423 protein-coding genes, 2 tRNA genes, 1 other RNA gene, 46 pseudogenes and 2 riboswitches (1 of these 474 cut by a window edge) are annotated in these 461373 nt (G+C 42.8%); of the genes and pseudogenes, 83 read left to right on the top strand and 389 right to left on the bottom strand.

Going from position 1 to position 461373, the window contains the following annotated elements:
- The first annotated feature begins 118 nt into the window (after positions 1–118).
- Positions 119–940, top strand: a complete 822-nt coding sequence (locus tag NXM86_RS02635) for a protein-glutamine gamma-glutamyltransferase (RefSeq protein ID WP_375216678.1) — start codon at positions 119–121, stop codon at positions 938–940.
- Here NXM86_RS02635 and NXM86_RS02630 read toward each other — a convergent pair.
- Positions 917–1819 (bottom strand): DMT family transporter, encoded by a 903-nt coding sequence (locus tag NXM86_RS02630; protein ID WP_062677764.1) that lies wholly within the window; start codon positions 1817–1819, stop codon positions 917–919. The two genes, NXM86_RS02635 and NXM86_RS02630, sit on opposite strands and share 24 nt — an antisense overlap.
- A 67-nt stretch (positions 1820–1886) precedes the next feature.
- Here NXM86_RS02630 and NXM86_RS02625 point away from each other — a divergent pair, with 67 nt between their 5' ends.
- The 3 genes from NXM86_RS02625 (at position 1887) to NXM86_RS02615 (ending at position 3905) form a co-directional block, all read left to right on the top strand.
- The gene (locus NXM86_RS02625; protein ID WP_015864924.1) at positions 1887–2564 is read left to right on the top strand and encodes an MgtC/SapB family protein; all 678 of its coding nucleotides are present in this window, start codon (positions 1887–1889) and stop codon (positions 2562–2564) included.
- A gap of 89 nt (positions 2565–2653) precedes the next feature.
- Positions 2654–2726, top strand: a tRNA-Ala gene (locus tag NXM86_RS02620).
- Between the two features lie 243 nt (positions 2727–2969).
- Entirely contained in the window at positions 2970–3905 is a 936-nt protein-coding gene (locus tag NXM86_RS02615; RefSeq protein WP_015864925.1) for a thermonuclease family protein, read from the top strand.
- A gap of 91 nt (positions 3906–3996) precedes the next feature.
- On the opposite strand, the gene NXM86_RS02610 is transcribed toward NXM86_RS02615, so the two are convergent.
- Together NXM86_RS02610 and NXM86_RS02605 are read right to left on the bottom strand one after the other, a co-directional pair.
- On the bottom strand, positions 3997–4257 hold the full coding sequence (locus tag NXM86_RS02610) for a hypothetical protein (protein WP_015864926.1): 261 nt from the start codon (positions 4255–4257) through the stop codon (positions 3997–3999).
- 58 nt (positions 4258–4315) lie between these two features.
- Entirely contained in the window at positions 4316–4804 is a 489-nt protein-coding gene (locus tag NXM86_RS02605; RefSeq protein ID WP_089098054.1) for a GNAT family N-acetyltransferase, read from the bottom strand.
- A 186-nt stretch (positions 4805–4990) separates the two neighbouring features.
- Here NXM86_RS02605 and NXM86_RS02600 point away from each other — a divergent pair, with 186 nt between their 5' ends.
- Positions 4991–5986: a potassium channel family protein gene (locus NXM86_RS02600; protein WP_015864929.1), complete on the top strand. Its 996-nt coding sequence runs from the start codon at positions 4991–4993 to the stop codon at positions 5984–5986.
- Here the strand turns inward: NXM86_RS02600 and NXM86_RS02595 are convergent.
- The 4 genes from NXM86_RS02595 to NXM86_RS02580 form a co-directional block, all read right to left on the bottom strand.
- Positions 5983–6387: a YugN-like family protein gene (locus NXM86_RS02595; protein WP_062677756.1), complete on the bottom strand. Its 405-nt coding sequence runs from the start codon at positions 6385–6387 to the stop codon at positions 5983–5985. The two genes, NXM86_RS02600 and NXM86_RS02595, sit on opposite strands and share 4 nt — an antisense overlap.
- 307 nt (positions 6388–6694) lie before the next feature.
- Entirely contained in the window at positions 6695–6973 is a 279-nt protein-coding gene (locus NXM86_RS02590) for a hypothetical protein (protein ID WP_223812214.1), read from the bottom strand.
- A gap of 294 nt (positions 6974–7267) precedes the next feature.
- Entirely contained in the window at positions 7268–8617 is a 1350-nt protein-coding gene (locus NXM86_RS02585) for a glucose-6-phosphate isomerase (protein ID WP_081189117.1), read from the bottom strand.
- A gap of 159 nt (positions 8618–8776) precedes the next feature.
- The gene (locus NXM86_RS02580) at positions 8777–9940 is read right to left on the bottom strand and encodes an iron-containing alcohol dehydrogenase (RefSeq protein WP_015864933.1); all 1164 of its coding nucleotides are present in this window, start codon (positions 9938–9940) and stop codon (positions 8777–8779) included.
- Between the two features lie 149 nt (positions 9941–10089).
- Between NXM86_RS02580 and NXM86_RS02575 the strand changes: the two genes are divergently transcribed.
- Complete coding sequence (locus NXM86_RS02575) at positions 10090–10323, top strand: DUF378 domain-containing protein (protein WP_081189119.1); 234 nt, start codon at positions 10090–10092, stop codon at positions 10321–10323.
- A gap of 37 nt (positions 10324–10360) precedes the next feature.
- Here the strand turns inward: NXM86_RS02575 and yugI are convergent.
- The 3 genes and pseudogenes from yugI to NXM86_RS02560 form a co-directional block, all read right to left on the bottom strand.
- Positions 10361–10727: pseudogene (gene yugI / locus NXM86_RS02570) on the bottom strand (S1 domain-containing post-transcriptional regulator GSP13).
- Positions 10728–10843: 116 nt separating this feature from the next.
- Entirely contained in the window at positions 10844–12013 is a 1170-nt protein-coding gene (locus tag NXM86_RS02565; RefSeq protein WP_374720353.1) for an aminotransferase, read from the bottom strand.
- Positions 12013–12512, bottom strand: a pseudogene (locus NXM86_RS02560) (Lrp/AsnC family transcriptional regulator). The gene NXM86_RS02565 and the pseudogene NXM86_RS02560 overlap by 1 nt, the downstream one beginning before the upstream one ends.
- Positions 12513–12617: 105 nt before the next feature.
- Between NXM86_RS02560 and NXM86_RS02555 the strand changes: the two are divergent.
- Complete coding sequence (locus NXM86_RS02555; RefSeq protein WP_015864938.1) at positions 12618–12776, top strand: hypothetical protein; 159 nt, start codon at positions 12618–12620, stop codon at positions 12774–12776.
- A 39-nt stretch (positions 12777–12815) separates the two neighbouring features.
- Positions 12816–13975, top strand: a pseudogene (locus NXM86_RS02550) (MalY/PatB family protein).
- Positions 13976–14054: 79 nt separating this feature from the next.
- Here the strand turns inward: NXM86_RS02550 and NXM86_RS02545 are convergent.
- The 10 genes and pseudogenes from NXM86_RS02545 to NXM86_RS02500 all read right to left on the bottom strand — a co-directional run.
- Positions 14055–14573, bottom strand: a complete 519-nt coding sequence (locus tag NXM86_RS02545; protein WP_015864940.1) for a superoxide dismutase family protein — start codon at positions 14571–14573, stop codon at positions 14055–14057.
- Positions 14574–14635: 62 nt separating this feature from the next.
- The gene (locus tag NXM86_RS02540) at positions 14636–14848 is read right to left on the bottom strand and encodes a hypothetical protein (protein ID WP_015864941.1); all 213 of its coding nucleotides are present in this window, start codon (positions 14846–14848) and stop codon (positions 14636–14638) included.
- Between the two features lie 86 nt (positions 14849–14934).
- A complete protein-coding gene (gene kapD / locus NXM86_RS02535; RefSeq protein ID WP_062755860.1) occupies positions 14935–15558 on the bottom strand; it encodes a 3'-5' exonuclease KapD in 624 nt (207 codons plus the stop codon).
- Between the two features lie 448 nt (positions 15559–16006).
- Positions 16007–16348 carry a monovalent cation/H(+) antiporter subunit G gene (gene mnhG / locus NXM86_RS02530; RefSeq protein WP_015864943.1) on the bottom strand — a complete coding sequence of 114 codons (342 nt, stop codon included), beginning with the start codon at positions 16346–16348 and terminating at the stop codon, positions 16007–16009.
- The gene (locus tag NXM86_RS02525) at positions 16332–16613 is read right to left on the bottom strand and encodes a Na(+)/H(+) antiporter subunit F1 (RefSeq protein ID WP_328268540.1); all 282 of its coding nucleotides are present in this window, start codon (positions 16611–16613) and stop codon (positions 16332–16334) included. Before NXM86_RS02525 ends, mnhG begins: the two co-directional genes overlap by 17 nt.
- On the bottom strand, positions 16610–17086 hold the full coding sequence (locus NXM86_RS02520) for a Na+/H+ antiporter subunit E (RefSeq protein ID WP_081189121.1): 477 nt from the start codon (positions 17084–17086) through the stop codon (positions 16610–16612). Before NXM86_RS02520 ends, NXM86_RS02525 begins: the two co-directional genes overlap by 4 nt.
- Before the next feature lie 6 nt (positions 17087–17092).
- Positions 17093–18565, bottom strand: a complete 1473-nt coding sequence (locus NXM86_RS02515) for a Na+/H+ antiporter subunit D (protein ID WP_062755853.1) — start codon at positions 18563–18565, stop codon at positions 17093–17095.
- Positions 18558–18899, bottom strand: a complete 342-nt coding sequence (locus NXM86_RS02510) for a Na(+)/H(+) antiporter subunit C (protein ID WP_015864947.1) — start codon at positions 18897–18899, stop codon at positions 18558–18560. Before NXM86_RS02510 ends, NXM86_RS02515 begins: the two co-directional genes overlap by 8 nt.
- A complete protein-coding gene (locus tag NXM86_RS02505; protein WP_062755851.1) occupies positions 18899–19321 on the bottom strand; it encodes a Na(+)/H(+) antiporter subunit B in 423 nt (140 codons plus the stop codon). The genes NXM86_RS02510 and NXM86_RS02505 overlap by 1 nt, the downstream gene beginning before the upstream one ends.
- A gap of 2 nt (positions 19322–19323) precedes the next feature.
- Positions 19324–21531: pseudogene (locus NXM86_RS02500) on the bottom strand (proton-conducting transporter transmembrane domain-containing protein); the annotation flags it as partial.
- Between the two features lie 745 nt (positions 21532–22276).
- Between NXM86_RS02500 and NXM86_RS02495 the strand changes: the two are divergent.
- On the top strand, positions 22277–22630 hold the full coding sequence (locus NXM86_RS02495; RefSeq protein WP_375216973.1) for a YuzC family spore coat inner layer protein: 354 nt from the start codon (positions 22277–22279) through the stop codon (positions 22628–22630).
- Between the two features lie 74 nt (positions 22631–22704).
- Here the strand turns inward: NXM86_RS02495 and NXM86_RS02490 are convergent, their stop codons facing one another.
- Entirely contained in the window at positions 22705–22863 is a 159-nt protein-coding gene (locus tag NXM86_RS02490; protein WP_190305556.1) for a hypothetical protein, read from the bottom strand.
- A gap of 133 nt (positions 22864–22996) precedes the next feature.
- Here NXM86_RS02490 and NXM86_RS02485 point away from each other — a divergent pair.
- Positions 22997–23604 (top strand): annotated as a pseudogene (locus NXM86_RS02485) (biotin transporter BioY).
- A 60-nt stretch (positions 23605–23664) separates the two neighbouring features.
- On the opposite strand, the gene NXM86_RS02480 reads toward NXM86_RS02485, so the two are convergent.
- The 3 genes from NXM86_RS02480 to NXM86_RS02470 form a co-directional block, all read right to left on the bottom strand.
- Positions 23665–24663 carry an inorganic phosphate transporter gene (locus NXM86_RS02480; protein WP_498958590.1) on the bottom strand — a complete coding sequence of 333 codons (999 nt, stop codon included), beginning with the start codon at positions 24661–24663 and terminating at the stop codon, positions 23665–23667.
- Between the two features lie 17 nt (positions 24664–24680).
- Entirely contained in the window at positions 24681–25301 is a 621-nt protein-coding gene (locus NXM86_RS02475) for a DUF47 domain-containing protein (protein WP_498958589.1), read from the bottom strand.
- 199 nt (positions 25302–25500) lie between these two features.
- Positions 25501–26994: a leucyl aminopeptidase gene (locus NXM86_RS02470; RefSeq protein ID WP_498958588.1), complete on the bottom strand. Its 1494-nt coding sequence runs from the start codon at positions 26992–26994 to the stop codon at positions 25501–25503.
- A 217-nt stretch (positions 26995–27211) separates the two neighbouring features.
- Here NXM86_RS02470 and NXM86_RS02465 point away from each other — a divergent pair, with 217 nt between their 5' ends.
- Positions 27212–28024 carry a cobalamin-binding protein gene (locus NXM86_RS02465; protein ID WP_498958587.1) on the top strand — a complete coding sequence of 271 codons (813 nt, stop codon included), beginning with the start codon at positions 27212–27214 and terminating at the stop codon, positions 28022–28024.
- 20 nt (positions 28025–28044) lie between these two features.
- On the opposite strand, the gene spsC is transcribed toward NXM86_RS02465, so the two are convergent.
- The 5 genes from spsC to NXM86_RS02440 all read right to left on the bottom strand — a co-directional run bounded on the left by spsC (position 28045) and on the right by NXM86_RS02440 (position 31357).
- Positions 28045–28755, bottom strand: coding sequence for a stationary phase survival protein SpsC (spsC, locus tag NXM86_RS02460; RefSeq protein ID WP_089098062.1), 711 nt, complete (start codon positions 28753–28755; stop codon positions 28045–28047).
- 105 nt (positions 28756–28860) lie between these two features.
- A complete protein-coding gene (locus NXM86_RS02455) occupies positions 28861–29184 on the bottom strand; it encodes a YuiB family protein (RefSeq protein ID WP_498958586.1) in 324 nt (107 codons plus the stop codon).
- Between the two features lie 72 nt (positions 29185–29256).
- Positions 29257–29379, bottom strand: a complete 123-nt coding sequence (locus NXM86_RS02450) for a YuiA family protein (protein ID WP_015864957.1) — start codon at positions 29377–29379, stop codon at positions 29257–29259.
- A gap of 133 nt (positions 29380–29512) precedes the next feature.
- Positions 29513–30010, bottom strand: coding sequence for an NUDIX domain-containing protein (locus NXM86_RS02445; RefSeq protein WP_081189129.1), 498 nt, complete (start codon positions 30008–30010; stop codon positions 29513–29515).
- Between the two features lie 180 nt (positions 30011–30190).
- Positions 30191–31357, bottom strand: a complete 1167-nt coding sequence (locus NXM86_RS02440) for an NAD(P)/FAD-dependent oxidoreductase (protein ID WP_498958987.1) — start codon at positions 31355–31357, stop codon at positions 30191–30193.
- A gap of 346 nt (positions 31358–31703) precedes the next feature.
- On the opposite strand from NXM86_RS02440, the gene NXM86_RS02435 reads away from it, so the two are divergent.
- Positions 31704–32696, top strand: a complete 993-nt coding sequence (locus NXM86_RS02435) for an NAD(P)/FAD-dependent oxidoreductase (RefSeq protein ID WP_081189131.1) — start codon at positions 31704–31706, stop codon at positions 32694–32696.
- A gap of 162 nt (positions 32697–32858) precedes the next feature.
- On the opposite strand, the gene NXM86_RS02430 is transcribed toward NXM86_RS02435, so the two are convergent.
- The 3 genes and pseudogenes from NXM86_RS02430 to NXM86_RS02420 form a co-directional block, all read right to left on the bottom strand.
- Positions 32859–33221 (bottom strand): HesB/IscA family protein, encoded by a 363-nt coding sequence (locus tag NXM86_RS02430; RefSeq protein ID WP_062755831.1) that lies wholly within the window; start codon positions 33219–33221, stop codon positions 32859–32861.
- A gap of 54 nt (positions 33222–33275) precedes the next feature.
- A pseudogene (gene dapF, locus NXM86_RS02425) lies at positions 33276–34129 on the bottom strand (diaminopimelate epimerase).
- A gap of 243 nt (positions 34130–34372) precedes the next feature.
- The gene (locus tag NXM86_RS02420) at positions 34373–34612 is read right to left on the bottom strand and encodes a YuzB family protein (RefSeq protein WP_015864962.1); all 240 of its coding nucleotides are present in this window, start codon (positions 34610–34612) and stop codon (positions 34373–34375) included.
- A 189-nt stretch (positions 34613–34801) separates the two neighbouring features.
- On the opposite strand from NXM86_RS02420, the gene NXM86_RS02415 reads away from it, so the two are divergent.
- Complete coding sequence (locus NXM86_RS02415; protein ID WP_015864963.1) at positions 34802–35872, top strand: NAD(P)/FAD-dependent oxidoreductase; 1071 nt, start codon at positions 34802–34804, stop codon at positions 35870–35872.
- Positions 35873–35912: 40 nt separating this feature from the next.
- Here the strand turns inward: NXM86_RS02415 and NXM86_RS02410 are convergent.
- Positions 35913–36236 (bottom strand): annotated as a pseudogene (locus tag NXM86_RS02410) (YuzD family protein).
- 30 nt (positions 36237–36266) lie between these two features.
- Here NXM86_RS02410 and NXM86_RS02405 point away from each other — a divergent pair.
- Positions 36267–36568 (top strand): annotated as a pseudogene (locus tag NXM86_RS02405) (NifU family protein); the annotation flags it as partial.
- Positions 36569–36618: 50 nt separating this feature from the next.
- On the opposite strand, the gene thrB reads toward NXM86_RS02405, so the two are convergent.
- The 5 genes and pseudogenes from thrB to yutH all read right to left on the bottom strand — a co-directional run bounded on the left by thrB (position 36619) and on the right by yutH (position 42163).
- The gene (gene thrB, locus NXM86_RS02400; protein ID WP_089098065.1) at positions 36619–37533 is read right to left on the bottom strand and encodes a homoserine kinase; all 915 of its coding nucleotides are present in this window, start codon (positions 37531–37533) and stop codon (positions 36619–36621) included.
- On the bottom strand, positions 37530–38591 hold the full coding sequence (gene thrC / locus NXM86_RS02395; RefSeq protein ID WP_015864967.1) for a threonine synthase: 1062 nt from the start codon (positions 38589–38591) through the stop codon (positions 37530–37532). The genes thrB and thrC overlap by 4 nt, the downstream gene beginning before the upstream one ends.
- A complete protein-coding gene (locus NXM86_RS02390; protein ID WP_062678091.1) occupies positions 38591–39889 on the bottom strand; it encodes a homoserine dehydrogenase in 1299 nt (432 codons plus the stop codon). Before NXM86_RS02390 ends, thrC begins: the two co-directional genes overlap by 1 nt.
- A 189-nt stretch (positions 39890–40078) precedes the next feature.
- Positions 40079–41061 (bottom strand): annotated as a pseudogene (locus tag NXM86_RS02385) (2-hydroxyacid dehydrogenase).
- Positions 41062–41152: 91 nt separating this feature from the next.
- The gene (gene yutH, locus NXM86_RS02380; RefSeq protein ID WP_498958986.1) at positions 41153–42163 is read right to left on the bottom strand and encodes a spore coat putative kinase YutH; all 1011 of its coding nucleotides are present in this window, start codon (positions 42161–42163) and stop codon (positions 41153–41155) included.
- Positions 42164–42323: 160 nt separating this feature from the next.
- Between yutH and NXM86_RS02375 the strand changes: the two genes are divergently transcribed.
- Complete coding sequence (locus NXM86_RS02375) at positions 42324–42821, top strand: phosphatidylglycerophosphatase A family protein (RefSeq protein WP_015864971.1); 498 nt, start codon at positions 42324–42326, stop codon at positions 42819–42821.
- A gap of 52 nt (positions 42822–42873) precedes the next feature.
- Here NXM86_RS02375 and NXM86_RS02370 read toward each other — a convergent pair whose 3' ends face one another.
- Complete coding sequence (locus tag NXM86_RS02370) at positions 42874–43644, bottom strand: 5' nucleotidase NucF (protein WP_041269973.1); 771 nt, start codon at positions 43642–43644, stop codon at positions 42874–42876.
- Between the two features lie 230 nt (positions 43645–43874).
- On the bottom strand, positions 43875–44312 hold the full coding sequence (gene hepT, locus NXM86_RS02365) for a type VII toxin-antitoxin system HepT family RNase toxin (protein ID WP_015864973.1): 438 nt from the start codon (positions 44310–44312) through the stop codon (positions 43875–43877).
- Between the two features lie 118 nt (positions 44313–44430).
- Here hepT and NXM86_RS02360 point away from each other — a divergent pair, with 118 nt between their 5' ends.
- The gene (locus NXM86_RS02360; protein ID WP_015864974.1) at positions 44431–44700 is read left to right on the top strand and encodes a DUF3055 domain-containing protein; all 270 of its coding nucleotides are present in this window, start codon (positions 44431–44433) and stop codon (positions 44698–44700) included.
- Between the two features lie 57 nt (positions 44701–44757).
- Entirely contained in the window at positions 44758–45039 is a 282-nt protein-coding gene (locus tag NXM86_RS02355; RefSeq protein WP_498958585.1) for a cytosolic protein, read from the top strand.
- A 42-nt stretch (positions 45040–45081) separates the two neighbouring features.
- Here NXM86_RS02355 and NXM86_RS02350 read toward each other — a convergent pair whose 3' ends face one another.
- Positions 45082–45357, bottom strand: a complete 276-nt coding sequence (locus NXM86_RS02350; protein WP_015864975.1) for a YutD family protein — start codon at positions 45355–45357, stop codon at positions 45082–45084.
- A gap of 112 nt (positions 45358–45469) precedes the next feature.
- Here NXM86_RS02350 and NXM86_RS02345 point away from each other — a divergent pair, with 112 nt between their 5' ends.
- A complete protein-coding gene (locus NXM86_RS02345) occupies positions 45470–46156 on the top strand; it encodes a YhcN/YlaJ family sporulation lipoprotein (RefSeq protein ID WP_015864976.1) in 687 nt (228 codons plus the stop codon).
- 64 nt (positions 46157–46220) lie between these two features.
- Here NXM86_RS02345 and lipA read toward each other — a convergent pair whose 3' ends face one another.
- Positions 46221–47117: a lipoyl synthase gene (lipA, locus tag NXM86_RS02340; RefSeq protein WP_015864977.1), complete on the bottom strand. Its 897-nt coding sequence runs from the start codon at positions 47115–47117 to the stop codon at positions 46221–46223.
- Positions 47118–47310: 193 nt separating this feature from the next.
- Here lipA and NXM86_RS02335 point away from each other — a divergent pair, with 193 nt between their 5' ends.
- A complete protein-coding gene (locus NXM86_RS02335; protein ID WP_223812248.1) occupies positions 47311–48273 on the top strand; it encodes a M23 family metallopeptidase in 963 nt (320 codons plus the stop codon).
- A gap of 44 nt (positions 48274–48317) precedes the next feature.
- Here NXM86_RS02335 and NXM86_RS02330 read toward each other — a convergent pair whose 3' ends face one another.
- From NXM86_RS02330 to NXM86_RS02205, 26 genes and pseudogenes are all read right to left on the bottom strand, one after another.
- A complete protein-coding gene (locus tag NXM86_RS02330) occupies positions 48318–48425 on the bottom strand; it encodes a methionine/alanine import family NSS transporter small subunit (protein ID WP_015864979.1) in 108 nt (35 codons plus the stop codon).
- Positions 48426–48430: 5 nt separating this feature from the next.
- Positions 48431–49945: a sodium-dependent transporter gene (locus tag NXM86_RS02325; protein WP_498958584.1), complete on the bottom strand. Its 1515-nt coding sequence runs from the start codon at positions 49943–49945 to the stop codon at positions 48431–48433.
- A 299-nt stretch (positions 49946–50244) separates the two neighbouring features.
- The gene (gene yunB / locus NXM86_RS02320; RefSeq protein ID WP_498958582.1) at positions 50245–50994 is read right to left on the bottom strand and encodes a sporulation protein YunB; all 750 of its coding nucleotides are present in this window, start codon (positions 50992–50994) and stop codon (positions 50245–50247) included.
- Positions 50995–51067: 73 nt separating this feature from the next.
- Positions 51068–51370 (bottom strand): YunC family protein, encoded by a 303-nt coding sequence (locus NXM86_RS02315; RefSeq protein ID WP_062678335.1) that lies wholly within the window; start codon positions 51368–51370, stop codon positions 51068–51070.
- 56 nt (positions 51371–51426) lie between these two features.
- Positions 51427–52818 (bottom strand): bifunctional metallophosphatase/5'-nucleotidase, encoded by a 1392-nt coding sequence (locus NXM86_RS02310; RefSeq protein ID WP_498958581.1) that lies wholly within the window; start codon positions 52816–52818, stop codon positions 51427–51429.
- Between the two features lie 13 nt (positions 52819–52831).
- Positions 52832–53650 (bottom strand): sulfite exporter TauE/SafE family protein, encoded by an 819-nt coding sequence (locus NXM86_RS02305; RefSeq protein WP_498958580.1) that lies wholly within the window; start codon positions 53648–53650, stop codon positions 52832–52834.
- Positions 53651–53667: 17 nt separating this feature from the next.
- A complete protein-coding gene (locus NXM86_RS02300; RefSeq protein ID WP_062678338.1) occupies positions 53668–54516 on the bottom strand; it encodes a DUF72 domain-containing protein in 849 nt (282 codons plus the stop codon).
- Between the two features lie 342 nt (positions 54517–54858).
- A complete protein-coding gene (gene sufB / locus NXM86_RS02295) occupies positions 54859–56256 on the bottom strand; it encodes a Fe-S cluster assembly protein SufB (protein WP_498958579.1) in 1398 nt (465 codons plus the stop codon).
- 31 nt (positions 56257–56287) lie between these two features.
- On the bottom strand, positions 56288–56725 hold the full coding sequence (gene sufU / locus NXM86_RS02290) for a Fe-S cluster assembly sulfur transfer protein SufU (protein WP_498958578.1): 438 nt from the start codon (positions 56723–56725) through the stop codon (positions 56288–56290).
- On the bottom strand, positions 56715–57935 hold the full coding sequence (locus NXM86_RS02285) for a cysteine desulfurase (RefSeq protein WP_062755805.1): 1221 nt from the start codon (positions 57933–57935) through the stop codon (positions 56715–56717). The genes sufU and NXM86_RS02285 overlap by 11 nt, the downstream gene beginning before the upstream one ends.
- A complete protein-coding gene (gene sufD, locus NXM86_RS02280; protein ID WP_081189141.1) occupies positions 57932–59245 on the bottom strand; it encodes a Fe-S cluster assembly protein SufD in 1314 nt (437 codons plus the stop codon). The genes NXM86_RS02285 and sufD overlap by 4 nt, the downstream gene beginning before the upstream one ends.
- 22 nt (positions 59246–59267) lie before the next feature.
- Complete coding sequence (gene sufC, locus NXM86_RS02275) at positions 59268–60047, bottom strand: Fe-S cluster assembly ATPase SufC (RefSeq protein ID WP_062755801.1); 780 nt, start codon at positions 60045–60047, stop codon at positions 59268–59270.
- Between the two features lie 204 nt (positions 60048–60251).
- Entirely contained in the window at positions 60252–61091 is an 840-nt protein-coding gene (locus NXM86_RS02270) for a MetQ/NlpA family ABC transporter substrate-binding protein (RefSeq protein WP_097353808.1), read from the bottom strand.
- 16 nt (positions 61092–61107) lie between these two features.
- On the bottom strand, positions 61108–61776 hold the full coding sequence (locus NXM86_RS02265) for a methionine ABC transporter permease (RefSeq protein WP_015864995.1): 669 nt from the start codon (positions 61774–61776) through the stop codon (positions 61108–61110).
- Positions 61766–62794 carry a methionine ABC transporter ATP-binding protein gene (locus tag NXM86_RS02260; RefSeq protein WP_498958577.1) on the bottom strand — a complete coding sequence of 343 codons (1029 nt, stop codon included), beginning with the start codon at positions 62792–62794 and terminating at the stop codon, positions 61766–61768. Before NXM86_RS02260 ends, NXM86_RS02265 begins: the two co-directional genes overlap by 11 nt.
- Positions 62795–62889: 95 nt before the next feature.
- Positions 62890–62998: riboswitch (SAM riboswitch) on the bottom strand.
- 130 nt (positions 62999–63128) lie between these two features.
- Positions 63129–64439 carry an O-acetylhomoserine aminocarboxypropyltransferase/cysteine synthase family protein gene (locus tag NXM86_RS02255; protein ID WP_089098070.1) on the bottom strand — a complete coding sequence of 437 codons (1311 nt, stop codon included), beginning with the start codon at positions 64437–64439 and terminating at the stop codon, positions 63129–63131.
- Between the two features lie 70 nt (positions 64440–64509).
- Positions 64510–64613, bottom strand: a riboswitch (SAM riboswitch).
- A 92-nt stretch (positions 64614–64705) separates the two neighbouring features.
- A complete protein-coding gene (locus NXM86_RS02250; protein ID WP_015864997.1) occupies positions 64706–65053 on the bottom strand; it encodes an SCP2 sterol-binding domain-containing protein in 348 nt (115 codons plus the stop codon).
- Between the two features lie 216 nt (positions 65054–65269).
- Entirely contained in the window at positions 65270–65587 is a 318-nt protein-coding gene (locus tag NXM86_RS02245; RefSeq protein WP_498958575.1) for a thioredoxin family protein, read from the bottom strand.
- 8 nt (positions 65588–65595) lie between these two features.
- Positions 65596–65946, bottom strand: coding sequence for a toprim domain-containing protein (locus tag NXM86_RS02240; protein ID WP_062678344.1), 351 nt, complete (start codon positions 65944–65946; stop codon positions 65596–65598).
- A 26-nt stretch (positions 65947–65972) separates the two neighbouring features.
- A complete protein-coding gene (locus NXM86_RS02235; protein WP_233131630.1) occupies positions 65973–66158 on the bottom strand; it encodes a YusG family protein in 186 nt (61 codons plus the stop codon).
- Positions 66159–66331: 173 nt separating this feature from the next.
- On the bottom strand, positions 66332–66715 hold the full coding sequence (gene gcvH / locus NXM86_RS02230; RefSeq protein ID WP_015865000.1) for a glycine cleavage system protein GcvH: 384 nt from the start codon (positions 66713–66715) through the stop codon (positions 66332–66334).
- A gap of 228 nt (positions 66716–66943) precedes the next feature.
- Entirely contained in the window at positions 66944–68311 is a 1368-nt protein-coding gene (locus NXM86_RS02225) for an ISLre2 family transposase (RefSeq protein ID WP_190305579.1), read from the bottom strand.
- 196 nt (positions 68312–68507) lie between these two features.
- A complete protein-coding gene (locus NXM86_RS02220; protein WP_062678345.1) occupies positions 68508–68870 on the bottom strand; it encodes an arsenate reductase family protein in 363 nt (120 codons plus the stop codon).
- Between the two features lie 56 nt (positions 68871–68926).
- On the bottom strand, positions 68927–70711 hold the full coding sequence (locus tag NXM86_RS02215; protein ID WP_498958574.1) for an acyl-CoA dehydrogenase FadE: 1785 nt from the start codon (positions 70709–70711) through the stop codon (positions 68927–68929).
- Between the two features lie 54 nt (positions 70712–70765).
- Positions 70766–71938 (bottom strand): acetyl-CoA C-acetyltransferase, encoded by a 1173-nt coding sequence (locus tag NXM86_RS02210; RefSeq protein WP_015865003.1) that lies wholly within the window; start codon positions 71936–71938, stop codon positions 70766–70768.
- A gap of 28 nt (positions 71939–71966) precedes the next feature.
- A pseudogene (locus NXM86_RS02205) lies at positions 71967–74351 on the bottom strand (3-hydroxyacyl-CoA dehydrogenase/enoyl-CoA hydratase family protein).
- A gap of 184 nt (positions 74352–74535) precedes the next feature.
- Here NXM86_RS02205 and NXM86_RS02200 point away from each other — a divergent pair.
- Positions 74536–74685: a YuzL family protein gene (locus NXM86_RS02200; protein WP_015865005.1), complete on the top strand. Its 150-nt coding sequence runs from the start codon at positions 74536–74538 to the stop codon at positions 74683–74685.
- Between the two features lie 183 nt (positions 74686–74868).
- On the opposite strand, the gene NXM86_RS02195 is transcribed toward NXM86_RS02200, so the two are convergent.
- Positions 74869–75786 carry a proline dehydrogenase family protein gene (locus tag NXM86_RS02195; protein WP_015865006.1) on the bottom strand — a complete coding sequence of 306 codons (918 nt, stop codon included), beginning with the start codon at positions 75784–75786 and terminating at the stop codon, positions 74869–74871.
- Between the two features lie 161 nt (positions 75787–75947).
- Between NXM86_RS02195 and NXM86_RS02190 the strand changes: the two genes are divergently transcribed.
- Together NXM86_RS02190 and NXM86_RS02185 are read left to right on the top strand one after the other, a co-directional pair.
- Complete coding sequence (locus NXM86_RS02190) at positions 75948–76214, top strand: hypothetical protein (protein WP_171698813.1); 267 nt, start codon at positions 75948–75950, stop codon at positions 76212–76214.
- 18 nt (positions 76215–76232) lie between these two features.
- On the top strand, positions 76233–76565 hold the full coding sequence (locus tag NXM86_RS02185) for a spore coat protein (protein WP_498958573.1): 333 nt from the start codon (positions 76233–76235) through the stop codon (positions 76563–76565).
- A 78-nt stretch (positions 76566–76643) separates the two neighbouring features.
- On the opposite strand, the gene NXM86_RS02180 is transcribed toward NXM86_RS02185, so the two are convergent.
- The 10 genes from NXM86_RS02180 to NXM86_RS02135 form a co-directional block, all read right to left on the bottom strand.
- The gene (locus tag NXM86_RS02180; protein ID WP_233253011.1) at positions 76644–76691 is read right to left on the bottom strand and encodes a hypothetical protein; all 48 of its coding nucleotides are present in this window, start codon (positions 76689–76691) and stop codon (positions 76644–76646) included.
- Between the two features lie 87 nt (positions 76692–76778).
- Positions 76779–76931 carry an inner spore coat protein YmaG gene (gene ymaG / locus NXM86_RS02175; RefSeq protein WP_167317816.1) on the bottom strand — a complete coding sequence of 51 codons (153 nt, stop codon included), beginning with the start codon at positions 76929–76931 and terminating at the stop codon, positions 76779–76781.
- 165 nt (positions 76932–77096) lie between these two features.
- Positions 77097–77315, bottom strand: a complete 219-nt coding sequence (gene ymaG, locus NXM86_RS02170) for an inner spore coat protein YmaG (RefSeq protein WP_015865010.1) — start codon at positions 77313–77315, stop codon at positions 77097–77099.
- A 129-nt stretch (positions 77316–77444) separates the two neighbouring features.
- A complete protein-coding gene (gene bioA / locus NXM86_RS02165; protein ID WP_498958572.1) occupies positions 77445–78812 on the bottom strand; it encodes an adenosylmethionine--8-amino-7-oxononanoate transaminase in 1368 nt (455 codons plus the stop codon).
- A complete protein-coding gene (gene bioD, locus NXM86_RS02160; protein WP_498958571.1) occupies positions 78802–79521 on the bottom strand; it encodes a dethiobiotin synthase in 720 nt (239 codons plus the stop codon). The genes bioA and bioD overlap by 11 nt, the downstream gene beginning before the upstream one ends.
- Entirely contained in the window at positions 79521–80084 is a 564-nt protein-coding gene (locus NXM86_RS02155) for a biotin transporter BioY (protein ID WP_498958570.1), read from the bottom strand. The genes bioD and NXM86_RS02155 overlap by 1 nt, the downstream gene beginning before the upstream one ends.
- 243 nt (positions 80085–80327) lie before the next feature.
- The gene (locus NXM86_RS02150) at positions 80328–81284 is read right to left on the bottom strand and encodes a siderophore ABC transporter substrate-binding protein (protein ID WP_498958569.1); all 957 of its coding nucleotides are present in this window, start codon (positions 81282–81284) and stop codon (positions 80328–80330) included.
- Positions 81285–81406: 122 nt separating this feature from the next.
- Complete coding sequence (locus NXM86_RS02145; protein ID WP_013400053.1) at positions 81407–82165, bottom strand: iron ABC transporter ATP-binding protein; 759 nt, start codon at positions 82163–82165, stop codon at positions 81407–81409.
- Positions 82159–83109 (bottom strand): iron chelate uptake ABC transporter family permease subunit, encoded by a 951-nt coding sequence (locus NXM86_RS02140; RefSeq protein ID WP_062678356.1) that lies wholly within the window; start codon positions 83107–83109, stop codon positions 82159–82161. The genes NXM86_RS02145 and NXM86_RS02140 overlap by 7 nt, the downstream gene beginning before the upstream one ends.
- Positions 83102–84049 (bottom strand): ABC transporter permease, encoded by a 948-nt coding sequence (locus NXM86_RS02135; protein WP_498958567.1) that lies wholly within the window; start codon positions 84047–84049, stop codon positions 83102–83104. Before NXM86_RS02135 ends, NXM86_RS02140 begins: the two co-directional genes overlap by 8 nt.
- A gap of 455 nt (positions 84050–84504) precedes the next feature.
- Between NXM86_RS02135 and NXM86_RS02130 the strand changes: the two genes are divergently transcribed.
- The gene (locus NXM86_RS02130) at positions 84505–85071 is read left to right on the top strand and encodes an FAD-dependent oxidoreductase (RefSeq protein WP_205424450.1); all 567 of its coding nucleotides are present in this window, start codon (positions 84505–84507) and stop codon (positions 85069–85071) included.
- Between the two features lie 430 nt (positions 85072–85501).
- Here NXM86_RS02130 and NXM86_RS02125 read toward each other — a convergent pair whose 3' ends face one another.
- The 3 genes from NXM86_RS02125 to tnpA (NXM86_RS02115) are packed head-to-tail and all read right to left on the bottom strand — an operon-like array spanning position 85502 to position 87350.
- Complete coding sequence (locus tag NXM86_RS02125) at positions 85502–85954, bottom strand: hypothetical protein (protein WP_498958566.1); 453 nt, start codon at positions 85952–85954, stop codon at positions 85502–85504.
- Between the two features lie 14 nt (positions 85955–85968).
- Positions 85969–86934, bottom strand: a complete 966-nt coding sequence (locus tag NXM86_RS02120; protein ID WP_498958565.1) for a nuclease/transposase family protein — start codon at positions 86932–86934, stop codon at positions 85969–85971.
- Between the two features lie 14 nt (positions 86935–86948).
- Complete coding sequence (gene tnpA, locus NXM86_RS02115) at positions 86949–87350, bottom strand: IS200/IS605 family transposase (protein WP_143415135.1); 402 nt, start codon at positions 87348–87350, stop codon at positions 86949–86951.
- 519 nt (positions 87351–87869) lie between these two features.
- On the opposite strand from tnpA (NXM86_RS02115), the gene katA reads away from it, so the two are divergent.
- A complete protein-coding gene (katA, locus tag NXM86_RS02110) occupies positions 87870–89336 on the top strand; it encodes a catalase KatA (protein WP_328267309.1) in 1467 nt (488 codons plus the stop codon).
- A gap of 143 nt (positions 89337–89479) precedes the next feature.
- Here katA and NXM86_RS02105 read toward each other — a convergent pair whose 3' ends face one another.
- From NXM86_RS02105 to NXM86_RS02010, 20 genes are all read right to left on the bottom strand, one after another.
- Positions 89480–89746, bottom strand: coding sequence for a hypothetical protein (locus NXM86_RS02105; RefSeq protein ID WP_498958564.1), 267 nt, complete (start codon positions 89744–89746; stop codon positions 89480–89482).
- A 538-nt stretch (positions 89747–90284) separates the two neighbouring features.
- Positions 90285–90839: a T6SS immunity protein Tdi1 domain-containing protein gene (locus NXM86_RS02100; protein ID WP_498958563.1), complete on the bottom strand. Its 555-nt coding sequence runs from the start codon at positions 90837–90839 to the stop codon at positions 90285–90287.
- A gap of 398 nt (positions 90840–91237) precedes the next feature.
- Entirely contained in the window at positions 91238–91519 is a 282-nt protein-coding gene (locus tag NXM86_RS02095; protein WP_181556478.1) for a hypothetical protein, read from the bottom strand.
- 14 nt (positions 91520–91533) lie between these two features.
- Positions 91534–91782, bottom strand: a complete 249-nt coding sequence (locus tag NXM86_RS02090) for a hypothetical protein (RefSeq protein ID WP_498958562.1) — start codon at positions 91780–91782, stop codon at positions 91534–91536.
- A 135-nt stretch (positions 91783–91917) separates the two neighbouring features.
- Positions 91918–92313 carry a CDI toxin immunity protein gene (locus tag NXM86_RS02085; RefSeq protein ID WP_498958561.1) on the bottom strand — a complete coding sequence of 132 codons (396 nt, stop codon included), beginning with the start codon at positions 92311–92313 and terminating at the stop codon, positions 91918–91920.
- Positions 92314–92325: 12 nt separating this feature from the next.
- Positions 92326–93441, bottom strand: a complete 1116-nt coding sequence (locus tag NXM86_RS02080; RefSeq protein ID WP_498958560.1) for a pre-toxin TG domain-containing protein — start codon at positions 93439–93441, stop codon at positions 92326–92328.
- Positions 93438–93752, bottom strand: a complete 315-nt coding sequence (locus tag NXM86_RS02075; RefSeq protein WP_498958559.1) for a DUF5082 domain-containing protein — start codon at positions 93750–93752, stop codon at positions 93438–93440. Before NXM86_RS02075 ends, NXM86_RS02080 begins: the two co-directional genes overlap by 4 nt.
- A 144-nt stretch (positions 93753–93896) precedes the next feature.
- Complete coding sequence (essA, locus tag NXM86_RS02070; protein ID WP_498958558.1) at positions 93897–94388, bottom strand: type VII secretion protein EssA; 492 nt, start codon at positions 94386–94388, stop codon at positions 93897–93899.
- On the bottom strand, positions 94378–97167 hold the full coding sequence (gene esaA / locus NXM86_RS02065; protein ID WP_498958557.1) for a type VII secretion protein EsaA: 2790 nt from the start codon (positions 97165–97167) through the stop codon (positions 94378–94380). Before esaA ends, essA begins: the two co-directional genes overlap by 11 nt.
- A 19-nt stretch (positions 97168–97186) precedes the next feature.
- Positions 97187–101626 carry a type VII secretion protein EssC gene (gene essC / locus NXM86_RS02060; protein ID WP_498958556.1) on the bottom strand — a complete coding sequence of 1480 codons (4440 nt, stop codon included), beginning with the start codon at positions 101624–101626 and terminating at the stop codon, positions 97187–97189.
- A 42-nt stretch (positions 101627–101668) separates the two neighbouring features.
- On the bottom strand, positions 101669–102982 hold the full coding sequence (essB, locus tag NXM86_RS02055; protein WP_309218510.1) for a type VII secretion protein EssB: 1314 nt from the start codon (positions 102980–102982) through the stop codon (positions 101669–101671).
- 33 nt (positions 102983–103015) lie between these two features.
- A complete protein-coding gene (gene yukD / locus NXM86_RS02050) occupies positions 103016–103255 on the bottom strand; it encodes an ESX secretion system protein YukD (protein ID WP_062755739.1) in 240 nt (79 codons plus the stop codon).
- 79 nt (positions 103256–103334) lie between these two features.
- Entirely contained in the window at positions 103335–103628 is a 294-nt protein-coding gene (locus tag NXM86_RS02045) for a WXG100 family type VII secretion target (protein WP_062755737.1), read from the bottom strand.
- 491 nt (positions 103629–104119) lie between these two features.
- The gene (locus NXM86_RS02040; protein WP_062755735.1) at positions 104120–105088 is read right to left on the bottom strand and encodes an HI_0983 family protein; all 969 of its coding nucleotides are present in this window, start codon (positions 105086–105088) and stop codon (positions 104120–104122) included.
- Positions 105089–105188: 100 nt separating this feature from the next.
- On the bottom strand, positions 105189–105521 hold the full coding sequence (locus NXM86_RS02035; protein ID WP_062755734.1) for a hypothetical protein: 333 nt from the start codon (positions 105519–105521) through the stop codon (positions 105189–105191).
- 18 nt (positions 105522–105539) lie between these two features.
- Entirely contained in the window at positions 105540–107564 is a 2025-nt protein-coding gene (locus NXM86_RS02030; RefSeq protein ID WP_240345861.1) for a DUF6792 domain-containing protein, read from the bottom strand.
- A 20-nt stretch (positions 107565–107584) separates the two neighbouring features.
- On the bottom strand, positions 107585–108172 hold the full coding sequence (locus tag NXM86_RS02025) for a YvcA-related protein (RefSeq protein ID WP_062755730.1): 588 nt from the start codon (positions 108170–108172) through the stop codon (positions 107585–107587).
- Positions 108173–108381: 209 nt separating this feature from the next.
- The gene (locus tag NXM86_RS02020; protein ID WP_240345860.1) at positions 108382–108978 is read right to left on the bottom strand and encodes a DUF6792 domain-containing protein; all 597 of its coding nucleotides are present in this window, start codon (positions 108976–108978) and stop codon (positions 108382–108384) included.
- Positions 108979–109000: 22 nt separating this feature from the next.
- Positions 109001–109591 (bottom strand): YvcA-related protein, encoded by a 591-nt coding sequence (locus NXM86_RS02015; protein WP_498958555.1) that lies wholly within the window; start codon positions 109589–109591, stop codon positions 109001–109003.
- 294 nt (positions 109592–109885) lie between these two features.
- Positions 109886–111175, bottom strand: coding sequence for an EAL domain-containing protein (locus NXM86_RS02010; protein ID WP_498958554.1), 1290 nt, complete (start codon positions 111173–111175; stop codon positions 109886–109888).
- Between the two features lie 215 nt (positions 111176–111390).
- Here NXM86_RS02010 and NXM86_RS02005 point away from each other — a divergent pair, with 215 nt between their 5' ends.
- Positions 111391–111693 carry a DUF3784 domain-containing protein gene (locus tag NXM86_RS02005; protein WP_190305558.1) on the top strand — a complete coding sequence of 101 codons (303 nt, stop codon included), beginning with the start codon at positions 111391–111393 and terminating at the stop codon, positions 111691–111693.
- 132 nt (positions 111694–111825) lie between these two features.
- Here the strand turns inward: NXM86_RS02005 and NXM86_RS02000 are convergent, their stop codons facing one another.
- The 16 genes and pseudogenes from NXM86_RS02000 to NXM86_RS01925 all read right to left on the bottom strand — a co-directional run bounded on the left by NXM86_RS02000 (position 111826) and on the right by NXM86_RS01925 (position 128218).
- Positions 111826–112389 (bottom strand): 3D domain-containing protein, encoded by a 564-nt coding sequence (locus NXM86_RS02000; RefSeq protein ID WP_041269738.1) that lies wholly within the window; start codon positions 112387–112389, stop codon positions 111826–111828.
- A gap of 281 nt (positions 112390–112670) precedes the next feature.
- Positions 112671–113025, bottom strand: a transfer-messenger RNA (tmRNA) gene (ssrA, locus tag NXM86_RS01995).
- Positions 113026–113199: 174 nt separating this feature from the next.
- Positions 113200–113666, bottom strand: a pseudogene (gene smpB, locus NXM86_RS01990) (SsrA-binding protein SmpB).
- 71 nt (positions 113667–113737) lie between these two features.
- Positions 113738–116039, bottom strand: a pseudogene (gene rnr / locus NXM86_RS01985) (ribonuclease R).
- A 23-nt stretch (positions 116040–116062) separates the two neighbouring features.
- Positions 116063–116803, bottom strand: coding sequence for an alpha/beta hydrolase (locus NXM86_RS01980; protein ID WP_062755726.1), 741 nt, complete (start codon positions 116801–116803; stop codon positions 116063–116065).
- An 82-nt stretch (positions 116804–116885) separates the two neighbouring features.
- A complete protein-coding gene (secG, locus tag NXM86_RS01975) occupies positions 116886–117119 on the bottom strand; it encodes a preprotein translocase subunit SecG (RefSeq protein ID WP_015865018.1) in 234 nt (77 codons plus the stop codon).
- Positions 117120–117362: 243 nt separating this feature from the next.
- The gene (locus tag NXM86_RS01970) at positions 117363–119024 is read right to left on the bottom strand and encodes an IS1634 family transposase (protein ID WP_498958553.1); all 1662 of its coding nucleotides are present in this window, start codon (positions 119022–119024) and stop codon (positions 117363–117365) included.
- Between the two features lie 184 nt (positions 119025–119208).
- Positions 119209–120501, bottom strand: coding sequence for a phosphopyruvate hydratase (eno, locus tag NXM86_RS01965; protein WP_062755712.1), 1293 nt, complete (start codon positions 120499–120501; stop codon positions 119209–119211).
- Positions 120502–120520: 19 nt separating this feature from the next.
- Positions 120521–122058, bottom strand: a pseudogene (gene gpmI / locus NXM86_RS01960) (2,3-bisphosphoglycerate-independent phosphoglycerate mutase).
- Positions 122051–122812 carry a triose-phosphate isomerase gene (gene tpiA / locus NXM86_RS01955; RefSeq protein WP_498958552.1) on the bottom strand — a complete coding sequence of 254 codons (762 nt, stop codon included), beginning with the start codon at positions 122810–122812 and terminating at the stop codon, positions 122051–122053. Before tpiA ends, gpmI begins: the two are co-directional and overlap by 8 nt.
- Positions 122813–122849: 37 nt before the next feature.
- Positions 122850–124034 carry a phosphoglycerate kinase gene (locus NXM86_RS01950; RefSeq protein ID WP_062755709.1) on the bottom strand — a complete coding sequence of 395 codons (1185 nt, stop codon included), beginning with the start codon at positions 124032–124034 and terminating at the stop codon, positions 122850–122852.
- 122 nt (positions 124035–124156) lie between these two features.
- Positions 124157–125164, bottom strand: a complete 1008-nt coding sequence (gap, locus tag NXM86_RS01945; protein ID WP_062755707.1) for a type I glyceraldehyde-3-phosphate dehydrogenase — start codon at positions 125162–125164, stop codon at positions 124157–124159.
- Between the two features lie 45 nt (positions 125165–125209).
- A pseudogene (locus tag NXM86_RS01940) lies at positions 125210–126228 on the bottom strand (sugar-binding transcriptional regulator).
- A 124-nt stretch (positions 126229–126352) separates the two neighbouring features.
- Positions 126353–126598 (bottom strand): glutaredoxin family protein, encoded by a 246-nt coding sequence (locus NXM86_RS01935; RefSeq protein WP_328268653.1) that lies wholly within the window; start codon positions 126596–126598, stop codon positions 126353–126355.
- Between the two features lie 6 nt (positions 126599–126604).
- Positions 126605–127918 (bottom strand): RNA polymerase factor sigma-54, encoded by a 1314-nt coding sequence (gene rpoN, locus NXM86_RS01930; protein WP_171698802.1) that lies wholly within the window; start codon positions 127916–127918, stop codon positions 126605–126607.
- A gap of 228 nt (positions 127919–128146) precedes the next feature.
- Positions 128147–128218: transfer RNA gene (locus NXM86_RS01925), tRNA-Arg, on the bottom strand.
- A 236-nt stretch (positions 128219–128454) separates the two neighbouring features.
- Here NXM86_RS01925 and clpP point away from each other — a divergent pair.
- Positions 128455–129045 (top strand): ATP-dependent Clp endopeptidase proteolytic subunit ClpP, encoded by a 591-nt coding sequence (gene clpP / locus NXM86_RS01920; protein ID WP_015865027.1) that lies wholly within the window; start codon positions 128455–128457, stop codon positions 129043–129045.
- A gap of 48 nt (positions 129046–129093) precedes the next feature.
- Here the strand turns inward: clpP and NXM86_RS01915 are convergent, their stop codons facing one another.
- From NXM86_RS01915 to NXM86_RS01755, 33 genes and pseudogenes are all read right to left on the bottom strand, one after another.
- Entirely contained in the window at positions 129094–129351 is a 258-nt protein-coding gene (locus NXM86_RS01915) for an HPr family phosphocarrier protein (protein WP_015865028.1), read from the bottom strand.
- 17 nt (positions 129352–129368) lie between these two features.
- The gene (whiA, locus tag NXM86_RS01910; RefSeq protein WP_015865029.1) at positions 129369–130331 is read right to left on the bottom strand and encodes a DNA-binding protein WhiA; all 963 of its coding nucleotides are present in this window, start codon (positions 130329–130331) and stop codon (positions 129369–129371) included.
- 33 nt (positions 130332–130364) lie between these two features.
- Complete coding sequence (locus tag NXM86_RS01905; RefSeq protein WP_498958551.1) at positions 130365–131336, bottom strand: gluconeogenesis factor YvcK family protein; 972 nt, start codon at positions 131334–131336, stop codon at positions 130365–130367.
- Entirely contained in the window at positions 131333–132226 is an 894-nt protein-coding gene (gene rapZ / locus NXM86_RS01900; RefSeq protein WP_081189303.1) for an RNase adapter RapZ, read from the bottom strand. The genes NXM86_RS01905 and rapZ overlap by 4 nt, the downstream gene beginning before the upstream one ends.
- Before the next feature lie 18 nt (positions 132227–132244).
- Positions 132245–132701, bottom strand: a pseudogene (locus NXM86_RS01895) (8-oxo-dGTP diphosphatase).
- Positions 132702–132961: 260 nt separating this feature from the next.
- Entirely contained in the window at positions 132962–133909 is a 948-nt protein-coding gene (trxB, locus tag NXM86_RS01890) for a thioredoxin-disulfide reductase (RefSeq protein WP_062755699.1), read from the bottom strand.
- A gap of 76 nt (positions 133910–133985) precedes the next feature.
- Complete coding sequence (locus tag NXM86_RS01885) at positions 133986–135467, bottom strand: tetratricopeptide repeat protein (RefSeq protein ID WP_081189301.1); 1482 nt, start codon at positions 135465–135467, stop codon at positions 133986–133988.
- Between the two features lie 105 nt (positions 135468–135572).
- Complete coding sequence (hisIE, locus tag NXM86_RS01880) at positions 135573–136205, bottom strand: bifunctional phosphoribosyl-AMP cyclohydrolase/phosphoribosyl-ATP diphosphatase HisIE (protein ID WP_062755695.1); 633 nt, start codon at positions 136203–136205, stop codon at positions 135573–135575.
- Positions 136202–136960 carry an imidazole glycerol phosphate synthase subunit HisF gene (hisF, locus tag NXM86_RS01875; RefSeq protein WP_062677264.1) on the bottom strand — a complete coding sequence of 253 codons (759 nt, stop codon included), beginning with the start codon at positions 136958–136960 and terminating at the stop codon, positions 136202–136204. The genes hisIE and hisF overlap by 4 nt, the downstream gene beginning before the upstream one ends.
- A complete protein-coding gene (gene hisA / locus NXM86_RS01870; protein WP_081189300.1) occupies positions 136957–137694 on the bottom strand; it encodes a 1-(5-phosphoribosyl)-5-[(5-phosphoribosylamino)methylideneamino]imidazole-4-carboxamide isomerase in 738 nt (245 codons plus the stop codon). The genes hisF and hisA overlap by 4 nt, the downstream gene beginning before the upstream one ends.
- The gene (gene hisH / locus NXM86_RS01865) at positions 137694–138329 is read right to left on the bottom strand and encodes an imidazole glycerol phosphate synthase subunit HisH (protein WP_498958550.1); all 636 of its coding nucleotides are present in this window, start codon (positions 138327–138329) and stop codon (positions 137694–137696) included. Before hisH ends, hisA begins: the two co-directional genes overlap by 1 nt.
- 2 nt (positions 138330–138331) lie before the next feature.
- Positions 138332–138919, bottom strand: coding sequence for an imidazoleglycerol-phosphate dehydratase HisB (hisB, locus tag NXM86_RS01860; RefSeq protein WP_498958549.1), 588 nt, complete (start codon positions 138917–138919; stop codon positions 138332–138334).
- A 14-nt stretch (positions 138920–138933) separates the two neighbouring features.
- The gene (gene hisD, locus NXM86_RS01855) at positions 138934–140202 is read right to left on the bottom strand and encodes a histidinol dehydrogenase (RefSeq protein ID WP_498958548.1); all 1269 of its coding nucleotides are present in this window, start codon (positions 140200–140202) and stop codon (positions 138934–138936) included.
- 14 nt (positions 140203–140216) lie between these two features.
- Positions 140217–140837 (bottom strand): ATP phosphoribosyltransferase, encoded by a 621-nt coding sequence (gene hisG, locus NXM86_RS01850; protein ID WP_043906055.1) that lies wholly within the window; start codon positions 140835–140837, stop codon positions 140217–140219.
- A gap of 276 nt (positions 140838–141113) precedes the next feature.
- On the bottom strand, positions 141114–142292 hold the full coding sequence (locus NXM86_RS01845; RefSeq protein WP_498958547.1) for an ATP phosphoribosyltransferase regulatory subunit: 1179 nt from the start codon (positions 142290–142292) through the stop codon (positions 141114–141116).
- Positions 142293–142445: 153 nt separating this feature from the next.
- On the bottom strand, positions 142446–142724 hold the full coding sequence (locus NXM86_RS01840; RefSeq protein ID WP_498958546.1) for a hypothetical protein: 279 nt from the start codon (positions 142722–142724) through the stop codon (positions 142446–142448).
- A gap of 112 nt (positions 142725–142836) precedes the next feature.
- A complete protein-coding gene (locus tag NXM86_RS01835; protein ID WP_081189294.1) occupies positions 142837–143349 on the bottom strand; it encodes an acyltransferase in 513 nt (170 codons plus the stop codon).
- Positions 143346–143993: a pyrophosphatase PpaX gene (ppaX, locus tag NXM86_RS01830; RefSeq protein ID WP_081189293.1), complete on the bottom strand. Its 648-nt coding sequence runs from the start codon at positions 143991–143993 to the stop codon at positions 143346–143348. The genes NXM86_RS01835 and ppaX overlap by 4 nt, the downstream gene beginning before the upstream one ends.
- A complete protein-coding gene (locus NXM86_RS01825) occupies positions 143990–144928 on the bottom strand; it encodes a nucleoside recognition domain-containing protein (protein ID WP_498958545.1) in 939 nt (312 codons plus the stop codon). The genes ppaX and NXM86_RS01825 overlap by 4 nt, the downstream gene beginning before the upstream one ends.
- 16 nt (positions 144929–144944) lie before the next feature.
- Positions 144945–145754 (bottom strand): prolipoprotein diacylglyceryl transferase, encoded by an 810-nt coding sequence (gene lgt, locus NXM86_RS01820; RefSeq protein WP_081189292.1) that lies wholly within the window; start codon positions 145752–145754, stop codon positions 144945–144947.
- An 18-nt stretch (positions 145755–145772) separates the two neighbouring features.
- Positions 145773–146707: pseudogene (hprK, locus tag NXM86_RS01815) on the bottom strand (HPr(Ser) kinase/phosphatase).
- Between the two features lie 100 nt (positions 146708–146807).
- Entirely contained in the window at positions 146808–147167 is a 360-nt protein-coding gene (locus NXM86_RS01810; protein ID WP_062679080.1) for a phage holin family protein, read from the bottom strand.
- A 33-nt stretch (positions 147168–147200) separates the two neighbouring features.
- A complete protein-coding gene (locus NXM86_RS01805) occupies positions 147201–148112 on the bottom strand; it encodes a DUF4097 family beta strand repeat-containing protein (RefSeq protein ID WP_498958544.1) in 912 nt (303 codons plus the stop codon).
- 2 nt (positions 148113–148114) lie between these two features.
- Positions 148115–148279: an SHOCT-like domain-containing protein gene (locus NXM86_RS01800; RefSeq protein ID WP_498958543.1), complete on the bottom strand. Its 165-nt coding sequence runs from the start codon at positions 148277–148279 to the stop codon at positions 148115–148117.
- A 21-nt stretch (positions 148280–148300) separates the two neighbouring features.
- A complete protein-coding gene (locus tag NXM86_RS01795) occupies positions 148301–148627 on the bottom strand; it encodes a magnetosome magnetite crystal formation protein family (RefSeq protein ID WP_015865051.1) in 327 nt (108 codons plus the stop codon).
- A gap of 325 nt (positions 148628–148952) precedes the next feature.
- A complete protein-coding gene (locus tag NXM86_RS01790) occupies positions 148953–150041 on the bottom strand; it encodes an RNA-guided endonuclease InsQ/TnpB family protein (protein ID WP_498958542.1) in 1089 nt (362 codons plus the stop codon).
- A gap of 141 nt (positions 150042–150182) precedes the next feature.
- Positions 150183–153047 carry an excinuclease ABC subunit UvrA gene (uvrA, locus tag NXM86_RS01785; RefSeq protein ID WP_498958541.1) on the bottom strand — a complete coding sequence of 955 codons (2865 nt, stop codon included), beginning with the start codon at positions 153045–153047 and terminating at the stop codon, positions 150183–150185.
- 9 nt (positions 153048–153056) lie between these two features.
- Positions 153057–155036 carry an excinuclease ABC subunit UvrB gene (uvrB, locus tag NXM86_RS01780; protein WP_498958539.1) on the bottom strand — a complete coding sequence of 660 codons (1980 nt, stop codon included), beginning with the start codon at positions 155034–155036 and terminating at the stop codon, positions 153057–153059.
- A 153-nt stretch (positions 155037–155189) separates the two neighbouring features.
- Positions 155190–155411, bottom strand: a complete 222-nt coding sequence (locus NXM86_RS01775) for a CsbA family protein (RefSeq protein ID WP_015865054.1) — start codon at positions 155409–155411, stop codon at positions 155190–155192.
- A gap of 16 nt (positions 155412–155427) precedes the next feature.
- Positions 155428–155616, bottom strand: coding sequence for a hypothetical protein (locus tag NXM86_RS01770; RefSeq protein WP_498958538.1), 189 nt, complete (start codon positions 155614–155616; stop codon positions 155428–155430).
- A 29-nt stretch (positions 155617–155645) separates the two neighbouring features.
- Positions 155646–155903, bottom strand: coding sequence for a hypothetical protein (locus NXM86_RS01765; RefSeq protein ID WP_498958537.1), 258 nt, complete (start codon positions 155901–155903; stop codon positions 155646–155648).
- Positions 155904–155946: 43 nt separating this feature from the next.
- Positions 155947–156156 (bottom strand): hypothetical protein, encoded by a 210-nt coding sequence (locus NXM86_RS01760; RefSeq protein WP_498958536.1) that lies wholly within the window; start codon positions 156154–156156, stop codon positions 155947–155949.
- Positions 156157–156165: 9 nt separating this feature from the next.
- Positions 156166–156363: a hypothetical protein gene (locus NXM86_RS01755; RefSeq protein WP_498958535.1), complete on the bottom strand. Its 198-nt coding sequence runs from the start codon at positions 156361–156363 to the stop codon at positions 156166–156168.
- 567 nt (positions 156364–156930) lie between these two features.
- Between NXM86_RS01755 and NXM86_RS01750 the strand changes: the two genes are divergently transcribed.
- Positions 156931–157158 (top strand): hypothetical protein, encoded by a 228-nt coding sequence (locus NXM86_RS01750; protein WP_498958534.1) that lies wholly within the window; start codon positions 156931–156933, stop codon positions 157156–157158.
- Positions 157159–157995: 837 nt separating this feature from the next.
- Here NXM86_RS01750 and NXM86_RS01745 read toward each other — a convergent pair.
- The 25 genes and pseudogenes from NXM86_RS01745 to NXM86_RS01625 form a co-directional block, all read right to left on the bottom strand.
- Entirely contained in the window at positions 157996–159438 is a 1443-nt protein-coding gene (locus tag NXM86_RS01745) for a S41 family peptidase (protein ID WP_498958532.1), read from the bottom strand.
- 212 nt (positions 159439–159650) lie between these two features.
- Positions 159651–160355: a pirin family protein gene (locus NXM86_RS01740; protein ID WP_062755661.1), complete on the bottom strand. Its 705-nt coding sequence runs from the start codon at positions 160353–160355 to the stop codon at positions 159651–159653.
- A 25-nt stretch (positions 160356–160380) separates the two neighbouring features.
- Positions 160381–160647, bottom strand: a pseudogene (locus NXM86_RS01735) (DoxX family protein); the annotation flags it as partial.
- Positions 160648–160775: 128 nt separating this feature from the next.
- Positions 160776–162437, bottom strand: a complete 1662-nt coding sequence (locus NXM86_RS01730; RefSeq protein WP_498958402.1) for an IS1634 family transposase — start codon at positions 162435–162437, stop codon at positions 160776–160778.
- A gap of 100 nt (positions 162438–162537) precedes the next feature.
- Positions 162538–162678, bottom strand: a pseudogene (locus NXM86_RS01725) (DoxX family membrane protein); the annotation flags it as partial.
- Between the two features lie 257 nt (positions 162679–162935).
- Positions 162936–164282: a murein hydrolase activator EnvC family protein gene (locus NXM86_RS01720; RefSeq protein ID WP_089098100.1), complete on the bottom strand. Its 1347-nt coding sequence runs from the start codon at positions 164280–164282 to the stop codon at positions 162936–162938.
- A gap of 41 nt (positions 164283–164323) precedes the next feature.
- Entirely contained in the window at positions 164324–165217 is an 894-nt protein-coding gene (gene ftsX, locus NXM86_RS01715; protein WP_015865060.1) for a permease-like cell division protein FtsX, read from the bottom strand.
- The gene (gene ftsE, locus NXM86_RS01710) at positions 165207–165893 is read right to left on the bottom strand and encodes a cell division ATP-binding protein FtsE (protein WP_015865061.1); all 687 of its coding nucleotides are present in this window, start codon (positions 165891–165893) and stop codon (positions 165207–165209) included. The genes ftsX and ftsE overlap by 11 nt, the downstream gene beginning before the upstream one ends.
- A 187-nt stretch (positions 165894–166080) precedes the next feature.
- Positions 166081–166413 carry a cytochrome c551 gene (cccB, locus tag NXM86_RS01705; RefSeq protein ID WP_015865062.1) on the bottom strand — a complete coding sequence of 111 codons (333 nt, stop codon included), beginning with the start codon at positions 166411–166413 and terminating at the stop codon, positions 166081–166083.
- Between the two features lie 61 nt (positions 166414–166474).
- The gene (locus NXM86_RS01700) at positions 166475–167335 is read right to left on the bottom strand and encodes a YitT family protein (protein ID WP_062679069.1); all 861 of its coding nucleotides are present in this window, start codon (positions 167333–167335) and stop codon (positions 166475–166477) included.
- Between the two features lie 138 nt (positions 167336–167473).
- Positions 167474–168574: pseudogene (prfB, locus tag NXM86_RS01695) on the bottom strand (peptide chain release factor 2).
- A 104-nt stretch (positions 168575–168678) separates the two neighbouring features.
- A complete protein-coding gene (gene secA, locus NXM86_RS01690) occupies positions 168679–171192 on the bottom strand; it encodes a preprotein translocase subunit SecA (protein WP_015865065.1) in 2514 nt (837 codons plus the stop codon).
- A 123-nt stretch (positions 171193–171315) separates the two neighbouring features.
- Positions 171316–171726, bottom strand: a complete 411-nt coding sequence (locus tag NXM86_RS01685; protein ID WP_041269742.1) for a hypothetical protein — start codon at positions 171724–171726, stop codon at positions 171316–171318.
- Between the two features lie 63 nt (positions 171727–171789).
- Positions 171790–172338, bottom strand: a complete 549-nt coding sequence (gene hpf / locus NXM86_RS01680; protein ID WP_015865067.1) for a ribosome hibernation-promoting factor, HPF/YfiA family — start codon at positions 172336–172338, stop codon at positions 171790–171792.
- 235 nt (positions 172339–172573) lie between these two features.
- On the bottom strand, positions 172574–172798 hold the full coding sequence (locus NXM86_RS01675; RefSeq protein ID WP_375217226.1) for a hypothetical protein: 225 nt from the start codon (positions 172796–172798) through the stop codon (positions 172574–172576).
- A complete protein-coding gene (locus tag NXM86_RS01670) occupies positions 172785–173171 on the bottom strand; it encodes a DUF8042 domain-containing protein (RefSeq protein ID WP_498958530.1) in 387 nt (128 codons plus the stop codon). Before NXM86_RS01670 ends, NXM86_RS01675 begins: the two co-directional genes overlap by 14 nt.
- Positions 173172–173183: 12 nt before the next feature.
- Positions 173184–173537 carry a flagellar protein FliT gene (gene fliT, locus NXM86_RS01665; RefSeq protein ID WP_375217224.1) on the bottom strand — a complete coding sequence of 118 codons (354 nt, stop codon included), beginning with the start codon at positions 173535–173537 and terminating at the stop codon, positions 173184–173186.
- Positions 173537–173938 carry a flagellar export chaperone FliS gene (gene fliS / locus NXM86_RS01660; protein WP_015865070.1) on the bottom strand — a complete coding sequence of 134 codons (402 nt, stop codon included), beginning with the start codon at positions 173936–173938 and terminating at the stop codon, positions 173537–173539. Before fliS ends, fliT begins: the two co-directional genes overlap by 1 nt.
- A gap of 26 nt (positions 173939–173964) precedes the next feature.
- On the bottom strand, positions 173965–175575 hold the full coding sequence (locus NXM86_RS01655) for a flagellar hook-associated protein 2 (protein ID WP_498958529.1): 1611 nt from the start codon (positions 175573–175575) through the stop codon (positions 173965–173967).
- Positions 175576–175590: 15 nt separating this feature from the next.
- Entirely contained in the window at positions 175591–175950 is a 360-nt protein-coding gene (gene flaG / locus NXM86_RS01650; protein ID WP_498958984.1) for a flagellar protein FlaG, read from the bottom strand.
- A 273-nt stretch (positions 175951–176223) separates the two neighbouring features.
- Positions 176224–177258 (bottom strand): type II toxin-antitoxin system antitoxin DNA ADP-ribosyl glycohydrolase DarG, encoded by a 1035-nt coding sequence (gene darG, locus NXM86_RS01645; RefSeq protein WP_033026278.1) that lies wholly within the window; start codon positions 177256–177258, stop codon positions 176224–176226.
- 13 nt (positions 177259–177271) lie between these two features.
- A complete protein-coding gene (gene darT, locus NXM86_RS01640; protein WP_498958527.1) occupies positions 177272–177715 on the bottom strand; it encodes a type II toxin-antitoxin system toxin DNA ADP-ribosyl transferase DarT in 444 nt (147 codons plus the stop codon).
- 43 nt (positions 177716–177758) lie between these two features.
- On the bottom strand, positions 177759–177938 hold the full coding sequence (locus tag NXM86_RS01635; RefSeq protein ID WP_498958526.1) for a hypothetical protein: 180 nt from the start codon (positions 177936–177938) through the stop codon (positions 177759–177761).
- A complete protein-coding gene (locus tag NXM86_RS01630; RefSeq protein ID WP_033026284.1) occupies positions 177935–178195 on the bottom strand; it encodes a hypothetical protein in 261 nt (86 codons plus the stop codon). Before NXM86_RS01630 ends, NXM86_RS01635 begins: the two co-directional genes overlap by 4 nt.
- Positions 178196–178317: 122 nt before the next feature.
- Positions 178318–179925 (bottom strand): DUF4046 domain-containing protein, encoded by a 1608-nt coding sequence (locus NXM86_RS01625; protein WP_498958525.1) that lies wholly within the window; start codon positions 179923–179925, stop codon positions 178318–178320.
- A 393-nt stretch (positions 179926–180318) separates the two neighbouring features.
- Here NXM86_RS01625 and NXM86_RS01620 point away from each other — a divergent pair, with 393 nt between their 5' ends.
- Positions 180319–181500 carry an IS701 family transposase gene (locus NXM86_RS01620; protein ID WP_081189990.1) on the top strand — a complete coding sequence of 394 codons (1182 nt, stop codon included), beginning with the start codon at positions 180319–180321 and terminating at the stop codon, positions 181498–181500.
- A gap of 205 nt (positions 181501–181705) precedes the next feature.
- Here NXM86_RS01620 and NXM86_RS01615 read toward each other — a convergent pair whose 3' ends face one another.
- The 20 genes and pseudogenes from NXM86_RS01615 to NXM86_RS01520 all read right to left on the bottom strand — a co-directional run bounded on the left by NXM86_RS01615 (position 181706) and on the right by NXM86_RS01520 (position 197386).
- Entirely contained in the window at positions 181706–182047 is a 342-nt protein-coding gene (locus NXM86_RS01615) for a hypothetical protein (protein WP_498958524.1), read from the bottom strand.
- Positions 182048–182506: 459 nt separating this feature from the next.
- The gene (locus tag NXM86_RS01610) at positions 182507–182620 is read right to left on the bottom strand and encodes a flagellin (protein WP_080729561.1); all 114 of its coding nucleotides are present in this window, start codon (positions 182618–182620) and stop codon (positions 182507–182509) included.
- A gap of 350 nt (positions 182621–182970) precedes the next feature.
- Positions 182971–184074, bottom strand: a complete 1104-nt coding sequence (locus tag NXM86_RS01605; RefSeq protein WP_498958523.1) for a flagellin N-terminal helical domain-containing protein — start codon at positions 184072–184074, stop codon at positions 182971–182973.
- A 154-nt stretch (positions 184075–184228) separates the two neighbouring features.
- Positions 184229–184414 carry a hypothetical protein gene (locus tag NXM86_RS01600; protein ID WP_498958522.1) on the bottom strand — a complete coding sequence of 62 codons (186 nt, stop codon included), beginning with the start codon at positions 184412–184414 and terminating at the stop codon, positions 184229–184231.
- Positions 184411–184659, bottom strand: coding sequence for a carbon storage regulator CsrA (csrA, locus tag NXM86_RS01595; RefSeq protein WP_498958521.1), 249 nt, complete (start codon positions 184657–184659; stop codon positions 184411–184413). The genes NXM86_RS01600 and csrA overlap by 4 nt, the downstream gene beginning before the upstream one ends.
- Positions 184660–184673: 14 nt before the next feature.
- Positions 184674–185111, bottom strand: a complete 438-nt coding sequence (gene fliW, locus NXM86_RS01590; RefSeq protein WP_498958520.1) for a flagellar assembly protein FliW — start codon at positions 185109–185111, stop codon at positions 184674–184676.
- A gap of 17 nt (positions 185112–185128) precedes the next feature.
- The gene (locus NXM86_RS01585; protein ID WP_498958519.1) at positions 185129–185719 is read right to left on the bottom strand and encodes a DUF6470 family protein; all 591 of its coding nucleotides are present in this window, start codon (positions 185717–185719) and stop codon (positions 185129–185131) included.
- A gap of 48 nt (positions 185720–185767) precedes the next feature.
- Positions 185768–186673, bottom strand: coding sequence for a flagellar hook-associated protein FlgL (gene flgL, locus NXM86_RS01580; protein ID WP_081189272.1), 906 nt, complete (start codon positions 186671–186673; stop codon positions 185768–185770).
- Positions 186674–186683: 10 nt separating this feature from the next.
- Complete coding sequence (gene flgK / locus NXM86_RS01575; protein ID WP_498958518.1) at positions 186684–188294, bottom strand: flagellar hook-associated protein FlgK; 1611 nt, start codon at positions 188292–188294, stop codon at positions 186684–186686.
- A 26-nt stretch (positions 188295–188320) separates the two neighbouring features.
- Positions 188321–188815 (bottom strand): flagellar protein FlgN, encoded by a 495-nt coding sequence (locus NXM86_RS01570; protein WP_498958517.1) that lies wholly within the window; start codon positions 188813–188815, stop codon positions 188321–188323.
- A gap of 56 nt (positions 188816–188871) precedes the next feature.
- The gene (gene flgM / locus NXM86_RS01565; protein WP_498958516.1) at positions 188872–189135 is read right to left on the bottom strand and encodes a flagellar biosynthesis anti-sigma factor FlgM; all 264 of its coding nucleotides are present in this window, start codon (positions 189133–189135) and stop codon (positions 188872–188874) included.
- Positions 189136–189227: 92 nt separating this feature from the next.
- Positions 189228–189638: a TIGR03826 family flagellar region protein gene (locus NXM86_RS01560; RefSeq protein WP_081189268.1), complete on the bottom strand. Its 411-nt coding sequence runs from the start codon at positions 189636–189638 to the stop codon at positions 189228–189230.
- A 57-nt stretch (positions 189639–189695) separates the two neighbouring features.
- The gene (locus NXM86_RS01555) at positions 189696–190133 is read right to left on the bottom strand and encodes a YaaR family protein (protein ID WP_498958515.1); all 438 of its coding nucleotides are present in this window, start codon (positions 190131–190133) and stop codon (positions 189696–189698) included.
- 11 nt (positions 190134–190144) lie between these two features.
- A complete protein-coding gene (locus NXM86_RS01550; RefSeq protein ID WP_498958983.1) occupies positions 190145–190393 on the bottom strand; it encodes a flagellar biosynthesis protein FlhB in 249 nt (82 codons plus the stop codon).
- Positions 190390–192246: a hypothetical protein gene (locus NXM86_RS01545; protein WP_498958514.1), complete on the bottom strand. Its 1857-nt coding sequence runs from the start codon at positions 192244–192246 to the stop codon at positions 190390–190392. Before NXM86_RS01545 ends, NXM86_RS01550 begins: the two co-directional genes overlap by 4 nt.
- Before the next feature lie 60 nt (positions 192247–192306).
- Entirely contained in the window at positions 192307–193014 is a 708-nt protein-coding gene (locus NXM86_RS01540) for a ComFC family protein (protein WP_498958513.1), read from the bottom strand.
- A pseudogene (locus tag NXM86_RS01535) lies at positions 193011–194509 on the bottom strand (ATP-dependent helicase ComFA). The gene NXM86_RS01540 and the pseudogene NXM86_RS01535 overlap by 4 nt, the downstream one beginning before the upstream one ends.
- A gap of 69 nt (positions 194510–194578) precedes the next feature.
- Positions 194579–195424 (bottom strand): DegV family protein, encoded by an 846-nt coding sequence (locus tag NXM86_RS01530; RefSeq protein WP_328266955.1) that lies wholly within the window; start codon positions 195422–195424, stop codon positions 194579–194581.
- Between the two features lie 108 nt (positions 195425–195532).
- A pseudogene (locus NXM86_RS01525) lies at positions 195533–196209 on the bottom strand (response regulator).
- A 31-nt stretch (positions 196210–196240) separates the two neighbouring features.
- Complete coding sequence (locus NXM86_RS01520; protein WP_328266954.1) at positions 196241–197386, bottom strand: sensor histidine kinase; 1146 nt, start codon at positions 197384–197386, stop codon at positions 196241–196243.
- Between the two features lie 222 nt (positions 197387–197608).
- Here NXM86_RS01520 and NXM86_RS01515 point away from each other — a divergent pair, with 222 nt between their 5' ends.
- Positions 197609–198244: a YigZ family protein gene (locus NXM86_RS01515; RefSeq protein ID WP_328266953.1), complete on the top strand. Its 636-nt coding sequence runs from the start codon at positions 197609–197611 to the stop codon at positions 198242–198244.
- 40 nt (positions 198245–198284) lie between these two features.
- Positions 198285–199253 carry an LCP family protein gene (locus NXM86_RS01510; protein ID WP_328266952.1) on the top strand — a complete coding sequence of 323 codons (969 nt, stop codon included), beginning with the start codon at positions 198285–198287 and terminating at the stop codon, positions 199251–199253.
- 42 nt (positions 199254–199295) lie between these two features.
- On the opposite strand, the gene NXM86_RS01505 is transcribed toward NXM86_RS01510, so the two are convergent.
- The 3 genes and pseudogenes from NXM86_RS01505 to secA2 form a co-directional block, all read right to left on the bottom strand.
- Complete coding sequence (locus NXM86_RS01505; protein WP_081189259.1) at positions 199296–200360, bottom strand: glycosyltransferase family 4 protein; 1065 nt, start codon at positions 200358–200360, stop codon at positions 199296–199298.
- Positions 200361–201040: 680 nt separating this feature from the next.
- Positions 201041–201919: an accessory Sec system S-layer assembly protein gene (locus NXM86_RS01500; RefSeq protein ID WP_015865101.1), complete on the bottom strand. Its 879-nt coding sequence runs from the start codon at positions 201917–201919 to the stop codon at positions 201041–201043.
- Between the two features lie 12 nt (positions 201920–201931).
- Positions 201932–204294: pseudogene (gene secA2 / locus NXM86_RS01495) on the bottom strand (accessory Sec system translocase SecA2).
- Positions 204295–205369: 1075 nt separating this feature from the next.
- On the opposite strand from secA2, the gene NXM86_RS01490 reads away from it, so the two are divergent.
- Genes NXM86_RS01490 through NXM86_RS01475 form a run of 4 tightly spaced genes read left to right on the top strand, consistent with a single transcriptional unit; the run spans position 205370 to position 208089 of the window.
- On the top strand, positions 205370–206053 hold the full coding sequence (locus tag NXM86_RS01490) for a glycosyltransferase family 2 protein (RefSeq protein ID WP_015865103.1): 684 nt from the start codon (positions 205370–205372) through the stop codon (positions 206051–206053).
- Between the two features lie 21 nt (positions 206054–206074).
- The gene (locus NXM86_RS01485) at positions 206075–206443 is read left to right on the top strand and encodes a DUF2304 domain-containing protein (protein WP_498958512.1); all 369 of its coding nucleotides are present in this window, start codon (positions 206075–206077) and stop codon (positions 206441–206443) included.
- Positions 206430–206798, top strand: coding sequence for an EamA family transporter (locus NXM86_RS01480; protein ID WP_081189257.1), 369 nt, complete (start codon positions 206430–206432; stop codon positions 206796–206798). The genes NXM86_RS01485 and NXM86_RS01480 overlap by 14 nt, the downstream gene beginning before the upstream one ends.
- A gap of 31 nt (positions 206799–206829) precedes the next feature.
- Positions 206830–208089, top strand: a complete 1260-nt coding sequence (locus NXM86_RS01475) for an ArnT family glycosyltransferase (protein WP_498958511.1) — start codon at positions 206830–206832, stop codon at positions 208087–208089.
- 114 nt (positions 208090–208203) lie between these two features.
- Here NXM86_RS01475 and NXM86_RS01470 read toward each other — a convergent pair whose 3' ends face one another.
- The 3 genes from NXM86_RS01470 to NXM86_RS01460 all read right to left on the bottom strand — a co-directional run bounded on the left by NXM86_RS01470 (position 208204) and on the right by NXM86_RS01460 (position 215682).
- The gene (locus tag NXM86_RS01470; protein ID WP_498958510.1) at positions 208204–209292 is read right to left on the bottom strand and encodes an S-layer homology domain-containing protein; all 1089 of its coding nucleotides are present in this window, start codon (positions 209290–209292) and stop codon (positions 208204–208206) included.
- A 7-nt stretch (positions 209293–209299) separates the two neighbouring features.
- On the bottom strand, positions 209300–214156 hold the full coding sequence (locus tag NXM86_RS01465) for a lamin tail domain-containing metallophosphoesterase family protein (protein ID WP_498958509.1): 4857 nt from the start codon (positions 214154–214156) through the stop codon (positions 209300–209302).
- Between the two features lie 320 nt (positions 214157–214476).
- Positions 214477–215682: a polysaccharide deacetylase family protein gene (locus tag NXM86_RS01460; protein WP_081189737.1), complete on the bottom strand. Its 1206-nt coding sequence runs from the start codon at positions 215680–215682 to the stop codon at positions 214477–214479.
- Between the two features lie 329 nt (positions 215683–216011).
- On the opposite strand from NXM86_RS01460, the gene NXM86_RS01455 reads away from it, so the two are divergent.
- From NXM86_RS01455 to NXM86_RS01445, 3 genes are all read left to right on the top strand, one after another.
- A complete protein-coding gene (locus NXM86_RS01455) occupies positions 216012–216671 on the top strand; it encodes a hypothetical protein (protein WP_498958508.1) in 660 nt (219 codons plus the stop codon).
- A 17-nt stretch (positions 216672–216688) separates the two neighbouring features.
- Positions 216689–217873 (top strand): efflux RND transporter periplasmic adaptor subunit, encoded by a 1185-nt coding sequence (locus NXM86_RS01450; RefSeq protein ID WP_498958507.1) that lies wholly within the window; start codon positions 216689–216691, stop codon positions 217871–217873.
- Between the two features lie 371 nt (positions 217874–218244).
- Entirely contained in the window at positions 218245–218538 is a 294-nt protein-coding gene (locus tag NXM86_RS01445; protein ID WP_498958506.1) for a hypothetical protein, read from the top strand.
- Positions 218539–218641: 103 nt separating this feature from the next.
- Here the strand turns inward: NXM86_RS01445 and NXM86_RS01440 are convergent, their stop codons facing one another.
- The 9 genes from NXM86_RS01440 to NXM86_RS01400 form a co-directional block, all read right to left on the bottom strand.
- Positions 218642–219622, bottom strand: a complete 981-nt coding sequence (locus NXM86_RS01440; protein WP_498958982.1) for a CapA family protein — start codon at positions 219620–219622, stop codon at positions 218642–218644.
- Positions 219623–220988: 1366 nt separating this feature from the next.
- A complete protein-coding gene (locus NXM86_RS01435; RefSeq protein ID WP_498958981.1) occupies positions 220989–221693 on the bottom strand; it encodes an RNA-guided endonuclease InsQ/TnpB family protein in 705 nt (234 codons plus the stop codon).
- Positions 221694–222413: 720 nt separating this feature from the next.
- The gene (locus NXM86_RS01430; protein ID WP_033020639.1) at positions 222414–222800 is read right to left on the bottom strand and encodes a type II toxin-antitoxin system PemK/MazF family toxin; all 387 of its coding nucleotides are present in this window, start codon (positions 222798–222800) and stop codon (positions 222414–222416) included.
- Positions 222800–223108: an AbrB/MazE/SpoVT family DNA-binding domain-containing protein gene (locus NXM86_RS01425; RefSeq protein WP_062755467.1), complete on the bottom strand. Its 309-nt coding sequence runs from the start codon at positions 223106–223108 to the stop codon at positions 222800–222802. The genes NXM86_RS01430 and NXM86_RS01425 overlap by 1 nt, the downstream gene beginning before the upstream one ends.
- Before the next feature lie 662 nt (positions 223109–223770).
- Positions 223771–223953, bottom strand: coding sequence for a hypothetical protein (locus NXM86_RS01420; RefSeq protein ID WP_498958504.1), 183 nt, complete (start codon positions 223951–223953; stop codon positions 223771–223773).
- A 21-nt stretch (positions 223954–223974) separates the two neighbouring features.
- Positions 223975–225180, bottom strand: coding sequence for an AAA family ATPase (locus NXM86_RS01415; protein WP_015865114.1), 1206 nt, complete (start codon positions 225178–225180; stop codon positions 223975–223977).
- 348 nt (positions 225181–225528) lie between these two features.
- Positions 225529–225699, bottom strand: a complete 171-nt coding sequence (locus tag NXM86_RS01410) for a helix-turn-helix transcriptional regulator (RefSeq protein WP_244319630.1) — start codon at positions 225697–225699, stop codon at positions 225529–225531.
- Between the two features lie 451 nt (positions 225700–226150).
- Complete coding sequence (locus tag NXM86_RS01405; RefSeq protein WP_498958501.1) at positions 226151–227047, bottom strand: hypothetical protein; 897 nt, start codon at positions 227045–227047, stop codon at positions 226151–226153.
- Positions 227044–227838 carry an ImmA/IrrE family metallo-endopeptidase gene (locus tag NXM86_RS01400; RefSeq protein ID WP_498958980.1) on the bottom strand — a complete coding sequence of 265 codons (795 nt, stop codon included), beginning with the start codon at positions 227836–227838 and terminating at the stop codon, positions 227044–227046. The genes NXM86_RS01405 and NXM86_RS01400 overlap by 4 nt, the downstream gene beginning before the upstream one ends.
- Positions 227839–228690: 852 nt before the next feature.
- Between NXM86_RS01400 and NXM86_RS01395 the strand changes: the two genes are divergently transcribed.
- Positions 228691–228843 (top strand): hypothetical protein, encoded by a 153-nt coding sequence (locus NXM86_RS01395; protein ID WP_223812232.1) that lies wholly within the window; start codon positions 228691–228693, stop codon positions 228841–228843.
- Positions 228822–229288, top strand: a pseudogene (locus tag NXM86_RS01390) (ISL3 family transposase); the annotation flags it as partial. The gene NXM86_RS01395 and the pseudogene NXM86_RS01390, both read left to right, overlap by 22 nt.
- A 290-nt stretch (positions 229289–229578) precedes the next feature.
- Here NXM86_RS01390 and NXM86_RS01385 read toward each other — a convergent pair.
- From NXM86_RS01385 to NXM86_RS01350, 8 genes and pseudogenes are all read right to left on the bottom strand, one after another.
- The gene (locus NXM86_RS01385; protein ID WP_498958500.1) at positions 229579–229860 is read right to left on the bottom strand and encodes a hypothetical protein; all 282 of its coding nucleotides are present in this window, start codon (positions 229858–229860) and stop codon (positions 229579–229581) included.
- A 1282-nt stretch (positions 229861–231142) separates the two neighbouring features.
- Entirely contained in the window at positions 231143–233155 is a 2013-nt protein-coding gene (locus NXM86_RS01380; protein WP_498958498.1) for an Ig-like domain-containing protein, read from the bottom strand.
- Positions 233133–234029 (bottom strand): S-layer homology domain-containing protein, encoded by an 897-nt coding sequence (locus NXM86_RS01375; protein ID WP_498958497.1) that lies wholly within the window; start codon positions 234027–234029, stop codon positions 233133–233135. Before NXM86_RS01375 ends, NXM86_RS01380 begins: the two co-directional genes overlap by 23 nt.
- A 392-nt stretch (positions 234030–234421) precedes the next feature.
- Positions 234422–235234 carry an O-antigen ligase family protein gene (locus tag NXM86_RS01370; protein WP_498958496.1) on the bottom strand — a complete coding sequence of 271 codons (813 nt, stop codon included), beginning with the start codon at positions 235232–235234 and terminating at the stop codon, positions 234422–234424.
- The gene (locus NXM86_RS01365) at positions 235234–235824 is read right to left on the bottom strand and encodes a hypothetical protein (protein ID WP_498958495.1); all 591 of its coding nucleotides are present in this window, start codon (positions 235822–235824) and stop codon (positions 235234–235236) included. The genes NXM86_RS01370 and NXM86_RS01365 overlap by 1 nt, the downstream gene beginning before the upstream one ends.
- A gap of 29 nt (positions 235825–235853) precedes the next feature.
- A pseudogene (locus NXM86_RS01360) lies at positions 235854–236962 on the bottom strand (glycosyltransferase family 4 protein).
- Positions 236963–237035: 73 nt separating this feature from the next.
- Positions 237036–237761, bottom strand: a complete 726-nt coding sequence (locus NXM86_RS01355) for a WecB/TagA/CpsF family glycosyltransferase (protein WP_015865155.1) — start codon at positions 237759–237761, stop codon at positions 237036–237038.
- Between the two features lie 24 nt (positions 237762–237785).
- Positions 237786–239060, bottom strand: a complete 1275-nt coding sequence (locus tag NXM86_RS01350) for a nucleotide sugar dehydrogenase (protein ID WP_081188929.1) — start codon at positions 239058–239060, stop codon at positions 237786–237788.
- Positions 239061–239287: 227 nt separating this feature from the next.
- On the opposite strand from NXM86_RS01350, the gene csaB reads away from it, so the two are divergent.
- The 3 genes from csaB (at position 239288) to murJ (ending at position 243186) form a co-directional block, all read left to right on the top strand.
- Positions 239288–240400, top strand: coding sequence for a polysaccharide pyruvyl transferase CsaB (gene csaB, locus NXM86_RS01345; RefSeq protein WP_015865157.1), 1113 nt, complete (start codon positions 239288–239290; stop codon positions 240398–240400).
- Between the two features lie 23 nt (positions 240401–240423).
- The gene (locus NXM86_RS01340) at positions 240424–241596 is read left to right on the top strand and encodes a glycosyltransferase family 4 protein (RefSeq protein WP_498958493.1); all 1173 of its coding nucleotides are present in this window, start codon (positions 240424–240426) and stop codon (positions 241594–241596) included.
- A gap of 66 nt (positions 241597–241662) precedes the next feature.
- Positions 241663–243186 carry a murein biosynthesis integral membrane protein MurJ gene (murJ, locus tag NXM86_RS01335; RefSeq protein ID WP_498958491.1) on the top strand — a complete coding sequence of 508 codons (1524 nt, stop codon included), beginning with the start codon at positions 241663–241665 and terminating at the stop codon, positions 243184–243186.
- A 34-nt stretch (positions 243187–243220) separates the two neighbouring features.
- Here murJ and NXM86_RS01330 read toward each other — a convergent pair whose 3' ends face one another.
- Together NXM86_RS01330 and NXM86_RS01325 are read right to left on the bottom strand one after the other, a co-directional pair.
- The gene (locus NXM86_RS01330) at positions 243221–245104 is read right to left on the bottom strand and encodes an S-layer homology domain-containing protein (protein ID WP_498958490.1); all 1884 of its coding nucleotides are present in this window, start codon (positions 245102–245104) and stop codon (positions 243221–243223) included.
- A 249-nt stretch (positions 245105–245353) separates the two neighbouring features.
- Positions 245354–246355, bottom strand: coding sequence for a C40 family peptidase (locus NXM86_RS01325; protein ID WP_498958489.1), 1002 nt, complete (start codon positions 246353–246355; stop codon positions 245354–245356).
- A 200-nt stretch (positions 246356–246555) separates the two neighbouring features.
- Here NXM86_RS01325 and NXM86_RS01320 point away from each other — a divergent pair, with 200 nt between their 5' ends.
- Positions 246556–250173 carry a S8 family peptidase gene (locus NXM86_RS01320; protein ID WP_498958488.1) on the top strand — a complete coding sequence of 1206 codons (3618 nt, stop codon included), beginning with the start codon at positions 246556–246558 and terminating at the stop codon, positions 250171–250173.
- A 40-nt stretch (positions 250174–250213) separates the two neighbouring features.
- Here the strand turns inward: NXM86_RS01320 and NXM86_RS01315 are convergent, their stop codons facing one another.
- The 6 genes from NXM86_RS01315 to NXM86_RS01290 form a co-directional block, all read right to left on the bottom strand.
- Positions 250214–252088 (bottom strand): S8 family peptidase, encoded by a 1875-nt coding sequence (locus tag NXM86_RS01315; protein WP_498958487.1) that lies wholly within the window; start codon positions 252086–252088, stop codon positions 250214–250216.
- A gap of 117 nt (positions 252089–252205) precedes the next feature.
- Positions 252206–253621: an N-acetylmuramoyl-L-alanine amidase gene (locus tag NXM86_RS01310; protein ID WP_498958486.1), complete on the bottom strand. Its 1416-nt coding sequence runs from the start codon at positions 253619–253621 to the stop codon at positions 252206–252208.
- A 470-nt stretch (positions 253622–254091) separates the two neighbouring features.
- Positions 254092–254415, bottom strand: a complete 324-nt coding sequence (locus tag NXM86_RS01305; RefSeq protein ID WP_498958485.1) for a hypothetical protein — start codon at positions 254413–254415, stop codon at positions 254092–254094.
- A 164-nt stretch (positions 254416–254579) separates the two neighbouring features.
- Positions 254580–255725, bottom strand: a complete 1146-nt coding sequence (wecB, locus tag NXM86_RS01300) for a non-hydrolyzing UDP-N-acetylglucosamine 2-epimerase (protein WP_498958484.1) — start codon at positions 255723–255725, stop codon at positions 254580–254582.
- Positions 255726–256151: 426 nt separating this feature from the next.
- Positions 256152–257519 (bottom strand): C40 family peptidase, encoded by a 1368-nt coding sequence (locus NXM86_RS01295; protein WP_498958483.1) that lies wholly within the window; start codon positions 257517–257519, stop codon positions 256152–256154.
- A 519-nt stretch (positions 257520–258038) separates the two neighbouring features.
- The gene (locus tag NXM86_RS01290) at positions 258039–258539 is read right to left on the bottom strand and encodes a hypothetical protein (protein ID WP_498958481.1); all 501 of its coding nucleotides are present in this window, start codon (positions 258537–258539) and stop codon (positions 258039–258041) included.
- Between the two features lie 211 nt (positions 258540–258750).
- On the opposite strand from NXM86_RS01290, the gene NXM86_RS01285 reads away from it, so the two are divergent.
- Complete coding sequence (locus NXM86_RS01285; protein WP_015865174.1) at positions 258751–259164, top strand: helix-turn-helix domain-containing protein; 414 nt, start codon at positions 258751–258753, stop codon at positions 259162–259164.
- Between the two features lie 172 nt (positions 259165–259336).
- Here NXM86_RS01285 and ssb read toward each other — a convergent pair whose 3' ends face one another.
- Positions 259337–259681 (bottom strand): single-stranded DNA-binding protein, encoded by a 345-nt coding sequence (ssb, locus tag NXM86_RS01280; RefSeq protein WP_015865176.1) that lies wholly within the window; start codon positions 259679–259681, stop codon positions 259337–259339.
- 334 nt (positions 259682–260015) lie between these two features.
- Here ssb and NXM86_RS01275 point away from each other — a divergent pair, with 334 nt between their 5' ends.
- Positions 260016–260462 (top strand): YwpF-like family protein, encoded by a 447-nt coding sequence (locus NXM86_RS01275; protein ID WP_015865177.1) that lies wholly within the window; start codon positions 260016–260018, stop codon positions 260460–260462.
- Positions 260463–260472: 10 nt separating this feature from the next.
- Here the strand turns inward: NXM86_RS01275 and srtD are convergent, their stop codons facing one another.
- From srtD to NXM86_RS01255, 4 genes are all read right to left on the bottom strand, one after another.
- Positions 260473–261075 carry a class D sortase, LPxTATN-specific gene (gene srtD, locus NXM86_RS01270; protein ID WP_498958478.1) on the bottom strand — a complete coding sequence of 201 codons (603 nt, stop codon included), beginning with the start codon at positions 261073–261075 and terminating at the stop codon, positions 260473–260475.
- A 5-nt stretch (positions 261076–261080) separates the two neighbouring features.
- The gene (locus tag NXM86_RS01265; protein ID WP_498958476.1) at positions 261081–262046 is read right to left on the bottom strand and encodes a processed acidic surface protein; all 966 of its coding nucleotides are present in this window, start codon (positions 262044–262046) and stop codon (positions 261081–261083) included.
- A 132-nt stretch (positions 262047–262178) separates the two neighbouring features.
- On the bottom strand, positions 262179–263555 hold the full coding sequence (locus NXM86_RS01260; protein ID WP_205424348.1) for an aspartate kinase: 1377 nt from the start codon (positions 263553–263555) through the stop codon (positions 262179–262181).
- Between the two features lie 130 nt (positions 263556–263685).
- Complete coding sequence (locus NXM86_RS01255; RefSeq protein WP_062677832.1) at positions 263686–264120, bottom strand: DUF1284 domain-containing protein; 435 nt, start codon at positions 264118–264120, stop codon at positions 263686–263688.
- Positions 264121–264267: 147 nt separating this feature from the next.
- On the opposite strand from NXM86_RS01255, the gene NXM86_RS01250 reads away from it, so the two are divergent.
- The 3 genes from NXM86_RS01250 (at position 264268) to NXM86_RS01240 (ending at position 266929) form a co-directional block, all read left to right on the top strand.
- Complete coding sequence (locus NXM86_RS01250; RefSeq protein WP_498958474.1) at positions 264268–264837, top strand: hypothetical protein; 570 nt, start codon at positions 264268–264270, stop codon at positions 264835–264837.
- A 162-nt stretch (positions 264838–264999) separates the two neighbouring features.
- A complete protein-coding gene (gene adh / locus NXM86_RS01245; RefSeq protein ID WP_033008377.1) occupies positions 265000–266520 on the top strand; it encodes an aldehyde dehydrogenase in 1521 nt (506 codons plus the stop codon).
- Positions 266521–266590: 70 nt separating this feature from the next.
- Positions 266591–266929 carry a DUF779 domain-containing protein gene (locus tag NXM86_RS01240; protein ID WP_033008378.1) on the top strand — a complete coding sequence of 113 codons (339 nt, stop codon included), beginning with the start codon at positions 266591–266593 and terminating at the stop codon, positions 266927–266929.
- A gap of 113 nt (positions 266930–267042) precedes the next feature.
- Here NXM86_RS01240 and NXM86_RS01235 read toward each other — a convergent pair whose 3' ends face one another.
- Genes NXM86_RS01235 through NXM86_RS01225 form a run of 3 tightly spaced genes read right to left on the bottom strand, consistent with a single transcriptional unit; the run spans position 267043 to position 269744 of the window.
- Positions 267043–268668 (bottom strand): MDR family MFS transporter, encoded by a 1626-nt coding sequence (locus tag NXM86_RS01235; RefSeq protein WP_498958473.1) that lies wholly within the window; start codon positions 268666–268668, stop codon positions 267043–267045.
- The gene (locus NXM86_RS01230; RefSeq protein ID WP_081188943.1) at positions 268647–269588 is read right to left on the bottom strand and encodes a TetR/AcrR family transcriptional regulator; all 942 of its coding nucleotides are present in this window, start codon (positions 269586–269588) and stop codon (positions 268647–268649) included. Before NXM86_RS01230 ends, NXM86_RS01235 begins: the two co-directional genes overlap by 22 nt.
- 12 nt (positions 269589–269600) lie before the next feature.
- Positions 269601–269744: a hypothetical protein gene (locus tag NXM86_RS01225; protein ID WP_015865188.1), complete on the bottom strand. Its 144-nt coding sequence runs from the start codon at positions 269742–269744 to the stop codon at positions 269601–269603.
- A gap of 251 nt (positions 269745–269995) precedes the next feature.
- Between NXM86_RS01225 and NXM86_RS01220 the strand changes: the two genes are divergently transcribed.
- Together NXM86_RS01220 and NXM86_RS01215 are read left to right on the top strand one after the other, a co-directional pair.
- Positions 269996–270550 (top strand): DUF3990 domain-containing protein, encoded by a 555-nt coding sequence (locus NXM86_RS01220; protein WP_089098171.1) that lies wholly within the window; start codon positions 269996–269998, stop codon positions 270548–270550.
- Positions 270541–270789: a hypothetical protein gene (locus NXM86_RS01215; RefSeq protein ID WP_015865190.1), complete on the top strand. Its 249-nt coding sequence runs from the start codon at positions 270541–270543 to the stop codon at positions 270787–270789. The genes NXM86_RS01220 and NXM86_RS01215 overlap by 10 nt, the downstream gene beginning before the upstream one ends.
- A gap of 75 nt (positions 270790–270864) precedes the next feature.
- Here the strand turns inward: NXM86_RS01215 and NXM86_RS01210 are convergent, their stop codons facing one another.
- From NXM86_RS01210 to NXM86_RS01180, 7 genes and pseudogenes are all read right to left on the bottom strand, one after another.
- The gene (locus NXM86_RS01210; RefSeq protein WP_498958472.1) at positions 270865–271740 is read right to left on the bottom strand and encodes an ROK family protein; all 876 of its coding nucleotides are present in this window, start codon (positions 271738–271740) and stop codon (positions 270865–270867) included.
- A 240-nt stretch (positions 271741–271980) separates the two neighbouring features.
- Entirely contained in the window at positions 271981–272802 is an 822-nt protein-coding gene (locus NXM86_RS01205; protein ID WP_081188946.1) for a carbohydrate ABC transporter permease, read from the bottom strand.
- A complete protein-coding gene (locus NXM86_RS01200) occupies positions 272802–273773 on the bottom strand; it encodes a carbohydrate ABC transporter permease (protein WP_015865193.1) in 972 nt (323 codons plus the stop codon). The genes NXM86_RS01205 and NXM86_RS01200 overlap by 1 nt, the downstream gene beginning before the upstream one ends.
- 63 nt (positions 273774–273836) lie before the next feature.
- Positions 273837–275139, bottom strand: a pseudogene (locus NXM86_RS01195) (ABC transporter substrate-binding protein).
- Positions 275140–275283: 144 nt separating this feature from the next.
- Positions 275284–276829 (bottom strand): annotated as a pseudogene (locus NXM86_RS01190) (response regulator).
- Positions 276826–278283, bottom strand: a pseudogene (locus tag NXM86_RS01185) (sensor histidine kinase). The pseudogenes NXM86_RS01190 and NXM86_RS01185 overlap by 4 nt, the downstream one beginning before the upstream one ends.
- On the bottom strand, positions 278276–279289 hold the full coding sequence (locus NXM86_RS01180; RefSeq protein ID WP_498958471.1) for a sugar-binding protein: 1014 nt from the start codon (positions 279287–279289) through the stop codon (positions 278276–278278). Before NXM86_RS01180 ends, NXM86_RS01185 begins: the two are co-directional and overlap by 8 nt.
- A 251-nt stretch (positions 279290–279540) precedes the next feature.
- Between NXM86_RS01180 and NXM86_RS01175 the strand changes: the two genes are divergently transcribed.
- Positions 279541–280266: a MurR/RpiR family transcriptional regulator gene (locus NXM86_RS01175; RefSeq protein WP_171698754.1), complete on the top strand. Its 726-nt coding sequence runs from the start codon at positions 279541–279543 to the stop codon at positions 280264–280266.
- A gap of 14 nt (positions 280267–280280) precedes the next feature.
- On the opposite strand, the gene NXM86_RS01170 is transcribed toward NXM86_RS01175, so the two are convergent.
- The 5 genes from NXM86_RS01170 to NXM86_RS01150 all read right to left on the bottom strand — a co-directional run bounded on the left by NXM86_RS01170 (position 280281) and on the right by NXM86_RS01150 (position 286585).
- Positions 280281–281717: a glycoside hydrolase family 1 protein gene (locus NXM86_RS01170; protein WP_498958470.1), complete on the bottom strand. Its 1437-nt coding sequence runs from the start codon at positions 281715–281717 to the stop codon at positions 280281–280283.
- A 205-nt stretch (positions 281718–281922) separates the two neighbouring features.
- On the bottom strand, positions 281923–283287 hold the full coding sequence (locus NXM86_RS01165; protein WP_498958468.1) for an FAD-binding oxidoreductase: 1365 nt from the start codon (positions 283285–283287) through the stop codon (positions 281923–281925).
- Between the two features lie 21 nt (positions 283288–283308).
- Positions 283309–284286: an alpha-ketoacid dehydrogenase subunit beta gene (locus tag NXM86_RS01160; RefSeq protein ID WP_081188953.1), complete on the bottom strand. Its 978-nt coding sequence runs from the start codon at positions 284284–284286 to the stop codon at positions 283309–283311.
- Position 284287: 1 nt separating this feature from the next.
- Positions 284288–285370 (bottom strand): pyruvate dehydrogenase (acetyl-transferring) E1 component subunit alpha, encoded by a 1083-nt coding sequence (gene pdhA / locus NXM86_RS01155; RefSeq protein WP_171698758.1) that lies wholly within the window; start codon positions 285368–285370, stop codon positions 284288–284290.
- An 18-nt stretch (positions 285371–285388) separates the two neighbouring features.
- Positions 285389–286585: a dihydrolipoamide acetyltransferase family protein gene (locus NXM86_RS01150; RefSeq protein WP_498958466.1), complete on the bottom strand. Its 1197-nt coding sequence runs from the start codon at positions 286583–286585 to the stop codon at positions 285389–285391.
- Between the two features lie 342 nt (positions 286586–286927).
- Between NXM86_RS01150 and gloA2 the strand changes: the two genes are divergently transcribed.
- Both gloA2 and NXM86_RS01140 read left to right on the top strand, forming a co-directional pair.
- Entirely contained in the window at positions 286928–287314 is a 387-nt protein-coding gene (gloA2, locus tag NXM86_RS01145) for an SMU1112c/YaeR family gloxylase I-like metalloprotein (protein ID WP_062677123.1), read from the top strand.
- A gap of 35 nt (positions 287315–287349) precedes the next feature.
- Positions 287350–288333 (top strand): Gfo/Idh/MocA family protein, encoded by a 984-nt coding sequence (locus NXM86_RS01140; protein WP_498958464.1) that lies wholly within the window; start codon positions 287350–287352, stop codon positions 288331–288333.
- Positions 288334–288366: 33 nt separating this feature from the next.
- Here the strand turns inward: NXM86_RS01140 and NXM86_RS01135 are convergent, their stop codons facing one another.
- The 14 genes from NXM86_RS01135 to NXM86_RS01070 form a co-directional block, all read right to left on the bottom strand.
- The gene (locus NXM86_RS01135; RefSeq protein WP_015865203.1) at positions 288367–288483 is read right to left on the bottom strand and encodes a DUF3789 domain-containing protein; all 117 of its coding nucleotides are present in this window, start codon (positions 288481–288483) and stop codon (positions 288367–288369) included.
- Positions 288484–288975: 492 nt separating this feature from the next.
- Positions 288976–289419, bottom strand: a complete 444-nt coding sequence (locus NXM86_RS01130; RefSeq protein ID WP_498958462.1) for a VanZ family protein — start codon at positions 289417–289419, stop codon at positions 288976–288978.
- Positions 289420–289513: 94 nt separating this feature from the next.
- Positions 289514–290452, bottom strand: coding sequence for a ribose ABC transporter substrate-binding protein RbsB (rbsB, locus tag NXM86_RS01125; protein ID WP_062677120.1), 939 nt, complete (start codon positions 290450–290452; stop codon positions 289514–289516).
- 35 nt (positions 290453–290487) lie between these two features.
- On the bottom strand, positions 290488–291432 hold the full coding sequence (gene rbsC, locus NXM86_RS01120; protein WP_498958459.1) for a ribose ABC transporter permease: 945 nt from the start codon (positions 291430–291432) through the stop codon (positions 290488–290490).
- Positions 291429–292925 carry a sugar ABC transporter ATP-binding protein gene (locus NXM86_RS01115; protein WP_062677119.1) on the bottom strand — a complete coding sequence of 499 codons (1497 nt, stop codon included), beginning with the start codon at positions 292923–292925 and terminating at the stop codon, positions 291429–291431. The genes rbsC and NXM86_RS01115 overlap by 4 nt, the downstream gene beginning before the upstream one ends.
- A gap of 32 nt (positions 292926–292957) precedes the next feature.
- The gene (rbsD, locus tag NXM86_RS01110; protein ID WP_062677118.1) at positions 292958–293356 is read right to left on the bottom strand and encodes a D-ribose pyranase; all 399 of its coding nucleotides are present in this window, start codon (positions 293354–293356) and stop codon (positions 292958–292960) included.
- The gene (gene rbsK / locus NXM86_RS01105) at positions 293353–294249 is read right to left on the bottom strand and encodes a ribokinase (RefSeq protein WP_498958457.1); all 897 of its coding nucleotides are present in this window, start codon (positions 294247–294249) and stop codon (positions 293353–293355) included. Before rbsK ends, rbsD begins: the two co-directional genes overlap by 4 nt.
- A complete protein-coding gene (locus tag NXM86_RS01100) occupies positions 294246–295235 on the bottom strand; it encodes a LacI family DNA-binding transcriptional regulator (protein ID WP_328268726.1) in 990 nt (329 codons plus the stop codon). The genes rbsK and NXM86_RS01100 overlap by 4 nt, the downstream gene beginning before the upstream one ends.
- Before the next feature lie 109 nt (positions 295236–295344).
- Positions 295345–296526 carry a M20 family metallopeptidase gene (locus NXM86_RS01095; RefSeq protein ID WP_498958979.1) on the bottom strand — a complete coding sequence of 394 codons (1182 nt, stop codon included), beginning with the start codon at positions 296524–296526 and terminating at the stop codon, positions 295345–295347.
- Positions 296527–296545: 19 nt separating this feature from the next.
- On the bottom strand, positions 296546–297775 hold the full coding sequence (locus NXM86_RS01090) for a Zn-dependent hydrolase (RefSeq protein WP_498958456.1): 1230 nt from the start codon (positions 297773–297775) through the stop codon (positions 296546–296548).
- Between the two features lie 264 nt (positions 297776–298039).
- Positions 298040–299308: a helix-turn-helix domain-containing protein gene (locus tag NXM86_RS01085; protein ID WP_081188962.1), complete on the bottom strand. Its 1269-nt coding sequence runs from the start codon at positions 299306–299308 to the stop codon at positions 298040–298042.
- Between the two features lie 163 nt (positions 299309–299471).
- Positions 299472–300413 (bottom strand): MTP-1 family protein, encoded by a 942-nt coding sequence (locus NXM86_RS01080; RefSeq protein WP_089098186.1) that lies wholly within the window; start codon positions 300411–300413, stop codon positions 299472–299474.
- Between the two features lie 344 nt (positions 300414–300757).
- The gene (locus NXM86_RS01075) at positions 300758–303829 is read right to left on the bottom strand and encodes an efflux RND transporter permease subunit (RefSeq protein WP_015865216.1); all 3072 of its coding nucleotides are present in this window, start codon (positions 303827–303829) and stop codon (positions 300758–300760) included.
- Between the two features lie 167 nt (positions 303830–303996).
- Positions 303997–305346, bottom strand: coding sequence for a UDP-glucose dehydrogenase family protein (locus NXM86_RS01070; protein WP_089098188.1), 1350 nt, complete (start codon positions 305344–305346; stop codon positions 303997–303999).
- Between the two features lie 340 nt (positions 305347–305686).
- On the opposite strand from NXM86_RS01070, the gene NXM86_RS01065 reads away from it, so the two are divergent.
- The 4 genes from NXM86_RS01065 (at position 305687) to NXM86_RS01050 (ending at position 309263) form a co-directional block, all read left to right on the top strand.
- A complete protein-coding gene (locus NXM86_RS01065; protein ID WP_015865218.1) occupies positions 305687–306349 on the top strand; it encodes a helix-turn-helix domain-containing protein in 663 nt (220 codons plus the stop codon).
- A complete protein-coding gene (locus NXM86_RS01060) occupies positions 306333–306923 on the top strand; it encodes a PIN domain-containing protein (RefSeq protein ID WP_015865219.1) in 591 nt (196 codons plus the stop codon). The genes NXM86_RS01065 and NXM86_RS01060 overlap by 17 nt, the downstream gene beginning before the upstream one ends.
- A 324-nt stretch (positions 306924–307247) precedes the next feature.
- Complete coding sequence (locus NXM86_RS01055; protein WP_190305579.1) at positions 307248–308615, top strand: ISLre2 family transposase; 1368 nt, start codon at positions 307248–307250, stop codon at positions 308613–308615.
- A 333-nt stretch (positions 308616–308948) separates the two neighbouring features.
- Positions 308949–309263 (top strand): hypothetical protein, encoded by a 315-nt coding sequence (locus NXM86_RS01050; RefSeq protein WP_089098189.1) that lies wholly within the window; start codon positions 308949–308951, stop codon positions 309261–309263.
- 122 nt (positions 309264–309385) lie between these two features.
- On the opposite strand, the gene NXM86_RS01045 is transcribed toward NXM86_RS01050, so the two are convergent.
- The 4 genes from NXM86_RS01045 to NXM86_RS01030 form a co-directional block, all read right to left on the bottom strand.
- Complete coding sequence (locus NXM86_RS01045) at positions 309386–310192, bottom strand: DUF3800 domain-containing protein (RefSeq protein WP_089098190.1); 807 nt, start codon at positions 310190–310192, stop codon at positions 309386–309388.
- 684 nt (positions 310193–310876) lie between these two features.
- The gene (locus NXM86_RS01040) at positions 310877–312301 is read right to left on the bottom strand and encodes an N-acetylmuramoyl-L-alanine amidase family protein (RefSeq protein ID WP_498958978.1); all 1425 of its coding nucleotides are present in this window, start codon (positions 312299–312301) and stop codon (positions 310877–310879) included.
- 271 nt (positions 312302–312572) lie between these two features.
- Positions 312573–313883, bottom strand: coding sequence for a branched-chain amino acid transport system II carrier protein (brnQ, locus tag NXM86_RS01035; protein WP_498958455.1), 1311 nt, complete (start codon positions 313881–313883; stop codon positions 312573–312575).
- A 202-nt stretch (positions 313884–314085) separates the two neighbouring features.
- A complete protein-coding gene (locus NXM86_RS01030; RefSeq protein ID WP_156482450.1) occupies positions 314086–314244 on the bottom strand; it encodes a hypothetical protein in 159 nt (52 codons plus the stop codon).
- 294 nt (positions 314245–314538) lie between these two features.
- Between NXM86_RS01030 and NXM86_RS01025 the strand changes: the two genes are divergently transcribed.
- Positions 314539–314886 (top strand): ArsR/SmtB family transcription factor, encoded by a 348-nt coding sequence (locus tag NXM86_RS01025; protein WP_015865225.1) that lies wholly within the window; start codon positions 314539–314541, stop codon positions 314884–314886.
- 316 nt (positions 314887–315202) lie between these two features.
- Here NXM86_RS01025 and NXM86_RS01020 read toward each other — a convergent pair whose 3' ends face one another.
- From NXM86_RS01020 to NXM86_RS00990, 7 genes and pseudogenes are all read right to left on the bottom strand, one after another.
- Positions 315203–315700 carry a macro domain-containing protein gene (locus tag NXM86_RS01020; RefSeq protein WP_015865227.1) on the bottom strand — a complete coding sequence of 166 codons (498 nt, stop codon included), beginning with the start codon at positions 315698–315700 and terminating at the stop codon, positions 315203–315205.
- A gap of 499 nt (positions 315701–316199) precedes the next feature.
- Positions 316200–316376: a hypothetical protein gene (locus NXM86_RS01015; RefSeq protein WP_015865228.1), complete on the bottom strand. Its 177-nt coding sequence runs from the start codon at positions 316374–316376 to the stop codon at positions 316200–316202.
- Between the two features lie 17 nt (positions 316377–316393).
- Entirely contained in the window at positions 316394–317407 is a 1014-nt protein-coding gene (locus NXM86_RS01010) for a GAF domain-containing protein (RefSeq protein ID WP_171698775.1), read from the bottom strand.
- A 235-nt stretch (positions 317408–317642) separates the two neighbouring features.
- Positions 317643–317813 carry a hypothetical protein gene (locus tag NXM86_RS01005; RefSeq protein WP_171698776.1) on the bottom strand — a complete coding sequence of 57 codons (171 nt, stop codon included), beginning with the start codon at positions 317811–317813 and terminating at the stop codon, positions 317643–317645.
- Between the two features lie 205 nt (positions 317814–318018).
- Positions 318019–318242, bottom strand: a pseudogene (locus NXM86_RS01000) (UDP-glucose 4-epimerase GalE); the annotation flags it as partial.
- Between the two features lie 46 nt (positions 318243–318288).
- Entirely contained in the window at positions 318289–319638 is a 1350-nt protein-coding gene (locus tag NXM86_RS00995; RefSeq protein WP_498958454.1) for an MFS transporter, read from the bottom strand.
- A 531-nt stretch (positions 319639–320169) separates the two neighbouring features.
- Positions 320170–321090 carry a DMT family transporter gene (locus tag NXM86_RS00990; protein ID WP_498958453.1) on the bottom strand — a complete coding sequence of 307 codons (921 nt, stop codon included), beginning with the start codon at positions 321088–321090 and terminating at the stop codon, positions 320170–320172.
- 706 nt (positions 321091–321796) lie between these two features.
- Here NXM86_RS00990 and NXM86_RS00985 point away from each other — a divergent pair.
- Positions 321797–322117, top strand: a pseudogene (locus NXM86_RS00985) (transcriptional regulator); the annotation flags it as partial.
- A 144-nt stretch (positions 322118–322261) separates the two neighbouring features.
- Here the strand turns inward: NXM86_RS00985 and NXM86_RS00980 are convergent.
- From NXM86_RS00980 to NXM86_RS00920, 13 genes and pseudogenes are all read right to left on the bottom strand, one after another.
- The gene (locus NXM86_RS00980; protein WP_047819115.1) at positions 322262–323026 is read right to left on the bottom strand and encodes a hypothetical protein; all 765 of its coding nucleotides are present in this window, start codon (positions 323024–323026) and stop codon (positions 322262–322264) included.
- A gap of 122 nt (positions 323027–323148) precedes the next feature.
- A complete protein-coding gene (locus NXM86_RS00975) occupies positions 323149–324336 on the bottom strand; it encodes an ADP-ribosylglycohydrolase family protein (RefSeq protein WP_498958451.1) in 1188 nt (395 codons plus the stop codon).
- Between the two features lie 162 nt (positions 324337–324498).
- On the bottom strand, positions 324499–325245 hold the full coding sequence (locus NXM86_RS00970; RefSeq protein ID WP_498958450.1) for a hypothetical protein: 747 nt from the start codon (positions 325243–325245) through the stop codon (positions 324499–324501).
- A 744-nt stretch (positions 325246–325989) separates the two neighbouring features.
- On the bottom strand, positions 325990–326598 hold the full coding sequence (gene dcd / locus NXM86_RS00965) for a dCTP deaminase (RefSeq protein ID WP_081188978.1): 609 nt from the start codon (positions 326596–326598) through the stop codon (positions 325990–325992).
- Positions 326599–328005, bottom strand: a complete 1407-nt coding sequence (locus NXM86_RS00960) for a hypothetical protein (RefSeq protein ID WP_087960298.1) — start codon at positions 328003–328005, stop codon at positions 326599–326601.
- 2 nt (positions 328006–328007) lie between these two features.
- Complete coding sequence (locus NXM86_RS00955) at positions 328008–328454, bottom strand: hypothetical protein (RefSeq protein ID WP_081189993.1); 447 nt, start codon at positions 328452–328454, stop codon at positions 328008–328010.
- A 157-nt stretch (positions 328455–328611) separates the two neighbouring features.
- A complete protein-coding gene (locus NXM86_RS00950; protein WP_237419642.1) occupies positions 328612–329562 on the bottom strand; it encodes a hypothetical protein in 951 nt (316 codons plus the stop codon).
- Positions 329534–330070 carry a DUF6932 family protein gene (locus NXM86_RS00945; RefSeq protein WP_375217141.1) on the bottom strand — a complete coding sequence of 179 codons (537 nt, stop codon included), beginning with the start codon at positions 330068–330070 and terminating at the stop codon, positions 329534–329536. Before NXM86_RS00945 ends, NXM86_RS00950 begins: the two co-directional genes overlap by 29 nt.
- A 368-nt stretch (positions 330071–330438) precedes the next feature.
- Positions 330439–330765: a hypothetical protein gene (locus NXM86_RS00940; RefSeq protein WP_498958447.1), complete on the bottom strand. Its 327-nt coding sequence runs from the start codon at positions 330763–330765 to the stop codon at positions 330439–330441.
- A 510-nt stretch (positions 330766–331275) separates the two neighbouring features.
- Positions 331276–333087, bottom strand: a complete 1812-nt coding sequence (locus NXM86_RS00935; protein ID WP_498958446.1) for a DUF4209 domain-containing protein — start codon at positions 333085–333087, stop codon at positions 331276–331278.
- Between the two features lie 484 nt (positions 333088–333571).
- Positions 333572–333955 carry a VanZ family protein gene (locus NXM86_RS00930; protein WP_498958444.1) on the bottom strand — a complete coding sequence of 128 codons (384 nt, stop codon included), beginning with the start codon at positions 333953–333955 and terminating at the stop codon, positions 333572–333574.
- Positions 333956–334051: 96 nt separating this feature from the next.
- Positions 334052–334216: a YwzD family small protein gene (locus NXM86_RS00925; protein ID WP_498958443.1), complete on the bottom strand. Its 165-nt coding sequence runs from the start codon at positions 334214–334216 to the stop codon at positions 334052–334054.
- 75 nt (positions 334217–334291) lie between these two features.
- Positions 334292–334708: pseudogene (locus NXM86_RS00920) on the bottom strand (DegT/DnrJ/EryC1/StrS family aminotransferase); the annotation flags it as partial.
- A gap of 752 nt (positions 334709–335460) precedes the next feature.
- On the opposite strand from NXM86_RS00920, the gene NXM86_RS00915 reads away from it, so the two are divergent.
- Positions 335461–336339 carry an IS982 family transposase gene (locus NXM86_RS00915; RefSeq protein WP_012749546.1) on the top strand — a complete coding sequence of 293 codons (879 nt, stop codon included), beginning with the start codon at positions 335461–335463 and terminating at the stop codon, positions 336337–336339.
- 7 nt (positions 336340–336346) lie between these two features.
- Here NXM86_RS00915 and NXM86_RS00910 read toward each other — a convergent pair whose 3' ends face one another.
- The 4 genes from NXM86_RS00910 to NXM86_RS00895 all read right to left on the bottom strand — a co-directional run bounded on the left by NXM86_RS00910 (position 336347) and on the right by NXM86_RS00895 (position 339571).
- A complete protein-coding gene (locus NXM86_RS00910) occupies positions 336347–336643 on the bottom strand; it encodes an SDR family NAD(P)-dependent oxidoreductase (RefSeq protein ID WP_498958442.1) in 297 nt (98 codons plus the stop codon).
- Between the two features lie 18 nt (positions 336644–336661).
- Positions 336662–337264 carry an exopolysaccharide biosynthesis polyprenyl glycosylphosphotransferase gene (locus NXM86_RS00905; protein WP_498958977.1) on the bottom strand — a complete coding sequence of 201 codons (603 nt, stop codon included), beginning with the start codon at positions 337262–337264 and terminating at the stop codon, positions 336662–336664.
- A gap of 112 nt (positions 337265–337376) precedes the next feature.
- Positions 337377–338264 carry a UTP--glucose-1-phosphate uridylyltransferase GalU gene (galU, locus tag NXM86_RS00900; protein WP_498958441.1) on the bottom strand — a complete coding sequence of 296 codons (888 nt, stop codon included), beginning with the start codon at positions 338262–338264 and terminating at the stop codon, positions 337377–337379.
- A gap of 542 nt (positions 338265–338806) precedes the next feature.
- Entirely contained in the window at positions 338807–339571 is a 765-nt protein-coding gene (locus NXM86_RS00895; protein ID WP_498958439.1) for a tyrosine-protein phosphatase, read from the bottom strand.
- 224 nt (positions 339572–339795) lie between these two features.
- Between NXM86_RS00895 and tagU the strand changes: the two genes are divergently transcribed.
- On the top strand, positions 339796–340728 hold the full coding sequence (tagU, locus tag NXM86_RS00890) for a polyisoprenyl-teichoic acid--peptidoglycan teichoic acid transferase TagU (protein WP_498958438.1): 933 nt from the start codon (positions 339796–339798) through the stop codon (positions 340726–340728).
- A 38-nt stretch (positions 340729–340766) separates the two neighbouring features.
- Here tagU and NXM86_RS00885 read toward each other — a convergent pair whose 3' ends face one another.
- From NXM86_RS00885 to spoIIID, 12 genes are all read right to left on the bottom strand, one after another.
- Entirely contained in the window at positions 340767–341303 is a 537-nt protein-coding gene (locus NXM86_RS00885) for an SGNH/GDSL hydrolase family protein (RefSeq protein ID WP_498958437.1), read from the bottom strand.
- A 303-nt stretch (positions 341304–341606) separates the two neighbouring features.
- Entirely contained in the window at positions 341607–342305 is a 699-nt protein-coding gene (locus tag NXM86_RS00880; protein WP_089098240.1) for a CpsD/CapB family tyrosine-protein kinase, read from the bottom strand.
- Positions 342295–343038: a YveK family protein gene (locus NXM86_RS00875; protein WP_498958435.1), complete on the bottom strand. Its 744-nt coding sequence runs from the start codon at positions 343036–343038 to the stop codon at positions 342295–342297. Before NXM86_RS00875 ends, NXM86_RS00880 begins: the two co-directional genes overlap by 11 nt.
- 221 nt (positions 343039–343259) lie before the next feature.
- Positions 343260–343625, bottom strand: a complete 366-nt coding sequence (locus NXM86_RS00870) for a hypothetical protein (RefSeq protein ID WP_062678104.1) — start codon at positions 343623–343625, stop codon at positions 343260–343262.
- An 88-nt stretch (positions 343626–343713) separates the two neighbouring features.
- A complete protein-coding gene (locus NXM86_RS00865; RefSeq protein WP_498958434.1) occupies positions 343714–344367 on the bottom strand; it encodes a hypothetical protein in 654 nt (217 codons plus the stop codon).
- A 102-nt stretch (positions 344368–344469) separates the two neighbouring features.
- Complete coding sequence (fabZ, locus tag NXM86_RS00860) at positions 344470–344907, bottom strand: 3-hydroxyacyl-ACP dehydratase FabZ (protein ID WP_015865286.1); 438 nt, start codon at positions 344905–344907, stop codon at positions 344470–344472.
- Between the two features lie 28 nt (positions 344908–344935).
- Positions 344936–345184 (bottom strand): DNA-directed RNA polymerase subunit beta, encoded by a 249-nt coding sequence (locus NXM86_RS00855; RefSeq protein ID WP_015865287.1) that lies wholly within the window; start codon positions 345182–345184, stop codon positions 344936–344938.
- 12 nt (positions 345185–345196) lie between these two features.
- Complete coding sequence (locus tag NXM86_RS00850) at positions 345197–346048, bottom strand: flagellar hook-basal body complex protein (RefSeq protein WP_171699357.1); 852 nt, start codon at positions 346046–346048, stop codon at positions 345197–345199.
- Between the two features lie 19 nt (positions 346049–346067).
- Positions 346068–346904 carry a flagellar hook-basal body protein gene (locus NXM86_RS00845; RefSeq protein ID WP_498958433.1) on the bottom strand — a complete coding sequence of 279 codons (837 nt, stop codon included), beginning with the start codon at positions 346902–346904 and terminating at the stop codon, positions 346068–346070.
- A gap of 85 nt (positions 346905–346989) precedes the next feature.
- The gene (locus NXM86_RS00840; protein WP_015863580.1) at positions 346990–348072 is read right to left on the bottom strand and encodes an RNA-guided endonuclease InsQ/TnpB family protein; all 1083 of its coding nucleotides are present in this window, start codon (positions 348070–348072) and stop codon (positions 346990–346992) included.
- 191 nt (positions 348073–348263) lie between these two features.
- Positions 348264–349265, bottom strand: coding sequence for a rod shape-determining protein (locus NXM86_RS00835; protein ID WP_171699358.1), 1002 nt, complete (start codon positions 349263–349265; stop codon positions 348264–348266).
- A gap of 140 nt (positions 349266–349405) precedes the next feature.
- Positions 349406–349642, bottom strand: a complete 237-nt coding sequence (spoIIID, locus tag NXM86_RS00830) for a sporulation transcriptional regulator SpoIIID (protein ID WP_498958432.1) — start codon at positions 349640–349642, stop codon at positions 349406–349408.
- 296 nt (positions 349643–349938) lie between these two features.
- Here spoIIID and NXM86_RS00825 point away from each other — a divergent pair, with 296 nt between their 5' ends.
- The gene (locus NXM86_RS00825) at positions 349939–350427 is read left to right on the top strand and encodes a BsuPI-related putative proteinase inhibitor (RefSeq protein WP_081188438.1); all 489 of its coding nucleotides are present in this window, start codon (positions 349939–349941) and stop codon (positions 350425–350427) included.
- A gap of 58 nt (positions 350428–350485) precedes the next feature.
- Here the strand turns inward: NXM86_RS00825 and NXM86_RS00820 are convergent, their stop codons facing one another.
- The 27 genes and pseudogenes from NXM86_RS00820 to NXM86_RS00690 form a co-directional block, all read right to left on the bottom strand.
- Positions 350486–352090, bottom strand: coding sequence for a gamma-glutamyltransferase family protein (locus tag NXM86_RS00820; protein WP_498958431.1), 1605 nt, complete (start codon positions 352088–352090; stop codon positions 350486–350488).
- Positions 352091–352217: 127 nt separating this feature from the next.
- Entirely contained in the window at positions 352218–353126 is a 909-nt protein-coding gene (gene spoIIQ / locus NXM86_RS00815; protein WP_062754396.1) for a stage II sporulation protein SpoIIQ, read from the bottom strand.
- Positions 353127–353250: 124 nt separating this feature from the next.
- Positions 353251–354279 (bottom strand): stage II sporulation protein D, encoded by a 1029-nt coding sequence (gene spoIID, locus NXM86_RS00810; protein ID WP_097354011.1) that lies wholly within the window; start codon positions 354277–354279, stop codon positions 353251–353253.
- 319 nt (positions 354280–354598) lie between these two features.
- Positions 354599–355906, bottom strand: a complete 1308-nt coding sequence (gene murA, locus NXM86_RS00805) for a UDP-N-acetylglucosamine 1-carboxyvinyltransferase (protein ID WP_015865295.1) — start codon at positions 355904–355906, stop codon at positions 354599–354601.
- 31 nt (positions 355907–355937) lie between these two features.
- Positions 355938–356699 carry a YwmB family TATA-box binding protein gene (locus NXM86_RS00800; protein ID WP_498958430.1) on the bottom strand — a complete coding sequence of 254 codons (762 nt, stop codon included), beginning with the start codon at positions 356697–356699 and terminating at the stop codon, positions 355938–355940.
- A 123-nt stretch (positions 356700–356822) separates the two neighbouring features.
- Positions 356823–357065, bottom strand: coding sequence for a DUF1146 family protein (locus NXM86_RS00795; protein ID WP_015865297.1), 243 nt, complete (start codon positions 357063–357065; stop codon positions 356823–356825).
- A gap of 89 nt (positions 357066–357154) precedes the next feature.
- Positions 357155–358663: an NADH-quinone oxidoreductase subunit NuoN gene (nuoN, locus tag NXM86_RS00790; protein WP_498958429.1), complete on the bottom strand. Its 1509-nt coding sequence runs from the start codon at positions 358661–358663 to the stop codon at positions 357155–357157.
- 5 nt (positions 358664–358668) lie between these two features.
- Positions 358669–360195, bottom strand: coding sequence for an NADH-quinone oxidoreductase subunit M (locus NXM86_RS00785; RefSeq protein WP_498958428.1), 1527 nt, complete (start codon positions 360193–360195; stop codon positions 358669–358671).
- A pseudogene (nuoL, locus tag NXM86_RS00780) lies at positions 360195–362047 on the bottom strand (NADH-quinone oxidoreductase subunit L). Before nuoL ends, NXM86_RS00785 begins: the two are co-directional and overlap by 1 nt.
- Positions 362048–362104: 57 nt before the next feature.
- A complete protein-coding gene (gene nuoK / locus NXM86_RS00775; RefSeq protein ID WP_062678120.1) occupies positions 362105–362419 on the bottom strand; it encodes an NADH-quinone oxidoreductase subunit NuoK in 315 nt (104 codons plus the stop codon).
- Complete coding sequence (locus tag NXM86_RS00770; RefSeq protein WP_062754408.1) at positions 362416–362937, bottom strand: NADH-quinone oxidoreductase subunit J; 522 nt, start codon at positions 362935–362937, stop codon at positions 362416–362418. The genes nuoK and NXM86_RS00770 overlap by 4 nt, the downstream gene beginning before the upstream one ends.
- Positions 362934–363353, bottom strand: coding sequence for an NADH-quinone oxidoreductase subunit NuoI (gene nuoI / locus NXM86_RS00765; RefSeq protein WP_015865303.1), 420 nt, complete (start codon positions 363351–363353; stop codon positions 362934–362936). The genes NXM86_RS00770 and nuoI overlap by 4 nt, the downstream gene beginning before the upstream one ends.
- Positions 363354–363372: 19 nt before the next feature.
- On the bottom strand, positions 363373–364374 hold the full coding sequence (gene nuoH, locus NXM86_RS00760; protein ID WP_097354007.1) for an NADH-quinone oxidoreductase subunit NuoH: 1002 nt from the start codon (positions 364372–364374) through the stop codon (positions 363373–363375).
- Positions 364371–365470: pseudogene (locus NXM86_RS00755) on the bottom strand (NADH-quinone oxidoreductase subunit D). The gene nuoH and the pseudogene NXM86_RS00755 overlap by 4 nt, the downstream one beginning before the upstream one ends.
- Before the next feature lie 2 nt (positions 365471–365472).
- Positions 365473–366819 (bottom strand): NADH-quinone oxidoreductase subunit C, encoded by a 1347-nt coding sequence (locus tag NXM86_RS00750; protein WP_498958426.1) that lies wholly within the window; start codon positions 366817–366819, stop codon positions 365473–365475.
- A 3-nt stretch (positions 366820–366822) separates the two neighbouring features.
- Positions 366823–367335 (bottom strand): NuoB/complex I 20 kDa subunit family protein, encoded by a 513-nt coding sequence (locus NXM86_RS00745; protein ID WP_015865307.1) that lies wholly within the window; start codon positions 367333–367335, stop codon positions 366823–366825.
- Positions 367326–367694 carry an NADH-quinone oxidoreductase subunit A gene (locus tag NXM86_RS00740; protein WP_015865308.1) on the bottom strand — a complete coding sequence of 123 codons (369 nt, stop codon included), beginning with the start codon at positions 367692–367694 and terminating at the stop codon, positions 367326–367328. Before NXM86_RS00740 ends, NXM86_RS00745 begins: the two co-directional genes overlap by 10 nt.
- Positions 367695–367878: 184 nt before the next feature.
- Entirely contained in the window at positions 367879–368280 is a 402-nt protein-coding gene (locus tag NXM86_RS00735) for a F0F1 ATP synthase subunit epsilon (protein WP_062754416.1), read from the bottom strand.
- Positions 368281–368305: 25 nt separating this feature from the next.
- On the bottom strand, positions 368306–369727 hold the full coding sequence (atpD, locus tag NXM86_RS00730; protein ID WP_062678126.1) for a F0F1 ATP synthase subunit beta: 1422 nt from the start codon (positions 369725–369727) through the stop codon (positions 368306–368308).
- Positions 369728–369926: 199 nt separating this feature from the next.
- Complete coding sequence (locus NXM86_RS00725; protein WP_015865311.1) at positions 369927–370784, bottom strand: F0F1 ATP synthase subunit gamma; 858 nt, start codon at positions 370782–370784, stop codon at positions 369927–369929.
- 79 nt (positions 370785–370863) lie between these two features.
- Complete coding sequence (gene atpA / locus NXM86_RS00720) at positions 370864–372372, bottom strand: F0F1 ATP synthase subunit alpha (RefSeq protein WP_015865312.1); 1509 nt, start codon at positions 372370–372372, stop codon at positions 370864–370866.
- 24 nt (positions 372373–372396) lie between these two features.
- The gene (locus tag NXM86_RS00715; RefSeq protein WP_062678127.1) at positions 372397–372933 is read right to left on the bottom strand and encodes a F0F1 ATP synthase subunit delta; all 537 of its coding nucleotides are present in this window, start codon (positions 372931–372933) and stop codon (positions 372397–372399) included.
- Positions 372930–373448: a F0F1 ATP synthase subunit B gene (gene atpF, locus NXM86_RS00710; protein ID WP_041269768.1), complete on the bottom strand. Its 519-nt coding sequence runs from the start codon at positions 373446–373448 to the stop codon at positions 372930–372932. Before atpF ends, NXM86_RS00715 begins: the two co-directional genes overlap by 4 nt.
- A 205-nt stretch (positions 373449–373653) precedes the next feature.
- Complete coding sequence (gene atpE / locus NXM86_RS00705) at positions 373654–373866, bottom strand: F0F1 ATP synthase subunit C (protein WP_003253662.1); 213 nt, start codon at positions 373864–373866, stop codon at positions 373654–373656.
- A gap of 57 nt (positions 373867–373923) precedes the next feature.
- Positions 373924–374634, bottom strand: a complete 711-nt coding sequence (atpB, locus tag NXM86_RS00700; RefSeq protein WP_081188462.1) for a F0F1 ATP synthase subunit A — start codon at positions 374632–374634, stop codon at positions 373924–373926.
- A complete protein-coding gene (locus tag NXM86_RS00695) occupies positions 374634–375014 on the bottom strand; it encodes an ATP synthase subunit I (RefSeq protein ID WP_171699365.1) in 381 nt (126 codons plus the stop codon). Before NXM86_RS00695 ends, atpB begins: the two co-directional genes overlap by 1 nt.
- 7 nt (positions 375015–375021) lie before the next feature.
- The gene (locus NXM86_RS00690) at positions 375022–375243 is read right to left on the bottom strand and encodes an AtpZ/AtpI family protein (protein ID WP_015865317.1); all 222 of its coding nucleotides are present in this window, start codon (positions 375241–375243) and stop codon (positions 375022–375024) included.
- A gap of 316 nt (positions 375244–375559) precedes the next feature.
- Between NXM86_RS00690 and NXM86_RS00685 the strand changes: the two are divergent.
- A pseudogene (locus NXM86_RS00685) lies at positions 375560–376641 on the top strand (RNA-guided endonuclease InsQ/TnpB family protein).
- Positions 376642–376774: 133 nt separating this feature from the next.
- On the opposite strand, the gene upp reads toward NXM86_RS00685, so the two are convergent.
- The 12 genes and pseudogenes from upp to prfA all read right to left on the bottom strand — a co-directional run bounded on the left by upp (position 376775) and on the right by prfA (position 386550).
- Positions 376775–377404, bottom strand: coding sequence for a uracil phosphoribosyltransferase (gene upp, locus NXM86_RS00680; protein ID WP_062754422.1), 630 nt, complete (start codon positions 377402–377404; stop codon positions 376775–376777).
- 123 nt (positions 377405–377527) lie between these two features.
- Entirely contained in the window at positions 377528–378763 is a 1236-nt protein-coding gene (gene glyA, locus NXM86_RS00675; RefSeq protein ID WP_062754424.1) for a serine hydroxymethyltransferase, read from the bottom strand.
- Between the two features lie 92 nt (positions 378764–378855).
- Entirely contained in the window at positions 378856–379434 is a 579-nt protein-coding gene (locus tag NXM86_RS00670) for a TIGR01440 family protein (protein ID WP_015865320.1), read from the bottom strand.
- A 19-nt stretch (positions 379435–379453) separates the two neighbouring features.
- The gene (gene rpiB / locus NXM86_RS00665) at positions 379454–379900 is read right to left on the bottom strand and encodes a ribose 5-phosphate isomerase B (protein WP_015865321.1); all 447 of its coding nucleotides are present in this window, start codon (positions 379898–379900) and stop codon (positions 379454–379456) included.
- Positions 379901–379990: 90 nt separating this feature from the next.
- Positions 379991–381286, bottom strand: coding sequence for a methyl-accepting chemotaxis protein (locus tag NXM86_RS00660; protein ID WP_062754428.1), 1296 nt, complete (start codon positions 381284–381286; stop codon positions 379991–379993).
- An 11-nt stretch (positions 381287–381297) separates the two neighbouring features.
- The gene (locus tag NXM86_RS00655; RefSeq protein WP_062754430.1) at positions 381298–381744 is read right to left on the bottom strand and encodes a low molecular weight protein arginine phosphatase; all 447 of its coding nucleotides are present in this window, start codon (positions 381742–381744) and stop codon (positions 381298–381300) included.
- A 150-nt stretch (positions 381745–381894) separates the two neighbouring features.
- Entirely contained in the window at positions 381895–382449 is a 555-nt protein-coding gene (locus NXM86_RS00650; protein WP_081188468.1) for a manganese efflux pump MntP, read from the bottom strand.
- Positions 382450–382511: 62 nt separating this feature from the next.
- Entirely contained in the window at positions 382512–383558 is a 1047-nt protein-coding gene (locus tag NXM86_RS00645; RefSeq protein WP_081188470.1) for an L-threonylcarbamoyladenylate synthase, read from the bottom strand.
- Positions 383559–383757: 199 nt separating this feature from the next.
- The gene (locus NXM86_RS00640; protein WP_498958423.1) at positions 383758–383967 is read right to left on the bottom strand and encodes a hypothetical protein; all 210 of its coding nucleotides are present in this window, start codon (positions 383965–383967) and stop codon (positions 383758–383760) included.
- Between the two features lie 38 nt (positions 383968–384005).
- Positions 384006–384521, bottom strand: a pseudogene (gene spoIIR / locus NXM86_RS00635) (stage II sporulation protein R); the annotation flags it as partial.
- Between the two features lie 96 nt (positions 384522–384617).
- Entirely contained in the window at positions 384618–385484 is an 867-nt protein-coding gene (prmC, locus tag NXM86_RS00630) for a peptide chain release factor N(5)-glutamine methyltransferase (protein WP_498958422.1), read from the bottom strand.
- Entirely contained in the window at positions 385474–386550 is a 1077-nt protein-coding gene (gene prfA / locus NXM86_RS00625; RefSeq protein ID WP_015865328.1) for a peptide chain release factor 1, read from the bottom strand. Before prfA ends, prmC begins: the two co-directional genes overlap by 11 nt.
- 275 nt (positions 386551–386825) lie before the next feature.
- Here prfA and adhP point away from each other — a divergent pair, with 275 nt between their 5' ends.
- Positions 386826–387848: an alcohol dehydrogenase AdhP gene (gene adhP / locus NXM86_RS00620; RefSeq protein WP_062678137.1), complete on the top strand. Its 1023-nt coding sequence runs from the start codon at positions 386826–386828 to the stop codon at positions 387846–387848.
- Between the two features lie 77 nt (positions 387849–387925).
- Positions 387926–389443 (top strand): aldehyde dehydrogenase, encoded by a 1518-nt coding sequence (adh, locus tag NXM86_RS00615; protein WP_081188478.1) that lies wholly within the window; start codon positions 387926–387928, stop codon positions 389441–389443.
- Positions 389444–389484: 41 nt separating this feature from the next.
- Here the strand turns inward: adh (NXM86_RS00615) and NXM86_RS00610 are convergent.
- From NXM86_RS00610 to NXM86_RS00545, 14 genes and pseudogenes are all read right to left on the bottom strand, one after another.
- Positions 389485–390938: pseudogene (locus NXM86_RS00610) on the bottom strand (sigma-54-dependent transcriptional regulator).
- A gap of 19 nt (positions 390939–390957) precedes the next feature.
- Positions 390958–392615: pseudogene (locus NXM86_RS00605) on the bottom strand (sensor histidine kinase).
- A 2-nt stretch (positions 392616–392617) separates the two neighbouring features.
- A pseudogene (locus NXM86_RS00600) lies at positions 392618–393764 on the bottom strand (iron-containing alcohol dehydrogenase).
- A gap of 253 nt (positions 393765–394017) precedes the next feature.
- Positions 394018–394158, bottom strand: a complete 141-nt coding sequence (locus tag NXM86_RS00595; protein WP_171698837.1) for a hypothetical protein — start codon at positions 394156–394158, stop codon at positions 394018–394020.
- Between the two features lie 166 nt (positions 394159–394324).
- Positions 394325–395372 (bottom strand): annotated as a pseudogene (locus NXM86_RS00590) (RNA-guided endonuclease InsQ/TnpB family protein).
- A gap of 31 nt (positions 395373–395403) precedes the next feature.
- A pseudogene (gene tnpA / locus NXM86_RS00585) lies at positions 395404–395775 on the bottom strand (IS200/IS605 family transposase).
- Positions 395776–395965: 190 nt separating this feature from the next.
- Positions 395966–396583, bottom strand: coding sequence for a thymidine kinase (locus NXM86_RS00580; RefSeq protein ID WP_081188486.1), 618 nt, complete (start codon positions 396581–396583; stop codon positions 395966–395968).
- 273 nt (positions 396584–396856) lie between these two features.
- The gene (gene rpmE, locus NXM86_RS00575; RefSeq protein WP_081188488.1) at positions 396857–397057 is read right to left on the bottom strand and encodes a 50S ribosomal protein L31; all 201 of its coding nucleotides are present in this window, start codon (positions 397055–397057) and stop codon (positions 396857–396859) included.
- Between the two features lie 246 nt (positions 397058–397303).
- The gene (gene rho, locus NXM86_RS00570; protein WP_498958421.1) at positions 397304–398530 is read right to left on the bottom strand and encodes a transcription termination factor Rho; all 1227 of its coding nucleotides are present in this window, start codon (positions 398528–398530) and stop codon (positions 397304–397306) included.
- Positions 398531–398754: 224 nt separating this feature from the next.
- Positions 398755–399717 (bottom strand): class II fructose-bisphosphatase, encoded by a 963-nt coding sequence (gene glpX / locus NXM86_RS00565; RefSeq protein WP_062754452.1) that lies wholly within the window; start codon positions 399715–399717, stop codon positions 398755–398757.
- Between the two features lie 27 nt (positions 399718–399744).
- Positions 399745–401031 (bottom strand): UDP-N-acetylglucosamine 1-carboxyvinyltransferase, encoded by a 1287-nt coding sequence (gene murA / locus NXM86_RS00560; RefSeq protein WP_089098262.1) that lies wholly within the window; start codon positions 401029–401031, stop codon positions 399745–399747.
- Positions 401032–401067: 36 nt separating this feature from the next.
- On the bottom strand, positions 401068–401709 hold the full coding sequence (fsa, locus tag NXM86_RS00555) for a fructose-6-phosphate aldolase (protein ID WP_015865336.1): 642 nt from the start codon (positions 401707–401709) through the stop codon (positions 401068–401070).
- 107 nt (positions 401710–401816) lie between these two features.
- Complete coding sequence (locus tag NXM86_RS00550; RefSeq protein WP_015865337.1) at positions 401817–402680, bottom strand: class II fructose-bisphosphate aldolase; 864 nt, start codon at positions 402678–402680, stop codon at positions 401817–401819.
- 168 nt (positions 402681–402848) lie between these two features.
- Positions 402849–403211, bottom strand: a complete 363-nt coding sequence (locus NXM86_RS00545; protein ID WP_062678145.1) for a response regulator — start codon at positions 403209–403211, stop codon at positions 402849–402851.
- 148 nt (positions 403212–403359) lie between these two features.
- Between NXM86_RS00545 and NXM86_RS00540 the strand changes: the two genes are divergently transcribed.
- Positions 403360–403887: a DUF2529 domain-containing protein gene (locus NXM86_RS00540; protein WP_081188492.1), complete on the top strand. Its 528-nt coding sequence runs from the start codon at positions 403360–403362 to the stop codon at positions 403885–403887.
- A 57-nt stretch (positions 403888–403944) separates the two neighbouring features.
- Here NXM86_RS00540 and pyrG read toward each other — a convergent pair whose 3' ends face one another.
- From pyrG to NXM86_RS00495, 9 genes and pseudogenes are all read right to left on the bottom strand, one after another.
- Complete coding sequence (pyrG, locus tag NXM86_RS00535) at positions 403945–405540, bottom strand: CTP synthase (RefSeq protein ID WP_081188494.1); 1596 nt, start codon at positions 405538–405540, stop codon at positions 403945–403947.
- 169 nt (positions 405541–405709) lie between these two features.
- Positions 405710–406261, bottom strand: coding sequence for a DNA-directed RNA polymerase subunit delta (rpoE, locus tag NXM86_RS00530; RefSeq protein ID WP_498958420.1), 552 nt, complete (start codon positions 406259–406261; stop codon positions 405710–405712).
- Positions 406262–406498: 237 nt separating this feature from the next.
- A pseudogene (gene icmF, locus NXM86_RS00525) lies at positions 406499–409755 on the bottom strand (fused isobutyryl-CoA mutase/GTPase IcmF).
- A gap of 16 nt (positions 409756–409771) precedes the next feature.
- Positions 409772–410404, bottom strand: coding sequence for a TetR/AcrR family transcriptional regulator (locus tag NXM86_RS00520; RefSeq protein WP_498958419.1), 633 nt, complete (start codon positions 410402–410404; stop codon positions 409772–409774).
- A 27-nt stretch (positions 410405–410431) separates the two neighbouring features.
- Entirely contained in the window at positions 410432–411571 is a 1140-nt protein-coding gene (locus tag NXM86_RS00515) for an acyl-CoA dehydrogenase (RefSeq protein WP_062678150.1), read from the bottom strand.
- A 20-nt stretch (positions 411572–411591) separates the two neighbouring features.
- Complete coding sequence (locus NXM86_RS00510) at positions 411592–412731, bottom strand: acyl-CoA dehydrogenase (protein WP_062678151.1); 1140 nt, start codon at positions 412729–412731, stop codon at positions 411592–411594.
- Between the two features lie 21 nt (positions 412732–412752).
- Positions 412753–413604 carry a 3-hydroxybutyryl-CoA dehydrogenase gene (locus NXM86_RS00505; RefSeq protein ID WP_015865346.1) on the bottom strand — a complete coding sequence of 284 codons (852 nt, stop codon included), beginning with the start codon at positions 413602–413604 and terminating at the stop codon, positions 412753–412755.
- 253 nt (positions 413605–413857) lie between these two features.
- A pseudogene (locus NXM86_RS00500) lies at positions 413858–415035 on the bottom strand (acetyl-CoA C-acetyltransferase).
- 179 nt (positions 415036–415214) lie between these two features.
- Complete coding sequence (locus NXM86_RS00495; protein ID WP_081188506.1) at positions 415215–417314, bottom strand: heterodisulfide reductase-related iron-sulfur binding cluster; 2100 nt, start codon at positions 417312–417314, stop codon at positions 415215–415217.
- Positions 417315–417515: 201 nt separating this feature from the next.
- Between NXM86_RS00495 and cls the strand changes: the two genes are divergently transcribed.
- Complete coding sequence (gene cls, locus NXM86_RS00490; protein ID WP_081188508.1) at positions 417516–418703, top strand: cardiolipin synthase; 1188 nt, start codon at positions 417516–417518, stop codon at positions 418701–418703.
- Between the two features lie 47 nt (positions 418704–418750).
- On the opposite strand, the gene NXM86_RS00485 is transcribed toward cls, so the two are convergent.
- From NXM86_RS00485 to speE, 5 genes are all read right to left on the bottom strand, one after another.
- Positions 418751–418918 (bottom strand): XapX domain-containing protein, encoded by a 168-nt coding sequence (locus NXM86_RS00485; protein WP_015865350.1) that lies wholly within the window; start codon positions 418916–418918, stop codon positions 418751–418753.
- Positions 418919–419079: 161 nt separating this feature from the next.
- Positions 419080–420750: an arginine--tRNA ligase gene (argS, locus tag NXM86_RS00480; RefSeq protein WP_328268551.1), complete on the bottom strand. Its 1671-nt coding sequence runs from the start codon at positions 420748–420750 to the stop codon at positions 419080–419082.
- A 4-nt stretch (positions 420751–420754) separates the two neighbouring features.
- Positions 420755–421186, bottom strand: a complete 432-nt coding sequence (locus NXM86_RS00475; protein ID WP_081188510.1) for a YwiB family protein — start codon at positions 421184–421186, stop codon at positions 420755–420757.
- 264 nt (positions 421187–421450) lie between these two features.
- Positions 421451–422335, bottom strand: a complete 885-nt coding sequence (gene speB / locus NXM86_RS00470) for an agmatinase (protein WP_081188512.1) — start codon at positions 422333–422335, stop codon at positions 421451–421453.
- 15 nt (positions 422336–422350) lie between these two features.
- On the bottom strand, positions 422351–423178 hold the full coding sequence (speE, locus tag NXM86_RS00465; protein WP_062678159.1) for a polyamine aminopropyltransferase: 828 nt from the start codon (positions 423176–423178) through the stop codon (positions 422351–422353).
- A gap of 198 nt (positions 423179–423376) precedes the next feature.
- Between speE and NXM86_RS00460 the strand changes: the two genes are divergently transcribed.
- Positions 423377–425428, top strand: a complete 2052-nt coding sequence (locus tag NXM86_RS00460) for a transglycosylase domain-containing protein (RefSeq protein ID WP_498958418.1) — start codon at positions 423377–423379, stop codon at positions 425426–425428.
- 174 nt (positions 425429–425602) lie between these two features.
- Here the strand turns inward: NXM86_RS00460 and NXM86_RS00455 are convergent, their stop codons facing one another.
- Both NXM86_RS00455 and NXM86_RS00450 read right to left on the bottom strand, forming a co-directional pair.
- Positions 425603–426115 carry a YwhD family protein gene (locus NXM86_RS00455; RefSeq protein WP_015865356.1) on the bottom strand — a complete coding sequence of 171 codons (513 nt, stop codon included), beginning with the start codon at positions 426113–426115 and terminating at the stop codon, positions 425603–425605.
- A 15-nt stretch (positions 426116–426130) separates the two neighbouring features.
- On the bottom strand, positions 426131–426808 hold the full coding sequence (locus NXM86_RS00450; RefSeq protein ID WP_498958417.1) for a site-2 protease family protein: 678 nt from the start codon (positions 426806–426808) through the stop codon (positions 426131–426133).
- A 130-nt stretch (positions 426809–426938) separates the two neighbouring features.
- On the opposite strand from NXM86_RS00450, the gene thmT reads away from it, so the two are divergent.
- Both thmT and NXM86_RS00440 read left to right on the top strand, forming a co-directional pair.
- Entirely contained in the window at positions 426939–427124 is a 186-nt protein-coding gene (gene thmT, locus NXM86_RS00445) for a 2-hydroxymuconate tautomerase (protein WP_015865358.1), read from the top strand.
- A 115-nt stretch (positions 427125–427239) separates the two neighbouring features.
- Positions 427240–428541 (top strand): NCS2 family permease, encoded by a 1302-nt coding sequence (locus NXM86_RS00440; RefSeq protein WP_081188516.1) that lies wholly within the window; start codon positions 427240–427242, stop codon positions 428539–428541.
- 24 nt (positions 428542–428565) lie between these two features.
- On the opposite strand, the gene NXM86_RS00435 is transcribed toward NXM86_RS00440, so the two are convergent.
- From NXM86_RS00435 to NXM86_RS00425, 3 genes are all read right to left on the bottom strand, one after another.
- The gene (locus NXM86_RS00435) at positions 428566–429084 is read right to left on the bottom strand and encodes a YwgA family protein (protein WP_015865360.1); all 519 of its coding nucleotides are present in this window, start codon (positions 429082–429084) and stop codon (positions 428566–428568) included.
- Between the two features lie 21 nt (positions 429085–429105).
- Positions 429106–430398: an HD domain-containing protein gene (locus NXM86_RS00430; protein ID WP_498958416.1), complete on the bottom strand. Its 1293-nt coding sequence runs from the start codon at positions 430396–430398 to the stop codon at positions 429106–429108.
- Between the two features lie 146 nt (positions 430399–430544).
- Positions 430545–430772, bottom strand: coding sequence for a YuzB family protein (locus tag NXM86_RS00425; RefSeq protein WP_015865362.1), 228 nt, complete (start codon positions 430770–430772; stop codon positions 430545–430547).
- 266 nt (positions 430773–431038) lie between these two features.
- On the opposite strand from NXM86_RS00425, the gene NXM86_RS00420 reads away from it, so the two are divergent.
- On the top strand, positions 431039–431698 hold the full coding sequence (locus tag NXM86_RS00420) for an RsfA family transcriptional regulator (RefSeq protein WP_062754472.1): 660 nt from the start codon (positions 431039–431041) through the stop codon (positions 431696–431698).
- Between the two features lie 32 nt (positions 431699–431730).
- On the opposite strand, the pseudogene lipL reads toward NXM86_RS00420, so the two are convergent.
- Positions 431731–432566: pseudogene (gene lipL / locus NXM86_RS00415) on the bottom strand (octanoyl-[GcvH]:protein N-octanoyltransferase).
- An 83-nt stretch (positions 432567–432649) separates the two neighbouring features.
- Complete coding sequence (gene pta / locus NXM86_RS00410; RefSeq protein ID WP_062754474.1) at positions 432650–433624, bottom strand: phosphate acetyltransferase; 975 nt, start codon at positions 433622–433624, stop codon at positions 432650–432652.
- A gap of 201 nt (positions 433625–433825) precedes the next feature.
- Here pta and hemQ point away from each other — a divergent pair, with 201 nt between their 5' ends.
- From hemQ to NXM86_RS00390, 4 genes are all read left to right on the top strand, one after another.
- Positions 433826–434572 (top strand): hydrogen peroxide-dependent heme synthase, encoded by a 747-nt coding sequence (hemQ, locus tag NXM86_RS00405; protein WP_062754476.1) that lies wholly within the window; start codon positions 433826–433828, stop codon positions 434570–434572.
- Between the two features lie 182 nt (positions 434573–434754).
- Entirely contained in the window at positions 434755–435177 is a 423-nt protein-coding gene (locus NXM86_RS00400) for a cell wall hydrolase (RefSeq protein WP_062754478.1), read from the top strand.
- Between the two features lie 23 nt (positions 435178–435200).
- Entirely contained in the window at positions 435201–435764 is a 564-nt protein-coding gene (gene gerQ, locus NXM86_RS00395) for a spore coat protein GerQ (RefSeq protein WP_081188520.1), read from the top strand.
- A gap of 86 nt (positions 435765–435850) precedes the next feature.
- On the top strand, positions 435851–436117 hold the full coding sequence (locus NXM86_RS00390) for a hypothetical protein (RefSeq protein ID WP_498958415.1): 267 nt from the start codon (positions 435851–435853) through the stop codon (positions 436115–436117).
- 91 nt (positions 436118–436208) lie between these two features.
- Here NXM86_RS00390 and NXM86_RS00385 read toward each other — a convergent pair whose 3' ends face one another.
- From NXM86_RS00385 to NXM86_RS00335, 11 genes and pseudogenes are all read right to left on the bottom strand, one after another.
- Positions 436209–436580 (bottom strand): DUF423 domain-containing protein, encoded by a 372-nt coding sequence (locus NXM86_RS00385; RefSeq protein WP_062754481.1) that lies wholly within the window; start codon positions 436578–436580, stop codon positions 436209–436211.
- A gap of 98 nt (positions 436581–436678) precedes the next feature.
- Positions 436679–436939, bottom strand: a complete 261-nt coding sequence (locus tag NXM86_RS00380; RefSeq protein ID WP_073967960.1) for a YwdI family protein — start codon at positions 436937–436939, stop codon at positions 436679–436681.
- A 66-nt stretch (positions 436940–437005) separates the two neighbouring features.
- Positions 437006–437680, bottom strand: a complete 675-nt coding sequence (locus NXM86_RS00375; protein ID WP_062754483.1) for a uracil-DNA glycosylase — start codon at positions 437678–437680, stop codon at positions 437006–437008.
- A gap of 214 nt (positions 437681–437894) precedes the next feature.
- Positions 437895–439277, bottom strand: coding sequence for a glycine--tRNA ligase (locus tag NXM86_RS00370; RefSeq protein WP_081188522.1), 1383 nt, complete (start codon positions 439275–439277; stop codon positions 437895–437897).
- Positions 439278–439585: 308 nt separating this feature from the next.
- Positions 439586–440407, bottom strand: coding sequence for a glycosyltransferase family 2 protein (locus NXM86_RS00365; protein WP_089098269.1), 822 nt, complete (start codon positions 440405–440407; stop codon positions 439586–439588).
- 89 nt (positions 440408–440496) lie between these two features.
- Positions 440497–441693 (bottom strand): MFS transporter, encoded by a 1197-nt coding sequence (locus NXM86_RS00360; protein ID WP_062754487.1) that lies wholly within the window; start codon positions 441691–441693, stop codon positions 440497–440499.
- Between the two features lie 235 nt (positions 441694–441928).
- Positions 441929–443548, bottom strand: a complete 1620-nt coding sequence (locus NXM86_RS00355) for a M20/M25/M40 family metallo-hydrolase (protein ID WP_498958414.1) — start codon at positions 443546–443548, stop codon at positions 441929–441931.
- A 79-nt stretch (positions 443549–443627) separates the two neighbouring features.
- A pseudogene (locus NXM86_RS00350) lies at positions 443628–445071 on the bottom strand (sucrose-6-phosphate hydrolase).
- A gap of 49 nt (positions 445072–445120) precedes the next feature.
- Entirely contained in the window at positions 445121–446494 is a 1374-nt protein-coding gene (locus NXM86_RS00345) for a sucrose-specific PTS transporter subunit IIBC (RefSeq protein WP_498958413.1), read from the bottom strand.
- A gap of 188 nt (positions 446495–446682) precedes the next feature.
- Positions 446683–447513: a PRD domain-containing protein gene (locus NXM86_RS00340; RefSeq protein ID WP_498958411.1), complete on the bottom strand. Its 831-nt coding sequence runs from the start codon at positions 447511–447513 to the stop codon at positions 446683–446685.
- A gap of 26 nt (positions 447514–447539) precedes the next feature.
- On the bottom strand, positions 447540–448043 hold the full coding sequence (locus tag NXM86_RS00335; protein WP_062754489.1) for a PTS sugar transporter subunit IIA: 504 nt from the start codon (positions 448041–448043) through the stop codon (positions 447540–447542).
- 430 nt (positions 448044–448473) lie between these two features.
- Here NXM86_RS00335 and NXM86_RS00330 point away from each other — a divergent pair, with 430 nt between their 5' ends.
- The 4 genes from NXM86_RS00330 to NXM86_RS00315 all read left to right on the top strand — a co-directional run bounded on the left by NXM86_RS00330 (position 448474) and on the right by NXM86_RS00315 (position 452868).
- On the top strand, positions 448474–449712 hold the full coding sequence (locus NXM86_RS00330) for a PucR family transcriptional regulator (protein ID WP_498958410.1): 1239 nt from the start codon (positions 448474–448476) through the stop codon (positions 449710–449712).
- A gap of 114 nt (positions 449713–449826) precedes the next feature.
- Positions 449827–450960 carry an alanine dehydrogenase gene (gene ald / locus NXM86_RS00325; protein ID WP_015865381.1) on the top strand — a complete coding sequence of 378 codons (1134 nt, stop codon included), beginning with the start codon at positions 449827–449829 and terminating at the stop codon, positions 450958–450960.
- Positions 450961–451094: 134 nt separating this feature from the next.
- Positions 451095–451907 carry a pyridoxine/pyridoxal/pyridoxamine kinase gene (gene pdxK, locus NXM86_RS00320; RefSeq protein ID WP_015865382.1) on the top strand — a complete coding sequence of 271 codons (813 nt, stop codon included), beginning with the start codon at positions 451095–451097 and terminating at the stop codon, positions 451905–451907.
- 109 nt (positions 451908–452016) lie between these two features.
- Positions 452017–452868, top strand: coding sequence for a carbon-nitrogen hydrolase family protein (locus NXM86_RS00315; RefSeq protein WP_081188532.1), 852 nt, complete (start codon positions 452017–452019; stop codon positions 452866–452868).
- A gap of 64 nt (positions 452869–452932) precedes the next feature.
- Here NXM86_RS00315 and putP read toward each other — a convergent pair whose 3' ends face one another.
- The gene (putP, locus tag NXM86_RS00310) at positions 452933–454387 is read right to left on the bottom strand and encodes a sodium/proline symporter PutP (protein ID WP_498958409.1); all 1455 of its coding nucleotides are present in this window, start codon (positions 454385–454387) and stop codon (positions 452933–452935) included.
- 219 nt (positions 454388–454606) lie between these two features.
- Between putP and NXM86_RS00305 the strand changes: the two are divergent.
- Positions 454607–455170 (top strand): annotated as a pseudogene (locus NXM86_RS00305) (transporter substrate-binding domain-containing protein); the annotation flags it as partial.
- 6 nt (positions 455171–455176) lie between these two features.
- On the opposite strand, the gene NXM86_RS00300 reads toward NXM86_RS00305, so the two are convergent.
- Positions 455177–455890, bottom strand: coding sequence for a TrmH family RNA methyltransferase (locus NXM86_RS00300; RefSeq protein ID WP_498958408.1), 714 nt, complete (start codon positions 455888–455890; stop codon positions 455177–455179).
- A gap of 358 nt (positions 455891–456248) precedes the next feature.
- Between NXM86_RS00300 and NXM86_RS00295 the strand changes: the two genes are divergently transcribed.
- The 3 genes and pseudogenes from NXM86_RS00295 to pflA all read left to right on the top strand — a co-directional run bounded on the left by NXM86_RS00295 (position 456249) and on the right by pflA (position 460955).
- Positions 456249–457643 carry an amino acid permease gene (locus NXM86_RS00295; RefSeq protein WP_498958407.1) on the top strand — a complete coding sequence of 465 codons (1395 nt, stop codon included), beginning with the start codon at positions 456249–456251 and terminating at the stop codon, positions 457641–457643.
- A 257-nt stretch (positions 457644–457900) separates the two neighbouring features.
- A pseudogene (gene pflB / locus NXM86_RS00290) lies at positions 457901–460149 on the top strand (formate C-acetyltransferase).
- 55 nt (positions 460150–460204) lie between these two features.
- Positions 460205–460955: pseudogene (gene pflA, locus NXM86_RS00285) on the top strand (pyruvate formate-lyase-activating protein).
- A 136-nt stretch (positions 460956–461091) separates the two neighbouring features.
- Here the strand turns inward: pflA and NXM86_RS00280 are convergent.
- Positions 461092–461373, bottom strand: partial view of a response regulator transcription factor gene (locus tag NXM86_RS00280; protein WP_081189689.1) — the final stretch only. It continues 351 nt past the right edge of the window; 282 of the gene's 633 nt are visible here — the last part of the coding sequence; its start codon lies beyond the right edge, outside the window — the gene reads right to left on this strand; it ends in the stop codon at positions 461092–461094.

The raw sequence follows: 461373 nt of genomic DNA, 5'->3' as shown, positions 1-461373 counted from the left end.
TCGATAAAAAACAAAACATCTTACTTTGAATTTACTAAATGAGCCGATCTCCTCTCATGTTAATAATGTGGATAATTTGTGAATAACATGTGAATAACTTGTTGTTAAGGAGGAAAATATGATTAAAATTCAAGATACGATTGTGTATAACGACTTTCTCGCGCATTCTTCTCTTTCAAAAAAGCAAGAAAAAATATTTGAAGCGTTATTAAAATCACCAGAAACCTACGTATATAAAAACGAACATCAACTTTTGTTTGAAATTATTTTGCGCGATCGCATTACCGATACGGCCATCTCGCTCGCAAAAAGCAAAGTAAGGTTTGCTATTTTTCGTCTTTCAAAATGCAATGAGCAATTTTGGATAAAAAATGAGTTGGGAGGTTTCCAATTAAAAGAAGACGTGCTTCCCTCAGATGCGATAAACGATATTTTCATAAACAGCCATTTATACGCCTTTGAGTGCGCTACCGCCATCGTTATCGTATTTTACAAGGCTATATTAGATGTTATAGATAAACAGACATTTAATAGGCTGTTTTCCAATCTCTTATTATACGATTGGCATGTCGATCAAGACTTAGGAGTAAAAACAAAAAAGGGAGAAGACTATCTCCCAGGCGACTGTCTTTATTTTAAAAACCCTGAATTCGATCCGCAAACGCCGCAGTGGCAGGGAGAAAATACGATCTATTTAGGAAACGACTTGCATTACGGGCATGGAATCGGGATTAAAACGTCAGAAGAAATCATCGCCGCTTTAAATAAAAAAAGGAAAAAAGATGCTACAAAATCAGCCTACTTGCTTCCGCAAACGACAAGAGTCGATTTTATTTATTTATCTCAGTTTTCTAGCACCCCCGGAGGCTATCGTCTTCCCATTAACAAGAAATATTTCATTACCGGGACGCTTGGGTCAGCTACTTTCTTGTATTGGTAGCGACCCTTTTCGATTTTCTCCCCACAAATATGTTCCGATTCCTGTTAAAATGAAAATCCCCCCCATCAATTGGGACGGTTGAATGATCTCTCCAAGCAAAAAGTAAGCTAATATTGTTGCACCGACTGGCTCAAATAAAATGCTCATCGAAATGGTTGCAGCACTTACCCATTTTACCGACCAGTTCATCAGTGAATGTCCGAGCAACGTCGGCACAATCGCCAGCAAAATAAAGCAAATCCAATCTATTTTTCTATATGAAAACAACGGAAATTGAAAAGCAAGCACATAAAGAAAGAGCGTCAAAGAACTAATTCCGTATACAATATATGTATATGTCATTAATGACAGGCGTTTTCGTAACTCTTGACCAAACAGCCAATACCCTGTTACCATTGCACATGCCAAAAGCGCTAGTATATCACCAAATAATGCTTTACCGCTAATTCGGAAGTCACCCCAACTAATGATAATGCTTCCAACAATAGCTAATAATGCGCTAAGAAACGCTCCCGCTGTCAATCGTTCTTTAAAAAAGACATATCCGCCAATAAATGCAAACAACGGTTGTAACGTTACAAGTACAACCGAACTCGTTACAGAAGTATAGTTTAATGACTCAAACCAAAGAATAAAATGAAACGCTAAGAGCACACCAGAGATGATGGAAAATATCCATTCTCGTTTCGAGATCATTTTTAATTCGGAAACATATTTCACAAAAAGTGGTGTCATGAATAGCACAGTAAAAAACAAACGATAAAATGCAATGACGGAGGCAGGAGCATGCGCCCATTTCACAAGAATGGCGGAAGTAGATACGGAGATTACTCCGACAAACAATGCAAAGTATGGTTTCCATAAACTTGATGATTTCATTGTCCATCCCCCCTTAAAACGTTTTATCATGATTATACCATCATACAAACAGAAGAGGTGATCATATATGAACTTCGATCCTTTTATCAAACTAGGAATATCAGCTATATTAGGAATGATTATCGGATTAGAGAGAGAATTAAAACGCAAACCCGTTGGTTTAAAGACATGTTTAGTAATTTCTATTTCCAGCTGCTTATTAACCATTGTATCGATTGAATCTGCTTATGTATTTCCTCTAAAAAATCATATTACGATGGATCCGCTCCGCCTTGCCGCTCAAATTGTCTCAGGAGTCGGATTTCTCGGGGCAGGAGTCATTTTACGGCGCGGCAACGATAGTATTTCTGGGCTGACAACCGCTGCGATCATTTGGGGAGCGGCTGGCATCGGCATCGCAGTCGGCGCCGGATTCTATTTAGAATCTGCATTTGGCGTTGCGCTATTAATTGTGAGTGTTGAGCTAATTCCTGTTATAATCAGTTTTTTTGGACCAAAACAATTGCGAGAAAAAGAAATTCTTCTACAAATCACCGTTGCGGATGCAAAAAATATTGCCGACGTAATTCACAAACTCAAATTGCAAAATATCGATATTAAGACAATGCGTATTAAAGACTTAGACGACAACCATCATTTAATTAAACTAAAAGCATCTGTTGACCAAAAACGCGCCGCCGCCGACGTCTACTATGCCATTCGCACCATTGATTCGATCGTCCATATCGATATAGAAAGCGCCTAATCCTTCTAAACAAAAATTAGATAAAATTGTATTGCATTTCAAAAAAGGCGTATATATAATAAAAACGGACAATAATATTCCGTGAAAATGGGGCATTAGCTCAGTTGGGAGAGCGTCGTGCTGGCAGCGCGAAGGTCACCGGTTCGAACCCGGTATGCTCCATTCGAGAAACCCTTGCGTGGCAAGGGTTTTTCCTTTTTATCTAGATAGGGGGGCATTTTTATTTAGCAATAATCTTTTAGAAAACAGCCAATAAAAAAGCACCCGGCAAACATCATGAATCAACTTGTCGACAAAATCGACAAGCCGATCCCTTGCATGGCAAGGGCTTTCTTTTTTACATTACAAAAGGACGATCATATATAAAAATTGCGCGTTGACTCATATTGAAGGAGGTATAAGCAGATGAGAAAATTAGCAAATTTGCTGGCAGCAGCTTTATTCATTCTCTTTTTTCCAACCAGCAGTTTCGCCCATCCAGGAACTCTTGACGAACTAGGCGGACATTTCCGCAATTCAGACTGCGTATACTTGCTGCATGAACCGACAGCGCTTGCCATGCAGGCCAAAAATAAAGCAGAGCTTGTCCAATTAGTCAAAAAATACAATAGCAACGCCAAGTGCACCCGACAGCTGACGGTGGATAAAATTGACCTAGAAGGGCATACGCTGGGCGGAGTCCCTGCAACGAAATCAAGTTCATCGGCCACATTGCGATTAGGAAAAAAATATCCTGCAACATTAGTAGAGTGCATTGATGGAGATACAGCAAAGTTTATCGTCAATGGCCGCGAATATACAACCCGCTTTCTATTCATCGATACGCCGGAAAGTACAATCGAAGTCGAGCCGTATGGAAAGGAAGCAAGCCGATTTACTTGTTCCCTCTTAAAACAAGGAAACATCACATTGGAAACTGACGGCAGCACGCTGTTTGATAAGTATCATCGCTTGCTCGCTTGGGTGTGGGTAGGAGACAAATTGCTTCAGGAAGAAGTGACCAAAGCAGGACTGGTCGAAGACTTTTACGATTACGGGGATTATAAATACGAAGGTCGAATCCGCGACGCCATGGCGGAGGCGAAACGAAACGGCGCGGGAATGTATGGCCGTTCATCCGCGCAAAAACCTGATTCCTCCCGTCAGCAGCAAACAGCGGAAGAAAAAACGGAAAGCAAAAAAACAACACCCGCACCAAACTCACCGGCACAAGAAAATGAAGCGCAGCACGATGACCAGCAAAAACAGCACGATGCAGAGTCCGACAAAACAAATTCATTCCTTTACTTGCTCATTGGCGCAGTTGCGATTATCATTATTTACGCTTTCGCCCGCAAATAATATGATACGGCTATATGCAGCATCCCGCCCCGAACGAACAAAAGGAGCTAACAACTAGCTCCTTTTGTTTTATAATGACTACCGGGACCTGTTACTGCTCCGGCAGCAACTCTTCAATCACCGACTGCTCGGACAAATGAGCCGCTGTGGAGAAAGAAGCGCCATTTAGCCGCTTAAAGCCATATTTCTCTAACCTCTCTATTTGCTCTTCCGTCAAGTCGTTATAAGCAATCACCGAAGGGGTTCCTGATGACTTATAAATTAAATTGCCTGTTACCGGACATTGAAACGCATCAGCGACAAATCCTTCCCCGTCTTGAATCGTAAATAAGCGAACCGGCATCACATCCATACATTTCCCTCTTTCTACGGTGTATTTCTTTATTACAATTGTCCAATCCCACCGTATTCTATACAATTCTTTTGCCAACAATGATCAAATCCCGTTCGATCCCTTCTAGCTCCGCAACCTTCGGGAGATGCCCCCATGTTTCAAAGCCAAAGCGGGCAAAAAGCCGCAAGCTTGGCTCATTATGCGCAAAAATAAACCCTAAAAGGGTTTTTATCTCCAAACTAGGCGCTTCCTCAATCGCTTTTTGAAGAAGCTGTGTGCCAATTCCTCTTCCCCGATATGCCTCGGAAATATAAATGCTAATTTCCGCTGTATGACGATATGCCGGCCGCCCATAAAACGACTGAAAACTAAGCCATGCGCACACATGACCGTCCAGCTCCACAACCCAGATCGGGCGCGTATGCGGATCGTGCGCGAAAAACCATGCTTCCCTGCTCTCAACAGTCACTGGTTCGAGATCTGCTGTTACCATTCTTGTCGGAATCGTTTCATTGTATATCTGAACGATTGCTGGTAAATCTTCTCTGTTTGCATTTCGAATCATCGTATCTCCACCTTATGGAATAATATTCCTCTACAGAAAAGAATACCATAATTATCGTTCAAAATGACATACTCCTTGTTGTAATTATCATGATGTAGTATGAAACAGGGAGGAATTTTTATGCAAAAAAATGTGCAAAACGGTAAAGACTAGCTATGTAAAACGATCTATATTTGGAGGAAACCAATGAAAAACTGGGATGTACTAATATCGTATTTACGCCTTCCTGTTTTGGTACGATTGTTGTTAGTTGGAAGTATAATGATCGTCTTTTTCGGAACATTGATTCATTTCGTTGAACCATCCACATTTCGCAATGTATTCGATGGAATATGGTGGGCCATTGTGACAACCGCGACGATCGGTTATGGCGATATGGTGCCGAAGACGTTTGCCGGGAAAATCGTCGCCATTTCCCTCATTTTGTTAGGAACGGGAGTCATCACCACTTATTTCGCTACATTATCCGCAGCCGCTGCGGCAAAAGAGTCTATGTTATCGAGCGGGCAGCTACGTTACATGCAGAAAGGGCATATCATCATTGTCGGTTGGAATGAACGGGCGCGCGAGGTAATAGCAAAATTAACGAAATATCACTCATCGCTTCGATGCGTGATTATCGATGCGACTTTACAGGAACTTCCGGTTTCCTATAAAAATGTTCATTTTATTAAAGGAAATGCCAGTTACGATGATGTGCTTCATAAAGCGAACATTGCCGAAGCGCAAATGATTTTAATTACAGCCGATCAGCATAAAAATGAAGCAGAAGCAGATAAAGATTCGATTTTAACATTGTTGGCGGCCAAAGGACTTAATCCTTGTATATATGCAATCGTTGAAATTTTAACAGAACAGCAAGTGAATAACGCAAAGCGGGCTGGCGCCGATGAAGTCATTCAGACCAATTTGCTGTCAAGCTTTGCGATGGCAAACAGCCTTCAGTCGCCAGGGGTATCGAAAGCGACGGAAGAGTTGCTTCATCAACTTCATAATAGAAAACTACAGCTTATCGATGCGGAAGGATTATTCATCGGAAAAACATTTTTTGAAATCAGCCAAATATTATTAGACAAACAAATAATTTTAATCGGTATAATGAGGGGAGAAGAAGGATATATAAATCCTTCTCCACATTTTTTGATCGAAAAGGGAGACCGTTTGTTCGTGATCATGACTTAATCAAGCAGTTGGCTTTCTAAATCTTTGACAAGCGCTTTTCCAATGTCAATATATTTTTCCGGAAACGTCGCATCAGGGTCTTGCGGCTCCGCAAATTGGTTAAAAGCTGCGCCAAGATTGCCGCCATCGGCGTGGTCATCAATCCCTATTTGATACTTATGGGACAATAAAAATGGCCTGCCGAGCTTGACGGTTGTTCCATGGGAATCGAGCTGCCCGTCAATTGCTTCAAACGGAACGCGCAAAAATTGATATCCTGCTTCATCGTCAATTTTATAATCGAACGAACCATGATCATAATCCCAATTTCCACCAATCGTATAACCAAGCGGTTTTAACAACTGCTCCAGCTTATATAACGGAAACGTCTTTCCTTCTAATCGTGAAGGAATTTCAATCATCGCAAACACCCTCCTTTTTCATCTATTTTTCCCTATTTAGCGATAATTTAAAAAAATTTCATTCTACTCATCCCTTCGAAAATAATGTTTCCCGATTGCCAATGTCATCGACCGCTAATCTGCAAAATGCTAAAAACAAAAAATCAACAGCCCTTCCGTTTGCGGGAAGGGCTGTTGTTGATCAGCGGCTATATCATGGTATTTCTGTAAACTGTTCGACAGCGCAGTTGTTTTTGCCGCTGTCTGCACAGAAGAGATCACATCAGAGGTATTATAAAACATCAGGAGGATGACGAACCGCGCCAAGTTATTTTTGTTGTTGGGAGTGGCTATTCATTGGAAGGCTTTTTGGCTTTTCCGCTATTTCTTTAGAAAATTCCATGGTCGCTAAATTTGGCATTCTTCTTTGATTCATAAAGCTGTTTATGCCACGCATCGCCCGCTGAATCGGATTTGGCGTCATATAATAAGCGTTGCGTCTCCTTCTCATGCTGAAAGCAGCTGCGGCAATTCCCAGCCCCAATATAGTCCATATGGCGTTGTTATTGCTTCGGCGTCCTGTTAAGCGCAATAACTGATTCCACATTCCTCTATTACTCCCAAAATTAAATAGACGGTTCATGATCTGTACACTCCTCTTTTCGGATTTCCCTTGCGCTCGAAAAAATTTTCTTTTCGAGCATTTATTAATGTGCGTTAGAGAAGCAAGTTCATGTATGGAAAACACTACTTAATGACACCGTGTATTTCTTGTATTATTGCTCCCGATTGCCAAAATAAAGCGCAAAAAACTAGAATAAAGAGGAATTACAACTTCATATTTCCAAAACGATTATTTATGCCATGAAAAAAGGGCTCTCCATAAGGAAAGCCCTTCTTATTATTTTAATCGCTTTTCAAGTTCTGCTTTTTTCTCTTCATATCCAGGTTTGCCTAAAAGCGCAAACATGTTGACTTTATACGCTTCTACCCCTGGCTGGTCAAATGGATTTACCCCTAACAAGTAACCGCTCATCGCACACGCTTTTTCAAAGAAATAGACGAGATAGCCAAACGTATATTCATTTAGTTCCGGAAGGGTAATCACTAAATTCGGCACTCCGCCATCCGTATGGGCAAGAAGCGTTCCTTCAAACGCCTTCGTATTGACAAAATCAACCGTTTTTCCTGCCAAATAGTTCAGTCCATCTAAATCGTTTTCTTCTGCTTCAATAACTAAATCATGGCGCGGTTTTTCGACTTTCAATACCGTTTCAAACAAATCGCGGCGTCCTTCTTGGATATATTGCCCTAATGAATGAAGGTCAGTCGAGAAGTTGGCCGATGCAGGGAAAATCCCTTTTTGATCTTTCCCTTCACTTTCGCCAAACAGCTGTTTCCACCATTCCGCAAAATATTGCAGCGCAGGTTCATAGTTAATGAGCAGTTCAATCGTTTTTCCTTTGTTATATAAAATGTTCCGAATCGCCGCATATTGATAAGCAGCGTTTTCTTCGAGTTCTGAGCTGCTAAAGTCTTCGCGCGCTTGCGCCGCCCCTTTCATCATTTCTTCGATGTTTGCGCCGCTTACTGCGATCGGAAGAAGCCCTACCGCCGTTAATACAGAATAACGGCCGCCGACATCGTCCGGAATGATAAACGTTTCATATCCTTCCGCCGTCGCAAGTGTTTTTAATGCGCCGCGCGCCCGGTCTGTTGTCGCATAAATACGTTTGCGCGCTTCTTCTTTCCCGTATTTTTCTTCCAAAAGCTTACGGAAAATACGGAACGCAATAGCTGGTTCTGTCGTTGTTCCCGATTTAGAAATAACGTTAATCGAGAAATCTTTTCCTTCAAGTAAGTCCATTACTTCTTTCATGTATGTCGAACTAATGTTGTTGCCGACGAAAATGATTTGCGGCGTATTTCGTTTTTCTTTCGGAAGCGCATTATAAAACGAATGATGAAGCATTTCGATCGCTGCACGCGCTCCTAAATATGAACCACCGATTCCGATGACTAATAATACGTCAGAATCCGCTTGAATTTTTGCGGCCGCTTTTTGAATGCGGGAAAATTCTTCTTTGTCATAATTCACCGGCAAATCAAGCCAGCCCAAAAAATCATTGCCCACTCCGGTTTTTTCGTGAAGGGAATGGTGAGCAACTTTCACCGCATCGCGCAAATATGTAAGCTCATGTTCACCAAAGAACGATAATGCTTTTGAATAGTCGAAACGAATATGTGTCATACGCTCGATCCTCCAAACAAAAATGTTTTCCCTTTTTACACTTTAACGAAACAATCAGAAGGAATCAAGTCACACCCTATAGTGTAAACGAATTCATTTTGAACATTTCATGGCCATAAACAAAATAAAAGAGGCAGCCGTTGCTGCCTCTTTTCCCAATTACAATGATGCACGTAAAATCGCAAGCACATCGTCTCGATTTAATTCTTTGAACTTTCCAAACTCACCATTCGCCATCGCCTTATCGGCAATTAATTCCAAACTTTCTTCACCAATTCCGTAATCCGCAAGCCGTGATGGCGCTCCGATGCTCGACCAAAATTCGCGCAGTTTTTCAATTCCTTCTAACGCTGTGTCCCGCTCCGATTTTCCTTCTGGATTTACACCAAAAACGCGAACGGCTAATTGTGCAAACCGGCTAACATTTTCATCAAGCACATGTTTCATCCAGTTCGGGAATAAAATCGCAAGCCCCCCAGCGTGCGGAATATCATAAACAGCCGAAACGGCATGTTCAATGTTATGTGTCGCCCAGTCGCCGCGCACTCCCATTTGTAAAAAGCCATTGAGGGCAATGGTGCCGCAGTATAAAATCGTTTCCCGCAGCTCATAATTTTGTAAGTCGTTGACTAGTTTCGGCGCCGCTTCCATTACTGTGCGCAATACCGCTTCACACATCCGGTCTTGAAGCGGAGTATTCGTTGTATGATGGAAATATTGTTCCAGCACATGGGACATCATATCGACGATTCCGTAAACCGTATGATCCTTTGGAACGGTTAGCGTATATGTCGGATCAAGAATCGAAAATTGCGGGAACGTTGCCGGGCTGCTCCAACCATATTTTTCTTTCGTCTCCCAGTTCGTAATCACCGAACCAGAATTCATTTCCGAACCGGTTGCCGCAAGCGTCAATACAGTTCCAAACGGAAGCGCTTCTGAAACCTTTACTTTCTTTGTGATGAAATCCCACGGATCGCCATCATATTTCGCACCCGCAGCAATCGCTTTCGTACAGTCAATCACACTTCCCCCGCCAACGGCAAGCAAAAACTCGATTCCTTCTTTTTTACAAATTTCCACACCTTTTCGTACCGTTGACAAGCGCGGATTCGGCTCCACACCTGGAAGTTCTGTTACTTCCACGTTCAACTCATTCAATAGACGAATGACTTCATCATACAATCCGTTCCGTTTAATGCTGCCGCCGCCATAGACAAGCAGTATCTTTTTTCCATAACGAGGTATTTCCTCTTTCAGCTGCTCAATTTGCCCCTTTCCAAAAATCAACTTCGTCGGGTTTCGAAAAGTAAAATTTTGCATATGTATCCATCCCTCCTTTGCTTCTATTATGGAGGCTGCTTCCTTTGGATGTAAAGTAATTAATTTTTTTCACAAACTATGCATATTTTCCGTGAGTATTATGCATTCTATAAGCGAACGATTGAAAAATTTTAAGGAGGAATTTACCGATGAGCGCACTCCAGCGTATTGCACTATTCCTTACGATTATCGGCGCTATTAACTGGGGATTAATCGGTTTTTTTCAATTTGATTTAGTAGCAGCTATATTCGGCGGGCAAGATTCCGCATTATCACGCATTATTTATGGACTCATTGGTATTGCCGGACTCATTAACCTTGCGCTTCTCTTTAAGCCTGCAGAAGAGCTAGGGCGCACAGAACCAAAAACTTCCCGGACATAAAAAAGTAAAACACTCACCTTGTAAAAGGGTGGGTGTTTTACTTGGATAGGTCTTCTTTTTTCGATTGTTCGATCCATTCTTGCAGCTTTTCCTTTAATGTGTTAAACCCTGGGTTTAACGACATTTTCACTTTCACGTGCCGTTTTCTCCTTTTTCCTTGTCTTTCTTCCACCGCTCTCATGGACAGGCTGACCCGTTTTTGTTTGTGGATCGATGGACAATACTTTTACGATTATTTCATCACCAACATTGACGTAATCTTTAATGTTTTTGACAAACTCATGAGAAATTTCCGAAATGTGAACAAGTCCTTGCGTCTCTTCGTCTAGTTCCACAAAGACGCCGTACGGTTGAATGCCAGTAACCTTTCCTTTCACGATACTCCCTACTTCAATATGAGACAAACAAAACACTCCTATTTTCCTAATTGAATATGTGTTTTTATATTATAACATAATTTTTGTCCAATAGAAAAAATATGTTCTGCCATCCCAATGATGGAATGGCAGAACATCCATGGCTACAATCGATCTAAAAAGCGTTTCATTCGTTTGATCGCTTCTTGCAGCTGTTCCATTGAGGAAGCGTAAGAACAGCGAATATATCCTTCCCCGCTTGCGCCAAATACGTTTCCAGGTACGACCGCAACTTTTTCCTCCAACAACAATTTCTCTGCAAATTGTTCGGATGTCAGCCCAGTCGATTGAATAGACGGAAATGCATAAAACGCTCCGCCAGGCATATGACAGCTAAGCCCAATTTCATTTAACGATTGCACAAAATAGTTGCGGCGGCGACGATAGCTTTTTCTCATATATTCGACATCTTGCTCTCCGTTTCTTAACGCTTCAATCGCACCGTATTGCACCATCGTCGGCGCACACATCATCGCATATTGATGAATTTTTAACATCGCTTGTAAAATTTCCGCAGGCGCCGCGGTAAATCCAAGCCTCCAGCCCGTCATGGCAAATCCTTTCGAAAAACCAGAAATCAAAATGGTCCGCTCCCGCATTCCATCTACCGCCGCAAAGCTTATGTATGAATCGTCATACGTCAGCTCTGCATAAATTTCGTCCGAAATAATAAGCAAATCATGTTTTTTTGCGATTTGCGCAATTGCTTCTAGCTCTTCTTTATGGAGCACCGTCCCTGTCGGATTGTTTGGTGAACAGATGATGAGCGCTTTTGTTCGATCGGTAATAACCCGCTCGATTTGATCTGCACGAAGCTTGAAATGGTCATCCCCATTTGTTTCTACCGGAACAGGCACTCCTCCTGCCAACGTAACAAGCGATTCATAAGCAACAAAGCTAGGCTCAACAACGATCACTTCATCCCCAGGATTCACCGTCGCCCGCAGTGCTAAATCAATTGCTTGGCTTGCGCCGACCGTGACAAGAATTTCTGTTTCGGGATCGTATTCAATATGGAATTTTCGGGCTAAATAAGCGGCAATTTCTTGACGAAGCTCTAAAAGTCCAGCGTTTGCCGTATATGATGTATATCCTTGCTCAAGCGACAAAATACATGCTTCACGTATGTTCCATGATGTGACAAAGTCAGGCTCGCCCACCCCTAGAGAAATAACTCCTTCCATGCTGGAAGCAAGATCAAAAAAACGGCGAATTCCTGACGGCTTCAGACGAGCGACTGTTTCCGACAAATAGGATTTCTTCGTTCGTTGCATCATGGCGCCATCACGATGCGACGATCTTGATCTCCTTGGTCAAACACCGTACCGTCATGTTTATATTTTTCAATATAAAATGAGTCGTCGTCGAAATGACGGAATCTAACGTTGATAATTTTTCAGAAACGAATTGCGCCACTTCCGACATAGAACGCCCTTCAATGACAACGGATAAATCATACGCTCCTGACATTAAATAAACGGATTTTACTTCTGGAAAACGATAAATGCGCTCCGCCACTTCATCAAACCCTACTCCTCGTTTTGGCGTTACTTTGACATCAATCATCGCCGTAACTCCTTCATGTCCGTCTACTTTTCGCCAGTCGACAAGCGCCGCGTACTGCACAATCACTTTCATTTCCTCAAGTTTTTTCATGATCGCTTCTGTTTCTTCCACGGATAACGATACCATTTTTGCCAGCGTTTCGATCGGAATACGCGCGTCTTTTTCTAATATTTCGATAATTTCTATTTCTTTTTCGGTCAGTTTCACTCTCCATCCCCCCGATAAACATTTTCACATAAATTCTATCAATTTGCACGAAAAAATGGCAAATACTACAACTATGCTACAATAAATTATGAGAGGTGGCGAACGATGGCAACATCGCAACCAAGTGCGCAAACAATCCAGTTAAATAATATTCAGCTTTATTACGAAGCATACAATATGGAACAAAAACGCTCTGTATTTGTTGCGCATCCATCGTCTGTCCACACCTTCCAAGCAAAAATGTTGAGCATACAAAAATTATAAGCGATAATCCTTAAAAAAAGAAGGGAGAGGACGCATTTTATGTATTCGTTTGACGATGTCATCGACCGCCGCAATACCCACTCCTTGAAATGGGATGATACAGAGCGCGTTTTGGAGCGAAAGACGTGCTGCCATTGTGGGTAGCGGATATGGATTTTCCAGCTCCTCAAGCCGTCATAAAAGCGCTGCATGAACGAATTGCACACGGTATTTTCGGATATACAGTCATTCCCAATTCGCTAAAAGACGCCATAAAGAATTGGCTCAAGTTGCGGCATCAATGGGAGATTGAACCATCCTGGCTTTCGTTTTCTACTGGTGTAGTGCCGGAGATTGCCAATGCCATCGAAGCGTTTACGGAACAAAATGACCGCATCGTCGTCTTTACGCCTGTATATCCTCCGCTGTTTCAGCTTGTTAAAAAACATCAGCGCACGCTTGTAACAAGCCCTTTGCGACTCGCAGAAAACCGCTATGAAATCGATTGGGAAGATTTCGAGAAAAAAATTCAAGGTGCCAAATTATTGCTGTTATGCAGCCCTCATAACCCTGGAGGTCGTGTTTGGACATATGAGGAATTAACGAAAATAGGGGAATTATGCATCAAACATAACGTCATCGTCGTTTCCGACGAAATTCACGCCGATTTGACATTTCTGCCGCACCGACATGTTCCGTTCGCTTCGATTGATCCGGCATTTGCGGAAAACAGCGTCACATGCATCGCTCCGACGAAAACATTTAACCTTGCCGGACTGCAAGCGGCCGCTGCGATTATTCCAAACGAAACATTAAAACGGCAATTTAACAAAGTACAACAACGGCAAGGCTTTTTTACACTCAACACCTTCGCGGTTGCCGGCACCGAAGCAGCTTACCGGCACGGTCAGGAATGGCTCGATGCATTATTGCGATATTTACAAGAAAATATTGATTACTTATGTTCTTACATAGAAGCAAACTTGCCAAAACTTCGTGTCATTCGCCCTGAAGCGACATATCTCGTGTGGATCGATTGCCGGCAACTAGATGTGACAGAACAACAACTAAGGCAGCTTCTTTTAGAGAAAGGGAAGATTGCTGTAGAATTTGGAAGCAAATTCGGAGAAGAAGGGAGAGGATTTATTCGCATGAATGTTGCTTGCCCGCGAAAAACGTTAGAAGATGCTCTTTTCCGCCTATCAGTTGCGTTGCAATAGCTTTCATCTTCGAACAACGAACGAAATTTTAAAAAATAAGAAAAGGCTCTTTCCTTTACACAAGGTAGAGCCTTTTTATCTATTTTTTAATTTCACCACATGCAATTCGTCCACCAGCATCTCCAGCCGGCTGTGTCATCCCATCATCTTTTCTTTCATGGATGACAATCGCCGTCCCGTCTTTTGTCAACAGCGAACCTTTCTGTCCTTCTTTCAGCGTCACATTTGGCGCTGTCAATTCCACGTTTACCGTTCCGTCCTCTTTTACGATAATATTAGGCAAGTCCCCGGCATGAGCCCCTTCTGGATGAAGCAATCCATGTTTCTTTCCATCTGGATTGTAGTGGCTTCCAGCCGATTGAAAGTCCGGCTTTTTGCAAACTCCTTTTTCATGAATGTGAATCGCGTGCTCACCAGGCGGAAGTCCCTCCAAATCCAGTTTCAATTTAACGCCTTTCGCTTGTTCTGATAGTTTTATCGTACCGATCGAATCACCGGCACTATTAATCATATTAACTTCTAAATTCGTCACGTTTTCCTTTTTACAACCGGCGGCAAATAAAAACACCGCCAGTAACAAACCTAACTTTTGAAACACAAAACCCCTCCAGCAACACCTTTTTACATATAGTATTGCCAAAGGGGAAAACAATTAAACCATCATTTTTCATTATGAACAATATTGTCTTTCTTTAATTGTTCTTCTAATTCCTTTGCCTTTTCTTCCTGACGTTTCGAAATTTTTATGATCAGCCGCATCGTTAAAATTGCGGCAATAAGAAAAATCGTACATGTGATGGCAGCTGGAATGTACTCTCGTTTATCTTCAGGAAAATATAAAAAAGTCCAGTTTAATATATATGGAATGATCATCGTTCGACAACCTCTCACGCATAAAATGATACATCAATTATTATATTATCATAAACAAAGCGAAAAATCCGCCAAAAAAGCGACCTTTAAAGAGCAAACTTTTTTCTTAGCTGAGTGAAATCAATCCGTTCCCCAATCGTTGGCGGCTTTGTCTTTGCTAAATATTTTTTGTCATTTTCCACCAATCGGAAAATGTTATAAGTGGTAAAAGCATCGTCTAAAGCACAATGCGCTTTCCCGACTCCTTCATTTCCATATTCTTGGATCGCTTTTCGCAGTCCCGTCTGATTTTTGTCGCCAAAAAACAATTTATATTCCATCGCTAAATCGCGGTGCTCTCCTGTAAATGGAAATGGCAAATTAGCATTCATACAGTTTTCCCGTAACACTTTCATATCCATGCTTCCCCACGTAACCACCGTGCTTGGCCTCGAACGATCGTATTGATGCAACAGCGCAACTAGTTCATGAAAACTCATTCCTTGATCTACTTGCTCTTGCGTAATATTTAAAAATGATTTGCACCGATCTGTAAGCACGGGAAATCGCATTGGTTTCACGTAAGATGAAAATTGGTCACATACTCGGTCATCAACAACTACGACAAGCCCGACTTCAATAATTTCCGGAAAAAATCGTCTTGGTTCCGTCTTCGTCTCTGGCATCGTAAATTCAAAATCAAGGAATAAATATTGTTGTGCTGCGGACATACCTTTTCCCTCCTTTCTTGCTTCATAGAGTAACGAACGATCGTTACTACTATTATATCACGGGGAAACGATATTTTATTTCCATTTTTCAGAAAATATAAAAAAGGGCGTAAGCCTGATATATACGAGATATATAAAAGTGGGGCATAAGTTATATAATTAATGGGGAAGTAGGAAAATTATGATGAATAAACTAGCGATTTACTATTCAAATCTTACTTCTAGCAATTTATGAAGCATTTGTACTCCAAGCAAGCCTATTCGTACTTAAACGGAACAGGTTTATTATCTTCAGTGATTTTTATTAAAGGGCTTCTTCTTGATTCGTTTCAACGAAACGGATATTTCTTCAAAAAGAAAAAAAGGGACTTTTTTACAGCCCCCTGTGATGAAACAGTGCAAGTGCGCCTTTATTAAGCCTATTCGCTTGCCATTGAGAGAGCCGCCTTTATTCCTTTTGATTGCGGAGATCGTCCCGAACGGTTCTTTCCCATAGTTCAACCCCGGAATAATAAGCGGCACGGCTGATAAAATGCGCTGCAACTGGAGAGGTCATAAAAATGAAGACAATTGCTAATAAAAGACGGGAATTAAAATGACCTTCCTGGATGAAAAAATGAAAACACGTGCCAAGTAAAATAAACATAATCCCAAGTGTGGTGCTTTTACTGATAGCATGGCTTCTTGTATACACATCTGGCAGCCGAATCGCTCCGATAGCTGAAATTAACACTAAAATAGCACCAACAACCACGAAGAAAATAACAACTGCATCAGCAATCCCTTTCACGTTCGATGATCACACCTTTCTGTAAAAATTTTGCGAACGCCACCGTTCCAAGGAAAGCTAAAATACCAATTAACAAAATCACTTCAAGAAACGCACTCGTTTCTAATATGATGGAGAAAATCGCTACAATTCCTGCCAAACAAATTCCCATTGCATCAAGTGCAATCACTCGGTCAGCAACGCTCGGCCCTTTCACAACCCGATAAAGAAAACAAAACATGGCAATGGACAAAATAACAAGCGCAATATTAAAAATAACCGTCATTTGCTCACCTCCAGAATCGTCTTTTCAAACGATTCTTTTATTTGTTTAATCGTCTCCTCGACATTAGGAGCATCAAGTGCGTGGACATAAAGCGTATTACGGTCTTCTGACACATCTACAACGAGCGTTCCGGGAGTTAATGTAATTAGGTTAGATAGCACCGTGATTTCCCAGTCTTTTTTTACCTCAAGCGGCAGCGCGAAAATACACGGTTGAATATTCATTGACGGAGCTAATATCACTTTTAGGACAGCAATATTCGACAACAACAGTTCTTTCAAAAAGATAAGAATAAGCTTGCATATCACAAGAAAAGGGATGACATAGAAACGAGAGTGAAAATATCTTCTTAACATGAAAATAATCAGTAAACCAAGAATGTACCCGACAATGAAGGTGGAAGCATTAAACGAAGCGGAAAGAAACATCCAGACAAATGCTAATAAAACATTCAGCAATATTTGTAATGCCATTCGTCTCTACTCCTTTAACACCGACTCGATATAAATCGCTGGATCCGCTAGCACCGATATGGCTTGTGACACGAACGGACGAACAAATTCAATTCCGACTCCATATAAAACCGTCAATCCTAGCAACATAGCGATAGGAATATAAAGTGTGCGAATTTCTTTTGCTTCATATCCTTTTTGTTCGCCCCAACATCCATAAACAAAAATTTTCATAATAGAATAGAGCACGAACAAACTCGACAGCAAAATAACGAGAGCAGAAAGAAGCTGGCCGTCAGCAAAACTGGAGCGAACAATAAGCGTTTTTCCTATAAAGCCGCTGAACGGCGGGATGCCTGCAAGCGCGAGAGCAGAAAGAAACACCATCCATCCTAACAGCGGATAGGTTTTCATTAATCCACTAAATTGATTCAACTGATTCGTTCCCGTAACATACGCAATCGCTCCAATAATCAAAAACATCGTTGTTTTCATCACCATATCTTGCAGTAAATAAAAGACAGTACCTTCCAAACTTTCGTTCGTCATCAGTGAAATCCCAAACGTCATGACACCGACCGCCGCAATAATGTTATAAATAACGATTTGCCGCAAATCACGATAAGCAATTGCCCCGATGACTCCGACAACAATTGTTCCAATGGACAACCATGCTAAAATAGTGTGCGTATAACCTACATCATGATGAAAAATAAGAGTAAATGTACGTAAAATTGAATATACTCCTACTTTCGTAAGAAGGCCGCCGAAAAGAGCCAAAACAGCGGATGGCGGAGCGGAATACGACCCTGGAAGCCAGAAATAAAACGGGAAAATCGCTCCTTTTAACCCGAAAACGATAAGGAACAAAATAGCAATCACCGTTAAAATAGACTGATTTTCCACCTCGGCTACACGAACAGAAAGGTGGGCCATGTTTAACGTTCCAGTTACAGCGTATAAATATCCCACAGCAATAACGAATAGAGCGGATGAAAAAACATTGACGAGCATATACTTAATCGTTTCCCGCAACTGTATTTTCGTTCCTCCCAATACAAGAAGAACATACGAAGATATAAGCATCACTTCGTAAAAGACAAACAAGTTAAAAATATCTCCGGTTGTAAACGCACCATTAATACCAACAAGCAAAAAATAGAAGAACGAATAGTAATAAAATGATTCGCGGCTGCGGCCAATGGTGGCAAAAGAATAAAGCAAGCAGGCAAACGCAATGATGCTTGTCGTCAATACAAGCATGGCAGACAGCATATCCGATACAAGCGTAATACCGAATGGAGCAGGCCAGTTTCCGATATCCAACGTTTGTATTCCTTCCGTATGAACACGGCGTACTAGCATGATGCTAGCGAATATCATTCCTAATGCTCCAAAAACGGATATCGCTTTTTGAGCAGAAATATTCTTCGCGAAAAAAATTAGGACAATAGCAGTAACTAATGGAATGATTATTGGCAATATCAGTAAATTAATCATCTTCTTCCTTTCCCCTCATTTTTTCAATATTATCCGTTCCAATCTCTTGATATGAACGATAAGCGAGAACTAGAAAAAAGGCAGTTACACCAAAGCTGATCACAATCGCTGTCAAAATGAGCGCTTGTGGTATTGGATCCACATATTGTTTCGCCTGTTCTTCTAATAGAGGCGGGGCCCCAGCCTTTAATCCCCCCATTGTTAACAACAGTAAATGTGCTCCATGACTTAGTAAACCGGTTCCGATAATAATTCGGAGCAAACTTTTACTCAATATGAGATAAGTAGCCCCGGCAAACAAACAGCCAATGACAATAATCATGACAATTTCCATTAATCGCTCTCTCCTATCGTTTCAATAATGGTCATCGTAGTTCCGATAACGACAAGATATACGCCTAAGTCGAAAAGAACAGCGGTATGCAGCGATGTTTGGCCTAACAGCGGGAGATGAAAGTGATGGTAAGCATGGGTTAAAAAGGGGACATTAAAAACAAGTCCCCCTATTCCCGTACCGACAGCAAATAAAAGCCCAACACCGATTAAAATTTTATAATCAACTGGAATCATTGATCGAACTGTCTTTATATCAAACGTCAAAAGCAACAACACGATGGCGCCGGAAGTCATTAGACCAGCAATAAATCCTCCGCCTGGATGATAATGCCCCGCAAAAAAGAGATGAATGGAAAATAAGATGATAATAAACGTCACGACACAGGTCAACGTCCGCAAAATAACGTCGTTCGTTTTCACTATTTCTCTCCTTTCGACATTCGTAGTTTGACCATCACGTAAATGCCCAAAGCTGCAATACCGAGCACACATATTTCAAACATCGTATCAAAACCCCGGAAATCAACTAAAATGACATTGACCATATTTTTTCCCGCGGCTTTTTCATACGTATTTTCCACATAATATTGGGCAATGGTGTCGAAATTTTTTTGGCTATAGGAAAGTAAAGCGATCAAGCTAACTATCACTCCGACCCCTATGGAAATGAGGGCATTTCCCAATCTAAAACGAATCCCTTTTTCATGACGGCTGAGCTGTGGCAGGTGATAAAAGCAAAGCAAAAATAGCGAGACGGAAATCGTTTCAATGACTAACTGCGTCAACGCTAAATCCGGTGCACGGAACAATACGAAGAAAAGAGTGACCGTATAGCCGACGGAACCAAGTGCAATAATGGCGGTTAGACGTGATTTAGCCATGACAGTAGTGATGGTTCCAGCGATGATAATTAGTGATAATACAAGTTCATGAGCCCCTACTGGTGCCAGATGATCAGTTGAAATATGCCATTTTCCTTTCACCAAGATGGAGAAAGCGAGCAACGCAATGAAAGCGGAGAGAATATACACAAAGTAAGTACGGATATAGCCTGTCATATAGCTTTCGGTTAACGTGTACGATCCTCTCTCCATTCCATCTACCATACGGTCATACAGATGATTAAGAGAAAGACGCTTCGGAAATTTTTGATATAGACTTTTCCATCTTGGAAATGTCTTGTACAACATTGTCCCAAGTACAATAACGCCAATCGTCATCCATAGCTCAATGGTCCATCCGTGCCAGTGGCTAATGTGTAGCGCCGATCCTTCCGTGCGAAATGGACCGGTTAAAATCGCATCAGCAGCTGGAGCGATGAGCGTATGTGACAACATGTTTGGGAAAAGTCCAAATACGATGACGAGAAGCGCGAGAACAACCGGAGCAATAAGCATTCCTAACGGCGCTTCGTGCGGTTTTTTCGGCAATTGTTCAGGCTGATAGGAGCCGAAAAACGTTCTGCCGAGTAACAAAAAGCTGTACAAGAACGTAAAAACGCTAGCAATCCATGCAATAACCGGGAATAAAATTCCCCATGTATCAAGCGAAAAAATGTCCGCCTGCAGCACCCGAACCATTGCCGTAAAAAACATTTCTTTGCTTAAAAATCCATTAAACGGTGGCATTCCCGCCATCGATAGCGCACCAATCAACGCAACTGTAAATGTGATTGGCATCACCGTCATTAAACCGCCGAGACGACGAACATCTCTCGTCCCTGTTTCATGGTCAACAATGCCTACGACCATAAACAAGCTTCCTTTAAACGTCGCATGGTTAATCAAATGGAACACTGCCGCCACCGTCGCGATTATATATATATTGTCATCAATAGTATCGTAATGAAACGAGAGCGCTCCAACACCAAGCAGCGACATGATTAAGCCGAGCTGGCTAACGGTAGAATACGCTAATATACCTTTGAGATCCGTCTGCCGTGGAGCGTGAAACGACGCCCAAAACAGTGTCAAAATTCCTATTCCGCCAACTAGCCAAATCCATAACGGCGATACGGCGAATATTGGCGTTAAGCGCGCAACTAAGTAAATCCCTGCTTTCACCATCGTTGCGGAATGCAAGTATGCACTTACTGGCGTTGGCGCTTCCATGGCATCAGGAAGCCAAATATAAAACGGAAACTGCGCAGATTTTGTAAAAGCCCCTAACAAAATTAGCAATAACGCCGGCACAAACAGCGAATGGCCTGCCAGCTCGGAAGATTGGGCAGCTAATTCGCGTATGCTATACGTTCCTCCATGACGGACAGCAGCAAAAAGCCCCCAAGCAAGGCAAGTCCGCCAAAAATCGTAATCAACATCGATTTCTGCGCCCCGTAACGGGAGCGTTCACGCTCATTCCAATAGCCAATTAATAAGAAAGAAGAAAGCGAAGTTAATTCCCAAAACAAATACAGCACCATTAAATTATCGGAAAGAACGACGCCGAGCATCGCTCCCATAAATAAAAGCAAATATACATAAAAATGATGAAGCTTTTCTTTTTCTTTTGATAAATAATAAACCGAATATAAAATAACAAGGGAGCCAATTCCTGTAATTAAGAGTGCGAATAATAAACCTAACCCGTCTACATAAGCAGTAAAATCCAATCCTAGAGAGGGAATCCAAGGTACGGTTTCTATTTGTGTGCCATATTTCTCTGTAATCGAAATATACTGAATAAAGTAGATAAATAAGATGATAGGCAAAGGCAAAATAAACAAACCGGTATGAATAGGGCGAACATACTTATACAGAAACGGAACAAAAATAGCTAATAAAAATGGAGATATAATTGCCCAATGCAACATCGACACCGCTTAATCCTCCTAACTTATATTACTTTAGCTGCCTCATCGCCATATTTTATATACAATAACCTTTTGCTAACTATTTGAAGTGAGGCCAATGCAGCAAACATGCCTATTTAATCATGCCTATTTAATTATAAGAAATAGTGAAATGTGCTTCTGACTACTATTCTACCTTGCATGTTGTCGATATACACTACCATTCATCTTTCCCCATTCCATAAATGGTCGTTCGTTATCATGAATATCTATTATTTACGTTTTTCCTTATGAATGAATTGCGTTTTATTTTATGATAACATTTGAATGTTTTTTTGTTCAATTCAGCTTGCTCTCATTGACTAAACCAATGGGGGTTGTCCAACAGCGATACACGTTTCCCCTTTTTGCCCCTTCATGAAGCAACGCGATTTTCTCTTAACCATGTTATAATTGACGAAACAACTCCCATTTCATTGCTCTAAGGTTGGCAAAAAATTAAAAACTCTTCCATTTTTCATTCCGTTCTCCCGCAATGCACATATAGTAATATAGATTATTCACTAATAAGGGGGAACACCACCATGTTTTATGCCTCATTTCCCTTATCCTATCCGATAAGGCAGTATCCGCCTGTTAATCCAACTTTGTTCACCCAATCAGCTACAACCGCACAAACGCTAATGAATGACGCGAGTGTCATACTAAAAAAGTTAGCAAGTTCCAAATCATTCGCCATCAGCGTCATGTCGGCAGCGCAAGAGGGAAAAACGAAAGAAGTCCAACGGATGATCCAGTCGCTCGGAATTAAATCGAAAGTCGATCTTTATTTTAACCCAGATGGGATTCGCTTCACATTATCTCCTCCAGCAGGCTCATTTTCATGCTGTCAACTCGTCATCGGGCTCCGTTGGAATATATTCCCACTACCATCGTGAATTTCATCTATTTATTTGGCTTGCACCATTAGCGGTGGAAGCCTCTTTTGTTCATTTTTAACCACCAGAATTTTCTAAGCATTTCCGTTTTCATCAACCGGTTGCTTCGCGCCCAATTCTCCTGCATCTCGCAAATCATATCCATCATCGTTTTTGCTGACATGAATGATATCCTCGTTGGCACCCATTTTGCTCGCCCGTTTTATCTTACGTTCTTCGTCGCTGAAATTCATGTATTTCACCTCTACTGTATAAAGTCTCCATTGAGATGATTTGTTATGTGCATACTGAAAAAATATTATAGTTGACATAAAAAACATTGTTCGGTACGATTTTGTTAACCGATAAATAAAATGGGGTTTACATATGAAAGAAACACGCCCAAAATGGCGAGCTATTGACTTAACATTAGTCGGCATGTTTGCAGCATTAATGGCAATTGGAGCAAATATTACGTCGTGGGCGCCATTTCTAGTTATCGGCGGTGTTCCGATTACATTACAAACGTTTTTTTGCGTGCTTGCTGGCGCAATTTTAGGGCGAAGATTGGGAGCAGTAGCAATGATTGTTTATATGCTCATTGGGCTATTCGGCGCTCCTGTGTTTGCACAGTTTGGCGGAGGATTTGGCAGCGTTGCCAGACCAACGTTTGGATTTATTATATCGTTCATTTTTGCTGCTTATGTAACAGGATGGATGATTGAACGGGAAAGGGAAATCCGTCCGTTGTTCGATTTATCGCTGCTACGCTCGCTGGTATGGCCATTAACTATCTGATCGGCACCAACTGGATGTATATCGCTTATAAATTTTGGGCGGAAGCGCCTAAAGGATTTTCCTATGCTTTGGCATGGAGTTGGATGATCGTCCCGCTTCCAAAAGACATTATTTTATCCGTAATCGCTGGCATCCTTTCACCGCGAATTTATATGTCTGTCCGTAAATCCGCCTCATACCATCAACGCGTGGCATAGAGTAGCGCTCCCATAAAAACTTTTCATAAAAAAACGTGCATGTGAATCCATGCACGTTTTTTAAAAAAACAATCTAAAGATTTGATAGACAAATCCAGCAATAAGTGCAGAAACAGGCAACGTAATAATCCATGTTAATACAATGCGCTGCGCCACACCCCATTTAACGCCTTTAACGCGTTGTGCCGCACCAACCCCCATGATTGCGGAAGAAATAACATGGGTCGTACTAACAGGCAAGTGAATCGTGGTGGCGCCAAAAATGATCAGAGCGGACGATAAATCTGCCGCCGCCCCGTTGATTGGGCGGATTTTCATAATTTTTCCCCCAACCGTTTTAATAATTTTCCATCCACCTACTGCGGTTCCAAGCCCCATGGCCGTCGCTGCAGAGATTCTAACCCATTCCGGAATATCTGTCGACGTATGATAGCCAGCGGCAATCAGTGCCATTGTGATAATCCCCATTGCTTTTTGGGCATCGTTTGTTCCGTGTGTATATGCTTGTAACGAGGCTGTCACGACCTGAAACATACGGAACCCTTTTGTCGTGCGTGACAAATTGGCATTTTTAAATATGAAACGGAATAGAGTCATCATCACAAAGCCGACTCCCAAAGCAAGGAAAGGAGAAATCACAAGAGACTCCATAATTTTCAAAAATCCTTCATAATGCAAAATATCAAACCCTGCTGCAGAAATCGCCGCGCCTGCAACCGAACCAATCAACGCATGCGAAGAACTGCTTGGAATTCCGTAATACCACGTAATTAAATTCCACGCAATGGCTGCTGTCAATGCCGCTAAAATGACGACGGAACCGTTCTCGAGTGCGAATGGATCAACAATATCTTTCGTGATCGTTTTTGCAACCCCAGTAAATGTCAATGCGCCAATAAAGTTCATTGTCGCCGCTAAAATAATCGCTTGTCGTGGCGATAGTGCTCTTGTTGATACTGATGTTGCGATGGCATTGGCAGTATCATGAAACCCGTTAATAAAATCAAATGCCAACGCAAAAATGACAATAAGAGCCGTAAGTAAAAATATCATATCCATAAAAACAACGTCCCCTTTTATGCGTTACGCATGATGATTGTTTCAATCGTATTCGCCACATCCTCGCAGCTATCCGCAATTTCTTCTAACATTTCATACAGTTCTTTATATTGAATGATCTTAACCGGATCCTTTTGTTCTACAAATAAATTTTTGATCGAAGCTCGTAAAATTTCATCGCATTTTGTCTCATAATCCTTAATTTTAATGGCATGTGTCCGCATATCGAGAAGCTTTTTATGAGACAACAGTTTAAGTGCATTAACAATTTCAATCGTGCTTTGATAAATATTATTAAAAAATTGCACCATATGATCATCAATTTCCGTAAATGAAAACATTTCGAAGCGGGCGGAACATTGTTCTAGCCCATCTAACACATCGTCCATCTTCATTGCTAATTGGTGAATGTCTTCGCGCTCAATTGGCGTAATAAACGTTTTATTTAATTCGACAACAAGCTCATGAATATAGGAGTCGCCCTTGCGCTCATATTCTTTCATCACACGCGCAAATTCTTTCAAATCGCTGACATTACGGATTTTATACTCGACAAAATATTGCGCCGCTTCTTTCACATTTTCGGAAATCGTAAATAATAAATCAAAAAAGACATCTTTTTTTGGTGAAAAAATCATATGAAAACCCCCATTTATTTAACGTATGGAAATTTGGCCACTGTGTTCTATTTTAGCAATAAATGTCGAATTTACAATGAACATATAAAAAATTTACACTAAATTTACATTACCTTAACATTTTATAAATATTTTTTAAGTATATCATTCCAAAAAGAAAACGAAGCCATACAAGTCGGCTTCGTTTTTCATATTATTCTTATTCGAATCGCTCCACCAACGTCGCAAGCGTGCGAACCATTACCCCAGTAGCTCCAGACGGTCCGAGATCATGCTCTTTCGAAGTAACGGATGTTCCCGCAATATCAAGATGAACCCACGGTGTATCTTCCGCAAATTCACCGAGAAACGCACCGCCCATAATCGCATGTCCTTCTCGTCCTGGTGAATTATTAAGGTCTGCAATTTTACTGCTGCGTACACGTTCCTTATCCTTTTCCGTAATTGGCAAGCGCCAAATAAACTCCCCTGTTTCCGCAGACGCTTCTAACACTTGCTCAAATAACGCTTCGTTATTGGTCATCGCACCCGTTGTATGAACGCCAAGCGCTACAATGACACCGCCCGTTAGCGTCGCGACATCAATTAAATAGCTGGCGCCATGATGTTTCGCATATGTAATGGCATCTGCTAAAATAAGACGGCCTTCTGCATCGGTATTTTTTACTTCAATCGTTTTTCCGCTCATCGATGTAATCACATCGTCCGGTTTAAACGCTTCACCGCTAATCATATTGTCAGTAGCCGGAATGACAGCAACAACATTTTGTTCTGGGCGAAGCTCCCCGATAATTTCCATCGTGCCAAGCACTGCCGCCGCACCAGCCATATCTGTTTTCATATCGACCATGCTTTCGCGCGGTTTAAGGGAGTAGCCTCCAGTATCAAACGTCACTCCTTTTCCGACAAGACCGATGACATTTTCCCACGTTTCTTTTCCTTGATATTTGAGGACGATCATTTTTGGCGGATTTTTGGAGCCTTGGTTCACAGCGAGAAACGCTCCCATTCCGAGCTTTTCGATATCTTCTTTTTCAAGAATTTCACATTCAAACTCATATTTGTTTGCCAATTCCACCGCATAATTCGCTAAATCTGCCGCAGTTAATAAGTTGCTTGGAGTGTTGACCAACGTGCGCGCAGAATTCGTTGCCTTTCCGTATACAGAACCGACAAACACGCTTGCTTCGATTTCTGCTTGGTCCGCTTCTGTGTAAATCGTAATGGATTCGATCCGTTTTTCTGGTTCATTCTTTTTTTGTTTATATCCAGGAAATTCGTATGTCGCAAGGTAATAAGCTTCCGAAAGCGCATGTGCTGCATCATTCGCGTCAATATCTTTTGTGACAAACGTATCTAAAGCGATTGCCGCTTCCGTTCGTTTTGCTTGTTTTAATGTTTTAAACAGCTTGCCAAACGCTTCTCGCAATAAATCAAATGTCAACGCTTCTTCTTTTCCTAACCCGACAAAATAAAGTCGTTTTACTCCCGCTTGATTGAGAGTATGTACTTTGGAAATTTGCTTTTTCTTGGCGGAAATATCCCCTTCTTTCAACAAAACCGATACTTGTCCGCCAAGGCGGCGATCACATTCGGCAATAATTCCGTCTAACGGCTGATTTTTTTCAAACATCCCAACCACTAGCACTTCATGCGTTGTATCAAGGGACAGCTGCTGTTTAATGGTAAACATCTCATCATCTCTCCTTACGATACGGTTTCTTTTTCCATTATATCGAAATACAATGACTATTTCGACATTCCAAACTCATCATAATTCCAGTAGATAATGTTGACAATCTTATCTTCTCCCCTTTTTTCAAAATATCACAAGGAAACAGCATACGCATGTGGAATGAAAAAAGAAGGGAGCATATTGTTCCCCAATGACAAATGGAAGGAGAAGTGCGATGAGACTTATTTCGCTTTGTCCAAGCAACACGGAATTGCTCGCTTATTTAGATATGCACGACCACCTTATTGCCGTAGACAATCATTCCGATTGGCCATCTTCCGTATGCCATCTCCCGAGAGTCGGTCCCGACTTAAATATCGATATGGAAAAGGTAGAAGCAATGAAACCGGATTTAGTGCTTGCTTCTTTAAGCGTTCCAGGTATGGAACGAAACGTACAAGAACTGCAGAAACGGAACATTCCCCACATCGTTTTTGCGCCAAATTCATTGCACGATATTGCAGATGATTTGCTCCGTCTCGGTGAAACACTTGGCCAAAAAGAAACGGCACAGGCCATCGTTCGCCGCTATCACTCGTTTATAGAGAAATATCGCCAGCTGTCCGCGAATATTAAGCATCCTGCGCGGCTGTATTGGGAGTGGTGGCCAAGGCCGATTTTTACACCTGGTAAAACAAATTGGCTAACAGAAATTAGCCAACTAGCCGGGGCAACGAATATTTTTGCCGATATCGAGCAAGCAAACGTGCAAACCAACTGGGATGAAGTGATAAAGCGAAATCCTTCTCATATTTGCCTCGTCTGGGTTGGCGTGCAGACAAAAAAAATGAATAAAGATGCTGTCAAAAATAGACTTGATGCAGAGAAAGTGGACGCTATCCTTACAGAGAGAATTTACTTGCTCGAAGAATCGTTATATTGCCGTCCTTCTCCGCGGCTTTTGCTTGGTCTAAAAAAACTTGCCGCCTTGTTGCATCCGTCTGTTTTCCCACCTGATGACGGGATTGACCCATTGTTAACAAAATAAAGGGCGGTGCTTGTCCGCCCTTAACTTTTCGATTGTAAATACTGTTGCCTGAACACTTGCATTGTTTCGTCCTCATTTAGTCGTATTAACTCTTCTTCTGAAAGCGTCCCATCACCCTTTTTCACGATATACACTTGTACCTTCTTTTTACCCCAATATTTATATACATCCTCGACCGTATCATAATATAAATCAAGGCGATTTCCTTTAATCGCTCCTCCTTTATCGGCTACGACCCCATATCCATATCCAGGGATAAAAAGAATCGTGCCGATCGGAAATATATCTAAATCCGCAGCAATGGTTGAATATAAATCGCGTTTCACACGCACCCCAGAATAGGTAATTCCATATTCTGGATGGTCGGGTGTTTTTCCTGTTGACTCTACTCCTGCCGTATATCCTGTCGCAACAACAACCGTAGATGGATATTTTGACCAATCAATCGCTTCTTCAAGACGAAGCGGCTGATTAATGGCCTTTTTCGAGGAAATTTTCGGTTCATTCCGTTTCTCGTAATGCTTCCACTGTTTATCTATCGCAACATATCGCCCTTCATTCCATATATCAAAAAAATGGTCATCTGTGTAGAAAAATGATGATGCATCATACAAACTGTTAGAAATCGTTTTCGCTTCGACACCTGAAATCGATTGTAATGTCGCTAGTAGCGCCATTACAAACAATAATGACATGGTTATTCTTCTTATTATATTTTTTAGAAGAACCATTTCCTCACTCCTCTCACATTTCTATTTATCTCCACAAAAAAATAGAAATATTCATTGTGAGAAAAGTGAGGCAAAAAAAAAGACTTTCATATCATTATGAAAGCCTTAAAACATTTGATATCCCTTCGCACGCAACGTGCGAATGACAAATCCAGCGCAAAGCGCACCGGCAAATCCGCTAGATAAAATTAAAATATCGGCTGGAGCCAGCGACAATACTTTACGCTTTAACGCTATAAAAGAAGCTTGTGGATCTGTAAAATATTGCGTCCACGGAATATCATCAATAATAAACATAAATACAATCGGGCACAAAATTGCCATAATCCAAGTCATACGCAACAACATATTTAATAAAAAGCCAATGCCGAAAAATAAAACAAAAAATAAAAGCATGGAAATTAGTACAACAGGCAAGCTCATTTGCATCCCTAATCACCTCCAGTACACCCTTTTTAAGTGTACTGAATCGGATAAAGGGAGTCAATTTTCAGAAACGGCTTACTTCTTTTGTTCGGTTCCTTTTCCTGAACATCCATAACAAGTTTCCGATCCACCTAACAAAAGCTGTACGTATCCGTTTCCTTCGCAATATGGGCATACCGTTTGTTCTGTATGTTTCATATTTGCCCCTCCATTTTCCCTAATTTTCTGATAATATACCAAAATTTTTTTCAAAAGAAAAAGAGGGATTTTCCTCATTTATCGTGATGTAAACGGATACATCAGTGGCATGCTTCTGTTTTCTTCATATTCCTTAATCTTTCGAATTTTTGAAATATAAACTATATTTTGTGTATCCAAACGGTTCCCCGGGATTGAGTCCGTCATGAGCCGGAAAATAGTGAAATGGTTCTAATTGCAATAAATATCGCAATAACCGAGATGTATGTCGATCTTCTCGCAATCTTTGCTTGCTTAAAAATTCAGCCGTGAACAATTCATCGGTTTGCACAGTAATCGTATGTGAAAGAGCACGAAGTAAAAATATCGCCATATTATCACTAATTTCACCGCGAATTACCCCTGTACGCATTCCGAGAAATCCAACAATTTCCGCATCAATTCCTGTTTCTTCTTTAATTTCACGAATTGCCGCTTCATCGATCATTTCCCCTGGTTGTACAAATCCTGCTGGAAGCGACCATTTTCCTTTCAATCCCCCATATTTTTTCTTTACAACAAGCCATTCATCCGCCTCATTGACAACTAATCCTGCCGCTGCAATCCATACATTGCCGCGTTTCTCTCCCATCTTCATCATCCTTTTTTATTTGTTGTAAATGTTCCAACCTTCCCCACAAACATGAATATGTGAAAAACATTTACATTTGTACGAATATCAGTCTTTTTTTGTTTCCAAAAAAAGAATAGTTATTTCCATATATATAATATAAATGTTAAAAAAGGGCAAACATTGAAGTTTGCCCGTCTATTAGAAGAACTTAAATTTTCCTTTTTTCATTACAAGCGAAGGACCGCCAATTAAATAAAGAGCACGATTGTCGATCATTTTTTTCATAAAGCTTGCTTTTGTTCCCCAAATTTTTTTGCCGAATACAACTCCAATCGCATCATCCTCGCCAAGCGAACAAACCGTTCCTTTAATATCTGGACGGAATGGCTGCAATTCTCCTTGCTGACGAATTAGCACAGCAAGGTTTTTCGCGCACACTTCGCCTTCTTGCATAGCAATTTGTGCCGTTGGCGGATATGGGCGATTTGTTTCTTCATTAATGATTAACGAACAGTCACCAACGACAAAAATATCTTCGTGTCCTGGAACGCGCAAGAATGGGTCCACTTTAATACGACCGCGCATCGCTTCAAAGCCAGACTCATCGATTACATGGCTTCCGCGTACACCAGCGGCCCATACGACTGTGCCTGCTTTAATCTCTTCGATGTCGTCTCCTTTCGCTACGATAATTCCTTCTGGTGTACATTCTTTAATGGCAGTGCCGATTTTAAATTCAACGCCTTTACGCTCTAATTGGTTAACCGCATATTCAACCAGTTCCGGATCAAAACCTGGAAGCGCTGTCGGCGCTGCCTCTACACAAATAATCCGAACTTTATGCGGGTCGATATCATACTCGCGGCATAATTCAGGAACACGGTTTACTAATTCCCCTAAAAACTCAATACCTGTAAATCCAGCACCGCCAACGACAATCGTTAAACGCTCATCCCGCTTTTCTTCTTCTGTATTATACGTAGCAAATTGATACTCAATATGTTCACGAATTTGCCGCGCTGCATTCACGTTTGCAATAGAAAAAGCGTACTCTTTTAGCCCTTTAATTCCAAACGTCTCCGATTCAAATCCAAGAGCAATAACTAAATAATCATAAGTAAGTTCGCCATTTTTCATTAACACTTTCTTTTCATCAGGAAGTATTTTGACAACCGTGTCTTGCACAAATTTTACCTTATTACGATCAATCACATCGCTAATTGGATAACGAACTCGGTCATGATGCAATGTACCGGCTGATGCTTCGTGAAGCCACGTTGTTTCATAATGGTAGTCGTTTTTGTTCACGAGTGTAATGCTCGCCTCATTGATCCCAACAAGCTCTTGCAAACGTACTGTTGTCATTAAACCGCCATAACCAGCACCTAAAATGACGACATTTGGTTTTTTCAATTAAATCACTTCCATCCTTTTTAATTTTTTTGTAATTTTGTTTATAGATTTTGCCGCCATGCACATTTTTATCGGGCAAAGTTTGTGAAATTATTCACGTTAATCGTCAAAAAAATGTTAAACAATTGTCACAAAAAATTAACAATGCATCCACAAAACATATTAGCCCTTTTTTTCAATCTTTTCAAGCGTTTTTTATATTTTTATTAGCTACAAAAATCCCCATAAATAACAAATGGCTTTTATGGTATGATAAGATGGTGAGGGTAATTTTATTTGTGGGGAGGAATCTTTGATAATGAAAGAAGACCAAAAAATATATGATGTTACCATTATAGGAGGCGGACCGGTCGGGCTGTTTGCCGCTTTTTACGGGGGATTAAGGCAGATGAGCGTAAAAATTATCGAAAGCTTGCCGCAATTAGGAGGACAACTGTCTGCTCTTTATCCTGAAAAATACATATATGATGTTGCTGGATTTCCTAAAGTACGCGCTCAAGAATTGATTGATCATTTAAAAGAACAAATGGAGAAATTTTCACCAACTGTTTGTCTTGATCAATCAGTGGAAATGTTAGAAAAATTGGAAGATGGAACATTTAAATTAACGACAAACAAAGAAATACATTATTCCAAAACTGTTGTTATTACCGCAGGAAACGGCGCCTTCCAGCCTCGACGCCTTGAATTAGAAAATGCAACGCAATATGAAGGAAAAAATTTATACTACTTCATTAATGATTTAAATCAATTTAAAGGGCAAAAAGTACTCGTTTGCGGCGGCGGAGATTCCGCTGTGGACTGGTCGCTTATGCTAGAACCAATCGCTGAAAAAGTGACGATTGTACATCGACGCGATAAATTCCGCGCTCATGAACATAGTGTGGAAACATTGATGAATTCCACAGTCAATGTGAAAACTCCATTTGTCCCTGTGGAGTTAATCGGTGACGAAGAGGGCATTCGCCAAGTTGTCATCGAACATGTGAAAGACGGTCTGCGCGAAACGATTGAAATCGATGCACTGATTGTGAACTATGGCTTTATTTCCTCGCTTGGGCCAATTAAAAACTGGGGACTTGAAATTGAGAAAAACTCCATAAAGGTTAACTCCAAAATGGAAACAAATATTCCTGGCGTTTACGCTGCTGGCGATATATGCACATATGAAGGAAAAATAAAACTCATTGCTTGCGGATTCGGCGAAGCGCCGATCGCAATCAGCAGCGCAAAAACGTATATCGACCCAACAGCGAGAATGCAGCCGGCACACTCCACTTCATTATTCTAATTTGCTTTTATGTTCACAAAAATGAAAGGGATGCTTTATGTATAAAAAGCATCCCTTTGTTGCGCCCAGTTTGAACAGATTACTTCCATTTTCCTTCTGTTTGCGTGCCGTGATTTGTTCTCTTAACTGTACATTTTCCTGCGCTAATGCTTGCGAGCATCATTAGCACTGTTCCGGCGTGCCTGCATTCGTTGCTGTTCTAAACGATGAACCGCAACCGCATGTGGCGATCGCATTCGGATTGTTAATCGTAAAGCCGCCTCCCATTAACGATTGTTTATAGTCAATCACTGTTCCTTGTAAAATAGGAGCGCTTTCTTTATCGACTAGAATTTTAATTCCGTGCTGTTCAAATTCGTGATCGTCTTCATGACGTTCATGTTCAAATCCCATTCCATACGATAAACCGCTGCAGCCGCCGCCTTTCACTCCAATGCGAAGGTATGCTCCTTCCTCCTCATGTTCTTTCATCATGTCTTTAATTTGAAACGCAGCTGCTTCTGTAAGTGTAATAATATCAGCCATTGCGATCCCTCCTTATGGATAGTATATCGCTTTCCATACATGTTTCTCAAATATTTAATAGTAATACACACCTGTACAAATCGTTTCCGCCGGTCCTGTCATCCGCACATTTCCCTCATCTGTCCATGTAATGATTAAATCCCCGCCTGCCAAATGGACGACCGTTTCTTTATTTCGCGCTGTTTTTCCATTTAATACGGAAGCAACAACAGCTGCACACGCCCCTGTACCGCAAGCTTGCGTCACTCCAGAGCCGCGCTCCCATACGCGAAAATGGAGTTCATGGTCGTTTACCACCTCGACGAATTCGACATTTACCCCTTCAGGAAACCGCTCGTCCTTTTCCACAATCGGACCAAGTGTCGTTACCGGCGCTGTTGTGATATCATCCACGTAAAAAATAACATGAGGGTTTCCCATCGAAACGGCTGTAATTTCATACTGTTTTCCATCGACTTCAAACGGTTCTGCAACGACTCGTTCCGCATCCAGACCAATCATCGGGATCTCGCTCCGCTTTAAACGCGGCTTTCCCATATCAATGGTAACGTTTGTAACGGCTCCATTTTCTACGGTAACCTCTGCCTTCACGAGTCCGGACAATGTTTCAATAAAAAAGGATCGGTCTTTTACCATTCCATGCTCATATGCATATTTTGCGACACAACGCAAGCCATTGCCGCAATTTTTCCCTTCAGAACCGTCGCTATTAAAAATCCGCATTTTTACCGGAGCTACTTCTGACGGGCAAATGAGAATCATGCCATCCGCTCCGATTCCGGTATTTACGTTGGATACTTTCACCGCTAAGACGATAATAATGATTCTGGAATTGTTTCTTCAAACATATTTACATATATATAACTATTGCCGAGCCCATGCATTTTTGTAAACGAAAATTTATTCATTATTTCCTCCTTGAAATAAAAAATTTTTTATACATAAGTATAAATCGAAAATAAACGGGACACAATGAGAATATCCCCCGTTTTTTCATAATATACACCTTAAAGAGGATGTCTGATGGGACATCCTCGTTTTTTATGTCACAGCGAGTACATACTATACATATAATATTCAAAGAATGATCGATGTACGGTAAAAATAGTTAATAAAAACAGCGGCTAATCGATATAGCCGCTTCCTTTCGTTCAAAACATCGGATTTTCCTCTAAATAACGATAAATATTTTCTACTAGCTGTTCAGGAGTATCTCCGGTTACGATTTCGCCATTGACTAAAGCGAAAAGAGTTTCCGCACATCGAGTACAGTAGCTTAAACAGCTGTATTCTATAATATCCAAATTAGGATCCTTTTCTAGTATTTCTAACGCTTTTTGCGATCCGCTCGCTAAATTGCTGATGCAAAACTCAATCATTGGCTGAATCATCGTTTTCTCACCTTCCTACTGTTTTTCATCGTAACGGTTTTTTTTAGAAACGTCAATTCAGACACTTCGTTTGCCATTATATCTCCTTTGTCAATGCTTTCCGAAAAATTGTTGTTATTTTGCCACAATTTCGTTATACTTTTTTATGGCATTTTGCGTTTTATAAAACGATAAAAGGGGTATTTTACGATGAGACACCTTGTGCTGCTCGGTGGAGGATACGGAAATATGCGAATTTTGCTTCGCCTCCTCCCAAACCATTTACCAGAAGATGTTCACATTACACTCGTCGACCGTATTCCATATCATTGTTTAAAAACAGAGTATTATGCACTCGCAGCAGGAACGATTAGCGATCATCATATTCGCGTTCCATTTCCAGAACATCCGCGTCTTACCTACCGTTTCGGTGAGGTCGTAAACATTGATCTCAACCATCAAAACGTACAATTGCAAGATGGAAGCAGTATACAGTATGATGATTTAGTGATTGGGTTAGGATGTGAAGATAAATACCACGGCGTCCCAGGTGCTGAAACATTTACACATAGCATTCAATCGATTGAGAAAGCGCGAGCGGCATACGAAGCATTAAATAATTTACCGCCTGGCGCTATTGTCGGAATTGTCGGTGCGGGACTAAGCGGCGTTGAATTAGCAAGTGAATTAGCCGAAAGCCGCCCTGATTTGCACGTCAAACTGTTTGACCGCGGAGAACGAATTTTGCCAATGTTTCCAAAACGGCTCAGCAACTATGTGGAAAGTTGGTTTAAACAACACGATATTGAAATCGTTCGCGGTTCTAACATTACAAAAGTAGAAGAACATACTCTTTATAATCACGATCATCCGGTTCATTGCGATGTCATTGTATGGACAGCGGGAATACAGCCAAACCGTGTCGTCAGAAACTTGCCAGTAGAGAAAGACAAACAAGGCCGTGTTATTTTAACGAAACAACATCACATTCCTGGATATGAAAATGTATACGTAGTTGGTGATTGCGCAAGTTTGCCGCACTCTCCAAGCGCGCAGCTTGCAGAAGGGCAAGCGGAGCAAATCGTTCAAGTATTACAAAAACGTTGGAAAGGAGAAGAGCCACCGAGCGAATTCCCGCCAATTAAATTAAAAGGTATTCTCGGGTCGCTCGGCAGAAAACATGGATTCGGCCTTCTCGCTGATCGTCCAATCACCGGGAGAGTCCCTAGATTGTTAAAATCAGGAGTATTATGGATGTATAAATATCACAACGGTTATTAATGAAAAAAGGGAGATCTTCGTTCCAAGATCCCCCTTTTTATCATCGATAACCATACTTCTCCATTTCTGCATAAATCGCCTTTAGCTTTGGGTTTCCTTCTCCGACAATGGCACCCTCAATCACAATAACAGGTTAAAATAAATCTTCTTCGATCACTTTTTTGGCAAACGCCTTTTTCTCCTCATCATCTTCTGGTGGGTTAAAAATATCAATATACGTAATGGAAAACGGCTGGTCTGGATATTTCCGTTTAATAGCTGCTTCTAGCCATTCATATGTTTCTTTGGAAGATGGCAATTGCACACAAGATGGACAAATCACATCGGCACCATATACGCATATTTCTACTTGCTTCAGCGTCATATATTTCCACCTTTCATATCATAAAAACAAAATTTATTATTAGATTTTTTTCTTTATCATGATTATAATAAACTTAAAGAAAGGAGTCGATAAAAATGACGGATCAAGAAATCAAAGAACAAGTGCAAGAAGTTTTGGATAAACTGCGCCCGTTTTTGCTTCGTGACGGCGGGGACTGCGAATTAATCGACGTTGAAGACGGTGTTGTCAAATTACGCTTGCTTGGTGCATGCGGAAGCTGCCCAAGCTCAACGATTACATTAAAAGCCGGAATTGAACGCGCACTCTTAGAGGAAGTACCAGGCGTTGTCGAAGTAGAACAAGTATTCTAATCACGAGGTTCATGCCAAAAATAACAGCGGTTTCCCAATGGAAACCGCTGTTATTTTTCAAGCGCCAGCTTATATACTTGACTGCCTTTTTGTGCCACCTTCAGGGATTCTACCGCACAATCTGGAAAGTGCGGAAGCAATTTTTCTTTTAAGCTTTCTCCTTTTCCAGGTTCAGCAAAAGCAAGAACGGTAGGACCCGCCCCGCTTAATGCCGCCCCAAACGCTCCGTATCGCGCAGCCAACGTCTCTACAAGCGATAGCTGCGGGACAAGTTCTTTACGATAAGGCTGATGAAATAAATCAGCTGCCATCATTTTTCCGGCAAGTTCCCAATTTTTCGTTAATAACGCCGCGACTAATACGTTGCTGACCGCACTTGCCTCGACGGCCTCTTGGCGCGCCAGCAGCTGTGGCAAAACGCTGCGGGCTTTTTTTGTTTCTAGCTCATACGAAGGGATGACAGCGACTAAATCGAATTGCACGTTTGGGACATGAACGATATTTGTCTCTTCTTGGCGATGACTGCCAATGACAAGCCCTCCATATAAAGAAGCGCCGACATTATCCGGATGCCCTTCATAACAGCTGGCCAACCTCATTTTTTGCTCTAAAGTCAGCGATAGACCTGCAAGTTCATTGGCCAGCTCAATTCCCGCTACCACTGCTGCTGCACTGCTTCCTAAGCCGCGCGTAAATGGAATATCACTATATACATCGACCGCACAGCTCGGCAACGTACGCCCGTATGTTTGAGCGACTTGCGCCGCCACTTGATAAATTAAATTGTCTGTTCCCGGCGGAATTGCTTCCACTTCAGGAGATCGGGGAATAAATTTCCATTCATCCGCCAACCTGACTTCTAACGTCAAATAACGGGATACTGCGAGACCAATCGAATCAAAACCAGGTCCTAAATTCGCCGTGCTTGCTGGGACGACGATTTTTAACATCCCATCTTCTTTCATTGATGGACAACTCCTTGAATATGCTCAAACACAATCGCCTCATCATTCGGAAGTACGGTTGGTTTAATTTCCGCTGTTTCCATCGCAATTGCCGGATCTTTCAGCCCATTTCCTGTCAACACCGCCACAACGGTGCTTCCCTTTCTAATTTCATTCCGCTTCCGTTGCTTGATCACTCCCGCAATGGATGCGCAAGAAGCAGGTTCAGCAAAAATTCCTTCCTCCCGCGCAAGCAGTTTATACGCTTCTAAAATTTCCGCATCCGATACTTCATCGATTTTTCCATTTGATTCCGTTGCCGCTTGCACCGCTTTTTCCCAGCTTGCCGGATTGCCAATACGAATCGCCGTCGCGATCGTTTCCGGATGCTCAATCACTTGATTGCGGACAATCGCCGCCGCTCCCTCCGCCTCGAATCCGCGCATTTGCGGAAGACCAGTTTGTTTCGCCGCATGATACTCTTTAAATCCCTTCCAATAAGCGGTAATATTCCCGGCATTGCCGACCGGAATCGCAAGCACATCCGGCGCTTTGCCAAGCTGGTCGCAAACCTCGAATGCCGCTGTTTTCTGCCCCTCGATACGATATGGATTTACCGAGTTGACAAGGGTAATCGGGGCGATATCGCTAAGGCGGCGCACCATTTTTAACGCTTCATCAAAGTTTCCCTCAATCGCAAAAATTTCTGCTCCGTACATAACTGCCTGGGCTAGTTTTCCCATTGCAATTTTGCCATTCGGAATCACGACAATACAGCGCAACCCTGCTCTTGCCGCGTAAGCCGCAGCAGAAGCGGACGTATTGCCTGTCGAAGCGCAAATAATCGTATGGCTGCCCGCTTCTTTCGCCTTTGCGACCGCCATCACCATGCCGCGGTCTTTAAACGATCCCGTCGGATTTGCGCCTTCCACTTTTACGTACAATTCCACATCAAGCTTTTCCGATAGCCGTGGCAGCGGAATAAGCGGTGTATTTCCTTCGTTTAAAGAAAGCATCGGGGTATTTTCATTGATTGGCAAAAATTCACCGTACGCCTGCAACAGCCCTTTCCATGTCATTATTTTCCCTCTCCTTCAACGCGATACGAGCTCTTTACTTCATGAACAATTTCTAAATCACGCAATTGCTGTAAAATGTCCTCGTAATCTTTTTGTGACGCACGATGAGTAACGATTACGATTTCCGCAAGCCCATCTTCTTTTAAAGGCAATTGTAAAATTTTTTCGAAGCTAACACCGCGTTCAGAAAATAGTGCCGTAATTTTCGCAAACGCACCAACTTGATCTTTCACATGAATACGCAAAAAGTATTTCGAAAAAATTTCTGATGCGGATTTTAGCTGCTTTTCGTACTGCGGTGCAACGGCATTGCATCCGTTTACTCCCAATCTCATATTTTTCATGACGGCCACTAAATCAGAAACAACAGCAGTCGCTGTTGGCAAACTTCCCGCTCCAGGCCCATAAAACATCGTCTCGCCGACTGCTTCGCCATACACATATACCGCGTTGTATTCATCATTAACGGACGCAAGCGGATGGGAATCAGGAAGCAATGTCGGCTGGACGCTTACTTCTACTTTATTTCCATCACGCTTAGCAATGCCGATTAATTTCATCGTGTAACCGAGACGTTTGCTGTAGTTAAGGTCTTCTTCCGTAATCGATGTTATTCCTTTTACTTGAACATCATCTAAATCAATGTTCATGGAAAATCCGAGACGGGCTAAAATAGCCATTTTTCTTGCTGCGTCTAATCCTTCTACATCCGCGGTTGGATCTGCTTCCGCATATCCAAGCGCTTGTGCTTCTGCCAATACTTCTTCATAGGATGCACCGTATTTACACATTTTTGTTAAAATATAGTTTGTTGTTCCATTTACAATCCCCATCATTTTCGTAATGCGGTCCGAAGCAAGACCATCAACAAGGCTGCGCAAAATCGGAATTCCTCCAGCAACACTTGCTTCATAAAATAAATCACAGTGATTTTCCACTGCCACTGCCAACAACTCTGACCCATACAATGCCATTAAATCTTTATTTGCCGTCACCACATGCTTGCCTTGCCGCAATGCGCGAAGCAAATATTGACGAGTTTCCTCGATTCCCCCCATTACTTCGATAATGACATCGATTTCTGGATCATCAATGACGTCTGTAACATTTGTTGTCAACAACGATGGTTCCACGCGCACGTCCCGTTTTTTATATATATCTCTTACAAGAATTTTTTTGATTTGCACCGGACAACCTACTTGATGCATCAGCCGTTCTTGATGATTTTCAATAATTTTTACAACACCGCTCCCAACAGTACCTAATCCTAATAAACCAACTAAGATTGGCTTTTCCATATTCCCCCGCCTTTCTGTATCTCCTGAATAAACATTTGTTTTTCTATAGTAGACATTATAAAAGATATTGCTTTGTTTTACAATGACTAAAATGACTAATTTTTATAATAAATATTGAAAACGTTTAATATCAAGTAAATTCGGATAATTTTTTACAAAAAATAGGCAGCCCTGCTTCATAGGACCGCTTTATCGTGAATTCCACTCTTTGTTTACAAGCGTTTCAGGCTGTTTTCCTTGCAACACGGCAATAATATTTCGGCTAGCTAATTCCATCATCTTTGTACGTGTTTCTCCCGTTGCACTTCCAATGTGCGGCAATGCAACAACGTTTTTTAATGTCAATAACGGATGGGAAGCGTCAATCGGTTCATGTTCAAATACATCTAATCCTGCTCCGGCAATTTCTCCGCTTACAAGCGCATCATATAAAGCTTGTTCATCAACGACCGCCCCTCTTGACGCATTGATAAATATCGCGGATTGTTTCATTTTGCGAAATGCTTCCTGTTAAACATATGACGTGTCTCATTGGTTAACGGCGTTAAGCAAACAACAAAATCAGCGGTTGCCAATAACTCTTGAAACGAGCAATATGTCGCGCCAAGCTGCTTTTCTGCTTCTATGTTGCGGGAACGATTGTGGTACAAAATATTCATATCAAAACCGGCTGCCCGTTTTGCAACAGCCTGCCCGATTTTCCCCATGCCGACAATACCGATCGTTTTGTGATGGACATCCACACCAGCTAATAAAAATGGACTCCAGCTTTTCCATTTTCCTTCTTTGATAAATTGCGCTGCCTCCACTATACGGCGGGCGGCTGCCAACAACAAGGCAAACGTTAAGTCAGCGGTTGTATCTGTTAGTACATCGGGAGTATTGCAAACAGCAATTCCATATTTTGTCGCGGCCGGGACATCGATATTATCAAATCCGACCCCCATGTTTGCAATGACTTTTAACGATTTTCCCGCTTTTAATACCTCTTGATCGATGACATCCGATACCATTGTTAATAACGCATCTGCTTTTTTCGCCTCATTGATTAACACATCGCGAGAAACTGGTATATCGTCATGCGGCCACATCGCTACTTCGGCGATATCTTTGATCGGAGCGATAATATCATCGGGAAGCTTTCTTGTAATAAACACATATGGTCGACCCATAACGCCCACCTTCTTTTATGTATTTTTTTCTATCTTATCATAATTGCGCCATCATCATAAAAAAAAAACGATGATTCCGTGATCATCGCTATTATGATACGTGAGAAAACCAATCAATTTTCGGAAGATGAAGCTGGCGGTTCGACAGTCCGACAATATCCACAAATGACGCGAGAAATTGTTCATGCTCTCGGGAATGGTTGACAATATGACGCAACTTTTGTTCATATGCTTGTTTTTCTCTCTCTCCTTCTGATATATAATACCCTTCCACACATTCAAAATAATGAAGCGGGAAAAGAAGCCGTGCATAAATTAAGCGCCAGGCAAATGCCGATAACGGGGTGACCTGTTCATAGTCTCGAAAAAATTGCCGGATTCTTTCCACAGAAGCATTTTGTCTTTTTGTGTATATTTGCCGAACCCACTCCGCCAAATCTCTTGCACAATGATCATATACCCAATCCGTCGCTAACTTATGCTCCTTTCCCTCTATCCACTTTGCATCCGGCAACCGTTCATGGCAAAAAGTTGCATAGTCAATACCGACAGGCTCCTCATCTAACTCCGTATCCGCTACATATTGAATCGCATTTTCCGCCAAGCCAAGATAATATGGAAATGATTCAATAAAAAGACGATCAAACATAGTAGTAATTCCCATCTCTATTTTTCTTCTCCAAAATTGCTCCATCTGATCAAGGCGTGTTCCCCAAAATTCTTTCCATTGGCCTATCCGCCGACAATGAATAATCGAAATAGGACAAGTGCGGCCACGCTGATGAAATTTCGCTAATTCCCGACCAATCGAGATATTTCTTGCATATGGCGGAATGGACGTACGAACCATAACAATGGGCTGTCTGGCGTTGTAAGCAACCAGCTCTCCTGACTTGGTTGGAACAAACGATGCGACAGTGACATCTCCTTTCGATATCAAATAATGGCTCATTTTCTGCAATTCCTTTATTTCCGCTTCCGTACGCCCATGTACAGGAATAACGGTATAATATTGATTTTTGTATAGAAATGTATAATATCGTCCAATTTTCCCCATTCTTTCTGCCGAAATTTCGTATTCATGACGAATAAATTCTTGCATCACTTCTCTCCCTCCTTATAAAAGCAATATATGAATTCATTTGCAAAAAAATCTGTTTTTTCCCATATTTGCAAGCATCAAAGTTTACAGAAACGGCACATTTATGCCATGATAAACATATATAATAAAAAATAACTCCTTAAAGAAACAGGTGACGCCCATGAAAGAACCAATTATGAACAATCTTGAACAAACCGCCCGCCAATGGCTGGAAGAACGCGGGGTTACAATCAAAGACATCGCTGAACTTGTATATTATTTACAATCGAAATACCATCCAAATTTGAAACTAGAAGAATGTATTGAAAATGTAAACCGCGTGATTGCCAAGCGTGAAGTACAAAACGCGATACTCACCGGCATCCAGCTTGATAAATTAGCAGAAGAAGGCAAATTAGATGAGCCGTTGCAGTCTATTATTCAGCGTGACGAAGGTTTATATGGAGTGGACGAGATTTTAGCGCTTTCGATCGTAAACGTATACGGCTCCATCGGTTTCACCAATTATGGATATATTGATAAACAAAAGCCAGGCATTTTGAAATACTTAAATGATAAATCAACAGGAAAGTGCAATACGTTTTTAGACGATATTGTCGGCGCTATTGCTGCCGCTGCCTCAAGCCGCTTAGCCCATCGAGCGGCGAATGTGGAGTAAGCGGCGCTTTAGCGAAAAGAAAAAACGCCGCTCTTCGTTAGAGCGGCGTTTTTTAAATGCGATCCATCCATTCTTTTAGTGAATCGGCCGTATATGTTGGCTGTTTTTCATATCGTTGCAACAGTTCTTTTGTCGTTACTCCCGTATGGACAAGAAGCGTGTCCATTCCCGCATTCATTCCTGCCATAATATCGGTATCGTAGTAATCGCCGATCATTAATGTTTCCTCTCTCGGCACTCCCAACACTTTTAGCGCTTGTTCCATAATAATTTTTTCCGGTTTTCCAATAAAAATAGGCTGCACTTGGGTCGACACAGCAACAACAGCCGTGAGAGAACCGTTTCCCGGCAACAATCCTCGTTCTGTCGGAATCGCAATATCGGCATTTGTCGAAATAAACGTTGCGCCATTGCGAACGGCTAAACAAGCGATGGCAAGTTTTTCATATGTAATGCTTCTGTCAATTCCCATCACGACAAATTCAGCATCTTCTTTCGCAAAAGTAAATCCTTTTTCTTCAAGAGCTGTGCGAATTCCTTCTTCGCCAATCACATAAACAGAAGCATCCGGTTTTTTTTCAAAAATATAGTTTGCTGTCGCTTGGCTTGTTGTAAACACATGTTCTTCTGTTGCTGGAACGCCGAATGACTGCAATTTCTCCGCCACTTGTGCCGGTGTGCGCGAGGAGTTATTCGTGACAAATAAATACGGAATGCCTTTTCGATACAGCTCTTTTACAAAATCACGAGCTTCCGCGATACATTCTGTTCCTCGATACATTGTTCCGTCTAAATCGATCAAATATCCTTTATACTTTTTCAACATCTTCACCTCTTTATTGATCATCACGTAACAAACTTATAAAAAGAAATGAAAAATGTCAAAAAGCAAACACGCCCCAATACCCTCCCGACTGTATTCCATTTAGAAGCGAGGGGGGCTTTACAAAGAAGTCTCCACGCAGAAGGAGGATATGTATTTCTACCCGATAAATGGAGTGGAAGTCTCCTTGGTACAAGTTAACATTGGAGACGTGTTTGCTAAACGATCCATCAATTGCGGAACGCGGACACGGGACCAAGCTCGTTTTCTAAATACGTGCGAATAGCGGATGGATATGCTTGCAGAGCTGGAAAATGTTTTTGCACTTCCTCAAGCAATTTTGCGTGGTCGACATTCGTATAATGATGAACAAGCATTTTCCGATAGCCAATGATCGCTTTTAATCCTTTTGCATCATCCGCCGTTATAACCCGTTCATCCGTTAAAATATCGATAATATCTTCGTAACTGCCTGGGTCTCTCATAATAAAACCATCGATCATCGCATTTCCGACATCTAAAATTGCTTCAATCACTAAATGAACAATACGCTCAAGAACAAGTTGAGACAATTCATCATCCCACGATGGCTTTTGTTTATAAATATGTAACAGCTTTTCCATATAACGTAATGTTTCTTCGATTTTATTGCGATCTACAAAGTACATCATTATTCCTCCTAGTATTTGTTTTTTTTATTGTACCATAATTATACGAATACGAGACATTTCACATATCGTTTGTTATGATGGAAGTACGCACATTTCTTACTGGAGGGCGGAGTTTATGAACGAGCGTTTTTACTTATATGACGATACGGTCAATACGAAAACGCGTTTTGTCAGTTTTTTAGGAGAACGGCAACGATTTGATTTAGCCATTATCCAAACAGATCGTTTTTACGGAAAATATTTAGTCCTTGATTTGCAAAGCAACCGTTTTGCAATTATTGGACAAGACGATTTAGAAGAACCGGGATATTTGGAACATGCTTACCGCTTGAGTGAAGAAGATGCCAACGATTTACGATCATTTTTATATGAATGCATTTCATAGCTGCCTTCTCATTAGGGGACATTATAAATAATCCCCATCCTGAGGAAGGTGAAACAAATGCAGGAAAAGGAAAAGTATAGCGATTTTTCCACCGTGGAAAAACAGAAAAATTTTTTAACGGCCGAAGAATTTCCAGAAGGACCGTACGGTTCTCCGCGCCGCACAGACGAACCAGTGCAAAACAAAAGCACCCCGTGGAAAAAGGGACAGCGTTACTATAGTGCTTTTAACTACGAATACAAATCATTCCACCAAGACATTCCAAGACAAGACCCTGGCGCGCATCCGCCGCACGATGACCCGCGGGAAAATGAACAATTCCCATACGGTCAAGCATAATAGTTGCGGCTATCCTCATAAAAAGGATAGCCGCGTTTTGTTTTATCGTTTTACCTTACGAAGCACAAAATACGCACAACCAAAATTGCAATATTCATACAAATATTCTGATAATGTGCTAATTTTCGTATCATATGTTGCTTTTTGGTTATGATCATCAAAAAATCCGCGCAAACGAAGTTGGTTGTATCCCCAGTCTCCCACAATATAGTCATACTTACTTAAAATATCTGCATATCGCGCACGAAACGCCTCTTCATTAAACGCATTTTTCACGTTTTCCACTAATTCATAACATATATTGTTAATGCATATCATCCTTTTCACCTTGCCTTTCCACTTTCATCATAAACGATGAAACGTTCCCAATCAATTACTGTTATCAAAGTTCATAAAGAGGAACATCCTGAAGGTGAAGGGGGTGTTTGCAATGAGAAAAACATTGCTTACGGTCACATTAGGTACAGCTGTAACATTAGCAGGCTGTGCGCAAATGGGACAAGATAACAATACCGATGTATATAAACGAAGCGGTAATACGATGAACGTCACCGATCGCAACGATTTATATAATGAAAGAGGAGTGCCAAACGGCAACGATGCACGAATGAACAATTTTGGCTATGTCCGCCATCAACAAAGCCCTGTTCGCGGTGATGCAAACTTATATAACAATATGCCAACGTTCAATCGCGAGCGCGCGGCTGATTTAATCAGCAAGCTTTGTACACAACTGCCGAACGTTAAGGATGTCGCCACATTAGTAACAGACGAAGAAGTATTGATCGTTTATGATACAGATACAAAAAATCGTCAGGAAACAGCAGACCAAGTAAAAAAGACAGCTCTTTCTGTCGTTCCGCGCTATTATCATGTCTATGTGGCTGATGATCCAAGCCTCATGAAAGATATCGAGCGCTTTGGACGTTTAGATTCCAACAGCCGAAATATCGATCAAATTATCGATGCAACGATTCAAAGAATGCTGAAATATCCGCAAGGCCGCAAACTAAGTGACGGGGAAAACGAAAATGGGGAAATGATTAACGAAACAAACGACCGTCTCGATCGTGATTTCCATGATGGTACGCCAAAGCCTGCAAAAATGAACCGATAACCTGAGAACAGAAAAACGGTCTGTCTTCATCTCGATGAAGGCAAGACCGTTTTTTACACACGTTTTACGCTTTCATCTGCCGTGCTGCCGAAGCCGCATTTACTTGTTCGTCTGCATGATAAGAAGAGCGAACGAGCGGACCAGCTTCGCAATGAGTAAATCCTTTGCTTAATGCGATTTCTTTTAATTCTCTAAATTCGTCTGGATGGTAATATTTCACTACTTTCAAATGCTTTTTCGTTGGCTGTAAATATTGGCCGATCGTTAAAATATCCACATGATTGGCGCGCAAATCATCCATTGCCTCAATAATTTCTTCTTTTGTTTCCCCAAGGCCGACCATAATACTCGACTTGGTTGGAATGTCCGGCTGCAATTCTTTCGCGCGGCGCAAAAATTCAAGCGAGCGCTCATATGTCGCGCGTGCGCGCACTCTTGGCGTTAATCGGCGAACCGTTTCAATATTATGGTTTAAAATATCTGGACGTGCATCCATTAATGTTTTTAAGTTCTCATATACTCCACCCATATCGGAAGGAAGCACTTCAATCGTCGTAAATGGATTTTTGCGGCGGATGGCACGGACCGTTTCCGCAAATACAGCCGCTCCTCCATCTTTCAAGTCATCGCGAGCGACAGCAGTGACAACAACGTGTTTTAAGTTCATAAGGCGAACCGATTCGGCAACACGTTCCGGCTCTTGCCAATCTAGTTCCGTTGGTAATCCTGTTTTTACCGCGCAAAAGCGGCACGCACGAGTACATACGTTCCCTAAGATCATAAATGTTGCCGTTCTTCGTACCGCCCAACATTCATGAATGTTTGGGCATTTTGCTTCTTCGCATACGGTATGTAACCGGTTTTCACGCATCAATTTCTTTAAGCCAGTATAATTTTCATTTGTATTCAGCTTTATTTTTAACCATTCCGGTTTGCGAAGGTGCTCTTCATTTGTTGCCATTGTTCTCACTCCAATAGTTTTATTTATATTTTTCATTATAAAAAAAACAGCAAATAAACACAAAGAAATTAGTCACACCTCACTTTCCGCATTTTAACATTTATGAAATAAGCGAATCTCCTCAAACTAAATAAAGGAGATGAATGGAAAGGGGTAGAAGTATGTGTACCGATTTATATTTGGCATTGTAATGATGATAATTATATTCACGACACCAAAAATCATATTTGGCCAAGAAAAATTCGATGAAGAAGAGATTTATCAGAAACGAATGGAGTTATACAAAAAAGCAGAAGCAGCCTCGCTGATCCCTTGGTATTATTTTGCGGCGATTGATCAATATGAACGGAACGTCCGTCAAGTGCGCCGTGATTTGCCTAAACCTACCGGCGTACTTGGCATCTATATCAAACCGGAAATTTGGGCGGGGCCTTTAAATAAAAACCCTCATGATACCAATCCGTTTACGATTTCGCAATTTGGCGGTTTTGGTATGGATGGAAACGGAGACGGTGTCGCCGATCCGACAGATGATGAAGATGTTATTTTTGCTATGGCACGCTTTCTTCAATCGTATGGAATCGATCATAAACATATAAAAATGGCCCTTTGGGACTATTATCAGCGAAGCAAAACGGTTGATTTAATTTTAGGCAAAGTAAAAATTTACAAAAAGTATCAGACGTTAAAGTTAGATGATCATGTATTCCCGCTTCCGCTTCATGCGAATTACAGCTATCGGGATACATGGGGTGACAAAAGAGGTTGGGGAGGACGCCGCATTCATGAAGGGACAGATATTTTTGCCAGCTACGGTGTCCCTGTACGATCGACTTGCTATGGAATCGTGGAATTAAAAGGATGGAATAACTATGGAGGATGGCGTGTAGGTATTCGTGATATTAATAACACTTATCACTATTTTGCTCATTTAAATGGATTTTCCCCTAACTTACGTGAAGGACAAATCGTGGAACCAGGAACCATTATCGGCTCGGTCGGCAGTTCGGGCTACGGACCGCCAGGGACGGCTGGAAAATTTCCACCGCATCTTCATTATGGAATGTACAAAGATAACGGATATACGGAATGGTCTTTCGATCCGTATCCTCACCTGAAAGCGTGGGAACGTGCGGAAAAACAAAAGAAAAAATAAGGAGGTCGGAATGAAACACCGACCTCCTTTTCCTCTACATACCACTATCCGTTTTGTCTTGCTTTTCTCACCGCATGAATAATGCTTGCCGCTAAACCTCCCCAAATGACGACGATACCAACAACCATCATGACAACCGCACTTGTTTCCATCTATCTTAAACCCCCTTGCTTTCCGTCTGGTGCGTTTCTCTGACAGTAGAACCGTGCCATTGCTTGAATGAAAGCAAGATTCCGATTGCAATGACAGCAAGCGCGACAACCCAGCCGAACGACATAACAAACCAAGTTTCGTATCCTGAGTAATTTTCTTTAATATTTGTCCGAATGTTATCCACCATCATATATCCTAACACAAGCGGCGTGATGACGCTTAAGCAAACTTTCCACCAGGCACCGAGCATAATATCGGAAACGCTGTTCGCATGTTCTTGCAAGTTATTAAGCTCGCGCACAACCCAAGCAATTACAACAACCTCAACAAGTCCCGCCAACGCAATGCCAAAGTTGTTAATAAAGTAATCGACGACATCTAACAAATATAAACCGCCATGCGACGCAAAGAAAAGAGATAATAACGCCGCAACTCCTCCTCCAAACAATACCGATTTCGTACGGGAAACACCAAACTTTTCCTGAATCCCGGCAATATACGTTTCGCAAATCGAAATGAGAGATGTTAGTCCCGCAAGCGTTAACGATAAGAAAAAGAGAACACCGAAAAAGGCATTAAGCGTCGGAAACTCGTTAATAATTTTCGGAAACACTACAAATGCTAATCCGACACCGCTGCTTACCACTTCATCTACCGCTACCCCTTGTTGTTGCGCTAAAAAACCAAGAGCACTAAATACTCCAATTCCAGCCAACAATTCAAATCCAGAGTTTGCAAATCCCGTAATAAACGCGTTATTTGTTAAATCTGATTTTTGTGGAAGATAACTGGCATACGTGACCATAATAGCAAAAGCAATGGATAAGCTAAAGAAAATTTGTCCATACGCGGCAATCCAAACTTTTCCGCTCATAATTTGGTCCCAATCCGGTTTAAAGAACACGTTTAATCCTTCTAATGCCCCATCAAGCGTAACCGCGCGAATAACGATGATAAGGAAAAGAACAACAAGCGTTGGCAAGAAAATTTTGTTTGCCAATTCAATTCCTTTTTTAACGCCTTTATAGAGCACACCTAACGTAACAATCCAGACAATCACCAGCGGAATAAGTACATTAAGCGAAATTCCTCCTAATTGACCCGGTTTATCCGCTAAATGCAAATAATTTTTAAAAAGAAAACTTTCTGTATCTTCTCCCCACTTTAAATTAAAGGAAAATACCGTATAAGATAATGCCCATGCAATAATAACGGAATAATACGTAGAAATAACAAACGAAATAAGCACTTGCCACCAGCCAATCCACTCCGCGTTTTTATGAATGCGGGAAAGCGATAGGGGCGCAGAACCGCGGTATTTATGACCGATGGCAAATTCCATCACTAACAACGGAATCCCTGCAGTGAGCAAAGCGAATAAATACGGGAAAAAGAATGCTCCGCCGCCATTTTCATAAGCGACCCCAGGGAAACGCCAAATGTTTCCGAGCCCGATCGCAGAGCCAGCTGCTGCTAAAATAAACCCTGCGCGCGTTCCCCATTGCTGTCGATTCTCCATTTACAGTCCCCCCCATTTTTTGTAGAATAATATAATTTTTTATTTTCTGATTTATCTGTCTTTTATAAGTATAGTATACTTCCTATTAGTCGAGAAGTCAAAGCAATATTAGACTTCTATGTTTGTTATTTCCATGTAGGAAAAAACAATGGCAACTTGTCCTATATTACAAAACTTTTTTTCTTCTTTACATAAAATAAGTGACGCCCATGATATGACATGCTTATTACGCCGTAACCCGAGCCGGCGAACATATAAAAAATCTTCACCGACCCGGCAGGCGACCGAAAAACGTTAAGCTAATGAGAAGGCACTTTAAAAGATGGATTGACATTGCCGCCATTATTATAAAATTCCGGAACCTCTCCTTGAATCACATGCATCGCAATCGGAATTTTTGTTGAGACGGTTGCAGCTTTTGCTGAAAACGGGATTACTACTTGAATATCTACGGAAACGTGAATATCCACTTCAATTAACACGTTATTAATCCCAAACGGCTTAATTTCTTTTGTTACATCCGATAATACATTACCAATAATTTGAAATTGGACAGGAACATGCGGCCCGAGATTGCCAAGGAGTGAATTATTGGTGACTTGGCCAATTGGAATATAATAAATAATTCCGCTATTTTTCCCGTTTTCCGGTTCGACGCCAGAAAGTTCGAGTTCTTCAATCTTTCCTTCCGTTGCCGCTTTTAAACTTTGCATTACATAGTCGTCCGTATTTGCTAAAATTCGATTTACAATGGCTGTATTAAAATCCACCGAAGCAATTTTGCCATTTTCATCTTTCTGTACTGTAATTAAATCACTCATTTCCGGATTGTCTTTTAAAAACTGTTGTTCAATTGCATTATTAATGACTAAATTGGCAATTCGTTTCGTTTCCTTTTCAGCAATTTCCATTAAAACTGGTTCGATCCTTTTATTCACAATCCAAAGACTGAGAGCTGTGGAAAACATAAAGAAAACAAATGTCAATAAAAATACATATCGAAAGGGAAGCGGGCCTCTTCTCGGAAAGCGTGCGGGAAATCTAAGCAAAATAAAATCCCTCCTTTACAAGCTATATGTATGCTTGAAAGGAGGGAGATAACGCAAATTGTTATATAATTTTTTACCGCATCTTCAACAAAGCATCTTTTCCTTTCATACCGACCGTAATTCCCAGCTCTTCGGCAGCCACCGTCACCGATTCTAAAGGCGCTTCAAGCAGTTGTTCAATCGTGCGGACACCGACCGCCCTTCCAGCGACAATTCCGCGGTCGCGCAATTTCTCGTTTAATAGCGCGACATCTAATGCACCACACATGATGTAGCCTTTTTCACTTGCTACGGCAAGAAAATTCGTCTTCGGCAGTTGAATAGAAATGGCAATAAACGGATAATGATCGATCATAATAGGATTTACGTTAATCATGATAAAGTCACGCTCCTTTCCCTACTTTAATGTATGAAATAGGGAAGGAAATGTGCTTATTTTTGGTTTGCTAATTTCCATGCCAAAACATCCCGTAAAAATTCCGGCATGTAATATTCTTTTTTCGGAGCTCGTCGGATTTGCGGATAAAAATGTCCGATCGCAAACATATCAATCGTCGCCACATCATATAGTTGGTCTGGATTTAACGGCTTGCCGTTAATCATAATGTGGCGAATATGTTCGGATCCATCTTTACTCGTTTCTGTTTCCAGTTCGATTCCATCATATACCATTTGCCCCATCACCTTGCCGCGAAAACCAAATCCTTTAAATTCTAAGTATTTCATTCTTTCTGTATTTGCTTGTAAAATAATTTCCTTTAATTCTGCGCCCCGAAGCTGCACTTTACACGGGTTGATCGGATGCGGACAAATACGGTGTAAATCTTTTTTTGTTACTACTCCTTTGTAAAGCGGCTCTAACAGGACACCTGCATTTACCATGCCGATTTCCGCTTTACACCATTCTTTAAGTGCTGAAGCGAGCAATTCGGCAAACGGAGACGGCGAAAACCATTGTAACGGCAAGTCTTCTTTCAATTCTGCGACTTGTTCCGCTTCCAATGTTGCTAAACTTTGCTGTTCTAATAACGATAAGGTGCGCTTCGTTTTCTCCAAATCCGGCAGACTTTTTACATCCACAACGGTAGCTAATGCTTTATATGTATGATCACTTTCCCCGATTTCTAACTTCACTACTCCAATAAACTTTCCATATTTCCCAGCTCCACACAATAATGTTTGATTAATCCTTTTTCCCTCTGGAAATAAATGATGGGTATGCCCTCCGAGGATAATATCAATTTCTGGTATCGTCTGAGCAATTTTTTCGTCCTCGTTAATTCCCAAATGCGATAATAAAATGACAAGATCCGCTTGTTTTTTCACTTCTGCCGCAATGTTTTCCAACATCTCAAGAGGCGGCGTCACTTTCCATCCTAATAACTCGTAAGATTTAGCGAAATAAGCCGTTAGTCCAATCACGCCAACACGAAACGTATCAGAAATAGGAATAATATAGTAAGGATGCGCCCAAGAAGGGCGTGTACCGTCTTTCTTAAATAAATTGGCTACAAGTACCGGAAAGCGGGCGTTTTCGTATAATGTGTCTAGTTCCTTATGGTCAAGAGTAATTCCTTCATTATTGCCAATCGTTACCGCATCGTAATGAAGCTCATTTAGCAAATCGACATTTGCCTTCCCTCTTGTCGCTTCTGTAATCGGATGAAAACGATCGATAAAATCCCCGATATCAAACAACAACATCGTTTCATTGTTTTTTTCATGCTTTTGTCTTTGTTCACATAAAAAATAGGAAATTTTCGGCCAATATTCAAAATGGCTATGCACATCGTTCGTATGGTATACATATACTGTCCGTTTCAACGAGCCTCCCCCTTTATGAAAAGCTTTCGTAAATAAGACGGATTCCTAAAAGAACAAGCACTAGGCGCAAGAAGATGACCACTGTTTTACTGCGAAGCCGTTTATTAATGAAAGCACCTGTTTTCGCTCCAAACCAAACACCCGGAATTAAAGCAAGCGCAAATAGCCATTGCACATTCCCCATAAAAATGTGCGTAAGCGAGCTGACAAGTGACGACAAAAAGATCATAAACATGGAAGTCGCTACCGCAACATGCGGCGGGAAGAAAAATAAAATCATCATCGCCGGCACCATTAATGAACCGCCGCCGATGCCAAAAATTCCCCCAAAAAACCCAACGATGAAAGAGATGACAATAGCTACGATCGGATTATATCCATATGTCACCGTTTCCCCTTCATTCGTTATGTAAGTGCGGGTAATTTTAAATGTTTTTCGTTGTGAACGTACTGAAGAATTTTTGCTGAAAGATAAAAAAAACGATACAGCGATTAAAAAAAGCCCAAAATAGAAAGAAAAATGCTCAAGGCTCAACTTATTATTCATCCACGCGCCAATGATCGCTCCAGGGCCGCTTCCGATAAAAAATAAAAGGCCGCTTTGATAATCAACCATTTTTTCTTTCATATAGGATAATGTTGATGATAGTCCGTTAAAAATAATGACGACGAGCGAAGTGCCGACAGCCGCTTGCGGGGTGACATGCGGCAACCAATGTGTAGCGCCTAAAAACAGCAAAGATGGCACGATGATCACTCCGCCGCCTAAACCGACTAAACTTCCAATCGTTCCCGCTAAAAAGCCGACAATGACTAGCAGCACATACTCCATATTCTCATCTCCAATAACTAAAATAAATCAAGCTGGCGCGGCGCTAAATCCGTATATTCAATGCCAAGCAAACGGATCAATTGCTTCGCATTATCCGCAGCATCCCCGCCGGAATTGTTGTTAAACAATACGTAAATATCCTTTGTCTTCGTTTTTAATGTTTTAATATGCGCCACCCATTCGCGCAATTCGTCTTCCCGATACCGATATAAATATCTTACGGCCCGCCAATTTTCTCCGCTTGTCGCTTTATTCCACCCATATACATTACGCCCATGCAAACGAATGAGCGTTTTTTCTGCATTTGTAGGATATAACACGGTCGGAATGGAACCTTCCCCAGCTTGCGGCTCATCGCAAATGCTATGAATCCATCCTTCTTCTGTCATAAACTGTAATGTTTTCGCATAAAAGCGGGGGGAAAACCATGAACGATGGCGAAACTCAAGCGCTACCGGAACTTCTTTCATTTGCGCCTTACACCAACGCAAATACATTACATGCTCACGGCGGCAATCAAACCATGGCGGAAATTGAAACAACACCATCGCTAGCTTTCCTGACTGGATAAACGGCTCAATCGAGTCTAAAAAAGCAGCAAACATCTCTTCCTTGCTCGAATACGGAATCGGGCCCCGCTCATGTCCCGTCATTCCTTGGTACGCTTTCACGACAAAGCGGAACGAATTCGGTGTTTCATGAATCCATTTCTCGACATTTTGGCGCGGCTGAATCGCATAAAAATACGAATCCACTTCTACAGTGGGAAAATGTGCGGCGTATTCTTGCAGCTTATCTTTCGCTGCAAGACCAGGAGGATATAAGCTATCGTGATCTCCCCAACCTGTTAATCCGATATAAATCATACGTATCACCTAGCTTCATCAGGCTATGAATAATGTTTAATTTATTCAAACATAACTCATCGCACATTTGCCACAATGGATGCATTCGTTTGATGTAATGCTGTTCCACTCTGGTCACAAGCAATGATTTCCCCTCCTTTCATAAGAATGAAATAACAGGATAATATAACATATTTTCATCATAAGCTTATTGTCAAGACCGATTATTTTTTGCTTTAACACTTACATTTATTTTAACTATATCACAATGGCAAAAAATTTGAGAACAATAGAGGTATGTACAACCAAAAATGTGAAAACCATCCATTCACCATAGGCAAATGGATGGTTTTTAAAAAACGATCAACCGATCGAGCCTTCCATCTCGAATTTGATAAGCCGGTTCATTTCCACCGCATATTCCATTGGAAGCTCTCTTGTAAATGGCTCGATAAAGCCCATGACAATCATTTCTGTCGCTTCTTGTTCAGAGATACCGCGGCTCATCAGATAGAACAATTGCTCCTCGGATACTTTTGACACTTTCGCTTCATGCTCGAGCGAAATGTTGTCATTTAAAATTTCATTATACGGGATCGTATCGGATGAAGATTGGTTATCCATAATGAGCGTATCGCATTCAATATTCGAACGCGATCCTGACGCTTTGCGGCCAAAGTGAACGATACCGCGATAAGTCACTTTTCCGCCTTGTTTAGAAATCGACTTCGATACGATGGTCGATGATGTGTTTGGCGCAAGATGAATCATTTTTGCACCAGCGTCTTGATGCTGTCCTTTTCCGGCAAGCGCAATCGATAATGTCAAGCCGCGTGCACCTTCTCCTTTTAAAACAACTGCTGGATATTTCATCGTTAATTTGGAACCAATGTTTCCGTCGATCCATTCCATCGTTGCGTTTTCTTCACAAACCGCGCGTTTCGTTACAAGGTTAAACACGTTGTTCGACCAGTTTTGAATGGTCGTATAACGGCAGTACGCATCTTTTTTGACGATAATTTCAACAACGGCACTATGAAGCGAAGCAGTTGTATAAATTGGCGCGGTACATCCTTCTACGTAATGAACGTGCGCCCCTTCATCAACAATAATTAACGTGCGTTCAAATTGTCCCATGTTTTCCGAGTTAATGCGGAAATATGCCTGCAACGGCGTTTCTACTTTCACGCCTTTTGGCACATAGATGAACGAACCGCCCGACCACACCGCCGAGTTTAACGCAGCAAATTTATTGTCCGTAGGCGGCACAACTTTTGCAAAATACTCACGGAAAAGGTCTTCGTTTTCTTTCAACGCAGAATCCGTATCTTTAAAGATAACACCAAGTTTCTCCAAATCTTCTTTCATATTATGGTAAACAACTTCTGATTCGTACTGTGCCGATACTCCTGCTAAATATTTTTGTTCCGCCTCAGGAATTCCGAGCTTATCAAATGTCGCTTTAATTTCTTCCGGTACTTCATCCCAAGAACGGCCCGATTTTTCCGTCGGTTTTACGTAGTACGTAATTTCATCAAAATCTAAACTCGATAAATCGCCACCCCATTGTGGCATTGGTTTGCTGTAGAAAATATCTAACGCTTTTAAACGGAATTCAAGCATCCATTGCGGCTCATTTTTCATGCGGGAAATTTCTTCGACCACTTCCCGTGTCAACCCGCGTTTTGCGCGGAATACCGATACGTCTTTATCGACGAAACCATACTTATATTCGCCGATTTCTGGCGCTTTTTTCGCCATGCGGTTTCACCCTCCTTTTTTCTTCTTGCCATTAATGACGCTGGTGTAACCCTTTTTCCATTGCTTTCCATGCCAATGTCGCACATTTAATACGGGCCGGAAACTTCGAAACGCCTTGAAGTGCCACAATATCACCTAAATCAACAGAGTCATCATGTTCTTTCCCCTGCATCATATCGGAAAATATATTGGCTAGCTTCAACGCTTCTTCCACCGTTTTTCCTTTGATCGCCTGCGTCATCATCGAGGCTGATGACATCGAAATGGAGCAGCCTTCTCCCTCAAACTTCACATCCACAATTTTCCCGTCTTCGACTTTCATCGTTAGATGAATACGGTCACCACAAGTCGGATTATTCATATCAATATCTACACTGTTTTCCTCTAAAACACCACGATTTCTTGGATTTTTATAATGATCCATAATCACTTGTCGATAAAGCTGATCTAAAGGATTATTAGAAGACATGACCAAAATACTCCTTTGTTTTCTGTAATGCGACTACGAGTTGATCGATTTCTTCCTTTGTATTATAGAGGTAAAAACTTGCACGCGCTGTAGCTGTTACGTTTAACCATTTCATTAACGGTTGGGCGCAATGGTGACCGGCGCGGACGGCGATCCCTTCCGCGTCAAGGACGGTTGCCACATCATGCGGATGAACTCCTTCTATGTTAAACGTCACTAATCCTCCGCGATGTTTTGGACCATAAATCGTGATCCCTTCTATCGCGGACAACTGTTCTAAAGCGTACTGGGCAAGTTCCTGCTCATGTGCAGCGATATTATCTAATCCGATTTCTTCAAGGAAGTCGATTGCCGCTCCTAAACCGATGGCTCCCGCAATAATTGGAGTACCGCCCTCGAATTTCCACGGAAGCTCTTTCCATGTCGATTCGTACAGGCCGACGAAATCAATCATTTCGCCGCCAAACTCTACCGGTTCCATCTTCTCTAATAATTCCCTTTTACCATATAATACGCCAATTCCTGTCGGACCGCACATTTTATGCCCAGAAAACGCCAAAAAATCACAATCTAGATCTTGAACATCGATTTTCATATGAGGAGCGCTCTGCGCGGCGTCCACTACGATGACAGCGCCATGTTTGTGGGCGATTTTTGCAATTTCTTTTACTGGGTTAATCGTTCCTAAAACGTTGGAAACATGTACAATAGCGACAATTTTTGTATTGGATGTGACCGTCGCTTCTACATCTTTTAGGTCGATCGTTCCATCTGGCTGAAGCGGAATATACTTTAATGTGGCTCCCGTATGTTTAGCGACTTGCTGCCATGGAATAATATTGCTATGGTGCTCCATGTACGTGATGACAATTTCATCGCCTTCTTGTAAATTAGCGCGGCCATAGCTCGCTGCAACCATATTTAACGCCGTTGTCGTTCCTCTTGTAAAAATGATTTCTTGTGTGGACTTCGCATTAATAAACCGTCGTACCTTTTCACGTGCTCCTTCATATGCGTCCGTCGCTTTCGTACCAAGCGTATGCACGCCGCGATGGACATTTGAATTGTACTGGCGATAATAGTGATCAATCGCTTCAATGACGGGAAGAGGTTTCTGTGATGTCGCAGCGTTGTCAAGATATATAAGCGGCTTCCCGTTTACTTCTTGGTCCAAAATCGGAAACAGCTGCCGAACCTCTTTCGTATTCATGACTGCACTTTCCTTTCGATTACTTCAATAAGTTGTTTTTTCACACTTTCAATCGGAATAGCCTCTACAACAGGAGCTAAAAATCCATGAATGATAAGACGTTCTGCCTCATGTTTCGGAATACCGCGGCTCATTAAATAATATAGCTGCGTAGGATCAACGCGGCCGACCGATGCAGCATGTCCTGCCATTACATCGTCTTCGTCAATTAATAAAATAGGGTTCGCATCTCCACGCGCTTTTTCGCTTAGCATTAGAACACGCGATTCTTGCTGCGCGTTCGATTTGGAAGCACCATGTTCAATTTTTCCAATTCCATTAAAAATCGAAGTCGCGCTGTCTCTCACAACACCGTGTTTTAAAATGTAGCCTTCCGTATGTTTACCATAATGAACAACGCTTGTCGTAAAGTTTTGTACTTGCTCTCCTCGACCGACAACGACCGTTTTCGTATCGCCGAAAGAACCGTCACCTATTAAGCGGGTAATGTTTTCAGAAACTGTATCTCCATTGTTCATTAAACCGAGCGCCCACTCAATGCGGCCATCACGGGCAGCGATACCGCGGCGGTTTACATAGGTTGTAATACCTTTTGCCAAGTTATCCACCGCAGCAAAAAACACACGGGCATTCGTGTTGGCAAACACTTCGGCGACAATATTGACAACTGCTTTGCTAGTTTCTTTTACGGAAATATAGTTTTCCACATAAACAACCCGGCTATTATCTTCCGCTACAACGATGACATGATTAAATAATGCGATATCATCATTTTCTTGAATATAAACAGCTTGAAGCGGAACATCCACTACAACATTTTTCGGCACATATACGAACACACCGCCGTTAAGTAGCGCAGCATGCAACGCCGTTAAACGATGCTCGTCAATTTTCACGCCATCTTTCATCAAATATTTTTGCAACAAATCCCCATGCTCACGTGCTGCTGTGAAAATATCAGTGAAAATGACGCCTTTTGCTTTCAACTCATCCGATAGAGATAAATATGCTGGTGTATGATCGCGTTGGACATATAAGTTTTTCGTTCCCTCTCCTGCTTCAATAAGCGCCTTTACTGCTTCAGGCAATTCATCTAATGAAGCAAACGGCGCGCTTTCCACTACATGATTAGCAAATTGTGTGAAATTCCATTTGTCAATTTTTGTTTTATCCGGCTTTGGCAGCGGCAACTCTTCTGCTTTAGCAAGAGCTTGTAAGCGAAGCTGTAAAAGCCAGTCCGGTTCGCCGCGTCCGCTGGAAAATGAGCGCACATATTGTTGGTCGAATGGTATTTTTGTTCCTGTCGTCATAATATAATACTCCTCCTAACGCTTACGCTTCTTGCTCAACCGTTTCATCTTCAATGCCAAGTTCTTTTTTAATCCAATCGTATCCTTCCGCTTCAAGACGTTGTGCCAACTCCGGACCACCGGATTTTACGATACGCCCTTGCATCATGACATGCACATAATCCGGTGTGATGTAGTTTAGTAAACGCTGATAGTGCGTAATGATCAAACAGCCGAATTCGCTGCTGCGCATTTCATTAATTCCTTTTGAAACAATTTTTAATGCATCAATATCAAGACCGGAGTCGATCTCGTCCAAAATCGCGATTTTCGGTTCAAGCATCATTAATTGAAGAATTTCGTTGCGTTTTTTCTCTCCGCCGGAGAATCCTTCATTTAGATAGCGATGCGCCATATCTGGATTCATTTCGAGAAATTCCATTTTTTCGTCAAGTTTGCGGATAAATTTCATTAAAGAAATTTCATTTCCTTCGCCAAGACGAGCGTTAATGGCGGCACGAAGAAAATCCGCATTCGTTATGCCGCTAATTTCGCTTGGATATTGCATCGCCAAAAATAAACCGGCGCGTGCACGTTCATCCACTTCCATCTCCAACACGTTTTGCCCGTCTAATGTAATGCTTCCTTTTGTTACTTCATATTTTGGATGTCCCATAATCGCCGACGATAACGTTGATTTTCCCGTTCCGTTCGGACCCATAATCGCGTGAATTTCTCCGCCTTTTACTTCTAAATTCACACCTTTTAAAATTTCTTTTCCTTCAACGGATACGTGAAGATCTTTAATTGTTAACACTGCCATGAAGAATACCTCCAATTTTCACTAAAAATTGTGTATATCATTGACTTGCTTGTCTTTCCATTCTCATTTTATTCTCATTACAATCTTATAACAAATGAAAAGTATTAGCAACCTTTTGAAGAGAATATCACTATGTTCATAGTGAAAAATATTTTGATCAAGATTGTTTTATAAAAATAACGGAAGCGGACCGCTTCCGTTATTTTATTGCGCTGCTGGAATGACAGCACCTTTATATTTTTCTTTAATAAAGTCTTGAATTTCTTTCGACTGTAACACTTCGACAAGCGTTTTAATTTCTTTGCGGTTTTCATCGCCTTTGCGTACAGCGATAATATTGACATATGGGTTATCTTTCGGCGACTCAACAGCAATTGGATCCTTCGCAGGATCTAATCCCGCGTCAAGCGCATAGTTGGCGTTGATGAGCACAGCATCGCCTTCGCCGTTTTTATAAATTTGTGGCAGCAATCCTGCTTCCACATCTGCTTCAAATTTTAAATGTTTTGGATTTTCCACAATGTCTTTGACCGTAGCTTTTGTTTTATCGATACCTTCTTTTAATTTAATTAACCCTTTTTCTTGCAGCATCGATAAAATGCGACCATGGTCTGCAACCGAGTTGCTCATGATGATCGTCGCACCGTCTGGCAATTCTTCGAGGCTTTTATATTTTTTCGAGTAAAGACCGATTGGCTCAATATGAATGCCGCCAGCGTTGACAAAGTCATATCCGTGTTCTTTTTTCTGTGCTTCTAAATACGGAATATGTTGGAAATAATTGGCATCAATTTCTTTATCTGCTAACGCTTTGTTTGGTAAAACATAATCTTGGAATTTAACAATTTTTAAGTCAATGCCTTTTTCTTTTAAAATCGGTTGTGCTTTTTCTAAAATTTCCGCATGTGGAACATTGGAAGCTCCAACCACTAATTTTGTTAATTTCCCTTCTTTTTTGCCACCATCAGCGTTGTTATTGCCTCCACATGCTGCCAAAGCCAACACAAGAACGACGGCAAATAATGCACTAATCCATTTTTTCATATTGATCTTCCCCCTTTTATCGTTTATCTATTTTGGAAGTGACAAAGTCACCGATAAACTGAATGACAAAGACAATCACCAAAACTAGAACGGTGGCGACAAACGTCACATCATTATGGCTGCGCTGAAATCCTTCAAGATACGCTAAGTTGCCAAGGCCGCCGGCGCCAACGACCCCTGCCATCGCTGTATATCCAACTAAAGCAATTGCAGTGACGGTAATTCCAGATACAAGAGCAGGCAATGACTCTGGGAGAAGCACTTTCCAAATAATCGTGGCCGTTGTCGCTCCCATCGCTTTGGCCGCTTCGATGACACCTTTATCAATTTCGCGAAGCGCAATTTCCACCATTCTCGCGTAAAATGGCGCCGCTCCAATAATGAGTGCTGGCAATGCCGCATTTGCGCCAAGAATCGTTCCGACAACGAATTTTGTAAACGGGATTAACAAAATAATTAATATGATAAATGGGATGGAACGAAAAATGTTAACGATAGCGGCGATGATCATATTCGCCAGGCGGTTTTCCCATAAGTTGCCCTTTGACGTTAAAAATAAAAGCAGTCCAAGAATCGTTCCTAATATAAATGTTGCAACGACAGAAATTCCTGTCATATAAAGCGTTTCAACGGTCGCTGCCCAAATCATATCCCACTCTACATTTGGTAAGAGGTTAGCGAGCATCCGTAATCACCTCCACCGCCACTTGCTGCTTTCGAATATAATCGATCGCGCGGGCCACTTCCTCTTTCTCTCCATCCATATGAACAAACAGCACACCGTAAGCGCCTTGGTGGGTTTGCGAAATTTTTCCTTGAAGAATATTCGCATCAACTTGAAATTGGCGAACAACGTTAGCAATCAGCGGCTGTTCCGTAACCTCTCCAACAAACGTCAATTGAAAAACCGTTCCTTTTGGATATTTATCGAGTAAATGCGCAATCGTTTCTTTCGTTTCCTCCGGTTCGATGACCTGCTGTACAAACCGTTTCGTAATCTCTTGTTTTGGCCGCCGGAACACTTGCAGCACTTCGCCTTGTTCGACAATTTTTCCGTTTTCCATCACTGCGACGCGGTTGCAAATTTTACGAATCACGTGCATTTCATGGGTAATTAATACAATTGTCAATCCTAAACGCTTATTAATATCCACCAAAAGTTCCAAAATGGAATCGGTTGTCTGCGGGTCTAGCGCGGATGTCGCCTCATCGCACAATAACACTTTTGGATTGTTCGCCAAAGCGCGCGCGATGCCGACGCGCTGCTTTTGCCCGCCGCTAAGCTGTGACGGATAGGCGTTTTCTCTTCCTTGCAAACCTACAAGCTGAATCAACTCGTCTACTCGTTTTTTCCGCTGTTCTTTCGGTACACCGGCAATTTCTAATGGAAACGCAATGTTTTCGCGAACCGTTCTTGACCATAATAAATTAAAATGCTGAAAAATCATTCCGATTTCCTGACGGGCCTTTCGCAATTCCTTTCCTTTAATATTAGCAATATCCCGTCCAGCGACAATGACTTTCCCTTTGGTCGGTTTTTCCAATCCGTTAAGGAGACGGATTAACGAACTTTTTCCCGCCCCGCTATATCCGATGATTCCGAAAATTTCGCCTTCTTTAATTTGCAAAGAGACATTATCCACTGCTGTTACAGATCCATTGGCCGCTTCATATATTTTTGTCACGTTTTCTAATGTAATCATGCACATTTCCACCTTCCCTCATGTAAAAGACGGCTCGCCGCAAAAAGAAAGCCTTTCTGCTCAAGAGAACAGAAAGGCAATGATTACCGTTCTGTCTCTTATCTCTCAAAGCAGACGCTTTGTGTGAATTGGCACCATTTCAGCGAGTACGCTGACGGTTGCCGGGCTTCATTGGGCACATCCCTCCACCTCTCTTGATAAGAGCACAAAAAACACTTTATTCAATTAAAATCTCTCAATAATTACGAATGTGATTTTATCACTATATGTCGAATAGTGTCAATGGAAATGTTATGGTCATTATGGAAAATGGCATGATTATCATTTCTTGTGATTATGAGACGGAAACATCAGATGTAATTCCGGTAGCAGCCGCAATTGCCTGTTCTAAATCTTCGATTAAGTCATCGATATTTTCGATGCCGACAGATAGACGAACTAAATCTTCTGTCACTCCAGATGATTTTAGTTCTTCTTCGTTTAGCTGTTGATGTGTGGTGCTTGCAGGATGGATAATTAAACTTTTCGCATCGCCAACGTTGGCAACATGCGACCATAATTTTACACTGTTGATCAATTTCGCTCCTGCCTCTCTGCCGCCTTTTACGCCAAATACAACGATGGAACCCGCTCCTTTTGGCAAATATTTTTTCGCTAGTTCTTTTGCTGGATGACTGTCATGTTCTGGATAAAGCACCCACTCTATTGCTGGATGACGATCTAAATACTCGACGATTTTTCTTGTATTCGCAATATGTTCTTTCATACGTACATGCAATGTTTCAAGACCAAGCTGAATTTGAAAGGCATTAAATGGGCTAATCGCTGGACCTAAATCGCGAAGCAGCTGCACGCGAGCTTTGACAATGTATGCAGCAGGTCCAAACGCCTCAGCATACACAAGGTTGTGATAGCTTGGATCAGGAGTAATAAATCCTGGAAACTTTGGCGAATTCCAGTCAAAATTACCACCATCAACAATGATGCCGCCTAAGGTCGTCCCATTCCCAACAAGCCATTTTGTGGCGGAATGGATCACGATATTCGCCCCATGTTCAATTGGTCTGCACAAATAAGGAGTGGCGAATGTGTTGTCGATAATGAGCGGAATTCCCGCTTCACGAGCGATTTGCGCCACCGCCTCAATATCTAATATGTGCAAACTAGGGTTGCCAATCGTTTCGGCGAAAATTGCTTTCGTTTTTGGTGTAATCGCTGCTCGGAAATTTTCCGGATTAGACGGATCGACAAAGTGGGTTTTAATTCCGTATTTCGGCAATGTATTGACGAACAAATTATATGTACCGCCATATAACGTAGATGCCGATACAATTTCATCCCCAGCTCCGGCGATATTCAAAATGGCCAGTGTAATGGCGGCCATTCCGCTAGCGAGAGCAAGACTGCCCACTCCACCTTCCAGCTGTGCCACCCTTTCTTCCAATACGGTAACCGTCGGATTGTGGATGCGTGTATAAATATATCCTTCTTCTTTTAGACCAAAAAGGTTCGCGGCATGATCCGTATTGGCAAATAAATAGGCGTTCGATTGATAAATAGGAACCGCACGCGCTCCAGTGGCAGGATCAGGCTTTAATCCGCCATGAATGGCTACTGTTTCGAAACGGTATTGTTTTTCACTCATTGAAACTCTCTCCCCCTTTACCTTTTATAATAAAACCCCTCTTCTTCTAAGAAGAGAGGGGGATGCACTCTTCTTATCTCTCAGAGCAATTCGCTCTGCTGGAATTAGCACCGTGTTGAAACAACCGGTTGCCGGGCTTCATTGGGCCAGTCCCTCCACCTCTCTTGATAAGAATGATATATACCATTTTTTCTGAATAATACTATTATTCCTCCTAATTGTCAATTCATTTTTTTATAAAAATTAAAAATAAAGAAATATAGTATTTAGCAAACATAGCGATACGGTTTTGACAAATGAAACAGAGACTCCAGAAGCAACATATGACGGAAACTTCCAGAAATGTGCACTTCTCGAAGCCGAATTTGTTGTTGTAATTTTAACCTTCCATTTATCAATGATTCCAGCGCCTCTTTCGATCCTCGAATGGTCACTAGCCGACGTTCATCTATCTTTTCCTTTTGACCGATTTTATATTTAGAAATCGCAACAACCGCTGTTTCTGTTTCACATTCAAACTGAACGTATAACTCTTCTTCTGGTAAAATCGGTGATAAATGATTTAATTTTTGAATTCGTTCTGTAAGCTGTCCTACTAATTCACACATATCCATTTTATACCCGCCTCCCCCATTATCCTGTCACTTCATTCATTTCCATAAAAAAAAGGAGAATCCTTTATAAAAATCTCGACAAATCGTCTGGAAAATAGGCAATATTCTCATCATTTCCCAAGAAATATGTCAAACGAAGTCAAATCACCGTTTATTTTAGTTCTTGCGCTGTCACCTTTAAGGGGAGGAGAGAATGAACCACATCTGTTCATTTTTCTAATTCTGAGGCAACATTTCCTTTATTGTTTCGTATAAATACGGTACAGAATGAAACGCGTATAATTTTTTTACAATATTGCCGCGATCAAATAAAAGAAGGCATGGAACGCTTTCAATTTTCCATGCAACCGCACGATCTGGCATATAATTAATATCGGTCTTGTAAAATGGAATATGCGGAAATAGTTCCTCGACAACCCGGAGCATCCGCTCCGCAAGCTGGCAAGTGCCGCACATCGGTGTATATACATAAAGACAAGCCATATCTTTTTTATTAATAATGTCATCTATTTCTGGTAACTCTACTTTTTTCATTGCTGCTTTCACCTTTTTAATAAATAATCGTAATGGACATCAAAGTTCGCGCGTAATAATACTTGGGCAATATGCCAATTCGGCGCTGCAGCCACTTCACGGTACATTCGGTCAATATATATATGTTCCGCTTCAGGAAATTCACGGCGAAACTGTTTTCGTAATTTTTCCCCCGCTTCATCGGCATCCACTAATATATACACTTCTTTATAATAGAGCTCCTCAATCAGCTCTTCCAGTCTGGCATCACTAATCGTCCCGTTTGTACAAATAATTTCAACTGGTTCATTAATAATGTTTTCAATTTTTTGTTTGTCGGAACGCCCTTCCACAATAATCACTTTTTCGATTTCTATCATTATTATCACCTGATTAGTTGAAAATGTCATTCATTTATTATATGGAAAAACAATACGATGGTTTCCACATGGATAAGGAAAGGAAACGAGACTATAGTCGTTTTTGCAAAATAAAGAAGAAAAGCAACGGCATAGCACCGTTGCTTTCGACCCCAACCAGCCTCACCGTCGCAATCGACATACTGTTGATCTGGTCCAACGGTGACGGTTATTTGCTTATCAATTCGTCTATTTTGTTGCTAACTTGCGACAGAGAAACATGACCTTCATATAAATCATGTTCTATATCCTTTGTTTCCGCTGCCATACGGGCACCCTTTGTAAACCTCTTTATGTATAGGGTGCCCATCGTTCGCGTGATCAACCGTGGTGATTGGGTGTATTATTATCCTTCTTTTACCATTTCTTCATATTGCTCTGCTGTTAATAAATTGTCGATCTCGCTCATATCATAAGGCTCGACAACAATCATCCATGCTTTTTCATACGGTGATTCATTTACATATTCTGGATTATCATTTAATTCTTCATTCACTTCTACTACTTTACCGCTAATTGGCGCATAAAGTTCGGAAACAGTTTTCACTGATTCGACGCTGCCGAATGGCTCGTTTGCTGTAATTTCCGCACCTACTTCTGGCAGTTCAACGAAAACGATGTCACCGAGTTCCGATTGTGCAAAATCAGTAATACCGATGCGTACTTTATCTCCCTCGACACGCACCCACTCATGTTCTTCAGAATAGCGTAATTCCTTTGGTGTATTCATAATCGCACCCCTTCATAATAGATTATATTCTTTTTAATAATAACCGATTTTGCCAAAAAACTCACTGAACTCGTTACATTTGGAGTCAGTCAAGATTTTGTGGGAACTTTTTTGGTTCGCTGAAAACAGGTGTAAGTCATAGATTGGCGAACCATTTTTTTGAATTTTATCCGTAAGCGCTTTCGAACTCTCATCCCTTGCCATGACAGATCGATATGTATACCTTTTTTACCATCCTTTGAGTTCAGACAGGGCATGATAGATCGGTGTCCCGGACGATTGCTGTAAATATGGCACGTTATTCCGCGTTACCTCCGGAAGAAGACGGCGGACGCGTTGTTTCGCCTTGTTCACGACCGTCTGTTTAGTGGATGCCGTTTCCTCCGCCGGATGCGACGATTCTTCTCCGAAACGACGTCCGAAAAGACGAATCCCATCCATCCGGGCAATCATTGCCTTGAAAAACGCCCTGAGTCCCTTGTCTGTCCAACTGCGGCGGTATTTCACCCGATACGCCAACTGGCTCATCACGCTTTCAGCCCTCCCCATCGGATACATGCCCGTTGTGTCCACTCCTTGCTCCTTCAGCCATTCCCGGTAATCACGGATGCATCCCGGCATCGATTCGATCCGGTGGATCAAGGCAGCCAGCTGTTGTTCTTTCGCTTCGTCCCCCAGCGTACCGAGGGCGCTGTTCAGTTCCACAAGCAACCCCTCTTCATCCTGCTTCACCAGCTTTTGCCGAATCGCCTGCCACCGTGGATGGCCCGAGAGGCATTGGCGCAATTCACGCGCCACGTGGAATCGATCCAATTGAAAGCAGACCCGTCCCTTGAAATACTCCCGGCACGCGGTAATCCATGGAGCGCCGTCCCCGTTGATGACAAGAAGATCCCGGCAAGGATCATAGGCATATTCATTTATCAAAAATTCCTCGAAGCCTTCCCACACCTCCCCCTTGCCCTCATGGACGTAATGGCGCTGATTCACGAATTCGATCCGGGAGCCGTTGCGCTTCCATCCTTCGTGAACGGTCAGGATTTTGTCTTCCTTGGCCCGTTTTCCCTTCCCTTGGCGGGAAACAAACAGTCCATCGGCCTCCACCAACAGCACCCGTCCATATCGCTGGTCCACCGGGCAGTGCAGCGGAACTTCGGCCTCGAGCACCAACTGGCGGATCGCCTCATGGCTCATCACCGGATACCCGACCATCTGGGCAAGCGTACGAGCCGCTTTGCGATAGGAAGAGCACTCCACCGCCAATCCCACCGCTGTTTCTTCTAGACAAGGGCTGATTGACTGTGATCCATCAAACGCTAAAAAGGAGTCAAGCAAAAACGTGTAACGGTTTTGTTCTCGGTCTAAATAGTAGTTTCGCTCAAAGGTGACTTCGCCAAACAGGGTTTGAATCGTGGTGCGTCGTTTGTCTTTCAAGTGGTATCGGCGCTTATCTCGATTCTCTGCCAATTGCCGGTCGATGTCCTCCAACAGAGCCGTAAACAGCTCGGCGAAGGCGTTTTGCAAGGCTCGAAACAAAGCAAGTTCGATCTCTTTCCATGTCAACGAATTTGTGGTAAGATGTTGTTGAATATTCATAGGACTCTCTCCTCCTGTTTGTAGTGTGGTCAATGAACATCTTACCAGGGAGAGAGTCCTTTTTTCATGTTTCCTGCTTGGGATCCTACCGCGCTTCGCTTGGTGGCCCCGATGAGGGGGATTGCGAACCTACGTTCCCAACCCCCTCATCGGGGGAACTTCTAAGAATTTTTCCCACAAACATTTTACTCACACGTTACATTTGTTTAAAGAATTTTTCGTATTGCTCTTCGTTAAATCCAACGATGACATGATTTCCATCTGTTAAAATCGGGCGCTTGATCAACATGCCATCGGAAGCAAGAAGCTCAAGAAGCTCCTCTTCCGAAGCAGTATTCACTTTATCTTTTAGCCCTAACTCGCGATATTTCATACCACTTGTGTTAAAAAACTTTTTCAGTGGAAGCCCGCTCTTGCGATAAAGTTCTGTCAATTCCTCTTTTTTCGGCGGGTTTTCGACAATATGTACTTCCTGTACCGTGATACCATGCTCATCGAGCCATTTTTTCGCTTTTCGGCATGTACCGCACTTTGGATACCAATAAAAGGTTAACGACATATTGCACCATCCTTTGCAAATAAAAGTACCAGGATAAAACCTGGTACTTTCCATTATTACACAATATAACGTTCTGCTTCAATGAGCGCCGCTGCTGCTTCACGTTTTTTCGCGATGATATTGATTGGAGTATAGCGTGTCAATTTGCGCAAAGCGGCCAACATCATGCGCAACATATCGCCTTGCTCTACTGCAATAATGGTTTCTTTCGCGTGCGCTTCGATTTCGTTAAATGCCTCCTGGCAGAAAATTTGCGTATAAAGAAGTTTTTGTTTGTTTTTCTCTACTCCGGTGTTTTTAATTGCTTTTTCTGTACGAAGCAGAGCAGATTCCATCGCATAAATATTCGCAACAATATCAGCAATGTTTACTAAAATTTCCTGTTCATTTTCCAATTTCGGACCAAATTTTTGTGCTGCTAATCCCGCCGCCATTAACGCGATTTTTTTCGCGTTGCGTACTAAATATTTTTCTTGTTCAAGTACGCCGTCACCAACTTCTTCTGGAGCGAGCATCATTAATTCTTCTTGAAGCTGTTGCGCTTTTTGAAGAAGCGGAAGTTCGCCTTTCATTGCTTTTTTCAAATACATGCCAGGAACTAATAGACGGTTAATTTCATTCGTTCCTTCAAAAATACGGTTAATCCGAGAGTCACGGTAAGCCCGCTCAATTTCGTATTCTTGCATAAATCCATAACCGCCGTGAATTTGTACACCTTCGTCAACAATATAATCTAATGTTTCTGTTGCGAAGAATTTGTTTAGCGAACATTCGATGGCATATTCAGCAATCGATTTCGCAATTTCTTTTCCGTCTTTTGCTTTTTCCTCATCAAGAAGGCTCATCCGTTCGTCAAATAAACCAACCGTACGATAAACAGAGCTTTCTGTTGCGTATAATTTAGACGCCATTGTCGCAAATTTTTCTTGTGTTAATGTAAACTTAGAAATCGGTTGTTTAAATTGTTGACGTTGGTTCGCATATTGAAGCGTAATTTCCAGCGCCCGTTTTGCACCGCCAACCGCACCGACTCCTAGCTTATAACGGCCGATGTTTAAGATGTTGAACGCTATAACATGGCCTTTTCCAACTTCCCCAAGCAAGTTTTCTTTCGGAACAGGCACGTCTTGTAAAATTAATGTACGTGTTGAAGAACTTTTAATTCCCATTTTCTTTTCTTCCGGTCCAGTAGAAACACCAGGGAAGTCACGCTCGACAATGAATGCGGAGAAATGTTCGCCGTCTACTTTTGCGTATACGACAAATACATCCGCAAATCCAGCGTTCGTAATCCATTGTTTTTCACCGTTTAAAATATAATGTGTACCTTCCGCATTTAATCTTGCTGTTGTTTTTGCACCTAATGCGTCTGAACCAGAACCAGGCTCTGTTAACGCATATGCGGCAATTTTTTCACCAGTCGCTAATGCCGGCAAGTATTTTCTTTTTTGTTCTTCTGTTCCGAATAAGACGATAGGAAGCGAGCCGATTCCGACGTGCGCGCCATGAGAAATGGAAAATCCGCCAGCACGCGCCATTTTCTCTGCGATCAGTGCAGAGCTGATTTTATCAAGCCCTAAGCCGCCGTATTCTTCCGGAATATCCGCGCCAAGCAGTCCGAGTTCCCCTGCTTTTCTCAACAATTTCACAGAACGGTCAAATTCATGATTTTCCAAATGCTCCAATTGCGGAAGCACTTCGTTTACGACATAATCTTCCGTTGTTTTTGCAATCATTTTATGTTCGTCGGTAAAATCCTCCGGTGTAAACACACGTTCACAAGGAATATCTTCAATAAGAAAGCTTCCGCCTTTAATCGCATTTTCTAATGCTTTCGCCATTCGTAACTCCTCCCCTTGATTTTGTATATAATCGGGCGGAAATGATACCGCCCATTAAATTAATTCAAATACTCCTGCTGCGCCCATACCGCCTCCAATACACATCGTGACAATTCCGAACTGTACATTGCGGCGGCGCATTTCATAAAGCAACGATAACGTCAATTTTGCACCTGTACAACCAAGCGGATGGCCAAGCGCAATCGCTCCTCCGTTTACATTCACTTTTTCCTCATCTAGCCCAAGCTCGCGAATCACTTGGATCGATTGAGACGCAAACGCTTCATTTAGTTCGATTAATCCGATATCGGAAAGTTCTAACCCCGCAAGTTTTAACGCTTTTGGAACCGCAGCAACCGGACCGATTCCCATTACTTCCGGCGGCACACCGGCAACAGCGAACGAACGGAATTTTCCAAGCGGTTTTAACCCTAGAGATTCTGCTTTTTCACGGTCCATCACCATTACCGCAGCGGCCCCATCGCTCATTTGTGAAGCGTTCCCAGCTGTTACCGTTCCGTTGACCGAAAATGCCGGACGGAGTTTTGCTAAAGTTTCCATATTCGTATCTGGGCGTACCCCTTCGTCCTCTTCGAAAAGTATTGTTTTCTCGACTAGTTTATTATTTTCTACTTTTCGAACGGTTACTTCTACCGGGACAATTTCATCCTTAAATTTGCCTTCCCGAATCGCTTTTGCGGCACGCTGATGGCTTCGTACAGCAAACGCGTCTTGGTCTTCACGGCTTACCCCATACTTCATCGCCACTTGTTCGGCTGTATGTCCCATTGACATATAATACTCTGGAGCTTCTTCTGCCAGTTTCGCATTTGGACGTATCACATGCCCCATCATTGGAACAAGGCTCATCGATTCCACACCGCCAGCAATAACCGTATCCGAATGGCCAAGCATGATTCGCTCCGCAGCGTAAGCAATCGCTTGCAAACCGGACGAGCAATAACGATTAATCGTAATGGCAGGAACCGTGTATGGAAGCCCTGCAAGCGCCCCGATGTTTCTCGCAATGTTTAATCCTTGCTCCGCTTCCGGCATCGCACACCCAATAATAAGGTCATCGATATTTCCTTCATAATTCCCCGCGCGTTTCAACGTTTCCTTTACAACGAGCGCGCCTAAATCATCTGGACGCACATGGGCGAGCGTCCCTTTTTTCGCCTTTCCGACCGGCGTGCGCGCCCCAGCTACAATCACCGCTTCTCTCACAATCTTCCCCCCTGTTTTTTCATATATGCTAGTTGCGCAACGGCTTTCCTTTAACAAGCATATGTTGCATTCTTGCTTGCGATTTCGGTTCGCCAACTAGGCTTAAAAATGCTTCGCGTTCTAAATCAAGCAAATACTGTTCATCCACTTCCGTACCGTATGGAACTTTTCCGCCGGCGATGACATACGCAAGTTTTTTCGCGATTTTTAAATCATGTTCACTAATGTATCCAGAATGATACATCGACTGCGCTCCAAGCAACATTGCCGCATAACCTGTTTCACCAACCACAGGTACTTTTTTGCGAACCGGCGGGCGATAACCTTGATCGTAAAGAGAAATCACCGCTTGTTTCGCGTCATGAAGCAAATGATCACTATTCATCGTAATGCCATCTTGTTTACTTAAGAAGTTCCATTCGCACGCTTCCGCTGCTGAACTTGATACTTTTGCCATTGCGATCGTTTCAAACACTTTATTCGCCACTTGTTGCAAATCGACATTAACTCCGTTTGGCAGACTGTTTAAATATTTAATATAAAGTTCTTTATTTCCGCCGCCGCCAGGAATGAGGCCGACACCAACTTCCACAAGCCCCATATACGTTTCCGCCGCGGCTTGAATGCGTGATGATGGCAAACAAATTTCCGTTCCGCCACCGAGTGTCATCGCAAACGGTGCAACGACCACTGGTTTCGGGCTATACTTAATATTCATCATCGCTTGCTGGAATTGGCGAACAGCAATCTCAATTTCAAAATAGTTGTCATCTTGTGCTTCCATTAAAATCATCGCAAGATTTGCGCCGACACAGAAGTTTTTCCCTTGGTTTCCGATGACAAGCCCCTTATAGTTTTCGTTCTACTTCTTCAAGGGCATAGTTAATCATTTGAACAATATCCGTGCCGATCGCGTTATTTGGCGAGTGAAACTCTAACAACGCTACATCATCGCCAAGGTCAATTAAACTTGCGCCGCTATTTTTCTTAATAACGTCTTTTTGCTCTTTCAAGCGCTTAATATGAATGACTTTCGGGTTTTCTTTAATCGGTTTGTATTCTCCGTGGTCGTAATAGAATGCTTGTCCTTTTTCCGATTTATAGAAAGAGGTGAATCCATCCGCAAGCATATCCGTTACCCACGAAGGAATTTCAAATCCTTCTGCTTGCATTTTACGAACAGATTGCTCAACACCGATTGCGTCCCACATTTCAAACGGACCAAGCTCCCAGCCAAATCCCCATTTCATCGCACGGTCGATAGCGACAATGTCATCAGCAATTTCACCGAGCAATTTCGCAGAATAGAGAAGAACTGGGGCAGTAATGTTCCAAAGGAATGTTCCTGCACGGTCATCCGCATATACAAGCGCTTTCAACTTATTAGCAAGCCCTTTTGCTTGTTTGCTCATTTCTACTGCCGGGGTTGTTAATTTTTACGCGGCTCATATTCCAACGTTTCATAATTAAGCTCTAAAATATCTTTTCCTTGCTTCAAGAAGAAGCCTTGCCCCGATTTGCTGCCGAGCCAGCCTTTTTCGAGCATTGCTTTCATAAAGTCCGGAACGCGGAATGCCTCTTTTTCTTCTCCTTCTACTTTTTCAAATACATTGTTGGCAACGTGAATAAATGTGTCTAATCCAACTACATCAAGCGTACGGAATGTCGCGCTTTTCGGACGGCCAATCAGCGGCCCGGTAATCGAATCTACTTCTCCGACGCTGTATCCGCCTTTCATCATTTCTCTTACAGTGACTAAAAGTCCGTACGTGCCGATTCGGTTCGCAATGAAGTTTGGCGTATCTTTTGCCATCACAACGCCTTTGCCAAGAACCTCTTCTCCAAATGTTTTCATATATGAAACCACTTCTTGGGCTGTATCTTTTGTCGGGATGATTTCAAGCAGCTTTAAGTAGCGCGGTGGATTGAAGAAATGCGTTCCTAAAAAATGTCTTTTAAAGTCCTCAGAACGGCCTTCTGCCATTGCTTCGATGGAAATGCCCGAAGTGTTTGAGCTGACGATCGTTCCCGGTTTTCTTACCTCATCTACCCTTGCAAATACACTTTTCTTAATTTCTAAATTTTCCACGACCACTTCAATAATCCAGTCCACTTCAGCAAGACGATGAAAATCATCTTCAAAGTTTCCTACTTCAATAAGGGCAAGATTGGACTTTGACATAAGCGGCGCTGGCTTTTGTTTCAATAACTTTTGCAACGCTTGATTGACAAGGCGGTTGCGCACTTCTTTATGTTCAAGTGTTAGCCCTTTTGCTTCCTCTTCCTTCGTCAGCTCACGCGGGACGATATCAAGAAGCAACGTCGGTATCCCCACGTTCGCTAAATGCGCCGCAATTCCCGAACCCATCACACCAGATCCGAGCACAGCAGCCCTTTGAATGCGTTTCACCATTCCTTTTCCCCCTCACACATTGAATGAATAGTCATTCATTTTATGCTGAAAAAAATATGCCATTAAAATTGTTGCTATATTAAATATAAAATATGTTAATAATTTTCGCAATATATAAACTTAACAAATTTTGTATTCATAAGAAATTATTTTTTGGTGACGATAATAAAAGGGGGTGAGACTGATGGCAAAACTGAAAAAGAACCCTTCGGAAAGAGCAGTCAGCGCAGCAAGCGTAAAGGGTAACGCTGGTCCAACTGTGGAAACGGACGGCGGAGGAAAAAAGACGAGCCAAAACCAGCAATATAAGCGGCATAATATGCAAGGAGAGTAATTCACTCATAAGTAATATATGATGCAAAATCAAAAATATAAAAGCGATCCGCGTTACTTTCCAAAAGAAAAACGCATCACGGACAAAAACGAGTCTGCGATGCGTTTTCCATTTAGGGTTAAAAAGTTTGCCAGATGACTCTTGCCGACGTGCGGATGACCGATCTTCTCAACGATTTTACCATTATTTACGAAAAATTCCTTTAAGAACGAATGCGACGTTTGCAGGACGTTCCGCAAGGCGGCGCATAAAGTAACCGTACCAGTCCGTTCCGTATGGAACATAAACGCGCATCGTATATCCTTCACGCGCAAGCTGTTCTTGCCGCTCTGGACGAATTCCGTATAACATTTGGAATTCGAACTGGCTATTAGGAATGTTATATTCTTTGACAAGCTGCTTCGTATATTCAATGATGGCGTCGTCATGGGTCGCTACCGCTGTATAGTTTCCATTTAATAAATGCATCTTAATGATTTTTTTAAAGTTTTCATCGACATCTTTTTTATCTGGAAACGCCACTTCCGGTGATTCCTTATATGCCCCTTTGACAAGGCGCAAATTTGGGTGGTAATCTTTTAAATCTTCGATATCGGATACCGTACGGTACAAATACGCTTGCAATACCGTTCCGACATTATCATATTCTTTTTTCAACTGTTTAAAAATATCGAGCGTTTTTTGACAGCGAGAATAATCTTCCATATCAATCGTGACAAAAACGCCGTGCTGTTTCGCTGTATCTAAAATACGCCGCATATTGCGCATCACAAGCTCGTCTGAAATATCAAGCCCCATCGATGTCATTTTTAACGACAATTGTGAATTAAGCTTTTCTCTTCCAATCGCTTCAATCGCCTCGATGCAATGGTTCGCCATCTCGTTCGCTTCTTTTTCATTGTCCACGAATTCTCCTAAATAATCGACCGTAACAGCCAACCCTTTTTTATTTAATTGTTTAATCACTTCGACAGCCTGTGCGATCGTTTCCCCTGCAACAAATCGGGAGGCCCCAAAGCGCAATCCATATTTTTTCGCCAATTTAGTTAATGTCTTATTTTTCGATAAAAACAAAAAAAAGTCGCGCATCAATTGCTCCATCGTTGTACCTCCTTATTCCGCAAACGCATTCGTATTTTTATTGTAGCATGTTTTATTATTATTGAATATCTTTTTTCGACAAAATTCTTCCCTGTGTATAGTTTCCCACAAAATGAACAATCTACAACTGAAACATTCAACTTTGGAAAGGAGCACGATGTATGCAACAACAAATGAACATGCAACAACAACAAACGGTCATGCCGCAGCCGCCGCAAATGGTTTCAACGAAAGATGCGCTTTATTTTACAGACATGCTGTCTTGGAATTTGCTTGCCATGAAAAAAGCGCACTTTTTTGCATCGCAATGCCAAGACAAAGAAGTGGCGCAAGCGCTTGAAAAAGCTGGTCAAATGCATCAACGCCACTATCAAAAAATTTTAAGCCACCTACAAAATCCAAGCCAGCCTAAAATGACAATGCAATAACAATCGGGAGGAATGATCATGAACCAAAACCAAATTCAAAATCCAGAAACGCAAATACCAAAAACACCGCAAATGAATGATCGCGACTTTCTTAACGATATGTTAACAACAGAAAAATATATGACTTCCTCATATAACGTCTTTTTGCATGAAGCAAGCCATCAACAATTATATCAAGATATGATGAATATTTTTACGGAGACACAAAACTGCCAACGTGAGTTATATAACTTAATGTTCAAAAAAGGCTGGTACAAGCTTGAAGTAGCTGACCAACAAAAACTGCAACAATCGTATCAGCAATTCCAAGGATACACAAATCAATTCCCATATCAAAATACAGTTCAGTAATACTAAACCTTCAGGCAGCGAAAAAGCCATGATTGCACACATCATGGCTTTTTCGCATTCGCGCGCTTCTTCATTCCATTATTTGATTTCCGCAACCAACTGCTTCATTTGCTCCTTCGCCTCCAGATAAAGCTCACTCCAATGTTTGGCGAGACTAGGTGCTGATATGTTTCCCGTTACAAAGCACCCCGCGTATTGCGAGGACGCTCTTTCTCAATACCAGAATCCACTATACGGATAATAAGGAGGGTATGGATAATACGGTCTTGGACGATAGAAAAGCGGCAACGCTAGCGTACTGCCGAGCAATCCGCCTAGAAAGCCGCCTAAAAACGGACCTCCGAAAAATACTCGTGGATATACCATCGCTATTCCTCCTTCCCAAAAAATAAAACTGGACACCAACATGTTATGTCAATGAAAGGCAAAAGGAGCTGGGAAGCTGCCCACTCTTTCACAAGCTTTTCTTAAAATATGGATTTGAAAAAGATCAAAGCCTGCCATGTAACCGGCAGGCTTAAGCAATGTTTATTACCAATAAGGGAATCCGTATCCGTAACCACCATAACCGCCATAACCGCCATAGAACGGGCCTGTTAGCGCGCTGCCCAACAGCCCCCCTAAAAAACCGCCAAAGAACGGACCGCCAAAACCAAAGCCCCATCCCCATGGACGCCAGCCAAATCCCCACCATGGACGGCCAAAACCAAAGCCCCATACTCTCGTATCTTGTAAGTTTATATCATTCATGCTCCTCTCTCCTTTGCTGATTGTTTTCTTCCCTTTCAATATATGTAGGACAAACGCCGAGGGCATGGGCGATTGACCGTTTGGGCAAAAAATAGGCTGCCTAGACGCTCTAGGCAGCAATGAAAACCATTATCGAACGACTTTGGCCATTTCCGCGATCGAATCAAAAAGGATACGGACTGCTGTTTCCATCTGGTCCTCTGTCATTGCCAACACTGGAATAAACGTGATCACCGGACCGAGCGGACGAATAATCAATCCGCGTTTTCGAGCTTCTAGAATAATACGATGTTCGACCATTTCGGAGCGCGGGAAAATCTGTTTCGTGTTTCGATCTTGAACAATTTCAATTCCTATCATTAATCCTTTTTGGCGAATATCCCCAACAATTGGAATTTCATAAAGCTTCTCTAGCTTTTTTGCCAGCCTTTCTGCTTTTTTTCTTACGTTTTCTACAAGATTTCGTTTTTCGATGAGTTCAATATTTTTTAAAGCGACAGCACAAGACAACTGATTGCCTGTATATGTATGACCGTGATAAAATGTCTTGTCTTCGTCGACTTCTCCTAAAAACGCTTCATACACTCGATCCGTTGTTAATGTGGCAGCTAGCGGTAAATAACCACCTGTAATCCCTTTCCCTAAACAAACGATATCTGGCGTTACTTGTTCCTGTTCACAAGCAAACAGCGTGCCCGTTCTTCCAAACCCGACGGCGACCTCATCGCAAATAAGCAGCACCCCATATTTTCGACAAAGTGTTTCAATGCCTTTTAAAAATCCTTTTGGATGTGTAATGATGCCCGCAGCTCCTTGAACGAGCGGCTCCACGATCACGCCGGCGATTTGTTCATGTTCACGCTCTAACACATCTTCAAGCTGTTGCAAACAATATCTGACAATCTCCTCTTCATCGCCATATCCGTCCATGCGATACACATACGGAGAAGGAACTTCAATTCGTTCAAACAACAGCGGCTTAAAAATGCGATGGAATAAATCCATTCCGCCGACACTCACAGCGCCGACCGTATCACCATGATACGCTTCCTTTAAAGAAACAAATTTATTTTTTGCCGCATATTTAACTGGATCAATGTTTTTCCAATATTGGTACGCCATTTTTAGCGCAATTTCCACAGCGGCAGCTCCCGTGTCGGAGTAAAACACTTTCGAAAGTCCCGGCCAAAGTTCAATCAACTTTTTCGCCAATAAAATCGAAGGCACATTTGCCGACCCAAGCAATGTCGAGTGCGCGATCGTTTCTATCTGCATGTGCAAAGCTTCATTTAATCCTGGATCATTATGGCCGTGGACGTTTACCCATAATGATGCATATCCGTCCAAATATTTATTCCCATTGACATCAAATAAGTAGCTTCCTTGCCCACGCTCAATAATCAGCGGATGTTCTTGCACGTATGTTTTCATTTGCGTAAACGGGTGCCACACATACTCTTTATCCCATTGTTCTAATTGTTCATAACTATACCGCAACAGAAAGCACCTCCTGTAACAATTGCTTTTGCTCATTATTCTTTAGCCAACGTTCCGCCAACTCCATCATCGCATGCTTCGTCACATTCTCAAGAGATGGCAATTTAGCGATGACCGGCAACCCCAACATTTTTTGTATTGTTTGAATATTATTAACATGAATGATGCTTTCGGCATCAAATTGATTGAAAATCAATCCGAGAATACGAATGCCTTGCTGCTGTGCGTAAGATACGGTTGTCACCGTATGATGAATGGCGCCAAGCCCTGCTAAGGAAACGATGATAATTGGAATGTTGTATTCTCTAATCAAATCGTTGGTCATATAAAACCCTTGTTCCTTCTCTATTAATGGAACAGCTAAACCTCCCGCCCCCTCAACAAGAACGATGTCGTATTGACGTTTCCATTGTTCGATTTTTTCCACTATCAACGCCGGGTCAATAGTGGTATTCGTTAATGTTGCTGCTAAATGCGGCGAAACGGCGGGTTCCATATAATATAGCCCTTCTGATTGCGCCAGTCCAACAACCTTCTCGTACCAATATTGATCCGCAAATGAAACTCCATCTTCCGCCAAGCCGGTTTGAATAGGCTTAAATATTTTTGTATTTAACCCCATCTTTTGGAAAACAAAAGCAAGAAAAGAGGTTGCCACCGTCTTGCCAATCTCGGTTCCTGTTCCAGTGATAAATATTGCTTTTCCCATTAGGAAACCACCCCTTGCTTGTGAATGACGATGTGAAGACGCGGCAGTATACGTGCAACAAGCACGGAACAAACCGCACATAACAGCAGATCTCCCGGCACAGGAAGCACAAAGCCAAACCATAACGTTTGCCCAATAGTAAGCGGCTTTTCCACGATCCATTTCATCGCCATGTACAACCAGGCACATCCGAAGCAATAAACAACAAGAAGAGTAGACAAATTCGCTAGAAAAATAGCAGCCGCTTTACGAAATTGAAAGGTTTTCATCATCCATCCATTGACATAGGCCCCCACAACAAAGCCGATCAAATAACCAAACGTCGGCTTCAACACATAGCTAGGTCCTCCACCTTCCGCGAAAACTGGCGCTCCCGCAAGACCGATCAGCACATAAACAAGCTGGCTCAACATCCCAAGCTTCGGCCCTAATAAACATCCCGCTAAATAAACGGAAGCGATTTGCAACGTAAACGGCACATAGGGAATCGGAATTTTGATAAACCCGCCAATGGCCGTAAGCGCGGCAAACAGCGCCGTCAGCAACAATGATTTTGTTTTCATTTCTCTCCCTCCAATCCCATATTTTTTCTCTTATTTTGCCTGACAATCTATTAAATGTCAACTTAATTTTATTTATATGTTAACATATAGATAAAAAGAAAAACTGTACTCCGGTGATCCAAGCTCACTGGACGAAGAACATAATTTTCCACCAGCCAAATGATATTTCCGATGCGCACAAGGATAGGGCAAACAAAAATAAAACGGCTAACCATTCTTTCCAAGGTTAGCCGCTGAATGCCATTATTCGATGCCTTTTTCCACTTCATTGATCATTTCCGCAACAGAAATGAGGCCGCCGCCGGCAAGATACCAATAGTTCGGATTTAAATAAATGATGCGATTATTTTTATAAGCGTTTGTCTTTTTCACCAGCTCGTTTTCAATCGTTTGTTTTGCCGACGGTTTTCCTGCCACTACTGCATCGCGATCCACCACAAATAAATAATCCGGGTTTTTCTCAGCAATATATTCAAATGAAATGCTTTGGCCATGTGTCGATACTTCAATATTCGCATCGACCGGTTTAATGCCAAGCACGTCATGAATAATCCCAAAGCGGGACCCTGGGCCGTATGCGCTTACTTTTCCGCCGGTCGTGAGCACAATAAGCGCTTTGCCGCTCGTTTTTTCTGCCTTCGATTTGACCGCTTCGATTTGTTTATTAATGCTTTCTAATTCCTTTTCGACTTCTTTTTCTTTTCCAAAGATTTTACCTAACGTTTTCATATTATTCGCGAAAGAGTCTATATAGTTTTTCGTATCAATTCCCATATAAACCGTTGGGGCAATTTCGGCGAATTTTTCATAGGAATTGGCTTGGCGTCCAGAAATAACGATTAAATCTGGAGAGATTTCATTTATTTTTTCAAAATCTGGTTCCATCAACCCTCCAACGTTTTCATACTTACTATCTTTATATTTTTCAAGATAAGATGGAAGGTTGGCTTTCGGAACGCCGGTCACTTCAACACCAAGCTTATCCAATGAATCAAGAGCGCCGAAGTCAAAGACAACGACTTTCTCTGGTTTTTTCTTTACTTTTGTTTCCCCTAATTCATGCTTGATCGTTATTTTTTCACTATCGTTTTTCGGGTTCGAGCTGCTTGCGTTTTTTGCATTGTCTTCGTTCCCGCACGCTGCCAGCAATATGGCAGTGAAAAGCGCCACGAAAATCGGCAACCAACGTTTTTTTAGCATCACAGATCCCCCTTGTTTTTATATCATAATAATATTTATTTTCAACAGCTTTCCCGCACCTTTCCGCGAGGGGCGCCCAGTCTCGCGAAATATATGCGAAAAAAGCTATATGAAAAACAGAGTTATGCAAAATAAACACATATTTTCTTATCATGGATCGTTTCAATATGAACGTCCATATCATAAATGCCTTGCAATACGCCATTGCTCATAATTTCTGATGCTGTTCCCTCGCGAACCACTTTCCCGTTTTTAAGGGCAACAATATAATCAGAATAACAGGACGCAAAATTAATGTCGTGCATGACAACGACGATCGTTTTTCCAAGTTCATCCACCAATTTTCGCAATACTTTCATCATTTGCACACAATGTTTCATATCTAAATTGTTTAACGGCTCATCGAGAAAAATGTAGTCTGTATCTTGCGCGAGCACCATGGCAATATACGCGCGCTGTCTTTGTCCGCCGCTCAATTCGTTCAAATAACAATCTTGCAAGTCCTCCAGCTCCATATACCGAATCGCTTCTTTGACATACTCCCAGTCTTCGCGCGTCAGTCTGCCGCGTGAATACGGGAACCGTCCAAAAGAAACGAGTTCTTTCACCGTCAGCCGGATTGCAATATGGTTTGATTGTTTTAAAATGGAGATCTTTTTCGCCAATTCATCGCTTTTATATTGGCTAATTTCTTTTCCTTCAATTCTGACTTCGCCGCGGTCTTTATCGATAAGACGGCTCATAATCGATAACAGCGTGCTTTTTCCCGCACCGTTCGGCCCAATGAGCGATGTTAATTTCCCAGTCGGGATCGTAATCGACACGTTGTCAACGACGTTTTTTCCACCGTATTGCTTATAAACCCCTCTTACTTCTACCATGCTTTCCTCTCCCTCAATAAAAGATATAAAAAGTAAATTCCGCCAATTAAATTCACTATCACCGTTATCGGCGTGGAAAATGTGAACACTCTTTCCACTAACAGCTGCCCGCCAACTAACGCAACAACGGCAAACAGCATCGCGCCAACAAGCAAGTAACTATGCCGGTATGTTTGCAAAAACGTATACGCTACGTTCGCCACAATGAATCCTAAAAACGTAATCGGACCGACTAACGCAGTAGAGACGGAAACAAGCACGGCAACGACAATGAGCAACCGCTTGACGGTTTTTTCATATGGAACGCCTAAATTAACCGCATGCTCTTTTCCTAGCGAAAGCACATCTAAATAACGTATGTAAGAAACGATATAGCCAATCATCAGCGCAATGACAATGCCTGCCACCAATAAAAGCTCTGTTTTCATATTGTTAAAGCTCGCAAACATGCGATCTTGAATCACAAAAAATTCGTTCGGATCGATTAAAAATTGCATAAAGGATGTCACGCTTTGAAAAAATGTCCCCATAATCATTCCAACAAGGAGGAGAAAATAAATCGTCTGCTCTTCTTGTTTAAATAAAATGGAATAAAGCAATACCGCAAATCCCACCATGAACCCGACGGAAACGAGAAACTGCACGTTCGCGTTCATCATTGTCAGCGTCGTCGACCCAAAAATAAATACAACAAACGTCTGAATCAACATATAAACCGAATCAAACCCGATAATGCTCGGCGTTAATATCCGGTTGTTCGTGATCGTTTGAAAAATGACGGTAGAAGCGGCAATCGCACATCCTGTCAACACCATAGCGGCAATTTTTTCACTTCTTGACCGAAAAACATAGTCCCAGTTGCCTTTGACATCCGTAAACAAAAACACCATAATCAGCGACAAAGCGGCAATGCTTAACACGATCAGCTTCCTTTTGTTAGACATATTGCTTTCTTCTCCTTACTAACAAATACAAAAATACGCCGCTGCCAATGACTCCTACCGTCAAACCGATCGGGATTTCATACGGATAAATAACAACGCGCCCGAAAATATCGCAAGCCAACACGAAAATTGCTCCTGAGAATGCCGTCAGAGGCAGGACTTTCTCTAAATGATCTCCATAATATAATGTGACAAGGTTTGGAATAATCAATCCTAAAAACGGCAGTGTCCCGACCGTCAGCACCACAACAGAAGAAGTAGCAGCCACGATGATTAATCCGACATTGACGATGGACCGATAATGAAGGCCTAAATTTGTCGCGATTTCTTCTCCCATTCCTGCTATCGTAAAACGGTTCGCATACATATAAGCGACAATCATAAGCGGAACACTTAAGTAAAGTAGTTCATACCGCCCTTTTATAATCATGGAAAAATCGCCATGCAGCCATGACGAAATGGATTGGATTAAATTGTACTTATACGCGAAAAATGTTGTCATAGAACTGATGATATTGCCAAACATTAAACCGACAAGCGGAATAAAAATGGCGTCTTTATATTTCACTTTTTCAAGTATTCTCATAAAAATCATCGTACCGGCAAAAGCGAATAAAAATGCGACCGTAACTTTCAGCAGTGGACCTGCGGAAGCGAACAAAATCAATGACACTAAAATTCCTAACCTTGCACAATCCATCGTCCCCGCCGTCGTTGGCGAGACAAACTTATTTTGGCTTAACTGCTGCATAATTAGCCCGCAAATACTCATGCTGGCACCCGCAATAATAATGCTGATCAATCGCGGAATCCGGCTGATTATTAATACTTCTACGTCATCCGCTTTCAACATCAGCAAATCGGCAAGCGAAATATGCTGGACACCGATAAATAAAGATGCAACTGCTAATATGACGAATAATATAAACAGCTTTTTCATCGTTTTTTCCTCTAATGCACCCTAAATGATTTTAATAATTATTATCAATTAAAATTGTATTAAGACAATCTCCTATTGTCAACATTTTTATGAAAAAGATTCTCATTATCATAAAAAAAGGGACTGGCCAACTAAGAAGCACAGTCCCTCCAAATACCTATATACTTATTTATGTTGAATAATTTTCGTTCCGCAGCGGCAAAGGATAGAATGTTTCAACCGGCGAATCGGTTGATGGCATTGTTCGCAAATCACTTGTTTTCGCATGTTTTCGCTCTCCTTTAACTGTTTACGAATGATTATTGTTATCATTTATTATACATATTATTTTTAAATAATCAATATCAAATTATAATTATTTTAAATAAAAGAGATGCGATTCATATTAATTGGATGGAAACAATGAACATGTTATAATAAATATTGGAATATTCTAACGAAAAGGGGATGAACCGATGTACGATATCGCCATTATCGGGGCTGGACCTGCCGGGGCAAGCGCGGCCATTTTTACCGCAAAAGCAGGAAAGAAAACAGTATTAATTGACAATGACAAAAGCATGACAAAGCGTGCCTGGATCGAAAACCATTATGGCGTTGTGGAAACTACAGGGCCGGATTTAGTCGAAACCGGGAAAAAACAAGCAGCAAAATTCGGAGCAGAACTTGTCGTTGGCCAAGCCACCAACATCGAAAAAACAGAAAACGGCTTCCGCATTCAAACAGACAACGGTACGTTTGAGGCAAAACACGTTATTTTGGCAACAGGAATAGCAGTCGATCTTGCCGAAAAAATCGGCGTGAAAACAAAGCCAGGAACCGAGCCGCGCATTAAAACAATTATTGATGTAGATGAGAACGGACGCACAAATATCGATGGAATTTGGGCGGCCGGAACAGTGGCTGGCGTCAGCGTACATACCATTATCACCGCTGGCGATGGAGCGAAAGTGGCCATTAACGTCATTAGCGAATTAAACGGTGAACGGTATGTGGATCATGATGTATTAAAAACAAAATAAAAGCTGCCCACAAATGTGGGCAGTTCTTCGTTTATTATCCCTTCTCGATGCTTCGATACTTTCCCTAATAACAATAACGGATCTCTCGCTTCGTCTTTCCTCAAATCGTCCGTCACTTCGCTCAATACATCGTAAATTCTCCAATATAGGAGCTATGTACATTAGGATGTCCATTTACCCATTGGAAATTTACATAGTTGTCCGGCAAACGGACGGAAAAGATCTTCTTGCTTCCTTGTCAAAATGTTGAAGGCAAATTAACTTGGTCGCTGAACCTCCCGATGGCTAAAGCCACGGGGTTCTTGTGTACTATAGAGCTTCTTCCATACCTTCACATGGACACTGACTCTAGTTCCACAAGACTTTCATGGGCAAACACCTTACTGATGCTTAGCGCCCTGTGCGCCCGGTTCAAGACGCTTTTTGTTATTCAAATTCCCATACTGCTTAATAATCTATTTCCGCTGTTTCTTAATCGTTCAATTTCTTTATCATGAAGCTGCTTAAATCTTTCCCATGCCACAAAACATCTTTCTCTATCAATCTCTTTTAAATTATCTTTTACATTCATAATCAAAAATGCACTATATAAATCTCGTTGAATTTTAAAATCACCAAAATCATTCCAACGTTCTGATAATTTCTTTTTATTATATACGCCTGTAAAATGATTATATTGGCTCGCTTTTACAGAAAATGTATCAACAAATTTTAACTTTTTACTTTCATAACTTAATTTTCTGTCTAATATAGTTAAAAACATACTCGGAGCTTTATTTGCTATACTTTTACCAAATCGTTTTTTACTTTTATATCTTCCATTTTTATCTTTAATAGTTTCTTTTGTTTTTGCTTGCAATGCTTTATAATTCATTGTTTCCACTTTAATATCTTCTCCTAAGATAATATCCAATTAGCTAATTTATTATGATCTTGTTTACGTTTTTCAGCTAATTTTCTTTGTAATTCTGCTAACTGACTTTTCGTTTTGATATAATTTTTGCTCCAAATCCATTTTAAATTATTTTTCTTAATTGTTCTATTTTCATTATATTTATGCGGATTATTTGCGCGTCTTTGACGGTCTAACTTACGTTGTAATATTCGTTTTTCTCGTTCAATATCATCAACACTTGGAGCAAGTTCTAATAATTTAACATCTTTTTCAGAGCATATAGCTATTGTTTGTGTACCAATATCAATTCCTACAATACCTTTATTTCGCGGATGCTTAACTTCTCCTATTTTTGAATTAATTTTCTTTGGTGGTACTCCTTCAAGAATCAATTGAAGATAGTATTTAATCTTACCTCTAATAAGTTTACGAACAATACGACAATATTTTATTCTGTCTTGTAGTGCTATATGAGCATAAATGTCATTTTTCTTTATAATTACTGGAATATTTAATCCAATCCATTGTAATTTATTATTTTTAAAACGGATTCCTGTACTATTAGATTTACCTTCTAATGAATCCATTTCATTATATTTTTTAAATCTTACTTTTTCTGCATTATCAAATATTAATTTTTCTATTGCTTGCCATGCTCTTGTTGCTATCTTTTGAGCTGTAAATGAGTCAATATTTTTCTTGAAGTGTTGTTGCATTGGCTTAACAAATGAATGCATAGCATATTCATAAAATTTAAAATTTATTTCTTTTTTAGTTTTTTCTTGTTTTATAAGTACCCCGTAATTTTTATCGTTTTGCGATTTTTTATAACGTTTTAATAATTCATGTAAACAGGCATTATATAACTGTCTACCTATTTCAAATCGTTTTTCTAAAATATATTCTTGCCATGGTTCAGTTTTTAATTTTAATGTTAATACATAACTTGTAGATTTTGTTTTAGCCAATGCAACACACCTCCTTAAATATTTTTCTGATTTTCAATATATTTCATTACTGCCTCTTCTGAAATATAACCGACTGTACAACAAAAATAACTTCTAGTCCAAAGCGAAGGAAGTCTACTCTTTAATGACGGGTATTTTTCTCTTAATATTCGACTACTTCTCCCTTTGAATGCTTGTATTAATTTATGGATATGTTGTCGTGGATCAAAAGAAATAAACATATGAACATGATCTGGCATAATTTCTAACGCTTTAATTTCAACATCATTTTCTTTCGCTACTTTATACAAAATCTCTCTTAAATCTTTTTCAATATCTCCAACTAATACTTTACGTCTATATTTTGGACAAAATATAACATGATATTGATTTAAATAAACAATTCCTTTCTTATGAGTATATTTATCGTTTGACATTAGATAATTACCTCCTATCTAATGTCTATTATACAAATTATTAGATATATTGTAAGTATCTAATGAAAATATTTTTAAAATTTTAATATCACATTATTTCATCCCAATGACTAAAGTCATGGGCTTTCATAATGCAGTTTTCGTAAATCATACTAATTCTCTTTTATCAGGAGTCATATGCATAAATCAGACGTTTTTTTAATTAAATGAAGATGCAAAACTCATAACGGATGCATAAATGCACATAAAAATCCGCCACCTTGAAAATCATTCAGCAGCCAAACCAACTACCAAAGGATGGACACTATCATGATTTTCAGTTGGAGCGATAATATTGATAACAGCTTATGCATTTTCGTACATATGGCAACTTAATTATCTGAATAGTTGTTATATTATTTTAAATATGATTTTATTATAAATATATTTTTATAATTATTATAAATAAGTATTGACTTTAATTTGAAAAATGTTATCATTTGTTATGAAGACGAAAATGAAAATAGGGGGAAATAAACGATGTCAGATAAAAAAAAGCTCACAACTAGTTGGGGAGCACCTGTTGGCGATAACCAAAACTCGATAACGGCTGGTAATCCCGGACCGACATTAATCCAAGACGTACATCTTCTTGAAAAACTGGCACATTTCAATAGAGAACGCGTTCCAGAACGTGTCGTACATGCGAAAGGCGCAGGTGCGCATGGTTATTTCGAAGTAACGAACGATATGTCGAAGTATACAAAAGCAAAAGTGTTTAATGGTGTTGGAAAACGCACACCTGTGTTCGTCCGCTTCTCTACTGTCGCCGGTGAATTGGGATCTGCGGATACCGTCCGCGACCCGCGCGGTTTTGCGGTGAAGTTTTACACAGAAGAGGGGAACTACGATATTGTAGGCAACAACACACCAATTTTCTTTATTCGTGATGCGATTAAATTCCCGGATTTTATCCATACACAAAAACGCGATCCGCGCACACATTTGAAAAATCCAACAGCAATCTGGGATTTCTGGTCTTTATCTCCGGAATCTTTGCACCAAGTCACTTATTTGTTTGGGGATCGTGGCATTCCGCTCACTTACCGTCATATGAACGGATACGGAAGCCATACATTCAAATGGGTGAATGAAGACGGCGAAGCGGTATGGGTAAAATACCACTTTAAAACAAACCAAGGCGTCAAAAACATGGATCCAGAACTAGCGGTTAAAATCGCCGGAGAAAATCCGGATTACCATACGGAAGATTTATATAACGCTATCGAAAAAGGCGACTATCCATCTTGGACATTATATGTGCAAATTATGCCGCTAGAAGACGCAAAAACATACCGTTTCAATCCATTTGACGTCACAAAAGTTTGGTCACATAAAGATTATCCGTTAATTGAAGTCGGCCGTATGGTATTAAACCGCAATCCGGAAAACTACTTTGCCGAAGTCGAACAAGCGACATTCTCTCCTGGAAACCTTGTTCCTGGCGTTGAGCCGTCACCAGACAAAATGTTGCAAGCCCGTTTGTTCGCTTATGCGGATGCGCACCGTTACCGCGTCGGCGTGAACCATAACTTGCTGCCGATCAACCGCCCGCGCGTGGAAGTAAACAATTATCAACGTGACGGCTTCATGCGTTTTGATAATAACGGCGGCGGTTCTGTCAACTACGAACCAAACAGCTTCGGTGGTCCAACGGAAGTACCGGAGCATAAAACAACTCCATTCCCGGTATCCGGCGTAGCTGAAAGCGTGCCATATGACGACGATGATCATTATACGCAAGCAGGAGACTTATACCGTCTCATGAGCGAGGACGAAAAAGCGCGCCTTGTGAAAAACATCGTTGAATCAATGAAACAAGTAACAAAAGAAGAAATTAAACTTCGCCAAATCCGTCACTTCTACAAAGCAGACCCTGATTATGGACGCCGCGTTGCGGAAGGACTTGGCTTGAGCGTCCCAGACGATGTCATTACAAACGCGTAATCATTGATGGAAAAAGGATAAATGTCGCAGGTAGACTTGCATCCGTGTCTGGCACACTAAAAAGAGCCTCAAGGAAACCCTTGAGGCTCAAAGTATTTTTTCGAACATTTTAATTCGTTTCAACACCTTAACTTTGATTTAAGTTATGCAAAATAGTACGTATGAACCAAGTGGAGTCGATCACTGTTTATTTTCCTCATAGCATGTTTTCTAACAAATTCTTGAATATCATCCCAATTATCAAGTTGAAGAATTTGTTCTAACTCTTGCTGAAGTTTTTGTCGATATTTACTCTCTTCAGTTGAATTAAATTCTTTGACGAGTGTTTCTAATTCCTCATAGTTGGCACTTGGGTTAAAATAACATTCAAGAAAATATTTGAAAGTATCGTATTTCAAATCTTCATTCAAGGATATCACCTTCTATTGTATTTAATACATTTTGTTTCATAATATACCTCCGTTATTTACTGGGTAGCCATGCATGTTTCCTTACCAACAATGGAAATTCCCACGAAAGCGAGATTCGCGCACGCTGGCAGTCGTCTTCCGCATCGGTGACATGCTCAGCTACTGCTTCCAACTCTTTCGGATTGACTCGAATCGTCAGTATTATAGCTCCACTATCTTTCGCTAATTTAGGCGATTTCCTTTCTCATTTCATAAAAAAGAGTACCTGCACAGAGTAAATATGAAAATTGGCTCAATTTCAGAAAACAGACCCAAAATAATTTGAAAAAAAATACCCGAAATTAATATGCTAATTTAAATTAGGGTTATATTTGTTAGTAACGGAGAAAGTGGCTTATTAGGCACTGATATCCTCCGCCAAAAAAGAAACCTTGAAAGGCATAAAGCCCATCAAGGCTGAAAATAGAAGTAATCTAACAACTAATATAGATAATGTTTACTGAACATTGATTGATCAAGTTAAGATATATTCTAATATTTATTCTATGGGTCCCATAAATTGGGTGATTAAATAAATATGTTCAATCAGTTTAACCTTTTTCAAGTTCTCTACTTTTTCTGGTCCACCTAATCCAAGAAGAGGTACGTAGCCAAAACATTCATCAAACTCTGGTTCCCCATATCTCTTAACCGCCTCTGGATAAGGAAACCAATTTAATTCCTCATCTAAAAAGGTCTCATCGTTTAAATCCTCAAAGAAAAAATCAAATCCAGCTGAAATAACATTTACCTCATTTTTTCTAAAGTTCAACAGGTTTAAATATCTCCCCTTTTCCCAAACGATTATATCTCCCATTGATGTAGCGAACAACGGAATGGCTTCTTGATATCGTATATATACGTCTTCTAAAAGATCTTGAAATTTATCAGGATTAACTATTTTTAGATAACCTTGTAAAAAACTACCAAAACCGTATTGTTTCCAAATATCAACAATTTCTGAAGGAATTCTTTCTTTATACTTCTCAACTGTTGATATGGAGACTTTCTCTTCTAATTTAAAATGATTAAATATATTTTGTGTATCTCCCATTAATAAGTCACCTCAATATTTTAGTTTAATATTTTTACGAAACAAACTTTTTCATGCGGGGAACGATTACGGTGAAGAGGATGATCAGAAATCCCAAAATGAAAAAGCCGAACAGCCATGGCAGAAACGATGATGATATTGATTCCGTCTTATCCCATTGTTGACGAGACGGAACCGATTTGTTTGCTTACGCTGACAAAAGAAAAATAGCTGCAAAACAGGGGCGTTTCTCCCTGTGTAACGTGTCCGTTTTCTTGACATAATACCAAGTATTTTTCAATGAGTAGCTTGGCTCAATTTCACTTTACTTTATAAAACCTTTATTTTAAACAACCATTCGTTTGAAATAAAAAAACTTGAAGGCATATAGCCTATCAAGGTCTTTGTTTTAAATCAAGTTACCTCCATCTCCAATTTATTTCCCCGTCTTCATACACAGCCGGCAAATAAATTCCTCTTTTATTTTGATGATCATCCACAATAAACCAATTATCATCTTTCAACCATTCTTCATTATATTCACTTTCTTTAAAATCGTTTTCTTCACTCGTAAGAGCCTTAAAAAACTCTTTAAACTTTACTATATTTTGATTAGGTATAAGTTTACCATACATCCACATGCCTTCAGTGTTGATATCTTGTATTTCACCTAGACATTCATCTTGGAAATATAAAAACATAATATACTCACTCCTTAGGAGAAAATTTTTATGAATTTGTTAGGTATTTCTCCTCTTATTAAATATTCATTGTCTCTTGTGGTCCAAGTTAACGCTTTATTTTTCCAAAAATCAGAACAAGTGCTATCTCTCTCAATTAATTTTCGAATCTGTTTTGGGGATAAAATAGCTACATTTTTAACTTCTCCTGATCTAATCGCTTTTCTCAAAGCAGAAATATCTAATTCATAGTGGAAAAAGTCTGTGACGAGCTTCGCATTCATCAATGGTCGAACCTTCAAGTTAAAAGTGTATAGATATAACCATTGTTGCTTTATCCAGAAATTCTATAATAAAATGCCTCAAAAGAGATTTAATATCTCCTTTGAGGCGCAATATTACCATATCACCAGCTTCTTTTATCTTATACCAACCCATACTTCCCCTTCATGGTATATTTCTATTACATATCCTGAAGCTGGTGAAAAGATCCAAGTATCAAAACTAACCGCCGTAACATCATCAATAACTTCTAAAACCTTTTTTAAATCAGACTTGATAATGGGCAAAGTCCCCTCGTCCCAAATTATATAGACAACTGGATCAAAATTTTGGTAACAATTTTCCAGATAAGCTATTATATCATCTACAGTATTTACATTTTCTTTTTTACTAACCTTGTCCCAATCAATACGCCCCCATTCAGCAAATGGAAAAGAGCTTTCCAAAGCATCAAGAACTTTCTCTTTTTCACTATTCATTAAAATTTCAGCATCTTCACCTAAGGCTTCAATACATTCATCTAATAAAGTCATTCAAATTCACCCTTATCTATTCAAGTGTTTTAAATAAGCTTTAAAAGTACTTTCATTACCTTCAAAAGGTATTACATATTTTTTAGCTTTAAGCCCTTTACCCTCACGAAAATCTTCTACATTAATATGTGGCCCTTTATTAGGGTCGTAGTCTAATCTCCATCTAACCTTTCCATCAGCAGATTGCCTACCCACAACTTTTCCGTACCCTGCACTAGATTTAAGAGTACCTATATATGGCTTTGAATTTGGACCTAAATCCCCTACTAATTCAAGTGCTTTATTTCTAGCTTGTTCATACGTTCTTACCTTATCAAGTATTTGTTCACCTTTGCCAATACCCTTGGCAATCACCTGATCCCTCGTTCTGCCGACGATATTCATCGTCGTTCCTTTGGCTTCCCTCTCAGCCCCGCTCATCCACATGCGGGGTGCCGGGCCGATTCCCGCTAAGGCCGGCTGTGGTCCCTGCAGGACAGAGCCAACATTTTCGAGAAGGTTCTCCCATTGCTTTTTGAACGACCGGATTGTTTCGGTGATTGGCCCTTTGATGACTTGGTGATAGATCGTTTGTAAGGCTCCTTTGATTTTATTAACATTCAGGACGTTTTTCGTTTTCGAGATCCATTTCGAAACATCCGCTGCTGTTCCCGCCACTTTCGCTCCTTTGATCGCGGCTTTGCCGGCGACGCCTGCTCCTTTGACCGGAGGAACAAAAGAAGCCAATAACATTCCTCCCGCAAACAGGCGGTCTCCCCAGGAAAGCCGTTCCCCTGTCACCGGATCATATTCACCAAACAATCGCTGCAAGTCATACCAGCCACTAAGCTCCAGACCAAATTCTTTCATGTTGTCGGCAAGCGTTTGGTCCGCCTGTCGTATTGCCGCGGCTGTTCGATACAGCAGTTCTTCCGCTTCATTTAGCTTTTCCTCATAACGGTCGAGCCAATGAATCAGTTCATCTCTGAGACTATCGATCGCAGCAGTGCTAATGCCGGGAATCTTCATCACCAACGATGGAAATTCCCACGAAAGCGAGGTCCGCGCACGACTGCAGCCGTCTTCTGCATCGGGGACATGCTCGGCTACGGCTTCCAGCTCTTCCGGATTGACTCGAATCGTCGTCATTGTAACTCCTCTATTTTTCGCCGAAGGCGGGCGATTTCCCTGCTTATTTCATGCAAAAGATCATCTGCGGTCGTATAAATGCGTGCCTCAATTTGCCGCAAGTCCCCGTATACCAATTCATACGCTTCCCTCGCCTCTCCCTGCCAATGCGGAACATACTCGTCATTTGCGCGATAAAAAGAACGAGCGCCATGTTGAAATTCCTCCATCGCTTCTTTGACCTGCCCCTGATAAGATTGCAAACAATCGATCATCATCTCATAGGCCCAACGTCTCAATTCTTTTTCAGCCGATTCCAATAAAGACGCCACCTTGATTCCTCCCCCATATACATGCTTATTTAAATGACAACACAAGGATAAATCATGATATATTCCTATTTTTCCAGATGACAATATAGAGACTTTTTTCTTATCTATGATTCTGCGATGTGAAACATGCCGCAAATAATCCGTTTACGAAACAAACTTTTTCATGCGCGGAACGATTACCGTGAAGAGGACGATAAGAAATCCTAAAGTGAAAAAGCCGAACAGCCATATCAAAAACGAAGAGGATGTTTGTTCCGCCTCGTCTGATCGTTGACGAGACGGAACCGATTGCTCTTCGACGGAAGAAAACAATCCTAGTTTCTCGGCTTTGGCAGCAATCGTATTCGTTTCTTTTTCTCCCGATAAAAACAACTTCGCTTTTGTTTGTTCGAAGAAAGAAGAGGTTGGTCTTTGAAATGTGAGCGATGTTTGCACCTCTGGCAAATCTCTTTTTTCATCGAGCAGCGACTCTTCATGAATATAATCCGTACGTAATTCGATGTCCTGCCGTTGATATTGATTTGGTTCAATTTCCGGCCACTTGTCCGTTTCCGCGTAAACCGTCACTCCCATCGCAGCCAATACAGAGCAGAGGAAGGGGAAAAAGAACATCACAAGGCGTCCTTTACGCTTCATATGTTTCCTCCTCCTTCTGCAAAGCGGCCAAGTGCTGCTTCAAAAACGGAACAGCGGACATGAGCAGTGTGACAACTCCTAACGTAATGACAGCTGGATAAAATGCTTGCTGGTCTCCATATTGAATCGACATGTACGTTTCTGATATCGGATGGTCAAAGCTAAAGTTCGGCAATACTAAGTCGAGCAATGGAGTGATGAAAAACAGGATTAAGCCGACTCCAAGCACCCAACCAATAAACGGTCCGATGGAAAAGGCCAAGCGAACAAGAGCGGAACAGAAGAATAACAAGATAATGGTAAAAATGCTCCACTTGAGCGCCTGCACGTCTTGCATCGGATAAATTCGCAATCCATATGTGCTGATGATGAAACCAACAAGCAGGTTCATCATGATCAGCAACGCTACCTGCATCATGAGCGGAACGGAAGAATAATAATGCAGGAAGAACCCAATGAGCATGCCGCACAGCAAAATAATGATAAGCATTACGACAGGCGGAGTGTACGTTGTTTTCTCTTTCGGAATATCTCCGCTTACTTGTACCGGATTGGTTAAGTAATCATATACATATCCGTTTGTTTGTTTGTCTACCATCGTATTGTCTAACAGATTATATACATCATTTTTAATTTGTTTGGTTGTATTGACATTGGTTGCCCATTTGCTGTTCAACTCATCCGCACGATCTTGGACCGATGCCACTTTTTCATGCAGCTCATTTGTATAATCGATAATCCGGTCTTGCCCTTCGGCAATGGATGTGACCAAATCAGAAATTTGTGCGACGTCTTGCAGCGCATTTTGCTGGATGGCAATAACAAATTCACCATCGTTGGCTCCTGGCGTCGATTGTATTGTTCCTTCTTCATCCATGGTTTGCTGGAGCTGTGCTGTTACTTCATTCGCGGCGTCGTTTAGTGATTGTAATTGTCCCATCAACTCTTCTTGCACTTTTTCCACATTTTCATCATATTGTCGTATATATTCAAGCGTTGCTTCAACAAAAGAATGAACGTTATTTTCGACCGCTTCTGTGCCTTGCAAAGAAATGGCCGAGTCATCCTGCAACTGATGAATTCCGCTATGAATGTTCGATAAAGTTTGGAAAATCCTCGCTTTTTCCTTCCAATTTAAAATCAGCTGATCCACGAGTGCTTCATCAAAATTCCCCGTTCGCTTTAACGTATCCTCAAAAATCGATAACCAAGAAAAATAGGCGAGGAGATTATTCATGTTTCTGCTTTGAATAGCCGGCTGAAAGTAAGCTGATAATTGTTGCTTTCGCTCTTCGGATAACGCCGGAGACTGAAGAATAGCTTGTTCTTTTGCGATAATTTGCTGAACCACTGTTTCTTCCGATTGTCCATTGTCGTTATTCGCCTGCACGGCCAATTGCTTTGCCAATTGCGCGTATTTTTCCTGCCACTGCTGCTCGAGGGATAACTGTTTTTGCCATGCTTCTTTTGCATTTTGCATTTCTATTTGAAGCTGATTCATGGCATTGTCAATATCCCCCCAGCTTCCCGATGTACCTTGTCCTCCCTTCGTCTCTTGCGGCTTTACCGTTTGTAGCTTGTTCTTTAAAGACGCCAGCTGCTGTTCGAGCCCATTCAGCCATTGCCCGTTTCCCGGCAGTTGTGGCAGCTCTCCCGGCATCGGCTGTTCATTCGGTGCTGATGGAGGTGTGGCGGATTGCAGCCGTTGCCGTAGCGGAATGAGTTTTTGCTGTACTTCGTCCAGTATCTTTGCATCTGTTTGTTGCTGATATTGACGGATAAGGTCTTTTTGTGACTCCAACAGTCGTCCAGCAACGTTTGAATTTTCCAGCTGGTTATAGAGATTCGTCAATACCTCATGGCTGTTCATAACCGTATTGCGCAGTGTAGACACAGATTCGAGCAAGGTTTGGCTGTTTAATTCCAACTCCGGTTTGACATTCCATGGCCGTTCTACGACGGAACGTACTCCCCCGGTTATCATCGTTTCATACTGACGAATTCCTTCTTGAATGATGTCATGCTGCCGTTGCTGATACTTTTTATACGCCTGAATATCCTCGATAAACGAAGCAATTTCCGCTTCCGCCTGCTCCAAACCTTTTAACGTATCGTTGGAGGAACTTTCGGCGTTTTTCGAAGATGAAAGCAGCTGTTCAAGCATTTTCTTTTGACTCTCGATCTCTTTGGTTAATTTGACAGAACTTGGGGTGTAAAAATCGTACATCGTCTTTTGAAAAGCAATTTCTTTTTCCAAAATAGCACTAAATTTTTTGCGAATATCTTCTACCGCTTGGCCGACATAGCTCCAATACAGCGTAGACATCTTTTGGTTGATCGTATTTTTAGCTGCCTCTAACTCTCTCTGTACCCGCTCCCGATTTTTCGCCTCGAGATTCGGCTGGATTTTATATTGAACGGTTGCCTTTAGCGGCCGTTTTTCATTAAAGGTTAAAATGTTTCTGGAAAAATCGGATGGCAAATAAACGACAGCGTCATATTGACCGTCCGCTAGCCCTTTTTCTGCCTGACTGCGATTAACGACGGACCACTGATAATTAGAATTGTCATCAAGAGCTGGTATAATTTCTTTGCCGAATTCGTATGTTTTCTTATCATAATCGGCTCCTACATCTTCGTTGACTACCGCGATTCGGTTCGTTGTCTTCTCTGTTACCTTCATTGGGTTATGGCCAATGAAGGTAAAAAACAGTACAGGAAGAGCAACAATAAATACAATCTTCGCAATCAGCTTGACGATTTTCCATTTTTCTGTCATATGCTTCACCTGATTTCTTTTATTCTACTTTTGGGATTTGTATTTTCTGTTCTTTTCCATTTAAGACAAAATAGCCAAACCCTGGGTCCACTTCTGGTTCATGTCGCGTAAATGGCAATGCAAACAAGCTTTGTTCCGATTTTTTCATGACGAGGATCGCTTGACGAATTTGTTTCAGTTCGGTTGTCAGCGCATCAAAGCCCTTCGTAAATTCATTCGCGTTTCCTGCGACAATGACACTAAATCCAAGATGGCTGTAGCGCTTCATCATCATCGCGATTCGCTCGTGAATTTTACTATCGGCTGACTGCTGAAGCCGGGCAAGACTATCCGCGACAAAAACAACCGGTGAAAAGTCTTGGAAATGAACATCCGCTTTCCCAATTGCCGCTAAATACTCTTCCTCTCTCTTTTGCAATATTCCGTTTGCCTCATCAAGCCAATCGTGCATTTGTTCTTTTGTTTCTATATAGGTGACGTTTTCTTTATTAGCGTATAAAGCAAGGCCGCGGTCAACTCCATCCAACAGCCCGATTCCTGCCGTTGGCTGAGAAAGCAATGATTCTAATATCACTTTGATCGCATTCGTCTTCCCTTTTCGCGACTGCCCTACTACAAGACAATGCGGGTTGGTTTGTATATGAAGAGAAACCGGACGAACCGTCTCTTCATCAAGACCAATCGGAATCAAGCCAGGCTGCGGCTGAACCACATACGTTTTCGCAAAGACGGCAAACGGCAATCGCGATGGAAGCATCGGAATAGGCTTTGGCTTATGCATGCCTTTATATTTTTCTTTCAGCCTTGCGATCTCTTCCTTCACGTTTTCAAGCACCGCGATATCATCTTCCCCATCAGCCGGAAGATAAATTTGCGTTAAGACCGCTTGCTCTTTTTTTACCAGCGCTCTTCCCGGAATCGGCTCGACCTCGTACGGAGTTCGCCCAATGATGGAAAATCGTTCCGAACTGTCAAGGAAATAATGAACGATTTTTGTTTTTAAATTGTTCATGAGCGAAGGACGGACCCCGCTGATTCTTGTTGCCGTTATCATCAAAAATATTCCAAGCGATTGCCCGTCTCGAGCATATTGAATAAGCTGTGTTTCAAAATCGGGCATTTCCTCTTTGACAAGATCAAAGTTGTCAATCGTGATAAAAATGATCGGAAGCTTTTCTTCAGAAAGCGTGTTATACAATTTAATGGTACTTACTTCTTTTTCTATAAACCGTTGTTTCCTCCGCTCTATTTCCTCTTTCATGAGCTTGATGAATTTTTCTATTTTCTTTTCATCGTCAAATCGGAAATAATCAGCCGTATGCGGTAATTGCCGCAGCGGCAGCAATGCGCTGTTTCCGAAATCGAAAATGTAATAATGAAGCTGTTCTGGACTATAGACGGACGCAAAGCTCATTAACAATGTCATCGCCGTTGTCGATTTCCCATACCCTGCAGAACCAAAAATGCCGATATTTCCGTCTTCAAGCCATTGATATAAGTAGTCCGATTGCCGCTGCAACTCAGGTTCGTCTTTTAGACCAATCGGAAAATACGCGGTATCCCGCTCTAGCAAAGCAGGGCGATGCAAGCGCGAAGATAGCGGCGGCAGCCATGGACTCGGCAGTTTTTCGATCCCGAGTTGCTGCTGCGTTTTGATAATTTCTTGAACAACCATTTCAATTTCTGTTTTTTGTTTTTTCTTGTTTTTCTTCATTTTCGCATCAATATTCGAAACAGGGACAAGCCCTAAGTCTGTGACAATATAAATATCATCTTCTGATTCAAATCCTTCTTCCATATACGGCGCACCGCTCCACGCCGATTGAAATAACTCATATACTTCATTATTTCCGACTTGAAGATACGCTCGTCCCGTTACCGTAATGGTAGCCGCGTCTCCGTTTTTCAATATTTCCTTGCTGTCGCTGGCATCTTGCACTTTCAAGCTGATGCGAAAGCGGGCATTGCTCCAAATTTGCTCGTCGATGACTCCTCTTGGCTTTTGTGTGGCTAAAATAAGATGGACTCCTAAGCTGCGGCCAATCCGCGCCGCGCTCACCAATTCGCGAATAAAGTCCGGTTCTTCGCTTTTTAACTCAGCGAATTCATCAGCGATTAAGAATAGGTGCGGAAGAGGCTCTTTTGCCTTTCCTTGTTTATATAGCTCCATATAGTCATTGATGTGATTTACTTCATAACGGTCAAACAAGCGCTGCCGCTTTTTCAGCTCACTATTAATCGAAGCCAACGCGCGCGCGCTGAAGTTTTTGCTGCCATGAATGTTAGTAATCGTGCCCAATAAATGTGGAATGTTTTTAAACGGCTGCGCCATGCCGCCTCCCTTATAGTCAATGAGCAAAAACGCAACTTCATGCGGGTGAAAATGCACCGCCAGTGACAAAATATACGTTTGCAGCAGTTCACTTTTCCCTGATCCTGTCGTTCCGGCGACAAGCCCATGCGGACCGTGCGCTTTTTCATGCAAGTTCAGCTCTACGACATCTTTTTTGCCTTTTAGTCCAATCGGAACGGCCAACGAGCGCGAAGGCTGATGAATCGCCCAATTTTCCTTGATGTTTATCTCTTCCGCTTTCTTCACTTGAAGTAATTCGAGAAACGTTACTTTTTCTGGAATAGAATTATGCATTCCCCTTTGATGATCTAAAGAGCACAATAGGCGTGCGAACCGCTCGTTTCCCTCCCGGACATGTTCATCGAGCGTAAACGGAATATGCGCTGCTTTCCGGTGTTGGATCAAAATTTCCCCTTCCCGCTCATTAATGTATCGCACAAGCGTATGAATGTTTTCTGTTAAACTTTCCTTCGTATCTGAAGCAAAAATTACAGAAATCCCGACTTCTTCGTTTTTTTCCTCCAAATATTCCAAAATAACATGTTCCGCAATTAAAGAGCGGTTGGCGACGATAAACACGAAATGCGGGGAAAACCGTTTTTTCTCTTTTTCTTCGTCCAGGTCGCGCTCCCGCAACATCTCGTAAATCGACGACAACAATTGGTCGCGTGTCTGTTCGTTATAAATAAATCCTTTCGCGAAAGAATTAGGCAGTTGAAAATGCGGGAGCCACTTCATCCATTCCCAATCCTTATAATCCTTTTCATCAAAGATGGCAACAAACCGTACATCGTGGTAACTGTGGAAAAAGGCGATTTGCCCTACAAGCTGCTGAATTTCGTGATTAACAATCGCAGATTTCCCAACCATTCCCATTGCCCCGCTTGACAAATCAATCGTAAGTGGTACATTTTTTACCGTTTGATAAACTTGCGCCATCTGTTGAGCCTGTTCTAATAAATCATCAATTTCCCGATTGGCCAAATCCCCCATACTCACCGACACTTCATAGGTAGACGGAACATCCGCTTTTCCAATACGAAGATGAAGGAAATCGTCACTTTCCATCGTTCGTTCCCAAATGCGGTCGCTAATTTGCAACGCGAGTGATTTCATCTTTTCAAATGATGGAAAATGATAATATAGCACGTTTCTTTGTTTCTCGGATAGCGCGTGAAGCTCTTCCCGCTTTTGTTTCAAGTAATTCGTATAAATGCGCCGTCTCTTCTCTTTCCGTGCTTTGCGATTCTTTCTCTCCCGAAAATATTGCACGGTCGATGTCACTAATGTTGTCGCAAACATCACGATCGAAATGAGAATAAAGATGCCCCGAGGTTGAATTAAAGCAATCACTCCCATAACTAGAAGCATCATCAACGGCGGTAAAATCATCAGCCATAAACCACGCTGATCCCCGTCTCCTTCTTGGCTTGGAAACGAAATCGCAACCTTTTCGCTCGGCAGTTCATAAATCATGCGCGGCGTCCGGTGATAAACGGGATATTTTTTTTTCATTTCCGAAACCGGCAGCGCTGTTTCCGTCAGTGAAGATGTTATCTCTTGGCCGCTTGCGACCGCTAATAAATCATCCTCTAAAAAGACAAATTGTGCATACGGACATAGGATCATGTCTCCATTTTGCAAAGGAGCAACATGGGATATTTTCGTTCCATTGAGAAACAGCGGTGATTCATGGTTCGGAACAACGAACCATTCTCCCTGTTGCTTGACAAACGATACCCTCGCCGTTTTGGTTTGAATGTCTGCCTGCGGGTCAGGCGCTACCATTAGTTCGATTTTATTGCCAACGTAATAAATGTGTTGTTTTATTTCTTTGTCCATCCACACGACCGTAATCGTTTGTCCATCGTCATTTACCGTAAAGGGAGCACACGGCTTCAGCTCCCCAATTGGTTTATCTCCTTGAAGCATCGTCATGACGGAAGCATCTGTTTGTTTTCTTATTTCTATATATCCGTTACGAAATAAAAAAGATGGGATGGTGACATGATGCTCCAGTTTATTTCCAATAAAAATGCTATCCTCTTGCCCTGTCAGCGGAAATAGCTGGCAAGTATTCTCATAAAAAATCCATAATTGACTCATATAATCCTCTCCTATGATGCTCGTTGCTGCGCTTTCTTCCATTTATTTTTTCGTTTCCGCGTTGTTTGGCTGCGTGCTATTAGATGACGGTGCGTTTGGCTGTTGGTTTGGCGTTGTTGAAGCTGGAGGATTGGTTGCCGGCTGTTGCGCCGGAGGTTGTTGCTGGCTTGTCTCCTCTTGCTGCTCTTCTTTCAATTGCTTTTCCTGCTCCTCCCGTTCTTTCTCATATTCTTTTATCTCTCTATCAATCTCTTCTAATTTTTGCTTCTTTTCCTCTCCGGACAACTCTTCGTCCGCCTTAATCTCTTCACGATATTTTAATAAGCCGTACACAATCAGCTCCCGATCTTCCATCGCCCTCGCCAATTCAAGCGCGTCTTCGCTTCTTCCCCGGCCGATATAAATCCAATACAGCAAATACTGCGGATCTGTTTTCAACGTAATATTATTTAATACCACTCTTCGCTGCTCTTCATTAAGCGACTCCGTCATTACGTAGGAAGAAGCCAGTTCATATTGCACTACATACGGCATTTTTTCTGGAGGGTAATTTTCCAATGTCGTAATCACATCGCTATATTTATTCTGTAAAAACAGCTCTGCACTTTGGACATATGCTTCTTGTTTTGGCTTCCAAAAAATGAACGAATAAAACGTATAAATCATAGCAGGAATTAACAAACCAATTGTCGAAAAGAAAATATATCGCTGCACGTTCCATTTTCGTTTCGGAATATATACAGACGCTCGTTCTTTCGCTTCTTCCTCATCCATCCATCGTTCTAAAACAGACAGAATCGCTTCTAGGTGTTCTGCTTGCAATATTCCCTTGGCGATATCAGAACATTTTAATGTTTCATAAAATTTCATATATTCTTCAAAACGGTGTTGCCCGTCTGTCAGCGCCAGCACTGTCGCTTTTACTTCCTGAAGGAGACGCGCTTCATCCGGCTCATATGGCGGCAGGCTCTCTTTTATTCCGACATGAAGGAAGAAAGGTTCCAACCCATGATCAAACACAAGGTTTTCCGGGCATACAATAAGGATAAAACGGCGAAGAGAGTGGTTTTTCACTTTTATGACGAGTTGATATGCCGCTCTCAGCCGGGAAAGCAACGATTTTTTTCGTACAGCTGAAAAAGGAAAAAACGATGCGGGTGGAGTGATGGCGATTTTCACTTCATCCTCGGACACGTCAATATCCCGCGATAAATAAGGATCGATTTCCTTTATAATCTGTAATTCTAGCGGATGCTGCATTCTTAATTTCGCGCGTTGAAAGACAATCGCATAATGTTTATCTTTGGTCATTACGGCATCGATTTGCGCTTCCAAATAAGTTTTTTTCTCTTCCATATAAAGTAGGACTCCTTTTCTCATTCTCGATGGCTACAATATGATGATGCGGTCTCCATTTGTAATTCCGCTGTCCTTTAATGTAAAATGGCCCGGGCAGACCATTTGTTTATTGTCTACCCGCACCCAGTAGCCTTCTCTTGGCGGCACCGATATGTTTTTTAGCTGCCAAACAATATCGATGAGTTTTTTGATTGAATAAAAATTGGACAGACGAAGATCAAATACATCCTCTGTATAATGCCGAAGATCGATGGTAACTTGAATGTACATGATGATAAGCCTCCAATATAGAAAAAAGCGCCATAATCTTTCTCAAGATTTGTAGCGCTTTTTTCAAACGTGTCACTCTTTATCCACGAATTTGGCTGGCGATTTGCTGATCTGTTTCTTCCAAAATCGTAGCGGAATTGTGCAATTGTTGCGCGATTTCGTTTAGTAGTACAGCCATTTTTTCAAACGCTGGACGCAACTCGTGGTACTGCTGGATGAATGCTTCACTGGAAGCACCTTCCCAAATTCCTTGCAGCATATTGCTCATTTGATCCAATCTTGAAACCAATTCCGTGACATTAGAGCTTTCCGTATTATATTGTCTTGCGACTCCTCGCAACTCTTCCGGCGTTAAACGAATAACTCCTGACATATTCTCTCCCCCTATACCCATATTTTCCCTTATATTTTAGCGAAAGGGAAAATCACCGGTCAACAAAATATAGGAATTTATATAAAAATAAGGATATTATACCAATTTTTAAGTAAATAAACTTATTTTTCTATGTCTTTTTTCTTAATAACACCAATAAAGAACAAAGGATAGTAGGCAAAAAGAATCGTGATTATCTACTTATCTTTTGATTTTCCTGTCATTGCGCATCCTCCTATCATAACCTACCATATAACGCCAGTAAGCCATTGCCGGGCGCATCCCTCCCCATTTATATCCATACATAGCCTTTTCTTTCCTGCCACTGCAGAGTAACAAATCATTCCATTTTGATAAATTAGAACTAAGGACTTTTATCCTTTATCTTAAAGATAGTCACATTATTCTGCACGACTTTCTTTTGAAACGGAACAAAATTCCATAAAAAAAGTATGGCGCATCTCCGTTTTGCCATACTTTCACTTTCCCGCTTATTTTTGCGCTTTAAATTGTTTCAAGCGCTGAATCCACTCGTCCCTTGTTTTATCAGGCATAGCATCTCCTAATTTTGTGTATCGTACAAGATATAAATCATCTCCTTGAGCAAACAAACGAGCTACTTCATGTTGATCATCTTGTACCTTCGCATCTTTCACAATGAATTCGTAAATTTCTTCTTGATCTGCTGATTCAAATGTATGGAAGGTGATGTGGCCATTTGTCGCTTTGGTCAACGATTGCTTATACGCCTCCAGCCAGGTTTTCAGCCCAACTGTCGAATTCATTTTTTCTAAACGATGTATCGTGTATAGCTCTGTCCAGTTTTCTACACTTTCGCCCTCCAACACAAACTCCCAAATATATTCCCCGTTAGCTGAATTAAAGTAGTCAAGCACCCATTTTCGATCATCAAACTTTAAATCCATTTTTTCTATTTGGTTCTTTCCATCTTGTACATCTGTCTCCAGCGGATTACCATTCTCATCTAAAAAAACAGTCTTTGTCATTATCGTGTTGTATATTTTCCATTTCCCATTTTCGGGGCGCAACACATGATATCCGGTTATTTCGTTATTTTGAAACGCAGGTCCTTCGATTTTTATTGTTTTTTGTATAAACTTCACTTTTGCTTCTTTCTCCGATTTTTCCATCACTTCAACATTGGATATCTCTGTTTTTAATTTATACGCTTTGCTGATTTCCTCGAACAGTTTTTTGCTTTGTTCATAAAGAGGAGACTGTGTATGGATGGTTTCCATATATTTGTCTACATTTCCCTCATCAAACGCTTTGAAATTATCGTTAATAACAGCGATTAATTCTTTGTCGGACGGGATTTTTGCTTGTGTTTTGCTTTCTTTCTCCGGTTTTTTACTTCCTGTTTCCTCATGGGTGCATCCGAATAATACTAGGCTTATAAGCATCATGATGGAAACCAAAACGGTTCGGTATGTTTTCATGGTCTCTTCTCCTTTCTGTTCTTAAAGGTGCCATCTCATGCACGCCTTCTTCCTTTTCCCCCTCGAAACTGCGCCATTCATTTTCCCACGTATATGCATATTACCTTTTCTGTTCTCGAATAATGACATCATAATACAAGGTGATATCTTGTGCTCTCATCTCATTAATCATGTCTGTGTATAGCGAAGCGACGTATCTCATGTCATCCCTAAACGTATAATTAATCGATAGGTTATTTTTTTGATACTGTTTTATCGCTTCATTGGTTTTGTCGATGATTTGCCCCCTGCCATATTTCATTTCATGATGAATCAAATGAACCAATTCCGCATCCAATTCACTCATTCTATTTAATTGTTGAATAAACGTGTTCGCTTTATACGTAAAATCCTGCTCTGGACCAAAATGATAGAGCATATTCAGTTGTCCCATACAGAATATCTCCCCTTATCAATACCGCAAATCAAATATTTTGGACACATTTTGGTCCTGCTCAAAAAACTCCTCAAACGATTTTTTAATAGTTTCAATGAGTTCTTTTCCTCTAGAAATTTCATGTCCATAATACGAAAACATCGCTTCTTCAAAGATATACGGAATCCTCGGATCCAACGGGGGAATAGACTCATGAACATCAATGCGGCGTAACACATATACTTGTTCGGCATCGTAGGTAAAATGTCCCAGTAAATGCTGATAGGCCCACGGGTTTTGTTCCATGTCCTCGATTTTCTTCATCAGTTCTCGTTTTTGTATTTCAAAATCCTCTACATATTCATCGAAATAACGCTGCTTCATCTTATGCAATACCGCTTCTTTTTCTTCCATAATTTGCAGTCCCTTTTGATATATTCTTACGGCGGAGGAAAGATTCATCCGGATTTCGTGTTCTCCCACCTTCTTGATTAAAATCAAATTTCCATACTCATCATACGCTCTGCCTTTGGAACGGGCGAGAGCATTGATGACATCCTTCAAGGAATGGGCATTCACGCTCGTGGTGATAGCATTTTGAAGATTCTTCGTATTTTCTTGGATGATTTGAAAATGTTTGACAATGTCCGATACCTTATCCGAAATCTGGGATAACTCCTCAATCAATACCATAATCACAGTAAGATTAAAAAACAGCTCATGTAACGATGTGACATCAGTCAATTGCTTAATCACAACAAAAAGGGCATGAAGCCGTTGTTTAATCCATGCGACATCTTTTTCAATTTCCTTGACTTCTCTCAACACTGTGTTCTTTTCCTCCACCGTCATGTAACCTAATTGCACGAATACACTCAATATCGGGTCCAAATTTTTATATAGTATTCCGATGTGCTCGAGCAGCACCGGAATCTTCTCACTCATTTCATCATACATATGACGGATTTTAGAAAGAATTTCACCGAATTCACCGAACATATGCATGAGTTTAGAAAAAACTTCTCCTGTATTCATCACATAGTCTATGGCATCATAGCCCTGAAGCAACTCAATATAGCCTTGAAGCGACTCAAGCGACTCAATAAGGGAGAGATCAACCCCCGTCATCGCCTGAACGACCCCATCAAATCCTTTTTCATTGTAAACATCTGAATATTGCGATAAATACATTTGAATTGCTTTTACATCTTTATCGGATATTTTCGCAATCAAATCTTTGATACTAGTAAAATCCTTGTTCGTATCAATGACCTGACGGCTTCCGATATCAATGAATCCCCGCACCCCGCTCACCGCATACAACAGATCCTCTTCGGCGGTTAGATGATGAATCGAACGCTCGTCGATTTGCTTTTTATAGTATTCTTCCGCAAAGGCCTTGAGCTCGGAAGGGGGGAGGTAGTAGATTTCTTCATAATGTTCAGGATTTAAATTAAATTTTTTTACTAATTGACCCCAGAAATATGGATCAATCGTTGCTAATTGATAAAAACTGGGTGGTGCATCGTTAATGACATATACTTTTTCATATCTCTGTTTTGTGATTTGTATTGTCTCGTTTAAATTTCCGCCCAGTGAATGTCCCAGTCCAATTTTTTTTAGTTTAATATGACTGCCATTATTTCTAAGTTTTTCATTAATTTTTTTGGTCACTAACTTATCAAATAGGATTGCGTCTCTATATTGGTTTTTATTTTGGCCCACAAAAATTCCAAAGACATTGTAAGTCCAATCAAGAGGCTTCCAAGTGTCTTTTTCCGGCGTTTCGCTTCCCCTCGTAATGGTATACTCTTGATTGATTCCCTTTTCCTCGTCATAAAAATGAATCACTGTGCCATCAAAACCGGAATCGACATCGTTTAAATTCTTAAAATCATCAGAACGGTAAATGGTAATATTTGCAGGTGGCTCTTTTCCCGTCTCTTCGATATAAATTCTTTTGATTTCTCTTTTGATTTCGTCAATGGTAAGATTTTGATATTCTACATTCATAATCCGCGCACGCAATATATCCGTATTTAGCACTTCTTCATTTGACACAAATTCTTCCGCCCCCTCCATCAATACTGAAATTTAATCGATTTCATAAGCATTTTTGCCCGTTCTTCTTCTTTTTTTACATCTATGCTACATTTCTGATTTGCGTCCTTACAAGTGACTGCATATATAAATTGAACTGCTTGATGACTGCGTTTTGACTTTACATAACTGAAAAAGTAATAAATAATATCACTATTATTATTGGAAATATATTGTTCATTCTTACCAAAGTAAATCGTTTTGTCATTTAGTTCAAGCTTCGCATATTTTCCATTATAGTGAACATCATCAGATAGCAGACTGATGTTTACATCAATGTCTTCTGTTATTTTTCTATTTTCATATATCATTCTAATATAGTTAGATATATTTTCTTCCCCCCTTCCACCTCCAAAATGCAAGGCTTCAAAATATTTACCATGCTTTTCATAAAACATGCGGTCCATTTTTGCATTTTTCGGATACAGCATCGTATATCCGCCGGTTTTCGATTTGAATAAGTAATACCCTTCTTTCACTTCTTTCGGCGAAACCATAAATTCCCGAGTAAACTCGTCTTGAAACGCCACCGTGTCCGGCAACTTCTCCGGCTGAGCCTTCGAATCCATCTCACACCCTCCGATCAATATCAGTGTCAATAGCAGCAAGTTTCTCCATCTCTTAAGCAAAGGACGCTCTCCTTTCCCAATTATCTCCATTCTCTCTATACGTATCATATGATCACGGTGTGATCAATAAAAAATGTTATTATATCCAAATTCAAGAAAAAAGAACTATAGCTTTAAGAGGAAATGTAGGCGACTTATGACTTTAGACCTTATTGATGAATCTGAGAAATGAAAAGAAAATGGGGGCTTGTCTTGCATGTCCTTTGAGGGGATTTTTGAAAGAGGTACCTGACATACACTTGGTCAAATCGATGTGCAGTGAGTTGGATCATTTGGACATGGTTCCCGCCCTGCGAATGGCCCAGTCCGATTTTTTTCAGTTCGATTGTTTGACCGTTCCGCTTTAACTCTTCGGTAATGATTTGCGTCACTTTCCGATCAAATTCCAATGCCTCTCTATATTGACTTCTGCTTTGTCCGACAAAAATTCCTAAAGCATTGTACGCCCAATCCAGTGGCTTCCATGTATCTTTTTCTTGTTTTTCGCTCCCTCGTGCAATGGTATACATTTGATTGATTCTTTTTTCTTTATCATAAAAATGAATAATCGTACCGTCAAAACCGGAATCGTTGATGTTTATATTTTTAAAGTCTTGCGAATGATAAACATGGATTTGGGCAGGGGGATTATTTCCTGTTTCTTCAATGTAGATGCGCCTGATTTCCTCTTCGTTCAAATGTTTGTATTCCAAATCCATCACTCTTGCCCGCAAGAGATCTGTATCCAAAACCAACTTCTGAGACATGACCCTTCCACCTCCATATCCCTCAATCGTGAAATTCGATGGATTTCATTAACATTTTCGCCTTTTCTTCCTCTTTGTCCACATCAATGTGGCATCCACGGGTAGCGTCCTCACAACTGACACCGTATATAAATTGAACTCCTTGGTGACTGTGTTTGGATTTTATATAGGCAAAAAATTTATAATCAGTATTTTTTTTGTTATTAACCGAAATATCGTTTTCATTTTTCGCAAAATAAATGGTACTATGGTCAACCTCTATCTTCGTGTATTCCCCCTTATAGTTGGCATCAGCTGATAATAAAAATAGATCCGATTCAATATCCTCCGTCCTTAATCTGTTTTCATATACCATGTCAATATAATACGTTATATTCTCGTCCTCTCTTATCCCTGCACAACGCAAGGCTTCAAAATACTTGTCATGCTTTTCATAAAACATGTTGCTTATTTTTTCGTCTTTCGGAAACCACATCGTAAAGCCGCCGGTTCTCGATCGAAACAAGTAGTAGCCTTCCTTTACTTCTTTCGGAGACACCATAAACTTCCGAGTAAACTTGTCTTGAAACGCCACTGTGTCCGGCAACTTCTCCGGTTGAGCCTTCGAATCCATCTCACACCCTCCCATCAATACCAATGTCAATAGCAGCAAGTTTCTCCATCTCTTAAGCAAAGGACGCTCTCCTTTCCCAATTATCTCCATTCTCTTTATACGTATCATATGGTGATCGATTGTTCAATAAAAAATGTTATTATATCTAAATTTAGGAAAATCAAACTATAAGAAAGTATGTATAAAGATGATATCTTCACTTGCAGAACTAGCAAAAAGAGGTGACACCTCTCTTTATTTCAAATAACAAATATCTTGTATCATAAATAAAAAACATGGGTGGAACCCATATTTTCAGACTATTGAACAATGTCTTTCAATCCATTCCATCACCGCATCCGAAACTGGCTGTAGTTTCGGGTGTGGTCTGCCTAACAAATATCCTTGACCGAAATGAACGCCAAGCCGTTTCACTATTTCCAGCTCCTCGAAAGTCTCGATTCCTTCCGCAATAATTTGGCAATTAATTTTCTGCACAAACACTACCAACGTCTCTAACAAAATTTCTTTAATCTTGTCGCGGTCGATATGATGAATAATCGAACGGTCAATTTTAATGTAATCGGGGCGCAATTCGGCAATTGCTTGTAAAGAAGAATAGCCCGCTCCCGCATCGTCAATCGCAATTCGGTATCCCTGTTTTCGATAGTGGTCTAACGCTTTCGTGAAAGAGGTGTAATCATCGATGGACTGGCGTTCGGTAATTTCAAACACAACGTTTTGTGGTGTCAAATTCATCTTTTCGAGGAACGCTAAGGTCTGTCCCGGAGTAAATTGCGGGTCGTGAATCACATTGGCATTGAGATTGATGAATAATTTCCAGTTAGAATCGTTTGGTAAAAATCCCTCAATTGCCCGTTGCCGAGCCACTTTTTCCAATGCATACAGCTGGTTTTCTTTTTCCGCAAATTCCCATAGGCGATTCGGCGTCGCAAAATAACTCTCCTGCGGACCGCGCGCTAACGCTTCATATCCATAGATACTTCCAGTAGAAAGAGAGACAATCGGTTGATAATGAGCCGTAATCTTGTGCCAAGCAAGCATATCTCGAAATTCCATCTGTAAGCGTCTGAATTCAGCGTCCGTTTTGCTTCTCGCTTCGTGAATCGCTTCTTTGATCGCATCATACAGCAAGTTTTCGTCTGTTCGTCCTGTACTAGGATCCAGCACCGCCGTTCCAGTATAAAGTTCAATCGAATCACCAGACAATTCCATCGATTCGTTCAATTGTTTTCCAAAGATGGTACGGATGTCATGTGCTAGGCGAAGCAAAACCGTTTTCACCCAATTCGCATCTCCCTGCTCCGTACGGACAAACAACAATACATCGTCTCCAAACATTCGGTGAGTCAACAGTCCGAATGAACCAGCCATTTCTGCTTCTATGATCAATTGTTTCCACACTTGGAGCAGCTTTCGACAAGCGATTTGCCCATGTTTTTTCTCCATCTCCCCAAAACGTTTTATATCTAAGTAAATCAGTCCTATAGGATACTTGTTTAAATGTTTAGCAATTTTCTCCGTGAGATTTTCGCTATTCAAACTGTCAGCAAGCAGTATAATGGAAGCGAGCTGATCCGCCATCCTTTGGACTCCTTTCAATAAAAAACAACAAACTCCGTATGATGTTCAACATTATACCATAGCTCATACCGATGAATTTTAAACATTTTGTAAATATTTGTCGAGTTTTTTGTAAAAGAGTGTGGAAAGCTGTTTATCGCCTATCAACGAAACTTATCAGGCATTAAGAACGTATTTACATAAAAATATAAGTTCCTATTTTTGGAGGTGACACAATGTATCTTGCAATTATTATTTGCAGTATTGTTAGTTTATTTATGATTCTAATGGGATATTTAATTTGGGCAAAGAAGAAACTATTTCTCATAGCAGGTTACAATGAGGAAACTTTTGTAGGGAATAAAGAAAAATTAGCAAGAACAATGGGCATATTTTCTATATGCACTGGAATACTTAGTTTCATTCTTCCATTTGCTCTTGAGTATATTGGTTCATTCACAGGAATTATATTTGCAATAATCATCGTGTTAGGGACTATTGTAACGGGGATTTATGTAAATATGCTTAATAGAAAGTGAAAAGAGGGAATCGTTATCTTATTTAAACGATTCCTTTGTTAATGAAATTAATTATAGAACATATTGCAAAACGTAAAACGAATGGCACATAAAAAATTATGAAAAAAAGCCGGCATCATGCCGGCTCTTTGATTATCTATATACTCTAACTTTTACGGTTCTGACGCCCCATTGGATAGCTTTTGCTTTTGTAGGCATGAATACGTCAATTTTGTTTCCTTTGATTCCGACTCCTTTATCCGCTGCAACCGCATAGCCGTAACCTTCCACATAAACCTTTGAACCTAGTGGAATTACCTTCGGATCAACGGCAATTGCTTTAATCGAAGGGTTTTTCTTTAAATTTAAGCCTGTAGCCGTTATTCCGCTGCAGCCTTTGCAGTTTACTGTATAAGCATATGCTTTAACGGTGAGTGTTTTGTACGCTGCTGTTTTGGCTGCTGCCTTTTTTACCGTAGTTTTAGCAGGCGCTTTGGTTGCCGTTCCCGAAATCTTTAAAACCTGTTTTGGTCTGATCAAATCGCTTTTAAGGTTATTCCAGCTCTTTAGCTGGCTGACAGTCACTTTATACTTTTTAGCTATGCCCCAAAGAGTATCACCACTTTTTACCTGATATGTGCCGGCTGCCGATGCAGCTCCTGAAAATCCGAACGCTAGAAAGATTGATGAAGTAATATATAATAGTAGCTTTTTCAAGATACTACTCCCTCCTTGCTTAAATTCGTAACAATAGAATACTTGCTTGGATTCGTACTAGGATTCGTAACAGTATAATATCAATAAAATATAACAATTATGTTTCATAGAGTTAGTAATTATGTTACAAAACGAAGACATAATTGTATCATCTTGTTCTTTCATATAAAAAAGGTGCACTTTATATCAAGTGCACCCGAACAATTGACATAGAACCAATGAAAAAACGGACTTGCCGATAATGGCAAGTCCGTTGATTTATTTTTAAGCATATGATTATGTAATGGAGACGGTGGGAGTCGAACCCACGTCCAGAGATATCGCCACTTAAGCATCTACGAGCGTAGTCGGTATATTTCGGTTTCGCTGCATCTTCCGCCTACCGACAGGCCTCCGAGCAGCTAGCCTGATTGTTCTCTTCCCTCGTCCTCAGGCGGCGGACTCGGGCGTAGCCCACTCGTTATGAGCCCCTGCACCACCACGTGGGCGATGGCGGGAGGAGCTAGCTGCGTTTAATTAGGCAGCTAAAGCGTAGTTTTCTTTGCCAGTTATCTTTAAGTGACGTTTTTTACGAGGACGATCCCCTCGGCTCGCAGCTTAAGCGCGACCTATCCCTGTCGAATCCGTATCGTCCCCGTGATGGAGAAGCGATAACGATAAGCTTAAGCTTTGGATAACTGGCCTTTGCATTATTGATTATAACATAATGCATTTAGTTTTCAATGATGAAGTTTTGGAATCATATTTTTTGCCGTTTGTGTTATTTATTATAACATAATGCACTTAATTTTCAATTGTAAATTTTTGGAATTATATTTTTTGTCGTTCGCGAAAAGCACGTTCGATTTCCGTTGTGCTTCTCTTCGTTTCATATCTTCGCGTTTGTCATATTTTTTCTTTCCTTTGCCAACGCCTAACAACACTTTGGCAAAACCGTTTTTAATATATAGCTTTAACGGAACGAGCGTATAGCCTTGTTCTTTTGTGTAACCAATCAGCTTATTAATTTCACGGCGATGAAGAAGAAGCTTTCTTGTCCGCAATGGGTCATGGTTATAACGGTTCCCTTGTTCATACGGACTAATATGCATATTATGAAGAAATACTTCCCCTTTTTCGACCTTCGCAAATGAATCCTTTAAATTAACTTTTCCAGCGCGAATCGATTTAATTTCCGTTCCTTGCAGGACAATCCCCGCTTCATACGTTTCTTCGATAAAATAATCGTGATGCGCTTTTTTGTTTTGGGCAATCAGTTTCCCTTCACCTTTTGGCATACGACGTCCTTCCTCCTCATATCGTGCAACTATGATTTTAACAAAAAACGTGAAGAAGGAAAAGTCTCTTGCTATCGAGACTTTTCCTTATCGTTTTTTCTTTTCTTCTTTTTTGCTTTTAGCTGTGGAACGTCTTCGTAAAATTTCTTTGATTTTTTCGCTTTTCCATTTTGTTTATTGTTTTTTTCCGCTTTTTCCCTTCAATAACGACAGGTGCACTTTTTGCCTCTTTAGGACGGCGGCCTTTCATGCCGACAATTTCAAAGTCGACGATCCGCTCATCTTTGTTCACGTTAATGACACGCACGGTAATCTCATCGCCGATGCGGTACACTTTTCCGGTTCGCTCACCGATCATGGCGTAATGCCGTTCATCATAGCGATAATAGTCGTCCGTTAAGTAGCTGACATGAACAAGCCCTTCGATCGTGTTCGGGAGTTCGACAAAAGGCCGAAGTTCGTAACCGAGCTAATAATTCCGTCAAACTCCATGCCGATTTTATCTTCCATAAACTCTGTTTTCTTCAAATCATCCGTTTCCCGCTCGGCTTCCACAGCGCGGCGCTCCATATCGGATGCGTGTTCAGCGATGTCTGGAAGCTTTTCGGCCCATTTTCGTTGGGTTTGTTCATCCATTTGCCCATTAATTAAGTACGTGCGAATGAGACGGTGCACAATTAAGTCTGGATAACGGCGGATCGGAGATGTAAAATGCGTATAAAAATCGGTCGATAATCCGTAGTGACCGAGACTTTCCGCGTCATAGCGCGCCTGCTTCATCGAGCGAAGCATCACCGTCGATATGACCATTTCTTCCGGCTCGCCGCGAACCGCTTCTAAAATTTCCTGGAGCGCGCGCGGATGAATTTGGTTTCCTGTCCCTTTGACGACGTAGCCAAAGTTTGTAATAAATTCGAGAAAACGCTGCAGCTTTTCTGGTTTTGGATCTTCGTGAACACGGTAAATAAACGGAACGTTTAACCAATGAAAATGTTCAGCGACCGTTTCGTTCGCCACCAGCATAAATTCTTCAATAAGCCGCTCCGCCACCGATCGTTCACGAAGCACGACATCATAAGGTTTTCCATTCTCATCCACAAGCACTTTTGCTTCTTTAAAGTCGAAATCAATCGCACCGCGCTTCATCCGTTTATTGCGCAAAATTTCCGCAAGCTCTGCCATCAATTCAAACATTGGCACAAGCGGTTCGTATTTTTTTCTTAGTTCCTCGTCTTTATCAACGAGAATTTTGTTCACATCTGAATACGTCATCCGCTCTGTCGTACGAATGACGCTTTGAAAAATTTCATGGCTGACGACTTCGCCGCGTTCGTTAATTTCCATTTCACATGAAAGTGTTAAGCGATCGACTTTCGGATTTAAGGAGCAAATGCCGTTCGATAAACGATGCGGAATCATCGGAATGACGCGATCCACCAAATAAACGCTTGTCCCTCGTTCGTACGCCTCCCGATCAATCGGAGATCCTTCTTCCACATAGTAGCTGACGTCGGCAATATGGACGCCAAGCTTGTAATTCCCATTCTCAAGCTTGGTGACCGTTACAGCGTCGTCTAAGTCTTTCGCGTCTTCTCCGTCGATCGTGACAATCATTTGATCGCGTAAATCGCGGCGGCCTTGCAAATCTTTTTCCGAAATCGTATCGGAAATGCTATTGGCGTGTTCGATGACTTCATCTGGAAATTGCAAAGGAAGGCCGTGTTTATGAATAATCGCTAAAATATCAACACCTGGGTCGTTTTTATGTCCGAGAATTTTAATAACTTCTCCTTCGGCGCTCATTCGTCCTTGCGGGTACGATGTTAACCGCACGACCACTTTATGTCCTTCCACAGCACCGTTAGCGGCATGTTTCGGAATAAAAATGTCATTGACAATTTTTTTATCATCCGGAATGACAAATCCGAAATACTTGCTTTCCGTATAAGTTCCGACAACTTCGGTGACACCGCGTTCTAAAATCCGTACAACCGTTCCTTCCCTGCGGGCGCCTGACGATTCGGAATGCACACGCACTAATACGGTATCGCCATGCATCGCGTTTTTCATCTCGGAAGGCGGGATGAAAATATCGTCGAGCGACGGATCTTCCGGCACAACGAAAGCAAACCCTTTTGCGTGTCCGGACACTTTTCCGCGCACTAAGTTCATTTTTTCCGGCACACCGTAGCGATTGCTTCTCGTACGCACAACAAGCCCTTGTTCTTCCATAGCGACAAGCGCCTTTACAAATTCCTTAAACTCGGCCGCATCGGTAATACCGAACGCTTCTTCCAACTCTTGAACAGTAAGAGGCTTGTACGCCTCGTCTCGCATAAACGTTAAAATTCGATCGACTAATGATTGATCCATCATTTTCCCTCCTTTCAATATGATTACCAATCTAACGACTCTAAAAACTCAAAAATATCTTCATGCAGCTGTTCTTTTTCTTTATCTAGCGTAATGACATGGCCCGATTCTTCATACCATTTGATTTTTTTCACTGGTGATTCAATACCGTTATAAATAATATTGGCACTATCAGGGTTAATCATTTCATCGTGGCGCGCTTGCACGACAAATGTCGGCGCATAAATCAAGTCGATATGGTTGCGTACATCCGCAATCAGCTCTTGCAGCGCCTTTAACGTTTTCATCGGCGTCTTTTTAAACTCTTCCATTTCTTTTTCAATTTGTTCTGGTGTTTTTCCTTCCCGTTTTTTATATTCGCGCGCATACTTTAGCACACCTTGATACATGGTTTCTTCGCTTTTAATATACATCGGCGCGCACATTGGAATAATTCCTACTACAGGTACAGTGTAGCCTAATTTAAGGGAAAATACGCCGCCAAGCGATAATCCTGCCACTGCGATTTTTTCGTATCCTTTATTTTTTAAAAATTCATAAGCGTTCATGACATCTTGCCACCAGTCATCCGGTCCGGTATGTACAAGCTCTTCTGGCGGCACCCCATGGCCTTTATAAATCGGCGCATGGCATGTATATCCTTTTGATTCAAGAAAACGTCCCAACATTCTTACATCCGACGAGTTTCCAGTAAAACCATGGAGCAATAAAACCGCACGTTCTCCTGCTTCAAAGAAAAATGGCTTTGGTGGGACGATCTTCATGATGCACAACTCCTTTCTTTTTATGAAAAAACAGAAAAGGCAGCCCGAGTAAATGGTTGGACCGCCCCCATTGTTTTCATCATTAAAGTTGCATATACGTCACCGCAATCGATAATACAAAAAACAACACTGCCAGCACAACCGTAATGCGCTGCAATACCGCGTCCAATCCGCGCGCTTTTTGCTTTCCAAACAGCTGCTCCGCACCGCCTGTAATGGCGCCGGAAAGGCCCGCGCTTCTTCCCGATTGCAACAAAACGATCACGATAAGTCCAATCGAAACAATGACTAACAATGTGACAAGCAATGTATGCATTGCCTAATCCTCCTTTAAAAACACGCACTACAATGCTTTCAGTTTAACATAAACGCGGAGCTTGCACAATAGGAATGAGGAGCATGCATTATTCATTATAGCAAATTTCTTCTAACTCACATTTCGCACCCTAACAAGGTCAAAACAAAGGATTTTTTATTTAGTTTTTCAGAATAACTTTTTGACCAACACGACAAGCGATGGCAATCCTTTTTTTACCATCGCTAGTCGTTCCATATGACGTTACACGTAAATGCTCTCATCCATTCCCAATCCTTGCAGAATCCTTCGCTGCTCGTAGGTGAGCGGTTTTCCTAGCGCGCGTTGGATGCGTCCATCCGGCAGCTTGAGGAGGACGACTTTCACATACTCAAACAACTGAAAAATCGCTTGCCCGGTCGGTCGGGTCAGCTTGCGGCCTCCGGCGCCCTTTAACGGGCGTTCTGGTGTGATGAACTGACGCACCCGGCGCTGAAAGACGCGGTAAATCGCCAAGGCCAAGAGAAATAAATAGCCCAACACCGCCACCCGTTCTGGCTTTTTGACGTAAATCTCGTCGGTGAAGAACGGATCTTTGAGAAAGGAGAAGTTCATTTCCACCGAGATTTGCCCTTTATACAACTTCAAGATTTCTCGAGCATCCATCGTTCGGCCTTTCCATTCCTTCGGAACGGTCGTGACGAGGACAAACCGGGACGCTTTCCGTCTTGCCTGTTCCCATGCCTGTTGGTGGAATTCGACGTCCAGGCGCAAAAGATACAGCGTCTCCACCTCGGGTTCCACCTCTTTTTTCGGCCGGCCGCGCCGTTTTTTCGGGCGCACGATCTCTTCGACCGCGGCCTTGACCCGATGAAACCGGGGGCGAAGGGACGCCTTGAGGGACGCCAAGGCTTGTTCGGCGTCTTCGCGGCAGGAGAAGGGGTGACGCTCCCAACGGGCTTGTTCCTCGCGGAGAAGCTCCGCTTCTTTGACCCGCTCTTTTTCGAGCGTTTTTCCTTTGCGCTGGTCGAGTGCGCTCGATTCGACGACGATCAGCCGAACGGGGTGGCCTTCATACGTCGAGGCCGTTTCCCATACCCGGTACGCCGCGCCGTTTTTCTCGGCCAACGAAAAGGAGTCGCTCCACGCTGGATCGGGTTGGACATCCGCTTCCGCCAGAGCAGCTTTGACGATTCGGAGCGACGATGGGCCTCTCGTGATCAAAAAGGCGTTGGCGGCTTTCGTCTGCGCCAGAGTGTCTTTCGTCATGGCGGCGGAATCGGCCACGTAAATCCATTCGTCTTCAATCTTGGCTTGTTTGAGCTGTTCGTGGACACGGGACAGCACCTCTGGATTCCACGTTTTGTCCGGCAGGTTGCCGTCGTGCACATCGCCGTAAAACGGGATGCCATCCTCGTTGCCGATCAGCCCGAAACCGATCTGTTTTTGCCAGCGATGATGCCGGTTGTAGCCATGCGTGATCCGCAGGGCCTCTGACGAGGCCGATTCATACGCGCCGTAAACGGTCTTGTCCGTCGTATCGGCGTGGAAGGCCTGGAGAGGAAGGCCTTCTTTCCGATAAATGTGAATCAAGCAAGTGCTGATCACCTTGTGAATATCCGCCTCATACAGGCGGTCGAGATGACGAGCCAACGCATCATCATTGAACCAAGAAGGCTTCAGCCCCGGCCGGATCAGCTTCGACAAATCGATCTCATGCGCCCATCGCTCCAAATGGACGAGTGCTTGTCGTCCGCTCAAGATATCCAGAAGGATCAGCTTGACCGCATCGCTGGTTCGGGTTTGGCATTGGGGATCCACCGGAACCAGCCGATCGATGAGCTGGGGAAGGTCAAGATCTTGGAAAAGGGCACTTATTATATTCAAATAGGAACTGTCATAAATCTCACAAATTTGAACATCCATGGTGGACAAACTCCTTTGCATTCCTTGTGTGTCAAGGATTCATTCCACATCGATGCAAAAAAATCCTCCCGATTTTCGTTGGAAGGGTGCGAAATGTGAGTTCTAAAACAAAAAAATAATCCATTATTTTATGAAATAAAAAGAACCTAACCGAACGATTCGGTTAGGTTCCCTTGCTTAATCATTATTTTTTCAAGTTATAGAACGATTTAATGCCGTTGTAAATCGCTGTATCGCCAAGCTGATCTTCGATGCGAAGCAATTGATTGTATTTTGCGACGCGGTCGGTGCGGGAAGGTGCCCCTGTTTTAATTTGACCGGCGTTTGTCGCTACGGCGATGTCAGCGATCGTGCTGTCTTCCGTTTCACCAGAGCGGTGGGAAACAACGGCAGTATATCCAGCGCGTTTTGCCATTTCAATCGCATCGAACGTTTCCGTTAATGTACCGATTTGGTTGACTTTAATCAGAATCGAGTTGCCGACGCCTTTTTCAATTCCTTCCGCTAGTTTTTTCGTATTTGTTACGAATAAATCGTCACCGACAAGCTGTACTTTTTTGCCAAGGCGCTCTGTTAATAGTTTGTGGCCTTCCCAGTCGTTTTCATCTAAACCGTCTTCGATCGAAATGATTGGGTATTTCGAAACAAGTTCTTCATACCATGCGACCATTTCTTCTGACGTTTTTACAACGCCTTCGCCTTCAAGGTGGTATTTGCCGTCTTCTTTGTTGTAAAGCTCGGAAGAAGCAACGTCCATCGCAAGCATAACTTCTTCGCCTGGTTTGTAGCCGGCTTTTTCAATCGCTTCAATGATCGTTTGCAGCGCTTCTTCGTTCGATTTTAAGTTTGGCGCGAATCCGCCTTCGTCACCTACCGCAGTGTTGTAGCCTTTTGCTTTTAATACCGCTTTTAAGCTATGGAAAATTTCTGCGCCCATGCGAAGCGCTTCACGGAAGCTTTTCGCGCCGACAGGCATAATCATAAATTCTTGGATGTCTACATTGTTATCCGCATGCGCGCCGCCGTTTAAAATGTTCATCATCGGTACTGGCAATGTTTTCGCGTTAAATCCGCCAAGATATTGGTATAATGGCATATCTAATTCATCTGCTGCTGCGCGCGCTACTGCTAAAGATACGCCTAAAATCGCGTTTGCCCCTAATTTACCTTTATTTTCCGTGCCGTCTAGTTCAATTAACGTTTTGTCAATGCCAACTTGGTCTGTCACTTCAAAACCGATAATCGCTGGTGCGATAATTTCATTGACGTTTTCCACCGCTTTTAATACGCCTTTTCCAAGATAACGGCTTTTATCGCCGTCACGCAATTCCACTGCTTCGTATTCTCCCGTTGATGCACCGCTTGGTACTAATGCGCGGCCAAAACCGCCATCTTCCGTATATACTTCCACTTCTACCGTTGGATTGCCGCGAGAGTCTAATACTTCACGTGCGTATACATCTACAATTGCAGACATGTTCACACTCTCCTTTTAATTATTTTTTTATAATTAATGTTTTTCCCGTCATTTCTTTCGGCTGTGGCAAGCCAAGCAAATCAAGCATCGTTGGCGCTAAATCGCCTAAAATTCCGTCTTTGCGAAGCTCGATGCCTTTTTTCGTTACGATCACAGGAACCGGGTTTGTCGTATGTGCGGTTTGCGGTTTGCCATCCGGCGTCAATACTTCATCCGCGTTTCCGTGGTCTGCCGTAATAATGGCGATGCCGCCTTTTGCAAGAATCGCATCCACAACTTTGCCAAGGCACTCATCCACCGCTTCGATCGCTTTAATCGTCGGTTCTAATTTTCCTGAGTGGCCGACCATGTCCGGGTTCGCATAGTTTAAAATGATCGCGTCGTATTTATCTGCTTCAATTTCTTTTAGGAGCGCATCCGTCACTTCGTAAGCGCTCATTTCTGGTTTTAAGTCATATGTGGCGACTTTTGGCGAGTTGATTAAAATGCGGTCTTCGCCTGGAAACTTCTCTTCCCGTCCGCCGTTCATAAAGAACGTAACGTGCGGATATTTTTCCGTTTCCGCGATGCGAAGCTGGCGCAATCCATGTTGTGATAGGACTTCACCGAGCGTATTATCTAGATTTGTCGGTTTAAACGCGACATAACCTTTTACGGTTTCACTAAAGTGTGTTAGGCATACAAAGAACAAGTTTTTCGGATGTTTCGGACCACGGTCGAACTCGCGGAAGTCTTCGTTCGTAAACGTGTTCGAAATTTGAATCGCCCGATCTGGCCGGAAGTTGTAGAAAATGATCGCGTCTTCATCTTTAATCGTCGCCACAGGCGAGCCGTCTTCACGCACGATGACCGATGGAAGCACAAACTCGTCGTAAATGCCATGTTTATAAGAATCTTCAATGCACTCAAGCGGATCGCGATAGGTTGGTCCTTCTCCATACACCATCGCGCGATATGCTTTTTCGACGCGCTCCCACCGTTTGTCGCGGTCCATCGAGTAATAACGGCCGGATAATGTTGCGATTTCCCCGACGCCATACTCTTTTATTTTTTCTTGTAATTCTTTAATATATTTCGCGCCGTTTGCGGTCCGACATCGCGGCCATCTAAAAAGCCGTGGATGTAGACGTTTTTTACGCCTTCATTAGCGGCTAATCTTAATAGCGCATATAGATGGTTAATATGGCTATGAACGCCGCCGTCAGAGAGAAGACCGAAAATGTGCAAATTCGTTCCTTTTTCTTTGACATGATTCATCGCCGCTAAAAACGTTTCGTTGCGGTCAAACTCTCCCTCGCGAATCGCAATGTTTACGCGCGTTAAGCTTTGGTATACAATGCGGCCGGCGCCGATATTTAAGTGGCCGACTTCCGAGTTTCCCATTTGTCCTTCTGGAAGCCCTACCGCCTCGCCGCATGCAGTTAATGTAGCGTGCGGATATTCATTCCAATAACGGTCAAAGTTCGGCTTTTTTGCTTGCGCGATCGCATTGCCATATGTTTCTTCGCGAAGCGCAAATCCGTCTAAAATAATTAACGCCACTGGTTTTTTACTCATGTTGTCCAGCCTCCACTAGTTGTAAAAATGATTTCGGATCGAGGCTTGCACCGCCGACAAGGGCGCCATCAATATGTTCTTGCGCTAAAAATTCGCGAATGTTTTCCGGTTTTACGCTGCCGCCATACTGAATGCGTACAGCTTCGGCCACTTCCGGCGAAAAGATTTTTGCAATGATTGAGCGGATATGGCCGCACACTTCATTGGCATCTTCAGCGGTCGATGATTTGCCAGTGCCAATCGCCCAAACTGGTTCATAGGCGATGACCACTTGTTTTGCTTGTTCCGCGGTTAAACCGGCAAGCGCTTTTTCTACTTGCGCGCCAACAATGTCATTCGTTTTGCCGCTTTCCCGCTGTTCTAACGTTTCACCGCAGCAAACAATTGGAATAAGCCCGTGTTTAAAAGCAGCAAGCACTTTTTTATTCACCGTTTCATCCGTTTCCGCAAACATTTCGCGGCGTTCGGAATGACCGATAATCACGTAAGTAACACCAATATCTTTCAGCGCAACTGGGCTAATTTCGCCAGTAAACGCTCCTTTGTCTTCAAAATGCATATTTTGCGCGCCAATTTTTAAATCAGATCCTTGCGCACTTTGCACAAGCCGCTCTAAAAATAAGGCAGGTGCGCAAATGACGGAATCGACTTGTTCGGCAGGCGGGACAAGCCGTTTTACTTCTTCAACGAAGTTTACCGCTTCCGTCAATGTTTTATGCATTTTCCAGTTTCCTGCGATAATTCGTTTTCTCATGATTGATCCCTTCCTTTCTACGAACGGAGTTGGCGCGTTATTTATCGTTTAACGCAACCACTCCAGGAAGTTGTTTTCCTTCCATAAATTCAAGCGATGCACCGCCACCGGTGGAGATATGATCCATTTTTTCCGCTAAGCCGAATTTTTCTACTGCCGCTGCCGAATCGCCGCCGCCGATGACCGAATATGTATCGACAGCATCCGCTAACGCTTGGGCAACCGCTTTTGTTCCTTCGGCAAAAGCATCCATTTCAAATACGCCCATTGGACCATTCCAAACAACAAGCTTGGATTTCATAATGACATCGCGATAAAGCTCACGCGTTTTCGGCCCAATATCGAGCGCTTCCCAATCGCTTGGAATCTCATCAATTGCAACGACTTTCGTATTGGCGTCGTTCGCGAACCGATCGGCTACGACGACGTCAACCGGCATATAGAAATTAACTCCTTTTTCTTTCGCTTTTTCCATAAATGATTTTGCCAGTTCAATCTTATCTTCTTCTAGCAATGATTTGCCAATTTCATGGCCAAGCGCTTTAACAAACGTATACGCAAGCCCTCCACCGATAATAAGGTTGTCCACTTTATTTAGTAAGTTTTCAATGACGCCGATTTTGTCTTTTACTTTTGCGCCGCCAATGATCGCCGTAAATGGACGGTCTGGGTTAGAAAGAGCTTTTCCAAGCACTTCAATTTCTTTTTCCATTAAAAATCCAGCAACGGCTGGCAAATAGTGTGCAATTCCTTCTGTAGAAGCATGAGCCCGATGGGCAGCACCAAACGCATCGTTCACATAAATATCGGCCAATTCAGCAAATGCTTTCGCAAGCTCTGGATCGTTTTTCTCTTCACCTGGGTAAAAACGAACGTTTTCTAGAAGCAATACATCGCCTTCATTCATTTTCGAAATTGCTTCTTTTACTGCATCGCCGTATGCCTCATCTGTTTTTGTCACATGTTTTCCAAGCAGTTCACTTAAACGCCGTGCAACCGCATTTAAGCGTAATTCTTCGACGACTTTTCCTTTTGGCCGGCCAAGATGGCTCGCTAGGATCACTTTTGCACCTTGTTCCATTAGATAACGAATCGTTGGAAGTGCTGCGCGAATGCGTGTGTCGTCTGTAATCGCGCCATTTTCCATCGGCACATTAAAGTCGACACGGCAAAACACTCGTTTTCCTTTCACATCTACGTCCCGAACCGTTTTTTTGTTCATGGCGCTATGCCCCCTTTTTGATGATATCGTTCCCACAAACGAAGAGGAGTGGGGATCATTTCCCCGCTCCCCTCCACCATCCTATTATAGACTTGACTGGGTGCTAAAAACAACGCCTATCCTTATAGTCCTTTGGATGCAATATATGCTGCAAGGTCGACAACACGATGAGAGTAGCCTGTTTCGTTATCGTACCAAGAAACGACTTTTACCATTTTTCCTTCCAGGACCATTGTGGAAAGCGCGTCGATGGTCGAAGATGCCGTGCTGCCATTATAGTCGCGAGATACAAGCGGCTCTTCACTGTAAGCTAAGATGCCTTTTAATTCGCCTTCCGCCGCTTCTTTCAATGCTGCGTTGACTTCTTCTACTGTTACTTCTTTTTCAAGCTCCGCAACAAGGTCGACAACAGACACGTTTGGTGTTGGTACACGCATTGCCATACCGTTTAGTTTGCCTTTTAGTTCAGGAAGTACAAGGGCAACTGCTTTTGCCGCACCTGTTGTTGTCGGAATAATCGATTCCGCTGCAGCACGCGCACGGCGCAAATCTTTATGAGGCAAGTCTAAAATTTGTTGGTCGTTCGTATAAGCGTGAACTGTTGTCATCATTCCGCGAACAATACCGAATTTTTCATGAAGCACTTTTGCAAATGGCGCTAAGCAGTTCGTTGTACAAGAAGCGTTGGAAATAATGTGATGGTTCGCAGGATCGTATTTGTCTTGGTTTACACCCATCACGATCGTAATATCTTCGTCTTTCGCCGGTGCGGAAATGATTACTTTTTTCGCGCCAGCCTCTAAATGTTTTGCCGCGTCTTCACGTTTCGTGAAGCGACCTGTCGATTCAACGACAATGTCCACACCTAATTCGTTCCATGCTAGTTTAGCTGGGTCGCGCTCCGCTTTTACAACGATTTCTTTTCCGTTTACAACGATATTATTGCCATTCACTGATACTTCCGCGTCTAATTTTCCGTGAACAGAATCATATTTCAAAAGATGAGCTAATGTGTTTGCATCCGTTAAGTCATTTACCGCCACTACTTCAATATTCGGATTTTTTAATGCCGCACGAAAAACATTGCGACCAATACGGCCAAAACCGTTAATACCAATTTTTACTGCCATGGATAGTTCCTCCTTTAAAAAATGGTTGTATATATTTAAGGGATGTTACTCCCCTAGTAACGCTCTTGCTGCACCTTCATCGGTAATAAGAATGGAATGAGGCGCTCGTTTCATATACGCCTGAATAGCTTTTGCTTTCGAAGACCCTCCAGCCACCGCAATGACATGTTCGACATCGGAAGGTCTTCCAACTGAATGCCAACCGTTTTCACTTTATGCACAACTTCTCCTGCTTCATTAAAGTAATAGCCAAACGCTTCGGCAACCGCATGTCGTTCTTTAATTTTCTCCATATCCTCTTTTGAGGTTTTCCGGCGTTCCGCCATTGTGATAGCATCTCCGATTCCATGCACGACCATGCGGCATGATTTAATAAGTTCCAGCACTTCTTTCACAGTCGGTTCTTCAATTAAAGATTCATACGCCTCACGACTTAGGTGGTCAGGAACATGAAGAAGCCGATAGTTTCCTAACGCTTTTTCCGCCATCTTTGCACAAATGGTGTTCGCTTGGTTTTTCACATCTTCACCTAAGCCGCCCCGTGCCGGAACAAATAAAATACGGTTTTGTTTTGGATCGGGAGTCATCATCTCGGCAACAGCGGCAAGTGTTGTGCCTCCTGTCACTGCCACGATGTCGCCGTTTGTCAATCTTTCTTTCATGCAGGTCACACAAGCTCTTCCCATTTCTTTTTTTACCCAAGGAGAAAGGTCACTATCTCCAGCAACAACGATAACCCCTTCAATATGAAGTTTCTCCATTAATTTTGTTTCTAAATCTTTTAGGCCTAATAATTCTCTCATAACATCCTCGAGCGCATGCAACAATTCCTTGCCTTCTTGGGTCAAACTCATGCCGGCGGAACTGATGGTTAGCAAATTTTGCTCTTTCAAAAACTGCACTTCCGAACGAAGCACACGCTCAGTTATTCCTAAACTGCCCGACAGTACTCTCCTCCCGATTGGCTGCATCAGCGAAATGTAGTGCAAAATACGATATCTTTTTTGCATAACTTCAAGAAGGTCGGGCAATAATTTTTTTTGCGCTTCAATTAATGATTGCATTGGTCCCCTTCTCCTTGCAAAATATATGGACATTAATTGTCCCGCTATGACTTATTGTGTCCCACTTGTGTGTAAAAAATTCCCCCCTGCCACAATTTCATTGTAACAGGAGGAATCATAATGTTCAACCACTTTGCGCCTCGAGTAAACGTTTTCTTATGACATCTTTTTGAACCATCCCAAAATCTACTTCTTCCCCATCGATTTCGACAACCGGAATCATCAATTGATATTTTTCCAGCAATGCATCATCTTGATAAATATCAATTTCATTGATGTAAAAGGAGAATTCCCGTTGCAGTTCTTGCAACACTTGTTTTGCTTTATCACATAACGGACAGTTTGTTTTCGAGTATAAGTTGATCACCACTTGCTGTCACTTCCCTACATACTGTTTTCGTTTTGCAGATGATGGAATATGCAGTTGTTCGCGATATTTTGCGACCGTTCTGCGCGAGATCACCACACCGTATTGCTCATGTAATAAATCGGCGAGCTTTTGGTCAGAAAGCGGCTGCTGCTTATTTTCCTGTTCAATTAACTGCTTGATAAACATTTTTACTTTTACAGAAGAGGCAGCATCTTCATCCATGTAAACAGAAGAAACAGCGCTTGAAAAAAAGCGGCGAAGTTCCACTGTGCCAAACGGCGCTTGAACATATTTGTTTTTTACCGCGCGGCTGACAGTAGATTCGTGAATGCCAAGCTCTTCCGCAACTTCGCGCATTGTAAGGGGCTTTAAGGCTGCAAAACCAGTTTCAAAACATTGTTTTTGTTTATCGACAATGACATGCATAATGTTCAGCAATGTTTGTTTGCGCTGTTCCAGACTTTTTGCTAACCATAAAAACTGGCGATATTTATCTTTTACAAACGCGTGAACCTGCCCGTCTTGACAGCTGGAAATCTTTTGCTCGTATCCCCGATTCCAGATGAGTTCCGGATGCACATCTTCATTGTAAAAAATGCGCCAATCACCTTCTTCGCTGCGTTGGACAATTATATCGGGAACAATAAAATGCGGTCTCTCTTTTGTATAATGGATGCCAGGACGCGGTTCAAGCGTGCGAATTAAATCCCATACACGCTGCAATGAAGCGATATCCACGCCAAGTTGTTTCGCCAACGTTTTCCAAGCTTTTTCGGCAAATAACGAAAAATGGTGCTGTATAATCTGTTCCGCGAATTCATCGCGATATGGTAAGCGCTTTAACTGTAAATATAAACATTCTTGCAAGTTGCGGGCGCCAACGCCAGCCGGCTCTAATGACTGAATGATCTGAAGCGCCTTTTCTGCTTCCTGTTTGGAAATAGCAAATCGTTCTGCAATTTCTTCGATATTTACCCGCAAATACCCATCTTCATCAAGGCAAGCAATCATATAATGCACGATGCGTTCTTCGTGTTCCGAAAGCGAAAGAGCTGGAAGCTGTGCAGTTAAATATGATGAAAGCGTTTCCGAATAAGTGCTCATATTTTCAATCCACTGCTGTTTTTCCTTATCCGATAAGTTGCGGAAGTTTCGCTTTAACCGGTAGTCGCGAATTTCGAGAAAAGGATTTTCCAACGACTGCTCATACAAAAAGGACTGTAATTCCACAGCAGAATATTGCAATAGTTCAATTGCTTGAGTCAATTCCTTTGTAAGCGATAGCTTCAGTCGCTGCTCCTGCAATAATTCGGCCCTCATTGTCAAGCCCCCTTTTTTTTATTGTACAATACTGTCGCCCCGGCGGTATATAAAAAAATAATTGTTAAACCTATTGTTTATAAAACCATTGGCGGTGACTGAACTTTATCCGTCATTCAAAAAGGCAGATTGGTACGCAACAGTCGATCATCGAGCCAGACTGTTAATTATATTATATTCAAGGCACAAAAAAACCTGCTGCGTTTCGCAGCAGGTTTTCACTTGATACGCCCTCGGCAGGATTCGAACCCACGCTAAGAGAACCGGAATCTCTCGTGCTATCCACTACACTACGAGGGCATTATATTTAGTTGCTATTATCAGTTGCATATTCAATTATATTGAAAACACCTTTATATTGCAAGAGGGAAAATGCGTTTAAAAAATGAAAAAGGGGTTATGATGAAAAAAGGGATGTCCTACGTTTATAGCGAATAATAATAAAGTAAGGCCAATATTTTTTGTTTGACCTTCATTGACCATTTAGGTATGATAGAGGTACATACGATTAAGCGATTGGTAAAGGAGGAAGCTTCATGAATTTAATTCCTACAGTTATTGAGCAAACAAGCCGCGGAGAACGTGCTTATGACATTTATTCTCGTTTATTAAAAGACCGCATTATTATTCTTGGCAGCCCAATTGATGACCAAGTGGCAAACTCGATCGTTTCCCAATTATTATTTTTAGCGGCCGAGGATCCTGAAAAAGATATTTCGCTTTACATCAATAGCCCAGGTGGTTCGATTACTGCTGGCTTGGCAATTTATGATACGATGCAATTTATTAAGCCAGACGTTTCTACAATTTGTATCGGTATGGCTGCTTCGATGGGTGCGTTCTTGCTTGCCGCAGGAGCAAAAGGAAAACGGTTTGCCTTGCCAAACAGCGAAATTATGATTCACCAACCGCTTGGCGGCGCGCAAGGTCAAGCGACAGAAATTGAAATCGCCGCAAAACGGATTCTCTTCTTGCGCGATAAGTTAAATCGCATTCTTGCTGAAAATACTGGCCAACCAGTCGAAGTGATTGAACGCGATACAGACCGTGATAACTTCATGACGGCGCAAAAAGCACAAGAATACGGCATTATCGACCGTGTATTAACACGCATAGATGAAAAATAAAATATGAAAAAACAGGCTGCTTCGCTTGACATAGAAGCAGCCTATTCTTTATTTTTCTTTTTGTACATAGTTTGCCAATTTTTCAATTGCTTCGTTTTCATCCGGACCATCCGCAATCAACTTAATGACAGAACCGGTGCTGATCGCAAGGCTCATTAGCCCCATAATGCTTTTTGCGTTCACTTTCTTTCCGTCTTTTTCTAGATAAATATCGGAAGAAAAGCGATTCGCTTCCTGAACAAACAACGCTGCCGGGCGTGCTTGTAATCCCGTCTTTAATCGCACTTCTACTTGTTTCTCTACCATTCTCCATCTCCCCTTTTTTATAATGACTTATGAAAATCAACAGGCTTACCTGCCCGCAATCGTTCCGCAATCTCATCAATTTTTCGCAGACGGTGATTAATTCCTGATTTACTAATCTTTCCACCGGATACTAACTCGCCTAATTCTTTTAACGTTACGTCTTGATACATCATCCGCAATTCCGCAATTTCCCGCAATTTATCAGGAAGGGCGCTCAATCCGATGGTTTCATCAATATAGCGAATGTTTTCTACTTGGCGAAGCGCAGCGCCAATCGTTTTATTTAAGTTTGCTGTTTCGCAATTGACAAGACGGTTTACCGAATTTCTCATATCGCGTACAATGCGAATATCTTCAAAGCGCAATAACGCTTGGTGTGCGCCGATAATATTTAAAAACTCAGAGATTTTTTCCGCTTCTTTTAAATACGTAATAAACCCTTTTTTTCGTTCCAATGTTTTGGCATTAAGAAAAAAGTGGCTGTTCATTAATTCACATAATGAATTGTTATGTTCTTCATAAAGAGAAAAAATTTCTAAATGGTACGATGACGTTTCCGGATTGTTTACAGATCCTCCGGCAAGAAACGCACCGCGCAAATAAGAACGCTTACAGCACTTTTTTTTCACTAATTCTGGTGAAATCACGCGAATTAGTGAAAAATCCTCCTTCAATATTTTTAAATCCTTTAATAGTTCATGAGCGCCGTCAATAATTCGAACGATGTATACATTATTTTTTTTCAGGCGCATTTTTTTTCGAACCAATAGTTCTACTGTCACCGTATACCCTTTTTTTAAAAGAGTATAAATTCTTCGCGCGATCGCGGCATTTTCCGTTTGCACATCCACAAGTATTTGCTGATTGGAAAAAGACAGCAAACCATTCATGCGCAGAAGCGCTGACAATTCTGCTTTTAAACAGCACGGTTTCACTTCCAAATTCGTTAGTTCTTTTTTCGTTTCTGACGCAAACGACATGGTTAGTCACCTCCAACGATTCATTCATCGTAATCAGGAGGAAGGAGGTGCTGTAATCAGCGAAATAAGTAACGATGCCACTTTTTTCGTATCGTGACGAATGACGTGATCTTCATAGCTGACGATATTATCGCGAATCACTTGAATTCCTAAATCGATGAGCCGATCGCTATCATCCTTCACTGGTTCCGCCAGCTCTTCTGCATAACGTTTTTGAATTTTTTCCGGAATATGACCATTATTCACAACAACAACATCCAAAAATAAACATCCCATATGGTCATGGAGCGCTTTGACATGGTCGCTTACCGTGTAGTGCAGCGTCTCACCCGCTTGGGTCATCACATTACATATATACACTTTTTTTGCTTTTGCTTGACAAACTTCTTGCCCGATTTTCGGCACAAGTAAATTTGGCAAAATACTCGTATATAAACTTCCCGGACCGATGACGATCAAATCCGCAGAACGAATCGCTTCAATCGTTTCTGGAAGCGGTTCAATATTTTCCGGTGTCAAAAATACTTTTTTAATCCTTTTGCCGGAATAAGGAATTTTCGATTCTCCAGAAACAATGACGCCATCTTCCATTTCCGCATGAAGAACGACGCTTTTATTCGCCGCTGGCAATACTTGTCCGTGCACTTTCAACACTTTGCTCATCTCGCGGATGGCTTTGACAAAATCGCCGGTAATGGACGTCAACGCTGCCAAAATTAAATTACCTAACGAATGTCCTGATAGACCGTTGCCGTTTTTAAATCGATGTTGGAACAATTCAACAATAAGCGGCTCGACATCTGACAGCGCTGCCAATACATTACGCACATCTCCCGGTGGCGGAATATCTAATTCATCGCGCAATCTTCCTGAGCTGCCGCCATCATCAGCGACAGTAACGATTGCCGTAATATCAATGGCATACTGCTTCAAGCCGCGCAACAATACAGGGAGCCCTGTTCCGCCGCCGATAATGACAATTTTAGGCTGATGCTTCACACTCATTTATGCTTTTCCTTTCTCCTCTCCATGTCACGGTGGGACACATGGGTTTTATAATCTTTCGAAAAATAACGGGCAATATATTCGGCAATGGCAACCGACCGGTGCTGACCCCCTGTACAGCCGATGGCGATCACAAGCTGGCTTTTTCCTTCTCGCTTATAATGAGGGAGCATAAAGGCTAATAAATCAATTAGTTTCTCAAGAAATTTCTGCGTTTCACTCCACTTTAACACGTAGGAGGAAACTTCTTCATCCAACCCTGTTTTCGGCCGCATATGGTCAATATAATGAGGATTTGGCAAAAAGCGGACATCAAAAACTAAATCAGCGTCAATCGGAATGCCGTATTTAAAGCCAAACGACATCACGTTGACGGTAAACGTCTGTTGCGTGTGAGAAGAAAATTGCTGTAAAATTTTTTCCCTTAACTCCCGTGGCTTTAAATCAGACGTATCATAAATAATTTGCGCCCGCCCTTTTAACTCTTCGAGCAATTTGCGCTCTAAACGGATGCCTTCAAGCGGCAATCCATTTGGGGCAAGCGGGTGTGTGCGTCTCGTTTCTTTATATCGCGCCACAAGCGTCGAATCTTTCGCATCTAAAAATAAAATCTGCGGCGTCACCCATGATTGCTCCGTCAGCTCGTCTAGCGCGGTAAACAAACTATCGAAAAAGTCACGGCTCCGCAAATCCATTACTAACGCCACTTTATTCATTTTATTCCCCGATTCTTTCATCAACTCCAAAAATTTTGGGAGCAACGTCGGCGGCAAATTATCGACACAAAAAAAACCTAAGTCTTCAAAACTATGAATAGCGACCGTTTTTCCAGCGCCAGACATTCCTGTAATAATCACCATTTGAATATGGTTGGCCGAACCTGTGCTCATGCCTCTCCCTCCACTCTATTAACTGGGATCTAACCGATAGGAAAGCAGCTCAAAATCTTTCGTATATAAACGTCCCGTACATAATGTCCGATCCTTTTAGCGCGTAATCTAAAATATGGTAATCACCTGGTGCCATCGGAAGCTGATGGATTGTTTCCATCGGATGCCATTCCAACTTTCCTTCTTCACAATATGGAACGTTTTCTCCGTCAAATTGTTCAGCAAAAAAAGTAAACATCATCCATTCAGAAACGATTTGTTCTTGTTCTTTGATGACCATCGTAAAAATTCCTTTGAGCTTTGGGTTTTTTAAGTAAATCCCTGTTTCCTCGCGATATTCGCGAATGCACGCTTCGCGGATGGATTCTCCTTGTTCCATCTTTCCTCCCGGGGCAACCCACCAACCCCGCTTCGGCTTTTGCAATAATAATACTTTTCCATCTTTTAGTAAAACGCAATTCGTCACGCGTTGCAACACGCTCACCTCAACATAACTACATAACTCCATCCAAAATTCTTAGAATCTCATTTATTTTATTATACTATTTCTTACAGCTCACTACAATGAAGAAGCCTGTCACATACTTGTTCACACATAAAAAAAGAAGCACGGGGAAAGGGTACCCGTGCTGAACAAAAAGATCTATATAAAAGGGGGTCAATTACTTACTTTTAGCATACAAAAAAAATGTTTCATGCGTGTTACAGCAGAATTAAACGTCTATTACGATTTCGTTACTTTATGTTTAATTTTTCCTTTAACTCTTCCACATAATGTTGTGCGCTTTGCGCTGCAATGCTTCCGTCCCCCGTTGCTGTAACGATTTGCCGTAATGATTTTTCGCGGACGTCTCCTGCCGCAAAAATACCCGGCACTTTTGTTTCCATAAGCTCATTCGTTTCGATATATCCGTTTTCGTTCGTAATGCCAAGGCTCTCAAATGGCTTCGAAAGCGGAAGCATGCCGATATAAATAAACACGCCATCGCACGGAAATTCCCGTTCCTCTCCCGTTTGCGTATGAACAAGTGTCACGCTGTTTACTTTCCCATCTTTTCCATTAATTTGTTTTACGGTATGGTTCCAAATAAAATCAATTTTTTCATTGGCAAATGCGCGGTCTTGTAAAATTTTTTGCGCACGTAATTGGTCACGGCGATGAACGATCGTTACCTTATTAGCAAAGCGAGTTAAATAGATCCCTTCTTCTACCGCGGAGTCCCCGCCACCAACGACAACGAGATTTTTTCCTTTAAAGAACGCCCCGTCACAGACAGCGCAATAAGAAACACCGCGGCCGCTAAATTCCGCTTCACCAGGTACACCGAGTTTTTTATACTCCGCACCAGTTGCAATAATGACAGCGCGTGCTTTGTATTGTTTATCGCCGACAATCACCGTTTTATATGCTTCACCGTCAATAATTTCTTTTACTTCGCCGTATGCATATTCCGCACCAAATTTCTTTGCATGTTCAAACATTTTTGTCGCCAATTCTGGACCTAAAATATTCTCATATCCAGGATAATTTTCCACATCTTCTGTATTTACCATTTGTCCTCCTGGTACACCACGCTCAATCATTAATGTAGATAAATTGGCGCGAGATGTATAGACAGCGGCAGTCATCCCTGCTGGTCCGGCTCCCGCGATAATGACGTCGTAAATTTTTTCCTCTGACACGCTGCTTCCACTCCTTCATTGATTAGTCTTTTACCATTATCGTATAGAAGTTTCGAATGAGCGTCTATTAATTTGCTCACGATAACAGCTCTTTCACTTTCTTTACATATTTTTTCACCGTTGATAATGAAATATGATACTTATCCGCAATCCATTTTTGTGTTACACGTTGCCCTTGCTGCTGCCGCCATACATACTCCATCGCCGCCGCCCAAGCAGAATGGTTAGAAAATCGCTCTTTTGTCGGCAATGCGTTTACGACGACGGAAAACCATGAAATATACATGTTTTCATCGATCTGATTATTTTTCATCGATAACTCATTGATAATGATATGGCTATTGATGACATATGAAGGAGACGTTTCTGTCATATGAAATAGAAAATAATCGGCAAATTGACTAAGGAGTGGATGATCAGTCAAATAACGACGAATCGCAATGGAAAGCGCGGGATCATTTTTGTACGGCGATTGACTAAGCAAATAAAGTCCATATAACATTTCTGCTATATTCGTTTGGTTAAACCAACGAATAATGCTCCGAAGTTCATGGTCGACAGATAGAGAGGAAAATGTCCACGGCTCCTCTCCGCGTTTGTCAGGATTTACTTTTATTACCTTCTCCCAAACATTTTTCGCTAATTCTTCGCGGCCGGTATAATAGGCTGCATAGGTAAGCCAATAATAAAAGGCATCATCTCCATCATAGCCCATTTTATATAAATGATATAGCCATTTAAAAGCGAGGTCGAAACGGCCGACAAGCGCGAATGTCGCTCCAAGCTTATAGCGATGCTCGGTAAAAAACGGATACACGCATGCCAATTTGTCAGAAAGACGTTTTACTTTCTGTTCATTGCGCAAATAATAATAAAAGACAAGGAGATTGCAAAGCGCATGTAAATTACCTGGGTTTCGCTCTAGCACTTGTTCGACAATTTCTTGCGCCTTTTGCACATTTCCGTTGTAAAAGTAGGCGAGCGCCAAATTATTGTACGCTGACCAAAATTCAGGATAGTTCGCAATTATCGTTTCCAGCAGGCGAATTGCTTCTGGAAACTCCTCTTTTTCCAATAAAAACCGCGCCCGTTCCTGCAATACAATTAAATCATCCTGCTCATCGCTGTTTTCATCTTCTTGATCGATTTTTAACAATTCTATTAAGTCCTCTGTATCTTCGACAAAATGGCCATTTGGATCACAAGCTAAATACATTTCCGCATACTTCATCGCCTCGCGGAATAATCCGAGATGAGCAAAGTTGTTTGCTAAAAAATAAAAACATTCATACATCGTTTCATCTAATTCATGGACAATCTTGAATAACCATTGATTCGAAGCCTGATATTCTCCTAACTCCGCAAGCACGGAGGCAAGCTGCAATACAAATGTAGCATCGTTTTTATCATATTGAACGGCTCGTTCAAAATATTTTTTTGCTTTATATAAATCGCGTTGTTGATACGCTTGCATTCCTTTTTTGAAATAGTATTCACCGTTTTGGATAAATGGAATAATTTTCGATTTTTGCTGCTTTGACTTTAGTTGCTTTTCCATGGAATCCTCCATCTATTGTTGAATTCACTGAAAAAAGTATACCACATTCTTCGGAAAAGCAAACATAAAAAATAAAAGCTGGCCCAGCAAGAAGCCAGCTCGACGTCACTGCTTAGCGCTATGCCGCTTAGTTAGCACTTCCAACACCGCATCAAGCGGAAGTTTTTGTTCCCTTAGCAGCACAAGTAAATGATACAATAAATCGGCGACTTCCCATTTCAATTCGTCATGGCTGCGATTTTTCGCGGCAATAATAACTTCGGCCGCTTCCTCACCGACTTTCTTTAAAATTTTATCCACGCCTTTTTCCAATAAATACGTCGTATACGCTCCTTCAGGACGTTCCGCATCCCGTTTCGCGATGATCTCCTCTAACGTGTTAATAATCGCAAATCGGTTTGGCGAAGCTTCGTATTTTTCTCCATTAATACGGTTCGAAAAACACGAATAGCTTCCCGTATGGCAAGCTGGCCCGGCTGGCTCGACAAGCACCAAAAGCGCGTCACTGTCACAATCATAACGCATCTCGACAATGCGCTGCGTATTGCCGGAAGTTGCGCCTTTATGCCAAAGTTCCCCGCGCGAGCGGCTGTAAAACCATGTTTCGCCTGTTTCGAGCGATTTTTTTAGCGATTCTTCATTCATATAGGCAAGCATCAACACTTCTTTGCTTTGCGCGTCTTGGACAATTGCCGGAACGAGACCTTTTTCGTCAAATCGGATGTTTGCGAGGTTCATCGGATGTTTACCCCTCTTTCTTTTAAATACGCTTTTACTTCTTTCACCGATGTTTCTTTATAATGAAAAATCGAAGCCGCAAGCGCCGCATCTGCTTTCCCTTTTTCAAACACTTCAAGGAAATGTTTCGCGTTGCCGGCTCCGCCCGAAGCAATGACCGGAACGGAAACCGCTTCGCTTACCGTTCTCGTTAACGCAATATCAAAACCATTTTTTTCACCATCGCAATCCATGCTTGTCAATAAAATTTCCCCCGCGCCACGGCGGACCGCCTCTTTTGCCCATTCGACCACTTCCAAGTCCGTTGCGTTTCTCCCGCCGTGCGTATACACACGCCACGAGCCAATCGTTTCGTCATATTTCGCGTCAATCGCAACGACGATGCATTGCGATCCAAAAAAGTCCGCTCCTTCCGTAATGAGGTTCGGGTTGCGAACAGCGGCTGTATTGAGCGACACTTTATCCGCACCGGCGCGCAAGATCGTTTTCATATCATCCAACGAATTAATGCCGCCGCCGACCGTAAACGGAATCGCCAGCTGTGCGGCGACTTTCTCGACGACTTCCACCATCGTTTTCCGCCCTTCGTAAGAGGCGGAAATATCTAAAAAGACAAGCTCGTCCGCTCCTTGTTCATCGTAAAACTTCGCCAGTTCGACCGGATCGCCGGCGTCACGAAGTTGAACAAACTGCACTCCTTTCACGACGCGTCCATCTTTCACATCCAAACAAGGAATAATGCGCTTCGTAATCATTTCCCTTGCACCACCTTCAGCGCTTCCGCGACCGTGAATTTCTTCGTATAGAGCGCTTTGCCGACAATCGCGCCAATCACGCCGGCATCGGCATATGTTTGAAGCGATACCAAATCCTCCAGAGAGCTGACGCCACCTGATGCGATGACATGTTTTTCAGTTGCGCGCGCCATTTCCACGACCGCTTGAATATTTGGACCTGACAACATTCCGTCCGTTGCGATATCCGTAAAAATAAACGTTTGCGCCCCAGCTTCTGCTAGCTCTTTACCAAGGTCGGTTGCTTTGACATTCGATGTGTTCAACCATCCTTCCGTCGCGACAAATCCATTTTTCGCATCAATACCAATGGCGATGCGCTCTCCGTATTTTTTCAGCATTTCTTTTACAAACGGCGGATCGGCGATAGCAGCGCTTCCTAAAATGACGCGTGCCACACCGTTTTCTAAATAATACACAATATCGTCTTCCGTGCGAATGCCGCCGCCAATTTGCACTTTCACCGGCAGCTGTTTCGCCACTTCGATGACGAACTGGTCGTTTATGCGTTTTCCTTCTTTCGCGCCGTCAAGGTCGACCATATGAATCCATTCGGCTCCTTGTTCAGCGAAGAAAGCGGCCATTTCAACCGGTGAATCGCCATATACCGTTTCTTTATGATAATCCCCTTGCAAAAGGCGGACGCATTTGCCGCCGCGCATATCAATCGCCGGATAAATCGTAAATGCCGCCATCACATACTCCCCTTTCCTTCGGCGATCGCCGCATAGTTTTGCAAAATTTTCATACCGATCTCGCCGCTTTTTTCCGGATGAAACTGTGTCCCATACACGTTTCCTTTTCCAACGACAGCGGGCACCTCCACATTGTAAAAACTGCTTGCAAGCACAACATCGTCATCATCGGTCACCACATAGTACGAATGGACGAAATAAACGTGCCCTTCTTCCACGTTTTGCAAAAGTGGAGAGGGATGACGGAAAACGAGACGGTTCCAGCCCATATGCGGCACTTTATACCGATTTCCGTCTGCCGTCACGCCGGGAATGCGAACGACGCGGCCGCTAAGCAGCCCCAATCCTTCTGTTAACCCGTTTTCCTCGCTTTCTTCAAACAATAGCTGCATGCCAAGACAAATGCCAAGAAGTGGAGTGCCTTCATTTACCGCCTCGCAAACAAACTTGGCAAGCCCTGTTTCCCGCAAAATATGCATCGCGTCTTTAAACGAACCGACCCCCGGCAAAATGAGCCCCTTCGCGTTTTTCAATTCCTTTGGATCATCGGAAATAATGTACTCATAGCGCAATCGCTCTAACGCTTTGCTGACGCTGTATAAGTTGCCCATTCCATAATCAATAATGCCAATCATCGTTACAACATCCCTTTCGTTGATGGAACGCCTTTGACGCGCGGGTCGATCATCGTTGCTTCATCGAGCGCGCGCCCTAACGCTTTAAACACCGCTTCAATCATATGATGCGTGTTGCGCCCGTAATGGATGATGACGTGCAAATTCATGCGCGCTTCAAGTGCCAATTTCCATAAAAATTCATGCACAAGCTCGACATCAAACGTTCCGACTTTTTCGCTTGGAAACTGTCCGCAAAACTCGAAATGCGGACGGTTGCTTAAATCGACGACGACTTGGGCGAGCGCTTCATCCATCGGCACAAACGCGTTTCCGTAACGTTTTATTCCTTTTTTATCACCGAGAGCCTCCCGCAGCGCCTGACCGAGACAAATCCCGATATCTTCGGTCGTATGGTGATCATCCACCTCCGTATCACCTTTGGCGGTGACTGTTAAATTAAATTGGCCGTGCTTTGTAAACAAATCGAGCATATGCGTTAAAAACGGCACACCGGTATCCAGCTCCGCTTTTCCTTCCCCGTCAATGACAAACTGCAGCTGAATATCCGTTTCCTTTGTCGTTCTCGAAATCGATGCATGCCTTACCATAACCTATGTCCCCCTTATTTTTTAAAACGTTCTTCAACGGCGCGCGCATGTGCTTCAAGCCCTTCAAGTCTGGCAAACGCCGCGATTTTTTCCGCGTTTTGCTTTAACGCCGGCTCGCTGTAAAAAATGATGCTCGATTTTTTCACAAATTCATCCACGCTTAATCCGCTCGAAAACCGGGCTGTACCATTCGTCGGCAGCACATGGTTTGGACCGGCGAAGTAATCGCCAACCGGCTCCGAGCTGAAGCGCCCTAAAAAAATCGCTCCCGCATGGCGGATTTGACCAAGGAGTTGCATCGGTTCAGCTGTCATTACTTCCAAATGCTCCGGCGCCAATTCATTGACGACTTCCACCGCTTCCGCAAGCGTTTCTGTGACGTAAATGGCTCCGTAGTTCTCGAGCGACGCAGCGGCAATCGCTTTGCGCGGCAGCGTCTCCAGCTGTTTTTCGACCTCGCGTGCGACTGCAAGCGCCAATTTCATCGATGGAGTGACGAGAATCGCGGAAGCGCGCTCATCATGCTCGGCTTGCGACAACAAATCAGCGGCAATTTCGTTCGCCTTTGCCGTTTCATCCGCCAACACGACGATTTCGCTCGGTCCGGCAATCATATCAATCGCGACTTGCCCGAACACTTCGCGTTTCGCGAGAGCCACGTAAATGTTGCCTGGCCCGAAAATTTTATCGACCGGACGAATCGTCTCCGTTCCGTACGCAAGCGCGGCAATCGCCTGCGCACCGCCGACTTTATAGATTTCTTTCACTCCTAATTCGTTCGCCGCCACTAACACGCCGGCCGGAAGCGTTCCGTCTTTATTTGGCGGAGAGGTGATCACAATTCGTTTGACCCCTGCCACTTGAGCAGGAATGACATTCATAAGCACCGATGACGGGTAGGCGGCTGTTCCTCCTGGAACATACAGTCCAACCGCATCAAGCGGCGTTATTTTCTGACCAAGCATCGTACCGTCTTCTTTTGTCATGATCCATGACTCTCTCTTTTGCCGTTCATGATAATCGCGAATGTTTTCCGCCGCCTCTTGGATGATCCGAAGCACTTCTGCGCTTACGTTCTGATACGCCCTTTCTATTTCTTCGTCTGTCACGCACAGCGAATCAAGGCGGACGCCATCGAATTTTTCTGTATAACTTTTTAGCGCCTCATCACCGCGAGCGCGCACATCGGCAATAATCTCCAGAACCTTACTGCGCTGTTCTTCCGTCCCTGATTCAATCGTACGGCGCAATGATACACGGTTTGTCACTCGTTCGATTTTCACGTTTGCTCTCTCCTTCATTGCGGAATGACCTCGGATAAACGATGAACTAGTTCATCGACCGCTTCGTCTTTCATGCGGTAGCTGACCGGATTGACGATTAATCGCGATGTGACATCAGCGATTTTCTCCAATTCTACCAGCCCGTTTTCTTTCAGCGTCCGTCCGGTTGAGACTATATCGACGATGCGGTCGGCAAGCCCAATGAGCGGAGCAAGCTCGATGGAGCCATTCAACCGAATAATTTCGACTTGCTCGCCTTGTTCGCGAAAATAGCTAGAGGCGATATTTGGGTATTTCGTCGCTACGCGCGGCGCGATTTGATTCATGCGCACACCCGGCAATCCTGCCACCGCTAAATGACATTTGCTAATCTTTAAATCTAACAGCTCGTACACATCGCGCTCTTCTTCCATCATCACGTCTTTACCGGCAATGCCTAAATCGGCCACTCCATGTTCCACATAGGTGACGACGTCCATCGGCTTGGCGAGAATAAAGCGCATGTTTTCTTCCGGAACTTCAATCATTAGTTTTCTTGACTCGGCAAATTCCGGCGGAAGCGTATAGCCTGCTTTCCGAAGCAGTTCGAGCGCTTCGTCGAAAATCCTCCCTTTCGGCATCGCAATCGTCAGCATTGTTTATCACTCCTCATGAGTGTTGATTATCTATTATGAAGGCATAATAGTGTAGCAATAAGCCTATATAGCCAGTGAAGACAAAGAATGAACTCGGTCTTTCTGCCGGAGTCGGCAAGCCAATGCTTGCCGACTGGGAATGCGTCGCATGCCCATCTCCAACGGCGAACGCCTTGCGGACAAACTTGATTTGTCCGCTAGCGTTCCCGTTCGGGGATTACAGCAGAAAAGCCATGTATAAACAAACGGTAATTTTTTGTGAATCAACGCGCCTGATCACTCTTTTTCCGTGCTGCCGAGCAAATAAGTAATCGGCTTATACCGTTTGCTGTAGGCATCAATATCACGGATCCCAGAAATATGCTGAAGCACCACGCGCTTTCCTTCCCACCGCTTTGTTCTCGCAAGCTCAATCGCTTCAGCGAACCGCTCTTGGCTAAATACGATGCACTCGATCGCTGCCTCCTCCTCTGATTCCCCGAGCGCCTCGATTAATCGGTCGACGCGAATGCCAAACCCGGTCGCTGGGGCTTTCCGAGAAAATTTCTCCAACAGCTCGTCATAACGGCCTCCATTTCCAATTGGGAAGCCAACGTGTTCAGCATATACTTCAAATAAAATGCCCGTATAATAACTCATATGGCTAACAAGCGTCATATCGATTTTCACTACATCATCAACGCCATATAGTTGAAGCGCGTTCAAAAGTTCGCAAAGATCGTCGACCGCTCGCTTTCCTTCCTCGCTATGAACAAGCTCCTTGGCTTCTTCCATCGTCATGTCGTTGCCGTGTAAATGCAATAATTGAAGCAGGCGCTTTTGGTCAATGGAAGAAAGGGGCAGAGACTTCACATGCTCCCTATAGCCAACGTAATTTTTCTCGTATAAAAAGCGGCGCAATACGCTGGCACGTTCTTCATTCCCGACAATTTCTAAAAACAAAGCGTTGACGTAGCCGATATGACCGATTGTCACCGTGAAATGCTGCAACCCAGCCTGCTTGAGCGCCGCAATCATGACACTAATCACTTCCGCATCCGCTGCGACCGTGCCGTCCCCAATGCATTCGACACCGATTTGTTCAAATTCCGCCGGGCGTCCTCCCTCGCGCTGCTGGGCGCGGAACACGTTTGCGTTATACGCAAGGCGGAGCGGATTGCCTTCCTTGTAAAGACGGGAAGCAGCCAGCCTTGCGATCGGAGCGGTCATATCGGGACGAAGGACAAGGGTATGACCTTGTTGATCGAGCAGTTTAAACAACTGATGGTCGTCAATCGCCGATACGGTCCCGACTGTCTCGTAATATTCCAATGTAGGCGTTTCGATCAATTCATATCCCCATGTTTCAATTTCACGAATCATCGCCTGGCGAACACGTTTTTTTATTTCATATAAAAACGGCAATGTATCACGCATACCTAACGGTTTTTCGAACATAAACAACTTTTTGGTCATGTTCACACGTCCTTTATAATAAATACTTTAGTTTGCTAATATGGTAGAGAAGTGAAGTTATTAGTAGTTTACTCCTCATTTATCCGCTCGTCAACTATGAAAATTTCCAATTGCAGCGAGCAAGATGAAAAACTGTCTTGTAACGCAAGAACCTTAAGCGCCATATTTTTGTTTCTTGCGGATGGTTGAAATAGTCGTAACCACTACGGATACGATAAAACCGATGATGAGCGGAATCGTAATAACTCCGATTCCTTGTTCCATGACAATTTCATTTCCTTGTTCATAATACCCCTTCAAATAGAAAATTCCTTTCCCGATTTTTTGATTGATTTCTAAATCAAACTGGTTGATAAAAATCATGATAATACTAAATACAATCACTGTTGTCGATGTAAAAACACGAACAAACATGTTGATCTTTTTTCTCATTGTTTCTCTTCCACCTTTTGTTTTTAAAATAAATAATTTTCCGATATTTCCGCTTATGAGAAAAGAGCACCGCTTTTCTTTTTTATGCTGAAAGGATAAGGGTGCTCTCGTTTTATTGTTCGCTCTTGCGCCTTTCCATTTCTTCTTTCGTATAAACGATGCGCATCGGATTGCCAGCGACAAACGCACCGGCAGGCACATCTTTATGGACGACCGTGCCGGCGGCGACGACGGCGCGATCGCCAATCACCACCCCGGGAAGCACCGTCGAATTGGCGCCGATCATCACTTCGTCCCCAATAATCACATCGCCAAGACGATATTCATCAATTAAATATTCATGCGCCAAAATCGTCGTATTGTAGCCAATGATGCAATTGCGGCCGATTTGAATTTTTTCCGGAAACATAATATCCGGCATGACCATAAAGGCAAGCGCCGTTTTTTCTCCGATTTTCATGCGCAAAAACGTGCGGTACAGCCAATTTTTCACCGCTAAAAACGGCGTGTAGCGCCCAATTTGGATAATGATCACGTTTTTAAGCACTTTCCAAAACGACACCGTTTTATAAACTTGCCACAAGGAGTTGGCCCCTGATACCGGATATTTCGTCGTCCGCCTCACTCGTTTTTCACTCCTACAATCGCCAGCAAATCGCTCATTTTTTCCAACATAAAATCCGGTTCATATTGTTCCAAATACTCCCGTCCTTTAATCGCCCATGCCACTCCCGCCGTTTTCGTGCCAGCGCGTTTTCCCGCTAAAATATCGTGATAATTGTCGCCGACCATTAACGCTTCATCCGGCGTGGATTGTAGCAAGTCCAGCGCTTTATAAATTGGCTCTGGGTCCGGCTTTGCATGTTTGACGTCATCGAGCCCAATGACACAGTCGAAAAATGGTTCTAGTCTCGTTTTCTTTAATCCCATCACTGCCGTTTGATGAATTTTTGTCGTTACCACGCCGAGGCGAAACCCGTTTTGGTGCAGCGTTTCAATTGTTTCATACACCGTTTCAAATTCACGAATGAGCGCGTCATGCTGCGCATGATTGAATGCGCGATACGTATCAATCATTTCTTGTACGCGCGACGGATCCAATGCGTTGAACGTTTCATAAAGCGGAGGGCCAATAAACGGCAAGACATCCTCGCGTTTATATTTGCCTGGATAATATTTTTCTAACGTATGTAAAAACGATTGAATAATTAATTCATTGGTATCGATCAATGTTCCATCGAGATCAAATAATATTGTACGAATGGTCATACTGCAGCTTCCTTCCTTTTTGTATCTTTGACACGATTCCAAATAAAGCTAATAAGCATGGTTAATAAAATAGCGGTGACCAGCCGAATGACAAGCAGCGGCCATACCGGAATTCCAAGCGGAACAAATACGAGCGTATCTTCTATAACGGCGTGGCAGGACACAAGAAAAATAAAGGCCAATGTTAAATCGCGTTTTGATACGCCGTCTTCTTTTACCGCCTGAATCATCACTCCCGCACCATACGCTAAACCGAACACGAGTCCGGCCGCCAATGTCAAAGAGGTATTTTCTTTCATGCCGAGCAATTTCGTCACCGGCGCCATCCAACGCGAAAAAATATGAATCCATTTTAACTCTTTTAATATTTGAATTCCAATCATAAGCGGAATAACAATCACCGCTAACTGCACAATCCCAAGGCACGCTTTTTTCAACCCGGCAAGCAAAATAGCTCCCCAGCTTGTCAGCTGCTCTGGAGAATTGGAAACAAAGCCGTATTGTGCCGTTTCACTTCCTCCTTGCCAAAGATAATGAATCAATAGAGCGGAAACAAGCGCGAGCCCGACGCGAACAATAACCATTAGCGCAACGCTCATACCGGTGCGCGACGCGACGGTCGACTCGATGAGCAAGTTATGGGAAAACGAAAGCATAACCGCCAAAATCAATACTTCTTTTACTGTTAAGTGCAGTGTCAGTATGGCGCCAATTGCGGCGTACAAGTTTAATAAGTTGCCGAGCACAAGCGGGATGGCCGCATCTCCCGGAAGCCCGATCCATTTCATAAATGGAGTTACCAGCTGAATGATCCATTGCAGCACGGGGGTATGCTGTAAAATGGACATGATGAGCGTAATGGGAAAAATCACTTTTCCGAGCGTCCACGTCGTTTGCAGGCCAACCGCGAATCCCCTTTGTAATATTCCGACCATTCTCTTCTCCCCTTTTCTAATCGTTATACCGCTCTTTTGCTAATCCTTTTACTCTGCGAAATACCCATAAACAGACTGAAAGTATAATGAGCGCAACGGAAACGACTTGCGCGATGCGAAGATGGCCCGCTAGCATTAAACTATCGGTGCGCATTCCTTCAATGAAGAAACGTCCGATCGAATACCAAATAAGATAGCTGAGGAATAACTCGCCGCGCCGCAAATTAACGCGCCGCAGCCACAACAGCAGCAAAAAGCCCGCTAAATTCCAAAGCGATTCGTACAAAAAGGTCGGATGGTAATATTGTCCGTTAATATACATTTGATTAATAATAAAATCCGGTAAATGCAAGCTTTCGAGAAACTCCCGCGTTACCGGACCGCCATGCGCCTCTTGGTTCATAAAATTGCCCCAGCGCCCGATCGCCTGCCCTAAGATAATGCTTGGCGCCGCAATGTCCGCCAGCTTCCAAAATGAAAGCCCTCTCACTTTCGCAAAAACGATCCCTGTTGCGACCGCGCCGATCAATCCGCCGTGAATTGCAAGACCGCCTTCCCAAATTTGCGGTATTTCCGATAAATGTTTTGAATAATAATCCCATTCAAAAATCACGTAATAGACGCGCGCGCACAAAATCGCGATCGGCACTGCGAACAAGACGAGGTCGACAAATGTTTCTTTCGGGAGTCCGCGCCGCGCCCCTTCTCTTGTCGCCAGCCATAATCCGATCAATACCCCCGTTCCGATAATGACACCATACCAATAAATGGTAATCGGACCGAGATGCAAAAAGACACGGTCTAGCGGTTGAATCGTCGAATCCATCAATTCTCCTCCTAACTGTTATTCGTAATCATGCTCGCCATCTTCAATCGCATCGGTTAGACGCGCGGAAAACTCTTCCGCTGCGTTGACCCCCATCCGTTTTAAACGGAAATTCATCGCGGCCACTTCGACAATCACAGCTAAATTTCGTCCCGGCCGAACCGGTATCGTTAATTTCGTTAATTCTGTATCCAAAATTTTTACTTTTTCTTCTTCCAACCCGAGACGATCATATTGTTTATTCGGATCCCAAAGTTCCAAATCGATCACTAACGAAATGCGTTTATGCGTCCGCACCGCTCCAGCGCCAAATAATGTCATCATATTAATAATGCCTAACCCGCGAATTTCCAGCAAATGCTCAATCAACTCCGGCGCGCTGCCAACGAGCACCCCTTCATCTTCTTGGCGAATTTCCACACAGTCATCCGCGACAAGCCGATGGCCGCGCTTGACTAATTCCAAAGCTGTTTCGCTTTTGCCGACCCCGCTTTTTCCCGTAATTAATACTCCAACGCCGTAAACGTCGACCAACACGCCGTGAACGCCGTTGTCGGAGCCAATTTGCTTTCTAAATAGTTCGTCAAACGGCTCGAAAGCCGGGTCGTTTTCATCGTCGAACGCATCACCGGCACCGATTGCCGTTCGGAAGCTTCGATCAGTTCCGGCGGCACTTCCAATCCGCGCGATATGATAATCCCTGGAGTAATATCGGTACAAAGCCGCTCCATTCTCATCTTTTTCTCTTCTAGGCTTAACGTTTCATAAAATGAAAGCTCTGTTTTTCCTAATAATTGAATTCGCTCTGCTGGATAATACGTGAAATAACCTGCCATTTCAATACCAGGACGAGACAAATCGCTTGTCGTAATCGGACGATGAATTCCTTCCGCTCCGCTTACTAATTCCAACTGAAACTTTTCGATAATGTCTTTTGTACGCACTTTCGGCATGTCGGCATTTCTCCCCTTTCTTTGTCTTTTTCCATTTTAGCACTTTTCTTTCTCGCGTTGAATCAAAAAGAGGCGGATCCCTTCGTTCCGCCTCTCATACTTATTTTTGCCGCAACGGCTCAATAATCGCTTTTTGAATAAGTAAATGGAAAAAGGAAAGAACAATCGAAGCAAGCAGTGCGGTGCCAAACCCGTTTATTTCAAACGCATTCCCCATTAATGCTGCTGTCATCATCAAGGTAATGGCATTAATGACAAATAGAAACAATCCAAGTGTTAAAATCGTTACAGGCAATGTTAATAAAATTAAAATGGGACGCACGACAACGTTTAAAATGGATAAAATCATGCTGGCGATAAAAGCGGCGCCGATGCCGCTAAATTGAATGGAATCAAAATATCCATCAATCGCCGCCAATAAAACCGTATTCACAAATACACCGATTAACCAATTGATCATCTACCATCACCGTCTTTTCATGATTTTCTTCTGTTACTCACTACCGCCCTCCATCATTTGCAGCGAAATCGATCCTGCTTTCGAATCCGCGCAAATATGAAGCGGCGGTTTGGAGGAATTTTCACTTGCAAAACGAATCGTTTTTTGCGCAGTTTCTTGTTTTTCCTCCACAGGTGATACGTTCGGATGCTCGCAGATCAATCCGCCAAGGTTCGTTCTCATTTCTCCTTCTAAACATATATCGCGAGGAAGAAACAATGCAATGTTTCCCGTTACCGTTTTTCCGGTAATAACCCCATCTTTTCTTCCCGTTGCATACGTAATTCCGCCGCTGAATGTCCGTAAACGCACGTAGCGGTAATTCCCGTTCAGTTTAATTTCTCCATGAATCGTTTCTGCTTCGACTTCCTCGATCGCGCTATGTTCCAATACAATTGCCCCATTTGCCGTCTCTAATTCCGCTTCTTCTGCAAGCAAACGCTGAAGTGTGATCGAACCGTTTACGTTTTTGATATGCAACTCGTTTGCATGCAGACGCTCGATATCGATATCCCCGTTAAAAAGCCGGCATTTGACGTCTTGATAACGTGCTTGCGGAACATAAACGGTCGCATTTGTTTTCATAAACGGTTTCGAAACGGAAAATCGGAAGTGCCCATTTTGCACAAGAAACAACGTCTCCTCTATAAATGACTTCTTCGCCGCATCCAGTGATTCGGAACGATAAACTTTTGCTTCACATTCGATGCGAACGTCCGCTTGGTCCCATGGCACTACCTTGATATTTCCATTGGCGATATGCACATCGATGTTTTGCAAAGCCACATTACTTTGTTGAAAAATATGTCTTACTTCAAACGCATTGGCAAATGGAAGGTCAAACTCTTTCACTTTTTTTACGGTCGTGTCTAAAAAATCAAACAGTTTCTCTTTCAATGACGCCATTTTTACAGAGTGCTGCTTCGAATTCGAATGAGACTGGACGAATGAAGAGGTCCGAACAGCTCGCTGCCGCTTTTTTGTTCATCCAGCTGCTCAAGCAGCGCAAGCGCCTCTTCTACTGTAAGCTTCCCTTCCTTCACCATTTTTAATATGCGTTTTTTCTCTTCCATCGTTGATCCCCTCCCATTATGTTATTTTAACACCTGAATCCCTTTGATAATATTCCAAACTACAACGACCAAGTTGACGACCCCCGCTATAGCAAAACCGAGCCATACTAGGCCGCTGCCGACCCAAAATGACACATCGCTGCCTCCCCCTGTCAATCCTGCAAAAATAGCACTGATGATAAACAACAAAATGGTCGCGGCTGGAATCAAATGGGAAAGAAACGCTTTTTTCGCGTGTTGTTTCACTGCTTGATCATCGGCGACAAAGTAAACGACAATCGGAAAGATGAATCCAGCAAAGAAAATACTGAAATAACATAATGATGCAAGCACTTTATTGGAATTCACGAAAACTCCCCCTTTGTTTTTATATACGACCGCGATCAAGAAAAGTTTCTCAGGAGATGCGATATGAACCTCCCCCACTTATCGAAGTGGGGGTTTCCTGTTTTCCCTTCGGGGTGGATGCGTGATAGGATGGTTGGCAGCCTATCTGCAGGCAACGCCTGGCACCCGTCCCGTTGGGAACCACAGGCAACATGAGTATCCATGATACTCAAGGGCGGGAACTCGCCATCTACGACTTCTTGCTTATGCAATCCGTCGATACGTAAACGGTTTGACCGTAAATTCCAATGGTCGGATTTCACATAATACACTTTAGTAAATAAATTCATCGCTCCGTGGATGTCACGTGTTGACGATAACCACAAGAGCAACTATAATTTCTAGAAGAAGATTTGTTCTTCCCGCAAACAGGGCATGTTTGCGAGGTATAACTTTCGTCTTTTTTCTCCAATTGGATGCCTTCGGCATTCAACTTATATTCCAAATAATCATATAACTTTCCAAAAGACCATTGGATAACTTCTGATTGGTCTTTGTTTCGGTTTCTTTTCGTGTTCCGTTGTACTCCTTCGACATCCCCAATAACCACTTCTTTCACTTGGTTTTCCAAACACCAACGAACAAATTGTCTCGTGGTTTTGTGCAGTGCATCCTTTAGTTGTGCCTCTGATTTCGAAAGCACATATTGCTTGGCACGATTATACTTTTTCCATTGCTTCGAACCTTTTTTACAACGAGACATCAACTTTTGCAGCTCTTTTAATTTTTTGTTTCTCAACCGATGGATGCTTCTTATTTTTCTTCCCGTGATAATGAGGCTTTCCCCATTTTCACAAACGGCTGCGATGGTGTGAATTTCCCCTGGGTCAATAGCGACACGGTTTTGATTTTTATTCTCTTTTGGTTCTTTTCCATCTTCATACGATAAACAAAGCCACAAACCACGGTCATAGACCAACTCGATTTCTTTTACTTGTCCGTTTGGAATTTGTTCTTTATCGATTTGGACTACGAGCGGTTGTTGCCTTTTCCGTTTCCAAATTCCTAGCGACAGTTCCAACGTTCCCTCTTCATGCAAAACAAACCCATCTTTTGCCCATTTCGTGTTGAAATGTTTTTTCTTTTTGTATGGATATTTGATTTTTTCGCCTTTTTTCCGTGCTTCTCTCACTCCGTCTCTAGCAAAAATATACTTATGCACAACTGCTTGGATGCTTTGGCTGTGGATAGGAAAACGACCTTTTGTTGCTTTTTGCAGTTCCGTTTTGGTTATCCATTTTCCTGTTTCCAAATGATGTTCTTTCGCCAAACGAAGGCATTCGTTCCAAACTTCTGCGGAGATACGATTGCATTCAAATAGTTTTTGGATAACTTCTTTCTTTGCCCGAAAACGGGTTTTCAGCGTTCGATACATATTCTCACCCCCTATGTTTATTGTATTCTATCGAAAATCAAAAAGAAGGGAGAAACAACAAAAGAAGCCATTCATCCCCCACCTGTAGAGGTGGGGGACTTCTGGCTAATTTATGTTAAAGAAAAACAAAAAGGCAAAGGCTTATGCCTTTGCCGTTTCATATAACGCGCGCATTCGTTCGCGGTCGCGCTCCAATATCGGTTTTAAATAGCGTCCGGTGTACGAACTTTCTACTTCGGCCACTTCTTCCGGCGTTCCTTTCGCAACAATTTGCCCGCCATGATCGCCGCCTTCTGGCCCGAGATCGATAATGTAGTCCGCCGTTTTAATGACATCGAGATTATGCTCAATCACAAGAACGGTATCCCCGTTATCGACTAAGCGCTGCAACACTTTCAATAAACGGGAAATATCATCGACGTGAAGCCCGGTCGTCGGCTCATCTAAAATATAGAGCGTCCGGCCATTTGAGCGGCGATGCAATTCAGATGCTAATTTGACACGCTGCGCTTCTCCTCCCGACAATGTCGTTGCCGGCTGTCCGAGCTTCATATACCCTAAGCCGACATCATATAGCGTCTGTAATTTCCGTTTAATTTTCGGGATATTCTCGAAAAACGCAAGCGCATCTTCCACCGTCATGTCGAGCACTTCCGCAATGTTTTTTCCTTTGTACGTTACTTCCAGCGTCTCACGGTTATACCGTTTACCATGACATACTTCGCATGGAACGTACACGTCCGGCAAAAAGTGCATCTCAATTTTAATAATGCCGTCCCCGCGGCACGCTTCACACCGTCCGCCTTTCACGTTGAAGCTGAATCGGCCTTTTTTATATCCGCGCACTTTCGCTTCATTCGTCGCCGCGAACACTTCGCGAATGTCGTCAAATACGCCGGTATATGTCGCTGGATTGGAACGCGGCGTACGACCGATCGGCGATTGGTCAATGTCAATAACTTTATCTAAATGCTCAAGCCCTTTAATCGTTTTATGCTCGCCTGGCTTTGCCTTCGCGCCATGCAGTTTTTGCGCAAGCGCCTTATACAAAATTTCATTGACGAGCGTGCTTTTTCCAGAACCAGATACGCCCGTGACCGCGACAAATGTACCGAGCGGAATTTTGACAGACACGTTTTTTAAGTTATTTTCCTTCGCGCCAACAATTTCGACCCAGCGTCCGTCCGGCTTGCGGCGCTCGGCTGGAATCGGGATGAATTTTTTCCCTGATAAATATTGTCCAGTCAGCGAGTTTGGATTGTCCATCACTTCTTGCGGCGTTCCAGCAGCGACAACCTCGCCGCCATGAATGCCCGCACCCGGCCCAATATCAATTAAATAATCCGCGGCAAGCATCGTATCTTCATCATGTTCAACAACAATAAGCGTATTGCCGATATCGCGCATGCTTTTTAACGTTGCAATCAAGCGGTCATTATCGCGCTGATGAAGTCCGATCGACGGCTCGTCCAAAACATACAGCACTCCTGTTAAGCGCGAGCCGATTTGCGTCGCTAGACGAATGCGCTGCGCTTCTCCGCCGGAAAGCGTCCCAGCAGAACGGTTTAATGTTAAATAGTCGAGGCCGACGTTCTTTAAAAAGCCGAGCCGCTCACGTATTTCACGCAAAATGAGATGGGCGATTTTCTTTTCTTTTTCGCTTAACTGCAAGTTTTGGAAAAACTCAAGCGCCTCCGTAACCGATAATGCCGTCACTTCGCCGATATGTTTGCCGCCGACAAGCACGGCGAGGCTTTCTTTTTTCAGGCGGTTTCCTTTACAAGTCGGGCATGGCTGATGCGCCATATATTTCTCCATTTGTTCGCGAACATAATCAGAGCTTGTTTCACGGTAGCGGCGCTCGATGTTCGGAATAACGCCTTCAAAAACGATATACTGCTCGCGAACTTGTCCGAAATCGTTCTGGTAGCGAAAGTAAATTTTCTCGCCGCCGCTTCCGTATAAAATTTTATCAAGCTGCTCCTTCGGCAAGTCTTTTACCGGCACATCCATGTCAATGCCGTAATGGTTGCACACCGCTTCTAACAGCTGCGGATAATATTGTGAGCTTTGCGGTTCCCACGGAGCAATCGCATGCTCGCGCAGCGTCAGTTCATCATTGGGGATGACTAAATCCGGATCCACCTCGAGCTTCGCGCCAAGCCCATCGCAGTCTGGGCAGGCGCCGTACGGACTGTTAAATGAAAACATGCGCGGCTCTAGCTCTCCAATCGAGAAGCCGCAATACGGACATGCATGCTTTTCACTAAACAACAGCTCTTCCTCGCCAATGACATCAATAAGCACTTTTCCGTCTGCAAGCTTCAAGGCCGTCTCTAATGAATCCGCCAAACGTGCAGCAATTCCTTCCTTAATAATAATGCGGTCCACGACGACCTCAATCGAATGTTTTTTATTTTTCTCAAGTTCAATATCTTCCGTGAGTTCCCGCATTTCTCCGTCCACGCGCACGCGCACATATCCTTGTTTTCGAATATCTTCCAGCGTTTTTGCGTGCGTTCCTTTCCGCCCAGAAACGACGGGAGCGAGAATTTGCATTTTTGTTCGTTCCGGATAAGCAAGAAGCCGATCGACCATTTGTTCGATCGTTTGTGACTTAATTTCAATGCCATGTTCTGGGCAAACCGGCCGGCCGATGCGGGCAAACAAAAGCCGCAAATAATCGTAAATTTCCGTGACGGTTCCGACAGTGGAACGCGGATTGCGGCTCGTTGTTTTTTGGTCAATCGAAATGGCCGGCGACAGCCCTTCAATCGCATCGACATCCGGCTTATCCATTTGCCCTAAAAACTGGCGGGCGTACGCCGACAATGATTCAACGTACCGCCGCTGTCCTTCCGCATAAATCGTATCGAACGCAAGCGACGATTTCCCCGAACCGGACAGTCCTGTCAATACGACGAGTTTATCGCGGGGAATTTCCACATCGATATTTTTTAAATTATGAGCTCTTGCGCCTTTTACGATGATTTTGTCGGTTGCCATAGACTCCAATCATCCTTCCGCTTTTAACTCAAAAATAATATCACGCAATTGGGCAGCACGCTCGAAATCAAGCGCTTTTGCTGCTTCTTTCATTTCTTTTTCTAAATCGGCAATGAGCTTTTCTCGTTCTTTCTTTGCCATCTTGCCGTAAGATGGTTTCGTATCGTACGTTTCTTTCTCTTCCGCCGCGTAAGTCGCACGGATGACATCGCGAATTTCTTTCTTCACCGTCTGCGGAACGATGCCGTGCTTTTTGTTATACGCTTCTTGAATCGCACGGCGCCGTTTCGTTTCGTTGATGGCAATTTCCATCGATTTTGTAATCGTATCGGCGTACATAATGACATGGCCGTTGGCGTTTCGCGCCGCACGCCCAATCGTTTGAATAAGCGAACGTTCCGAGCGCAAAAAGCCTTCTTTATCCGCATCGAGAATGGCGACAAGCGATACTTCCGGAATATCCAATCCTTCCCGCAACAAGTTAATCCCGACGAGCACATCGTATTTGCCCATGCGCAAATCGCGAATAATTTCAATGCGCTCGAGCGTTTTAATTTCGGAATGTAAATACGCAACTTTAATGCCGACTTCTTTTAAGTAATCCGTTAAATCTTCCGCCATTTTCTTCGTTAACGTCGTAACGAGAGTGCGTTCATTCCGCTTGATCCGCTCATGAATTTCTCCGATTAAATCATCGATTTGCCCTTCAATCGGACGAACGTCAATCGTTGGATCCAACAGCCCTGTCGGACGAATAATTTGTTCCACAACTTCCGGGCTATGTTCCAGCTCGTACGGACCAGGTGTCGCGGAAACATAAATAATTTGGTTAATTTTTTGTTCAAACTCCTCAAACGTTAACGGGCGGTTATCGAGCGCAGATGGCAGACGGAAGCCGTGATCGACAAGCACTTGCTTGCGCGCCCGGTCTCCGTTATACATGCCGCGAATTTGCGGCAATGTCACGTGCGACTCATCGATGATAATCAAAAAATCATCTGGAAAATAATCAAGCAGCGTGTACGGCGTCGAGCCTGGCGGACGCAACGCTAAATGCCGGGAGTAGTTTTCAATCCCTGAGCAAAAGCCCATTTCTCTCATCATCTCTAAATCGTAACGAGTCCGTTGCTCAAGCCGCTGCGCTTCTAACAGTTTTCCTTGTTCCCGCAATTCGCGCAACCGCTCTTCTAATTCTTTTTCAATATTTTCGATCGCTAAACGCATTTTTTCTTCACGCGTAACGAAGTGGGATGCCGGGAAAATCGCGACATGCTCGCGTTCTGCGATAATTTCCCCCGTCAATGCATCGACTTCGCGAATGCGGTCAATTTCATCGCCAAAAAATTCAACGCGAATACAATGCTCGTCCCGAGAAGCAGGAAAAATCTCGACAACATCCCCGCGAACACGGAACGTTCCGCGCTGAAAATCAATGTCGTTCCGTTCATATTGGATATCGACAAGGCGGCGCAATAAAGCGTTGCGCTCGATTTCCATCCCGACGCGCAACGACACAACCAGTTCGAGATATTCTTCCGGTGATCCTAATCCGTAAATGCACGATACACTGGCGACAATAATCACATCGCGCCGCTCAAATAGCGCTGATGTTGCCGAGTGCCGTAACTTATCAATTTCATCGTTAATGCTTGCATCTTTTTCAATATACGTATCGGTCTGCGGCACATACGCCTCCGGCTGATAATAATCGTAATAGCTGACAAAATATTCAACCGCGTTGTTTGGAAAAAACTCTTTTAACTCGCTGTACAACTGCCCCGCTAACGTTTTATTATGGGCAATCACAAGCGTCGGTTTGTTCACCTCTTTAATGACGTTGGAAATCGTAAACGTCTTTCCCGTTCCTGTTGCCCCTAACAGCGTTTGATGCTTTACTCCTTTTCGAATTCCTTCGACCAATTTGGCAATCGCTTTTGGTTGATCTCCTTGCGGCTTATACGCCGACACTAACTCAAAACGGTCCCCCACGGATTCGACCTCCTGTTTCGTTTCATCTTATTTTTCATTGTAGCACATTGTTAAAAAAGATGCATAAAAAATGCGAACTTATATTCGTTCCAAAATAGAAAGTACCTTCCAATGAAAAATGGCGGACAGCATTCGCCGTCCGCCGCTATTTAACTATTTTTTCAACTGTTTTACCATTTTTTTCGCATACAAAAACCCAACTGTCGTTGATACGATATCTGCTAGAATTTCATGCAGTTCGTCTGTATATCCTTTGAAATAGGAAGCAACCAATAGCGCGATGGTCAATAATGTTCCGATATAATGATTGTACGTAACACGGGTAAATAACAGTACAAGCAAACATGGCACAATTAACGAAACTATAAACCACATATGAAAAACTCCTTATTTAGACGGCTTCTAGCGCCCATTTTTCCCGTTCTTTTACAAACAGCAGCCCAAGCTCATGATGTTCATCTTCATATAACGCCCCTTGAACAAAACGAACTTCTCCATGTTCATTGACTACCTCTAATTTACAAAATGCGCGGTTTCGTTGCAACGCTTCATAAACTCTGTTTTCCGTTTTTACTGTCATTCCGTTCACTTTTTGATGACTTCACAATTTTACCCTTTTTCCGCTTGAAATTTCGAAGAATCCCTAAAAATGACAAGCCCTTGTTCACGCTTCGAAAAATACGGAGGTTTCAAGCGATCTTGACGATGCTGGAAGAAAGCAAGCCACTCCCTTCCAATCAATGCAAGGGCTGCCGCAATCATCGAAAGCGGCGCATACCAATAGCCTCCTATAGCAAACAAGCTGACAATCCATGCGAGCAATATCACTCTTTTTCCAGTTAAACGAATCGAGGCTTTTGGATGCATCCCTTGTACATGCTCAGAAAATCCGATGAAAAACGGCACAACATCAAGAATAGAATCGCAGCACAGAAATAATGGCACATGAATGGACGAAGTTCTCTGTTACGACGCAAGAACGACCAAAGCGCTGCGCATGTTCCGAACAAACCCTGTTGCTTTTCGCTAACTGTGGAGATGTTTCGATAGCGCCGTTTTGTAAAATAAGCCATGCTTCCACAAAAAGCAATAAAGCAAGCAAAATAGCAAGTGCAGCCATATTCGTTTGCTAAGTCGGAAAAAACGCTTTAAGCGGTCTTTCTTTACATGCAAGAATACTAACGATAAAAAACACAAGCCCCATCGTATACGCCGGGGAAAGCAGCCGCATTTGCATCGTTAATCCGATTGCGATCGTCACAAGCGCAATCATTGAAATAGCATCGCGCGGAAGCACGATGCCGATAGCAACCGCTGCTAACGACAAAATACCGCCGGCAACGAGGCCGCTTCGCCAAAAAGCTTGCTTTCATGAAACATGTTGTATACGCGAATAGAAAAATAGCTTCTTTCCCGCTTCACCCGCCGCCATCCGATAACAAGTGCCAGTGCGATCCCAAATTTACAAACAACGGTTTTGCACAGAGCAGCCGCCCAACGCCTTTGAGCGCCTCCAACACCCATATCGACATATCGCCGCCACCTCGCTATGTTCGCGATTCTTTATCTACTATTCTACCAAATCACTTTCATAAATCCTATGATCGCATACACATTTTTTTCAACATTATTTGTTTATTATTGGCGAATCCTTTCGCATAACGACTTTCTTTGCCGAATCCACACTAGTTTTGTCAAGCAGGAAGGGATTTCCGTCTTGATGGAAAATGATAAAAAAGAGGATGACAAAGAGGAATCCTAGATGGAGTAAAAACAAGCAGTGTCGCGAAGCGTCTTGGTGTATACCGAAACGATCACGCTGGGTAAAGAAATATAATGTTCGTGCCAAAAAAACGAAGCGGGACACTACGTATTCGATGCCGAAGCGGTTGCCTTGCTAGAACAAATTAAATTTGAACAAGGTGCTGCCCTAGAACCATGCATCAATCAAGAAAATCGGCAACATCCATTCTCCGCTGACGAGTTGTTCAACGTTTATATCGAACCACATCTCAATGAGTTTACCTCCCGCCTCCAAAATATCGAACAAAAGCTCAACGAAAAAGCGGACGATATCGTTTCCGTTCAGCTTTTGCATCATCGCCGAGAAATTGAGAACTAGCCTCCCAGCTTCATTCACTCGAACAACGTATTGCCCGCTTAGAAGAAGACGTTAATAGAGAACAAGCGATTATAACGGAAAATGCAAAGCAAAAACCGAAACGCCGTGGCATCAGCCGCATTATGAGTCTATTTGTATAATCTCCCACCTTCTCTCTTTTTTCTTTTCTAAAAAAAGAGAGAAGGAGTTTTTCTTTTAAAAAACTTCCTTTACATCTTCATTTATTCTTTATTGTTTTTTAACATTTTTCCCGAGAAGTCTCCCTTCCTCTAAACGGAGTGAAGGAGGAAGATAAATCAGGAGGTTTTTGATTCCCAAATACGAACATATGCGCTATAATTGAACCATCCATCAAACAAAGAAAGAAGGAAATGCTATTTTGGTGCAAAAGTGTTCTTCGGCATCGAAGCGGATTTGGACCGATTGTATGCCTGCAATCGAACCCCGTGTTTGAATGATTCTCCGCTAGCAAAAAGAACACTTTCCCACATGGATGTGTATCCAAAGCGAGCGAAAACAAACGAAAAGGAAGTTTCATCTTCACAGCATCGATTCAATCCGTTTTGCACAAACCTTTCGCAGAACTCGAACAAGCAATCGCAGGAGCCTGCCCGCTATCCCTACAAGAAAAAGAAATACTTCCCAACGAAATGGGTGAAAGACGGTTTCAATGGGAATGGGACTCATTGGAGAATATATCGGAAAAATTTATCAAGAGTAAAGACGGCCGCGTTCAGATGAAAAACATTGCATCCCATCGTTCTCGCATCTTCAAAAAAGAAAAAGTGCATCATTGAACAAAACGGGGCAACCCCTAAAGGCATTTGCCGTTTCTTTTCAATGAAACAGCACTTTCATCGCTGTTTTTAGTTGTACATCATTGTTGTCGTCGCGAATGGCGTCCATCACTTTTGCTTGTAATACTTCGGCTGTGTTTTTATCGATTTTTCCGGTTTGCGGGAGTTTATTTGCCTTTTGGAATGCTTTTACCGCCGACTCAGTTTCTTTGCTGAAGTAGCCATCGGTGCGGCCAGGGTCAAATCCAAGTCCCTTTAACATTTGTTGCGCACTTTTTACTTGCTCATTGTTCATATCAAAGGAAAGCTCTTTTTCGATATGAAGCGGACTAACGTGGAAGTAATCCGGCTGCTTTACTTCAACATCCGGCTTAACACCTTTTTTATGAATCCAATGGCCATCCGGCGTCAGCCATTTATAGAGCGTTAATTTAATGTTGCTGCCATCCCCCATCGGAATCGCTTGCTGCACCGTTCCTTTTCCGAACGATGTTTCACCAACGAGCTTATATCCTCCCGCTTCTTTCATAGCGCTGGCTAAAATTTCTGAAGCGGATGCGCTGCCTTTGTCAATTAACACGGCGATCGGATACGGTTTTTTCTTCGTTAAATCGGAATAAAAACGTTGTTTATCGCCATTGCGTTCTTCGATTTGTACATATGGTTTATCTTTCGGAATGAATTGTTTTAAAATTTCTTCCACACTTTGCAAATAGCCGCCTGGGTTGCCGCGCACATCAATGATTAACCCGTCGATATGCTTGCTTTCTAATTCTGCTAATTTCTTTTTAAAATCTTTTGCTGTATTTTCGGAAAACGATGTTACTTCTAAATAGCCGACTTTTTTCCCGTTATACGTTTTTACCGAATCATAAACCGTTTCAATCGGAATTTCGTCGCGGACTACTTTTACTTTAATCACTTCTTTTACACCGGGGCGAAGAATATCCAATTGTACCGTCGTCCCTTTTTCCCCGCGAATTTTCAACACGGCTTCATATAAATCAAGCCCTTCTAGACTCTCGCCATTCACCCGCAAAATTTGATCATTTGGTTTTAATCCCGCTTTTTCTGCCGGCGAGTTTTTAATCGGTGCGACAATCGTGACTTTTCCGTTAATCATGCTTACCTCGGCACCGATTCCTTCAAACGAAGAGTCAAGCGACTCCGTAAATTGTTCGCTTGTTTCTTCATCCATATAGACAGAATACGGGTCGTTCAGCGTGCTAATCATTCCTTGAATTGCGCCTTGGATGAGTTTATCATCATCAACTTTTTCAACATAGCGTTTTTTAATCAGCTCATAAGCTTGTTCGACTTTCTTCAGTTCTTTCTCGTCATCGTTCGTTGCCGCTTTATCTGGCTCGACCAGTGTTATTTCACGATCGCTGTCAGGCGCTGCAAGCTGCATGCCGGCATATGTTCCCCCGGCACCAACTAGCATCGATAAAGCCATAAGTATTGCGGTTGTTTTTTTATTCACAACTGTCTCCTCCTCACCCTATGCCATACAGGAAAGGCACCACACAGTAGGCCGTGCGATGCCTTTTATTTTTATCATATGACTAGCTTGTACATAGTATGATTACATTCTGTTTCTTTGCATTACTAGTTTACACATTTCCCATTGTTTTCTCAACCAAATAAGTTTGAAAAAAATGCACAACTTGCGTTTCGCAAGTTGTGCCATGTTCGTTACGGTAAATCGATTAACATAAAACGCGCGCCATTTTCTGATGCAATACGGAGTATCGGCGTTTCCGTAATTCGCGCGGAATCACGCTTATGCAACGTTGTTTCTCCGTTTAATGCAACATCTCCTTCAATAACAAAGAAAAAGATTCTTCTTCCCTCTTGTTGCGTAAATATAAGCTCGCGCCCTGCTTCTAAATCGGAAAGGTAAATCGTTGCATCTTGATGAATATGGGCAATTCCTGGAGACGAAGGATTTTTCGTCACCACCGGAAGCAACGCGTTTTTCATTTTCGCCACATCAAACGTTGTCCGCTCGTACGATGGCGTCAACCCTCGGACTTCAGGCAAAAACCATAGCTGCAAAAAATTCACTTCTTCCGTTGGCGATGGATTCATTTCAGAGTGAACAATTCCTGTCCCTGCCGACATCCGCTGCACGCCGCCAAACGTTGTCGTCGCGGTATGTCCTGTGCTGTCCTCATGCTTTAAATAGCCTTTTAATACAATCGAAACGATTTCCATTTCTTGATGAGGATGGGCGCCAAACCCTCTAAGCGGAGCGACAAAATCGTCGTTTAATACGCGCAGCGGGCCGAAATGAATGTTATTAGGATCATAGTAGTCGCCAAAAGAAAAGCTATGATACGTCTTTAACCATCCATAATCCGCATAATAGCGGGATTGCGCAGGATATACTTGAATCATATACACACTCTCTCCTTACAATAGCTTATCCAAAAATAATCGTATCAAGCGCATATTGCCCCGGTCCGATTAATGCTACTCCAACAGCAACCGCAATAATCGCAAGATTGTACTCATACCCATTTTGCGTCACCCAATATCCGTTTGGCCCATGCACTTTCACAATGGCCAAGATCATTGGCACAATCATTAATAAAGCGGCAAGCGGAGTCAAAAGTCCTAGTGCAAATAAAAGCCCGCCAATCAATTCACTCATCCCAGCAGCAAAAGCCATCATTTTTCCTGGTTTTAACTCACATTTCGCACCCTAACAAGGTCAAAACAAAGGATTTTTTATTTAGTTTTTCAGAATAACTTTTTGACCAACACGACAAGCGATGGCAATCCTTTTTTTACCATCGCTAGTCGTTCCATATGACGTTACACGTAAATGCTCTCATCCATTCCCAATCCTTGCAGAATCCTTCGCTGCTCGTAGGTGAGCGGTTTTCCTAGCGCGCGTTGGATGCGTCCATCCGGCAGCTTGAGGAGGACGACTTTCACATACTCAAACAACTGAAAAATCGCTTGCCCGGTCGGTCGGGTCAGCTTGCGGCCTCCGGCGCCCTTTAACGGGCGTTCTGGTGTGATGAACTGACGCACCCGGCGCTGAAAGACGCGGTAAATCGCCAAGGCCAAGAGAAATAAATAGCCCAACACCGCCACCCGTTCTGGCTTTTTGACGTAAATCTCGTCGGTGAAGAACGGATCTTTGAGAAAGGAGAAGTTCATTTCCACCGAGATTTGCCCTTTATACAACTTCAAGATTTCTCGAGCATCCATCGTTCGGCCTTTCCATTCCTTCGGAACGGTCGTGACGAGGACAAACCGGGACGCTTTCCGTCTTGCCTGTTCCCATGCCTGTTGGTGGAATTCGACGTCCAGGCGCAAAAGATACAGCGTCTCCACCTCGGGTTCCACCTCTTTTTTCGGCCGGCCGCGCCGTTTTTTCGGGCGCACGATCTCTTCGACCGCGGCCTTGACCCGATGAAACCGGGGGCGAAGGGACGCCTTGAGGGACGCCAAGGCTTGTTCGGCGTCTTCGCGGCAGGAGAAGGGGTGACGCTCCCAACGGGCTTGTTCCTCGCGGAGAAGCTCCGCTTCTTTGACCCGCTCTTTTTCGAGCGTTTTTCCTTTGCGCTGGTCGAGTGCGCTCGATTCGACGACGATCAGCCGAACGGGGTGGCCTTCATACGTCGAGGCCGTTTCCCATACCCGGTACGCCGCGCCGTTTTTCTCGGCCAACGAAAAGGAGTCGCTCCACGCTGGATCGGGTTGGACATCCGCTTCCGCCAGAGCAGCTTTGACGATTCGGAGCGACGATGGGCCTCTCGTGATCAAAAAGGCGTTGGCGGCTTTCGTCTGCGCCAGAGTGTCTTTCGTCATGGCGGCGGAATCGGCCACGTAAATCCATTCGTCTTCAATCTTGGCTTGTTTGAGCTGTTCGTGGACACGGGACAGCACCTCTGGATTCCACGTTTTGTCCGGCAGGTTGCCGTCGTGCACATCGCCGTAAAACGGGATGCCATCCTCGTTGCCGATCAGCCCGAAACCGATCTGTTTTTGCCAGCGATGATGCCGGTTGTAGCCATGCGTGATCCGCAGGGCCTCTGACGAGACCGATTCATACGCGCCGTAAACGGTCTTGTCCGTCGTATCGGCGTGGAAGGCCTGGAGAGGAAGGCCTTCTTTCCGATAAATGTGAATCAAGCAAGTGCTGATCACCTTGTGAATATCCGCCTCATACAGGCGGTCGAGATGACGAGCCAACGCATCATCATTGAACCAAGAAGGCTTCAGCCCCGGCCGGATCAGCTTCGACAAATCGATCTCATGCGCCCATCGCTCCAAATGGACGAGTGCTTGTCGTCCGCTCAAGATATCCAGAAGGATCAGCTTGACCGCATCGCTGGTTCGGGTTTGGCATTGGGGATCCACCGGAACCAGCCGATCGATGAGCTGGGGAAGGTCAAGATCTTGGAAAAGGGCACTTATTATATTCAAATAGGAACTGTCATAAATCTCACAAATTTGAACATCCATGGTGGACAAACTCCTTTGCATTCCTTGTGTGTCAAGGATTCATTCCACATCGATGCAAAAAAATCCTCCCGATTTTCGTTGGAAGGGTGCGAAATGTGAGTTTTAATCCAATGGATTCCATCCAGCCTGCCGTTCCCGCAAGTCCATGTCCTCCAAACCAGCCAAACAATTTTTGGGCGCCATGTCCTGCAAATGTCAATCCAAAAACTAAACGGATTAATAATAATCCGATACCTGCCATCATCAACACACTCCTTCTAATATTACCTTTGTTTCATAAATCTCGAATTCGAGATAATTATAAAATAATTATTTTGATATTGTCAATATGAAAATATTAGATATAGCCTCCCCCTTTGTAAGATGATGGTTTTTATTTGCATTTATGGATCCTTGCAGCACGTTCAAAAATATTAATAACTCACTTATAAAAATAGTTCTAATAGAATAGGCAAAAAAGCCGAGCAATGTTTCACTGCTCGGCGTAACGGTTAAAAATTAATTAATATAATTAAGCGGATTTACCGCATTCGATTTTGACGGATTCCACGCTCCGCGATGAAGTTCGAAGTGAAGGTGAGGCCCTGTCGAGCGGCCTGTGTTCCCCATATAGCCGATGACTTGCCCTTTGCGGACCGTTTGCCCTTCACCGACAAGACGCGCTTCAAGGTGGCCATATACCGTTGTGTATACTTGTCCATTAATCACATGAGTGATGAAAATGACGTTTCCGTAACTGCTCGAATAATACGAACGGAACACGTATCCGTCAGCCGCTGCCACAACAGGAACAACAGCAGCAGTTTTACCAATATCGATTCCTGGGTGAAAATCACTTCCACCAAAACGGTAACCGAATCCTGATGTAATCGGACCATTTGCTGGTCTCATAAACGCTCCGCTTGTAACGGGTGGAACGTTTGATGTATCTCGGGAACTAGATGCGCCGCTGCTATTTTCACTTCCGGACGGCGTATTTTCATTTTCGGAAGGCGCACTTTCATTTCCTGATGAATATGTATGTCTAGCAGCCGCTCTGCGTTTCGCTTCTTCTTCAGCACGCTTTTTCTCCATTAGCTGCTGAAGCTGATATTTCATCGCTGCTTCTTGTTTTCTCAACAATTCTTGTTCTTCCGCAAGCGCCATTTTTTTATCATGGTGTTCTTGTTCTTCTTGTTTCAAATGTGCCATTAATTGATTCTTTTGCTTCATTTGCTCGCTTAATTTTTGTTTCAGCTGCTCTAGTTCTTTTAAGTTTGATTGAAGACTAGCTAGTTTATCCGTAAGTTCCTTTTCTTTTTTCTCTTTTAATGCTTTATCCGCTTGTTGTTCGCGGATAATTTGTTTGTCCGCCTCAAAAATGGTGGTGACAGCGCTCATGCGGTCAATAAAATCGCTAAAGCTTTGCGCTCCGAGCAATACTTCAAGATAACTGATGACTCCGCCGCTCTCTTGCAAAGAACGAACACGCTCTTTCAAAATCTCATTTCGTTTTTCAATGCGCGCTTGCACTTCGGCAATTTCACGCTTCAATGTTTCAATATCTTGTTCTGTTTGTTGAATATCAGCGGATAAGTTGCGAATTTTCCCACTCGTTTCTTCCACTGCTAAATCGAGTTTTTTAATTTCTTCGGAGAGCTCTTTTTGTTTGGATTGCAGTTTTTGAATTTCTTGATTAGCATCATTTATTTTCTCTTGTACCGCGGACTGCTTTGAACGAATGTTGTTAATCGCATCCCGTTTTTCTTGAATATCCCGGTCGCTTACCGCATTGGCAAAGTGCGGGAAAACACCAAAACTTAACGCCGCAGCTGCGGCAAGCGCCAGTACTTTCCTGCTTTTCATCAATTGATTCCCCTCTCCCTTATGGTGATGATCTTTTTCTATCAGACTTTCAAAAACTTACGGACAGACATCATGCTTCCCCAAACGCCGATGCATGCACCGATAAGCAATAAAAGCAAGCTAATTTGCCACATAAACGGATAAAATGGAAGAAGCTCTACAAATGGAATCGTAATTTTCGGCTCTAAAAATTTGTAAATGTTATAATAAACGGCCATGATCGACACGATTGGAAAAACCGCACCGATGACGCCAAGCCACAATCCTTCCAAGAAAAACGGCCAACGAATAAATCCGTTTGTCGCTCCTACTAATCTCATAATCTCAATTTCGCGCCGCCGCGCAAAAATCGTAATTTTAATGGTATTGGAGATTAAAAACATCGCGGTAAACAACAGGCCGATGATTAACACAAGCCCGATGTTTCGCGCCGCTTTCAACGTGCTGAATAATTTTTCTACTTGACCTTGACCGTAGTTCACTTTGTGGACAAACTGGAACTTTTCAATTTGTTTGGCCACTTTGATCGTGTCTGTCGGTTTTTCTGTTTTCACCACATACACATCGCTTAGCGGGTTGTCTTGTTCAAACAAACGGAACGAAGAGCCTTCTTCGCCAAAACTTTTAATTAAATTTTTCAATTCTTGTTCTTTCGAAGAATAACGTATTTCCTTCACTTGAGGGATCGCTTCAATCTGCGCACGAAGCGTTTGTTTATCTTGATTGTTCGCCGTTACATCAATATGGACGCGAATTTCGACATCATTTTCGATTTTTTTCGCAAAATGGTTCATATTAAACATGACAACTAAAAACACGCCGACTAATAGCAACGTAACAGTCACCGCACTGATGGAAGCGAACGTCATCCAGCCGTTTCTGCCAAGACTTTTCATGCTTTCCCGCACGTGGCGCTTTAGGGTACTAATCCTCATAACCGTATTCTCCCTTCGCCTCATCACGGACGATTTTCCCATTTTCCATTGCGATGACACGGCGTCTAATCGTATTCACAATTTCACGGTTATGTGTTGCCATGACGATCGTTGTGCCGCGATTATTAATTTTTTCAAACAACTCCATAATCCCCCATGATGTTTCTGGGTCTAAATTCCCTGTCGGCTCATCTGCAATCACAATTTTAGGAGAGTTCACAATCGAGCGTGCAATAGAAACTCGTTGCTGCTCTCCTCCGGAAAGTTCATCTGGATAGGATCGCACTTTATGTTTTAATCCGACTAATTCGAGTACTTCCATCACTTTCTTGCGAATCACTTTCGGCGATTCTTCAATTACTTCCAAAGCAAACGCTACATTTTCATATACCGTTAGCTTAGGAAGCAATTTGAAGTCTTGAAACACTACTCCGATATGTCGCCGCAATAATGGAACTTTGCTGTCTTTTAATTTAGCGAGATTTACACCATTGACCATAATGGAGCCGCTTGTTGGTTTCTCTTCACGGTACATCATTTTCACAAGCGTTGATTTTCCCGCACCACTAGGTCCAACGATATAGACAAATTCTCCTTGTTTGATGCGAACATTCACCCCGTTTAGCGCTACTACGCCATTCGGATATGTCTTATATACATCTTGCATTTCAATCATGCTTAATCACCTAATCTCATTTTCATTGTTGTCATCACTCGAGCTGTTTCGCTATATTTCGAATCGATCGTACAAAATTCTGCAAAGCTTATTATAACATTATTTGTTACACTTGAGTTTTACATTTATATTTCAAATACATTACATAAGAAAAATCCGGCCCTTGTAGGTACCGGATTGAAAAGGTTTATTTTTTGGACGCAAGCCATTCCGCAACTTTATCAGCGTCTTCTCCTTTTATAATGCCAGCTGGCATGCCGCCGCGTCCTTTTTCAATAATGTTTTTAATTTCATCTTTCGAATATTTGCTTCCAACTTTTTGTAAGTTTGGCCCTGCACCACCTGATAAATCTTGCCCATGACAAGAAGCGCAACTTTGTTTGTAAATGTCTTCTGCAGCTGCGGCGGTATCCCCTCCTCCATTATTGCCATTGTTATTATCCGTTGCATTGTTGCCGCCACCACAGGCCGCAAGCGCTAGAGAAGCACCAAGAAATACAGCAGCAAGTTTCCATTTCATAAATGAACTCCCCCTAATCTAATAATTACATTCAGAGTTATTATAACCCATTTTGAAAAAATTATGTGCGCTTAAAACCTTCTCCAAGCACTTCGGCAGCGTTCATAACAATGACAAATGCTGATGGATCAATGCTTTTGACCAATTGTTTCAATTTTGTGAACTCCGCTTGCTGCACCACACACATCAGCACTGGGCGCTCGTGATCCGTATAGCCGCCGTATCCTGACAACTTTGTCACACCGCGGTCAATTTCATGCAAAATCGCATGACGTACTTTTTCTTCTTCATTGGTAATAATCATCGCCATTTTCGAGTAGCCGAGCCCGATTTGTACTAAATCAATCGTTTTGCTTGTCACATAAAGAGCAATGAGTGCATACAACGCTTGTTCAATATCAAAGACGAACGCAGCGGTTAATACGATTAGCCCGTCAATGAGAATCACACACATACCAAGAGACAATCCGGTATATTTGTGAATAATTTGCGCCGCCAAATCGGTCCCGCCTGTCGATGCTTTGCCGCGAAACACAATGCCAAGGCCAAGCCCAACCCCAATGCCGCCAAATAACGAACCAAGCAGCGGATCATGGGTGGCTGGCTCGACATCTTTCGTTAAATAGACAACAAACGGCAAAAACAATGTGCCGACAAGTGTCTTTACGCCAAACTGCCGACCGAGCAAAACAACTCCCGAAATAAATAAAGGAATATTCAGCGCCCATTGCACATAAGCAGGCTGCCAACCGAACACCGCATAAGCGATCGTACTGATTCCGCTTACGCCTCCAGAAGCGACGCGGTTTGGCAACAAAAAGACATTAAACGCCACGGCAACAATCGCCGAACCAATCAATATGTATACATATTCCATCATTAGCCCCACTTTTGGATGCAATGGTTGACTTCTTCTTCTCATTCATCAGACCTCCCATGAGAGTATAGCACGCCCATTTCTACAAGTAAATGACAGCGGAATAAAGCAGTAACGCATTAAAGTTAGTCTACACAAAAAAGGCATCTGCTATCGAACGAGCGATAGCAGATGCCTTTCGTCTTATTTGAGTTTAGAACGCAAGTAGGCGTCAATAAAGATATCGATTTCGCCATCCATTACCGCCTGCACGTTTCCAACTTCGACGTTCGTACGGTGGTCTTTGACAAGCGAGTAAGGATGGAAGACATAGGAACGAATTTGGTTCCCCCAGCCGATTTCTTTTTGTTCGCCGCGAATTTCGGCAAGCTCGGCCTGCTGCTCTTCAAGTTTCTTTTGATACAGCTTCGCCTTTAACATGTTCATCGCTTTTTCGCGGTTTTTAATTTGCGAGCGCTCCGATTGGCACGTGACGACAATGCCAGTCGGAATATGGGTAATGCGCACAGCAGAATCGGTCGTGTTGACGTGCTGGCCTCCGGCGCCGCTAGAGCGGTACGTATCGACTTTAATCTCTTCCGGACGAATTTCAATTTCAATATCGTCATCCATCTCCGGCATAACTTCGCAAGAAACAAATGATGTATGGCGGCGGCCAGACGCATCAAACGGAGAAATCCGAACGAGCCGGTGCACGCCTTTTTCTGCTTTCAAATAGCCGTACGCGTTATGCCCTTTAATGAGAAGCGTGACGCTTTTAACTCCCGCTTCTTCGCCAGGCAAGTAGTCAAGTGTTTCGACTTTAAACCCTTTTTTCTCGGCCAGCGCGTATACATTCGTAAAAGCATCGAAGCCCAGTCTTGGGATTCCGTGCCGCCCGCGCCAGGATGAAGCTCTAAAATCGCATTGTTTTTATCGTATGGCTCATTTAACAAGAGCTGGAGTTCAAATTCACTAAAATCTTTCGTTAATTTTTTCGCTTCTGCGACCAGCTCCTGTTGCAAATCTTCATCCGGCTCTTCTTTGATCAACTCATACGTCACTTCTAAGTTTTCAAAACGCTCCTCAAGTGATTGGAACTCGCCCACTAAATCTTTCAGCGCATTTGCTTCATTAATTACCGCTTGCGCTGCTTTTTGATCATCCCAAAAGTTTGGCGCGGCCATTTGTTCCTCTAATTCACGAATGCGCGCCTGTTTCGTTTCGAGGTCAAAGAGACCCCCTTATTTCCGCTAATCGCTTAGCCATTTTTTCAAGTTCTTGCTTAATTTCGATCAGATCAATCATGATGCTTCACCTCGTTACTCATTGTACTGGATTTTCGAAACAAGAATCAATGGGAGTTCGCAAACAAAGTGAGAGGCAATCCCCCCACTTTGCCGCAAACGTTATGCATTTTTTCCGCAGCAATGTTTATACTTTTTGCCGCTTCCGCAAATGCAAGGATCGTTACGACCAATGCGAACAGCCTTGCGGTACGGCTTCCGTTTTACTTCGCCTTCTCCTTCTTTCGGATGAACCGCTTCGCCTTTTGCCACTTCCTGGCGTTCGAGATTGCTGTGGATTTCCGCTTTCATAATATATTTTGCTACTTCTTCTTCAATGGAAGCGATCATGTTTTCAAACATCGCATATCCTTCCATTTGATATTCGCGAAGCGGATCAATTTGTCCGTACGCGCGCAAATGAATTCCTTGACGCAGCTGCTCCATCGCGTCGATATGGTCCATCCACTTCATATCGACGGCGCGAAGGACGATGACGCGTTCAAATTCGCGCATTTGTTCCGGCGGAATTTGCTGTTCTTTTTCATCATAGCGCGCTTTCACTTTTTCCCAAATGAGCTCAATCATTTCTTCCGGCTCTTTGCCGCGCAAATCGTTAACGGTCACATCGCCTTCCGGCAACAGGTTGGCATTGACGTAATCGATGATTCCTTTTAAATTCCATTCTTCCGGAAGCTCTTCTTTCGGCGTATGAGCGTTGACGACCCGCTCAATGACCGATTGAATCATTTTTTCGATAATGCCGCGCAAGTTGTCGGAGTCAAGCACTTCATAGCGCTGGCGATAAATAATTTCACGCTGCTCACGCAACACATCATCGTATTGAAGCAGCTGTTTACGCGCATCAAAGTTGTTGCCTTCTACCCGTTTTTGCGCCGATTCGACCGCTTTAGTGACCATTTTGCTTTGAATTGGCTGCGAATCATCCATGCCTAAACGGTCCATCATCGACATTAAACTTTCCGAACCGAAGCGGCGCATCAACTCATCTTCAAGCGATAGATAAAATTGCGATACACCTGGGTCGCCTTGACGTCCCGCACGACCGCGCAACTGGTTATCAATACGGCGGCTTTCATGGCGTTCCGTGCCAATGACCGCTAATCCGCCAAGCTCTTTGACACCTTCGCCAAGCTTAATATCCGTACCGCGTCCGGCCATGTTTGTCGCGATCGTTACAGCGCCTTTTTGACCGGCTTGGGCGATAATTTCTGCCTCTTTCGCATGGTTTTTCGCATTTAATACATTATGCGGAATCCCGCGTTTTTTCAACATGTTCGAAAGAAGTTCCGATGTTTCAATCGACACCGTCCCGACAAGCACCGGCTGCCCTTTCGCATGACGCTGTGCGATATCTTCTACTACGGCGCGGAATTTACCTTCCATCGTCCGGAAAATTAAATCTGGACGGTCTTCACGGATGACCGGCTTGTTTGTCGGGATGACAACGACTTGCATGTTATAAATGTTGCGGAATTCTTCTTCTTCCGTTTTCGCCGTTCCCGTCATTCCCGCAAGCTTTTCATACATGCGGAAGTAGTTTTGGAACGTAATCGTCGCAAGCGTCATCGATTCATTTTGAATTTCCAATCCTTCTTTTGCTTCGATCGCTTGATGCAATCCATCACTATAACGGCGTCCGCGCATTAGGCGGCCTGTAAACTGGTCGACGATGACGACTTTTCCGTCTTCCACCACATAATCGACGTCCCGATGCATCGTCACATGCGCTCTTAGCGCCAAGTTAATATGATGGTTTAGCGTTACATGCTTTAAGTCGAATAGGTTGTCGATTCCAAACGCTTTTTCCGCTTTCGTGATCCCTTCTTCGGTGAGCTGTACGCTTTTCGTTTTCTCATCATACGTATAATCGACATCTTTTTTCAATGTACGCACAAACGCATTTGCCTGAATATACAGCGCTGTCGATTTTTGCGCGGTGCCCGAAATAATGAGCGGCGTCCGCGCCTCGTCAATTAAAATCGAGTCCACTTCGTCAATAATCGCATAATGAAGCGGACGCTGTACGATATGTTCTTTATAAAGCACCATGTTATCGCGCAAATAGTCAAAGCCAAACTCGTTGTTCGTTCCGTACGTAATATCGGCATTATACGCCGCTTGTTTTTCCTCCCGCGACATACCGCTTAAATTCAAACCGATGGTTAATCCTAAAAACTCATACAATTTGCCCATTTCCGTCGCGTCGCGGGTCGCCAAATATTCGTTGACCGTCACGACATGCACGCCTTTTCCGGTTAAAGCGTTTAAATAAACGGGCATCGTCGCCGTTAACGTTTTCCCTTCCCCTGTTTTCATTTCGGCGATATTTCCCTCATGGAGGACAATACCGCCCATAATTTGCACTTTATATGGATATAATCCAAGGACGCGCTTTGCACCTTCGCGCACGACGGCAAAAGCCTCCACTAACAAGTCATCCAGCGACTCGCCTTGTTGATAGCGCGCCTTGAATTCCTCGGTCTTTTGACGCAACTGTTCATCCGAAAGCTTTGCCATCTCTGGGCCAAGCGCATCGACTTGGTCAGCAATCTTTTCTAAACGGCTTAGTTGGCGTTTGTTTGGGTCAAACACCTTTTTTAATACTCCAAGCATAGAAAACGCTCCTTATTCAATGGAATCACTAATCTACATGATATCATGTACACGAATGGGTGACAACTAAGACGCGGAGATGAACCGGGGAGGAAAATGCGGAAAAGAAGAACTGGAGTAGCTTCATTCTTGGGATTGAATTTGTTCAATAGCTCCTTCTACATGCAAAAGACGTTTGTTGATCGCATATATTTCAAACCCTTTTTCTTCCACTTTCTTATCTATATTTTTCAACAGAGCATGCACATCGTCAGCAACTTGATTTTCTAGACGAAATAATGCTGCTTTCGCCTCACATAGTTCCCGTTCTACCCGTTCGAGCCGCCCTTTCACATCAACCATATCATTTTCAATACGATCAAGGTGTCCATCAACCTCTTCCATCCCTTGCTCCAGACGTCCCAACCGAGCTTCTATCGTTGCGAAACATTTGTCAATTTGATCAAAACGATCGCGAACTTCTACTTGAAATTGTTCAGCATTCGTTTCCATCTTGTCCAATTTTACCAAAATCTGCCGCAAAAGCGCCTCCATCGTTTTTCCCCTCCTTCCTCCATATTATAACATCCCCTGCCGGACGTTGGCAGGGGATGAGGGTCAGTTCGCTTCAATTAAGCCGTATTTTCCATCTTTACGGCGATACACGATGTTTGTGCGGTTCGTTTCCGCGTTTGTAAAGATGAAGAAGTTATGACCAAGCAAATTCATTTGCAAAATCGCTTCTTCGCTGTCCATCGGTTTTAAGCTGAAATGTTTCGTGCGGACAATCTCAAATTCTTCTTCCTCATTCTCCTCTACCGGAGGATTGTTGTTTTGCGTGACAAGCACTTGTTTTGTTTCTTTATTGCGTAATTTACGATTTACTTTCGTTTTATGTTTACGAATTTGTCTTTCTAATTTATCCGCTACTAAATCAATGGCCGCATACATGTCGTCATGGCGTTCTTCCGCGCGAAGCAACAGTTGCGGCATTGGGATCGTCACTTCGATTTTTCCTTGTTTATCGTTATATACTTTTAAATTAACGTGAACATGAATATCTTCTGTGTTTTCAAAGTATCTTTCCAATTTTCCAATTTTTTTCTCGACATACTCACGCAATGCTGGAGTTACTTCAATGTTTTCCCCGCGAATGTTATAGATCATCGCTGATCACTCCTTTTTATTAAGGCTATGTGTTTAATATTCTACAAACCCCAACAAAGGTCCTGCTTGAATCAGCAAAATGTTTTTGAAAATTTTGTGAAAGCGAGAAGGAAATGTGGCAATATTACTCAGAGAATAACATCGTTTTTCCTAACCCCATTTTTTATTTTATTACCAATTCCATTTTACCATTCAAAATGCGGCAACATGCAAAAATTTGCTTATTTCATCGTCTCTACACAATCGGATGAAACACCGGATATGTCGGCGTCGTATCGAAAGTGTTTCCCGACTTTCCGCTCAGACCGATCGTGCGCATCATTAAAAACCCGTACGGGGAAGAATTAAAAAGCCCGTACGAAATTAATTTACGCAAAGAAATCAATGTAACCATCGTCAAAGCCGTATAAAAAACACCGAGCCCCACGCCATGGGACTCGGTGTTTTCATTGTTCGACATATCGTTTTAACAGCTGGGTGATGATCATCTTCCACGCTTGAAACGCGGGGGAAAGATGCTGCTCAACGATGCACTGCTTCATGTTCGGATCGCCAAAATTTCCATCTAATTTATACGCTTCTTTCAACACATCGGAAAATAGCTCCAAGTGATGAACGATGCCCGTCTCCTCGGCAAACAGCCGACATAAATGTACATTTGTCTCGCTAATCTTCGCCAATGCCATAAAAATATTGGCAAGCACCTCGTCTCCTTGCGTCCGCTCATAATTTACGAAACTTTCTTCCACATACGCAAACCCTTCCTCGATCGTATCGAGAAGCTCCACGTATTTTTGCACCATTTCGAGTTGCGGAGTCGTCAACGTAATCATCTGCATCACAACCTATCGTTTTTTATCGTAAAACATTCCGTCCATCGCAAGCGATTGTTCGTACGGGTTCGTATAATGGGTATTGGCCCGCCTTTTCTCGCGGACCATCGCGAAATCGCGCTGAATTTGCCGCTTCAGCTCCCGCAAATGTTCTTCAATCTCTTGATTCCACTGCACGATTTGCCTGCCAAGCCGCTGTTCTTCCCCGCTATACGGCGGACGAAGCTCCCGTAACAGCTCGTCCCTTTGTGCAAGCAACCGCTCGATCGTTTCAATCGTCTCCTCTCGCTTTTCCGATGAAACAGGCGCGCATACGAGGTCACGCAGCTCTTTCGTCACGTGAAATAACGCGGTGACAACGCTCATTACGCCTGCCCGCCTTGCGCGTATTGACGCTGCCGGTTGATTTGAATCACTTGCTTCCATGTATCACGAAACTCGGTCACATATCCTTCGACTTCATCTAAAATCGCCGCATCGTTTTTCACGTTCGCCTCGACAAGCCGGCGGTAAATGTAGTCGTACATCGTCATCATCGACTTCGCGACTTCATACTCCATATTGAGCGTCACCATCAGCTCACGAATAATGTTTTGCGCCTTGATCAAGTTTTCGTTTCGCGCTGCGATATTGTTTTCTTCGATCGCCTTACGCGCCAGCTTAATAAATTTCAAGCAGCCGTTGTATAACATCAATGTCAACTCGCCTGGCGACGCCGTCTGCACCGCGTTCGTTTGGTAGTTTTGATATGGATTGTTCGTTGCCATTTACCTCACTCCTTTACCTGCTCCCTTTATTGAGAACCGCCGAAAAAGGCGTTCATCAAATACATGCTTTGCTCGTTCGCCCGCTGAATCGCCTTTTCCATCGCCGTAAACTGCCGCCAATAGCGGTCCTCGATTTCTTTGAGGCGGTCTTCAAAACGATCGATTTGGCTGTCAATTTGGATTAAATCGCGGCCGATGGCGAATTGTTGGTTCGTCCAAATCGTTTTCCCGGCTTTTTGTTCGATTTTGCCGATGGTATCTTTGATCGTATCACGGAGACGGCGGACAATGCCTTTTTCTGAATAGTTGGTGCTGTCATTATTAAACAAGCGGTAAATCGCATTCGGATTTTCTTGAATTTTTTGGCGAAGTTTCGTTTCATCAATAATGAGTTTACCCCCATCCAAGTAGTTAGATGAGGTAGTAATGCCAATTTCCGCAAGCTGGGAAAACCCGCCCGTAATGTTAGAACCCTCTACTTTTGTGTAAAGGTCCATTCGCATCTTGCTTAGACCGCTCGATAAAATCGAATCGCCTCGCAACATCCCGCTCCGTGCTTTTTCTTCCCAAAGCTCAATTTGCTTTTCCGTCATTGCTTCTTTTTGCTCGTCGGTAAGCGGTGGATAATTGCGATAGCGTTCTTCTTTCAGCTCGGCGTTGATTTTGCTGATGACTTCGTTGTATTTGTCGACGAATGCTTTGATTGAGTTAAAAATTGAGTCGGTATCGGTTGTAGTAGAGATAGTTACAGTTCCTGATGTTTTAGTATTTTTTAACGTATAAGTCATACCATTAATCGTAAATGTATTGGTCGTACGTTCGGTTGGCAATCCGTTAATTGTAAACTTAGCATTTTGTCCATCTACTTTTCCTGTTAATTCGTTATTAGCTCGGGCTGACTCAAATCCAAGTGCATTAAGAAAACCGATTGTCCCAGGAGTACCATCGCTTGCCCCTTCAATTACTTTAATCGAAGCCCCTGCTCCTGTTTCATTTTTGGTTATGACCAGTTTTTGACTAAACTCATCGAAAAAGACGCTAACTCCTAATTTGCTGTTTTGATTCAACTTGGCAATAACGCTATTTAACGTATCAGCTGTCGGATCAATGGAAATATCCACTGTCTCCGGCTTCGAACTTCCCGGTTTTACTACTTCAAATTTTAAAGAAAACGCCTCTGTAAATGTAATTTCTTGCGGATTCCCACTACTATCTTCCACCAGGAAAGTAACGTCTTTCAATTTATCGTTTGGATTAATTTTTCCAGACGTACTTGTGGTTTGAATAGGTTGCTCCGATATCCATCTCGCAGCAGTCGCCAATTGGGTGATATTCGACAGCTCAACCGTTTGATTTCCAGCAACATTGACTGCCGTTGCGGTGACAACACTCTCATCCGAACTTGTAACCGTTTTTTTCAAAAATGTACTCTGCCTAAATACTCCATCGAAAATAAGCGTATCTAGTTCTTGTAATAATTTGTTCATCTCTCGATAATCATCGCGCTGCCACTCTAAAATTTGCTTTTTCTGTTTCAACTTATCAAGCGGCATCCGTTCCACTTTCATTAAGTCCTTAACGATCTGGTCGATATCCATGCCGCTCGCCAAACCGCCAATGCGCATGTTGCTTGCCAAATTCACTCACCACCGTTAAATTTTTTTATCGACAATCAACCCGACAAATTCCATCATCGCCGCGTACATATCCAACAGCTTTTTCGGCGGAATTTCGCGAATAACCTCATCCGTTCGCTCATCGATAATTTGCACGTAATACTCCTGTAGCTCGTCATGCAGCTCAAACTTTAACGACGTATGGCTTGGCTGAAGGAATTCGTTTAAGCCTTTCACTACTTCTTCTAGTTTTTCTTTTGGAATGTTTTGCACTGTTGTTTCCAAATTGTTCGCATGATGTTGCTGCTGGGGTTCGATCATGCTGTTTGCTTTTTCATTGCGAACACTTTCATACAAATAAGAAAGAGGATGGGAAGATACTCGTTCCATCGTCATCATCGCCCGCTCCTTTGCATGAACACTATCTATGTTTTATATCGGATGGAGATGGGGAGTTGTGAAGGGGGATAGAAAAATAAAAGCACCCTATATCAAAATCAGGGATTATGATAATTCTATTTCAACAATAGACTGTCAAAAGGTTTGGAATTCAGTTTTGTAGCGAAATTAATAATAAAAAATAGAAAAAACCCCAAAAAATAAGGTTTATACTAATAATAAAAGCCTCACTCCCTAAATGAGCAAGGCTTATCTACAAGCATTTTTTTATTAATTAAGCATCCCTATTCCCTTCAAATGTTGCCAAGCTTTTGTAATATGCTTTTCTTTAAATATCTTACGCTTTCGTTCGTTCCAGTTGTGAATCTCTCCAATAATGGAATGAACATCGTCTTTTATATCCGGATTTTCTTTCACAACCCAATGTACAGTGGAAAGCAATTCCATCCCATATGGAGTTTCAAACCCTTGAATGACATTCCGCACTTTTTCTAAATGTTCATCAGCTTCGGAATCACCCTGCAAATACTGTTCAGCTTCTTGTACCGCATTCGGTAGCAAATAAATTTCCGCATCCCGATTGCGGTCTCCAAAACCTCGAATAAAATGACCGTCCAAACGCAGTAGCACATGATTTAAGTTGTCCGCATACGGACCGTATTTCCCTTTCTCAAATCGCAATCTCATCGGCTCGCCGACAACCTGAAGAAAATAAGCCAACTTCTGAACTTCCAGCAATGACAACTTATACCCCGGAATGGAATAATCATTCATTAACATTAGCAATAACGCTCGAGATCTTGTCATCTTTGGAGGTTTTGTACGTATTTTGATTTGATCAGGGTTAGGGCTCCCTGCAGGCTCATACAAATGCACTTCCACCTCTTTTAAATGCTCAAAAGCCGCTTCAATTTTAGGACGTACTTCATCCCATCTAAGCCCGCCATTTCCACAGCCAAGCGGCGGAAGCGCAATCGATTTTATATTAAGCTCCTTAACCACCTTTATCAAATCCGCCAACCCTAGTTCAATATCTTCCATCCGGGATTTATTTTTCCAATGGCGTTTTGTAGGAAAATTAATAATATATTTTGGGTTTAACAACGATTTAGTGGAAACGACATGCATTTTGCCTGGCTGCACTTCCTTGCGGCGGCAAGCCTTTTCATACTCCGAAAACATTTCTGGATAAGCTTGCTTAAATTGCAGTGCAATTCCTTTCCCCATCACTCCGACACAATTGACCGTGTTCACCAAAGCTTCTGCTTCATCTTCTAAGAGGTTGCCTTGTTTTAGGATGATCATTGCGTCACCTCCTTCAGTAGTACCAATGCGGCCGGACAGCTATCGGTTTATGGCAATGACATTGGTACATAATCTCTTCAACTTTTTGCTTCATTTTATCATTTTTAACCCCAATGCCTGAAATCATATCAATAGGAACAAATTGATACACTAAAAACTCCGCTTGCCTTCTTCTTTCCCGATCGGGGTCCTCTTCCGTTTCAAACCAAAATTGAGAGTGCATAACGTTCCAGTCGATTTTGTCTAAATCATTTAAATTATTATAAAAATCAGTAAATTTCATAATGGCATGCCCATCCGTAAACACATAACCTAATCCTCTATGATGGATCACATCTGTCCTAGACACGAGATAAATAATCTCATCTTGTCCTTTTGCATACCCGACTACACGACCTTTGTTAATAGCATAACCTAAGAGCAAAGTAAAAAGGAACATAATCATGTAAAGTGCCATAAGGAGTACCCTATCTATTCAGAGATCCCCTATCTATCTTACATTACACCAAATTCTTGACGGTACCATCTAATTCGATACCAATTTGTGCGAGTGCATCCGTATCAAAAATAGTCGTAGCACAACCTGTGTCCAACAACACGTCTGTTAAAAGAACAGTTTTTTCACCACACTTTATTTCGACAGAAACAATAGGTAATCCATTTTCTATTCTTATATTCATACTCTCCCCCGAATCCCTATAAAATATTGTTCTTCTACCTCTATTTGCTCCTTACTTGTGTGAAAAATATATAATTCTTTCTCCGGAAAAGTTTTGTGCTGCTGTTTATAACCATTCCATGCATCAGACACACTATGATACCGATCGATCACTGCCATTTCCTTAATGATACGTTTACCATTTTGCGAACAAGCCGAAATAGCCTCCACCAAAACAAATTGATTCGGATATTGCTTACGTAACTCTGACCATTTCATTTGTTTTCCTCCCTTTTATTATCATTTTATCAATAATCACCTTACACACATATAAAAAATCATAGAAAGCAACAACCTTTAGTTTAAACGATGACAGTTTTAACCCTAAAAGTTTCTCTCCTTTAGTAACAATGAGAGCAATGAACATGAAGCTGCATCCCATTACTAAGCAAAAGGGACACAATTCTGTGAAACCCTTTTTCCCGAAAATCATCAGGCATGATCACAATCAACGTATAATCGGCGAGCGAATGGTAAAACTGCATTTTTCGGTCCGCCTTCTCCGTATACCACTTGTAACGCGTCGAACCATATAGTCCGAAATACTCGACAATCCATTTTCTGTCGTTTTGCTTGATCACCCAGTCAGGGATGTATACTTCGTCATATTCGTGGTTCACAAAACGACATCCTTCTCTTTCCACTTTCCCATCAACGACCGCGCGAATCAAAAAGTTATGGATTTCTAGTTCTTCTTTTGAATCACACAATTGCCCGTCAATCCCAACTAGCAAATTAAATTCCTCAGGCTGAAATGTATATTCGGGGAATGATTCCATAATCCAACGGTAAAATTTGCTGTCGTAATGACGATCGACCATGCTGATAAATCTCGGGAAATGTTTCCGAAAATAGGCACGATTTAAAAGAGGTAACGATTCTCTGCGAATATTTCTTTTTTCACAAAAAGTTCTTAATGCTTGCACTCTATTCTTTTGAGAGTGCCAATATTGATTTGGCACCCGCTGGAACTCGATGATGTCATATTTTCCCGGAAAAACAGCGTTAACAATTTCGATTGGCGAACCGTTATATTCATGTAACAGTCCACCTAATCCCTCCTGCATTAATCTTTTTTTCGTCATAAACTTTGGAACATCTTCCTCAGCTATCCCTTCCTTTTCAATCAGATCTGTGATGACGCGCTTTACATTCGAAATATCTTTCCAATATCCGTTTGGTCTCATATGAAAATGATCCGCAGAAAATAAACCTGGAAAAAGGTACGACATGAGCTTCGATGGTGAGCCATGATGATTTTTTAAAGCGCCGCTAAAACGGTGTTTAAGCAACATTCGTTGGGTTACTTTCTTCGGGGCTTCTTCGAGAGGAATATTTTCTTTTCGTAACATGTCCATAAATTGCTTTTTTAAAAACTGCTTATCATTCGCATAACCTTGAGGAATCTTTTTGAAATCAGTTTCTTTAAAAATACCAGGATATAAAGCACTCATCAAGCGGAACGGAGAATAACCATATCGCTTTAGCGGGTTAGAAAATCCCCATTTAACCAACAAATCACGATTCACTTTTTGCGGTATCTCCTCGATCCTTATCCCTTCTCTTTTCAAATGCCACTCCAATCGATCGCGTATATTTTGAATATTGTTCCAGTAGTTAATCGGCACCCGGCTGAAATCAAATTCATTGTATCGACCAGGATATACAAATTGAATTAATTTACGAATAGATTTAAAACGGTTTAAAGCTCCCCAAAGCTTCTGTTCCTTTATGACGGCTCGGTTGATCTTGGGGATTTGCTCCTTTTTTAAGCCAAGGTGCACTTCTAATGCATAACGAACAATAATGATCACATTTTCGTCTTTTTCCCATGTACCTGAAGGAAGCGCCTTTCTTTTTCCACTGATGAGCTCCTTATAAAGGTTCACAACCGGTAATTGAACTAGCTCAGAGGGACAAATGCTTCGATAGTAATTTAGATTATCCATATGATCACCTCTACTTTATTATAACATAAATACGAACGTATGTTCCATAAAAATTTAAAGAAATAGAGCCTACTAATCAGTAGACTCCTTGTTTTCACTGTTAAAATTGGAAATCATGGTAGTGATGATGGATTCATTTTCCTACTTGGCACTTGCTTTATTTGCTAAATTTCTTAGCTGTTGTTTAATGTACCCAGCATCTCACAATATTTTTCCCATTCTGTTAACGAAACTGCTTGACCTACTGTATAGTCCGTATCAAATCAATTATATACTGTAGATGAGCAAATTCACTAACATAAATTTACATCCATACAAAAAAGGAGACATGAACCCGATTCCTTGATTAGAATAGATGTGTCACCAAACCATTCTCAAGGAGGTTCATGTCTCATGAATAGACTACCACATCACCAAGGAATCGACAAGTTTTTCGCAATGTTGGGGCTGGCCCTTTATTTCTCTAAGCCGGTCATGAAGCATCTCATTCATATTATCGACGCGCTGACAACGAAAGGATTTGCGGGAACCTTGACCGATCTGCATCACGAGAGCTTTCATCCCAACCATCGAACGACACTGAGCCATTTTTTCACGAAAAGCCCTTGGGATGAAGAAATCTTGCTTCGCAAACTCCAGCAGTGGATGCTTCGTCATGTGGAACGAACGGCCAAGCGAGAGAATCACCCCATTTTTGTTTCGATCGATGATACGATCTGCCGAAAAACGAAGCCTTCGTCACAGGCGAAACACGCTATTGAAGGGTGTAATTGGCATTATTCTCACGCGGACAAAAAGTCGATTTGGGGACACTCTCTCGTCTGGCTCATGGTTCATACGATGACGCAAGCCTTTCCCTTTGCGTTTCGCCTCTACGACAAGGCGGATGGGAAAAGCAAGGGTCAATGGGCCATCGAGATGCTTTCTTCTTTGGATGTGCACGGTTCTGTTTATGTGCTGATGGATTCTTGGTACCCATCGAAAACACTCGTGGAAGCCTGCCTGAAAAAAGGATTCCACGTCATTGCGATGCTCAAGACGAATCGGGTTCTCTATCCAAAAGGCATTGCGATCCAAGCCAAGCAGTTTGCACGCTACATCGAACCGGAAGACACCCATCTCGTCACGGTGGGAGAAGAGCGTTATCGCGTGTATCGCTACGAGGGAGCGCTGAAAGGTCTCGATGATGCCGTTGTGTTGTTGGCTTGGAAAGCCGATCAGCCGATGACACCTGAACATCTTCACTGCGTCTTGAGCACCGACCGGGAGCTAAGCGATGAAGAGATCTTGCGCTACTATGCCCAGCGTTGGTCGATCGAATGCTTTTTTCGACAAGCGAAAGACCAGCTGAAGCTCGATGGGTACCGCGTTCGTCAACGTCGGGCGGTGAAACGGTATTGGATCTTGGTGCAACTCGCTTATGTGTACAGTATGGTCGAATCCAACAGCGATTTCTCTACCGGGCTTGACTTCCTTCGAAAGAAGAAAGGACATAGCCTCGTGGAGTTTATTTACGATGCAGCGAAACAAGATATTCCCATTGATGTCGTTAAAAAACAGCTTCATGTGGCATAAGGGGTACTCCGTTTGTCTCTTTTTACATGGTAATTATTGTAATGAAAATTGCTCAACTACAGTTATATATATAGATTCAGATTAAATTTTCGACATAATTACCTGTCCGATGCGTTGAAGCACTTTTTCTGGACACTGAAACAATAGCAATAAATTCGCAATGTTTACATGCTGGCTCGGTTTTAATGAAATTTCCTGTAAAAAATTATCTGAAACCAATTGTTCTCACATTTTCATCGGTTCCTGAAGCTTCCTCATTTGGGAATCTAATTATTGAATTAATATATTCCCATCTAATTAGAATATGGACAGTCAATCTTTCCTCACGTTGTAAGTGATGGGGTATTCTCTCACCATTGTCATCTCTTACAATTACTCTATTATAGTTAGGATTCTCTAACCATATTCCTAAGTTATCAACGTCAACCAACCTTGCTAATAACCAATCATTCGGTGAATAAATTCCAGTTACATGACCAACTAAATCTTCTGGAAAATTAACAAGTTTGATTTGTATCATCTGATTTATTGCATCCTGTAATGCCACTACTATCACCTCCAACAGAATTAAATTTATACAAAAGAGACTCTAGCAAAACTAGAGTCCCTTTCATGTAATTTAAAATTAACGAAGAAGTTGTAGTACACCCTGCGGTTGTTGGTTGGCTTGCCATGCCTCAACGTCTTTCGACCGTTGTGTAGACTATCTCTTCACCCTCAGCTTTACCTGTTAGGGGCTGGGCGCTTCGGTTCGGCACTTGCCTCCCCTACGGACTTCATCACCATAGCGTTTCGCCTTAGGTGGTATGTCCTAGTCGTTGAACCTTCTCCACCCTTTCGGGACAGGAGCTTGGCTGCTGGTTGCCCATTGTTGCATCTTTCCTTTTTTCAAGCCATCACGCCTGCCGTTTCCAGCTACGTTGTGGCAAGGAAAGCTTTAGGGGTTCCCAGCAATTCACCCAGTGATCCTCTTAGCCGTTTCCAGCTAAGACGCCCTCTAATCAAATTACCGAAGCAGTTGCAACACCGCTTGCGGAATTTGACTAGATTGAGCCAACATCGCTTGTGCTGCTTGTGTAAGGATGTTGTTTTTCGTGAACTCCATCATTTCTTTGGCCATCGTGCCACCCTCACTTTCGTGACGGGACCAGACTACATCTTCACCCTCAGCTTTACCTGTTAGGGGCCGGGCACTTCGGATGATACAGGACGATGGAAGGATCCTGTTCACCCTACGGACTTCATCGCCATAGCTTCTCGCCTTAGGCGGTATGTCCTAGTCGTTGAACCTTCTCCACCCTTTCGGGACAGGAGCTTGGCTGCTGGTTGCCCAATCCTTTGACTTTTCGAGCCATCACGTCTGCCGTTTCCAGCTACGTTGTGGCGTCAAAGGCTCTAAGGGGTTTCCAGCAATTCACCCGGTTATCCTCACTAGCCGTTTCCAGCTAGGACGACTCTGCCTGCCGCCATTTAAGCGGCTAAGGCATAATCTACGTCACGGATACGAGATTCAGCGGCTGTTAAGTTTTCAGCTGATGTACCTAGGTTGTTGATTGTGTGTTCTAGTCGATTTTGATACGCGCCAAGTTTAGAACGTTCAGCGGATACCATTTTAATCGCATCATCAATTGTAGTAATGGCAGCATCTGCACCATCCAACACCCCACCACTAGTTGCAGTATCAACATTGTTAACCTTTAATGATTGGACACTTGTCATACTATTAGTAATAGTTCCAAAGGTCATGTTTAGTTCAAGTGCAGTATCAGTGGAAGTTGAACTTTCGGCAATAGTAACTTGTTTAGTTGTCTTATTTACAAAAGATAGTTTACCACCATCTAAGACTTTTACTTCAACTAAATCCTTAAAGTCAGCATTACCACGGATTTGAGTGTTAATTGCATCCGCTACACCTTCTGCAGAACCATAATCACGATCCAATGTGATGGTTAGTGCAGTTAAACCTACGGCTTGTAATTCAAAAGTCTTTGTACCAACTCCAGTACCAGTCGTATAATCCGTAGTCACTGATGCAGTAGATACAATGCCAGTACCTGTTGAAGTTCCAATAGCAGACGATCTCATATCATTAATTTTTAATTCGATGGTTTGTCCCTGATTTGCTCCAATATGAAAATTTAGTCCAGTATTCTTGTACGTACCGTCTAGTAATTTCTTAGTATTAAATTCAGTTTGATTACCGATTCTGTCAATTTCATCAATCAATTCATTAATTTCTTTCTGAATTTCTCTTCTATCATCCAATGTTGCTGTGTCATTATCTGCTTGAACAGCAAGCTCACGCATACGCTGTAGAATAGAATGCGTTTCGTTTAAAGCTCCCTCCGCTGTCTGGATAAGGCTTATCCCGTCTTGCGCATTCTTAGAAGCCATTTCCAAGCCACGAATTTGCCCGCGCATTTTTTCAGAAATCGCTAAACCTGCTGCGTCATCGCCTGCACGGTTAATGCGAAGACCAGAAGATAGTTTTTCCATGTTTTTCGCAGCTGCACCTTGACCGATCGTCAACTGACGGTACGTGTTCAACGCCGCAATATTGTGGTTAATTCTCATACTCATTTCCTCCTTGAAAATTTTTTATTCCACGTCCTTGTGGAATGATCAATTTGCGGATAGGAAGAAAGTCGGCCGCCTTTCTTCGCTATGCCGCGTTCATTTTTTATATCGGTTTGTTTTTTGGAAGTTTAATAGGTTGGCGCAAATTTTTTTAGATTTTGATGTCGAGAAATTGGGAAAATGGCGAAGGCTGCTGAATTTCTTTGATGATGCGCGCTGGGTCGTCTTTATGTTTGTTAATTATTTCATTTAAAGCTTGTTCGGCAATTGCCTTATTATCTTGCACAATGCGGGCGACGACTCCTTGGACTGGCACTCCACCGATGCTGACGCTCATTCTTGTTTCCCCCCTTTCAAGTGTTTCAATTGCTCGTTCAGCTGCTCGAGCGATGATTCGGAGGCGATAGAGGCGGCGCTGTTTTCGGCTTGGATGGCGAGGTAAACTTCTTTGCGATGGATTTCGATATGTTTCGGTGCGTTGATGCCAAGCTTCACTTGATCGCTATGGATAGCGAGGATGGTAATTTCGATGTCATCGCCGATTTGAATCGCTTCTTTCAGTTTGCGCGTTAGTACAAGCATACTTGCCGCCTCCTTCACTTCGCCTCGACTTTTTCTGGGAATAGCCGATGTTTCGTTTTATACGGCGTATTCGTTAAAATTACCTGTTTGCCAAGCTTCTTTTCATAATTTAAGACAATCGGCGCCTGCAAGTTCGCCGTCGTGTCATCGAACGGATCGGCAACCGTGAGAATGACATATACCGCTACTTCTTTTTCCGAAGACAGCTGCAGTTGGGCAACTGACTGCTCATCAAGTTCAAAGTCATATTCTTTAAAATAAATAAACGGATCAATCATCGCAAACCCGAGCGCTGGCGTTTTGATCGATTGCAAAATAACAAACGGCGTATCTTCAAGCGGCAATAGAACAAATTGTTTTTCATCTAAAAATCCTGGAATTCCGTGCTCGAAATGAAAAATATCCTTTTCGTTAATTTCAATTTCACCATGATATTTTGTACGAAGTCTCATCGTTTCACACCTTTTTACTAAATGGAAATTTCAAAATTAGTACCAACAAACCGTAAGTTGACGAAATCGATTTTTAATGAATTGCGCTGCGCAAGATCGATCGTCACTTTCCCCGGGGTATAGTGGATCATCGGCTTGTTTATTTTTGTATGATTAATCGGTTTATTGACCTTTACATCAATGTGCACTTTCGCTGGTTCGAAGTTCGTTTTGACACTGAAGAGAGAAGGAATCCAACCAATATTGAAGTCATATATCGGATCCTCGCTGTTTTCTTTTGCCTGCTCGGCAAGCGGATTGCCGCCATCTTCAATTCTCATCAGCTCATCTCCCTGTCGAGATACTCGGGCAAGGCCTTCCAGCCAGTCTTCATAACCTTGTTGCGCAAATTCTTCAATGCGTCGGAAAATATGTTTGAGATCCATGTCTTCCCATGCTTTCGTTTGGTCAATGGTTAGTTTGGCTGGCGTTGTTTCGATCTTCATCTCCGCCGGGGGTTGCTTCAGGTCAAGCTCTGCTGGCGGCTGTTTGATTTCCAGTACAGGCGGTGTTGTCTTGATCGCGATCTTTGCAAAGGTAGACTGCAAGCGAATTTGCGGCAGTTGCATATTTTTCTCCCTCCTAGAGGAAAAGCTATCTTGTCCTCACAAGATAGCTTAACGCAAAAAGTCAAGAAGCGTCGGTTGAATAATGCGGGCACCGACACCTAGCGCGGCGCGATGCACGCTTTCTTGCGTTTTTAAATCAGTGATGACACGTTCAATGTCGGCATCTTCATTATCAGAGAGAATCCGATGAGCGATGACTTCCTGCTGATCCACTCTCTCTTCCATTAACTCTACTCGATTTAAACGAGCCCCCAATTCCGCACGAGCACTAAGTAAATTATTAATATGCTGATCAATATAACTAAGGTACTGGCTTATATCTTTTCCTGATTTTGTCGCATCATTTAAGTCGTTATTTAAAAATTCTAAATCACTAAATAATCCGTTTCCTTTTGCGGTATTGTCGTAATTAAATACTTTTGTCGGATTCACGTTTACAGGAATATAAATCCCTTTCGATAATTCGATTTTTATTTCATCCGTGTTCTGCGATACAACTGGCGGAGTTTGGCTTAAATCTACTGGTTGTTTCAGCGTATCCGTACCATTAAAAATATATTTATCTCCGACTTTTGTATTGGCAATAGAAGCTAAGTGTTCCGTTAACTGTTTAATTTCCTCCGAAATCGCTGCACGTTGGCTTACTTCATACGTATCGTTGCTCGCTTGCACCACAAGCTCGCGAATGCGCTGCAACGCTTGTGTCGCTTTATCAAGCGCTGCATCCGAGTTTTCGATCCAGTTGTATGCTTCGGAAAAGTTGCGCTTAAATTGCTCAACTTCTGTTAAGTTTGTACGGTATACCATCCCTTTCATTGCGATAACTGGATCATCGGATGGACGATTAATTTTTTTTCCTGTTGCCAGTTGATCTTGATATTTGCCAAGCCGCGCATAGCTGGCGCTTAAATTCCTAAGCATATTCCCTGTCAACATCCCTTGCGTTACGCGCATGTTTGTTCACCTACCTTCCTACAATGCCCATGCCGTTAATAATTTTATCGAGCATTTCATCGATGGCGGTAATTTGGCGTGCTGCTGCGTTGTATGCATGTTGAAATTTAATCATGTTTGTCATTTCCTCATCTAGTGATACCGAGCTGACCGATTGACGACGTTCCTCTACAGACTGACGTAACACTTCACTGTTATTTTTCAATCGTTCAGCTTGCTGTCCATCCACACCAAGCTTTCCAATCCATCCTTGGTAATTAGATTGAATCGTACCTGATGTTAAAGGAAGTGAGGTCGGCAAACTTATTGATACATCTATTAAGTTCACTGTTCCAGACGACAATAGTATTTTTCCAACGCTTGCTAAGTTAAGAGCATTGTTTCCATTTCCAGAGACGCCCTGTTTGGTGGAAGCTGCAATGTTAGAAAGATCATCAATTGCCGATGATAACTTAATGTTCTTAGCAGCTCCCGGAACTGTTAATGTTGATTCATCAAAAAATGCAGGAGCTTTTGCAGCACTGTTCAATACGTAACCCTCTTTATGAATAGCGTTGAATACTGTTCCAAACGTATACGCTAGATTATCCAAATTGTTAATCATCTCAGGATAAATGCCTTTTACATTTCCTAAAGAATCTTTATAACCAAACGATTCTATCAATCCTAGTAATTTTCCAGATGGAAACGATGTGATTGAAATGGAAACCCCGCCTATTTGCACATTGTCAATATCACTTGTCGGAGTTTCTTTAACACCATCTCCGTCAATATCGCCTCCGATTCCATTTGGAAGAGAAAATGCATTCGTATGATTTCCTTGAACTAAGTAAATTTTTTGGTTGTTACTATCTAAAATCGGATTCCCTTTACTATCCACTAGATAAATATTATACGTTCCTTCTGCTATCTTTAACGCGTTTCCACCGCTTGGAATTTTCTCAACTTGTACGTTTACTAATTTTGACAATTCATCAATCAAGCGATCACGCTCATCGTATAAATCGTTTGGTAAATAACCGTGCGGTTCGATCTCGCTGATTTGTTGATTGATTTTGCTGATTTGTTGTGCCAGAGAGTTGATTTCTGTAATCGTGACACCAATTTCATGACCTAAATCATTTTTAATTTGTGATAACGAGTCATATAAATAATGAAACGTTTCCACAACCGCCAATCCACGTTGCCGAACGACGGAACGAGCCCCTTCATTTTCCGGATTCACGCTTAAATCTTGCAGTGCTTGCCAAAACTGATCCATCGTTTTCGATAAGCCATTGTCAGACGGCTCGTTCATGATATCTTCCATTTTTTTCAGTGCGTCTGCTCGCGCTTCCCAGTAGCCAAGCTTGTTATTTTCCCCGCGATATTGAATATCTAAAAAACTGTCACGCACCCGCTCAATGGAACCCGCTTCGACCCCTGTCCCCATCTGTCCCGGGATTTGCGGACGGTTCATGGAAGCCGGCGGATACGGTTCTGTTTGCACAAAATTGACGCGTTGGCGCGAATAACCAGGTGTGTTGGCGTTAGCAATATTATGTCCGGTTACATATAACGCTGATTGTTGCGTAAACATACCTCGTTTGGCTACCTCTAAGCCATGAAACGTTGATCGCATTACATTTTCCCCCAATGCTTGAAACTCTAAGCTTTTGAATCAAATAACGAACTGCTGCCTTCATATGAAGATGTCGCCATGTTCGGTTTTCTATAATTCATTTCTTTCGGCTGCGGCATGATCATATCCAACGTCATGTTGACAAACTGCAGCGATTGGTGGAGAAGCTGTTGGTTTAATTCATTAATATTTTTAAGCTCTGCAACGACCACCGCCAAATTGTCTCGCAATCTTTCTAAAGCGGAACGTTCCGGTTCGTTTACTAGTTCAATACATGCCGTTAATGTCGGCTCTTGCTGTGTATGGCCTAATGCACTTATGATCTTTTCAACAGCAAGAATCCGTTCCTTCTCGATTTGTTTAATTGCCGCAATATACTTCTGCTCTTCTTTAATCATTTCACTGAGCGCTTCCATATCGCCTTTCTTTAATACTTCCGTTTTTTTGTTCGCTAAGTCCAACAAGCCTTTATGCAGTTTCACATGCTTTTCTAGCAACTCTATTAATTGTTTGGCAGACAATCCAATCTCTCCCTAAAAGTACATAAAAATTAAATCAGTATGATGTGAATACTGATTTAATTTTCAAAGTAGTATTTGTATATACTTTTCGCGATTGTCTTCGCATCAATTTGATATGTTCCGTTTTGCACTTGTTCTTTTAACTTACGCACTTTCTCTTGATGCTCGACCGTCCATTGAGAAATTTGCTGCAGCTCTTTCGCCGCCGTGGAAATTTCCACTTTATCTTGTTTAGCCACAGGCTTTTTCGCCTGCATCTCTTTATCGAACTGGCGTTTATAAGGATTAACCACCGTCAAGCCGAATTTGTCAATTCTCATGAAAATCCCCCCTTTTCCATGCCTCTAGCCGTTTCCATATCTCCTACCTATATTATCGGCAAACGAAAAAGATTGTTTACAAAAAATCAAAATTAATTCTCGTCACCCCTTTTCGTATAATAAACATTCTCCACATGACGGCGTTTTTTCCTTTCTTCTTCCTTTTGCACCATTTCTAGTTGTTTATTTAGGTCTTTTGAACAGTTTGCGCATAGTCTTCCTTCGCGAATCAGTTTGCCACAGCGGTCGCAAGGATATCCTAAATTTGGGAATTGAGCGAGTTTTAGACGGCCGCTTTTAATGAATTTCATCAGCAGCGACTCCTTCACTCCTGTTGCGTCTACAATTTGCATCATTGTCGCCATGCGATTTTCCCTTTTGCGCAAAAAGCGGTAAACTTTCTCGAAAGCCTCTTCTTCTTCTCTATAACAGCTCTCACAAATATCGCGAAACAGACTTTTTACAAATAGGCTTCCGCAGTTTGGGCAATTTGCTAAACTCATTGTTTCCCCTCCCCACTACTTCTCACTTTCCTTCATTATAAGACAAATAAAAAACGCTTACGTATAAATGTTGATAATTAATCCTTGAATTTCCCCGATGGTGCTTAAAAGGTCAATTCCTTGTTTTTCTTTTTGCAATACGGCATTCGTTAAATCAATTAGCTTTTTGTCCACTTCTTTCACAATCTTATATAGCCGCGAACGCCCGCTCCAATTGAAACCATGTTGTTCGGATAATTGCAAACCGTTTTTTACCACGTCATCAAGCAGCGTTTTCACAAGCTTTTTATATTTTCGCAACTCTTCCACCGAACGCGATTCCGCCAAAACTTTCCCTTGTTCTTCAATTTCTTTCGCAAGTTGCTGAAACCGTTCGAGTGCGAGTTCTTCGTTTTGCTTTGCCACGACTTCGGCAAACGATACAGACGCTGATGCTGTTGCTTCTTTTTTGCTTACGTTCATCATATTTGCTTTTGTGATTTTTTGAATTTCCACAATGAATCTCCCTATTGTTTTTCGATGCTCTTAATTAATTTTAAAATTTCTCCAATGACTGCATAGAGCTGTGAAGGAATTCGATTTTCCGGATCCGCTAAATGCTTGACAAGCGATGAATCGGTTTGCATGGGAATGTTTTGTTGTTGCGCCTGCTTGATGATTTCGTTTACCGTATTGGTTTTAGACTCCGACCATTGATCGGCTCCTTTTTGATAACTCGTCAACGCGGAAAAATAATGTGGATAACCGTTTTTCATACCGTCCAATCATAACCTTTCTCTCTGTTTGTTTCTTTCTCTTTCGTTGTTTCTGCCGCTGTTTTTGGTTCTTCTTGTTCATTCATTTTCGCAAAAGCAATTACTTTTACATTGTAGCCGATTGCCTCCAAATTTTCTTTAGCCATCTCTGTTAATGATTTCAATGCTTCGGCAAGTTGTGCATTGTCCGTTTTAATGGTAATCGTTAAATTTCGTTCCAATGCTTGAAGTAAAATTCCGATTTTCCCGTATTTTTCTGTATCCAGTAAAAAGTACAGACTGCAATTTTGCCAATCAAGCTTTCCTCCATCATTTCGGGAGTTTAAATAAATATGGACCGTTTCAATTTGATCGTGCAATAACACCGGCAATTGATAAAACATCGTTTGCATATGATGGTTAGCATCAAATTTACTCAACAGCTGCTGGCCTGTCATATTCATTAAAGCATGCTCGGCTTGCTGTGCGATCATGCCAAGTTCTCCTTGGCTTAATTTCATTAACACCGCCTTTATGTTTTGCGGTTCCATGGCTGTCTGCTTCAACCATAAGGCCCGGGAAACATCTTTTTCATGCTGAAACCCTAATTGCCGAAATTGCTCAAACATACTCCGTGCTGAAACTTCTTCGCCTAGCGGAAGCTTTAATGTTTTTGCCAGCTGCGAAAGAAGCTGTTGCTTTGGCATTGCTTCTTGCTCGTTGAAATGAAAAGCGGAAATAAAATGCTTTATTTTTACATCCGCTGGTTGAAAGCGAAGCCCTCTAAGCAAATTTTTCACTTCATTCACGATTGTTAAAGCATCGCTCGGCTTTCCTTCAGTAAGCAGCTGCTTTGCTTCCGCTAATTTCGCACTTGCTTGAAGCATTTGCTTCTCCGTTTTCATGTCGGTAAAAAGCATAAATTCTCCTCGCAAAATAGCACGGTCTAACGTATTAATCACGGCTTCGATGAATTGTTTTGCCTGCTGGCGCGCCAATGTTTGTCCACTGTTCAATAAAAATGTTGCGTTTTCTAACTTCTTATTCATCTCTATTTGCAGCTTTTTAAAATCAAGCGCCGCTTGCGAGAGTTTTTCTGTAATCGTCTTAACGATCATATCTTTGGATTGGACGGGGATGGTTTGAAACCATTCCTCATTCCAATACGGCAGTTCCGTTTGTTGGCCGTTCGTTGCTTCTGCTCCTGCAGAAATGCGATCTTTTTGTGAGATCCTTTGATCTTCTAATAACTCTGTTTCAGTTTGAGAGTTGAAAATCTTTGTTTCATTGTTAACAGACTCTCGGTTGTTTTCCTCCGAAGATTGTAAATGCGGCAAGAGATCGAGATGATCTGCCAACTGCATTAATATCTCGCCAAATGGCTCACCATGCAGTGTTTCATGGATAGACTGTAAATGCAATTCGGTCACTTCAAGCTTTTTATTCGCAAGCGCCTGTATCGTTTCCAGTTTTTCATCCAGCGCCCCCTGTGCTTTTTCGAAAAAACGTCTTAATATCGCTTTTTCTTCCTTAGATAGACGAATTCCTTGCGCTAACAAGATTTGTTCCGCTTTCTCTAATTCGCTGACAGGGAGCAACCGAGTGGCTGCGTCATTCGTTTCCACTGTTTTTGGTACGGCCTGCACTTGTAAAACATGATCTTTTATGCCGATAATTTGCACAGCAAATTGATCTTCATTCGGTATTTCGCCTTGAAAACGAACGTGCACATCCTGTCCTTTAACCGTTATAATTGCTTCATTGCTGCTTAATTTTTCCTTAATGGTCGCGAAAAATGTTTCCCCCTCTTTCAAGGAAAACGGCAATAGATTTGTCATTGACTCGTTCATGATCAAGTCGTTGCGAATTTGCATTTACTTCACACTCCGCTCTATCCCTTGCTATTTTTAATATCGGCATGTTTGTCCTCGATATTAACCTCTTGCCAATGTAAACGAAGAAACAGAAGCAGCGCCAGCCTTGCGCAACACCTTCGCCGCATGCCTTAACGTCGTCCCTGTCGTATAAATATCATCGATTAACACAATATGCTTGTCCTGTAAAGGCATTTTTCCTGAAAACTGAAAGACGTTTTCGGTCCGCAGCCGCTCACGGCGCGATTTTTTGGATTGTTTTTCGAGGTGATGGCGTGTGAGGATATCGTGGATGGGGAGAGCGAGCAGCTCGGCAAGCGCCTTTGCTTGGTTAAAGCCTCGCTCGTACAGCCGCTCGGCGCTGAGGGGAATCGGAACGATCAGAAAGGTACGGTCAAAATGGCGGTAAAATTCGCGGCGAAAGTCTTCCTGAAACGCTTGGACAATCGCGTAGTCGCCGCGAAATTTCCAAAGCGCGACCACTTCTTTCATCCATTCATTGTACATATACACTGACCGATTTTTCGTCAATACATCTTTCCACTCGTCATTCTCTTGCCAGCGAACACAATCCGTACATAATCGACCTTGGCGATGGGATGGTTCAAGACCAGCAAACGGACGGCCGCACATATCGCAAATTTCTCCGTCAATCCTCATAAACGCATTGCGGCATTTCGAACAAAGACAATCCGCTTTTTCTAATGTCAAAAAATGCCGCCAACTCACCATCGGATTGTACGGCGTATGGCAAATCAAGCAATTCATTGCGTTTTCAACATCCCCCTTTCTAAAGCCTCCTTATTCATTCGCTCAATCTGCCGTTTCGCCGCGACCATCTCCCGCGTTTTTCCGTAATGGAAAAAACGGATGTCACCGTTTGGAAATTGAGCGCTTCGCCCGACGCGGCCGGCAATTTGCACGAGCGCGCTTTCCGTAAAAATGCGGTCTTCCGCGCCAAGCACGGCAACGTCAATGTTCGGAACGGTCACGCCGCGTTCCAAAATCGTCGTAGTGACAAGAAGCGGAATGCGACCGTCACGAAACGCTTGCACTTTTTCCGCGCGCTTCGGATCTTCCGCGTGAACGCCTTCGATCCGCTCGTCTAATTGTTTCAATATACGTACAACTTGCTCGAGCTCATCAATATGAGGAACGAATAAAACGCTTGTTTTGCCTTTTCGATGCGGGATTGGACCCATGCGGTGACGTTGCGGGGAAGACGCTTGCGCTTTAATTGTTTGCGCCAGTTTCCGCACCATTCGAAACATGGGACAGGAAGGGGAAAACCGTGGTAGCGGGCGGGAATGGTGACCGCTTTTCGTTTGCCGCGCTTGATTTCTTTCTGCCAGGTTGGATGTGGAGTTGCCGTTAAATAAATAAGACTGGATGTCTCTTTGCGCGCTTTTGCGACAGCATATTCAAGCATCGGTTCCACCGAATACGGGAAGGCGTCGACTTCATCAATCACCATCACATCAAAAGCGCGGTAAAAACGTAATAGCTGATGGGTGGTGGAAATAACAAAAGGGGCGAATTTGCCGCGGTCGTCGCTGCCGCCGTACAAGGCGATCAATGGGACGCCTGGAAATGCTTGTTTCAAGCGAGGGGCAAGCTCGCGCACAACATCGGTTCTTGGTGTGGCAATACATACGCGCTTTCCCATCTCAAGCGCCCGCGCGATGCCTGGAAACAATACCTCCGTTTTTCCAGCGCCACAAACTGCCCACACGAGCAATTCGTCATTCCGCACGATTGCGTCCTCCACCGCATCGGCAGCACGCTGTTGACCTTGGGATAACGTTCCGTTCCAGGAAAGCGGGGAAAAATAGCAAGCTTGAGGGAAAGAAAAGCGGGATACAACCAGCGGGGTACATGCGCTTACACGCCCCATCATAATGCATTTGCGGCAATATGTACAAACCGCTTGACAGCGTGCACAAGGAAAGGATGCGAAAAAATGATTCTCCTCGTTTCCGCACCTCATGCAGCGCCATCCATGTTTTGTTTTCATCATCCCTTTTTCGTAAGCAAGATAGCCATGTTCATAATGTACTTGAATGAGATCAAGTGGGAATGGAAGTTCTTCAAGGAGAAGCTGTTTTCCTTCCAAAAAAGAAAGGAGTTCCGGAGAGTAATGAAACTCGGGGTGCAGTGGGATAGAAGACGTGTCATCGATGTGGCTGATCGGTTTAGCAGTTTGGTCATTGGTTTTGGCCAATACTTCGGGGATCAACCTTCCTTCATCCACGATAAAACGCATATGATCCCTCCATTTCATATTGTTCATCCCTATGCCGCATAAAGCTTTGCGGCATAGGGATCAGCAAGATTACGGTTGATACCATGTTAGTCCTAACGCACCCTCGCCAAGATGGGTTCCGATGACTGGGCCGAAGTAGCTCACCATCAATTCGACATGCGGATACTTGCTTGCCAGTTCCTGCTTCCATTGTTCCGCCTCGTCTGGACGATTCGCGTGAATGATCGCCGCCTTGAGCGGCACTCCTTTGGCTGCGTCTTCGGCAAACAATTCTTCAATCCGTTTCACTGCTTTTTTGCGCGTGCGAATTTTTTCAAACGGAACGATCACTTTATTTTCAAAGTGAAGCAACGGCTTAATTTGCAGCAGTCCGCCGATGAACGCCTGTGCGCCTGTCAATCTTCCGCCGCGCTGCAAATGCGATAAATCGTCCACCATAAAGTAAGCGCGCAGCGTTTTTTTCACTTCATCGAGCCGTGCGATGATTTCCTCTGGCGTTTTCCCATCAAGCGCCATCTTCGCTGCTTCGATCGCGTAAAAACCTTGGGCCATGCAGCTGATTTCCGAATCATACGCGTACACTTGCAGGCCATCGACCATATTCCCTGCCGTCAGTGCACCTTGGTATGTTCCGCTAATGCCGCTTGATAGGTGTATGCTAATGACCGCATCGTATCCTTCGTCACGAAGCGATGTAAATAGTTCGACAAATTCGCCAACCGCTGGCTGGGATGTCGTCGGCAGCTCTTTATGCTGCTTTACTTTGTCGTAAAATTGTTCCGTGCTAATATCTATTTCCTCACGATACGTTTCCGCGCCAAACGAGACGCTCAACGGAATCATATGAATCCTTAGCTGATCGCGCACTTCTTTCGGAATATAAGCGGTGCTATCCGTTACAATGGCTGTTTTCATCGTTCATACCTTCCTCGTTCATTAGTCTTTATTACCTATTGTAACAAAAAAAAGGGACGAAATTCATTATCCAATAGCAATAAATTGTCCAGCCATTTTCCGCAAACATTAGCGCACTTCGACCCAGCCGTTTTTGATGGCGACAACGACCGCTTGTGTACGGTCATTGACATTTAATTTTTGTAAAATGTTGCTTACATGATTTTTCACCGTTTTTTCGCTGATATATAGCGCCTCACCGATACCGCGGTTGCTTTTTCCGTCTGCTAATAGCTGCAATACTTCACATTCACGGCGCGTTAATAGATGAAGCGGCCAGCGAACTTCGCGTTTTCTTTCTTTGTTTTCGCCTTTTTCCGATACAAGCCGGCGGTATTCGCGAATCAAATTGTGCGTCACTTTCGGATGCAAGTACGAGCCGCCTTCTGCGACGATTTTCACCGCTTCAATCAATGTATCTGCATCCATTTCTTTTAATAAATAGCCGGTAGCCCTGTTTGCAATGCGCGCATCACATAGTTTTCATCATCATGAATCGAAAGAACGACGACTTTTGTATCAGGATACGTTTCAATCAGCTGTTTCGTTGCCTCTACTCCATTGATGTTCGGCATGTTAATGTCCATAATGACAATGTCAGGGCGGTGCTCTTCTACAATCGAAAGGGCTTCGCTTCCGTCCGCGCCTTCTGCGACGACTTCAAACTCCTCTTCAAACTCTAAAATTCGCTTAATCCCTTCCCGAAATAGTTGATGATCATCAATAATGGCGATGCGTGTTTTCATAACCTCTCCTCCCTTTTTTGATTATGTTACGTTATACATTTAACGGAATACGAATGAAAATCGTTGTACCGAATCCAATCTTTGACCGAATCGTTAATGTCCCTTCCAACAATTCGACCCGTTCTTTCATGCCAATAAGTCCAAAAGCATTCTCTTTTTTTACCGTTGTGTCAAATCCTTTCCCATTATCTTTTACCATCACAAACAGCTGGTTGTTATTCATTTCCGTTCTCACTTGAATTTCGGTCGCTTCCGCATGCTTCAGGGCATTTTGTACTGATTCTTGAACGAGACGGAACACCGCAACTTCCATTCGGGCCGGTAGTCTTACTTCTTCACCAATGTGTACAAAGGAGACGGCAATCTCCCTATTATAATCTTCGATCGTTTGTAGGTATTTTCTTAGTGTAGGAATTAAACCTAAATCGTCAAGCGCCATTGGTCGCAAATCATAAATAATTCTTCGTACCTCATGAAGAGCAGAACGAACCATTTTTTTAAAATCGCGAATTTCGGCAATCGCCGCTTCAATGCCGCGATCTTTTAACACTTTTTCAATGAAGTCGGAACGAAGAATGGCATGGGCGAGCGTTTGCGCTGGACCATCATGAATTTCCCGCGATAGCCGTTTTCTTTCCTCTTCTTGCGCCTCGATAATTTTTAACCCAAACTCTTGTTTTTGTTTAGCACCTTCAATAAATTCCCCTACTTGACGGAAATCGCTGTTTAAATAATCAAGAACAACCGTAATTTGTCCAACTAAATGCTCTGCCCGTTCGATCGTTTCTTTCAGCCCGATTAAGCGCCGCTCCAGCTCATCGCGCCGCAGCCGCAGCTGTTTTTCCCGCTCGCGGATCATCGCCAGCTCCATGTGCAATTCATGGGCCTTTTCGTATGCTTCACGAATTTCCTCTTCCGAATATATCGAAAAATCCTTGCTTACTTCCGCAAGGCGCTGCCGAGACAGCCGAGTTTGTATTTCCAGTTTATCCGCCTCTTCAATCGTCTGTTTGGTTAGCATCTTCACTTCCAACAATTCTTGAAGCAGCTGTTCGTGTTCTTGGCGTGACTGTTCACCGATTCGAAAAATTTCGTCTTTGCTATGTTGAACGGTGTCGATCATTTTTTCGACAATTTTATCTAATTCCTTTGCATCCAACGTTTTATTTGAAGACATACAAGATCCCCCGTAAACGCTTTGCTGCGCTGCTTTCTAATTTTGTGTATCTGCACCAAAAAAATTTATTTGAAGGAAAAATGTTGTCGATTTATAATAAAAAAAGCATCCAATAACAATAACAATCTATTTCTTTGTCTACTAAATTAGTATAACATGTTTTTATCCAAAACTTATCGAATTTTTGAAACTCCTTTGTGTAACAGTGGGGTGATTTTTATTTTGTTAAAAAAATATTACACAGTAAAAGGGTACGGAGAAAACGAAATCATTATTGAAAAATCCCGTTTCATTTGCTATATCAATAGAGCAACAACAGAAGAGGAAGCGATTGAGTTTATCCAGCAAATTAAAAAAAAGCATTGGGACGCGACACATAACTGTTCTGCCTATATCATCGGCGAACACGACCAAATTCAAAAAGCGAACGATGACGGCGAGCCAAGCGGCACCGCTGGCGTTCCGATGCTGGAAGTGTTAAAGAAAAAAGGATTAAAAGATACCGTCGCCGTCGTCACCCGATATTTTGGCGGCATTAAACTCGGGGCGGGCGGTCTTGTTCGTGCTTACGGAAAATCGGTATCAGAAGGGCTTAAGGCAGCTGGCATTGTCGAACGCCGCCTTGTGCGCGTCATGCATGTTGTCATTGACTACACATGGCTCGGAAAAGTGGAAAATGAATTGCGCTCTTCTGTATATACTATAAAGGATATCCATTATTTAGAAAATGTCGAGCTAGAAATTTTCGTTGATGAAGAAAAAAAACAAACGTTCATCGAATGGATGATGGAACTTACCAATGGAAGAGCGGAAATAAAAGAAGGGGAGACAGAGTATCTCGAAACGGACGTCTCTTAAAGCGGACATAAAGTCAAAACGGTGAAAAGGAGTTTCTATTATGGTAAATGAAAGAAAACGGCTTAAAAAGATGAAAAAGAAAAAACGGAGAAGACGCATTTTATTTTGGCTATTTGTTCCCTGTTTATTATTTCTAATCAGTTCCGCAGGATATGCTTTATTTTTAATGCATAAAGCTGAATCGATGATTAACAAGTCGTATGAAGAGATCGGAAACAATGCAAAGTCTATTGACCCAAAAAAAGATAACTTCTCTGTACTGTTTATCGGCATCGACGATAGCAAGTCGCGCAAATTTAAAAGTGATACCCGATCGGACGCGCTTATTCTTGCTACGTTTAACGCAAAAGACAAATCCGTGAAAATGGTGAGCATTCCGCGCGACTCATACGTATATATCCCTTGTGAAGACAAATACGATAAAATTACACACGCGCACGCTTATGGAGGCACAAAATGTACTGTCGAATCCATCGAAAATTTATTTGACATTCATATCAATTATTACGTCAAAATGAATTTCTACGCCTTCATGGATGTAGTAGATGCACTAGGGGGAATTGAGGTCGAAGTTCCTTATGACATTAAGGAAAAAGACTCGGAAGATCACCATAATGCTATTGTGCTGAAAGAAGGGCTTCAGAAGTTAAATGGCGAAGAAGCGCTCGCCCTTGCGAGAACTCGGAAGAAAGATAATGATATCGAACGCGGAAAACGCCAGCAACAAATTTTAAAAGCCATTTTAGAGAAAGCAAGCAAGACCAGCTCCATTACAAAATACGATGATGTCATCGAAGCGGTTGGAAACAACATGAAAACAAACTTCACATTTGATGACATTAAGTCATTAATTTATTATGTCACAAGCAAAAAAAATATCCACATAGAATCACTCCAACTAAAAGGAACGGACCAAAACGACGGGGTTTATTACTACGAGTTAGATGAGGAGTCCGTACAAGAAGTGGCAGATACGCTTCGAAATCATTTAGAATCATCGGACGAATAAAAAGGGTTAAAAAAGTCATCTCGCGCCAACGAGATGACCTTTTTATTTCATTTTTCCATTTGCGTAGCGAATACCTCGCACAATTTTCAAAATTGGACGGTAATTGTTGCCGACTAATCCGATTTTTTCAGCGAATAACTCCAGTGCGAGTACGACAACGACTAATATAATCATCGATACCCATGCAGCAGCTTTGGACAAAATAATGGCCACAAGCCCAAACAAGGCGCTCATGCCGTAAATAATGAGAACTGTTTGACGATGGCTATATCCAAGTCGAAGTAGACAATGATGCAGATGTGATTTATCCGGTGCTGACAATGGCTGTCTTTTGAGAAGGCGTCGAATAATCGCAAAGAACGTATCTGAAATTGGCACACCTAAAATAATAACAGGAATAATAAATGAAATCGCTGTAACGTTTTTAAACCCAAGCAATGAGAGAACAGAAATCATATATCCTAAAAACAGAGCTCCTGTATCTCCCATGAAAATTTTAGCCGGATGGAAATTATAAATCAAAAACCCTAAAATGCTGCCGAGCAAAATAAAACCCATGCTTGTTACAAACATATCACCTTTTAAAATCGCCATCCAAGAAATGGTTATTAGCGCAATGGCAGAAACTCCAGCAGCTAGTCCATCAAGTCCGTCAATTAAATTAATGGCATTGGTAATTCCTACAATCCAAAGAATCGTTAATGGAATGCTCAAAAAGCCGAAATATAATTGCGATCCAAACGGCAAATTAATGTATTCGACTTGCACTCCACCAAATACAACGACGACAAAAGCAGCTAGCAGCTGTCCTGCTAATTTCACTTTTGGAGAAAGCTCAAATAAGTCATCTAAAAATCCGGTAATAATAATGATGACGCTTCCCAATAAAATCGGAACTTCATACACATTATCCGGATCTAAAAATACAATCCCTACAATAAACGCAATATATATCGCCAATCCGCCTAAACGCGGCATTATTTTCTGATGTACCTTCCGTTGACTTGGACGATCAGTTGCGCCAATTTTAAACGCCAACTTTTTGACAAGCGGTGTTACAAGCACGGAGGTTATAAAGCAAATCAACATGGTAAGAAAATAAGCCATAAAAAATCCTCCTTAACTTTATCATAACCACTCATTCTTTTTTCTTGTCATCATGATTTTGCATTTTCATTAAAACATTGGAAAAAATAACATAAAATCACTACGTATCATTGGTGTAAATCTGGAAATAGTATAAAAAGAATATTTAAACTATATTCACAATGTGGATTATAACATAGACATACAAACTATTAAACAATTATTTTATGTACCACTATTTCATCACATGTCTTCTTTATATTATTTCGAAAAAATTATTCCTATAAGGGTAATCTAGTGCCAAAAATAATTTAGATAAGCTAGAAAATAATTAAGAACAATGTATCGTTTATACTAATCTTTTGCTTTACTGTATGAACAGATAGACATGCTGAAGGGAAAATTTTTGCTATGGATTGATTTCTAATTTTCAGGGTAAGTAATGGTTATTAAGGATGATTCATACATTTTGTATAATATTTTCACATTTTTGCTTGTCTACCATATAGGTTATGGTACAATAAAAGTGAGGACCGTCTTCCGTTTTGTATCGGGATATAATCGAGAGTGCGATGGACGGGTTGAGGCCAAGAAAGATATCCACGAATAGTGGATATCTTTTCTTTTTTATTTCTTTATTAATTGAAAAAAGCTAATATTCAACGCTGTTGAAACGTTGAACATTAGCTTGAAAAGATGATTTATGATTGTTCTACGATGGATATTTTCCATTTACTTAAATCTGGCTCAGACTTTTGGATCAGCTCTTTTGGGAAAATGAATGTCCACGGTTTTGTCGTGTTTGCTTTGACTTCCAAACGATCAAGGACGAAGCCTCCGCGTGCGATCACCTCACCTGTCGCGTCTTCTACTTGAAGCGGAAGTTGCTCAAGATAAATATTCCGATCGCTGCCGTTACGAATTAGCACAGTGATGTGCAATCCGTGTTCCTCCGTTAGCTTTGCCTGAAGACCAAAAAAATTTACTTCTCCTGACTTTGGCGGCTCAAGTTGATCAACCAATTGCCGTAGTTTCTCCTTCTCTTCTTCAGGAAGCGCTTTTTCCCAACTTTCCTCCAATTCTAAACGATGCTTTGGTTTTAATTCAAAAGCAAGCTTCCACCCTTCGCTTGGAATATCATCTGTTTTTAATGTCGCGTTTTCGAAAAGAAAGTGCCATGGCCGGCTGCTTTTTGCTGGGAGTTCCCCCATCTCCTCTAAATCGAACTCTTTCCGAGCGATAATCGCATCGTCCGCACTTAACAATAAAAGTGTTGTTTTTCCAATTTTAATCGGCTTGGACAAACTATGGCGCACGAATGCGGATACAATCACGCCATCCGCTTCCCTTCTTAAACTAATTCCAGATAGGGAGATTTGGTTCGGTTTTAACGGTGATAGTTCATTGTTTAAAAAGCGCAACACATATTGCTGTTCAAGGGACAAATTCCACGATGGATGAAGAGAAAGCTCGGTATGAACATCTTCTCCGCCAGCACCATCCGTTTCTTGAATGACATCTTGTGCAGAAACGGCGGTATCTCCGCCGCTTTTTTTCTTTTTCTTAAAAAATGGAAACAACGCAATTCCTCCTTATTCGTTCGAACTATGTTGTAATGATTGCAATAACTGAGAAAGATGCAAACTGATTTCTTTTTCGATCGTTGCATACATCATCGTGAATAATTCGAATCCGTCCTTTTGATACAAGCGCATTGGATCTTCCTGCTGGTAATGACGCATGCCGATTCCTTCTTTTAAAAGTGCCATATTTTCTAAATGCTTCATCCAATTTTGATCAATCACTGCTAACATGATATTTTTTAATTTTTCCTGAAGCGATAGGTTGTTTTTCAAGGTTTCAAGATACTGAATATAGGAATCTACCGCTTCCTTCACTTTCTGTTTAACATCTTCAATATCTTCTAATGGATGTTCAAAGGAAATGTACCGTGGGTAGAGAAGACGGTTTAACTCCTCAGTCATCGTTTTAACATCCCATTCTTCTGGGATAAGCTCTAGCAGGCAATACTTCTCGACGATGTTGTTGCATGCCGATTGAACCATTGGAACGATAAGAGAAATCCTGTCTTCCTCTCTTAATACTTTATCACGTATATGGTAAACAACGTTTCGCTGCTCATTAATGACGTCATCAAGCTTTAAATTGTATTCCCTAATCGAGAAATTGATGCCTTCTACAATTCGTTGTACTTTATCAACAAACTCATGAATGTTGCTGTTCATAATTCGTCCTGTTTCATCTGTTTTTAGTTTCGGTTTTAATTTTTCCGTTTCTTCCTTCGCAAAACGACGAAACATATCATCTTCGAGGGAAATGAAAAACTGGCTCGAACCAGGATCGCCTTGACGGCCCGCTCTTCCTTTCAACTGGTTGTCAATTCTTCGGCTTTCATGCCGCTCTGTTCCGATGACGTGCAAACCGCCAAGCTCAGCAACTCCCTCACCTAACAAAATGTCTGTTCCACGACCGGCAATATTCGTAGCAATCGTAATGCGGCCGCGTTGCCCTGCTTTGGCAATGACCTCTGCTTCCTGCTCGACCGTTTTCGCGTTTAGCAGCTCATATGGCAAGTTTTCTTTATCTAAATATTTAGCTACCTCTTCTGACTGCAAAATCGAAGTCGTACCTATTAATACCGGCTGTCCTTTTTCGTGACGGCGTTTTACTTCTTTCGCAACTGCCACGTATTTGTCATGTCTTGTCATGTACACGTTATCAGGCATATCGACGCGAATTTTTGGTCTGTTCGTCGGAATCGGAATGACGTCCATTCCGTAAACGTGCTGAAATTCTTTTTCTTCCGTTTTTGCCGTTCCTGTCATCCCTGATAAAATTGGATACATACGGAAATAGTTTTGAATCGTGATGGAAGCTTGCGTTTTGTTTTCTTCGGTAATTTCCAAGCCCTCTTTCGCTTCAATCGCTTGATGAAGCCCGTCGCTTAGCGAGCGGCCTTCCATCACACGACCTGTAAACATATCGACAAGCACACTTTTCCGTCACGAACGATGTAATCGACATCACGCTTAAAGATGACATGTGCCCGCAATGCCTGAATGACGTAATGGTATAAAATTTGATGCTGCAAGTCATACAAGTTGTCGATGCCGAACGCTTTTTCAACTTTTTCGATTCCTTTTTCCGTTAAATTCGTTGTTTTCATTTCTTCATCATATATATAGTCAACGTCACGTTCAAACTTCTTGACTAAACGTGCCGCAATATAATGAAGTTCCGAGCTAGATCTCGTTTTTCCCGCAATAATGAGAGGCGTTTTCGCTTCATCGATTAAGATGCTATCGATTTCATCGATAATAGCATAATGATAAGGACGTTGCACTTTATCAGAAAGATCATACACCATGTTATCACGTAAATAATCGAATCCAAACTCTGTGCCAATTCCGTATGTAATGTCGGCTTGATACGCTTTTTTCTTTTCCGAAGGAGACATCAATGGAAGGTTCAAACCGACTGTAAGACCTAGAAATTCATGAATTTGACCGATTAAATTTCTGTCGCGTTTTGCTAAGTAGTCATTGACCGTGATCACATGCACACCTTTTCCTTCCAGCGCACGCAAATAGCTCGGAAGCGATGCAACAAGCGTTTTCCCTTCTCCAGTCGCCATTTCAGCAATATTTCCTTCAGCAAGGACAAGCCCACCCATAAGCTGGACGTCGAAATGCCGCATACCAAGCACTCGTTTCGCTGCTTCTCTCACCACCGCGAACGCTTCCACCTTAATATCGTCAATGGACTTTCCCAAAGCCAATTGTTCTTTGAAGTATTCTGTTTTTGCCCTCAGCTCTTCATTCGTAAGCTTTTCCATTTGTGGCTCTAGCTGATTGATTTGTTCGACAAGCCGTCTATATTTCTTTAACTGACGTTCACTTGTATCCCTGATTGTTTTTTTCAAAAGTGAAAGCATTCCGAATTACGCTCCTTTATAACGAATTCTAATATAGTATACCAAATTGGTAATCGTTACGAAATGCGAATCTATTATAGGCTTTTTTCTATTTTTTTGAAAATCATACCTTACTTATCCTCTATTTCAAATATTACACTCTACATGAAAAAACTACTTGTCGACAAATTTTGTCGAATTTGTAGAATGATGTCGATAGGATTTAGATTGATAAGCCAGCCCACGGTTTCCGTGGCTGGTCCTTTTTTTATCTGCAGAAACTATATATTAAAAAGAAACATGATGCCACCTCTTGATGACACCATGTTTTATTACTCTGTTATGCACCAACATCTGATTGACATATCCATCCGCCACCCAACCTAGAACAGCTTCAAACGAGGTGCTATCGTACATTGTGACAAAACCGCATTTCCTGTATAAAATACTCCTTTTGACGGGCCAAAGGCAATGGCAGAAAACGGATTAATGGCCGTGACATGTCATATTCACTTTCTCCTGCACTGCTGCACGGAAAACAGTTCCTGCGTGATTAAAGATACATTTCGGGTTCCATTTTATTGTCTCCATGATAAGAAGAATCATTAGTTAATCTCTGCAACATAATTCAATAATCGGATTGCCTTTTTTCTACTCTGGAAAAAACACTCTATAGTCAACCATCATGATAATCGAGAGAAGGAAAAAATCTGCAGATATTATATATAATAGACGGGTTTGCTAGAGAGGCATTTTTTTATAAGAACAAGGAGAGAATATACTAGAGAAGGACTAAATCGGTCGATTGAATCACCTCTTTCAAAAAACGAGAAAGTTCGCATTTAAAAAAATTCTGTTGTAATATATATTTTGCATTGTTTCCTGCCAAATAACGAACATGTTATACATAATGTTTACGGAAAGGCAGAGTGTCCATTAGCCATGTTCAATCAATAACCTTTCCACCGCAGCCGGCGAAAAAGCATCCATGTCCTAACTGCACAAGGTTATTTTTACGGAAAACAATCGACCATCCTCATGGAGGAAGTGCACCTCATCATGGGATAAACAATGTCCAAAAGGAGGGATAGCAACCATGGACATATTAGTCATTATCCCCGCTTATAACGAGGAAGCAACGATACGGAATACGGTGATGAATTTAATAAAAACATGCCCATATGATTACATTGTAATAAACGATGGTTCCACCGACCGAACAAGGGATATTTTGGAGAAAAATCATTTTCATTACTTGGACTTGCCCGTTAACTTAGGAATTGGCGGAGCGATGCAGACTGGCTATCGTTACGCACTTAGAAAAGGATATCAATACGCGATTCAATTAGACGCGGACGGTCAGCACGATCCAAAAGACCTAGAAAAGCTTGTTGCGGAAATCAAACAATCTGGCAGTGATATGGTCATTGGCTCTCGATTCGTAGAGAAAACGAATTACAAAGGAAGCCCTTTTCGAAGAATGGGGATTCTTTATTTTTACTATCTGCTCTATTTTCTTTCTGGAGTGAAAATAACCGATCCAACCTCGGGATATCGCATTGTAAACAGAAACGTGATGCGCGAATTCACAAATTATTACCCTGTCGATTATCCTGAAGTCGAAGTCATCGCGAAATTAGCGAAAAAAGGGTATAAAATTAAAGAAATCAAGGTGGAAATGAACGCAAGACAAGGCGGAAGATCATCGATCACCCCGTTAAAATCGCTATACTATATGACCAAAGTAACCTTTACTTCTTTGATTCGGTCTATTTTTTAAAGAAAGGGGGGAAGGGTTCGTATGAACAAAGTACAGCTAATAACCATTATGTTCGCTTCTCTTTTCCTCATTCAAGTTATTTATTATTCGACTCGCAATAAATTGAGGGACAAGCAGGCATTTCTTTGGTTTTTGATGGCAGTGATCGGTCTTTTTATCTCAGTCTTTCTCGAACCGCTGAATAAAGTTGCCTCGGTGCTTGGGGTTTCTTACATGCCTACCCTCATCTTTACAATCGCGTTTTTAGTCGTCCTAAACGTGCTCATTTACCAATCGATTACGCTGTCCGATCACCAAGAAAAAATAAAAACGCTCGTCCAAGAAATCGCTTATATCAAACACGAATTAAAAAATGATCAAGGTAAGGAAGAGAAAGATGAGTCTTGTTAATTTTGTATTGATTTTACTAAATACGTTCATTCTCGTCACAGGGCAGTTTTTATGGAAATACGGCATGATGAAAACGACGTTTAAACTGGATCCTCTTTCTATTATCAAAATATTGTTTTCACCGTTCATTTTTTCCGGATTAGTGATGTACGGTTTCGCCACTATTTTATGGCTTTTTATTTTATCGCGCGTTCCATTAAGCATCGCCTATCCCGTGCAAAGCATCGCTTACGTACTCGCCGTGTTTGGCGCCTATTTTATTTTCAACGAGCCCCTTTCGCCGACAAAAATCATCGGGGCCATTCTCATTATATTGGGGGTTTCTCTCATTGGGTTGTCGCCTAACACCCAGTAGCAAGCTAAAATGACATTTGGAGTGAATGGAAATGAGATTTCCAGTTAAAAAAAGAAACATCATCGTCGCCAGTATGCTGTTAACCGCACTGGTGATTCGGCTTTTTGTTCTATGGAAGTATGGATTAGACCTTACATTAAATAGCGATGATATGGGATATGTAAGAAGCGGCAAAAGACTCTTGGAAAATGGGATGCTCACATACCACCATGAAAGCGAGCCAACTGTCCATATTATGCCAGGGATGCCGATCTTATTGGCTGCTATTTTTTTCTTTTTCGGCACTGGCGATATAGGTCTTTACGCAGCAAAAGTGGTGATGATTTTATTTGGCGTAGCCAGTGTCTATCTTATCTATGTAATCGGAAAAGATATGAACCAAGAATGGGCTGGCATCATCGCTGGATTTTTCACTGCACTATTTGTTCCACTTATTGAAACGGACAATTTAACTTTGACCGAACCGCCTTTTCTATTCGGATTTCTTCTTTTCATTCATTTCGCTATCCAACTTGGACGAAATCATAAAATGTCTACTTTCTATTGGCTGATGTTTTCCTACTTGTTCTGCTTGTTGTTTCGAGCTACCTTTGCTCTGATTCCATTTGCGCTTCTCGGCTACTTTCTGCTCATCAAATATCCGCTTCGGCTCGCATGGAAGCAATTAGGAGTAGCTGTGTTATTAGTGATCATCGTACTTGGCCCATGGTGGGTGCGCAACTACATTCACTACAAAGAATTCATTCCATTAACCGGCGGTTCTGGAGACCCGCTTCTGTTAGGCACTTATCAAGGATATGGATACCGATATGGCGAACCTTATAAAGAAGTAGTCAAAAAAATCGATGAACAATACCCGCATATAAGCAATTACGAAAAACAAAAACTGGAAAAACAAATAGCGATAGAGCGAATAAAAAAATGGTATCACGCAAATCCGAAACAATTTATCGAAAGCTATACAACTAAAAAAGCAAAAATACAATGGGAACAGCCTTTTTATTGGATTGAGATCTTAGGAGTTGCGAAAAATACCATGATTTCCGTCCACCAATGGGTTGTATCACTGGCGTTTGCGTCCATGGCACTCACCTTGCTTTTGTTAAAGCGAAATCGAAAAGAATTGTTGTTTTTTACTTTCATCATCGCATACTTTACAATTTTAAACAACGTGTTTTTCGCCTACCCGAGATATAACCTTCCGTTAATGCCGCTTTTGTTTTTATATATCGGCCTGCTCGTTTCCGCTGTTCCATTCGTGTTTTTCCGCAAAAAAACAACCTCCTCTTAAACATCATTGTTTAAGAGGAGGTTGTTATTACTTTCCTAAAATACTTTTATACGTAAGCAAACAGGTCGCAACTTCTATAGAAAAACCAGAGCCTTGATGACTCTGGTTTCGCTTTTATTGGGAATCAGATTTCAAAACGTTTAGCATGCGGTAGAGCATGACAGCTGCTTCGGCGCGTGTCGTTTGTGTCTTTGGTTCGAAGTTGCCGTTGGCGCGGCCGAAAATAATTCCAAGCTCGGCTGCTTGTAAAACAGGTTTTTTAGCGTAATCATTGATTCGCTGCATGTCCTTAAATTTCTTATTTAGTTTAAGGGATTGTAATCGTTTTTCATCTTTGTATTCAATCGCACGTATAATCATGGCTGCCATTTGTTCTCTGGTGATATTTTCATCCGGCTTAAAGTATTCTTCTTTCGTTCCGTAAACAATTCCCGCACGGTACGCGGCTTCTATTTGTTGAGCAGCCCATGCTTTTTGCATTGGAACATCCTTAAAAATCCCTTTATACTCTTCTGTGTGTATTTGCATAGTTCTTACAAGCAACACAGCAAATTCTGCTCTTGTCACCTTTTGCTCTGGAGCAAATGTATCGTCCGTTTTTCCATGAATAATTAACTTCGAAGCAAGCGATTCAATCTCTTCTTTCGCCCAATGTTTATGAATATCTTTAAATGTTTTATCGTTAGAAATGACCGCAAAAGTGGATAAATGTTCCGTTAGAATAATCCAATAATCTCCTTTTAATTGTCCTCCTGCATATTCCCACTTTTTGAGTTTCTCATTGTAATATGCGCCTGTTGTCTTGTTTTCTTGAACCGGCTTTTGAATCTTTAAGTAAAGCGCAATCGGTTCAGGGAATCGGCTGATTGTTTCTTTTTTGTCATTTGTAATTGTCACATCTAAAATGGCAGATTTTATTTGTTGAACAGGGAACTGCTCAAAGTCTTGCTGCTTTCGTTCTTTTAAACTTATGTTTATACCCGAGTCTGATTTCTCATTTATATATTTTAAATTCCTCGCAGGCAGCGACACCGTATAATTCATATTGGCAATAAGAGTTAAAGGTTTGTTACTATTTGCAATTTTATTAGCGATATCTTTTGCGAGCGAAACAGTTATATTGGCGGTTTGGTCCGATTCAGTTAAGTCGATCTTCCAATCTTGATCCGTCGCTTTTACCATTTCTTCCGTAACTTTTATCACCTTTCCTTCACGCAAATCTGGCTGTTCCGGTGCTGGCGTTTTTTATTACTCCACCCCCGCCAGTACCTGGCTGAGCAGTCGGTTTTCTAGTTGTAAAAGTCCAAATAGGAGAACGGGTCTTTCCTTTAAAATCATCCGTAACCGTTACATACCATCCGTATTCTTTTTCTGCCGATAGATTTTTCCACTCCACTTCAGCTGTTTGATTTTCTTTTACTTTCGCTGCTTCACCGATCTTTTGATTCGTAAATACATTAACTTCAAATTTATCCGTTGCCACCATTTTTTCTTGAGGCGTCAAGTTCATATCCATGACAAACTCGTCTTTTCCAGGGTATGTTGCACTGTCATAATAATTGTATTTATTTAAATACGGAGAATATGTTTTTACATAAATTTTGTTTTCGATCGGATTTACGTGAAGCAGCCGCATGAATCCTTGCCCGCCTTCTGGTCCGCCTTGATAGTCGGCGAGTATTTGATATACTTTGCGGTCTGGTTTGCCATCTTTGTTATCGTCAATTTCGTCGATTAATGTCTCGCTGTCATGATAATGTCCACAAAGCACCGCAATGACGTTTTTGTTTGGAACAACCACTTTTTCATAAATTTTATCGCCGATCGGGCTTCGGTTCCCTGACACAAGCAAATATTCATGGAAGTTTAATATTGCCATTCGGTCAGGATATTTCGCAAGTACTTCATTGATCCAAGCAATATCTTCATCATTCACTCCCCAACCCATGTAAATCATGATAAAATCATTTCCATTTACACTGACAAGGTCGTAATGTCCGCGGTTGTTTTTATATGATTCTCCATAATAATCCTTTCCTTTAAAACGCTCTTCCCCAAAATATTTGCTGTATTGGTTATAATCGCCTGTTTTATGGCCGACATCATGATTGCCCGCCAGCACGCCGTATGGAATGTTATGCTGGTCAAGTACGCTCATCGCTTCATTCGCGTTCTTCCATTGCATCTCGTCTTCCGCTTCATCGACTATGTCACCCGTATGAAAGACATATTGAATATTTAATTCTTGTTGTTTTTCCGCGATCCATTCTGTCATTCGTCTAAAGATATGCGGATAGCTTTCCGAATAATATTGCGTATCAGACATCCAAACAAACGTGTAATCAAATTGAGTGGTCGACGCAATTTCATCCTGCACCATCACTTGAACCGTTTGGTCTTTTACATAATCCGGACCTTTCACCGTTCCTTGCAGTGTAAAATTTTCATCGTTTTCGGCTACTTTCCAATGTAACGCTTCCCATTTGTTTGCAGCGTAGTTCCAAGCATACATCGTTACTTTTCGGCCTAAGAGAGACTTTCCTTCCCAAGTGAATTGAATTTCATCATCTGCATCGATTTCTTTATCTAATTTCACTTGGAAGCGTTGATACGGAAACTGGGTGGTTGATTTCGTGATGACATATTGGAAATCTGCTTTTTCTAATTTTTTTAGATCCTCACCTGTGATGATCGTTTCCCCTTGCGGAACCATCTCTTTCGGCGGTTCGCGATCAACGAGATTTTGATAAATCGATAATTCTTTTTCCCCCGGTTGGTATTGATACCCTTTGAAGAAAGCAACGTGTAAATCATCTTTTGTAGGATCCGAAACTTTTACCTTTAATTTTGGCGATGTCGATACATTTTCTTCTTGATGTTTCGGCGAAATGACTTCAGGACTGAAAGGATGCTCCTCCACAGTCGAAAATGTCACCGTTTTGGACGCAGCGTTTCCGACATGGTCGACCGCTTTTAAAATTAACGTATGTTCCCCCTTCGATAGTTCTGCGGATGACGTCGCAAACGGCAAATCAATCGGTTTTCCGTCTAAAGTCGCTTCCACTTTGCTTACTCCCGCGATTTCATTCTGCGTCTCCGCATCAATCGTAAATTCTCCTTTATATTCTTTTCCTTCTTCCACCGAAGGAGTAATCATTGGCGCGCTATTGTCGACTTTCACATCGGCCGTTACCGTGTTTTGTCCATCAGTGGCTTGGATGATGTGCGTTCCTTCCTTTTCTTTCGTTGTATCCCACACATACGCTTTGGCATTGTACTTTTCCTCAGGAATCGTAAACGTAAAATCAACCGTTTTCTGTGATGACGCTCCATCCCCTACCGAAATTTCCTTTTGGGGATCTGCATAGTTGGAATCGTAAAGAACCGTGCCATCTTTCAATACTAATCTGGCATTTTTAATGTAAAAATCATCGCGATTTTCTTCTGATTCTGTATCAAATGGAGATACTTTCGTGCCTGAACGAACGGAAATCGTCGTTCCTTTCCCTTTCTCAAAGTACTTTGGATCAATCGGGACCGTTAACGTCACATATTGATTAATCGTATCATCAAAGATGAGTAATACCTCATCTCCGATCGTAATTCCATTTTTAAAATAAAGGTTTGTCTTCTTCACCTCTACCGCAAAATAGGCTTGATCTTCCAGCGCCGGCTTTGTTTCAGCGGTGACATCTTTCGAATCAATTCGGATCGTTGTGTTCGATATGTCATTGGAACTAGCTTTAATGATGGCGGTTTGATTCAAAATGGTTTCATCTGTTACGTTTAGCCTGATTCCTTGCGGCTTTTCTTCCTGAACGATAGATATTTGTTGTTTTTCCGTTGTAACGTCATTCGTTCCATCGGAAATGACTAAATAATATTCAATAAACGCCTTTCCAATTAGCTCCGGAGAGTAAATCGTATAATGATATAAATTGTCGTTAAAGTCTTGAAGCAAATCTACCGATTTATATTTTTCCGCTTGATTGTCTTTATAAAAAAGGCGGACCGTTTTGACTTGCTGATTATCTTTTGCGTCAAACAATAGCTGAATATTTTCATATTCCGATACTTGCTTTTGCGTTGTTAAATCTTCGAATGTCGGCTTTTCATTGTCTTCTGGAATGGCAACAGGTTGATCAGGCACTTGTACCGGTGCTACTTGCCCCGGTGTTGCGCGTTCTTTAGCGCTGCTATATTTTTTCATATTGCGAGAACCGTCTCTTGGAAACGTGTAGAAAATTCCTTTATCCGGTGCCGTGTCCTTTACATCTAATTCGTCATTATAATATGCGGCGACAACATCATGACCAGTATTTGTCGCAATGGCAATGCCGTTATGGTTCGTATTGGACATGCCATTGGAATAAATCTTTACAATGCTTTTATTTTCCACTAATTGAGTTCCATAATGTGCATTAAAATCATCCACCGTTTTATCTTTATTCCCCTTATTGATAATCCAAAATACCATTGTTTGTCCTGCCGGCAAAATGATATCTTCTTTTTCCGGCCCCCATACTAAATCCGCTTCAGGACCATCCATTGGATATCTATAGTGAATCTTATAATCTTTTAAGTTAATATCTTTGGAAGAATTGTTGTAAATCTCGATAAATTCGTAGCCGTCCAATCCGTTGACATTCGTTGAGTCTGGAACAAGCTCTGTAATTAATAATGGCGGCAACTTTTGCGCATCAAACGATCCGCTGTCGATAGTGATTTTTTGTTCTTCGGTTTCCGCTTTTTGTGTTCCGTCAAATGCTTCAATTTTATAAAACACTTCATTGGTAAAAATGCTTTCTTTTGGAATAATCGCGGAATACGTATTGGTTTCCGCATTGCTTAATTCCATAGGAATGGACTTATATTCGCCATTTTCTTGAAAACGGCAGGATAAGACGACACTAACTACTTTTTCGTTATCCGTCACCTTCGCTTCAATCTTAATATCTTCTTGCCATTTTCCTTTCGTTACCGGCGTATGCACAATAACAGGCGGCTGTGTATCATGACTTACGTAAACCGGCTCAGCAGGCACTTGTCCTTCGATGGTTTTCCCTGGATTTGCTGGGTTGCTCAAGCCGATATTTACGAGTTGCTTTTGACCATTTACTACCTTATACTGAATGCCCTTGTTTTGTACCACATCTTCTTTTCCATAACGTGCCGATGAAATTTCGTTATTGAATTTATCTGCAATAATAATGGTTCTTTCTGCTGTGTTTGCCATGCCAGCTGAGTGAATCGTGGTTATTCTGTCTTCGCTAACGTTGGATTTGTAAATATTGTTGAAATCGGCAAGTGTTTTATCTTCATTGGCGCCGTTTTTAATCCATGCAACAAATGAAGATTGAGCTGGAATCGTTTTATTGTCGTCAAATTTCCAAATGACATCTTGTGTATTATCAGACGCAGGATAGCGGTAAATAATTTGATAGTCTTGCAGGGAGATAGGCTGGTTGCTGTTATTGTAAATTTCAATAAACTCGTATCCATCTTTGCCTCCTACGTTCGTTGAATCAGGAACAACCTCCGTAATAAGCAATTTGGGATTTTTCTGCGGGTCATCGTTTCTTTCCGCTTGTATTGTTACTTGAACGGGTTCTTCCTTGTTAGCTGGGTAGTAGGTTGTTTGTTCTCCATCTTTTGCTTCTATGTAATAAGACAGTTTCGTTCCCACATACTCAGCGGCGGAAATGACGCCTGAATATTCACCATTATTTTCTTTTGTCAAAGTCTTTGCCTTCCACTCCAAATCAGGCGAAGTTTGATAAAAAAGCGTAACAGTCGTGTTTTCACTTCCATTTTCCACTTTCGCACGGATCGCTAAATCCTGTTGATTGCTGATGGTCGTAACAGGAGTATGTATAAGCTGTAAGTTCGTCGTGTTGCTTGTTGTATTTGGTGTCTGGGATGTTGTTTCTTCGGGCTCCTTTGGCGGAGATTCTGTAGTTTCTGTTGACTGTACTGCCATAACGGATAGAGAAGAAGGGGCAAAAACACTAAAAAAAGTAAAACAAATGAGCATCATCCTAATCAAAGTGAATCGAAAAAGCCGCATTTCTACTTACCTCCCATTAAACACGATATTTTTACAATTATTTTTCTTTTTTGACAATTAATTATATAGTTATAAATTTAAAAAGGTATTGATAGCATGTTAAATTTAGGTAAATGAGAAAATAACATTTTGGAATTCATAGTTTTTTCTTTTCTCTCTAAAGAAGCGATAATGATGCCAAATATAATATGCATGTTCCGAATTCGCTTACTATGAAGGAGGGCCCATTTTTATTCCTAGTGTTTCCTTTTTCATATCGATCTGCTTGTTTCAGTCACTGCGTTCATGCTTTTCCGCAAAAAAACCTCCCCTTGATCGTTTCAAGGGGAGGTTTTGGATGATGGAGTCAATAACTGCTCAAACTGCCGCAAGGTAATGTGAGGATATACCCATTGCCGTTTTAACTCAAAAACTGGATCACCTGGATAAACCGTGCCTTTTTTCGTTGTAAACGCCATCGTAAATCCCGCGTCTTTCACGATTTGAATCACCCGTCCGTTATACGCGCCGAACGGATACGCGATAGCCGTCGCATTTACTTTAGCGATGCTAGCTTTTAAATCGTCCATAATTTCGTCATACGGTTTAAACAATAAATAAGGCCCGTGCTTTTTATCGAATAAATGAAAATGGCTCGTATGGCTTTCAAACGTAAACACATCCTTCATTTCCGCTACTTCCTGCTTGCTTAAAAACTGCAAGCCGCGCGGGTCAAACGGCTGCGGACTCGGTCGCATCCGCCCTGTAATCATAAAGATGGTCGCTTTAAAATTCAACCGTTTCAATAACGGATACGCGTACACATAATTCGATTTCAACCCATCGTCAAATGTAATCAATACCGACTTTGGCGGAAGCAGCTGCTCCTTCTTGACGTACGCCAACAGTTGCTGCGGAGTAATCGTCGTATAATGTTGCTTCTTTAAGTAATTCATTTCATCCCTAAACTGGCTTAACGGGACGGTTGTCGTGCCTTTGAAAAAATGCTCATCTTTATCTTCCAAGATATGATGGTATAACAAAACTGGAACTCCTGGATCTTTCTCTGTTACATGTTTATAAATATACCCGTCTCTTCCTCCAAACTCAACAACATAAAAAAGATGCGTTTCCGCCTTCACTGGATAACGAACACCTGCATTAATCTTCCCAATGGACTGTTTATTTCCATTTTGGAAAATATATACTTGCAAATCTTTCGTTCCAATCACACTTCTTTTTAAGCGATCTGCTAGTTTCGTAAACTCCGACGGCTTCCCAAGTTTTACGTCTCGCTTTTTCACCATTCCTTTCACAAAACCGTATTGAATGAAATAATACGTTTCATTCTTCCCAACTACTTCAAATACTCGACCTCGATAAATTTTTCCTACTTCTTTTAGCTCATCTGCGACATACGCATAAATGGGTGCCGATGGACCGATGGTTTGAATAAAGACGTTTTGATTTGTTTTCGCATGCTTTCCATCAGGCAATAGAAGAAGAAGTGCAACAAGTAACACGCTGCCTAGTACCTTGTTACTCAATTGATTCCCCCCTGTATCTGTATCTATTATTTACTATTCTATTTACTACTATTTTCACAATCACTCTTATTTTACCATAATTTTAGTAATAATTATCCATAAATATAAAAAAGAAGGATTTATAGTAAAAAGAAATCCTCGAATGATGACAGATTCTGCACCTTTGTATTACAATATGTCTATGCCAATATTTTCTTTAATCCGTCTCTCAAGGCGTAAAACACCGACCAAAGTGTTTGCCCTTGAAAGCCTTTTGGTGCAAGATCGAATGTCTAAAGCTCTTTCGTACATAAAAAGTCATACAGAGATTCAGAGTGGGGGACTAGTCTATGATGTATAAAAGCAATCCACTAAAGGAAATTTTTCATCCAAAAGTCGCATTTGCCCAGCTTAGAGAAGCGGAACGGGTGAAAAATGTCACAATCGTCGTCCTTCTTCTATTATTTTTCAATGTTGTTCTTTCATTGCTGCGGGCTTATTTTGGCATTGGCACGGAAGAACTGACAAAGCATCTCGGCCGATACACAGGCGAGCAATTTGCTTTCTTACAGCTTTTATTTGCGTTCGGCCATGCTTTGGGCGGTCTATGCGTTCCACTATTATTTCTGTTCATTTCCTCTATCATTTTTTATTTGCTTTTTGATATCGATTTTGTGAAACTATTAACGATTCAACTGCCGATTTTGTTCATTTTCTTACTCGAAGATATGATTCTCTTTCCATTCCAGCTATTTTTCGGTGTAAAAGATCTCTTTTCCCCATTTTCCCTTGGTGTGTGGGGGCCTTACATAACGAAACATTCTTTTATATGGGCGCTATTGAGAACCGTTTCACTCTTTTCCATCTGGGCCATATCGATACAAATCATTGCTCTTCGCTCCTTGACGGAAAAATCGGTTCAACGTGTCACGATGATCGTCACCGCCGTCTACCTCTTTTTCGCTTTTTTAGCAGCAGCAGGCACAGAATTTCCATTTAGTGGATCTTAATGAAAGGTAGGATACCGATGAAACGATGGAAACCATATATATTCATCGTCATAGTGCTATGTATATGCACAAACTTTTATGTCCTGTTTAATGAACATAGTAAAATTCCAAAATCAGTCTATGTGAACGAACGGACAAAACCAGAAAAAACAAATATCAAAGAAACCGTTCGCACTTCTGGCATGACCGCGCCAACAGAGCGAAAATTCGTTTACTATAATCCGCAGCTCGGCACCATCGATGAAATTCTTGTCACAAAGGGGCAAGAAGTACAAACCGGTACACCACTTATACGCTATGTGGATGAAGAAGTCGACCGGGAGATTCACCGAATCGCGCGAAAAAAAGAACAATTAAACGCGCAAATCAAACAGCTTTCGAAGGATATCGATTATTACAAAACCATGTCCTCTTCTGCCAAAGAAGACAGTATAGAGAAGATACAATGGGAGGAAAAAGCGAGAGAAGCGGAGCACGAAAAAACGCTGCTCGAATGGCAAATCAAGGAATATGAGGAACAACAGAATGAACTAACGGAGAAAAAAGACGAACTGATCGTTGAAAGTAAAACGGCTGGCGTGGTAGAAGAAATCAGCTATGACAAATCCAAACCGCTGATCACCATCGCTTCTTCCTCCGCTGTTGTTCGTGGAAAAGTGAAAGAAGAAACAGTCGGAAAACTCGCTGTCGGACAGAAAGCGACTGTTCATGTTCCAAACAAAAATGAATCATTTACTGGCACGATTGCCGATATTGGCAAATTTCCAATCAAAGAAGCGAACTTTCAAGAAAAAAGTGAATATCCGTTTACCGTACAACTAAACGAACAGCCGAAACAACTTCCTTTCGGATACCACATAAACATCACAGTAGTGACAAAAGAAAAAAACGGCGCGATTACTGTTCCGACCAAAGCGGTTTGGCATGAAAAAACGAAATCATTCGTCTATGTCATCCATAATGGCAAACTCGAAAAACGGAACGTAACACTAGGAATCACACACGGAAAGAAACAAGAAATCAAACAAGGCCTTCGTGAGAACGAATATATCGTGTCCCATCCAACGAAACAGATGAAACACGGAATGAACGTCATCGTTCCGCTTGAGATGGAAAAGCCAAGAAAAGAAGCAATCAAGCAACTATCCAAATGGGACATCGCCAAACACTTCCTCGATGGATTTTTCCGTTCTTTCTATTGATAAGAATTTCTAAAGAAAAACTGGTCTTTTCCTAATACATACAGGAGAGACCAGTTTTTTCTTTCCACGCCATAGGTGTTCTATTTTTATAGATCACGAGCTTTTTATTTCCATATTTATGAATCCGAAAAATGCCGTGGGTAGACTCGAATTACACTAATGGGCGCCCTCGTTTGATTTTTGAAGGGGAAAGTATGATATCCGGCAAAACATATTCGTATTTATTGTCGTATACACCGCATCCGAATGACAGGGCGATGGCAGCCAAAGGTGTTGTTGTAAGGAAAATCGTTCGAGGAGAGAGACATCAATCAAAGTGTACTGTAACTAAATGTTTATTTTATTCGTCTAATAAATGGGAGAGGATCATTATGCAGAAAGCCTTATTTGTTTTCTTAGGGATGTTTTTATTTTTAACAGCTTGCTCAACTGATCGCACAATTGACAGCTCAACTGATAATTCAACTAATGTAGAATATCTAAAGATGGAAGGTTACGTTGTTGAAAAGCGTGAACATGGTGGTATATATCAGTTGCTTGTTATTGGAAATATAACCAAAGATGATCTAGAAAATAAGACAAAACAGGAGTTGATTAAAGAAGCGGGCGGCACATACTTCTATGTCAAAAAAGAAATTTATTCAAAGATATATAATATATCTTAAAATTCCGTTCAGCACCCATTCCAAAAAAAAAGACAGAGAACCAATCAATGACTCTCTGCCTCTAGCAATCTTCGACAAACTTCGAGGCGTGGCAGGCACGAGTTTATTTTTCGTATACGGTCCACGTCGGTTTTTTTATTTTGGCAGACAAATTCAATATTTTCGTTTTCACCCTTTTTGCTTCGCTTCCTTTTAGCGGAGTTGGCTGATAGTTATTTCTTGTTGTGACAGATGAAATGCGGCATGGAATAATACGAATCTCTTTTCGAGCCGTTAGTTTGCCATTTTGAACATAAAAAGTTTGCTGAAAGATGAAAGTATCTTTATCGGCCGGATTTTTATTGCCCCCAAACATAAAATTCCCTAAACTATAAACAATGAATTTGCCTTTATATTCTTCGATTCCTTGGATAACGTGCGGATGGTGTCCAACAACTAAATCCGCTCCGCTATCGATCGCAAAACGTCCTAATGATTTTTGTGTTTTATTAGGAATATAACTTCTTTCCTCGCCCCAATGGAAATGAACAAGGACAATCTTTGCTCCTTTTTTCCGCAATGAGCGAATATCATTGAGAATTTGCTTGCGAACCTGACTATTATCTACCCATCCTTTGTAGCCAACTACACCGATTTTGACCCCTTTTACTGTCGTCAACATCGGATGTTTTTCATCAAAATAACCGATGCCTTCCCTTTTTAGGCTTGCGATCGTGTCTTCATATCCTTTTTGCAAATAGTCATACGTATGGTTATTCGCCAAATTGACAGCCTCAATCCCTGCGAATGTTAAAATTTTTGCGTACGATGGATGACCGCGAAACCGGAATTTTTTATTCGCCTTTCGCGTAGAGGTTGTTAAGGTTGTTTCCAAGTTAACAGTGGTAAAATCGTCGTTTTTAAAAATCGGTTCTATATTTTTTGAAAAAAAGCGAATACCATTTCTTTTTGCTACATCATCAAAAGAATTTACATATCCGTAATTTTCATCACGTCCAAGCGTTACATCTCCTGCGGCGCTTAATGTAATGCTTGTCGTCTGCTGTTCACGATTTAATTGTTTCATCATCGTTTGAGGAACCATAGCACTGGATTGTGGCAAATACATCCTCATGCCGAGGCTGTGTAATCTGCCAACCTCTTTCCAGTATTTATCAAAATAGAGTTCACTTTGCCCCCAAAATACTTTGGCCTCCACTTTATTTGTAGCTGGTAATATGGTAAAAAAAATAAATGTAACTATTAGAGCGTAAGTGATATGCTTAAGACGCCGTGCCAAATAAATCCCCCCATGTCCTTATGACAAAATACACTCATTGTAAAAATGTTTTTTCATCTACCAAATCGTGCATTACTTAAAAAATATCCATTCATTCAGCCACTAGCGGAGATGTTAAGAATTGAAAACCAATTTATGATACCGCAGTTTCTTCCCGACAATGGCCAACAAATTGATACAAGCATTCTTCCAGCTTTTGTACTTCTCCCTTTTACGTTGCTACGCAAATTCTGCCGCAAAACATTTGCCTAGGTCTACACAACACCAGTCATGAACATACCTACAAAGCTTCCGAAACTCTTTTGGAAAACACACATATGTTACCGCAACTTCCTTTATGTGCTCACCCCTTTCCTCCATATAAATGAATATTCAATAATTTTTGGAAAAATCCTACCTAAGCGATGTAAAAATGTTTCGATCAGGGACAGATCCGTCCCAATCCAAAGTTTGTATAATTTTTCGTAAAGTGTTTATGTAATCAACGATGGTAAAATGACTCTTACGTATATTTGGTGAACACCTTCCTATCATCTTTATTGAAAATTTTTATTGTTTTATTAAAGTCTTAAAGAACCCTTTTTTCAAACAAGATCGTGTCGCAAAAAGGGATGTAACATATATAAAAAAGAAAAGCCCCGCAGAGATTACTCTCCGCGGAGCTTTTTGATATAGATATAGGCACTATCTTCAGTTATTTTACATCAACTTTGATAGTTGTTGAAGCAACAACTTCATTTGAATCGAAGGCACTATTTCCATTAGCATCTACAAATACTTTGAATAGAATTGTTCCTTTGTTGCCAGAAGCAGTACTTACCTTTCGTCAACATTTCATATTTTCTATATCCGAATACTTATGATTAGAATCAAATCCTTGAATAGGCCTAGTTTTTTGCTATGTTGAACAGTTTACTGGACTCATTTTTCTTGTGGATTTAATGACAAAAGTAAGCAAGTAAAATGCCAATTCGACTCACAACTTCCGTAAATGAACCTCCCCCACTTATCGAAGTGGGGGTTTCCTGTTTTCCCTTCGGGGTGGATGCGTGATAGGATGGTTGGCAGCCTATCTGCAGGCAACGCCTGGCACCCGTCCCGTTGGGAACCACAGGCAACATGAGTATCCATGATACTCAAGGGCGGGAACTCGCCATCTACGACTTCTTGCTTATGCAATCCGTCGATACGTAAACGGTTTGACCGTAAATTCCAATGGTCGGATTTCACCATAATACACTTTAGTAAATAAATTCATCGCTCCGTGGATGTCACGGTGTTGACGATAACCACAAGAGCAACTATAATTTCTAGAAGAAGATTTGTTCTTCTTCCCGCAAACAGGGCATGTTTGCGAGGTATAACTTTCGTCTTTTTTCTCCAATTGGATGCCTTCGGCATTCAACTTATATTCCAAATAATCATATAACTTTCCAAAAGACCAATTGGATAACTTCTGATTGGTCTTTTTGTTTCGTTTCTTTTTCGTGTTCCGTTGTACTCCTTCGACATCCCCAATAACCACTTCTTTCACTTGGTTTTCCAAACACCAACGAACAAATTGTCTCGTGGTTTTGTGCAGTGCATCCTTTAGTTGTGCCTCTGATTTCGAAAGCACATATTGCTTGGCACGATTATACTTTTTCCATTGCTTCGAACCTTTTTTACAACGAGACATCAACTTTTGCAGCTCTTTTAATTTTTTGTTTCTCAACCGATGGATGCTTCTTATTTTTCTTCCCGTGATAATGAGGCTTTCCCCATTTTCACAAACGGCTGCGATGGTGTGAATTTCCCCTGGGTCAATAGCGACACGGTTTTGATTTTTATTCTCTTTTGGTTCTTTTCCATCTTCATACGATAAACAAAGCCACAAACCACGGTCATAGACCAACTCGATTTCTTTACTTGTCCGTTTGGAATTTGTTCTTTATCGATTTTGACTACGAGCGGTTGTTGCCTTTTCCGTTTCCAAATTCCTAGCGACAGTTCCAACGTTCCGTCTTCATGCAAAACAAACCCATCTTTTGCCCATTTCGTGTTGAAATGTTTTTTCTTTTTGTATGGATATTTGATTTTTTCGCCTTTTTTCCGTGCTTCTCTCACTCCGTCTCTAGCAAAAATATACTTATGCACAACTGCTTGGATGCTTTGGCTGTGGATAGGAAAACGACCTTTTGTTGCTTTTTGCAGTTCCGTTTTGGTTATCCATTTTCCTGTTTCCAAATGATGTTCTTTCGCCAAACGAAGGCATTCGTTCCAAACTTCTGCGGAGATGCGATTGCATTCAAAAAGTTTGTCCATCACTTCTTTTTTCGCTCGAAAACGGGTTTTCAGCGTTCGATACATATTCTCACCCCCTATGTTTATTGTATTCTATCGAAAATCAAAAAAGAAGGGAAAAACAAAAAAGAAGCCATTCATCCCCCACCTGTAGAGGTGGGGGACTTCTGGCTAATTTATGTTAAAATAAAAACGATCAACTTACTAATTTCGGTTTTTCGACACCTGCCCAACTAAAATTAGCTTCTCAAAAATTATCAAGAAACTTTACAGTCACAAAAGAATAACCCTTTCTGAAAGAGAAAGGATTATGTCAAGTCAGATATGTTTCTATTTTCGCTAGGCATTCATCAATGATTTTATCTATTTCTTCAATTTGTGCATCTTCTGGATTATACTTCTTTAAAATTTTTAGATTACGAGCTTTCCAATCCAATGATTTAATTTGATCAGTTAAAACTACCCCTGTTATTGGATAGCCATCGCCATCAAGGGATATTCCTTCTTTTGGTAAATCTACTTCGAAAGGATAACCCTTCTTTTGATTGGTAATCGGACAAACAGCTATAAATCCTGTTGCTTGATTGAATTCTTTAGGCGATAAAACAATAGCATTCCTTCTCCCAGCCTGCTCATGACCAGCTTGTGGATTGAAGTTTAAAACAACGAAATCGCCTCTCTCTGGTACGTCTGCTGGCATTAAATCAATTCACGCCCTTCTATCCCGAAATCAATTTCCTCGTGTCGATTTTCAGGTGTAATCTGTGATATTAGTTCTTCCAGTGTGTATTTCTTCCGTGTTCTTTTTGGCTTTAATGTGATGATACCTTCATTTCCAATCACATTTAATTCCATTTCGGAACCTTGTTTAATCCCTATTTTATCAGCAGCATCTTTTGGGATACGAATGCCCAAACTGTTTCCCCATTTTTGAACAACAACTGTAGACATGTAGTCCCCTCCTTTACTTTGGTTTATTTTGCTTTCTAAATGTTCCTTTGAGTTCATTATGTCACCTCCAACCCAAAATGTATATACATAGTATATACATTCTTCCAAAAAAATGATACCCCTGATTTTTCGACCAACAAATATTCTCGTTGCAAAGGCGATCATTTGAATCGATTAATTAAAAATGCTTTTTTCAGACTCAAAAGCATATATCAACAAGTATAGTTACAAACGTTGAACTGCGAAATGATGTATAAAGCTTTGCCATAACAAAAAAGGTAGGACCTTCAAGGAGAATCTAAAGCATCTATAGCTGAGGAATAGTTTGAGTAGTGTAACCGTCAAGTAAGTTTAGAATCTTCCATTTTTATTCTTAAAACCACTATTTTTAGCTATATTTTCGCCCTCTACTGGACATAATCAGCATGATTCCACCGGCCGGGTATTTGATTTCACAAACTACACCATATACTTATTCCTTTCTGAAAAAAAGAAAATGGCTCTTACGTTCTTTTCGTGGAAAATCGAGGTAATTGGGAATACAAATAAAAATACTTATTTGCACATCCATTTTCTCAATGAACCTCTTCCGATCACCAAGATTGCGTCAGAGCCACTTTTATTTTGCAATAAACATCTGTGAGCATTCATGCCATTCACCTTAGCAAAACTCTTTGCATTTTAGAAATCAGAAAGTGATTTCTCGAATAATAATTGTTTCAAGTTATCGATGGTTCAGAAAAATTTTCACTCAACGTTCTTTTTACATTGCTCCTCCAAGAATCAAAGGAGTTATAAACATCTTGCTTTTGCTCATAGAGGCTTATAAGTTTTTCGAGATCATCTATTCTTTCATTTATTTCTTTTATAACTATATCCAGCTCTTTTTGAATCATCGACATATACACAATCCCCCTTCACGATCAATAAATACCCCATCTTAAAAAGAACAGGAACAGGGGATCTAGAATGAATATTTGATTATCTTTCCATTCAAAGACTTGGTAAATAGGCTCACTAGAAAACATGATATCATGCAATTTTTGAAGAGAATCTCTAATCTTGTTCTTCTCGATTTTTTCCTTTGAATTAATTACTAGCAGCTGATCGATTCTCTCTTTCATTTCGTCCACTGACAGGCTAACAACAGGTGGATTTTGAGCAATTGCTTTTAATAAAATATGATAAATATCCGCTTTTTCTCCATTTTTTAATTGATATTTTTTTCTTTCTTGTCCCCTTGTGGATGGACCGGCCATTAACTTTTTAACCACTTCTTGATACGGTAAGTTAATAGTAGTGAACCGATAACTTTCTTCCAATTTTTTTTCGTCATTTATTTCCTTTATACTTTCATCTTCATCAATATTTAAAATAAGCGACAAATTCAAACAAATTGACTGCATTAACTGTGGAGATGTAAGGCTTTCTAAAGCCATTTTTGAAGCCAATTCATCACTTATTTTGATGCCAAGCTGCTCAAAACCAGTAATCGCAATTTCCTTTAACTCATCTTCTTGCCATGGTTCGATATTAATTAAATTTAATCTGCCGCTCAAATCTGGATTTTTCCTAATGGCGTCATCCGCTCTATGAGGTAGTGATATAACCACAGCTTTAAATTCTCTTCTAATGGCATCTTTTAATTGATAAGCGATATCTAACTGCACCTCTTCAGGAGCATAATGGAAATCATCTAGAACTAACACAAGGTTATTTTCTTTAAAAAATTCAATCACTTTATCCTTGTTTGATCCATACTTTTCTCGAGTAGAAATTGATTTATCTTCTGGATTATTATCAGTGCCTTTTAGCACAGTCGTTTCTGAGTATTCTCCTTCAAGAGGCAAACCGACTTTATTTGCAACAACTTCCCAAAAGTCTTTTGCATTTTTAAAATCACTACCTGTTAAAGAAACCATATTTTGCGGTTCGATCACTTTCTCACATAAGACAGTCTTCCCTGTTTTAGATGGACCAATAATGGACGTTAAATATCCCGGTGTATTAAGAGCTTGCTTCAAACGTGTTTCATACGTAAAACCGAAACCCGAAGACTTTCTAGAAACGTATGTGTATTTCGGAAATGATCCCGGTTTGAACACTTCATTAGAACGAAGCTTTCTCAAACCATATCCCTCCTTTTCACACCTTTATATATCTTATATATCTAATATATATTATATATCTTAATACTAATATTTTAACCTAATCATCACTAATTTTAAACCTAATAATATAAAAAATGACCTTTATAGACCTTTTTATACTTTTCACAGCCTTTTTATCTTATACTTTTCATATTTATCTAAACGTCAAAGCACATAAGGAGAGATCAACGATTGACAGATACGAAATTTTACATACATTGATCCCTTCCTCCAAAAACAAATTCCTTGGAGAATGTTCTCTCCAAGGAATAGCTTCGATAATATAAGCGTATGAATGATGCACTAAACTTGAACATGCAGTTATGGTTATGATCCTGTCTGACCCTGTCTGCTCGTACCGTCAATGATAAAAGGAGTATTCAGTGCCTGCGAAATTTTAAAAAGTGTCCCTACTCTAGGACTCGTAAGCCCTGCTTCAATCCTTCCAATTGTGGATTTTGGAACTCCAATACGATCTGCAAGTTCCTGTTGAGACATATTCAGCTGCTTCCGTCTTGTTTTGATCTGTGCAGCTATCGTTCCTTCTAATTGAAGTTTTTGAACATGCAGCTCACCTCGAATAGCTGCATATTTCTAAAAAAATCACTCATTCTTTTTTCCTCCCAGTTGATTAATAAAGGCAAGGATCAAAAGCGCAATAACTTTCATATGCTGATTCGGCAGGCTCAATATCCTCTCGTCTTATCGCTCCGTTATACTGCACTGCTTGTCGAAATAATGAAGCAGTATGACTTTTGAATTTTGAACCAGTATTACAGTTGCAAACTTATCCGCTTGTCCTCCCGAATGGTCACTTGAACATCTTTATCTTTAGTTATGATGTCGTTTATTTCTTAATGAAGAAACCTCATTTACCTGTGTTAAAGCCAATGATAAAATGAATCCGACTCTAAAATTCATTTTAAAGATTTCATGATTGACAACAGAATTAAAAGAAAATCTCTATTTTCCTCTCTTCTACCCATTTGGCGAAATTTGCATTTTTAATTTCTGTATGGAATGACTGTCCATCTAACGAATAAATGACCTTCCTTGACTCGTTTCGACCGCTACTCTGCACAAAAGCATAGATTTCTTCTGAGCTTAATTCCGTATTCTTAATGGATAATTGTAGAATACAGTCATAAGACAGCAGGATGTATTGCTCTTTAAACATCAAAAAATCATCGACACCTAATATTCGAAATAAACTTTCGTTATTTACAAAAGTATTATACATCGTATATACACCTTTGCCGTCATCACTACATATATAGGCAGGACCGTAGTACTGATGAACAAGCAATAATGAGAAAAAACAAATAAAGCGCTCTCCTGCATTATTTCCGTTATGTAAAATGATTTGTCTCAATTTCGGAAGATCCGAAAAAGAGGATAATTCACATCGTTCCAGATTATTAATAATATCTCTATTTACTCTGAAAGCTTCCAAAGCTAGTTGTTTCATCGCATCAAATATGTATTGCTTTTTCGTCATTCCTTTTTCTAATAATTGATAAATGGTTTCCATCGATATAATGTATAGCTGTTTCTTCGCCGATAATTGTTTGAAAAGCTCAAAGTAATAATCATTATACCGTTCCTTTGTGGGTATATTCCTAAAAGACTCTTCTAACACTGCATCAGGAATAAGAAAAACCGGGGACTGATGAAACGCCTGCAGCAAAAGCGGCAAATTTGATATTTGTTTTCTTAATTTCGTTAAAATCATATTATCTAACATATAAAATGTTTGGTGTTCGTTTAGTGACTGGTACAATTGCTCCGTATTATCTGAAATAAACGGACGAACCGATTCTAAAACAGGAGAATCGAGGACCTTCATCCTTTAGTCCCCCTTTGATCACGCACTGACGCCAACACTTGTTCATATAGCTTATCATAAGATTTTTTAATCGATTGAAGATCCTCCTCATACATCAATCCTTTCGCTTTTTCATATAATTCATCAAACCCGCTGATATTTATCGTATAACTAGGCTCGAAAAATGATTTGTCTATATCATGAGGAATACGATTTCTATAATCATAGTCCAATGCGCTTTTCGCTTCATCAATCGTGATCAATTCGTTTTGAGCAAGTTTCACAACTAACGCTTTATACGGGATCTGGAAGATACTGATTAATCGCATAATTTTTTCTGGGAGAGATTGTTTCGTATGAGCAGTTTCTAAAAATTGAAAGCTTCTTTCTAACACAAAGTCATTAATTAAAAATTCAGAAGCGAAGAGATTAGGAAGCCGCTCTTTTTCATCATAAATATGATCAATCATGATAAAATTTTGGTCAGGGTTCTTCAATTTCTCTCTGTCAAAAAAGAAATGATAAAACTCGTGCGCCCACATGAAATTTTCATATATTCTCGGCTGTGCGGTATTAATATGGACATAATAATCACCGTTATAGTAATACACAAGCCCACCATAGTCAGCATTTTGAATCGGAAACTGCAATACATTTGCATGCTCGTAAAGATAAGTTTTTATAAAATCAAGCGGCTTTACATGAGCAAGAGGATCTCCGAGGGAGTAAATACGGTCCATTGCCTTTTTAATTTTCGGCAAATGTGTTTTGTTATGCTCTAGAATCATTTCAAGATTATCTTTTGTAATCAATGGACTGCCCCCTTGGATTTTCCGAATTGTGACTGATTTTAAAACATCGATCAGTTCAACAAATTCGCTAAAAAGATGCATACCCTTTTTTAATTCTTCGTCCACTGTACCGTGAAACGAAAGTGCCACATAATTCATAAATGAATCAGATCGGCTACGGTCAAACGTTTTTTCTTTGAATTCCATATCTGCCTTGTAAAAAAAGAACGGATCTTTAATGCGGAATAGCTTATTGATCTTTGCAACATACTCCTCCACATTTCCTTCGCCTTTTAAGAAATTATAATAAGCTGTCTTCTTAATACCAGTGCGTTCCATCACCCATGAATGTTTAATACCTTTACTTTCTATATATTTTTTGACATTCTGACCCACAATTTTGTTTGTATTTACCATACGCTTCACCTCCGTATCTACAATAAATTATAAATAAGAATGTATTGATTTTCTATATATTTTCCTCAAAAAACGGAATATATGATTATTTTATGCAAAAAATTATTAAAAAGTTCTTGATCAAACTTATTTTTTCCTTAAAAAGAGGAATGTATTGCTATATGTTGCCTCCTTCCCTTATAACTTTTTAGCTAAGAGGTCAGGGGGGTTCTTCCTAATTGCACAAAAATAAAAAATCGTTATCTTCATTAGCTTTTCGAGTATTCTAAAACTAAAATAACTTCTTCTTTATATTCCTTTTTTCAAATTTTTGTATCACAAGCTTCACCAGCAACCTTTTCATAAAAATAATGGTTCATCATCAAATTTTGTGATTTAGTGACAAAAAAGAGAAAGCACTGACGAGATCCTGGCAATAATGTTAGCGGTGAAATAAACATTAGGGAGGTCTCGTAAGTGCTTTCTATACCACTAGGATTGCCAGAATTTAAAGTGATTAAACAAGAACTTCTTTCCTATGGTTATGCGATTCATGTAGAGAAAACAGAGACACAGGAACGTTGCCCTCATTGTGGGTTTGCCACTTGTACCATGTGGTTCAAAAAGTGACACAAGCCTTGGAGCAAGCGAGAAAGGAATTTTCTCCATTGAAAAAGGCTCGATATCTTCTCTTAAAAGGCTGTGAAAAGCTTCGTAAGGACCAACGGCTTCGATTAGACGATATCTTGGAGGAGTATCCGGTACTTTCCATTGCTTATTATCTGAAAGAGTTGTTTCGGGATTTTTACCGAACCGATGGATATAACGAAGCAAAGGAACGCTTGGAAGAATGGATTAAGTTAGCCAAACAGAGCCCTTTTGCTTCTTTTCAGGAAGCAGCCAACACGCTTGAAAGGTGGAAGTGTGCCCATATACGAATGCCCGAATTGAGGGGACGAATCACAAGATCAAAAACATCAAACGCCGGGCATATGGCTATCGAAATCTAGAATGGTTTCGTTTGCGTGTATTTCTGGAGTGTACAGGGAACACTACAGGTAGTCAGGCTGCCTAAGCACTCCCTTCTTCCGCTATCGGTATGATAGTTGGTAGAATGGAACCCGTCAAGGAAAGCACTTGACTGTTTCCATTCTACCAACTTCGTGGTCTGTATGCGGAAGAAGGATCCTGACTGATGAACCTATTTCATCCAGCTAACATGTTTCTAGGATTGAGTAGAAATCACAGAAAATGGTGAAGACCCACAAATAATGAGTACAAAATAGCAATCTTTTAAATATTGTACTCCTCATCCTCCGCCATTTTAACCAAATTTTTTCGATAAAAAGGCTATCTCTTATGTATTTACTTTTGTTCTTCTATGCTTTTAAGAATTAGTAGCTTGATTTCGTCTAACAGTGGATCAGAGTAAAGACCTTTAATTTCTTCTAACCTCTTGGTTTTCTCGTTCCAAATGGCAAACGAGTTAAAAAACCATTCTCCTTTCGATAAAAGAGGTCTTTTTAAGAGAATAAGAGAAGTGTATGTGAAAGGGAAGGAATGAAAGGAGGCCTTAACTTCCATGAATTGATACAAAGTTTTCTTTATTTCAATAAAAATACGTTCTAACTCCACTCCATCGATCATGTGAGATCACCTCATGATTTATTCGTTTCACCGCTTTCTGCTGTTCCCATCACATAGTGTTTGCTACTTCTAAGAAACCATCGACTTTTTCTGTTTCGACACTAAATTCGGACAACAATTCCGCTATCTCTTTTACTCGATACAGAGAATGCTTTCTGTCCCCCTTCCCTGACCCGTTTTCCCCCTCTTTTTCAATTATTCACTATAACGTCTAGAAAATCCTTCCACTGAACATCCTATAAATAGAAAAAAATCAAGCAAGATCTTTAGCATCATCAGCGGATTCCTTGTTGTCGTAGTCATATTCTGTTTAGAATACTCTCACTACAAATATAGATACAAAACTTTTCATTTTAGTTAGAGCATGTATCTAATACAATTATTTAAAAATGAAAATGATTAAGAATTAGACTTGGCAAATCACTTCGCGCGATGATCACTACTATCAATTTGCCGGATGAGATGATTAAATAATTATAGATGTGGCAAAAACATGCTAAAACCAACCAATCGATCCGGCAGCATTAATAAAATTAAGTATAGAGGTGTATTCAAATGGATGTTTTGCCAAGAATTAATGCCTAAACCAAGCAATGCATCGAAGACTTCCATAACCTTATAAAAAAACAAGAGCATTTAATCGAACAATTAAATCAGTTAATAAAAGAAAAAGAAGAACACACGATACCTCTAGCGGCAACCGTTAGAAAATTAATCGAACACGGTCTAAGCCGGGATGAAATTCTAGATATAACGAATATTTCATCAGAAGAATTTGATCGCATCTTATCTGAAAATAAACACTACCAACTACCATACATTTATTTAAACGATGAGGAATCGAAAGAATTTGAGAGACTGCTTGAGGATATTCATCAGTCAAAGGATATATATGAACTAATCGATGCAGAAAAAGAAAGAGAAAGGATCAAGTTCATCCATGGCGTCTTGCTTCGATATCAGAAGGAGATGGATCTATTATCCCCACAAGAAAACGAAGATAGCGGCGAAAAGATAATGAAATACTTGGAAAGAGCGGTTAAAAACGAACAGGCCAAAAGTGCTTACTATTCATTGGTTCGTATCTTTGGAAACGAAATAAAACGGAAAAGAGAAGAGGTTTTGATTAAAGTCTCAGATGACTAGATATCATTCATTTCAGGGTAAAGCCATTGTCGCTTTGCCTTTTTTCTTTTTAAAAAAGCAGGAAAAAGAAAAGCCCCGCAGAGATTTCTCTCCGCGGAGCTTGTCGTAATACTTCAGAGAGTGATAAACACCTAGTTTATTCGTCTTTATTAGTTACAGTTACTGTAATATAGTCAGATACTCCATCTTTAATTGCTACTAAACGGAATTTAGCACCGTCTTTTGTAACAGCAGTATCGTTTTGAGTATCAGTGATAGTAATCACACCTCTAACTGGGTCAACATCTACAGTATCATCTGCAACTTTTGAAATACCATCAACAGCAACAATTGTAAATTTCACATCAGCTTCGTCAACTGCTTTTGTACCACCAAATTGGTCTGTTAACCATGTATAAATTTTTGCTCCACCTAAGTTTGCATATTCAGTTTTATCAGTAATAGTGATTTCTGTAACGTCTTTTGCATTTTTATTGGATGTAGTATCGTCTTTAAATGCAATAGAAACAGCTTTTGGTGCATCTTTAGAGATAGTTACATCTTTAGTCAATGTTTTTACAGTATCGTCAGCATTGATTGTAATAGACAATGTAGCTGTAACATCTTTGTCTGTTGCTGCTACTTCATCAGTAGCTACATAATATTTTCCGTCAGAAGCTTTTGCTACAATTACTTCTGGATTATTAGAAGAAACTGAGATAATTGCAGATGTTGGTACTACATATTCGGCACCATTTGCATCTTTAGCAATTACTTTTACTTCTTTTGCATATCCAGCATCTTTAGCCGCATCCATTTCATCAGTAGTTACATCATCATCATTATTATTATCTACATCTGCGGCTTTATATAGAACTGGAATGTCAGCGACTGAATATGTTACTTTTGTAGAATCGTTTTGAGCAATTGTGATTGTGTAAGATTTTTCAGCAATTGCCACTCCATCTTTCTTCAATGTAGCTTTAATTGTTGCAGTACCTGCTTTTACTGCTTTAATATCTACTGATGCATCATTAATAGCGTCACCTGTCTCTGTTGAAACAATTTGTAACACGTTAGAGTCACTTGTTGAATATTCAACAGTATATCCACTTACACCTGTACTATATGTTGTACCATACTGGTCTTTAACATCAAACTCTAGAGTTTGTGTAGCACCAGTTAACATATTTGTTGTAACTGTAGTGTCTTTCTTAGTATCAATTACAGTTGGTACTGCAGCATCGCTAGCAGTTACAGTTAAAGATGCTTTTTGACCTGTTGAGTTTACAGTAATTGTTACTGTAGCACTATTCCCTTTAGTAGCTCCTGCTTTTGGAGTAATTTTTAATTTACCTTGGTTATCACCAGCAGCAGTTTCAATTGTTACTGAATCAACCACAGTATTGTTGTCAAATGAGAATGTATAATCGCTTGTTTTTAAATTTTTTGGCTCAATTTTGTTACCATATTTATCTGTAACAGTTAAATCAACATAAATAGGGTTTGTAGAGCCAGCTGCAAATTGTACGTTTGTTTTGCCTAATGTCACAGCATATGGAGCGCCAGCATCTTCATTAACAGTAATTGTTACTTTAGAAGTCTGACCAGTTGCTGGAGTTAATACCGTTAATGTAACTGTACCAGCTTTTTTGAATTTAGCAATCTTAATTTTATTATTAGCATCGATTGAAATATCTGCTGTATCTAAAATACTAGAATCAGATGAGAAGAATTGTACAGCACCAGATTCTAAATCAGCTGCAGTTAACTTATACTCTTCTCCTAAAGTATTAGTAGCAGTATAAGTTAATTCTACATTCGTAGTACCAGACGGAGTAAACATTGTTTTTCCTTCTGGAAGTACTGCTTGACCAAGAGTTACTGAGCCAACTGTAGCTTGTGGAACTACTTCTAAAGTTTTTGTTGCAGTTAAACCGTTATATACAACTGTTACTAAAACTTTATCTCCAACTTTTTCATTAGAAGCATCTAATTGATACTGACCAGCTACGCGGCTTACAGCATTCCCTGCTGTTTGGTTATACGCAGTAATAGTAACATTAGCTGGAGATACTGTAGCTTCCTCGCCATATTGGTTAATAAATTTAATATTTAATGGCGCTGTAGAAGATTTTTGAAGTTTTTCATTTGCAATTAATAGATACAACTTTTTCTGCTTCAACTTTTACAGTTTGAGAAGCATTTTGTAATCCTTCAATGCCAGAAACTGTTACAGTATATTCTGCTTCAATGAAGTTTCCTGCAGTTTTCTCAAGAACTGCTTCAGTTTTAGCTTCATTCCAAGTTACTTTTACATCTTCAGTAACTGTACCGCGCTTAACTTCAAATTTAGCTTTTGTAGTGTCAATTGGTTTGTTAAATGTAACTTTAATTTTATTAACGTTAATCGCACTTACCGAAACTACTTGTGGTGCTACATTAACATTTGCCGCTCTATATACGAATTGCGCAAAGTCACCGCGAGTGATGTTTTGGTATGCACCGAAGCTTGTTTCTGTTTTACCTTTTGTTACTTCGTATTTATAAAGCGCTTTTACGTATGGTGCCCATGTATCGTTTACATCAGTGAATGGAAGTTTTACATCGTCAGCTTTTAAGTTGTAAGCGTTCGCGATGATTTTTGCCATTTCAACGCGAGTTAATTTGTCGTATGCACCAAATTTGCCAGGTGCTTTACCGTTTAATACGCCAGCTTCTACAAGCGCGTTAACGTATTTTGCACGGTCTTTTGGCACATCTGTGAAGCCTGCGTCTTTTGCGTTGTCAACGTCTAGTTTTAATACTCTTGCAAGAATAACTGCCGCATCTAGACGAGTGATTTCATCGTAAACGCCGAATTTTGTTTCTGTTTTACCTTTTGTTGCACCAGTTGATACTAAGAAATCGATCGCATCTTTATATTGCGGCGCAACATCTGTGAAGCTTGCTGCAGATACTACAGGAGCTACCGCAGATGCTACCATGGCAGCTGTTGCAGTTGTCGCAACAAACTTGCGATAGGACTTAGGTTGATAAGCCATGAATAATTTCCTCCCCGTTTTGTGTATTTTTTATATTTTTATAATGAATCGAGGGTATCACAAATACCATCGATCAATTACCGAGATTAGGAGCTACAAAAACACTTCTGAGTCATTTCATAGTAAAAAAAGACACCCATCCCAGATAAGTATGTATGACGGCTTCATAGGAAAGATTCCATAAAATGACTCGTAACTATACAAACTCCCAAACTCAAGTACTATTCTATCAAAACCATAAGATTTTTCAACTATTTTTTACAAGATTCTCATCACATACGTTTTTTATGCAACAAATGTTTTATTTGGGTAACAAACTTTAATTTTCCATGATTGATATTATACAAATAAATAAAAAAATTGTAAATTACTTTACAAAAAAAGCATACAGGTTATTCCTGCATGCTTGCTGTTTTTTCACTATTTTGATACACAAAGGCGATCGCCAGTCCAGACACAAGCCAAAAGATCGTATTCAGCTGTGGGATGAAAATGAGATTGTTAGATAAGTTTTGCGCCATGAATGTAGCGCTCCCCGCAATCAAGCCAATGATAATGACTTTGCTCAACCGGTTGGCTGCGGAAAAATAAAGGCGGAGCAAGTACACGTAATAGATGATATAGATGATCAAGAATGCGGCTAGCCCAATAAATCCTGTTTCCGATCCAACCTTTAAATACGAGTTGTGCACGGAATACTGGTCATGCCCGATATACAGTTCTGGATATTTCGTGACATAGTCTTTGTATCTCACAAGATAATTTCCGATACCGACACCAAGGATCGGGTTTTCCTTCATCATCACCCATCCCGTTTTCCAAAGCGTGACACGGGAGACAACAGCGCGGCTCGTCGTCGCGTTATCTTCGACTTTCTCCTCTTCCTCCGGCTCTTGTGTAAAAAATCCTCCGTCTTCTCCTTGTGAATGATCGGCATCGGCGATATGACCTGGAAGGTTACGAATGAGAATCTTCTCCATTGCATACAGCGCCGAATACGTACGGGACTGAACATCCGGCATGAAGTAGACAACCGTAAGCAAGACAACAAAAGAAAGAAGTATATGCGGACGAACGGCATTTTTAATGAAATCTTTCGGAATGAGCAAGACCATCAATACGAAACCGCCGATCATCGCCACCCAAGCCGCACGCGTATAGGTGAGCACCAAGTTAATCACGTAAATGCCATACAGCGCGAACATCAATAGCTGCGCTTTTTTATCTTGAAATATACAACCGCTAATAACACTAAAGTCGGAATGACAAAATTAAGAAACGAAGCATAGTAGTTCGGATTCACAAGCGTCGAGTCCACGCGGCCTTTCGCTTCCTTTAGCGCGTACAGCCCTGCTGTGTTGAGGGAAATGCCGAAAATATATTGCACAATTCCGTAAACGCCGATGATCAAGACCGATAGTCCAAACACTTTGGCAAAGTCGATATATTGTTTGCGTGTAAAACGAACTTTCACGACAATGAGAAACAAGACAACGTACGAAAGATAGCGCGCAAGCTCCATGACGGCTGGAGCGAGGCTGACCGCTTGCGTTAAAGAAATAACCGCAATGATGAAAAATAACAGAAACGCCGCTGCAATCAGCTTGATGTTGAAATCATTCAACGTGATTCTTTTCTGCACATAATCGATGATAGCGGCAATCGTTAGCAGCGGAATCGCCACGACTTCCGCTGACAACGGCAAAGGGCCGATATACGTTTTATAAGAAACAAGCGGAACGAGAAACAGAGACAAAATCACAGCATAATAAGTAAACGGTTGTTGGAAACGCATCGCTTAAACTCCTTTTTGTTCACTTCATTTTACTTTTGATGATATTTCTCCAGCACATGTTGGTAAGTAGCGATTGTTTCTTCGTACAAGCGATCTAATGAAAAATGGGAAGAGGCGTATTCGTATAACGTCTGCCCCATTTGCTTTAATTGCTGCTTTTTTTCACGCGCTTCTTTGATTGCCTCAGTCAGCGCCGCACTGTCGCCGACAGGAACGATCCATCCCATCTCCTTAGAGGCAATGAGCTGTCTAACTCCGCCAACATCGGTGGAAATGACGGGAATACGTTCGTTGGCAGCTTCGAGCAGGGCTAACGGAAAGCTTTCGCTGTATGAAGCCATGAGCGCGACGTCGGAGAGGGAGTAAATCGCGGCGATATCGCGACGAAAGCCAAGAAACTTCACTCGATCTTCAATTTGCAGCTCCAACGCCTTTTCTTTTAACTCCTGCTCAAGTGGACCATCCCGACGACTAAAAGCTTAATGTCACGATACGGAAGCGATTGGAGCGCTTCAAATACGAGCGCATGACCTTTAATAGGATGCAATCTTGCGACCATGGCGATGACAAAATCGTCGGCGTTCACACCAACATCTGTTCGTTGCAGAAAATGGCTGGGAGATGTTTCGTTGAAGTCGATGCCGTTGTAAATCGTCTTGATCCGCTCTTTAGGAATTCCGAAAGCGGCGAGATTGTCTTTAAACCGCTCTGACACGGCAAAGAAATAATCGATTTTTTTTAGCGCCCATAAATTTAAGCGGGTAAAAAGGAACCCTTTTAATCCCGATTTCATAAAATCAAGACGCGGATCGCTATGAATCGTCGTCATCCACGGAATCCCGATTTTCCGCTTAATCAGCGCACCATATAAATTAGCTCTCGGGCCGTGTGTATGCAGCAAGTCGTAACGCCCGTTTTGGATTAATTCGACGAGTTTGCGCAATACCGATAAATCATAGCGGGACGATTGCGGAAGAAGGCGGACATCAATATGATGTTCCCGCGCTTCTTTCGCGAGCGGCCCTTCTTGAAACACCACGAGCGTTGCTGTCTCCTTCGGGAATTTAGATAAAAGCGTGACGACGTGTTTGCGCGATCCTCCCGTCTCCCCGCCGCTAATGACATGCAATACTTTCAAACGAATCTCCCCTTGCTGTTGGAATGAACTAGACTTCCTTGGCTTTTCCGACGATTTCATTGGCTCAAGCCGGTCATTCCGCCGATGGTTTTTCCCATAATACTTTCCATAAAAACTTTGGCAATGCAAGCTGCCGTTTGAACCGTTTCGGGTCTGTCACAAGACGGTAAAACCATTCTAATCCAAGATTGCGAAACAGTTTTGGCGCCCGTTTGACATGGCCGGCGAACACGTCAAAGCTTCCGCCGACGCCTTGCATCACTTTTACGTTCAAGTCGTTCATGTATGTTTTGATCCACAGCTCTTGCCGCGGGCTTCCGAGAGCCACAAATAAAATATCGGCATTCGACTCATTAATTTTTTGGACAAGCGAATCGTAATCGTTGACGTAGCCGTTGGAATAACCGACGATTTGCAATCCGGGATATTTTGCTTCGAGATTTTCCTTCGCTTTTTTAACGACTTCCTCTTTCGCGCCATATAAAAACACGCGATAGCCTTTCTTCGCGGAAAGCTCAATTAACCGCTCCATCATATCAATTCCTGTAACGCGTGAGGTGATGCGCCCGCCTTTTAGCTTTGATGCAAGCACCACCCCAATGCCGTCAGGGATTTGATACGTTGCCGAGTTAATGAGCTGTTTGACGTTTTCGTCTTTATTAGCGGCAATGAGCTTTTCTGGGTTAACGGCAACAATCGTTGATTTTTCTCCTGCCGCCATTCTTTTTTCAATATCGGCAAGAATTTCATCGTAATTTAGCGTGGAAACATACACGTCTAAATATTTTTCTTTCCCCATCACTAATCATACTCTCTTTTGCTGTTATTCTTGGATTGCTTTGACAGAGTGTAAATTTCCGATTTTATATACCGTTATGCTTTCATCGTCAAGATGCAAGCAGTTTTTCGTATCGAAAATTACTTTTGTTTTCATCGTTGCAAAATCTTCCGCTTTCATGTCTTTAAATTCGTTATGGTCAGCGAGAATGACAACTAAGTGCGCGCCGTCAACCGCTTCTTCCAATGTAGAAAGCGGGAAAGATACTTGCTCTTGTTTGACATGCGGATCGTACGCACGCACTTCGAAACGGCTGTGCTGCTTTAATAATTCGTATATTTTAATAGCCGGGCTTTCCCGAACGTCATCCGTGTTTCCTTTATACGTCAACCCGAAAATCGCCACTTTTGGCGACACAAGTTCTGCAGTCATACGCTGAATTTGTTCCACGACAAAATACGGCATGGAATTATTGATGTGCCGAGCCGTTTGGATTAACGGTGATTCTTCTTTCGCTTTTTCCACAATAAAATAAGGGTCAACAGCCAAACAGTGACCACCAACGCCAGGCCCCGGCAAATGAATGTTGACACGTGGATGTTTGTTCGCCAGCTCAATGACTTTATGCGCATCCACGCCAATCCGTTGCGAAATTTTGACAAGTTCATTGGCAAGTGCGATATTGACATCTCTAAACGTGTTTTCCATTAACTTCGACATTTCGGCGGTGACGGCTTCTGTTTCGATCACTTCCCCTTTGACGACTGCGCGGTATACGTCAGCCGCTTTTTTCGCTGCTTCTTTCGTGACACCACCGACAATTCTTGTATTTTCAATTAATTCAATTAAAATACGACCTGGTAATACACGTTCAGGGCAATGAGCTAAATAAATATCTTTTTCTGGATCTAACCCATGTTCGCGAATAATCGGCGCGACGACATCATCCATCGTGCGAGGCGGAATCGTTGATTCGACAATAACAGCATTTCCTTTTTCTAAATAAGGAAGAATCGATTTCGTCGCGTCAATGACATAATCGATATTTGCTGTATAGTCTTCGTGAATCGGTGTTGGAACGGCGATAATAAACACATCTGCTTTTTCTGGAACAAGTGAAGCTCTGAACTTGCCTTCTTGCACAACTTTTTTGAAAAGTTCAGGCAGCCCGTTTTCTTCGATATGTATCTCTCCTGTGTTCAACGCTTGTACGACTTTTTCGTTTACATCCACACCGACGACTTCAAAACCAGCATTCGCAAAAATCGCCGATGTCGGCAGTCCAATATATCCTAGTCCAATTACACATATTTTCTTCATCGCAAAAAACCTCTCTTTGGTTTGAAAATTGGCAAATGTACTTGCCACGCTTCATTATGCCCACTGCAAGCCATTTTTGTCAATCACGATATAGTATATCAAACTTCGACATATTTTGCATCATTGAATCTAGAAGAGGCAAATGCTACAATTAAGGTTGATTTTTGTGGCAAAATTCATGTGTATGTAAGAAAAAATGATATTTGATAGAGGGAGGAAACATTTCTTTGAAAATCGTTATCTCAGGTTTTTACGGTCTTGGAAACACTGGAGATGAAGCAATTCTGGAAGCAATTATCGACAATCTTCGCGCAGAATTGGACCATCCAGAAATTACCGTATTTTCTCTTTCTCCAGAAAAAACGGCAAAAACGCATAACGTGAAAAGTGTTTACCGCGGATGGCGGCATGATAATAGAAAAAAAATAAAAGCGTTACGAGAAGCGGATTTGCTCATTAGCGGCGGAGGAGGATTGCTGCAAGATACATATCCGACGAGATTTCTATTCGGACCTCTTCCTTATTATTTATTAATTGTCTTTCTTGCAAAGCTTTGTGGGACTAAAGTAATGTTTTTCTCGCAAGGCATCGGCCCTGTAAATACGACATGGGGAAAAATATTAATGAAAGTTTTCGCAAATATGGCTGACTTTATTACCGTACGTGACCAATATTCGAAAGAATTGCTGCATAAACTCGGAGTCACCAAACCAGAGACAGTCGTCACAGCGGATATTGTCTTTGCGTTTAAACATAAAGTGGATGATGCCTGCTTCCATAGCCTTCCGTTAAAAGGAGACGAAAAGCTCGTTGCTGTTTCTGTTCGGCCATGGTTTCACCATGAGGAATATTATTCACAGTTAGCGGAAGCGCTCGATCGCTTAATAGAGGAAGAAAATATTACCCCTGTCTTCGTGCCGATGGAAGGTCATCATGACGTGAGAGCCTCCAAACAAGTAATAGAAAAAATGAAGCGGAAAGACGCATGTCATCTTCTTGGTCCGGACTTTACGCCAAACCAATATTTGCACTTTATTAGCCGCTGCCGTATGACAATCGGCATGCGACTGCATTCACTCATTTTCTCCGCACTTACTGGGGTTCCGCACATCGGCATCAGCTATGATAAAAAAGTAGAAAGTTTATTGAAACGTTCGGGGATGTGGGAATATTCTTTCCGCTTAGGAGAAATCGATGTGGAACGATTGATTGCAAACACCAAATACGTACTCAGCCATCGCGATGAATTAAGCGAAATGGTGCAGAAAAATGCCGAATCAATGCGCAAGGACGCGATGGAAAACATCCGGTTGTTAAAGGAAAAATTTCTCGCACATTAATTCCCTTAAGGAGAAGGTGAAGGATGAAAATATTATTAGCTACCGTTTTCGATTATCCTCACGCTGGAGGATTATCGACACATGTTACAACATTAAAGGCAGGGTTGGAAGCAAGGGGACATGAAGTCGACGTTCTCTCATTCAGCGATATTAGTCCTGTAAGCCAAAATCTACTTGCGAAAGGGCCAAGCTTTATTTTGAACAAACTATCGAAAGGCAGTGGAATTATTTGGAGCCACCACGTCCGGCAAAAAATGCTTTATCGCTTGATCGAACAGCATAAATCGAAAGGATACGACATCATTAACGCTCAAGAAGTATTCGCAACGCTTGCGGCGGTAGAAACGGGGATTCCGACCGTCACGACCGTGCATGGATATATGACATACGAAGCAATTAGCCGCGGCTCTGTTTTGGAAGGAAGCCGGCAAGCCCATTATTTATTACAAAAGGAAGTTGAAGCCTATACAAAAACGAGGAAAATTGTTACGGTCGACCAGCGCATTAAAAATTATGTTTGGGAGAAAGCAGGCGTAGAGGCGACAGCGATTCGCAACTTTATTGACATTAATAGTTTTAAGCCAGATAAAGAAAATCGGCTCGCTTACCGCCGCAAACATGGCTTTGCCGAAGATACGAATATTATTTTCGTTCCAAGGCGCCTGACAAAGAAAAACGGCGTCATTTATCCTGTACTCGCGCTTCCACAAGTGCTCGAAAAATATCCGAATACGATGCTCGTCTATGCCGGCATGGGGGAAGCATTCCAAGAATTAAAATCACTGATCCATGAAAAAGGATTAGAAGAGAAAACAAAATTGCTAGGAGCGATTCCGCACGAAGCGATTAAAGAGTATTATGCGCTATCGGATATCGTCCTTGTGCCAAGCGTTCATTCAGCGGGCGTAGAGGAAGCGACATCCATTTCCGCTCTCGAAGCGATGGGATCTGGCTCCCCGCTCATCGCTTCCGCCGTCGGCGGTCTAAAAGAGATTGTCCGCCACGAACAAGACGGTCTCCTTGTCGAAGAGAAAAACGTCGATCAGCTTGCCCAAGCAATCATTTACTTGCTTGATCATCCGGAAATGGGACAAAAGTTCGCGAAAGAAGCAAGACGAAAAATTGAAGAAGAATATTCTCACTTGGCTGCAGCGAAAAAGTATGAAGAAATCTATGCAGCAGCGTTGCAGCAATAAAAATGCGGCTGTCTCGTAGCCCTTAGAGACAGCCTTTTTTCGATTTTTTAAAAGGAAGTGAGACAGATGTCATCATTAAAACGAACGGCGATTTGGATTACATTGCTTGCGCTGCTCGTCAAATTATCAGGGTTTCTTCGCGAAAGCATTATTGCCAAGCAGTTTGGAGCAAATGAATACACAGACGGATACTTATTGGCATTTTCGTTTATTACGCTCGTGCTGGCGGTGATTTCCGGCGGATTTAATAACGTGTTTCTTCCATTATATATACAGAAGAAAAAAAAGGATCCTGGAGCAGCAGAAAAAAACGCCAACGGCATTATGAATGCAACAGTGGCAATTTTTCTTATCGTTACGGTCATTGGTTATTTCTTCGCTCCTTCGTTCGTTCCAATTATTTTTGGCAATATGACGCCGATGACAGAAACAGTCGCTGTTAAGATTACCAAAATCTTTTTCCTATTTATGAGCGCTATCGCATTAAACGGAATTCTTGACTCGTATTTGCAAGGACGGCGCATTTTCGTACCATCGCAAATCTCGAAACTGCTCGCAACATTAATGGGAGCGGTGTTTGCCCTGCTTTTCTCGGATGTGTGGGGAATATACAGCCTTGCTTACGGGTTTGTGTTTGGCATTATATTAGGCATCGTGCTGATGTTTTTCTACTTGCAAAAAAGCGGCTATCGCTGGTCACCGACGTTTGCAGTGGACAAAGAATTTCGCCAAACATTTCTCGCCTTGCTTGTACCGTCGTTATTAAATTCGCTCGTCGGACAAATGAACATGTTTATCGATAAAATGTTCGCTTCCGGGACGATAGAAGGAGCGGTGACCTATTTAAACAACGCATCACTGTTAGTCAGCATTCCCCATACCATTTACGGCACAACCATCGCCGCCATTATATTCACGTTGTTGTCCGAACAGGTGGACGATCAGCGCAAGTTCCAGCAAACGTTCTTTACGGGGATGGAATTGTCTCTCATGACGCTCATGCCTATTGCGGTCGGCTTGTTGTTTGTAGGTGACGCCGCTATTTCCTTTGTCTACGAACGCGGCAGATTTACAGCGGAAGACACCCATAATACGTACATCGCACTGCTGTTTTATTTGCCTCTTATTATTACGCAAGGGTTGCAATATATCGTTTCCAAATCGATGTATGCGCAAGGGAAAACGGCGATTGTACTGCGGATTAGCGTTACGACGATTGCTTTAAACACATTATTAAACTATTTATTTGTGAAGTGGCTCGGCTATCCCGGACTCGCTTTATCGAGCTCGCTTGTTTCCTTCTATTATTTAACGGCGTGCACTGTATCCGTATACAAAGGGTTTGAGCGAGGAGAGGCGAAAAAACTATTTTCATTGATCGCCCGCGTCATTCCGCCGACCGCCATCATGGCCGTTCCATTATATGCAGTAAAATGTTGGACACCCGTCGGGCATTGGTACTCTCTTTTTCAACTTGCCGTTCTTGTGCCAATCGGAGTCGTCTTTTATATGGTTGGCACCTACTTCTTTTATCGCGACGGTTTTTATCGGCTTCTTCGCATGGTCAAAACAAAACAGAAGGCGGTATAACAAAAAACGAGGCAAGCCATATTGCTTGCCTCGTTTATTTTGCGATTGACAGCGGTTTTAATAAATCGCCGCGGATATAAGCTTTCCCCTCTGTCGGTAAATCAGGGAGAATTTGATACCATACATAGCCGTCCGGCTGTTTCGCTGTTTCCCCGATTTTAACGACAGGAGTATTGGCAAGACGGTATTCATAGAATACAGGCGGAACTGCCGCTGGCTGCAATCGGACGTTCACGCTGTCTACTGTTGTTCCCATAATCGTAGATTTGCCCCAGTCTTTCCAGCCTAAAAATTTGTCAGCCCGATACATAATTCCAGCGATTTTTTGTCCCCAATATGGGTCAGACGCATAACGGACGTTAAAGCCGATCGTTTTGTCGCCAAGAACCGCACCATTATACCGCCAGTCCTTTGGATTGGCATATCTGTTCGATATCATCGTCTGTGCCATATAGTTGATGCAATCTTCGAAGGTGTTAAACTTCACCGCACTGTTGAGTGGATCGCTATCAACCGCTCGAATACCGAATAAGTTTTTCTTCTCTTTCGCAATTTCGCTAGTTCCCCAATCGCTTTCATGAATCGCGTGCGCCAACAAATAAAGCGCGTTTACGTTATATTTTTCTTCCGCCTTTTTAAAGGCTTCTCCTAATGTTTTTAATGGGCTGTCAGAGCGGTATGCCGCGACAAACCGATTCAATTCTTCGGCCGTATAATTTGTTTTCGTACGGAGTGGCAAGACGTTATAGTACTGATAAGCCGTGCCGACGAGCTTGCCGGCTTCGTTATAGAACGTTTCACCGTCCCAGCTGTAATACTTTTGCCCATCTTGCATAAACGACGGCGCTTTGCCGTACAGATAGCTTACGTATTTGTTGCTTGTCGTATTGTAAATGTAATGATACAACTCCCCTTTTTGCGCAATGTAATACGACCGGCCTTGCAGCAACGCCGTTGGCACTAGCATCACTTCCGACTGTTTCACATACCCGACCGTATCGGCGATTTGCACCTTCACTTTGTCCTCGTCCGCTCCTAAGTATCTCATTTCCGTATTTGGCTCGACATACGTCAGCGTTGCGCTGAAATTGGCATTATAAATCGTTGTCGTGGATTTTCCTGGAGACGGCTGGGCAATGACGTTGCCGCTAGCCATTTTAACGATTTTCGTGCCTTGCACCACCACTTGCGAAGACCAATTCGTAACGGCCGCTTCTGCCTGTGCAAACGTAGCGTAGCGCTTCGGCAGCGGCGTTAATTGCCCGTTTTGAATGGAAGCGACTTGATACGCCATTTCCGGCGTTTGCTCCGCCCATACTTCAAGCAAACGGTAAAGAAAAGCGGCGGCGTGCGCTCTTGTCGCGTACGCTTTCGGAGCAAATCGGAACGTGGTTCCATCCGTGTTTGGAATTCCGCGAATAATGCCATAATACACATTATGAGAGATTGCGATTTTCGAAGCCGAATAGAGCCCATCCACATCGGTAAAATGGTCGAGCGATGCCTGCTTTTTCTCTATTCCTAAATAATCTAGCGTTCGGTCGATCATTATTGCCATTTCTTCTCTTGTAATTTTATTATTCACGCCAAACGTGCCGTTCGAATACCCTTGAACGATCCCTGCCGCGCTTGCTTTGTAAATGCCGTCGGCTAGTTCGGAAGATGGTGACACGTCGGAAAAGTTCCCCGATCCTTTCGGAAGCTGCAATGCTCTGGCGACAAACGTAGCAAACTGGCCGCGAGTGACAGATTCGTTCGGACGATATTTGCCATCAGGATATCCTTGCACGATTCCTTGATTCACCATCGCGCGCATTTCTTTTTCAAGCGCAATTCCTGTAATATCATCTGCGAATGAAACGGAAATATTGGCAAAAAATAAGCAAAAAACTAGAAAAAGACTGACAAGTAACCTCAACGTTTCTACTCCTCCCCGCTATGTTTTGGTAGATTCAGATAAATATGTATATAGATGAAATTCATTCTACATAATTCTATTTCATTCTATCAAATATGACACTATGTAAGAATCAAAATTTAATATATTTCCTGTACGGCCTATTTTTTCTGCAAAATCAGCCACCATCTCATCCTTTTGAATGATTGCTATGACAAATAGACAAAAAACGGCACGAAGTGAATCCACCATTAAACTCGCGCCGTTTGCTTATTTTGGAGATGCCTGAATTGCGCTGTAAACCGCCGATGCAAAATCCATTCTTGTTGCGTAAGTGTTGCCGTTAAAGCTGGAACTGTTAAATACCCCCGTGCAATCCGTCGCTTTGATCGCAATAATCGATGGATATGCCCAAAAGCCTGGATTTACATCATTATATTTGGCTGTAGTACCAGCAATGGCGGGGCTTTTACTAAGTTGAAACGCACGGTCGATAATGACAGCCATTTGCGCTCTTGTAATATTTTCATAAGGGCGGAACGTACCATCGTTATATCCAGTAATAATGCCAGCTTCTTTCATGGCAGCAATATCTTTTGCGAATGACATCCCTAACGACACATCTGAGAACGGTGTTGTTGAAGAGGCAGGCAGTTTTAAATAGCGATTTAATATCGCAGCTGCTTGTCCTCTTGTAACGGGAAGATCCGGCTTGAAATAAGAGCCTTCAAATCCATTAATAATTCCTGCTTTGCTTAGCTCACTGATCGCTTTATATGCCGGATGATCCGCATTGACATCATAAAATTGCCCAGGTGGAAGTGTCTCTTCAATGATGCGTTTACCGCCAGCAAACTTTGGTTCCCAATACGGGTTGCTCATGGATGCAACGGCAACGCCTCGGCTCGTCGTTGCACTAATGAATTCGTCATTTCCTATGTATATGCCTGAATGAGAAATTCCGGATTTATATGTGTCCTTAAAAAATACTAAATCACCAGGCAGCAAATCTTTCTTGTTGACGGCCACTCCGGTTTGATATTGTTCACTTGTTGTTCTCGGCAACGCAATTCCGACTTTATCAAATACATATTGAACAAACCCGGAACAATCAAATCCGCTTGGAGTAACACCGCCGAATCGATAAGGAGCGCCAAGCTGTTCTTTTGCGATTTTTACGACTTCATCGCGGTTTTCCGCATAAGCTCTTGGAAGGCCGCTAATGAGGAAGGTAAAAATCAGCAAAAAAGAAAACGCTTTTTTCACCATCATCACCCGCACATCCCGACGATTTCTCTCAAACTTTGACAATTACAAGATAATTTTAGCAAATTTTAGCGAATCGTTATTTTACAAGTATATTACAAATATATTACTTCATAAGAATTTGTTAGAAAAAAACAGGGGAATTTTTTACAAAAATATGATAATATTATAAATAGATACTAATTTTTAGAGAAAGGGGAATTTTTTTGAAAAAGAGAAACCAATCTAAAAAACTACTTTCCCTAGGAATGGCTTTATCTTTAGCATTTGGAGGAATTCTCCCTTATGCGAACGTTTCTGCAGCGGAACTAAAACAACAAGAAACCGCTAATCAACTGTTGAATCGATTTGGCCTTTATTCAACAAACGAAGTGAGAGCGAGCACGGTGCAAAAGAATAAGGAAAAACAGTTGTTTAGCGAAAATCAGCTGATTGTTAAATATAAAAATGCACTTTCATCAACAGAACATCGAAAAGCCGGAACGAAACTTGTCAGACGCATTTCTTCTTTACATTATGATGTCGTACAAATAACAGGAAAGAAAAAATTAGAAGATGTCGTTAACGCTTATGCAAAAAATTCAAATGTCATTGCCGTATCACGTAGCGCATATTTTTCGAGAGCGGCTGTCGATGATGCAAAAAGCTACGACATGTATCATCTTACAACATTGCAAGTGAACAAAGCTCTTGCACTAGCCGGCAAGCATCCTGTCAAAGTAGCGGTCGTCGACACCGGAATAGATGCTCATCACCCTGAATTAAAGAATAAAATTATTTCAAACTATAACGTTATGAATCCTATGCAAAAAGGAGCCGTTGATGTTCACGGCACGCACGTTGCCGGAATCATCGCAGGGGAGAAAGGAAACGGAGTCGGTGGATATGGCGTGTTTCCAAATGCACAAATTATCTCGATCGATGTGTTTAATCGTTCCTTTTTCAGTTCCGATTACATTGTGGCGGAAGGTATTTTAGAAGCGATTCGCCAAAAGGCACAAGTAATCAATTTAAGCTTAAGTTCATCCGTTCCTTCTCCAATTGTCGAGGAAGCGATTAAAAAAGCTGTTGAGAAAAACATTACTGTTGTCGCCGCAGCTGGCAACTCTGGAATCAATACATATGAATATCCAGCTGCTCTTGAAGGCGTAATCGGAGTGGGAGCAACCAATGCAAAGAATGAACTCGCCGATTTCTCTACTTATGGACCTGCTGTCGATGTCGTCGCCCCTGGAGAAGATATTTACAGTTCCGTTTACGATATCGACAAAAAATCAACGTTTGCGAAAATAAGCGGTACATCCATGGCAACACCAATGGTTACGGCAACGGTAGCGATGCTGCTGTCGAAAAACCCAAAGCTGACACCGTATGAAATTAATTATATTTTAAATAAGACGGCGAAAGATTTGGGGGAAAAAGGATACGACTTCAAATACGGTTATGGCTTAGTTAATCCAGTTGCAGCGCTGCAGTTTAATCCAAAAAATATTCCAGCGAACCCTTATATTGCCGAAAAAGATTTGTTAAAGAAGGCAAAAAACATCAACGTAACGTCCTATTCTGTACAAACTGGCACAATCAAGAAGTTGAACCAAACGGACTGGTATCAGTTTAAAGTTCAAAAAGGAGATTACATTCAAACAAGATTGAAAGGATCAGCCGACTACGACTATAAATTGGACATCTTATTCTTCCCTGCCGGCAAAGCCACACCGTCTACAAAAGTAAAAGTAAATGATACGTTGCAAGGTAAAGAAGAAGGCTACTTATTCGAAGTTCCTCAAGACGGAACACTGGTGATCGGTGTAAAAGACGCACTCGGCAACTATAGCGAAAGCGGCAAATCGCGCTATACTCTTTCCATTGACCGAACAAGAAATAAACTCGATGATGGCAACAATGCAGAAAATCCTTTCTTGATTCATTCATTGCCATATCATTCACAGAGTAAACATGGATCACTGTTCTTTACAAACGAGTTAACAGACACAGAATCACCAGCTAACGAAGAGGCAACAGAAACGGAAGAACCTAACGAAGAAAAAACGCTGGAAGATACTGAACAAGAAGAAACGAAACCAATGCCGGGAGACAGCGATTACTTCCGTTTTGCCGTACCAGAATCGGAGAATGGAATGGAGCAAACTGTCCATGTTTCGCTAACAGGAGTCCCTGGAATTGATTCCACCATCAACTTATATGCAATCGAAAAACTGGAAGAGGAGCCAAGCTCTGAAGGAAAAACAGAACAAACGCCTGAAGAACAGCCGGCGGAAAATCAATTTATGATTGATTCCGTCAACATGAAAGGGTACGGCGAAGGTGAGGAGCTCACATTTAACGCGATACCGGGCATGGAATATATGATTGAAGTGACGAACAAACCAACCTTCGATCCATTGATGACGTTCCTTTTTGGAGAACCGGAAATTGATTTAACAAGAAACTTCTCTTCTCACTTGCCTTATCAGTTAACGATTGACGCAACCGCTTTACCAGCAGATGAGGATGGTTTTCCGATGACAGGGGGAATACCGGAAGAAGAGTTAATGAAAGGAAACGTAGAAGCATATTTAGCGAAAAAAGAAGCATTAAAAGAGAAACTAAGCGCAGTTATCTCAGATCCAATGATGTTCTTTAGCGGCGACAATTGGATCAAAAACGCTCGCAAAGCAGCAATGCCTTACCATTTAGGTCAAACAGCAAGCGGTTATTTTCAATATGGCGGTGATGAAGATTGGTTTGCCTTTACTCCTAAGGAAAACGGGATTTATGAGTTCCGCTTTGCTGCAGACGAAAATAATGATGTTCCGATGATGAACATATTCGCCTACAATGAAAAACAAAAAGACTTCTCTTATCTCGGCTCTAACACTTCTTACGACTTTGAATCAAAAGATCGCTATCAAATTGGTCTAAAAAGCGGGCAAACTTACTATATTCAACTAAATGAAAAAAGCTATCGTCCATCCGTGAAAGCCTATATGTTTACGTCTACGCTGCTGGCAAGCAACATAGCAGATAAGTTTGAGAATAACGATGACTTTGAACAAGCAACAAACATCGGACTAAAAGCAATTACAGGAAACTTTGCTTCCGCTCAAGATATAGATGTTTACTACTTCAAACCAGAACAAAACGGGCTTTACGGATTCGTGGTGAAACCGTTAAATATCCCGGCAAAATACACCAAGCTGCCAAAAGAACTGTTAACGCCAATTGACCCAGTAGTCATTGTCATTGAAGATACGAATGGCAACAAAAAATTAGACAAGGACGAGGAAGGCAAAGAGTTGTTGACCGACCGCGGCTTCTCAAACGAAGAAGAGCGTGGTGCCTTTAAAGCGGTGAAAACGAAAGGATACTTTATCGTTACTCTTCATTATTTCGGAGATACTTCGCTAATGCCATACCAATTTACATTGGCAAAAGCAGACTTACAAGATGAAGACAAAAATTCGGTTGTGAAAAACAATATTCCATCAAAACCGCTTTCATTGAAAAAAGCTAATAAAAACACATTCTATAATAGCGGTTATATGAATGTTACCAACAATAAAGGCGATGTTGATTATTATGTGTTTACAGCTAATGAGGAGCGAGCATATACATTTAAGCTCGAACTGCCTTCAGACCTTGATGGGATTATCAGCGTTTATGATGCAAAAGGCAAACAAGTTGGCAAAGCAGATTACTATATGAGCGGGGACGCCGAATATTTGAAATTAAAATTAAAGAAAGGAAAATACTTTATTAAAGTGGAAGATGCATTTGGCAATGCAAGCATTAACCCATATAAACTCATTGTACGAAAAGAATAACAAAACTAAGAAAGGCTGCCGTCCATTGGAAGGCAGCCTTTTATTTAAATGCGTCATTTTCAGCGCGAGCGATGAATACGAAAAATTCTAGCCGTTTCACTGATTGATATGGTCTAAATGTGCCATCAGGATATCCCTTTGTAATCTTTGCTGCAGCCACTTTGTAAATTTCCTTATGTCCCGTCACTTTGTCCGTAACGTCTTTAAACGCGAGAGAAGGCGCACTAGGAAATTGGTATGCCTTTGCTAACAGTATGGCTGTTTCCGCGCGGGTGATTGGCTGCTTTGGTCGGAACGTGCCATCTGGAAATCCGTTCAGCCATCCCCTCTCATATGCAGACTGAATATATCCAGATGCAAAATTAGCAGGGTCAACATCTTTAAAAACGGTAGGCCGTTTTGTCGAATCCAAATGTAACGCCCGTCCTAACATCGCTACCGCTTCAGCACGCGTCACAAAATCATTCGGCTTGATAGTACCATTATTGTATCCAGTAACGATTCCCCTGCTGGATAAATAAATGATCGGAGGCGCATACCAAATGTCGTTTGTTAAATCCTTATAATCTGGCACTGAGACAGTTACTGTCATCGGATTAGACAATGCTGATTCTGTTCCATCGCTATATACGGAAGAAAACTGATAACGGTAATTCCCTTTGAGTACGTAGTCCGTAAATGACGAACTAGTCTGTAGCTCTTTTATTTGCTTTCCATTGCGATACACATTATATCCTTTAATATTGTCAGCAAGTGGTGTAACGGAAAAGTTTACTACCCCCGCTGCATTTGATTGCAGCTTCACTTCTAACTGCGGCGGTTTATTTGGTTTTGCCTGTACTAGTCCATAACCGTACCAATTGTCTTTTCCAGGCGTGCCTAAATCGATTGCGTTTGCCCTTAACATTTGGCGAAGTTCAACATTGGTTTTATCTGGATACTGCTGTTTATATAATGCCAATATGCCGCTGACAAACGGAGCCGCCATGGATGTGCCCGCCATCCATGTATATCCGTCCGGGTTGCCGTCCAAGTCATAGGCAACCGGAACGGTGCTGTAAATTTCTTCTCCAGGAGCTGCGACTTCGACTGCTGGACCTGTTGCCGAATAAGCAGCCCGAACGTTTTGGTTGTTGATGGCTGAAACGGCGATCACACTGTCATATTTCGCAGGATATTCGACAGTATCTCCTATTCCATTTCTATTGCCGTTATTTCCAGCTGCCGCGACAATCAAAATTCCTTTCTGATACGCTTTATCAATCGCTTCTTTTAACACAGGAGAACCTTCTGGAGTAGCAAAACTTAAGTTAATAATATCCATATGGTTTTGTATCGCCCATTCAATCCCTGCCAAAACAGTCGATACCGTTCCTTCGCCGAAGCGGTTTAATACTTTCACTGCATAGATGCTTGCATCCGGGGCTACTCCGAGCACCCCTATATGATTATTTTTCGCTGCAATAATCCCTGCCACATGGGTGCCGTGGCCGTTGTCATCATTATAAGTCGGACAATAGGACAACAGGCAAGCGCCGCCCGATACATGTAAATCGGGATGCTTCGTATCAATTCCTGTATCTAAAATGGCGATCTTCACGCCTTTACCCGTAACGCCGCGAACATGCATGTCGGTTGCTTTTGTTTTCTTTACGCCCCAGTCTGCCACCTGTCCATCAATCGCAACCGTTTCATCCTGCTGCACGTATTCTACTTCCGGTAATTGCCGCAAAATATCTATAGAAGCCAACGGCACATTGGCAGATAAAGCTGGAATCACTTCAAATTGTCGATACACTTTCCCTTGCAGCTGTTCCACTGTTTTTTCGTCGGCATGCTTTTTAAAAAGAATAATCACATTTACCCGCTTTGTTTCAGCGGCAAAAGTGAAAGCAACGGGTAGAAAACTCATCATTGCGAGAACCACACTGAAAAAAACGAGACACCATTTTTTCATAATAAATAACCTCTCATGCAAAAAATCTGCCGCTTGTTTAACTGCTTTTGTGATTACGCTCTTAGTTTACTATTTTTATTGAACACGGTCATATAAAGGCTGGAAGTTCAATCCTGATTCAGATGCGTAATAATCTAAGATTCCAAGATAAATTGCCTTTGCTGCTTTTTCCTGCCAATATGAAGAACCCAACTTTGCGGCATCTTCTTTACGATCAATGAAGCCTAACTCAACTAGAACAGCAGGCATATTATTTTCGCGAAGAACATGCAAATTGCCTCTTTTCACTCCACGGTCCGTTGCATTCCATGCTTCGACTAACCGTTTTTGGATACATTGGGCGAGCTTTTTGCTCTTTTCTACATACGGATTTGTCGCTGCTGCGCTATAATAGTACGTTTCCGTACCAGTTCCGCCACCGGAATTGGTATGAATGCTGACAAATATATCTCCATTCATCTTTTTCGCAAAATCAACCCTGCCACTCAGCGAAACAAATACATCTTTTTCCCGCGTTAAAGCAATATTAAATCCTGTATCTTTAAATAATGATTGTACTTTTAAAGCGACACTAAGATTAATATCCTTTTCTCTTAATCCATTCGCCACCGCGCCAGGATCGCTGCCGCCATGGCCAGGATCAATAATGATGGTTTGCGTTTTTACATATTCCAGCAGCTTGTCCGATGGACCAGCTGGATTAGATTGACTGATTCCGCTAAGGTAAGCAGTATGTACAAAACCTTCCATTCCCGAAGCGCGAACGTATGCCCAGCTGCCGACAATATGTAAAATCTCCACTTTTTGTCCTTTTTTCAGGACAGCCACAGCATCAAAGTTGGTGGATGGTCCTTGACGAACATTCAGAGCGGACGCATTTACCGTAGCTTGTTGAATAGCTGTTGCTTGATAATTGATCCGGAATTTTGGATTAATGGCTTTTGCAACAAACACCGCAAAATCGGCACGGATAATCGGCTGATCTTGACCAAACGTTCCATCAGCGAGCCCTTGGGCAATCCCTTTCATCTTTAGTTGCTGAATCGCTGCCGATATCGTATTTCCACCAAGCGAATAAGCACGGTTAAGAAGCAACGCCATTTCTCCCCGTGTAACAAACTGTTCAGGACGAAAAGTACCGTCTTTGTAGCCGCTAATAATGTTTTTTTCAACTGCTTCTTGTATGTATCCGGAAGCAAAATTCCCTTTGCCCACATCTTTAAATTTCGTAGCCCTCTGTGTTCCATCGAAATTAAGCGTTCTTCCGATAATGGCAGCAGCCTCTGCTCTTGTCACATTTTTATATGGATAAAAGTATCCGGATAAACTACCTTGAACGATTTTCCCCTTCGCTAAATAATTAATCTCGTTTGCAGCGCGATGAGTCGTACCAACATCATAAAAATATGGTGCAGCACTAGTATGACCAGCAGGAATGATGAGTCCTACGACCAACCATAGACAAAAAGCGACAAATAATCCCTTTCTCATACATCCTTTCTCCCTTTTTTGATATATTTTTCTATCATTCTACCATAAACTTCATATTTTCCAAATAAGAATAACAGTCTATTTCAATCTCGTCTTCGTTTCCTATCTCTAGCGAAATATAAAGTGAAAATGGAAATTTTACTGCTTGCGAAATAATAAAGTTTATGGCGGATTTTCTCGACTGTCTGACTCGTCACACTGATGCGCAATCAATGCCAGAACAGCATCATAGCGATCAGAAACGGTATTGTCCATGTAACAGACTGTTGTTCTGTCACCGACATTCGAACTTCCCTTCCCCTTATTTTTAGATAGAAATCAACAAAAAGAAAAAGAGCGAATCATCAACTCGCACGTTTAAATTTTAAATACAGAAAAAGTATTTGAGCTTTTCGGATTAAACGTAAAAACCCCCTCAAAGTAAACAGCCAACTTCTTCTGTCTACTCCAAGGGAGTCTCTTCATGCGAATTACGATTGCAATGTTAATTTTTCCTTCAACCGCTCAATATAGTACTTCGCTTCCATTCTACACGTATAATCAATATCATCAATCCCTAATTGAGCAATAAGATTGTCCAGCTCCTTCATTTCTTGATCTGTCGGGGGTTCTGTCAATACTTTTTCAATCACTTCGTTTATTTTGACAGCCAACTCTTCGTGAAAATCTGGGTGAGCTTTGATCTCATCATCTATTTTCTTGAACCACGAAGCATTTTTTTGGGCGTAATCCCGCCAGTACGTAATAAATTCCTCCAAGTCATATTTTTTTTCATCCCATTGAATCATTTCCATATATTTCTCAAAGGCCGCCGAAATAGACCTCGTAATGCTTATTTTTATTCCGTACGGAAGGCTGTTAAACATAATAGTTATATATTACCTCCTAAAATAAAATAATTAACATATCGTTATTTTTTTAATAAAAAGTTTATTTTCCCTCACCGACAGCATTCCGGCTAAATAGTAAAAGGCTCTGGCGCAGATTCTGCCTTGCCAAAATAATAAAGAATTGCTTCCACAATGCGCTTAGAAGCTTGCCCATCTCCGTATGGATTCGAAGCTTTCGCCATTTTTTCATATTCGTTTCGATTATTCAACAGCTCGCGGGTCATGTTGTATATCGTTTCCTCATTGGTCCCCGCTAATTTCAACGTTCCCGCTTCGATGCCTTCCGGCCGTTCTGTCGTATCGCGAAGCACTAATACCGGAACGCCTAACGAAGGCGCTTCTTCCTGCACACCGCCGGAATCGGTCAAAATAAGAAACGCTCTCGCAGCTAGATTATGAAAGTCAAACACCCCTAAAGGTTCGATTAAATGGATGCGCGGATCATTGCCAAGAATTTCATCGGCTACTTCACGCACCGCCGGGTTTAAATGGACAGGATAGACTACTTGCACATCTTCATGCTCTTGAACAATGCGTTTAATCGCACGGAACATGTTGCGCATGGATTCGCCAAGATTTTCTCTGCGATGGGCAGTTAATAAAATCATGCGGTCATTGCCGATTTTCTCTAAAATATCATGCTTGTAATTTTCTGTCACTGTCGTTTTTAACGCATCGATGGCCGTATTTCCCGTAATAAAAATCGAATCCGGTTTTTTATTCTCACCGATTAAGTTTTCGTACGCTTTTTTCGTTGGCGCGAAATGAAGGTCGGCGATCACACCGGTAAGCTGACGGTTCATTTCTTCCGGAAATGGTGAATATTTATTCCACGTGCGCAACCCAGCTTCGACGTGTCCGACAGCGATTTGATTGTAAAACGCCGCAAGGCTGGCGACAAACGTGGTTGTCGTATCTCCGTGTACCAGCACTAAATCCGGCTTCACCTTTTTCATCACGTCATCGAGTCCTTCTAAGGCACGGACGGTAATTTCCGTCAATGTTTGACGATCTTTCATAATATTTAAGTCATAATCGGGCTTTATATCGAAAATTTCTAGAACTTGATCCAACATTTGCCGATGCTGCGCCGTTACGGTGACAATCGGTTCAATGAACTCAGAATGTTTTTTCAGCTCCAATACAAGCGGCGCCATTTTAATCGCTTCCGGTCTTGTGCCGAAAATAGTCATTACTTTAATTTTACCAGCCATACTTTCACCTACAATGCCAAAATGTTAAGTCCGATGCAAACTTCATTCCTTACATTATCATAACCTTCCCATTTCCTCAACCGATAACACATGGCATTCTCTACAAACCCAAAAACCCCCATAAACTTTATTTATGGATGGGGGAACCCGAGTTAGATAAGAAGAAGTGTACTGGTGAATTTCTAAACTGAGAAAAAGAGCTTGGTGCAATCAAGGTAATGTTCATTGACATCCAAAAAGCCCGAAACAAAAATGAGTAACATCCATAACGTTAACTCTTAATGACGAACATGCATCGCTTTCTACACAACATGCGTCGCGTATATCTAGAAATGAACATCACTTCCCAAAACAAAAGGGGTAGCTCTGGAAACTCCCAAGCCATCCCTTTATTTTATAAATTCCCTCTGTTAGAGTTTCCCTAATTTAGTATCGTTTTGCGCCCAAGTAACGCGCTTTCCAATAAGAATTATCCAAGCTGCTAATGGTGACGCCAGTGGAAGAACCGCTATGAACAAATTGTCTATTGCCAATATAAATGCCTGCGTGGGATGGGCCAGAACGGCTCGTTTCAAAAAAGACAATGTCGCCGACCGAAGGGGAGGAAACCGGCGTGCCGACGTTCCAAATCGCTGCTACGGTGCGAGGCAAAGAGATTCCTTGTTTTTTAAACAAATAAACAATAAATCCACTGCAGTCAAACCCTACTTGCGGCGTCTCCCCGCCCCAAACATATGGTTTGCCAAGAAGTTGCGAAGCATCGGCAACCAGTTCAATCACATCGAGCTTTCGTTGCGGCGCTTTTCCCATCAAACGCTCATAGGTTTCTGTATCGACAACACCTGTTGCCTTCAGATTAACATCCCGTTGAAAACTCTTTACTGCATTTGCTGTAATGGTTCCATAATAGCCAGTGATTTGCGAGTATGTAAAATAGCCAAGCTGTTTTAACTTTGTTTGCACTTCTTTCACTTTAGAACCAGTCGATCCAGTTGTTAAATAGATGCCCGCTTTCGGTGCGGACGGCTGCGGTTCGGAGCTGGCTATCGCTTCGTTTATTTTCGCTAGCGTCGCACTGTCAGCCACTCCGGTAACTGGAAGTTTGTTTTTCTCCTGAAATTTGCGGACCGCCTCCGCCGTAAACGTTCCATAGTAATCCGTAATTTCCGGATATGTAAAATAACCGAGCTGCTTTAATTTTTGTTGCAATTTGCTTACTTCCATCCCTCTTGAACCTATTTTTAATGCATTTGCTTGCAAAGTTTTGTTAGATTGCTTATTCACCGCGTTTTGAATCAACTGTACAGTGCGCGCATCTGCGACTCCTGTTGCGGAAAGGCCGTTATTTCGTTGAAACTTCTTGACCGCCTCTTGCGTAATCACTCCATAATAACCAGTGATCTCCGGATATCGGAAATAGCCAAGCAACTTTAAATTTTGCTGCAGCACCTTTACATTGTTTCCGCGCGAGCCGATTTTCATTTCCGAAGTACTATAGACAACTGTTCCTTTTAACTTGGCGTATGTAGCGTCATCGACGATGCCCGTGACCGGCAAACGAACGGATGCTTGAAACGCTTTTACTGCCTGCTCGGTAATCGTTCCGAAATAACCGGTGGCAGTTGGATATGTAAAAAATCCTTTCTCCTTTAGCAGTTGCTGAAGCTCCTTTATTTGCGGTGAGCTCATCCCCACTTTCCATTCCGCTGCTTTTCCATCATCCGGCATCAGAAACAGCGCAGAGACGAAAGCGGACGTTAGCACGATCTGTCTTGGTTTCCAATTCACAATCATCTACCTCTCCCTTATTGTTCTGCTTCCCGCATTGTACAACGTTTGTCGCCTTGAATCAATGCTAATTCAGCTCAATTCAACACCTTTTCGCTCTCGTGGCTGAATCTACATCGCAACAATGTCGAAAAAAGGAATCTATTGAAATTGCCCATTCTAATAGTCTGAGAGATACGACATCTTTTTAGGCAGATTCCATTTTTCGACATGCGGAAAGGTGTGAAAAGTGGTCGCATATATCATTAGTATAGCGAAACTTCCCTTCCCATAGAAAGGGCATTTTTGTTTTTTTTATACAAAATTTAGATAATCTTTACGAAAAAACAGCCATGTTCGCTGCCATCCAAACCGGAATAATCGCGGCGGGGAACTGGAAAACTTTAAAAAAATAATAGGGAATACCCTATTTAAGCAAGGATCAAATCGTATTGAATATCTGCAGCTTAACGTACAATCCTCATCCAAAATACCATAGGAAAAGCAGAACAAACGAGGGAAGTTCTTGAGGCGATCATAAAACAGCTACAACCGTTTATTGTTTTTTCTTGCCGGGCACATAAATAAATAAGAAATACGATTGTTGTCCAAAATATAAAGCGACTGCAAAATGTAATAAATAAGCTGCCTCTCAATGGTTAATAGCTCATTGGTGTGAAGGCGGAGATATTTTTGTTGGAGCTGATTCCACTCATAGAGGGCAATTTCGAACTTTTGTTTTTGTAAATCAAGCTTTACGATAAACATATATAGTTGATTGATCGATTTAAATACGAAATACAATTGAGCATCACAAGAACACGCAATGGTGCGAAACCATGCTTCTTCTCCTAAGAAACGGTCATGTTTTTCCTCGTTTTTTAAAAACCGCAATGAATCCGTAAAATTAGTTGGTGCAATCGTTTTCAATTTGATCGAAAATGGGCTTCGCATTTCTTTGATAAATACCCGATACGTTCCTTTCTTTCGTTTGAAACCTTTCCGCTCACTTACCATTAAATCCGCGAGATAAATATTCACCATCATCCCTCTTTTTCCTGGTTATAGTAAATATTTATCCATTTTTCGCTTATTGTACCATGATGACAGTCAACGGACAAAGATGTCGAACATTGACAAGTGGAAAAGTTTGATCTTTTTGGGAACAAATAAACAAACGTTCCTAAACAGAACACAAACCTCTTCCACGCTCTCCTATCTTTAAGTTATTGATGGATTTTATTCGAGCGTGGTGATAATGATCATGAATTTAGGAGAAAAACTAAAATATTTGCGCAAACAGCATAATTGGACACAAGAACAGCTGGCGCAACATCTCAATATATCGCGCTCACAAATCAGCAAATGGGAAAACGGGGATTTGCTTCCGGACGTGCAATCGTTGCAAAAACTAAGCAATTTATACAAAGTGAGCGTCGATTTTTTAATTGGGAAGCATACGACAAAAAAAGAGTTGCTGCGAGAGGTAAACCTTCTATATCAAACGGATCGTATTGATGAAAAAATGTTGGATATTATTGACTATTTGAGACAAAACCCAAATATGGAAAAAACGATTTACTCGCTGACCCAATTGCCGGTCAAAAAGCGAAGACATTTAGAATCGATCATCATTAAGCTAGTAAAAGAATTTTCCGATGCCATCAAATAATCACATCCAGCTATTCGCTTTGCACGGTGCAGCAACGAAAACGCTCGATATCTACAAAAAAAAGCGCTAACGTTTCCTGCTAGCGCAAAGTTGGGGATGTTACGAGGAAACACGCTCTCTTTCTTTTGGGGAAAAGGTTGGAAGGAAAAGAATGGGGAATCATAGAGGAAATTTACGCATGTTCGATCCATTCATTCGTTTTGCCGCCCATAAACCGCACGGATTCAGCCACTACTTCTGTCACGTATACTCGTTGCCCATCTTTCTTTTCATAGTTTCTTGTCTGAATCCGCCCCATGACGCCAATAATCGAACCTTTCCGGCAGTAATTGGCTGTATTCTCCGCCACTTTCCGCCAAAGTGTACATTGAACGAAATCGGTATCAATTCCCCCTTCCGCATTGCGAAAATTTCTTGTTACCGCTAACGTAATGTTAGCGACTGCTGCTCCATCGGCGGTATATCGAAGTTCCGGATCTTTTGTCAACCGGCCGACGAGCACGACTTGATTAATCATGTTTCGACACATCCCTCCCTTCCATTTCGATGCATATTCATCATAATGGACTTCTATTTCTTCGTAAAATCATCATTTTTTAATTTTACATACCGTTTGTTTCCGCAATTATGATGGTCATACGGTCTGAACGATGTAAAATCGACAGCAAAATTCAATTTTTCTATATTCTCATCAAAAATAGACTTATCGAACCATAAAATGACAGCTCACCACATCGATACGGTTGCAATTGGATAAAATATTAAATAGATAACGGGCACGTGATACATTTTCCCTCGGTCGTTGGAATATGCTATAATTTCTACAAGGACAATGTTGACGAGGTGATGGAATGAAGACCTTCAAGCTTGTGGGGCTCTCCGTTGTTTACGATGATTTGCACCAACAAGAAATCCCATTTATTGATGGACTGATTATTAATAAAGAAGACGGACAAAATCGCTGGCTAATCGAAACATATTTAGATAAAGAATATGAATCGATATTTTCAGAACTGCAAAAAAGAAATGACGAATTCCGTCTTCAAGTAACGATTACAAACCGAAGCAACGATCCCGCCAATATGCTCGCAACTGTTCGTTCCATCACAAGAATGAACGACCATATCAGCGTGCTTATGGATGGATTGTTAATCCGAAGCAAAACAGATTTAGCGGAAGTGGTACTTGCAGGTCTTGTAAAAAAAGGGCTGCAAGGAGAAGCATTGTTGAAGGAATTTAAACAGCAATTGAACGAGCGCCGCGGCTTTAAAAACAATGAATCAACCATAAAGGGCTAGAATCAAGCATCTAGCCCTTTTTCTTTATGGTGGAAACAAGCTGCGCAATGAGAACATAGCGCTGCTTCGCTTTGCCAATAAAATGGAACGGATAGCATGTCGTCACCGTTAATGTTGGACGAGGCTTTTCGACGAGAACCGTACGGTTGTTTTCATCCACGATGCGGACTTTTTTTACTCGATAAATAAACTGCTTCATTGTTGTTTCCACAATTAATTTGTCGCCAACACCGATTTGGCCCAATTGCCGAAATACAGTATCACGATGACCGGATAGCACCATATTATTCTTATCTCGTTCTCCCGGCAAAGCGCTTTTTGGATAATGCCCAATTCCTTTTCGCAATTGCCGCTCTTCTGTTCCATGATAAATTGGTATAGAAACGCCAAGCTTTGGAATCGATAACATCCCGATTTGCTCGCCAATCTCCGGTTTGGCGGCCGTATTTATAGTCATTTGCCGAGCAATAGGCGTTTTTCCTTTCTCTTTCAACGGTTTTACAGCATCGTACCCGAGCCAATAGGAATATCCATTCCAAAGTGCCAACACCAATCCTATCATTATACAAACCAACGCACCGTACGTTTGATATGTTTTCCACCGCCCGCTCATATGTCTCACTCCGCTAATTTGCTTCTTGCGCGCCAATAAACATAAGCGCCAAGCAAAACAAACAGAAGACCAAGCAGCATATTGGCAAGATACGGAGAAGCGGTATCTGGCATTTTTTCGCCATACATTTTTTCTTTCATTTCACTTGCTAATGCGCTGGCGTTAATCAATTTTTCACCTGCTCGGAACACATATCCCGAAGTAAACATTTCTTCCGACAACTGGACATCGGAAAGCAATTCTCCTTTTTGATTGTATAGCTCGACCCGTAAATCCCGACCACCGAGCGTATCCATCGACAAAAGCCGGCGATAAGATACTTCCTGCTTTTCCCCGTTTTTCTCCAGGTAAAATTTCGGTTGTATTTCCAGCGCAGCCAGCACATCTTCCCAAATGGAAAACAATTGTTTCTGTTGCTGCTTCGTTAGCTGTGTTGCATCTTCCACTTGAAGAAACGGTTGTATGCGCGCGTTCAATGCTTCTAACTGTTGCTTCAAATTTTGGTGATGAAGCGATGCAATATGCTCAAATAAACGATTCGCTTCCTTTTCTGTAAACCCAATCGCCCCAAGCATATCATTAATTTGCTGCATTTGTTCGTTATGTCGCAAATAAAAGCCAACAGCCGCATCCAAGTCATCAATAAACGTATAATCTTGAACCGTTTCTCCAAACTGGCCAAGCAATGCTTCTAATTCTTCCTGTGTCAGTTGATAGCGTGTAAGCAGCTGATGGAAATTTTCTTCTGTAATCGGTGTACCGAGCCACTGCTTTAGCTCATCCATCGTCTGAAAATCTGCGACCGTCATCTGGTAATCATCTAAATAATTTAGTAAATCTTCCATCGTCCAGCCGATGCTGCTTATGTACTTCTCCAGTTCGTGCTTTTGGATTTGCGCAAATGCATGCGGTCCGTCATGGGCGATGGTGAAAACGAAACATGCGATGATGGCGAAGAAAAATCGTTTCAATGCCGTTTCCTCCCTCATAAAATATATACATTGGTAGTATTTTCCGAACTCCTATGTCTTATGTATAAAAACATATAAAAAGAGGCGGATACGAAAGTAATGGATTACTTTTCGTTCCGCCTCTTATGTATTTTATACTTCGTTTCCTACGGAAGCCTCTTGAAAATACACTTCATAAAGCGCGCGAACCGCATCGGCCACGACTTCTTCTTTTACGCCGAACATCATGCTTACTTCCGATGAACCTTGGTTGATCATTTCAAGGTTAATGTTTGCCTTCGCAAGCGCCGCAGTTGCTTTTGCCGCCATCCCGACGGTGCGTTCCATGCCTTCGCCAACCACCATAATCAGCGCAAGTCCATGTTCGATATGAACTTCATCGACTTCCAGCTCCGTTTGAATGCGGTCTAAAATGCGCTGCTCTTTTCCCCCTTCTAATTGATTTTCCCGTAAAATAACGGACATGTTGTCAATGCCAGAAGGAGTATGCTCATACGAAATTCCTTCATCCTCTAGAATTTGCAGCAGTCTGCGGCCAAATCCGATTTCCCGGTTCATTAAATATTTGCTGATGTTAATACTGCAAAATCCCGTATCACTAGCGATGCCGGCAATCGGTTCGTCATGATGGTTGCGTTTGGCGACAATCCAAGTGCCTGGAGCAGCAGGGTTATTCGTGTTTTTCACACAAACAGGAATGCCTGCTTTATAAACTGGTTCCAGCGCTTCGTCATGAAACACGGAAAATCCGGAATAAGAAAGTTCGCGCATTTCTCGGTATGTAATTTCTTTTAACTGGCGCGGGTTTTCGACAATGGAAGGATTGACGCAATAAATCGAATCGACATCCGTAAAGTTTTCATACACATCCGCTTTCACCCCGGCTGCTACAATCGATCCGGTAATATCTGAACCTCCGCGTGGGAATGTGACGATATTCCCTTCCAATGAGTAGCCAAAAAATCCCGGAATCACTAATACGCCGCGTCGTTTTCGTAAATGATATAGCTTTTCATACGATTCCGGCAAAATTTGCGCATTACCCGGTTCATCCGTTACAATAATTCCTGCTTCCCGCGGATTGACGTAGCTTGCTTCTAACCCTATCTCCTGTAAATAAAGCGCCATCAATCTAGCGTTATGATCTTCCCCGCTCGCTTTTATCGCGTCCATCAAGCGGCACGGATCATGACGATATTCGTTCATTTTCCAACGCAAATCCTTTTCTAGCTCCGCTGTAAATTCATCTGCCGGCAATTCCAGCTCCTTGGCGATTTCCGCATATCGTTTTACTACCGCCTGAACGATCTCATCGCATGCTGTTCCGTCCATAACCGCTTGCGCCAATTGAATAAGGATATCGGTTATTTTTATATCCTCTTTAAATCGTTTCCCCGGCGCCGATACAACAATAATGCGGCGCTCCACATCAGAGCTGACGATATCGGCGACTTTTCGAAACTGTGTGGCGCTTGCGACCGAACTTCCCCCAAATTTTGCCACTTTCATGTTCCATAACCCTTTCTGTCTGAAAATCTCTTATATTTGTTTATCATACCACACTTTTTTATCAATGGTGTCATTATTTTTTATGAATTCTGAAAACAGTATTGCTGCGAAAATGATTTTCTGCCGGTACTTACTTTTGCGCCACGTTGCCATTTTGCACATTGGCAATTCCTTCTTTACACACGCCATACGGAAGCCACGAACAGTTGGCGCATAAGTAATCTAAATCATCCGGCCGCACTTTTTGCGCTGTAAGCCGCACTAATTCCGATTTTAAATAAATTTCGTTTTCTTCAATTCCTAAATGGCGAATCACTTTTTGGTCCATGGAGATCACATGTTCATTCGAATTTGGATCTGCTTGGCATGCCGTTTCCCCGTGATGCGGACATGTCATGCACGTATCATCGAGCGCAGCAACGACTTGAATCGGAAAATCTTGTTCTTCATCGCGAATTTTCGTCACTACTTCCCACATTTTTTTGACAAACGACGGGCTATATCCCATTCCGCGAAATCCATGAACACATAATAAATGATGACCTCGCAGCCTTAGCGGCTTCATTGCTTTTCTCCTCCCCTTTTCTATTAGTTCCATCTTACTCAAAGAAGCTCGATTCTACAACTAAAAAAAGGAAGCAACGTTGACGGTGGATACATCACCATGGCATTCTTAAAATATACAACACGAATCAGAAAGGAACTGCCAACGATGAAAATGACAAAAGAGGAAGTTGCCCATATATTGTCCATTCTCCTTCATGAATTGACCGCCCATTGGACGAAAGAAAAAATTCATTCCGATGTGCTTGAAATCATTATGAAATTACGAATTCAAGCGGCGGATGAGAATGAATATATGCATGGATTGCTCGCCAATGTAGCATTCGCAACAGAATCGTCGCATGCTTTACAACAAGTGCTTGGAACCATGCTCGAGGAGCAATCATTTCTTTCTGCCAGAGAAATGGAGGAAATGATGAACGAAGCGCAAGCGCGAATTCGCGGACATATATCCGAACTTATTTCCCGCTATAAAGCGCATTTCGAACAAATTGATGATACAATCGAGCGCAAAAAGCAGCTCGAACGCTCTTATTGCGCGCTTTTAATCGTCAACCGCATCAAAACAGACTTTCTATTTCAGTTTGTTCATGAAAACTACCAAAACGCCGCCAAACAATTTTTTGCCGCGAATCCAAACGATGTGCTCGAAGCGTTCCATCATTTAAGCAGCGTATATGCAAGCCAATGGCTGGAAGGACTCGAGCTGCACTACTAGATCATCATTTTTATTTTTATAAAATTTTAAATAAATCAAAATTTGTTTTGACAAAATTGTGACAAAATGATAACTTAATTACTGGGAGAAATTTTTCACTTCATTATATTGAATGCGCTTTCTTGTAAGCGCATATAAAAAATATATAAGGGGGAAACTTGGATGATTTACGCTCAACCTGGGCAGCCTGGTTCACTGATCACGTTCAAAAAACGCTATGAAAATTTCATTGGCGGCAAATGGGTTCCACCGGTCGATGGAGAGTATTTTGAAAATATTTCCCCTGTGACAGGGCAAGCTTACTGCGAAGTGCCACGCTCCCAAGCAGCTGATATCGAACTTGCGTTGGATGCTGCTCATGCTGCGAAAGATGCATGGGGCCGTACTTCCCCTGCCGAACGCGCGCGAATCCTCAACAAAATTGCTGACCGTATGGAAGAAAACTTGGAAATGCTTGCTGTTGCAGAAACATGGGAAAACGGCAAACCGATTCGCGAAACGTTGAATGCCGACATTCCGCTTGCGATCGACCATTTCCGCTATTTCGCCGGTTGCATCCGTGCGGAAGAAGGCACTTTATCCGAAATCGATCACGATACGGTCGCCTATCACTTTAAAGAGCCTCTTGGTGTTGTCGGACAAATCATCCCTTGGAACTTCCCGCTTTTAATGGCAGCATGGAAACTCGCTCCAGCGTTAGCAGCTGGAAACTGCGTTGTCTTAAAACCTGCAGAGCAAACACCGACATCGATCCTTGTTTTAATGGAGTTAATTCAAGACATCCTTCCTCCAGGTGTTGTCAACGTTGTGAACGGATTCGGCGTAGAAGCTGGAAAACCGCTTGCTTCAAGCAGCCGCATCGCTAAAATTGCTTTCACTGGCGAAACGACAACAGGACGTCTAATCATGCAATACGCATCGCAAAACATTATTCCAGTCACATTGGAGCTTGGAGGAAAATCGCCAAACATCTTCTTCGAAGACGTGGCGGCAAAAGATGATGAATTTTTCGATAAAGCGATCGAAGGCTTTACGTTGTTCGCTTTAAACCAAGGCGAAATATGTACATGCCCTTCCCGCGCTCTCATTCATGAATCCATTTACGACAAATTTATGGAGCGCGCGTTAGAGCGTGTGAAACAAATTAAACAAGGCAATCCGCTCGATACGGAAACGATGATTGGCGCACAAGCATCTTCGGAACAATTAGAAAAAATATTATCGTACATTGATATCGGCAAACAAGAAGGCGCCGAATTGCTTGCCGGCGGGGAACGTAATATCCTAGAAGGCGACTTAAAAGACGGATATTACGTAAAACCGACCGTCTTTAAAGGCCACAATAAAATGCGCATTTTCCAAGAAGAAATTTTCGGACCAGTCGTTGCAGTCACTACATTTAAAGACATGGACGAAGCATTAGAGATCGCCAATGACACATTGTATGGCTTAGGTGCAGGCGTATGGACGCGCGACATTAATACCGCTTATCGCGTTGGCCGCGGCATTCAAGCAGGACGCGTCTGGACAAACTGCTACCACATGTATCCTGCACACGCAGCATTCGGAGGCTATAAACAATCCGGATTCGGCCGCGAAACACATAAAATGATGCTTGAACATTATCAACAAACGAAAAACTTGCTTGTCAGCTATTCACCGAAAAAACTAGGACTCTTCTAATTTTTAGGCAGCGTGTCATTCACGCTGCCTTTCCTGCCATCCATCTTTTTATTTTAGGAGGGAGATTGCGATGAGTAATCAGCCAAAAGTAATCGCGACAGAGGCCGCTTTGGAGCTGATTGAAAAGTTAAAAGCAAAACACGGACCGTTAATGTTTCATCAATCCGGCGGGTGTTGCGATGGAAGTTCACCGATGTGCTACCCGCAAGGCGAGCTGATCGTCGGCGATTCCGATGTATTGCTTGGCGAAATCGGCGGCTGTCCGTTTTACATTTCGAAAGCGCAATACGAATATTGGAAACATACGCAGCTCATTATCGACGTCGTTCCGGGGCGTGGCGGCATGTTTTCGTTAGAAGGTCCAGAAGGCGTCCGTTTTCACACCCGCTCAAAAGTGTTTGACAGTTGATCACCGCTTCGTAAATAAAGCGACAAAACGCACCAGCACACCGTCAACAACACCACATTTTCCTTCTTAGCAAAAAACCTCCCACTTCCTCAAAAAGAAACTGCCGCGGAGGTTTAGCTCTGCGGCAGTTTTTCCTTTTCGGCCATTTCTTGCAACTGTCGTCTATCAGATAGCTTGATATTCTTCAACCCAAATACGAGCACTGTTCCACCAATGACAAAAATAAGTCCAAATAGGAAAACCGAATGAAGCGAATCCACGAGCGAATGTTTTAAAATCGGCACAAACGTCTCTCTCATTTGCGGCGGTATTTTCTCTAGCGTTTCCGGACTAAACAAGACGGAATAAAGACCTTGCGGATCATCATGAATCATATGGGCAAACCGGTCCACCATTCCTTTTGCCTGCGCAGGAAGCGACTGAAGCATTGGCATGAGACGGTCATCCAGCAACTGGCTCGAGCGATGGTTCATAATCGCCCCTAAAATCGTCATTCCGAACGTCCCGCCGATCGCTCGGAAAAACTGGCTGGAGGAAGTGACGACGCCAAGCTCCGACTTTGGAAAACTCTCTTGCAAAGCGAGCGTTAAAAGCGGCATCACTAACCCCATTCCAAGCCCTAAAATGATCATATACAATGTGGCGGTCCATTCGGACGTATCCACATCCATCGTGCTTAATAAACCGAACCCTGCCGCCATAATGGCCATACCGATCATCAGCTGCGGTTTTACGCCGATTTTATAAACGATTCGGCCGCCAACGATGCTTCCGATAATCATCGTAATCATCATCGGCGTCATAATCGTGCCGGACTTGGTTGCACTTACTCCGACAACCCCTTGCATAAAAAACGGAACAAACATAATCGCCCCAAACATGCCGACACTCATTAAAAAGCCAATTCCATTTAATACGGTAAACGTGCGGTGTTTAAATAAATGCATCGGCAAAATCGGCTCTTCTGCTTTCCTCTCGACGAATACAAACAGTGTTAAAAAGACAAGCGCCGCCGCAAACAAGGCAATGATTTGCCATGATGTCCATTCATACTTATCCCCGCCAAACGTTAACGCTAAAAGCAGGCTAACCACGCCGACAACCATCGTAAACATCCCGGCAAGATCAAATTTCACTGGCCCCTCGGCTTTATATTTGCTCAATCCCATCGCAATAAAAATGGTTGCTAAAATCCCGACAGGAAGATTAATGTAAAATACCCAGCGCCAATTTAAATGGTCGACGATAAAACCGCCAACTTGCGGGCCGATGACGGAGGCAAGGCCGTATAATCCACCGAAAACCCCTTGCCATTTCGCACGTTCTTTTCCAGTAAACACATCCCCGATGACGATCATTGCCATCGGCATCATAATTCCCCCGCCGATTCCTTGCAGTCCGCGGTAAATAATGAGCTCTGTCATATTATTCGCCATGCCGCAAAGGGCGGAGCCAACCATAAAAATGACGAGTCCTGTCACATAAACGACTCGTCTGCCTAATAAATCCGCAAGTTTTCCGGCAATCGGCACGATCGTGGTCGATGTCAACATATAAGCGGTCGTCAGCCATATCATTAAACTTAATCCGCCAAGCTCTCCAACGATGCGCGGCATCGCCGTTCCGACGATCGTTCCGTCCAATGCTCCAAAAAGCATAGCAATCATAAGACCAGTAATTAACATCGTTCGATGTCGAATGGTGCTTGACTGCATTTCTAATTCATTTCCTTTTTCCATTTTCGTCTCTCCCATCTATTCGCTGTCATATATTGTTGGATAACTTCTGTCAACGATGCTAAATCATCAGCTAATAGCGGAATATGTTGATTTTCGATATATAATAAAATTCCTTTCACCACATATTTCCTTGGTGCCGACTCTTCATTCATTAACTCTGCTTCTAACGCATCAAGCGCGTCATGAAGTTCGTGCTGTATTTTTTTATCGAGTGAAAACGATAAAATCTTTTTTTGCATATGGGCAATGTGGGCGCTGATCTTTTCTTGCAATACACGTCGCTCTTTTTCTTCTATTTCCATCAACGGCTTTAACATTTCTTTGTTTAAAATCGGCGCTTCTTCATGCGAAAAACTCGCAATGATCGCATCCAAACGCCTCACGAGAAAACGCGCCAATTCTTCGGCATGAAACTTATTTGCCTGCAAAATGAAACAAAATATATATTGCCGAATCATGCCGTTTAACATCGTCGCCACATCAAGCACGTACCGCTCTACCTCTGTTCCGTATACTTCGATGAGACGGTCGCAATACCAAGAAAAGATGTTAGCATACTGCTTCAATAAATAATGGTGAATATCGTGGCTAATTTTTGGCAGCTGTTCGTTCATCATCATTTGCAAAAAGTCTTTATGCTCATGCATATTCGCAAAATGTGCGGCGATTTGCTGAATAAACCGCTCTTTTTCTGAACTGCTATCCTGTGAAATGGCGGTGATGTTTGCCATCATTTTTTCAAAATAGTGCCGTATGATAGCGAGCATTAAGTCTTCTTTTGAAGAAAAGTGATGATAAAACGCTCCTTTCGAAATCCCCCACGCATCGACGATATCTTGAATCGATGTCGAATGGTATCCTTTTTCAGCAAACAATTTCATCGCTGTTTCGATAAATTGCACTCTCCGGCCTGCTGTCATGCCCGTCATCTCCTATAAAGAGGAACTTTTCGAAATACCTGGCTCGATGCATTGCCGATACGATGGCAATGAGATGCGAGGTTTCGCAATTTCCGCACGCACGCCGCGCTGCCGAAGCCATTGAACAATTCGTTGATAATTCGTTTCCTTTTTCATTGGACTTCGCTCCTAACGATAATATGACTAGACAGTCAAAAATATTATAAAACAGCGGTATATATTTATCAACTTATTTTATAACATGATTCTATATAAATTATGACCCATCAGTCACAGAAATTAAAAAGAGCTCCTGTTGTACACAAACGTTAAGTAGATCATCGGCCAACGCCTGCTTGGCGATGGCAAAAAACATTTCTTGTGCCTTATAATTCCGTGTTATAATTTATAAAAGGGGTCATTGTATTGTGCATATCATTTACGATTATAGTTTGCCCTTATACCATGGCACGATCCATTTATATGCTGATATCATTATGAAACATGGTATAAGAATATTTCCTAGACGCAAAGGCAGTACAGATTTTGGATCGGGTTTTTATTTGACTGCGAATTTTGCTCAAGCTAAAGAATGGGCAAAACGTAGAACGGAAAGACCTATTCCTGTTCAGCCAATGCTCGAGTTATCTGGAATTACGATTCGTGATTTTCTTGGAATGAAAAAGACCTTTGAACCGACTGTACTCAAGTTTGAGATTACAAATACAGAGAATTGGATAAAATTAGAACATAAAATTTTTAATCATGATCATGATGATTGGAAACAGTTTGTATGGATGATGAGACAAGGAAATCTCCCTTTGCCGCAATATGATTGGATTTACGGACCAGTAGCAGATGGCGGTTTGCAATCCACAGATTATCATGATATACGTGCGTATCAAAATAAAAACCAGTTAGCGGTTTTGACGTATAAGGCAGTGCAATATCTAACGATTTCGGAGGTGATTACATGCCTGTAGCCGATAACGCAAAACTTCAAAAAGAGATTGATGTAATGGTTCAGCACATCATTCGTGAACTAATGACCGAATTCGGAAAAAGTAAAACAGAAGCCATTCATTTAGTCGAACAATCCAACGTAAAAAAATTGTTAATGCAAGACCCAGCAGGATTTCATGACTCCCCTTATCATTGGGCCTTAAGCATACTGACCGACCAAGATGATGTAGAAGCTTTGGAAAAACATTTATACCATTAGAAGTAGGTCCCTACTTCTTTTTTATTTTGGCTAAAAATATAAAAAGACCGCCTGTGTGAACAAGCGGTCAGTGGATCATTGTGCAAGCGCCTGTTCGGCGAGGGCAAGCGCCCCGCAGATGCCAGCATTATCGCCGAGGCCCGGAAGCACAATATATTGATCAATATCGCGCAAAATCGCTTCTTGCTGAATGTACCCGTTCAACAGCTCCTGAACGTTGCGGCGGATTTTTGGCAACAGCTGTTTTTGCTTCATGACACCGCCGCCGATAATGACTTTCTCCGGCGATAAAATTAAGATGTAGTTGGCAATCGCCTGCGCTAAATAAAATGCTTCTAACTCCCATACTTCCGAGCGATCAGCCAGCTCCGCGCCTTTTTTCCCCCAGCGCTTTTCAATCGCCGGTCCGGACGCCATTCCTTCTAAACAATCTCCATGATATGGGCAAACACCGGCAAATGTGTCTTCCGGATGACGGCGGATGAGAATATGCCCCATTTCCGGATGCATAAGACCATGGAGCAGGTTCCCTTCGACAATCGCCCCGACGCCGATTCCGGTTCCAACCGTAATATAAATGCAGCTTCGCACCCCTTTTGCGGCACCCCAGCGCCGTTCACCGAGCGCTGCCGCATTCACATCCGTGTCAAATCCGATCGGCACTTGAAAATGCCGTTTCATTTCACCGACAAAATTAAAATTCGCCCATTTTTGTTTCGGCGTGCTTGTAATATAGCCATATGTCGCACTATCGGGATGCAAATCAATCGGACCAAAGGAACCGATGCCGATCGCCTCTAATTCATATCGGCTAAAAAAATCGACGACATGGCGCATCGTTTCTTCCGGCGTCGTCGTTGGAAATGTCACTCTTTCTTTTATATTTCCGTCACGATCCCCGACAGCGCATACAAATTTCGTTCCACCTGCTTCAATCGCCCCAAGATACACGCATTTCTCCCCGCTTTCATCTCTATGATTTCCGATTTTATTGTACCATAAGGCATCAAGCCAGTGATAAAACCCGCTGAAAATCAGCGGGTGAGTTTTTGCACGATTGGAGGTCGACGACAAAGATTGTGGCACAGGAAGTTCTTACTGCAGATGTTTTGGCATTATCGAAATAGTTCTTCTCCCTGCCAGCTCCTAAAAGATCCCCCACAAACATTTCGCCTTTGCCGGCATGCCTGATTACCCTTTCACCGAACCAGCTAACAAACCACGGACGAAATATTTGCCGAGGAACATATAGACAAGCAATGTTGGCAAAGCAGCAAGCAGCGCCCCTGCCATTTGCACGTTCCATTGGACAATTTGGCTGCCCGATAAGTTTTGCAACGCGACCATAATTGGCTGCTGGGAAGACGTTGTGATTGTTACCGCAAATAAAAATTCGTTCCATATGTTTGTGAACTGCCAAATTGCTACGACGACAAACCCGGTAATCGACAGCGGAAGCATGATATAGCGGAAAATCCGTAAAAACCCGGCTCCGTCGATTTTCGCCGATTCAATCATTTCATCCGGGATTGCCGCGTAAAAATTGCGGAACATCAATGTCGTGATCGGAATGCCGTACACGACATGGACAAATACAAGCCCTGGAATCGTATTATACAAACCAATTTCCCGCAAAAACTGGATGAGCGGAATTAAAATGCTTTGATAAGGAATAAACATGCCAAACAAAATCAACGTAAAAATCGTATCCGCCCCTTTGAATTTCCATTTCGATAATACGTAGCCATTCAATGCTCCTAACAGCGCCGAGAGCAATGTCGCAGGAACAACGAGATAAATAGAGTTCAAAAAGTTTGGCGCCAATTTCTCAAGCGCGGTCTGATAACTGCTCCAATCAAAGGCAGTCGGAAGCTTCCACATATCAGAAAGCGTCACTTCATCGAGCGGCTTGACGCTTGTCACGAGCATCACATAGACCGGCATTAAGAAAAATAAGCTCATCAGGATGCAAATGATATACAAAACTGCCCGTGACCATGTCCGTTGTTTCATCATGATTCACCCTTTCGGCTTGAAATCAAATATGGAACGATAAAAATAGCCACAGAAAGCAGCATAATGATCGCGATCGCCGCTCCGTTTGCGTAGTAGTTGCCGCGGAACGTCGTTTCAAACATATATACTCCCGGCACGTCTGTGACAAAGTTTGCTCCAGGGCCAGTCATCGCGTAAATCAGGTCAAAGATTTTCAGCGAAATGTGGGCCATAATGATGATGACACTGACCGTAATCGGCCGTAACATCGGGATAATAATTTTACGATAAATTTGGAACTCCGTGGCGCCATCCATTCGCGCCGCTTCCCGCACTTCTTCCGGAATCGCTCTTAATCCTGCCAAATACATCGCGACCGCAAATCCCGTCATTTGCCATACAGCGGCAATCACCACCGCCACGATCGCCACCGGCACGCCAAACTCAATTTTCCCTATGTGGAAACCTCCTAAAATGTTTGTATCTGTGTACCACTTCGAGTCCAATCCAAATTTTTTTAAAAACAAGTTGACCCCTGTTGACGGGTTTAATAGCCATTGCCAAACAACCCCTGTTACGACAAACGATAACGCCATTGGGAAAAAGAAAATGTTACGGAAAATCGATTCGCCGCGCAATTTTTGATCCAACAAAATCGCCAACAATTGTCCAAGCACAATCACGACACCGATGAACAAGACCGTAAAGACAAGTGTATTCCGCAAATCGGCTTGAAAACGGAAATCATGAAATAAATAGATATAGTTTTTCAGTCCTGCAAACGACAAGTCAGGTACAAGGGAATTCCAATTGCTGAGAGAAACATATCCCGTCCAGCCGATAAATCCATACACGAAAATCAAAATAAGCACAACCGATGGCGATAGAAATGCAAGTGCAAGCCAATGGTCTACCGTCCATTTCCGCTTTTTTTGCGACTTTGGAACGACTGTCACGCTTCGTTCCGATACTGCCTTTGCTGTTTCCATATTCCATCCCTCCTGTCGTAACAAGAAAAGGGGAAGAGAATGGTTCCCGTCCCCTTTTTTTCTCTATTTCTTCAATTCTGACGAAGCCGATACAAGTGTATCAATAAACGTTTTCGCATCTTTTTGCGTCACGAAAATATTGACTGCTTGGTTGACTTTTGTCACAAATCCTTCCGGCGCTGCGGATCCATGCGCTAAGCTTGGCGCAAGTTCTGCTGTTTTAAAATCTTGAATCGTTTGTTTTCCATATTCGTCATATTTGGACAGATCCGCATCAATACGAGCTGGGATCGAGCCTTTCAGAGGGTTAAAGGCATCTTGTCCCTCACGAACCAAGCACCGATAAAAATTTCTTCACATCTTCTGGATTTTTCACGCCTTTTGGCAAGCCAAACGTATCGGTGATCACCATAAATTTGCCTTCTGTATTCGGAGTTGGCACATAACCGAAGTCTTCATTGACTTTTAATTTCAAATCGTTCACAAAATAACCTTTGACCCAATCTCCCATAATGTTCATGGCCGCTTCGCCTTTTCCGACCAACTGAGCGGCATCTTGCCAGTTGCGGGAACTGTGGTCTTCGTTGACGTAATTCAACATTTTCTTAAACGTGTTGACCGCTTCTTTTACTTTTGGATCGTCAAACGATAATTCTCCTGTCCAAAGCTTTTTGTAATCTTCTGTCCCTAACGTGCCTAGTAAAACCGTTTCAAAAATATGCGTTGCCGTCCAAGGTTCTTTGTCCCCCAACGCAAGCGGAGTAATGCCTTTCGCTTTCAGCTTTTCGGCAACTTGGAAAAATTCATCAAACGTTTTTGGCGGCTGGAGGCCATTTTCGGCAAAGATTTTTTTGTTATACCAAAGCACATTGCCGCGGTGAATATTCACAGGAACGGAATAAATTTTCCCGTCTTTGCTGACCATGTCGATCAATGATTTTGGAAACTTATCCATCCAACCTTCTTTTTCATACAAATCGTTGAGCGGCTCCATTTTACCGGCAGCTACCCATCCTTCATTCAACTCCGCGCCGCCGTGCACTTGGAATGTCGCAGGAGGGTCGTTTCCTTGCATGCGGCTCGCTAGCACCGCTTTCGCATTGGTTCCGGCACCGCCTGCTACTGCGGCATTTTCTACTGGTATATCTGGATATTTTTCTTGAAACAATTTAATTAACGCTTTTAATCCATCTTCTTCTCCGGCGCCAGTCCACCAGCTGAATATTTCAAGCTTTTCGTGTCCTTTGCTTCCTCCTTGATCCTCTTTATTGTTATTGTTGGATGCGGAATTGGAATCGGAATTACAGCCAGCTAACGCCAAGCTGAACGTTAATGCTAAGGACAACCATAATCCTTTTTTCTTCACGTTTCCTCCCCCTTTTCTTTATCATGAAAACCCTTTCAATAATGAATGTAACATGTTTTTTCATCATTTCAGCCAACAAATCTCTGCACTTTTTTGCGATCTTCTTCACTTTTTTGTCCATAGATAAAAAGCTCCTCATCACCATCAAGTGGCGAAGTGGAGCTTTTTCCGATATTCGGTAGGAGACATTCCGGTATGTTTTTTAAAAACGCGGCTAAAATAGTTCGGATCATTGTAGCCGACAAGAAAACAAATTTCTTTTAGACTTTTATTTGGATCTGCCATTTCCTTTTTCGCGCGCGCGATGCGCACTTCGGTTACGTAGTCAATAAACGTCATTCCGAAGCGGTCTTTAAATAGTTTGCTAAAATAGTATGGGCTGATGCCGACATATTCCGCCACTTCTTCGAGTGTCAGCGGATGATGGTAATGCTCGTCAATATAATCTTTCGCCTTGCCAATCTTTCCATTTGCCTGCTGATGCCGCCATGCTTGTATATAATGTACCATGTGCTGAAGCTGCTCTGTTGCTGTTCTTTTCAATTCTCCAAGGAACTGCACGAATGAAAAGTGGTGGTCCGCTCATACGAAATACCGAAATCGGTTAACATGCGCCCAAGCAAAATAAATGTTTCCTCCATCTTCTGTTTCACGATAGGAAACGGATGATGAAAAGCTATCTCTTCTATATAAGATAGACATTGTGTTAATGCTTGTTTGAAATCACCTTCACGCACCACATCAAACAGTCGTTTTTCTCTTTCCGTTTGATCGATGGCCGCCGATGCGAGCACCGCTTTCTTCGGCAGAAAACCGCTCTTTGCCTTTTTTTGCGATGCATAATATTGTACAGCAGCGAGCGCTTCATAATAGGAATAACGCAATCCCTCTAGTTGGGATGCCGGAGAACCAAGACCGATATAAAGTGTTTCTTCATATTGTTTTTCAAACTGCTGGACAAGGTCATGGGCAAGGGATTGTATCATTGGCTTCCATGTTTTCTCGGGAATATCCGTAAAAAACAAAATCGGCATTTGTCCATCGATGATTCTTCCAATGACGTAATATGTCGCCCCTTTTCTAAAAGCACCTGTTCTACCCACTGTTTCCATACCTCTTTTTTTCCGCCGCTAGGAAATTGAATCACCATAAACATTCCCGAGTCAATGGAGAATGGAAACAGCGTCTCCCATTGTTTCCATTCCTCTGAAGAAACTTCTTCGAGCATCAGCACTGATAACCATTCTTTTTCTACAAGCTTTTGCAATTGGTGCACTCGTTGTTGCAATTCCTTGTTTTCTTCTTCTTTCTTCCGCTCTTCCATTAATTCGTTATACACTCGCCTTAGCGCGCCAATCACTTCTTCTTTCCGGCTCGGTTTTAATAAATATTCTTTCACACCATGCCGCATTGCTTGCTTTGCGTATTCAAACGTATCAAACGCGGATACGATAATAAACTTCATATCCGGGTGATGCCGGCGAATAAGCTCAATCGCTTCCAGCCCGTCGATTCCAGGCATTTTAATATCGATTAACATCGCATCCGGCTTATATTCGTTGGCGATTTCCACCGCCTCACGTCCATTGGCAGCTTCCGCAACTACTTCCATATTCGGAAGATGGTCGCGAATCATTTTTTGCAATGCTTTTCTCTCCAACGCTTCATCATCCACAATGGCAATTTTCATTCGCTTCCACCCCCTTTTGTCATTGGCAAAAGCAGACGAACCGTTGTTCCTTCCCCAACCGTTGACTCAATCTCCATCACATCTTGTATCCCATAAAAAAGCTGAAGCCGGCGAATGACGTTGCGTATACCGATGCTGGTGGAGTGTCCGCGTTTTTTTCCATTCGAAGCAGAGCCGTCTTCTTGTCCCTTTATAAAAGCCATTAATTTTTCTTTCGTTTCTTCGCTCATCCCGACGCCGTTGTCCCTTACTTCGATGATGACGCGTTTGTTCCTTTTTTCTACTTTTAACGAAATCTCCGCTCCTTTTTCATAAGATTCGATTCCATGAATAAAGGCATTTTCAATAAGCGGCTGCAAGGTTAGAGGCGGAATGGGCAATGGCAAACATTGCTTATCGACATTCATCGAAAATTTAATTCGGTCAAAAAAGCGTGTCTGTTGGATAAAAAAGTATTCCCTTGCGATATGGACTTCATCGGCTAATGTCACCGTACGCTGCAAATCTCCTAAATTATATCGCAAAATTGCCGCAATCGCTTCAATCAACCGTGATGTTTGGTTCGCTTCTTCTAAATACGCCATTTTCGAAACCACATTTAGCGTGTTAAATAAAAAGTGAGGATTGATTTGGCTCTGCAAACTTTTTAACTCTAATTCTTTTACGAGCCTGTCCAGTTCGGATTTTTTCTTCATTTCCTCAATCAGCCGCTGCAGATTGCGGCGCATATCATTAAACGTATGGGTTAATAATTTTAATTCATCATTCGTTGTGCTAACGACATCAGGACCATCCAACTTCCCGCTTGCAATTTCCCGAGCGGCACGCGAAAGACGCGCGATCGGCTTTGTGATGCCTCCGGAAAACCATACAGCCAAAAGAACGCCAAGCAAAAACGTTGTCATAAACAATCCAATCACCATGTAGCGAAAATAACGATTCCGCTCTTCCACTTCATTGTAAAAATGCTGATAAGTCGTTAATTCATTGTGAATTAATGAAAGGGTCGTCTCTTGAATAAATGAAGAAATCTTCATCGCTTCGTGAAGGTGGGAAGAGTATAAGCTAATATTGCCTGCTTGAAAATGATAGACGGTCAATGCCCCTTCCTCTTGTTAACTTTCAATCATATGTTCATAATTTTCCACTAAAAGCGCATTTTTTCGGTTGGAAAACATTTCTCTGACTTGTTTGCGGTTTTCTTGCAGCCAGCGGTATTGGCGGTTATATTCTCGCAAATATCGTTCATCTTTTTCTGTAAGATAAGCATTCAACTGTTCTACTAATTGATTCGTACGTTGAGAAATTTCATTCAACAGCAAAAGCCGGCGCATGCTGTAGTCGTACTCATTCACAATATCTTCGCTGCTGTTGTATAAAAAGAAGACAATGCCATTGAGCAACAGGATAAAAATACTAAAATACAACAATAGTTTTGTCCGAATTTTAATCATGTTTCACCTCATAGTTGCGAGCCGGACGCAGCGGCAAATCTTGCTTGCGGATAACCTTTGTTTCCGTATTCGTAACAGACGGAACATCATTTCCTTTGATAATATCCACCATCATTTTCACCGCCCGGTATCCCATCTCATAAGGTTCTTGCACCACCGTTGCATGAATCGTTCCTTTTCGCAAATAATGAATCGTCTCCGGCAGTGTATCAAATCCGATAATATAGGTTTCCTTTTCGCGATGAAACTGTTCAATGACCTTTGCGATCCCGATCGCATCCAGCGCGCTTGTGCCATAAAACGCGTTCACCTCAGGATGCTTTTTTAAAATGCTGTACGCTTTTTCGGCTGCTTGTATGCGCGTAATATTTGACTCTTCGATGGCAATGATGCGAATCCCTTTTTCGTTCTTCACCGCATCTTTAAACCCTTGAACCCGCAGTTTCTGATGGGAGGCGGTAAGGCTTCCTGTAATAATCGCTACATTTGCCTTCCCGTGCGTATCTTCCGCTAGCGCTTTTCCAGCAATAAAACCAGCGTAATAGTTATCCGTACCGATATAAGCTGTTCGCTTGCTTGTTGGCGCATCGGTATCGATCGTCACCACAGGGATATTTTTTTCGATAATGCGGTTAATCACTGGCGTAAACTCTTTTTCCGTCAATCCTTGCGTCATAATCCCATCAACTTTGGAAGCAGCCGCTTTTTCAAGAATATGAATATGCTCATCAATGTTGGCCTGCCGCGGTCCGACATATTCGAGATGGACCCCTGTCTCTTTTGCCGCCGCTTTCGCTCCTTTTTCCACTAAGCGCCAATAATCATTATCGAGCTCCTCCGGAACAAGGACAAAATGATACGCGTTATTTTCGTGCGCCTCAGTTTCTCTTTCACCTGGCTGATGATAGGCATATACTTTCCACGCGCAATAGATTGTAAAGGAAGCGCTTGCAACAAGCGCCACAATGCTGCTAGCATAAACGATCCACTTCCATCTTTTTCGCATGGGCGACCCCCTATTTTGACAAAAACATGTATAATACGACTTTATTGTACATATTTTTCCCGCACTCCGTCTAACGAAAAAAGAAAGGATGGCTCGAAAAGATCGCTTTTAACGCCCTTTTGAGCCAACCTCTAGTAAAGACTAGTTATTTATCGTTGTTGCTTGCTTTCGGAAAAATTGCCTTCGCATGGTATAATGATGAATAACATTCTTCTCACCGATTCGCTCAATAATACAGCTGGGGTGTTGATATGTTTACGCCTGAACAAATCGCCAATTTTTCCGAACTAGACTATATGATTTACAACTATGTTACCAAACACGCCAATGAAGTGGTATATATGCGCATCCGTGAACTCGCTGAAGCGGTGCACGTTTCGCCGCCGACGATTTTGCGCTTTTGCAAAAAGGTCGGCTGTGACGGCTTTTCCGAGTTCAAAACGAAACTAAAACTGTACTTGCAACAAAACCAACGTTCATTTGTCACCAACGCACAGGAAACGTTAGCCGAATTTTTTGAACGGACATTAAAAACCGATTACCAACAAACGATTCGCGAAGCGGCAGCCGCTATCGCTGGCGCCGATCATGTCATCTTCGTCGGTTCCGGCAGCTCCGGCATTTTAGCGGAATACGGCTCCCGCTATTTTTCGGCTTTTAAAAAGTTTTCCGTTTATATTAAAGACCCGTTTTTTCCAATTTACGGCCACTATTTCAACAATTGTGTATCGATTGCATTATCCGTATCAGGCGAAACGTCCTATACATTATCCCAAGTGCATCGGCTAAAGGAAAAAGGCAGCACCATTATCAGCATCACCAACCGCAAACATTGCTCACTAGCAAAAATATCGGATTACAACTTAACGTATTACGTCAATGCTGAATTTATCGAACAAACGAACGTGACGACACAAATACCAGTTATTTATTTGTTAGAAAGTTTGGCCAAAGAAATGTATCGTCTCATGAACTAGTTTGTTTGCAGCGATTACAGCTGTTGTCCATTGGATTCAATTACTTGTTTGTACCAATAAAAGCTTTTCTTTTTAATGCGGCGTAAATCTTTTTCCGACTCGTCGTCACGGTTCACATACACAAAACCGTACCGCTTTTGATAACCATTCAACCAGCTGAGAAGGTCAGTAAACGACCATGTACAATAGCCAATCACTTTCACACCGTCGGTAATCGCCCGCTGGATTTCTTGAATATGGCGGCGTAGATAGTCAATGCGGTAATCATCGTTGACGATATCGCCTTCTTCGAGCTTGTCAAACTCACCGAGGCCGTTTTCGGTAATGAAAACAGGCAGCCCGTAGCGGTTGGCGATGCGGCGCAATCCGATGTGAAGCCCGATCGGGTCAATTTCCCAATCCCAATTCGTCGCCTCTAAATACGGGTTGCGAACGATTTTAAATAGCCCAGGAATTCCGCTTTCCGTCGACGTCCCTTTCTTTCCGGTCGTGTTCATCACTCCTTCGCCAACGCCGTCAAGCGGATTGTATTGGACCGTTTGTGATCGATAATAGTTGACGCCCATAAAATCCGGTCTCCCTGCTTTCAATAATTCCATATCGCCGGCTTGTATCGTTGGCGCCAACCCATGTTGTTCAAGATAGTTCCAAGCGGTTTGCGGATACGTGCCCCAAGCGTACACGTCCATCCACCAATGGTTTTGGAATTCTTCTGCATTTTCCCATGCCAGCACATTTTCCGGACGGCAATCGTATGGATACATCGGCGAGTAGGCGAAGCTTGGACCAATTTTGCCGTCTGGCACATAATGGCGAAACGCTTGAATTACTTTGGCGTTTGCTAGGTTGGCAATATGGTTCGCCTCATACATCCGTTTCATATCTTTGACTCCCGGCGGATGCAACCCTAACCGATAGCCGAATGTGATGAAAAGATTTTGTTCATTGAGCGTCACCCAATATTTCACGCGGTCGCCAAAACGTTGAAATAACGTTACCGCATAGTTGTGAAAATCATCGATAATTTGCCGCGACTCCCACGCTCCATACTCATCCATTAACGCTTGCGGGACATCCCAATGATACAACGTGATAATCGGTTCAATGTTGTGTGCTAACAGTTCATTGATCAGATTGTCGTAAAACTGCAATCCTTTTTCATTGATTTTCCCTTTCCCATTTGGGAAAATGCGGCTCCATGCGACAGAAAAGCGATATGCCTTTAGCCCCATTTCTGCCATTAACGCCACATCTTCTTTATAGCGGTGGTAATGATCAACAGCGACATCACCGTTCGTTCCTTTAAACGTTCTGCCTGGCTGTTTGGCAAACACATCCCAAACCGATGGCCCTTTTCCGTCTTCATTCCATGCCCCTTCGACTTGATACGCTGCCGAAGCAGATCCCCATAAAAAGCCGTCGGGGAATGGGCGTAATTGTCGATGTTCCATCTCTTGCTCCTCCTTTTCTTCATCCTTCCCTACTAAAATAAACGCGTTTCCCATTAAAAAGTAAATAGATCGACGAAATTCAGTAATGCACACAACACGAAAATAATTTGTTTCATATAGGTAACAGGCCGTTACTTTATTTTCCCTGCCAACAGACAAAAAAATTCCCCGCTATAAGCCAATGAGCGGGGCAAAAGCATGATCATTATAAGAAAATTTTCCCCGGATTCATAATGCCGTTCGGATCAAACATCTGTTTAATCCCTTTCATCAGCGGAACCGAATCGCGATGTTCTTCATATAAGAAATGACGCTTTCCGATGCCGATGCCGTGTTCTCCTGTGCATGTGCCGCCATGGGATAAAGCATAGCGGACGATGCGGGCGTTCACTTCTTCGACGCGCTTTACTTCTTCCTTATCCGCCGGATCAAAAGCAAGAATGGTATGGTAGTTGCCGTCGCCGACATGGCCGAGAATCGCGGCCGTCATGCCATATTCATCGACAAGCTTCCGCGTTTCGGCAATCGCTGCCGGCATTTTGGAAATCGGCACACATACATCGGTCGATAACATCACTTTTCCTGGATATGCCGCTTGAATGGCAAATGCCGCGTGATGCCGGGCTTCCCACAATTTGGCGCGCGCGACAGAATCCTCTTCCATTTCAAACGAAACCGCGTTTTCCGCAACACACAACTCTTTGACAAGCTCTGTTCCGTCTTTTACGCTTGATGCGCTGCCGCTTAGTTCGATAAATAACGTCGGCGCCGCTGGATAGTCTGTCTGTTTGTATTGATTGACCGCTTGAATCGTTTGCTCATCCACAAGCTCTATTTTCCCCGGAGACACGCCCGCTTTTAAAATTGACGCTGCAGCCTGCGCTGCCTCCGCCAACGTAGGAAAGCTTACTTTAATCGCATTCGTCGCTTCCGGAATGCCCTGAAGACGGACAATAATCTTCGTAAATACACCCAGCGTTCCTTCCGAACCGACAAACAGCCCCGTTAAGTCATAACCTGCCGATGATTTCACCGCCATTCCGCCGGTATGAACGATTTTCCCATCGGCGAGCACGACTTCAAGGCCTAGCACTTGATCGCGCATGACTCCGTATTTGACGCTGTTTGTACCACTGGCGTTCGTTGACGCCATCCCACCGATCGTTGCGTCCGCTCCCGGATCAACCGGGAAAAACAGTCCATGTTTTTTCAATGCTTGATTCAGCTGCATCCGCGTTACCCCTGGCTCGACGATGGCCAAAAAATCGTCGGGGCGAATGTCAATAATATTATTCATCATCGTAAGGTTGAGTGTGATGCCGCCTTGAACAGGAATAATATGTCCTTCTAGACTGGTTCCTGCTCCAAATGGAGTAACCGGTATGCGCCGCTCATTCGCATAAGACAACACCGCGCTCACTTCCGCCGCCGTTCTTGGAAAGACGACGACATCCGGCTTTCTCGGTTCGTGATAGGCCATCCCTTTGCTATGCTGTTCAAGAACTGTTTCGTTCACCGTCACCCGTTCACGGTCACCAATCCGTTCTAATAAATCTTCATAAAGTCCCATCGCGATCCCCTTTCGTGCTTATTAATATCGCATTAACATTTGTACCCCTTCGAAAATGCGAGCGGCGTTCGGCAGCCAATCATCTTCGACCGACGGCACCGGATACGGTGTATCATAGCCGGTCACACGCACGATTGGCGCCGATAGCGTAAACAAGGCCCGTTCGCTAATCAATGCGGCAATTTCCGCGCCGAACCCGTTCGTTTTGACCGCTTCATGGACAATCATCACCCGTCCTGTCTTTTCTACCGACCCCACGATGGTATCGATATCTAATGGCTGCAGGCAGCGAAGGTCAATTACTTCCGCGTCAATTCCTTGCGACTTCATCTCTACCGCCAGTTTCGCAACAAGCGGAACGGTCGCACCCCACGAAATGATCGTCACATCTTCCCCTTCTTTGACGACACGCGCTTTTCCAAGCGGAATTTCGTACGGCTCATCCGGCACTTCCATGCGCAAGGCGCGGTATAATTTCATCGGCTCTAAAAATAAAACGGGGTCTTCATCGCGAATCGCTGAAATAAGCAGCCCTTTTGCGTCATAGGCGTTCGATGGCATGACAATCTTCAAACCAGGTGAATGCGTAAACAGCGCCTCCAGCGCATCGGAATGAAGCTCCGGCGTGCGCACTCCTCCGCCGTATGGACTTCGTACGACAAGCGGGCATGTAAACCGTCCTGCCGAGCGAAAACGAAGGCGCGCTGCCTGCGCCGCAAGCTGATCCATCGCCTGATAGACAAAGCCGAGAAACTGAATTTCCGCAATCGGGCGGAATCCGTTCACCGCCAGTCCGATCGATGTGCCGATAATGCCTGATTCGGCAAGCGGCGTATCAAATACACGGCGGTCCCCAAATTGTTCTAACAATCCATCTGTCGCGCGAAACACGCCGCCATTTTTCCCGACATCTTCTCCTAGTACGATCACGCGCTCATCGCGTTCCATTTCTTGCCATATCGCTTCATTAATCGCCTGAATCATCGTCTTTTCCGCCATGTTATTTCACCTCTTTCCCTTGCTTTCTCCTTGCTGCTTCTTGTTGCTGCTCTTGTAAGAGCTTGCTTGGCTTACCGTACACGTAGTCAAATACATCGACGATCGATCCTGTCTCCGCCGCCACCGCTTCTTCATACGCCGCCGTGATTTCGTCGTTTGCTTGCGCTACCCATGCTTCTTCTTTTTCTTCCGTCCAAAGCCCGCGTTTTTCTAACAGCACCCGCAAGCGATGAAGCGGATCTTTCTTCCGTCTCCACTGTTCCGCTTCTTCCGCGCTTCGATATTTTGTCGGGTCATCCGATGTCGTATGCGGCCCCAGTCGATACGTCAGCGCCTCAATTAGCATCGGTCCTTCGCCGTTTCGCGCCGAATCGACCGCCTCTTTCATCGTTTTGTACACGGCAAGCGCATCGTTGCCGTCGACAAGCACGCCTTTCATTCCGTATGCGATCGCTTTTTGCGCGATCGTCCGGCTTGCCGTTTGCTTATGCACCGGAACGCTGATGGCGTATTGGTTGTTTTGGCAGAAAAAAATGACTGGAACTTGATAAACAGACGCAAAGTTCATCGCTTCATGGAAATCGCCTTCTGATGTCGCGCCATCGCCGAAATAACAGACGGATACTTGCTTTTCTCCTTTCAGTTTTGCCGCCCATGCGCACCCTGTCGCATGAAGCGTCTGCGCGCCAATAATGATTTGAATCGGGAAAATGTTTAAATGCTCCGGCGTTCTGCCGCCAAGCACATGGCCTCTCACGTAATGAAAAATTTGCGTAAGAGGCAGCCCATGCGCCAAACAAGCAGCGATTTCCCGGTAGCTTGGAAAAATCCAGTCCTCTTTCTCAAGCGCGAGCACGCTGCCGATTTGCGCCGCTTCCTGCCCGCTGAATGGCGCGTATGTACCGATCCGCCCTTGCCGCTGCATTTTTAACAAACGTTCATCAATGACTCTTGCTTTTCGCATCCATTTATATAGTGTGACGAGAAATTCATCGGAAAATTGTTGTAATGCTTCCTCATCCCCGTTCCCGTTTTCATCCAATAGCTGTACCATATCAAACGGCAATTGGTTTTGATCAAACATCGTTTCCTCCCCCTTCGCTTACCGAACATCTAACAGGAGCTGCTCTGGATGTTCTAAAATTTGCGCTACCGTTCTCATAAACCGGCCTGCCGGTTCCCCGTCAATGACGCGATGATCAAACGTGAGCGACATCCCCATCATATCGCGAATGACAATCTCATCGCCAATTACGGCCGGTTTTCGCTTAATCGAGTGAACGCCTAAAATCGCCACTTCCGGATAGTTAATAATCGGTGTCGCAAACCAGCCGCCGTTTGCCCCGGTGCTTGTGATCGTAAACGTGCTTCCTTGCAACTCATCGACACGCAGCGTATGGCGATGCGCTTTTTCCGAAAGCTCGGCAAGCTCGATCGCCAGCTCGCGAATCGATTTTTGGTCGGCATGCTTAATCACCGGGACGACAAGCCCTTCTTTCGTCGCCGTGGCAATGCCGATATGGTATTCTTTCTTTAGCACGATTTCGTTTGTTTCTTCATCTATTGTTGCATTAAATATTGGATGTTCTTTTAGCGCACGCGTCACTGCTTTAATGACAAACGGCAAATATGTCAGTTTGACCGACTCCGTCTCCAACTGTTTCACAAGACCTGTACGGATCTCCACCAGTTTCGTCACATCGATTTCATCCATCCCCGTCACATGTGGAGCGGTGTATGCTGATTTCACCATTTTTTCGGCGATTTTTTTCCGCAGCCCGCGAATCGGGATGCGTTCTTCGTTTACCGTTTGCTTATGAACCGTCGTCGTCTCGGCAGCTTCCAGCGCTGGTGCCACTGCCGCCGACGCGGACTCGCGCTCTTTTACATATCGCTCTAAATCGGCAAGCGTCACTCTTCCGCCTTCTCCGGTTCCTTCTACTTCTTCAATCGGAACGCCCATTTCCCTTGCCCTTTTTCTTACCGACGGGGCGGCAATCACCCGTTTTTTCCGTTGCGCCGGCTTAGATTCTACGGCTGCTTCTTCATGATCAGCGGCTTTTTGCTGGTCAACGATGATAAGCGGTTCGCCGACTTTTACCGTTGCTCCCTCCGGCCCGGCAAGCGCTACTACTTTTCCCGCCACTGGTGTCGTCATTTCCACTATCGCCTTATCTGTTTGAATTTCCGCAATCGGCTGATCGACAGAAACTTCGTCTCCTTCTTGAATAAACCAACGCACAATCTCCGCTTCATGCAGCCCTTCTCCGATGTCTGGCAATTTGAATTCGTAGCGCATATGTACCTTCTCCTTTTCTGTTTCATAGAAAAATAGTGTAGTATCATAATATGTGGGCAAAACAGGATGTAGACATTCTTGAGCTGCTATTCGTGAGGAATCAATAATTGGTGAACGAAAAAATCAGGTTGGTAAGCGTTTTCAAAAATGTTGAATTTTTAGAGGTGATGTTTTATGAGTAAAATATAAATATATGAATATTTTGAATATTATTATCTATTGATTTTTATGATAATATACATATTATTCCACGTCAATATTCATGCAGAATTGGATTTTTTATTTTTAAAAAATAATGTCACTTCTAGTAGAAATTCATTTGCCTTGCTAAAGGAGGAGCTTATGCAATTCACCCGCATTCACCATATCGCGATTATTTGTTCCGACTACGAACGGTCGAAACATTTTTATACGAATATCCTCGGTTTCAACATTATTCACGAGCAATATCGAAAAGAACGAAATTCGTATAAATTAGATTTGCAAGTCGGCGAACATACACAAATTGAGCTGTTTTCCTTTGAAAATCCGCCAAAGCGGCCAAGCTATCCGGAAGCGTGCGGGCTGCGCCATCTTGCCTTGGAAGTTGACGATATCGATGAAGCTGTCGCATACTTACAAACGCAAGGCGTCGCTACCGAACCGATCCGGATCGACCCAGTTACAGGGAAACGGTTCACGTTTTTCCGCGACCCCGATGAGTTGCCGATTGAGCTGTATGAACGATAAAATGGTATAGTTACGACAAATAAGGAGGGACCGCCATGATTCGATTTGCCACGATCGGAACGAACTGGATTACGGAAGCATTTATTGAAGCGGCAAGAAAAGTAGAAGACTTCACATTAACCGCGGTATATTCGCGGACGGAAGAAAAAGCGAAGGAATTTGCGGCGAAAACAGGTGCCAAACAGACGTTTACAAACCTTGAGGAACTGGCGAAAAGCAAAGACATCGATGCCGTCTATATCGCAAGCCCAAATTCTTTGCACGCCGAACAGGCGATTTTGCTTATGAATCACGGCAAACATGTGCTATGCGAAAAGCCGATGGCATCGAATACAAAAGAAGTCAAAGCGATGATTGATGCGGCGCGCCGAAATGATGTCGTCTTGATGGAAGCGATGAAAACGACGCTTCTTCCGAACTTTCTAACGATTCGCGAACATTTACATAAAATCGGGAAAATACGCCGCTATTTCGCCAGCTACTGCCAATATTCATCCCGCTATGATGCGTACAAACAAGGAACGATTTTGAACGCGTTCAATCCCGCCTTTTCCAACGGCTCACTAATGGATATCGGCGTCTATTGCATTTACCCGATGGTCGTCTTATTCGGAAAACCGCATCGCCTCCAAGCAAATAGCTTGAAACTCGAATCCGGCGTTGACGGAGAAGGAAGCATTATTTTTGATTACGGCGACATGGATGCGATGGTGATGTACTCAAAAATCACCAACTCTTATCTTCCATCGGAAATTCAAGGGGAAGAAGGAAGCATTCTGATCGATGCGATCCATACGCCGACAAAAGTGGAAATTCGCTACCGCGACGGGCGCATAGAAGATATTACCGTCCCGCAAGAACAGCCTCCGATGTATTATGAAGCGAAGGAATTTATCGAGCTGATCAAAAACGGAAAACGCGAATCCGAAATCAATTCACATGAGCATTCGTTGCTGACGATTGCCTTGATGGAAGAGGCCCGCAAACAAACGGGAATCCTGTTTCCTGCTGACGAGTAAAAACAGCTTCCTGCATGTCTGCAGGAAGCTTTCTCATTTCTTCTGCCAATTGGCGCTATGCTCATCTGCCTGTTTGGCGACAAACATCATGCTCATGACAACAAGCATCACCAATGACCCCACGAATACTCCGGCGATAAAAGCAAACATAAAGACCTCTCCCCTCTTTGATTCTAGCAAACTTGCTTTTATCATTGTTTCCATATTTGCCAAAAACGATACTTGGGAGAGGCCGCGATATGACGACGGTATATTCTTTTTCGATCTTTTCACAAAGATTGTCGTTTTTCATAGTTTTTCTATAGTATTGTTATATGTGGTAAATAAAGGGATATTAAGGTAGGAGGTGTTTTTTGCTAAAATGATCGAAGCTTTAATCGAAGCTTTAGGCAACTTCTTTAGTGCCATCGCAACGGCTCTATTAGGCAAAAAACACAAGAAAAAATAAAGATATCTGGGCACGGAGTTAGCCATTAGTTCGATTGCTCATCCCCTAAACACTTCTCAAGTTGTTATATTCGACAAGCAGAAATAAGCATTTGTTTGACTCGTTCATCAAATGCTGTTTTTTTGCCCATTTCAAGTCAAATCGTCTAAATGGCGACTTCTTGTAATCCATCATCCACATTTTTCAGCAACAATCTATACGGAAACATCCTTCTTTTTCCTTTTCCAATACATATACAAACGGACAAAAAGCAAGGCAAGGAACGCTCCGCACGAGTCGATCGCCACATCTGTCGGCGCAGCGGTGCGCCCCGGCTCAAACGATTGATGCCACTCATCCGTCATCGCGTACACCGTCGCAAAGACCCATGCGCCAACATACGCCATACGCCCTCGTTCAAGCGCCCGCCAAACAAGCACCGCCAGTATGCCAAACTCGGTTAAATGCGCCAGCTTCCGAACAATAAAATTTAACGGAGACGACGCATCACCCCCGTCATGGCCAAATGGCAAATACGACAACACCGCTTCTAATATGCGCTTCGTATTTTCACCGGTAAACAGCGAAGATTCACTAAAGGAATAAATGACGATACACCAGATCACGACAAGGCTCCAGCGTTGGATTTTTCCTTTCATACACATCACCTGTTATTTACCTTACTATCTTTATGAAGCCATGGCAATAAAAAATACCTTCTGCCCGTACATGGACAGAAGGCAAATCAATCGATTATTTATTTCCTTTTACTAACTCCAATGGAACAGGAATAAATTTATCCACTTTTTCTCCCTTTAATACTTTCAACGCTGTTTTTACTGCGTTCTCTCCAATAAGTTCTGGCTTTTGAGCAACAGTTGCCGCCATTTTTCCTTCTTTAACCGCCTTCACCGCGTCTTCCGTTGCGTCAAAGCCAACGACGATTACATCTTTCATACCGCGCGCCTCTAACGCTTCTAATGCCCCTAGCGCCATTTCATCATTGTGAGCAAATACAGCTTGAATGTCCTTATGGCTTTGTAAAATGTTTTCCATGACGGATAATCCTTTGGCGCGGTCGAAATCAGCCGCTTGTTTCGCTACGACTTTTATATTGGACGCTTTATCGATGATTTGATGGAATCCTTCCCCACGTTCACGCGCGGCAGACGAACCAGGGATACCCTCAAGCTCTACAATGTTGCCGCCATTTTTTAATTGTTCAACGATAAATTCTCCTGCCATTTTTCCGCCTGCAACGTTATCGGAAGCAATGTGGGTAACTACTTTCCCTCCATCTGCGCTGCGGTCCACCGTGATTACAGGAATATTCGCGCTGTTAGCCGATTCAATTGCCGATGTCACCGCACTGGAATCAGTTGGATTCACTAAAATCAAATCAACATCTTGCTGAATCAAATCTTCGATATCATTAATTTGCTTCGCAGAATCGTTTTGCGCATCGACAACGATTAATTCCGCACCTTCTTCTTTCGCCGCCTTTTCAGCACCTTCTTTTAACGTCACAAAGAATGGGTTATTTAACGTTGAAATCGATAAACCAATTTTCATGTTTCCGTCTTTCTTTGCTTCTTCTTTTTTGTCGCCGGTTGTGCCGTTATCTAACGAACAACCTGCTAAGACACCAATAACCAACAAAAACGCCAACAACATGCTAGCTAACTTTTTCATTGCTCTCTTCCTTTCCTTGTATAATGTTTTATTCATCAAGCTTCTTTGCGGCGATCAAGGAGCACCGCAAGAAGAATGACTAACCCTTTAATGACTTGCTGATAAAATGAAGATACATTCAATAAGTTCAGCCCGTTGTTCAATACACCAATAATGAGCGCGCCAACCAACGTTCCGAAAATCCAGCCACGGCCACCCGATAAGCTTGTTCCTCCAAGCACCACAGCAGCAATCGCATCTAATTCATACGCTGTTCCCGCCGTTGGCTGCGCCGAGTTTAAGCGAGAGGTTAAAATGATTCCGGCTAATGCGGATAATCCGCCGGTTAAAGAATAAATCCAAATTTTTAGGCGATCGACGCGAATTCCGGATAAACGGCTCGCTTCCTCATTTCCGCCAATCGCATACGTATGGCGGCCAAACGTCGTTTTCTTTAATACAAAATATAATGCCACATACACGACAATCATAAACACAACCGGAACAGGAATGCCGAGAAAATACCCGCGTCCCATCATTTGAAACAAAATATCGTCCGAGGCAAAACCAGTTATAGGACGACCATCTGTATAAACAAGAGTTAATCCACGAAACATCGTCATCGTTGCCAATGTCGCGATAAACGGAGCAACGCGTCCTTTCGTAATCACAATACCATTGATTGCTCCCATGAAAAACCCCGCAAGCAATCCGATGATGATCGCGGTAAAGCCGTTCATTCCACTTGCCATCATTCCGGCAGTAATCGCACTTGAAAGCGCTAACACAGAACCGACAGATAAATCGATGCCTCCCGTTAAAATAACGAATGTCATACCAAACGCGATTAACGCGTTAATCGACACTTGGCGTAAAACGTTCATCCAGTTATTGACCGTTAGGAAACTGTCACTCAATATCGACAGCACAATACACAACAAAAAGAAGCCGATAAGCGGACCAAGTTTTTTTATATCAAAATTCCGTTTGTTTTCCATCATGCGTTCCCCCCTGTTGCCGCGCGCATAATCGTTTCTTGATCAATTCCTTCATTCTCCAAAATAGCACGAACTTTCCCTTCATGGACGACCATAATTCGGTCGCTCATCCCAAGTACTTCCGGGAGCTCAGACGATACCATAATAATGGCGACCCCTTGAGCCGTCAGTTCATTCATAATTTCATAAATTTCTTTTTTGGCGCCAACATCAACCCCGCGCGTTGGTTCATCTAAAATGAGAATGCGCGGCTCCATTGCCAGCCATTTTCCGAATACGACTTTTTGCTGGTTCCCTCCGCTTAACGCTTTTACCTCTAATTCTGGAGACGCCGTTTTAATATTTAGTTTCTTAATTAACGTTGAAACTAACTCCCGCTCTTTCGTCGTTTGAATAACACCGGCTTTCGCCAATTGTTCTGATTTTGGAAGTGTTAAATTTTCCCGCACACTCATATTTAAAATGAGCCCTTTTTGTTTGCGATCTTCTGTAATCATTGCGATGCCGCGCTCAATCGCTTGTCGCGGCGATGTAATCCGAACTGGTTGGCCGTCAATATAAATCGTTCCCGCGTTCGTTTTTCTCGCTCCAAAAATCGCTTCCATTATTTCGGTGCGTCCTGATCCCATCAATCCGGCCACACCGAGAATTTCACCAGCGCGCACCGAAAACGAAACATTTTCAAAGACGCCTTCCTGTGTCAAGCCTTCCACGCGCATCCGTTCTTCGCCAATGACCGCATTTCGTTTTGGAAAACGCTCTCCAATTTGCCGACCAACCATCATGTGAACAATCTCATCAAAGTTTGTCTCGGCGATGCGCTTCATGCCGATAAACTGTCCGTCTCGGAGTACAGAAATGCGGTCGCAAATCGTGAAAATTTCCTCCATGCGATGCGAAATATAAATGATCGCAACTCCTTGCTGCTTTAAGGTGCGAATGACTTCAAACAACGTTTGAATTTCCCGCTCCGTCAACGCGGCGGTCGGCTCGTCCATAATCAAACATTTGGCGTTTGTAGAAAGCGCCCTTGCAATCTCGACAATTTGCTGTTTTCCTACCGACAAATTGCCTGCCAACTCATTCGGATCAATATCGATGCCGAGTTTTTCCAAATAAACTTTCGCCTGCTTTTCCATGTCTTTACTACGAATGATTCCTGTACGGCCGATGGTGCTTTCGCGCCCTAGGAAAATATTTTCCGCTACCGTCAATGTAGGAATAATGGTGAGTTCCTGATGAATGACAGAAATCCCATCACGTTCCGCTTCCTTTGGATGGCGATAATGCACTTCTCGGCCATCCACCAAGACCGTCCCGGCATCTCGCTCATAAATGCCGGTTAATACTTTCATTAACGTCGATTTTCCGGCGCCGTTTTCGCCCATGAGCGCGTGCACTTCACCGGTAAGTACTTCAAAATCAACGCCATTTAAGACGACATGCTGGTGGAACGCTTTTTTAATGCCCCGCATCACAATAAACGGTTTGGTCATCGCTCTCTCCCCTCCTTTTTTGAAAATGAACACTACGAAAAGTTCACACCGGAGCGAAGAATAATATTGGCGTAAGGTGTCGCTTCCCCTGTACGAATGACTGCTTTCGCGGATTTGGTCATCTCTTTAAACTGTTCGTGTGGAACAAATTGCATCGGAACACTGGCCAATCTTTGCTGAATGTTTTCATACATAACGGGGTTTTCTATTTTGATTTCTTCCGCCAATGTGAACGCTTCCACTTCTAACTCTTCTAAAATCGCATCCAGCACCGATAAAAATGGTGGAAACCCCTTCACCAGTGATAAATCAATGCGGGCTGACTCATTTGGAATCGGCAGGCCGCAGTCTGCGATGACAATCGTATCGGTATGACCGAGAGAAGCCAATAACGTGCTTAATTCTTTATTCAGAATGCCCCGTTTTTTCATGATGAACACCCTTCCTTTTCCTGCAAAAATTTCTCCACTTCCTCTTCAGTCGGCATTCCGCCTTGCGCGCCTAGCTTTGTCACTGATAGCGCCGCCGCTGCGTTGGCGAACAGACAAGCTTCTTCTAAACTCATTCCTTTGCTTAACGCGACCGCCAGCGCGCCGTTGAATGTATCTCCCGCTCCTGTCGTATCCACGACCGGAACGCGAAAGCCTGGTATGAGCATCTGTTTTCCATCTTTCCGAATCGTCACGCCGCGCGCCCCTTCCGTGACAATCACTTTATCGGCAAACGCGTCCGCATCGACTTGTTCGAAAATAATATCCCGTTCATGTTCGTTTGGCGTAAGAAAATCGACTTGCTCTATAAGCTTCTGAGGCAGCGGCTGCGCTGGCGCAGGATTTAAAATGACGCGCACTCCATGCTTTTTCGCTAAAAAAGCGGCTCTTTCTACAACGGAAAGCGGAATTTCCAGCTGGAGTACACATACGTCACTTTTGGCAATCATTTCTTCGCATCGATCGATGTCTTCTGGATGAAGCGCATGGTTTGCCCCCGGAACAACGATAATTCGGTTATCTTGTTCCGAAATCGAAATCGAAGCAATGCCGGTCCCTTTATCTGTAACCGGTTTCACATTATCGATATGAACACCTTCCCGCTCCAATGAGCGAAGCAGCTCCGTTCCAAACGCATCCTTCCCGACTGCGCCAATCATATGCACATCCGCGCCAAGCCGCGCGGCCGCCACCGCTTGGTTTGCTCCTTTCCCGCCAGGAATGAGATGAAACTCCTCCCCTAAAATCGTCTCTCCTTGTGATGGAAAGCGGGAAGCGATCGTCACAAGGTCCATGTTGATACTGCCGACTACAGTAATCACTGGTTTTGTCATTTTCCTTCCCCCCTACGCGTCGATTGTCGTACCACTAGTTCAACCGGAAGCACATAATGAAGCTTCTCAAGCGGTTTTCCTTCTATCTTTTTGATTAAAATTCTTGCGGCTATTGCGCCCATCTCATAAATCGGTTGGGAAATGGTCGATAGTTCCGGTGTCGTCATTTCCGTCAGCGGAATGCCGTCATATCCAATAATCGCAATGTCATCTGGAACCCGCAGCCCTAGCTGTTGAACCGCTTTCAGCGCTCCCACCGCCATCGCGTCATTTCCGGCAAAAATGCCGTCGATATCGTATTTATTTAATGCTTCGATCACCGCTTCTTTCGCCTGCTTTAGCTGATAGTTTCCAGAAATAATCAGCCTCTCGTCCCAAAGTCCCCTCTCCATCATTTCATCTCGATAGCCGCGAAAGCGCTCTATCGCGTTCACAACATGAGGTGGTCCTTGGATATGAGCAATTTTGCGGCACCCAATATCGTATAAATGTTTTGTCGCTAGCCGCGCTCCTCCATAATTATCAGCAATCACTGACGGATAGCTGCGACTTAGGGGACGGTCTAGCACCACCACGGGGATATCCCATTCCGATACTTCATCTAGTTGCAGCTGATTAGTCGTCAAAATAATACCGTCAACATATTTTTGCTTTAGCACTTCTATATATTCTTTTTCTTTATCTGTTTTTTCATCCGAATTACACAAAATCACGGTGTAATCATAAATATTCATCACATCTTCCACAGCGCGGACAAGTTCTGGAAAAAACGGGTTTGTTATATCTGGCACGATTAACCCGATTGTTTTCGATGTCTTTTTAAACAGCGCCCGCGCCACTTCACTCGGTTTATAATTTAATTCTTTCATCGCCTGTCTCACGCGCTTTTCGGTTTCTTCATTCACATAACCATTTTGATTTAACACGCGCGAAACAGTCGCCACAGATACACCTGCTAACTTTGCCACATCTCTAATTGTTGCCATATTTTTTTCCACCTTATATATGTAACCGGTTACATATAGTATAAAACAAAAATAGAAATATAACAAGAGTCATTTAAATCTTAAATAAAAAAATGAACCGGAAGCGCCATCACGCTTCCGCCAATAATTTAAACGCCGCATGGACAAACAAGCGCACGCCAATTTCTAACGCATCTTCATCGATCGTAAAACGCGGATGGTGATGCGGATATACAATACCTTTTTCTTTATTTCCAGCGCCGACATAGAAGAAGCTTCCTGGTGCTTTTTGCTGGAATGCCGAAAAGTCTTCTCCGCCCATATTTGGCTTTATATGATCAATCGCTTCTTCGCCAAATACTTCCCGCACCGTTTCCTCAATGACACGGGTCACTTTCTCATCATTAATAACTGGACGATAGCCGAATTCATATTTAAATTCGTATGTTGCGCCGTGTGCTTCAGTAATGCCTTTTATGATCCGTTCCATTAATTTTGGCACATTTTGACGAAGCGTTTTATCAAAACTGCGCACCGTTCCTTGAATTTCGACGCTTCCTGGAATCACGTTGTGCGTCGTTCCGCCAATAAATTGCGTCACCGATACGACGAGAGGCTCAAGCGGATCTGTGTTGCGCGATACGATATGCTGCAAGTTCGTCACCACTTGCGCGCCGATCGCGATCGAATCAATCGTTTGGTGCGGCAAAGCAGCATGCCCGCCTTTTCCATGAATCCGAATGAAAAAGCGATCTGGGGAAGCCATCATCGGACCATACACAATGCCAATCTTGCCAATTTCTAATGGGGACCAAAGATGGGTGCCAATGACGACATCCACCCCATCCATCACGCCCGCCTGCACCATTTCCTCTGCGCCGCCTGGATATATCTCTTCGGCATGTTGGAAAAGAAAGCGGACTTCTCCTTTGATTTGATGACGAAGCCGCGAAAGAATTTTCGCCGTTCCCAAAAGCATCGCCGTATGACCATCATGCCCACACGCATGCATCACGCCTGGATTTTTCGAAGCAAACTCAAACGTATTTTCCTCTTGAATCGGCAATGCGTCCATATCCGCGCGAATGGCCACCACTTTTCCCGGCTCGTCCCCGATTAACCGCGCCATGACACTCGTTTTTGTCGGGCGCGAAATCTTTAAATTCCCAAACGATTGCAATGTTTCATAAACAAATTGCGCCGTTTTTTCTTCGTGAAACGATAGCTCCGGATTTGCATGCAAATGCCGCCTCCATGCGATGATTTCTTCTTTGATTTCATCGACAAGCTGTTTAATTTCCGTGTTTGCCATCATTTCTTCCCCCTTCTCCTCATTCTCCCATCGCTAAACGCAATACGGTATGGTACAATACGTTCGCCCCAGCCGCACAATCCTCTTTCGAACTCCATTCCTTTGGATTATGGCTAACCCCATCTTTTGAACGAACAAAAATCATCCCAATCGGGCAAAGCCTAGCTAGCTGTACTCCGTCATGGGAAGCACCGCTCGGAAGGGAGAAAATATCCAAACCAAGCTGCCCGCATGCCTCTTTCGCTGCGTTTTGCACAAGTTCCGAACATAATACCGGAGGCATCTCCTGCAATAGCTCAACGTTAACTAGTACGTTTCGCTCTTTGCCAATCTTTTGCGCTTGTTCGATAATCGATTGTAATACGTGATCTCGCACTGTCGCATCAATATCCCGCAAATCCAAGGAAAATTCGACTTTTGCTGGAATGATGTTAATTCCTCCGGGGAATACTTTCATTTGCCCAACGGTCCCCACGGTAGTTCCTGTCTTTTTCGCCTCTTGCTCGATCATTTGGATGATCTGTGCCGCCGCAACAAGCGGATCGCGGCGAATTGGCATTGGCGTTGCCCCGGCGTGTTCCGCTTTTCCTTCTACCGTAAATTTGACCCATACAAGCCCGGCGATCCCTGTGACAATTCCGACGGGAAGATTCGCTTCTTCCAGCACACGGCCTTGTTCGATATGCAGCTCGACATATGCTTTTACCGATCCTTTTCGGCGCGCTGCTTTGCCGATTTCACTAGGGTTAAGCCCTGCTTCTTTCATCGCTTCGGCAATCGAAACCCCATTTTTGTCTTGATGAACTAACTCTTCCTCCGACAACGTTCCCGCCATTCCGCGGCTTCCGATCATTCCGAAACTAAAGCGTGCTCCTTCTTCATCGGTAAAGGCAACGACTTCAATCGGATGCTTCGTTTCCACCCCTCGTTCGTTCATCGTTTGTAACACTTCCACCGCGGAAAGCACTCCGAGCGGACCGTCAAACATTCCTCCGTTATAGACGGAGTCAATGTGCGAACCGACCAGTACGACAGGCGCATCTTTTTCCTTTCCTTCTTTACGTCCAATCAAATTTCCAACCGCATCCTCATACACAGTAAGCCCCGCTTCCTTCATATACGAAGCCACCTTCTCCTTTGCGGCACGTTCCTCTTTTGTAAACGATAAACGAGTAACCCCGCCTGATGGCTGTTTTCCAATCTCGCCTAATTCCATCAGCCGATTCCAAAGCCGATCTGCATTAATCACTTCGCTTCCCCCTTCACTACGATTACTATTCACGGATGAATGTCGGTTATGACCATGAATAATTCCATTTATAAAAAAATAGCGAACCAATGGCATGTCCGCTATCAAAGTAAATGTTTCTTGGGCATCCGTGCGGATATGAATTCGTTTCGTCAACGAATGTTGCTTGCAATGTTTTGAATAATCGTCCTTAATTCCCTTCTCTTTTCAGAGCCGCAAAATCCCCTTTGTTGTCAAATAACGTTTGCGCATGCAACCCATTCTTCAGTCCAGTAAATCAGCGATGACCTTTTCGGCGATGGCGCGAATTTCTTTGCGATCGTATATTTTATTTTCCTCCACTTCGAAAAACTCACGTACCGCTTCATTAACAAGCTGATTTAACTCCTGCCGATTCTGTTCTTTTCCAAATATATATCCTGTTTTTACAAGTTTATCAAGCATCGACTCCACAAGTTCGCTAACAGGGTATGGCTCTTCCTCATCCCAATACTCGTCATCATCCCATTCCTCGATGAAATCATCGTCCTCTTCGAAATCTTCCGATAGGAGATGATCTGTCATATAATCCATCATCTCATTCACTTTCTTGGAAATACTGCTTGCGGAAACGCCATAAAGATGCGCCAAATCCGTCTGTGTTACTGCCTCGCCGCGCAAAATCCGACAAACAAAATAATGCAAAGCAGCCGCATGCAAAGGAACGCTGCGAATAACAGGTTGGCAGGTATCACAATATTCATGCCAAATCGCTTTTGCCATATTCAAATTCATACTTTGCGGCATTTTCTTTTCTAATTCATAAACCACCGCTGCGTAATTCGGATGTTCCCATTCGAACGGATCGGCTATGAATGACACGAGCATACGAACGGCCGTCATCCACGCGCTTGGAAAGGATGTCCGCAAAAATGCACGCGCATCTTCCGGTCCGTATGCTTCCCAATCCTCTTTTAGCGAACATGCAATTTCATGGGCGATCATATTTGGAAATGAAAAAAATGCAGTAAAATACGTGTATTCCTCTCCGGCAGGCACTATAATCCCCATTAGCAAATCTCCTATTTGCACTTGCGGCAATGGCTCACTGTCAAAAATGCGCACGACTCGTTTTTCCAATGTCAACACATCTTGAACGACGAAACGCCGTTCTCCTTGAAGCTCTACCACTATATCAAAAGACGGCGCCGCTCCAATCCATGACGCAAGAATGGAGCGAGTGGAAGGCCGCCATAACGAACCTCTCCACTTTACATATCGCTCAATGATCGTTTCGCCCCGCGGCGTCACTGGAACGCAAAAAATAGTCCAATTTGCTATAAAAAAACTAATCGCCTCTCCGATTTCCCCATGTTGTTCCCATTCTCTTGGATCGCCGATGGTTTTTAACAACTCATCCGCATATTCTTCGGTCGCATACCATAATAAATCATGCATGCATTCCGTTAATTGTTGATCCACTGCGGTTTGTATGGAAACAATGTTCCCCTTCCCACTTCTGCGAGAATATGGGGCGTTTTTATCCGATTTCATTCTATCACTCCACTTCTTTGTTCTATATTATCATTCTACCAAAAAGCGCTCGCTTTCTATCGCAAAAACATATAAAATTTCTAAATTTACTGATGCGAATTTGGTATAAAAAAATGCCAAAACTAGGCGAACCTAGTTTTGGCAAAATGTTCACAGCCATCTCCTATCTTTCGTATTTCACAAATGGATCGACAACGGTAATTTTTTGTGCTTCCGCGTCGCTAACTCCCGCGTAAAAATCCGCAGTGCCATCCTCCTTCCGAATTAACCCGCCGCTAAATACCACATCAACGAGGTCTGGGCGTTTCGCAGGACCTTCCAAAAAATGTGATCTTGTCGCAATTAATTCGATATCGGAAAGCTCCATTGTATCCGGATTCAACACAAATACCATCGGATAATAGTGGCGTTTGCCATCTTCACCGAAACGAGCAATATGCCCAAGAACACCAACAAGTCCATTCGAAAGCAAGTGAAGTTCATTGACTCCTCCCCATTCGTCATCTACGAACTGATTATCCAAAAGAGGAGCCTCTTCCATGATCTCCACTGTCAACTCATCTAATGAATCGATTCGTGTAAAACCTATTTTCCCTCGTCCGCCTTTTTCCCCTTGCGGACGTGTAAACACACCAACTGATCCATCTTTTAACTCAATCAATCGAATATCTTTCATCCCATCTGGGCCTTTTGCAAATTCTTTTAAACTAGAGATATTCTTCCCTTTGTAAAAAATCGTTCTCCAACCTAAGGTGCCTTCTATGGATGGATGTGGAAAAGTTTGTACTCCACCGAAGATCAATTCCCCGCGAATTCTCGAAACAAACGGGTCTTGGAGCGTGAATACTGGCGCTCCTTCCTTTGGCACCCATTCTTCTCCACGGTTCACAAAGAAATACACTTCCGAATGCTCGCTATCTCTTGGCTCTACTCGACCAGCGATAACAAATTCTCCTTCGTCTTCAAACGGTGCCGAGATATTATATACATCCCGTTCTCCCACTCCTGTAAAAACTAACTTCTCCGGACTAAACGGCTTCGGCCCTTGCTCAAACTCTTTTAATAGCATCTCGCAAGTTTTGACATTGGCCTTCTTCGATAACATAAAACTCCTCCTAAAACTCCTCCCAAATCTATATAATGCTTCATCTGGATGCTAAGTCAGTTGCAAAGTCTGGTGCATGAAGATGTTTATGTTTATTAGATATATTAACAAGTTGGCATCAAGAATCAAGTAAGGTGCTAGCGAAAAAACCGCATCATGCCATATTTTCTTTTGAACAAACGATCCAAAAATATATAGTAATATCTCCGCTTTTTCTAAGCAAGTAGCACTTTGCGGAGTGCAAAACGGAAATGTATTACAATTCTTTCTTCATATAATATGAAATTCCTTTGTACGTTTCCATAAAAAACGACCTCCCAATCGAGGCTGGGAGATCGTTTTCTTTAACCGCTATGCTTCATTTTTCTCGTTTCCTTATCAAACAAACTGTATACGACAGGGATGACGAACAATGTCAAAAAGGTGCTGCTAATTAAGCCGCCGATGACGGTGATGGCCAATGGCTGGTTCATTTCCGCTCCTTCGCCAATGCCAAACGCCAGCGGCAGCAACCCTAAAATCGTTGTCAAGGCCGTCATCAAAATCGGACGGACGCGCAATTTCACCGATGTGACAATCGCATCGTAGCTCGCCAAACCTTTTTCTTTCATTTGATTAATGTAATCAACAATCACGATCGCGTTGTTGACGACGATACCCGCAAGCACGATGACGCCGATAATCGCCATAACGCTAACTGGCGTTTTCGTTGCCATTAAGCCAAGCGCGACACCGATGGCCATCAGCGGCACGGTGAACATAATGACAAACGGATATTTCAACGATTCAAATTGCGCCGCCATGACAAGGTACACGAACGTAATCGCTAAGGCAAAGGCAAGCAGCAAATCACCCAACGCCGATTCTAACAATTCGCGGTCGCCGCCAAAGACGATTTCCGTCTCTTCCGGAAGATGCAATTTCGCGATTTCTTTATCGACAATCGCGGACATCTCCCCTAAATTCGTCGTGTTTTTGTATTTTAATGTAAACTGAACGGCGTATTGCTCGTCGATGCGATGAATTTGAACCGGGCTTTTCCCGATCGTAATATCCGCGATGTCGCCAAGCGGAATAAATGTGCCGTCTTGCTTTTTGATCAGCAGTTTTTTCAAATTGTCGACCGAGTTTTTCACCGATTCGTCGTATTCGACGTTAACATTGTACAAATTCGACTCTTTATCAAGCATGCGTGTCGCCGTCACACCGCGTGTCATATCGTTGACCATCGTCGCCACTTGCGCTGGAGTAAACCCTTGCGCGAGCGCTTTTTCGCGATCGACTTTGATTTGAATTTCGTCGACCGTTTCCGAAATATCGGTCGTCAGTTCGTTCACTTCATCGAGTTTGCTTAAGCGGTCGTATATTTTTTCCACCGCTTTTTCCAGCCGCGCTTCATTCGTATCTTTCACGCTGAACACAAGCGTATTCGGCGTACTTCCTGCAGTCGATTGCAAGTTGATCGATACTTCCGCCGTTTGATTCGCTTTTTTCGCTGCCTGTTCCATATCGTTCTTTATGTCATCGACAACGTCAAATACGGAACGGTCTCGCTCGTCCAAGTCTTTCATTTTCACATATATCTCAGCAACATTGCTTTGCGATGTACCGCGGAACGCCTGCTCCTGCGTCGAGCCGATTAAGCTGACATACGCATCAATTTCTTTTACTTTTTTCAACTCGTCTTCAATGGCAGAAACAACCTTTTCCGTTTCGCGGAGGGCGCTGCCGTTGGCAAGGTTCACGCGGATGGAGAAAAAGCCTTCATCCGTATTCGGCAAAAACTGCATGCCGACTTTCGTCACGCCAAATAACCCGAAAGCTAACGTACCGATCGCAATCACCAACACAATGATCCGATGGCGCAGCGACCATCTCACCATCTTGTCCAGACCGACAAGCATGCGCGAAGACTGGCGTTTTTCCTCGATGTTTTCGCGAGGCGGTTTTAACCAGCGGCTCGCCAGCATCGGCACGACCGTCAATGCCACGAACAACGACGCAAGCAAGCTAAACGAAATCGTTAACGCAAATTCGGTAAACAAATCGCCGATTAATCCCGTAATGAAAACGACTGGTACAAACACGGCCACCGTTGTCAACGTGGACGCAGTGATCGCAGCGCCGACTTCTTTTACCCCGTCTCTTGCCGCTTGTTTCGGATCTTTCCCCATTGATAAATGGCGGTAAATATTTTCGATCACGACAATCGAGTTATCGACGAGCATTCCGATACCGAGCGCAAGACCGCCAAGCGTCATCATGTTTAACGTAAAATCAGCAAAATACATTAACACAAACGTCACGATGACCGAATACGGAATCGCGATGCCGATAATAAGCGGGCTTTTTGCACTGCGCAAGAATAAAAACAGCACCAGCATCGCGAATACTCCGCCAAGAACGAGCGATTGAAAAATGTTCTGAATCGTCCGCTGAATAAAATCGCCTTGGTCAAACAAAACATCCGCATGAACCGCCGAAAATTTTTTCGTATCCAACAATTCGTTCAAGCGTTTTTGGAACGCTTTCGACACTTCTGCTGTATTGGCATCCGCTTTTTGCAGCACGCTTAATAATACAGAAGGCTTCTCGTTCGTGCGCGTAATCGTATCTTCTTTTTCCGGCACAATCGCAATATCGGCGATATCTTGCAAACGAACTTTTTCGCCGTTGAGCGGATTCACCGTGACAACGAGCTGTTTTAACGTATCAACGGAGTCGATCGTGCTGATAATCCGGGTCGTTAACTGCTTATCATCGATCACGACCGTCTCGCCTGGAAGCGAAATATCGTTGGCGGAGATAAAGTTGGCAATATCTTGCTGGCTCAGCTTATACGTTTTTAATTTCTCCTGGTCCAACAGCACCCGCACGTTTTTCGTCAACGTGCCGGAAACATTCACACTGGCGACCCCTTCTACCTTCGTCAGCTCTGCTCGCAGCTGATCCGCTAATTGTTTTAAAAGTTCCTCGTTCCCTTTCTTCGATGTTAATGTTAGCTGAATAATCGGGAACTGTGACGGGTCAAACTTCAAAAACCGCGGCTTGTTGACATCATCCGGAAGCGCCGTCTGATCGATCCGCTGCAATACATCGTTTTGCACATCATCAATCGATGTCGACCACGAAAACTCCAGCAAAATCAAATTAGAACCTTCCTGCGATGTCGATGTGATCGACTTTAGCCCAGGCAATGTCGACAAATTCGCCTCCAGCGGCTTCGTGACTTTCTCAAGCACTTCTTTCGGTCCCGCCCCCGGATAGCTCGTCACGACCACCCCGACTGGCGGATTAATATCCGGGATCAGCTTCATCGGGATATTGAACAGTGATACCGCTCCTAAAATCAACACTAAAATCATCGAAACGAGCGTAAAAACCGGTCTTCGTATCGAAAAGTCGCTGATTTTCATCGTCTTCCCCCTCTTATGTAAACAAAAAAGTTTTCTTCTATAAGCCGCATCCACCACTCCCATTCGCGCCGTCCTCATCCATGGCGGCGAATGGGGAATATGCACTATGCCCCGCTAGACGCTTGTCCATCGATGACAAGCGATCAATAACGGTACAACCTGTTTGCCTAGCGATTTAACACATCCTCGTGTTCACGCAGACGGTAGTGGTCTTCCGCTGGACACACCCGTTTTCGGCCGATCGATTCGTAAATGATTCCTGCCTCGCGCGCACTGGCTAGACTGTAACAATTCCGCCCATCCAACACAAGCGGCGTTTTCATTAAATTCGCATATTGACGGACGTCAAATTGCCGGATTTCCGGCCACTCCGTAAAAATAAAACAAATATCGGCGTTCGCAACCGCCTCTTCGATCGTCGAACAATAGGTGATTTCCTTTGGAAATACGCGCTTTGCGTTTTCCATCCCAACAGGGTCCCACACCCTTACATTTGCGCCTTCTTCCAATAATACCGCGATATTAGCAAGGGAAGGGGCCTCCCTTATATCGTCCGTTCCCGGCTTAAACGTAAGACCTAACACCGCCACCTCCAGCCCGCGAAAATGGCTCACGTACGTTCTTGCCTTTTCGATCAATTTCACTTTTTGACTTTCATTCACTTCCATTGCGGCTTGCACCGTTTTCAGTTCATAATCGCAACCATCGGCAAGCCAACGCAGCGCTTTCGTGTCTTTCGGAAAACACGACCCGCCATAACCGATGCCGGCGCGCAAAAAACGGCTCCCGATCCGCGGATCCATTCCCATTCCTTCCGCCACGTCTTCGATATTGGCGCCAACCATTTCGCATAAATTCGCGATTTCATTAATATAGGATATTTTCAAGGCGAGAAAAACATTGGATGCGTATTTCACCATTTCCGCACTTTTTCGATCTGTCACGACATAAGGAAGATAAAACGGGTCATACACTTCTTTCATGACCTTCTCCGCATGCGGCGATTCTACCCCTAGCACAATTCTTGACGCATGCAGCGTATCCTTGATTGCTGTCCCTTGTGATAAAAACTCGGGATTCGCCACAACCTCAATATGAACGGGGTGCTTCCGGTGTTCATATATCCAACGTTCCACTTGATCGCTTGTCCCAACGGGAACGGTAGATTTCACCGCCACCACACAGTCTTTTTCCACCGTCTGCGCAATTTGCTTTGCCGCTTCCCATACATATCGCAAATTCACGGATCCATCCGGCTCTTCCGGGGTGCCAACAGCGATGATGATCACATCTGCCCGCCGGCACGCCGCCGCATAGTCAGTCGTAAACAACAACCGCTCGCGATTTTTTCTTATTAACTCCTCCAACCCAGGTTCATAGATCGGAGATTTCCCTCGCTGAAGCAATACCACTTTTTCCACATCGACATCCACGCACGCCACCTTATGTCCCTTTTCCGCCAAACACGCGGCCGTGACTAGTCCGACATATCCTACACCCGCTACGGCAATATCCATATTTCATCACACCTTTGATTGTTTACTCTGCTCCTAAACAAGCTTCATGATAGGAGAAATCATAGATAATCAAACATCATTTCTGCCAAACACTCGCATTCGTCCATGATATTCTCATTCATATATGAAGTTATTATAACTGATAATGAACCTTTTTTGCATTTTCCATGATTGTGTATGCGGGCGCAGATCCATCATATGGAATTCCATGTGAGTGTTCTAAAGGTTTATTCGATTTACCTATTTATGACGAAATTCATTGGTTTTTGTTGATTTTGTTTGATTTGTTGATTTTGTTTGGTTCGAATGATAAAATAATTTCAAGAAGAGGTGGTTGAAAGTGACACGATTGATTGATCAAGAACAAGAAAACCTGTGGGATAGCGTGCAAATTCTTTCGCAAATCAATGTCGAAAAAGCCAAATCTGTATTCAAGGTCACGATTGAAAAATCCTTGCAGCAACTCGGTATAACCTCCCCTATTTTTTCAACGATTCCTTTGTCTGTACCAAACACAGATCGTCTTTCCCAACTCCGCCGAATCGAAAAGAAAATGAGGGAGGCCTACGCACATCAAGAGAAAGAGAAAGCTTACGAGTATTTGGTGGACTATATCGAACAATTGAGTCAAATGGCGGAAGATAATCCGCTTGCGGTTCGAAAAAAACTGTTGGCTTCCTTATTAGCCGAACATCACAAACGAAAACCTAAAAAGTACCGACTATCTTCCTCTTCAGCACCTCTCCTATCCAAGCAAGTCGCCACGGCTTATTACACCACAACTGAAGTAGCCAAAAAATTAGGGCTAAGCGATCAAACCATTCGACGAATGTGTGAAAAAGGAAAATTTCCAGGAGCCTATAAAACCGATGGAGGTCATTGGAGAATTCCACAAGAGATCTTCATTACGACATCAGAACAAGATGAACGAACGGAAGAAGTACTTAAACGAATTGATATAAAGAATCAGAAAGCGGGGGATGTAGATGAATTTGATCTATGATGCCCCGCGTCCTCCTAAAGTATTTATCGATACAACGATTCTATGTGGTGCCTTGCGAGTCGACGGGGTGAACCGAAAAATTCTTAAAGCGGCTCGCTTCCCTCATTTATTTCAACCAATCGTATCAAGGGTATGTTTATTTGAATTTATTCGAAATGCTTCTCAAGGACTTGGAAAAGGGGACAAGAGGGTTGTGTATAACCAACAAGAAATCGAAGCGTTTTTAAACGAATTTTTGGATCCGATTTTTCAATACTATACGAATCTGCCCGTTAATAGTTTGGTTGGCCGATATAGTGTCGAAACCGTCATAAGAGAGAATCGACCCATTGGAGAAGTATTGGTCGAGTTAAGTGGCTGCGATCACGAAACAGCAAAACAAATTGTTTCTTCGCAAGAAATGTCTGAACCACTTTATCGTTTTGACCAGGAGGATTTTCACGTCTGGATAACGGCAATTCAAGAAGAGTGTAACTACATACTCACGACCAACCATCGACGATTTCCGGCTCAAATCGGACCAATCAAGCGCATTCATCCAAGTGATTTTTACAATCATTTGTCTAATCCATAACACGTATTGGGCTTTATAGGAGATTTACGAACAGGGATGGAGCAAAGACTTGATCGATCCTCGAGACGAAACAAGAGTCGCACAGACGGGAGGATGTGTCAGCGAAGAACGGTCTTGTCTATATGATGAGTGTGAGTAAAATGTTTGTGGGAAAAATTCTTAGAAGTTCCCCGATGAGGGGGTTGGGAACGTAGGTTCGCAATCCCCCCTCATCGGGGCCACCAAGCGAAGCGCGGTAGGATCCCAAGCAGGAAACATGAAAAAAGGACTCTCTCCCTGGTAAGATGTTCATTGACCACACTACAAACAGGAGGAGAGAGTCCTATGAATATTCAACAACATCTTACCACAAATTCGTTGACATGGAAAGAGATCGAACTTGCTTTGTTTCGAGCCTTGCAAAACGCCTTCGCCGAGCTGTTTACGGCTCTGTTGGAGGACATCGACCGGCAATTGGCAGAGAATCGAGATAAGCGCCGATACCACTTGAAAGACAAACGACGCACCACGATTCAAACCCTGTTTGGCGAAGTCACCTTTGAGCGAAACTACTATTTAGACCGAGAACAAAACCGTTACACGTTTTTGCTTGACTCCTTTTTAGCGTTTGATGGATCACAGTCAATCAGCCCTTGTCTAGAAGAAACAGCGGTGGGATTGGCGGTGGAGTGCTCTTCCTATCGCAAAGCGGCTCGTACGCTTGCCCAGATGGTCGGGTATCCGGTGATGAGCCATGAGGCGATCCGCCAGTTGGTGCTCGAGGCCGAAGTTCCGCTGCACTGCCCGGTGGACCAGCGATATGGACGGGTGCTGTTGGTGGAGGCCGATGGACTGTTTGTTTCCCGCCAAGGGAAGGGAAAACGGGCCAAGGAAGACAAAATCCTGACCGTTCACGAAGGATGGAAGCGCAACGGCTCCCGGATCGAATTCGTGAATCAGCGCCATTACGTCCATGAGGGCAAGGGGGAGGTGTGGGAAGGCTTCGAGGAATTTTTGATAAATGAATATGCCTATGATCCTTGCCGGGATCTTCTTGTCATCAACGGGGACGGCGCTCCATGGATTACCGCGTGCCGGGAGTATTTCAAGGGACGGGTCTGCTTTCAATTGGATCGATTCCACGTGGCGCGTGAATTGCGCCAATGCCTCTCGGGCCATCCACGGTGGCAGGCGATTCGGCAAAAGCTGGTGAAGCAGGATGAAGAGGGGTTGCTTGTGGAACTGAACAGCGCCCTCGGTACGCTGGGGGACGAAGCGAAAGAACAACAGCTGGCTGCCTTGATCCACCGGATCGAATCGATGCCGGGATGCATCCGTGATTACCGGGAATGGCTGAAGGAGCAAGGAGTGGACACAACGGGCATGTATCCGATGGGGAGGGCTGAAAGCGTGATGAGCCAGTTGGCGTATCGGGTGAAATACCGCCGCAGTTGGACAGACAAGGGACTCAGGGCGTTTTTCAAGGCAATGATTGCCCGGATGGATGGGATTCGTCTTTTCGGACGTCGTTTCGGAGAAGAATCGTCGCATCCGGCGGAGGAAACGGCATCCACTAAACAGACGGTCGTGAACAAGGCGAAACAACGCGTCCGCCGTCTTCTTCCGGAGGTAACGCGGAATAACGTGCCATATTTACAGCAATCGTCCGGGACACCGATCTATCATGCCCTGTCTGAACTCAAAGGATGGTAAAAAAGGTATACATATCGATCTGTCATGGCAAGGGATGAGAGTTCGAAAGCGCTTACGGATAAAATTCAAAAAAATGGTTCGCCAATCTATGACTTACACCTGTTTTCAGCGAACCAAAAAAGTTCCCACAAAATCTTGACTGACTCATATGATGAAATTGTATTGCCTTCTAACAAATTATCTAGTTGAATAGTTTGGAGTATTTACATTCTGCAGTAACGATTTCAGACATTGACCTAAAAAACAGGGATATATCCGGTACGGTAGACAAACGCGGAGCATATCATACAACAGAACGAAAAAACTCCAATAATTAAGAAGGGAAGTTTACACATGCATTTTTACCCTGCTCCGTATCAAATGCCCTATTATCCACCGCAACAAACAGGGGCCTATCCACAATATCCGCAATCTGAGATAATAGCACATCAGCAAATAAAACAACCTCTATATCCTCAACTAAAAGACCAAACACTCAACGTGATTGCTCCTTTTGTTCAATACGGCTTAAAGGAAGCAAAGCATACCTCGTTTGCACACGCATTACAAGAAGTTGCGGCAATGACTTATTTAATCGGTAAAGGATTAGATCCACAAACGGCTTATGCTATCGTTGAATCTTGGGAATTGAATGAAACATTTTATTAATGAGTCAAAGCTAGAGGAAGAGATCCCACTCTTCCTCTAGCAATATCTTATGAACGAAGAAAGCTATCCAATTCGATGGTGTTGCAAAATTAGAGTAAAAACGCGAAGTGATGCATAAGATTCTAATAGTCAAGATTGGAATTCATAAAGATATTTAAATAGTTTTCGAAATCCACTTCCACCAACGACGGAGAGCTATCCCACTCATAATAACGAATCGTTTTCATAAAGGAGTAAAAATTAGCGTTAGAAAGCAGCAAGTTCATAATTAGTTTGTTTTTTTCTCTACTTCTCCTTTTATCAGGGGAATCATTACGAATAATACTTCTAACCATTCCTAACAATAAATCAACAAGTTCAATCCCCAGTTCTGTTTGTTTTGGGATATATGCCGCTTCGGTAACGGTGAAACGTTCGCCGCGATAGATGGATTGAATGTTAAGTTGTTGAAACAGCTGAGTTCTGAGGTCATATTTTTTGTTATGATACTTAGTGTTATCCTCAATATATATTTTCGTATTTATGTGTACATAAGCACCATATCTTCTTAATAAACCGTAAACAATTCGTTCTGGAAACTTCATAAAAATCGTTTGATCCGCTATATCGTCTATTACATGTTTTATTTTTCTGGAAGATTCCTCAATTTTTGATTGATTATAAGAAATTACATTCATTTTCAGCAAGTAATGGTGTTCCATAACGGTATTAATTATTCTCCAAATGGTATTTCTTTCTTTACTGTCACCACTATATTCTGTCCAATGGATTTTTGTGGCCTTGATTTTTTCATTCAGTTGTTGAATATTTTCGTTGTTATAGTATTTAGTCGGAATTGCTAAACCAGCCATTAGATGCGGCTTAACCTGATTGTTTCCGCTTTCGTCAAAGAATACCATCATATCCAGAACGCTAAATGGTTGTTCCATATCCATTCCCTCTTTACAAAACGTAATCGTTCATACATAATGTATTTATAAGAAGGATATATTAATAAATAACTTGTCGCGCCCTAGACCTAGCGACACGTTATTTATTATTTCGTGGTTTCCACTCACTGCGCCCTAGACCTAGCGGTGCGTGGTGCCATACCGAGAAAAGGTGGTAAGGGAGAGTAATGACGCTCTCCCTTTTGTTTGTAAAACGCATCAATGAGATGAAACAGTCTCCAGCCTATTTTACTTTACCATATTGCAACAAAATATGTCTAATTTTTTCGAAATTTGTTTTAATTTCATTTTTTATATATTTTGTTTAAATTTTTTTCATTTTTCCCTTTATGTAGAAACAATCTTTTAGAAAAGCCGAGTATGAGCATCATTCATCTTCGCGCAAATGAAATATCTCATGAAAACGGTCCGTTTCGCGCAGAAATAGCCGATAGTTGAATATACTTTTGTCCCGAGGAGAGCAACGCAGAAGACAACCGCGTCCAATAATACAAAACCCGATTGGGCAAATCAATTTTCATGCCTGAAATATCGGGTAATCGGTTTCTCCTCCCCTCATCCTGACTGCCATACTATTTTAGCATTCTTCTATTAGAACAATGGTTTCGCTTCCCTATAACATAGAAAAAAGCAGGATACTCTCACACCCTGCCTTTTCGTTCGTCATTCAAAATAATTGCGCAGGCCGTTCACCATCGCATCAGTGACTTGCTGCTGGTACTGATCGGTAGCCACGATGCTCGCTTCTGTCGGATTGCTTAAATATCCGAGTTCCATTAATACAGATGGAAGCTCGTTTTCGCGAATTACATAATAATCTCCGAAACTCGCCCCGCGAAACGGAATCGACATCATGCGGGAAAGCGGATGTTCCAGCGACAAGGCAAGCAAATAGTCGGAAAACATATCATAGTAATATACCGTTGCTCCTTTGGCATTTTGATCCTTCGCACTATCATAATGAATACTAATAAATGCATCCGCGTGATAGCGATACGCCGTTTGCACGCGCTCCGACAACGAAACATACCGGTCGCTCGAACGCGTCATCACCACGTTTGCCCCTTGTGCTTCCAGCTTTCCTTTGAGAAGCTGCGCTGTCCGCAATGTCAGCGTTTTTTCCATCATCCCGGTATGGCTAATGGCGCCGCTATCTTTTCCGCCATGCCCAGCATCGATCACAATCGTCTTTCCTTTTAAGGTTTTGGACTCCGATTTGCCATCCGCACCAGCGGAAACGAGCCAGCCGGCAATATAACCAATGCCCCGTCCTGGAATCTCAATTTCATACCAATTGCCAATCTTCCCTAGCACCCGATAACGTTCTCCATACTGCGCTGTTGTTTTTATGTTTCCATCCAGCGAAGGAGCCGAACGAATATTCACATCATTATACAATACCTTCACCCATTGCGAAGCTGTCGGAGAAACAGCGGCAATATACTCACTGGACACCCAGCCAATCTTTCCATTCTCTGTGGCAATTTGATACCATTGTCCTTGTTTGAACATAATTTGCACTTGTTGGCCGTATGTAACTTTTTCCACACGTTCTGCCTGCAGCGACGGTCTTGCCCTTACGTTCAATGAATCCGCCGTTACCCATCCTGTTTGCCTCATCGATGTTTTCTTATCATCATTCGAAGTAAGATAAGCGGAAGAAACCCAGCCAATAAACGAAGGAGTCACCACTTTCTCCCAATCGTTTTCCTTCTCTATCACCTCAACGGCTTGTCCTTGAGAAAGATAGCCAACGACCTTGCCGTTCAAGCTCGGGACGGTCCGTACTCGCAGTCTATCCTCTGTTGCCATCGCCTGTTTGCGGACATAGGCGATGTATTGTTGGGCGACCCATCCGGTCTGATTTTGCTTTATTTCTAACTGCACCCAGCCTGCCTTTTCACGAACGACTCGATACGTTTCTCCTTGATCGACCTTCATCACAACGTGATAAAGCGTTCCCGGCCCTTGCCGCACATTTACCTGCTTCGCCGTCACCACTGCCGTTTGTTTTGCCGCCATCGCCTGAGACGTCGGCAGCGCGGCGAGCAACACTGTCATGCATATAAAAAATACGAACGATCTCATCCGCAGCCTATTCAATCTATTATTCTCCCTTCTTACCAAATACCACTTCGCTTACTATATATTTCGAAGGGAGGATTGATTTTCCTTTCCGTTAATAAAGAAAAAATTAAAATCGAACTGTCTTTTCCCACGATATTACCGCATTCCGCTTCTTCGCTTTTAATAAAACAGGCCATCATGTCTGCCGTGATCGGCTTTCTTTTCCTTATAACAACACGGGAACGGCAAGCGCCATGCCGAAGCAAAGCGGCCGTTCCCAATTCTCCAGCTTTTACGCTGTCCGATGCTGCTTCAAGACGATGTTGTCCATCACAAAGCCGATGATTGCCCCGATGATGGCAGGAACCACCCAACCTAATCCCATCGAGAAAAATGGGGACCAAGATAATAATGGCTCTAACCATTGCGTATCCACACCAAACGCCTTCAAGCCATCATATACGCTGAACACCGAGGTAAACAACAAAGCCATTCCATACGTTTTCGTAGAACCTTTATACAAGCGATGGAAAAACGACATGACCACAAGCACAATGGCTAATGGATAAATCATCGTTAACGCCGGAGCGGAAATCGAAATCAGTTGATTTAATCCTAAATTAGAAACGACTAAACTAAACATCGTAATGATCGTCACATAAGTTTTATACGATATGTTTGGAGTTATTTTATGAAAATATTGCGCGCATGCCGTAGTTAGCCCAATGCAGGTCGTTAAACACGCTAAAGCGACAATGACGCCAAGCAATAGCTTTCCGCCGCTTCCAAATAAAAGCGCGGCCGCACTGGACAATAAATCCCCGCCATTGGCAAATGGACCGTTTACAGACATCTTCGCGCCGACCAACGCAGTCGCTATATAAACTAACGCCAAACCCACTCCAGCGATCAACCCTGCTTGAATAGTGGCTTTTATCATTGCCGATTGCTGATGCACGCCTCTATCTTTTAAAGCGTTCACCACGACAATCCCAAACGCAAGCGCCGCGATCGCATCCATCGTTAAATATCCTTCCATAAATCCTTTAAAAAACGGAGCGGAAGCATATTTTTCCGCCGGTTCTTGCAGCGGGTTTTGCAGCTGAATGATCCCTGCGATGCAAAGAACGGCAATCGAAAGAAGCAAAATCGGCGTCAATATTTCCCCGATGCGATCAACCAGCTTCGATGGATTTAAGCTTAACCAATAAACGATCACAAAAAAGATAATGGTAAATAAAAGCAGCGAGAACGCGCCGCTATTCCCGCTGAGAAACGGTTTTACTCCCATTTCATAAGCGACGCTTGCTCCCCGCGGAATGCCGAAAAACGGACCGATCGCTAAATAAATGATAAGCGAAAAGCATAAACTAAACAGAGGATGAACATAATTTCCAATCGATTGAATCCCATCTTTGGCTAGCGCAATAGCGGCAACAGACAAAATAGGCAAACTTACCCCTGTAACGACAAACCCGATAATCGCCGGCCAAACCGCTTTCCCTGCTTCCATGCCAAGATACGGCGGAAAAATTAAGTTCCCTGCCCCGAAAAATAAGGCAAAAAGCATTAACCCCGTAAAGAAAATGTCTTTTTTCTTCATCTAAGATGCCCTCCCATATATGGTCTTTGTAATTTTTTAAAAATACAATCATTTTATCTCGGTTTGCATCAAAATTTATTATTTTTGTATAATTGAAACTTTTTTAATATTACATTTTTTTCGCTATTTCGTCAACCAAAGCAATGGAGCTGATTATTAATTAGCCTCCTGCTAAACACCATTCAGCGGGAGGCTTTTCGGTTTACCTTGCTTTTTCCATGCGCTTGCAATCATCCCTTCCAACGAATATTCCGCTTTTCAGCCAACTCGTCATCCATTTTTTGCGATGAAGCAACAACGGGCATCGGTCGATGGATTCAATGCTGGCTTTGCGGCCGGTGGCTTTTTCACATGTTTCCATCACTTAATCCTAAACCGTTGCCAAGACGGTAAATGGCGATTTTTTTGTGCTGTTTTTTTAATCAGATCAGTGTGTTCTTACCAAAGTACAAGTCGTTTTTTATGGTGTTGACAAAAATGGACACCTGTAATATTATTCTTACATGTAAAATATTTATTACATATGTTATTAAATTTTTAACTATTAAATATCCCAAAATGAAAGGGGGATGCTGAGTACCGTAAAACTTTAAACGGGGTTATAGCAGTCGAGAAGATTGGATAAGACGCGGAATAAAAAGGGAGAGGCATAGTGATGGTAAATAAAAATCCGAGCTTGTCTGGAGATGACTTGTCTGGTGATGAATTGCTTGCTGTATTGGAAGCTCTGTCGAACCCTCATCGCTTAAAAATCATTTCTATATTAGCAAAAGAGAGGCAGTATGTGAGCCAATTAGCAAGAGCCGTTCAAATGAGCCGGCCCTTGCTTTATATGCATTTGCAGAAATTAGAGGCAGCGGGGCTGGTAACGAGTGAGTTGGAGCTGTCAGAGGACGGCAAATCCATGAAATATTATGAATTAAAGCCTTTTGATATTCGTTTAACGAAAGAATTGATTGCAAAATCGATAAACACACTGACCATCAAGAAGAAAGGAGAATGAACATCATGCATACGGGTGTATTTTATAGTTTAACTGTATTGGTATTGACAACAATCATTATCATCTATTTGATCAAAACATGGCACGTCAAAATACAAGCAGGGAAAGAACAAGCTTATCAAAAATGTCCGAAGAATTGCTCGCTTTACAACGAGACACAAGCGAACATCAAAAGAAAATTCTTCAAGAACTCCAAGATTTGAATAACCGAATGAAAAATGTTGAAAAAATCCTTCGAGAAGTAGAATAAAGGTAAATCAAAGTGTTTGAAAAATACCAAAAGGAGCGGAGCACCAAAGAAGATGCTCCGTTCCTTTTAGTCAACATTGCCGCTTCCATCAAATAATGCGATAAATTCTTCATCAATATCGACAACGATAAATTCGATGTCTTTCGCCGGTTCCAACACTTCTTTGAAGATGGCGGCGACTTTTGCTTTATCCAAATTTCCTACTCCTGTTCCCAACGCCGGCAGGGCTACTTTGTCAATTCCATGTTTTTGACAATAAGCGACTAAATTGTTTAAGCATGTTCTGACAATGTCATAAGAGGTCGCTCCTGCCGGTTCTTTCATCGTCACTAGATGAATAATGTTTTGAAACGGAAGTGTTCCCGCATGTGTGACATACAGGTCACCTGGCATCGGATTTTGCTCCTGACAAACTTTGATCGCTTCTATTTCAATCTCTTTGCCGCCAGCTCTGCGAATCGCGCCTGCCACTCCTCCTCCCATCGGACCGATTCCGTTTGCCGCGTTGCAAATGTAGGAAACATCTTGAAGTTTCGTAATGTCTCCATGCACTGCTTTGATCATGACTATTCCCCTCCAATTCACTCCAATATTTTCTTTCTTCGAAAAGGCACTATATTCAATAGCCAGTCTTTTTAATCAAATTCGACTAACTTTTGTATAATTTAAACCAATGTGTAAATTTTTGCTAGTATATGTTAACAGGCCTTTAGCTTTGACCTTTTTCTTTTTAAATATAACTACCCCTTATTTTCTCCGTATATTTGTTCATTTTTTGAGAATTCGATACCATTTATATTAGCTGTTCGTCATCAAATCGAAAACCTAAGAAAGCACTATTATCATAAATGGGAGAGAATTTTACTCCTGTTTCAAGAAATAGCAATTGCCCATTAATAAATAGGTACTATCTTGATTACCAAGTAAGAATGTCAAACAATAATTGGAGCATAACAGGCACCAATCCTAATAAAAACACAAAAAGGAGAGCTGCTCGTTTACAGTAATGAGCTCTCCTTCTCTTTTATCTTATCAGCCTTTTTCAGGTAGTAACAAACAACATTTACTTTTTATACCTTGCTAACCTTACATCTACAGGGGGGGTTTTTGCCTTCATCTTTTTTGGACGAAATCGCATCGCCTTTTCGATCTCGACATTTAGCTTTTCAGTTTCAGCATATAACTGATGGGCCTTTTCAAAAAGCTTATCAATTTCTTTCCAGCCAGTTGTATTGATCATTGTATATCCGCCCCCTTTCATACTCTCATCACTTCTATTTTATCACACAGCAATAGGTAAGTACATATATTAGCATAAAATTGCACCGCTTTCAAATCTTCCTCACTAAACCCCTCTTTACTTTCCGATTGTAAACATAATATTCCATATGTTTGCCCATCGACTACTAAAGGTAAGCCCATAATAGAATAAAATTCATGATTAGGTTTGTTAGCCCCCTTAAACATTTCATCCTCTTCATAATCAATGTTATTTTTTATAACCGGCTCACCTTTTTCCCATACATAACCAGCGAAACCTTCTCCTTTGGCAAAGGAACGTTTATAAGCTGATTCCGCACCAATTCGAACATATTCCCGAATTTTCAATTTTTCTCCCACGACCTCAAACAATGAAATTGATTTGTCACTAAGATCTCGATGAAGCACAGTAATACATTCTTCCAATGTATCTTTCAACATTCTATTAACAATGTCACCATGGTTTATCTTTGTCAAATAAATAAGCGAATCAATGATACGATTAGCATTATCGTGATGTCGAAGTTGGACCCTTAGCTTCGACTCTGTACGTTGCAAAAGGTCAACGTACTCATTATTTTGTTCCTTTGCCTTTTGCAATAAACTTCTCTGAACATTGAATTGCGTCAACAGTTCATTATACTTCACCTGCAACCGGAAAGGTCCTTTTTCAAAATTAGGGTCATAAAACGGGTTTCGAAAATTAGTCACCGCTGTTCCGATTTCCTGTAACTCATTCGCACGCCATGAATCACCAAAATATTTACCCATGTACAGAACAAGAAAGACTCCACCTATATACCCAATTATCTCCTTTTTACTAAATTCCCCTTCTGTCAGATAACTTAATATTTCTGAAATCCCCGGTGCTACCACTAAATGTAAAATAAATAAACTCACTAACAAAGCTGTACCGTAGCATAGCAACCATTTATACCATGGGTACTTTTGAGTTTGTGGAACGTCACTATTCAACTCTTCATGATCATGTGTATGATCCCGATCACTCATTGTACTTCCCCTTCCTTTACTCATTTTTGTGAGAAAAATTCTTGAATGGTGACAGAAACCAGACACACATCCCTAGAAGGAGAGAGCATCCCTAACTTTAACCGCGGTTGAAGGTCGACCATTTTTTGACGCACGACATCTTCATGAGCGATTAACTTTCGGATTGCATTCATCATGGCCGTTTTATTGAGAAACACCTTTGTCCTTCAATATCAGACACACGAGAATTCCCTCGTCAGAAAGCGACACGACTTGAAAATGCTTCATTTCCTTTGAATGTAGAAACAACTTTCCCTTCATAAAGCTCTTCTAACAGGGCTTCCACACTTGTTCTGTGAATCGCTGCTGATTCATTGTTTCTATCCTTCATATTGGCACCAATCTTTTTATTTCGACAACTGCTCATCTTACTCCTTGTCCTTCCATGATATTTTCACGAAAATATACCTATGATGTATGTACTATAACCATCTCGTCTATCTTTCTGCTGACTGTCAAGTAGATTGCAAAACCGCTGCTACCTTTATGTGTAGCATCACTAAAAATTAACTGAACATTCAGTTAATTATATCCATAAATAAGCCCCACGTAACAAGGGTAGCCTGTCTTTCTCAACCTTTCCACTGATGCCACTTCCACGCGCTTTTGATGATTTGCTCCAACGAATATTCCACTTTCCAGCCGAGTTCTTCATCAATTTTTTGCGATGAGACAATAAGCCGCGCTGGGACACCCAGGCGGCGGTCAGTATATCAATGACGCTTTGCGACTGATTATTAATTTCTTTGACGGAATAGCCTAGACCGTTGCCAAGATTGTAAATAAGTATCGATTTAGCTGTCGACTGGCTGACAAGCGACAGGCACCCACAAAATCTCCCGTCAGCTTTCCGGTTCGGCAGGCGCCTGCGGCTTTACTTTCCGCAAAAAGAAAATGCCAAGGAGCACCATCACCAAAAGTGTCCCCATCGCCAACCGATTGGCAATGTTTCCATACGAATGAAGAAGAAGGGTGATGCTTCCGTAAACCGCCGGACCAATGATGGCCGACACTTTTCCGGAAAAAGCGAACAGTCCGAAAAATTGCCCTTGCTTGTCTTTCGGCGAAAGTTCGACAATATACGTTCTCGAAGTGACCCACATCGCTCCTAAACTGACGCCGAACAAACTTCCGGCGATCCACAAAGAAAGCTTGGAATAAGCAAGCGCCCCTACTGCCAGCGCAATGCACATCATGATGCCAACATACAAAACCGCTTTTTTTGCCCCTTTGTTTCTCGTAATATAGCCAAAAAGAAACGAACCTATAATGCTAGAAACGGTGGAAACTAAATATAAAAGGATAAATTCCCCCGCCGTAAACCCGGCAATGGCCTTGGCATAAACGGACATGATGGCGATCGTCGTCGCCACAGCATCATTTAAAAAGAAATAAGCAATCATGAATGTAAAAATGCTTTGATACTTTTTCATTTCTTTCAACGTCGCATAAATATCCCGATAGCCCGCAAAAAATCCGGTCTTTCGTTTTAGCGCAGCGGCTTCTTCTTTGACAAAGAAAAAAAGCGGTAAAGAAAAGAGGAGAAACAAAAGAGCACTTGGAATAAAAGCCCGGTAGTAATCCTTTTCGCCAACAAACGGATACACAGCAAGCCCGACAAGCGTTCCGACATATCCGACGGCAACGCCAAAACCGGAGATGAGCGGAATTTCCTGTTTATTCCCCAAACTCGAAATCATGGAATCGTAAAAAACGAGGCTCGAATGGTAAAAAAATTTTGCTGCGACAAATAAAAGCACGGTGATGACAAAAGACACCGGCAATCCAAAAATGAAATTCCCATGATTCGAATATCCGGCAACGCCCATAAGCAAAGTCGCTACAACCGCAAGAACTGTAAATATCCCAAGCCATTTCTTTTTTCTCCCAGTCCGGTCAATCCATGTGCCGTATAAAGGAGAAAATAAAACTAAAAAGAAAGAGGCTAACGCATTCGCATACGAAATAAATGTACTGGCGATCTGGTTCAAGCTCTCGCTTTTTCCCACCGTTTCCGAAACATAAAGCGGGAAAAAAATCGTATTCACATTCGAAGAAAAAATCGTATTCGCAAAATCATACAACGCCCACGATAAAACCGGCAAAGAAACATACAGTTTCCATCCCGGACGCCTTTTTGTTTCATGCAAAGGCAAGGCATCTTCTATCTTCTTCACTGCGCTCTCCCCCATTCTTTCGGTTATAAAACGGTCGGCAAATCACTTACTCTACTATATAGGTTACTTTACATATTTGATGATTTTGTTTATTTTAGGTAAATAAATCTTTATCTTTTTTGACGAAAGAACGCCTCTTTGGCTTCCGAAAAACGGTGCTTTATATTTTACAGAATATAATTAATATTTTAACAATAATTGTGTATTTGTGCACCATCATCGTTTCCCGCCGATGAATGGGGGGAGATCCAGCCGGCAATTGCCCATCACACATATGTATCCTCCCTCATCGCCAAACGCTGGATGGAAAACACCCCGACATCAACATCCTTGGTTAGTGTAAGTCAAGTTCTTGTGGGAGCTTTTTTCACTTTTTTACTTTAAAAAGCGGACTCCTTATATAAGCGTTTTCTAGCTCCTTTTCTTCTCTTTCTTTTTTCTTTCCTACATTTTAAGGTTCACACGGTGGACTTGGTTGTGTATCTAAGGATGAAGTGACAGGCACCCATACCAATAAAAAAACGGAGCCCCTGCAAGCTCCGTTTTTCAACACTTTTTCCCCATCATTTTCGAGCGATGAGTAAACACCTCGATTTCATCCAATACACCGCTGCCTAAAACGACGCCTAGCACAATTAAAATAAATCCGATCATTTGTGTATGGGAAATAGATTCTCCGAGAAATAAATAAGCTCCCAGCAAAGAGAACAAAGGATTTAAATTAATGAAAATAGCCGATTCGACCGCACCAATATGTTGAATCGCTTTGTTGTAAAACATATGGCCCAGCGCAGTGGCAAATACAGCGGAAGCAAGGAAGATCATCCATAGGGATGGCGTACCGTTTGCCAAACTGGATAAACCGTTCGGTTCCATCCACAAACTAATGAAAAATAAAAGCAGAGACCCAAACAACAACATCCAGCCTGTCATCACACGCGCATCGACCGTTGCTTTTTTAATCATGATAAAACTGATTCCTTGGGATAATACGGCCAGAAATACATAAAAATCGCCAATGGACACATGGTGAATGCCGCTTTTGCCGTTTAACACGACAAACGCCACGCCGGCAAACCCGAGGAAAATCCCTGCAAACCGAAACACCGTAAACCGATCGCCTAAAAAGATAGCCGCTAACAATGATGTGACCAGCGGAACAAGCCCTAAAATTAAACCAGCATTGGATGCTGTCGTTTTTGCTAATCCGAGCGCCAGAAAAAGGTGATGGACAACGACACTAAACAAAGCGGCTATGCCAATATACAGAACTTCCTTCCAAGTTAATTTCCGCAACTGCCCCATGAATAGCAAAATCAGAATTACAACGATCCCTGCGGTAAAAATCCGAAACGACGTTAACGTCACCGGCGAAAAATGTTCAACTAAAATCTTGATGGCAATCACGTTCAATCCCCAGATCATCATAATCAAGACGAGGGAGATATAAACGAACGATTTCGACATATCCGAACTCCTCTCACGCATCAACATAAAGTCATAAAAAATTATTTTGGAAAAGTACTGCCCAAAGATGCGGCATGCATTATTCTAGCAACCATTAAACGGAATGACAACAAAAGTGATTATCCAACCGATGATAAAATGTGCGTGATCCATTCCTATAATATGTATGTGTTTCTTCACGACATCATGTTTGTAATAAACGTCTGATGTACCGAAGACAGAGTTTTTCCCGCTCTATCAACGTCACGATGCTTGGAAGAACACTTTTTGCATCACCTTTGTTACGGATCAATCACAGCACATACGTTCGTCTTTGTGAATAAAAAACTTTCCGATCCATCTCCCCTACACACCGTTTAGAAGAGGGAAACTTCTCGGAGAGAATGTTACTTCTTGTTCTCGATAAAGAAGCGGTTTGATCAATCCCTAGCTTTAGAAACAATTTCTTATAATTAAACTCCCAGTAGAAATGCCAATGCTACAGCGGCAACGCCGACGATTTCTTTTAGTAGCTTATGGCTAAAACTTTGTTAAATATCGAATTTTGTTATGTGTCCTAATGATCTTCGGGTGGTGACAGGCACCAAACCCAATGACAGAGATGACACGCACTAAGACGGGGGAGTATAATAATAGTAAAAACAAGTGAGGATGGAAAAATGGCAGGTGGTATATCGTATCATGCGAAAGACGTTTTATTTAAGTCGTGATTGAAAAAACGATCGAGCTCGCGAAAGAAATTCGTGACGAACCAACGCAACTACACGTCATCGCCGGCATCTTAACCGCTACCGATAAGTTTATTGACGAAGAATATGCAAAAAAAGTAAAGGAGTGGATCAAAATGACAAAGGTCATTCGGCTTTTCGAACAGGAAAAAGAAGAAGCAGTGAAAGAAGCAGAAAAACAGAAGGCAATTGAAATCGCAAAAAACTTACTAGATGTCCTGCCTATTCATGAGATTGCGAAACGGACCGGATTAACCATCGCTGAAGTGGCAGACTTGGCGAAAGAAATGGGCAAATAATCTGTCTCGCGACACGACCATCCCCAACAATGATGATGGACAAAACAATCCATATCTTGATATTGCTCATCCAACTTTTCACCTTAACAGCGCAACGGCAGCAAGGCTACAGCACCCAGAGATCTATCGACCATTCTCGGTGCTTCACAGAACCTGACCCTTTTCCTTGTCTAACAAATGATAAAGACGTTCACGCAGTTGCTTATAGAGAAGCGGACCCTCTATTTGTGTCTTTTTCGGAACCCCTTTTAACGAAAACGGAACACTCATGTACTTTTCCGGATGCAGCCGAAGTTCGTGGCTAAATGCATCTCTTGGCTCTGAACCGACCAATATGACCAGTTGGGGATTTAATAAATGTATTTCGTCCATTAACAGTTCCTTGCACTTTTTCATATCCCGGATCCCTCTATGATTAGCTACCCTAGCAAAATCCGTCACATATGATCTCTCTGCAATATCCCTGGTGATCCCTAAATTTCGAACAAGCGGATCATAATTTTTGGTATTGGGCCAATAGCGATCAAAAAATGACTGATAAGGTTGTACGTCTTCAAAAATCCAAAAACAAGAAAGGACGGTCATACTCAGCTTCTCTTCCTTCTGCAAGGAACCCTTAAACACAAAGATATACTCTGCCTTACCTTGCTCAACAACCTTACGCCCAATAAACGGCAAATCCACACTTCGGGCAATATTGTCCCTCTTAAAAGACCAATAATTCCGAGATGGATCCATTGCTTTTTTATAATGCTGGAAATACGCTTCATAAAAATCCACTAAATAATTCAACTCCGGAACTTGTTCCAAATCCGATACGATATGAAAGTCAACGTTCCCATTGATTTGTGATTCACTATAAATGCCAAAGTTCGAATGTATTTCAGCCAATCGATGAGCTAGCATCATACATCCCCCCATCATTCACAAAAATTTCGAACAAAGAAACATCGATGGAAATTATTGAAAACCTATAAATCCTATCTCAAACCGATCAGCCAAATAGGAAGGCCGCGGCAAACTCCACCCGACTAACCCCGAATATTTACCAATTGCACCGCCAGCTCTTCCAACTCATCGGCACAGACGATCTTTTCAGTAAAACGGCTTGGCAGTTGGTGATATCCGACTTCTAATCCCTTCAATCCCCCAGCAATCGCCGCAATCGTATCGCTATCGCCGCCCATATTCACCGCTGAAATGACGACGTCTTCAAACGACTCGCAGCGCAACAGCCAATGAAGAACCCAGCTCATCGTATGCACGACATAACCGTCAGGCGAACAGGCCGGTTCAACCGTTAAAAGCGGTTCATATCGCGTATGAACAACTTCTTGCCTAATCGCTGCTGACAGCTTTTCTCCATGCAACAACCGAGAAGCAATGCGGTTATAAATAAGGCACGCTTCCGCCGCTTGACTATCATGATGTGTCATATTCGAATGAAGGACCGTGACTTCCTCCATCTTTTCCTGATCCGCATACGCCAGCGCAATCGGCAAACAGCGCATTAACGACCCGTTCCCCGCGCAAAGGCCACCAAGCTCCCGACAAGCCCGGGACGCAGCCTCAAACCAATCGCCATCATACAACGAAAACACGGTGCGGATGATGTTGCCGACATCCGGGGGATTGGTCTTATACCACTTCAAAAACTCCTCTCCGATTTCAGCAATCGGATTTTCCTTATTCCGAATGATCCCTTTCGCCACCGCAATCGTCATTGCCGTATCGTCCGTCACTTCCCCAGGTGGTAAATCAAGCCAACCGCCGCCGATGATGTCAGTCACTTTTCCGTACGTGCCGCGAATTTCCTCGGCACTCATAAACTCCGTCGTCGCCCCCAGCGCATCGCCAATCGCAAGGCCGAACAGCCCTCCTTTGATTCGGTCAAGCACGTTTTCCCCCACATCGTTTGATTTAGCCGTATGATGCTTTGCATATTTTATAGTTTGGTAGTTGCTCACTAACTGATCCAATTCATCCAATGAAAGATAAGCAATAGCATTCCCGCTTCCGAATTTCCTCATAACTTTGTCCTCTACCATTTGCAGCTTTTTCAATACTTCACTAGAAGCTTTGGTACCTGCAAAACGTTTTCTCCCCTTATCAGGTCCTTCTTCGATAATCTCCCACTCTTCAGGCTGAAAGACACAAACGACTTTTCCATGATGTACCCCTGCAACATATTGAATATACGGAAATCTATGTTTACTCATCCTCCAATTTCCCCGAGTAGCTTCATAATCACTTTTGCCTTCCGCTAAGGAATTATGTATTTTTACAAGCAATATTTCTTCTTTCACCCGTTTCCCTCCCTCGCCGTCTTGGCTATTATCAAAAGTTTATTCCCCACTTGAAACAAAAGAAGGTCATCTAATTTATGCCAGGTTATTACCCGGATTCCCGTCCGGATTCGTCCGCTCATAGCCGCCGCCTTGTTGCTCTGTCAAGTTCACATCGGTATTTCCATCCCCATCACGCCAGTATCCTTCAATCCATTGCCCATCGCGCCAATGTCCTTCCACCCAGTGAGGACGGACATGATGTGTCCCCGGATTTTCTTCCGATTCGATGCTGACTGCCACCTCGGAATAGCCGGTATAGGAACCCATAGAATGTCCATTGGCATCTGCCCCATTACCTATGTTGTCCGGATCTTGATCGCTTTCTGCCCAATCGCTATGGTCAGCGCCATCGATCACATCCACGATTCCGACCGCCAACGTTCCTACAGCTACCGTTTTGGCAATATTGGTCAATCCGTTTTTGATCTTTTTCTCATCGTCATCGCGCAGCCCTTCATAGACCTCTTTTCCGTTTTGGTATGTATGTTTGGCCGTCTGGTATACTCCTTTGGCCGTGCGCGAAATCGATTCACCGATGTTTCCAAGGCCCTTTTCGATCTTCGCTTCATCTTTTTGAATGATGCCAGACGCCGTATTCCATACGCCGTCTACCGCTTGGCCAAACGTATCGCCGGCAAACTCAGACGCTTTTTTCACGCCATCGCCTACCTCTTTGATCCATTGGCTGCCTGTTATTTCACCGACAACATTCACCGCGCCACCTATCACCGCTCCCGTTGCTTTCCCTGCCAATCTGCCGAGTTTCCGAAAAAAACTCAACTTTATCCCCTCCATATTCGTGATATTGACACTAATCCTTTTATTTCGACACCTTTCCTCTCAATCCTTTTCCTTCCATTACATTTTTGTGAAAATATACCCACGATTTATGTACTATTCCATAACTCCATCGCCGCCATGCACGGTGCAGCGAATCAAATATATACAGAATATTCCGTTAATTTTAGTCATAAATAAACACGCCGCCCCACAACAAGGGCGGCATTATCGTTGTAATCCTTTCCGCTGATGCCATTTCCACACACTTTCTATGATTTGTTCCAACGAATATTCCGCTTTTCAGCCAAGTTATTCGTAAATGCGGGGATGCAGCAAGACGCGCCGAGGCGCCCGGACGGCGTTCGGTGTATTCAATGAAGGATTTGTGGCCGGTTATTTTTTCACATGTTTCAATGACTTCGTTGACGGAATATCCTAAGTCGTTGCCGAGGTTATAAATGGCTTTTTTCGATAATCCATTAGAGGGCTATATTTTCTCCTTCCTTGTCTTAACCATCCATTCCCAGAATCTGAGGGGCTGTCAAATGCTCTCCTTGACAGGCCTTAGGGGGCTGAGACGCTTGGAAAAGACGAGAAAAGAAAAGGAAAGGAATCAGAGCCATTTAGGCACTTGATTCCCCTGCTTAACCGATTTTATACTGTCTACTTTTCGGATCGCAATGCACAGGGACGTAACCAATATATTTTATTTTTGGATATTGATTACATACCCATTACTAATTGTCATATAAACTTCATGAGAGTCTCTAGATCTTTATCTCTAAAAATATTTGATATGAAAGGTTCCGTATTAGCCACGTATTTAGACAGAGATTGCAATGCGTAATCAAGTATTTTTGTATCCCCTTTTACCTCAAACAATAACAATTGGACAAATCTTAATCCCGGATAAATTGCTATTGGATTGGAAGAACGATTTACTAACTCCAATGTCAATACACCGGCATATCCTGGCTGTACCACAGAAGATATAGTCACCCCCAGTCTATTCCATGAGGAACGTGTAACTACTAATCCCATTAAATTACTAGGCAGTCTAACATATTCGAAGGTAGATGCTATAACAAGCTGGCCAGGATATAACAAAAACTTTTCACCAAAATTTCGATACGTCTGATCAAAAAAAGTTTCTATTGGTCTATTATTCTCCATCGGGTCAATATATGGCTCTCTAGTTCTCATATCTACTTTAAATTTTGTTCCTAACCTCAGGTCTATTGTCGAAGCTCCTAATTGCTTCTCTCTGTCTAATATTGGAGTAACAATCAATCTCTTTTCATGATCATCTAATGATAAATATTCCTCTATTTTATCTTTAGACAAAATAGCCATTTAATTCCCCCACCTTTCTTGGATGGTAGAGGCATGCAACGCATATTTCATTAATCCATTTAGCAACCCTAAGAAGTTGTACTCTGATTTTTCCCCATCCAAACTTTGAACTCTAGATAATATTTCATTGTCCCCTAATAATTTTGCAAACCAACCAGAATTCAATATAGCTTTTGCATTAGCTGGTTTTCCGTCTAATTCATTCGGCGGAACTAACCATTTAATTCTCTCTTCAGCCAGCCTCATCGCTTCTTCTATGTGGCATGGTTTCATTAAATTATCACCTATAAGCGCTTCAACTTCATTAACAACCAATGATAAACACTCTTCCCATATTCTTTCTAGTATTTGATAGGACTCCTGGTTAAGCATAAAACTTATATAATTGCGACTAATTATGTTAGGCTGATACACCACTTGGGCTTGTTCCCAGTCCTTTTCTAATGTATCTAAGATTTCCTTGATTTTTTCGTGTAAAGGATCATACAGTTTCAACTTTCGTAAAACACTTAACTGAAACTTAAATCTTAATCCATCTCGCGGATGTGTGTGGGATGGGACATCTATCAAGCTCCCCGTTTGAATTATTTGCGTACCTACAACTGAAGTAAGCAAGTCACTGGAAGAAAATATAAAAGCAGGTCCTAATAAATATATTGCCACACAGTCGGCTATAGCTTCGCGAAGCCATGCCCCCAGTACTGTATCATGGAGAAAAGATGAAATTTCCGCAATGGAAGCTGGATGATTGTTTTGTTTGAAAAAGAATTTTCCTAACTTATTTAAATAAGGGTGGGACAAAACTTTTTGTGCAAATATTTTGGACCAAAGTCCCCTATTTCGGTCAAAATAATGTCCTATTTCATGAGCATAAATACCACTTAAGAACACATTATCCTTATGCTGGCTTGGAAATGTTAATTTAACAAACTTTTTATTATTATTACTTGTAACTCCTACTTCATTTTCAAGTAGTTTTTTTATTGGATGCCAAATTTCCTGAAAAGTAAAATTTAACTGGTCTATAGGAGACGTTAATAATTCAAAATTTTCTCCGTCTATGTTTTTGATCATCTCTTTAAATATTTCCATAATCTCTAATGGATAAGATTTCAAATCTGTCCCTGAAATAGCACTTGCTACAAATTGAATACGGCGACTAAACCATATTTTGTTTACTGCCTTAGCCTTAGAAGAAATAACATGCTGTTCATTTTCCTCCAAAGCTTTAATTTCCGATATTAAAATATCCCGCAGTTGTTTTACAATTGGTATAAGATCATTTACGATCAGTTCCTTTAAAGCAACAGATGGATATATCTTTAATGAAAGATTTTTTAATTGATCTTCAAAATTAAACATATCACTAACTGTAGCCTTTAAATTACCAATCGCAGATATTCTCATATTTAAATTCTCCAACCCCCGATATTACTTGAGGTAAAACTTAAGACCTCATTATTTAAATATTTAGAAATGGACTGAAAAACATCTACGATTGAGCCTACATCATCTTCATTTGCTGTATTTCCTTTCTCAAGCTCATTTAAAACTTTAATATGTTCTGATACAGACTTTTTGATATCTTCTACAGTACCTTCAAACTCAAGAGCATTTACGTATATGCTAAATGCTTCCCCCCCTGATATACCTGCTGTACTCATTTTATGGGTTCCATTGCAAAATTGGACAATTGATTCTAGGAAATCTTTAGCTTGCCATAATGAGTTTACTTCTAATGAAGAAAGTGGACTTCCTTGAATACTTTTGTATATCGCATCGAGCAAGATATTTGTATCAAACCCAATAGATAAGTCCGATTTTCCATTTGTAAATCCTATCTGAAATTGATTCATAAAAAGTTCACCTTCTTTTTTTAAAGGATATATAAATGAAATGTTAAATATTCTCTGTTCCATCACTTCTTTGACGGAATAAATCTAAGCCGTTGCCAAGATTGTAAATGGCAGTTTTCTTTGTACTGCCTAAAATTAAAAAAGTAAATGTCAATTTCTACGATAATAATCTAATATCACGTAAAGTCCAAGATACTTTTTCCCGATTTGCCGGTCCGATAACAGTAACTTTTAGTAAATCGGCTTCACATTTTTTGTTAAGACCCAAATTTTCAATCTTTTTTAATGCATCTTTGCTTATTCTTCCTGTAATTTTTTCACCTTCATCGGTTACAATTTCAAAATTTTTAATTCTTATATTCGCACCAGTTAATCTGCCTATTATTTTTATTTCTGTTTCTGTCGTATTAGAAAAATCGCTAAGAGTTTTAAAAATCCGCTCTGCTTTTTCTACATTTAATGATATACGCGATGGTGATCTGTATAGTGATGTCCATTCCAATTCTATCGATGTATTTAATTCTTTAATGGATTTTGTCCACTCAATATAGTTTTTTAAAGTTCTTGGTCCTAATTGCGAAATCAATTCGGCTAGTTGATCTGGCACATCAGATGATTCTAATAATTTAAACAATTCACCTATTATTTGCGATTGCATTGGTTCATCAAGTGTATGCTGTTCCGGATGCTTAACTTCCAAAACAGCTTTGAAAGATCCTGCTTTAGTTTCTCTTAAGATAAACTCATTTTGCTCAAGAATATCTTGAGGTATTTTTCCTTTTTCACTTGGCTGATTAAAGAGAGTATTTGCAATGCTATCCGATAAATTTTGTAAACCACTTAATACTGAAGTAAAAGCACGTACAGATATTTTTCCGCTTGGTAAATTAGGGGGATGCATTGTTAATACCATTTCTTCTCTGTTCGAAACCCTTTCGATTTCTTTTTTTACTTTTTTAAGATCTTCAAGGCGCCGCTTAAAAGATGATATTTGTAATGATTGCACATAATCAGGAATATCTAATACAGAAAGTTGCTCTTTCGTATCTTTTATGATTGATTCCGTTTCCCGAATTTTTCTATCCATCCAATCTTGAGGCGACATCATGAGTAACACCTCCTAACTTCATTAATTCTTCACGACGTATTTCAACAATCCCCTTAGGCTTTCTATTTCTGTCAAAACCAAACTGCCCCATCCAATAAGTTTGCATTATAGCAACATTCCCAGATATCCTAGCTTTAACCTCTGGAGGATAGTGTTCCAATGTTAGACAAAAATATGCATCACAACGGTACTGTCGGGATATCTGATGAATATAGTTGTCTAACACCTCTGATACTTCTTTAGATTCTATATCTTCCGGACGATAAAAAACGACCAAATCAATATCGTTAGGATTCAGCTTCGTCGTTAAAAAGCTACCATCTAACCATATATATCGAGGTGGTAACATTTTCACCAATTTCCTGATCCATATACAAAACTTTTCATAGATATCAGGACGCGATTCGGAATGAGGGAAGTTTTGTACAAATTGCTCTTCAAACTCTTTACATGTATATTCGTGTATCCCAGGCATTAAGTTCCCATCTTCTAAAAAATCCTGCACCACTTTTCACTTCCTTCGTCAAAAGTAAACCGAATCGAATCATTGCTGCTTATCTTGAATTTTAGCTCACTTAACAAACAAAGACAATTGAGTTTTAATTTCATATTGCTATCCCACAGTTCTACCAATATACCTCTTGTTACCATTGTGATCAACTACTTGAACAGACGGAATCGCACTCTTTTACAAACCTCACATATTTTTCTTTTGTTCTGCTGTAGTACCGAGAAAATAATGTAATAGCACATCGATATTCATAAATGATGGTGGAGAAACTTTTGAACCCATGTACAAATAAAAATAGCTTCAGCGGTAATGTTCTGATACATGCACGATACGGGCTTCGATAGAATTCAGATGAATGTAACGGCTCATTTCCAACATTCCTTTATCATCGTCAATGAATTTGCTGACATGGCATTTTTCGAACGCATGTTCTGTAAAGCAGTAGCGTGTATTATAGTAACTGGCATATCGCTTATTAATGAGCGCCAATAATTTTCAAAATAGGCTCGTGTTGTAAGCGTAGCTATAAATGAAAATGGTTTGTCATGAGGGCAATAAGAAGCCATTTCAAACGGAATTTTTTCATGAAGCTGACCGAGGATATGCAAAAAAGCGAGAAAATCATTCGGTTCTTGAAACAACGGATCACGGCGATTCTCGCGACACACAATATGGTAAAACTGATGAGGCACCCATGTTCGCCTTGCTCATCTCATTCACTTCGCCCTCTAAAGAACGTTTGTTCTATATATGATTATAATCCTATACACCTCTGCCGCTCAACCTCAACACTTCGACAAAATTCGAAGAAACGACTGCCCCGAGTTAGACACTTACTAGGAATCGCTTCTCAACCCTTATATATCAAGGGTTGAGAAGCGATTTGGGCACACTTCACACGTGTATCTATGAGTGATTATGGATATATAGGATTCTTAGATGGAGATCCAAGCCTACAGCTACAAAGGCTTAGTGATGTTTTAAAGCGGTTTCCGTGTGATGATTTATATGTTCTTACATTATAACTCATAAATACCGATATTAAATATTGTATAAAATTCCACTATCAGTACAGCGAACTTGGATCACCGGAAAATAAAATCGCTTTTTGCCGTTTTCTTTTTACACAATTTCCTTGACTTAATCTTTTTTCAAAGCAGGCGTTAAATCATCGCCCAATGACTGAAACCTATACAAAAAATTTACTCACTTGCATTATTTTCTTCTTTGACCACTGAATAATTGGTCAGTAATAAAAATAAGTAGATTACTAACAAGTTAAGACCCTTCGTGCACTGTTCAAACGCAATTAATCCATGAGCCACTTTATTACGTAAATTTATCCCCATCTGATCTACCATTACCATTTGTATCAATTTATGAATGCGTTCCCCTAAAGCTTCTTTTATATCATCTCTGTTCAGAAATTCATTAAAAGTTTCCTCATGTTGTGCGGTAGACTTTTTGATCGAAGTAGTCGCATATCCTGCGGCTGCAAACATTCGTCTAAGGGTGGATTCGAATTGAGGGACTAATATGTGAATGGAACTAACGTAGTCGCCATCAAAAAATTTTTTTATTCCCAGTTCTACAAATGGTTTATTCTTCGCGCTCATTAATGACCATGCAAAAATTTTATCTATTATTAATTCTGACGTGAGCCCTCTTTCCTTAATCAATTTATCAAATAAAGGGACAAGAGCCATATTTAAAACTGTTTGTAGATGCAACATATAATTTTGTGAGAAAGCCCATTGGTAAGACTCCTCATCATTTTTAGCTTCAGCGACTTTCTTTTCATCATCTATTAATCCTTTAGTTACTAAATGATACAGGGGGTAAGCAGTCATCAGTTCCTTCGTTAGTTTTTCGACATTATTAATATCAGGGATAAAATCAATTGGCTTCGCTATCATGTCTATCGATTCTGCTACATCTACTTCAAGATAAGGTTGCATCATATTTTCTATTTCGTGAGTAGGGATTGGAACCTCCGCAGAAACAACAGATAATTCGTCACTCTCTTCCCATTCTTTATACGCTTTTCTTATAAGTATTTTCATTTCTTCAACCTTATCTGTCTTTCCAATATTCGCATAATGCCTCATCGCTAGTTCATAAAAATGGGCCTTTACCATGCTACTTTTTTGTTCTCTGCCTTGTTGATGCACCGCCTCTTCCTCAAAAGACCGCCCGATTTCCACCTGCAATTGTTGTTCCACTTCTTTGCTAATTCTCTTGAACTTTTTCCAATGGATGATTTCTTCACAAAACTTGCGATGCATATAATATTCCTTATTATCCCAATAACTTTTTCTTCCATTGTTTAGCAAGTGGATACACAACAACACGATATTTTCGTCAACTAAACTTGATAACTTGCTGCCTAAGATATTTCTTAACAGCCTAGACAGTTCCAATGTCCATCTGTAGTCTTTGTTCTTATCAAACATGTGTAAAGTGCTTTCTATTTTTTTGAGTATGATCTCAATCCATTCTTTATTTCCCATTTTCAAAGAAACTTCAACCGCTCTTGCCAGATCAGAAACAAATAAATAAAAATTCCCTTTTTCTAAATGCTTTTCGGCTGTTTCAAGCAATGATGGCAAGAGTATTTTAGAAATTTCATACTTATTTTTAGTTCCGTGTTTATCACCATGTTCAAACAGAAAGTCAGCGTATCTAGCCCTTAAAAATACGTTTTCCGTTTCTTCTAGACGCTGTTCATAATATGCTATTTGTTCACCAGTAAAATTCTCTATATCAGGCCATTTTGTTCCATCTTTATATTCGATCATAGGAATAAATCTTCCTCTATCATTGATTTTAACAATCGGTGTTTGGGCATGGAGAGAAAGAACCTCAATTTCATACTGAGCCATCTTTTCAAATCTAACTAGGCCTTTCTCCTTATCCCAATCTCTTATCTTTTTAAATTCCCCAGCAAACTCACTTAAGTATTCACTGTAAGAAATCCTTTCTAGTTGTTTTACTTTATCCTTATACTCTTCCATAAATACTCCCCCTTTTCATCTACAGCAGTTATTATTACATTCACAAGTCGGCAGGTTACCATATATTTTTATCTGAATTATCTAAAAATTTATCATAAAAAATTTTTATACGCCTGTTTCTTGCGACTAGCCGCGCAATATTCTGTACGAAGCCATCATCCACTTTTCCAAAACAATAAACCACATCAATGGAAAAATGGAACCATGAATAAGTGAACATCCAAAAAAGAAATCTTTGAGCATCTAGGGTGTAGTTGTTGAAAAACTAACCAATGGAATGGATACGCGGGTATAGCTAGAAGAGGAAGCAGAGGATCTAACCATGATGCAAAACATAGAGGGAATTCGTAATCTTTATCACACTTAAGAACATGTCTCTCATAAATAAAATCCACACAACAAATAAAGCAATTCCCACCTCACACGCGTCAATCACAACATTGGACACAAGCGGCTTCTTCCCGGCTGAAACGACTGATGCCATTCATCCAAACTGCGCAAACACCCACGCGCTAACCACCGCAAACCGCCATGGATATAACGCTCTCCACACCAAAACCGCAAGCAGACCGAATACCGAAAGATGCGGCATGATGTAATTCCATGGCAAAGACCCATCATTGATATGATCGACATGCCCTAATGGCAGCTTTTGTACGATTTCACTAATCCAACTTGCCGTATTCGCACCAGTAAACATGGAAGATTCCGTAAAATAATAAATCATCCCGCACCATGCGAATACAAGCCCCCAAAGAACAAGCTTATTTTTCATACCATCACCTAATCTGTTTAAACGAATCATTCTTTTTAATTCCTTCTTCCGTTTTTGAATATAATAGTGAATCGTTTTTTCTATCCGCTCCAATTTCTCCAGCGACTAGACATCTTGAAGAATGTAGCGGATCGTCTTTTTCATGGACTTTGGCAGCTGTTGAAAGGATGGCATACATACCTCCCAATACTACTTATTATTATCCCCTTTAAAAATTGGTTTTAACTGATGAGCAAGCTCCCGAACCATGTCTTTCGCGGTCATATTGGCGGACAATTCCCCGCGTTGATACGCTTCAATTAAGATATGTTTGAAACGCTCGGTTTCTGGCTGCAGAGTCTTTTTCTTCGTCACAACAGTCACCTCCAACGTAAAAATTAAATAAGCCTCCTGCTGAACGAATTCAACAGAAGGCTTGCAAACGGTTATTTATCGTTTTAACGCTTTGATAAAGACATCAATAACCCGGTTTTGTTCGTCGATGGTCATGCTAGAGCCAGACGGCAAACAAATGCCATTGGCAAACAATTCATCCGAAACGCTCCAACCTTCTTGATGCGGGTAATACGTTACCCCATTAAACACAGGCTGCAGATGAAGCGGCTTCCATACAGGACGCGCTTCAATATTTTCTTCCGCAAGCGCATTGATAATATCCATTGGCGTTACACCAAGCGCTTGCTGATCAATCGTCAACGTCGTCAGCCAGCGGTTGGACATCGTGCCTTCCAATTCAGGCATAAAGTGTACGCCTTCGATATCCCCTAACGCTTGTACGTAACGGTCAAAAATCGCTCGTCTCGCTTTCACCCGCTCGTCCAACACTTCCAACTGCGCCCGGCCGATTCAGCGCTTTCCTTGACAGGCTCTCAGGGTTCTGTGACACTTGGAAAAAGACGAGAAAAGAAACCAGAGTTGCGTAGCCCTCATTCCTTCGCATCAACTCAATTTATACTGTCTACTTGTCGAATCGCAATGCACAGGCACTCGTCCTTAAAAAAGAAGGCATGTGCATCCCTTGACTATGTATCGCCATGTGAAATTTGAAGCTGCTTACTACGCTAAACAGAGAAAAGTAGCTACATAAGCAAGAGCTTTTCTCGCTGTTTAACATGTCTGTTTTCTTAACATAACACCAAAAGGTCTGCCCATCATCAGAACTGAACTAACTTCTTAAGATTGTAAACACCATGAGCAGTCGTGGAAATCTTTTAAAGTACATTAATTAATCACAAGGAAGAGGAATTCATTGCTTAGGGTATGCTGTCGCTTGAAAAACCGAAATATTAAACTAGATTTTTATCACTATTAAAGATACATGAGAATATATATAATAAAAAAAATAGACAAGAAAAACAGTAAAGTGAATATAGGAAATTTTATTTTTAAAATTTTACTGAATTCAACGCTCCTCAAAATAAGCATTACCAAAAATGAGCTAATCGTTCCCAATACTGGGGCATATAATCCAAGAGATTTAATAAATATTACATTAAACCCGTGGTGCTAGATAAACTTGAGCAAGCATAAAAATAGCCCTTGCTGGCGAATCTCCTGTAGAATGAAAGTGCGACCTACCATTCGAAAGGAGAATCCCCATGCAAGAGCACTTTCATTTTACTACAGATCAAGCCAAGATTCAAAAGCAATATGCCGCCATTTTCGTTTTTGTTTCTGCTCAACTTTCATGCATTCAGGTGCATCTTCATCGTCGAAATCGCCATTTGGTCAAGCAAGAGGACGCTGTCATCATCGCCATTCATCTTTTAGGAAAGCTGCTCGGTTTTACTTCTGAACGGGCGTGGCATCGCTTTGTCACGGGAAATTTGTTCACAAACGGCTCGTTTCTTGAACGCTCCCGATACAACCGCCGTTGCCGGGCGCTTGGTTTCGCCATCAAATGGATCCGTCATGAGCTGGCAAAACGCGGTCAACATCATGCCTATGCCGTCGTTGACAGCTTGCCGCTCCCGTTGTGCCATACGGCAAGAATGCATCGCGCCAAACGGTTTCAAGAGATCGCCGACATCGGGTATTGCGCTTCCAAAAAGCAATGGTACTACGGGTTGAAGCTGCACCTTCAAGTGACCGATCAAGGGCTGCCAATGGGGTATGTGGTGACGGAAGCATCTTGCCACGATCGAATCGCAGCCGAAAGCGTGATGACCCAAATTCCCCACCCGTATAACTTTGGGGACAAAGGATTCATTAGCCGTGACTTGCAAAAAAGGCTGTACGAAGAATACCAAATGGCGCTTTGGACTCCGTCTCGAAAAAACCAGAAACATCGTGCGTCTGAGACATGGGAGCAGTGGATCCAACAAAAACGCAAAGTGATCGAGACGGTGTTCTCGGTTCTGGTTGACCACTATCGTATCACTGAGATCCGAGCCAATTCGATTATCGGATTTGAAGTGGCACTAGACGGTATATTGTTAGCTTATTCCCTGGTTACACTTGGGCTAGTTGAGCGCTAAAGCTCAACTAGCACCACGGGTTCCGAGCATCTTCTTCCATATTTTCTACTGATTTCGCTACGCTTACTTGCGCCGCCTGATGAATAATATAATGCGGCTGAAAATCAGCAACAGCGGCATATACTTTTTTTTTATTAGTGATATCCCCTTCATAAAAAGTATAGGTCTTATCTCTTAAATTTTCCAATTTGCCTGTTGAGAGATTATCAAAAACCGCTACTTCATAACCTTCTTCAAGCAATTTATCCACTATATGTGAACCGATAAATCCCGCTCCCCCTGTAACAAGCACCTTTTCCATCATGTATTCCTCCAATTTGTTCTATCTCGCCCCATCGCCTGTTATACAAACTTTTATGGTCTTCAAAATAATTTTAAGATCGAGCCAAAAGCTCATATTATTAATATAATAACGATCTAACTCTAATTTTTCTTTAGGGGTAATATCATATCCCCCATTCACTTGCGCCCATCCTGTAATCCCGGGCTTTACTTGCAAGCGATCAATAAACCCTGGGATTTCCTCATTAAATTGTGCGGTAAACATTGGTCTTTCCGGTCTTGGGCCAATTAAACTCATATCACCTTTCAGCACGTTAAATAATTGCGGAAGTTCATCAATTCTCGTTTTTCGAATAAACGCTCCTACTTTCGTAACACGAGGGTCATTTTTTGCCGCCCATTGTGCGCCATTTTTTTCGGCGTTAACTCTCATGGAACGTAATTTGATCACTTTAAAATATTTTCCATGTAAGCCCACACGCTCTTGCAGAAAAAACGCTGGACCCGGCGTTTCTAGTTTGATAATAACAGCAAAAATTAAAATAATAGGAATAGCAATCGGTAATGCTAACAATGACAACAGTATATCTAAAAGTCGCTTTACATACGGATAATATTTTACGTTTGCGTTTTGTTTTCTTATTGTGTGCTGTGTATCTATTGCAACTGCATATTCCTTAAAAAAATCATTTTGTTTGCTGGAGCTAACCCCCACTTTCTACCTCTCCTTTTAAACTATTGATCACAGGAGTGCTTTAAACTTCTCCAAAGTCTTTTTCTCTTTTAAGAACTTGTTCTATAAATTGAATCAAATCATCTCTTAATTCATTATTCTGCAACGCAAACTCAATCGTCGTTTGGATAAATCCGAGCTTTTCGCCGACATCGTAGCGCTTGCCTTCGAATTCGTAAGCGAAGACACGCTGGATTTCGTTCAATTTTTGAATCGCGTCGGTGAGCTGGATTTCGCCGCCGGCGCCGACTTCTTGTTTTTCAAGGAATAAGAAAATTTCCGGCGTGAGTATGTATCGTCCCATGATCGCTAAGTTCGATGGCGCGGTGCCTGGCGCTGGCTTTTCGACGAATTGACGGACTTGGTAGCGGCGTCCGTGTTGTTCGAGTGGATCGATAATGCCGTAGCGGTGTGTTTCCTCATCAGGCACTCGTTTGACGCCGATGACCGAGCTGAATGTTTGTTCATATTGGTCAATTAGCTGCTTTAAGCATGGCGTTTCCGCTTGAACAATGTCATCGCCCAAAAGGACGGCGAACGGTTCGTCACCGATAAAGTTGCGCGCACACCAAACGGCGTGGCCGAGCCCTTTCGGTTCTTTTTGGCGTATGTAGTGAATATCGACTTTCGATGGTTCTTTCACTTTTTCGAGCAAGTCCAGTTTTCCTTGTTTCATTAATATTTGTTCCAGTTCATAGGCGTTGTCGAAATGGTCTTCGATCGCCCGTTTCCCTTTCCCTGTGACAATGATGATATCTTCAATGCCGGAGGCAATCGCTTCTTCGACAATGTATTGAATCGTTGGCTTGTCAACGATCGGAAGCATTTCTTTCGGCATCGCTTTCGTTGCTGGTAAAAAACGCGTGCCGAGCCCCGCTGCGGGAATAATCGCTTTGCGTACTTTTTTCAACGAAATCCCTCTTTTCTATGTATTTGATAACAAAAATAAATATATGAATTTAGTTCTAATCTATTCACAACGATAGACCACAACTAAATTCATATAAAACCGGGCATCTAACCCGCCCTCACACCACACCCTCGACGACTAGCGTCTAAGGTGGCAGGACCGTCATCGTCCCCACCCACGGCATGGCCGAGTGCCTCCATTGATAACGGAAAGGAGACATCTCCGAAAAGCTGAGCCGCCGCGATTAGCTCTCGAAGCCAAATGTTCTTCGCCCGCGGAAGTGCTTGCACTTCAAGGGCGAAGGTTATTTGGCGCAAGAGAGCTAGGCGGCGAAGCTAGACATCACCGAAATCGAAAAGCGCAGGCGACTGCCTAGTCCCATAATCTCTCTTCTATTTTACATACATTACTATCATTTCGTCATTTTTCCATCCATCTTTCGCCCCCATTTTTGCCATCGTTCGTAGAAATCAGCGACGATTCGACAAAAACAGGAGAAAAGAAAAATATGTTTTATGACAACGATGTTACCATAAAACATATTAGAACAAGCCTAAAAATTTTTTCTTTTTTATTCGTTCCGGCTCTTCGCGATATACCGCTTGTCCGCGGATGAGAAGCTCGGCGTTTTCTTGGAAGAAATACACGGCGTTCATGCCAAATTCTTTATTTATGACATCGTATGCTTCCCGCATACGGAATGGACGGGTTGTCGTATTATGCGCATCGGAAGCGATGAAATGCGCTAAGTTCGCTTCCATCAGCTGTAAGGAAAATTTTTTTATTTTTTTTCCGAAATGTCCTGATACACTTGAGGCCGTTAGCTGTGCCAGCGCGCCTCGTTTCACCAGTTGGTAGAGACGCTCCGGATGTTCGATGATTTCTGCATTTCGCTCTGGGTGTACGATAATTGGGATCATGCCTTTTAGCTGCAAATCAAACAATAGCTGTTCGGCATAACGGGGTACGTGGTCTGCAGGGAATTCGATGAATAAATACGAAGTTTCTGCTAGGGTCATGATTTCGTTTGCTTCTAAGTTTTTCAATAAATCCCCATGAATGCGTACTTCCTGTCCTGGCAATACTGTAAGCGGAATATCGTGCTGTTTCATGATATCGTTCAATTGGGCTGCCCGTGTAATAATGGATTGTTTTGGATTATCATAGCTTCCGTTTTTATGATGGGGAGTGGCGATGATCGTTGTAATTCCTTCTTTTACTGCGGCGCGCGCCATTGTGATGGCGTCATCGATCGTTTGCGCTCCATCATCAACGCCAGGCAAAATATGACTATGTATATCGATCATCGCTAACCCCTCCTTATTTTTTGAGTTACTAAACAACTATTTATTATGATAACATAGGAAAATAGGGCTATCAATCGGTGTTTTTTGCGGAATTCTGTCGAATTTTATGGATATTGTGGTGAATAATTCCTAGCACCCTTCTTCTTTATGTTGTACTACATGGAAAAACGCTCTATAATCGTAATAGTTAAACTAAAAATTATATAACTAAAGGAAGGTTATACATGAGAGCAAAACGTCGAAAAAAGAAAAAATGGCTGCGCTGGGTTGGCGGGATTGTCGCTGTCCTTCTCATCGGTATTGGAGCATACGCTTATTCGATCTATCACCATGTGAAACAGACGGCAAATCAAATGTATGAAAATGTAGACTGGAAATCCGATAAGCGGGATGACGAAATATCGTTTAAAGAGAAAACACCAATTTCCATTTTATTAATTGGCGTCGATGAGCGAAAAGGAGACCGCGGCCGCGCCGATTCATTAATTGTAATGACAGTCAATCCGAATAAAAAATCAATAGAAATGGTCAGCATTCCTCGCGATACACGCACGGAAATCATCGGAAAAGGCAAAAAAGATAAAATCAATCACTCGTATGCGTTTGGCGGTGTAGAGATGACAATGGCGACCGTCGAACATTTCCTAGATATTCCGATTGACTATTATATTAAAGTCAACATGGAAAGCTTCCGCGATATTGTCGATGCGGTCGGCGGTGTGACGGTAAACAACCCGTTTGCGTTTACGTATGAAGGGGTGACGTTCCCGAAAGGAGAAATTACGTTAAACGGGGAGAAAGCGTTGAAATATTCGCGCATGCGCAAAAGCGACCCGCGCGGCGATTTTGGCCGCCAAGACCGGCAAAAGCAAATTATCGAAGCAATCATTCAAAAAGGGGCAAGTTTTTCTTCCCTTACAAATTATGATGAAGTGTTAGCAGCAATCGGAAAACACATGAAAACAAATTTAACGTTTGATGAAATGCAAGAGATTCAAGCAAACTACAAAGAGGCCCGCCACCATATTGAGCAGCTCCATATTACCGGAAAAGGGACGACAATTAACGGTACTTATTACTTGATTGTCCCAGAAGAAGAGAGACTGGCGATTTCGAATAAATTAAAAGAACATTTGGAATTGAAAACGGCATCGTAATAAGGAAAGCGCACCTCATGAAACATGTGGTGCGCGTTTTATTTGGCGATAAAATATCCGATCAAAAAGTCTGCCCATAGCTGGTGGCCTCGTTCATTTGGCAAGTCTGTGTTTTCATTGACAACATCGTTGAGCTCTTCGCTTTTGTAATCCGGCCATGCTTTCCAATGGTCTAAGTAAGTGTATCCTTTTTCTCTCGCGAACGTTTTAAGCTCTTCCACTTGGGTTGGGTAATATGTAGCGTTATAAATCGGATGCGGCGGCTGTAGCATCACCGTCACATCCGGCAATGCGGATTGGATGTTTTGAATGATGGTGTCAATCTGTTGCAACGTATCTTCGATTTCGATGACACCGTTATTGTTTAATATAAATGGCTCCCATAACAAAATATCTGGCTTCGCATCGATGATTTCTTTGTCTACATTCGCCTCTAATGCTTCTTTCGTTGTCATATCTCCATATTCTTTGACGACCACTTCGAATACTTGTTTTGCCGTATGTAGATTCCAATTCGTTTTTGAACAAAGCCGGCCAGCTTTTTTCAGAAGAAGAAATTGCTTGTGAACCGACAATGACAAGCCGCACCGGGTGGTTTGTATGGATCGCATTTTTGATCTTGTTTTGCACTTCGGAAGGCAGCTGAGCTGCATATTTCATCAGCTTGCTTTCATTTTCGATTGCTTCTTGCTTGGGTGCTTCGGCCATCGCCTGCTTCACCGTGTCATCAATTTTTTTCTGCCAATACAGCTGCCCCGCTATAATAAATGACACGCAGCTTACCAAAAGCAACACCGTTAAGAGAAAATTTTTCACGATCACTCTCACCCTCTATGCACCATATCGAAGGCTTCCCATCATCGGGAAGCCTCCCTTCCTTATTTATATCGATAGTAATAGTAGTAGCCGCCTTCGCGGTGTTTCCGTTTGTTCAGCACAACGCCAAGCAGTTTCGCGTTGGCCGCTTCCAATAGTTCCTTCGCTTTTACGGCAGCCTCGATTTCCGTTCCGCCGCTTTCGATGACCAATATTGTCCCATCGCATTGATTCGCTAAAATTTGCGAGTCCGTCACCGCCAACACCGGTGGCGTGTCAAAAATGAGCAAGTCAAATTCGTTATACAGTTGTTGTATGCATTGTTCCATCGTCTTGGAGCTCAGAAGCTCCGCTGGGTTTGGCGGAATGGGGCCGGATGTAAGAACATATAAATTTTCTACACTCGTTTCTTGACATGACGGCAATAACGGCGCGGAGTTGGTTAGTACGTTGGTTAACCCCGTATAGTTGTTTAAGCGAAACGTGTAATGCACCGTCGGCTTGCGTAAATCGGCGTCAATTAACAACACTTTTTTCCCTTGTTGGGCAAAAACGATCGCTAAGTTTGCCGTCGTCGTTGATTTTCCTTCCCCAGGACCTGCCGAAGTGACCATTAGGGAACGCATCGTTTTGTCGACAAACGAGAATTGCACGTTCGTCCGAATCGTCCGGTATTGTTCCGAAATTGGCGATTTCGGGTCTTCCATCGTAATTAAACTTCGCTCTATTTTTTGTATTTTTTTCCGATCTCTACGAGCCAATGGTTTCACCTCTTGTTTTCACCATGCTTACTTGTTTTTTCGCTTTTCTCGATTCTTCCGTCGAAATGACGCTTACTGCACCGAGCACTGGCAGTCCAAGATGTTTTTCGACATCCGTTTCGGTTTTAATCGTGTTATCTAAGTATTCTAGTAGAAAGGCAAGTCCAACGCCTGTCATCAATCCAACGACGAAGGCAATCGCCATATTTAATAATGGTTTCGGTTTAACAGGTTCTTGATTTTCTTTTACCTCTGCTTTAGAGAGTATGCTTACGTTGTCGATATTCATAATTTTGACGATTTCGTTTTTAAAGACGTCTGCCGTTTTGTTGGCGATTTTGGCGGCCATGGCAGGATCCGGGTCTTGAACGGTCACCGAGAACACTTGCGAATCTTTTTCACTTGAAACTTGGATTTGTCCGTTGAGCTCATCCACCGTGCGGTCCAAGTTTAATTCTTCTTTTACTTTTTCGAGAATTGTCGGGCTTTTGATAATGACGCTATACGTATTAATCAACTGCACGTTCGTTTGAATTTCGTTATAATTGTATAACTGCTGTTCCGATTTTGCCTGGTTGACTAAGATTTGTGTCGATGCTTGATAAATCGGCGTTAAAAAAAAGTAGCTGACTACGCCGCTTATAATTGTCGCTAAGGCAGTAATGAGTACGATAAGCATTAAACGTTTCCGCAATGTTTCGAATAGTTCGCGCAGGCTGATGGTTTCTTCCATAATGATGATTATACCTCCTAGAAATAAATCCCTTGTCGTCTAACAAATATCATACCGTAACCATTATAAACGATAAGGATAGATATATCTAGGCAACATTTTTCCTCTGTAGCTAAGAAAGCGTTCACAATATGGTTATAGCTTGGTCGTCCGCTGACAAAATCGCGACTTCGCATAAATAAAATAAGGTTGCCCCTTGCTTGTAGGGCAACCTTGTTTCGTTATTCGTCTTTATTGTCTTTATCGTTTGTATCTTGCGGGTCTTCGATTGGGTCTTCACGGTCCGGAACGTTATCGTTTTCATCATCGCCTGGTGTGTTGTTCGTATCGTCGCCTGGCGGCAATTGGTCGTTTTTATTGTCGTTGAGATCGCCGTTATTGTTCATATTGTTGTCGGCGTCATCGTTTTGATTGATGTCGTCCGCCGGGTTCATGTCCCGATCGTTGATGTTGTTATTGTCATTTTGATCCACGTTGTTGTTTGGCGGCGGCGGATTGTCGTTGTCATTGTCACCATTGCAGCCAGCCGCAATGAATAGGGCGACGAAAGCGCTGAACAGTTTGAATAAAAGCCACTTTTTCTTCATCGGTTCTTCTCCTTTCTGGGAATGTTGTTGACCTTATGTAAAGACCGGTCCTTGCTTATGTTTCCCAGAAAGGAGAAATTCATGCATTTTATGAGGAATTTTGTATCATTCGTTTGAGGTCTTTGAGTTCGGTTTCTTGCGCGAGAGAACGATAGGAGAGGGTTTCGATCATCCGGTCGTGGCGCTGTAATTTCTCGTTTATTTCTTCATATCGTTCATCGATATGGTGGGTAATTGTGTCAAAATAAGGAGCTAAGTTGTCAATGATACTTTGAGAAAGTTTGTCGATGGTTTGTTCGACCCGCACTTGCCCCTCCTGGAGTTCAGCAACCGCCTTCTGCAACGTGCGAACATCGGACTTTAGCTGTTGTTGGCCTAAGTGAAGTTCACGTACATCCGATTCCAGCTGCTTTTGGCCTGCGCGAAGCTCGCGAATGTCCGATTCTAATTGCTTTTGGCCTGCGCGAAGCTCGCGAATGTCCGATTCTAATTGCTCTTGGCCTGCGCGAAGCTCGCGAATGTCCGATTCTAATTGCTTTTGACCTGCGCGAAGCTCGCGAATGTCCGATTCTAATTGCTTTTGACCTGCGCGCAGCTCGCGAATGTCCGATTCTAATTGCTTTTGACCTGCGCGCAGCTCGCGAATGTCCGATTCTAATTGCTTTTGGCCTTGCTTCACTTCGTTTAGATCCACACGCATTTCTTTCAACTCAAAAAGAATTTGTTCCATCAGCCGCTCCACCGTCTCCTCACCTCCTTCTTGACGTCCATTTTACCACAAAAATCAGCTTTCCCGGACAAACAAAATAGGCTCTCCTTTCGCTGCCGAAAGGAGAGCGAGGCATCAGTCGTTTTTCTTGTCGCCAAGCGCAAACATAATTTCCGTTTCGCACACGAGTTCGCCGTCCACTGTCGCGACACCTTTTCCTTTGCCGATCGGGCCTTTGGCGCGGATGATTTCGACTTCAAGGCGAAGCTGGTCGCCTGGTTTTACTTGCTTTTTAAAGCGGCAGTTGTCGATGCCGGTGAAAAAGGCGAGGCGTCCGCGGTTTTCTTCTTTTTTCAGCATCGCCACCGCGCCGACTTGCGCCAATGCCTCGACGATTAAGACGCCAGGCATGACCGGATATTCCGGAAAATGGCCGACGAAAAATGATTCGTTGGCGCTGACGTTTTTGATGCCGACGGCGCGTTTTCCTTCTTCAATTTCCAAGATGCGGTCCACTAATAAAAACGGATAGCGGTGCGGAATGATCGCTTGAATTTGTTGGATGTCAAGCATACATAGTCTCCTTTCTATGTTCGCCTTGTTATTGCTTCTCGACAAAATCGATGATGTGCTGCCATGTCGAGCGTTTAAAGACATCAAACGGGCTGCCGTCGCCGATCACGCCATAGCCGATCATCGCGCCAGCGGCAAGACTCACCGTCATCAGGACAAAAACGATCACGAGGCGAAGCCAAATCGGAATGAGGCGGGTGCGCTGAAATTTGCGGCGGTGCTCTGTCTTCGCTTCTTCTTTATGCTCTTGTTTTTCTTCTTGGTGTTGTTCATTCATATAAATGTCCCCTTATGATGAACGGATTCCGTTAATTAAACCAAGCATTTGGTCGGAAAGGGAAATCGCGCGGGCATTCAATTGGTACGAGCGCTCCGTGATCATCATATCGGTTAATTCCGTGCCAAGGTCGACGTTCGATTGTTCGAGAGCGCCCTGCGTCATGCTGATTTGATTGCGCAAATTGCCGATCATGTTCACCGCGACATCGGTTTCATTGACGTTCAGCGCGTTTAAATCCGGGAGGGTAAATATATTATCGCCGACCGATTGCAACAGCTGCGGCCGCAATATCGTTGTAATGCCGATATTGGCTCTTCTCATCACACGGCCGTCGGAAGCGACAGCGGTAATGGTGCCATTATTGGAAATTGTAATGTTTTTAAAGCCTTCCGGAAGCAAAATCGGCGCATTGTTTTCGTCAAGCACTGGATGGCCATCGCTTGTGACCAGCATCAGCTCATTTGGATTTTCAGCGGACGGAGTTAAATAAAATGCGCCAGATCTTGTATAGCCGATTTCTTGCGCGCCATTTTCTCCTTGGACGAGGACGCGGAAAAATTGTCCTTCTTTTGCAAGGGCAACGTCTAAGGCGCGGTCCGTTTTCGTCAGCGCCCCTTGTGCAAGCACGAGGTTTGTTTCGGCAAGGCGCGCGCCGACGCCGTACCGTACGCCGTTTGGGGTAAGGCGAGTGGCCTTGTCATTTGGTAAATTCGTAAATTGTTGGGCAAGCAGTTCGCCGAAGTTCGTTTCGCGCCGTTTAAATCCGGTTGTGTTGCTGTTGGCGATGTTGTTGCTAATGACGTCGAGCTGCTGCCCGAGCTGCGCCATCGTATTGGCAGCGGTAATCATCGAACGTAACACGTATTGATCCCCCTACTCGTTATTTGAGCCGACCGATTTCGTTCACGGCTTTATCCATGCTTCGATCATAAGCTTGTACGATTTTTTGGTTTGCTTCAAAAGCGCGGTATGCAGAAAGCATTTCCGTCATCGCGCGGTTGAAGTCTACGTTTGCCCGTTCTAAAAAGCCTTGTTTCAGCGTGTATGTAATGTTCGGGTTGCCAAGTGCGCTCGGCAAGACGCCGTTTTCGCTGCGGAATAAGCCGTTTCCTTCTTTGACAAGCGTATTTGGATTCGCCGCAAAAGCGATGTTAATTCTTGCGATGCGGGTGTTGTTTGCGACAATCGTTCCATCGGCGTTCACGGCAAAATTCGTGCTTGGGAGCTCGATGCGCCGGCCGTTTTCATCTAATACGTACCAGCCGTCATTGGTCGTTAAAAAACCTTGTGGATTCAAGGTGAAATTGCCGTTTCTCGTATAGCGGATGTCACCGTTTTCGTTTTGCACGACGAAAAACAGCGTTCCTTCCTTCCCTGTTTCCGCATCAACAGGAAGCGTCCCGTTGATCAGCGCAATGTCGGTTGGCTGTCCGGTTTCTTTTATATCGCCTTGGCGGAAATTCGGGATGAGTTCTTGCATATAGACGCCTGTGTTGATCGAACCAATCGTTGGCTGCAACGGAAATGAACGCGGCGTTTTCGTTGGCACGGTTGCCTTGTCCAATCGCGAAAGAAGCAGTTCCGGAAATGCGCGCAATGCCGCCTGGTCAGACTTGTATCCAGGCGTATTGGCGTTGGCGATATTGTTTGTCCACATTTCGATGCGGCGCTGCTGGGCCATCATGCCGCTGGCCGCGGTATAAAACCCTCGCAACAAGGGATGTCACCTCGCATGTGGTCATATATTACCATTATAAGACAGTCAACTACCCAACGGCTAAAGCCGTGGGCTTGCAACTAGCCTAATTGGCTGCCGCGTTCGGCTGGTTGACAGCAGCCCTGCGGATGTTTTCCGCAGCCACGTTGTCGGCAGGGGCAGCGTACCCACAAGCTCGACAACAAAACTGATCCCTTGACGGTCTGTTTTCTTTGGCCACATGTCCGCAAACCGGACAGGTGCGGGAAGTATTTTTTGGATGAACCAATACCACCGGCACGCCAGCGATCGCCGCTTTATACTCAATAAACTTTCTCAACTGATAAAAAGACCAAGAAGAGTGTTGACGACGCTGTTGCTTTTTAACCGTTTTCTCGGTGCGTTGGCGGATGCCCTTTAAATCTTCAAGGGCAATGCCGCATCCGAGTGCCTTTGCCTTTTCAACAATCTTCTTGCTAATGCAGTGGTTCACATCACGGGCAAATAGTTTTTCCTTCTTGGAACGCTTTTTAAGCAGGCGTTTCGCTGACTTGGTGCCTTTCTTTTGGAGTTTGGCGCGAAGTTTCGCATGGCGGCGGCGCAGCCCGTTGACCTTCGAGCCGGAAAATACCTCACCGGTGCTATCGACGGCGATATTAATGATGCCAAGGTCCACACCGATAAATCCGTTTTCGGAATTGGGCTGGCCTTCGGGAACATCCACCACGAGCAGTAAATAAAAAATACCGTTTTGAAGGACTAAATCGGCTTGACCCCGAACACGGTTGCCGCACAGCAAACCTTGATGGTAGCGGCTAATGACCATAGGGATTTCCATTCTTCCTTGCAAGGTAAGGATGGAAGCATACTCTAACCCTTTAAAGGACAGGATTCTTTCATCATACACGATGGCACCGGTTTCTTTAAAGTTATGCAAGGTTTTTTTATCCAAACGATAGCTTTCCGACACTTTGCCGATGGCACGAACGGTCATTTGGGCAGAGAGGCCAAATTTTTCCCTGACGTCATAGTAGCAAAGCCGCTGGATTTTCGTTTTGGAAAAGGTTCTGGAGCGAAAAGCAATCTCGCTAATATAGTTGCATGCTTGGTTAAACCGTTTCATTGTTTCCAGCAGCGCATGAAACTGTTCAAGAGTTGGCATTAATTTAATCTTGAGAGTGCAGAGCATTCTTGATTCACCTACCTTTCTAAATCCAGTGTACTTATATTGAACGAAAAATTCAATATATACTGAAAATATAACCCCCGCCTTCCTTCCACAGCTAAAGCAGTGGGCTTCCGGCGGATGTTCTCGTGAGGCGAAAAAAGCGAATAGGTACCAATTCCTAACGGCATCTATTCGCTTTGTTCATCAAAAAATTACGCAAAACTTTGCTTTGGCGCGCGGTCGATGTTTTCAAGCATGAGCCCCGTTCCGAGCGCAACGCAATCCATCGGATTTTCCGCGATAAGCACAGGTACTTTTAGTTCCTCGGCAAGCAACTGGTCAATGCCGTGCAACAGCGCGCCACCGCCCGTTAAAATAATGCCGCGGTCAATAATATCGGCTGACAATTCTGGTGGGGTGCGCTCTAATACGCTTTTGGCAGCTTGTACAATCATCGCGACCGATTCACGAAGCGCTTTTTCAATTTCCCCAGAGCGGATCGTGATCGTGCGCGGCAAGCCTGTGACAAGATCGCGGCCCCGGACGTCAATTTCCTCATCACGTGCGCCTGGGAATACAGTTGCGACTTTGATTTTAATTTCTTCTGCGGTTCGCTCCCCAATTAACAGCTTATATTCCCGCTTGATGTAATGCAAAATTTCCATGTCAAACTTGTCCCCAGCCATTTTAATGGAGGAGGCGGTGACAATGTCTCCCATTGAGAGGACTGCCACATCGGTTGTGCCACCGCCAATATCGACTACCATATTCCCACATGGCTGGAAAATATCCATTCCCGCGCCAATGGCCGCTACTTTTGGCTCTTCTTCTAAGTAAATTTTTTTGCCGCCGCTTTTTTCCGCTGCCTCTTTGATCGCTTTCCGTTCCACCGATGTCGTATTCGACGGGCAACAAATTAAAATGCGCGGTTTGGCGAAAAAGCCTTTGACGTTGAGCTTGTTTAAGAAGTATTTCAACATCGCTTCCGTGATGTCGAAATCGGCGATTACTCCATCTTTTAGCGGCCGAATGGCAACGATATTCCCAGGAGTACGCCCTACCATTCGTCTCGCTTCTTCGCCGACAGCCAGCACCTTGTTTGTATTTTTATCAATCGCGACAACGGACGGCTCATTTAACACGATTCCTTTTCCCTTGACAAAAATGAGTACGTTCGCCGTGCCAAGGTCAATCCCAATATCCCTCGAGAACATATATGATCCTCCTTGCCTTTACCCTCGAATCACTCCTAATTGGTTATTTTACCATATTTTATAGGAGAATCATACTATTTTTGTTACGAAGGTATGACGCAAGGTGGAAAACTTCCTAGTTATTTTCACGGCTTGTTTTTTTATTTTTTCTTTGTCGCTTCCCCCCCGCGCAAATGGCGAATCGATTTATGGTAATCGAGAATTTGTTTGACTTCCTGTGCCAGCTCCGGGTTAATTTCAGGGAGCCGCTCTGTTAAATCTTTGTGAACCGTACTTTTGGAAACCCCGAATTCTTTCGCGATCACGCGAACGGTTTTCCTCGTCTCCACGATGTACTTTCCAATCTTGATAGTACGCTCTTTGATGTAATCGTGCACACCACTCGCCCTCCCTAAGTTGGATGTGAGGAGTGTGAAATGAGACTCGCCTCGTGGATGATGAAAACCACTTCTGCTTGTGCATTTTAGAAACATCTAGAGCTTGTATCCGTGCTGTTATGAACGATCCCCACCTCAAACACTCTCGTTGTTGTTCAATTTGTAACAGTTTATTAGACAAATCGGGCATATATGCCAGAAATATCAAGGAGGACAAGGATTTTTTCATAATTTTTTTCGTTTCTTGTAACAAGATGAAAAATGGGGACGACTATATATAGAAAGGAGTGAGCTTTATGGGAAAAGGACGGATGATCGGACTAGCGGGCATCGCTGTGGGGGTGGCGGCAATCAGTATGCTTTTTTCCAACAATGGAGGAGAACGGCCAAAGGCAAAAGATGAGGCTTCGCAAGCAAAATCGCAAGTAGAGCGAGGGATGAGCAATGGGACGCTCAAACCTTCATTAACGTATGAGAAAAAAGATGGAAATTACGTGGTGACATTTACGGTAAAAAATCAAACCGATCGCGTGCAAACAGTGACGTTTACGAGCGGAAAAAAATATGATTACATTTTGTACCGCGACGGAAAAAAAGTGAAACAGTTCAGCGAAGGGAAAATGTTTACGCAAATTTATGAAGAACGTCCGTTAAAACAAGGAGAAGCGCTCGTTTTTACCGAAACGTTTGCCGATTTGCCAAAAGGAAATTACAAGCTCGAATGGTGGCTTGCGGATAAAAATTGGCCAAACGCAAAAGCGACGATTATGTTTACGGTAGAATAAGCATATGAAAACCTGCCTCTTTCCAACAAGGCAGGTTTCGTTTTTAAGATGATTTCTTTTACCATGCGGCGATCGTTCCATCCGTGCGCGGCTCTGTACCGCCAGCGAGCACTCCTGTGCGCGGATTCCGCCAAATGATTTGACCGCGCCCGAATGTCCCGGAATCGAGGGAAACATGGATTTCATGCCCTTTTCGTGCCAGCGCTTCGGCAATATGGCGAGGGAAATGAGGTTCGACGAGCACCTTTCTTCCTTCGACCCATTGCCATCTTGGCGCATCGAGCGCCGCTTGCGGATTGAGATGGAAGTCAATCATGTTCATCACGACTTGCAAGTGCCCTTGCGGCTGCATAAATGCGCCCATGACGCCGAACGGTCCGACCGGCTCGTTCCCTTTGGTTAAAAACCCCGGAATGATCGTGTGGTACGGTTTTTTCCTTGGGGCCAGCCGGTTTACATGATGTTCATCAAAGGAAAAATTATGCCCGCGGTTTTGCAGTGCGATGCCTGTACCTGGAACAACAAGGCCGGAGCCAAATCCCATATAATTGCTTTGAATGAACGACACCATATTGCCGTCGCCGTCCGCCGCTGCTAAATAGACCGTCCCTCCTTTTGGAGGCGTTCCCGGCTTTGGAAGCAATGCTTCTTCGCCAATAAGCGCCCGTCTCGTTTCGGCAAACGAATCAGACAACAATTCCTCGACGCGATGCTCCATATGCTTGCGGTCCGTGATATACGCCCGTCCGTCGGCAAACGCCAGTTTCATCGCCTCGATTTGCTGGTGGTATGTCGTGATCGTTGGAACTTCCGGAACGTCGAATCCTTTCATGATGTTTAATGCCATTAATGCGACAAGCCCTTGACCGTTCGGCGGGATTTCCCATACGTCATAACCACGGTAATGAACCGAAATCGGCTCGACCCATTCCACTTCATATTCCGCTAAATCATCGATGTCTAAAAATCCGTTATATTGTTTGGAATAGGCCGCGATTTTTTCCGCTAATTCGCCGCGGTAAAAGCTTTCCGCATTCGTTTCCGCAATGAGGCGAAGCGTATTGGCATGATGTTTGGACGCCCATATTTCCCCGATTTTTGGAGCGCGTCCGTTTGGCGCGAACGTTTCAAACCAGCTTGCAAACTCCGGGTCTTTTAACATTTTTTGATATGTTTGAAATGCGGCCTGCCAGTGCTTCCCTAACGTCGGGGAAACCGGATAGCCGTTTTCCGCGTAGTCAATGGCGGGTTTTAACACTTCGGTAAGCGGCAGCTTCCCGAATCGTTCGGATAACGCGGCCCACGCCGCCGGCGCGCCTGGGACGGTGACCGGAATCCAGCCGTGTTTTGGAATTTCTTTATATCCGCGCTCTTTTACTGCTTCGATAGAAATCGACTTCGGCGAGTACCCGCTTGCATTTAATCCATAAAGCTTTCCGTTCGTCCAAACGATCGCGAACGCATCGCTGCCGATGCCGTTGGATGTTGGCTCCACCACCGTTAAGCACGCGGCGGCCGCAATCGCCGCATCGATGGCATTTCCGCCTTTTTTTAGTATTTCTAGCCCCGCTTGCGCCGCGAGCGGCTGTGATGTCGCCACCATGCCGTTTGCCGCAAACGTCGTCATCCGCTGTGACGGATACGGATAGTGTAAATAGTCCATTGCATTCCCCCTATACCAGTGAATCTATCGCTATTATTCGCTTTCCGAAATGTTTTTCCTTTTTTTATAGTTCTATAAAAAAATCGCCTGCTTCCCTCCATCTAATAGGAAGGAAACAGGCGATGGTTTACGTTCTTGCCATGCCGATCGAGGCGTCTGGCGTTTTGTAAGATTGTTCATCGCTCGGTGTCGTTGTTTCTTCATCGGTTGATTGTTCCGTTGACGGCGTTTCTTCATTCAACTGGCTTTGTTCATCAGATGTTGTTTGTTCGTTTTCTTTTGTTTGTTCATCGGTTGACGTTGCATTGTTTTGTTCAGTCGCGTTTTCGTTTCCAGCTTTTTGTTCCGTTAGCGCTGTAAACGGTTGGTCAATGTAATCGATCGGGTTGACCGGCTTATTGTCTTTGCGGATTTCAAAGTGAGCATGAATGCCGGCTTCCTGGTTAAATTGGCTTTGTCCTGCTTTTCCGATCACTTGTCCCTGTTTTACCGTATCTCCAGCTTTCACTTTCACATCGGCAAGCGATTGGTAAACGGTGACGATGCCGTTTTCATGCTCGATTTCCACGACATGACCTAAAATCGGGTCTTTTTCCGCTTTGGTTACTGTACCGCTTAACGAAGCAGTAACATCAAACGCTTTGCCGTCCTTTCTCACGATATCGATTCCGCGGTTTGGATGATACGTATTATCATAAAAGACAAGAGCTGCTTCCTGTTCTTCTTTTGACGCATGGTAATCGTAGAACGGTTTTTGGATTTCCACGGAATTTGGATCAAGAACCGGCATCGCGAATTTTTCTACCGCTTCGTTGACTGGAACGGCCGGCTCATTTTGTTGCGAAGTACCTGCTTGGCTGTATTCGTATTCGTCTTTTTTAGTTTTTTCGTCCTGTTTGTTTTGGAACCAGAGCGCTCCTGCTACAATGAGGGCGGCGCATGTTAAATAGATAGCTGGAAACACCCAACGCTTTCTGAACAAACGTTGTAAACTTGGTTTCTTTGGAGAAATTGGATTCTTTTCTTCCTCTCTCATGTTCATCACCTCAGCAACCATTTTGAACAGAAAGAGGAAAATATATACACGAAAAAACAATTTTTTCATTTATTTTTTGAAAAAATACGTTATTTTATGCAAAAAAATAGAGGCATCTTGGCCTCTATTTTTTCACCGTCAGCTTATTTAAAAAAGCGGTCGCAGAAGAAATTTTCACTCCCCGATAATAATATTTGACGATTTGATCGTATGTCTTCCCTTCCTTCGCCATAAAATTGGCGCCGTATTGGCTCATGCCGACACCATGCCCGTATCCTTTTGTCGTGATGACGATTTGATCGCCTTTTCGAACCCATGTAAAATCGGTGGATGTTAAATCTAATTTTTCTCGTACTTCTCTTCCTTTTAGTTTTTTCCCGTTAATCTCTACAACATCGACACGTTTCCCCGGCGTACGCGATAAAATGACGCCAACCGAGCCGTTTTCCGGTAGTTTCACTCCTAGTTTTCGTTCAAATTCCGCCACCGAAATTACCTTTTGGTGATAGAATTTGGGCGACTTTTTATCCCACGGGCTAGCAACGCTTTTTAAGTATGGAAATTCGTTTTGCCAATACGCTTCGGAATTTTCGGTAAAACCGTTGCTTGTTGAAAAAAACGACGCTTCAATCGGTTTATTGTCGTATGTTAAAATTTGCCCGCTTGTTGCTTGTACCGCTTCTGTAATCTTTTTTATTTTCCATTCATAATCGCTTCCCCATAGACGCTTTAATTCGTCATTGCTGTAGTACACTTGATGCATGACCGTATCAGTCACATTCGCTCCTTTTGGCAGGCTGATTGGTTGATCATTTAATAATTGTTTGACAATGTACGTTCTGGCGGTAAGCGCTTGTGCTTTTAGTGCTTCCATTTCAAATTCCGCCGGCATTTCCGCTGCGACAACGCCGATGACATATTGTTCAAGCGGAATCCGTTCAATCCGCTTTTCTTTACTGCGGTATACCGCTACTTCCACGGCCGGTCCGTTTTCGGTTGCTTTTACGTTTGGCACTTTCTCCTGTTTGCGAAGCTCTTCAGCCAATTTTCCAACCTCACCGTCGTTAAATGGAATTACTAGCACTGTTGGAATGAGCAATACGACGACAAATAAAAAAGAAAGGAGTGCGATAAGTGGTTTTATACGTTTCATATACTCCGAGCCCCCAATATTCATTTTCCAAGCACAAGCGTATATCCGTTCCCAGTTAGGCGCTAGCTGCATATTTGCACTTAGGGACACTTGGTTTGTGCTTTTGTTCGTTATATAGTTATGGGCTCGGACAAGTATATATGACAACTTCTTTTCATTCGCTCCTTTGCATCTGATAGGACGTGTATTTTTCGCCGTATACAGAAATTCTTGCGCGCGCATGAAGCAAGAATCGCTCGGGCATGGCGGCAGCTTTTCCAATGCCAAAAAAATAAAAACGACCATTCACTACATATGTAGTTGACGGTCGTTTTTATTTTTATATGTTGAGATCCTTCACTTTTACATCCTCTGCCGCCGTTTCGCTTTCGTCATTGACACGCTCGATGTCGGCACCAAGCGCCGCTAGTTTCTCATGAAAGCGAACATATCCGCGGTCGAGGTGTCTTAATTCGGTCACGCGCGTATAGCCTTCCGCCGCTAAGCCGGCTAAAATTAACGCCGCCGCTGCCCGCAAATCGGTAGCAGCTACTTCCGCGCCTTGCAAATTGCAAGGACCGTTAATAATAACAGAACGTCCTTCAATTTTAATGTCGGCATTCATGCGGCGAAATTCTTCCACATGCATAAAGCGGTTTTCAAATACCGTTTCCGTAACCATACTGGTACCTTCTGCTTTAAGCAGCAATGCCATCATTTGTGACTGCATATCCGTTGGAAAACCTGGATACGGCATTGTTTTAATGTCCACCGCTTTTAATTTTTCTGGACCTATTACCCGCAGTCCATTTCCTTCTTCGATAATAGTGACACCCATTTCTTCCATTTTGGCAATCAAGGAACTTAAATGTTCTGGAACAGCACCTTGTACAAGGACGTTTCCGCCTGTAATTGCCGCAGCAACCATAAACGTACCTGCTTCGATGCGATCAGGAATAACCGTATGAGTCGTGCCAGTCAGCTGGTCTACCCCTTCGATGCGAATCGTGCCGGTTCCAGCTCCGCGCACTTTCGCTCCCATTGCATTTAAAAAGTTTGCCAAATCGACAATTTCCGGTTCTTTGGCGCAGTTTTCAATAATGGTGGTGCCTTCCGCTAATACCGCGGCCATCATAATATTTTCTGTTGCTCCAACGCTTGGAAAATCTAAATAAATTTTTGCGCCGCGCAATCTTCCTTTTACTTCGGCATCAATAAATCCGTTTCCGACTTTTACGTGGGCGCCCATCGCTTCAAAGCCTTTTAAATGTTGGTCAATCGGGCGCGAACCGATCGCACAGCCTCCTGGCAGCGCCACGCGGGCGCGGCCATTTCGGGCAAGCAATGATCCCATCACAAGCACCGATGCCCGCATTTTACGCACATATTCAAACGGCGCTTCGAACTTTAGCTCTTGCGACGCATCGACAGTGATCGTATTTTCCTCTATTTTTACATCCGCGCCTAAATAACGCAGTACTTCACTGATTGTATATACATCGGAAAGAGCAGGCACATCATGAATAACACTTTTCCCATTACTGGCTAATAATGTTGCGGCGATCACAGGCAAAACGGCATTTTTCGCTCCTTCTACTTTTACGGTGCCGCTTAACCGGTTTCCGCCACGGACGATGATCTTTTCCAAGGTATTCCCCTCCGCGTCCAATTTCTCTATATTAATATTCAATCGTAATGATTGGGGTTCCAATGACGACAGCCGTCTTCCCGCCCAATCTTTCTCGCAATGCAAGTTGAATGTTCATTGGCTGATGTTTGCTAGTTGGAAGAACGTATTCCCACTGCCCAGTATATGCAGACAGGGAAACAAATGACTCTTCTTGTAATGATTCAACTGGTGTTGCTTGAAATTCTCTTAGAAAATGTAAAGCACTGTAGAACAAACCACCTTCCATATTATCACTGAAATCCCCTTTGATACAAGTGAAAAATGTAGGCTGCTTCACAAATAATTGGCTCGACTTTTTCTCTATCGTTTCGACAATTTTTTTCCATATTTTTTCGCTCCAATCTACTCCTTTGAGTTCATAGAGGATATACGTTTGGGGCTTGTCCTTTGTGTCGGTCATGACGAGTTGAATTTTTTCTTGAAAGAAGGGGCGGTTGTATATACCCGTTGCTTTTTTCATATGGTGGTTTGCCTCAAAATGCCAATGAAAGGCGCGGTTTTCGCTTTTGAGTTCGTCTAGCTTTTTAAAAAAAGTTGCATCATTTCGAATATGCGGGGCATACTCTCTTGTGTAAACAGTCCATTGTTCAATTTCTACTTCATTGTCTTCTAAAACGCGCGCGATCGTTTTTAATGGCTGAAGGGACTCGTTCCCCATCGCTTCTCCGGATGAATATTGATACATTCCAATAATCATGATAAATAATGATGTCCATAAAAAAATGAATGGACGCACTTGTCTTTTTTTCATATCCGTTTCACTTCCTCTCCTTAATTGTTATTGTTGCCAGATCGGAAGTGAACATACATAAAAAAAATCGACAATAACCAAAAATGAAAGCGCTGTCAGTTAAAAAAAGCGAGTAATATGGCATTACTCGCCTCCAAATAGAAACGGGAGTTGTTTCGACCATGATAAATAGTCAAGAAAAAAGTTGGCCACCGTCGAACCGATCATAATCGTCAATAAAATATAAAGCAATCGTCCCTGAAATACACGGTTTGGTTTGATGATCATCTCGAGCCGAACTCCTTGTAATGTCCACCACGTAATGGCGATAAACACGAGATGGACAACAATGCTTACTAACGCCTGCTGGCCCAGCATGGGCATCATCGTTTTTCACTCCTTTCTTTCCATCCATTACTTCGCGGTTTGGCGATAAAAGAAGAAGGGGGAATGGAATAACCCCCTTTATTGTAACGCTATTGAAGGAAATCGCTAAAGTGATCGAATTGTTCAAGAAAGTGATAAGCTAGCCCTGGAACGACACCGAATAGCAACGTGCCAAGCGCGCAAATGACAACAACGATCGCCAGCCCGATCGATAGTCTCACCGATGATGTCTCATCGGCAGGGCGGAAAAAGATTTGCACAAAAATGCCAAAATAGTATACATACGATATAACCGTTGCAGCGATCATCACCGCGGCAAGCACATAATGACCCGGCTCTGTCATGAGCGCCCCGAGGAAAATGTTCAATTTTCCGATGAAACCAGCCGTACCCGGGATTCCCGCAAGCGACAGCAAGAAAATTCCCATCGCAACCGCTAAAAGCGGGTTTCGCTGATAAAGGCCGGCAAAATGGCTGAGATCATCGGAATCGGCTTCGTCAGATATTCGTTGCAATATCGCAAATGCGCCAAGATTCATGAACAAATACGCAAGCAAATAAAACCAAATCGAATCGATCATGACCCATGACATCGCCGCAAAACCGACAAGAATATATCCGGCGTGGGCAATGCTCGAATAAGCAAACAGCCGCTTCATGCTCCGCTGCTTTAACGCTATCGTATTTCCAATGATCATCGTTGCCCCGGCTAAAAAGGCGATATAATCTTGCATCGAAAACAATAGCGAAGACGGATCTTTTCCTTGCGCCGGCGCTTGGGCAAAGATAGTGATAAACAATCGTAAAACGATGACAAACCCGGCCGTTTTCGAAACGACGCTTAAAAACGCGGTAACAGGAGTCGGCGCTCCTTGATAGACATCCGGCGTCCACATATGGAACGGAACGGATGAAATCTTAAACGATAAACCGACAAGCATCATCAAGAACGCAATCGCCAAGATGTATTGGTATCCGCTATCGGTTAGCTTCTGTACCTCTAAGGCAATTTCTTTTATGTTCGTCGTGCCTGTTAAGCCGAAAATATAGCTCATCCCAAACAGCGTAATCGCTGTCGAAATCCCGCCGTTAATCACATATTTCATCGCCGATTCGTTTGCCTGCATCGATGTTTTTCGTATTCCTGCCAAGATATAAGAGGAAATCGATAATAGCTCTAGCCCGACAAACAAGGTGATTAAATCGCCGCTAGAGGCCATGATCATCGCGCCAAGCAAGGCGCAAAGCAATAAATAGTAGAATTCCCCGCGATCTTTTAACCCTTCTTTTGGGCGATAATCAAACGCAAGCAACAGCGAAAGCGCTCCGCCTGCTAATAAAAGAAGCTTAAAGGCTTTGCCAAACGCGTCTAAGCGAAACGTATCGTTCAAAATCGAAACTGCTTTGGCCGGAATAAGTCCGATTGTCGCGATCAACGCAATGGCAACTCCAACAAAAGCAATCCATGCAAGCGGACGGCGGTCTTTATCATCCGGCATAAACAGGTCCATCAGCGAGAGAATGAGCGCCGTTCCAAGAACGATGAATTCCGGTGTCATCATCCCCCATTTATATTGCAATAATGTATGCATGCTCATTTCTCTCACACTCCTAACCCGTTCATCATCATTTCAATCGTCGCTTGCAATGGTTTCGCTAAAATATGCGGATATACGCCGATCATCACAATCAATGCGAGCAATACGAACACCGGAATCGCTTCCGCCAGGCTCATATCAAGCGCTTGTACATCATCGCGCTTGGAGGCGCCAAACGTCATGTTCAATACGGCGCGAAGCAGGTAAACCGCGGTCATAATAATGCCGAGCGCACCGATCGCCGCAACGACCGGCTCTGTTTTGAACAAACCTAAAAATGCGGTAAACTCACTTACAAACCCAGACATTCCCGGCAATCCGAGCGACGCCATCGCTCCTGCCAATAAGCATCCCGCCGTCAGCGGCATCACTTTCGCCAGCCCTCCTAAACGGTCGATCGTCGTCGTACTCGTTCGTTCGTATAAAATGCTGACGAGCAAGAACAGCAATGCGGAAATAAATCCATGGGAAACAGCCTGGAAAATCGCCCCTTGAATCCCTGCTTCATTCAGCGCTCCCAATCCAATGAGCACAATTCCCATATGGGAAACACTCGAATAGGCAAGCACCATTTTAAAATCGTCTTGGACGAACGCTAAAAACGCTCCGTACAATAAGTTGACAACCCCTAAAATCGCAATCCAAAAAGCGAAATCGCGGAATTGATCTGGGAATAAACCGATGCCGAACCGAATCAAACCGTACGCCCCGATTTTTAATAGCACGCCGGAGTGCAGCATCACAATCGACGGCGGCGCTTGTACGTGCACCCGCAAAACCCAGCGGTGAAACGGAACGATCGGCAGCTTAATCCCAAATGCGATCAACAATGCAATAAACAATCCTAAGCGCAAATCGTTTGAAATCGGCGCGACAAGCTGCGCCTCGACCGCCGGGTTATGAAGCATTTCTTTTAATAGCTCGACATTGGACGTCCCGGTGCGGGCAAATAAAACGATAATGGCAATCAGTAAAATCGCCGAACCAATCCCGTTGTAAAGCAAGTAGCTGTATGCGGCGCGCTCCCGTTCAAAACCGCCCCATTTTCCAACTAAAAAGAACATCGGAACGAGTGTGATTTCTAAAAAGATAAAGAATAAAATCATATTTCCTGCCGCAAACACGCCAAGCATGCCGATTTCTAATAGAAGAAAGAGCATGAAATAGCCTTTCCACTCTTTTTTGATATGGATGGAGGCGACGGCGGCAAGCGTCGCCAATAGCGACGTAAGCACGATCATGACAAGCGAAAAGCCGTCGATGCTCAGCTCATAACGGATGGCGAACGTGGACTCCGTTAAAAACGGAAAATCCGCGAAGCGAACCCAATCGTGTTTTTCTGCCAAATGTTCCAGGCGGTAACCCCGCAAATATTGTACAAAGGCAAATAGCGATAAAATCAGCGATGGCAGCGTAGATAAAAAACCGAGCCATTTTATCGTCCGCTCTTGCGTTTTTGGTACAAACGCAAGCAAAAGAATGCCAACAAGCGGGGAGAAAACGAGAAGGGAGAGAAAATACGTTCCATTCATTATAAATACCCCCCTGTGAACGCGAGAATGACGACGAGAAGCGCAAGGCCGATCAACGTCACCGCGCCATACATTTGAACTTGCCCGTTTTGCAGCCGCGATCCGATTGAACCAACCGTGTTTACTGCCGCTGCAACGAGACTGGCCATTCCCTCTACGATAAAGCGATCAATATAATAGAATAATAGACTAATGGCGTTTGCCGCATAGCCAACCGTCCACGCATAACATTCATCGATGTAATATTTATTCCATAACACGTTGTACGCAAACGGAACGCGCGAGCTAAGCCAATCTCTCGCAAGCGAACGTTTTCCGTACATCAGCCACGCAAGGAAAATGCCAAGCAGCGAAACGATGGCAGCAACGACCATAATCCAGCTTGGCGCTTCTTTGTGAGCATAATGGCCATCTGTCAGCCAATCGCCGAGAAATGTCCCGAACCATGGAGTATGAATGTACCCGGAAATGACGGCAAGCACGGCCAAGACGAGCATCGGAAACGTCATAACCGCTGGCGATTCATGAATTTCCTCCGCTTCATGCCGCCCTCGCCGCTAAAGACAAGGAAGAAGAGACGGAACATATAAAACGCGGTGAAAAACGAAGCAAAAACCGCAATCCAGAATAAAACGACATGACCATTCGTCCAAGCGGCGGCAAGAATTTCGTCTTTGCTAAAGAATCCTGATAAAAGCGGGACCCCGCTGATGGCCAGCGTTCCGACTAGAAATAGCGGCGCGGTAAGCGGCATTTTCCGCCAAAGCCCGCCCATTTTTTCAATGTCTTGCGTGCCGACAGCATGAATGACGCTTCCTGCCGCTAAAAACAAGAGCGCTTTAAAAAATGCATGTGTCGTCAAATGGAATATTCCCGCTACATAGCTTCCCGAACCGAGCGCAAGCATCATGTAGCCGAGCTGGCTTACCGTCGAGTAGGCAAGCACGCGCTTAATATCGGTCTGCACAAGGCCGATGGATGCGGCGAAAATCGCCGTAAATCCCCCGACAACCGCGACCGTCAGCATCGCTGTTTCGCTTGCTTCGTATAACGGGAACAGCGCAGCCACTAAATAAACCCCTGCAGCTACCATCGTGGCCGCGTGGATCAACGCCGAAACTGGCGTCGGACCTTCCATGGCATCTGGAAGCCACGTATGAAGCGGAAACTGGCCAGATTTTCCGATCGCTCCCACGAAAATGAGAATCGCCGCTAGGGTCACCATCGTCTGCGACAGCGTTCCGTCTTGCACGGCTTTAAAAATGTCATCATACTCAAAACTGCCCACTTGCCAGAATAATAGAATCATGCCGATAAAAAAGCCAACATCGCCGATCCGCGTCATAATAAACGCTTTTTTCGCAGCCGCTTTCGCTTCTTCTTTATAGAAATAAAATCCGATTAATAGAAACGAACCAAGACCAACCAGTTCCCAAAACATATACGTCTGCAATAAGTTCGGAGAAAGGACAAGACCGAGCATCGCAAACGTGAACAGCCCTAAATACGCATAGAAAACCGAGAACCGCTCATCGCCGCGCATATACCCTTTTGCATACATATGTACTAGAAAGCTAACGAGGGAGACAACGACAAGCATTAATGCATTTAGCGCCGTCACCTCAAATCCAGCTGTCAATTTCGTGCTGCCGATCGTAAGCCATACTTGTTCTGCTTTGTAAGTCGAACCGCCAATGCGGTCAAACAGCACGGCGACAGAAACAAGGAAAGAAATGAACGTCGCTAGTATTCCAACATAAGCACTCGCTTCTTTCATTCGTTTTCCGAAAAGCAGCAATAAGAAAAAGGAAAACAGCGGAAAAAGCGGCACAATCCAAGCCATTTCCATCATGGTATCACAGTCCCCTTTTGATCAAAGAGCTTGAAGAGCTCTTTGCATTTTCTTGCTTTAATGTTTCATCGAATCGATCTCATCGATATGAACGGTTTTGCGGTTGCGATAAAGCGCCATTAAAATCGCGAGTCCCACCGCGGCTTCAGCAGCTGCCACCGTGATGGTAAACAGGGCAAAAATTTGCCCTGAAATACCGGGATGAGCCCCGTATTTCGCAAAAGCGACTAAATTAATATTGACGGCATTCAGCATTAACTCAATACAAATGAGCACAATCACGGTATTTCGTTTGGTGAGCGCTCCATACAGCCCAATGCAAAACAAGATGAGCGCAAGTACCAGATATACGGATAATGGAACGGAGCTCATTTTTTTGGCGCCCCCTTATCATTTTTTTTCGCTAGTATAATCGCGCCAACAAGCGCCACAAGCAAAATGATCGATGTAATTTCAAACGGAATGATATAATGAGAATATAGGGCGAGGCCGATTTGTTCCGTATTGTTTTCATGGAGATTTGCGGCTTCCTCACCAAAATCAAGCTGATAAATGCCGAGATAAACGGCGATGCCAAAGGCAAAGACCGCGATGGCGGTGAATGTTTTTCGCCAAAATCCGCCTGTTGTCGTTTCTTCTTTTTCTTCCTCCCGATGGCGCGTCAACATGATGCCAAACAGCATGATAATGGTAATGGCGCCAGAGTAAATAAGCACTTGCACAGCAGCAACAAATTCCGCTGATAAGAGCACGTAAAGACCCGCGATGCTGATGAACGTAAACACAAGCGCGATGACCATATGAACGACTTTCGTTAAATTCAGCATGAGCACTCCGCCGATGATCGCAACAAGGGCAAGCACTAAAAAGGCGAGATATTCTCCGCTCACGGCTTATTCTCCTTTCGGACGTTGGCGTCGTTTTCATCGAGCCATGCCAAATCTTTATAAAGGGCATCGCGGCTATATTCCGCCAGCTCAAAATTGTTCGTCATGACGATGGCTTCTGTCGGACATACTTCTGTACAAAGGTCGCATAAAATGCAAATTTCGAAGTTAATGCTGTACGTATCAATGATTTTCCCTTTTTTCGTCGGATCCGGATGCTTTTTTCCTGTCAATTGAATACAGTCTGTTGGACAAATATTAGCACATTGATTGCAAACAATACATTTTTCGGGATAAAATTTTTGAATGCCGCGAAACCGATCTGGAAGGGGAAGCGGTTCATTCGGATAGTCGTACGTTACTTTTTCCCGAGTTAAATTTTTCAGGGTATATGCCAACCCTTTGGCTAAACCGATCATGCATGTCACCCCATTCTTATTAGAAAAATAGTTCTTGTATCAGCGCGGTAACAAAAATATTTGCAAGCGCCACAGGAAACAATACTTTCCATCCTAATTCCATGAGCTGGTCCGCTCTAAGGCGCGGAAATGTCACACGGAACCAAATCAGGACGAAAACAACGATGCTGAATTTTAACGCAAACCAAACCGCTCCTGGAATGAAATCTAAAAACATCACCGGGTGCCATCCACCTAAAAATAATATCGTTGTAAGCGCTGCCATAGCAAAAAGATACACATATTCCGAAAGCATAAAGAATGCCCAACGAAAACCGGAATACTCGACATGAAACCCGGCAACAAGCTCTGATTCCGCTTCCGGCAAGTCGAATGGAGTGCGGTTTAACTCCGCGACAGCAGCAATGAAAAATACGATAAACGCAATTGGCTGTATGAAAATATACCATACATCTTTTTGCGCTTCGACAATATCGTTTAAATTTAAACTGCCCGTTAGCAAAACAACACCAAGCACAGACACAACAAGCGGAATTTCATAGGAAATCATTTGTGCCGCCGCACGCATTGCGCCGATGAGCGCATATTTATTGTTCGATGCCCATCCGCCGGCCACAACGCCGATCGTCGTCAGTCCCGAAACGGCAATGTAATAAAGCAGGCCAACGCCGATATCGGCAAATTGAAATGCGTCAGTAAACGGCAATGTCGCCAATACCATAAACGCCGGCGCAAAAGCGATAATCGGCGCTAAAATGAATAACGGCTTGTCAGCAGCTTTTGGAATCGTATCTTCTTTTAAAAGCAGCTTTAATACGTCCGCGACCGTTTGCAATAGCCCCCATCTGCCTCCGACTTGGTTCGGGCCGTAACGGCCTTGCATAAATCCCATGACTTTTCGTTCCGCTAAAATGCCGTACGTCACAAAAGCAAGAACGGCAAACAACAAGGCAAGACCAAGTCCGAAGAAGATCACGAGATTCGTCCAGCTTGGAGCAGAATTCAGCAATTGTTCCATCATCCGTCGACCTCCCCGAGCACAATATCAATCGAGCCAAGAATCGCAATCACATTCGCAATATTTTCCCCTTTTAACAGTTTCGGGAGTATTTGCAAATTGTAAAACGATGGCCGACGGAATTTGATGCGGTACGGCTCTTTCTTTCCGTTGCTGGCGATGTAACAGCCGATTTCCCCGCGCGGTGATTCAATGCGGACAAATGTCTCTCCCGGCGGCGCTTTAATGATGCGCGGCACTTTCCCCATAATTTCTCCGCTTTTTGGAAATTGTTCACATGCTTGTTCGATGATTTTTAATGATTCTTCTATTTCCGCCAAGCGGCATTCATAACGGGCAAGGCATCTCCTTCTTCCCGCACCGGAATGTCAAAATCAAAACGGTCATAAATCGAATACGGCTCGTTTTTCCGTAAGTCCCATTTCACGCCGGTACAACGCAAGTTTACGCCGCTTAACGAATAATTGATCGCCTCTTCTTTCGTATATTTGCCAACACCGATGACACGATGGCGGAAAATTTCATTTCCTGTCACAAGGTCATGATAACCAGCGAGTTTTTCCCGCATATACGGGACAAATTGTTTTACTTTTTCAATCCATCCATCCGGCGCATCCCATTTCACGCCGCCGACGCGCATGTAATTGAACGTCAGTCGCGCCCCTGACAGCTCGTTTAATAGATTAATAATCATTTCCCGCTCGCGGAATGCGTACAAAAACGGGCTTGTGGCGCCAAGGTCGAGCAAATACGTCCCCCACCAGACAAGATGGCTGGCGATTCTGCCAAGTTCCATTGCCAAAACGCGCAAATATTCCGCTCGTTCCGGAACTTCAATGCCCATCATTGTTTCCACTGCATGACAAATAACATAGTTATTGGTCATTGCCGATAAATAATCCATCCGGTCTGTATACGGGATGATTTGCGTATATTGTAAGTTTTCCGCTAACTTTTCCGTTCCGCGGTGGAGGTAGCCGATGACAGGTTTCGCTTCTTGAATGATCTCTCCATCTATTTTTAAAATGAGGCGGAAAACTCCGTGTGTACTCGGGTGCTGCGGTCCTACGTTTAAAATCATTTCTTCCGTCCGAAGCATAGTTATACCTCCGCGTCGTATGGTTCATAATCTTTGCGAAGCGGATATCCGACCCAATCTTCTCCTAAAAAGATACGGATTAAATTCGGGTGCCCTTTAAAGCGGATTCCTAATAGGTCGTACGCCTCGCATTCCGGCCAATTTGCCCCCTGCCAAAGCGGAACGAGAGAATCAATCTCCGGCTGGTCGCGGTCGATTTTCACTTTTAATGCGACAGCTTGTCGTTTTTTATAAGAATATAAGTGCACATATACTTCCATATGTGTTTGAAAATCCGTTCCATGCAGCTCCGACAAATAATCAAAACTAAGCTGTTCGTTATATTTTAGAAACTCGGCGATTTTGTAATATGTATCCTTTTTTGCGACCAATGTCGGAACATCTTTGGAAAGGCGGTTAATATAGGCATCTTCTAGCACATCTTCGCCGAGATGTTCGCGAATCACTTTGACGTATTTATCAAGAAGCGGCTGATTTGGCGATGGAGTTTCTTCTTTTTTCGCTGCTGGCCCTGAATCTCCTGCGGCTTTCGCTTTCGCCGCAGCCGCTGCTTTTGCTTTTGCTGCCGCTGCTGCCTTTGCTTTCGCTTTTGCGAGATCATCATCGTTTTCGCCAGCGGTGCCGCTTGCTTGTTGTTTTGCCAGCGCTTTTGCTTTGGCTTTTGCAGCGGCTGCCGCCTTCGCCTTCGCTGCCGCAATCGCTTTTTGTTTGGCAAGGTCTTCTTCCGCTCCGTCGCCCGCTGCTTCTTTTGCTTTTTGTTTCGCCAACGCCGCCGCTTTGGCTTTCGCTGCCGCTGCTGCTTTCTTCTTCGCAAGCGCCAGATCATCTTCGGCTGTTTCTTGGTTTTCTCCTTCTGCCTGCTGCGCTTCTTTTGCCTTTTGTTTCGCTAATGCCGCTGCTTTGGCTTTCGCTGCCGCTGCTGCTTTCTTCTTTGCAAGCGCCAGATCATCTTCGGCTGTTTCTTGGTTTTCTCCTTCTGCCTGTTGCGCTTCTTTTGCCTTTTGTTTCGCTAATGCCGCTGCTTTGGCTTTTGCCTCTTCCGCCGCTTTTTTCTTCGCAAGGGTGAGATCATCTTCGGCTGTTTCTTGGTTTTCTCCTTCTGCCTGTTGCGCTTCTTTTGCCTTTTGTTTCGCTAATGCCGCCGCTTTGGCTTTTGCCTCTTCCGCGCTTTTTCTTCCAAGGGTGAGATCATCTTCGGCAAGTTTTTCTTCGGTTGGAACTTTTGGTTCTTCGAGCGGCTGTTCAGTTTGTTCAGCGGCTCGTTTCGCCGCTAATCGTTCGCGAGCCAACTGTCTCGCTCGCTCTGCCGCTTCTTTTTTCCGCTGCTGTAAATCTTTTTCTTCACTCATCGATTACAGCACCTTCTTCCCCGTCTTTGCTTCATAACGGATTTTTTCTTTTAATTTATTAATCCCGTAAATTAGCGCCGCTGGATTCGGCGGGCAACCAGGAATGTATACATCAACTGGTACGATTTGATCTACTCCTTTGACGACGCTATATGATTTCACATACGGCCCCCCTGCCGTTGCGCATGACCCCATGGCAATGACCCATTTTGGTTCTGGCATTTGATCATATAAACGGCGGATGATTGGCGCCATCTTTTTCGTCACCGTTCCAGATACAATCATGACATCAGACTGTCTTGGAGACGCACGGAAAAAGGAGCCGAACCGGTCTAAATCATAATGAGCTCCACCGACTCCCATCATTTCAATCGCGCAGCAGGCAAGACCGAACGTTAACGGCCATAGAGAATTGCTGCGGGCCCACGCCTTTAATTGTTCCAGTGTAGTGAAAAACACGTTGCGCTTTAACTCTTCCGTATCTCCTTCCGGTACGTCCAACCATTTTACATCCATTGTAACACCTTCTTTTTCCAAGCATAGACAAGCCCAAGAACGAGCATCAACACGAAAATAATCATTTCCACTAAAGCGAATAATCCTAGTTTGTTATAAGCGACTGCCCATGGATATAAAAACACTGTTTCGACATCAAAAATGACAAATAATAGTGCAAACATATAGTAACGAACTTGAAACTGAACACGCGAGTCATGGAACGGATTGTTACCGCTTTCATAAGTCGTTTGCTTTGCCTCACTCGGAACGTGTGGACGTAGAAATCGTCCTATTGTTAATGCGCCAACAGGAAGCAAAATGCCGATACACAAAAATACAAAAACAATCACATAGTTATTAACGTATACGTTCCACAATATGCCGTTCGCTCCCTTCATTATTATGCTACTTTATATTGTTTTGAAATATTACACAATTACGAATTATCCCCAGTGCCATTATAACATTTATATCCAGAAGTGTCGACAGACCATCCATTTTTACTTATAACGACAGCGATAACAATAAAAAAAGACGGGGGAAACGATTTCCTCCCGTCTTTTATTTCATGTTTGCTACGTTTAAGCGGTTAATCGCCCGTTTTAGTGCCAGTTCCGCACGTTTAAAGTCGATATCATCCTCTTTGCTTTGCAGACGCCGTTCCGCGCGTTCTTTCGCCGCTTTTGCTCGGGCCACATCGATATCTTCCGCTCTTTCCGCCGCTTGCGCCAAAATCGTCACTTTGTCAGGGCGGACTTCCAAAAACCCGCCGCTGACCGCGATATATTCCGTTTTCCCCTCTTTTTTCAGGCGAACGGCACTGATCTCAAGCGGAGCAACAAGCGGAATATGTCCTGGCAAAATTCCAAGCTCTCCGCTTTTTGCTTTCGTGCTTACCATCTCTACGTCCGCTTCATATACCGGGCCATCAGGAGTAACGACACTGACCTTGATCGTTTTCATCATGAAATCCTCCTATGTCCCTCAATTAAACTTCTACGCCCATTTGCTTCGCTTTTTCAACAACTTCTTCAATGCGCCCTACTAAGCGGAAAGCATCTTCTGGAATGTGATCGTATTTTCCTTCCAAAATTTCTTTGAAGCCGCGAACTGTTTCTTTAATAGGCACGTAAGAACCAGGTTGGCCTGTAAATTGCTCCGCGACGTGGAAGTTTTGCGATAAGAAGAATTGAATGCGGCGAGCGCGATGAACGATGAGTTTATCTTCATCGGATAGCTCATCCATACCGAGAATCGCGATAATATCTTGCAATTCTCTATAACGTTGCAATGTTTGTTGCACTTTGCGCGCTACTTGGTAATGTTCTTCACCAACGATTTCAGGCGCAAGCGCGCGAGATGTGGACGCAAGTGGATCCACTGCTGGATAAATACCCATTTCCGCAAGTTTCCGCTCTAGGTTCGTCGTTGCGTCCAAGTGAGAGAACGTTGTTGCTGGCGCTGGGTCTGTGTAGTCGTCCGCTGGTACGTAAATCGCTTGAATCGATGTGATAGAACCAGTGGCTGTAGAAGTGATCCGTTCTTGCAATTGACCCATTTCTGTCGCAAGCGTCGGTTGATAACCTACGGCAGAAGGCATGCGGCCTAATAGCGCCGAAACCTCAGAACCAGCTTGCGTGAAACGGAAAATGTTGTCGATAAAGAGCAGCACGTCTTGTCCTTGCTCGTCACGGAAGTATTCCGCCATCGTTAATCCTGTCAACGCTACGCGCATCCGCGCACCAGGCGGCTCGTTCATTTGTCCGAATACCATCGCCGTTTTGCTGATAACGCCGGAATCTTTCATTTCATGGTAAAGGTCGTTCCCTTCACGAGTGCGTTCCCCTACGCCGGCGAATACGGAAATACCACCGTGCTCTTGCGCAATGTTATGAATAAGTTCTTGGATTAAGACCGTTTTTCCTACACCAGCACCGCCGAATAGACCGATTTTTCCACCTTTAATGTATGGAGCAAGCAAGTCAACGACTTTAATACCTGTTTCCAAAATTTCTACTTCTGTTGCAAGCTCTTCGAATTTTGGCGCTGGACGATGGATTGGGTCACGACGCACATCATCTGGAATTTCCCCTTGCATGTCGATCGGTTCCCCTAAGACGTTGAATACGCGGCCAAGGGTAACTTCTCCGACTGGAACGGAAATTGGCGCACCTGTGTCAATGACTTCCATTCCACGAATCAATCCGTCTGTCGATGCCATTGCAATCGTACGAACCGTATCATCGCCAAGATGAAGTGCTACTTCTAATGTTAAGTCGATGTCGACTTCATTTTCATTACGCGCTTTATGTTGAATCTTCAAAGCGTTGTAGATCGCAGGAAGATGTCCGTTTTCGAACTTTACGTCTACAACCGGACCCATAACTTGAATAACGCGTCCTTTTGTCATCGTTTTCCCTCCTAACTTGCTAGTTGGACAGCAGTACCTATATAGTGAAACTTGAAAATTCTACTTTTGCGATCTATTTTTTCGACTGCGCTTATGCGTGACGAAGGCAAGTTATCGACTTGCCTCCGACAGTCGAAAATTCTTTCGATAAGATGAAATATCAAGTTGCGTTTATATAATTGCAGCTTCCAATTTACCGTTATTGCAACGCGTTTGCTCCCGCCACGATTTCCGTAATCTCTTGGGTAATCGCTGCTTGACGAGCACGGTTGTAGGAAAGAGTAAGCGTACGAATAAGCTCGTGCGCGTTGTCCGTCGCGTTTTTCATCGCCGTCATCCGCGCTGCATGCTCGCTTGCCTTCGCATCTAACAGCGCACCGTAAATAAGACTTTCGGCATATTGCGGCAAAAGCACATCTAAAATTTCTTCTTGAGAAGGTTCAAATTCATACGTTGTCCGTTGTTTGTTATCGACTAAATCCGTTAACGGCAACAGCTTTCTTTCTGTCACCTCTTGTTGGATCGCACTGACGTAATGGTTGTAGTACATATACAACTCATCAAACGTACCATCCGCAAACAATCCGACCGCCTTATTCGCAATTTCTTTAATATCCGCAAAAGACGGTTGATCCGGCAGCCCAGTAATATTTAAAATGACCGGGAAATTTCTCTTTTTGAAAAAGCTTAAACCGACACGGCCAATGACAATAATCGCATATTCATCTGGAGATTGATGGCGCTGTTGAATCGTTTGGTACACAGTGCGAAGAACGTTGCTGTTATACGCTCCCGCCAAGCCGCGATCCGATGTGATCACTAAATAGCCTGTCTTTTTCACCGGGCGCGTCACTAGCATCGGATGTGTCGCATTGCCGGCACCAAGGGCGATGTTCGCAACGACTTCTTGCATTTTATCCATATATGGAACAAACGATTTCGCGTTCATTTCCGCGCGGTTTAACTTCGAAGCGGAAACCATCTCCATCGCCTTCGTAATTTGGCTTGTTTTTTTCGTCGCGTTGATGCGCTTCTTAATGTCGCGTAAGGATGCCAAAGGTTTCACCACCTTTTTTATGCACGAAATCTAGAATAGAGGAGGAACAGAAGCCGTCATCCTTCTGTTCCGTCCTGCTTTATTGAGAAACAACAAATGTTTTCTTGAACGCTTCGATCGCTTTGTTGAAATCTTCTTCGTTTGGAAGTTCTTTTGTTGTACGAATATGTTCAAGCAAGTGTTGGCCGTTTTGGTCGAGCCATAAGAAGAATTCTTTTTCAAAGCGGCGAATATCTTCGACTGGAATGTCGTCTAAGAAACCGTGAGTAAGCGCGTAAATGATCGCCACTTGTTTTTCTACTGGAATCGGTGCATGCAAGTCTTGTTTTAACACTTCTACTGTACGAGCACCGCGTGCGAGCTTTGCTTGCGTCGCTTTATCAAGGTCTGAACCGAACTGTGCGAACGCTTCAAGTTCACGATACGCTGCTAAGTCAAGGCGAAGCGTACCCGATACTTTTTTCATCGCTTTAATTTGTGCCGCACCACCGACGCGGGATACGGAAAGACCAGCGTTAATCGCCGGGCGAACGCCGGAGAAGAACAAATCAGATTGCAAGAAAATTTGCCCGTCTGTAATGGAGATGACGTTCGTCGGAATGTAAGCAGAAATGTCACCAGCTTGCGTTTCGACAAACGGAAGCGCTGTTAACGAACCGCCGCCTTTGGCATCGCTTAATTTTGCTGCGCGCTCTAAGAGGCGAGAGTGCAAGTAGAAGATATCCCCTGGATATGCTTCACGGCCTGGTGGACGGCGAAGCAATAGTGACAACTCACGGTAAGCCGCCGCTTGTTTTGATAAGTCGTCATAAACAACAAGCACGTGCTGACCTTTATACATGAAATATTCGCCCATCGTTACACCGGCATATGGCGCAAGGAACAATAGTGGCGCTGGTTGTGATGCAGATGCCGTCACAACGATCGTATAATCTAGCGCACCGTGTTTCCGCAATGTTTCGACAACCGTGCGGACCGTTGATTCTTTTTGTCCGATCGCAACGTAAATACAAATCATATTTTGATCTTTTTGGTTGATAATCGTGTCGATCGCAATCGATGTTTTCCCTGTTTGACGGTCTCCGATGATTAACTCACGTTGACCGCGGCCGATTGGCACCAATGCGTCAATCGCTTTAATCCCTGTTTGCAACGGTTCATGAACCGATTTACGGTCCATAACACCTGGTGCTGGGCTTTCAATTGGACGGGTTTCTGTCGTTTCGATTGGGCCCAAACCATCGACTGGTTGTCCTAGAGGGTTAACGACGCGGCCAATTAACGCTTCACCGACAGGCACTTCCATGATACGTCCTGTACGGCGCACTTCATCGCCTTCTTTAATCCCTGTATATGGACCTAAAATAACGATACCAACGTTGTTTTCTTCTAAGTTTAGCGCCATTCCCATGACACCGTTGGAAAACTCGACAAGTTCCCCAGACATTACGTTGTCCAAACCATGGGCGCGCGCGATACCGTCACCAATTTGAATTACCGTACCGACATCGCTTACTTGAATTTCAGACTCATAGTTTTCGATTTGCTGCTTAATGAGCGCGCTTATTTCTTCCGCTCTGATGCTCATTCATTTCACCCCTATCTTCAAATCTTAGCCGATAAGCTGTCGTTGAATTCGTTCTAATTTTCCGCTGATGCTGCCATCGTAAATGCGGTTGCCGATGCGCAGCTTCACGCCGCCAATTAAGCTTGGGTCGACGATATTTTCAATGTAAAGCGTCGTTTTGCCCATTTTTTTCGCAAACACATCCGAAAGTGCGCGTTTTTCCTCTTCCGTTAGCGGACGAGCCGAATATGCGGTCGCCTCAGCGACGCCACGAGCTTCGTTCACCAAATGGATAAACTGCTCTGCAAGCTGTGGAACGATATCAATGCGATGACGTTCCAACAAAAGCAGCAATGTATTTCGTAACGGGCTTGACACCGCCGCGAACGTTTCTTTTATTAACGCTTTTTTCTTTTCCAATGATAGCTTCGGGTATGTCAATAGCGATAAGAATTTATCGTTTTCAGCAAACACTTGCCAAACGGCGCGAATTTCTTCCTCTAATTGATCAAGAAGCTGCTTTTCCGTGGCGATTTGAAAAAGAGCTAACGCATATCGCTTTGCTATGATTTCTTTGTTCATCGCCCTTCTCCTACCTCTTGAATGTACTCGCTAATCAACTTCGCTTGATCTTGCTCGGTTAACTCTTTTTCAATCACTTTGGAAGCAATTAATACAGATAGTGAAGCAACTTGTTCTCGCAACGCGGCCATCGCTTGTTCTTTTTCGCGTTCGATTTCTTTTTTCGCTGTCTCTTTTAAACGCTCTGCTTCCGCACGGGCAGACGCGATAATTTGCTCTTTTTGCTCCTCAGCCATTTTGCGCGCGTTTTCAATGAGCTCCTGCGCCTCTTGGCGAGATTGCTTCATTAGTTCGCGCTGTTCTTCCAATAGCTTTTCCGCTTCTTTGCGATGTTTTTCCGCTTGTTCGATTTCGTTTGCAATATGCTCTTCGCGCTGTTTCATCACGCCCATTAATGGACCAAACGCGTATTTACGGAGCAATAACATTAATAATAAAAACATAATTAGCTGGAATAACATATCGCCGCCGTTGAATCCATGCCCAGCAGCCCCTAATGCAAAAAAGTTTGCCATTACGCGTTTCACTCCCTTCAAGAGTCGCCCTCTAGACCTATTTTTCTCGCTTTTTGAGCGTCATTGTTATCTTTTACGATGAAATGAACATAAAGGAATGGCGAAGGTTCGCATGGAATGATCTTCGCCATCATTGAACGATTTTGCTTGTCCTATCGATTTTTACGTTGCTTGCCAACGTTGATGAACAAGCGCTACGCAAAAATTAGCGCCCTTGAACCATAAAGGCAATAACAACCGCAATAATCGGAATCGCTTCGACTAACGCAACCCCGATAAACATTGTTGTTTGAAGCATACCGCGCGCCTCTGGCTGGCGTGCGATTCCCTCTACTGTACGAGATACGATTAAACCGTTACCAATACCTGCACCAAGTGCAGCTAAACCAATTGCGATTGCTGCAGCTAATACACCCATTGAAAAGTCCTCCTTTTAGTATTTATTGAAATTTATTGAAGTTGTTTTTATAAAAAATTAATGGTCATGACTCACTTTGTGCGCCATATAAACCATTGTTAACATCGTGAAAATGAACGCTTGGATGGCGCCAACGAAAATACTGAACGCTTGCCAAGCGATCGTTGGAATGATCGCTGCGATCGTACCGCCAACGCCAGTAGCCAATCCACCCGCCAATAAAGCAAGCAAAATTTCTCCAGCATAAATGTTCCCGTATAGACGCAAACCTAATGTTAATGTGTTAGCAAACTCTTCGATAATTTTAAGCGGGAATAAAATCAACATTGGACTGACAAAGCCTTTGGCGTATTCTTGGAATCCACGAAGTTTGATGCCGTAATAATGCGACAGCGCAACAACCATAATCGCCAACGTTAATGTGATCACAGGGTCTGCTGTCGGTGATTTCCACCATAGCTTTCCATCGATGACGATAGAGAACGGAAGACCGAGCATGTTTGCCACAAAAATATACATGATTAAGGTCATGCCCAGTAGATGAAAACGCCCCCCCGTTTTCCAGTCCATATTGCTTTTGATGATTCCCTTGACAAAGTCGACGACCCATTCAAGGAAATTTTGCATTCCCGTTGGCTTCATCGAAAGATTGCGCGTAGCAGCAACGGCAATGATGAACACAATCACGCTAGTGATCGTTATCATCAAAACGTTGGCTAAGTTAAAGGTAAGTCCTAGAAATTCATATAAAGGAGCTTCATGATGCACTAGTTATCACCTCGCTTCCTTGCCTCATTATGTATGTGCAGAAAATAATCTATTATAATGACAAAATAAGGTGTCATTAACCCCAATATGACAGGTGCAATGGAAAAATGGTTCGGAAATTGCAATACGACTAAAGCAGCAAGTGCCGCAAGCGCCATTCGTGAAAACGTACCTAGTGAGCGAACACGCTTCCCTTCCGCTACGGCTCGTCCAAATTTCATTACTCGGCTGGCTAATAACCACACACTATAAAATCCTATAGATGTTCCGAACAGCAAGCTCAAAAATAATGTTTTATACTCTGTCATCCCCCAGCCTGCCGCATACATCAAAAGGAGAAACAACGAATATTTTCGCAAATTTCGCATTATATGTTCCATAATTCTATTATTCCCCTGAAAAAAATTGACGGATTGTTCTTAACATTGCAGAGATGCCCGCAGCTAGTCCAAGAAGGAGACCAATAATAAGAAAAAGAGGTTCGGAGTCAAACTTTCGATCAAGCCATCTGCCGCCGAATATACCAATTAAAACAGAACCAGCCAACTGAGAAACAATGGCAGACATCAAACCGATTGCCCGGAAAGGATAGCGTTGGTTTTGCCCCATATCGTTATAGTCCTCACATTCGTAAAAACTATCGTAAAAACTATGTATATAGTGTATCTGAAAACCTTATCATACATCCCCTGTCAAGCATACAATACCATGGGGTCGATGTCAATGTGTTTCATAGAAAAAAACTGTATTATAACAACGAAAATGTTAATAATTTGTGACATTTATTAATTTCTTTTTCACGAGAACATCCGCCGGAAGCCCACTGCTTTAGCTGTGGAGGAAGGCGGGGTTTATATTTTCAGTATATATTGAATTTTTCGTTCAATATAAGTACACTGGATTTAGAAAGGTAGGTGAATCAAGAATGCTCTGCACTCTCAAGATTAAATTAATGCCAACTCTTGAACAGTTTCATGCGCTGCTGGAAACAATGAAACGGTTTAACCAAGCATGCAACTATATTAGCGAGATTGCTTTTCGCTCCAGAACCTTTCCAAAACGAAAATCCAGCGGCTTTGCTACTATGACGTCAGGGAAAAATTTGGCCTCTCTGCCCAAATGACCGTTCGTGCCATCGGCAAAGTGTCGGAAAGCTATCGTTTGGATAAAAAAACCTTGCATAACTTTAAAGAAACCGGTGCCATCGTGTATGATGAAAGAATCCTGTCCTTTAAAGGGTTAGAGTATGCTTCCATCCTTACCTTGCAAGGAAGAATGGAAATCCCTATGGTCATTAGCCGCTACCATCAAGGTTTGCTGTGCGGCAACCGTGTTCGGGGTCAAGCCGATTTAGTCCTTCAAAACGGTATTTTTTATTTACTGCTCGTGGTGGACGTTCCCGAAGGCCAGCCCAATTCCGAAAACGGATTTATCGGTGTGGACCTTGGCATCATTAATATCGCCGTTGATAGCACCGGTGAGGTATTTTCCGGCTCGAAGGTCAACGGGCTGCGCCGCCGCCATGCGAAACTTCGCGCCAAACTCCAAAAGAAAGGCACCAAGTCAGCGAAACGCCTGCTTAAAAAGCGTTCCAAGAAGGAAAAACTATTTGCCCGTGATGTGAACCACTGCATTAGCAAGAAGATTGTTGAAAAGGCAAAGGCACTCGGATGCGGCATTGCCCTTGAAGATTTAAAGGGCATCCGCCAACGCACCGAGAAAACGGTTAAAAAGCAACAGCGTCGTCAACACTCTTCTTGGTCTTTTTATCAGTTGAGAAAGTTTATTGAGTATAAAGCGGCGATCGCTGGCGTGCCGGTGGTATTGGTTCATCCAAAAAATACTTCCCGCACCTGTCCGGTTTGCGGACATGTGGCCAAAGAAAACAGACCGTCAAGGGATCAGTTTTGTTGTCGAGCTTGTGGGTACGCTGCCCCTGCCGACAACGTGGCTGCGGAAAACATCCGCAGGGCTGCTGTCAACCAGCCGAACGCGGCAGCCAATTAGGCTAGTTGCAAGCCCACGGCTTTAGCCGTTGGGTAGTTGACTTAATTAGTGTATAATGATATATTTATTCTTTTAGACATAATCTTTAAAAAAAGACGGTATCACTTTCATGAAATGATACCGTCTTTGGAATTTATTTTGTGCCGAATAAGCGATCACCGGCATCTCCAAGGCCTGGAACGATATAGCCGTGATCGTTTAGCTTTTCATCGAGTGCAGCAATGTAAATATCGACATCCGGGTGTGCTTGTTTCACCGCTTCCACCCCTTCTGGGGCAGCAATTAAGCACATGAATTTAATGCTTTTTGCGCCGCGTTTTTTTAAGGCGTTAATCGCTTCTACCGCTGATCCGCCTGTCGCGAGCATTGGGTCCACAACAATAAAATCGCGCTCTTCTACATCGGTCGGCAGCTTCACGTAATATTCAACCGGTTTTAACGTTTCTGGGTCGCGATATAACCCGATATGGCCGACTTTCGCGGCTGGAATCAATTTTAAAATGCCATCGACCATACCGATTCCTGCGCGCAAAATCGGGATTACACCAAGTTTTTTGCCTGCGATTACTTTCGATTTTGCTTTGCTGACCGGTGTCTCAATTTCTACTTCTTCAAGCGGGAGATCGCGCGTAATTTCAAACGCCATCAACGTCGCCACTTCTTCGACAAGTTCACGAAACTCTTTCGTGCCAGTGTTTTTGTCGCGAATATATGTCAGCTTATGTTGAATAAGTGGATGATCGAATACATATACTTTTCCCATTTTGCACTCTCCTCTTTGTTTGCGGTTTACACTTCCATTAATTCTACCGAAAAATATACGTGTATTCAACTACAAACAAAAACGCGCCTCTAAAGACATTCGTCTTAGAGGCGCGTTTTTTTGTCAACGATATAATGGGAATTTTTCCGTTAATGCCGCTACGCGTTTTCGCGCTTCTTCCAATTTTGCTTCGTCTTCGTGATTTTTTAATGTAAGACTAATAATGCTTGCGATTTCATCCATTTCTTCCAAACCGAATCCGCGCGTCGTTACCGCGGCGGTGCCGATACGGATGCCGCTTGTCACAAATGGGCTTTCCGGATCGTACGGAATCGTATTTTTGTTGACGGTGATACCGACTTCGTCCAACACTTTTTCCGCCACTTTTCCAGTGAGGCCAAGGGAACGTAAATCAATTAACAACAAGTGGTTGTCTGTTCCGCCGGAAACGAGTGTAAAGCCTTCTTTTTTCAATGCTTCCGCGAGGCGTTTTGCGTTGTTGATGATATTTTGCGCATATGTTTTAAAGCTGTCTTGCAGTGCTTCACCGAGCGCGACTGCTTTCGCCGCGATGACGTGCATGAGCGGTCCGCCTTGAATGCCTGGGAAGATCGCTTTGTCAATTTGTTTTGCAAACTCTTCTTTGCAAAGGATCATGCCGCCGCGCGGTCCGCGGAGCGTCTTATGCGTTGTTGTGGTCACAAAATGCGCATATGGCACCGGATTTGGATGAAGACCTGCCGCAACAAGACCTGCAATGTGCGCCATGTCTACCATCAAGTACGCCCCTACTTCATCAGCGATTTCACGGAAACGTTTAAAATCGATGACGCGCGGATAAGCGCTTGCCCCTGCTACAATCAGTTTCGGCTTATGTATGCGCGCTTTTTCAAGCACATCATCATAATCAATGACATGTGTTTCTGGATCGACACCATATTCGACAAAGTTATATTGAATGCCGCTAAAGTTGACTGGGCTGCCATGCGTTAAATGACCGCCGTGCGACAAATTCATCCCAAGCACCGTATCGCCATGTTCCAAAACAGTAAAATATACCGCCATGTTCGCTTGTGCGCCAGAATGCGGCTGTACGTTGGCATGTTCCGCGCCAAACAATTTTTTCGCCCGTTCGCGCGCGAGATCCTCGACGACATCGACATATTCGCAGCCACCATAATAGCGGCGTCCCGGATATCCTTCGGCATATTTATTCGTTAATACCGATCCTTGCGCTTCCATAACAGCGCGGCTGACAAAATTTTCTGACGCGATTAATTCAATTTTTGATTGCTGCCGTTTCAACTCATTTTGAATCGCTTCAAATACTTGCGGATCTTGTTGTGGCAAGTAGTTCATCACTAGCTCCCCCTCATTTCGAAATAATGAATATTCTTTTTTATTTTACCAGCTTTTTGCGGGTAGATTCAAAGAAAAAATGAACAAAATCATCAGGAAGTGCAAGAAGTATTCGGATTTTCTAAAGAGTAGACTGCGCGGGCGCCGCCGATCAGTTTCGGTCTCGTTTTTGCCAATGTCACATGGGCATGTCCCACTTGCTTTAACGACACGCGCACAGGAACAGCGACATGCTTTAAATGCATGCCGATCAATGTATCGCCGATATCAATGCCGGCATCTGCTTTAATAAATTCGACAACGACGGGATCGTTCATATGACGATACGCGTATTCAGCCATTGCTCCGCCGGCTGTTCGGACAGGGATGACCGAGACGATTTCAAGCTGACGGGACATGGCGGTCTGTCTTTCTACAACAAGCGCGCGGTTTAAATGTTCGCAACATTGAAACGCTAGCTGCACCCCTGTTTCCTCATGCCACTTTCTCAATTCGGCAAACAGCATTTCGGCGACTTCCGTTGAGCCAGCTGTTCCGATTTTCTCGCCGATCACTTCGCTTGTGCTGCAGCCGATGACAAGAATATGCTCGGATGAAAGCGGGACTTGCTTTCGAAATTCACGAATAATCGTCTGCCATTGCTGCTTCCATTCGGATAATGGGGAAGACATATTGACGATTCCTCCCATGTTATAAATGTTTGTTTTCATATTGTGTAATTTTTTCCACGCGTCGTGCGTGACGTCCGCCTTCAAATTCCGTCGTCAACCACACTTTCGCGATTTCACGCGCTAATCCTGGTCCAATGACGCGTTCTCCCATCGCTAATATGTTGCTATCATTATGCTGGCGCGTTAATTTGGCGCTATATACGTCGTGACAGAGCGCGCAACGAATGCCTTTTACTTTATTAGCGGCAATCGTCATGCCAATTCCGGTGCCGCAAATTAAAATGCCGCGATCCACTTCCCCGTTTGCGACTTTTTCCGCAACTGGAATCGCGTAATCAGGATAATCGACCGATGTTTCGCATTCACATCCTAAGTCGATGTACTCGATCCCCATTTCGTCCATTAATTTTTTAATTTCTTCACGAATATGAATTCCGCCGTGATCAGATGCAATCGCTACTTTCATGTTCATTTCCTCCTTGTTTTGTCATATAGAAAAAAGCCGCCTTTCTATTCATTTTACATGTTTCCGATATAGAAGGCGACCTTTCTAATTTTATCTTGTACCAAATTGGTCGATCGTTTCTTTTAATTTTTTCGCTTGTTCCGCCAATTCTTCCGCTAGTTTGTTTACATGCTGAATAACAGAAGTTTGTTCTTGTGTCGCCGCCGTTACTTCCATCGCCCCAGCCGACGTTTCTTCGGCAATCGCCGCAACTTCTTGTGATTGAATCGATGCTTTTTCGATATGTGACATTTGTTCTTTCGCTAATTCCGCAATTTCATGGACGGAACGAACGACTTCGTGAATCGATTTGGTCATTTCCGCAATCGCGTCGTTCGTATCGGCGCCTTTTGCGGCTTCTTCATTCGCGGATTTTACTTGCTCATGAATTTGTGATACGACATGTGCGACTTCCTTTTGAATGTTTTGAATCAGCTCAGAAATCCCTTGAACCGCTTTTGCGCTCTCATCCGCAAGCTTCCGGACTTCTTCCGCGACAACAGCAAAACCTTTTCCATGCTCGCCAGCTCGCGCCGCTTCAATGGAAGCATTTAAGGCAAGCAAGTTCGTTTGCCCGGCAATATCACCGACTAGAGAGATAATGTTTTCCACTTCTTTCGCGTGTTGCTCCAGCCGCTCGACCGCACTTAAAGACGTTTGATTATTGCGCGCCAATTGTTCGATTCCGCTGACAAGCGAACTAATGACTTCACGGCTTTTATGTAATGTTGTCACCATTTCCTTCGCTAATTGTTCGGATTGATTCGCCTTTTGCTGCACTTGATTCGCAATGCGCAGCACATCATCCACCGACTCAGCAGCCGTTTGCATCGATACAGCAGAGTCATTCGCGCCTTTAGAAATTTCTTCAATCGTGTGGGCAATATCTTTCGAACGCTCTGCCGCAACAAGGGAAGCGTTCGTAATTTCCACGACTTTCTCATTCGTGCGAGAAAAATTATCTTCAATATTTTTCACGATTGTTCGCAAACTTCGCAACATTTCATTAAAAGCAATCCCTAATGAGCGGATTTCATCATCTGATTTGGGCAACGGAACATCTTCATTAATTTGTCCGCTTGCTGCTTTGATTGCCGCCTGTTCTAACCGATGCAACGGCTTTACGATCAATCCTGATGCCATGTATGCAAGCAAGCCTGACCAAATGATTCCAAGCAATAGTATAATAATGGTAAACGCGCTTTTGTTCATCGAAGTGAAGAATAAATCATACAAAACATAAATAAAAAATGCGCTTGTAGAATACGTAATGATGGCCAATATGGTTGTAAATGCAACAATTTTTAGACGTAAACTAAAACGATATCTCTGTTTTGCCCTTTCCATTCCCTTTCCTCCTACTGATTTCCACCAAGCTTACGCACGAGGTGATCAATCAGCTTTTCTAGCTCATCTCTCGTCTTGCGATACGTTTCAACAGAACCGCCAAACGGATCGGATACGTCCCCTTGTTTTCCGAAAACAAATTCTTTGAGAGTGAACGTTTTCTCTTTCGCTTCTGGAAATCTTTCAATGATTAACTGCTTATGCCCAGCCGTCATGGCAAAAATATGCGTCGCCCAATCGATATCTTCTTTTTTCAGCATTGATGAACGATGTTTTGTTTCGATTCCCTTTTCCTTTAACACCGTTTTTACGTGAAGCGAAGCATCGCTTCCTTCCGCAGCAAACACCCCCGCTGATTTCACCTCCAAATCTGGCAATTGTTTGCTTTTTAATAACGCTGCCGCCATCGGGCTGCGGCATGTGTTTCCCGTACAAACAAATAAAATGCGATGCGACATACAAACACCTCTTACCGTTCATAACTCGACTAACGTACAAATTAATTATAATAAAAATTACCAGCAAAATATAGTGTCAAAAAAGCGGCCCAAAAAGCTCAAACTTCTTTTTGGAGCAGCTCTTTTGTTTTTTAGTGAGCAGCGGCCAACTTAAAACGAAAATAATAGTTTCAGCCCCAACGCTAACAAAATACTGCCGCCAAGCGCCTCACTGTAAGCACCAAGCCATTGTTGGAAATGACGCCCTAACATTAATCCCATCCACGTCAACACCGTGCTGAAAAAACCGAACAATAAAATCGTAAGCAATGTTCGCGCGCCGTAAATGCCGAGACTAAGCCCGACGGAAAAGCTGTCAAGGCTCACACTAAAAGCAAAAAAAATAAGTCCTATTCCCATTGGCGAAACAAACCTATCGCTTTCCTTTTTAAAGGATGTAACAATCATTTGAATTCCTAACAATAGCAGCAACGCCCCTCCGATATAAGAGGCGATGCTGCCAAATTGGTATGATAAAAAGCGGCCGAGGAACATTCCTAAAAACGGCATAATAATATGAAAAAGCCCAATCATAATGCCTATGTAAAAAATTTGTTTTAATTGCAATCGAAACAACCCCATGCCTAATGCGACGGAGAATGCATCCATTCCTAATGCAAACGCCATCATCGATAGTGCCACAAGTTCGCCGATGAACATCTTCATTTGATTTCCCTCCCGGACTTGCCTTACTGTTAACATATGCATGTCCGGGAATTTTAGAAGATTTATTTTTCATCAATCACTTGATGACCTGCGGCTTTTTTCAGCCGATTCATAATAGCTTCTCCAATTCCTTCTGTCGGAAACGATTCGCTATAAATGAAATCAACATCTGTTTCGTCAAATTTTCGAAGCGTATCATATAAATGGCTTGCTACGGTATGTAAATCATGACGCGATCCGCACGCTAACACTACATCGGCATCATAAAAAGAGCGGTTTTCTTCTGTCGTTAGGACACCGACTTTTTTTCCAAGCGTACGTTGTTTATTCACAAGCGTTTGCAAAAAAGCCGGAGAGCCTTGAACAATCGCCATTGGTGATTTTGGGGCGTAATGTGTATATTTCATTCCCGGTGATTTCGGTGTTTGCCGTTCATCGGTTAGCGCGCTATCTACGAAAACATTTCCGATCACTTTCTCGAGTGCTTCCTTTGTTACACCGCCCGGACGTAAAATTGTCGGCACTTTCGTTGTACAGTCAAGAACGGTCGATTCCACTCCAATACCTGTTTCCCCGCCATCAACAATGCCAGCAATCCGTCCATTTAAGTCAGCGAACACATGCGCCGCTGTCGTTGGGCTCGGACGCCCTGATATATTGGCACTCGGCGCGGCCAATGGCAATCCGCTGGCTTCAATTAACGCAAGGGCGACTGGATGTGCTGGCATGCGCACCGCTACAGTAGGCAACCCTGCTGTTACTGGATCAGAAATCACTCCTTCTTTTTTTGGCAGAACGAGCGTAAGCGGTCCTGGCCAAAAGCGTTTTATTAACGTATGCGCCACATCAGGAATGGCAGAAACCATCTCTTCTAGCTGTTTAAGATGAGCGATGTGGACAATAAGCGGATTATCACTTGGGCGGCCTTTTGCCGCGAAAATTTTTTCCACTGCTTTTGCATCTTTCGCGTTTGCCCCCAGTCCATACACCGTTTCCGTTGGGAAAGCGACAACCTCGCCGGATTTCAATAGTTGTGCAGCCTCTTTAACCTGTGGATAAATACTTTGTTTATCAACAATATTATCCACAATCCAAATATTCGTTTCCACTCTGTTCCCCCCAACTATCGTTGCTGCTTGCTAGCAAAATAGTATAAAAATATCAACAATCTCTTCGAGAATTATATCTTAAAATGAAAAAAAGAAAAAAGTTTCGCAAAATTTATCCACAAAATGTGGATAAATGTGTTATTTTAGTGGATAAGTTTGTGGATATGTGAGTGAGTTTTACACATTTATCCACAAACTATTATGGAATCAATTGTTCAATAAGTTCTTTCACGAAAAATTTGACTTCCACAGGTTGATCATTTTCTGCTACAAACGGAGACGGCGTCGTTGCTATACTTGCCCGCTTTACTTCCTCTTCTTTTATGGTTTTTTCCTTCTTGCTGCTTTGTTCTTGCTGTTCGTCTGTTTCTACCGTTTCCTTATTCTCTCCTTGTGCAGGAGCGAACACCTCTTTTTATTGTCATTGGCGTCGTATGGTTGCTCGTTCATTCGCACCGCATCGCTATTGCTAAAATCAAGAAAACAAAGCGGCGGAAATAAAACGCACCACCAGTTTGCTCCTTTTCCCTCGCCAAGCGTAATTAAAACAGCATCATATTGCCCGGCTGGATAAACGTAATTCCCATAAATTTTTGTCGGAAAATCGACTTTTCCGAACTGTACTTTATACGATTGATCGCTGTGTTCTTTTCGCAACACATCCGCTACAGTTTGTTCAATTTCTGGAATATGGGATCGAATCACTTGCTTTGCCTCTTGAAAAGACGTTAAATCGGCTACCCACTCATTAATTTGCGCATTCACCGCGTTGCGCACTTTTCGTTTCAACGCTTGATCTTCCGCAGAATCGCTATTGGCTAAAATCCGCAGACGGATCGCTTCGTCCGGAATAGCGACCGTCGCGTTTTCCCCCGCTTTCGTTTGATGGCCATATACATTTACCAGCACCCCGATGATTAATAGAAGTATATATAAAATAATTCCGATATTCTTTTGATTCATTTGCTTGCACCGTCCTTTCACTTTTCATTGTGGACAGCGCAAGCAAATTTTAAACTCTATCAATCTAAAAAAATAACTTCCAGGTGGTACTGGAAGTTATTTTCCTAATGATGCATATACCATTCGGTCTTTTCCGTTAATGTCGAAAACAACTTCCACCTCTGCTTGTGGAAACGTCTGCCGCAATATTGCCGCGACCGTCTCTCCCTGCCCAGCTCCTACTTCGAACGCGACAAGCGCGCGTTCTTTTAATACGAATGGCAGCTCGCGGGCGAAACGGCGGTAAAAATCAAGGCCGTCTTTGCCGCCGGAAAGCGCCCGTAAAGGCTCGTAATCTTTTACGACAGGGGAAAGCGAAGCAATTTCATTCTCCGGAATATACGGCGGATTGGAAACGACAACGTCTACTTTGCGATTGGCCTCTATAAGGGGCTGCAATAAGTCGCCGCAAATAAATGCAACGTCCGCTCCAAGACGTTCCGCATTTCGCCTTGCCACTTCCAGAGCCTCGGGAGCAATATCGATGGCCGCAACGCGAAGCGATTCGTTTTCTAATGCCAGCGTAATCGCAATCGCCCCGCTTCCTGTCCCGACGTCGACCACATCGATCATTTTATTTCCCGGGAATAATTGTGTGATTCTGGTTAGCACGCCTTCCACTAATTCCTCTGTTTCCGGGCGGGGGATCAGCACATTGCGATTGACGAGAAACGGCCGGCCGTAAAATTGTTCCAAACCGATCAGATGCTGCACCGGAACATGTTCATACACATGCTTACGAACATCTGCTTCAAATGATTGGCGCACGTTTTCATCGATTGGATCGCGCAGCCGGGCAAACAGCTGCGCTCTTGTGATTTGCAAATGGTGGCAAAGCAATAGTTCCGCGGCCCGCTCTTCTTTGCCATGTTGTTTTAAAAAAGAAGAAGCCCATGTGAGGACTTCGTAAATTTTATAGCTCATTGTTCGCTTGCTCCAATTTTTTTGATTGATCGTCTAATATCAGTGCTTCAATAATTTCATCGAGGTTGCCGTCTAACACTTGGTCAAGCTTTTGAATCGTCAATCCAATGCGATGGTCGGTCACACGGTTTTGCGGGAAGTTATACGTGCGAATTCGCTCCGAACGATCCCCTGTTCCAACTGCTTGTTTGCGCGTCTGATCGTATTCCGCGCGCGCTTCTTGTTGGTATTTGTCATAAATGCGGGCGCGTAACACTTTCATTGCTTTTTCTTTGTTTTTAATTTGCGATTTTTCGTCTTGGCACGTTACGACAATTCCCGTTGGAATGTGCGTCAAACGAACCGCCGACATCGTGGTGTTCACGCTTTGTCCACCCGGTCCGCTCGATGCAAACGTATCGACGCGAATATCTTTTTCGTTAATTTCGACTTCGATTTCTTCCATTTCCGGCAAACAAGCAACCGTTGCCGTCGATGTGTGAATACGTCCGCCAGATTCCGTTTCCGGGACGCGCTGCACTCGGTGCGCGCCGTTTTCGTATTTCAGCTTGGAATACGCTCCTTTTCCGATAATCGTAAAAATAATTTCTTTATATCCTCCAAGCCCGGTCGGACTCGCTTCAATAACTTCCGTTTTCCATCCTTGCGATTCCGCATAGCGTGTATACATCCGGTACAAGTCGCCGGCAAATAGCGCCGCTTCCTCGCCGCCTGCCGCGGCACGGATTTCCATAATAACGTTTTTCTCATCGTTCGGATCTTTCGGAAGAAGAAGAATTTTTAACTTATTGACAAGCTCTTCTTCTTTTTGTTCCAACTCATCAATTTCTTCTTTCACCATTTCCCGCATTTCTGGATCAAGCTTCTCTTCTAACATCGCTTTTGCCTCATCCAGCTGCTTGCGGACCGATTTGTATTCGCGATACGTTTGTACCGTCTCTGATAAATCCGATTGCTCTTTCGAATAGTCGCGAAGTTTTTTTGGATCGTTAATCACTTCTGGATCCATTAGCAGTTGATTTAATTTTTCATAACGTTCTTCTACTGCTTCCAGACGTTCAAACACGTTTTTCACCTCTGTTTTTCGATGCACAGTCTAATTTATTATTATATCCCAAATATATGAAACAGAAAAGTGTGTATAGTATAAGAGAGTTTCACAAGCCAAATAAAATAAATATTACGAAAATTAGTCAAAATCATCGAGATTTCGTTCAATTTTAACAAAAATTCGGCAAAAAATAGATATTGGTCATAGAAAAATCGTTTTTTTCTATTGGCATACTTTTTGCAAAGTAAATTAGCGAAACTATTTTTCAAATTTAGAAAGGGGTAGGGAGAATGAAAGCAGCAGTCGTCAATGAATTTAAGCAAAAATTAGAAATTAAAGAGGTGGAAAAACCGAAGCTAAACTACGGAGAAGTACTTATCAAAATTGAAGCTTGCGGGGTTTGCCACACCGATTTGCATGCTGCGCACGGAGACTGGCCAGTCAAGCCAAAATTGCCTTTAATTCCTGGACACGAAGGGGTAGGGATTGTTGTCGAAGTAGCAGAAGGAGTAAAATCCGTTAAAGTAGGTGACCGTGTCGGTGTCCCATGGCTATACTCCGCTTGCGGAGAATGTGAATATTGCTTGAGCGGGCAAGAAACACTTTGCCCACATCAATTAAACGGTGGATATTCCGTCGATGGGGGATATGCGGAATACTGCAAAGCACCTGCCGATTATGTCGCAAAAATCCCAGAAAATTTAGATCCAGTCGAAGTCGCGCCAATTCTCTGCGCGGGAGTAACGACATACAAAGCGCTAAAAGTGTCTAACGCCAAACCGGGAGAATGGGTAGCCATCTACGGAATCGGAGGATTAGGGCATATTGCTCTTCAATACGCGAAAGCAATGGGATTCAACGTTGTCGCGGTCGATATTAGCGATGAAAAAATAGATCTTGCCAAACAATTAGGGGCGGATATTGCTATTAATGGACTAAAAGAGGATCCAGTAGAAGCTATTCATGAAAAAGTAGGCGGAGTGCACGCTGCCATTAGCGTTGCCGTAACGAAAAAAGCGTTTGAACAAGCCTATAAATCTGTAAGACGCGGCGGATGCCTTGTTGTTGTTGGATTGCCTAACGATGAACTGCCAATCCCTATTTTCGATACGGTATTAAATGGAATTACGGTGAAAGGATCAATCGTCGGTACGAGAAAAGATATGCAAGAAGCGTTGGATTTCGCTGCGAGAGGAAAAGTACGCCCTATTGTAGAAACCGCTCCACTAGAACAAATCAATGAAGTATTTGAGAGAATGGAAAAAGGAAAAATTAACGGCCGGGTCGTTTTAACAATCGGTGTAAACCGTTAATGGAACATATGATCCACACGGGAGACGGTCTTTTTGACCGCTCCCTATTCAAAATGACATTATAGGAGGGAAAAAGCATGATTTATAGCCGCCCAGGAGAAAAAGACGCAAAAGTACAATTTAAAACAAGATATGATAATTATATTAATGGTGAATGGGTTCCGCCTATTGGAGGGCAATATTTCGAAAATATCACCCCTGTAACTGGCGAAGTGTTTTGTGAAGTCGCTCGCTCCCAAGCAGAAGATATTGAGTTAGCGTTAGACGCTGCCCATGCTGCAAAAGAATCATGGGGAAAAACTTCTCCAGCGGAAAGAGCGTTAATTTTAAATAAAATTGCCGATCGCATTGAGGCTAATCTAGAAATGCTCGCGGTAGCTGAAACGTGGGACAATGGCAAGCCTATTCGAGAAACATTGAATGCTGACTTACCGTTATGTATTGATCATTTTCGTTACTTTGCCGGAGTTATCCGCGCCCAGGAAGGCACGATCAGCCAAATTGATGATGATACAGTAGCTTATCATTTCCATGAACCGTTAGGCGTTGTTGGACAAATTATTCCTTGGAACTTTCCGTTATTAATGGCTGCATGGAAAATCGCTCCCGCACTGGCAGCGGGCAATTGCATTGTGTTAAAACCAGCAGAGCAAACTCCTGCTTCCATTATGGTGCTGATGGAACTTATCGGTGATCTATTGCCACCAGGAGTACTAAATGTCGTTAATGGATTTGGTCTTGAAGCTGGAAAACCTCTAGCTTCGAGTTCACGTATCGCCAAAATCGCCTTTACCGGAGAAACGACAACAGGTCGGCTTATTATGCAATATGCTTCCCAAAATATCATTCCAGTTACTCTTGAGCTAGGCGGCAAATCTCCAAACATATTTTTCCCTGACGTGATGGATCAAGAAGACGAATTTTTAGACAAAGCCATTGAAGGATTTGCGATGTTTGCTCTCAACCAAGGAGAAGTATGTACATGCCCATCTCGAGCGCTCATTCATGAATCAATTTATGATGATTTTATGGAACGAGCGTTAGAGAGAGTAAAAAATATTAAAACAGGAAACCCATTAGATACTGATACAATGATGGGTGCACAAGCCTCATCCGAACAAATGGAAAAAATACTTTCTTACATTGAAATTGGTAAACAAGAAGGAGCAGAATGCCTCATCGGTGGAGAAAAAAACATTATTGAAGGATTCGAAAATGGATATTATATTAAGCCGACTGTATTTAAAGGTCATAATAAAATGAGAATCTTTCAAGAAGAAATTTTTGGACCGGTTGTATCTGTTACTACATTTAAAGATGAAAAGGAAGCATTAGAAATTGCCAATGATACATTATATGGCTTAGGCGCAGGAGTTTGGACACGAAATATTAATCTTGCCTATCGTTTTGGTAGAGGTATTCAAGCTGGTAGGGTATGGACGAATTGTTATCACTCGTATCCAGCCCATGCTGCATTTGGCGGTTATAAACTATCTGGATTTGGACGGGAAACACATAAAATGATGCTATCCCATTATCAACAAACAAAGAACTTATTGGTAAGTTACAGCCCAAAAGCCCAAGGATTTTTCTGAAAAATAAAAATAATATGTTAAAAAGGGACTGCTTTTAAATTTTATTCTTTTAAAGCAGTCCCTTTTTCTTTCAGTAAATAGCGAAGCTGGCGCACCGTAATGTTTAACCGTTCTGCCGCTTCTTTTTTATCTCCTAATGTTTCCTTCAACGTTTTCCAAACGAAAAATCGTCCGATCTGTGTTTCTAAATCTTTTACGGCATCTAAAACATGTTGAAGATCAAGCCGCTCATTGTTTTCTTTCCATAATGATAAAATATAGCCGGTCCAGTTTTGCAAGTAAGATTCTAAATCCATCTCGTTGTTATTTTTAATTTCACTTGATGGAATCGAAGATATATTCGTTTCCGTTCTTATTTTTTCTGGAAGATAATCAGGAGTGATGACCATCGTTTCGCCTTCCGCCAACGTCACCGCTCTTTTTACGACGTTAAAAAGCTCTCTCACATTTCCCGGCCATGAATATTGTTTCATTTGCAAAATAGCATCGTCGGAAAAAATAAGAGTAGAATTCAGCTTTTTTAAAAAGTGCTTGATCAAAATAGGTAAATCATCTATCCGTTCTCTTAAAGGAGGGATCGTTAATTTTACTACATCTAACCGGTATAATAAGTCTTCACGAAACGTTTTTTCTTTTACCGCCTGACTGAGATTGACATGAGAAGCGGCAATAATTCTAGCATTGGTTCTACGGACGGTTTCGCCACCGACGCGAATATACTCTCCTGTTTCCAACACACGTAATAATTTTACTTGTGTAGCTAAGGATGCTTCCCCTATTTCGTCCAAAAATAATGTCCCTCTGTTCGCGATCTCGAAAATCCCTTTCTTTTCTTTCAACGCTCCCGTAAACGCCCCTTTTTCATGGCCAAACAATTCGCTTTCAAGCAGCGTTCCGACAGCGCTCCGCAGTTGATTCCAATAAAAGGCTGGTCATAACGCATGCTTGCTTGATGAATAAAATGCGCGAGCACTTCTTTTCCCGTTCCGGTCTCTCCTTCAATTAACACGTTTACGTTTTTTTTCGCAATTTTATAAGCAAGCTTGATTAAATCGTTCATTTCTTTATTCGTTCCGATAACAAAACCGAGCGCTTCCGCTAACTTATACATATCATGTTGAGACGAATGGATTTCACTATCCATTAATTCTTCAATAGTTTTTTCTAACTCATCAATATCATCGAATGGCTTCTCAATATAATCACTTGCGCCATACTTAATTGCTTCTACCGCAGTCTTCACAGTGCTGTATCCCGTCATAATAATGACCTTGCACGATGGTTGAACGGCTTTTAACTGTTTTAATAGCTCTAACCCATTTGTGTCTGGCAGCTTTACATCAATTAAGGCAAGGTCAAATGAATATTGTTGAATTAATTTTAAAAAGTCTTTGCCGTTCCATCCTAACTTGACATGATATCCTTTTCCCTCTAACAAATGAAGAAAAAATGTACATACTTCTCGTTCATCGTCAATCACTAACACATTGGGCATTAATTGTTCACTCCCACGTTTATTGCTTTGCCGGCAGCTTTAACATAAATGTACTTCCTTTTCCAGGATGGCTTATCACCTCGATGGTCCCTCCGTGAGCTTGCGCGATTCCTAAGCTGACGGATAATCCAAGTCCCGTTCCTTTCCCGGGCCTTTTCGTCGTAAAGAAAGGATTGAAAATCTCTTGCAAGTATTGTTCTTCAATTCCTTTGCCGTTATCTTGAACCGATAAAAGCACCCACTTTTTGCCGTCTTCCGTCACCGATTTTGTTTCAATGGAAATGACTTTTTTTGGAATATCCATCTCTTCCAATGCGTCTTTTGCATTAATTAAAAGATTTAAAACAATTTGTCCGATTTGCTGAATATTTCCTTCAATCAATTCCAGTGAATGATCTAATTTTTTCTGAATGGTGATATTTTGTTTCTTAATTTGATCACCGATTAACCCTAGCACTTGCTCCACCGCTTCATTGACAGAGCAATCTTCAAACATATATTCATCTTGCCTTGAGAAAGTCAATAAATTTTGGATAATCGTTTTACATCTCTTTCCGCACGAATAAATATCGGAAAGCAATTTGTAGGATCGATCATCTGCTGTTCTTAACAGCAATTGGGCATTGCCTAAAATAGCCGTCAATGGGTTATTCAATTCATGGGCGATTCCCGCTGCCATCTCTCCGATCGCGGCCAACTTTCCTGATTGGACTAATTGCGCTTCAATCCGGAGTTTTTCCGTAATGTCATTAATATAAATAATAATGGCATAGATGTGTTGACTTTCATTGAATACTGGATAAGCACGCAATTCACATACTCGCTTTTGAAAATGAATCTCCTGATAGACAGGCTTTTTTGTTTGAACCATTTTCAGCACGGGACTGTTATGGATGTCTAACGATAAAAGTTGATGAAAGTTTCGTTTCTCCCGTGGATATAAATGAAGTTGGAAAAAATCTTTCGCTGCGTCATTATATTTCAAAATATTTCCTTCTAAATCAACGACTAAAATCATCTCTGAAACCGCGCGAAATGTTTCCTCCCACTCTTTTTTGCTAGTGAGAACCTCGTTATAAAGACGAGCATTTTCGATGCACACGGCTAACTGGTCACAAAACTGTTGGAAAAAGGTCAAATCATCTTCGTCATATTCTATGATTTCTTTGCTTCCTATGCAGAGCACACCGATGACTTTCCCTTTGTGAATAAGCGGGACTAACAATACACTGCGAATTCCTAAAGATTCATATACTTTATTTTCTATATAGTCTTCATAGTTTTCTTTATTGGAATCTACTTGATAAAAGATTTTTTCAAGTGATTCAACTGCTTTCCAATAAAGGGAATGCTCTTTTGACAACTCAAATCCAATCGGAAAATATAATGAGTGAGGAGGATAAACATTGGTTAAAATCAATTTTTCATTTTCATACATAGATAAACTAATTCTTTCGATTGGAAAAATCGTTTGCAGCTTATCAAAAACGTTTTTCAACATTTCATCGATGGACATATCGACATTAAAACTTTTTGTTACATCATTAATAATTTCCAACTGCATATTTTTCTTTTTGAGCTCAATCACCGTTTTCTTTAATTCGTTATAGTAACTTTTTTCGAAGACTGAACGCCAGTTAATAAGTTAATCATTTGTTGCCGATCTTCTACTTCCATCTCTACCATGCCCTTCTAAATATTTCTTCAATATCTTCTACTGTGACATCTCGAGGATTGGTGATCATACAAGCATCATGGAGGGCGATGACACTCATATGCGGTATTTCGTCTTTTTCTAATCCTATATCGGATAATCGTTGCGGAGCGTCAATCTCCATTGTTAATTGTTTGATATACTCAATCGCTTTTTTTCCCGCTTCCATGTGCGACAATCCTCGAATATCAATACCGAGAAATGTCGCGATATCCGCAAATTTTTTCGGATTGGCCAATAGATTATATCCATCACATATGGAAGTAAAATAGAATTAATATCGCCGTGAAGAACGGGATACTTTCCTCCGACCGCATGCGACATCGCATGCACCGCGCCTAAAATGGAGTTAGAAAACGCAAGGCCAGCCTGCAAACTAGCCATTGCCATATGTGTCTTCGCTTCTTTGTTTATTTTTGAAGCAACAGATGGACGCAAATATTCTGATACTAAAGAAATAGCGTTTTTTGCTTGAACATCGGTTAATGGGGTTGCGGCTAAACTTACGTATGATTCAATGCCATGCGTTAAAACATCTAAGCCGGTTGAAGCAGTTAAACGGGCGCTTTTTGTCGATAATGTTTCTGGATCAATAATTGCAATATCTGGAATAAGGGATTTGGAAATAATCGTCATCTTTTTTTGTCCTAATGTATCTACGATGACGGAAAATTGTGATACTTCAGAACCTGATCCAGCCGTTGTAGGAATCATCACTTGTGGAGGCAATGGGTTTCTGATTTTGTCCACCCCTTCATAATCGTGAATCTTTCCTCCATTGGTGGCCAAAATGGCAATGGCCTTCGCCACATCTAAAGGACTTCCTCCACCAATTCCTATGATCGCATCACATTCATTTTCTATGTAAACTTTGCATCCTTTTTCCACTTCGATATCTTTTGGGTTAACCGTTACATCGTGAAATATCGTGTATTTTAAATTCGCCTGTTTGCAGCTTTTACGACGACATCCAACCATCCGGCTTCGATCACTCCTGGGTCACTGACAATTAAAACATTAGTTGCTCCAAGCCGCAAACAGCTTTCCCCTACATGCTCAATAGCACCATTCCCAAAAATGATCTCCGGCATCACGAATTTATGAATATTCATATTACCCACCTAACCAAAAAGTTGTCAAAGTCATCTAAAGGACATTTTATTCGACACCATTATGTATATTCCTACATTCAATTATATCAATTTAGGTGTATTCTCGACATATAATAAATTGGATACCTCTTTTCCGTCGAATTTAGCCAAATTTTTCTTTTTTAATCAAAAACGTATAAAAAAGCATAACTAACCATCAAATTACAATATTTGATGAAGAAAAAGATCCATCTTCTTCTCAGAAGATGAATCCTTAATCTAAACGCACATGAATATCGTACGTCGGAATGGCTTTTGTGAGCAACTGATGAATCCGTTTCTGTTCTTTTTGCCGTTTTTCCTCTGACATCGAGGAAGGAACGTGAACCGTCACGTACATATCGTTTCCGTTCATCCAAACAGACCCAGGTTTTTGACACTCCGCCCGACTAAAGTCGTGGGATTCTTGGGTGGTAGTCGGAAGTCCATTTCTGGTATCCGTAGTTCCCCCAAGTTCAGGGGTGTGCCATCACCCCGTCCTACGGCAGAGCCTATAGCTCCGTAGGCTGGCAGACTTTCGCTTACGCTACTCCATCTGCCACAGGTGCTTTCATGATATTTAACGCACCCACTCGATCCCGATGCGCGATGTACCCACACCTACATACATACTTGCGGTCTCTGGCTTTATTTTTTGTTCCGCATTGCGGACAATGTTGAGAAGTGTATTTCGGGTCTACATACACGACCGAAATTCCAGCTAACTTAGCTTTGTATTCAATAAATCTTGAAAGCTGATAAAAACTCCATGTATGCAAGTGCTTTTCGTTTTTACGGCTTGTTCTTGCCGTCTGACGAATGTTCGTCAGCTTTTCCAGTTTAATAACGGAGACATCTTCCTTGATTGCCATGTTGACAATCTGGCGGCTGATTTTGTGGTTGATGTCTTTCATAATGCGCTGCTCTTTATTGTTCATTTTACGAATAGCGGACAACTTCTTCAGTTTCCCTAACTTTCTCCTTCTTTGTTGATATTTACGGCGAATATATTTGTTTTGCCTTCCATTTCCGAAGAAACGGGTTTTTTCCATTCGAAGTCACCGCTACCGCGGGAACTTTTAGCCCGAGATCCACCCCCATGACCTTTTCATTTTTCTTTTTGGTCACAGGGATGCTTAGCGAAACTTGTGCATACCACTTCCCACTCTTTTCCACAATGCGCATCAGTCCAAGTTTGGCATGTTGGATCAGGTTATTGTCCCGCTCTGTCACGATCGCTCGAAATCTTGTTTTTCTCGTTTTTCCATCCAACATAATCGGAAACGCGATCATTTGCTCGCCAATGGTATAGTTTTGATTATTTACGAAATATACCGGTTTTTTGAGGATGGGGCGCTTCCCTTCTTTTTTCATCTTCTTGGATACACTTTTCGCGTCACGAATCGCTTGATTCAGAACAGCCGAAGGAAGATGGGCGTTCACATCTTTTGTCGTTACTTTTGGGAAAGAACCTTCTTTCTCGGCTCGTTCGGTTAAAGCATTGACTGTTTGGATATATTCTCTGCTCAACTGACGAAGCAGTTCAGGGTTATCTGGAAAGAGTCGAATGTTAATCGTCAATGCTTGCACCGTTTCACCCCCTTGTTTTTTGTTCTTCCACCTATCGTTTGATGGTTTCACTGGATACATTTCCTGCGGTGCTGACAAAGAAGGAACGTGTTCATAGGATAGGCAAATGAGCAAGATGGGGAAATTCTTGCCTTAAAATCCGAGAAGTCACTCCTTTCACTTTGGCCATGATGCCTGATGGGGAATCCGTAGGAAGGCAGTTGAAGAACAAATGGCAATGGTCTGGCATCACTTCCATGGCAAGGATGTTCCAATGATGTTTGGAACAAATCTCTTGGACAAGTTCTTTAAACCGAATTTCCACTGGACCTGTTCATATCTTTCTTCGATAGCGCGGGCAGAAAACAAAGTGGTAGTGGATGAGAGAAACGGTGGTTTTGGTACGTCTGTATTCTTGTCTCATACGTTGATTGTATCAGTTGTCCCAACAAAATCCAACAAAAATGAATGATTTAAAAAATAAAGGCGTTTCATCCCACCACTAAAGAAGTGGGCTTTCACGCCTTCTCTTCTGTAAGTTTCACATCATTTGTCGCCTCCCTGCTGTTAGGTTTTCCCGCATTCCCAAAAATATAGATGGTAGGATTCACCGTTTAACGGGCGAAATGATGGTTTGTTTTATCCGTTTTCCTCGGTTTGCCGGGAACTTCATGATGATGGCGGCAGCGTGGTTCGTATGCCTCGCTGGCGCCTACTAAAATCACCGGATCATCATAAGAGGCCGGAACGCCGTTAATGAGCCGCTGCGTCCGGCTTGCAGGGGAACCGCATACCGTGCATACCGCTTGCAGTTTTGTGACTGATTCGGCAATCGCCATTAACGTTGGTACAGGTCCAAACGGTTCGCCACGGAAATCTTGGTCCAACCCCGCGACAATGACGCGATAGCCGCGGTCTGCCAGCGTCTGCACGACATCGATAATGTCATCGGAAAAAAACTGCACTTCGTCGATAGCAATAACGTCTGTTTTTTCTGAAATATGCTCAAAAATTTCTTTCGGCGAGGAAACAGGAATGGCGATCACCGAATTGCCGTTATGCGATACAACCGCTTCGTCGCTATAACGATTATCAATGGTCGGTTTAAATACTTTCACTTCTTGTTTGGCAAATGTCGCGCGACGAACGCGGCGGATCAATTCTTCTGATTTTCCGGAAAACATGCTTCCGCAAATGACCTCAAGCCAGCCGGACTGCTTCATAATATACATGAAATGCCTCTCCCTTCGTTCTCATCTGCCGGCGTATGTATGTTTTATTGTACCTTGTTTGCCCATAAAAAAACAGGCAAGAATCAGCCGCTTGCCTGTTTTTCATGAAATTCGTTAGGACGTGATAGACGCTTAAGCGCCCTCCGCTTTTCTTATTGTCCAGCTCGGCTCGCAACCGCTCGGGGTCAAATAACCTTCTCCCTCAGGGTGCAAGCACCCCTACGGGCGAAGAACATTTGCCCTTCGCGGTTAAGCAGCTCGCCTTCGCTTTTCTTATTTCAAGCCGTATTTTTTGTTGAATTTATCGACACGTCCTGTAGCAGAAACAAATTTTTGACGTCCTGTAAAGAATGGATGACATTCGGAGCAAATTTCTACACGCAATTCATCTTTTACAGAACCGCTTTCAAATTCGTTTCCACATGCGCAACGTACGATTACTTTTTTGTACTCTGGATGAATTCCTGGTTTCATGATCTTCACTCCTTCTGCCCTGTATCATTTCGAAACAGAGTTTGTATATCATTATTTTTATCATATTTTGGCGTTTGTCAAAACACACATGGTAAAATTATAACAACTTTAATGTTCTTTTGCAACCAGTGATTTTTGCCGATTTCTTCCCTCGGTTCTATTAAATTCGCACGGCTCCATTACTTTTCCATTCTTCATCAAGCATCGCAAAAAATTCTTCGTTTGATTTTGTTTGACGTAGTTTGCTTAAGAACCGCTCAATAAAATCAGGGGAATCAGACATTGTTTTTCGAATCGCCCATAATTTTTCAAGATGCTCTTTCGGAATGAGCAACTCTTCTTTACGCGTACCTGAGCGACGAATATCGATGGCTGGAAAATACGCCGCTCCGCCAGCGATCGGTCAAGATGGAGTTCCATATTTCCGGTGCCTTTAAATTCCTCGTATATAACATCATCCATACGCGAACCTGTATCAACAAGAGCAGTAGCTAAAATCGTTAGACTGCCGCCTTCTTCAATATTGCGGGCCGCTCCGAAAAACCGTTTCGGACGGTGGAACGCAGCCGGATCAATCCCCCCTGAAAGCGTGCGGCCGCTTGGCGGGATGACTAAGTTATAAGCGCGTGCTAAACGAGTGATGCTATCCATAAGAATAACGACATCTCGTTTATGTTCGACAAGACGCATCGCTCTTTCTAACACTAATTCCGCTACTTTAATATGATTTTCCGGCACTTCGTCAAACGTCGAGCTGACAACGTCACCATTGACCGACCGCTCGATGTCTGTTACTTCCTCTGGACGTTCGTCAATGAGGAGAACAATGAGTTCTACTTCTGGATGATTGGTCGTGATGCTGTTGGCGATTTCTTTTAATAACATCGTTTTTCCCGCTTTTGGAGGAGCTACAATCAATCCGCGCTGCCCGAATCCGACCGGGGCAATTAAGTCGATAATTCTCGTTGATAGCTTGTCCGGGGTTGTTTCTAATTTCATTTGTCGATTTGGGTATAAAGGTGTTAATGCCGGGAAGTGCACGCGTTCCTTTGCGACTTCTGGGTCTTCGCCATTGACTGCTTCGACATGAAGCAATCCGAAATAGCGTTCATTTTCTTTTGGAGGACGCACTTTTCCAGACACTTTATCCCCGTTTCGCAAATCAAATCGGCGAATTTGTGACGCGGAAATATAAATATCTTCGGAGCTTGGGGAATAGTTGATCGGACGTAAAAAGCCGAATCCTTCTGATTGAATGATTTCAAGCACGCCCTCCATAAAAAACAATCCATCTTGTTCCGCACGCGCTTTCAAAATGGCAAAAATAAGCTCTTTTTTTGTTAGCTTACTGTAATAAGAAATTTTATATTGGCGAGCAAGCTCATAGAGCTCTTTCAGTTTCATATTTTCTAATGTAGAAAGTGTTAACTCCATTTCGACACCACACTTTTGCAATTTTTCATGTTCTTCCATACTCACTCCAAACCTTCAATTTATTATGAATTTTAAAACGGATGGGATGAAAAGAAGGCGATGAAGGCTGAAAATGAAGTAGAAATGGCAGAGCTTATTTTATGCACACGCAGCATGACTATTTTACCCTTTTTATCGTTTTTTAATCAACAGTTTTTTATTTCGTGATATAAAATAAGCAAGGGCGACAGGTTGAACCTTTTTCGCCCCGCTGGCATTCGCTTTTACTTGATGACTAAATTTGGTTTTTTCTTCAAGCTGTGCCGCCCTTCAATAAAACGAACGGTTCCTGATTTCGCACGCATCACAACGGAGTGAGTTTCGCCATATGCACCTTTAAATTGAACGCCTCGCAACAATTCCCCATCTGTTACGCCAGTTGCAGCAAAAATAGCGTCGTCGCCTTTCACCAAATCTTCCATGCGAAGCACTTTCGTTACATCAATCCCCATTTTTTTGCATCGTTCTACTTCCTGTTCATTTTGCGGCAATAATTTTCCTTGAATTTCTCCTCCCAAACATTTCAGCGCTACCGCAGCCAATACTCCTTCCGGCGCCCCGCCAGAACCGAACAAAATATCTACACCTGTATGGTCAAATGCGGTATTAATCGCAGCGGCAACATCGCCGTCATTGATCAGCTTAATGCGCGCTCCCGCTTCTCTTAGCTCAGCGATGAGCCGTTCATGGCGCGGTCTGTTTAATACGACGGCAACGACATCTTCAATATCTTTGTTTTTCGCTTTTGCAACCGCTTTTAAATTATCAATCACCGGTGCTTCAATATCAATCATTCCGACCGCTTCAGGACCGACGGCGATTTTATCCATGTACATGTCAGGAGCGTGAAGCAAATTGCCATGGTCCGCCACCGCAACGACCGCTAATGCGTTCCAACCGCCGGAAGCAACGATATTTGTTCCTTCTAGCGGATCTACTGCAACATCCACACGAGGTCCATAGCCGTTGCCGAGCTTTTCTCCGATATATAACATCGGTGCTTCGTCCATTTCTCCTTCACCGATGACGACCGTTCCCTTCATCGGAACGGTATCAAATACATTGCGCATGGCCGTTGTTGCTGCTTCGTCTGCCTCGTTCTTTTTGCCTCGCCCCATCCATCTGGCGGCGGCGAGAGCAGCTGCTTCCGTGACACGAACAAGTTCCATTGTTAAACTTCTTTCCATCGGAACTTCCCCCTTCCCCTTTGTCGCTTACGCATTTTTGACTTGTTCAATCTCTTCATCCGTCATTTTTTCTCGCCAAATCGTTGCGCCTATGTTGGTTAACTTTTCGACAAGATTGCTATATCCGCGGTCAATATGTTCTACTCCCGCAATTTCCGTAAGCCCTTCTGCCATTAAACCTGCAACCACAAGCGCCGCGCCTGCGCGTAAATCACTCGCTTTCACTTTTGCGCCTTGCAGCCGAACCGGACCGGTAATAATGGCGGAACAGCCTTCCACCTTTATGTTCGCATTCATTCTACGGAGCTCATCGACATGCTTAAAGCGGGCTCTATAAATCGTATCAGTCACAATGCTTGTCCCTTGCGCTTTTGTTAAAAGCGCTGTAAACGGTTGCTGTAAATCGGTTGGAAAACCAGGATAAACAAGCGTTTTCACATCTACTGCTTTTAAAGCTGGTACACTAGAAACAAGGATTTGATCGTCGCTCGTTTCCACATGCACGCCCATTTCGCGTAATTTTGCGGTCAATGATTCAACGTGCTGAGGAATAACGTTATCGACGATTACTTCCTTCCCCATCGCTGCCGCAGCAATCATATATGTACCAGCCTCAATGCGGTCCGGAATAATCGAATGACGACATCCTGATAATTTCTCAACACCGTCGATGCGAATGACATCGGTTCCGGCGCCTTTAATTTTTGCTCCCATGTTGGAAAGCAATGTCGCCACATCAATAATTTCCGGCTCTTTTGCAGCGTTTTCAATAATCGTCCGGCCTTTGGCGCGCACCGCGGCCAACATGATGTTAATCGTTGCCCCTACGCTTACCACATCTAAAAAAATACGGGCACCTCGCAATTCCTCCGCGCGCAAATAAATCGCACCTTGCTCGTTCGTTACTTTCGCTCCTAGCGCCTCAAAGCCTTTAATATGCTGGTCAATCGGGCGCGGACCTAGATGGCAGCCTCCTGGCAGCCCGACAACCGCTTTTTTAAAACGACCAAGCATTGCTCCCATTAAATAATACGAAGCACGCAATTTTTTTACTTTTCCATTCGGCAGCGGCATCGGTACCATATTGGTCGGATCGATGACCGCTTTTTTGCCATCGAAATGGAACGTTCCGCCAATCTCTTTAATTAAGTCGCCTAAAATTCGCACATCAGAAATGTCCGGCAATCCTTCGATTGTAACCGGTGAATCAGCGAGAATCGTAGCAGGGATGAGGGCAACGGCGCTATTTTTTGCGCCGCTTACCTTGATCGTTCCCTGCAGCGGATCACCGCCGATAATTTTGATTTTTTCCATTATAGTCTCCCTTCTTTTTTAACGAGAAGTTGACTTCTATTTTTGCCGATTCCAATCTGCTAAAAACTTTTCAATTCCTTGATCCGTCAACGGATGGTTAAACAATTGCATTAATACTTTGTACGGAACAGTAGCGATATGCGCTCCTCTTAGTGCAGCTTCCGTTACATGAAGCGGATGACGAATGGAGGCAGCGATAATTTCTGTATCGATTCCGTGGATATTAAAAATGTCGGCGATGGTGGAAATGAGTTCAAAACCGTTATGACCGATATCGTCTAGACGACCAAGAAATGGAGACACGTATGTTGCTCCGGCACGTGCTGCTAATAGTGCTTGGTTTGCTGTAAAAATTAATGTAACGTTCGTTTTAATCCCTTTTTCGCTAAATACCTTTACCGCTTTAAGCCCTTCTTTTGTCATCGGCACTTTAATCGTAATGTTCGGGGCAATTTTTGCTAGTTCTTCGCCTTCTTCGATCATTCCTTCTGCATCCGTGGAAATCACTTCCGCGCTAACCGACCCAGAAACAATGGACGTAATTTCGCGAAGACGATCATGGAATGGGACATTTTCTTTCGCAACAAGACTAGGGTTTGTCGTCACACCGGCTAAAATCCCAAGCTCATTCGCTTTTTTAATTTCTTCTAAATTTGCCGTATCGATAAAAAATTTCATAGCGATATCCTCCCTTATCATTGATGGGGCAAGAAAAGGAAACCGCGATAACGTCACAACGTTCGTTGTTCCGTTAGGCGGTTTTTCCTTTTTTACCAATGAAAATGTTATTGGACTGCTTTTCCGGAAGAACCAAACTCGCGCATTTTCCCGATTACTGTCGCTTTAATCGCATCGCGGCCAGGACCGATAATTTTGCGAGGGTCATATACTTTTTCGTCTTTCGCTAACAATTCGCGGACGACTTTTGTAAATGCCATTTGGTTTTCTGTATTGACGTTAATTTTGGATGTACCGAGAGAAATAGCACGTTGAATTTGTTCTGTTGGGATGCCTGTACCACCGTGAAGCACGAGCGGAATGCCAGTTAGATCACGAATTTGTTCCATTTCCGCAAAACCTAATTTTGGCTCCCCTTTGTACGGACCGTGCACAGAACCTAATGCAGGAGCCAAGCAGTCAATTCCCGTCCGTTTGACTAATTCTTCACATTCTTTCGGATCCGCATAAATAATGTCTTTCCCAATAACATCATCTTCTTGGCCGCCGACCGTACCTAATTCTGCTTCTACCGATACACCGCGTGCATGAGCATATTCCACCACTTGAGAGGTGATTTTGACGTTTTCTTCAAATGGATGATGGGAGGCGTCAATCATGACAGAGGTAAAACCAGCATCGATTGCTTCTTTACATTTTTCGAAGCTAGAACCATGGTCAAGATGAATCGCTACCGGAACGGTAATATTCATATCTTCCATTAATCCTTTAACCATATTTACTACCGTTTTAAAACCGCTCATATAACGCGCCGCGCCTTCAGACACTCCGAGAATCACCGGTGACTTTTCTTCTTCTGCCGCGGCTAAAATCGCCTGCGTCCATTCTAAGTTATTAATGTTGAATTGACCGACAGCGTATTTTTCTTTCAACGCTTTATTAAGCATTTCTTTCATGGATACTAAAGGCATAGTAAAATCCTCCTTATGCTTTAACGTCTTCGCCTTTCTTCAATATAGCTATGCGTCATTCCAACGGGGGATATGTATGAAAGGCGTCAATAGTCTTACGTTAATAAGCATACCAACTTATAAACAAAACAGCAACATTGTAACTTAGAGCAAACTATGACAACTTTCTTACGAAACTAAATGCTTTTTTACTGCCTCGCGCAAATCATCGATATCAAACGGTTTCGCAAAATGCATAATCGCGCCTAATTCTTTTGTTTCCTGAATCATATCGAGTTCTCCGTAAGCAGTCATAATAATCACTTTAATATCTGGATCAATTTCTTTTAATCGCTTTAATATTTCAATTCCATCCATTCCAGGAATTTTCATATCTAATAACACTAAATCGGGTTGATGTTTGCGGACAATTTCCAGCGCTTGCATGCCATTAGCGGCTTGATATGTCGTATATCCTTCTCTTTGAAACACTTCATTTAACAAAATGCGAATCCCGTATTGATCATCAACAATTAAAATTTTACTGCCCATCTCTATTATGCACCTCAATTCTTTGTTTTTCTTCCATGTTATTAGTTTCGCATCGTTCAGTTATTTTCCTGCCAAATTTTTTGCATTTGGATAAATTCCAATTGGCAAATCATTTTATTATATAATAGCAACGAAAGGAGGACGAACAGTGAAAATTTTTACGACTCAAATGATCGGTTATTTGAAAAAAATTGCCGAAGAAGAAATGGCATTCGAGGATGGAGCGCGTCTGCTCGCACAGGCGATCATCGGAGACGGACGCATTTTGCTTCACGGATTTCACGAAATGGAAGCCGTTGTCATCGAGGCTCTCTGCGGACAAGATAAGCTTCCAAAAGCAGTACGCTTAATAGAAAATGGACATCTTCGCAATGATATCGATGAAACGGATCGCGTTTTATTGATTGCGCGATTTTCCAATGATAAAGACGCCATCAGTCTTGCCGAACGATTAAAAGAACAAGATCTTGAAATTGCCGCCATTTCCGCTGTGGTCAAAGACGAGCAACCGTCACTAGTTGACATTGTCGATGTCCATATCGATAGCAAATTGCTAAAGCCGATCGTTCCGAAAGACGACGGCAGCCGCATTGGCTTCCCGACGGTCATTACAGCCTCGTTTGCATACTATTGTCTGTTGCTTACCATTTATGACATTTTAGAAGAATACGAGTAAATAATAAAGGACTATCTAACCTATGCGGAAGATAGTCCTTTTTTTGTGCAACCACAGTTATTGTTTTAATGATGCTTTAATAAAATCACGGAACAATGGCTGCGGTCTTGTCGGCCGTGATGTAAATTCCGGATGGAATTGGACAGCGACGAACCAAGGATGATCTTTTAGCTCAATAATTTCGACGAGACGGCCGTCCGGACTTGTACCGGAAAAGACGAATCCGTACTGTTCCATTATTTGACGATATTGATTGTTGAATTCATAACGATGGCGATGGCGTTCATAAATGACTTCATCTTGATATGCTTCGTAGGCAAGCGTTCCTTCTGACAATTTGCAAGGATAAAGACCTAGTCGAAGCGTTCCGCCTAAATCTTCTATATCCTTTTGTTCCGGCAATAAATCGATAATTGGATGAGGTGTATTCGGGTCAAATTCAGCGGAATGAGCTTCTTTCAGCCCCACTACATTGCGGGCAAACTCAATCGAAGCAAGCTGCATTCCGAGACAAATTCCGAGGAATGGAACTTTCTGCTCGCGCGCGTAACGAATCGCTTCAATTTTCCCTTCAATGCCGCGGTCGCCAAATCCGCCTGGCACGAGAATGCCGTCCGCATCGCTCAATAAGTCGGCTACGTTTTCCTTATTTACATGCTCGGAGTTAATCCATTTAATATCAATATCGGTGTCAAACGCATATCCGGCATGACGCAACGCTTCTACTACAGAAATGTACGCATCTTGCAATTCCACGTATTTTCCGACAAGCGCGATTTTCGTTGTCCGTGACAAATTGCGCACTTTTTCGACAAGCGCCTTCCATTCCGTCATGTCTGCTTCTTTACAGTCTAACTTCAAATGTTCACAAACGATTTGGTCTAATTTTTGCTCTTGTAGCATAAGCGGAACGGCGTATAAAGTATCCGCATCGCGCGCTTCAATGACCGCTTTCGGATCAATATCACAAAATAGTGCAATTTTCTCTTTCATATCTTGAGAAATTGGCATCTCGGTGCGAACGACGATGATGTTTGGTTGAATGCCAAGGCTCCGTAGTTCTTTTACGCTATGTTGGGTTGGTTTTGTTTTCATTTCGCCAGCCGCTTTAATATATGGAACAAGCGTACAATGAATGTACATTACATTGTCGCGGCCAACGTCGCTTTTGATTTGGCGAATCGCTTCTAAAAATGGCAACGACTCAATATCGCCGACCGTTCCGCCAATTTCCGTAATGACAACATCCGCATTGGTTTCTTGACCGGCCCGAAATACTCGTTCTTTAATTTCGTTCGTAATGTGCGGAATAACTTGCACCGTTCCTCCTAAATAATCCCCACGGCGCTCTTTTTTGATCACAGCGGAATAAATTTTTCCCGTTGTTACGTTGCTATATTTATTTAAGTTAATATCAATAAAGCGCTCGTAGTGTCCTAAATCGAGGTCCGTTTCTGCGCCATCGTCGGTAACGAACACTTCTCCATGTTGATACGGACTCATCGTTCCCGGGTCTACATTGATATATGGGTCAAACTTTTGAATCGTTACGTTCAAGCCGCGATTTTTTAATAACCGGCCTAACGACGCCGCCGTAATCCCTTTTCCTAACGATGATACGACACCGCCGGTAACAAAAATATATTTTGTCATATTGCGTTCCCCCCTGCCGAAATATATATAACAGTTTAAGTGTGTGCCAAATACAAAAATAAAAAACGCTCCGCTTACGTATATGTAAGGGAGCGATATATTTGTACCGTCTGTTTTTAAGAGCCCAGATAAGATTTTACATAGTTCCATGGATAAAGTCAAGAGAATATTACTTGTCTTCTTCCGGAACGTCTATATCTAAATCTTCGTCCAGTTCGTCATCCCCTAAGTCAAATTCATCGTCATCAAGAAGTTCGTCATCAAACGCCTCGTCGTCGTCGAGATCAAATTCGTCATCATCGAGAAGCTCGTCTTCACCAAGATCAAGCTCGTCTTCATCATATTCGTCAAGATCATCATAATCGATATCTTCATCATCGATAATATCATCGTAATCCTCATAATCATCAAGGGCTTTTTTCTTCTTCTTCGGCTTGGCGATCATTACCGTTTCATCTTCTGTTTGATCAAACGGATACCAAACGCGCAGACCCCAGACATTTTCTCCAACACAAATAAAACGACCGTCAATATTTAAATCTGTATAATATTGAGCAAGCCGCTGTTTTACTTCTTGCTCCGATAAACCAATTAGCGCAGCAACTTCATTCACAAGCTGTTGGAACGATAACGCTTCCCTTTTTTCAGATAAAACGAGACTAGCGAGTTCCACAAACGACATTTCTCGCAATTCCTCTTGAGAGTATTGCTGCAAACTCAAATTCGGCACTCCCTTTCCTATGTAAACTGGCGATGAATGCGATTCGAATACATACCATTCATTATAAACAAATTCTCGTTGTTTATGCTAGATGTTTACTGAAAAAAATGCGAATTTCCTCATAAAATTGTTTTGACAATCGTAGAAAGCATGTTTTGCAGCGAAATTGTAGATCATAACCCATATTTTTTATGCCATGAAAAAAGGAAATCGGCAAGCGATTTCCTTTTTTCAACGTTACATATTGCGGCGATATTGACCGCCAACTTCATAGAGAGCGCGCGTAATTTGTCCAAGGCTTGCGACTTTTACGGTTTCCATTAGCTCTTCGAAAATATTGCCGCCGCTAATCGCGACTTGTTTGAGACGCTCTAGCGCTGCATCTACTTTATCTTTATTTCTCTCTTGGAATTCACGCAAGTTCTTAATTTGCAATTCTTTTTCTTCATATGTCGCGCGCGCTAGCTGTATATTGTTCAGCTCTTCTTCAGACGGCGGGTTCGGGTTGAGATATGTGTTTACTCCAATAATCGGAAGCTCGCCGCTATGTTTTTTCATTTCATAATACATCGATTCGTCTTGAATTTTTCCGCGCTGATATTGCATTTCCATCGCGCCTAACACGCCGCCGCGGTCGTTGAGGCGCTCAAACTCTTTTAACACTGCTTCTTCGACTAAATCGGTAAGCTCTTCAATAATGAAAGAGCCTTGAAGCGGGTTTTCGTTTTTCGCGAGACCAAATTCTTTCGTAATGATTAGCTGAATCGCCATTGCTCGGCGGACCGACTCTTCGGTCGGTGTTGTGATCGCTTCATCATAGGCATTGGTGTGCAGCGAGTTGCAGTTATCATAAATCGCTATTAACGCTTGCAATGTTGTGCGGATATCATTAAAATCAATCTCTTGCGCATGAAGCGACCGGCCTGATGTTTGAATATGATATTTCAGCTTTTGACTGCGTTCGTTTGCTCCATATTTTTCCCGCATGGCGATCGCCCAAATGCGGCGCGCCACCCGTCCGATAACCGAATATTCCGGATCTAAGCCGTTGCTGAAGAAGAACGAAAGGTTTGGCGCGAAATCATCAATTTTCATGCCGCGGCTTAAATAATATTCGACATACGTAAAGCCGTTGGCAAGCGTAAATGCAAGCTGTGTAATCGGATTTGCTCCTGCTTCGGCGATATGATATCCCGATATCGAAACAGAGTAATAGTTGCGAACTTTATTTTTAATAAAGTATTCTTGAATGTCGCCCATCATTCTTAAGGCGAAATCGGTGGAGAAAATACACGTATTTTGTCCTTGGTCTTCTTTTAAAATATCAGCTTGCACCGTACCGCGCACCGTTTGCAGCGTATATGCTTTTACTTCTTCGTACTCTTCTTTCGTAAGCGGACGGCCTAGCTCTTTTTCCCGCTTTTCGACTTGCTGGTCAATTGCCGTATTCATAAACATCGCTAAAATAATCGGTGCTGGACCGTTGATTGTCATCGATACGGACGTTAGCGGGTCGCATAAGTCAAAGCCTTTATATAATTTTTTCATGTCATCGAGCGTACAGACGCTGACGCCGCTTTCCCCAATTTTCCCGAAAATGTCTGGCCGGTAATCTGGGTCTTCACCGTAAAGCGTTACCGAGTCAAACGCGGTGCTTAGGCGCTTCGCTTTATCTTCTTTACATAAATAATGGAAGCGACGGTTCGTCCGTTCTGGCGTTCCTTCCCCGGCAAACTGCCGTTTCGGATCTTCTCCCTGCCGTTTAAATGGAAAGACGCCTGCTGTATATGGGAACGAACCCGGAACGTTTTCTTTATACACCCAGCGCAAAATTTCGCCATAGTCTTTGAATTTCGGCAGCGCCACTTTTGGAATATCTAATCCTGATAAACTTTTGGTCGTTAAGTCCGTTACGATTTCTTTATCGCGAACTTTAGTCACGAATTGTTTTGCGGAGTATTTTGCCTTCAAGTCTTCCCATGAATCAAGAATTCGTTTTGATTCCGGCGTTAGTTCGTTTTCGTAATGTTGTTTGAGCGTCTCTAAAGACGCGATGACGTCTTCGCTTTCACCGCGCTCTTTTGCCGCTTCAATCGCTCCTTCGATTTGGAATAAGCGGCGCGCGATTTCTACTTGCCGTTCAACGCGTTTATGATAGTTGCGAACGGTTTCGGTAATTTCGCGCAAATAGTAGCGGCGTTCGCTCGGAATAATGACGTTATGTTTTTCGACATTCGATACGGTTTTTAAGCTTGTTTTCCAATTGGTTCCTGCTTTTTGATTAATGAGGTCAACAAGCGCCACAAATAGCGTATTCGTTCCCGGGTCGTTAAATTGACTCGCAATCGTGCCATATACCGGCATTTCGGAAAGGTCTTTATCAAATAATTGATGGCTGCGCTGATATTGTTTTTGCACTTGACGTTTCGCATCTTCGGAGCCTTTTCGTTCAAATTTGTTAATGACGATTAAATCCGCATAATCAATCATATCGATTTTTTCCAGCTGTGTTGGCGCTCCGAATTCACTTGTCATCACATACATCGAAATATCACATACTTCGGTAATCGCCGCATCACCTTGGCCGATCCCGCTCGTTTCGACGATAATTAAATCAAACCCTGCCGCTTTGACGACCGAGATGGCATCTTTAATCGCAAGCGACAATTCGGAACGGGAATTTCGCGTCGCTAAACTGCGCATATACACGCGCGGTGTGTTGATCGAATTCATGCGGATGCGGTCACCTAAAAGCGCGCCGCCTGTTTTTTGTTTCGTCGGGTCAATCGATAAAATCGCGATTTTAATATCTGGTATTTCGTTTAAGAAACGGCGGACAAGCTCATCGGTAAGCGAACTCTTTCCCGATCCGCCTGTACCGGTAATTCCGATAACTGGCACCGGTTTCGTCAGCTCTTTTACTTTTTCCATCACTGTTTCCATCGCTGCAGCTGCTTCATTCGTCACATCAACACGGCTTTCACATAGCGTGATCAAACGAGCGATCGCCTGAACATCCCCTTTTGGCAGGCGCTCTAATTCATCGGTAATTTCTGTTACGGTTGGAAAGTCACATTCTTCGAGCATGACGTTAATCATGCCTTGCAATCCGAGCTTGCGGCCATCTTCCGGCGAAAAAATACGAGCAATTCCGTATTCGTGCAACTCTTTTATTTCCCTTGGAATAATGACGCCGCCGCCACCGCCGTAAATGCGGATGTGGGAAGCGCCACGTTCTTGAAGCAGGTCATACATATATTTGAAAAATTCCATATGTCCGCCTTGATAGGAAGATACCGCAATTCCTTGCACATCTTCTTGAATAGCGGCGTTCACAATTTCATTAGCGGAACGATTATGTCCTAAATGAATCACTTCAGCACCGCTTGCTTGCAAATGCGGCGCATGATGTTAATCGATGCGTCATGTCCGTCAAATAAGCTAGAAGCTGTCACAAAACGAACATGATGTTTTGGACGGTAAATATGCGCCATCCTTTCTCCCCCTTTGTCATGATGACCGTTTCTCCATAATTCCCCTTAGCAACAATTCCGTTTGCAATGCAATGTATTCATCGAGCGTATACATTTTTTGCAGCGCCCAGCGGCGGAACGCCCACATTTGCCCTAGAACAAAGATGTTATGGGCGAACAATTTAATTTCTTGTTCTGTTAGTTGAAATACCCCATTGTCGACACACGTCTGCAAAATTTTTTCAAACATCGCGACCATTTGTATTTCCTTATTGAGCACATATGGCAGCGATTCTTTACTAAGCGATTTTGCTTCTTGATACATTACAAGCACTTCGTCTTGCAAATCATCGATGACTTTAAAATAACGGGCAATTGCTAATTTAAAGCTTTCCAATGTCCCATGATGGGTGTCGATATCTTTTTCCATCCGTTCGCGCACTTCGTCATATATACGGTCACAGACAAGATATAAAACATCTTCTTTTTGGCGAATGTATTCATAAAGCGTTCCAATGCTAAACCCCGAGGCTTTCGCGATCTCTCTCGTTGTCGTGCGGTGAAATCCTTTTTGTTTAAACAAGGCAATGGCCCCTTTAATCATTTGATTACGGCGTTTTTTCACCAGTTTTTCATCTTTTACGGACGCTATCACTTCCCGTTTTTTCATATGCATCACCTGTATGCCGCGGAATGCTTATCTTGTAAGCATCCGCGAAATAACGAGACGTTGAATTTCTTGCGTTCCTTCATAAATTTGTGTAATTTTTGCGTCGCGCATAAACCGTTCGACTGGATAATCTTTCGTATAGCCGTAGCCTCCGAAAATTTGCACGGCATCGACCGTTACTTTCATCGCTGTATCGCCGGCAAACAATTTCGCCATCGCCGATGCTTTGCCGTACGGAAGACCGTTTGTTTCGAGCCATGCCGCTTGATACGTAAGCAGGCGCGCCGCTTCGATGGCGGTCGCCATATCAGCAAGTTTAAAAGCAACTCCTTGCTGTTCAGCGATCGGTTTGCCAAATTGCACCCGTTGTTTTGCATATTCAATCGCTGCGTCTAAGGCTCCTTGCGCGATACCGACCGCTTGTGCAGCGATTCCATTTCGGCCGCCGTCAAGCGTCATCATCGCGATTTTAAATCCTTCCCCTTCTTGCCCGAGAAGGTTTTCTTTCGGAATGCGGCAATCTTCAAAAATAAGCTCGGTTGTCGGCGATGAACGAATGCCGAGTTTTTTCTCTTTTTTCCCGATCGAAAAGCCTGGTGTGCCTTTTTCAACGATAAAGGCGCTGATTCCTTTATGGCGCTTTTCTGGATCGGTTACGGCGAACACCACGTAAATTTCTGCTTCGCCGCCGTTGGTGATCCATACTTTCGAGCCGTTTAGCACGTAATAGTCGCCATCTCTTACAGCTCTCGTTTTCATGGAGGCGACGTCCGAACCGGCACCTGGTTCCGAAAGGCCATATGCGCCAAGTTTTTCACCTGTCGCAAGCGCGCGCAAATATTTTTGCTTTTGCTCTTCTGTGCCGAATTTGTAAATCGGCCAGCTTGCGAGTGAAATGTGCGCAGACAACGTTACCCCGGTAGACGCGCATACTCTCGATAGCTCCTCTACTGCGATGACATACGCTAAATAATCGCTGCCGATACCGCCGTACTCTTCCGGCCATGGAATTCCGGTAAGGCCTAATTCAGCCATTTTATTAAAAATTTCGCGGTCAAATCGTTCTTCTTCATCCCGTTCGGCTGCAGTCGGTGCTACTTCTTTTTCAGCAAATTCGCGCACCATTTTTCGTATCATTTCATGCTCTTCACTTAACTGAAAGTTCATAATCCCGATCCTCCATTTATTTATTGATATAAATATTTGCTAATGACTAGACGTTGAATTTCGCTTGTTCCTTCGTAAATTTCACAAATTTTTGCATCGCGGAACAACCGCTCGACCGGATAATCTTTCGTATAGCCATTGCCACCGAAAATTTGCACCGCTTCAATGGCGTTTTCCATCGCCGTTCTGGAGGCAAACAATTTCGCCATCGATGCTTCTTTTCCGCATGGGAGGCCTTGCGCGCGCAAAAACGCGGCATGATAGACAAGCAGTTTCGCCGCTTCGACCGCTGTCGCCATATCGGCAAGCTTAAAAGCAACGCCTTGCTGTTCGGCGATCGGTTTGCCAAACTGGATGCGTTCTTTCGCATAAGCGGTCGCATGTTCGAGCGCCGCTTCGGCAATGCCTAGCGATTGCGCGGCGATGCCAATGCGTCCGACATCGAGGTTAGCCATTGCGATTTTAAAGCCTTGCCCTTCTTCGCCAAGCAAGTTTTCTGCCGGCACTTTCGCGTCTTCCAGCGTAATTTGCACCGTCCGTGAACCATGAAGCCCCATTTTTTTCTCGTCTTTGCCGATGATAAATCCCGGCGTATCTTTTTCGACGATAAAGGCGGAAATGCCGCGGCTTCCTTTTTCATTCGGATCGGTGCGGGCAAATACGATATACGTATCCGCCTCCCCGCCGTTGGTGATAAAAATTTTCGAGCCGTTTAAAATGTAGTAGTCTCCTTGGCGGACCGCTTTCGTTTTTAAACTTTTCGCATCCGATCCGGCGCCCGGTTCAGTAAGGCAAAAAGCGCCTAAATATTCGCCGCTGGCTAATTTTGGAACGTATTTTTTCTTCTGCTCTTCCGTTCCAAAGTATAAAATCGGATTGGTGCCGACCGACGTATGCACCGATAAAATGACACCAACTGTAGCGCTAACTTTCGAAATTTCATGGATGGCGATAATGTAGGAAATAAAGTCCATTCCCGCACCGCCGTACTCTTCAGGAACGGTAATTCCCATCAAACCGAGTTCGGCCATTTTGTTTAAAATCGGGCGCGGAAATTCGCCTTGTTCCATACGTTCAACAAATGGAGCGATTTCCGTTTGCGCGAATTCTTGCACCATCTTCCGCATCATTTCTTGCTCTTCTGTAAAGTGTAAATTCATGTATGCCACCTTCTTTGCTGATTAATCGTACGTGTAAAAACCTCTGCCTGTTTTGCGGCCAAGCCAGCCGGCTTTCACATATTTGCGCAATAACGGGCATGGGCGGTATTTATCATCGCCAAATCCTTCATGAAGTGTTTCCATAATGTATAAGCACGTGTCCAGCCCGATAAAATCCGCTAATGTCAACGGTCCCATCGGATGGTTCATGCCAAGCTTCATTACTTCATCAATCGCTTCTTTTGTCGCGACCCCTTCATATAACGCGTAAATCGCTTCGTTAATCATCGGCATGAGCACGCGGTTCGAGATAAAGCCTGGGAAGTCATTGACTTCCACCGGAACTTTGTTCAGCTTGCGCGTAATCGCTTCAATCGTTTCATATACTTCATCGGCGGTAGCCAATCCGCGGATAATTTCTACAAGTTTCATTACAGGAACCGGATTCATAAAGTGCATGCCAATCACTTTTTCCGGCCGCTTCGTCGCCGCTGCGATTTCCGTAATTGGCAGTGAAGATGTGTTTGTCGCCAAAATCGTGTGCGGCGGAGCAATTTCATCAAGCTGGGCAAACAACTTTGTTTTAACATCCATGTTTTCGACGACCGCTTCAATGACTAAATCGGCTTTCGCGGCGTTTTGCAAATCGGTTGAAGGAGTAAGCCGCGACAATGTCGCCTCTTTTTCCTCTTCTGTCAATTTTCCTTTTTCGACTTGGCGTGACAGCAATTTTTCGATATTCGCCAATCCTTTGTCGAGCTGTTGTTGGCTAATATCATGCAAGAAAACGTCGTATCCTGCCATCGCGCACACTTGCGCAATGCCAGATCCCATTTGTCCTGCACCGATAACCATAATCGTTTTGACGTCCATTGTTCCACATCCCCTATCCTTAGTCATTTCTAAGTGAAGTACAGTTTGTCTGATGGAATATCGAGACCATTGCTTTTTCTTATTGTCTAGCTCCAGAGGCTAGCTCCCTTGTGCGAAATAACCTTCGCTTGAAGTGCAAGCACTTCCGCGCGCAAAGAACATTTCGCTTCGAGGGAGCCAGGATGGCGACATTTCGCCGTTGCCCGCAGGATGCGGACCGCCTTTAGGCGAAATAGGAGCGCCTGCCGCTTTTCTATACTTGTACCATAATGGCATCGCCTTGACCGCCGCCGCTGCAAATCGCCGCGATTCCGATGCCGCCGCCACGGCGTTTTAATTCGTGAATCAATGTAATGATAATGCGCGCACCGCTTGCGCCGATCGGATGGCCTAATGCGACCGCACCGCCATTGACGTTCACTTTTTCTGGATCGATGCCAGCGATTTTGATGCTAGCCAATGCAACTGCGGCAAACGCTTCGTTAATTTCGAATAAATCGATGTCATTGACCGTTTTCCCTGTTTTGCGAAGCAATTCGTTAATCACAAGCCCTGGCGTTTTCGGAAAGTCTTTTGCTTCCACTGCAATCGATGTGTGTGCCAAAATCGTTGCGAGCGGTTTTCTCCTTCCCGCGCCGCTCTTTCCTCGCTCATTAACACGAGCGCCGCAGCACCATCATTGACCCCAGGTGCATTCCCCGCTGTTACCGTCCCTTCTGAGTCAAATACAGGCGGAAGCTTCGCCAGCTTTTCGAGAGATGTATCTTTTCTTGGTGCTTCGTCATGCTCCACCAATAGCGGCGCTCCTTTACGTTGCGGAACTTCCACTGGTACGATTTCTTCCGCTAATAATCCGGCTTCCATCGCGGCGATCGCCCGCTGATGGCTGCGGTATGCCCACTCATCTTGTTCTTTGCGGGAAATTTCTAATTCTTTCGCCGTTTCACCACCGTACACACCCATATGCACACCGGTGAAACTGCATGTCAGCCCGTCATACACCATTAAATCTTTTACGGTAGAATCGCCCATTCGTAATCCCCAACGAGCATTTGGCAAAATATATGGCGCGTTGCTCATCGATTCCATTCCGCCTGCGACGATGACTTCCGCATCTCCTAGGCGGATAATTTGATCACCAAGAGTAACGCTCCGCATTCCTGAAGCGCATACTTTATTAATCGTTTCCGTCCGCACCTCCCATGGAATGCCGGCATAACGCATCGCTTGACGGGATGGAAGCTGTCCTTGTCCACCTTGCAGCACCGTTCCTAAAATCACCTGATCGACCTGCTCACCGCTAATGTTAGCTCGACGAAGCGCCTCTTTGATCGCAATGCCGCCAAGCTCAGGTGCCGTAAGCGGCTGCAGTGCTCCACCGAATTTTCCAAACGGTGTGCGAACCCCACTTAAAATAACCGTTTTTCCCATAAAACCTCTCCCCTTTGTTTATATGTCTTGACCACCAGTTCAAGAAAGCGATTACAACAATGCAGACTGAACGCTCGCTCGATGTTGATGGTCAAAAGAAGGTGTACATTGGAGCGCACACCCTCTCTATCTATTATACTAATATTTTAAAAAATGAGAATTATATATTCAATTATTTTTTATGAAGCAGCTTCCTTTTCTTCGCCAAATACGGATTTAGCAAGCAGTTCTGCGACATCGTAAGTAGTGACGCGATCTTCGACTTCTTTTGCTTTTGTACCGTCGGTTAACATCGTTAAGCAGTATGGACAGCCAGCGCTGATGACCGTTGGGTTGACGGCAAGCGCTTGTTCTGTACGAGCAACATTAATCCGATTGCCTGTTGTTTCTTCCATCCACATTAAACCGCCGCCTGCACCGCAGCACATGCCTCGTTCGCGGTTACGTTCCATTTCCACGAGCTCCACGCCCGGAATTGCTTGCAAAATTTTACGCGGCGCATCGTACACGTCGTTGTAGCGGCCTAAATAACAGGAGTCATGGAAAGTAACTCTTTCTTTTACTTCGTATTTTGGTACTAATCTGCCTTCTTCAATAAGCTTCGCAAGCAGTTCTGTATGATGGTATACTTCCGCTTCTAATCCAAAATCAGGATATTCGTTTTTAAACGTGTTGTACGCGTGCGGGTCGATCGTCACAATCTTTTTCACGCCCGCTTTTTCAAATTCCGCGATATTGTTGGCCGCGAGTTCCTGGAATAAAAATTCGTTTCCTAAGCGACGTGGCGTGTCGCCAGAGTTTTTCTCTTTATTTCCTAAAATCGCAAATTTCACACCAGCTTCGTTTAACAATTTCGCAAACGCCAAAGCGATTTTTTGGCTGCGGTTGTCAAATGCCCCCATTGAGCCGACCCAGAATAAATATTCAAACTCTTCGCCAGCTTTTTTCGCTTCTTTTACTGTTGGAATATGCACATCATCGCGAAGCTTGCGCCAGTTTTCTTTCTCTTTGCGGTTGAGTCCCCATGGGTTTCCTTGGCGTTCGATATTGGTCATCGCCCGCTGCGCATCTGGGTTCATTCTTCCTTCCGTCAGCACAAGATAGCGGCGCAAATCAATAATTTTGTCGACATGCTCGTTCATGACCGGGCATTGGTCTTCACAGTTGCGGCATGTCGTACAGGCCCAAATTTCCTCTTCGGTAATGACGTCGCCGATGAGGCTTGGCATCTCCAATGCCGCCGCTTGTTCCTGCACTCCTTGCGCGGCAAACGCCAATTGGTTACCTCTTGTATTTTTAAAGGCAAACGTCGGCACCCACGGAGCGCGGGACGTAACGGCCGCCCCTTTTTCGGTCAGGTGGTCGCGCAGTTTTAAAATTAGATCCATTGGCGACAACATTTTCCCAGTTCCTGTTGCCGGACACATGCTTGTGCATCGTCCGCATTCGACACAGGCGTATAAATCGATGAGCTGCTTTTGCGTAAAATCTTCAATTTTTCCGACGCCAAACGCTTCCTGCGTTTCATCTTCAAAATCGATTTTCGACAGCTTTGGCCGGGACAAACGGCTGAAAAAGACATTAATCGGCGCAGCAATTAAATGAGCATGCTTCGATTGTGGTACATATACTAAAAATGTAAGCAAGATCAATAAGTGCACCCACCAAGCGATAAAGAACAATACGGCTGCACCTGTTTCGCCGACCCAGCTGAAAGCGCCAGCGATGAATGATGCGACCGGTTCGCTCCACGAGGCTTCCTCACCGTGCCAAATCATGCTCATTCCATTTCCAAACAAGACGGAGATCATTAATCCGCCGATAAAAATCAACACTAGACCAGCTTTGAAATCTCGTTTTAAACGGACGAGTTTTTCAATATAGCGGCGATAAAACGCGGCGAACACTGCGATCAAAATGAGCAAAGTAACGATTTCTTGGAAAAACGTAAAGCCTGGATAAAGCGGCCCTAACGGAAGATGCGCCCCAGGGACAAGACCTTTAATAATAAAGTCAATCGCCCCGAATTGAACAAGAATAAACCCGTAGAAAAACATAACGTGAATGATTCCGCTTTTTTTATCCTTTAATAGCTTTTTCTGTCCAAATACGTTCACCCAAATTTTTTGGAGACGCTCTTTTACTTTGTCATCAAACTCGACTTTTTTACCGAGTTTAATGTAAGCGGCACGAGTTTTAACCAAGTAGACAAACAAGTAGACAGCGTAAGCGGTTACAATTAAAAATGCGAGAAAATTAATGATTAACAGTGAATTCATTATTGTCTCCCCTTCCCCCTTTGAATCGATGAGATGATCATCAAAAATATTGACAACAGAATAAATTTTCAGAATTATAACCTTGTGTTTATTTTACATAATGAATGAGCATTCAGTCAATAATGTTTTTACAAGTTGTCCTGCTATTTTTTCTCATGACGGGTACATTAATAAATAACGATGTAATCAGGAGGGCACGAAATGATTGTACTTTTCGTTATTGTTATTATATTAGCGTTAATTTATCTCGATGACAAGCTGGGAGAATACTTTTACAAAAAGAAAAAAGAAAAAATCGTGTATCCAGAGCGCCAAAGCGATCTTTCTTTTTTCATAAACGGTACACATCTATTTGCCGATTATTTTGCAGAAATTCGCAAGGCAACACATCATATACACATTTTGTTTTATATCGTGAAGACGGATGAAATTAGCCAGCAATTTTTTCAATTGTTAAAACAAAAAGCAGAAGAAGGCGTTCGCGTTCGTCTTCTTGTCGATTGGGTCGGCAGCTTCGGATTGCCAAAAAAATTGATACGTTCCTTAAAAGAAAGCGGCATCGAATTCGCATATGCACATAAACCGCGTTTTCCATTTTTCTTTTATCGGCTAAACCGGCGGAATCACCGGAAAATTACCGTCATTGATGGAAAAATCGGATATATAGGCGGCTTTAATATCGGCAAAGAATATGTTGGACAAGATCCAAAATTCGGCGAGTGGCGTGATTACCATTTGAAAATAGTAGGAGAAGGGGTTGGCGATTTACAAATGCAGTTTTGCCGTGATTGGAAAGAAGCGACAAATACATCGATTGTGGAAGATCAATATTTCCCTCCTCTTCAAAAAGGAACGGTTTCTCACCAGTTTGTTGCCACGAACGGTTATTTGTTAGAACAACAATTCATCGATTTCATTCGCCAAGCGAAAAAAGAATTGATCGTTGGAAGTCCGTATTTTATCCCTAGCAGCGCTGTGATGAACGCACTGCTTGATGCACTCTCCCGCGGAGTAAAGGTGACGATTCTCGTACCGTTAAAAGCCGATCACTTATTTGTCAAAGAGGCCGCATATCCTTATTTTTACCGCCTTTTAAAAGCTGGAGCACATATTTATCGGTTTTATCAAGGATTTTATCACGCCAAAACGATGGTCATTGACGAAGATTGTTGTGATATCGGTACGACTAACTTTGATAAACGAAGCTTTTTCTTAAATAGCGAAATCAATTGTTATATTTATGATCGCAATTTTGTGCAGCAAGTAAAAGAAGCGATCAGGCATGATCTGGCTCGCTCGGAACCGCTGACGCTCGATTTTTGGAAAAAGCGCACATTATGGCAGCGCGGCAAAGAATCGATATCTACCCTCCTTTCTGCATGGCTGTAGCGTATGATTTAAAAAACAATGTTGAGGGAATCGCCCTCAACATTGTTTTATTTCCAAAAATAACTTACCCATTCAAACACTTTCATTCCTAGGTATACCCCAACAATGCCAGCAATGCCCGCTAATGCTGGAGGAGCAGGGATCGGCAAACGAAACAGCGTAAATAAGAAACCGACCACGATGCCTGTCACTAATGATAAAATCACTTCTTTCATCGGTTTTCCTCCATGTGTGCTTTTTTATTGTCATTATGCCCATAAGAAAGAGGGGTCACTCTGAAAGTCCCCCTCTATCCCATGTCTATTGTATCATTATTGTCGAAAAACGTCTTCCGTTTTTACTGCTTTCCGTCTTTCACGCTGATCCGCCGATTTTCTTACATCTTTTCTGGAGCGGATACGCCAATGAGCGCTAAAGCGTTTTGTAGCGTGATTTGGACGGCTTTCATTAACGCTAAACGGGCACGGCTTTTTTCGATGTTTTCTGGATCTAGTACTTTTTCTGCATTGTAAAAGCTATGCAATGCTGATGCTAAATCAAAAACATAGCCAGTGATCCGGTGCGGCATCCGTTTGATCGCCGCTTCCGAAACTGCGCTTGGAAATTCCCCTAGTTTTTTCAATAGCTCGATTTCTTTTTCGGTTTGGATATAATCAAGCTGCAAATCTCCTTCGTACGATAGCTGCATTTCTTCCCCTTGACGAAGAATGCTAGAAACGCGCGCATGAGCGTATTGTACGTAGTACACTGGGTTTTCATTCGACTGCGATACGGCAAGGTCCATATCAAAGTCTAAATGGGTGTCGCTTGAGCGCATCGCAAAGAAGTAACGCGTCGCGTCAAGACCGACTTCTTCCATTAATTCGCGCATGGTCACCGCTTTTCCGGTCCGTTTGCTCATTTTCACTCTTTCGCCGTTTTGATACAAATTGACTAATTGAATGATTTGGACTTCGAGCACGTCAGGATCATAGCCAAGCGCCTCAATTGCCGCCTTCATCCGAGGAATATAACCATGGTGGTCTGCGCCCCAAATGTTAATGATTTTTGTAAAGCCGCGACGCAGCTTGTCTTGGTGGTAGGCGATATCCGGCAACAAATACGTATATGTACCGTCTTTCTTAATTAAGACGCGGTCTTTGTCGTCGCCAAACGTTGTCGAACGGAACCATGTCGCGCCATCTTTTTCGTAAATATGCCCTCGTTCGCGCAATATGGCTAACGTTTCATCAATTTTTCCGCTTGTGTATAAAGATGTCTCCGAATACCAAACGTCAAACGTCACGCGGAAGTCTGCCAAATCTTTTTTAATCTTTTCTAATTCATAATTGAGTCCGTACTCGCGGAAAAAGGCGAGACGTTCTTGTTCATCCATATGAACATACTTGTCGCCATGCTCCTCGGCGAGCTTTTTCCCGATTTCGATAATATCTTCGCCATAATAGCCGTCCTCCGGCATTTCTTTATCGATCCCGAGCGCTTGGAAATAACGAGCTTCCACCGATTTCGCCAAATTGTAAATTTGATTTCCGGCATCGTTAATATAATATTCGCGCGTTACGTCAAACCCCGCTTTTTCTAAAATATTGCATAAAGAATCTCCAACCGCCGCGCCGCGCGCATGCCCTAAATGCAAGTCCCCAGTCGGATTCGCGGAAACAAACTCCACTTGGACTTTTTGTCCTTTTCCGACATTTGTTTCACCGTAAGATGCGCCGGCTTGAATAATCGTTGGAATGAGCTCCGTAAGGTAACGGTTGTCCATGTAAAAGTTAATGAAGCCAGGACCGGCAATATCAATTTTTTCAATCGACGCTTTTGTTTTATCCATATGCTGGACGATTTCTTCGGCAATTGCGCGCGGAGGTTTTTTTGCAATGCGCGCTAGCTGCATCGCCATATTTGTCGAGTAATCCCCATGCGCTTTCTCTCTCGGTACTTCCAAAATGACATCTGGCACTTCTTCCTCCGCAGCAAGCCCTGCGCTTACGACAGCGCGTTTAATTTCCTCTTTAATGCGTTCTTTCATTTGTTCGACAATATTCATGAATCTATGCCTCCTTAAACATGATCGTCATCGCATGACGTCCTGCTTGTTCGTTTTGCATCTCCAATTGATACGATAAAAATAGGTGTCCTTTCTTTCTTTTTTCATTATACCGAAATTCAATATTGTCCGTTTTTGTTTTTATCGTCCACTGTCCAAACGGAGTATGGTAGTGTCCAGTCGTTTCTTCTGTTTTGCGAAAGACATGGCGCATCCGAACCGCTCCGGACCGCATTACGACAACTTCATGATCCGTTATTTTCATCACCGTGTTTACTTTGCCTAGTTCTTGCTGTTCCTCAAATTGCAAATAAACGGCATTTTCTTTTATGTAGTAAAATCCTTCCGTTTCCAAAGCAACCGTTTCTTTGCGAAATCCGTCACGAATATTGGTAATTTGCTTGAGGAGAATAGGAATTCCGTGTTGCTTTTCCATCAAGGACACATCCTTATGATCCAAAACAAGTAATAACTAACTTTATTAAGTATAAAGGAATCGTTTCCTAATGTTCAAGAGGATGAGACGTGCGGATCATGAATAAATCGTAAGTATCGGTCTATATTCCCAAAAAATATAAAAAATCCTGCCTTCTTTAATCAAAGGCAGGATTTTCGTTGCAAATATTTTGTCATGGGCATATCTCGCTACCATAGCAAGGATGCTTTTTGCCTGCACCAGAAAAACGACCTTCCACCTCGTTTATGCGTTCCGTTTTTGCACCCAGCCGAGAATCATTTCGCGAATGAGTTTGCTTGCGGTGTTGGCGGTTTGTTCCGAATGGTCGTAAATAGGAGCTACTTCCACTAAATCCGCTCCGACGACGCGAACATCCGATTTCGCGATTTCATGGATCGCCGCCAACAGTTCTTTAGACGTAATGCCGCCGGCGTCGACCGTTCCCGTTCCCGGGGCATGGGCAGGGTCCAAAACGTCGATGTCAATCGTCACGTACACTGGACGTCCAGCCAGCTTTGGAAGCACTTCTTTTAGCGGCTCGAGCACTTCAAATTTTGCGATGTACATCCCGTTCTCTTTCGCCCACTCGAATTCTTCTTTCATGCCAGAACGAATGCCGAACGAAAATACGTTGGTCGGGCCGATAAGCTCTGCTACTTTGCGAATCGGCGTCGCATGGGACAGCGGTTCGCCCTCATAATGTTCACGCAAGTCGGTATGAGCGTCCATATGGATGACCGCTAAATCAGGATATTTTTTATACACCGCTTTAATGACCGGCCAAGAAACGAGATGTTCGCCGCCGATGCCAAGCGGGAATTTATCGGCCGCTAAAATTTTATCCACGAAGTCTTCAATGATCTCTAAACTGCGCTGCGCGTTTCCAAACGGAAGCGGAATATCGCCCGCATCAAAATATTTTACCTCTTCAAGTTCGCGATCTAAATACGGGCTATATTCTTCCAAGCCGATCGATACTTCGCGAATGCGTGCCGGACCGAAGCGGGAACCAGGACGGTAGCTTACCGTCCAATCCATCGGCATTCCGTAAATCACCGCTTCGCTTTCCTCAAAATTCGGATGGCTTTTAATAAACACATTACCCGAATACGCCTCATCAAATCGCATCGTCATGCCCCTCCCTTACTTCAATAAATCAGCGACAAATTTCGGCAGAACAAAGCAAGCTTTATGAAGCTCTTTTGTGTAATATTTCGTCTCAATATCGTGGAAGCGTTCATCGCTTACTTCAAGCGGATCGTATTTTTTCGAGCCGATCGTAAACGTCCATAGACCGCTTGGATATGTCGGGATATTGGCAGTGTATAGACGCGTAATCGGGAAAATTTCGCGAACATCGCGATAAACATTACGGATTAAGTCTGCTTTAAACCAAGGGTTGTCTGTTTGTGCGACAAAAATGCCGTCTTCTTTCAAAGCCTTTGCGATTCCAGCATAAAAACCTTTTGTAAATAAGTTGACAGCCGGGCCGACTGGCTCTGTCGAATCGACCATAATGACGTCATATTCGTTTTCACTTTTCGCAATATGCATAAAACCGTCATCTACTTTTACTTCTACACGCGGGTCATCTAACTTTCCAGCAATTTCCGGAAGATATTTTTTTGAGCATTCAATCACTTTTCCATCAATCTCCACTAATGTCACTTTTTTTACGCTCGGGTGTTTTAACACTTCACGAATAACACCGCCATCGCCGCCGCCAACGACAAGCACATTTTCCGGATTCGGGTGGGTGAAGAGCGGAACGTGTGCAACCATTTCGTGGTACACAAACTCATCTTTTTGCGTTGTCATCACCATTCCGTCTAAAATAAGCATATTGCCGAACTCTACTGTCTCCACCATGTCCAGCTTTTGAAATGGGGTTTGCTCTGTATGTAAAGTTCGTTTAATTCTCGCTGTAATGCCAAAATGCTCTGTCTGCTTTTCCGTAAACCATAATTCCATCTTCAACAACCCTTCCTTTACTCGTTTCGTCTATCATAACTATATACTACTTTTCATCTTTCCCTGGTAAAGAAAAAACCAAACATGAAAAAGTATAGAGCAATCTAGCAAAAATGCAAGTGAAACTTAATAGAAAAATGTTTAAAATAAAAAAAAATTTTGCATACTAATACAAAGACGATCATGAGGTGATGAACGTTGGAAATCATTCCAAGCAGCCGGTTGCGCGGAACGTGGAAATACATTCGGGCGTTCGTTTTTATTAGTTTTATCCTAGCAATCTTATTCGTCGTTACGCTTGCCGGTTTGATCGCGTTTGCCAAATTAAAAGGAGCCCCGCCTTTAGCAGTGCCGCAAACGACGATTTTTTATGCGGATGATGGCACAAAAATCGGCGAGAGCGATAACGGGCAGACGCGTTACTGGGTAGACCTTGATGATATATCCCCCTATATTGTACAAGCAACGGTTGCTGTAGAAGATCGGAAATTTTATGAACATCTCGGCTTTGATATAAAGCGCATTATCGGGGCCATTATTGCCGATATAAAGGCGATGGCGAAAGTGCAAGGAGCAAGCACCATCACCCAGCAATATGCGCGAAATTTATTTTTGAATCACGAGAAAACATGGACGCGGAAATTGCAAGAAGCATTATATACGATTCGCCTCGAAGCGAATTACAGCAAAAAACAAATTTTAGAAGGATACTTAAACACCATTTACTACGGCCATGGCGCTTACGGAATTGAAGCGGCTGCTCATCATTATTTTGGAAAACCGGCAAAACAGCTTACCTTAAGCGAAGCGGCAATGTTAGCCGGAATTCCGAAAGGTCCATATTACTATTCGCCACTTATTGATGAGAAGCGGGCAAAAGCGCGGCAAAAAACGGTGCTTTTGTCAATGGCGGAAACTGGATACATCAGCAAAAAAGAAGCGGAACAAGCGTATAAAGAACCGCTTGTTTATTCTCCCCATCACAAAATAGAAACGAAAAAGATCGCCCCTTATTTTCAAGATGTAGTGAAATATGTGCTGCGAAATCAATTAGGATTGGATGAACGCACGATTGAAATGGGCGGATTGCGCGTGTATACATCGCTGAATACGAAAATGCAGGAAATTGCGGAACAAAACATTCATGACATCATTGACCCTCACTCGAACATTCAAGCGGCACTTGTAGCGATGGATCCGCGCACAGGAGAAGTAAAAGCGCTCGTCGGCGGCAGAGATTACAACAAAAGCCCTTTCAACCGCGCCGTGCAAGCGGAACGGCAGCCGGGCTCTACGTTTAAACCATTTCTATACTATGCAGCCATTCAACAGGGATTTACGCCGTCGACACAAATGCGAAGCGAGTTGACCACCTTTGCCTTTGACAATGGAAAAGCAACGTATACACCACATAACTACAATAACTACTATGCGAACGACTCGATTACGCTCGCTCAAGCCATCGCGCTATCAGACAACGTATTTGCTGTAAAAACGCATTTGTTTATCGGTGAGGAAAAACTGGTAGAGACAGCGAAAAAACTAGGCATTACAAGCAAATTAAAAGCTGTTCCTTCACTCGCGCTCGGAACATCGCCGGTGAAAGTGATCGATATGGTGAAAGCTTACAGCGTATTTGCCAATAACGGCAAAAAAGTCGAGCCAGTTTTTATTAAAAAAGTCGTCAATCATCATGGAGAAACAATTTACGAATACAAACCATCAAGCAAACAAGTGCTAGATCCGGACGCCGCATATGTAACGACTCAGCTGATGACAGGCATGTTTGATCCGAAATTAAATGATTATACAACAGTCACCGGGCAATCGATTCGAAAGGAGATCACACGCCCATACGCAGGAAAATCGGGAACAACAGAAACAGATAGCTGGATGATTGGATTTTCGCCACAACTAGTTGCAGGGGTATGGACCGGTTACGACCGCGGGGAAACGATTGATAAAATTGCGGAGAAACAATATGCAAAACAAATTTGGGTGCAATTTATGGAAAAAAGTTTGCAAGGAAAACCAAAGAAAAAGTTTAAACCAACCAAAGGGGTCGTTGGTGTCTATGTCGACCCGGATAACGGCAAACTTGCGACAAAGTCATGTCCGGTAAAGCGTCTTACTTATTATATCTCTGGCTCAGAACCGAACGACTACTGCACCGACCATTTACATCAAAAGAAATCAAAGAAAAAAGAAAAGCAGAAAAATTGGTTTGAAAAACTGTTCCCTTGGTTCTAAAGGAAAACCCCTCAAGCGAAATCGCTTGAGGGGTTTTCCTGTCCTAGTTTTATTGTGTTATACATTTAGGTTTAGTTTACCTTGTTTCCTGTTAGACGACAAGTATTCGTCACATAACATTCACAAAAATGTCACATATATGGAATTTCATGAAAGCATGGGCATCTTCTCTTGTTATTTTTCGCCTTCGAGTCCTTTTTTCAATTCCTCACTCGAACGATTCCACATTTCGATATCGTGTTTCTTTAAAAAGTCCGCAAGCACCCGTTTTGATTTCTCATCCATATGATCCACGATAATATGGCGCTTTAATGACTTATCTAAACGATTTACATGCTCTGGAAGCAGTTTATAGCCGCGGCGAGCCTCCCTGTCGACCGTCATTTCGCACGCCGTTACGCCGGCATAATACGGTCCATCTTCTTTTCGCTCAATCGTTACCCATACGATCCAATACGGTTTTCCGTTTGGCACTTCATCGCGATTTGGCAAAAATTTAATTCCCCGTTCCACTGCGCTCCGGGCATGCATCGCTCCCATATCTACGAACGCTTCCCCCGCTTCGACATCGATAATCACCGGAGAAACATTTTCCAAGCTTAATACCCCTGCGCCAAACCCGCCGTGGCCGCCCGTTGGATCATCTTTAATGATATTAAACCCGATCGTTTTCTTTTTCTTCTCCATCCAAAAACGCCTCCTTCACGACTTAAAAAAGAATAATGTAGAAAAAAATGATTGCAAGTTTTCTAATACAAACGGAATCGCCACATGAAAAATCGGCTGTATCGTATAACGGTCAAGCGGCGTCAACACAAGAATAAGAAAAATAAGCGCTCCATAACTTTCCCACTGCGCCATTTTCGCGCGAATGCCTTGCGGGGCCAAATCCTCGATAATCCGATAACCATCGAGTGGGGGAAATGGAAGCAAGTTAAATACAAACAATACCGTATTTAAGCCAATAAAAATTTGAAAAAATAAATCAAATCCCGCAGCAAACCAATCTGGGATCGCCTGCATAATTCCGAAATAAATCATGCTATACCACACAAGAAAACCAAGGGCGGCAAGCAATAAATTGCTTAAGGGGCCTGCAACTGATACAAGAATCCCGGCAAAGCGAGGATGTTTAAAGTGAAAACGATTCACTGGAACAGGTTTTGCCCAGCCAAATCCGGCGAGAAAAATAAGCAATGTACCGAGCAGATCAAGATGAGCAAGCGGCGATAACGTTAATCTTCCTTCGTTTTTTGCCGTCGGGTCTCCAAACTTATAAGCGACATAGGCATGGGCAAATTCGTGAATTGAAAAAGCAATCGCAAGCGTCATAAACACATATGGAATTTCATTAAGCGAATAAGGCAATAATTGTTCCACTTTTTTTAACTCCTTTTTCCATTCATTTATTACTTAAGTATACATGATTTGACAGAAAAAGTGGACTAAAGTTCCATTTTTCATGATATAATAAACGCGACAGATGACCAAAAGGAGGACGGGACGGGCCATGCCTTATGTTACGATCAAAATGCTCGAAGGACGTACGGAAGAGCAGAAAAAGGCGCTTGTCGAAAAAGTAACAGAAGCGGTTGCCGAAACAACAGGCGCCTCAAAAGACAAAATTGTCGTTTTTATTGAAGAAATGTCGAAAAATCATTACGCTATTGGCGGAAAACGTTTGAGCGACGAATAATAAGCATACAGGCAAGGAACTTTTATTATGTTCCTTGCTTTTTTTTATTGCTAATTTTTTAAAAACGAATATTATATATATGCATTTAAAAATGTTCGTTTTTTGGAGGTAAACGATGTTTGATTTAACGAAACATAACACGAATTTAAAAACAGAAATCATTGCAGGATTTACGACGTTTTTAACAATGGTATATATCATCGTCGTGAACCCTGTTGTATTATCGGATGCCGGCGTTCCATTTTCCCAAGTGTTCACCGCCACGATTATCGCTACCGTCATCGGAACGCTATGGATGGCGCTGTTTGCGAACTATCCGATCGCAATTGCGCCGGGAATGGGGTTAAACGCATATTTTGCCTACTCCGTTGTTGGTTCGCATGGCAATATTTCCTATGAAGTGGCGTTCTCGGCTGTGTTCGTTGCCGGAATCATTTTCGTCATTTTGTCGCTGACGCCATTTCGCAGCAAGCTGATCGAAGCGATTCCAGAAAACTTAAAACATGGCATTACCGCTGGAATCGGCTTGTTTATCGCATTTATCGGCATGCGCCTCACCGGCATTATCCAAGCGCATCCACAAAACTTAGTCGCGCTAGGGGATTTGCACTCTCCATCGGTCATTCTGACGTTAGTCGGTTTAGCGATTACGCTTGTGCTTATGTCGCTTGGCGTCAACGGCGCGCTCTTTTTCGGGATGGTCATCACCGGAGTGATTGCTTATTTCACCGGACAATTGAAATTTGAAAAAGGCTTCGTTTCTATGCCATCGCTTCCGGAAGGGCTTGTTGTCGCCAATCCGCTTACCGCCATTAGCGATGTCATCCATTACGGATTGTATGCCGTTGTATTTTCCTTTTTGCTTGTGACAATTTTTGACACGACGGGAACGATGATTGGCGTAGCCCAGCAAGCCGGACTGATGAAAGGAAAAACGATGCCTCGCGCCCGTGAAGCATTGCTTTCCGACTCTATCGCAACCACGATCGGAGCAATGTTCGGCACTAGCCCAACATCCGCTTATATCGAATCTTCTTCGGGAGTTGCCGCCGGAGGGCGCACAGGTATTACAGCGTTAACGGTCGCCATATTATTTATATTATCCTCCTTTTTCGGGCCGCTTGTTGGCGCCGTATCCGGCATTTCGGCGATCACAGCTCCAGCGTTAATTATCGTCGGAAGCTTAATGATGGGCAGCATCGCTCACATTCAGTGGGATCAATTAGATGAGGCATTCCCAGCGTTTCTCATTATTTTAAGCATGCCGCTTACTTCAAGCATTGCAACAGGAATCGCGCTCGGCTTTATTTCCTACCCGCTGTTAAAAATCACGCGCGGCAAATGGCGTGAAGTACATCCGCTCGTTTATATCTTTGCCGTCCTCTTCTTCTATCAGCTTGCCTTCCTGCCGCATTAACGCAACAAAAAAACGAAGTCCCGTTCAGGCGTGGACTTCGTTTTTTACTTTGGCGCGCAATTTCTCTATGTACGCATACGCTTGCTCAATTTCTTCTTCCGTATAACGCTGCTTGCTTTTTAATAAAAATACTTTTTCTTTCACTTCATCTTTCGTTAAATGCTCAAAATACAGCACTGTCGATACGAGTTCCAAAAACCGCGAATTTTGTTCATTCATATCTTGCATACATTCTTGTAAATGAGGCATGTCCAACTCGTAGTGGTTTAAAAACTGCTTTCCTGCTTCCGTCAACGTGTAGCGATATTGGAAATAACCGCCCTTTTTCTCTTTTACTTCATGCAAAAATCCTAAATCGCAAAGCTCCTCAACGCGGCATGTCAATTCTTCGGAATACGGTCCATAGAAGTGAAAGTCAAACTTCTCGTAAAATGGAAACTGTAATTTTTTCGCGATGTAAATCATTTTTTGTAGCTTTTTGCGACCAACAATTTCCCCAGCTGCCGCCAACGCCTTCATCACTTTTGCATGCTCTGTGAACACTCCCCGTCATCTCCTAACCCTCTAAAATTTCGATAATTTTTTTCTTGGTTGTCCGCTTCGTTGAAAATCATAAATGAAATCAGCTGGAAAATATAGCTTATGGTCGGTTCTCCGCTTTCCGGAAATCGCATCGACAAGCACCGATTCCCGTGACAGTTCGCGGAGCTCTCCGTTCGGCATTAACAAGTAAATCGGCAGCCGCTCCCCTTCTTCGCCCGGACGATAAAAATCGTACGGCAAATCGGAAGAAGAATCGACAACTAAATAATATTCCGGATCAATGCCCGCTTTTTTAAATAAGTTTGTCAGTTCGATCAGCTTTGTCATCTGTTCATTTGTTGGATTAAATTCGACATATTTGAATAAATGACGATTTACAAAACGACGGCATAGGTCGCTTAAAATCGCGTCACGCTCGTCTTGCCATTGCTGGAAATAAAATAATATGACCGCTTCATCAAGCTTTAAATAATCTTGTAAATCTACCTTTCCAGTAAAGAGAGAATAAAAATGAACCGGTTTCGTTTGAAAATTGTATCCTTCTTCATGCAACTTTTTCGCCCGATGCAAAATTTTCGTTAAAATGACTTCGGGACTGCGCGTCACTGGATGAAAATATACTTGCCAATACATTTGATAGCGGCTCATAATATAGTCTTCCACCGCATGCATGCCGCTTCGCTTAATGACCACTTGATCTTCGCGCGGACGCATGACGCGCAAAATCCGTTCCATATCAAAATTGCCATAACTGACGCCGGTATAATACGCATCTCTTAACAAATAATCCATTCGGTCGGCGTCAATTTGACCCGAAATTAAGCTGACAACCAGTTTATTCGGGTATGTTTTCGCAATGACTTCGGCCACTTTTTTTGGAAAATCCTCTCCTACGCGCCGAAGCACTTCATTTACTTCCGTATCCCCTAAAATAATCGCCTGGGTAAAATCTTCATGATCAAGATGAAATACTTTTTCAAATGAATGGGAAAACGGACCGTGGCCTAAATCGTGCAGCAGGGCCGCACATAAACATAGGAGCCGTTCGCTATGATCCCAATGTTCGCGGCCGACGAACACATCATCAACAATGCGGCGAATAATTTCATAGACTCCAAGCGAATGGTTAAAGCGGCTATGCTCGGCGCCGTGGAACGTCAAATACGTCGTACCGAGCTGTTTAATGCGGCGCAATCGCTGAAATTCCTTCGTTCCGATTAAATCCCAAATGACTTTGTCGCGAACGTGTATATATCGATGAACTGGATCTTTAAATACTTTTTCCTCACTCAGTTGCCCGCCGGGATATACCATGTTATCCCCTCTTTCATTTCTAACATGAATCTATTATAAGCCGTTTCAAATGATAAAAAAATACTTGATTTTTCCTCCTTCACCTATCAGTATTTCCTAAAAATAGAAACAAAAAATCACCTTCTTCTTAAAAAATGAAGGCGATTTTAGCTTTTCTTTAATCTTTCGGCAATTTTTTCAATAAGCTCATCTTCTGTCAGCGCGGAGACTGGACGGTTATTGACAAAGGCAAACGTTTTTTTGCGGCCGGGACCGCAATACGACTGGCAGCCAATTTTAATCGTCGCGTTTGGATCCAGCTTTTTCAAACGGGGAATCAACGTTTTTAAATTTGGTGCTTTACAATCGTCACAGACGCGAAATTCATTCGCCATCTCTTGTCACCCTTTCTCTTCGCTTGCCGTGTAGATTAAACTAACGTGTATTCTAACGCTTCTTTTTCACCAATGCAAGTTTATTTGCTTGAAGTCTTGATTCCATTTACTTCCTTATGTTTGTATAACGAAAGTTAGCAAGTTCTTTTTTCGCATAGACAGCAACTCTTGCAAATTTTTATTCACGGAAACTAAAAATAGTATAAAATTTACTATTTTTGTCCATGCTTCTACTAGCAAACAAGAAAAAAGGGGAGTTGAGAATAATGAAACAACGTCAAGATGCATGGACAGAAGAAGATGATTTGCTATTAGCGGAAACGGTGTTGCGGCATGTGCGGGAAGGAAGTACACAGCTTAACGCGTTTGAAGAAGTTGGAGACAAACTAAACCGAACATCAGCCGCCTGCGGATTCCGCTGGAACGCGGTTGTCCGTCGTCGCTATGAGCAAGCATTGCAGCTCGCCAAACGGCAGCGAAAAGAACGGCAGCGCCTTTTAGGAAAACAGCAAGGCGGGAAGAAAAAATTGTTGTACAATCCACCGGTTCCTTCTTTGGAGGAAATAGGAGAAATCGCCCAATTACCAGCTGTTGTATCTCCTTCCAATGAAACAGCGTCGATGACGATCGATCACGTGATTGCCTTTTTACAAACATTAAAAACAACTCACCGCAACCACGAAGCATTAGCAAAAGAAAACGAGCGTTTACGAAAAGAAAATGAAGAAATGCGCGCAAAAAATGAAGAATTAGAAAAGAAAATTGCCAAATTAGAAGAAAACTCTTCCACGATTCAAGAAGATTATGAAACATTAGTAAGAATTATTAATAGAGCCCGCAAACTTGTCTTGCAAGAGGAAGAAGAGCGGCAAACGCTCAAATTCCGAATGGACCAAAACGGAAATCTGGAAAAAATCGCAGAATAAATAATGGCTGCCCGGTTCCATCGAGGCAGCCATTATTGTGTCATCAACGCTTTCTCATTCCGCTTGACGATCCGCTCCCAATAATATTCATATAGCGATAGCTCCTCCCCGGTCAAAGCGGATGAATAAATCTCGCCGCCAAACGATTGCAGCGTGCGAAGCAACAAAAGCATGACCGATGGTATCGTCAAATCCTCGTTTAACAATTCGGAAAGCGATGCCATCGTGCTTGGAACAATCGTCGGGTATACGAACTTCGTCGTTTCTCCTTTTAGTCCAAGCTCATAAAACTGCCGGATTAACTCCGCTCGCGCTGATCCGCTTCCATTTATGCATAAATAAATTTGCACCGCGACTCCACCGCGCACGCGCCGCTGAGAAATACCGGCAAATTTTTTTCCAGCAATGCTTAAATCATAGCTTCCCGGACAATACGAACCGACGATTTCCCTCGCTTCAATCGTTTTATTGTAAGCCGAAAACATCGCCTGTATAAGCTGCCACATCGCTTCATATCCTTGGTTGATATCAATTGCTTTCGTCGTTTCCGGAAAAATGAGGGATATATTGAGCACCCCTTCATCCAGCACGACGGCAAGCCCCCCAGAATTACGGACAATGACATTGTACTTTTGCGCCTTTAAAAATGACACCGCATCATGCAAATAGGGGAGCTTCGCATCTTGAATCCCCAATACTACCGTATTGTAATGAACCCATGTACGAACGACCGTATCAGACTGTCCGTTCCTACCGATGTGCAAAGTGTATCATCGATCGCAAACGATTGTTTCGCATCAAACATCGGGCCGAAATTCGACTGATCAATAATGCGCCATTTCGCCTGTTGCAACAATTCGTGAACCATTGCTTTTCTCCTTAACGAAGTAATCTGCAAAAAATTATATCACAATATGAAAAAAGGGTGACCACTTGTCACCCTTTTTTCGATTATAGCGATTGCGCCGCGGTAATGAGCGTAAGCTTGTATACATCTTCCGCATTGCAGCCGCGAGACAGGTCGTTAACAGGCTTATTCAGCCCTTGCAAAATCGGACCGACTGCTTCAAAATTACCGAGACGCTGAGCGATTTTATAACCGATATTTCCCGCTTCTAAGCTTGGGAAGATAAATACATTCGCATCTCCTTGAATGACCGAATCCGGCGCTTTCTTTTTCGCGACAGATGGAACGAACGCTGCGTCGAATTGAAACTCGCCGTCTAACACTAAGTCTGGCGCCATTTCTTTCGCAAGCCGCACTGCTTCGACGACTTTTTCCGTTTCCGGTGATTTCGCCGATCCTTTTGTCGAAAAGCTTAACATCGCCACACGTGGTTCGATATCGAACATTTTTGCGGTGTTGGCGCTCTCTACAGCAATTTCCGCTAAATCTTGGCTGTCTGGCGCAATGTTAATCGCGCAATCGGCAAACACGTACTTCTCGTCACCGCGCACCATAATAAATACGCCTGACGTTTTGCGGATGCCTGGTTTCGTTTTAATAATTTGCAATGCAGGTCTTACTGTATCGGCAGTCGAATGTGCCGCACCGCTTACAAGCCCATGCGCTTTATCCATGTACACAAGCATGGTGCCAAAGTAATTTTCATCGAGAAGCATTTCCCGCGCCGCTTCTTCTGTCACTTTTCCGTTGCGGCGTTCGACAAATGCTTTGACAAGCTCGTCCATTCCCTCGTATTGATGCGGGTCGATGATTTCGACATTTGGAAGGGTCAATCCAAGCTCACTTGCTTTTTGTTTTACCGCTTCCTCGTTGCCGATCACAATCGGTGTGACAACTTGTTCATTGGCCAGACGGCTTACCGCAGTTAAAATACGCTCATCAAGACCTTCCGGAAACACAATTTTCCGTTGTTTTCCTACTACTTTTTCTTTTAAGGCAGAAAATAAATCGCTACTCACGAATAATCCTCCTCAATATAAAAAATCCCCATATACTAGGATACTCTTATTATGTAGAAACGCAACCAATTTAAGCACTTGCAATGAATAGTCGATTTATTAAAATAATTCAGTTTACTGACTTCCACATGCGACATTCGCGTTTTTTTGGCTAAACTATGGTATAGTAGAACTGTAAATTACATATAAGGAGTGAATATAATGAGTGAAGCTGCACAAACACTCGATGGTTGGTATTGTCTTCATGATTTCCGCTCGATTGATTGGAGCGCTTGGAAAACGTTAACAAGCGATGAGCGTGAAGCAGCGATTCGTGAGTTTTTATCTTTAGTCGAAAAATGGCAGGAAACAGAAGATAAAAAAGAAGGCAGTCACGCGATTTATACGATCGTCGGTCAAAAGGCAGATATTATGTTTATGATTTTACGTCCGACGATCGAAGAATTAAATGAAATCGAAACGGCGCTAAACAAAACAAAACTGGCTGAATTTTTGGTGCCGGCCTATTCATATGTTTCTGTTGTCGAGCTAAGCAACTACTTAGCCTCCGGCGACGAGGATCCTTATCAAATTCCGGAAGTGCGCCGCCGCCTCTATCCAATTTTGCCGAAAACGAAACATGTTTGCTTCTATCCTATGGACAAGCGTCGTCAAGGCAATGACAACTGGTATATGCTTTCCATGGAAGAACGCCGCAATTTAATGCGCGCCCATGGTCTGACAGGTCGAAAATATGCCGGCAAAGTGACGCAAATTATCACTGGCTCCGTCGGTTTAGATGACTTTGAATGGGGCGTTACATTATTCTCTGATGACGCATTGCAATTTAAAAAGCTTGTTTATGAGATGCGTTTTGACGAGGTCAGTGCCCGCTACGGGGAATTTGGATCGTTCTTTGTTGGAAATCGTTTAACAGTAGAAAAAGTACCGGTATTTTTACACGTGTAACCTCGACGGGGATGCATCAAGCATCCCCGATTTTTTTTTTGGACAATCTCCGTTTTTTCTGTCATATACCGTTTTTCTTCCCCATAAATATAAAATCAGAAATTCGTTTATAAATTTGTCACCATTTCTCGCTTCCGCAATAGCCTATTATTGTCGAGAAAAAAGACAATTGAGGTGACGACATGGCTGTTGTGGCACATACAGAGGAAGACGTAAGACTGCTGGCAAGACTGATGCGAGCAGAAGCAGAAGGTGACGGAAGACTTGGCATGTTAATGGTAGGAAACGTCGGAGTGAACCGCTGCATTGCCGATTGCCTTGACTTTCGAGGGATACGCACCATCCGTCAAATGGTGTTTCAAAGCCCGGGCGGCTTTGAAGCAGTTCAAAAGGGCTATTTCTACCAAAGAGCAAGAGACATCGACATTCAATTAGCCCGTCAAGTGATTCGCGGCTGGCGATACCATCCTGCGACAAACGCGCTTTGGTTTTTTAAACCAGCGGGAGAATGTCCAGCGCAGTGGTTCAACCAATGGAACGTCGGTCGTTATAAGTCGCATTGTTTTTATGCGCCATCGCGTAGTGATTGCCCAAGAGTATATTAAATTTTCATAGAGGAGGTTCCCCTATGTCCAATAATTCATATGAAAATGCGTATAACCCGCTAGAAGATGAGCGTCAACAACCGTATCAACCTTATCAATTTTATCAACCTTATCAGCAGTATCCATATGGATATATGTACCCACAAACCTACTATCCAATGGCTTATCCATACTACCAACAACCAATGACAGCGTACCAACAGCCAATGATGGCGCCAACTTCTGAATTTGGTTTGCAGGCGCCTTCTTTCGCGGCCCAAACACCGACAATGGCAAGCCAGCCGTCTATCCCTGGCATGCTGCCAATCGAACAGTCTTACATTGAAAACATTTTGCGCCTCAATAAAGGAAAACTCGTTACCGTATATATGACGTTTGAAAACAACCGCGAGTGGAACGCAAAAATATTCCGCGGAACCATCGAAGCGGCGGGGCGCGACCATTTAATCTTGAGAGACCCGCAAACGGAAATGCGCTACTTATTGCCGATGATTTACCTTGATTATATTACGTTTGACGGGGAAATTGCCTACGAATATCCGTTTACTGGGGCGACAGCGCAATTGAGCAGCTATTCCCCGCGATAACCGCAAAAAATAAGGTTGCTAGCGGCAACCTTATTTTTTTATGCCATCCCACGCCGCGCCGACATGTTTGCGGATTTCGTCGCACCTTGGCGATCGTTCTTGGACGCGCGGGCGCTGTACATCTTCTTTCCGTTATACTCACTCTCGCCTACTTGTCCATGATTAGTTTGATCGCTTTTCATATCGTTCCATGGACAGCGGGAGCGGCCTTGCTCACTCTACCGCCAGCCATTCGGCTTCGCTGGTGTTTCCGCCATGGGGCCGAACGGATGGATGAAATTATCGGCATGAAATGGGCGGCCTGGCATCACTGGGTCTTCGGATTGCTCTTTGTTTTTGGCATATCCCTGTAAACGAACGTCAGAAAAACTTTCGGTCATTTGCCACCCGCAAAGAACTGTTTATATTCCAAAAAATAAGGAGCGCTTCATGGAACCGCTCCTTTCAACTTATTTTCATTGCCGCATAACCGATCAGCACCCACGCGATTAAAAAGGCAACGCCACCAAATGGGGTGATCATCCCAAGCGGTTTGATTTGCGTCACGCTTAACACATATAAGCTTCCGGAAAAAAGGACAATGCCAATAAACATAATCCAGCCAGCTGTTGTCAATAGGCTGATATTCGGAAACTTACCAAGCAATAGACCAACGACAAACAAGCCGAGTGCGTGGAACATTTGATATTGCACGCCCGTTTTCCATATTTCTAAGTAACGGTCCGGAATTTTTCCTTCTAACCCATGCGCTCCGAACGCCCCGAGCGCAACCGCTAAAAATGCATTGATCGCTCCAAGGAGCACAAACATTTTCATTGATCTCCGTCCCCTCATGAACAATTTTTCATCACTATGATAACGTATTTCCACACAAAAGAAAACGATATGGGCAGATTGACTATTCTTTTGCTTACTTAAAAATCGAATAACGATGGACCGTTTGCATCATCTCCGATTTCGATTCGCTCCCCTTTCCCTTGTGAGATGGAAAGCGGAGGCACCTCAACGGAAGAAGCGACTGGCATTTCCTTTTCTTTCCCTTCTTCCAACACTAAATCACAAAGGGCGCGAACAACGGCAATATGCTCACGTAAACGTTGCGGACTAGCAGCCGTCTTCGCCTGCCGCAGCTGTTCCTCCATTTTCATTAAAATAGTTGTGATCGGTATATTCAACTCCTTCACTCCTATCTACATAAAATCGCGCTGAACTCCTAGCGCTGTCATCTCTTCCCGCTCGTTTTAAATATTTTCAATCTGCCAATCAATCGGTTCACGCCCCACTTTTTGCAAAAAAGCATTTGTCCGCGAAAACGGGCGATGCCCAAAAAAGCCGCGCGCAGCGGAAAACGGGCTTGGATGTGGCGCTTCAATAATGTAATGATGCGGATTGGTAATCAGTTCTTTTTTCGCTTGCGCATGCCGCCCCCACAAAAGAAAGACAACGGGATCTTGTTTTTCATTGACAAGCTCAATCACGCGGTCCGTAAAAAATTCCCATCCTTTTCCTTTATGTGAATTCGCTTGCCCGCGCCGTACGGTTAATACGGTGTTTAACAATAATACTCCTTGCTTTGCCCACTTTACTAAATAACCGTTGTTCGGAATGTAGCAACCTAAATCGTCATGAAGCTCTTTAAAAATATTGACTAGCGACGGCGGCAGCGGAACCCCTGGTTTGACAGAAAAACTCAACCCGTGCGCCTGTCCCGGTCCGTGATACGGATCTTGTCCTAAAAGCACCACTTTCACCTGTGCATACGGTGTATAATGAAGCGCATTAAAAATATCATACATATCCGGATAAATCGTTTTCGTGCGATATTCCTCTTTTAAAAACTCACGCAACTTTATGTAGTACGGCTTATGAAACTCTTCTTCGAGCAATGGAGCCCAGTCATTTTTTAAAATTGCCATACCCCCATACTCCTTTTCATTTGTTCATCATTAATGTATCACAACTCATTTTATTATTAAATTGTTCAGCGAGAAACTGAAATAGCCAAATGAACAGCGCCACATATTCGAATTCGTTGCAGATGAAACCAATGATGTTTAAGCGTTTGCCAATCGTCTTCAGCTTGTCGATAAACTGAGAGCGCCTTATCCATAAAGGCGCTCTCCTTCCAAATTAAAATTGAGTTTTTTCTTCTAAAAAGCTTTTTAACTCTGAAATCGGGATTCGCACTTGCTCCATTGTGTCGCGGTCGCGCACCGTCACCATGCCGTCTTGTTCGGAATCGAAATCGTACGTAATACAGAACGGTGTACCAATTTCATCTTGACGGCGATAACGTTTGCCGATCGAACCAGACTCGTCATAGTCCACCATGAAATATTTCGATAGATCTTCATAAATGCGGCGCGCGCCTTCCGATAGTTTTTTCGACAGCGGGAAGACAGCTGCTTTATAAGGAGCTAGCGCCGGATGCAGACGCATCACTGTCCGTGTCGTACCGTCTTCCAGCTCCTCTTCATCGTAGGCGTCAATCATGAACGCAAGCGTCACGCGGTCCGCCCCAAGAGATGGCTCAATGCAATAAGGGATATAACGTTCGTTCGTGTCTTGGTCAATATATCGGAAATCTTCGCCGGAATATTCCATATGTTGTCTTAAATCATAATCCGTACGTGACGCAATTCCCCATAGCTCGCCCCAGCCAAACGGGAATTTGTATTCAATATCGGTTGTGGCGTTGCTGTAGTGCGACAATTCTTCTTTCGTATGGTCGCGAAGACGGATGTTTTCCGGCTTCATGCCTAATGACAACAGCCATTGCTTGCAAAACTGTTTCCAATAATCAAACCATTCTAGCTCCTCACCAGGTTTACAGAAAAATTCTAACTCCATTTGCTCGAATTCGCGGGTACGGAACGTAAAGTTTCCTGGCGTAATTTCATTGCGGAAGCTTTTGCCGATTTGCGCGATGCCGAACGGCAGTTTTTTTCGCATCGTACGCTGGACGTTTTTAAAGTTCACGAAAATGCCTTGCGCCGTTTCCGGGCGGAGATAAATTTCGTTTGCACTTGATTCCGTTACTCCTTGATATGTTTTAAACATTAAATTAAATTGACGAATGTTCGTAAAATCATGGCTGCCGCATTCTGGGCAGGCGATGTTATGCTCTTTAATGAGCTCTTCCATTTTTTCGAACGGAAGACCATCAACGATCATTTCGATTCCTTTTTCTTCCAACGCATTTTCGATCAGTTTGTCAGCACGGTGACGAGCTTTGCATTGTTTACAGTCAATCATTGGGTCATTGAAGTTGCCTAAATGGCCGGATGCTTCCCACGTTTTTGGATTCATTAAAATCGCCGCGTCCAAACCGACGTTATAAGGTGATTCTTGAACGAACTTTTTCCACCATGCCCGCTTAATGTTGTTTTTTAATTCCGTTCCTAATGGGCCGTAATCCCATGTGTTTGCTAAGCCGCCGTAAATTTCTGAACCTGGAAATACAAAGCCGCGATGTTTTGCATGTGCAACAATTTGTTCCATTGTCACTGACATAACTGTTTCCTCCTTTACTGTTTTCTTTAGACATACAAAAACGCTCTCGCCACTAGGCCTTATGCCTAGGGACGAGAGCGTGACTCCCGCGGTTCCACCCTAGTTGATGCGACCTGCGCATCCACTTTTTCAGGAAAGTAACTCCGGACTGCCGTTTCATTAACCATCTTCGCCAGGCTTCCACCGTCCCCGGCTCGCTATGGAAGAGAGGGCTAACTACTATCGATCCATCATCGTTACAGCATATTCCATTTTGTTAATTATAATAGCAAAATCAAAAAACGCTCGTCAATGGCCAACACCATTTTTTAAACATGTTTTAAACGACACAGTCTTGATATTATCGGCGTTCCATCCCAAACAATCTTGCTTTTTGCTCTTCGTTTTTTCACTTCCGGCTCATCAAGCAGCAACCAAAAGTTTTTCATCGGCAAATTTCCAAGCCCATGCTTTTCGCTTAACCGATTTAAGTACATTTGTCGTTTTTCGCTCATCTGTCGCGACAAGTTGTCTCCATCATTGGAAAAAGCGTACAATACGCTCGCGACCGCGACACGCTTGATGCGAAACGCCTCGGATACGCGTAAAAAAAAGTCCCAATCCCAATAATGGTGAACATTCGGATCAAAATAACCGAGGTGATCATGAATCGATTTTCGGTATAAACTCCCGGATGGAACGTATGTAGAAAATCTCCGCATCGCTTCCCGGTCATATTCATAAGCGAATAAGAAGCGGTCTGTCGGGATACGCTGTCCGTTTTCGATTCGATAATGGAAAATTTCTACATCTGAATAAACGAAGTCCACATCGGCAATTTCCGCAACCATTTGCTCTATATGACAAGGAAGCAATATATCGTCATCATCGCAAAGCATAATGAGTTCCCCTTTTGCCGCTTTAACGCCGATATTTCTCGCCTCGACATGTCCGACATTGTCGCGGCAATGGATGAGATGGACGCGCAACTCTGGATATAACGCGACAATATCATCAACACGCTCGCCACCATCATTTACAACGATCACTTCAAAATAACGATATGTCTGTCTGTTTAATGATTCTAATAATTCCGCAAGCGGATACAGACGATTATAGGTGGGAACGACAACCGATACAAAGGGACGCAAAGTCCGCTCACCGCCTCTCTTTTTCTCCCCACAAAAAAGAAGGAGCAATTACCCTTAAGGTATAAGCTCCTCCCCCTTTTTGTCAACCGCTATGCCAATTCCTGTTGCTTCGTTTCTTTTCCTAACACCCATACCGCAATAACGCCAATGAAAATAGAAATACAGAAAATCAGAAAAATCGTTGTAATCGTAATATGTCTATTGACAAGATAGCCGACGAAAAGCGGTCCTAAAATGCCGCCGATGCGTCCAAATGACGCCGCCATCCCAGCTCCCGTGCCGCGAATCGAAGTCGGGTAAAGCTCTGGAGTATAGGCGTATAACGCTCCCCATGCGCCAAGGTTAAAAAACGATAGTAAAATGCCAAAGGTCATGAGCAGTGCAAGCGAATCCGCGTTGCCAAAGAAATAGGCACTAACGGCCGTACCAATCAAATACGTGATGAGCACAAATTTCCGACCCGCTCGTTCAATAAGCCATGCGGCGCTAAAATAGCCAGGCAATTGCGCCAGCGTCATAATCAAGACATACTCGAAGCTTTTAATTAAGCTAAACCCTTTCATAACCATTACGCTTGGCAGCCATAAAAACATACCGTAGTAAGAAAATACGACGCAAAACCAAAGCACCCAAAGCATGAACGTTTCTTTCCGGTAAGAAGACGACCAAACCTTGACGATGTTGTCCCATACGGTTTCTTCTTTGCGCGCACTTGTAAACCTTGGCGAATCAGGCAATCCCCATCGTAAATATAGGGCGTATAACGCCGGAATCGCCGCAAGCAATAGCGCTGTTTGCCAACCGTATGTTGGAATGACAAAATACGAAATTAACGCGGATAACAACCAGCCGACTGCCCAAAAGCTTTCCAGCAGCACAACAGCTTTTCCACGTTCTTGCGCCGGCACGCTTTCCGATACAAGCGTCGAAGCAACCGGCAGTTCTCCGCCCAACCCCATGCCTATGAGAAACCGTAAAACTAAAAACGCCGTCAATGTCGTTGTTAAGGCAGATAGTCCGCTTCCGATCGAGAATAATAATAGTGTAATAATAAACACGTTTTTTCTGCCGATGCGGTCGGCCAACAATCCGAATAACAGCGCGCCAACTGCCATACCGATGGAGTTGATGCTGCCGATCCATCCCATTTGTTCGACACTTAAGTTCCAATCTTTTTGCAACGCCGCGATAATAAACGACAGCATGCCAACATCCATCGCGTCAAACATCCAGCCAAGCCCGGCAACTCCTAACAGCTTTCGCTGCGAAATCGTTTGTTGAATCATGTAAATCCTCCTATTTTTACAAGTGTAAAGACACCTTTTACATCATTATAGGGGGTTTTGGCTGCTTATTCAATAATCGATTTTTTGTTTGCTGATAGAAATACATAAGTTATATGTTTTTTAATATGATGTTCTGTATGAGCAAGAATATTCCCCATCCTCCTATTCCAAGCACAACGGATAATATAAATGAAAAAGAGGATAAGCCATTGACTTATCCTCTAGTTATACCAAATTATCTTGCAAATACTTCTTTAATCGTATATTCCAGCCACTCCTTCACTGTTTCAAACGCAAAACGAACGTTGAGGCGCTCGGTCCATTGATGGGCGTCGCGTCCGACCGGACCGACATTGAGCACCGGAACTTGAAATTTTGCCAGCGCATCAAACGGCAAATGATAGCCGCGATTCCATATCGGCATATTATCGGTAAGAGCTCGTAAAGAAGATGAAGATTGCTGCAAGCCGACATAGCTTAAGTCGGAAATTCCGCCGAAGTAATGTTGCTGCACAAGAGAAATACCATGCTTTTCTTGCGCGTATTTTTGCAGCTTCGCAACAAGACGCTGAACGAGCGGATCGCTGCTGGCGTTGACAGCCGGGTAATACGGAGGAGCATAAAAAAGAACGATCATCGGCGCGAAATCTTTACAAAGTATAGCAAGCCGGTCGACTAGTTTGATCGTTTTCTCCCGCTCGTCTTTCGCTGCTTCCGTTGATAAAACGCTTGCTTCAAGCTGTTCGATTCTTTCTAATCCAACCATCTCCACTGCTTTCTTTCTTAACTCTGAAAAAGTGAATACGTTGACAGACAGCGGTTTCGGTGCCCATTTTTCGAGTTTCGCAAAACGGGACGCCTCATCGTTATAACGCTCTTCGATGCGTTTTGCCGCCCACTTTGCGATCGCGATTAACGAGTTTGTCACATCATCGAGCGACCTTTTCTGCAAAAATAAATTAAATAACGTTACCGCGCGATGCGGTATTTGCACAGAATATTCTTCTTTTAAATCGGTCTGCAATAAGTTTGTCGGCGGCGGACTGACTTCCCCACTAAACACTTCGCAAAAATCAGTGTTAAATTCTAATTCATTAGCGATTTGCGCCGCCATGAAATTGGCATTTAGCCCTGCGAACGGTTCTCCGACATGCGTTTCTTTTCCGTAACAATAAAAGCCCGGCAGCACTTTTCCAATCGAGCCGGTGTAAATGTAATTCGCTTTGTCCCCTGGGTAGCGAGTAAACATCGGTTCGGAATTAAGCACAAGCCGATAGGTTAATCCGTATTTTTCTGCCATTTCGACAAGGATCGGCACGGCCTCACGCATTCCTACCGAGCTCACTTCCTCATCCGGTACCGTAAGCAGCAGTAAATTTCCTTCAAACTTTCCTTGGCATGCTTGCTCGATCAGCGACATATGAAGAGCAAGACCGCACTTCATATCCATCACGCCGCGGCCAAATAACCATTCCCCTTCTTCCATATCAGCTTGCACATCAGAAGGAAGTTGTTGTTTCTGTTCGTAAAACCGCTCCGTCAGCTTTTCGGGAGAAAATGCGGCGTCCTTCCATGCCCCGTAATCTTGCACATCGACCACATCAAAATGGCTGATGAGAATGACGGTATCGCGCACTTGTTCCGCTTTTTTCACCAGTGCGGTTACAAAATAACGGCCATCACCTGTCGGATGCAATTGCACAAATTTATTATTTCCCCGGAAATAATCAAGTGTGCACAACTGTTCCGTGATGTATTGTGCAAGTAACACTTCCGCTTCTGTCCCGCTAATGCTTGGATATTCAACTAAATGACAAAGCAATTGCTTTAATTGTTGCGTCGTTTGCCATTTCATCCCGATCCCCCATTATTTTTGATATCGTTCTCCCTTATTTTAGCAAAAAATAACGCCGCCACCTATGGCAGGTGCGGCGTTACAAACTCCATTTTTGGATGTCAAAAACAAGGTGCCCATTTGCGGCGAATGAAATCGTTTGATTATTTTTATACGGAAAGAACCGTGCCGTAAATACTTCTTCCCTTCATTCACAAATACCTCAATCGAGGACGTGTCTAAAAACATATGCAGCGAATGCAAACGTTCCAAACGGCATTGTCTTTTTTCGGTCAGACCGTTGGCAAAACTTTTGCGCTCCAACGTTAGCACGCGTTCACCGCTGTTGTAAATGATGCGCGCCGTATTGCGAATAGCAATTTCCATTATGCCCCCTAATAATCGAATATTCTCTAGATTAAGCTCGATAACATCCCCGCTGATTCCTTCTAACATCATTTCTTCGTTCGCAATCGTGACATTTGAATATGCAATTTTATCCTTTCGCAACATTTGTAACTCTTCAACTGGTGTTTGATATAACTTACCATTTTTCAGTTTCAACTCACGCGGCAATGTTAGCGCATGAATCCAGCGATGCGCAATGGTCGGATGCTTATCCTCATCTTGACCAGGAACTCCCATCCAGGCGATTAAAATGCGCCGTCCTTTTGCATCAAGCATCGTTTGCGGGGCGTAAAATTCAAAACCGCGGTCTAATTCGGTAAATGGTCCGTGAAGAAATTGGGCCGTTTCGTAATCAAGACGACCGACAAAATAACCGGACTGATATACGTTATGATACTTCATTCCTTCCGCTTTTAACCCTTGCGGACAAACAAGGAGCACTTCTTGTCCATCCAATTCAAATAAGTCGGGACATTCCCACATGTAGCCAAAATCGCCTAATTGATTCAAGTTTCCTCCGGCAATCGCGCCGAGATGTTCCCAATCAAAGAGATTTTTTGAGCGAAATAACACCGCAAGCCCATCTAAACTTTTGCTTTGGGCTCCGACAATCATGTACCAGTTTTCGCCTTTTTTCCAAACCTTCGGGTCGCGAAAATGCGCCGTATAGCCGTCAGGAAGCGTCACCACAACCCCTTTTTTCTCAAAGTCAATGCCGTTTTTTGACACAGCCATACATTGGTACGTCTGGCGGTTGCCATGTTCATCCTTCACATTTCCCGTATAAAATAATGTTAATACACCATTATTGTCAATTGCACTTCCGGAATAGCATCCGTTTTTATCAAACCATTCACTTGGGCAAGCGCAATGTTTTCTTGTTTCCAATGAACGAGGTCACAAGATGTGTAGTGCCCCCAAAATTTGGCGCCATGCCCAGTATGAAATGGCATCCATTGATAAAACACATGGTAAACTCCGTTCCAATGAATCAATCCGTTCGGGTCGTTCATTAGCCCGACCGGCGGCATTAAGTGATAATGAAGACGATAGTAGTCTTTTTCTACCATGTCTTGATATTTTTCGATTTCGGCATACGCCTGTTCGATTAGTTGTTGTTCTTTTTCCGATTTCATTTTGCTCACCTCTATTGCAACCAATCAGGCAAGATCCTTCTTGCTTGATTCATTCTTCTTCATGAAATCCGAGCAATAATGTTGCAACAAACGCAGAGCCTACCGCAATAGCAAACCCGATTAAATAGTTTATTAGATTTTGCATTCCTTCCGGAGCAACGATGGCAATCATCGGGATACCGGTTAATCCGTAGGCGTTCGCGACAACGTTGGTAAACACAACATACGCCCCTCCTAACGCGCCGCCGATTGCTGCGCCAATAAACGGCTTACGGTATTTTAAGTTCACCCCGAAAATGACTGATTCGGTAATTCCTAAAAATGCTGACAATGCTGATGGTAGAGCGACTTCTTTCGTTTTGGCTCGTTTTGCTTTCGCAAATACCGCCAAGCCCGCACCTCCTTGCGCCACATTAGCCATTGACCAAATCGGCAGTAAATAGTTCACACCGAGCTTCGCTAGTAAATTTGCTTCGATCGCGTGGAAACTATGATGCACACCGGTAATGACAATCATCGAATACAAGCCGCCGAAAAGCAGTCCAGCAAGCGCGCCGCCATAATGGTAAATAAAGTTGAGCACCGTTGTAATCCCATCGCCAAGTAGATTCCCTAATGGACCTATCGCTAAAATCGTAATAAACCCCGTCGCAATGACCGTTACAAACGGAACAACAAGCAAGCTGACCGCATGTGGAACGACTTTTCGCAGCCCCCGCTCGATTTTACACATCACATAAGTTGCAAGCAAAATCGGAACGACCGTTCCTTGATAACCAATCATTGCAATATCAAAGCCGAGAAAATGCATATATTCCGGTTTTGCCTCTGCCAATCCCCACGGATTCAATAGCGCAGGGTGTGTCATAATCCCGCCAATGACTGCTCCTAAAAACGGAGTGCCGCCGAACTCTTTTGCCGCGCTAAAGCCAATTAAAATTGGCAAGATGATAAACGCTGCGCTGGAAAACATATCGAGCAGCACATACCATGGGCTGTCAGGCGCAACCCATTTGAACGCTTTCATCATTCCTAATAGTCCCATCAATAGACCGCTGGCGACAATCGCAGGAATAATCGGAACAAAAATGTTGGATAACGTTTTTGCCAGGCGTGCTAATGGATTCATTTTTTGCTTGACCGCTTCTTGATGAACATCCGCGCTTACATGCTGCAATCCCGTTTCTTTTACAAACGCATCGTATACTTTATTGACAACACCAGTACCAAAAATAATTTGATATTGCCCGGAACTAGAAAACGCCCCTTTCACTCCTTCGATGTTCTCGATCGCTTTTGTGTCCGCTTTCTTGTCGTCTTTTAACACTAAGCGAAGCCTTGTCGCACAATGGGCGGCACTGATGATGTTCTCTTTCCCGCCTAATAATGGAATGAGTTGTTTTGCGACGTGTTCGTAATTCATTTGTGAACCCCTCTCTTTTTATATTTTTTGAAGAAAAACAAAAAGACCTAAAACATACAAAGGGCATATATGACAGAAACAATCTGCCATTCCCTTCATACGTTTTAGGTCTTGCCTGCATTCGCAGTCACAATCCCACAATATTTTTTTGTAATGCGCTTTCATTATAATCGACTTGAAATCGTTCGTCAACGTTTTTGTAACCGTTGAATATGAAGAGCGATATAAGCAAGCTCCTCATCAGGAAACTCGAGACCATATTCGTTTTTTGCATGCTCGGCCATCTTTTTTGCGCAAGCATATTCTTTTTCATATTTTGTTTGAATAAGCATAAGCATTTCATCGTCTATCGAATGAAGCCGTTCATGGTCTTCAATGCGGTTGATCGCAAAACGCAAGTGGGTAAGCAGCCGCTGGTACGAAATGCTTTCTTCATCAATATCAATGCCTAGTTCAGCTTGAATAATATCGATCATTTCGCAAATAAGCGTGGTTTGCCGAAGCGTTTTATTCATGCTGGCGGCATCCATCTTAGCAGTATGGATATGAAGCGCAATATGTGCTACCTCATCGTCTGGAATTTCGATGCCGAGCCGCTCTTTAATGAGTTGTTTCGCCCATAGTCCAATTTGATATTCTTTTTTGTACAGCACTTTAATTTCATTGAGCAATTTATTTTGGATGCGGTAACCTTGCTCCAGTCGCTCAAGCGCAAATGATAAATGATCCGTTAACGCAATATGAATATGATTGTTTAACGGGGCTTGCAGCTGTCCCTCCGCGTAGCTAATAATCTCTTCGGCAATTTCAATATGCTCTTCCGGCAATGTCCGCAATAATTGTTGAAACTTTTCATTTTCCTCCTCCATCACAAAAATTTTTTCGATTTTCGAAGGAGGAATGATATCGTTTTTTCTTTTTTGAAAGGCAATCCCAGCTCCCATGACAATTTTTTCTTTTCCATCATCTACCACGACAACCGCATTGTTATTTAAAATTTTATGGATTCTTAACGCCATGGCTTCATCCCCCGATTGATTCGCTATTACGCATTTTTCGTTTCGATATGAAAAATGACTGTTTCTCCTTTTGTCGCCTTCGTTTCGGACGTTTTTTGCAAGCTTGCCACGGCATCGCCGTTTGTCACGATAATCGGTGTGACCGTGCTTTTCGCTTTTTGTTTGACAAGATCTAGGTCTACCGTTAATAAACGCTGGCCGGCTTTGACACGGTCTCCGGCTGCTACATGCGCTGTAAATCCTTCGCCATTCATCGAAACCGTTTCCAATCCCACATGAATTAACAGTTCTACGCCCGCTTCCGAACGCAAACCGACCGCGTGTTTTGTTGGGAATACTTGCACGACTTCCCCATTGACAGGCGCAACGACTTCTCCTTCCGTTGGTTCAATCGCGATACCGTCTCCCATCATTTTTTGCGAAAAAACGGGATCAGGAACTTCTTCTAGAGGCTTGATTGTGCCTGTCAACGGCGCAACCACATCTTCATGAGTCGGCTTTTCTTTTTTGCCAAACCATTTTTTAAACATGTAGTCCATCCTTTCTTCTTTTTTAAATAAACGAGATAAATGACAAAAAAAACCTAAAACGCCACCATCGTGTTCGTCTTAGGTCTTGCCTGCAGTCGCAGTCACAATCCCATCCTTTTTCATATTTAGGGTAAATGGAAATGCCAAATTTGTCAAAGAATAACGATATAAGTTCATTGGAAATTCATATTTTGTCTATGCTCATTGTCTTAAGCGTCGGCAAATCTCGTCCGCCACTTCACGGATAGTCAATTTCCCGCCGATGTCAGAAGTTTTTATGCCATCTGTTGCTACACTTCGATAATCGGTTCCTTTATAATAAAGCCCCTGCACACTCCTCTCAAAAATTGGTTTCGTGCTAAAATAAAAACAAACAATTTTTTGTTTGTGCATTTCCACAAATTCACGTTATGAAACGAGGGAAACGGATATGACTCATCACGATGACCCATTTCAAGGGAACTTCGACAGCCTCGAAGAATTTGCGGACCATATTAGCGATCTGTTGCAATGTCCGATTACGATTGAAGACGCAAACCATCGGCTCATCGCCTATAGCGCTCACGATGACTATACCGATCCGGCGCGTACCGCAACGATTATCAGCCGGCGCGTACCCGAAAAAGTGATTAATAGTTTATGGAAGCAAGGGGCGATCCCGGCGTTATTAAACAGTCGTGACCCTGTCCGTGTCGCGGCCATTTCCGAAGTCGGTCTCGGCAGTCGTGTCGCCGTCTCGATTTGGAAAAACGACGAAGTAATCGGATTTATTTGGGCATTGGAAACAGACCGCACGTTATCGAAAGAGGATATGGAGCTGTTAAAAAAAGCAGCAAAAGCAGCGAAAAATAAAGTATTGCAGCTGTATATGCGCAAAAATAAAAAAGAAGAACGGGTTCAGGAATTTTTTTGGAAGCTGTTGACAGGACATATGACGACAGAGGAAGAAATTAAAGAAAATTTCGAGATGATGCAAATCCCGACCGCTCCTTTATTTTCTGTCATCGTTTTTCGGCTTGCCAACGAAATTACGAGAGAGATTGAAAAACAAATTTCTTATCTGTTACAGACAACTCAACAAATTCAACTTCTTCTGTATACGACAGACCGGAGTGATGTCATTTTATTGGCAACACCGAAAAATGTAAATCAACCGCTGCAAGAGTTTAACTGCTTTATCCAATCATTCGCGATGAAAATGAAGGAGCGATTTCACATTAGCAGCATTCAAAGCGGCTTCGGCGGTATATACGAAACGTATACATGCATCGAAAAAAGCTACAAGGAAGCTTTAACAGTGCTGAAAATGAAAGAAAAGTTTCCGGCGCAAATCAGCTCCATTTATGGATATCAACAATTGGGCATTTATCAATTTTTTGATTTATTGTTAGAGAAAAAACGACAAGGAGAGTTTACCAACACGGCTTTACTCAAATTACAATCGTATGATCAAAAACACCATAGCGATTTAGTCGAAACATTTGAAATCTTTTTCGACCACGACAGCAATGTCAATGAAACGGCGAAAGCGTTAAACATTCATCCAAACACCCTTGCTTACCGACTAAAACGCATCGCCGAAATTGGTGAAATTGACTTACATGATATCAATCAAAAAGTAAAACTATATATCGATATTAAACTTGCCAAATATGAAGCGCTCCATTAATTTGTGGAAATCCACAAAATGATAGCGCTTCTTTTTTCCTTCTTAACAAAGAAAAAATTATTACAACCATTTATACTATAATTAAGGCCAAAATACGAGGGAGGAATTTCACTCATGATTATTGGGGTACCAAAAGAAATTAAAAATAACGAAAACCGTGTTGCGATCACGCCGGCGGGCGTTATGTCATTCGTTCAAGCTGGACATACGGTGTTAGTGGAAAAAGACGCAGGAATTGGAAGCGGTTTCACTAATGAAGATTATGCAAGCGCTGGAGCGCAAATTATCGATCAAGCACAAGACGTATGGGCAAAAGCGGATATGATCATGAAAGTAAAAGAGCCGCTGCCAAGCGAATATAACTATTTCCGCCCAGGACTAATTTTATTCACGTATTTGCATCTTGCTGCAGAACCGGAATTGGCGCGTGCACTGAAAGAAAAAGGCGTAATTGCGATCGCGTACGAAACTGTACAAGTCGGCCGCACCCTTCCGCTTCTTACGCCGATGAGCGAAGTAGCAGGACGCATGGCGGCGCAAATCGGCGCGCAATTTTTAGAAAAACCAAAAGGCGGAAAAGGCATTCTTCTCGGTGGTGTTCCTGGAGTAAGCCGCGGTAAAGTGACGATCATCGGCGGCGGTACTGTCGGAACGAATGCGGCAAAAGTCGCAGTCGGTTTAGGCGCAGATGTAACAATCATCGATTTAAGCGCAGACCGCCTTCGCGAGCTAGATGACATTTTCGGCCACCAAATTACGACATTAATGTCCAACCCAATGAACATCGCTCAAGCGGTCGCAGAGTCGGATCTTGTGATCGGCGCTGTTTTAATCCCAGGAGCAAAAGCACCAAAACTTGTTACAGAAGAAATGGTCAAAGCGATGAAACCAGGTTCCGTCATTGTCGATGTCGCGATTGACCAAGGCGGTATCGTTGAGACAAGCGACCACGTCACGACGCACGACAACCCAACATACGTCAAACACGGTGTCGTTCACTATGCGGTTGCCAACATGCCTGGAGCGGTTCCAAGAACATCCACGCTCGCATTAACGAATGTAACGATTCCATACGCTCTGCAAATCGCTAACAAAGGTGTTCATCAAGCCGTCGCAGACAACCCGGCGTTAAAACTTGGCGTCAACGTCGCAAACGGCGAAATCACTTACGAAGCAGTTGCCCGCGACCTTGGCTACAACTATGTCCCAGTGGAAGAAGCGTTAGGAAAACAACTAACCGCAAATTAATCCATCATACCGGTACTGCGCGCCTGGCGCAGTGCCGGTTTTTTATTCCTTTGCCACAACCACTTTTCTATCTTATCGAAGTGATTTTATGCTATTATTAAAGAATCATGATACATACGAGGGAGGAATGCACCATGGCAATGCCTAAAGCACTGACCATCGCCGGTTCTGACAGCAGCGGCGGCGCTGGCCTTCAAGCGGACTTAAAAACGTTTCAAGAACTTGGCGTATACGGAATGACCGCGATTACGACGATCGTCGCGATGGATCCACATAAACAATGGTTTCATCAAGTGTTTCCGATCGATCTCGCTACTATCGAAGCGCAGCTCGAAACCATTATTGTTGGCGTCGGAGTTGACGCGATGAAAACCGGCATGCTTCCGACAACAGATATCATTGAACTTGCCGCAAAAACGATTGAAAAACATCAATTGACCAATGTTGTCATTGACCCGGTAATGGTATGTAAAGGAGCGGACGAACCGCTTCATCCAGAAAATACAGTATGCTATCGCGAAGTGCTTGTGCCAAAAGCGACAGTAGTAACACCAAACTTATTCGAAGCAGCACAATTAAGCGGGCTAAGCCGCATTGAAACGGTGGAAGATATGAAGGAAGCGGCGGGAAGAATCCATGAGTTTGGCGCAAAATATGTAATCGTAAAAGGCGGACGCAAAATTCCTCATGAAAAAGCGATCGATGTCCTATACGATGGAAAAACGTTCGAATTGTTGGAATCCGATCGCATCGAAACAACTTATACACACGGCGCAGGCTGCACGTTCTCCGCTGCGATCGCTGCAGAACTTGCGAAAGGAAAGCCGGTGAAAGAAGCGATCGCAACGGCGAAGGAGTTCATTACGGAAGCAATTCGCCATTCTTTCCCGCTCAACCAATATGTCGGGCCAACAAATCATGGCGCGTACCGCCGCTATCATCAATAGTGAGGCAGGAGGAATATCTCCTGCTTTCCTTTTGCTTTATACAAAAAAATAAACGTGATAATATTATAAAAAAAACAAATAATTTATAAAAGAAGGATGTGTGAATCGATTGAGAGTATCTGCTGTTCAATACCATCTCCATACCATTGATTCGTTCCAGCAATTTGCCGATCAAGTAACCCATTACGTAAAAACCGCACAAGAGTTCGAAGCGGAATTTGTCCTGTTTCCCGAATTTATAACCACCCAGCTGTTATCCATTCCGACCAATTCAGGAAAAGCCGCAACCATTGATGACTTGCCAAATTATACAGAACCGTATTACGAGCTATTCACTTCGTTAGCGAAACAAACGGGCATGTACTTAATTGGCGGCACACATGTTATTCGCAAAAACGGAAAGTTATATAATGTCGCCCATTTATTTACACCAGACGGACAAATTCATCAACAAGCAAAGCTGCATATTACTCCGACGGAAGTAAAAGAATGGGGCATTACTCCGGGAGAAAGCATCAATGTGTTCGAAACAGAAAAAGGGACGATCGCGCTGTTGACGTGCTATGACATTGAGTTTCCGGAAGCCGTTCGCATCGTTCGCGCCAAAGGAGCAGACGTCATCTTCTGCCCATCATGCACCGATGACCGTCATGGATTCCATCGCGTACGGTATTGCTGCCACGCGCGCGCCGTCGAAAACCAAGTGTATGTCGTCACGACAGGCACGGTCGGCTCGCTGCCAACCGTCGACTTCATGCGCGCCAACTTCGGCCAAGCCGCGGTCATTACACCAAACGATATTCCGTTCCCACCGCGCGGCATTTTAGTCGAAGGGGAAATCAACGACGACATGATTGTCACCGCCGACCTCGACTTGTCGCTGTTGTATAAAGTGCGGGAAAAAGGTTCGGTGACGACATGGCGCGACCGCCGCACCGACTTATATCCGGATTGGAAATAAGCGAAGCCAAAATGAAAACACGCAAACACCCGTGCATCATAAGCTTGCACGGGTGTTTTCTTTATTATAACGATGCTTTAAATTTGTCAAACTGCTCGACAACTTTTTCTTCCGGCGCTTTTGTCAACAAGCTAACGACAACAATCGCGGCCAAGCTTGCTGCAAAACCTGGAATCATCTCATACAGCAAGTTTTTCAAATATTCCGATTGTGTCCAAAGAATCACGGTCATCGCTCCTGCGACCATGCCGGCAAACGCCCCCCATTTCGTCATGCGGCGCCAGAACAGGCTTAATAAAATGACTGGACCAAACGAAGCACCGAATCCTGCCCACGCATAACCGACCAAGTTTAAAATCGTATCGTTTTTCGTGTACGCGAACGCGGACGCTACTAACGCTACAATTAATACGGAAAGACGGCCGACGAAAATCAACTCTTTATCCGAAGCGGAACGACGGAATACCACTTTATATAAATCCTCTGTTAAGGAACTGGACGTAACAAGAAGCTGCGAAGAAATCGTGCTCATAATCGCCGCTAAAATCGCCGAAAGCAAAAATCCGGTAATGAGCGGATGAAATAAAATTTCTCCGAGCTTGACAAAGACGGTCTCCGGATCGCCAAGCTTCGGACCGTGCTCAGAAAAATAGGCGATTCCAAATAACCCTGTCAACATCGCGCCGACAACGGAGAAAATCATCCACCCCATTCCAATGCGGCGGGCATTTTTCATTTCCTTGACCGATGAAATCGCCATAAAACGGACAATAATGTGCGGTTGTCCGAAATAACCGAGACCCCACGCAAACAGCGAAATAATACCGAGGAAGCTAGTTCCTTTCCATAAATCGAGCAAATTAGGATCAATGTTTTTAATGGTAGTAAACGTATCGCCGACACCGCCCGTATGGAAAAGCGTTACGGCCGGGACAAGAATAAGAGCAATAAACATAATCGTTCCTTGCACAAAATCGGTCCAACTAACAGCCAAAAATCCTCCAAACAATGTATACGCAACAACGACACCAGCAACAATCCATAGCCCTGTATGATAACTTGTACCAAATGAGTTTTGAAACAGCACCGCTCCAGACACAAGACCAGAAGATACATAAAAGGTAAAGAAAATCATAATAACAAGACCGGAAATTAACCGAAGCAGCTTCGATGTATCGCCGAATCTATTTTCCAAAAATTCCGGAATCGTAATCGAATCATTTGCTACTTCCGTATATACACGCAAACGAGGCGCAACATATAACCAATTCGCATATGCTCCGAGCGTAAGCCCAATAACAATCCATGATGCACTTAATCCTTGCGCATACATTGCTCCTGGAAGCCCCATCAACAGCCAACCGCTCATATCGGAAGCCCCCGCACTGAGCGCTGTGACCGCAGGGCCTAACGTCCTTCCCCCAAGCATATAATCGGAAAGGTTGGACGTACGTTTATAAGCCCAATACCCAATAAGAAGCATCCCAATCATATACACTGCGACAGAAATCAATACCAAGGCATTCTCCCCTTTCCTTTGTTGCCTTCTCTATCATCATAACGAAAGAATATTATTTTTACAATAATAATTATAATTTTCCAATTGTTTAGAACATAAATATATTATAAGGTTTTCCAAAAAACAAAACGAATATTCAATTAATTTATAATATAAAAATAAACCAACCCACTTCTGCTACATTATTTTATAAAAATGAATATTCATTTGTTTCAAGACGGCTGGGATCCGCTCTTTGCCGCATTGCAAAGCAAAGAAATCGATATGGCGATCTCCGGCATCACGATCAATGATAAGCGGAAACAAACATACGATTTCTCCATTCCTTATTTTGAATCCACCTATATGATTATGGTGAAAGAAAATAGTCCAATCAAAAATGCGCTTGACTTAAAAGGAAAAACGATCGGCGTCCAAAACGGCACCACGGGACAAGCAGCAGTAGAAAAATTGCTTGGAAAAGAAAATAAAAACATTAAAAAATTCGAAAACACGGTTGTGGCGATTATGGACTTATTAAACGGCGGCGTCGAGGCGGTCGTTACGGACAACACGGTGGCAAGCGAGTATGTGAAAAACAATCCGGATAAAAAAATCAAAACCATCGCCGATCCAGAACATTTCGAGTCTGAGTTTTACGGGCTGATGTTCCCAAAAGGAAGCGACTTGAAGCCAAAAGTGGACGAAGCGACAAGGTTTTTTACGGACCACAACAGCAAAAAGCTGGTCTTCGCCATGCTGTTTCCATCCGCAAACAAAAAAGAATCCTTCCCTCGCATTTAGGGAAGGCTAAACAGAACGACCCAGCTGCTTTGCCAGCCGTTCGCGAATGCGCGGATTTAACGTTTGCCACATCCATTTTTCAAATAGCTCCTTTTTTTCTTGAAATGGTAAATAGTAGCGCTCGCCTGCTTGTTGGCGCGCTCTCTCGGTTACATCGTATAACGCAAGCGCTGCCGCCACTGATATATTAAAACTTTGGACAAACCCATACATTGGAATCATAAACGTTGCATCAGCGGCACGAATCGCCTCTTGCGACACACCGCTATGCTCGTTGCCAAATAGAAGCGCCGTCGGCCGCGACACATCGATGTTGCCAAGGCGAAGCGTTCCTTCGCCGAGATAGCTGGCATACACTTGATACCCTTTTGCTTGCAGCTCTTTAATCGTCGTTACAATATCCGGTTTTTGCTGCAGCGTCAGCCATTTATCGGCATGTCGCGTCACAAGCGGGTTCGGCTGAAACGGCGCTTTTCCAGTGACGACATACACATCCTGAACGCCAAACGCTTCCGCTGTCCGCAACACCGCCGCTTGGTTATGCGGATCATCGACTGCTTCAGTCAATACCGTAATATAACGCGTCCGCTTTTGAAGTACATCATACATCCGCTTTAACCGTTCCGGTAAAATCATTTCCCAAATAAGACGCGTTTCTTCCGTCAACACCCCTTCTTTTTGCAGCTGTTCAATGAACGCTTTTGCTTCTTGCTCGTTCATTGCCATCACCTTCGTTTCTTCTAATAATCTACCTAGAACGAATCTCATTGTACAAAATTTTGACAATGCGAGCAAACACAACAAGCCGAAAAACTTCTTAATAAATCCATACATTCCCATTTTTTTATTGCCTATCATGAACCATAATACATATTACAAAGCAAATGATATATTTATTAGAATATTATTAATTTTATTTAAATAACAAAGATACCACTTATTTCATATATAAATACATTTACAAATATTTATCCAGCATGTACTATATTAAATGTAAACGCTTTAAAAGATTTTTTAAAATAATTTATTTTTTATTTGCTTTTTACAAAATTGTCCCGATCGATAGGAGGAAACGATTATGCAAACTCCAAAAAATGAACAAAAATTACATCGTGGGTTAGAGGAAAGACATATTTCTCTTATGTCTCTTGGGGCAGCGATTGGGGTCGGGCTATTTCTTGGCTCTGCATCTACCATCAAACTCGCGGGACCAGCCATTTTGCTTGCTTATGCGATAAGCGGCGCGATTATGTTCTTGATTATGCGCGCACTCGGCGAAATGGCCGTGGAAAACCCGGTTGCCGGTTCATTCAGCCGCTACGCGCATGACTATTTAGGTCCGCTTGCTGGTTATTTAACAGGGTGGAACTATTGGTTTTTATGGGTGGTTACTTGTATAGCGGAAATTACGGCCGTCGGTATTTATATGCAATTTTGGTTCCCTGATACGCCAAGATGGATATGGGCGCTAGCGGCTTTAATTATGATGACATCGATCAATTTTCTCGCTGTGAAAGCGTATGGGGAATTTGAATTTTGGTTTGCCCTTATTAAAATTGTTACTATTGTATTTATGATCATCGTTGGCTTGGGCATGATTCTGTTCGGAATCGGCAATGGCGGAGTCGCCACAGGCATCAGCAACCTTTGGGAACATGGCGGATTTCTCCCGAACGGCTTTACCGGTGTGTTAATGTCTTTGCAAATGGTAATGTTCGCCTACTTAGGAATCGAGATGCTCGGCGTCACTGCCGGAGAAGTAAAAAATCCGGAGAAATCGCTTACCCGCGCAATCAATACGGTCTTTTGGCGCATTTTAATTTTCTACGTGGGCGCATTATTTGTCATCATGTCCATTTACCCTTGGAACGAAATCGGCGAAAAAGGAAGCCCGTTTGTCTTAACATTTGAAAAAATCGGCATTCACGCCGCTGCGGGAATCATCAACTTTGTCGTTTTAACGGCTGCGTTGTCTTCCTGCAACAGTGGAATTTTCAGCACAAGCCGCATGCTCTTCAACTTGGCTGAGCAAAAAGAAGCACCGCCTTCCTTCGCTAAACTGACAAAGCGCGGAATTCCAGGCGTCGCCCTCATCGTCACGGCGTTAGCGATGTTAGTCGGTGTGTATTTAAACTACGTTTCCGAAAAAGTATTCCAATGGGTCACAAGTGTCGCGACATTTGGCGCGATTTGGACATGGGCGATTATTTTGCTTTCGCAATTGCACTTCCGTAAACGCTTAAGCCCAGAAAAGCAAAAACAATTAAAGTATAAAATGCCGCTTTATCCTTATAGCTCTTATATCGCTCTCGCCTTTTTAGTCGGAGTTGTCGGTTTAATGGCATATTTCCCTGACACACGAATCGCACTTATCATTGGACCAGCCTGGCTCATCTTGCTCGTTGTCGTCTATTATGCAAAAGGCATGCATAAGCGCCATGCCTACCCTTCTGATAAAAAACTAGTTAGCTAAACAACCGTCTCCATCCCTTTTATAGGGATGGAGATGTTTATTTTTTTACATCCTTCTTCATGTTCATTGATGATCACTTCTCCCTTCCCCCTGTTACGTACCAACACCGTCATTCAATTAATATTGTTCAATATTTCACAAACTATTCAATAATAGATAGTTCTAGGCGCCAATAAATATAGTATTGTATAGTTGAAATCTGTTATATATATTTTTTCAGTCTGTTATAGTTACAGACGATTGGGAGGGGATCTGTTATGAAACAAGCTGCTGCTGTATTAGACCCGTGGCGAAATTTTAAAGGGTCAAAATGGAAAAAGTCCATTGACGTCCGTGACTTTATTTTAAACAACGTCACCGTTTACTATGGGGATGAGTCATTTCTAGAAGGGCCTACAGAAGCGACGAAGAAACTATGGGAACAAGTGATGGAATTGTCGAAACAAGAACGCGAAAAAGGCGGCGTTCTCGATATGGATACATCCATTGTTTCCACCATCACTTCCCACAGACCGGGTTATTTAAACAAAGACTTGGAAAAAATTGTTGGTTTTCAAACAGATAAACCGTTTAAGCGCGCATTAATGCCGTTCGGAGGCATCCGCATGGCGCAACAATCATGCGAAGCATACGGCTACAAAGTAAGCGACGAAGTGAAAAAATTTTTACCGAATACCGAAAAACCCATAACCAAGGTGTGTTTGACGTTTACACCGAAGAGATGAAATTAGCGCGCAAAGCGGGAATTATCACCGGCCTTCCAGACGCATACGGACGCGGCCGCATTATTGGCGACTATCGCCGCGTGGCGTTATACGGCGTCGATCGTCTGATTGAAGAAAAACAAAAGGATTTGAAAAACACTGGCGCAAGAACGATGACGGAAGACATTATCCGCCTTCGCGAGGAAATTGCTGAACAAATTCGCGCGTTAAACGAATTGAAACAAATGGCATTAAGCTACGGTTACGACATTTCCGAACCAGCGCAAAACGCACACGAAGCATTCCAATGGCTCTATTTCGCTTATCTTGCCGCTATTAAAGAACAAAACGGCGCAGCGATGAGCTTAGGCCGCGTGTCCACCTTCTTAGACATTTATATCGAACGCGACCTACAAGAAGGTACGCTAACAGAAAAAGAAGCGCAGGAACTTGTCGACCATTTTGTGATGAAATTGCGCCTTGTCAAATTCGCCAGAACACCGGAATATAACGAACTATTCAGCGGCGACCCGACATGGGTAACAGAATCGATCGGCGGAATGGCGATCGATGGTCGTCCGTTAGTCACGAAAAACTCGTTCCGCTTCCTTCATACGTTGGATAACTTAGGACCTGCGCCAGAGCCAAACTTAACGGTACTTTGGTCGAAACAATTGCCGGAAGCGTTCAAAGAATATTGCGCGAAAATGTCGATAAAAACAAGCTCGATTCAATATGAAAACGACGACTTAATGCGCGTGGAATTCGGCGATGACTACGGAATTGCTTGCTGCGTATCGCCAATGAGAATTGGCAAACAAATGCAATTTTTCGGAGCGCGCGCCAACCTTGCGAAAGCATTGTTATATGCGATTAATGGCGGCGTTGATGAAAAATTAAAAATACAAGTTGGTCCTGAGTTTGCGCCAATTACATCCGAATATTTAGATTACGATGAAGTCATGCGTAAGTTTGATCATGTACTTGAATGGCTTGCGGAACTTTATATTAATACACTCAATGTCATTCATTACATGCACGATAAATATTGTTATGAACGCATTGAAATGGCGCTTCATGATACGCATATTTTACGCACGATGGCAACTGGTATCGCCGGACTATCGGTTGTCGCTGATTCGTTAAGTGCGATCAAATACGCAAAAGTCAAACCGATTCGAGATGAAAACGGCATTGCCGTTGATTTTGAAATCGAAGGAGATTTCCCGAAATACGGAAATAACGATGATCGCGTCGACCAAATTGCGGTTGATTTAGTCGAACGTTTTATGACGAAATTGAAAAAACATAAAACGTATCGCGATTCAAAACATACGTTATCGATTTTAACGATTACATCGAACGTCGTATACGGGAAAAAGACAGGAAATACGCCAGATGGCCGTCGCGCTGGCGAACCGTTTGCCCCGGGAGCGAACCCGCTGCACGGCCGTGACACGAAGGGAGCGCTCGCTTCGTTAAGCTCTGTCGCGAAATTGCCATTTGAACATGCATTAGATGGCATTTCTAATACGTTCTCAATCGTGCCGAAAGCTTTAGGAAAAGAAGAACATGCCCGTGTTCGCAACCTTGTCGCCATTTTAGATGGTTACATGGAAAAAGGCGGACACCATCTCAACATTAACGTGTTGAATCGTGAAACGTTATTAGATGCAATGGAACATCCAGAAAAATATCCGCAATTAACGATTCGCGTCTCTGGATATGCCGTCAACTTCATTAAATTAACTCGTGAACAACAAATTGACGTCATTAACCGCACATTCCACGAAACGATGTAACGATCTCCCCCTCCTTCTTGAGGGGGGATATTTCTCTTAGGAAGGAGACCATCCGATGAAAGGGTTTATTCATTCGATTGAGACATGCGGCACCGTCGACGGCCCAGGCCTTCGCTATGTCATCTTCACACAAGGATGCTTGCTGCGCTGTCAATATTGTCATAACGCCGACACATGGGAAATCGGAAAAGGAAAAGAAATGACCGTAGAAGAAATTATCGATGATGTAAAAACGTATTTGCCGTTTATCAACGCTTCCGGCGGCGGAATTACCGTCAGCGGCGGGGAACCTTTGTTGCAAATCGACTTTTTAATCGAGCTATTTAAAGCATGCAAAAAACTCGGCATTCATACAGCGATCGATTCGTCAGGAGGATGCTACACAGCGGAAGCGCCGTTCCAGCAAAAATTAAACGAATTGCTTTCCTATACTGATTTAATTTTGCTTGATTTAAAACATATTGACGAAAAAAAAACATCGGAAGCTGACAGGAAAAACAAATCAACATATTTTACAATTTGCTCGGTTCTTATCCGAAAAAAACGTTCCTGTTTGGATCCGGCATGTTCTCGTTCCAACCATTACAGACGACCCGAATGATTTGCGCAGTCTCGCCGCTTTTATTCGTACGTTAAATAATGTGGAAAAAATTGAAATTCTCCCGTACCATAAACTAGGGGTATACAAATGGAAAGCGCTTGGATTGAAGTATCCTTTGGAAGGAATTGAACCTCCTTCGGAAGAAAGCGTGGAAATGGCACAACGAATCCTAAACGGAACAGAAGATACAGTGCCTCTTACGTAATTGTTTTTATGATAACCTCCTTCCTTCTATGAAAAATTTTTACACATAAAAAGGATGGCCGCTGCTTCATATATGTGCCATCCTCTTTCTATGGGGAAGGGAGCAAATATTTTAACAACGAACTGAATAACGGAAGCTATTTGACTAGAGAATGTTTAAACGCGTAAATGACCGCTTGTGTCCGATCTTGTACTCCTAATTTGCTTAATATGTTGCTGACGTGGACTTTAACCGTTTTTACGGCAATAAACAATTCATCAGCGATTTCTTGATTCGTTTTTCCTTGCGCCATTAATAAAAGCACTTCCATCTCCCGGTTCGTCAATTCTTCGTGAGGAAGGAGTTCTTTCTTTTGTTTCATTTTTGTCATTACTTTATTCGTCACTTCCGGTTCTAACACCGATTGGCCGTAAAACGT

Origin of the sequence: Geobacillus sp. CX412 (genome assembly GCF_027942335.1) — a bacterium.
GTDB classification, from domain to species: domain Bacteria; phylum Bacillota; class Bacilli; order Bacillales; family Anoxybacillaceae; genus Parageobacillus_B; species Parageobacillus_B toebii.
The sequence above is the reverse complement of the archived record's forward strand: the minus strand, read 5'-3'. Positions and strand labels throughout refer to the sequence as shown.

Bases quoted from the DNA above. Each gene is read 5' to 3' on its own strand.
- NXM86_RS02635 (WP_375216678.1), top strand. From the start codon at position 119: ATGATTAAAATTCAAGATACGATTGTGTATAACGACTTTCTCGCGCAT.
- NXM86_RS02630 (WP_062677764.1), bottom strand. From the start codon at position 1,819: ATGAAATCATCAAGTTTATGGAAACCATACTTTGCATTGTTTGTCGGA.
- NXM86_RS02625 (WP_015864924.1), top strand. From the start codon at position 1,887: ATGAACTTCGATCCTTTTATCAAACTAGGAATATCAGCTATATTAGGA.
- NXM86_RS02615 (WP_015864925.1), top strand. From the start codon at position 2,970: ATGAGAAAATTAGCAAATTTGCTGGCAGCAGCTTTATTCATTCTCTTT.
- NXM86_RS02610 (WP_015864926.1), bottom strand. From the start codon at position 4,257: ATGGATGTGATGCCGGTTCGCTTATTTACGATTCAAGACGGGGAAGGA.
- NXM86_RS02605 (WP_089098054.1), bottom strand. From the start codon at position 4,804: ATGATTCGAAATGCAAACAGAGAAGATTTACCAGCAATCGTTCAGATA.
- NXM86_RS02600 (WP_015864929.1), top strand. From the start codon at position 4,991: ATGAAAAACTGGGATGTACTAATATCGTATTTACGCCTTCCTGTTTTG.
- NXM86_RS02595 (WP_062677756.1), bottom strand. From the start codon at position 6,387: ATGATTGAAATTCCTTCACGATTAGAAGGAAAGACGTTTCCGTTATAT.
- NXM86_RS02590 (WP_223812214.1), bottom strand. From the start codon at position 6,973: ATGTGGAATCAGTTATTGCGCTTAACAGGACGCCGAAGCAATAACAAC.
- NXM86_RS02585 (WP_081189117.1), bottom strand. From the start codon at position 8,617: ATGACACATATTCGTTTCGACTATTCAAAAGCATTATCGTTCTTTGGT.
- NXM86_RS02580 (WP_015864933.1), bottom strand. From the start codon at position 9,940: ATGCAAAATTTTACTTTTCGAAACCCGACGAAGTTGATTTTTGGAAAG.
- NXM86_RS02575 (WP_081189119.1), top strand. From the start codon at position 10,090: ATGAGCGCACTCCAGCGTATTGCACTATTCCTTACGATTATCGGCGCT.
- NXM86_RS02565 (WP_374720353.1), bottom strand. From the start codon at position 12,013: ATGCAACGAACGAAGAAATCCTATTTGTCGGAAACAGTCGCTCGTCTG.
- NXM86_RS02555 (WP_015864938.1), top strand. From the start codon at position 12,618: ATGGCAACATCGCAACCAAGTGCGCAAACAATCCAGTTAAATAATATT.
- NXM86_RS02540 (WP_015864941.1), bottom strand. From the start codon at position 14,848: ATGATCATTCCATATATATTAAACTGGACTTTTTTATATTTTCCTGAA.
- kapD (WP_062755860.1), bottom strand. From the start codon at position 15,558: ATGTCCGCAGCACAACAATATTTATTCCTTGATTTTGAATTTACGATG.
- NXM86_RS02525 (WP_328268540.1), bottom strand. From the start codon at position 16,613: ATGACGGTTATTTTTAATATTGCGCTTGTTATTTTGTCCATTGCCATG.
- NXM86_RS02520 (WP_081189121.1), bottom strand. From the start codon at position 17,086: ATGGCATTACAAATATTGCTGAATGTTTTATTAGCATTTGTCTGGATG.
- NXM86_RS02515 (WP_062755853.1), bottom strand. From the start codon at position 18,565: ATGATTAATTTACTGATATTGCCAATAATCATTCCATTAGTTACTGCT.
- NXM86_RS02510 (WP_015864947.1), bottom strand. From the start codon at position 18,899: ATGGAAATTGTCATGATTATTGTCATTGGCTGTTTGTTTGCCGGGGCT.
- NXM86_RS02495 (WP_375216973.1), top strand. From the start codon at position 22,277: ATGTTTTATGCCTCATTTCCCTTATCCTATCCGATAAGGCAGTATCCG.
- NXM86_RS02490 (WP_190305556.1), bottom strand. From the start codon at position 22,863: ATGAATTTCAGCGACGAAGAACGTAAGATAAAACGGGCGAGCAAAATG.
- NXM86_RS02480 (WP_498958590.1), bottom strand. From the start codon at position 24,663: ATGGATATGATATTTTTACTTACGGCTCTTATTGTCATTTTTGCGTTG.
- NXM86_RS02475 (WP_498958589.1), bottom strand. From the start codon at position 25,301: ATGATTTTTTCACCAAAAAAAGATGTCTTTTTTGATTTATTATTTACG.
- NXM86_RS02470 (WP_498958588.1), bottom strand. From the start codon at position 26,994: ATGTTTACCATTAAACAGCAGCTGTCCCTTGATACAACGCATGAAGTG.
- NXM86_RS02465 (WP_498958587.1), top strand. From the start codon at position 27,212: ATGAGACTTATTTCGCTTTGTCCAAGCAACACGGAATTGCTCGCTTAT.
- spsC (WP_089098062.1), bottom strand. From the start codon at position 28,755: ATGGTTCTTCTAAAAAATATAATAAGAAGAATAACCATGTCATTATTG.
- NXM86_RS02455 (WP_498958586.1), bottom strand. From the start codon at position 29,184: ATGCAAATGAGCTTGCCTGTTGTACTAATTTCCATGCTTTTATTTTTT.
- NXM86_RS02450 (WP_015864957.1), bottom strand. From the start codon at position 29,379: ATGAAACATACAGAACAAACGGTATGCCCATATTGCGAAGGAAACGGA.
- NXM86_RS02445 (WP_081189129.1), bottom strand. From the start codon at position 30,010: ATGGGAGAGAAACGCGGCAATGTATGGATTGCAGCGGCAGGATTAGTT.
- NXM86_RS02440 (WP_498958987.1), bottom strand. From the start codon at position 31,357: ATGACAACAGTACGTTTGCAAGAGCTTGTTGGGATCAATGAGGCGAGC.
- NXM86_RS02435 (WP_081189131.1), top strand. From the start codon at position 31,704: ATGAAAGAAGACCAAAAAATATATGATGTTACCATTATAGGAGGCGGA.
- NXM86_RS02430 (WP_062755831.1), bottom strand. From the start codon at position 33,221: ATGGCTGATATTATTACACTTACAGAAGCAGCTGCGTTTCAAATTAAA.
- NXM86_RS02420 (WP_015864962.1), bottom strand. From the start codon at position 34,612: ATGATTCAGCCAATGATTGAGTTTTGCATCAGCAATTTAGCGAGCGGA.
- NXM86_RS02415 (WP_015864963.1), top strand. From the start codon at position 34,802: ATGAGACACCTTGTGCTGCTCGGTGGAGGATACGGAAATATGCGAATT.
- thrB (WP_089098065.1), bottom strand. From the start codon at position 37,533: ATGAAAGAAGATGGGATGTTAAAAATCGTCGTCCCAGCAAGCACGGCG.
- thrC (WP_015864967.1), bottom strand. From the start codon at position 38,591: ATGACATGGAAAGGGCTGTTGCAGGCGTACGGTGAATTTTTGCCAATC.
- NXM86_RS02390 (WP_062678091.1), bottom strand. From the start codon at position 39,889: ATGGAAAAGCCAATCTTAGTTGGTTTATTAGGATTAGGTACTGTTGGG.
- yutH (WP_498958986.1), bottom strand. From the start codon at position 42,163: ATGCAAGAATTTATTCGTCATGAATACGAAATTTCGGCAGAAAGAATG.
- NXM86_RS02375 (WP_015864971.1), top strand. From the start codon at position 42,324: ATGAAAGAACCAATTATGAACAATCTTGAACAAACCGCCCGCCAATGG.
- hepT (WP_015864973.1), bottom strand. From the start codon at position 44,312: ATGTACTTTGTAGATCGCAATAAAATCGAAGAAACATTACGTTATATG.
- NXM86_RS02360 (WP_015864974.1), top strand. From the start codon at position 44,431: ATGAACGAGCGTTTTTACTTATATGACGATACGGTCAATACGAAAACG.
- NXM86_RS02355 (WP_498958585.1), top strand. From the start codon at position 44,758: ATGCAGGAAAAGGAAAAGTATAGCGATTTTTCCACCGTGGAAAAACAG.
- NXM86_RS02350 (WP_015864975.1), bottom strand. From the start codon at position 45,357: ATGATATGCATTAACAATATATGTTATGAATTAGTGGAAAACGTGAAA.
- NXM86_RS02345 (WP_015864976.1), top strand. From the start codon at position 45,470: ATGAGAAAAACATTGCTTACGGTCACATTAGGTACAGCTGTAACATTA.
- lipA (WP_015864977.1), bottom strand. From the start codon at position 47,117: ATGGCAACAAATGAAGAGCACCTTCGCAAACCGGAATGGTTAAAAATA.
- NXM86_RS02335 (WP_223812248.1), top strand. From the start codon at position 47,311: ATGATAATTATATTCACGACACCAAAAATCATATTTGGCCAAGAAAAA.
- NXM86_RS02330 (WP_015864979.1), bottom strand. From the start codon at position 48,425: ATGGAAACAAGTGCGGTTGTCATGATGGTTGTTGGTATCGTCGTCATT.
- NXM86_RS02325 (WP_498958584.1), bottom strand. From the start codon at position 49,945: ATGGAGAATCGACAGCAATGGGGAACGCGCGCAGGGTTTATTTTAGCA.
- NXM86_RS02315 (WP_062678335.1), bottom strand. From the start codon at position 51,370: ATGATTAACGTAAATCCTATTATGATCGATCATTATCCGTTTATTGCC.
- NXM86_RS02305 (WP_498958580.1), bottom strand. From the start codon at position 53,650: ATGGAGTATGTGCTGCTAGTCATTGTCGGCTTTTTAGCGGGAACGATT.
- NXM86_RS02300 (WP_062678338.1), bottom strand. From the start codon at position 54,516: ATGATTTATATCGGATTAACAGGTTGGGGAGATCACGATAGCTTATAT.
- sufB (WP_498958579.1), bottom strand. From the start codon at position 56,256: ATGGCGAAAAAAGCGCCAGAAATCGGCGAATATAAGTATGGTTTCGTC.
- sufU (WP_498958578.1), bottom strand. From the start codon at position 56,725: ATGTCTTCTAATAATCCTTTAGATCAGCTTTATCGACAAGTGATTATG.
- NXM86_RS02285 (WP_062755805.1), bottom strand. From the start codon at position 57,935: ATGAATACGAAAGAGGTTCGGCAGCTGTTTCCGATTTTGGACCAAGAA.
- sufD (WP_081189141.1), bottom strand. From the start codon at position 59,245: ATGACGACAGGAACAAAAATACCATTCGACCAACAATATGTGCGCTCA.
- sufC (WP_062755801.1), bottom strand. From the start codon at position 60,047: ATGGCAGTGTTAACAATTAAAGATCTTCACGTATCCGTTGAAGGAAAA.
- NXM86_RS02270 (WP_097353808.1), bottom strand. From the start codon at position 61,091: ATGAAAAAATGGATTAGTGCATTATTTGCCGTCGTTCTTGTGTTGGCT.
- NXM86_RS02265 (WP_015864995.1), bottom strand. From the start codon at position 61,776: ATGCTCGCTAACCTCTTACCAAATGTAGAGTGGGATATGATTTGGGCA.
- NXM86_RS02260 (WP_498958577.1), bottom strand. From the start codon at position 62,794: ATGATTACATTAGAAAACGTGACAAAAATATATGAAGCGGCCAATGGA.
- NXM86_RS02255 (WP_089098070.1), bottom strand. From the start codon at position 64,439: ATGAGTGAAAAACAATACCGTTTCGAAACAGTAGCCATTCATGGCGGA.
- NXM86_RS02250 (WP_015864997.1), bottom strand. From the start codon at position 65,053: ATGGATATGTGTGAATTAGTAGGACAGCTTACAGAACGAATTCAAAAA.
- NXM86_RS02245 (WP_498958575.1), bottom strand. From the start codon at position 65,587: ATGAAAAAAGTAGAGTTACCAGAAATAGATGACATTATTAATAAAAAA.
- NXM86_RS02240 (WP_062678344.1), bottom strand. From the start codon at position 65,946: ATGATAGAAATCGAAAAAGTGATTATTGTGGAAGGGCGTTCCGACAAA.
- gcvH (WP_015865000.1), bottom strand. From the start codon at position 66,715: ATGAATACACCAAAGGAATTACGCTATTCTGAAGAACATGAGTGGGTG.
- NXM86_RS02225 (WP_190305579.1), bottom strand. From the start codon at position 68,311: ATGAATATTCAACAACATCTTACCACAAATTCGTTGACATGGAAAGAG.
- NXM86_RS02220 (WP_062678345.1), bottom strand. From the start codon at position 68,870: ATGTCGTTAACCTTTTATTGGTATCCAAAGTGCGGTACATGCCGAAAA.
- NXM86_RS02215 (WP_498958574.1), bottom strand. From the start codon at position 70,711: ATGGCGAAAGCATTAGAAAATGCGATTAAAGGCGGAAGCTTTCTTATT.
- NXM86_RS02200 (WP_015865005.1), top strand. From the start codon at position 74,536: ATGGCAAAACTGAAAAAGAACCCTTCGGAAAGAGCAGTCAGCGCAGCA.
- NXM86_RS02195 (WP_015865006.1), bottom strand. From the start codon at position 75,786: ATGGAGCAATTGATGCGCGACTTTTTTTTGTTTTTATCGAAAAATAAG.
- NXM86_RS02190 (WP_171698813.1), top strand. From the start codon at position 75,948: ATGCAACAACAAATGAACATGCAACAACAACAAACGGTCATGCCGCAG.
- NXM86_RS02185 (WP_498958573.1), top strand. From the start codon at position 76,233: ATGAACCAAAACCAAATTCAAAATCCAGAAACGCAAATACCAAAAACA.
- ymaG (WP_167317816.1), bottom strand. From the start codon at position 76,931: ATGGTATATCCACGAGTATTTTTCGGAGGTCCGTTTTTAGGCGGCTTT.
- ymaG (WP_015865010.1), bottom strand. From the start codon at position 77,315: ATGAATGATATAAACTTACAAGATACGAGAGTATGGGGCTTTGGTTTT.
- bioD (WP_498958571.1), bottom strand. From the start codon at position 79,521: ATGGGAAAAGCAATATTTATCACTGGAACAGGAACCGAGATTGGCAAG.
- NXM86_RS02155 (WP_498958570.1), bottom strand. From the start codon at position 80,084: ATGAAAACAAAATCATTGTTGCTGACGGCGCTGTTTGCCGCGCTTACG.
- NXM86_RS02150 (WP_498958569.1), bottom strand. From the start codon at position 81,284: ATGCTAAAAAAACGTTGGTTGCCGATTTTCGTGGCGCTTTTCACTGCC.
- NXM86_RS02145 (WP_013400053.1), bottom strand. From the start codon at position 82,165: ATGGTAGAAGTAAGAGGGGTTTATAAGCAATACGGTGGAAAAAACGTC.
- NXM86_RS02140 (WP_062678356.1), bottom strand. From the start codon at position 83,109: ATGTCTAACAAAAGGAAGCTGATCGTGTTAAGCATTGCCGCTTTGTCG.
- NXM86_RS02135 (WP_498958567.1), bottom strand. From the start codon at position 84,049: ATGAAAAAGCTGTTTATATTATTCGTCATATTAGCAGTTGCATCTTTA.
- NXM86_RS02130 (WP_205424450.1), top strand. From the start codon at position 84,505: ATGTACGATATCGCCATTATCGGGGCTGGACCTGCCGGGGCAAGCGCG.
- tnpA (WP_143415135.1), bottom strand. From the start codon at position 87,350: ATGTCAAACGATAAATATACTCATAAGAAAGGAATTGTTTATTTAAAT.
- katA (WP_328267309.1), top strand. From the start codon at position 87,870: ATGTCAGATAAAAAAAAGCTCACAACTAGTTGGGGAGCACCTGTTGGC.
- NXM86_RS02100 (WP_498958563.1), bottom strand. From the start codon at position 90,839: ATGGGAGATACACAAAATATATTTAATCATTTTAAATTAGAAGAGAAA.
- NXM86_RS02095 (WP_181556478.1), bottom strand. From the start codon at position 91,519: ATGTTTTTATATTTCCAAGATGAATGTCTAGGTGAAATACAAGATATC.
- NXM86_RS02090 (WP_498958562.1), bottom strand. From the start codon at position 91,782: ATGAATGCGAAGCTCGTCACAGACTTTTTCCACTATGAATTAGATATT.
- NXM86_RS02085 (WP_498958561.1), bottom strand. From the start codon at position 92,313: ATGACTTTATTAGATGAATGTATTGAAGCCTTAGGTGAAGATGCTGAA.
- NXM86_RS02080 (WP_498958560.1), bottom strand. From the start codon at position 93,441: ATGACGACGATTCGAGTCAATCCGGAAGAGCTGGAAGCCGTAGCCGAG.
- essA (WP_498958558.1), bottom strand. From the start codon at position 94,388: ATGAAGCGTAAAGGACGCCTTGTGATGTTCTTTTTCCCCTTCCTCTGC.
- esaA (WP_498958557.1), bottom strand. From the start codon at position 97,167: ATGACAGAAAAATGGAAAATCGTCAAGCTGATTGCGAAGATTGTATTT.
- essC (WP_498958556.1), bottom strand. From the start codon at position 101,626: ATGAGTCAATTATGGATTTTTTATGAGAATACTTGCCAGCTATTTCCG.
- essB (WP_309218510.1), bottom strand. From the start codon at position 102,982: ATGGAAGAGAAAAAAACTTATTTGGAAGCGCAAATCGATGCCGTAATG.
- yukD (WP_062755739.1), bottom strand. From the start codon at position 103,255: ATGTACATTCAAGTTACCATCGATCTTCGGCATTATACAGAGGATGTA.
- NXM86_RS02045 (WP_062755737.1), bottom strand. From the start codon at position 103,628: ATGTCAGGAGTTATTCGTTTAACGCCGGAAGAGTTGCGAGGAGTCGCA.
- NXM86_RS02040 (WP_062755735.1), bottom strand. From the start codon at position 105,088: ATGAAAACATACCGAACCGTTTTGGTTTCCATCATGATGCTTATAAGC.
- NXM86_RS02035 (WP_062755734.1), bottom strand. From the start codon at position 105,521: ATGGGACAACTGAATATGCTCTATCATTTTGGTCCAGAGCAGGATTTT.
- NXM86_RS02025 (WP_062755730.1), bottom strand. From the start codon at position 108,172: ATGGATTCGAAGGCTCAGCCGGAGAAGTTGCCGGACACGGTGGCGTTT.
- NXM86_RS02020 (WP_240345860.1), bottom strand. From the start codon at position 108,978: ATGTCTCAGAAGTTGGTTTTGGATACAGATCTCTTGCGGGCAAGAGTG.
- NXM86_RS02015 (WP_498958555.1), bottom strand. From the start codon at position 109,591: ATGGATTCGAAGGCTCAACCGGAGAAGTTGCCGGACACAGTGGCGTTT.
- NXM86_RS02010 (WP_498958554.1), bottom strand. From the start codon at position 111,175: ATGGCGGATCAGCTCGCTTCCATTATACTGCTTGCTGACAGTTTGAAT.
- NXM86_RS02005 (WP_190305558.1), top strand. From the start codon at position 111,391: ATGTATCTTGCAATTATTATTTGCAGTATTGTTAGTTTATTTATGATT.
- NXM86_RS01980 (WP_062755726.1), bottom strand. From the start codon at position 116,803: ATGAAGATCGTCCCACCAAAGCCATTTTTCTTTGAAGCAGGAGAACGT.
- secG (WP_015865018.1), bottom strand. From the start codon at position 117,119: ATGCATACATTGCTTGTCACATTGTTAGTCATTGTTTCGATTGGACTT.
- NXM86_RS01970 (WP_498958553.1), bottom strand. From the start codon at position 119,024: ATGGATGTTCAAATTTGTGAGATTTATGACAGTTCCTATTTGAATATA.
- eno (WP_062755712.1), bottom strand. From the start codon at position 120,501: ATGTCTGCAATTGTAGATGTATACGCACGTGAAGTATTAGACTCTCGC.
- tpiA (WP_498958552.1), bottom strand. From the start codon at position 122,812: ATGAGAAAACGAATTATCGCAGGAAACTGGAAAATGCATAAAACATTG.
- NXM86_RS01950 (WP_062755709.1), bottom strand. From the start codon at position 124,034: ATGAACAAAAAAACGGTTCGGGACGTAGATGTGAAAGGAAAACGAGTG.
- gap (WP_062755707.1), bottom strand. From the start codon at position 125,164: ATGGCAGTAAAAATTGGTATTAACGGTTTTGGCCGTATTGGTCGCAAT.
- rpoN (WP_171698802.1), bottom strand. From the start codon at position 127,918: ATGAGGGCCGAATTATTGCAGGAGCAGCGACTGAAGCTATCGCTTACA.
- clpP (WP_015865027.1), top strand. From the start codon at position 128,455: ATGAATTTAATTCCTACAGTTATTGAGCAAACAAGCCGCGGAGAACGT.
- NXM86_RS01915 (WP_015865028.1), bottom strand. From the start codon at position 129,351: ATGGTAGAGAAACAAGTAGAAGTGCGATTAAAGACGGGATTACAAGCA.
- whiA (WP_015865029.1), bottom strand. From the start codon at position 130,331: ATGTCGTTTGCGTCAGAAACGAAAAAAGAACTAACGAATTTGGAAGTG.
- NXM86_RS01905 (WP_498958551.1), bottom strand. From the start codon at position 131,336: ATGAGTGTGAAGCATCAGCCTAAAATTGTCATTATCGGCGGCGGAACA.
- rapZ (WP_081189303.1), bottom strand. From the start codon at position 132,226: ATGAGCACAGGTTCGGCCAACCATATTCAAATGGTGATTATTACAGGA.
- NXM86_RS01885 (WP_081189301.1), bottom strand. From the start codon at position 135,467: ATGGAAAAGCAACTAAAGTCAAAGCAGCAAAAATCGAAAATTATTCCA.
- hisIE (WP_062755695.1), bottom strand. From the start codon at position 136,205: ATGAACCTCGCAAACATCCGATTTGACGAAAAAGGTCTCGTTCCGGCA.
- hisF (WP_062677264.1), bottom strand. From the start codon at position 136,960: ATGATTACGAAGCGCATTATTCCTTGTTTGGATGTGAAAGATGGACGC.
- hisA (WP_081189300.1), bottom strand. From the start codon at position 137,694: ATGGCGGCATTTACGATTTATCCGGCGATTGATATGCGCGGCGGCAAA.
- hisH (WP_498958550.1), bottom strand. From the start codon at position 138,329: ATGATTGGCATTATTGATTATGGAATGGGCAACTTATACAGCGTCAGC.
- hisB (WP_498958549.1), bottom strand. From the start codon at position 138,919: ATGGTAAGGCATGCATCGATTTCGAGAACGACAAAGGAAACGGATATT.
- hisG (WP_043906055.1), bottom strand. From the start codon at position 140,837: ATGCTGACGATTGCGATGCCGAAAGGGAGGATTTTCGACGAAGCGCTC.
- NXM86_RS01845 (WP_498958547.1), bottom strand. From the start codon at position 142,292: ATGACCAAAAAGTTGTTTATGTTCGAAAAACCGTTAGGTATGCGTGAT.
- NXM86_RS01840 (WP_498958546.1), bottom strand. From the start codon at position 142,724: ATGAGAAAAAAGATCAACATGTTTGTTCGTGTTTTTACATCGACAACA.
- ppaX (WP_081189293.1), bottom strand. From the start codon at position 143,993: ATGACCATTCGTACAATATTATTTGATCTCGATGGAACATTGATCGAT.
- NXM86_RS01825 (WP_498958545.1), bottom strand. From the start codon at position 144,928: ATGGTCGGAATATTACAAAGGGGATTCGCGGTTGGCCTGCAAACGACG.
- lgt (WP_081189292.1), bottom strand. From the start codon at position 145,754: ATGGATTCGACGATTCAACCGCTAGACCGTGTCTTTTTGCATCTCGGT.
- NXM86_RS01810 (WP_062679080.1), bottom strand. From the start codon at position 147,167: ATGATCAATTGGTTAATCGGTGTATTTGTGAATACGGTTTTATTGGCG.
- NXM86_RS01805 (WP_498958544.1), bottom strand. From the start codon at position 148,112: ATGGCGTCATTGAAAGAGAAACTGTTTGATTTTTTAGACACGACCGTA.
- NXM86_RS01800 (WP_498958543.1), bottom strand. From the start codon at position 148,279: ATGGAAGAGAAAAAACGCATATTAAAAATGGTGAAGGAAGGGAAGCTT.
- NXM86_RS01790 (WP_498958542.1), bottom strand. From the start codon at position 150,041: ATGTATCGAACGCTGAAAACCCGTTTTCGGGCAAAGAAAGAAGTTATC.
- uvrA (WP_498958541.1), bottom strand. From the start codon at position 153,047: ATGGCAACCGACAAAATCATCGTAAAAGGCGCAAGAGCTCATAATTTA.
- NXM86_RS01775 (WP_015865054.1), bottom strand. From the start codon at position 155,411: ATGTGGTTTATAGTTTCGTTAATTGTGCCATGTTTGCTTGTACTGTTA.
- NXM86_RS01770 (WP_498958538.1), bottom strand. From the start codon at position 155,616: ATGACAGTAAAAACGGAAAACAGAGTTTATGAAGCGTTGCAACGAAAC.
- NXM86_RS01765 (WP_498958537.1), bottom strand. From the start codon at position 155,903: ATGCATCCAAAAGCCTCGATTCGTTTAACTGGAAAAAGAGTGATATTG.
- NXM86_RS01760 (WP_498958536.1), bottom strand. From the start codon at position 156,156: ATGGCTGCACTTGCTATTTTGCTTGCTTTATTGCTTTTTGTGGAAGCA.
- NXM86_RS01740 (WP_062755661.1), bottom strand. From the start codon at position 160,355: ATGATTCAAGTATATCCTGCGCAATCCCGCTATTATGCGGATTATGGA.
- NXM86_RS01730 (WP_498958402.1), bottom strand. From the start codon at position 162,437: ATGGATGTTCAAATTTGTGAGATTTATGACAGTTCCTATTTGAATATA.
- NXM86_RS01720 (WP_089098100.1), bottom strand. From the start codon at position 164,282: ATGAAAAGCAGGAAAGTACTGGCGCTTGCCGCAGCTGCGGCGTTAAGT.
- ftsX (WP_015865060.1), bottom strand. From the start codon at position 165,217: ATGAGGATTAGTACCCTAAAGCGCCACGTGCGGGAAAGCATGAAAAGT.
- ftsE (WP_015865061.1), bottom strand. From the start codon at position 165,893: ATGATTGAAATGCAAGATGTATATAAGACATATCCGAATGGCGTAGTA.
- cccB (WP_015865062.1), bottom strand. From the start codon at position 166,413: ATGAAATGGAAACTTGCTGCTGTATTTCTTGGTGCTTCTCTAGCGCTT.
- NXM86_RS01700 (WP_062679069.1), bottom strand. From the start codon at position 167,335: ATGAGAAGAAGAAGTCAACCATTGCATCCAAAAGTGGGGCTAATGATG.
- secA (WP_015865065.1), bottom strand. From the start codon at position 171,192: ATGCTTGGAGTATTAAAAAAGGTGTTTGACCCAAACAAACGCCAACTA.
- NXM86_RS01685 (WP_041269742.1), bottom strand. From the start codon at position 171,726: ATGGAGGCGCTTTTGCGGCAGATTTTGGTAAAATTGGACAAGATGGAA.
- hpf (WP_015865067.1), bottom strand. From the start codon at position 172,338: ATGATCTATAACATTCGCGGGGAAAACATTGAAGTAACTCCAGCATTG.
- NXM86_RS01675 (WP_375217226.1), bottom strand. From the start codon at position 172,798: ATGTCGAACAATGAAAACACCGAGTCCCATGGCGTGGGGCTCGGTGTT.
- NXM86_RS01670 (WP_498958530.1), bottom strand. From the start codon at position 173,171: ATGATTACGTTGACGACTCCGCAACTCGAAATGGTGCAAAAATACGTG.
- fliT (WP_375217224.1), bottom strand. From the start codon at position 173,537: ATGAGCGTTGTCACCGCGTTATTTCACGTGACGAAAGAGCTGCGTGAC.
- fliS (WP_015865070.1), bottom strand. From the start codon at position 173,938: ATGGCAACGAACAATCCATATCAAAACTACCAAACGAACGCGGTGCAG.
- flaG (WP_498958984.1), bottom strand. From the start codon at position 175,950: ATGACGATGGAACGAGTATCTTCCCATCCTCTTTCTTATTTGTATGAA.
- darG (WP_033026278.1), bottom strand. From the start codon at position 177,258: ATGATCATCCTAAAACAAGGCAACCTCTTAGAAGATGAAGCAGAAGCT.
- darT (WP_498958527.1), bottom strand. From the start codon at position 177,715: ATGGCACTTTACATGATTATGTTCCTTTTTACTTTGCTCTTAGGTTAT.
- NXM86_RS01635 (WP_498958526.1), bottom strand. From the start codon at position 177,938: ATGAATATAAGAATAGAAAATGGATTACCTATTGTTTCTGTCGAAATA.
- NXM86_RS01630 (WP_033026284.1), bottom strand. From the start codon at position 178,195: ATGAAATGGTCAGAGTTACGTAAGCAATATCCGAATCAATTTGTTTTG.
- NXM86_RS01625 (WP_498958525.1), bottom strand. From the start codon at position 179,925: ATGGATAATCTAAATTACTATCGAAGCATTTGTCCCTCTGAGCTAGTT.
- NXM86_RS01620 (WP_081189990.1), top strand. From the start codon at position 180,319: ATGAATAGACTACCACATCACCAAGGAATCGACAAGTTTTTCGCAATG.
- NXM86_RS01610 (WP_080729561.1), bottom strand. From the start codon at position 182,620: ATGGCCAAAGAAATGATGGAGTTCACGAAAAACAACATCCTTACACAA.
- NXM86_RS01605 (WP_498958523.1), bottom strand. From the start codon at position 184,074: ATGAGAATTAACCACAATATTGCGGCGTTGAACACGTACCGTCAGTTG.
- NXM86_RS01600 (WP_498958522.1), bottom strand. From the start codon at position 184,414: ATGAGCGTCAGCATCGGTGGAGTGCCAGTCCAAGGAGTCGTCGCCCGC.
- csrA (WP_498958521.1), bottom strand. From the start codon at position 184,659: ATGCTTGTACTAACGCGCAAACTGAAAGAAGCGATTCAAATCGGCGAT.
- fliW (WP_498958520.1), bottom strand. From the start codon at position 185,111: ATGAGACTTCGTACAAAATATCATGGTGAAATTGAAATTAACGAAAAG.
- NXM86_RS01585 (WP_498958519.1), bottom strand. From the start codon at position 185,719: ATGCAACTGCCGCAAATTCGCTTGCAGTCTACCTTTGCAAAGATCGCG.
- flgL (WP_081189272.1), bottom strand. From the start codon at position 186,673: ATGCGCGTAACGCAAGGGATGTTGACAGGGAATATGCTTAGGAATTTA.
- flgK (WP_498958518.1), bottom strand. From the start codon at position 188,294: ATGCGATCAACGTTTCATGGCTTAGAGGTAGCCAAACGAGGTATGTTT.
- flgM (WP_498958516.1), bottom strand. From the start codon at position 189,135: ATGAGAATTGACAAATTCGGCTTGACGGTGGTTAATCCTTATAAACGC.
- NXM86_RS01560 (WP_081189268.1), bottom strand. From the start codon at position 189,638: ATGAGTTTAGCAAATTGCCCAAACTGCGGAAGCCTATTTGTAAAAAGT.
- NXM86_RS01550 (WP_498958983.1), bottom strand. From the start codon at position 190,393: ATGAAAAACGGTTATCCACATTATTTTTCCGCGTTGACGAGTTATCAA.
- NXM86_RS01545 (WP_498958514.1), bottom strand. From the start codon at position 192,246: ATGCAAATTCGCAACGACTTGATCATGAACGAGTCAATGACAAATCTA.
- NXM86_RS01540 (WP_498958513.1), bottom strand. From the start codon at position 193,014: ATGAATTGCTTGATTTGCCATACGCCGTACAATCCGATGGTGAGTTGG.
- NXM86_RS01530 (WP_328266955.1), bottom strand. From the start codon at position 195,424: ATGAAAACAGCCATTGTAACGGATAGCACCGCTTATATTCCGAAAGAA.
- NXM86_RS01520 (WP_328266954.1), bottom strand. From the start codon at position 197,386: ATGTCTTCAAATAAAACGTTGGATGCAAAGGAATTAGATAAAATTGTC.
- NXM86_RS01510 (WP_328266952.1), top strand. From the start codon at position 198,285: ATGGTAAATGAAAGAAAACGGCTTAAAAAGATGAAAAAGAAAAAACGG.
- NXM86_RS01505 (WP_081189259.1), bottom strand. From the start codon at position 200,360: ATGGCTTATTTTCTTACCATGTTGATTTGCTTTATAACCTCCGTGCTT.
- NXM86_RS01490 (WP_015865103.1), top strand. From the start codon at position 205,370: ATGGACATATTAGTCATTATCCCCGCTTATAACGAGGAAGCAACGATA.
- NXM86_RS01485 (WP_498958512.1), top strand. From the start codon at position 206,075: ATGAACAAAGTACAGCTAATAACCATTATGTTCGCTTCTCTTTTCCTC.
- NXM86_RS01480 (WP_081189257.1), top strand. From the start codon at position 206,430: ATGAGTCTTGTTAATTTTGTATTGATTTTACTAAATACGTTCATTCTC.
- NXM86_RS01475 (WP_498958511.1), top strand. From the start codon at position 206,830: ATGAGATTTCCAGTTAAAAAAAGAAACATCATCGTCGCCAGTATGCTG.
- NXM86_RS01465 (WP_498958509.1), bottom strand. From the start codon at position 214,156: ATGCGGCTTTTTCGATTCACTTTGATTAGGATGATGCTCATTTGTTTT.
- NXM86_RS01455 (WP_498958508.1), top strand. From the start codon at position 216,012: ATGATGTATAAAAGCAATCCACTAAAGGAAATTTTTCATCCAAAAGTC.
- NXM86_RS01450 (WP_498958507.1), top strand. From the start codon at position 216,689: ATGAAACGATGGAAACCATATATATTCATCGTCATAGTGCTATGTATA.
- NXM86_RS01445 (WP_498958506.1), top strand. From the start codon at position 218,245: ATGCAGAAAGCCTTATTTGTTTTCTTAGGGATGTTTTTATTTTTAACA.
- NXM86_RS01440 (WP_498958982.1), bottom strand. From the start codon at position 219,622: ATGGTTCCTCAAACGATGATGAAACAATTAAATCGTGAACAGCAGACG.
- NXM86_RS01430 (WP_033020639.1), bottom strand. From the start codon at position 222,800: ATGCCAGCAGACGTACCAGAGAGAGGCGATTTCGTTGTTTTAAACTTC.
- NXM86_RS01425 (WP_062755467.1), bottom strand. From the start codon at position 223,108: ATGAACTCAAAGGAACATTTAGAAAGCAAAATAAACCAAAGTAAAGGA.
- NXM86_RS01420 (WP_498958504.1), bottom strand. From the start codon at position 223,953: ATGTCGATGATTCAAAAAGAGCTGGATATAGTTATAAAAGAAATAAAT.
- NXM86_RS01410 (WP_244319630.1), bottom strand. From the start codon at position 225,699: ATGTCTCAACAGGAACTTGCAGATCGTATTGGAGTTCCAAAATCCACA.
- NXM86_RS01405 (WP_498958501.1), bottom strand. From the start codon at position 227,047: ATGAAGGTCCTCGATTCTCCTGTTTTAGAATCGGTTCGTCCGTTTATT.
- NXM86_RS01385 (WP_498958500.1), bottom strand. From the start codon at position 229,860: ATGATCGATGGAGTGGAGTTAGAACGTATTTTTATTGAAATAAAGAAA.
- NXM86_RS01375 (WP_498958497.1), bottom strand. From the start codon at position 234,029: ATGGCTTATCAACCTAAGTCCTATCGCAAGTTTGTTGCGACAACTGCA.
- NXM86_RS01370 (WP_498958496.1), bottom strand. From the start codon at position 235,234: ATGTTCGCGCTGTATGGCATTTACGTGATTAACTTGGTGCTCACCTAT.
- NXM86_RS01365 (WP_498958495.1), bottom strand. From the start codon at position 235,824: ATGCGTTTCCAACAACCGTTTACTTATTATGCTGTGATTTTGTCTCTG.
- NXM86_RS01355 (WP_015865155.1), bottom strand. From the start codon at position 237,761: ATGGGGAAAGAAAAATATTTAGACGTGTATGTTTCCACGCTAAATTAC.
- NXM86_RS01350 (WP_081188929.1), bottom strand. From the start codon at position 239,060: ATGAAGAAAATATGTGTAATTGGACTAGGATATATTGGACTGCCGACA.
- NXM86_RS01340 (WP_498958493.1), top strand. From the start codon at position 240,424: ATGAAAATATTATTAGCTACCGTTTTCGATTATCCTCACGCTGGAGGA.
- murJ (WP_498958491.1), top strand. From the start codon at position 241,663: ATGTCATCATTAAAACGAACGGCGATTTGGATTACATTGCTTGCGCTG.
- NXM86_RS01325 (WP_498958489.1), bottom strand. From the start codon at position 246,355: ATGATGGTGAAAAAAGCGTTTTCTTTTTTGCTGATTTTTACCTTCCTC.
- NXM86_RS01315 (WP_498958487.1), bottom strand. From the start codon at position 252,088: ATGATGAGTTTTCTACCCGTTGCTTTCACTTTTGCCGCTGAAACAAAG.
- NXM86_RS01310 (WP_498958486.1), bottom strand. From the start codon at position 253,621: ATGAGAAAGGGATTATTTGTCGCTTTTTGTCTATGGTTGGTCGTAGGA.
- NXM86_RS01305 (WP_498958485.1), bottom strand. From the start codon at position 254,415: ATGGAAATGATTCAATGGGATGAAAAAAAATATGACTTGGAGGAATTT.
- wecB (WP_498958484.1), bottom strand. From the start codon at position 255,725: ATGGCTGGTAAAATTAAAGTAATGACTATTTTCGGCACAAGACCGGAA.
- NXM86_RS01295 (WP_498958483.1), bottom strand. From the start codon at position 257,519: ATGATTGTGAATTGGAAACCAAGACAGATCGTGCTAACGTCCGCTTTC.
- NXM86_RS01290 (WP_498958481.1), bottom strand. From the start codon at position 258,539: ATGATGGTGAATATTTATCTCGCGGATTTAATGGTAAGTGAGCGGAAA.
- NXM86_RS01285 (WP_015865174.1), top strand. From the start codon at position 258,751: ATGATCATGAATTTAGGAGAAAAACTAAAATATTTGCGCAAACAGCAT.
- ssb (WP_015865176.1), bottom strand. From the start codon at position 259,681: ATGATTAATCAAGTCGTGCTCGTCGGCCGGTTGACAAAAGATCCGGAA.
- NXM86_RS01275 (WP_015865177.1), top strand. From the start codon at position 260,016: ATGAAGACCTTCAAGCTTGTGGGGCTCTCCGTTGTTTACGATGATTTG.
- srtD (WP_498958478.1), bottom strand. From the start codon at position 261,075: ATGAGCGGGCGGTGGAAAACATATCAAACGTACGGTGCGTTGGTTTGT.
- NXM86_RS01260 (WP_205424348.1), bottom strand. From the start codon at position 263,555: ATGAAAGTGGCAAAATTTGGGGGAAGTTCGGTCGCAAGCGCCACACAG.
- NXM86_RS01255 (WP_062677832.1), bottom strand. From the start codon at position 264,120: ATGAAGCCGCTAAGGCTGCGAGGTCATCATTTATTATGTGTTCATGGA.
- NXM86_RS01250 (WP_498958474.1), top strand. From the start codon at position 264,268: ATGAAAATGACAAAAGAGGAAGTTGCCCATATATTGTCCATTCTCCTT.
- adh (WP_033008377.1), top strand. From the start codon at position 265,000: ATGATTTACGCTCAACCTGGGCAGCCTGGTTCACTGATCACGTTCAAA.
- NXM86_RS01240 (WP_033008378.1), top strand. From the start codon at position 266,591: ATGAGTAATCAGCCAAAAGTAATCGCGACAGAGGCCGCTTTGGAGCTG.
- NXM86_RS01235 (WP_498958473.1), bottom strand. From the start codon at position 268,668: ATGGAAAAAGGAAATGAATTAGAAATGCAGTCAAGCACCATTCGACAT.
- NXM86_RS01230 (WP_081188943.1), bottom strand. From the start codon at position 269,588: ATGACAGCAGGCCGGAGAGTGCAATTTATCGAAACAGCGATGAAATTG.
- NXM86_RS01225 (WP_015865188.1), bottom strand. From the start codon at position 269,744: ATGAAAAAGGAAACGAATTATCAACGAATTGTTCAATGGCTTCGGCAG.
- NXM86_RS01215 (WP_015865190.1), top strand. From the start codon at position 270,541: ATGCCTGTAGCCGATAACGCAAAACTTCAAAAAGAGATTGATGTAATG.
- NXM86_RS01205 (WP_081188946.1), bottom strand. From the start codon at position 272,802: ATGAAACAACGGACATGGTCACGGGCAGTTTTGTATATCATTTGCATC.
- NXM86_RS01200 (WP_015865193.1), bottom strand. From the start codon at position 273,773: ATGGAAACAGCAAAGGCAGTATCGGAACGAAGCGTGACAGTCGTTCCA.
- NXM86_RS01180 (WP_498958471.1), bottom strand. From the start codon at position 279,289: ATGCGAAAAAGATGGAAGTGGATCGTTTATGCTAGCAGCATTGTGGCG.
- NXM86_RS01175 (WP_171698754.1), top strand. From the start codon at position 279,541: ATGTTTACGCCTGAACAAATCGCCAATTTTTCCGAACTAGACTATATG.
- NXM86_RS01170 (WP_498958470.1), bottom strand. From the start codon at position 281,717: ATGGAACATCGACAATTACGCCCATTCCCCGACGGCTTTTTATGGGGA.
- NXM86_RS01165 (WP_498958468.1), bottom strand. From the start codon at position 283,287: ATGGGACTTTATGAAGATTTATTAGAACGGATTGGTGACCGTGAACGG.
- NXM86_RS01160 (WP_081188953.1), bottom strand. From the start codon at position 284,286: ATGGCGGAAAAGACGATGATTCAGGCGATTAATGAAGCGATATGGCAA.
- pdhA (WP_171698758.1), bottom strand. From the start codon at position 285,370: ATGTTTGATCAAAACCAATTGCCGTTTGATATGGTACAGCTATTGGAT.
- NXM86_RS01150 (WP_498958466.1), bottom strand. From the start codon at position 286,585: ATGCGCTACGAATTCAAATTGCCAGACATCGGAGAAGGGCTGCATGAA.
- gloA2 (WP_062677123.1), top strand. From the start codon at position 286,928: ATGCAATTCACCCGCATTCACCATATCGCGATTATTTGTTCCGACTAC.
- NXM86_RS01140 (WP_498958464.1), top strand. From the start codon at position 287,350: ATGATTCGATTTGCCACGATCGGAACGAACTGGATTACGGAAGCATTT.
- NXM86_RS01135 (WP_015865203.1), bottom strand. From the start codon at position 288,483: ATGTTTGCTTTTATCGCCGGAGTATTCGTGGGGTCATTGGTGATGCTT.
- NXM86_RS01130 (WP_498958462.1), bottom strand. From the start codon at position 289,419: ATGAAAGGAAAAATCCAACGCTGGAGCCTTGTCGTGATCTGGTGTATC.
- rbsB (WP_062677120.1), bottom strand. From the start codon at position 290,452: ATGAAAAAGTTAGCTAGCATGTTGTTGGCGTTTTTGTTGGTTATTGGT.
- rbsC (WP_498958459.1), bottom strand. From the start codon at position 291,432: ATGATGGAAAACAAACGGAATTTTGATATAAAAAAACTTGGTCCGCTT.
- NXM86_RS01115 (WP_062677119.1), bottom strand. From the start codon at position 292,925: ATGACCAAACCGTTTATTGTGATGCGGGGCATTAAAAAAGCGTTCCAC.
- rbsD (WP_062677118.1), bottom strand. From the start codon at position 293,356: ATGAAAAAACGGGGCATTCTGAATAAAGAATTAAGCACGTTATTGGCT.
- rbsK (WP_498958457.1), bottom strand. From the start codon at position 294,249: ATGACAAAACCAGTGATTACTGTAGTCGGCAGTATCAACATGGACCTT.
- NXM86_RS01100 (WP_328268726.1), bottom strand. From the start codon at position 295,235: ATGGCAACAATTAGAGATGTGGCAAAGTTAGCAGGTGTATCTGTGGCG.
- NXM86_RS01095 (WP_498958979.1), bottom strand. From the start codon at position 296,526: ATGGCAAACACGGAAATTAAACAGCTTGTCGATGAAATCAAAGAAGAA.
- NXM86_RS01085 (WP_081188962.1), bottom strand. From the start codon at position 299,308: ATGAAATCGGATAAAAACGCCCCATATTCTCGCAGAAGTGGGAAGGGG.
- NXM86_RS01080 (WP_089098186.1), bottom strand. From the start codon at position 300,413: ATGTTATCGAAGAAGGCCAATGTCAAAACTTGCGAGATGCTATTAAAA.
- NXM86_RS01075 (WP_015865216.1), bottom strand. From the start codon at position 303,829: ATGAAAATCAGCGACTTTTCGATACGAAGACCGGTTTTTACGCTCGTT.
- NXM86_RS01070 (WP_089098188.1), bottom strand. From the start codon at position 305,346: ATGGATATTGCCGTAGCGGGTGTAGGATATGTCGGACTAGTCACGGCC.
- NXM86_RS01060 (WP_015865219.1), top strand. From the start codon at position 306,333: ATGAATTTGATCTATGATGCCCCGCGTCCTCCTAAAGTATTTATCGAT.
- NXM86_RS01055 (WP_190305579.1), top strand. From the start codon at position 307,248: ATGAATATTCAACAACATCTTACCACAAATTCGTTGACATGGAAAGAG.
- NXM86_RS01050 (WP_089098189.1), top strand. From the start codon at position 308,949: ATGCATTTTTACCCTGCTCCGTATCAAATGCCCTATTATCCACCGCAA.
- NXM86_RS01045 (WP_089098190.1), bottom strand. From the start codon at position 310,192: ATGGAACAACCATTTAGCGTTCTGGATATGATGGTATTCTTTGACGAA.
- NXM86_RS01040 (WP_498958978.1), bottom strand. From the start codon at position 312,301: ATGAGATCGTTCGTATTTTTTATATGCATGACAGTGTTGCTCGCCGCG.
- brnQ (WP_498958455.1), bottom strand. From the start codon at position 313,883: ATGAAGAAAAAAGACATTTTCTTTACGGGGTTAATGCTTTTTGCCTTA.
- NXM86_RS01030 (WP_156482450.1), bottom strand. From the start codon at position 314,244: ATGGAAACATGTGAAAAAGCCACCGGCCGCAAAGCCAGCATTGAATCC.
- NXM86_RS01025 (WP_015865225.1), top strand. From the start codon at position 314,539: ATGGTAAATAAAAATCCGAGCTTGTCTGGAGATGACTTGTCTGGTGAT.
- NXM86_RS01020 (WP_015865227.1), bottom strand. From the start codon at position 315,700: ATGATCAAAGCAGTGCATGGAGACATTACGAAACTTCAAGATGTTTCC.
- NXM86_RS01015 (WP_015865228.1), bottom strand. From the start codon at position 316,376: ATGATCAATACAACTGGCTGGAAAGAAATTGATAAGCTTTTTGAAAAG.
- NXM86_RS01010 (WP_171698775.1), bottom strand. From the start codon at position 317,407: ATGAGTGATCGGGATCATACACATGATCATGAAGAGTTGAATAGTGAC.
- NXM86_RS01005 (WP_171698776.1), bottom strand. From the start codon at position 317,813: ATGAGCAGTTGTCGAAATAAAAAGATTGGTGCCAATATGAAGGATAGA.
- NXM86_RS00995 (WP_498958454.1), bottom strand. From the start codon at position 319,638: ATGGGGGAGAGCGCAGTGAAGAAGATAGAAGATGCCTTGCCTTTGCAT.
- NXM86_RS00990 (WP_498958453.1), bottom strand. From the start codon at position 321,090: ATGTCGAAATCGTTCGTTTATATCTCCCTCGTCTTGATTATGATGATC.
- NXM86_RS00980 (WP_047819115.1), bottom strand. From the start codon at position 323,026: ATGATGCTAGCTCATCGATTGGCTGAAATACATTCGAACTTTGGCATT.
- NXM86_RS00975 (WP_498958451.1), bottom strand. From the start codon at position 324,336: ATGAGTAAACATAGATTTCCGTATATTCAATATGTTGCAGGGGTACAT.
- dcd (WP_081188978.1), bottom strand. From the start codon at position 326,598: ATGGCTATTTTGTCTAAAGATAAAATAGAGGAATATTTATCATTAGAT.
- NXM86_RS00960 (WP_087960298.1), bottom strand. From the start codon at position 328,005: ATGAGAATATCTGCGATTGGTAATTTAAAGGCTACAGTTAGTGATATG.
- NXM86_RS00955 (WP_081189993.1), bottom strand. From the start codon at position 328,454: ATGAATCAATTTCAGATAGGATTTACAAATGGAAAATCGGACTTATCT.
- NXM86_RS00950 (WP_237419642.1), bottom strand. From the start codon at position 329,562: ATGATGTCGCCTCAAGATTGGATGGATAGAAAAATTCGGGAAACGGAA.
- NXM86_RS00935 (WP_498958446.1), bottom strand. From the start codon at position 333,087: ATGGAAGAGTATAAGGATAAAGTAAAACAACTAGAAAGGATTTCTTAC.
- NXM86_RS00915 (WP_012749546.1), top strand. From the start codon at position 335,461: ATGCAAGAGCACTTTCATTTTACTACAGATCAAGCCAAGATTCAAAAG.
- NXM86_RS00910 (WP_498958442.1), bottom strand. From the start codon at position 336,643: ATGATGGAAAAGGTGCTTGTTACAGGGGGAGCGGGATTTATCGGTTCA.
- NXM86_RS00895 (WP_498958439.1), bottom strand. From the start codon at position 339,571: ATGATCGATATACATAGTCATATTTTGCCTGGCGTTGATGATGGAGCG.
- tagU (WP_498958438.1), top strand. From the start codon at position 339,796: ATGAGAGCAAAACGTCGAAAAAAGAAAAAATGGCTGCGCTGGGTTGGC.
- NXM86_RS00875 (WP_498958435.1), bottom strand. From the start codon at position 343,038: ATGGAAGAAACCATCAGCCTGCGCGAACTATTCGAAACATTGCGGAAA.
- NXM86_RS00870 (WP_062678104.1), bottom strand. From the start codon at position 343,625: ATGAAGAAAAAGTGGCTTTTATTCAAACTGTTCAGCGCTTTCGTCGCC.
- fabZ (WP_015865286.1), bottom strand. From the start codon at position 344,907: ATGCTTGACATCCAACAAATTCAAGCGATCATTCCGCACCGCTATCCG.
- NXM86_RS00855 (WP_015865287.1), bottom strand. From the start codon at position 345,184: ATGAATGAACAACACCAAGAAGAAAAACAAGAGCATAAAGAAGAAGCG.
- NXM86_RS00840 (WP_015863580.1), bottom strand. From the start codon at position 348,072: ATGCTCTGCACTCTCAAGATTAAATTAATGCCAACTCTTGAACAGTTT.
- NXM86_RS00835 (WP_171699358.1), bottom strand. From the start codon at position 349,265: ATGTTCTCGAGGGATATTGGGATTGACCTTGGCACGGCGAACGTACTC.
- NXM86_RS00825 (WP_081188438.1), top strand. From the start codon at position 349,939: ATGGGAAAAGGACGGATGATCGGACTAGCGGGCATCGCTGTGGGGGTG.
- NXM86_RS00820 (WP_498958431.1), bottom strand. From the start codon at position 352,090: ATGGACTATTTACACTATCCGTATCCGTCACAGCGGATGACGACGTTT.
- spoIIQ (WP_062754396.1), bottom strand. From the start codon at position 353,126: ATGAGAGAGGAAGAAAAGAATCCAATTTCTCCAAAGAAACCAAGTTTA.
- spoIID (WP_097354011.1), bottom strand. From the start codon at position 354,279: ATGAAACGTATAAAACCACTTATCGCACTCCTTTCTTTTTTATTTGTC.
- NXM86_RS00800 (WP_498958430.1), bottom strand. From the start codon at position 356,699: ATGAAAAAAAGACAAGTGCGTCCATTCATTTTTTTATGGACATCATTA.
- NXM86_RS00795 (WP_015865297.1), bottom strand. From the start codon at position 357,065: ATGATGCCCATGCTGGGCCAGCAGGCGTTAGTAAGCATTGTTGTCCAT.
- nuoN (WP_498958429.1), bottom strand. From the start codon at position 358,663: ATGAGCATGCATACATTATTGCAATATAAATGGGGGATGATGACACCG.
- NXM86_RS00785 (WP_498958428.1), bottom strand. From the start codon at position 360,195: ATGAATGGAACGTATTTTCTCTCCCTTCTCGTTTTCTCCCCGCTTGTT.
- nuoK (WP_062678120.1), bottom strand. From the start codon at position 362,419: ATGAGCTCCGTTCCATTATCCGTATATCTGGTACTTGCGCTCATCTTG.
- nuoI (WP_015865303.1), bottom strand. From the start codon at position 363,353: ATGATCGGTTTAGCCAAAGGGTTGGCATATACCCTGAAAAATTTAACT.
- nuoH (WP_097354007.1), bottom strand. From the start codon at position 364,374: ATGATGGAACAATTGCTGAATTCTGCTCCAAGCTGGACGAATCTCGTG.
- NXM86_RS00750 (WP_498958426.1), bottom strand. From the start codon at position 366,819: ATGAGTGAAGAAAAAGATTTACAGCAGCGGAAAAAAGAAGCGGCAGAG.
- NXM86_RS00745 (WP_015865307.1), bottom strand. From the start codon at position 367,335: ATGGATGTAAAATGGTTGGACGTACCGGAAGGAGATACGGAAGAGTTA.
- NXM86_RS00735 (WP_062754416.1), bottom strand. From the start codon at position 368,280: ATGAAAACGATCAAGGTCAGTGTCGTTACTCCTGATGGCCCGGTATAT.
- atpD (WP_062678126.1), bottom strand. From the start codon at position 369,727: ATGACAAAAGGACGCGTTATTCAAGTTATGGGTCCGGTTGTAGACGTA.
- atpA (WP_015865312.1), bottom strand. From the start codon at position 372,372: ATGAGCATCAGAGCGGAAGAAATAAGCGCGCTCATTAAGCAGCAAATC.
- NXM86_RS00715 (WP_062678127.1), bottom strand. From the start codon at position 372,933: ATGAACAAAGAAATCATAGCAAAGCGATATGCGTTAGCTCTTTTTCAA.
- atpF (WP_041269768.1), bottom strand. From the start codon at position 373,448: ATGGCAAACTTTTTTGCATTAGGGGCTGCTGGGCATGGATTCAACGGC.
- atpE (WP_003253662.1), bottom strand. From the start codon at position 373,866: ATGGGTGTATTAGCTGCAGCAATCGCAATTGGTTTAGCTGCACTTGGT.
- NXM86_RS00695 (WP_171699365.1), bottom strand. From the start codon at position 375,014: ATGGAACATATAATGCGAAATTTGCGAAAATATTCGTTGTTTCTCCTT.
- NXM86_RS00690 (WP_015865317.1), bottom strand. From the start codon at position 375,243: ATGGGGCAAAACCAACGCTATCCTTTCCGGGCAATCGGTTTGATGTCT.
- upp (WP_062754422.1), bottom strand. From the start codon at position 377,404: ATGGGAAAAGTATATGTATTCGATCATCCACTTATTCAACATAAGCTG.
- glyA (WP_062754424.1), bottom strand. From the start codon at position 378,763: ATGAACTACTTGCCACAACAAGATCCGCAAGTATTTGAAGCGATTCAA.
- NXM86_RS00670 (WP_015865320.1), bottom strand. From the start codon at position 379,434: ATGTCTTCCCCATTATCCGAATGGAAGCAGCAATGGCAGACGATTATT.
- rpiB (WP_015865321.1), bottom strand. From the start codon at position 379,900: ATGAAAGTAGCGATTGCATCTGATCACGGCGGAATTCATATTCGTGAA.
- NXM86_RS00660 (WP_062754428.1), bottom strand. From the start codon at position 381,286: ATGGAAAGGGCAAAACAGAGATATCGTTTTAGTTTACGTCTAAAAATT.
- NXM86_RS00655 (WP_062754430.1), bottom strand. From the start codon at position 381,744: ATGTCGCATCGCATTTTATTTGTTTGTACGGGAAACACATGCCGCAGC.
- NXM86_RS00650 (WP_081188468.1), bottom strand. From the start codon at position 382,449: ATGAAGATGTTCATCGGCGAACTTGTGGCACTATCGATGATGGCGTTT.
- prmC (WP_498958422.1), bottom strand. From the start codon at position 385,484: ATGAGCTATAAAATTTACGAAGTCCTCACATGGGCTTCTTCTTTTTTA.
- adhP (WP_062678137.1), top strand. From the start codon at position 386,826: ATGAAAGCAGCAGTCGTCAATGAATTTAAGCAAAAATTAGAAATTAAA.
- adh (WP_081188478.1), top strand. From the start codon at position 387,926: ATGATTTATAGCCGCCCAGGAGAAAAAGACGCAAAAGTACAATTTAAA.
- NXM86_RS00595 (WP_171698837.1), bottom strand. From the start codon at position 394,158: ATGAACGGAAACGATATGTACGTGACGGTTCACGTTCCTTCCTCGATG.
- NXM86_RS00580 (WP_081188486.1), bottom strand. From the start codon at position 396,583: ATGTATATTATGAAGCAGTCCGGCTGGCTTGAGGTCATTTGCGGAAGC.
- rpmE (WP_081188488.1), bottom strand. From the start codon at position 397,057: ATGAAACCAGGAATTCATCCAGAGTACAAAAAAGTAATCGTACGTTGC.
- rho (WP_498958421.1), bottom strand. From the start codon at position 398,530: ATGGAAGAACATGAAAAATTGCAAAAGTGTGGTGTCGAAATGGAGTTA.
- glpX (WP_062754452.1), bottom strand. From the start codon at position 399,717: ATGGAAAGAAGTTTAACAATGGAACTTGTTCGTGTCACGGAAGCAGCT.
- murA (WP_089098262.1), bottom strand. From the start codon at position 401,031: ATGGAAAAAATCAAAATTATCGGCGGTGATCCGCTGCAGGGAACGATC.
- fsa (WP_015865336.1), bottom strand. From the start codon at position 401,709: ATGAAATTTTTTATCGATACGGCAAATTTAGAAGAAATTAAAAAAGCG.
- NXM86_RS00550 (WP_015865337.1), bottom strand. From the start codon at position 402,680: ATGCCTTTAGTATCCATGAAAGAAATGCTTAATAAAGCGTTGAAAGAA.
- NXM86_RS00545 (WP_062678145.1), bottom strand. From the start codon at position 403,211: ATGGGCAGTAAAATTTTAATTGTTGATGATCAATACGGGATTCGCATT.
- pyrG (WP_081188494.1), bottom strand. From the start codon at position 405,540: ATGACAAAATATATTTTTGTTACCGGCGGTGTCGTATCATCGTTAGGA.
- NXM86_RS00520 (WP_498958419.1), bottom strand. From the start codon at position 410,404: ATGAAAAAACGGGAAGTGATAGCGTCCGTAAAAGATGAAAAACTGGTG.
- NXM86_RS00515 (WP_062678150.1), bottom strand. From the start codon at position 411,571: ATGAACTTTCAGTTAAGTGAAGAGCATGAAATGATACGAAAAATGGTG.
- NXM86_RS00510 (WP_062678151.1), bottom strand. From the start codon at position 412,731: ATGAATTTACACTTTACAGAAGAGCAAGAAATGATGCGGAAGATGGTG.
- NXM86_RS00505 (WP_015865346.1), bottom strand. From the start codon at position 413,604: ATGGACGTCAAAACGATTATGGTTATCGGTGCAGGACAAATGGGATCT.
- NXM86_RS00495 (WP_081188506.1), bottom strand. From the start codon at position 417,314: ATGAATTCACTGTTAATCATTAATTTTCTCGCATTTTTAATTGTAACC.
- cls (WP_081188508.1), top strand. From the start codon at position 417,516: ATGATTGTACTTTTCGTTATTGTTATTATATTAGCGTTAATTTATCTC.
- NXM86_RS00485 (WP_015865350.1), bottom strand. From the start codon at position 418,918: ATGAAAGAAGTGATTTTATCATTAGTGACAGGCATCGTGGTCGGTTTC.
- argS (WP_328268551.1), bottom strand. From the start codon at position 420,750: ATGAATATTGTCGAACAAATGAAAGAACGCATTAAAGAGGAAATTAAA.
- NXM86_RS00475 (WP_081188510.1), bottom strand. From the start codon at position 421,186: ATGGAAAAGCAACACGGAATTCCTATTCTCCTCAAGCAAATTACCAAT.
- speB (WP_081188512.1), bottom strand. From the start codon at position 422,335: ATGCGATTTGATGAGGCGTATTCGGGTAATGTGTTTATTAAAAGCCAT.
- speE (WP_062678159.1), bottom strand. From the start codon at position 423,178: ATGGAATTATGGTTTACGGAAAAGCAGACAGAGCATTTTGGCATTACA.
- NXM86_RS00455 (WP_015865356.1), bottom strand. From the start codon at position 426,115: ATGGAGAAGAAAAAGAAAACGATCGGGTTTAATATCATTAAAGATGAT.
- thmT (WP_015865358.1), top strand. From the start codon at position 426,939: ATGCCTTATGTTACGATCAAAATGCTCGAAGGACGTACGGAAGAGCAG.
- NXM86_RS00440 (WP_081188516.1), top strand. From the start codon at position 427,240: ATGTTTGATTTAACGAAACATAACACGAATTTAAAAACAGAAATCATT.
- NXM86_RS00430 (WP_498958416.1), bottom strand. From the start codon at position 430,398: ATGGTATATCCCGGCGGGCAACTGAGTGAGGAAAAAGTATTTAAAGAT.
- NXM86_RS00425 (WP_015865362.1), bottom strand. From the start codon at position 430,772: ATGGCGAATGAATTTCGCGTCTGTGACGATTGTAAAGCACCAAATTTA.
- NXM86_RS00420 (WP_062754472.1), top strand. From the start codon at position 431,039: ATGAAACAACGTCAAGATGCATGGACAGAAGAAGATGATTTGCTATTA.
- hemQ (WP_062754476.1), top strand. From the start codon at position 433,826: ATGAGTGAAGCTGCACAAACACTCGATGGTTGGTATTGTCTTCATGAT.
- NXM86_RS00400 (WP_062754478.1), top strand. From the start codon at position 434,755: ATGGCTGTTGTGGCACATACAGAGGAAGACGTAAGACTGCTGGCAAGA.
- gerQ (WP_081188520.1), top strand. From the start codon at position 435,201: ATGTCCAATAATTCATATGAAAATGCGTATAACCCGCTAGAAGATGAG.
- NXM86_RS00385 (WP_062754481.1), bottom strand. From the start codon at position 436,580: ATGAAAATGTTTGTGCTCCTTGGAGCGATCAATGCATTTTTAGCGGTT.
- NXM86_RS00375 (WP_062754483.1), bottom strand. From the start codon at position 437,680: ATGGCAATTTTAAAAAATGACTGGGCTCCATTGCTCGAAGAAGAGTTT.
- NXM86_RS00370 (WP_081188522.1), bottom strand. From the start codon at position 439,277: ATGTCAGTGACAATGGAACAAATTGTTGCACATGCAAAACATCGCGGC.
- NXM86_RS00360 (WP_062754487.1), bottom strand. From the start codon at position 441,693: ATGATTCAACAAACGATTTCGCAGCGAAAGCTGTTAGGAGTTGCCGGG.
- NXM86_RS00355 (WP_498958414.1), bottom strand. From the start codon at position 443,548: ATGAAATGGCAAACGACGCAACAATTAAAGCAATTGCTTTGTCATTTA.
- NXM86_RS00345 (WP_498958413.1), bottom strand. From the start codon at position 446,494: ATGAATTACGAACACGTCGCAAAACAACTCATTCCATTATTAGGCGGG.
- NXM86_RS00340 (WP_498958411.1), bottom strand. From the start codon at position 447,513: ATGGCGTTAAGAATCCATAAAATTTTAAATAACAATGCGGTTGTCGTG.
- NXM86_RS00335 (WP_062754489.1), bottom strand. From the start codon at position 448,043: ATGTTTAAAAAATGGTTTGGCAAAAAAGAAAAGCCGACTCATGAAGAT.
- NXM86_RS00330 (WP_498958410.1), top strand. From the start codon at position 448,474: ATGACTCATCACGATGACCCATTTCAAGGGAACTTCGACAGCCTCGAA.
- ald (WP_015865381.1), top strand. From the start codon at position 449,827: ATGATTATTGGGGTACCAAAAGAAATTAAAAATAACGAAAACCGTGTT.
- pdxK (WP_015865382.1), top strand. From the start codon at position 451,095: ATGGCAATGCCTAAAGCACTGACCATCGCCGGTTCTGACAGCAGCGGC.
- NXM86_RS00300 (WP_498958408.1), bottom strand. From the start codon at position 455,890: ATGAACGAGCAAGAAGCAAAAGCGTTCATTGAACAGCTGCAAAAAGAA.
- NXM86_RS00295 (WP_498958407.1), top strand. From the start codon at position 456,249: ATGCAAACTCCAAAAAATGAACAAAAATTACATCGTGGGTTAGAGGAA.